The sequence below is a fragment of the Scardovia wiggsiae F0424 genome (assembly GCF_000269605.1).
Lineage (GTDB): Bacteria > Actinomycetota > Actinomycetes > Actinomycetales > Bifidobacteriaceae > Scardovia > Scardovia wiggsiae.
Genome location: NZ_AKCI01000001.1, coordinates 230,685 through 692,057 on the forward strand (window position 1 = coordinate 230,685; position 461,373 = coordinate 692,057).

At 53.1% G+C, this 461,373-nt stretch carries 375 protein-coding genes, 12 tRNA genes, 3 rRNA genes, 2 other RNA genes, 4 pseudogenes and 1 riboswitch (2 of these 397 running past the window's edge); of the genes and pseudogenes, 215 read left to right on the plus strand and 181 right to left on the minus strand.

Annotated elements, in window-relative coordinates; genetic code table 11:
* Positions 1-825: the 3' portion of a galactokinase gene (galK, locus tag HMPREF9156_RS0101100; protein WP_007148092.1), read on the plus strand. It extends 450 nt beyond the left edge of the window; only the last 825 of its 1,275 coding nucleotides appear in the window; its start codon lies off the left edge, out of view; the stop codon is at positions 823-825.
* On the opposite strand, the gene HMPREF9156_RS0101105 is transcribed toward galK, so the two are convergent.
* Together HMPREF9156_RS0101105 and HMPREF9156_RS0101110 are read right to left on the minus strand one after the other, a co-directional pair.
* Positions 822-2,312 carry a metal-dependent hydrolase family protein gene (locus HMPREF9156_RS0101105; protein WP_007148093.1) on the minus strand — a complete coding sequence of 497 codons (1,491 nt, stop codon included), beginning with the start codon at positions 2,310-2,312 and terminating at the stop codon, positions 822-824. The genes galK and HMPREF9156_RS0101105 overlap by 4 nt on opposite strands.
* A gap of 142 nt (positions 2,313-2,454) precedes the next feature.
* Positions 2,455-3,060, minus strand: coding sequence for a tRNA (cytidine(34)-2'-O)-methyltransferase (locus HMPREF9156_RS0101110; protein ID WP_100214491.1), 606 nt, complete (start codon positions 3,058-3,060; stop codon positions 2,455-2,457).
* Between the two features lie 118 nt (positions 3,061-3,178).
* Here HMPREF9156_RS0101110 and HMPREF9156_RS0101115 point away from each other — a divergent pair, with 118 nt between their 5' ends.
* Entirely contained in the window at positions 3,179-4,171 is a 993-nt protein-coding gene (locus HMPREF9156_RS0101115; RefSeq protein ID WP_007148095.1) for an HhH-GPD family protein, read from the plus strand.
* Positions 4,172-4,328: 157 nt separating this feature from the next.
* A complete protein-coding gene (locus HMPREF9156_RS0101120; protein ID WP_007148096.1) occupies positions 4,329-5,150 on the plus strand; it encodes a hypothetical protein in 822 nt (273 codons plus the stop codon).
* Positions 5,151-5,180: 30 nt separating this feature from the next.
* Here HMPREF9156_RS0101120 and radA read toward each other — a convergent pair whose 3' ends face one another.
* A complete protein-coding gene (gene radA / locus HMPREF9156_RS0101125) occupies positions 5,181-6,584 on the minus strand; it encodes a DNA repair protein RadA (protein ID WP_007148097.1) in 1,404 nt (467 codons plus the stop codon).
* Positions 6,585-6,686: 102 nt separating this feature from the next.
* Here radA and HMPREF9156_RS0101130 point away from each other — a divergent pair, with 102 nt between their 5' ends.
* Complete coding sequence (locus HMPREF9156_RS0101130; protein ID WP_231198104.1) at positions 6,687-7,514, plus strand: hypothetical protein; 828 nt, start codon at positions 6,687-6,689, stop codon at positions 7,512-7,514.
* A 148-nt stretch (positions 7,515-7,662) separates the two neighbouring features.
* Positions 7,663-7,752, plus strand: a complete 90-nt coding sequence (locus HMPREF9156_RS07030; RefSeq protein ID WP_003817716.1) for a 30S ribosomal protein bS22 — start codon at positions 7,663-7,665, stop codon at positions 7,750-7,752.
* A 125-nt stretch (positions 7,753-7,877) separates the two neighbouring features.
* Here HMPREF9156_RS07030 and rpiA read toward each other — a convergent pair whose 3' ends face one another.
* Complete coding sequence (gene rpiA / locus HMPREF9156_RS0101140) at positions 7,878-8,579, minus strand: ribose-5-phosphate isomerase RpiA (protein WP_007148099.1); 702 nt, start codon at positions 8,577-8,579, stop codon at positions 7,878-7,880.
* Positions 8,580-8,718: 139 nt separating this feature from the next.
* Positions 8,719-9,597 (minus strand): ribonuclease H family protein, encoded by an 879-nt coding sequence (locus HMPREF9156_RS0101145; RefSeq protein ID WP_007148100.1) that lies wholly within the window; start codon positions 9,595-9,597, stop codon positions 8,719-8,721.
* 346 nt (positions 9,598-9,943) lie between these two features.
* On the opposite strand from HMPREF9156_RS0101145, the gene HMPREF9156_RS0101150 reads away from it, so the two are divergent.
* The 3 genes from HMPREF9156_RS0101150 to HMPREF9156_RS0101160 are packed head-to-tail and all read left to right on the plus strand — an operon-like array spanning position 9,944 to position 12,562.
* Complete coding sequence (locus tag HMPREF9156_RS0101150) at positions 9,944-11,029, plus strand: ABC transporter ATP-binding protein (RefSeq protein WP_007148101.1); 1,086 nt, start codon at positions 9,944-9,946, stop codon at positions 11,027-11,029.
* A gap of 4 nt (positions 11,030-11,033) precedes the next feature.
* The gene (locus tag HMPREF9156_RS0101155) at positions 11,034-11,807 is read left to right on the plus strand and encodes a hypothetical protein (protein WP_007148102.1); all 774 of its coding nucleotides are present in this window, start codon (positions 11,034-11,036) and stop codon (positions 11,805-11,807) included.
* Complete coding sequence (locus HMPREF9156_RS0101160) at positions 11,807-12,562, plus strand: hypothetical protein (RefSeq protein ID WP_007148103.1); 756 nt, start codon at positions 11,807-11,809, stop codon at positions 12,560-12,562. Before HMPREF9156_RS0101155 ends, HMPREF9156_RS0101160 begins: the two co-directional genes overlap by 1 nt.
* An 88-nt stretch (positions 12,563-12,650) precedes the next feature.
* Here HMPREF9156_RS0101160 and msrB read toward each other — a convergent pair whose 3' ends face one another.
* On the minus strand, positions 12,651-13,718 hold the full coding sequence (msrB, locus tag HMPREF9156_RS0101165) for a peptide-methionine (R)-S-oxide reductase MsrB (protein ID WP_007148104.1): 1,068 nt from the start codon (positions 13,716-13,718) through the stop codon (positions 12,651-12,653).
* 242 nt (positions 13,719-13,960) lie between these two features.
* Between msrB and HMPREF9156_RS0101175 the strand changes: the two genes are divergently transcribed.
* Positions 13,961-14,809, plus strand: a complete 849-nt coding sequence (locus HMPREF9156_RS0101175; RefSeq protein WP_007148105.1) for an inositol monophosphatase family protein — start codon at positions 13,961-13,963, stop codon at positions 14,807-14,809.
* Between the two features lie 2 nt (positions 14,810-14,811).
* Positions 14,812-15,471: a GNAT family N-acetyltransferase gene (locus HMPREF9156_RS0101180; protein WP_007148106.1), complete on the plus strand. Its 660-nt coding sequence runs from the start codon at positions 14,812-14,814 to the stop codon at positions 15,469-15,471.
* A gap of 84 nt (positions 15,472-15,555) precedes the next feature.
* On the opposite strand, the gene HMPREF9156_RS0101185 is transcribed toward HMPREF9156_RS0101180, so the two are convergent.
* The 12 genes from HMPREF9156_RS0101185 to HMPREF9156_RS0101240 form a co-directional block, all read right to left on the minus strand.
* Complete coding sequence (locus HMPREF9156_RS0101185; RefSeq protein WP_007148107.1) at positions 15,556-15,834, minus strand: HU family DNA-binding protein; 279 nt, start codon at positions 15,832-15,834, stop codon at positions 15,556-15,558.
* A gap of 172 nt (positions 15,835-16,006) precedes the next feature.
* The gene (locus HMPREF9156_RS0101190) at positions 16,007-18,556 is read right to left on the minus strand and encodes a lysylphosphatidylglycerol synthase transmembrane domain-containing protein (protein ID WP_007148108.1); all 2,550 of its coding nucleotides are present in this window, start codon (positions 18,554-18,556) and stop codon (positions 16,007-16,009) included.
* Between the two features lie 66 nt (positions 18,557-18,622).
* On the minus strand, positions 18,623-20,101 hold the full coding sequence (gene purB, locus HMPREF9156_RS0101195; protein WP_007148109.1) for an adenylosuccinate lyase: 1,479 nt from the start codon (positions 20,099-20,101) through the stop codon (positions 18,623-18,625).
* A 47-nt stretch (positions 20,102-20,148) separates the two neighbouring features.
* Positions 20,149-21,672, minus strand: a complete 1,524-nt coding sequence (locus HMPREF9156_RS0101200; protein ID WP_007148110.1) for an esterase/lipase family protein — start codon at positions 21,670-21,672, stop codon at positions 20,149-20,151.
* A 9-nt stretch (positions 21,673-21,681) separates the two neighbouring features.
* Positions 21,682-22,008, minus strand: coding sequence for a hypothetical protein (locus HMPREF9156_RS06810; RefSeq protein ID WP_017147373.1), 327 nt, complete (start codon positions 22,006-22,008; stop codon positions 21,682-21,684).
* A gap of 104 nt (positions 22,009-22,112) precedes the next feature.
* Positions 22,113-22,694 (minus strand): DUF6466 family protein, encoded by a 582-nt coding sequence (locus HMPREF9156_RS0101210; RefSeq protein WP_007148112.1) that lies wholly within the window; start codon positions 22,692-22,694, stop codon positions 22,113-22,115.
* On the minus strand, positions 22,691-23,734 hold the full coding sequence (locus tag HMPREF9156_RS0101215; RefSeq protein WP_007148113.1) for a vWA domain-containing protein: 1,044 nt from the start codon (positions 23,732-23,734) through the stop codon (positions 22,691-22,693). Before HMPREF9156_RS0101215 ends, HMPREF9156_RS0101210 begins: the two co-directional genes overlap by 4 nt.
* Positions 23,731-24,978, minus strand: coding sequence for a vWA domain-containing protein (locus HMPREF9156_RS0101220; RefSeq protein ID WP_007148114.1), 1,248 nt, complete (start codon positions 24,976-24,978; stop codon positions 23,731-23,733). The genes HMPREF9156_RS0101215 and HMPREF9156_RS0101220 overlap by 4 nt, the downstream gene beginning before the upstream one ends.
* Positions 24,975-25,478 carry a hypothetical protein gene (locus tag HMPREF9156_RS0101225; RefSeq protein ID WP_007148115.1) on the minus strand — a complete coding sequence of 168 codons (504 nt, stop codon included), beginning with the start codon at positions 25,476-25,478 and terminating at the stop codon, positions 24,975-24,977. The genes HMPREF9156_RS0101220 and HMPREF9156_RS0101225 overlap by 4 nt, the downstream gene beginning before the upstream one ends.
* Positions 25,475-26,467 (minus strand): DUF58 domain-containing protein, encoded by a 993-nt coding sequence (locus HMPREF9156_RS0101230; protein WP_007148116.1) that lies wholly within the window; start codon positions 26,465-26,467, stop codon positions 25,475-25,477. The genes HMPREF9156_RS0101225 and HMPREF9156_RS0101230 overlap by 4 nt, the downstream gene beginning before the upstream one ends.
* Positions 26,468-26,521: 54 nt before the next feature.
* Entirely contained in the window at positions 26,522-27,586 is a 1,065-nt protein-coding gene (locus tag HMPREF9156_RS0101235) for an AAA family ATPase (RefSeq protein WP_007148117.1), read from the minus strand.
* A 128-nt stretch (positions 27,587-27,714) separates the two neighbouring features.
* Positions 27,715-28,443, minus strand: a complete 729-nt coding sequence (locus HMPREF9156_RS0101240; RefSeq protein WP_029246303.1) for a uracil-DNA glycosylase — start codon at positions 28,441-28,443, stop codon at positions 27,715-27,717.
* Between the two features lie 185 nt (positions 28,444-28,628).
* Between HMPREF9156_RS0101240 and HMPREF9156_RS0101245 the strand changes: the two genes are divergently transcribed.
* Both HMPREF9156_RS0101245 and groL read left to right on the plus strand, forming a co-directional pair.
* Positions 28,629-29,249, plus strand: a complete 621-nt coding sequence (locus HMPREF9156_RS0101245) for a LytR C-terminal domain-containing protein (RefSeq protein ID WP_007148119.1) — start codon at positions 28,629-28,631, stop codon at positions 29,247-29,249.
* A 227-nt stretch (positions 29,250-29,476) separates the two neighbouring features.
* Positions 29,477-31,090, plus strand: a complete 1,614-nt coding sequence (gene groL / locus HMPREF9156_RS0101250) for a chaperonin GroEL (RefSeq protein ID WP_007148120.1) — start codon at positions 29,477-29,479, stop codon at positions 31,088-31,090.
* A 120-nt stretch (positions 31,091-31,210) separates the two neighbouring features.
* Here the strand turns inward: groL and HMPREF9156_RS0101255 are convergent, their stop codons facing one another.
* Positions 31,211-31,501, minus strand: coding sequence for a WXG100 family type VII secretion target (locus HMPREF9156_RS0101255; protein ID WP_007148121.1), 291 nt, complete (start codon positions 31,499-31,501; stop codon positions 31,211-31,213).
* 359 nt (positions 31,502-31,860) lie between these two features.
* Between HMPREF9156_RS0101255 and HMPREF9156_RS0101265 the strand changes: the two genes are divergently transcribed.
* The 4 genes from HMPREF9156_RS0101265 to HMPREF9156_RS0101280 all read left to right on the plus strand — a co-directional run bounded on the left by HMPREF9156_RS0101265 (position 31,861) and on the right by HMPREF9156_RS0101280 (position 36,428).
* The gene (locus tag HMPREF9156_RS0101265) at positions 31,861-32,610 is read left to right on the plus strand and encodes a response regulator transcription factor (protein ID WP_007148122.1); all 750 of its coding nucleotides are present in this window, start codon (positions 31,861-31,863) and stop codon (positions 32,608-32,610) included.
* 103 nt (positions 32,611-32,713) lie between these two features.
* Complete coding sequence (locus HMPREF9156_RS0101270; RefSeq protein WP_007148123.1) at positions 32,714-34,969, plus strand: HAMP domain-containing sensor histidine kinase; 2,256 nt, start codon at positions 32,714-32,716, stop codon at positions 34,967-34,969.
* Positions 34,970-35,084: 115 nt separating this feature from the next.
* Entirely contained in the window at positions 35,085-35,474 is a 390-nt protein-coding gene (locus HMPREF9156_RS0101275) for a cold-shock protein (protein ID WP_007148124.1), read from the plus strand.
* A gap of 63 nt (positions 35,475-35,537) precedes the next feature.
* Entirely contained in the window at positions 35,538-36,428 is an 891-nt protein-coding gene (locus tag HMPREF9156_RS0101280) for a DUF3027 domain-containing protein (RefSeq protein WP_007148125.1), read from the plus strand.
* A 66-nt stretch (positions 36,429-36,494) separates the two neighbouring features.
* Here the strand turns inward: HMPREF9156_RS0101280 and HMPREF9156_RS0101285 are convergent, their stop codons facing one another.
* Complete coding sequence (locus tag HMPREF9156_RS0101285) at positions 36,495-37,496, minus strand: universal stress protein (RefSeq protein ID WP_007148126.1); 1,002 nt, start codon at positions 37,494-37,496, stop codon at positions 36,495-36,497.
* A gap of 272 nt (positions 37,497-37,768) precedes the next feature.
* Between HMPREF9156_RS0101285 and HMPREF9156_RS0101290 the strand changes: the two genes are divergently transcribed.
* Positions 37,769-40,453, plus strand: coding sequence for an ATP-dependent Clp protease ATP-binding subunit (locus tag HMPREF9156_RS0101290; RefSeq protein ID WP_007148127.1), 2,685 nt, complete (start codon positions 37,769-37,771; stop codon positions 40,451-40,453).
* Between the two features lie 179 nt (positions 40,454-40,632).
* A complete protein-coding gene (locus tag HMPREF9156_RS0101295) occupies positions 40,633-42,519 on the plus strand; it encodes an ATP-binding cassette domain-containing protein (RefSeq protein WP_007148128.1) in 1,887 nt (628 codons plus the stop codon).
* Here the strand turns inward: HMPREF9156_RS0101295 and HMPREF9156_RS0101300 are convergent.
* Positions 42,498-43,724: a sensor histidine kinase gene (locus HMPREF9156_RS0101300; protein WP_155998888.1), complete on the minus strand. Its 1,227-nt coding sequence runs from the start codon at positions 43,722-43,724 to the stop codon at positions 42,498-42,500. The two genes, HMPREF9156_RS0101295 and HMPREF9156_RS0101300, sit on opposite strands and share 22 nt — an antisense overlap.
* Before the next feature lie 9 nt (positions 43,725-43,733).
* Entirely contained in the window at positions 43,734-44,345 is a 612-nt protein-coding gene (locus tag HMPREF9156_RS0101305; RefSeq protein ID WP_007148130.1) for a response regulator transcription factor, read from the minus strand.
* 192 nt (positions 44,346-44,537) lie between these two features.
* On the opposite strand from HMPREF9156_RS0101305, the gene HMPREF9156_RS0101310 reads away from it, so the two are divergent.
* The 3 genes from HMPREF9156_RS0101310 to HMPREF9156_RS0101320 all read left to right on the plus strand — a co-directional run bounded on the left by HMPREF9156_RS0101310 (position 44,538) and on the right by HMPREF9156_RS0101320 (position 47,514).
* Complete coding sequence (locus tag HMPREF9156_RS0101310; protein ID WP_007148131.1) at positions 44,538-45,458, plus strand: ABC transporter ATP-binding protein; 921 nt, start codon at positions 44,538-44,540, stop codon at positions 45,456-45,458.
* Positions 45,455-46,192, plus strand: a complete 738-nt coding sequence (locus HMPREF9156_RS0101315) for an ABC transporter permease (RefSeq protein WP_007148132.1) — start codon at positions 45,455-45,457, stop codon at positions 46,190-46,192. The genes HMPREF9156_RS0101310 and HMPREF9156_RS0101315 overlap by 4 nt, the downstream gene beginning before the upstream one ends.
* 131 nt (positions 46,193-46,323) lie before the next feature.
* On the plus strand, positions 46,324-47,514 hold the full coding sequence (locus tag HMPREF9156_RS0101320; protein WP_007148133.1) for a hypothetical protein: 1,191 nt from the start codon (positions 46,324-46,326) through the stop codon (positions 47,512-47,514).
* Between the two features lie 267 nt (positions 47,515-47,781).
* Here the strand turns inward: HMPREF9156_RS0101320 and HMPREF9156_RS0101325 are convergent, their stop codons facing one another.
* Both HMPREF9156_RS0101325 and HMPREF9156_RS0101330 read right to left on the minus strand, forming a co-directional pair.
* Positions 47,782-49,146 carry an FtsX-like permease family protein gene (locus HMPREF9156_RS0101325; RefSeq protein WP_007148134.1) on the minus strand — a complete coding sequence of 455 codons (1,365 nt, stop codon included), beginning with the start codon at positions 49,144-49,146 and terminating at the stop codon, positions 47,782-47,784.
* Positions 49,143-49,853 (minus strand): ABC transporter ATP-binding protein, encoded by a 711-nt coding sequence (locus HMPREF9156_RS0101330; RefSeq protein ID WP_007148135.1) that lies wholly within the window; start codon positions 49,851-49,853, stop codon positions 49,143-49,145. The genes HMPREF9156_RS0101325 and HMPREF9156_RS0101330 overlap by 4 nt, the downstream gene beginning before the upstream one ends.
* A gap of 211 nt (positions 49,854-50,064) precedes the next feature.
* On the opposite strand from HMPREF9156_RS0101330, the gene HMPREF9156_RS0101335 reads away from it, so the two are divergent.
* The 4 genes from HMPREF9156_RS0101335 (at position 50,065) to HMPREF9156_RS0101350 (ending at position 54,772) form a co-directional block, all read left to right on the plus strand.
* Complete coding sequence (locus HMPREF9156_RS0101335) at positions 50,065-50,979, plus strand: TraX family protein (protein WP_007148136.1); 915 nt, start codon at positions 50,065-50,067, stop codon at positions 50,977-50,979.
* Between the two features lie 393 nt (positions 50,980-51,372).
* Positions 51,373-52,086: a deoxynucleoside kinase gene (locus tag HMPREF9156_RS0101340; protein ID WP_017147378.1), complete on the plus strand. Its 714-nt coding sequence runs from the start codon at positions 51,373-51,375 to the stop codon at positions 52,084-52,086.
* Positions 52,087-52,469: 383 nt separating this feature from the next.
* Positions 52,470-53,417: a zinc ribbon domain-containing protein gene (locus HMPREF9156_RS0101345; RefSeq protein WP_007148138.1), complete on the plus strand. Its 948-nt coding sequence runs from the start codon at positions 52,470-52,472 to the stop codon at positions 53,415-53,417.
* Positions 53,418-53,458: 41 nt separating this feature from the next.
* A complete protein-coding gene (locus tag HMPREF9156_RS0101350) occupies positions 53,459-54,772 on the plus strand; it encodes a zinc-ribbon domain-containing protein (protein WP_007148139.1) in 1,314 nt (437 codons plus the stop codon).
* A 14-nt stretch (positions 54,773-54,786) separates the two neighbouring features.
* On the opposite strand, the gene HMPREF9156_RS0101355 is transcribed toward HMPREF9156_RS0101350, so the two are convergent.
* From HMPREF9156_RS0101355 to xseA, 4 genes are all read right to left on the minus strand, one after another.
* Entirely contained in the window at positions 54,787-55,275 is a 489-nt protein-coding gene (locus tag HMPREF9156_RS0101355) for a hypothetical protein (protein WP_007148140.1), read from the minus strand.
* Positions 55,276-55,321: 46 nt separating this feature from the next.
* Positions 55,322-55,394 (minus strand) — tRNA-Arg (locus HMPREF9156_RS0101360).
* Positions 55,395-55,596: 202 nt separating this feature from the next.
* Positions 55,597-55,905: an exodeoxyribonuclease VII small subunit gene (locus HMPREF9156_RS0101365; RefSeq protein WP_007148141.1), complete on the minus strand. Its 309-nt coding sequence runs from the start codon at positions 55,903-55,905 to the stop codon at positions 55,597-55,599.
* A gap of 61 nt (positions 55,906-55,966) precedes the next feature.
* Positions 55,967-57,253 (minus strand): exodeoxyribonuclease VII large subunit, encoded by a 1,287-nt coding sequence (xseA, locus tag HMPREF9156_RS0101370; protein ID WP_007148142.1) that lies wholly within the window; start codon positions 57,251-57,253, stop codon positions 55,967-55,969.
* Between the two features lie 156 nt (positions 57,254-57,409).
* On the opposite strand from xseA, the gene HMPREF9156_RS0101375 reads away from it, so the two are divergent.
* From HMPREF9156_RS0101375 to glnA, 3 genes are read left to right on the plus strand one after another with little or no spacing between them, the layout of a single operon-like run.
* Positions 57,410-58,129, plus strand: a complete 720-nt coding sequence (locus tag HMPREF9156_RS0101375) for a hypothetical protein (protein WP_007148143.1) — start codon at positions 57,410-57,412, stop codon at positions 58,127-58,129.
* Positions 58,130-58,171: 42 nt separating this feature from the next.
* Positions 58,172-58,681 carry a hypothetical protein gene (locus HMPREF9156_RS0101380; RefSeq protein WP_007148144.1) on the plus strand — a complete coding sequence of 170 codons (510 nt, stop codon included), beginning with the start codon at positions 58,172-58,174 and terminating at the stop codon, positions 58,679-58,681.
* Positions 58,682-58,739: 58 nt separating this feature from the next.
* Positions 58,740-60,077 carry a type I glutamate--ammonia ligase gene (glnA, locus tag HMPREF9156_RS0101385; RefSeq protein ID WP_007148145.1) on the plus strand — a complete coding sequence of 446 codons (1,338 nt, stop codon included), beginning with the start codon at positions 58,740-58,742 and terminating at the stop codon, positions 60,075-60,077.
* A gap of 24 nt (positions 60,078-60,101) precedes the next feature.
* On the opposite strand, the gene hrpA is transcribed toward glnA, so the two are convergent.
* Together hrpA and HMPREF9156_RS0101395 are read right to left on the minus strand one after the other, a co-directional pair.
* Entirely contained in the window at positions 60,102-64,169 is a 4,068-nt protein-coding gene (hrpA, locus tag HMPREF9156_RS0101390) for an ATP-dependent RNA helicase HrpA (protein ID WP_029246306.1), read from the minus strand.
* Between the two features lie 2 nt (positions 64,170-64,171).
* Positions 64,172-64,879: a class I SAM-dependent methyltransferase gene (locus HMPREF9156_RS0101395; protein WP_007148147.1), complete on the minus strand. Its 708-nt coding sequence runs from the start codon at positions 64,877-64,879 to the stop codon at positions 64,172-64,174.
* Between the two features lie 204 nt (positions 64,880-65,083).
* On the opposite strand from HMPREF9156_RS0101395, the gene HMPREF9156_RS0101400 reads away from it, so the two are divergent.
* The 19 genes from HMPREF9156_RS0101400 to recN all read left to right on the plus strand — a co-directional run bounded on the left by HMPREF9156_RS0101400 (position 65,084) and on the right by recN (position 86,580).
* Positions 65,084-67,228: a hypothetical protein gene (locus tag HMPREF9156_RS0101400; protein ID WP_007148148.1), complete on the plus strand. Its 2,145-nt coding sequence runs from the start codon at positions 65,084-65,086 to the stop codon at positions 67,226-67,228.
* A 110-nt stretch (positions 67,229-67,338) separates the two neighbouring features.
* A complete protein-coding gene (locus HMPREF9156_RS0101405) occupies positions 67,339-67,878 on the plus strand; it encodes a hypothetical protein (RefSeq protein ID WP_231198106.1) in 540 nt (179 codons plus the stop codon).
* 2 nt (positions 67,879-67,880) lie between these two features.
* On the plus strand, positions 67,881-68,549 hold the full coding sequence (locus HMPREF9156_RS0101410; RefSeq protein ID WP_007148150.1) for a hypothetical protein: 669 nt from the start codon (positions 67,881-67,883) through the stop codon (positions 68,547-68,549).
* 2 nt (positions 68,550-68,551) lie between these two features.
* Positions 68,552-68,986, plus strand: coding sequence for a hypothetical protein (locus tag HMPREF9156_RS0101415; protein WP_007148151.1), 435 nt, complete (start codon positions 68,552-68,554; stop codon positions 68,984-68,986).
* 65 nt (positions 68,987-69,051) lie between these two features.
* Positions 69,052-69,378, plus strand: a complete 327-nt coding sequence (locus HMPREF9156_RS0101420) for a hypothetical protein (protein ID WP_007148152.1) — start codon at positions 69,052-69,054, stop codon at positions 69,376-69,378.
* Positions 69,379-69,490: 112 nt separating this feature from the next.
* Positions 69,491-71,119, plus strand: coding sequence for a GTPase HflX (gene hflX / locus HMPREF9156_RS0101425; RefSeq protein ID WP_007148153.1), 1,629 nt, complete (start codon positions 69,491-69,493; stop codon positions 71,117-71,119).
* Between the two features lie 181 nt (positions 71,120-71,300).
* Positions 71,301-72,263 carry an L-lactate dehydrogenase gene (locus tag HMPREF9156_RS0101430; RefSeq protein WP_007148154.1) on the plus strand — a complete coding sequence of 321 codons (963 nt, stop codon included), beginning with the start codon at positions 71,301-71,303 and terminating at the stop codon, positions 72,261-72,263.
* A 128-nt stretch (positions 72,264-72,391) separates the two neighbouring features.
* Entirely contained in the window at positions 72,392-73,309 is a 918-nt protein-coding gene (locus HMPREF9156_RS06815) for a TrmH family RNA methyltransferase (RefSeq protein WP_017147382.1), read from the plus strand.
* A gap of 90 nt (positions 73,310-73,399) precedes the next feature.
* Positions 73,400-74,482, plus strand: a complete 1,083-nt coding sequence (pheS, locus tag HMPREF9156_RS0101445; RefSeq protein WP_390157034.1) for a phenylalanine--tRNA ligase subunit alpha — start codon at positions 73,400-73,402, stop codon at positions 74,480-74,482.
* 55 nt (positions 74,483-74,537) lie between these two features.
* Positions 74,538-77,144: a phenylalanine--tRNA ligase subunit beta gene (gene pheT, locus HMPREF9156_RS0101450; protein WP_007148157.1), complete on the plus strand. Its 2,607-nt coding sequence runs from the start codon at positions 74,538-74,540 to the stop codon at positions 77,142-77,144.
* Between the two features lie 114 nt (positions 77,145-77,258).
* Complete coding sequence (locus tag HMPREF9156_RS0101455; protein ID WP_007148158.1) at positions 77,259-77,939, plus strand: hypothetical protein; 681 nt, start codon at positions 77,259-77,261, stop codon at positions 77,937-77,939.
* Between the two features lie 194 nt (positions 77,940-78,133).
* Positions 78,134-78,730, plus strand: a complete 597-nt coding sequence (locus HMPREF9156_RS0101460) for an arginine repressor (protein ID WP_007148159.1) — start codon at positions 78,134-78,136, stop codon at positions 78,728-78,730.
* Positions 78,731-78,862: 132 nt separating this feature from the next.
* The gene (gene tyrS / locus HMPREF9156_RS0101465) at positions 78,863-80,188 is read left to right on the plus strand and encodes a tyrosine--tRNA ligase (RefSeq protein ID WP_007148160.1); all 1,326 of its coding nucleotides are present in this window, start codon (positions 78,863-78,865) and stop codon (positions 80,186-80,188) included.
* Positions 80,188-81,492: a tetratricopeptide repeat protein gene (locus tag HMPREF9156_RS0101470; RefSeq protein ID WP_007148161.1), complete on the plus strand. Its 1,305-nt coding sequence runs from the start codon at positions 80,188-80,190 to the stop codon at positions 81,490-81,492. The genes tyrS and HMPREF9156_RS0101470 overlap by 1 nt, the downstream gene beginning before the upstream one ends.
* A gap of 2 nt (positions 81,493-81,494) precedes the next feature.
* Positions 81,495-82,592: an HAD-IIA family hydrolase gene (locus tag HMPREF9156_RS0101475; protein WP_007148162.1), complete on the plus strand. Its 1,098-nt coding sequence runs from the start codon at positions 81,495-81,497 to the stop codon at positions 82,590-82,592.
* Between the two features lie 43 nt (positions 82,593-82,635).
* Positions 82,636-82,836, plus strand: a complete 201-nt coding sequence (locus tag HMPREF9156_RS0101480) for a hypothetical protein (protein ID WP_007148163.1) — start codon at positions 82,636-82,638, stop codon at positions 82,834-82,836.
* 25 nt (positions 82,837-82,861) lie between these two features.
* Positions 82,862-83,686, plus strand: coding sequence for a TlyA family RNA methyltransferase (locus tag HMPREF9156_RS0101485; protein ID WP_007148164.1), 825 nt, complete (start codon positions 82,862-82,864; stop codon positions 83,684-83,686).
* A 72-nt stretch (positions 83,687-83,758) separates the two neighbouring features.
* On the plus strand, positions 83,759-84,826 hold the full coding sequence (locus HMPREF9156_RS0101490; RefSeq protein WP_007148165.1) for an NAD kinase: 1,068 nt from the start codon (positions 83,759-83,761) through the stop codon (positions 84,824-84,826).
* An 8-nt stretch (positions 84,827-84,834) separates the two neighbouring features.
* Positions 84,835-86,580: a DNA repair protein RecN gene (gene recN / locus HMPREF9156_RS0101495; RefSeq protein WP_007148166.1), complete on the plus strand. Its 1,746-nt coding sequence runs from the start codon at positions 84,835-84,837 to the stop codon at positions 86,578-86,580.
* Between the two features lie 33 nt (positions 86,581-86,613).
* Here the strand turns inward: recN and thrC are convergent, their stop codons facing one another.
* Complete coding sequence (gene thrC / locus HMPREF9156_RS0101500) at positions 86,614-88,182, minus strand: threonine synthase (RefSeq protein ID WP_007148167.1); 1,569 nt, start codon at positions 88,180-88,182, stop codon at positions 86,614-86,616.
* A 76-nt stretch (positions 88,183-88,258) separates the two neighbouring features.
* On the opposite strand from thrC, the gene HMPREF9156_RS0101505 reads away from it, so the two are divergent.
* From HMPREF9156_RS0101505 to HMPREF9156_RS0101535, 7 genes are all read left to right on the plus strand, one after another.
* A complete protein-coding gene (locus tag HMPREF9156_RS0101505; RefSeq protein ID WP_007148168.1) occupies positions 88,259-88,930 on the plus strand; it encodes a hypothetical protein in 672 nt (223 codons plus the stop codon).
* Positions 88,930-89,670: a nicotinate-nucleotide adenylyltransferase gene (gene nadD / locus HMPREF9156_RS0101510; protein WP_007148169.1), complete on the plus strand. Its 741-nt coding sequence runs from the start codon at positions 88,930-88,932 to the stop codon at positions 89,668-89,670. Before HMPREF9156_RS0101505 ends, nadD begins: the two co-directional genes overlap by 1 nt.
* A gap of 78 nt (positions 89,671-89,748) precedes the next feature.
* Positions 89,749-90,780 (plus strand): ribose-phosphate diphosphokinase, encoded by a 1,032-nt coding sequence (locus HMPREF9156_RS0101515; RefSeq protein ID WP_017147385.1) that lies wholly within the window; start codon positions 89,749-89,751, stop codon positions 90,778-90,780.
* A 73-nt stretch (positions 90,781-90,853) separates the two neighbouring features.
* A tRNA-Gln gene (locus HMPREF9156_RS0101520) sits at positions 90,854-90,924 on the plus strand.
* Positions 90,925-91,025: 101 nt separating this feature from the next.
* Positions 91,026-92,417 (plus strand): bifunctional UDP-N-acetylglucosamine diphosphorylase/glucosamine-1-phosphate N-acetyltransferase GlmU, encoded by a 1,392-nt coding sequence (gene glmU / locus HMPREF9156_RS0101525; RefSeq protein WP_007148171.1) that lies wholly within the window; start codon positions 91,026-91,028, stop codon positions 92,415-92,417.
* A gap of 55 nt (positions 92,418-92,472) precedes the next feature.
* The gene (rsfS, locus tag HMPREF9156_RS0101530) at positions 92,473-92,946 is read left to right on the plus strand and encodes a ribosome silencing factor (RefSeq protein ID WP_007148172.1); all 474 of its coding nucleotides are present in this window, start codon (positions 92,473-92,475) and stop codon (positions 92,944-92,946) included.
* Entirely contained in the window at positions 92,947-93,810 is an 864-nt protein-coding gene (locus HMPREF9156_RS0101535; RefSeq protein WP_007148173.1) for a histidine phosphatase family protein, read from the plus strand.
* Here the strand turns inward: HMPREF9156_RS0101535 and HMPREF9156_RS0101540 are convergent.
* Positions 93,807-95,444 carry an amino acid permease gene (locus tag HMPREF9156_RS0101540; RefSeq protein WP_007148174.1) on the minus strand — a complete coding sequence of 546 codons (1,638 nt, stop codon included), beginning with the start codon at positions 95,442-95,444 and terminating at the stop codon, positions 93,807-93,809. The genes HMPREF9156_RS0101535 and HMPREF9156_RS0101540 overlap by 4 nt on opposite strands.
* 60 nt (positions 95,445-95,504) lie before the next feature.
* Positions 95,505-95,711, minus strand: a riboswitch (Lysine riboswitch).
* A 214-nt stretch (positions 95,712-95,925) separates the two neighbouring features.
* On the opposite strand from HMPREF9156_RS0101540, the gene HMPREF9156_RS0101550 reads away from it, so the two are divergent.
* The 15 genes from HMPREF9156_RS0101550 to HMPREF9156_RS0101620 all read left to right on the plus strand — a co-directional run bounded on the left by HMPREF9156_RS0101550 (position 95,926) and on the right by HMPREF9156_RS0101620 (position 114,984).
* Positions 95,926-95,998, plus strand: a tRNA-Ala gene (locus tag HMPREF9156_RS0101550).
* Between the two features lie 800 nt (positions 95,999-96,798).
* Positions 96,799-97,749: a magnesium transporter CorA family protein gene (locus HMPREF9156_RS0101555; RefSeq protein WP_029246307.1), complete on the plus strand. Its 951-nt coding sequence runs from the start codon at positions 96,799-96,801 to the stop codon at positions 97,747-97,749.
* Between the two features lie 132 nt (positions 97,750-97,881).
* Complete coding sequence (leuS, locus tag HMPREF9156_RS0101560; RefSeq protein WP_007148176.1) at positions 97,882-100,836, plus strand: leucine--tRNA ligase; 2,955 nt, start codon at positions 97,882-97,884, stop codon at positions 100,834-100,836.
* Between the two features lie 266 nt (positions 100,837-101,102).
* Positions 101,103-101,678, plus strand: coding sequence for a ComEA family DNA-binding protein (locus HMPREF9156_RS0101565; protein ID WP_007148177.1), 576 nt, complete (start codon positions 101,103-101,105; stop codon positions 101,676-101,678).
* 16 nt (positions 101,679-101,694) lie between these two features.
* The gene (locus HMPREF9156_RS0101570; RefSeq protein WP_007148178.1) at positions 101,695-103,659 is read left to right on the plus strand and encodes a ComEC/Rec2 family competence protein; all 1,965 of its coding nucleotides are present in this window, start codon (positions 101,695-101,697) and stop codon (positions 103,657-103,659) included.
* Positions 103,622-104,608, plus strand: coding sequence for a DNA polymerase III subunit delta (gene holA / locus HMPREF9156_RS0101575; RefSeq protein ID WP_007148179.1), 987 nt, complete (start codon positions 103,622-103,624; stop codon positions 104,606-104,608). The genes HMPREF9156_RS0101570 and holA overlap by 38 nt, the downstream gene beginning before the upstream one ends.
* Before the next feature lie 12 nt (positions 104,609-104,620).
* Complete coding sequence (tsaE, locus tag HMPREF9156_RS0101580; RefSeq protein WP_007148180.1) at positions 104,621-105,217, plus strand: tRNA (adenosine(37)-N6)-threonylcarbamoyltransferase complex ATPase subunit type 1 TsaE; 597 nt, start codon at positions 104,621-104,623, stop codon at positions 105,215-105,217.
* Between the two features lie 48 nt (positions 105,218-105,265).
* Positions 105,266-106,201, plus strand: coding sequence for a tRNA (adenosine(37)-N6)-threonylcarbamoyltransferase complex dimerization subunit type 1 TsaB (gene tsaB / locus HMPREF9156_RS06820; RefSeq protein ID WP_017147388.1), 936 nt, complete (start codon positions 105,266-105,268; stop codon positions 106,199-106,201).
* Positions 106,202-106,209: 8 nt separating this feature from the next.
* Positions 106,210-106,680: a ribosomal protein S18-alanine N-acetyltransferase gene (gene rimI / locus HMPREF9156_RS0101590; RefSeq protein ID WP_231198107.1), complete on the plus strand. Its 471-nt coding sequence runs from the start codon at positions 106,210-106,212 to the stop codon at positions 106,678-106,680.
* A complete protein-coding gene (tsaD, locus tag HMPREF9156_RS0101595) occupies positions 106,673-107,719 on the plus strand; it encodes a tRNA (adenosine(37)-N6)-threonylcarbamoyltransferase complex transferase subunit TsaD (protein ID WP_007148183.1) in 1,047 nt (348 codons plus the stop codon). Before rimI ends, tsaD begins: the two co-directional genes overlap by 8 nt.
* Positions 107,720-107,848: 129 nt before the next feature.
* Entirely contained in the window at positions 107,849-109,366 is a 1,518-nt protein-coding gene (locus tag HMPREF9156_RS0101600; RefSeq protein ID WP_007148184.1) for an alpha/beta hydrolase, read from the plus strand.
* Between the two features lie 65 nt (positions 109,367-109,431).
* A complete protein-coding gene (locus HMPREF9156_RS0101605) occupies positions 109,432-112,341 on the plus strand; it encodes a bifunctional lysylphosphatidylglycerol flippase/synthetase MprF (protein WP_007148185.1) in 2,910 nt (969 codons plus the stop codon).
* A 55-nt stretch (positions 112,342-112,396) separates the two neighbouring features.
* Positions 112,397-112,470: transfer RNA gene (locus tag HMPREF9156_RS0101610), tRNA-Arg, on the plus strand.
* Positions 112,471-112,831: 361 nt separating this feature from the next.
* Positions 112,832-114,130, plus strand: coding sequence for a Na+/H+ antiporter NhaA (locus HMPREF9156_RS0101615; protein WP_390157036.1), 1,299 nt, complete (start codon positions 112,832-112,834; stop codon positions 114,128-114,130).
* 203 nt (positions 114,131-114,333) lie between these two features.
* Complete coding sequence (locus tag HMPREF9156_RS0101620; RefSeq protein WP_007148187.1) at positions 114,334-114,984, plus strand: LOG family protein; 651 nt, start codon at positions 114,334-114,336, stop codon at positions 114,982-114,984.
* 131 nt (positions 114,985-115,115) lie between these two features.
* On the opposite strand, the gene HMPREF9156_RS0101625 is transcribed toward HMPREF9156_RS0101620, so the two are convergent.
* The 5 genes from HMPREF9156_RS0101625 to HMPREF9156_RS0101645 form a co-directional block, all read right to left on the minus strand.
* Positions 115,116-115,799, minus strand: coding sequence for an O-methyltransferase (locus HMPREF9156_RS0101625; protein WP_007148188.1), 684 nt, complete (start codon positions 115,797-115,799; stop codon positions 115,116-115,118).
* Between the two features lie 83 nt (positions 115,800-115,882).
* Positions 115,883-116,992 (minus strand): DNA-processing protein DprA, encoded by a 1,110-nt coding sequence (locus HMPREF9156_RS0101630; RefSeq protein WP_231198108.1) that lies wholly within the window; start codon positions 116,990-116,992, stop codon positions 115,883-115,885.
* A 62-nt stretch (positions 116,993-117,054) separates the two neighbouring features.
* Positions 117,055-118,722 carry a YifB family Mg chelatase-like AAA ATPase gene (locus tag HMPREF9156_RS0101635; RefSeq protein WP_007148190.1) on the minus strand — a complete coding sequence of 556 codons (1,668 nt, stop codon included), beginning with the start codon at positions 118,720-118,722 and terminating at the stop codon, positions 117,055-117,057.
* Positions 118,722-119,183: a YraN family protein gene (locus tag HMPREF9156_RS0101640; RefSeq protein WP_100214476.1), complete on the minus strand. Its 462-nt coding sequence runs from the start codon at positions 119,181-119,183 to the stop codon at positions 118,722-118,724. The genes HMPREF9156_RS0101635 and HMPREF9156_RS0101640 overlap by 1 nt, the downstream gene beginning before the upstream one ends.
* A gap of 198 nt (positions 119,184-119,381) precedes the next feature.
* Positions 119,382-120,272, minus strand: coding sequence for a pyridoxamine kinase (locus HMPREF9156_RS0101645; protein ID WP_007148192.1), 891 nt, complete (start codon positions 120,270-120,272; stop codon positions 119,382-119,384).
* Positions 120,273-120,892: 620 nt separating this feature from the next.
* Here HMPREF9156_RS0101645 and HMPREF9156_RS0101650 point away from each other — a divergent pair.
* The 4 genes from HMPREF9156_RS0101650 (at position 120,893) to HMPREF9156_RS0101665 (ending at position 127,229) form a co-directional block, all read left to right on the plus strand.
* Positions 120,893-122,432: ribosomal RNA gene (locus HMPREF9156_RS0101650) — 16S ribosomal RNA — on the plus strand.
* A 449-nt stretch (positions 122,433-122,881) separates the two neighbouring features.
* A 23S ribosomal RNA gene (locus HMPREF9156_RS0101655) occupies positions 122,882-125,953 on the plus strand.
* A 116-nt stretch (positions 125,954-126,069) separates the two neighbouring features.
* A 5S ribosomal RNA gene (gene rrf, locus HMPREF9156_RS0101660) occupies positions 126,070-126,186 on the plus strand.
* The 16S, 23S and 5S rRNA genes sit together here, the layout of an rRNA operon.
* Before the next feature lie 167 nt (positions 126,187-126,353).
* Positions 126,354-127,229, plus strand: coding sequence for an N-acyl homoserine lactonase family protein (locus HMPREF9156_RS0101665; protein WP_007147069.1), 876 nt, complete (start codon positions 126,354-126,356; stop codon positions 127,227-127,229).
* Between the two features lie 123 nt (positions 127,230-127,352).
* Here the strand turns inward: HMPREF9156_RS0101665 and HMPREF9156_RS0101670 are convergent, their stop codons facing one another.
* From HMPREF9156_RS0101670 to HMPREF9156_RS0101680, 3 genes are all read right to left on the minus strand, one after another.
* A complete protein-coding gene (locus tag HMPREF9156_RS0101670) occupies positions 127,353-127,721 on the minus strand; it encodes a YccF domain-containing protein (RefSeq protein ID WP_007147070.1) in 369 nt (122 codons plus the stop codon).
* Positions 127,722-127,940: 219 nt separating this feature from the next.
* On the minus strand, positions 127,941-130,244 hold the full coding sequence (locus HMPREF9156_RS0101675; RefSeq protein WP_007147071.1) for an ArnT family glycosyltransferase: 2,304 nt from the start codon (positions 130,242-130,244) through the stop codon (positions 127,941-127,943).
* Between the two features lie 86 nt (positions 130,245-130,330).
* Positions 130,331-131,344, minus strand: coding sequence for a dolichyl-phosphate beta-glucosyltransferase (locus HMPREF9156_RS0101680; protein WP_007147072.1), 1,014 nt, complete (start codon positions 131,342-131,344; stop codon positions 130,331-130,333).
* 323 nt (positions 131,345-131,667) lie between these two features.
* Between HMPREF9156_RS0101680 and purE the strand changes: the two genes are divergently transcribed.
* The 4 genes from purE (at position 131,668) to HMPREF9156_RS0101700 (ending at position 134,124) form a co-directional block, all read left to right on the plus strand.
* Entirely contained in the window at positions 131,668-132,165 is a 498-nt protein-coding gene (gene purE, locus HMPREF9156_RS0101685) for a 5-(carboxyamino)imidazole ribonucleotide mutase (protein WP_029246310.1), read from the plus strand.
* A complete protein-coding gene (purK, locus tag HMPREF9156_RS0101690) occupies positions 132,149-133,309 on the plus strand; it encodes a 5-(carboxyamino)imidazole ribonucleotide synthase (RefSeq protein ID WP_007147074.1) in 1,161 nt (386 codons plus the stop codon). Before purE ends, purK begins: the two co-directional genes overlap by 17 nt.
* A gap of 10 nt (positions 133,310-133,319) precedes the next feature.
* A complete protein-coding gene (locus tag HMPREF9156_RS0101695) occupies positions 133,320-133,784 on the plus strand; it encodes a Fur family transcriptional regulator (RefSeq protein ID WP_007147075.1) in 465 nt (154 codons plus the stop codon).
* Positions 133,785-133,902: 118 nt separating this feature from the next.
* Entirely contained in the window at positions 133,903-134,124 is a 222-nt protein-coding gene (locus HMPREF9156_RS0101700; protein WP_007147076.1) for a hypothetical protein, read from the plus strand.
* An 82-nt stretch (positions 134,125-134,206) separates the two neighbouring features.
* Here the strand turns inward: HMPREF9156_RS0101700 and purD are convergent, their stop codons facing one another.
* From purD to HMPREF9156_RS0101740, 8 genes are all read right to left on the minus strand, one after another.
* Positions 134,207-135,568: a phosphoribosylamine--glycine ligase gene (gene purD / locus HMPREF9156_RS0101705; RefSeq protein WP_007147077.1), complete on the minus strand. Its 1,362-nt coding sequence runs from the start codon at positions 135,566-135,568 to the stop codon at positions 134,207-134,209.
* Positions 135,569-135,596: 28 nt separating this feature from the next.
* Positions 135,597-136,640 (minus strand): phosphoribosylformylglycinamidine cyclo-ligase, encoded by a 1,044-nt coding sequence (purM, locus tag HMPREF9156_RS0101710; protein WP_007147078.1) that lies wholly within the window; start codon positions 136,638-136,640, stop codon positions 135,597-135,599.
* On the minus strand, positions 136,633-138,150 hold the full coding sequence (purF, locus tag HMPREF9156_RS0101715) for an amidophosphoribosyltransferase (protein WP_007147079.1): 1,518 nt from the start codon (positions 138,148-138,150) through the stop codon (positions 136,633-136,635). Before purF ends, purM begins: the two co-directional genes overlap by 8 nt.
* 100 nt (positions 138,151-138,250) lie before the next feature.
* The gene (locus HMPREF9156_RS0101720; protein ID WP_007147080.1) at positions 138,251-142,168 is read right to left on the minus strand and encodes a phosphoribosylformylglycinamidine synthase; all 3,918 of its coding nucleotides are present in this window, start codon (positions 142,166-142,168) and stop codon (positions 138,251-138,253) included.
* Between the two features lie 115 nt (positions 142,169-142,283).
* Positions 142,284-143,039 carry a phosphoribosylaminoimidazolesuccinocarboxamide synthase gene (purC, locus tag HMPREF9156_RS0101725; protein WP_007147081.1) on the minus strand — a complete coding sequence of 252 codons (756 nt, stop codon included), beginning with the start codon at positions 143,037-143,039 and terminating at the stop codon, positions 142,284-142,286.
* Between the two features lie 113 nt (positions 143,040-143,152).
* Positions 143,153-144,493, minus strand: coding sequence for a formate-dependent phosphoribosylglycinamide formyltransferase (gene purT / locus HMPREF9156_RS0101730; protein ID WP_007147082.1), 1,341 nt, complete (start codon positions 144,491-144,493; stop codon positions 143,153-143,155).
* 24 nt (positions 144,494-144,517) lie between these two features.
* Positions 144,518-144,593 (minus strand) — tRNA-His (locus tag HMPREF9156_RS0101735).
* Positions 144,594-144,696: 103 nt separating this feature from the next.
* Positions 144,697-145,923: a glycosyltransferase gene (locus HMPREF9156_RS0101740; protein WP_007147083.1), complete on the minus strand. Its 1,227-nt coding sequence runs from the start codon at positions 145,921-145,923 to the stop codon at positions 144,697-144,699.
* A 401-nt stretch (positions 145,924-146,324) separates the two neighbouring features.
* Between HMPREF9156_RS0101740 and HMPREF9156_RS0101750 the strand changes: the two genes are divergently transcribed.
* From HMPREF9156_RS0101750 to dnaG, 9 genes are all read left to right on the plus strand, one after another.
* The gene (locus tag HMPREF9156_RS0101750) at positions 146,325-146,780 is read left to right on the plus strand and encodes a DUF4854 domain-containing protein (protein WP_007147084.1); all 456 of its coding nucleotides are present in this window, start codon (positions 146,325-146,327) and stop codon (positions 146,778-146,780) included.
* Between the two features lie 280 nt (positions 146,781-147,060).
* On the plus strand, positions 147,061-148,704 hold the full coding sequence (locus HMPREF9156_RS0101760) for an ABC transporter substrate-binding protein (RefSeq protein ID WP_007147085.1): 1,644 nt from the start codon (positions 147,061-147,063) through the stop codon (positions 148,702-148,704).
* Positions 148,705-148,733: 29 nt separating this feature from the next.
* Positions 148,734-149,714: an ABC transporter permease gene (locus tag HMPREF9156_RS0101765; RefSeq protein ID WP_007147086.1), complete on the plus strand. Its 981-nt coding sequence runs from the start codon at positions 148,734-148,736 to the stop codon at positions 149,712-149,714.
* Positions 149,715-149,721: 7 nt separating this feature from the next.
* Positions 149,722-150,678 carry an ABC transporter permease gene (locus HMPREF9156_RS0101770; protein ID WP_007147087.1) on the plus strand — a complete coding sequence of 319 codons (957 nt, stop codon included), beginning with the start codon at positions 149,722-149,724 and terminating at the stop codon, positions 150,676-150,678.
* Positions 150,675-151,565 carry an ATP-binding cassette domain-containing protein gene (locus HMPREF9156_RS0101775; RefSeq protein ID WP_007147088.1) on the plus strand — a complete coding sequence of 297 codons (891 nt, stop codon included), beginning with the start codon at positions 150,675-150,677 and terminating at the stop codon, positions 151,563-151,565. Before HMPREF9156_RS0101770 ends, HMPREF9156_RS0101775 begins: the two co-directional genes overlap by 4 nt.
* Positions 151,565-152,377, plus strand: a complete 813-nt coding sequence (locus tag HMPREF9156_RS0101780; RefSeq protein ID WP_007147089.1) for an ABC transporter ATP-binding protein — start codon at positions 151,565-151,567, stop codon at positions 152,375-152,377. The genes HMPREF9156_RS0101775 and HMPREF9156_RS0101780 overlap by 1 nt, the downstream gene beginning before the upstream one ends.
* A 99-nt stretch (positions 152,378-152,476) precedes the next feature.
* On the plus strand, positions 152,477-153,844 hold the full coding sequence (alr, locus tag HMPREF9156_RS0101785; protein ID WP_007147090.1) for an alanine racemase: 1,368 nt from the start codon (positions 152,477-152,479) through the stop codon (positions 153,842-153,844).
* A 161-nt stretch (positions 153,845-154,005) separates the two neighbouring features.
* On the plus strand, positions 154,006-155,337 hold the full coding sequence (locus HMPREF9156_RS0101790) for a deoxyguanosinetriphosphate triphosphohydrolase (RefSeq protein ID WP_017147395.1): 1,332 nt from the start codon (positions 154,006-154,008) through the stop codon (positions 155,335-155,337).
* Positions 155,338-155,437: 100 nt separating this feature from the next.
* Entirely contained in the window at positions 155,438-157,528 is a 2,091-nt protein-coding gene (gene dnaG / locus HMPREF9156_RS0101795) for a DNA primase (protein ID WP_007147092.1), read from the plus strand.
* A gap of 38 nt (positions 157,529-157,566) precedes the next feature.
* Here dnaG and lexA read toward each other — a convergent pair whose 3' ends face one another.
* Complete coding sequence (lexA, locus tag HMPREF9156_RS0101800; protein WP_007147093.1) at positions 157,567-158,376, minus strand: transcriptional repressor LexA; 810 nt, start codon at positions 158,374-158,376, stop codon at positions 157,567-157,569.
* Positions 158,377-158,552: 176 nt separating this feature from the next.
* Here lexA and HMPREF9156_RS0101805 point away from each other — a divergent pair, with 176 nt between their 5' ends.
* Both HMPREF9156_RS0101805 and nrdR read left to right on the plus strand, forming a co-directional pair.
* Positions 158,553-158,951: a LysM peptidoglycan-binding domain-containing protein gene (locus HMPREF9156_RS0101805; protein ID WP_007147094.1), complete on the plus strand. Its 399-nt coding sequence runs from the start codon at positions 158,553-158,555 to the stop codon at positions 158,949-158,951.
* 89 nt (positions 158,952-159,040) lie between these two features.
* Complete coding sequence (gene nrdR / locus HMPREF9156_RS0101810; protein WP_007147095.1) at positions 159,041-159,514, plus strand: transcriptional regulator NrdR; 474 nt, start codon at positions 159,041-159,043, stop codon at positions 159,512-159,514.
* Here the strand turns inward: nrdR and HMPREF9156_RS0101815 are convergent.
* Positions 159,501-161,807, minus strand: a complete 2,307-nt coding sequence (locus tag HMPREF9156_RS0101815; protein WP_007147096.1) for a HelD family protein — start codon at positions 161,805-161,807, stop codon at positions 159,501-159,503. The two genes, nrdR and HMPREF9156_RS0101815, sit on opposite strands and share 14 nt — an antisense overlap.
* A 439-nt stretch (positions 161,808-162,246) precedes the next feature.
* Between HMPREF9156_RS0101815 and mraZ the strand changes: the two genes are divergently transcribed.
* The 13 genes from mraZ (at position 162,247) to ssrA (ending at position 177,745) form a co-directional block, all read left to right on the plus strand.
* The gene (gene mraZ / locus HMPREF9156_RS0101825; protein ID WP_007147097.1) at positions 162,247-162,819 is read left to right on the plus strand and encodes a division/cell wall cluster transcriptional repressor MraZ; all 573 of its coding nucleotides are present in this window, start codon (positions 162,247-162,249) and stop codon (positions 162,817-162,819) included.
* On the plus strand, positions 162,816-163,832 hold the full coding sequence (rsmH, locus tag HMPREF9156_RS0101830) for a 16S rRNA (cytosine(1402)-N(4))-methyltransferase RsmH (protein ID WP_007147098.1): 1,017 nt from the start codon (positions 162,816-162,818) through the stop codon (positions 163,830-163,832). The genes mraZ and rsmH overlap by 4 nt, the downstream gene beginning before the upstream one ends.
* A gap of 64 nt (positions 163,833-163,896) precedes the next feature.
* Entirely contained in the window at positions 163,897-164,319 is a 423-nt protein-coding gene (locus tag HMPREF9156_RS0101835; RefSeq protein WP_007147099.1) for a hypothetical protein, read from the plus strand.
* Between the two features lie 192 nt (positions 164,320-164,511).
* A complete protein-coding gene (locus HMPREF9156_RS0101840; RefSeq protein WP_390156887.1) occupies positions 164,512-166,308 on the plus strand; it encodes a peptidoglycan D,D-transpeptidase FtsI family protein in 1,797 nt (598 codons plus the stop codon).
* Positions 166,309-166,401: 93 nt separating this feature from the next.
* Entirely contained in the window at positions 166,402-167,571 is a 1,170-nt protein-coding gene (locus HMPREF9156_RS0101845) for a hypothetical protein (RefSeq protein WP_007147101.1), read from the plus strand.
* Entirely contained in the window at positions 167,568-169,154 is a 1,587-nt protein-coding gene (locus HMPREF9156_RS0101850; RefSeq protein ID WP_007147102.1) for a UDP-N-acetylmuramoyl-tripeptide--D-alanyl-D-alanine ligase, read from the plus strand. The genes HMPREF9156_RS0101845 and HMPREF9156_RS0101850 overlap by 4 nt, the downstream gene beginning before the upstream one ends.
* Complete coding sequence (gene mraY / locus HMPREF9156_RS0101855) at positions 169,154-170,284, plus strand: phospho-N-acetylmuramoyl-pentapeptide-transferase (protein ID WP_007147103.1); 1,131 nt, start codon at positions 169,154-169,156, stop codon at positions 170,282-170,284. Before HMPREF9156_RS0101850 ends, mraY begins: the two co-directional genes overlap by 1 nt.
* A 42-nt stretch (positions 170,285-170,326) precedes the next feature.
* The gene (gene murD, locus HMPREF9156_RS0101860; protein ID WP_007147104.1) at positions 170,327-171,808 is read left to right on the plus strand and encodes a UDP-N-acetylmuramoyl-L-alanine--D-glutamate ligase; all 1,482 of its coding nucleotides are present in this window, start codon (positions 170,327-170,329) and stop codon (positions 171,806-171,808) included.
* A complete protein-coding gene (locus HMPREF9156_RS0101865) occupies positions 171,808-173,154 on the plus strand; it encodes an FtsW/RodA/SpoVE family cell cycle protein (RefSeq protein WP_231198051.1) in 1,347 nt (448 codons plus the stop codon). The genes murD and HMPREF9156_RS0101865 overlap by 1 nt, the downstream gene beginning before the upstream one ends.
* A 70-nt stretch (positions 173,155-173,224) precedes the next feature.
* A complete protein-coding gene (locus tag HMPREF9156_RS0101870; RefSeq protein ID WP_007147106.1) occupies positions 173,225-174,427 on the plus strand; it encodes a UDP-N-acetylglucosamine--N-acetylmuramyl-(pentapeptide) pyrophosphoryl-undecaprenol N-acetylglucosamine transferase in 1,203 nt (400 codons plus the stop codon).
* 96 nt (positions 174,428-174,523) lie between these two features.
* Positions 174,524-176,152: a UDP-N-acetylmuramate--L-alanine ligase gene (locus tag HMPREF9156_RS0101875; protein ID WP_017147397.1), complete on the plus strand. Its 1,629-nt coding sequence runs from the start codon at positions 174,524-174,526 to the stop codon at positions 176,150-176,152.
* Positions 176,145-177,248, plus strand: a complete 1,104-nt coding sequence (locus HMPREF9156_RS0101880) for a cell division protein FtsQ/DivIB (RefSeq protein WP_007147108.1) — start codon at positions 176,145-176,147, stop codon at positions 177,246-177,248. The genes HMPREF9156_RS0101875 and HMPREF9156_RS0101880 overlap by 8 nt, the downstream gene beginning before the upstream one ends.
* A gap of 98 nt (positions 177,249-177,346) precedes the next feature.
* Positions 177,347-177,745: a transfer-messenger RNA gene (ssrA, locus tag HMPREF9156_RS07035) on the plus strand.
* A 161-nt stretch (positions 177,746-177,906) separates the two neighbouring features.
* Here ssrA and HMPREF9156_RS0101890 read toward each other — a convergent pair.
* Positions 177,907-178,839 carry a PfkB family carbohydrate kinase gene (locus HMPREF9156_RS0101890; RefSeq protein WP_007147110.1) on the minus strand — a complete coding sequence of 311 codons (933 nt, stop codon included), beginning with the start codon at positions 178,837-178,839 and terminating at the stop codon, positions 177,907-177,909.
* Positions 178,840-178,899: 60 nt separating this feature from the next.
* Positions 178,900-180,504: an aminopeptidase P family protein gene (locus HMPREF9156_RS0101895; protein ID WP_007147111.1), complete on the minus strand. Its 1,605-nt coding sequence runs from the start codon at positions 180,502-180,504 to the stop codon at positions 178,900-178,902.
* A 94-nt stretch (positions 180,505-180,598) separates the two neighbouring features.
* Between HMPREF9156_RS0101895 and HMPREF9156_RS0101900 the strand changes: the two genes are divergently transcribed.
* Together HMPREF9156_RS0101900 and HMPREF9156_RS0101905 are read left to right on the plus strand one after the other, a co-directional pair.
* On the plus strand, positions 180,599-182,200 hold the full coding sequence (locus tag HMPREF9156_RS0101900) for a bifunctional folylpolyglutamate synthase/dihydrofolate synthase (RefSeq protein ID WP_007147112.1): 1,602 nt from the start codon (positions 180,599-180,601) through the stop codon (positions 182,198-182,200).
* A 33-nt stretch (positions 182,201-182,233) separates the two neighbouring features.
* A complete protein-coding gene (locus tag HMPREF9156_RS0101905) occupies positions 182,234-186,013 on the plus strand; it encodes an AAA family ATPase (RefSeq protein ID WP_007147113.1) in 3,780 nt (1,259 codons plus the stop codon).
* A gap of 75 nt (positions 186,014-186,088) precedes the next feature.
* Here the strand turns inward: HMPREF9156_RS0101905 and HMPREF9156_RS0101910 are convergent, their stop codons facing one another.
* The 4 genes from HMPREF9156_RS0101910 to HMPREF9156_RS0101925 all read right to left on the minus strand — a co-directional run bounded on the left by HMPREF9156_RS0101910 (position 186,089) and on the right by HMPREF9156_RS0101925 (position 191,282).
* Positions 186,089-187,180, minus strand: a complete 1,092-nt coding sequence (locus tag HMPREF9156_RS0101910; protein ID WP_007147114.1) for a lipid II:glycine glycyltransferase FemX — start codon at positions 187,178-187,180, stop codon at positions 186,089-186,091.
* Between the two features lie 76 nt (positions 187,181-187,256).
* Positions 187,257-188,258, minus strand: coding sequence for a lipid II:glycine glycyltransferase FemX (locus HMPREF9156_RS0101915; RefSeq protein ID WP_007147115.1), 1,002 nt, complete (start codon positions 188,256-188,258; stop codon positions 187,257-187,259).
* Positions 188,259-188,332: 74 nt separating this feature from the next.
* Complete coding sequence (locus HMPREF9156_RS0101920; protein WP_007147116.1) at positions 188,333-189,673, minus strand: carboxylate--amine ligase; 1,341 nt, start codon at positions 189,671-189,673, stop codon at positions 188,333-188,335.
* Complete coding sequence (locus tag HMPREF9156_RS0101925; RefSeq protein ID WP_007147117.1) at positions 189,666-191,282, minus strand: Mur ligase family protein; 1,617 nt, start codon at positions 191,280-191,282, stop codon at positions 189,666-189,668. Before HMPREF9156_RS0101925 ends, HMPREF9156_RS0101920 begins: the two co-directional genes overlap by 8 nt.
* 153 nt (positions 191,283-191,435) lie before the next feature.
* Between HMPREF9156_RS0101925 and HMPREF9156_RS0101930 the strand changes: the two genes are divergently transcribed.
* Positions 191,436-192,707, plus strand: coding sequence for a DegT/DnrJ/EryC1/StrS family aminotransferase (locus HMPREF9156_RS0101930; protein ID WP_017147399.1), 1,272 nt, complete (start codon positions 191,436-191,438; stop codon positions 192,705-192,707).
* On the opposite strand, the gene HMPREF9156_RS0101935 is transcribed toward HMPREF9156_RS0101930, so the two are convergent.
* Positions 192,640-193,434 (minus strand): exonuclease domain-containing protein, encoded by a 795-nt coding sequence (locus HMPREF9156_RS0101935; protein ID WP_007147119.1) that lies wholly within the window; start codon positions 193,432-193,434, stop codon positions 192,640-192,642. The two genes, HMPREF9156_RS0101930 and HMPREF9156_RS0101935, sit on opposite strands and share 68 nt — an antisense overlap.
* A gap of 6 nt (positions 193,435-193,440) precedes the next feature.
* On the opposite strand from HMPREF9156_RS0101935, the gene HMPREF9156_RS0101940 reads away from it, so the two are divergent.
* Both HMPREF9156_RS0101940 and HMPREF9156_RS0101945 read left to right on the plus strand, forming a co-directional pair.
* Positions 193,441-194,184 (plus strand): sigma-70 family RNA polymerase sigma factor, encoded by a 744-nt coding sequence (locus tag HMPREF9156_RS0101940; RefSeq protein WP_007147120.1) that lies wholly within the window; start codon positions 193,441-193,443, stop codon positions 194,182-194,184.
* A gap of 117 nt (positions 194,185-194,301) precedes the next feature.
* Entirely contained in the window at positions 194,302-194,679 is a 378-nt protein-coding gene (locus HMPREF9156_RS0101945) for a hypothetical protein (protein WP_007147121.1), read from the plus strand.
* A gap of 27 nt (positions 194,680-194,706) precedes the next feature.
* On the opposite strand, the gene HMPREF9156_RS0101950 is transcribed toward HMPREF9156_RS0101945, so the two are convergent.
* The 9 genes from HMPREF9156_RS0101950 to HMPREF9156_RS0101985 all read right to left on the minus strand — a co-directional run bounded on the left by HMPREF9156_RS0101950 (position 194,707) and on the right by HMPREF9156_RS0101985 (position 203,918).
* The gene (locus HMPREF9156_RS0101950; RefSeq protein ID WP_007147122.1) at positions 194,707-195,138 is read right to left on the minus strand and encodes a nuclear transport factor 2 family protein; all 432 of its coding nucleotides are present in this window, start codon (positions 195,136-195,138) and stop codon (positions 194,707-194,709) included.
* A gap of 390 nt (positions 195,139-195,528) precedes the next feature.
* A complete protein-coding gene (locus HMPREF9156_RS0101955; RefSeq protein ID WP_007147123.1) occupies positions 195,529-196,014 on the minus strand; it encodes an NUDIX hydrolase in 486 nt (161 codons plus the stop codon).
* 99 nt (positions 196,015-196,113) lie between these two features.
* Positions 196,114-196,188, minus strand: coding sequence for a 50S ribosomal protein bL37 (locus tag HMPREF9156_RS07360; protein ID WP_372656330.1), 75 nt, complete (start codon positions 196,186-196,188; stop codon positions 196,114-196,116).
* Positions 196,189-196,277: 89 nt separating this feature from the next.
* Positions 196,278-197,240: an aldose 1-epimerase family protein gene (locus HMPREF9156_RS0101960; RefSeq protein ID WP_007147124.1), complete on the minus strand. Its 963-nt coding sequence runs from the start codon at positions 197,238-197,240 to the stop codon at positions 196,278-196,280.
* 151 nt (positions 197,241-197,391) lie between these two features.
* Positions 197,392-198,447, minus strand: coding sequence for a type I glyceraldehyde-3-phosphate dehydrogenase (gene gap, locus HMPREF9156_RS0101965; RefSeq protein WP_007147125.1), 1,056 nt, complete (start codon positions 198,445-198,447; stop codon positions 197,392-197,394).
* Between the two features lie 201 nt (positions 198,448-198,648).
* Entirely contained in the window at positions 198,649-200,340 is a 1,692-nt protein-coding gene (gene ptsP, locus HMPREF9156_RS0101970; RefSeq protein ID WP_007147126.1) for a phosphoenolpyruvate--protein phosphotransferase, read from the minus strand.
* Positions 200,341-200,424: 84 nt separating this feature from the next.
* Complete coding sequence (locus tag HMPREF9156_RS07210) at positions 200,425-200,691, minus strand: HPr family phosphocarrier protein (protein ID WP_007147127.1); 267 nt, start codon at positions 200,689-200,691, stop codon at positions 200,425-200,427.
* Between the two features lie 156 nt (positions 200,692-200,847).
* The gene (locus HMPREF9156_RS0101980) at positions 200,848-201,750 is read right to left on the minus strand and encodes a PRD domain-containing protein (protein WP_007147128.1); all 903 of its coding nucleotides are present in this window, start codon (positions 201,748-201,750) and stop codon (positions 200,848-200,850) included.
* A gap of 11 nt (positions 201,751-201,761) precedes the next feature.
* A complete protein-coding gene (locus HMPREF9156_RS0101985; protein ID WP_007147129.1) occupies positions 201,762-203,918 on the minus strand; it encodes a glucose PTS transporter subunit IIA in 2,157 nt (718 codons plus the stop codon).
* Positions 203,919-204,215: 297 nt separating this feature from the next.
* Here HMPREF9156_RS0101985 and HMPREF9156_RS0101990 point away from each other — a divergent pair, with 297 nt between their 5' ends.
* The 3 genes from HMPREF9156_RS0101990 (at position 204,216) to HMPREF9156_RS0102000 (ending at position 206,798) form a co-directional block, all read left to right on the plus strand.
* Positions 204,216-205,010: a LytR/AlgR family response regulator transcription factor gene (locus tag HMPREF9156_RS0101990; RefSeq protein WP_017147401.1), complete on the plus strand. Its 795-nt coding sequence runs from the start codon at positions 204,216-204,218 to the stop codon at positions 205,008-205,010.
* A complete protein-coding gene (locus tag HMPREF9156_RS0101995; RefSeq protein WP_007147131.1) occupies positions 205,000-206,373 on the plus strand; it encodes an ATP-binding protein in 1,374 nt (457 codons plus the stop codon). Before HMPREF9156_RS0101990 ends, HMPREF9156_RS0101995 begins: the two co-directional genes overlap by 11 nt.
* 77 nt (positions 206,374-206,450) lie before the next feature.
* Positions 206,451-206,798 (plus strand): hypothetical protein, encoded by a 348-nt coding sequence (locus tag HMPREF9156_RS0102000; RefSeq protein WP_017147402.1) that lies wholly within the window; start codon positions 206,451-206,453, stop codon positions 206,796-206,798.
* An 87-nt stretch (positions 206,799-206,885) separates the two neighbouring features.
* Here HMPREF9156_RS0102000 and HMPREF9156_RS0102005 read toward each other — a convergent pair whose 3' ends face one another.
* The 3 genes from HMPREF9156_RS0102005 to HMPREF9156_RS0102015 form a co-directional block, all read right to left on the minus strand.
* On the minus strand, positions 206,886-207,218 hold the full coding sequence (locus tag HMPREF9156_RS0102005) for a hypothetical protein (RefSeq protein ID WP_007147133.1): 333 nt from the start codon (positions 207,216-207,218) through the stop codon (positions 206,886-206,888).
* A 93-nt stretch (positions 207,219-207,311) separates the two neighbouring features.
* On the minus strand, positions 207,312-208,148 hold the full coding sequence (locus HMPREF9156_RS0102010; protein WP_007147134.1) for an ATP-binding cassette domain-containing protein: 837 nt from the start codon (positions 208,146-208,148) through the stop codon (positions 207,312-207,314).
* Positions 208,138-209,379, minus strand: a complete 1,242-nt coding sequence (locus tag HMPREF9156_RS0102015) for an ROK family transcriptional regulator (RefSeq protein WP_007147135.1) — start codon at positions 209,377-209,379, stop codon at positions 208,138-208,140. Before HMPREF9156_RS0102015 ends, HMPREF9156_RS0102010 begins: the two co-directional genes overlap by 11 nt.
* 303 nt (positions 209,380-209,682) lie before the next feature.
* On the opposite strand from HMPREF9156_RS0102015, the gene HMPREF9156_RS0102020 reads away from it, so the two are divergent.
* The 3 genes from HMPREF9156_RS0102020 to mmsB all read left to right on the plus strand — a co-directional run bounded on the left by HMPREF9156_RS0102020 (position 209,683) and on the right by mmsB (position 213,852).
* On the plus strand, positions 209,683-210,840 hold the full coding sequence (locus HMPREF9156_RS0102020) for a substrate-binding domain-containing protein (protein ID WP_007147136.1): 1,158 nt from the start codon (positions 209,683-209,685) through the stop codon (positions 210,838-210,840).
* Positions 210,841-211,033: 193 nt separating this feature from the next.
* Positions 211,034-212,593, plus strand: coding sequence for a sugar ABC transporter ATP-binding protein (locus HMPREF9156_RS0102025; RefSeq protein WP_007147137.1), 1,560 nt, complete (start codon positions 211,034-211,036; stop codon positions 212,591-212,593).
* Positions 212,590-213,852, plus strand: a complete 1,263-nt coding sequence (gene mmsB / locus HMPREF9156_RS0102030; protein WP_007147138.1) for a multiple monosaccharide ABC transporter permease — start codon at positions 212,590-212,592, stop codon at positions 213,850-213,852. The genes HMPREF9156_RS0102025 and mmsB overlap by 4 nt, the downstream gene beginning before the upstream one ends.
* Positions 213,853-214,193: 341 nt before the next feature.
* On the opposite strand, the gene HMPREF9156_RS0102035 is transcribed toward mmsB, so the two are convergent.
* On the minus strand, positions 214,194-215,030 hold the full coding sequence (locus tag HMPREF9156_RS0102035) for a thiamine diphosphokinase (RefSeq protein WP_007147139.1): 837 nt from the start codon (positions 215,028-215,030) through the stop codon (positions 214,194-214,196).
* Positions 215,031-215,068: 38 nt separating this feature from the next.
* Between HMPREF9156_RS0102035 and HMPREF9156_RS0102040 the strand changes: the two genes are divergently transcribed.
* The 11 genes and pseudogenes from HMPREF9156_RS0102040 to xerD all read left to right on the plus strand — a co-directional run bounded on the left by HMPREF9156_RS0102040 (position 215,069) and on the right by xerD (position 225,519).
* Positions 215,069-215,863: a Cof-type HAD-IIB family hydrolase gene (locus HMPREF9156_RS0102040; RefSeq protein ID WP_231198052.1), complete on the plus strand. Its 795-nt coding sequence runs from the start codon at positions 215,069-215,071 to the stop codon at positions 215,861-215,863.
* Between the two features lie 300 nt (positions 215,864-216,163).
* Entirely contained in the window at positions 216,164-216,937 is a 774-nt protein-coding gene (locus HMPREF9156_RS0102045) for an amino acid ABC transporter ATP-binding protein (protein ID WP_029246318.1), read from the plus strand.
* 160 nt (positions 216,938-217,097) lie between these two features.
* Positions 217,098-217,883: a glutamate ABC transporter substrate-binding protein gene (locus HMPREF9156_RS0102050; protein ID WP_231198087.1), complete on the plus strand. Its 786-nt coding sequence runs from the start codon at positions 217,098-217,100 to the stop codon at positions 217,881-217,883.
* Positions 217,884-217,886: 3 nt separating this feature from the next.
* A complete protein-coding gene (locus tag HMPREF9156_RS0102055) occupies positions 217,887-218,576 on the plus strand; it encodes an amino acid ABC transporter permease (protein WP_007147143.1) in 690 nt (229 codons plus the stop codon).
* Positions 218,573-219,940: an amino acid ABC transporter permease gene (locus tag HMPREF9156_RS0102060; RefSeq protein ID WP_007147144.1), complete on the plus strand. Its 1,368-nt coding sequence runs from the start codon at positions 218,573-218,575 to the stop codon at positions 219,938-219,940. Before HMPREF9156_RS0102055 ends, HMPREF9156_RS0102060 begins: the two co-directional genes overlap by 4 nt.
* 211 nt (positions 219,941-220,151) lie before the next feature.
* A pseudogene (infC, locus tag HMPREF9156_RS0102065) lies at positions 220,152-220,802 on the plus strand (translation initiation factor IF-3); the annotation flags it as partial.
* A 259-nt stretch (positions 220,803-221,061) separates the two neighbouring features.
* Positions 221,062-221,256, plus strand: a complete 195-nt coding sequence (locus HMPREF9156_RS0102070) for a large ribosomal subunit protein bL35 (RefSeq protein ID WP_007147146.1) — start codon at positions 221,062-221,064, stop codon at positions 221,254-221,256.
* A gap of 77 nt (positions 221,257-221,333) precedes the next feature.
* On the plus strand, positions 221,334-221,714 hold the full coding sequence (gene rplT, locus HMPREF9156_RS0102075; RefSeq protein WP_007147147.1) for a 50S ribosomal protein L20: 381 nt from the start codon (positions 221,334-221,336) through the stop codon (positions 221,712-221,714).
* A gap of 438 nt (positions 221,715-222,152) precedes the next feature.
* Positions 222,153-223,070 carry a carbohydrate kinase family protein gene (locus HMPREF9156_RS0102080; RefSeq protein WP_007147148.1) on the plus strand — a complete coding sequence of 306 codons (918 nt, stop codon included), beginning with the start codon at positions 222,153-222,155 and terminating at the stop codon, positions 223,068-223,070.
* A gap of 60 nt (positions 223,071-223,130) precedes the next feature.
* Positions 223,131-224,360 (plus strand): MFS transporter, encoded by a 1,230-nt coding sequence (locus tag HMPREF9156_RS0102085; RefSeq protein ID WP_007147149.1) that lies wholly within the window; start codon positions 223,131-223,133, stop codon positions 224,358-224,360.
* Between the two features lie 205 nt (positions 224,361-224,565).
* Positions 224,566-225,519 carry a site-specific tyrosine recombinase XerD gene (gene xerD, locus HMPREF9156_RS0102090; protein ID WP_007147150.1) on the plus strand — a complete coding sequence of 318 codons (954 nt, stop codon included), beginning with the start codon at positions 224,566-224,568 and terminating at the stop codon, positions 225,517-225,519.
* 151 nt (positions 225,520-225,670) lie between these two features.
* Here xerD and HMPREF9156_RS0102095 read toward each other — a convergent pair whose 3' ends face one another.
* The 5 genes from HMPREF9156_RS0102095 to HMPREF9156_RS0102115 all read right to left on the minus strand — a co-directional run bounded on the left by HMPREF9156_RS0102095 (position 225,671) and on the right by HMPREF9156_RS0102115 (position 234,272).
* A complete protein-coding gene (locus tag HMPREF9156_RS0102095) occupies positions 225,671-227,401 on the minus strand; it encodes an ABC transporter family substrate-binding protein (RefSeq protein ID WP_007147151.1) in 1,731 nt (576 codons plus the stop codon).
* A gap of 596 nt (positions 227,402-227,997) precedes the next feature.
* Positions 227,998-229,716: an ABC transporter family substrate-binding protein gene (locus HMPREF9156_RS0102100; RefSeq protein WP_007147152.1), complete on the minus strand. Its 1,719-nt coding sequence runs from the start codon at positions 229,714-229,716 to the stop codon at positions 227,998-228,000.
* Between the two features lie 362 nt (positions 229,717-230,078).
* On the minus strand, positions 230,079-232,190 hold the full coding sequence (locus HMPREF9156_RS0102105) for a dipeptide ABC transporter ATP-binding protein (RefSeq protein ID WP_007147153.1): 2,112 nt from the start codon (positions 232,188-232,190) through the stop codon (positions 230,079-230,081).
* Positions 232,191-232,229: 39 nt separating this feature from the next.
* Positions 232,230-233,273: an ABC transporter permease gene (locus tag HMPREF9156_RS0102110; RefSeq protein ID WP_007147154.1), complete on the minus strand. Its 1,044-nt coding sequence runs from the start codon at positions 233,271-233,273 to the stop codon at positions 232,230-232,232.
* Between the two features lie 15 nt (positions 233,274-233,288).
* Complete coding sequence (locus tag HMPREF9156_RS0102115; protein ID WP_007147155.1) at positions 233,289-234,272, minus strand: ABC transporter permease; 984 nt, start codon at positions 234,270-234,272, stop codon at positions 233,289-233,291.
* A gap of 382 nt (positions 234,273-234,654) precedes the next feature.
* Between HMPREF9156_RS0102115 and HMPREF9156_RS0102120 the strand changes: the two genes are divergently transcribed.
* The 5 genes from HMPREF9156_RS0102120 to HMPREF9156_RS0102140 all read left to right on the plus strand — a co-directional run bounded on the left by HMPREF9156_RS0102120 (position 234,655) and on the right by HMPREF9156_RS0102140 (position 239,742).
* Complete coding sequence (locus HMPREF9156_RS0102120; protein WP_007147156.1) at positions 234,655-235,494, plus strand: ParA family protein; 840 nt, start codon at positions 234,655-234,657, stop codon at positions 235,492-235,494.
* 131 nt (positions 235,495-235,625) lie between these two features.
* Positions 235,626-236,453: a segregation and condensation protein A gene (locus HMPREF9156_RS0102125; RefSeq protein ID WP_007147157.1), complete on the plus strand. Its 828-nt coding sequence runs from the start codon at positions 235,626-235,628 to the stop codon at positions 236,451-236,453.
* Positions 236,450-237,049 carry an SMC-Scp complex subunit ScpB gene (gene scpB / locus HMPREF9156_RS0102130; RefSeq protein ID WP_007147158.1) on the plus strand — a complete coding sequence of 200 codons (600 nt, stop codon included), beginning with the start codon at positions 236,450-236,452 and terminating at the stop codon, positions 237,047-237,049. The genes HMPREF9156_RS0102125 and scpB overlap by 4 nt, the downstream gene beginning before the upstream one ends.
* A gap of 136 nt (positions 237,050-237,185) precedes the next feature.
* Positions 237,186-239,114 (plus strand): translational GTPase TypA, encoded by a 1,929-nt coding sequence (gene typA / locus HMPREF9156_RS0102135; protein WP_007147159.1) that lies wholly within the window; start codon positions 237,186-237,188, stop codon positions 239,112-239,114.
* An 88-nt stretch (positions 239,115-239,202) separates the two neighbouring features.
* A complete protein-coding gene (locus HMPREF9156_RS0102140) occupies positions 239,203-239,742 on the plus strand; it encodes a hypothetical protein (RefSeq protein ID WP_007147160.1) in 540 nt (179 codons plus the stop codon).
* Here HMPREF9156_RS0102140 and HMPREF9156_RS0102145 read toward each other — a convergent pair.
* Positions 239,716-240,006, minus strand: a complete 291-nt coding sequence (locus HMPREF9156_RS0102145) for a DUF6725 family protein (protein ID WP_007147161.1) — start codon at positions 240,004-240,006, stop codon at positions 239,716-239,718. The genes HMPREF9156_RS0102140 and HMPREF9156_RS0102145 overlap by 27 nt on opposite strands.
* 253 nt (positions 240,007-240,259) lie before the next feature.
* Here HMPREF9156_RS0102145 and HMPREF9156_RS0102150 point away from each other — a divergent pair, with 253 nt between their 5' ends.
* The 8 genes from HMPREF9156_RS0102150 (at position 240,260) to HMPREF9156_RS0102190 (ending at position 250,166) form a co-directional block, all read left to right on the plus strand.
* The gene (locus HMPREF9156_RS0102150) at positions 240,260-241,318 is read left to right on the plus strand and encodes a tyrosine recombinase XerC (protein ID WP_007147162.1); all 1,059 of its coding nucleotides are present in this window, start codon (positions 240,260-240,262) and stop codon (positions 241,316-241,318) included.
* Between the two features lie 77 nt (positions 241,319-241,395).
* A complete protein-coding gene (locus tag HMPREF9156_RS0102155) occupies positions 241,396-243,147 on the plus strand; it encodes a peptide ABC transporter substrate-binding protein (protein WP_017147406.1) in 1,752 nt (583 codons plus the stop codon).
* 54 nt (positions 243,148-243,201) lie between these two features.
* A complete protein-coding gene (locus tag HMPREF9156_RS0102160; RefSeq protein ID WP_007147164.1) occupies positions 243,202-244,059 on the plus strand; it encodes an exodeoxyribonuclease III in 858 nt (285 codons plus the stop codon).
* A gap of 85 nt (positions 244,060-244,144) precedes the next feature.
* The gene (locus HMPREF9156_RS0102165; protein WP_007147165.1) at positions 244,145-244,909 is read left to right on the plus strand and encodes a DUF3710 domain-containing protein; all 765 of its coding nucleotides are present in this window, start codon (positions 244,145-244,147) and stop codon (positions 244,907-244,909) included.
* A 19-nt stretch (positions 244,910-244,928) separates the two neighbouring features.
* Positions 244,929-245,684, plus strand: a complete 756-nt coding sequence (locus HMPREF9156_RS0102170; RefSeq protein WP_007147166.1) for a DUF3159 domain-containing protein — start codon at positions 244,929-244,931, stop codon at positions 245,682-245,684.
* 102 nt (positions 245,685-245,786) lie between these two features.
* Complete coding sequence (locus tag HMPREF9156_RS0102175) at positions 245,787-247,070, plus strand: class I SAM-dependent RNA methyltransferase (RefSeq protein ID WP_029246324.1); 1,284 nt, start codon at positions 245,787-245,789, stop codon at positions 247,068-247,070.
* Between the two features lie 407 nt (positions 247,071-247,477).
* The gene (locus tag HMPREF9156_RS0102185) at positions 247,478-249,547 is read left to right on the plus strand and encodes a DUF262 and DUF1524 domain-containing protein (RefSeq protein WP_007147169.1); all 2,070 of its coding nucleotides are present in this window, start codon (positions 247,478-247,480) and stop codon (positions 249,545-249,547) included.
* A 136-nt stretch (positions 249,548-249,683) separates the two neighbouring features.
* Complete coding sequence (locus HMPREF9156_RS0102190; RefSeq protein WP_007147170.1) at positions 249,684-250,166, plus strand: GNAT family N-acetyltransferase; 483 nt, start codon at positions 249,684-249,686, stop codon at positions 250,164-250,166.
* A 73-nt stretch (positions 250,167-250,239) separates the two neighbouring features.
* On the opposite strand, the gene HMPREF9156_RS0102195 is transcribed toward HMPREF9156_RS0102190, so the two are convergent.
* Positions 250,240-251,070 carry an amidohydrolase family protein gene (locus HMPREF9156_RS0102195; RefSeq protein WP_100214477.1) on the minus strand — a complete coding sequence of 277 codons (831 nt, stop codon included), beginning with the start codon at positions 251,068-251,070 and terminating at the stop codon, positions 250,240-250,242.
* Positions 251,071-251,176: 106 nt separating this feature from the next.
* On the opposite strand from HMPREF9156_RS0102195, the gene HMPREF9156_RS0102200 reads away from it, so the two are divergent.
* The 3 genes from HMPREF9156_RS0102200 to HMPREF9156_RS0102210 all read left to right on the plus strand — a co-directional run bounded on the left by HMPREF9156_RS0102200 (position 251,177) and on the right by HMPREF9156_RS0102210 (position 254,943).
* Positions 251,177-251,527, plus strand: coding sequence for a DUF1304 domain-containing protein (locus HMPREF9156_RS0102200; protein ID WP_231198053.1), 351 nt, complete (start codon positions 251,177-251,179; stop codon positions 251,525-251,527).
* A 77-nt stretch (positions 251,528-251,604) separates the two neighbouring features.
* Positions 251,605-252,348 (plus strand): hypothetical protein, encoded by a 744-nt coding sequence (locus HMPREF9156_RS0102205; RefSeq protein WP_007147173.1) that lies wholly within the window; start codon positions 251,605-251,607, stop codon positions 252,346-252,348.
* A gap of 12 nt (positions 252,349-252,360) precedes the next feature.
* Positions 252,361-254,943 carry an HAD-IC family P-type ATPase gene (locus HMPREF9156_RS0102210; protein WP_007147174.1) on the plus strand — a complete coding sequence of 861 codons (2,583 nt, stop codon included), beginning with the start codon at positions 252,361-252,363 and terminating at the stop codon, positions 254,941-254,943.
* Here HMPREF9156_RS0102210 and HMPREF9156_RS0102215 read toward each other — a convergent pair.
* The 3 genes from HMPREF9156_RS0102215 to HMPREF9156_RS0102225 all read right to left on the minus strand — a co-directional run bounded on the left by HMPREF9156_RS0102215 (position 254,891) and on the right by HMPREF9156_RS0102225 (position 258,176).
* On the minus strand, positions 254,891-256,108 hold the full coding sequence (locus HMPREF9156_RS0102215; protein WP_007147175.1) for a DMT family transporter: 1,218 nt from the start codon (positions 256,106-256,108) through the stop codon (positions 254,891-254,893). The genes HMPREF9156_RS0102210 and HMPREF9156_RS0102215 overlap by 53 nt on opposite strands.
* Before the next feature lie 240 nt (positions 256,109-256,348).
* Positions 256,349-257,191, minus strand: a complete 843-nt coding sequence (locus HMPREF9156_RS0102220) for a Bax inhibitor-1/YccA family protein (RefSeq protein WP_007147176.1) — start codon at positions 257,189-257,191, stop codon at positions 256,349-256,351.
* A gap of 187 nt (positions 257,192-257,378) precedes the next feature.
* The gene (locus HMPREF9156_RS0102225; protein WP_007147177.1) at positions 257,379-258,176 is read right to left on the minus strand and encodes a GTP pyrophosphokinase; all 798 of its coding nucleotides are present in this window, start codon (positions 258,174-258,176) and stop codon (positions 257,379-257,381) included.
* A gap of 92 nt (positions 258,177-258,268) precedes the next feature.
* Between HMPREF9156_RS0102225 and miaB the strand changes: the two genes are divergently transcribed.
* The 9 genes from miaB to HMPREF9156_RS0102270 all read left to right on the plus strand — a co-directional run bounded on the left by miaB (position 258,269) and on the right by HMPREF9156_RS0102270 (position 268,105).
* Positions 258,269-259,738, plus strand: a complete 1,470-nt coding sequence (gene miaB / locus HMPREF9156_RS0102230; protein WP_007147178.1) for a tRNA (N6-isopentenyl adenosine(37)-C2)-methylthiotransferase MiaB — start codon at positions 258,269-258,271, stop codon at positions 259,736-259,738.
* A gap of 24 nt (positions 259,739-259,762) precedes the next feature.
* Positions 259,763-260,812, plus strand: coding sequence for a tRNA (adenosine(37)-N6)-dimethylallyltransferase MiaA (gene miaA / locus HMPREF9156_RS0102235; RefSeq protein WP_007147179.1), 1,050 nt, complete (start codon positions 259,763-259,765; stop codon positions 260,810-260,812).
* Between the two features lie 73 nt (positions 260,813-260,885).
* Entirely contained in the window at positions 260,886-263,888 is a 3,003-nt protein-coding gene (locus HMPREF9156_RS0102240; protein WP_007147180.1) for an FtsK/SpoIIIE family DNA translocase, read from the plus strand.
* Between the two features lie 165 nt (positions 263,889-264,053).
* On the plus strand, positions 264,054-264,683 hold the full coding sequence (pgsA, locus tag HMPREF9156_RS0102245; protein WP_007147181.1) for a CDP-diacylglycerol--glycerol-3-phosphate 3-phosphatidyltransferase: 630 nt from the start codon (positions 264,054-264,056) through the stop codon (positions 264,681-264,683).
* Positions 264,684-264,737: 54 nt separating this feature from the next.
* Positions 264,738-265,316, plus strand: a complete 579-nt coding sequence (locus HMPREF9156_RS0102250; RefSeq protein ID WP_007147182.1) for a CinA family protein — start codon at positions 264,738-264,740, stop codon at positions 265,314-265,316.
* Positions 265,317-265,450: 134 nt separating this feature from the next.
* Positions 265,451-266,014, plus strand: coding sequence for a helix-turn-helix domain-containing protein (locus tag HMPREF9156_RS0102255; RefSeq protein ID WP_007147183.1), 564 nt, complete (start codon positions 265,451-265,453; stop codon positions 266,012-266,014).
* 17 nt (positions 266,015-266,031) lie between these two features.
* Positions 266,032-266,265 (plus strand): DUF3046 domain-containing protein, encoded by a 234-nt coding sequence (locus HMPREF9156_RS0102260; RefSeq protein ID WP_007147184.1) that lies wholly within the window; start codon positions 266,032-266,034, stop codon positions 266,263-266,265.
* Between the two features lie 173 nt (positions 266,266-266,438).
* Positions 266,439-267,548, plus strand: a complete 1,110-nt coding sequence (gene recA / locus HMPREF9156_RS0102265) for a recombinase RecA (protein ID WP_007147185.1) — start codon at positions 266,439-266,441, stop codon at positions 267,546-267,548.
* A complete protein-coding gene (locus tag HMPREF9156_RS0102270; RefSeq protein ID WP_007147186.1) occupies positions 267,545-268,105 on the plus strand; it encodes a regulatory protein RecX in 561 nt (186 codons plus the stop codon). The genes recA and HMPREF9156_RS0102270 overlap by 4 nt, the downstream gene beginning before the upstream one ends.
* Positions 268,106-268,158: 53 nt before the next feature.
* On the opposite strand, the gene rnpB is transcribed toward HMPREF9156_RS0102270, so the two are convergent.
* An RNA gene (gene rnpB, locus HMPREF9156_RS06995) (RNase P RNA component class A) lies at positions 268,159-268,523 on the minus strand.
* Positions 268,524-268,699: 176 nt separating this feature from the next.
* Here rnpB and hpf point away from each other — a divergent pair.
* The 4 genes and pseudogenes from hpf (at position 268,700) to HMPREF9156_RS0102285 (ending at position 273,556) form a co-directional block, all read left to right on the plus strand.
* Positions 268,700-269,371, plus strand: coding sequence for a ribosome hibernation-promoting factor, HPF/YfiA family (gene hpf, locus HMPREF9156_RS0102275; protein WP_007147187.1), 672 nt, complete (start codon positions 268,700-268,702; stop codon positions 269,369-269,371).
* Positions 269,372-269,531: 160 nt separating this feature from the next.
* A pseudogene (secA, locus tag HMPREF9156_RS0102280) lies at positions 269,532-272,081 on the plus strand (preprotein translocase subunit SecA); the annotation flags it as partial.
* 210 nt (positions 272,082-272,291) lie between these two features.
* A pseudogene (locus HMPREF9156_RS07380) lies at positions 272,292-272,486 on the plus strand (SEC-C metal-binding domain-containing protein); the annotation flags it as partial.
* 122 nt (positions 272,487-272,608) lie between these two features.
* Positions 272,609-273,556 (plus strand): ROK family glucokinase, encoded by a 948-nt coding sequence (locus HMPREF9156_RS0102285; protein WP_007147189.1) that lies wholly within the window; start codon positions 272,609-272,611, stop codon positions 273,554-273,556.
* A gap of 67 nt (positions 273,557-273,623) precedes the next feature.
* Here the strand turns inward: HMPREF9156_RS0102285 and HMPREF9156_RS0102290 are convergent, their stop codons facing one another.
* Positions 273,624-274,175, minus strand: a complete 552-nt coding sequence (locus HMPREF9156_RS0102290; RefSeq protein ID WP_007147190.1) for a 6TM ABC transporter family protein — start codon at positions 274,173-274,175, stop codon at positions 273,624-273,626.
* Positions 274,176-274,237: 62 nt separating this feature from the next.
* Here HMPREF9156_RS0102290 and HMPREF9156_RS0102295 point away from each other — a divergent pair, with 62 nt between their 5' ends.
* The gene (locus HMPREF9156_RS0102295; protein ID WP_007147191.1) at positions 274,238-274,999 is read left to right on the plus strand and encodes a lysophospholipid acyltransferase family protein; all 762 of its coding nucleotides are present in this window, start codon (positions 274,238-274,240) and stop codon (positions 274,997-274,999) included.
* 58 nt (positions 275,000-275,057) lie between these two features.
* Here HMPREF9156_RS0102295 and HMPREF9156_RS0102300 read toward each other — a convergent pair whose 3' ends face one another.
* Together HMPREF9156_RS0102300 and HMPREF9156_RS0102305 are read right to left on the minus strand one after the other, a co-directional pair.
* On the minus strand, positions 275,058-277,274 hold the full coding sequence (locus HMPREF9156_RS0102300) for a protein kinase domain-containing protein (protein WP_007147192.1): 2,217 nt from the start codon (positions 277,272-277,274) through the stop codon (positions 275,058-275,060).
* A 56-nt stretch (positions 277,275-277,330) separates the two neighbouring features.
* Positions 277,331-278,485, minus strand: a complete 1,155-nt coding sequence (locus HMPREF9156_RS0102305; RefSeq protein ID WP_007147193.1) for a polyprenyl synthetase family protein — start codon at positions 278,483-278,485, stop codon at positions 277,331-277,333.
* Between the two features lie 167 nt (positions 278,486-278,652).
* Here HMPREF9156_RS0102305 and HMPREF9156_RS0102310 point away from each other — a divergent pair, with 167 nt between their 5' ends.
* From HMPREF9156_RS0102310 to HMPREF9156_RS0102320, 3 genes are all read left to right on the plus strand, one after another.
* Positions 278,653-279,354, plus strand: a complete 702-nt coding sequence (locus HMPREF9156_RS0102310) for a DUF4192 family protein (protein ID WP_017147412.1) — start codon at positions 278,653-278,655, stop codon at positions 279,352-279,354.
* Between the two features lie 99 nt (positions 279,355-279,453).
* A complete protein-coding gene (locus HMPREF9156_RS0102315; RefSeq protein ID WP_007147195.1) occupies positions 279,454-281,235 on the plus strand; it encodes an RNA polymerase sigma factor in 1,782 nt (593 codons plus the stop codon).
* A 68-nt stretch (positions 281,236-281,303) separates the two neighbouring features.
* On the plus strand, positions 281,304-283,508 hold the full coding sequence (locus tag HMPREF9156_RS0102320) for a DNA gyrase/topoisomerase IV subunit B (RefSeq protein WP_007147196.1): 2,205 nt from the start codon (positions 281,304-281,306) through the stop codon (positions 283,506-283,508).
* Positions 283,509-283,581: 73 nt separating this feature from the next.
* Here the strand turns inward: HMPREF9156_RS0102320 and HMPREF9156_RS0102325 are convergent, their stop codons facing one another.
* Positions 283,582-286,245, minus strand: a complete 2,664-nt coding sequence (locus HMPREF9156_RS0102325) for a DNA gyrase/topoisomerase IV subunit A (protein WP_007147197.1) — start codon at positions 286,243-286,245, stop codon at positions 283,582-283,584.
* Positions 286,246-286,322: 77 nt separating this feature from the next.
* On the opposite strand from HMPREF9156_RS0102325, the gene HMPREF9156_RS0102330 reads away from it, so the two are divergent.
* Positions 286,323-287,537, plus strand: coding sequence for an alkaline phosphatase family protein (locus HMPREF9156_RS0102330; protein ID WP_007147198.1), 1,215 nt, complete (start codon positions 286,323-286,325; stop codon positions 287,535-287,537).
* Positions 287,538-287,597: 60 nt separating this feature from the next.
* On the opposite strand, the gene sepH is transcribed toward HMPREF9156_RS0102330, so the two are convergent.
* Positions 287,598-288,806, minus strand: coding sequence for a septation protein SepH (sepH, locus tag HMPREF9156_RS0102335; RefSeq protein WP_007147199.1), 1,209 nt, complete (start codon positions 288,804-288,806; stop codon positions 287,598-287,600).
* Positions 288,807-288,951: 145 nt separating this feature from the next.
* Here sepH and HMPREF9156_RS0102340 point away from each other — a divergent pair, with 145 nt between their 5' ends.
* The 3 genes from HMPREF9156_RS0102340 to HMPREF9156_RS0102350 are packed head-to-tail and all read left to right on the plus strand — an operon-like array spanning position 288,952 to position 292,130.
* Complete coding sequence (locus HMPREF9156_RS0102340; RefSeq protein ID WP_007147200.1) at positions 288,952-289,245, plus strand: DUF4193 domain-containing protein; 294 nt, start codon at positions 288,952-288,954, stop codon at positions 289,243-289,245.
* Positions 289,245-289,724: a dUTP diphosphatase gene (dut, locus tag HMPREF9156_RS0102345; protein WP_007147201.1), complete on the plus strand. Its 480-nt coding sequence runs from the start codon at positions 289,245-289,247 to the stop codon at positions 289,722-289,724. Before HMPREF9156_RS0102340 ends, dut begins: the two co-directional genes overlap by 1 nt.
* A gap of 48 nt (positions 289,725-289,772) precedes the next feature.
* Positions 289,773-292,130: a RelA/SpoT family protein gene (locus HMPREF9156_RS0102350; protein ID WP_007147202.1), complete on the plus strand. Its 2,358-nt coding sequence runs from the start codon at positions 289,773-289,775 to the stop codon at positions 292,128-292,130.
* Here HMPREF9156_RS0102350 and HMPREF9156_RS0102355 read toward each other — a convergent pair whose 3' ends face one another.
* Positions 292,131-293,519, minus strand: coding sequence for a DUF349 domain-containing protein (locus HMPREF9156_RS0102355; protein WP_007147203.1), 1,389 nt, complete (start codon positions 293,517-293,519; stop codon positions 292,131-292,133).
* A gap of 79 nt (positions 293,520-293,598) precedes the next feature.
* On the opposite strand from HMPREF9156_RS0102355, the gene hisS reads away from it, so the two are divergent.
* Together hisS and aspS are read left to right on the plus strand one after the other, a co-directional pair.
* Entirely contained in the window at positions 293,599-294,999 is a 1,401-nt protein-coding gene (gene hisS, locus HMPREF9156_RS0102360) for a histidine--tRNA ligase (protein ID WP_007147204.1), read from the plus strand.
* A gap of 207 nt (positions 295,000-295,206) precedes the next feature.
* On the plus strand, positions 295,207-297,003 hold the full coding sequence (gene aspS / locus HMPREF9156_RS0102365) for an aspartate--tRNA ligase (protein WP_007147205.1): 1,797 nt from the start codon (positions 295,207-295,209) through the stop codon (positions 297,001-297,003).
* Positions 297,004-297,103: 100 nt separating this feature from the next.
* Here the strand turns inward: aspS and HMPREF9156_RS0102370 are convergent, their stop codons facing one another.
* A complete protein-coding gene (locus tag HMPREF9156_RS0102370; RefSeq protein WP_007147206.1) occupies positions 297,104-297,658 on the minus strand; it encodes a DUF3021 domain-containing protein in 555 nt (184 codons plus the stop codon).
* Positions 297,659-297,691: 33 nt separating this feature from the next.
* Complete coding sequence (locus HMPREF9156_RS0102375) at positions 297,692-298,183, minus strand: LytTR family DNA-binding domain-containing protein (protein WP_007147207.1); 492 nt, start codon at positions 298,181-298,183, stop codon at positions 297,692-297,694.
* Between HMPREF9156_RS0102375 and HMPREF9156_RS07315 the strand changes: the two genes are divergently transcribed.
* The 5 genes from HMPREF9156_RS07315 (at position 298,166) to HMPREF9156_RS0102395 (ending at position 306,931) form a co-directional block, all read left to right on the plus strand.
* Positions 298,166-298,297: a hypothetical protein gene (locus HMPREF9156_RS07315; RefSeq protein WP_267878469.1), complete on the plus strand. Its 132-nt coding sequence runs from the start codon at positions 298,166-298,168 to the stop codon at positions 298,295-298,297. The genes HMPREF9156_RS0102375 and HMPREF9156_RS07315 overlap by 18 nt on opposite strands.
* Positions 298,298-298,421: 124 nt before the next feature.
* The gene (locus HMPREF9156_RS0102380) at positions 298,422-301,055 is read left to right on the plus strand and encodes a DEAD/DEAH box helicase (RefSeq protein ID WP_029246328.1); all 2,634 of its coding nucleotides are present in this window, start codon (positions 298,422-298,424) and stop codon (positions 301,053-301,055) included.
* A gap of 86 nt (positions 301,056-301,141) precedes the next feature.
* A complete protein-coding gene (carA, locus tag HMPREF9156_RS0102385) occupies positions 301,142-302,272 on the plus strand; it encodes a glutamine-hydrolyzing carbamoyl-phosphate synthase small subunit (RefSeq protein ID WP_007147209.1) in 1,131 nt (376 codons plus the stop codon).
* Positions 302,265-305,504: a carbamoyl-phosphate synthase large subunit gene (gene carB, locus HMPREF9156_RS0102390; protein WP_007147210.1), complete on the plus strand. Its 3,240-nt coding sequence runs from the start codon at positions 302,265-302,267 to the stop codon at positions 305,502-305,504. Before carA ends, carB begins: the two co-directional genes overlap by 8 nt.
* Before the next feature lie 2 nt (positions 305,505-305,506).
* Positions 305,507-306,931, plus strand: a complete 1,425-nt coding sequence (locus tag HMPREF9156_RS0102395; RefSeq protein WP_007147211.1) for a replication-associated recombination protein A — start codon at positions 305,507-305,509, stop codon at positions 306,929-306,931.
* Positions 306,932-307,047: 116 nt separating this feature from the next.
* Here the strand turns inward: HMPREF9156_RS0102395 and HMPREF9156_RS0102400 are convergent, their stop codons facing one another.
* On the minus strand, positions 307,048-307,692 hold the full coding sequence (locus HMPREF9156_RS0102400) for a hypothetical protein (protein WP_007147212.1): 645 nt from the start codon (positions 307,690-307,692) through the stop codon (positions 307,048-307,050).
* Positions 307,693-307,927: 235 nt separating this feature from the next.
* Here HMPREF9156_RS0102400 and HMPREF9156_RS0102405 point away from each other — a divergent pair, with 235 nt between their 5' ends.
* Positions 307,928-309,607, plus strand: a complete 1,680-nt coding sequence (locus HMPREF9156_RS0102405; protein WP_007147213.1) for an NAD+ synthase — start codon at positions 307,928-307,930, stop codon at positions 309,605-309,607.
* 36 nt (positions 309,608-309,643) lie between these two features.
* Here the strand turns inward: HMPREF9156_RS0102405 and HMPREF9156_RS0102410 are convergent, their stop codons facing one another.
* Positions 309,644-310,252 (minus strand): DUF998 domain-containing protein, encoded by a 609-nt coding sequence (locus tag HMPREF9156_RS0102410; RefSeq protein ID WP_081482456.1) that lies wholly within the window; start codon positions 310,250-310,252, stop codon positions 309,644-309,646.
* A 109-nt stretch (positions 310,253-310,361) separates the two neighbouring features.
* On the opposite strand from HMPREF9156_RS0102410, the gene HMPREF9156_RS06980 reads away from it, so the two are divergent.
* Entirely contained in the window at positions 310,362-310,781 is a 420-nt protein-coding gene (locus HMPREF9156_RS06980) for a hypothetical protein (protein ID WP_155998853.1), read from the plus strand.
* A 29-nt stretch (positions 310,782-310,810) separates the two neighbouring features.
* Here HMPREF9156_RS06980 and HMPREF9156_RS0102425 read toward each other — a convergent pair whose 3' ends face one another.
* Complete coding sequence (locus HMPREF9156_RS0102425) at positions 310,811-312,061, minus strand: glycosyltransferase (RefSeq protein WP_007147216.1); 1,251 nt, start codon at positions 312,059-312,061, stop codon at positions 310,811-310,813.
* A gap of 217 nt (positions 312,062-312,278) precedes the next feature.
* Here HMPREF9156_RS0102425 and pflB point away from each other — a divergent pair, with 217 nt between their 5' ends.
* The 8 genes from pflB to clpX all read left to right on the plus strand — a co-directional run bounded on the left by pflB (position 312,279) and on the right by clpX (position 322,845).
* Positions 312,279-314,636, plus strand: a complete 2,358-nt coding sequence (gene pflB, locus HMPREF9156_RS0102430; protein WP_007147217.1) for a formate C-acetyltransferase — start codon at positions 312,279-312,281, stop codon at positions 314,634-314,636.
* A gap of 128 nt (positions 314,637-314,764) precedes the next feature.
* On the plus strand, positions 314,765-315,637 hold the full coding sequence (pflA, locus tag HMPREF9156_RS0102435; protein WP_029246330.1) for a pyruvate formate-lyase-activating protein: 873 nt from the start codon (positions 314,765-314,767) through the stop codon (positions 315,635-315,637).
* Positions 315,638-315,677: 40 nt separating this feature from the next.
* Positions 315,678-316,976 carry an HRDC domain-containing protein gene (locus HMPREF9156_RS0102440; protein ID WP_007147219.1) on the plus strand — a complete coding sequence of 433 codons (1,299 nt, stop codon included), beginning with the start codon at positions 315,678-315,680 and terminating at the stop codon, positions 316,974-316,976.
* 83 nt (positions 316,977-317,059) lie between these two features.
* The gene (gene tig / locus HMPREF9156_RS0102445; RefSeq protein WP_007147220.1) at positions 317,060-318,427 is read left to right on the plus strand and encodes a trigger factor; all 1,368 of its coding nucleotides are present in this window, start codon (positions 317,060-317,062) and stop codon (positions 318,425-318,427) included.
* Positions 318,428-318,567: 140 nt separating this feature from the next.
* A complete protein-coding gene (locus HMPREF9156_RS0102450) occupies positions 318,568-319,944 on the plus strand; it encodes a chloride channel protein (RefSeq protein ID WP_007147221.1) in 1,377 nt (458 codons plus the stop codon).
* 181 nt (positions 319,945-320,125) lie between these two features.
* Positions 320,126-320,716, plus strand: a complete 591-nt coding sequence (locus HMPREF9156_RS0102455) for an ATP-dependent Clp protease proteolytic subunit (RefSeq protein ID WP_100214497.1) — start codon at positions 320,126-320,128, stop codon at positions 320,714-320,716.
* Positions 320,717-320,718: 2 nt separating this feature from the next.
* Positions 320,719-321,390, plus strand: a complete 672-nt coding sequence (locus HMPREF9156_RS0102460) for an ATP-dependent Clp protease proteolytic subunit (RefSeq protein ID WP_007147223.1) — start codon at positions 320,719-320,721, stop codon at positions 321,388-321,390.
* 174 nt (positions 321,391-321,564) lie between these two features.
* Complete coding sequence (gene clpX, locus HMPREF9156_RS0102470; protein WP_007147224.1) at positions 321,565-322,845, plus strand: ATP-dependent Clp protease ATP-binding subunit ClpX; 1,281 nt, start codon at positions 321,565-321,567, stop codon at positions 322,843-322,845.
* A gap of 67 nt (positions 322,846-322,912) precedes the next feature.
* Here clpX and HMPREF9156_RS0102475 read toward each other — a convergent pair whose 3' ends face one another.
* Complete coding sequence (locus HMPREF9156_RS0102475; RefSeq protein ID WP_017147417.1) at positions 322,913-323,467, minus strand: M23 family metallopeptidase; 555 nt, start codon at positions 323,465-323,467, stop codon at positions 322,913-322,915.
* A gap of 147 nt (positions 323,468-323,614) precedes the next feature.
* Between HMPREF9156_RS0102475 and HMPREF9156_RS0102480 the strand changes: the two genes are divergently transcribed.
* Positions 323,615-323,687 (plus strand) — tRNA-Asn (locus tag HMPREF9156_RS0102480).
* Between the two features lie 75 nt (positions 323,688-323,762).
* Here the strand turns inward: HMPREF9156_RS0102480 and HMPREF9156_RS06830 are convergent.
* Positions 323,763-324,958 (minus strand): annotated as a pseudogene (locus tag HMPREF9156_RS06830) (IS1249 family transposase).
* A gap of 244 nt (positions 324,959-325,202) precedes the next feature.
* On the opposite strand from HMPREF9156_RS06830, the gene HMPREF9156_RS0102490 reads away from it, so the two are divergent.
* Positions 325,203-327,050 (plus strand): AMP-dependent synthetase/ligase, encoded by a 1,848-nt coding sequence (locus HMPREF9156_RS0102490; RefSeq protein WP_007147227.1) that lies wholly within the window; start codon positions 325,203-325,205, stop codon positions 327,048-327,050.
* 67 nt (positions 327,051-327,117) lie between these two features.
* Here HMPREF9156_RS0102490 and HMPREF9156_RS0102495 read toward each other — a convergent pair whose 3' ends face one another.
* Positions 327,118-328,551, minus strand: a complete 1,434-nt coding sequence (locus HMPREF9156_RS0102495) for a substrate-binding domain-containing protein (RefSeq protein ID WP_007147228.1) — start codon at positions 328,549-328,551, stop codon at positions 327,118-327,120.
* A 142-nt stretch (positions 328,552-328,693) separates the two neighbouring features.
* Here HMPREF9156_RS0102495 and HMPREF9156_RS0102500 point away from each other — a divergent pair, with 142 nt between their 5' ends.
* The 18 genes from HMPREF9156_RS0102500 (at position 328,694) to HMPREF9156_RS0102585 (ending at position 345,010) form a co-directional block, all read left to right on the plus strand.
* On the plus strand, positions 328,694-329,818 hold the full coding sequence (locus HMPREF9156_RS0102500; protein ID WP_007147229.1) for a GuaB3 family IMP dehydrogenase-related protein: 1,125 nt from the start codon (positions 328,694-328,696) through the stop codon (positions 329,816-329,818).
* Positions 329,819-330,033: 215 nt separating this feature from the next.
* On the plus strand, positions 330,034-330,579 hold the full coding sequence (locus HMPREF9156_RS0102505; protein WP_007147230.1) for an Rv3235 family protein: 546 nt from the start codon (positions 330,034-330,036) through the stop codon (positions 330,577-330,579).
* A 36-nt stretch (positions 330,580-330,615) separates the two neighbouring features.
* Positions 330,616-332,718, plus strand: coding sequence for an AMP-dependent synthetase/ligase (locus HMPREF9156_RS0102510; protein ID WP_007147231.1), 2,103 nt, complete (start codon positions 330,616-330,618; stop codon positions 332,716-332,718).
* A gap of 6 nt (positions 332,719-332,724) precedes the next feature.
* Positions 332,725-333,213, plus strand: coding sequence for a peptide deformylase (locus HMPREF9156_RS0102515; protein WP_007147232.1), 489 nt, complete (start codon positions 332,725-332,727; stop codon positions 333,211-333,213).
* A gap of 206 nt (positions 333,214-333,419) precedes the next feature.
* The gene (gene rpsB, locus HMPREF9156_RS06835; RefSeq protein WP_037328661.1) at positions 333,420-334,292 is read left to right on the plus strand and encodes a 30S ribosomal protein S2; all 873 of its coding nucleotides are present in this window, start codon (positions 333,420-333,422) and stop codon (positions 334,290-334,292) included.
* A gap of 33 nt (positions 334,293-334,325) precedes the next feature.
* The gene (gene tsf / locus HMPREF9156_RS0102525; RefSeq protein ID WP_007147234.1) at positions 334,326-335,192 is read left to right on the plus strand and encodes a translation elongation factor Ts; all 867 of its coding nucleotides are present in this window, start codon (positions 334,326-334,328) and stop codon (positions 335,190-335,192) included.
* Between the two features lie 128 nt (positions 335,193-335,320).
* Positions 335,321-336,061 (plus strand): UMP kinase, encoded by a 741-nt coding sequence (gene pyrH, locus HMPREF9156_RS0102530; RefSeq protein WP_007147235.1) that lies wholly within the window; start codon positions 335,321-335,323, stop codon positions 336,059-336,061.
* Between the two features lie 69 nt (positions 336,062-336,130).
* On the plus strand, positions 336,131-336,685 hold the full coding sequence (gene frr, locus HMPREF9156_RS0102535) for a ribosome recycling factor (protein WP_007147236.1): 555 nt from the start codon (positions 336,131-336,133) through the stop codon (positions 336,683-336,685).
* Between the two features lie 58 nt (positions 336,686-336,743).
* Positions 336,744-337,724 carry a phosphatidate cytidylyltransferase gene (locus HMPREF9156_RS0102540; RefSeq protein ID WP_007147237.1) on the plus strand — a complete coding sequence of 327 codons (981 nt, stop codon included), beginning with the start codon at positions 336,744-336,746 and terminating at the stop codon, positions 337,722-337,724.
* 12 nt (positions 337,725-337,736) lie between these two features.
* Positions 337,737-338,933 (plus strand): dual-specificity RNA methyltransferase RlmN, encoded by a 1,197-nt coding sequence (gene rlmN, locus HMPREF9156_RS0102545; protein ID WP_007147238.1) that lies wholly within the window; start codon positions 337,737-337,739, stop codon positions 338,931-338,933.
* A 33-nt stretch (positions 338,934-338,966) separates the two neighbouring features.
* The gene (gene lgt, locus HMPREF9156_RS0102550; protein WP_007147239.1) at positions 338,967-340,076 is read left to right on the plus strand and encodes a prolipoprotein diacylglyceryl transferase; all 1,110 of its coding nucleotides are present in this window, start codon (positions 338,967-338,969) and stop codon (positions 340,074-340,076) included.
* 39 nt (positions 340,077-340,115) lie between these two features.
* Positions 340,116-340,781, plus strand: a complete 666-nt coding sequence (gene rpe, locus HMPREF9156_RS0102555) for a ribulose-phosphate 3-epimerase (RefSeq protein WP_007147240.1) — start codon at positions 340,116-340,118, stop codon at positions 340,779-340,781.
* A 55-nt stretch (positions 340,782-340,836) separates the two neighbouring features.
* The gene (locus HMPREF9156_RS0102560; protein WP_007147241.1) at positions 340,837-341,475 is read left to right on the plus strand and encodes a CDP-alcohol phosphatidyltransferase family protein; all 639 of its coding nucleotides are present in this window, start codon (positions 340,837-340,839) and stop codon (positions 341,473-341,475) included.
* Between the two features lie 2 nt (positions 341,476-341,477).
* Positions 341,478-342,599 (plus strand): DUF881 domain-containing protein, encoded by a 1,122-nt coding sequence (locus HMPREF9156_RS0102565; RefSeq protein WP_007147242.1) that lies wholly within the window; start codon positions 341,478-341,480, stop codon positions 342,597-342,599.
* A 1-nt stretch (position 342,600) separates the two neighbouring features.
* Positions 342,601-342,933 (plus strand): small basic family protein, encoded by a 333-nt coding sequence (locus tag HMPREF9156_RS0102570; RefSeq protein WP_007147243.1) that lies wholly within the window; start codon positions 342,601-342,603, stop codon positions 342,931-342,933.
* A 14-nt stretch (positions 342,934-342,947) separates the two neighbouring features.
* Positions 342,948-343,814 carry a DUF881 domain-containing protein gene (locus tag HMPREF9156_RS0102575; protein WP_007147244.1) on the plus strand — a complete coding sequence of 289 codons (867 nt, stop codon included), beginning with the start codon at positions 342,948-342,950 and terminating at the stop codon, positions 343,812-343,814.
* 4 nt (positions 343,815-343,818) lie between these two features.
* Complete coding sequence (locus tag HMPREF9156_RS0102580) at positions 343,819-344,262, plus strand: FHA domain-containing protein (protein WP_007147245.1); 444 nt, start codon at positions 343,819-343,821, stop codon at positions 344,260-344,262.
* 88 nt (positions 344,263-344,350) lie between these two features.
* Positions 344,351-345,010 carry a MerR family transcriptional regulator gene (locus tag HMPREF9156_RS0102585; RefSeq protein WP_007147246.1) on the plus strand — a complete coding sequence of 220 codons (660 nt, stop codon included), beginning with the start codon at positions 344,351-344,353 and terminating at the stop codon, positions 345,008-345,010.
* 247 nt (positions 345,011-345,257) lie between these two features.
* Here HMPREF9156_RS0102585 and HMPREF9156_RS0102590 read toward each other — a convergent pair whose 3' ends face one another.
* The 15 genes from HMPREF9156_RS0102590 to HMPREF9156_RS0102665 all read right to left on the minus strand — a co-directional run bounded on the left by HMPREF9156_RS0102590 (position 345,258) and on the right by HMPREF9156_RS0102665 (position 361,327).
* A complete protein-coding gene (locus tag HMPREF9156_RS0102590; RefSeq protein WP_007147247.1) occupies positions 345,258-345,605 on the minus strand; it encodes an RNA polymerase-binding protein RbpA in 348 nt (115 codons plus the stop codon).
* Between the two features lie 62 nt (positions 345,606-345,667).
* The gene (locus HMPREF9156_RS0102595) at positions 345,668-348,280 is read right to left on the minus strand and encodes a DEAD/DEAH box helicase (protein WP_017147424.1); all 2,613 of its coding nucleotides are present in this window, start codon (positions 348,278-348,280) and stop codon (positions 345,668-345,670) included.
* A gap of 2 nt (positions 348,281-348,282) precedes the next feature.
* The gene (locus tag HMPREF9156_RS0102600) at positions 348,283-349,323 is read right to left on the minus strand and encodes a diacylglycerol/lipid kinase family protein (RefSeq protein ID WP_007147249.1); all 1,041 of its coding nucleotides are present in this window, start codon (positions 349,321-349,323) and stop codon (positions 348,283-348,285) included.
* A gap of 43 nt (positions 349,324-349,366) precedes the next feature.
* Positions 349,367-349,732 carry a hypothetical protein gene (locus HMPREF9156_RS0102605; RefSeq protein ID WP_007147250.1) on the minus strand — a complete coding sequence of 122 codons (366 nt, stop codon included), beginning with the start codon at positions 349,730-349,732 and terminating at the stop codon, positions 349,367-349,369.
* On the minus strand, positions 349,732-351,699 hold the full coding sequence (locus HMPREF9156_RS0102610) for a helix-turn-helix transcriptional regulator (protein ID WP_007147251.1): 1,968 nt from the start codon (positions 351,697-351,699) through the stop codon (positions 349,732-349,734). The genes HMPREF9156_RS0102605 and HMPREF9156_RS0102610 overlap by 1 nt, the downstream gene beginning before the upstream one ends.
* A 169-nt stretch (positions 351,700-351,868) precedes the next feature.
* A complete protein-coding gene (locus tag HMPREF9156_RS0102615) occupies positions 351,869-353,296 on the minus strand; it encodes a UTP--glucose-1-phosphate uridylyltransferase (protein WP_007147252.1) in 1,428 nt (475 codons plus the stop codon).
* Positions 353,297-353,403: 107 nt separating this feature from the next.
* Entirely contained in the window at positions 353,404-353,688 is a 285-nt protein-coding gene (locus HMPREF9156_RS0102620) for a hypothetical protein (protein WP_007147253.1), read from the minus strand.
* On the minus strand, positions 353,678-354,013 hold the full coding sequence (locus HMPREF9156_RS0102625; RefSeq protein WP_007147254.1) for a hypothetical protein: 336 nt from the start codon (positions 354,011-354,013) through the stop codon (positions 353,678-353,680). Before HMPREF9156_RS0102625 ends, HMPREF9156_RS0102620 begins: the two co-directional genes overlap by 11 nt.
* A complete protein-coding gene (locus HMPREF9156_RS0102630; RefSeq protein ID WP_233417607.1) occupies positions 354,010-354,501 on the minus strand; it encodes a hypothetical protein in 492 nt (163 codons plus the stop codon). Before HMPREF9156_RS0102630 ends, HMPREF9156_RS0102625 begins: the two co-directional genes overlap by 4 nt.
* 158 nt (positions 354,502-354,659) lie before the next feature.
* On the minus strand, positions 354,660-355,064 hold the full coding sequence (locus tag HMPREF9156_RS0102635) for a hypothetical protein (protein ID WP_007147256.1): 405 nt from the start codon (positions 355,062-355,064) through the stop codon (positions 354,660-354,662).
* Positions 355,065-355,314: 250 nt separating this feature from the next.
* Positions 355,315-355,809 (minus strand): hypothetical protein, encoded by a 495-nt coding sequence (locus tag HMPREF9156_RS0102645; protein ID WP_233417608.1) that lies wholly within the window; start codon positions 355,807-355,809, stop codon positions 355,315-355,317.
* 158 nt (positions 355,810-355,967) lie between these two features.
* Entirely contained in the window at positions 355,968-358,148 is a 2,181-nt protein-coding gene (locus HMPREF9156_RS0102650; protein WP_007147259.1) for a hypothetical protein, read from the minus strand.
* A gap of 45 nt (positions 358,149-358,193) precedes the next feature.
* Positions 358,194-358,267: transfer RNA gene (locus tag HMPREF9156_RS0102655), tRNA-Pro, on the minus strand.
* 106 nt (positions 358,268-358,373) lie between these two features.
* Positions 358,374-360,557 carry a bifunctional cytidylate kinase/GTPase Der gene (der, locus tag HMPREF9156_RS0102660; RefSeq protein WP_007147260.1) on the minus strand — a complete coding sequence of 728 codons (2,184 nt, stop codon included), beginning with the start codon at positions 360,555-360,557 and terminating at the stop codon, positions 358,374-358,376.
* The gene (locus HMPREF9156_RS0102665; RefSeq protein ID WP_007147261.1) at positions 360,554-361,327 is read right to left on the minus strand and encodes a pseudouridine synthase; all 774 of its coding nucleotides are present in this window, start codon (positions 361,325-361,327) and stop codon (positions 360,554-360,556) included. Before HMPREF9156_RS0102665 ends, der begins: the two co-directional genes overlap by 4 nt.
* 200 nt (positions 361,328-361,527) lie before the next feature.
* Here HMPREF9156_RS0102665 and HMPREF9156_RS0102675 point away from each other — a divergent pair, with 200 nt between their 5' ends.
* On the plus strand, positions 361,528-362,583 hold the full coding sequence (locus tag HMPREF9156_RS0102675; protein WP_007147262.1) for an MIP/aquaporin family protein: 1,056 nt from the start codon (positions 361,528-361,530) through the stop codon (positions 362,581-362,583).
* Between the two features lie 67 nt (positions 362,584-362,650).
* Here HMPREF9156_RS0102675 and HMPREF9156_RS0102680 read toward each other — a convergent pair whose 3' ends face one another.
* The 17 genes from HMPREF9156_RS0102680 to HMPREF9156_RS0102760 all read right to left on the minus strand — a co-directional run bounded on the left by HMPREF9156_RS0102680 (position 362,651) and on the right by HMPREF9156_RS0102760 (position 376,152).
* Positions 362,651-362,944, minus strand: a complete 294-nt coding sequence (locus HMPREF9156_RS0102680; RefSeq protein WP_007147263.1) for a DUF3017 domain-containing protein — start codon at positions 362,942-362,944, stop codon at positions 362,651-362,653.
* Positions 362,945-362,996: 52 nt separating this feature from the next.
* Positions 362,997-364,610: a bifunctional phosphoribosylaminoimidazolecarboxamide formyltransferase/IMP cyclohydrolase gene (purH, locus tag HMPREF9156_RS0102685; RefSeq protein ID WP_007147264.1), complete on the minus strand. Its 1,614-nt coding sequence runs from the start codon at positions 364,608-364,610 to the stop codon at positions 362,997-362,999.
* The gene (locus HMPREF9156_RS0102690; RefSeq protein ID WP_007147265.1) at positions 364,603-366,174 is read right to left on the minus strand and encodes a cell division protein PerM; all 1,572 of its coding nucleotides are present in this window, start codon (positions 366,172-366,174) and stop codon (positions 364,603-364,605) included. The genes purH and HMPREF9156_RS0102690 overlap by 8 nt, the downstream gene beginning before the upstream one ends.
* A gap of 11 nt (positions 366,175-366,185) precedes the next feature.
* Entirely contained in the window at positions 366,186-366,767 is a 582-nt protein-coding gene (locus tag HMPREF9156_RS0102695) for an adenine phosphoribosyltransferase (RefSeq protein ID WP_007147266.1), read from the minus strand.
* A 24-nt stretch (positions 366,768-366,791) separates the two neighbouring features.
* Positions 366,792-367,232, minus strand: coding sequence for a preprotein translocase subunit YajC (gene yajC / locus HMPREF9156_RS0102700; protein ID WP_007147267.1), 441 nt, complete (start codon positions 367,230-367,232; stop codon positions 366,792-366,794).
* 93 nt (positions 367,233-367,325) lie between these two features.
* Positions 367,326-368,438, minus strand: coding sequence for a Holliday junction branch migration DNA helicase RuvB (ruvB, locus tag HMPREF9156_RS0102705; protein WP_007147268.1), 1,113 nt, complete (start codon positions 368,436-368,438; stop codon positions 367,326-367,328).
* Complete coding sequence (gene ruvA / locus HMPREF9156_RS0102710; RefSeq protein ID WP_007147269.1) at positions 368,438-369,067, minus strand: Holliday junction branch migration protein RuvA; 630 nt, start codon at positions 369,065-369,067, stop codon at positions 368,438-368,440. The genes ruvB and ruvA overlap by 1 nt, the downstream gene beginning before the upstream one ends.
* Before the next feature lie 38 nt (positions 369,068-369,105).
* Positions 369,106-369,684: a crossover junction endodeoxyribonuclease RuvC gene (gene ruvC, locus HMPREF9156_RS0102715; protein WP_007147270.1), complete on the minus strand. Its 579-nt coding sequence runs from the start codon at positions 369,682-369,684 to the stop codon at positions 369,106-369,108.
* Positions 369,685-369,687: 3 nt separating this feature from the next.
* Positions 369,688-370,446 carry a YebC/PmpR family DNA-binding transcriptional regulator gene (locus HMPREF9156_RS0102720; protein WP_007147271.1) on the minus strand — a complete coding sequence of 253 codons (759 nt, stop codon included), beginning with the start codon at positions 370,444-370,446 and terminating at the stop codon, positions 369,688-369,690.
* A 67-nt stretch (positions 370,447-370,513) separates the two neighbouring features.
* Positions 370,514-371,749, minus strand: coding sequence for a glycosyltransferase family 4 protein (locus HMPREF9156_RS0102725; RefSeq protein ID WP_007147272.1), 1,236 nt, complete (start codon positions 371,747-371,749; stop codon positions 370,514-370,516).
* A 68-nt stretch (positions 371,750-371,817) separates the two neighbouring features.
* Positions 371,818-372,759, minus strand: coding sequence for a phosphatidylinositol mannoside acyltransferase (locus HMPREF9156_RS0102730; protein ID WP_007147273.1), 942 nt, complete (start codon positions 372,757-372,759; stop codon positions 371,818-371,820).
* Between the two features lie 38 nt (positions 372,760-372,797).
* Complete coding sequence (gene pgsA, locus HMPREF9156_RS0102735) at positions 372,798-373,436, minus strand: phosphatidylinositol phosphate synthase (RefSeq protein ID WP_007147274.1); 639 nt, start codon at positions 373,434-373,436, stop codon at positions 372,798-372,800.
* 35 nt (positions 373,437-373,471) lie between these two features.
* Positions 373,472-375,547, minus strand: a complete 2,076-nt coding sequence (thrS, locus tag HMPREF9156_RS0102740) for a threonine--tRNA ligase (RefSeq protein WP_007147275.1) — start codon at positions 375,545-375,547, stop codon at positions 373,472-373,474.
* 249 nt (positions 375,548-375,796) lie between these two features.
* A tRNA-Val gene (locus tag HMPREF9156_RS0102745) sits at positions 375,797-375,869 on the minus strand.
* Between the two features lie 23 nt (positions 375,870-375,892).
* Positions 375,893-375,965: transfer RNA gene (locus tag HMPREF9156_RS0102750), tRNA-Val, on the minus strand.
* Between the two features lie 14 nt (positions 375,966-375,979).
* Positions 375,980-376,050, minus strand: a tRNA-Cys gene (locus tag HMPREF9156_RS0102755).
* 29 nt (positions 376,051-376,079) lie between these two features.
* Positions 376,080-376,152: transfer RNA gene (locus HMPREF9156_RS0102760), tRNA-Gly, on the minus strand.
* A gap of 181 nt (positions 376,153-376,333) precedes the next feature.
* Here HMPREF9156_RS0102760 and HMPREF9156_RS0102765 point away from each other — a divergent pair.
* Complete coding sequence (locus HMPREF9156_RS0102765; protein WP_007147276.1) at positions 376,334-377,263, plus strand: PAC2 family protein; 930 nt, start codon at positions 376,334-376,336, stop codon at positions 377,261-377,263.
* Between the two features lie 135 nt (positions 377,264-377,398).
* Entirely contained in the window at positions 377,399-378,217 is an 819-nt protein-coding gene (locus tag HMPREF9156_RS0102770; protein WP_007147277.1) for a fructosamine kinase family protein, read from the plus strand.
* Positions 378,218-378,245: 28 nt separating this feature from the next.
* On the opposite strand, the gene dnaJ is transcribed toward HMPREF9156_RS0102770, so the two are convergent.
* Both dnaJ and hrcA read right to left on the minus strand, forming a co-directional pair.
* Entirely contained in the window at positions 378,246-379,391 is a 1,146-nt protein-coding gene (gene dnaJ / locus HMPREF9156_RS0102775) for a molecular chaperone DnaJ (protein ID WP_007147278.1), read from the minus strand.
* A gap of 46 nt (positions 379,392-379,437) precedes the next feature.
* Positions 379,438-380,553 carry a heat-inducible transcriptional repressor HrcA gene (gene hrcA, locus HMPREF9156_RS0102780; RefSeq protein ID WP_007147279.1) on the minus strand — a complete coding sequence of 372 codons (1,116 nt, stop codon included), beginning with the start codon at positions 380,551-380,553 and terminating at the stop codon, positions 379,438-379,440.
* A gap of 289 nt (positions 380,554-380,842) precedes the next feature.
* Between hrcA and tkt the strand changes: the two genes are divergently transcribed.
* Both tkt and tal read left to right on the plus strand, forming a co-directional pair.
* A complete protein-coding gene (gene tkt, locus HMPREF9156_RS0102785; protein ID WP_007147280.1) occupies positions 380,843-382,939 on the plus strand; it encodes a transketolase in 2,097 nt (698 codons plus the stop codon).
* A 149-nt stretch (positions 382,940-383,088) separates the two neighbouring features.
* Positions 383,089-384,198: a transaldolase gene (tal, locus tag HMPREF9156_RS0102790; RefSeq protein ID WP_007147281.1), complete on the plus strand. Its 1,110-nt coding sequence runs from the start codon at positions 383,089-383,091 to the stop codon at positions 384,196-384,198.
* 148 nt (positions 384,199-384,346) lie between these two features.
* On the opposite strand, the gene secG is transcribed toward tal, so the two are convergent.
* The 7 genes from secG to uvrA form a co-directional block, all read right to left on the minus strand.
* Positions 384,347-384,595, minus strand: coding sequence for a preprotein translocase subunit SecG (gene secG, locus HMPREF9156_RS0102795; protein WP_007147282.1), 249 nt, complete (start codon positions 384,593-384,595; stop codon positions 384,347-384,349).
* Between the two features lie 110 nt (positions 384,596-384,705).
* Positions 384,706-385,506 (minus strand): triose-phosphate isomerase, encoded by an 801-nt coding sequence (gene tpiA / locus HMPREF9156_RS0102800; RefSeq protein WP_017147429.1) that lies wholly within the window; start codon positions 385,504-385,506, stop codon positions 384,706-384,708.
* A 132-nt stretch (positions 385,507-385,638) separates the two neighbouring features.
* Positions 385,639-386,835: a phosphoglycerate kinase gene (locus tag HMPREF9156_RS0102805; protein WP_007147284.1), complete on the minus strand. Its 1,197-nt coding sequence runs from the start codon at positions 386,833-386,835 to the stop codon at positions 385,639-385,641.
* Between the two features lie 108 nt (positions 386,836-386,943).
* Positions 386,944-387,897, minus strand: coding sequence for a DNA-binding protein WhiA (whiA, locus tag HMPREF9156_RS0102810; RefSeq protein ID WP_007147285.1), 954 nt, complete (start codon positions 387,895-387,897; stop codon positions 386,944-386,946).
* 130 nt (positions 387,898-388,027) lie between these two features.
* Complete coding sequence (gene rapZ, locus HMPREF9156_RS0102815) at positions 388,028-388,972, minus strand: RNase adapter RapZ (RefSeq protein WP_017147430.1); 945 nt, start codon at positions 388,970-388,972, stop codon at positions 388,028-388,030.
* A 64-nt stretch (positions 388,973-389,036) separates the two neighbouring features.
* Positions 389,037-391,364 (minus strand): excinuclease ABC subunit UvrC, encoded by a 2,328-nt coding sequence (uvrC, locus tag HMPREF9156_RS0102820; RefSeq protein ID WP_007147287.1) that lies wholly within the window; start codon positions 391,362-391,364, stop codon positions 389,037-389,039.
* Between the two features lie 18 nt (positions 391,365-391,382).
* Entirely contained in the window at positions 391,383-394,313 is a 2,931-nt protein-coding gene (uvrA, locus tag HMPREF9156_RS0102825) for an excinuclease ABC subunit UvrA (protein WP_007147288.1), read from the minus strand.
* Between the two features lie 248 nt (positions 394,314-394,561).
* Here uvrA and HMPREF9156_RS0102835 point away from each other — a divergent pair, with 248 nt between their 5' ends.
* Both HMPREF9156_RS0102835 and HMPREF9156_RS0102840 read left to right on the plus strand, forming a co-directional pair.
* On the plus strand, positions 394,562-396,157 hold the full coding sequence (locus tag HMPREF9156_RS0102835; RefSeq protein ID WP_007147290.1) for an ABC-F family ATP-binding cassette domain-containing protein: 1,596 nt from the start codon (positions 394,562-394,564) through the stop codon (positions 396,155-396,157).
* 103 nt (positions 396,158-396,260) lie between these two features.
* Positions 396,261-397,181 (plus strand): LysR family transcriptional regulator, encoded by a 921-nt coding sequence (locus HMPREF9156_RS0102840; RefSeq protein ID WP_007147291.1) that lies wholly within the window; start codon positions 396,261-396,263, stop codon positions 397,179-397,181.
* 45 nt (positions 397,182-397,226) lie between these two features.
* Here HMPREF9156_RS0102840 and pyrE read toward each other — a convergent pair whose 3' ends face one another.
* From pyrE to pyrB, 7 genes are read right to left on the minus strand one after another with little or no spacing between them, the layout of a single operon-like run.
* Positions 397,227-397,991 carry an orotate phosphoribosyltransferase gene (gene pyrE / locus HMPREF9156_RS0102845; RefSeq protein WP_007147292.1) on the minus strand — a complete coding sequence of 255 codons (765 nt, stop codon included), beginning with the start codon at positions 397,989-397,991 and terminating at the stop codon, positions 397,227-397,229.
* Positions 397,979-398,992 (minus strand): dihydroorotate dehydrogenase, encoded by a 1,014-nt coding sequence (locus tag HMPREF9156_RS0102850; protein ID WP_007147293.1) that lies wholly within the window; start codon positions 398,990-398,992, stop codon positions 397,979-397,981. The genes pyrE and HMPREF9156_RS0102850 overlap by 13 nt, the downstream gene beginning before the upstream one ends.
* Positions 398,992-399,870, minus strand: coding sequence for a dihydroorotate dehydrogenase electron transfer subunit (locus HMPREF9156_RS0102855; RefSeq protein WP_007147294.1), 879 nt, complete (start codon positions 399,868-399,870; stop codon positions 398,992-398,994). Before HMPREF9156_RS0102855 ends, HMPREF9156_RS0102850 begins: the two co-directional genes overlap by 1 nt.
* Positions 399,870-400,898, minus strand: coding sequence for an orotidine-5'-phosphate decarboxylase (gene pyrF / locus HMPREF9156_RS0102860; RefSeq protein ID WP_007147295.1), 1,029 nt, complete (start codon positions 400,896-400,898; stop codon positions 399,870-399,872). The genes HMPREF9156_RS0102855 and pyrF overlap by 1 nt, the downstream gene beginning before the upstream one ends.
* Before the next feature lie 9 nt (positions 400,899-400,907).
* A complete protein-coding gene (locus tag HMPREF9156_RS0102865) occupies positions 400,908-402,476 on the minus strand; it encodes a dihydroorotase (RefSeq protein WP_007147296.1) in 1,569 nt (522 codons plus the stop codon).
* Positions 402,473-402,901: an aspartate carbamoyltransferase regulatory subunit gene (locus HMPREF9156_RS0102870; RefSeq protein WP_007147297.1), complete on the minus strand. Its 429-nt coding sequence runs from the start codon at positions 402,899-402,901 to the stop codon at positions 402,473-402,475. Before HMPREF9156_RS0102870 ends, HMPREF9156_RS0102865 begins: the two co-directional genes overlap by 4 nt.
* Positions 402,901-403,929 carry an aspartate carbamoyltransferase gene (gene pyrB, locus HMPREF9156_RS0102875; RefSeq protein ID WP_007147298.1) on the minus strand — a complete coding sequence of 343 codons (1,029 nt, stop codon included), beginning with the start codon at positions 403,927-403,929 and terminating at the stop codon, positions 402,901-402,903. Before pyrB ends, HMPREF9156_RS0102870 begins: the two co-directional genes overlap by 1 nt.
* A gap of 258 nt (positions 403,930-404,187) precedes the next feature.
* Here pyrB and HMPREF9156_RS0102880 point away from each other — a divergent pair, with 258 nt between their 5' ends.
* A complete protein-coding gene (locus HMPREF9156_RS0102880; RefSeq protein WP_007147299.1) occupies positions 404,188-406,260 on the plus strand; it encodes a cation:proton antiporter in 2,073 nt (690 codons plus the stop codon).
* An 80-nt stretch (positions 406,261-406,340) separates the two neighbouring features.
* Here the strand turns inward: HMPREF9156_RS0102880 and HMPREF9156_RS0102885 are convergent, their stop codons facing one another.
* From HMPREF9156_RS0102885 to HMPREF9156_RS0102900, 4 genes are all read right to left on the minus strand, one after another.
* Complete coding sequence (locus tag HMPREF9156_RS0102885; protein ID WP_007147300.1) at positions 406,341-409,559, minus strand: bifunctional [glutamine synthetase] adenylyltransferase/[glutamine synthetase]-adenylyl-L-tyrosine phosphorylase; 3,219 nt, start codon at positions 409,557-409,559, stop codon at positions 406,341-406,343.
* Positions 409,560-409,678: 119 nt separating this feature from the next.
* Positions 409,679-410,635 carry a uridine-preferring nucleoside hydrolase UriH gene (gene uriH, locus HMPREF9156_RS0102890; protein WP_007147301.1) on the minus strand — a complete coding sequence of 319 codons (957 nt, stop codon included), beginning with the start codon at positions 410,633-410,635 and terminating at the stop codon, positions 409,679-409,681.
* A gap of 12 nt (positions 410,636-410,647) precedes the next feature.
* On the minus strand, positions 410,648-411,610 hold the full coding sequence (locus HMPREF9156_RS0102895; protein ID WP_007147302.1) for a nucleoside hydrolase: 963 nt from the start codon (positions 411,608-411,610) through the stop codon (positions 410,648-410,650).
* A 138-nt stretch (positions 411,611-411,748) separates the two neighbouring features.
* Complete coding sequence (locus HMPREF9156_RS0102900) at positions 411,749-413,149, minus strand: nucleoside transporter C-terminal domain-containing protein (RefSeq protein WP_007147303.1); 1,401 nt, start codon at positions 413,147-413,149, stop codon at positions 411,749-411,751.
* A gap of 395 nt (positions 413,150-413,544) precedes the next feature.
* Between HMPREF9156_RS0102900 and HMPREF9156_RS0102905 the strand changes: the two genes are divergently transcribed.
* On the plus strand, positions 413,545-414,114 hold the full coding sequence (locus tag HMPREF9156_RS0102905; RefSeq protein WP_007147304.1) for a thymidine kinase: 570 nt from the start codon (positions 413,545-413,547) through the stop codon (positions 414,112-414,114).
* A gap of 28 nt (positions 414,115-414,142) precedes the next feature.
* On the opposite strand, the gene HMPREF9156_RS0102910 is transcribed toward HMPREF9156_RS0102905, so the two are convergent.
* The 6 genes from HMPREF9156_RS0102910 to lepA all read right to left on the minus strand — a co-directional run bounded on the left by HMPREF9156_RS0102910 (position 414,143) and on the right by lepA (position 422,010).
* Entirely contained in the window at positions 414,143-415,588 is a 1,446-nt protein-coding gene (locus HMPREF9156_RS0102910) for an MFS transporter (RefSeq protein WP_231198057.1), read from the minus strand.
* A 102-nt stretch (positions 415,589-415,690) separates the two neighbouring features.
* Complete coding sequence (locus HMPREF9156_RS0102915; protein WP_007147306.1) at positions 415,691-416,809, minus strand: tRNA (adenine-N1)-methyltransferase; 1,119 nt, start codon at positions 416,807-416,809, stop codon at positions 415,691-415,693.
* A gap of 44 nt (positions 416,810-416,853) precedes the next feature.
* Positions 416,854-418,089 carry a glycogen synthase gene (gene glgA, locus HMPREF9156_RS0102920; protein WP_007147307.1) on the minus strand — a complete coding sequence of 412 codons (1,236 nt, stop codon included), beginning with the start codon at positions 418,087-418,089 and terminating at the stop codon, positions 416,854-416,856.
* Between the two features lie 189 nt (positions 418,090-418,278).
* Positions 418,279-418,845, minus strand: a complete 567-nt coding sequence (locus HMPREF9156_RS0102925) for a hypothetical protein (protein WP_007147308.1) — start codon at positions 418,843-418,845, stop codon at positions 418,279-418,281.
* Positions 418,846-418,950: 105 nt separating this feature from the next.
* Positions 418,951-420,120 carry a radical SAM family heme chaperone HemW gene (gene hemW, locus HMPREF9156_RS0102930; RefSeq protein ID WP_007147309.1) on the minus strand — a complete coding sequence of 390 codons (1,170 nt, stop codon included), beginning with the start codon at positions 420,118-420,120 and terminating at the stop codon, positions 418,951-418,953.
* Between the two features lie 18 nt (positions 420,121-420,138).
* Positions 420,139-422,010, minus strand: a complete 1,872-nt coding sequence (gene lepA, locus HMPREF9156_RS0102935) for a translation elongation factor 4 (RefSeq protein ID WP_007147310.1) — start codon at positions 422,008-422,010, stop codon at positions 420,139-420,141.
* Between the two features lie 192 nt (positions 422,011-422,202).
* Between lepA and rpsT the strand changes: the two genes are divergently transcribed.
* Both rpsT and HMPREF9156_RS0102945 read left to right on the plus strand, forming a co-directional pair.
* A complete protein-coding gene (rpsT, locus tag HMPREF9156_RS0102940; protein ID WP_007147311.1) occupies positions 422,203-422,463 on the plus strand; it encodes a 30S ribosomal protein S20 in 261 nt (86 codons plus the stop codon).
* A gap of 196 nt (positions 422,464-422,659) precedes the next feature.
* On the plus strand, positions 422,660-423,463 hold the full coding sequence (locus HMPREF9156_RS0102945; protein ID WP_007147312.1) for a trimeric intracellular cation channel family protein: 804 nt from the start codon (positions 422,660-422,662) through the stop codon (positions 423,461-423,463).
* Positions 423,464-423,607: 144 nt separating this feature from the next.
* Here HMPREF9156_RS0102945 and HMPREF9156_RS0102950 read toward each other — a convergent pair whose 3' ends face one another.
* Complete coding sequence (locus HMPREF9156_RS0102950) at positions 423,608-424,231, minus strand: 50S ribosomal protein L25/general stress protein Ctc (RefSeq protein WP_007147313.1); 624 nt, start codon at positions 424,229-424,231, stop codon at positions 423,608-423,610.
* A 174-nt stretch (positions 424,232-424,405) separates the two neighbouring features.
* The gene (locus HMPREF9156_RS0102955; protein ID WP_007147314.1) at positions 424,406-425,065 is read right to left on the minus strand and encodes a DNA alkylation repair protein; all 660 of its coding nucleotides are present in this window, start codon (positions 425,063-425,065) and stop codon (positions 424,406-424,408) included.
* Positions 425,066-425,166: 101 nt separating this feature from the next.
* Between HMPREF9156_RS0102955 and HMPREF9156_RS0102960 the strand changes: the two genes are divergently transcribed.
* Positions 425,167-427,188, plus strand: coding sequence for an AMP-dependent synthetase/ligase (locus HMPREF9156_RS0102960; RefSeq protein ID WP_007147315.1), 2,022 nt, complete (start codon positions 425,167-425,169; stop codon positions 427,186-427,188).
* A 3-nt stretch (positions 427,189-427,191) separates the two neighbouring features.
* Here HMPREF9156_RS0102960 and HMPREF9156_RS0102965 read toward each other — a convergent pair whose 3' ends face one another.
* From HMPREF9156_RS0102965 to HMPREF9156_RS0103005, 9 genes are all read right to left on the minus strand, one after another.
* The gene (locus HMPREF9156_RS0102965) at positions 427,192-428,253 is read right to left on the minus strand and encodes a Gfo/Idh/MocA family protein (RefSeq protein ID WP_007147316.1); all 1,062 of its coding nucleotides are present in this window, start codon (positions 428,251-428,253) and stop codon (positions 427,192-427,194) included.
* A 38-nt stretch (positions 428,254-428,291) separates the two neighbouring features.
* Complete coding sequence (gene era / locus HMPREF9156_RS0102970; protein WP_017147435.1) at positions 428,292-429,275, minus strand: GTPase Era; 984 nt, start codon at positions 429,273-429,275, stop codon at positions 428,292-428,294.
* A gap of 13 nt (positions 429,276-429,288) precedes the next feature.
* The gene (locus HMPREF9156_RS0102975) at positions 429,289-430,653 is read right to left on the minus strand and encodes a hemolysin family protein (protein WP_007147318.1); all 1,365 of its coding nucleotides are present in this window, start codon (positions 430,651-430,653) and stop codon (positions 429,289-429,291) included.
* Positions 430,653-431,231 (minus strand): rRNA maturation RNase YbeY, encoded by a 579-nt coding sequence (gene ybeY / locus HMPREF9156_RS06840; RefSeq protein ID WP_007147319.1) that lies wholly within the window; start codon positions 431,229-431,231, stop codon positions 430,653-430,655. Before ybeY ends, HMPREF9156_RS0102975 begins: the two co-directional genes overlap by 1 nt.
* Positions 431,221-432,351, minus strand: coding sequence for a PhoH family protein (locus tag HMPREF9156_RS0102985; RefSeq protein WP_007147320.1), 1,131 nt, complete (start codon positions 432,349-432,351; stop codon positions 431,221-431,223). Before HMPREF9156_RS0102985 ends, ybeY begins: the two co-directional genes overlap by 11 nt.
* A 12-nt stretch (positions 432,352-432,363) precedes the next feature.
* The gene (locus tag HMPREF9156_RS0102990) at positions 432,364-432,702 is read right to left on the minus strand and encodes a histidine triad nucleotide-binding protein (RefSeq protein ID WP_007147321.1); all 339 of its coding nucleotides are present in this window, start codon (positions 432,700-432,702) and stop codon (positions 432,364-432,366) included.
* A 39-nt stretch (positions 432,703-432,741) separates the two neighbouring features.
* A complete protein-coding gene (locus tag HMPREF9156_RS0102995) occupies positions 432,742-433,623 on the minus strand; it encodes a 16S rRNA (uracil(1498)-N(3))-methyltransferase (RefSeq protein WP_007147322.1) in 882 nt (293 codons plus the stop codon).
* 106 nt (positions 433,624-433,729) lie between these two features.
* Positions 433,730-433,817 (minus strand) — tRNA-Leu (locus HMPREF9156_RS0103000).
* A gap of 123 nt (positions 433,818-433,940) precedes the next feature.
* Complete coding sequence (locus HMPREF9156_RS0103005) at positions 433,941-435,305, minus strand: uracil-xanthine permease family protein (RefSeq protein ID WP_007147323.1); 1,365 nt, start codon at positions 435,303-435,305, stop codon at positions 433,941-433,943.
* A gap of 224 nt (positions 435,306-435,529) precedes the next feature.
* Between HMPREF9156_RS0103005 and glgC the strand changes: the two genes are divergently transcribed.
* Positions 435,530-436,777 (plus strand): glucose-1-phosphate adenylyltransferase, encoded by a 1,248-nt coding sequence (glgC, locus tag HMPREF9156_RS0103010; RefSeq protein WP_007147324.1) that lies wholly within the window; start codon positions 435,530-435,532, stop codon positions 436,775-436,777.
* 33 nt (positions 436,778-436,810) lie between these two features.
* Here the strand turns inward: glgC and HMPREF9156_RS0103015 are convergent, their stop codons facing one another.
* The 7 genes from HMPREF9156_RS0103015 to HMPREF9156_RS0103045 form a co-directional block, all read right to left on the minus strand.
* Complete coding sequence (locus tag HMPREF9156_RS0103015) at positions 436,811-437,260, minus strand: metal-sulfur cluster assembly factor (protein ID WP_007147325.1); 450 nt, start codon at positions 437,258-437,260, stop codon at positions 436,811-436,813.
* A 26-nt stretch (positions 437,261-437,286) separates the two neighbouring features.
* Complete coding sequence (gene sufU, locus HMPREF9156_RS06845; protein ID WP_231198089.1) at positions 437,287-437,961, minus strand: Fe-S cluster assembly sulfur transfer protein SufU; 675 nt, start codon at positions 437,959-437,961, stop codon at positions 437,287-437,289.
* A gap of 92 nt (positions 437,962-438,053) precedes the next feature.
* Positions 438,054-439,331 (minus strand): SufS family cysteine desulfurase, encoded by a 1,278-nt coding sequence (locus HMPREF9156_RS0103025; protein WP_007147327.1) that lies wholly within the window; start codon positions 439,329-439,331, stop codon positions 438,054-438,056.
* A 6-nt stretch (positions 439,332-439,337) separates the two neighbouring features.
* Complete coding sequence (gene sufC / locus HMPREF9156_RS0103030; RefSeq protein WP_007147328.1) at positions 439,338-440,117, minus strand: Fe-S cluster assembly ATPase SufC; 780 nt, start codon at positions 440,115-440,117, stop codon at positions 439,338-439,340.
* Positions 440,118-440,120: 3 nt separating this feature from the next.
* Entirely contained in the window at positions 440,121-441,374 is a 1,254-nt protein-coding gene (sufD, locus tag HMPREF9156_RS0103035; protein WP_007147329.1) for a Fe-S cluster assembly protein SufD, read from the minus strand.
* 1 nt (position 441,375) lies between these two features.
* The gene (gene sufB / locus HMPREF9156_RS0103040; protein WP_100214498.1) at positions 441,376-442,830 is read right to left on the minus strand and encodes a Fe-S cluster assembly protein SufB; all 1,455 of its coding nucleotides are present in this window, start codon (positions 442,828-442,830) and stop codon (positions 441,376-441,378) included.
* A 228-nt stretch (positions 442,831-443,058) separates the two neighbouring features.
* Positions 443,059-444,744 (minus strand): CTP synthase, encoded by a 1,686-nt coding sequence (locus tag HMPREF9156_RS0103045; protein WP_007147331.1) that lies wholly within the window; start codon positions 444,742-444,744, stop codon positions 443,059-443,061.
* Positions 444,745-444,919: 175 nt separating this feature from the next.
* Here HMPREF9156_RS0103045 and HMPREF9156_RS0103050 point away from each other — a divergent pair, with 175 nt between their 5' ends.
* Positions 444,920-445,474, plus strand: a complete 555-nt coding sequence (locus HMPREF9156_RS0103050) for an A24 family peptidase (RefSeq protein WP_007147333.1) — start codon at positions 444,920-444,922, stop codon at positions 445,472-445,474.
* A gap of 40 nt (positions 445,475-445,514) precedes the next feature.
* Here HMPREF9156_RS0103050 and mltG read toward each other — a convergent pair whose 3' ends face one another.
* From mltG to HMPREF9156_RS0103085, 7 genes are all read right to left on the minus strand, one after another.
* A complete protein-coding gene (gene mltG / locus HMPREF9156_RS0103055; protein WP_007147334.1) occupies positions 445,515-446,759 on the minus strand; it encodes an endolytic transglycosylase MltG in 1,245 nt (414 codons plus the stop codon).
* 97 nt (positions 446,760-446,856) lie between these two features.
* The gene (gene ruvX, locus HMPREF9156_RS0103060) at positions 446,857-447,300 is read right to left on the minus strand and encodes a Holliday junction resolvase RuvX (RefSeq protein WP_017147440.1); all 444 of its coding nucleotides are present in this window, start codon (positions 447,298-447,300) and stop codon (positions 446,857-446,859) included.
* Between the two features lie 24 nt (positions 447,301-447,324).
* The gene (gene alaS, locus HMPREF9156_RS0103065) at positions 447,325-450,039 is read right to left on the minus strand and encodes an alanine--tRNA ligase (RefSeq protein ID WP_017147441.1); all 2,715 of its coding nucleotides are present in this window, start codon (positions 450,037-450,039) and stop codon (positions 447,325-447,327) included.
* Positions 450,040-450,300: 261 nt separating this feature from the next.
* Entirely contained in the window at positions 450,301-450,564 is a 264-nt protein-coding gene (locus tag HMPREF9156_RS0103070; RefSeq protein ID WP_029246336.1) for a hypothetical protein, read from the minus strand.
* A gap of 18 nt (positions 450,565-450,582) precedes the next feature.
* A complete protein-coding gene (locus HMPREF9156_RS0103075) occupies positions 450,583-451,038 on the minus strand; it encodes a DUF948 domain-containing protein (RefSeq protein WP_007147338.1) in 456 nt (151 codons plus the stop codon).
* 148 nt (positions 451,039-451,186) lie between these two features.
* Positions 451,187-451,876: a histidine phosphatase family protein gene (locus HMPREF9156_RS0103080; protein WP_017147443.1), complete on the minus strand. Its 690-nt coding sequence runs from the start codon at positions 451,874-451,876 to the stop codon at positions 451,187-451,189.
* Between the two features lie 74 nt (positions 451,877-451,950).
* On the minus strand, positions 451,951-452,562 hold the full coding sequence (locus HMPREF9156_RS0103085; protein WP_007147340.1) for a hypothetical protein: 612 nt from the start codon (positions 452,560-452,562) through the stop codon (positions 451,951-451,953).
* Between the two features lie 411 nt (positions 452,563-452,973).
* Between HMPREF9156_RS0103085 and HMPREF9156_RS07335 the strand changes: the two genes are divergently transcribed.
* Positions 452,974-453,717, plus strand: coding sequence for a MalY/PatB family protein (locus HMPREF9156_RS07335; protein ID WP_007147341.1), 744 nt, complete (start codon positions 452,974-452,976; stop codon positions 453,715-453,717).
* Positions 453,718-453,729: 12 nt separating this feature from the next.
* The gene (locus HMPREF9156_RS07340; RefSeq protein WP_007147342.1) at positions 453,730-454,134 is read left to right on the plus strand and encodes a beta C-S lyase family protein; all 405 of its coding nucleotides are present in this window, start codon (positions 453,730-453,732) and stop codon (positions 454,132-454,134) included.
* A gap of 164 nt (positions 454,135-454,298) precedes the next feature.
* On the opposite strand, the gene rpsD is transcribed toward HMPREF9156_RS07340, so the two are convergent.
* The 3 genes from rpsD to HMPREF9156_RS0103110 form a co-directional block, all read right to left on the minus strand.
* Entirely contained in the window at positions 454,299-454,925 is a 627-nt protein-coding gene (rpsD, locus tag HMPREF9156_RS0103100; protein ID WP_007147343.1) for a 30S ribosomal protein S4, read from the minus strand.
* 316 nt (positions 454,926-455,241) lie between these two features.
* Entirely contained in the window at positions 455,242-456,714 is a 1,473-nt protein-coding gene (locus tag HMPREF9156_RS0103105; protein WP_007147344.1) for a serine hydrolase, read from the minus strand.
* Positions 456,715-456,733: 19 nt separating this feature from the next.
* Positions 456,734-459,460, minus strand: a complete 2,727-nt coding sequence (locus tag HMPREF9156_RS0103110; protein ID WP_007147345.1) for a UvrD-helicase domain-containing protein — start codon at positions 459,458-459,460, stop codon at positions 456,734-456,736.
* A gap of 262 nt (positions 459,461-459,722) precedes the next feature.
* Between HMPREF9156_RS0103110 and HMPREF9156_RS0103115 the strand changes: the two genes are divergently transcribed.
* Positions 459,723-460,358 carry a xanthine phosphoribosyltransferase gene (locus HMPREF9156_RS0103115; protein WP_007147346.1) on the plus strand — a complete coding sequence of 212 codons (636 nt, stop codon included), beginning with the start codon at positions 459,723-459,725 and terminating at the stop codon, positions 460,356-460,358.
* A gap of 135 nt (positions 460,359-460,493) precedes the next feature.
* A protein-coding gene (locus HMPREF9156_RS0103120; RefSeq protein WP_007147347.1) for a uracil-xanthine permease family protein crosses the window boundary here: on the plus strand, positions 460,494-461,373 show its 5' portion. The gene runs 572 nt beyond the window's last position; only the first 880 of its 1,452 coding nucleotides appear in the window; it begins with the start codon at positions 460,494-460,496; its stop codon lies off the right edge, out of view.

Sequence of the window (461,373 nt, forward strand, 5' to 3'; positions counted from 1 at the left end):
TCCACAGCCCTGGCGCTTGACGATGTTTATGGTCTCGGTTTTGGAAGTACGGATGAAGGCAGGGTCACTCTGATCTCTATGGCGGTCGCTTCAGAAAACGACATGGCCGGTGCCAGTACCGGAGGGCTCGATCAGAACGCCTCAATGCGCTGCCGGGCGGGCAAGGCGCTGCTCCTTGACTGCCGGCCCGGGCTGTCTGCATTGGAAAACGTGTCCCAGCAGGATTTTGACCTGGCCGCATATGGGCTTGAACTCCTTGTAGTCGATACCTGCGCCCCGCATCAGCTTAATGACGGGCAGTATGCTGCGCGCCGTAAAACATGTGAGGAAGCCGCCGCGGAACTTGGGGTGCGGAATCTCCGCCAGGCTGCTGACCAGATCGCGGATGCTTCCCGGGGTGATGCAGACAGGAAACGGGAGGGCCTGGACCGTGTGCTTGCCGCGCTTTCCGACCCTACGGAAATAAAACGTGTGCGCCACGTGATAACTGAGATATGGCGTGTGGAGGATTTCGCCGAGGCATTCGGCTCCGGAGATATCCGCACTGCCGGCAGCCTTTTCAATGCTTCACATGATTCTCTGCGCTACGACTACGAAGTGACTGCGCCGGAACTGGATACTGCAGTGGAAGTAGCCCGCAGCAATGGAGCATATGGCGCACGCATGACCGGCGGCGGTTTCGGCGGCTCCATTATCGCGCTTGTTGATAAAGGCCAGTCCAGGCAGCTAGCGGAAAAAATAGCAGAAGCATTCTCTGCCAAAGGGTTCCGGCAGCCGCAGGCACTTACCTCAGTAGCATCTCGTGCAGCTGAACGTGTAGCTTAAAGGGTATCAAGCTCCTCGTCGATTTCGGCAATATGCCTGGCGTGGGGGCGCCATACTGGGATCCCGTGTGTTACGACGAGTGAAGGGTTATTGAGCGTACGGAGGTTTTCGAGCGGATTCCCTTCAGTAACAAGGAGGTCTGCGGACAGCCCCTCATCCAGTGACCCCGTAACATCGCTGATATTAAGGATTTCTGCGTTTCCTGCCGTTGCGGCGTAAATTGCCTGGGCTGCGGTCATGCCCGTATAGCGCACGAGGAAATCCAGTTCACGCCAGGTATTGTACTGCGTCACATAAGGCATTGCAGCGTCAGTCCCCACGCCTATATGAAGGTTTTTTGCCACAGCTTCGCGGTATCCGGCAAGCATATGCTCTGCGATGCGTTCCGCATTAGCGCGCGCAGTATCATTTATGCCGATTTTATCCTGGTCAAGGGAAACCATTGCCAGAATAGTGGAAAGGGTTGGTATCAGGGCGCTGTACCCCTTCAGTGAACCCGGATTGTGCCGGAACAGGGCAACGGCTTCCTTATCGAGGTCAGAGCCGTGCTCAATAGTATCGACACCTGCCCGCAAAGCAGTTTTGACCCCCTCAAGGCTCTGGGCGTGTGCCGCAACGATGATCCCTGCTTTATGGGCTTCTGTACAGATGATCCTCATAAGGCTTTCGCTCATCTGAGGGCGCCCGGCTTCATCAGCCTCCTGCGAATCAATTACACCGCCAGTCGCAGCGATCTTAACAGCATTGGCCCCGTTGTCAAGCAATATATGCACATTGGCGAGGGCGCTCTCCTCATCGGGGCATTCCAATGCGATCAGCGGTGCGCCATGTCCGCCGGGCGCAGACAGGAGGGGCCCTGAAGCCAGGATCCTGGGGCCCATAACTGTGCCATCCTGGATATCATCCCTCAGATCCGCTAAATCGTAAGCTATATCACCTAAAGTCCGCACTGTAGTAACGCCGGAAAGGAGCTGCTGCCGGATATTGTACCGTGTCAGCCTGCGTATCATCGCCCGCCCTAAAACCGTAGTAGTAAAATGCTTAAGGGTTTTTTGCGGGCCTTTATCCCCCATATTCGATGAGAGACGCCTGCCGCTGCCAAACACATGGACGTGCGCATTGATAAGCCCGGGCATAATGTAGCGGCCCTGTGCATCAATGGACCTGTAGCCTGCCGGGATCTTCTTCATCCTGGCAGTATCTGAGCTGGGGAAAACAGCCTTGATAGTACCGTCTTCCGATATGACGACACTCATATCATTATCAACAGACCCTTCTTTCATCCCCAGCCCGTCAATACCCTTGCGGGTGCGGATAATATTGGCATGGTGGATAGCAAAAGGGACATGTTCCGCGGAGGCCCTGCATGCGGGCTTGCACTCAGGGAACCTGGCGCGCAGGGAACCAATGATCCCTGAAGCTGTAGAGCCCAGGCCGCTGAGCATATGGGATGCAGACCGCCTGCCGGAGGTACCATTCTCTGTCATAATAATCCTGTGCCTTTCTGCGGCAGCTCTTTCTGCCGCGTACAAAAGATGGGATGGCTGCACCCTATTGTACAGGATCGCCTTATAGTTTGCTAACCCTTGTCCGGCTTTTATCCGGGATCCCGCCGGCTGCCGGGGCGCCTCATGCTTTGCTGCTTCCTTTGAACCCCAATTGCCGCCATGCTTCATACAAAGCGATAGAAGCGCAGTTGGCAAGATTGAGGCTGCGCAGGCTTGGACGCATAGGGAGCCTGACCTGCCTGTAGATGTGTTCCCCGGCCATAATATCCATAGGGTCGGGGATATTCCCCGGCTCAGGGCCAAAAAGCAGGATATCCGTCGGCCTGTACTCAACCTCTGTATACAGTCCATCCGCCTGTGCGGTAAACGATATAATGCGTGATCCCGGCATAGAGCTGACAAGATTTTCAAAATCGGGATGAATAACAACGTGCGCCATATCGTGGTAGTCAAGGCCGGCCCGCCGCAGCTTCGTATCCCTGAGATTGAAACCGAGCGGTTCCACCAGATGGAGTACAGAACCGGTCACCGCACATAAACGGATCGCGGAACCGGTATTGCCCGGGATGCGGGGGGAGTAGAAACATAAATGGGGTACAGCGGTTTCCTTAAGGCCCGCCTCATGCGGCTGCAGCATGGCATCTGTGACATTTACAGGGTTCCCGTGTGCGTCGGTAATAAGCTCATCCGGCCCGTAGGAAGGTTTACGGTACCCGTATTCAAACATTGCTGTCACACCCTGGGGGACCGGCGGCACAACTGTACCATTACCCGGTCCAGGCCCCTGTCCCGGTTCTGTGCGCTGGCGTTTCGTATTATCGCTCATATTTGCAACAATAAAGATGATGACCGACAGCGTGCATTTATCCAGTCAGCAGGGCCCCGGTACGGCAGATAGAGGGACCGCATCAGACGAAGCAGCCATCAGTGCATACCGTGCACTGGCACGGTGGTGGGGCAGCAATGCGCGAGATTTCCCCTGGCGTTTTGGGAAAACTACCCCGTGGGGGATACTTGTTTCCGAAGTCATGAGCCAGCAGACCCCTATGTCCCGTGTCCTGCCTTACTGGGAAAAGTGGATGGGGATGTGGCCGGACCCTCAGGCAGTGTCCGAAGCTTCCACTGCAGAGATCATTTCTGCCTGGGGCCATTTAGGGTATCCACGGCGTGCGCTGCGGCTGCAGGAATGTGCACGTACACTTGTCAGGGACTGCGGCGGCAGGCTCCCGGCATCATATGATGGGCTGAGGGCGCTCCCCGGGATCGGGGATTACACGGCAAGCGCAGTCCTGTCATTTGCCTTCGGGATCCGTATACCTGTTATTGATACCAATATCCGGCGTGTCCTGGTCCGCGTATTTGACGGTGCTGAATCTACGGGAGGTGCTGCGGGTGCGCATGACAGGGAGCTCGCCGCCAAGGTACTGCCGGCCGGGAGCCGTCAGTCAGTTGTGTGGAACCAGTCGGTGATGGAGCTTGGCGCTGTCGTATGTACAGCGAAAAAACCGCGCTGTGCAGTATGCCCGTTGAACAGCCTGTGCAGATTCTATGCATCCGGGCTTCCGGGGCTCGGGCAGAAGCCTACCCGCCCGCGGCAGAAGTTCAGGGGGACGAACCGGTATGTGCGGGGGCTGGTCCTTAAAGCCCTGCGCCAGGCAGAAGCAGAAACAGGGCCCGGTACAGCCGCCGGCACACAGCGCCGGAGCCGCTCTGTCCCTTATTCTGAGCTTAATTCCTTATGGAACGATACAGTGCAGCTGGATGGATGCATCGCTTCATTGGATGAAGATGGGCTGATAGTTATCAATAAGGACCATTCGGTGTCTCTGCCCCGGTAGCCTGACTGTCTGCCGGTGCGCACAGGAACCCGTACTGCAATCCCTCCAATTCCGGAAGCAGGGGATATGCGGCATGCCTTTGTGCCTCCATGTGGAATGGCTGTAAGTATTCCCGCAGGATACGGTTTTCTCTGTATTTTCGCATAAACTGGTATATATGGCGACGTGGAAAGATTCAACACATTCAGCATGGCAGAGCAGCTCGGGTCCGGGACGCACTTCAGGGGGACGTTCACGAGGCTCCGGGCGCAGGCTGTCTAAAGCTGAGATGCGCAGGGTCTATCTGCGGCGCCGGATCATAGCTGTTATTGTCCTGGCAGCGGTTATTGCCGCAGCAGTATGGGGCGGGGTGGCAATAGCACGGATACTGTCGAGGCGGCACAGTGCGGCATCAACGGTACAGGCAGCAAAACCGCGGGCTTCTTCGTCTGCTGCATCTGACGGGCAGACAGTACACCGTACAGAGAAAAGCAAGCTTTCCGGTATCCCCGACTGCACGGCATCTGATCTGGAATTAAGCCTCAGCGTGCAGCAGAGCACGGTGGAATCCGGCGGAACGGCAGTTTTCAACGTGAGTGTAGCCCACAAAGGGCAGAGGGACTGCCTTATTGATGCAGCGAACGGTTCAAGGGTCCTCGCTGTTGCATCGGGCAATACGGTCGTGTGGCGCTCTGATATATGCGAGAGCAGCGCCAGGATGCTGCTGATGACAGATAAAGATGTGGATACCCAAAAAATAAGCTGGGGTACAAAAGCTGCCCAGTCGTCCTGCAAGCCCGACAGCGCACTGGAAAATGTGCAGCCGGGGACATATACCGCATACACATATATCAAAGATGACCCGTCAATACGGTCAGCAAAAGTCCCTGTGATTGTTACGCAGCCTGCGGCACCGGCACCTTCCTCTGAACCCGGTACGCAGGACAGCCCTGCACAGGATAATGGTACCGGCCAGGGGAATTCAGATAACCGGCAGTAATGGCAGTAATGGATAATACTGGGCAGGCAGTCAGATACCCAGCTGTGCGAGTGCCTCAGCAGCTGACGATACTTCGATAAAGTCCATGCCGTCTACCTGTTTCCATGGCGATCCTTTCCGATGGCGCGGGATGACGGCTGTTGTGAACCCCATGCGTGCAGCTTCGCGCAGACGGTTTGCCATACGGGTAACGGGGCGTATCTGCCCGGTCAGCGATATTTCGCCTATACATACGGTAGTACGGGGAACGGGGACCCCCTTTGCCGCGCTTGCAAGGGCAGCGGCAATAGCCAGATCGCAGGCCGGTTCCCGCGCAGATCCGCCTGCAATAGTCGATACATAGATGTCATTATTCAGCAGGGATATTTTTGCATGCCTGTGCAACACCGCTATGATCATTGCCAGGCGGTTGTAGTCGATCCCGTTCGTTGCCCTGCGCGGGGAGGGGAGGACAGAAGATGTGGCCAGTGCCTGTATCTCAATGGGAAGGCTCCTGTGTCCGTCAACAATGAATGTTACGCATGTGCCTGCCGGGGTTTCTTCCGAATCGCTCACAAACAGGCCGCTCGGGTCGGAAACTTCTTCTATCCCTTCGCCGCTCATATCGAAACAGCCTACTTCATCTGTCGGGCCGAAACGGTTTTTCAGGCTGCGCAGGAGACGCAGTGCTGTCTGGCTGTCGCCTTCAAACTGGCATACCACGTCTACAAGATGCTCAAGGGTGCGCGGGCCCGCGATAGAGCCGTCTTTGGTCACATGCCCGACCAGGAGTATGGGGATATCCAGCGTTTTTGCACATTCGATAACTGAAGCTGCCACTTCACGCACCTGGGTATTCCCTCCAAGGATGCCGTCAGTATCCGCGCTTGATATAGTCTGGACCGAATCAACGATAGCCAGTGCAGGTTTTTCCTGTTCGATGAGGGCGATAACAGTCCCCAGGTCAGTGGTAGAGGCCAGGAGGAGGTTGCTGACAACAGTCCCGATGCGCCGTGCCCGCATGCGTATCTGCCCCAGGGATTCCTCCCCGGAAATATAAAGGACCTTTTTGCCGGTACTGTACAGCGACTGTGCAATATTCCCTGCTGTTTCCAGCAGGAGCGTCGATTTGCCGATCCCTGGTTCCCCGGCCAGCAGGATCACAGCGCCGGGCACGATGCCGCCTCCAAGGACGCGGTCAAATTCGGTGAAGCCGGTGGGTATGCGGATAACATCCTCCAGGCCTGTATCCGTAACGGGGCGCAGTATGCTGCCTTTTTCGGTGTCGGTAAGCATAGGCCGTGTGCCGCTGCCTGAGCGGGGAGAGGCCTTGATTTTGGGTTCATGGAACTCTTCTATAGTGCCCCATTCGCCGCAGCTGGGGCATCTCCCATACCATTTTGAGCCGTTCCATCCGCATTCCGAGCAGACATACTGTGGTGCAGTTTTCGCCATAGTCTGCACGCTACTGATGTATAAAGACATTCCGGCGGCAATAAGGGCGGGCTGTGCAGGAACCCCGTTGCAGAGTCCCGAATGCGTGCGAAAATAAAAGGTATGAGTAACGAGCAGCAAGACAGCAGCCCTTTTGAAGGCATGGCTATGCGCGGGCAGACGGCGCAGGAAGGCCATAGCCGGAATGAAGCTGCCCGGCAGGACAGCTATGATAGCCAGACAGGCTCGGGGAAGGGCTTTTCAGGGGATTCTTTAGGAAATAAGTCACAGGAAGGTTCCAGCCGCAGCACTGATGGCGACGGCGTTTCCGGCAATGATGCAGATGCCCAGTCCCGCCATGTATCCCACCGGAACAGGGTTATTGTCCTTGTTGCCGCTATAGTGATCGTTGTCCTTGCTGTACTGAGCGCATTCGTATGGCCGGGCTGGGCGCTGAAAAAAAGCGGTGTGATTGGCGGCGGCTCCAGGCCTGCTTCTTCCGCTGCTGTAACCCCTACTGTTCCGGCTAAAGCATTGCCTGACGGTTCTTCCGTGCTGGTAAAGACTGTGCTTCCCGATACTGCCGGGGCGTATGCCCGCCAGAGTGTTGAAAAAACAACGGATTGGGAGTCTTCCCAGCCGATCGAAGAATATAAGGCAGTCTATTCGAATGGGCAGGCAGGCCAGGATATAACTGTCACAGTTGCCCAGTGGTCTACGTCCGATTATGCCCTCAAACAGTATCAGAGCCTGACGGGCCAGCTCAAAGGCAAGCAGATTGCCCAGGGGAATGTGTCTGTCAATGGTGCCCAGACCGGCTCTTATATTGCCCGTGAGGATCAGAAAAATGCCCGGAATGCGATTGTTATTGAGCAGAACTCTTCTGTGCTGTTCCAGCTGTCGGGTCCGAAAGCCCAGATGACTGATTTCTTCGATAAGTTTGGGTACTGACGGAAAACAGTATGCAGGCAGCCCTGCCCCCATGTGGACTGCTGGAGTAGTGCGGATGGGCTCAGGCTGTGTGTTCTGCTGCAGTGCGCGTGTCCGCCAACAGGAGTAGGATACTGAAAGTTGTGTCAAATAGGAAACGGAGGCTCTGATGGGTTCTGTCATCAAGAAGCGTCGCAAGCGGATGAGCAAAAAGAAGCACCGCAAAATGCTGCGTAAGACTCGTCACCAGCGTAAGTAGTGTGGGCGCCTGAAGGCGCTTTTGCCTTCTTTCAACAGACGGTTTTATATGGATGATGCCCCTCCGCAGAGGGGCATCATCCATTATTTATATAACCGCTGTGCGCGCGGTACCAAGATGCGGTATCAGGCTTTATCCGGATTCTGCATGACCCGCGGGCCTGCAGGATCGCCTACGATAACAGTATCCACCATATTGAGGAAAAGCCCGTGCTCTACGACGCCGACTGTAGTGATAAGGTCCCCGGCAAGCTCCTTCGGGTTCTCAATACGTCCAAGATGAAGGTCAACAATATAGTTTTTTTCATCGGTACGGACCGGCTCCCCCTGGGCATCGAGCCGGAGTACGGGCTTATATCCGCGCTTTTTGAACTGTGCAATCACGTGGCCTGCCCCGAAGGGGATAACTTCTACAGGCAGGGGGAACGCGCCTATCGTGTCAACAACTTTGGACCGGTCAACGATCCATACGATTTTATTGGAATTGACGGCAACGATCTTTTCCCACAGGAGTGCTGCGCCGCCGCCTTTGATGCCGTTGAAATCCTTATCCACTTCATCGGCACCGTCAATAGTGATATCGATATGGTCTGCATCATCAATATCGATGATTTTTATCCCATAGCCTTCAGCCTGCTCCTGTGTGCGGCGCGATGTCGTCACACCGGTGAATTTAAGGCCTTCCTCCCGTGTCCGGCGGCCCAGTTCATCCACGAGGAATTTTACAGTGGAACCGGTGCCGAGGCCGGCAACCATACCGTCCCGGATCAGTTGTGCCGCCTCTATACCGGCTGCTTTCTTCAGTTTGTCCTGTGTTTCTTTATCCATAGTGCTCCTTTGGAATCGTATTATGGTCAGTATGCGGTTACCGTCCTTATGCGGGGCTGAGTCTCGGCGAAGCCTGCTTCATATCCTGCAGCAGGCCCTGTGTTTCCCGGGGTCTCTGCGCTGTCGCGTCCTGCAGCCGCTAGAACAAGGTATTCTGCCTGCCATTATCCCAAGTACCGTCGTCAATGCGGCGGATAGTTTCGTCTAGTTTCGCTGCAGCGCTGTCCATACGCTCATATGAATCTTTGAGGCGCTCGGCAGCAGCGTTGAACTGCTGTGTTGCAGCGGCAAATGAGTCAATGATCTCTCTGACCAGTGACTCACTGTCCTCTGTACTTATAGGGGAGGCTCCTTTTATAGAAGTGCTTTCTGCAGAAGAGGTGCCGGCATTGTCAGCAGGAAAGCGGGTATCGGGTGCAGCAGATCCCGTATCTGATACCTGTGCAGCGTCTTCAGGCATATGTATCCCGCTGCCGTACTCAGAGCTGATCAGGGACTGCCAGCCTTCGTAGGGGAGATATCCGTCGGCGTTTCCTGTACGGCATTTTTCAGCGTAGCCGCGTGCGAGCCCGTCAACCTTCTCATTGTACGGGTTCCCTGCATGGCCTTTTACCCACTTGAATTTTACCGGCCCTCTGCGGTTTGTTATTTCGGCATCAATAGCTCTGATAAGTTCAGAATTTTTTACAGGCTCATGCCTGGAATTTTTCCAGCCGTTCTTTTTCCAGCCGGCGACCCACGTTGTTGAACAGTTGATGGCATACTGTGAATCTGTTTCGATAAGGAGGGGATACTCTCCCTGGTGTGTACGCAGGGCCTGCAGAACAGCACACAGTTCGCCTATCTGGTTTGTCCCGTTGGAAGCCCCTCCGCAGTCGCTGCTGCTGCCTGTTGAAGATGCGGGGGATGCGGAGCCGCTGCTATGCTCTGCCCATGCCCATCCCATAGGGCCGTTAGGGTTGGCCAGGGCGCTCCCATCAGTTGAAACGGTTACGGCTGCCTGTGTATCGGTTTCCATATGCTGCTTCCAGTCCACGATGCCTGCCGGCACCTGTCTATTTTCTGTTATGTGCTATTCTACCCGGCTCAGGCAACTGCGGATCAGGGGGATACCGCTGCATCAGCCTGGTGAAGGGATAACACGCATGACAGCCTGTTCTGGATATATATGTGTTATCATCAGTTGTGATGGTCTTGTTGTGCGGAGGTGCAGCAGTGCGAAGCATACCTGTTTTCTTATATTTCATTATATGAAGATATCAGATAGCCCTTCAGGCTGATTGCCGGGTTTCAATTCATTCTTTATCAGCAGTTTAGTTGCGGTGGCCGGAAGCATAGGATAATAGCCATCGGGAGTTAGTAATATGCCAGAAGAGCAATATATGCATAAAGATATACAAGATATACATAGCAAAGACGGCAGGGCCCCTGTCCGGGATTTCGGGCAGTTTCCCGGACAGGCTGTCCTGGAGCTGGATAATGTATCCCGCAGTTTTAATAAAGGCGCAGTGCAGGCTGTCCGGGATGTTTCGTTCAAGCTTCATCCCGGCGAAGTACTGGGCCTTATCGGCGTTAACGGTGCAGGAAAAACGACCACAGTTAAAATGTGTTCCACCCTGCTTGACCCCACATCAGGGCAGATACATGTTGCCGGGATAGATACCCGCACATCGCCGCGGGAAGCCCGTTCCCATATAGGCCTTATGCTTGGCGGCAGCGGCGGTTTTTACCCGCGCTCAACGCTGAAGGATAACCTGCTGTTTTTCGCGGACCTGGCCGGCGTCAGTTCACGTGAACGGCAGGCTGAAGTCCGCCGGACCCTTGAGCTTGTTTCACTCGGCGATATGGAAAACAGGAAAGCGTATGAGCTGTCCCGGGGGCAGCGCCAGCGCCTGCATATCGCGAGGGCGCTTTTAGGCAGCCCGGAGCTGCTCATGCTGGATGAGCCCACGACCGGCCTCGACCCCGATATTGCCCTGAAGATCCGCGGGCTCATACGGTCTGTAGCGGACAGCGGAGTGGGTATCCTGCTGACATCGCATTCTATGGAGGAAGCTGAGGAGCTCGCGGACCGCTTTGTGGTGATCGACCGCGGGGCTGTCCGCGTATCCGGCTCCCTTGATGACGTGGCGCGGTATGCGGATATATCCCGAACCACTACTTTTACCTTTACCCCGTCCGGCAGTTTCGGGCTGGATGATATCTCGCGGTTAGTGGATAACGACGGCTTTATTATGCACAGGGCAGTAGGAAGCCAGTGGCGTGTAACAGTCATGTGGCATTCTGCAGCGGCGGGAAGGGTTGCGCAGCGGTGTGGTGCAATTGCCAGCTGTACATCTGCTGACGACCTTCTGACCCGTCCGGCGAATCTTGAGGACGCCTTTCTTGCTATCGCCGAGATGGGGCAGAGCCCGGCGGTATCGGCAGCATCTTCCGGAGAAAGGGGATAGAAGCATGAGGCTCCGCCGTTTTTTGCGCATTGCCGGGTTTGAACTCAGACAGTTCGCCGGCACAGGATATTTTGTGCAGACTGTAGTCGTTGCAACACTCAGTGCTTCAGTAGTCCAGCGTCTGGGTGTCATGGCATGGCACAGCAGCGCATACGAATGCTTCCTCCGTTCAGGGATGATCGGTATGTGGACTTCTTCCATATCGGCCGCGGGGATCATCGGTTTTGAACGGATGAAAGGCACCCTTGTGTACCTGGTCTCCAGTCGCCAGAATGCAGCTGTGACCCTGCTGGCGCTTGTGTCCAGTGTATCAACGTTCAGCCTGCTCGCTTTCCCAATATCATGCATAGTATGGCTTATCCCCGGGAATTCAGGGATTGCACCCATGTTCCTTCTGCAGCATCTGCCGCAGCTCGCAGCAGGTGTTATCCTGCTATGGGCGGCTACATTGTCCATCACGCTTTTCATGGCCCTGATATCGGTGATAACACCGCAGGCTCTGATATTTGAAGGGCTTATCCTTGTCCCGGCACTGTTCTTTTCCGGTGTATTTGCTGTAAGTTCGCCGGTATACCGGGTGCTGGGATCCGGGGCAATTTTTATCCTGCCGACCGCATCTGCCGCAAGGTTCCTGTATTCGTACGGGGCGCCGCGTGCGATGTTTTCCGGAGGCATAACGTGTGCAGCTGTCACCGCAGTGTGGATCGCTGCAGCAGCATTCACTGCACGGTATGCGTTCAGAGCTATGCGCCGTACTGGAACAATAGAGGTGATCTGATGGACAGGCTGCGTACCGTGATCCGGATAAGCCGCAGTGCTTCGGCAATATTGGCTACCAGGGCTTCTGCGGTAGTGGGCATCATTATTATCCCGCTTTTTGATATCCTCTTTTCCCTCCTGTTAGGGTCAAGCCTTAATGCCGACAACCTTGTGCGTATAGGTTATGCGAGCGCCCTGCTGGGGATAGCTATCACAACGATGTCATTTATGGACCAGAGCATCGTTTATGCACGGGCAGCCGGCGTGCTCCAGGAAGTCATACAGCGCAGGAGGTTCGATACGGCCTACTGGGCGGGTATCTCGGCGACAGCCTGTGCAGCGGGGCTTGCGATGGGTATTATACCTTTTATTGGGGTGTTTGCTTTTGATACGCATCATAATACGGCTGCCCTGATGCTGTCCCTCGCCGCTGTTCCGGCAGCACTGGCCGTTGGGGCAGCATTAGGCCTGTTTACGTCAGGTATTGGCCTGCTGCTTCCTGACCCGTATGCTGTATCGAATGCGGTCAGCATGCTCCTGCCTGTAACAGCGGGTACTGTAGTGCCGCTGCACTATTATCCGTGGGGAATCGGCACAGTGCTCAGATTCTTCCCGGTATCTTCCATCATCCAGGCCGTTGCCGGCTCCGGTGCTTTTGGCCGGGCAGTGCTTATTGAGCTTATTCACACAGCGGTATGGGCTATACTGGGCGCAGCGTGTATGGGTATAGCCCGGCGCCGGCTGCGCAGCGGGAAGATCCCGGAGATACTGTAGTGCAATCAGGACAGGCTGGCGGGATTCTATTCCCTGCTGTCAGCCCATGTCCGTCTGTATCCCGTCGGATACCTCTGTTTTGCTGTCTTTATACCTGCCCGTCCTGCCCGCTTTCCCTGTTTTCAACGGCCTCTTCCTTTTCGACTGGCCCATTGTTTCCCTGCCTGCTTCCCTCCTGTCCGCTGACAAGTGCACTGTACTCTCCATACCCTTCTTCTTCCATATGGGAGAGGGGGATGAAACGCAGCGAAGCGGAATTGATGCAATACCGCACTCCGGAGAATTCCTGGGGTCCGTCATTGAATACATGCCCGAGGTGGATACCGCTGCTGACAGCAAGCACTTCGGTCCGTTCCCGCCCCGGGATCGTATAGTCAGCGCGCTCGGCAAGGGATCCCGGGCTGATCGGCCGTCCGAAAGCGGGCCATCCGCAGCCGGAATCATATTTCGCATCCGAAGTAAAAAGCGGTTCGCCGCTGACAATATCCACATAAATGCCCGGTTCAAAGGTTTCGTCGTAGGCGTTGGCAAAAGGCTGCTCAGTAGCCGCTTCCTGGGTAACGGCATACTGGAGGTCATCAAGCTCATAGATGCGGTCAATGTATTTCTGACGTTTCGATACCTGGGCGATTTTCATCGGATCAATATGGCAGTAGCCTCCGGGGTTCTTTTCAAGATAACCCTGATAATACGCTTCAGCAGGATAGAAGTTCTTCAGAGGGCTGATCTCTACCGCTGTTTTGTGCCCATGGCGTGCTCCCACCTGTGCATCCACTGCATGGAACACTGCCATATCGCTGGCGTATGAAGGGTTTACAGGGTTGGAGTACAGCCCGGTACGGTATTGCCTGCCATGGTCATTGCCCTGCCGGTCCACGGAAAACGGATCGATAATATCATAAAAAAGCCGTGTCAGCGTTGTCAGGCTTACTATTGAGGGATCGTAAGACACTTCCACGGTTTCAACGGCATCAGGCCTGCCGGAGCATACTTCTTCATAAGAAGGGCTGTCCGTTTTCGACTGGGCGTATCCTGCCCGTACAGCTGTTACACCGCTGATGCGGCGGAAATATTCTTCAAGCCCCCAGAAGCAGCCGCCTGCAAAGTAGGCGACGGCTTCAGCGCTGTCCTGTGTGGTATCGGCAGTCTCCGTCATACTGTCCCTCCTGCAGAATAAGATCTGTAAACTGTTATATTTGTGAAAAGATTACCCCGCAGAAGCGCCGGGCGCAATATGGACACGCGGGTTTTCACCCGCTGCGGTATAAGGGATATTTGGGACAGGCTGCAATCCGGCGGGCTGCAACATGCGGCTGAAACTGGTAGCACGAAGGTTGTACTATACACCATATAAATATATAGACAAAAGTAAATCATAAAACAACAGGAACAGAGATTATGGAGCTGCGCATTATTGCGCAACGGTTGCATGAAGCAATTGTTGAAGCAGGAGAACATGCTTTGCAGGTACAGATATCGCCGCGTACCTTCAGCACAAAGGAAAGTTTGCAGTCAGGCGCCGATCAGGGCAGCCAGCTTATAACGGCGTCAGTTGATGAGGATATCCTGACTTTTATGAGGCATAAGGTCGATTCTATCGGGCCGTTTGACGGTTACTGGGAGGAGGCCGGCAATGACCGGCATCCGGGAGGGCACTACTGGTCTATCGGAAAAGTTGATGGGGCCATTAATTTTGCCAGGGATATGGCTGAGTGGACTTTAACGCTGTCGCTTTTTGAGATCAATGATCAGGGCGTCGCCTACCCAATCCTGGGGATAGTCCATGCCCCGGCGCTGAATATCACATATCTTGCTGCGCGGGGCGAAGGCGCTATCCGTATCCGGCGCACGCCGTCCGGCATCAAACGTGAACGTATTGTGCCAACAACGACAGCAGGTCTTAAAGGGTCTGTTGTAAGTTTCGGCATGTCATATTTTGCCCATGAATCCCGCAGGGCAATAGAAACAGTGGCCGCTATTGCCGGCATGCCTGCAGATATCAAGCGTATAGGGCCTACTTCGCTGGATCTGTGCAAAGTGGCCGACGGCACATATGATGCTTATTTTGAGCCTTCCCTCCATCATTGGGATATCCCTGCAGTGTCGGCCGGGAGCGTCGTAGTGTGGGAGTCCGGCGCCCGCCTGCGCCAGTGGGATGATACTGAGATAAACTGGTACGCCAATAACAATATTGTTGCATCCAATGGGCTTCTTACCGCTGAGCTGCAGCCGTATCTGGAGGTGTAATCATGGGGATGCGGACCGGCATCCATGGGTTTGAGACCTCGCGCCTGACTCTGCGGCCCTGGAAAACCGATGATGAGGCGGAGGCATCTGAACTTTTCAGGTATGCCTCAAACCCTGCTGTCGGGGAGATGTGCGGTTGGGCACCGCATAAGAGTGCGGAGGAAAGTGCGCGGATAATCCGTGATATCCTGGATAATCCGCATACTTTTGCGATTGTCCTTAAGGAAACGGGCAAGCCAATCGGGAGTATCGACTTCCACCCTGTATCGTCCGATACCCGCAGTTTCCTTGCGGAGGGTTTACGCAGCGGTGCCTCGGCAGGCGGGGAATTTGTGGAGGATATCCCTCGGGAAGGCGTATCGGCCCTGGGGGAGGTTGCAGCGCATCCGGACTGTGCGCGCGAACTCGGCTATTGGATCGGTGAGCCGTATTGGGGGAACGGCTTTGCTGCTGAAGCAGGTGAGGCTGTCAAAAGCCATTGCTTCGGCGGCTTGGGGCTGCAGGCTGTCCTGGCGCGGCATTTCGTGGGGAACCCTGCATCCGGCAGGGTTATGCAGAAGCTTGGCATGCGCAGGATCGGACGGATAAATGATGTCCTGATGCCTCTTTTGCCTGGGAATGTCCGCCGTGATGAATTTGTATATGCGGTTGTGGAAGCATAGGCGGCTGCATAGCAACAGAAAATGCAGAAAGCCCCGGGCGCATGTCCGGGGCTGTATTATAAAGATCGCAAAAGATCCGATTACTTAGGCAACTGCCTTCTTGAGAAGGGAGCCGGCCTGGAGCTTTACACCATATCCTGCAGGGATCTTGATGGTCTCGCCAGTACGAGGATTGCGGCCGGTGCGGGCTGCACGCTTTACACGGGAAGCGGAAAGGACACCGGTAAGGCGAAGGCCTTCGCCGGACTCGAGAGATTCTACGAGGACTTCCTGGAAAGCATTGATAGCAGCCTCGGACTGTGCCTTGGTGAGGCTCGTCTTCTGGGCAATCTTTGCTACGAGATCAGACTTGTTGTATGCCATAATGGTTATACATCCTTTTTTATCAGGGAGTCAGGCAGGATGCCCGACTCAGCGGACACTTTAGATACTACCGTATTAAGTGGAAAAAAGCGACTTGAAAAGCCGAAAAACGCCTATTTTTCTTAAAATTAATGTGAAAATTACACATTTGTAACTTAATATCATCTGATAATTAAATCAAATCATGCTTATTGAGCCACTGCATGGCGAGCGCACCCAGCGGTATCCGCAGCCAGTATGTCATGACCCTGAACAGCAGGGTAGCGGATAATGCGATGCTGGAGGGTACCCCGATGCCGGAAAATGCGAGGCTCAGCGCCGCCTCAATGGCTCCCAGCCCGCCGGGGGTAGGGACAGCGGAGCCGAGTGTGTTCGCGATGAGGAAAACGAATGTTGTTTCTATAGGATTGGCGGTGTATCCGAATGCGTTCAGGGCGCACCAGAATGCCAGCCCTAAGCCAATATTCTGCAGGACTGACCCTGAGGCACAAACCAGGAGCTTTTTAGGCTGCGTAATAAGCGCCGCCAGTTCATGGCCGTACGATTTGATCGTCGGGATGAATTTTGACAGGATCAGTTTCCTTAAAGGCTTGATTGCCATGACCAGGGCGATGCAAAACCCTGCGATACCCAGGATTATGGCGATCGTCCCTGTGGGGATGACCCCTGACAGAGTAGTACGTCCGGTGAAAATGCCGATAATGATGAGCAGGAGGGTCGTCGTTGTTACCTGTATTGCTACGACTGCGCTCATTATTGCGGTTGCAGGGGTATTCTTGTATCCGGCTTTACGCAGATACTGCAGGTTGACAAAGGCCGGCCCTACCCCTGCCGGCATGGTGACCGCCGTGAACCCCTGCATGACCTGGGAAAGGAATAAAGGAGCCAGGTGCCGCTTGCCCTTATCGACAAAAACCCCCAATGACAGGGAAGTGGCTGCCCATGGGAGGACAGCGCCGAGCGCGAAGCACAGCAGTGCCATCCATGGGTTGGCGCTGGAAACAGCCTTAGCCATTTCAGTCGGATTCAGCTGGCTGAATACCACTACAGCTGCAATAACAAGCAGGACGACGCCTACGAAATTACGTACATTGAAACGGGCGAGCGTAATAGTCTCTGTGTTTTCTGCCTCTTCTTCAGGGATCAGGGCGTTGATCCGGGTACGCAGGTCTTTGAGGGCGGAACGGCTCCATGAGGGGTCCTGCCGTGTTTCCAGGGGGATGGCCGCCCTCTGGATGAAGGGGACGAGAGTATATACATAGTCCCTGCCCCAGGCGGCGGCGGCGCAGGAAACAGTCCGCTGTACGCCGATCTTTACGGCAAAGGCTGCTAGGAGCTGGGCCCTGTCAAGGCTCACATTCGTAGAAGCGCTTGCGAAATCCCCGTTATCCCAGCCGGCGAGGATGAGATTGCCTCCATCGTCGCGCACCAGGTTGGCAGGGGTGATCCTGCGGTGCGTATATCCGCGTGAATTGGCCTTTTCCAGATATTCCATAGAGTTGATAACATCGCTGTCGGTGACGGAGCCCCAGTCGCATTCGTGGAGCTGGGAATCTTTATAGTATACGAAGATCCCGGATTCCTGGGCATCCGTTACACCGTAGGGGAGGATAGTTGACAGCCCCGTATTGCGCAGCCCGAGGAGCATATCAAGATGATGGTGGCATGTTACCCTTACAGTGCGGTCATGCCGTGTGGCAAGATTCGACATCTGGAACCATTGGAAAAGCTGGCGCAGGTATCCGGCGGAATGGCGGCGTTCATCAAGGACTGATACGGTGTAGTGGATGCCCTGTGCATCTACAGCGTCGTATAAGCGCGAATTGAGCGTGAGATCGTCGTCCAGGCTTGCCGTCTGGCGGGATACGCGCAGCGATGTATCAGGCCGCTCCAGCGTGTATGTGCGGCTTCGCAGGGTGCGTATCTTCAGGCCGACATTTTTGAGGGCCTCAATAACGCCTTTGCCCCATACTCCAACGTTGAGGGTCCCTGCTGCAAAACGTACGAGGAGGCCGGCAGCGCGCCCTATGAGGACGGCGAAAAGCACTCCTATAAGGGAATCAGCGGAAAGCATGATAAGGATGAGCCCGAGTGTGATAGTGAGGTTCCAGCCCCATTTGACACTCTGATGCATTTTGCGCGGGCCTGAAGCGGTAAGGAATGCAGCGAGTGCCGAGAAGACGACGGGGATGACACCGTCAAGGGAACTGAGCTGATAAAGGAGCAGCGGGTCATGGACCAGCGTGATAATCCTGGCTGCCCCGTAAGCTGCTGCGAAGCCGAGTATCAGGGAGAAAGTGCTTACTGCGAGCTGCTGCCATTCATTTTTGAATGCCAGCTGGATAAGGACAGCGATTATTATCCCGACTGTCACCAGCTGCTGGAGAAGGGACAGGGGGACTGCATACAGCCAGTTATCTATCAGATTGCCGAAATTCCGTACATCATTTTCGACTCCACGGGCCAGCCCCTGCAGCCGCATGGAAGCAAGGAGGACAAGCAGTGAAGCTATGATGCAGAGGATACAGTTCAGAAGGTCGTTCAGATCGTGCACCCTTTTAGGAGGGGTATCAATAATGCGGGTCTGCGGCAGGGAAACAGTATCCATGATCTCCAGGCCGCTGTTATCTGGGATGTCGCTGATGGAATCCTCAGATACACTGTCAGAGGCGTGAAACCCTGGGGACCCCGCCTTAGCGGTTTTATCTTCGCGTGATACCATCGGAATCCTTAATATAAAAAATTGGCAATAATAACTGGTATATCCGTAATGCAGCTGTGCCGGGGATCAGTCACCCGAAGGCCTGTCTGAAGGCCTGAGAGACTGCTGCTTCAGGGGGACGAGCTGCTCTGCTGCACCGAGATAAGCCGAAGGGCTGAGCCGGGAAAGCCTGCGTGCTGTTTCTTTATCGAAACCAAGCGCTGAGATGAAGCTTTCAACATCATGTTTATCTATCTTTTTCCCGCGCATAAGCTCTTTGACGCGTTCATAAGGGTTATCCATGCCTTCAGCCCCGGTAAGCGCGCATGCGCGCATCGCAGTCTGCACAGGCTCGCCAAGGACTTCCCAGTTGCTGTTGAGCTCCTGTTCCATAGCTTCATTGTGCGGGTGGATGGAATCCAGGCCGCCGGCAAGGTTTTCCAAAGCCAGGAGGCTGTATCCAAAAGCCGAACCTATGTTGCGCTGGGTCGTGGAATCGGTCAGGTCGCGCTGCCAGCGGGTCTCAACGAGGGTAGCGCTCAGGGAGTCGAACAGGGCGCATGAGAGTTCAAAATTAGCTTCAGCGTTTTCAAAACGTATAGGGTTCACTTTATGCGGCATAGTGCTGGAGCCGGTAGCCCCCTGAACGGGGATCTGCACGAAAGTCCCGCGTGAGATATACATCCATATATCAACTGCAAGGTTGTGAAGGATATGGTTTATATGGCTGACTGTAGAGTACAGTTCGGCCTGCCAGTCGTGGGGCTCTATCTGCGTAGTGAGGGGGTTCCATGTAAGTCCTAAGCGGATGGCGACGAATTCCCTGCTGATGCGGATCCAGTCAGTCTGGGGGACAGCTGCGTAGTGCGCCCCGAATGTCCCGGTGGCGCCGTTGATCTTTCCCATGTATTCCTGGTTTTCCAGAGCGGTACGCTGGCGGTTTAGCCTGTATACATATACTGCCAGCTCTTTCCCAAGGGTCGTGGGCGTTGCAGGCTGGCCGTGGGTCAGGCTCAGAAGCGGCATGCCGGCATACTGTTCTGCTGCGGCGTCAAGCTTAGCAATAATACGTTCAAAGGCCGGGGACCATACGCAGGTTACAGCCTGCTTGATACAGAGGGCATAGGACAGGTTATTGATATCCTCGCTGGTGCATGCAAAATGTACCAGGGGTTTAAGGCGAGTCAATGAGGTCTTGTGCCCGAGCCTTTTTTCTGCAGAATCAAGGCGGCGGCCTATATAGTATTCGACTGCTTTTACATCGTGGCGTGTAACGGCTTCAATTTCAGCCAGTTCCCTGATACTGTCCGGTCCGAACTCCTTGGGGATGCTCCTGAGATAGCTTATTTCCTCTGCGGTGAGGGGATCAACTCCGGGGACAGCAGGGGTGCTGTCATTGTCGTGCGTACCATTAGCCAGCTGGATCATCCACTCGATCTCTACAGCTATCCTCTGACGGTTGAGTGCGGCCTCGCTCAAATACTCAAGCAATGGTTCTGTCTGCTTATGATAGCGTCCATCCAGGGGGCTTAAAGCCAGTGAAGGTTTGATATCAGTTAGCTTCATAGTTCAAGATTACGCTAAGGCATAAACGCGCAGATCTCCTGTTTACCCTATTTATGCAGGCGTCCCCGGAAGTAGTACTGCTTATCCATGGTGCCCCGGATAGTTTCTGCAAAATGCCTGTTGTGGCGTTCCACGTCATTGCTGTGGAGTTCCTGCGCATTCTGCCAGGCGGCACGCTGATAGTTCATCCCGTGTGTCAGCTCTTTGGCGGATGGCGCGCCTTTTACCCGTGTTGCAGTCCCTGCTGCGGTATCGGCGTCCGAACTGATGCCGCGGACAGTAAGGTGTTCAGCATCATGCCTGTTAGGCGCGCCGTCAAGGCTTGATATCAGTTCATCGTTCACTTCGGTGCTGGTGACCCATGTGCCTTTGCGGATGGGGTGGTTCGCAATAGGCGAGCCTGCTGTAACAACATGCTTTACATTGAAAGCGTGCTGCGGGTCACTTGCTATGGAGGCGGCCACAATACCTCCCTGAGAATGTCCGACGAGCGCTACAGGGTCAGAAGGCTGTATACCGGCCCGTTTCATGGCTGCCATAACGTATCTGGCGCTGTCGGCCTTGGCGCGCTGGCCCGCATCGGAGCTCATAAGGTCTACATTCTGTGCCCATCCGAAAGGGGAATCCATATGCCCGTCTGTTCCGGGGATGGTGACAAGCCAGCTGTGCTTCCCGTCTTTCGTGGTAAAACGCTGGATAGCAATAGTCCCATAATCCGTCCCCAGTCCTCCCGTGCCAAGCCGTTCCTGATTGGCCAGGCAGCTGCCGATATCGTTTGGTTTGGATAGCCGGCTTTCAGGGTTTACCGCAGTAATCGACAGTTTGTTGCCCTGTATGGCATTCATCACAGGTTCGCTTATGGAAGAGACTTTTGAGGCAGCATCGCTCACTGTCCCTCCTCCGGTAAGGCGGCTGGCCAGCCCTGACATAAAGCCTTCATGGGAGGCGTTGCTGTCTGTAAGGATCCGGATGGGATTGAACCCCTCTTTGCCGGTCATCCCATGGACCCCTGCCGATGCAGCACCCAATGCCAGTATCCCCAGAGCACTGTTCGTAGGCGACAGCGCGGTAAAAAGCCCTGTCAGCTTTGAGATGATGGAGCTGCTTGTTTCTTCAGCATGTGAGTAAGTGCTGTAGGCCCGGGTTACGCGGTCTGCCATACTGCTCAGTTTTTGGCCAAAACCGGCAAGCAGCGCAGAATTATTTTCGCAGGCTGCAATGATCCTGCCAAGCGGCAGAGAAGTATGAAGCCGCGTATTGTCTCCCGGGATCCCGGATGCTGCACCGCCAGTTCCGATGGGCGACGGCTGCATTGCTGGGACAGTTAGAAACGTATCCGAGAATGGCCCGCGGACCAGGCTGGGGTATTTCGGGCATGATGTAAACGGGCTCAGGGAAAGCAGAGGCTGGCATGCAATCACAGACTGTGCCGATGCCCATATCCGCGAATGTGCAGCCAGCTGCGCGCTATGCCGGTTGAAAGCATCGGCAAAGCGTACGAGGGAAGGCATATCTATGCTTGTAGAGGCGGCGCTTCCATACAGATATGAAGTTATATGCGGCTGTGCCATGATCTCCTCCTACGGCCGTATGCAGAGATGCTGTGCAGCAGGGATCGCGGAGCCTACTGCCGATACTTCTGTCAGAAGGGCTGCCAGGGATTTACGGTAATATTCTCCTGCTTTTCCCGACCATTCCATAGCGTATGCGCCGGATATGTCTGCCCGGACCCTTTCCATAAGTGTTTGTGTTTTTTGCGTTGTGTCAGTGACGAACTGCGACAGTTCCATCCCTGCGCGTATACAGATGCAGGGCATCTGCTGTCCCGCAGCGCCTGGTATCAGCGGCGGGTAAGAAGGCCTCGGGATTATGCAGGGGGTATCCTGGGGAAAAGTGTTATTTGCCATACGGAAATTGTGGCATACAGCGCCCGTCTGCCTTAACTTCTACGGCCACTGTGGCCGGATGTGGATAACACTCTGCAAAAACTGTTTGACAAAACAGCAGAAGGCTACCACGGTTTCACAGTTGGCTGTGGGGACTTGTCGGGTGAGGGGGCCGCCTGCTGGTCGGTAGAGTTCTGCCGCAGGAGTTTTTGTGTTTTTTTCTCATCCTCTTTATCTTCAGTACTGTCAGAATCCTGACGGCCGGAAGGCTCCTGTGAAGATGCCGTGCCCTGCTGGTCCGCTGCTGTGCCCTCTTTCCGGGCATCTGCTATTTTACGGGTCAGTGCGCGTGAGACGTCGGCATTATGCCTGATAGAATTTTTTAAGCCCGGTGCCGCGAGCAGCGAATTATTCTGCAAGTCTTTGAATGATTCATCCACATTTTTCTGGCTGGCTGCCAGATCATCTAGCTGTTTCTTTGAAAGAGAAGGTTTTTTATTGAAAGAGGCGATATTGGACTGCAAGGAACCGGTAGCAGAATTGAACGACGATACTGTGTAAATATTGACGCCGGCTATAACGGCTGCAGCCAGGGCCACTGCTCCGATAATGCCCAGGGCTATCCGGGTTGCAAGCGGCATCCGTGCATGTGTCCGCAGGTGCCGCCGGGACTTTGGCTTTGACTGGAGATTGGGTACGCCGGTCATAGCATCCTCCTTGAAGTAATGGTCCACGCTGCCAGTTCCCATGCGAAGATGAGGGCGAAAAGGGTAGTGAAAGGCCAGATTATAGGGACTGTATAATCTGCCCGCCGGGTTACTGTGCGGAGGCGGTAATCGCGGGAAGCTCCTGCAGAATCCTGGAGGGTGACCCCCCGCTCCTGCGTTATATGGATATATGTGCCGGAAAGTTCATCGGCAATGCTTTTCAGGCTTGCCTCGTCCAGTTTTGAAATGCCGTCTTCGCCGGTAGCCGGATCTTTGACCCATTGGCTGGCATTATCCTGTGTATCCATAGCCTTGACACCAACCTGGGTTAGCGGCACCTTGCCGCCCTCAGCAGAACCTACCCCAACAACGACAGCATTATCCACATATTTGCGCAGTGCGGAAAAAGTCCTGCGGGCCTGGCTCCCTGTAGATTCCCCGTCGGATATATAGTACAGCACGACGGTATCACCGGGATGGGCCTTTTTTGTATTAGCCATGGATGCAATAAGGCTGTCCAGCGGCGCATCCAGGTTCGATCCGCGGGAAGTTGCTGTAGCCTCGGTCGCCAATGTATCGGCCCATTGCGTGACTGCGTTGGAATCAGGTGTCAGCGGAAGGTCTGTACTGGTTGAGGCACCGAAACGGATAACGCTGAAACTGGCATCAGGGTACATCCGCGCAATATCTTTCACTGCGCGGCTTGCTGCATTCAACCGGGTGACCGACTGCCCGCCTTTATAATGGGCATCGTTTACTGCCATAGATCCTGTTGTATCCACTGCGATGTAGACATCTGTAGCATTCACCGCCTGCGTAGTATTGCGGACGTACCGTGCCGGGGTGAGGATGATTATTGCCAGCAGAAGGCACATCAGGACCCTTCGCACAACAGCCCAGACAGTAGTGTCAGTCATCTCGCTGTGCGGCGCTGCAGTACTGCGGTACCGGGCAACTGTGAAAACTGCGAGGCATACAAGGATAAGGGCGAGGATCGGGGAAACTATCCACCCGAACATAGGGGCAAGGGTCGCTGTCATCGGCGTAACCTCCAGGTGAGGGCAAGATATCCGCCGAATGCCAGGACAAGGATGATGATAAGCGCCTGCGGGGCATCGGCGACTATAGACTGGCGGCTGTCCCGGCGGGTCCCGGAGCTTGTCCTTTCTATTGCCTGTACAAGCGAACCGATATCCGGAGTAGTGTTCATATTGGTAAAGGAACCGCCGTAGCGTTCGATAAGGGTACGCATCTGTGATTCATTCGGCGAATGGGTATTTGATGCGGAACCGACGTACAGGCCGTCAACGGTAATATGCGATTTATTGACAAGCCCGGCCGCCTGCTCAAGGCTGTATGTCCCCGACTTGCCTTCTATATTGTCAGTCGCCAGGATGATAGAAGCGCTCCTGGTCGACCGGGCACGCTGGGAAGATCCTTTTTTATCAGCCGAACCGTTTGCATTCACGGAGAACTGCGGAAGCTGGAGGGCGCAGCTGACAAGGCCGTCGCCAATAAGTGAAGAAGAGTTGGTAATATTCCGCGTGCCCTCAAGCCAGTCCTGGATCTGCGCATATTCTTTTTGGGAAATATTATTGAAATCGCTGGAGGATACTTTTTTCAATATTCCGAAAGCGTGTTTGAGCTGGCTTTCTATAACGTCGGAATCATCAGTAAGCGGGAATACCGTACGTGTGGTGGAGTCAAAAATACTCAGGCCTATGCGGTCGCCCTGCAGACGGTCAATCAGGGTCAGATAGGCTGCAATGATCTGGCGGTCATAAGCAAGTGCTGATCCTGATACGTCGAGGCACAGGACAATATCCCGCGACCCGTAGGTACTGTTCCTGCGGTCCACAGTCGAAGGGCGTCCCATCAGCAGGGCTGTTATAAGGCTTATGGCTGCAAGGGCTATTGCCGCCGCGAAACTGAGGCGCCTGTATAGTTTGTACCGTTGGGACGGTATATCAGACTGGAGGTCATCACTTACTGTCCATGAGTATGCCGAAGGCTTTTTCTGCCGTTTCCCTGTCCTGGCGCCGGCCGGCCGGGCATTGGGGGTATCAGTATCCCCGTCAGCCTTATCGTCAGCATCATCAGGGGCAGTTCCGCCTGCATCCCCTTCGCCTGCGGCATCCCCCTCAGCTGTGCCGGGCCCGGTAACAGGCCTGCGGGGGTATCTGCTCCGCGCCCACAGGCCCGCGGCAATAACAGCGGCGGTAAAAACCAGGATGGTGAGGATAATGACTGCAGGCCATTGCCATGATATGACCGGTGTGTTCATTCGCCCCACCTTTCTATAAGCCCGGATACCCATTGGGCAGCTTCTTCAACAGATGCGTTCTGTGCTGCAGGGTTCCATTCAGCTTTTGCAAATTCAGGCGGGTAGAGGGCTTCAACAGTCTGTCTGAGCACCAGATACCCGTCCCTCGAGTTTCTGTCCGGCGTTTCACGTTTCAGCTCTGCCAGAGTATGTTTAGTAACATCCTTACCCAGCTTTTCTGATGCAAACTGGCGTGACAGGACAGAAAGTCGATGGTAGGCCTGTTTATCGTCAAGAAGCCCTCTGGCATGGTCTTTCTGTACTGCAATGATGCGCGTCTGCCACTCCGACCTGGTATGCGTGCGCCCAGCTGTTTTTGTCCGGGGCGAAACGGCTTTGCGCTTCATACTCCCGATAACAGCCAGCGTACCGGCAGCAGCAGCAACGATGATGCAAATGCACAGCACAATAATGGCCGGTGCCGCAGAATGCAGCGGATCAGGGGTCTGTGTGAATCTCATAGCGTGGGTATCTCCTCCTGCCGGATCTGTGTATGCGTGTTTTTCAGGAGGTTGACATTCCCCGCCCGGGTAAGTGCTGACGAGATACGGCGGATGAAAGCGGTGAACATCGCCTCGCTTGAGCCGGCATTCAGCACTGCTGCGCCTGCGCGGCTCAGCCGCTCTTCAAGGAGTTTGGAAATGAATTCCCTGCGTACCCGCACATCGTCATCCAGTTCTTTAACGCGCATAAAAGCAGGAATAGCACGGTTAGAGGCAGCGTCAATGACTGAACCGAAATCCGGCGCGGCGGAGAACGGGCTGATCGCCTCAATATCCACTACGATCAGGGGATGGGTCTGTGCGAGCACTCCTGCTGCCTCTATAGCCTCTTCACTCCATGCGGTATGTGCCGTTGCAATAACGATCAGCGCGTGGCGGTCGCGGATACGTTTGGCATAATCAAGAAGGGAAAACAGGTCCCCTGGCCTGGTCAGGCGGATATGGGCAATACGCTCAGCCAGATCGTCAAACGCCATATATCCGCCTGTCAGCGGGATTCGGGTGATGCGTGCCGAATCCCCAAGGATGACCGACAGCTCATCTGAACGGCGCAGCGACAGCACTGCGAACATGCGCAGCGCGTTCAGCGCCACCTCCATCTGGCTTTCTCCGCTTGTGCAGGTCCCGGTCATCTGCGCGCCGGAATCAAGCAGCATCCATACCCGGCTGGTAGCATTCTGTTCCTTGTCTGCTATCATGGGGCGTCCTGCGCGCGCACTTGCCTTCCAGTCGATCAGGCGGGCCTCATCGCCTGCCGTGTAGGGGCGGATATCCAGGAATTCATACCCGTTCCCCCTGCGGACAGACTGATGTTCACCCTCAAGCACCCCCAGCGCGCGTTTGACGGCAGGCAGCGATAAACGTGCACCAAGCGCCTCGATCCTGCGCCGTATGGTCTCCTGGGAAGCCTGGGGGTTCGTTGTATGTGGATGGTCAGGCATAGTCATTTCGCTGATTATAGATACTCCTTGTAGCAGGGGCTGCGGGGATTGCAGGGCAGGCTAGGGGACAGGGACAGTTTCAATGATGGAATCAATGACCTGGTCGCTGGCGACCCCGTCTGCCAATGCTTCAAAAGTCATGAGGATACGGTGTCTCAGTACATCATGGGCATAAGCCTTTATGTCCTCCGGGATCACGTAATCGCGGCCGCTGAGCAGCGCCTGTGCCTGTGCTACCCGCATCAGGGCAATAGATGCACGCGGGCTCGCCCCGAGCCGGACAAGTGTTGAAAGGCCGTTAATAGGATGTTGCCCTGCGCCGCGGCTTGTGGCAACAAGGTCAACGATATACTCTTTGACTGCCTGGGAGATATGGACTTTACGGGCATTCTGGCGCAGATAGGCCACATCCTGCAGGGAGATGCTGGTCTCAGGATCGCTGCCCGTACTGGGGACATCGCTGTTCTGTCCTGAAAGCATGGTCAGCATGCTGACTTCATCCGTATCGCTTGGATACGTCATGACTGCCTTCATCGTGAAACGGTCCATCTGGGCTTCCGGAAGGGTGTAAGTCCCTTCTTCCTCAATCGGGTTTTCAGTGGCAATGACCATGAACGGGTCAGGAAGGGATATCCGTTCCCCGCCTATCGTTGCTGCACCTTCTGCCATAGCTTCAAGCATAGCCGACTGGGTTTTTGCGCTTGAGCGGTTGATCTCATCAAGCAGGACGATGTTGGCATTGATAGGGCCAATCTGTGTGACCATCTTCTGCGAGGCGAAATCAAATATTTGTGTGCCTACGATATCGGAAGGCATAAGGTCCGGGGTGCATTGGATGCGCTTAAAGGACCCGGAAACGCATGATGCGAGGATCCGTGCAGCTGTAGTCTTAGCAAGGCCGGGGACAGACTCGATAAGGATATGCCCTCCGGCAACAAGTGTAATGATCAGAGATTCCCTGAGATCGTCCTGCCCTACGAGGCCTTGTGAAAAACGTCTGCGTATGCGCTCGGCGAGCTCCTTGTTGTGATCAGTGACATCAGATCCCAGCGGTGAACTTTCGCGCGGGCCTGAGGTATCGGCACTGTGGTCCTGGCCGTCGTTGTGCGAAGAAAATAATTCCATACTTAAACTCTATCTGTGATTGTTGACGTGATCTATATATTGGCTGGGGATTTTATATATTCGGGCAGTGTGCGGCAGCATGTGTACAGGCAGCGGCGCGGGTATACAGATCCCTGTTGCGGGAAGCCTCAGCCCTGGTGTCCCTGGGAGAGGTCCCAGTTTACAGGTGCAGCCCCCTGCTGCTCCAGATACGCATTCGCGCGTGAGAAAGGCCTGGACCCGAAAAATCCTCTGCTGGCGGAAAGCGGGCTTGGATGCGCCGATTTGATTATTTCAGCGTGGGGCAGCAGCGGTTCCAGGGATTGCGCATTACGCCCCCAGAGTATTGCAACGAGCGGAAGTGGCTGCCCCTGCCTGTCGGTGCGGCTGTCCAGCGTACGGATAGCCTGCTCGGTGACCTGTTCCCAGCCTTTGCTCTGGTGGCTGTTCGGAGCTCCTGCGCGGACGGTCAGGGACCTGTTGAGCAGCATGACCCCCTGTTCCACCCAGGGGGTGAGGTCGCCGTTCGGCGGCGCAGGCACATGGACGTCATCCATAAGCTCTTTATAAATGTTGCGCAGGCTGCCCGGTATAGGGTCAACATCAGGGGCGACGCAGAAGCTCAGGCCGACAGGATGTCCTGGGGTGGGGTAGGGGTCCTGTCCCACGATAAGGATTTTGACATTACTGACAGGCAGCTGGAATGCGCGGAATATATTGCCGCTTGAGGGGAGGGTAGCATGGCCCTGCGCGTGTTCCTGCCGCAGAAAATCGCCCATGCGGCGGATAACGGGCTCGACCGGTTCCAGCGCGCGGGCCCAGCTGGGATCCATGATATCGCTTAATGCTTTTCGGGGAGGGGCGGGAGATTGCGTCATAGGACTTATAGTAGTACGCACTGTAGCCCTTTCCCAGGCTTTAGGCTTTGGATGCAGGGGCATTCCGAATCCCGGTGCGTATAAGCCTCAGGATTTTGCAAACATATTGTAGCGATTTATAAAGGGATATAAATTGTATATGGCGATCCAGTATAAACTCACTGTAGATATCATTAGGAGGACTTATGGCATCCGGCAGCAATCGTGATAATACATTGGTCGATGATGAGTTTAGCCAGGCAGCAGGTACGCCAGGCGGTGCGCATCGCGGCAGGAAAGGCCTTGCTGTAAGGCTGCGCCCCTATATTATCGTAGTCGCTGTAGCGGCATGCCTCGGCATCCTGCTGTGGATGTGGGTCTCGGGTACTTTCAGCGGCCATCCTACAACGTCGTATACCAAGGCGGCTGCTTCCGTGTCTTCTTCCCCCTCGGCATCCTCCAAGGAAAGCACTTCCGGCAATTCTGCTGGTTCGGGATCATCGTCGCCTTCGGCTTCCAGCTCTTCCGGGCCGTCTTCTTCCTCGGGGAGCCAGGAAGCAGATAAGGGGACCCAGATCATTATCTATAACGGTGGGCATACGAAGGGGCTTGCAGCTTCAAAACAAGCCCAGCTCACTCAGGCAGGCTACACCCATGTTTCTGCCATGAACCCCGCAAACCGGTCAGTGCTTCCATCGCAGCAGACAGTATGGTATAAGGCAGAATCAGATAAGGCTGCCGCCCAGGCCGTTGCACAGCAGCTCGGCATATCTTCCGTGTCCCAGAGGGCGAATATAGCTGCGCCTGTAGTGGTGATCGTCCGCTAGCCCGGGGCCTCCCTGCCTTCCCTGTTTATTCCGGATTGGCGGCGGGTCACGCTTGAAGCATATTTTTTAGGGTGTTTCGCAAAAAAGTTGGCACTCGACGAGGCAGAGTGCTAATCTCATTTTTAGCACTCGAAGCATGGGAGTGATAATCGATAGCTGACGGTTGAGCGTCACGAACATGTGCGAGTGATGACGTAAGCCATTGTTCATTACAAAAAGAGGATAGTATGGCAAAGATTATTAAGTATGATGAAGAGGCGCGCCAGGGCATGCTTGAAGGCCTTGATGAGCTCGCAGACACCGTTAAGGTAACCCTTGGGCCCAAAGGCCGCAATGTTGTCCTTGACAAAACCTATGGTGCTCCGACGATCACCAATGATGGCGTTTCCATTGCAAAGGAAATTGACCTTGAGGACCCTTATGCACGTATTGGTGCTGAGCTGGTCAAGGAAGTTGCCAAGAAAACAGATGATGTAGCCGGTGACGGTACTACGACAGCAACTGTACTTGCCCAGGCGCTGGTGCACGAAGGGCTTAAGAATGTGACAGCAGGGTCGAACCCTATCGCATTGCGCCGCGGTATTGAAAAAGCATCTGATGCGATTGTCCGCCAGCTGCTTGCTACTGCAAAGCCGGTTGAGACAAAAGACCAGATAGCAGCTACTGCAACGATTTCTGCAGGCGACCCTGAAGTCGGCGAGAAGATCGCTGAGGCACTGGATAAAGTTGGGCAGGACGGTGTTGTTACTGTAGAAGATAATAACAAGTTCGGCCTTGACCTCGAATTCACTGAGGGTATGCGCTTCGATAAAGGTTATATTTCCCCCTATTTCGTCACCAATCCGGATGACCAGACTGCAGTTCTTGAGGATCCGTACATTTTGCTGACTTCAGGAAAGGTCTCAAGCCAGCAGGATATTGTGCACATTGCCGAGCTGGTTATGAAATCAGGCAAGCCGCTCCTCATCGTTGCTGAAGATGTTGACGGTGAAGCACTGCCGACCCTCGTCCTTAACAAGATCCGCGGTACTTTCAACACGGTAGCTGTAAAGGCTCCGGGCTTCGGCGACCGCCGCAAGGCAATGCTGCAGGATATGGCTATTCTTACCGGTGCCCAGGTAGTATCTGATGAGCTTGGCCTTAAGCTTGACTCTATTGATGATACAGTCCTCGGCCATGCTGCCAAGGTTATTGTTTCCAAGGATGAAACAACTATCGTTTCCGGCGCCGGCACTAAGGAAGACGTAGATGCCCGCGTTGCTCAGATCCGTTCGGAGATCGAGGACTCCGATTCTGATTATGACCGCGAAAAGCTCCAGGAACGTCTTGCCAAGCTTGCAGGCGGCGTCGCTGTGATCAAGGTTGGTGCCGCTACTGAGGTTGAGGCCAAAGAGCGCAAGCACCGTATTGAAGATGCGGTGCGCAATGCCAAGGCTGCTATCGAGGAAGGCCTGCTTCCCGGCGGAGGCGTTGCCCTGGTGCAGGCTGCTGCTGATGTCCGCAAAGATGTCAATCTTGACGGCGATGAAGGTACCGGTGCAGACATCGTATTCCGTGCCATTGAAGCGCCGCTGAAGCAGATTGCCCAGAATGCGGGTCTGTCCGGCGAAGTCGTTATTGATAAGGTGCGCACGCTTTCCGCGGGACATGGCCTGAATGCCGCGACCGGCGAATACGGCGACCTCATGGCTGCAGGCGTTACGGACCCTGTTAAGGTGACCCGTTCTGCCCTGCAGAATGCGGCTTCCATTGCCGGGCTTTTCCTGACAACTGAGGCAGTTGTTGCCAATAAGCCGGAACCTCCGGCGCCGGCAGCCCCTCAGCAGGATATGGGCTACTAAAAAAGCGCAGGCCTGAGCTTGTTTCGGCGCAGGCTGCAGAAGATCAAGCTTTAAGGGCTGGCTGGTTTTCAGCCGGCCCTTAAACTTTTTTGTGGTATGGGCGATCTCCATTGCCTGCGGTCAGTTGGCAAAAAGGTGCTGGGCATCAGCCTCAGCCTGTGCATATGCAGCTGAGGCGCGGCTCATGGACTGCTGGATATTCTGCAGCGACTGTTCCATCTGCTGCTGGGCCGCACGCCACTGCTCCATAACCCCTTTGAACCTTGCTGCAGCTGCCCCCTGCCATGCGCTCTGGAGATCCTGCAGGTTTGCATACATTGTTCCTACAGACTCCCGGATCCTTGTTACTGATGTATTGACTGCAGCGCTTGCGGACTGTAACCTGTCCGAGTCAACACGGTATGTTGCCATAGTACTCCTTTAGTTTTTGAGGATATCTGCAGCAGATACCCTGCCGGTATCCTTCCTGTTCCGATTTTGCAGTGCGCCTTTCCCCGTATTCCTCCGTCAGGCAATAAAGGTTCCAGCCGCAGGATCAAGCCTATAGCAGCCATGCATGGCAGCGAAGTATTCTATGGGATGTGGCTGGATGTGGACAACACGCAAGTTACGCAGCTTGACAGCCATATAATATGTATAGTAATTATAGCTTATCTACAGGCAGCTTAATACTAAGGATTGAGCCAATCTTCACCTGGACGCATAGAATTTGCTACTAATTCGCGGGAAATTTTCAGGTAATCATCAGGAGCATATTTAGAATAAGAGGTATGGCAAATAATCCAGAAGCAACTATTGTAGTAGTTGATGATGAACCTTCGATTCGCGAACTGGTATCCGCGAGTCTGCACTTTTCCGGGTTTGACGTAAAAACGGCATCAAACGGTACAGAAGCCATTGATGTCATTACTCAGACCAATCCCGACCTTGTAGTACTGGACGTTATGCTCCCGGATATTGACGGTTTTACAGTAACACGCCGTATCCGCCAGCAGGGCGTGGAAGCGCCGGTGCTGTTCCTCACCGCCCGTGATGATACGCAGGACAAGGTCATGGGCCTTACAGTCGGCGGCGATGACTATGTGACCAAGCCGTTCAGCCTGGAAGAGGTCGTAGCGCGCATCCGTGCAATCCTCAGGCGCACCAAGGAGCAGGTTGAGGATGACCCCGTGATCCGCGTGGCTGACCTTGAGATAAACGAGGATTCCCATGATGTGACCCGCCATGGCGTACTTGTTGATCTCAGCCCTACGGAATACAAGCTCCTCAGGTACCTCATGGATAATGAGGGCCGTGTGCTCAGCAAAGCACAGATCCTTGACCATGTGTGGCAGTACGACTGGGGCGGGGACGCGGCAATCGTTGAGTCCTATATTTCCTATCTGCGTAAAAAGATTGACGGTGTAACGTATACTGACGATAAAGGAAATGAGCAGAAAGTAGTGCCTGTTATCCAGACAAAACGCGGTATCGGGTATATGATCCGCGAACCGCGCGATATGAATGGGGTGCATGCATAGCATACAGGTGTGAATACTTTTATCAGGTATCAGCGGAAAGCAGAGGCGTTTGAGTTCGTGAGGGGTCAGACGCCTCTGTCTTACGCACCGTAAGGATAGGATGATGAGCAAAGATTCGCAGAGCAGGGCACCGCAGCCGCAGGCGGATACATCCGGAATACCCGGTACTGCGGCGCATAATGCTGCCGCTGCTGGAAGCCGCGGGCACAGCGGCAGTGCCAGGCCGGGTGCGCATCGGAGCCCCAGGGAGGGTTTTTTCAGGCGGAACAGCCGGAACAATAAACTGAATACTGGACGCATCCCTCTGACCGTGAGCCTTACAGTTATAGTTTTTGTCATCATCCTTGTTGCAGGGATCATCATGACCTTTGCAGCATACGAACTGGTACAGTCGGCACTTAATGATCAGACGAATACCCAGCTGAAGCAGCAGGCTGATTCGATCAGGAATAATGTGACTCTGATCCAGCGCCAGGCTGCCAGGAAAAACAATATCCCCGATATCCCGGCCCCTGGTTCCAACGGCCAGATGGATTCGGCGAGTTCCAAGGATACTGCACAGGCACTTGATGATTTCCTTGAAGCGCAGGGTGCGAACGGCCCCACGGATTATTTCCTCCAGATCAGGGATACGAATAACACCATCCTTGCCACGCCGTTTACGCCTTTTGCCAGCAACAATATGATCTCCGTCCCCCGCCTGAGCGAAACAGATTCCATAAAAAAGCAGGTGCCGACGGACGGGGAACCGGTAACGGTGCCTGCCAACGTCCATATATACAGCAATAACTATGATCAGAAAATCTATGAAAGGGCGGCCACGGACTGGCGTGTAATGGCTGTCAGCATCATTAATTCTGAGACCGGGAAAACTGAGTATGTCGTTTATGTTGCGCGGTCGCTGTTCTGGCAGCGTGATGCAGCCCGCAGGGTCGTGCAGTATTTCATCATTGTTGATATTGCGGTCATCGTATGCGGTGCAGTGCTGTCCCTTATACTGATCCTCAGGGCTTTAAGGCCTTTGAAGCGTATTGAGAAAACCGCCGCCGAGATCGCAGGGGGCAACCTTTCCGAACGTATCCCCGAGGGGTCTGCCAATACCGAAGTAGGCTCCCTTTCTTCTTCGCTCAATGCCATGCTGTCCCGCATTGAGTACAGTTTCAAGAAACAGGAAGATACGACTAACCAGATGAAGCGCTTTGTTTCTGATGCCAGCCATGAGCTCCGTACCCCGCTGGCCGCTATCCACGGGTATGCCGAGCTGTACAGGATGCAGCGCAGAACCCCCGGTGCACAGGAACGTGCCGATGCAACGATCGATCATATTGAAATATCCTCTACCCGCATGTCGTCGCTGGTCGAAGCCCTGCTTTCCCTTGCCAGGCTGGACGAAGGCCGCGGTATCGATCTCGGCCAGAAGATCGGGGTGGACCAGATAGTAAAAGAATCTGCCGAAGATCTGCATGCACTTGACCCTAACAGGCATATAACGCTTGGGCGGCTGGTCATTGACGGGGATGATATGCTCAATAAGATCGCTTCGGTTGCCTCCGGTACTGTGCAGCCGGTATCCCAGCTGAACCGTTTTAACGGCAGGCGGCATACGGATACTGGCAGAACACACGGATATAACGGCAGGGATGCCGGCGGCAATGCTGCACAGGCACCTGCCCCTGTGCCTTCCCCCGCAGGCAGCAGGATATCTGTAGTCGAATCCAGCCTGCCGCCGGTTACGATAGGAGGGGATCCGACACGGCTTCGCCAGGTACTGACTAACATTATCGGCAATATCCACAGGTATACTCCTGCAGATTCGCCTGTAGAAATTGGCGTAAGCATGGTGAAAGCTGTCACATCGACAGCAGACCTGAGCAAATATGACCCGAATGAAGAGACGCTCGGCACTTTCCTCGAAGATGTGGCGAGGGCGAACAGGACGAATTCAGGGAGGGAATTTGTTGTGATCCGTGTGAGTGACCACGGTTCGGGTATTGATCCTGCGAAGATGGAAAAGATATTCGAGCGTTTTTATACTACTGACCCCTCGCGCGCCCGGCAAAGGGGAGGAAGCGGCCTGGGAATGTCTATTGCGCTTGCTGTGGTCAAGGCCCACCATGGGTTTATCTGTGCTTCAACAACTCCCGGCGGCGGGCTCAGCTTTACTATCGTCCTTCCTGCATCGCAGACGAGGATGTTCCTTGACCGTAATGACTATGCCGAACTGTCAGGGATCTCCGTGGCTGATGCACGCAGGAACAGGGAGGCACAGAAGCGCCGGAGGAAACGCGGGAAAGAAGGGGAAAGCCAGCCTGCAGAGGCAGTGCAGCCCGGCCGGGATATGCCAAACTCTAAATCGTAGGGTAGAATCGTATATAGTCGTATACGTAACGGAAAAATCGGGAATATTTTAGCTTGTGTGCTGTTCAGGACTGAGTAACAGCATCCGGGTGGAATCAGGCAGACAGAGGTGTGATATGCCAACAGGAAAAATTCGCTGGTTCGAAGCAAAAAAAGGTTATGGCTTTATTACAGGCGATGATGGGGAAGATATCTTCCTTCCCAAAACCGCTTTGCCGGCAGGCGTAACAACGCTGCGCAAGGGGGCAAAAGTCGAGTTTTCCCGTGTTGACGGGCGTAAGGGCCCCCAGGCGATGGATGTTGTTGTGCTCGGTCCTGCGCCGTCAGTGATCAAGGCGACCCGCCCTAAGGCCGATGATATGGCAGCGATCGTGGAAGACCTGATCAAGCTGCTTGACGCTGCGGGCAACAGCCTGAGGCGCCACAGGTACCCTTCCGCGCAGGAGTCCCATAAGCTGGCAACTATGCTTCGTGCAGTTGCTGACGATTTCGATGTCCAGGATTAAACGCGCATGGCATAGAGAGCCGCGGAATAGGGAATTTTTCCAGGAAACAGTTCTAGGAGCATAATGGCTGAGACTAATGACCAGGAGCAGGATCCGAAGGCGCTTGCATACAGGGCGGCTGTTGAAGCTGCTGAGGACCCTCAGGATGTTGGCGGGTATGTGGATGCCCGTGTATCCGATGAAGACGCGAATATCCATGATTACCGTTTTGAGTCAGGCATCGCGGGGTATGAAGGGTGGCAGTGGTCCATTACGATGTACCACGACCCTGACACTGGCAGATGGACAGTAGATGAGTCATCACTGGTCCCCTCTGGCAAGGCGCTTCTCGCGCCGCGGTGGATCCCGTGGAAAGAACGCATCACTCCTGACGACCTTTCGCCTACTGATGTTCTGGGCACTGATGAGGATGATCCCCGGATGGAGCCTGGGGCAGGGGACCCTTCTGATAGTAATGAGGGAACTGGTGATGAGAGGGAGTCCGGCCCAGATACGTCGCAGGAGGATGTTTTTTCTGCGGTCAGTGAGTTTATGCTCGGACGCCGGCATGTTATGACTGCTGCTGCGCGTGAGGAAACAGCGAAACGGTGGTACAACGGGCCGCACGGGCCGAAGTCCATGTCTACCCAGGCGGCAGACGGCAACACCTGCGGATCCTGCGCTTTCTTCATCCCTCTCCAGGGCGAACTGGGGACCATGTTTGGTGTGTGCGCCAATAAGTGGAGCCAGGATGACGGAAAAGTGGTCTCCCTGGATCATGGCTGCGGCGGACATTCTGAGATTGAGCCTCCTGAACCGACCGAGCTGTGGGTGCAGTCTGACCTGCGTGTAGATGATGACCTTGATATAGAGATCGTCCCTCAGGCTCCGCGTGAGGAAAATCCTGAGGTTGAGCTTATTGAAGAGTCTGAGTCTGCAGCTGCAGACGGGCCGGCTGGCGAAGGCAGGGATTAGGCTGCGTCCGGCAGTTCCGGACCCATACCGGCGCTACAGCCGTACTGTGCATATATTTACGTATATTTAGTGGACAATCGTTACTGTACACCGCGCGCTGTCGAGGAGCTGGCGGCTGACTGAACCGAGCATCACAGCATCAAGGCCGGTCAGGCCGCGGGACCCTACGATCAGCCGGTTCGCATACCGCGAGGCGCTTTGCAGACCTTTTACGGCACTGATATGGAATGCATGCTGGTTCACCCGTACTGATTGGGGGATATGGGCATCGGAGACGATATCGGCAACGATTTTATCCGCATACTCCTGGGCCTCATCATGCGACGGCACGGCATGCGTCCTGTCGGCGATCTCAGAGAGGTTCTTTATCCTCCAGCAGTATATGACCTGGAGCGGCCGTCCGGTAGCCTGCGCTTCTTCTGCAGCGAAAGCAAGTGCGCGTTTGGATACGGCCGACCCGTCTACTCCTGCCACGATCGGCATAAGCGCAGAACCGAGCATTTCAGATTCGGTTACCGAAATCTCGCCTCCCTCATCACTGTCTTCCTGGCCTGTGGAGCGCCCGGCACCCTCGGGTTTGAGTGCTTTGGCGATTGATCCTTCGGCAGCTGTTTCTTCGGCTGTATCTGCATGGACTATTGTTACAGGGACCTGGGCGCGGTCAAGGAGGGAATCCGACATGGAACCGAGGAACCATCTGGCCAGCCTGCTTAGTGACCTTCTCCCTACGATTATCTGGTGTGAATTTTTGCCTATGTTCAGGAGCGCTGTGGATCCTGCAGCATGGACTGAAGTCAGGGTGAGCCTGTCCCGGTCGAAATCAATGCCGCGGCTTGCCCTTTCAGCCCATTCGTTGAGCTCCATGGTGATAAACTTGTGGATCTTTTCCCATTCAGCTTCATTCTCGGGACGTTCCCCCATATCCCAGGAATGAGTCCATCCATATACAGCGTTGACATTCTGCCCGGTTGCAGCGGATTCACGCAGCGCCCAGTTCAGCGCGGCGAAAGACTCGTCTGACCCGTCAACTCCAACAACGATGTCGGCCAGCTTCTGTGTGTCTGACATGCGGACTCCCTTCTGTATAGCCTCGAGCCACTATGCCTGCCATTCCCAGTGTAGCCCCTTACAGAGCCGGTACGCAACGCGCGGGGATATTTTTACGAAATTCAGGGATATATAAGGCTGTTGATTATGCATGTATTTATAGTTGAGCCAGAGCAACGCAACTTTTGCGTTAACGGCGTAATTCATCAAAAACGGGAACAGGAGTCACAACAAATCTGTATAGTTTAGTGTAGTTATTCCTTTATGAGATACACGATACAAGAGGAAAGTTTATGTTTGAACGTTTTACAGACAGGGCACGGCGTGTGATCGTCCTGGCCCAGGAAGAAGCCCGTGCGCTGAAGCATAACTATATTGGTACGGAGCATCTTCTCCTTGGCCTTATCCGTGAAGGTGAAGGCGTAGCGGCGAAAGCCCTTGCAGCTAAAGGTGTTGAGCTTGATGCAGCCCGCAGCCAGATCGAAGAGATGATCGGCAAGGGGTCTGCGTCTCCAGCAGGGCATATCCCGTTCACGCCCCATGCGCGGCAGGTTGTTGAACTTTCTTTGCGTGAAGCCCTCCAGCTGGGCCACAGCTATATTGGTACGGAGCATCTTCTCCTTGGCCTTATCCGTGAAGGCGAAGGCGTGGGGACCCAGGTCCTTATAAAAATGGGTGTTGATGTCTCAGACCTGCGCTCCAGTGTGATCAATGCGATCCGTGATACCGGCACCAGCAGCTCAAATGACGATATGGTCAACGCCGGAGGGATGGGGGATCAGTCGGGGAAAAACGGTTCATCCCTGCTTGACCAGTTTGGGCGCAACCTTACCGCTGAAGCCGGGGATGGGAAACTTGACCCTGTTATTGGGCGCAGCAACGAGATCGAACGTGTGATGGTCGTCCTGTCGCGGCGCACCAAGAATAATCCTGTGCTTATAGGCGAACCGGGCGTTGGCAAGACTGCCGTAGTAGAGGGGCTTGCGCAGAAGATCGTTGCAGGCGATGTCCCCGAGACCCTTAAGGGCAAGCAGGTATACGCACTCGACCTTGGTTCAATGATTGCCGGCTCCCGGTACCGCGGCGATTTTGAGGAACGCCTGAAAAAAGTCCTTAAAGAGATCAGGACCCGCGGCGATATCGTGCTCTTTATTGATGAGATCCATACTATCGTCGGTGCAGGGTCGGCAGACGGTGCAATGGGTGCTTCCGATATGCTCAAGCCGATGCTGGCGCGCGGCGAACTCCAGACTATCGGTGCTACTACAACAGATGAGTACCGTAAGTATATTGAAAAGGACGCAGCCCTGGAACGCCGCTTCCAGCCTATCCAGGTAGCTGAGCCTACTATCGCTGAAACTATTGAGATACTCAAAGGCCTTCGCAAGAAGTATGAGGACCATCATCATGTGACTATTACTGATGAGGCAATCCAGAGCGCGGCCGAGCTTTCCGCGCGCTATATCCAGGACCGTAACCTGCCGGACAAGGCTATCGACCTGATCGATGAGGCGGGCGCGCGCCTGCGCATCAAGAGGCTCACGGCCCCCAGCGCCCTTAAGGAGCTCGATATCAAGGTCGAGAAAGTCAAATCCGATAAGGACAAGGCTATTGCAGACCAGGATTTCGAAAAGGCTGCCTCCCTGCGGGATGCCCAGGAAAAGCTGGAACAGGAACGTAAAGACAAGGAAAAATCCTGGCGTGAAGGCGAATCTGATGTTTCCATGGTCGTGGATGAGGACACTATTGCCAATGTGATCTCTTCTTCCACAGGCATCCCTGTTTTCAAGCTGACGGAAACTGAATCCAAAAAGCTGCTTAACATGGAAAGCGAGCTCCATAAGCGTGTTATCGGGCAGGACGAGGCTGTTGAAGCCCTGTCTCGCTCTATCCGCCGTACCCGCGTGGGGCTGAAAGACCCTAAAAGGCCTTCCGGATCGTTTATTTTTGCAGGGCCGACGGGTGTGGGCAAAACAGAGCTTGCCAAAACGCTTGCAGAGTATCTGTTTGACGATGAGGATGCCCTTATCCGCGTAGATATGTCCGAGTTCGGCGAGAAGTATTCTACTTCACGCCTTTTTGGCGCGCCTCCGGGATATGTAGGCTATGAGGAAGGCGGTGAGCTGACTGAAAAGGTCCGCCGCAAGCCGTTCTCAGTGATCCTGTTTGATGAGATCGAAAAGGCGCATCCGGATATTTTCAATACGCTGCTCCAGGTGCTGGATGACGGCCACCTGACTGACGGACAGGGGCGCAAGGTCGATTTCAAGAATACGATCATCATTATGACTACGAACCTCGGCACAAGCAAGATATCGCAGGCGCAGAGCACAGGCTTCAATATCGGCGGGAATACTGATACCAGCTATCAGCGTATGAAAGACCAGGTGCAGAGCGAGCTTAAAGGGCAGTTCCGTCCTGAGTTCCTTAACCGCCTTGACGATATTATCGTCTTCAGGCAGCTGACTGAGCCTGAAGTACGCCAGATCGTGGAACTTGATGTCAGGACTCTGAACGACCGCCTGTTCGAGCGCCATATGTCCGTAGAGCTTACCGGCGCGGCTAAGGACCTGCTCGCCCAGAAGGGTTTTGATCCGCTGCTGGGGGCCCGCCCGCTGCAGCGTGTGATCCAGCGCGATGTTGAAGATGCCATATCCGAGAAGATACTCCTTGGAGATCTGAAGGAAAATGAGCAGATTGTTGTTGATGCTGAAGGCGAAGGTATCCTTGGTGAATTCACTTTTACCAGCCGGCCTTTTGATTTCAGCGTTGGGAACGGGGGCGGCATCCCTGCTGCGGATTCCGGTGATACTGAGGCCGGCAGCCCTGAAGGTCCTTCTGCTGAACCGGTGCCTGTTGGTGCTGATATTGCGCCTGAAGGTGCTGGCAATGCCGGGCTGCAGGGGCATCCTGACGATACCGGCGGTACAGGCAGTTCTGCAGCGGAACCGCTGCCTCAGGATAATCCGACAGAATAAATAACGGCAGGCTTAGGTTCCTGGGTCCAAACTGAGCCGGGTGAGCGTAAGAAAGTGCGGTGCTTTATCGGTACCGCACTTTTGCTGTTTAGGCCTGTGTCCCCAGGTATTCAGCTTTTGTTATAATGATTACGGCTTGCGGGCAAAATAGGCAGACCATACGTGACAAGGGGAATACGATGAATACGGATCAGAAGCCTAAGCAGTCGCTGGGCAAGCGTATGAAAGCAGTGGTCCATTCATGCGGATGGAGCCTGCGGACAGCGCTGAAGACCGCACCTGCAGCATTTATCTCTTTACTGGTTATGAGCGCTTTAAGCGGTGTGACACCAGGACTGCAGACGTATGTTGTAGGGTCACTGACACAGTCAGTAGCGTCAGGTTCCCGTCCAGCGGCCCTGTGGTGGGCTGCCGCAACAGGTGTCCTTGTTGCCTTTACTATGGCAACGTCGATACTGACGGAATCAGTTAACCTGTTTGTCAGCGACCGGATACTGAATGCCTGCTTCAAAATGGTCAACAGTACTATCGCACGTATCAGCCCTGCCCGCCTGACCCGTGAGCGCAAAGCGGAAGAGGCCCGCCAGGCAAGGGAAGCTGTGAATAATATGGCAGTGTCTTCCCAGTCAAGCGGTATAGCTTCCATACTTTCCATGATCGTTGTCTGTGTGTCGCTGCTCCTGTCGATCTGGTATCTCAGTCCTCTTGCGGCCATCCTGGTGATACTGTGCTTATTCCCCATAACTGTAGCTGCCGCTATCCTGGCAAATGTGGAGGCTGTGGTCTGGCCAAAGATCGTTAAAATGAACAGGCGGTCGGAATATTTTGAGAACCAGATCACATATGAGCAGCAGGCGCACGAGCTTGCGCAGCTCCAGGGGCGCAAATATGTGGCGAAGCTCGCCAATGATAAACGTGATGAAGCGCTGAAAGGCAACCTTTACCTTGACCGTATCTACTTATCAGGTATGCTGGTTGCCGGCTTTCTGATCCTCGTTTTCGTTGTAGGGGCACTTATCGCGCTTATCAACAATAATGTCAGCGCCCCTGTCCTTTCAGGCGTCCTTGTAGGTATCCTGTCCGGGATAGTCAGCATGGCCAGCCTGGGATACAGGCTGGGAGGCATGGCGAAAAATTCTGTGTCAATAGAGGCGTTTATCTCATTCATCCACAGCAACGATAATGAGGATAAAGCTGAAGCCGCTGGACAGCCCGCCGGCAGCCCGGCGCAGCAGCATGGCAGTACCCGTGATGCGCAGAAAGGAAGTGCTTATGCCCATATCCCTGCCGCTGCCCGCAGCAGCACATTAGCTGGTTCGCCGCTGCTTAAGCTGGATGGCCTTACGGTAGTATATCCCGGGAAAACTGAGCCGTCCGTTGCTGACATCTCGTTTGAAGCCCGTATGGGTGAAACGATTGCCCTTGTGGGGCGCAACGGTGCAGGCAAAACAACGACGCTGCAGGCTATGCTCGGTGTGGTGCCTGCGCAGGGCGGGACCCTGATACTTAACGGCGAGGATATAACCGCTGAAGGATTTAATGAACGTATCAGCCATTTTGCTGTTATGCCTCAGGAATATAACCGTTTTGAATTTACTGTCCGCGATAACCTCCTCCTTGGGCTTCCCGAGGGTACGGTAGATGATGCTCAGATATGGGATGCCCTGCGTGCTGTGGAAGAGGAATCTGTGATACGCAGGCTGCCGCAGGGGCTGGATACCCAGCTTGGCGCAGAATGGGGAGGCGTAGGCCTGTCCGGCGGCGAATGGCAGCGGCTTGCACTTGCGCGTATGCTGCTGCGCCCTGCACCTGTCCGTGTGCTTGATGAGCCGACGAGCAATGTCGATTCGCAGTCGGAAGAGGTCATCTATTCCACGCTGTCGCAGGATTCGCATGAACATGCTACAGTGCTTGTATCCCACCGTGCGTGGACTTTGCAGAAGGTTGACCGGATATATGTATTCCGTGGCGGCAGGATAATTGAAACCGGCACATACAGGGACCTTATCAAGCCAGGGACTTATTTTGCTGAGTTGTTCGACTATCAGCTCAATGCCGGCGAATAGCTGCCAGGCACATACACGTAAATCATCCACTGGTTATCTTCCGTCCGCATCCTCAGCGTGCCGCCTAAGGCTTCAATAGCTTCTTTATGCATGCGGAGCCCGCGGCCGGAGGCCTCTGCACCCGGCAGCGGATCGGTATCCTTTATATCATTGGTTTCACGTATCGTGATCCCATCAGCATCGCCGACAATAGCCAGGGCATATGAATCCCTGCCTTGCGGTGCATGGCGCTGTATGTTCGCAAATATCTCAGTTATGACGGACAATATCTCAGCACGCGCAGCATCTGAAAAATGGGTATCAGCCCCATTTATTTTTACAGTGCCCGTAAATTTGAGGTTTTCCAGCCGTGACCGCTCCCTGCTGACAAAACTGTGCAGTTCCGGCAGGAGGCCTGCTGCCGCCGGCTGCCTGTTTCCGGGCTTAGCCGACAGCACTGTATCCCGGGCATATGTATCGTCATCCAGAAGATCCAGTATCTCATGTATCTGGGCGAAGGCCTGCGAAGAATGGTCGGCAACCAGTTTCCAGTCCTGTGCATCGGCTTCACTGATGCTATCCGTGGCGCCTGCCCCGCTATGGCTGTGCGCAATAAGCGAAATACCGGACAGGTTATTCGTCACGGAATCATGTATCCGTATAGCGAGGGCCTTCCTGTCCTGCATATTCTTCAGCCGTTCTTCCGTTATTTTCTGCTCCATACTGATACGCTGGGCATCAAGCTTTCTCCTGTGCTGGGAAAAAACTATGCCGGATAATAATCCTGCAGCGTAGAGCGCAGCCACCGCTACCCATGGTACCGGTTCCCACTGGTGGCTTACAGCCTCAGCAACGGTATGGATGGCAATACACACAGCAAGGGCGGCAAGGGATGCCCGAAGGGAGGAATAATATGCAAGGACACCAATAGCAATAATCTCTCCTGAAAGTACCAGAGGATGATTGGGCCCCTCGACCAATGGGGCGAGCAGGGCGAAGAAAAGGATGGCCCAGCAGCCATACTGCGTGAGCACCGGGAGCAGGAAAATCATTGTTAAATAGGGGACGAATATAAGCCAGAAAATACCGCTTCCGGGTGATATCATAAGGATTTCAAGGACGGAAAGGATCAGCCCGAAAACTGAAAGTACAATAAGCCAGGTATGGCTGGAATATTGCGACAGATAGTGTCGGAGTGTTTTTATCCTATGGGCATCCATCATCATAATCCTCAGTCAGTGGTTCAAATCCGACCAGGCCAGTATAAGTGCCCGGTTATTAGGCACGCCAAGTTTTTTAGCCGCATTCTGCAGGTGGGTACGGACTGTTGTCTGGCTTATACCCAGTTTTTCAGAGATCTGCTGCATTGATTCACCAGTGCACCATAAGTCCACAATCTCAGCTTCACGCGGCGACAGCTCTGTGTTTTTAGAGTTTCTGATCCTGTAAAAAGCATCCTGGGAAGAATCAAAATTGATGTTTTTATAGGGGAAGGAGGATCCGGAGCTTATCCGGATGATAGCTTCGGCAATCAGCGCCGGATCATCTTTATGGATGATCCCCTGTGCTCCGGCTGCCGCAGCCTTGCGCGCGAAACGGTCTACATTGAATGATGACATCATAAGTATCGCTGTAGAAAAATTTTCGCGTCTGATAGCTGTACATGCCAGCAGCCCGTTCATATCGGACATTGATATATCTGCAAGCAGCACTGTTGGAGGATGATGTGAAAGGCAAACGGAAACAGCCAGGGAAGATTTATCAACCGGGTCAGGGAGATGCCATCCGGGAAGATGCTTTTTCAAGGTTGCAGCAAGCACGGCAAGTGTAAACCTGTCGTTGTCCATGATAAGCAGTGATTTGCCCGTAGCCGCTCCTTCAGTGTGCCGGTACCTTGCTTATTTCAGTTTATACTTCAGCCGTTACGTATTGGCTATCCTCAGAAAAGAGGATGCCTGTTTGGGATCTGATTAATAGCTTTATAGTATCTGTTGCAGGGCAATAACAGTTTATCTGCTTTGAAGTGAAGGTTAAACGATATGAGTACGCTTACTGTTGATTCGCTGAGCAAACGGTATGGACGCAGTGCGGATCTGGCACTCGACAATATCAGTTTTCAGCTGGGCAGCGGCATGATTGCAGGGATCCTTGGCCATAATGGGGCGGGGAAATCGACATTGCTTGGTTCAATTATCGGGGAAGTGAAGGCGACGGCAGGGAAGATCGCATATGATACTTATGATCTGACTGCTTCTCCCAGGACCGCGCGTAGGATATGCTCCTTTATGCCGCAGACTTACGCGCCATTGACCGGAGTAAACCCTCAGGAAGCTTTGACCAGTGTCACAGGGATGAGAGGGCTCCCCGGCAATACTGGGGAGAGGCTTGTCCATGAATTTATGGAAGAACTGGATATCGTAGAATATGCCCGCACGCCTGAGAACAAGCTTTCAGGAGGGTACCACAGGCTGGTTTCCCTGGGAATGGCTGTAGTGCAGCAGGCTCAGGTACTTTTGCTTGATGAGCCTACTAATGATGTCGATCCGATACGCCGCAGGCTGTTGTGGAACCTGCTTCGGCGGATTGCTGATAACGGTGCTTTGGTGCTTGTTGTGACCCATAACCTCGAAGAAATACAGTCTGTAGCAGACAGGCTGCTGGTTTTTGACAGGGGTCATCTGCTTGCTGATTCGGCTCCGCCGGATTTTGCCGCGCTGTCCAATACGATCCGTTTTGAGATAAACGGGGAGTATCCTGCGCAGCTGCTGTCCGGTTTGCCGGTGGCCAACATTACGCATACTGATTCTGTGACAGCATTTGAGTGTGACCCTAATAATAAAGGGCAGATACTTAGCCGGCTGAACCAGGCTTTTATTGATGATGATACTTTTGCATTCTCAGTTTCACATGGGACTATCCAGCAGGCATATGAAAAGCTTGTGGGAAGCGAGGCATTATGAAAACTTCTCTCCGCTCGCATAAAGCACTGTTGAAATGGAGCTTTCTAAGGCATCGGTATCTGTTCGTCTCTTTTACAGTCCTTCAGATTATGTTTGCCCTTGCTATAGTTTATGGATTGACGCTGATGCTTGATATGTCCGGCGGACAGTCTGCACAGAATGTCAATACTGGTGTCTGGCAGCTATGCCTGATAACGATTGGATGCAATCTTGCCCCGCAGATGATGGCCGGGTCGATCAGCGAAGGGTTTATGGAGTATCAGAGCAATTTACCGGTCTCAAGGGTTGGTATACTCCTGTCTGACTGGCTGATCTGGGCCCTTGTCTCAGCGCCTGGAGTTGCGGCGGCAATCCTGGCCGGATGGGCACGGTTCGGATTGGTTCCCCAGAATCCAGGGCTGCTGATACTCCTTCTGCTGCTGTGTATGCTGGTCAACCTTTCTTTTGGCTATACAATGGCTTTATGGTTCCCTCCGGATACTGTGACAATAGTCGGCCAGGCCGTTATGTTTGTTGCTATGCTGTTCTCCCCGATACTGTATTCGTCGGATAAGCTCCCGCATTTTATTGTTGCTTTTCATAATTGCCTTCCGTTTGTCCCTATGCATCGGCTGATACTCGCAGCTGCTTCCCCGGGAAGCTCACAGATGAATTGGCCGGATCTTGCTGTTGTCCTGGTGTGGCTGTTTGCCTGCTCCGGCATCTGCATGGCTGGGCTTTACAAAAGGAAATGAGAGGCTGGAGGGCAAACCTGTAGCGTTACAGTTTTCCTGTTTTTGAGTATGGAATTGTTGCGACACGTTACTTTTTGCGAATCATAAGGCCGAGGTAATATATAAGAACAGAAAGGAAAGGGTTATCAAAGGTGAGTAACGAACTTTTACCAGAAAATGCTGGCAGCACAAACAGTAATGCCGTAGTTGATATTGCGTATTATCCACCGATGGTAGGGAAAGATATCAGTCTTTCCGAGACCGGAGGAAAATTCGGTAAGAAGATATCCATGAGTGAGGTTGGCTCTTTCGGCGCCTTCTTTACAGAGGCGATTAAGGCAATCCCACTTGAACATTCTGCGGGGCAGGGGCTTTATAGAGTCACTTTTAAACAGGGGGTCCATGGTTCTCTCGCCAGGTTTCACGATGGGAGTGGCTATCTGGGGGCTATTTTTGATAAACCTGGACATATCGCTGGACAGGCTCGGCTCAATAAAGTAAATTTTAATCCTGCTGCCGTTAATCCTACTGTAATGCTAGTAACGGTAACAATGGCCTCAATGTCAAAACAGCTAGACGAAATTGAAGAAAAACAGCAGGAAATACTTGATTTTCTTATACAAGACAAAGAAGCGAAATTACGGGGTGACTTGGACACCCTTAATGATGTTATGAACAATCTTAAGTTCAATTCAGAAAATGAGAACTGGATCCGTCTCAAGCTTAACCTGATACAGGAGATTAAGCGTGATTCTAAGAATAATATAGGTTTTTATGAAGAGAGGGTCAAGGCGATAGTGGACAAGAATGATTTGATCCATCTGGATACACGAAATAAAGAAAGACTTACCACTTTGCTTAAAGAGTTCAAAAACTATCAGACTGCACAGTATTTATATGCTTTTTCGGCTTTTCTTGAAGTAATGCTGCTGGGCAACTTTGATACGGATTATTTAAGTAATTGCTCTAATAAAATCAGAAAGTATGAGCAGAGCTACCACGAATTATATCTACAAAGTCAGGAAAAGTTTACAGAATATGTAAAAGGGTCTGTCAAACATAGAATTATGGGAGGTGTCGCACGGGTCAGTAAATTTGCCGGTGGTACCATTGCGAAGATACCTCGCATCAGTAATGGCCAGGTTGATGAGAACCTTATTGCAGCAGGGGAACATATTGATGATCTTGGTGAGGGGTCAGTGAAAAAGATGACTGAGAAGCTTTCAGCCGCGGAAGATGGAGGGACCGGTGTATTTGCGGACAATATTATGATGCTTGACCGGATTGGTAATAAGCCTGTAGCATTCCTTACTGATGGGAAAGACCTGTTTATTGAAGGATAATTTATTTCTGCTGGTTACTCTGCTGGAACTGGCAGACCTCTCATCCTGCCCGAAGAGGTACCTGAATGGCAGGCAGGAAGGAATGCGCACTTAGTAAAGAATACGGTCAGGTAAAGAGTACTGTCAGGAATACAGGTTTCCTTTATTTTGCCCATTGATACCGTCCTGCCTGTATATCCTTGCCGATATCCGCCAATAGTACTGTTTGCATGGGATAGTAGGAGACAGCAGGGAATAATAGCTAGGGGGAGGCTGTCTGTATGCCGGTCAGTCATCCTGTCTTACCATCTGCCTGGCTACCTGTCGGGAAGCTATGTGCGAAGCCGTCCCTCCCAGTATGATCAGCAGGACGCATGCTGTGACCATACCCAGATAGGTAGGGAGGAACGAGGCCACTTCCATGCCGGCTGCTGCAGGGCTTAGGAGCAGCAGCCCCATCAGCGCAGAGATCACTGTGATGACCAGCAGCGGGGTGGCTGTTTCAATGCGCCGGGCTTTATCAAGGATCTTACGGTCAGCCCCCTCCAGCGCAAGGCTGATGTACTGGTCGGACTGGTCATAGACCATTGCGCTTTGCGTGACCATAGCTGATACTGCAGCCAGAAGGGCGACGAACCCCAGCGTGAGCATCCCTCCCAGGCCGACGTCGTGGCTGGCGATCACCTGGCTTGGCCTTTGCTGGCTGCTTGTCCCTGCTGCCGATGCTGCAGCTGCGGTTATTGAGCATACAAAAATGGCCAGGCCCACTCCTGCTGTTGATCTCCATGCACGCTTGGGGTCGTCCAGCAGCCTGCGAAGCCCTATAAGGCTGGCAGCACTTCGCGGATGCCTCACGCATATCTTTGCCCAGACTTTGATGACCCATGGCCCCACAAGGTTCAGCACGCCAACTGAGATCCCCAGGCCGGCAGCTCCGACTAGCCCCATAACAAGGATGCCGGCGTCTTTCCCCAGGCGTATGGAGAATGCGATCAGGACTATCAGGAAGAAGGCTGCTCCTATAATGGCACGGCGTTTAGTCACTTTTACTCCGGATGCCCTCATGCTCACGCCCAGCGGGGTCACGTTCACCCTGTGCAGTGAAAACAGCGCGGACAGCACGCAGATAAGGGTAATAACAGCAACTGCAGCCAGCATAAGAGGTATCCCTACCCACAGCTGGCTGAAGGTGAAGGGCACTCCCTGGAAAACGAGGAGCCGTACCAGAGGGATCGCTGCCATATAAAGGAGGCATCCGACCAGGGAGCCGGCAAGGGCCTGGCTGGCGCTTTCTGCAACAGTCAGCAGGGTAGTCTGGCTTTGAGTAGCTCCGATAAGCCGCAATATAGAAAGCCTGCGGTCCCGCCGCCTTAGCGTCAGCCGTGTGGCGTGCGCGGACAGGGTGATAAGCGGTGCCACTATCAGTGCGGAAGCAATACTTGCCAGGAATATGTATCCGTCTGCCTCTGACCGTATCTCACGGTCAGAAAAGATCTGTGCGGCATCCTGGCTTCGTACGAGGAACGCATGGAAGCCTCCCATGACAGTGAGGAACACTCCCATAGATACCGCGAATGCAATAACGGCAAGGATATTGATGCGCCGGTCTTCGCGGGAAGAACGCATCAGGCTTGTAAGGGTGCGGAAGTTCATGCGAGTATCCTCCCATCCTGCATGTGGATAGTCATCTGGCAGGATCTTGCTACATTAGGGTCATGGGTCACCATGATCAGGCTTGCCCCTGTACGTGCACACCAGCCTGTCAGCAGCTCAATGATCTGCTCCCCCGTAGCCTGGTCCAGCGCGCCTGTAGGCTCATCTGCAAAAATGACGGAAGGGCTGATAGCCAAAGCACGTGCTATTGCAATACGCTGGCGCTGCCCTCCGCTCATCTCGCCCGGCCTGTGGGACGCCAGCTGCTGCAGGCCCAGCCTTTCGAGCCAGTCTGATGCAGCGGCAACGGCTTTTTTATAGTCTGTCCCGGAGAGCATAAGGGGGAGCGCAACATTTTCCTCAGCGCTGAGTTCTTCGATTAGCTGCCCCGACTGGAAAACGAAGCCGAAATCGGACCGCCGCAGGCGTGTGCGGTATGCATCAGGCAGTGTTGCCATATCGCGGTTTTTATATACCACGGTCCCCTGGGTCGGCCTGAGGATTCCTGCGAGTACATGGAGGAGGGTTGTTTTGCCCGACCCTGAGGGGCCCATGATAGATAAGCTTGATCCGGCTGTGATGTCCAGATTCACATTATCCAGGGCGCGTACTGCATTTGCCTGCGGATTGTCTGATCCGCCGGTCCGATAGTCCATCGTTACGTTTCTTGCCATAAGCACAGGCACTGTGCGTTCATCTCCCGGCATTTCTCCCGCCTTTCATAAATAGATAGCTGGTGCTTTCACATTTAGTATAAGCTTGAGAAGTTTCCGGTTTTATCAGGAAGCACCCTGAAATCACCCTGAAATAGGTGCGGCGGGATATCAGGGGCTTGCTCAGGGGACAGCCTTGCGCTGTAGTAAGTATATAGTTGATACAGGCATCAGATAAGGTAAATGTAGAGTATAGGATGCAAAGTTGAGTTGGAAAATAGGTACTGCACGGTTCGGCTACAGCGCGACAGTGCTTAAATGGATCGCGCTTATCACCATGACGGCCGACCATATCGGGTTTATCCTGTTCCCACAGGCCACTGCGCTGCGTGTTATAGGGCGTATCGCTATGCCGGTCTTTGCTTACCTGATTGCTGAGGGATGCCGGTATTCCCGGCATAAGCTCCGTTATTTCCTGACAGTCCTGGGGACAGGGGCTGTGTGCTCGGTGGCGGCTTACTATGCAGCAGGGGGTACCCTGTATCAGAATATCCTTATCACTTTTGCCCTTTCCATCGCAACTATCTGCAGCCTGCAGCACCTTATTGATTCGGTGGGAGGCGGTACGCTGGGCAGTATCCGCAGAGGCACAACCTACAGGAGTACAAAAGGTTCGAGAGGGCATAGGCAGGATTCTGGCAGCAGCACTGTAGAAGACAGTGAAGCCAGTATAGGATTAAGCACAGAAAACATACAGAGAGGGTTTGAGGGGAATACCGCTGAGGATGCGCCGGGATCCGCTATGCGGCTGCCCGTCCTGCTGAGCGCTGCGTGGTTCCTGGGCATGATTGCGGTTGATGGGGTACTCGGATTCCCCGCCCCATTCCTGAGCCGGATCGGGTTCAGCGTGGATTATGGTTTCATGGGCATCCTGCTGCCTGTTTTTGTTTATGCCGTCCCTAACAGGAGGCTGTGGAAGTGGCTTGCGCTTGCTGCGGGGATATGCCTTCTTACCGCCCAGATGCGGTGGCTGGAGGCGTATGCGTTCCTGGCCCTGCCTTTTGTCGCATTGTATAACGGCGAGCGCGGCAGATACCCTATGAAATATTTTTTCTACCTTTACTATCCTGCGCATATTGCATGCATCACAGGAATATCAATGCTTATATCGCAGTATTGACCCGGCGGCCTTTACAGGGCCCGTACTGCGGGAATAGCTCAATGCATCCCCATATGGCATCCCTGGTCCCCTTTCCCTATATTTATATATGTCATTTATCGTATATGCGCAAGAGAGGGGTTGTACTGCAGGCATCTCTTCTGCTTGGAGTTCGTAGAACAGCATATTCGCGGTTCCTTAATGATGTACATCACATTTCCGGCGTTTTTCAGAATCTACTACTTGTAGTACAGAAAATATTGATTTACCCGATATCTAGGGGTTCGCACCGTAAAATTTTTAGCCTGAAAACCCTTGATGAGGTTTCACTGTACTGGTAATGTTGTCATCGAGTAAGGAAAGGCCATACAGTGGCCTTCACAGGTTTTTGATTATTAAGGGGTGGGCAGAATTTTGCTGACATGCGCAGGAGTTATCTCCGCAGGAAAAAGTACTATGACAAAGATCCTCTCGGAAGAGCTGGGGACTAAGGCTTTCTTTGAACCGGTAGAGGACAACCCTGTCCTCCCTCTTTTCTACAGGGGGAACAAGATGGTCGAAGCCGGGGAGGCGGACAGTAATCCGTATACTTTCCTTCTCCAGGTGTTCTTCCTGAACCGCCGTTTTGCAATGATCAAGCAGGCTATGCAGGAAGACAATAACGTCCTCGACCGTTCAATCTATGAAGATTCTATCTTTATGAAAATGAATACGGACCAGGGGCATGCAACCGAGGAGGAGTGGAATATTTATAAGTCCCTTCTTAATAACATGCTTGAAGAATTGCCGTATGCGGCAAAGAAAAAATCCCCCGACCTGATGATCATGATTGACGTAAACCTTGAGACCATGCTCCATCGCATCAAGAAGCGCGGGCGTGACTATGAACAGATCGATACAGACCCGTCGCTGGTGAAATACTATGGTTCCCTGATCAAGTACTATGATGAGTGGAAGGCTACTTACGACAAATCCCCGCTGCTTATTATCGACGGCAATAAGCTGGATTTTGTAGAGGATCCTGGTGACCGCAATACTGTACTCAACATGATCGAAGAGAAGATGGTCGATGTTGGCACGCTTGAACAGGCTCGGTACGATGACCTGCGTGCCAGGCGCGAAGACTGATTTTTAATATAATCCGTTTAAGGCTCCGGCGTGCGCGCCAGGGCTTTTTGTTTACCGTATATAAATTGGCAGGATTAAGGCCGTGAGTTGGGGGAGTGCGGTTTAGAACCGGCGAGTCCAGCTAATTTGAGTGTAGATGTGTATCCGCGCTCTTAAGGCGTTTAGGTCCCTGGTGGTAAAACACGCAGATATACGAATGAAAAATGTGGAAAACCGCCACAATGGATTTTGTATCTGCGTGTTTTACCACCAGCGGTTGTGGATCGGAGGGGGAGTGGGACTCTTACCGGGTAATGAGGCTCGGCGGTGACGTGTACTAGTATGGGGCAAGGGTGCATAATCACATCAGGTAAAATTTGTAAAATATGCGAAAGGACAGATAAATGAAAATTTGCAGCCAATGTTCTGCGCAAAATCCCGATAATGCCCGGTTCTGCCGTAATTGCGGCACGCAGCTCAATGCAGGCGCAGGCCCGATAGGAGGAGGCCAGGCTCCAGGCCAGCCTGCTTCCGCACCGGCGTTTGTACAGGATCCGGCACCTGCGCCGGATCCTGCACCAGTACCTGCTTCTACGCCATCCCCGGTGTCCGCTCCTGCTCCGGTTTCTGCCCCGGGATCTGAGCAGGTTCCCGGAATAGCCCATGGAGTGCCGTATAGCCCTGCAAACCCTCAGACTGGCGGAGTTAAACCTGATAAGACAAATGAGGCCAAAGCTTTCTCTGCATGGCTGGTTTCTGCCCTGAAAAGGCCAAGCGGTTCGTATGCGACCCATTCCTGGTGGGCGTTCGTTGTTATGGCTGTTATGTCGCTTCTTCCAGCGCTGCAGATAATTATTATTGCGAATAAAGCAGTAGGCACCTCCCTCTCAGTTTTTGGCAGGCATATATCCATCCCCTCAGGGGCAGGTGCAGGCATTTTAGTATCTGTTTTCTTCAGGCTGTGGCTGATCTTTGCCCTGATATTCTATACCGCGGTACTGCTCGCGTTCGTTGGCCGGAAGCTGTTCGGGGAACCAACTACATTCCTGCAGATGCATGACGCAATGGTGCAGCGCTTCCTCCCTGCAGCTATTGCCGTAACGGTTTCTTTCCTGCTGTCCTTATTCGGCGTTGGTGCCCTTTCGCTGATTATCATTCTGATAACCCTTTCGTTCATCATGGCTGTCCCTTCTGTTGTTGTCAGCCAGTCGGAGAACAGGCGTGCTGCCGATGGGTTCCTGCTGTGGTGTGCCTTTTTCGTGATCACACTTATCGCTTTGGCCGTTCTTGGCACTGTTATCAGTTCTATAGTCCTTGGCGGGGCACAGGATATTATTAATTGGGGTTTTTAACGGGCAACTTAAGGTTGGCGCAAGAAGTAAGGATTTAGAGTATGTTTTGTACGAATTGCGGTGCCAGCAACAGTGCAGATAACAAATTCTGTATTGCATGCGGTGCATCATTGCGTAACACGGCTGTCAATATCGGCAGAGCTGGCGGAGCCCGTATAGCCCATACAGCCGGTACCGCCCAGCAGGAAACTGCAGTTATGCAGCCGATAGATACTGCATATAGCACCGGCACACCTCCGGCTTTTGCCCCTCGGACGGCAGAGGATACAGGTGTACTGCCCGCAGCTGGGACCGCGGATATGGCTGCCGCGCCGAAACGGCGTATAAAGAGAAGCACTGTCATAGTGCTTACCGTTTTCGGGGTGCTGGCTGCCGGGCTGGTCATAGCGTATTTCATACTGCTCAATACTGTTTTTTCTGAGCGGAATGTGGTCAATGATTATGTTAATGCCATTGCCAACGGGCAGTACGCAAAAGCAACGAAACTTGTTGACCCCGGTGTCAGCAATGAGGCCCGTGCTTTATTTACCGATGTTATTGCCAGGGATCCGAAGGACCGTATCCAACAGGTGTCTGTAGGGGATATAACTAAAGACACTGCGCAGAACGGCAGGAAGCATAAAGTTACTGTTACCTATACGGTGAACGGGGTAAAGCAGTCTTCGACCTTAACACTGGAACCCAGCGGAAAGCGCTTCCTTATTTTTGATTCGTGGAAGATAACTACCCCCATGATCGAGAAAAGGGATCTGGCTATCCCTTCACTCCTCGACAGTATTGTGGTGAATGGAGTAACAGTAAAACTGGCAGGATACGAGGCCGGCGGAAGTTCCGGGACATCATATTCCCTGCCGAGCTATCCGGGTATGCTCAGGATTTCAGCCCCGAAGTCCCCTTATTGGGAATCGGAAACCGTATCGTCAGGGGAAACTGCTGGAGCTACCGCAATTTTAGAATTGACTGCTACGCAGAAGCTTAAGCAGGCTGTCCTGGATCTTGTCAGGCAGAAGGTAAAAGCGTGTGTCGCATCCTCTGCACTGTCCAAAGAGGGATGTGATTTCTCAAATGGATCCTTTGAATCATACAGCACCAGTTCAACAGCCTATACTGATATCACACGTACCGTAACGCAGGAACCTGCATTTGATTCCTCTGATTCCCTTGACATATCTGCCGGGACATTCAGGACATCGCGTATTGATGTTTCGATCCATTATAAATACCGGTATAGTGAAGATGAATCATGGCAGGATGGCGATACTTCGGATTCAGGACGGCTGGAAGGGACTTTCTCAGTGAAAAATGGGAAATTATCTGTCAGCTACACCTATGATTCAGGCGCATCCTGGCAGTAAACTGTCCTGGCTGGTCAGCCTTTACGGCCTGACCTTTTCCGGATGAGGCGGATCAGCCTTCCAAGCCCATAAGGGACAAATATGACAGGGATATACGCGACGGTATATTTGAGCAAGTCTATAAGCGGATAATATGAAAAATCAAGCACAAAACTGCCGGCAAGACGGAAGCATGTAGTACTGCTCCCGGGAAGCACACCATTGGTGCAGCTATCCATAAAAATAAGCGCCGCAGGGACCAGCGCAATAAATGTCATGATGAAACACACGATAGGGTAGAGCCACGTAGTTTTATACATAATGCCGAGTACCAGGCCGGTAATTATAAGTGCTGCCGGCCAGAAAATAATGATTCCGAAAGCTATAGATTTGCTGATAGTGTTATGTGTGTCATTGTAATACTGGTCGGCCAGCGTAAAAGCATACAGTGCAAAAATAAGTATCCAGCAGATGACCATGCTGCGGCTGGCTATATGGTGCTTAGCGGTATTACGTTTTTCCATAATGAGCCCCTTTGCCTATGCGGATTTCCAATACATGCGGAACATGTGCCCTGGATGCGATTCGAACGCACGACACCCACTTTAGGAGAGTGGTGCTCTATCCCCTGAGCTACCAGGGCAGTTTTCAATTAAGCAGGCCGGCGTATGCACTGGAGCCTGCACGTATCTATCATACAGGAGTCTTAAACTTTTTGGCGCGGAGTTTCTCCTGTCAGGGTTTGAAGGTACCTAAGGCTGGTACTGATAGTGGTAGTGATAGGGATGGAATAGGAGGGGTCGGGAGAGCAAAAGGCAGGCAAAGGAAGGCACCTGTCCGGCCTTTTACTCCATATTCCCCTGAGTGCCGGCATTTTCCCCTGCGCTTGCCTGATCAGCCTGCGCGGCATCAAGTTTGGCACGGACATCATCCAGTACTTCCTGGGCGCGCCTGGCCAGGGCTTCGCCCAGCTCCCACTGGCGTACCGAATTTTCCAGATCAAGCCCGCCTGCTTCGAGGGCCTGGACTGCCTCTGTAAGTTGATCGCGTGCCTGTTCATAGCTTAAAGCGCTGATCTGTGCGCGCTCCTCATCGGTAAGGGAGGAAGCTTTTCCAGTGCTTTCTGCCGGTTTTGCACCCGCTGCCTTTGCCATATTCATATCCTTAATATATCTTATATTTCTTACTGTTTATTACTTTACTGCAGTTATGCTACTACATTTTATTCTCTGCATTTTCCGGGTCCGGATCAGTGGAATCAACGGAAACGCCGGCTTTTCCGCGCCGCAGTGTTATAGTCAGCTTATCGCCGGCGGAGAGGGAAGCCGGATCATCGATTATATGCCCATCAGCATTCTGGACTACCGCGTAGCCGCGGTCAAGTGTTGACTGCGGGCTTAGGGCAGTCAGGCTTGCATGCAGCTTTTCAATGCCAAAGCCGGCTTCGTCAGCCAGACGCCGCATGCTTACATCAAGCCTGCGCGCGGAATCGTTGATCAGCAGCTGGGGCCTTTCCAGGATGGTCTGGGGATGCGTCAGGCTGGGGCGGTTCCTGTAAGCGTCAATACGCTGCTGTTCGGTATCGGCGGCTGTGCGTATGCGCTGCCTGATGCGGCGGCGCGCCTCATCAACAAGTGCCAGCTGCTCCATAACATCCGGGACAATGCGCTTTGCAGCGTCTGTAGGGGTGGATGCGCGCATATCTGCCGCCAGGTCGATCAGTGTCCAGTCATCCTCATGCCCAATAGCAGATACGATTGGGGTAACGCATGCAGCGGCGGCGCGCACTACGCCTTCATCGGAAAAACCGATCAAGTCTTCAAAAGAGCCGCCGCCCCGCGCAACGATGATCACATCAATGTCCGGGTCGGCATCAAGCTTGCGGATAGCCTCTATGACTTCAGGCGGGCATTGTGCCCCCTGCACATGCACATGTTCAATAGTGAAGTTGATAGTCGGCCAGCGGAGCCTCGCATTAGTCACGATATCGCCCTCAGCGCGCGCCTGGGGGGCGCATATTACGCCTATCCGATGGGGGAATTCCGGGATCGGCACTTTATGCGACTCGTCAAACAGCCCTTCCCCCTTGAGCTTCTTGCGCAGCTCTTCTATCTGCTGGCGGAGGTCGCCTTTACCAACCCTGCGGATATCATCGCCTATGAAACTCAGACTTGTGCGTTTCATCCATACATCAGGGTGCCCATGCACAACGACCTGGTCCCCCTGGATGAACTGCGAAGCCTGCGCTGCAAACATCCTCCACCCTGATACCTGGACGGTGACGTCTTCTGTGTTATCGCGCAATGTTATATAGGCGGAGCCCGCCCTGCGGGTATTGATCTCCTGGATCTGGCCTTCTATCCATGTTGCGGGCCAGCGTTCAACGGCATTATGGTATGCCAGGCTCAGCCTGCTTACCGGCCAGGGATTGTCAGGCGTAGTATCGGCCGCTTTTTCCGGCGGCTGTTTTGCAGTCTGCACTCCGATCTCAAAATTGGACATAATTATACTGTAATAGGCGAGTGGTACTGCTGGAGGAAGGGGGGAAAAAAAGAGGTGCCGGCCTGTATTTTTAGCGGGGAGGGAGAGAGGGAAAAGGCGCTGGCCTGATCCATGACAGCCTGCGGTGTTGGCTGCTGAGTTTGTTAAGGTAGCAGTATGAGCAATACAGATTCAGAAGATCCGCGTAAAGGTTTTGACGGCTCTGAGGACCCTGAGAACCCTGATAGCTCCGGCGGACAGGATAACCCTGACGCAATGTCTGACGAGGAAGTCAGGGATATCCTTAAAGGGTTTGAGGGGGAGTTCAGCGATTCCGATATGTCTGCTGCGGTCCCGGCTGCGCAGGATACGGGTCCGGGACCTGGATCTGCCGGATCGGATACTCCCGGCCTCAGTGACGATGAGCTTAGCGAATTCAGCGACCAGCTTGAGGGGGTACTGGGGAATAAAGCGAAATGTGCAATAATCATCACCCAGCTGCGCTCTGCGCGTTTTCTTGCTGCCCTGTGTTCCCTCACAGATATTTCAGCGCAGTGCATTGATTCGCAGAACGGGGCATGCGCTGTTCTGCGCGAGCTTGACGGCAGCGGCCCTGAAGATGCTGCACGGGGGCTGACAGAGGCTGTTAACGGTTTAGCGGCAGTCCTTGCCGTCAACCGTGCCGATAAAGTCGATATGCATCTGTGGGTCGGAGGGAAGGAGGGGACATCATATGCGCCTCCTATAATACTGTCATCGGCGCCGTTATTCGTTGAAGATATGCTCACAGGGTCTTTGACTGTGCAGGAGGTCATCAGTGAAGGCACCCATGTTGAAGATAGCGGTTCCATAAGTAAAGTTGAGGCTTACGGGATAATCGGCGAGAACCTGAAATAAACAGCAGGGGACATATAGTAGCAGGAACAGGAGGGCAGTTATATGCCGGATATATCTGATGGGATTGGGCAGCCGTCGGGCGGGGAGCCTGATTCTCCGCATAAGAAGCCGCATAAGAAGCCAAAATACAAGATCGTGAGCAACAAAGTCCTTTCTTCATGCAGCGTGATTATTGATGTAACAGCATTCCTTATATGGTTCACACGGTGTTTTACCGACGCGCTTGGTTACCGTGTATATAATAATCCCGGGCTGTGGGGATTGGAGCCGTGGGAGGATGTCAGCAATATAGTTATTTTTTTTGAGGTACTCGCGGTAATAATTTTTATCGGGTTCAGGCTGTTTGGAGCTGTCCTGCTGAGCGCGGCTGCAACTGCAGGTATCCTCTTCTGGGGGGCATCGCATTCAGATAATGGCTTATTTTTTGGACTGGGCGGGATCATCCTTTTATCCCTCCAGTTCTGTATAGCTGTGGCCGCCGCTGTTGCATTTATGGATGTGCAGTATCAGAAAGACAGGCAGTTCCAGGAGAGGCAGGTAAAGGCTGACTGACTGTACTTCACTTTGCCGGGTACTTTGTTTTGACGTGAACATGTGGCAAACTTGAAGTATGAATGCACAGCAGGAGTTTGCGCTTCGCGCGGTTGAAGAGAATGACATACGGTTCATCCGTCTGTGGTTCACAGACGTCCTTGGGCAGCTGAAATCTGTTGCTATTGCCCCGGCTGAGCTCGAAGCTGCTTTTGAAGAGGGGATAGGCTTTGATGGCTCAGCAATCGAAGGCCTTACGCGCGTATCTGAGGATGATATGCTGGTGCGGCCGGATGCTTCGACTTTCCAGATACTTCCTCTGTCCAGCGGCGAAAATTCTACAGCCCGCATGTTCTGTGATGTCCTCACCCCTGAGGGGGAGCCAAGCCTCGGGGATTCCCGGAATGTCCTGAAGAATGCGTTGGATAATGCTAAGGGGAAAGGTTTCAGCTTCTATTGCCATCCTGAAATTGAATTCTATCTGTTCAGGCATCAGGATGACTGGACCCGTCCTCCTGTCCCCATTGATGAGGGCGGCTATTTTGACCAGGTCCCGCGCAGCTCGAGTATGGATTTCCGCCGTGCTGCTGTCAGCCAGCTTGAAGATCTTGGCATACCGGTCGAGTTCTCCCATCATGAAACAGGGCCGGGGCAGAATGAGATCGACCTGCGCCATGCGGGTGCTTTGAATGCTGCGGACAGCATCATGACTTTCAGGACTATTGTTAAGGAGATCTCACTTGACCGCGGGATATATGCAAGTTTCATGCCTAAACCGCTGGTAGACCAGCCGGGATCAGGCATGCATACGCATCTGTCGCTTTTTGAGGGGGATTCGAATTCATTTTATGAGGCGGGGCAGGAATTCAGTATGTCGCTTACTGCACGGCAGTTCGCCGCCGGGATCCTTTACCATGCGCAGGAGATCACAGCAGTTATGAACCAGTACGTGAATTCGTATAAACGCCTGTGGGGCGGGGCAGAGGCACCGAGCTATGTATGCTGGGGACATAATAACCGCTCGGCGCTGCTGCGCATTCCCCAGTATAAGCCCGGGAAGATCAATTCTGCGCGCATTGAGTTCCGTGCGCTTGACCCAACGTGCAATCCGTATCTTGCTTTTGCACTGCTCCTGGCTGCCGGTATTGATGGAATCGATCAGCAGATGGATCTTGAAGAGCCGACGAATGATGATGTGTGGGAACTTACGGATGCTGAACGCCAGGCAATGGGTATCAGGCCTTTGCCGGGGTCACTTGATGCTGCGCTGCGCCAGATGGAAAAGTCGGAATTTGTTGCCGGTGTCCTTGGTGAGCATGTTTTTGAATATTTCCTGCGCAATAAGCATGCGGAATGGCGTGAATACCGCCAGCAGATCACCCAGTATGAGCTTTCCAAATATCTGCCCAGGCTGTGAGTGTGCAGGCCGCTGCAGCTTCTGCTACTGAAGGGTATCCAGCAGCTTCTGCATGCGCTGGATGCTGACAGGCTGCAAAGTGCCGAGTTCCTGTGCCCACAGGGAAATAAGGAATTCCTCATACATCCATCGTATCCACTCGGCGGTTTTCAGGGCTTTATCATGCCCGGGACCGGAGGGTGTGCTGGAAGCGGCTTCACGGGCCCTGTCAACGAGGCTGCGGGCTTCGTCAGCCTGCCATGCCCACTGAACATCGCGGGATTTGTTGTCTTTTGCCTTTCTGATCCGCAGCAGGTCGGCCTGGCAGTATACAGATATGCGTGCGAGACTTTCCGGCGGGGTTTGGGCTATAAAACCGGGGAAGACCAGGGAAGCTATATGCTCGCGCACAGACTGCAGCACGGATAACAGCGGCAGATCGGCAGTTCCGGAAACCGCATGGCTGGTATCGCCGTAAGACTGAAGATCCCTGACAACATCCTTTGCCACCGCATATACGGTATCTTCGTAAATATCTTCCACTCCTGATACTGCCTGCGCAAGCTGTGTATCATCAGTTACCTTTCCAATATCCGGCAGAAGGCGTTTCACAGCAGCCAGCTGCAGGTCGGAAACCAGCTTTCGGGTCGAATCATAAGGGGCAGCCGCCAGCATAAGCGCTTCATCCCCCAGCCACCGTGATGAAATACGTTCTGCAGGAAGCGCAAGGTGCTTCACGGCCTCATCCCATAACATCTGCGAGCGGGGGACTGCTGAGGCGCCCGCCTGGCTGAGGAGGTTTGCCTTGGCAACATTCTTCCCCTGGGCCTGTGCTTTGCGCGCTTTCTTTTCCACATGTTTACGGGCACTGTGCCGGGCCGCTTCATCAAACCTGTTCTGGAGTTCTGCCAAGTCTTTTGATACCCCCAGGGTCTCTGCCTGTGATGCGGAAGCTGAAGAGTAGAGCACGGATCCAGGTGCCGCTGCCGGGGAAGGCTTCTGCTTGGTATCCCGTTCTACGCTGAAGGTCATGCGCACATAGCCGGGAAGGCGCGCAATCTGTTGTGCATTGAAAACTTCAGGATGTATCTGTGCACCGGCAACGGCTATCGCGGCCTGGGTGAAGACATGGGAGAATTCGGGGACCTCTTCCGACCATTCAGCTGTCCCGGGAAGGTTGGGATACCGGGTACTGATCCATTCGCGGATCTTCCGCGCAGTATCCGGCGCGGGTATAAGCTGTACGCGCAGTGTTTTAGGAAGGGATTTGATAGTCGCCGTGATCAGGTCATCAAGGAGCCCCGGGACATTCCAGGTGAATTCCTGCGGTCGTATGCGCGAGAGTGCTGACAGAGGTATGTGGACGGTCACGCCGTCGCGTTCAGACCGCGTGTCGTATATGTAACTGAGCCTGAGAGGGATCGTGGAGCCGTCTGTGCCGGCAGCATGCCAGTAATCCGGGTATGCATCAATGCTGAAGCCGGTATCTGCGCCGGAAAGCCTCTCTACGCTGTCTGCAGTGAAATCAAGAAGGTCGGGCTGCTTGGCATGTTCTTTCTTCCACCATGAACCGAGTGCTGCAACAGATGTTATACCCTGCGGAAGTTTTGAATCATAAAAAAGGAAAAGGTCATCATCATTCACGCTGTCTGCGATGCGGCGCGTGCGGTGTGTTTCCTCACCGGCCTGGTCAATAGCCTGGCGGTTGCGTTCCACAAAAGAATCATAGGGGAAACGCTGGCGGATATCACCGTCAACAAGCCCTTGCCTGATAAGGAATTCCCGCGCCTGCTGAGGGTTTATCCGCGCCCATTGGACAGGACGGTCCTGCACGATGGGCAGCCCATACAGGAGTACGGTGGACTTGGCAATTGCTGCGCCCTGGGCGCCTGACCAGTGCGGCTCAGCGTAAGCCGTACGTGTGAGGTGCTTTCCCAGGGATTCCGCCCACTCCGGTTTTATGGCTGCTGCGCTGCGCGCCCACAGGCGGGAAGTCTCAACAAGTTCTCCGGCCATGACCCACTCCGGCGTAGCTTTGAAAACTGCTGATGCAGGGAAAAGCGAAAAATGTATCCCGCGCGATCCCCGGTAATTGTTTTTTAATGTTTTTTGCGCCCGTTTCAAAGCGCGAGCCTTCTGTGCCTTGTTTAAGCCGGCGAAGTCTGATGCCTTGGGTTCGCGGATAGTCTGCATCCCCATGGAACTGAGCAGCCCGCTGAGCATTGCAGTATGGATGCTGTCGCTGTCCCATGAACAGCACAGGCTATGTGCGGACTGCTGGGCCTGGGGGAGCTGCCGGATAGCGATATCAGGGCGGGAAATGGGGAAAGGCCCTCCCACTTTCCATCTCATCTCTGCGCACACTGAGCACAGCTGCCCGTAGAGGTCAGCCCACTGCCGCATGCGAAGGTAATTCATGAATTCAGCTTTGCAGGCCTTTCTCAGGGCGGAATTACTCAGCTTCCCATCCGCCTGGAAAAAGCGGTCCCATATGTTCAGGGCGGTTATAAAATCGCTGGAGCTGTCCGCATAACGGTTATGGATCCGATCTGCTTCTTCAGCTTTATCATCCGGGCGCTCGCGCGGGTCCTGAAGGCTGAGGAAGGCTGTAATAACCAGCACTGCAGCAAGGGTATCTGCAGACATTCGGGATGCCTGGACCATCATGCGGCCAAGCCGTACATCGATGGGTATGCGCGCCAGGCGCCGGCCGATCCCCGTAAGCACAATATCACCGTGCTTACGCTTGACGGCACCCAGTTCGGTAAGTTCATTGAACCCGTCTGTTACCGAGCGCATGTCCGGCGGATCTATAAAGCCAAAACCGGTGATATCATCAGCCGTCCGGGCAACACCCGCGGAAAGCATCTGAAGGATGACTGCCCCCAGGGAGGTGCGCTGGATCTCGGGGTCTGTGAACCGCGGACGTGACCCATAATCTTCCTGGGAATATAAACGGACAGCGATCCCGTCGGCAATACGTCCGCACCGTCCGGCGCGCTGGTCTGCGCTGGCCTGCGAAATGGCTTCAACAGGGAGCCGCTGTACTTTCGCAGTTTTAGAATACCGTGAAATGCGGGCAAAACCGGGATCCACCACAAAACGGATCCCCGGGACAGTAAGCGATGTTTCAGCAACATTCGTTGCAATAATGATCCTCTGATGTTCGTGCGGTTCAAAAACCCTATGCTGCTCTTTCGCGCTGAGACGGGCGTATAACGGTATTATTTCTATGGCATCTGCATTGCGCAGGTCAGTCTTCCGCTGGCCGAATGCACGCGATACCGCGTCTTCGTAGTCATGGATATCGCGCTCCCCAGAGGCAAAAACAAGGATATCCCGTGCGCCCCTTTCCCGCGAGGATAAAGCCGCAAGTTCCAGGCATGCCCTTGCTACAGCGTGTGCAGTGTCTGCAGAATCATCATGGGTTTTGCCTGAATTGCCGCTGCCGGTGCTGCTGTCCATATTTCCGGCCCCGGGCACTGTATCCATCAGCGCAGGTGCTCCGCCTAAAGGCTCATACACTATGCGGACAGGATATGTGCGTCCGCTCACCTCAATAACGGGTACGCCGTGCCCTGTCACATCGCTGAAATGCTTTTGGAATTTCTGGGAATCGATAGTTGCTGAAGTAATGATCAGTTTAAGGTCTTTGCGTTTATGGAGGAGCTGGCTGAGGTACCCGAGAAGGAAGTCAATATTCAGGCTGCGTTCGTGGGCCTCATCGATCATTATGGTATCGTATGCGCTGAGCAGGGGGTCGCGCTGGATGTGGGCGAGTAGTATCCCGTCAGTTGCTACGCATAAACGGGTAGAAGGGGAGCTGCGGTCTGTGAAGCGTACCCGATAGCCTATCTCATGGCCCAGGGCAGTATGCATTTCGTCTGCGATGCGTTCTGCGACTGTCCGTGCTGCAAGGCGCCGGGGCTGCGTGAGCATGATCTGCCTGCCGTGTGTACCGCGCCCAAGCTCCAGAAGCATTTTAGGTATCTGAGTCGTTTTCCCGGAGCCTGTCTGCCCGCTGACTATCACTACCTGGGATGAACGGACAGCCTGCATAATGCGTTCGCGAGCTTCGCTTACCGGGAGCTCAGCCGGATAAATGAATTCCATGCTCATGCAGATTCTCCGGAAGCGGGGAGACGGTGGACTTCAATTACCCGGTAGCCTTTGGATGACGAGTATTTGCGGACCGTATATCCCACCCTGCCTGATGAAAGTGCGGTTTTATCCCCGGGGCCGACATTCAATGATATATCTAGCCATGGGATAAGCGAGTCGGCACCGAGATTCTTCTGGACAACGAGATATGCGTATCCGTTGGTATTCAGACGGGGCAGATACATCATCAGCAGTTCGTGGAGGGCCTCTTTCCCGATGCGGATAGGGGGGTTTGACCAGATCATGTCAAAACCGGTGCGGACCCATTCATCGCCATACTCTGTTACAAGGCTTTCCGGGGTACCGGTTTTTATGTTTGCCAGCCTGTTCTGCTGTGCATTATAGCGGGTAAGGCTAACGGCACGTTCATTGATATCAGTGGCCCATACAGAAGCTTCGGGGTATTCGCGGGCCAGCGCAACGGCTATAGGGCCCCATCCGCAGCCGAGATCCAGGCAGTTCAAGACTTTCCTGCCTTCATTGATGTCAGCGGCTGCCCCCGGCGCATCTTTGAGAAGGACTGCGGTACCCGGATCAAGGCGGTGTGCGGAGAAGACGCCGTTGGATACCGCCATATCAGTAGGGATCCCGCGGATAACAGTATGGATAGTGCTTCGGGTGTCGGCAGAGGACGGGTCTGCCGAGAAATACTGTTCAGCCATGCTGCCTCCACTGTGGTCCCTGTTTGCGGACTGGTGATATCCCCTGACCCGTGCCATTATACCTGGGGACACCCGAAATGGCGCGCATCTCCCTTTCAGCAGAACAGCCGGATAAAAAACGCCTGAAGTGCCTGACTTGCAAAAATACGTGATCTTATTAAGATAAAAGTAAAAGCAGCAGAGAAACAATTAAAGAGGATTACGGTGAGGGTCAATTTTACAAAAGTACTCAGCGCTCTTAATGCAGAGAACACAGTGATCGAAAAAAAGCTTGAAGATTGCCAGGACAGGATCAGCAGGCTTTCCAAACTTGCTTTGTCTGAGTACGGGCTGCAGGGCAAGGCATATACGGCTGTGGAGGATACCATACATTCGCGTGCGCCGTTTCTCCGTGCGCAGTGGAATGCCTGGGAGGCATTGAGAAACGGCAATTCATCCCATCTTGCAGCGATCAACAGGCTTCGGGGCCAGGGTATGCATGATGAAATCGATACCGACAAATTACTTGCACGGCTGTGGGAGTGTTACAGGCAGATAGCAAAATGCAGGGACTCGCAGAATGCTTTACTGGCACCAAAACCTGAGGTTAAGGCCGACTCTTCTATACGTCTGTCCCAGCTGACAGGGGGTTCGCTGACGCTTTTGGAGCCGCTTAAAACCGGACTGCAGAAGCAGCTTGACCTTTTTTATCAGTATCAGCAGGCAGCAGCGTCATTTTATGCGGAAGCAGAGGCAAAAGTATCACTGCTGAAAGCTGCTAATGCTGATGCTGCGCTGCTTCTTTCCGGCGGGACTCCGCAGATGGAGTGGGTAGATGGTGTAGAGAGGGATTACGCCATGCATCATACGGAAGATATCAAAAAATTTATGACTCCTGCACAATATAAAGCTCTTATGGCTGCGCTCGGCAGAAAAAAGGATGGAAGCATTGATCTGGAATCTTTAGATCCAAAGAAACTGTACAGTAATGGAAAGCTTAATGAAGATTTGTGGAAAGCCCTGTATGCGCTTCCCAAAGCATACATAACCGATGGGATGGCTGCTGCGGGCGTCAGGGCGATAGAAGAAATGGCCCTCGGCACATACAACAACGATAATCCGGACTATAAAAGCATCCAGACAGTTTTGAAATGGGCATTCCCCAGTGACGGAAAGACAACAAGCCATACCCCAGGTGTGCAGCCTGTTACTCATACAGGATTTTACGTACCGGGTTATGGGCATAAGAAAGGCCCATTCTTATCTTGTATGGTTAAGGTTGCGGATGATTTAGTGCGGAGTGGGGATACCTCGAATTTGGATCTTGCCCCTCTACATTACAAAGGCAAAACTATATGTAAGGGAACATGGATGGATCTTGCTATGGTAGGCCAGATGTTGCGCATGGTTGATAGTATTAAACCTACCACTGACGGTGCTGGTGACATGAGTATTTGGACAGTTAGTAATGTGGGGGATGAGGGGCTGCTTTTTAATATCAACTTTATTGGCCCCAAGTTTACTCGAACAAATAAACTTGCGGATCTCCAAAGGGTTCCTGTACGTATGGTTATTATGAAAAGCCAATCGTATATTTACTCTTATAACAAGCGTACTGACACTGTGAAATCAATGTGGCAGGATGCAAGTATAGTGGGGTCTTCTACTGCAGTGTCAAAGTTACTGCAGGATATGCAGAAAAATAATACTCTTGAAGATTACAGTTTTTGGTCTGGCGTAGGACAATGTGCTATGGAAGAAGTTGCTAAGAAAACTATCGGCTTTCTTATTGACAGGTTTCCTGGGATGTCGCTTGCGAGAAGCATCGCTATGGCAATTGATGAGAATGAAGACAAAAAAAAGTTAAATAAACTAAGGACAACAATTGACACGTACAGGGATATAGCCAATAGCAATCCTGCACTTATTCAAGAAGGTGTTTTTGCCTTTACGTTCAGCAATCTTTCCCTATCCCAGAATGATGCGGAAATCACAATTCCAAGCCACAGCATGTTCATTCCTAGCCAACAGCAGGAGATTAATTTACGTAGTGCTATCGCATGTTTCAATGCTATTCCTCGAGATTATTGCGTACCCAGTAGTAAGCCTCTTGATTATGATGATTTTATAAAAGGTATGGCTAAACCTCTGGCACTAGATGGGTATGTGCCAGCTTTCCTTGATTGGTGTAAGCGTAATGCGGTTTTAGTGTATAAATATGATGTAGTGGATATTCATGGTGTGATGCATCATAGGGGCGATGAGGTTAAGGATATTCAGCATACTTCTAATTATAAATTTATTACTTGTAAGGATTCACGGTCTTTTTGTGATTATGAACTAAAATCTGATTTTGAGGCGGGGAGATAGTTATGGTAAGTCGGGGTGGTGGATCTTCTTTTTTGGATGACCGTGTGACCCGGTTGTGGTATGTTCGCAGGACTGTTGCCTTGATGGTGCTTTTTGCTATTATCCTTGGTATGGCTGGATATGCTGTGTATGGGTATTGTCAACGGCGTGAGCAGGAATATGTGTATTTTATTCGTAGTATGTCCAGTTATTATAGGGAGGGTATGGGTGAGGGGCGAGGCGGTATGTATGGTGAAGTGGTTAAGCCTGTCTCTGATGATTTTGTGAAGAACAGAGATGCTGGGGCGTGGTTTGGGGATCCGGTTAAGCCGGGTAAAGAGGGTGAGTTGAGGCATGTGATGGATATTTATAACGGTTTATATCCTGAAAAGAAGACTAATGTGGGGGAGTTCCGCAGGTATTATGGCAGTGACTGGCAGAAACATGTCAAAGAAAGCTTTGCTGGACAGTCAAACGTTCCACAGTTCGCCCACTGGTGTTACCAAAAAGCAGACCTGGTATACAAAAAAGATTATGGCAGTATAGAGCGTAGTTTCCATAAGGCAGGTTCAGCAGTTAAGGATCCTCCTTCTAACTATAGTTACTATACAGGTGCTGACGGTAGATATGATTATTTTGAACTGAGATCTATGTTTGAAGCGGGGAGATAGGTATGGGTGACAGGGATATCAAGGCCGTATCTGTAAAAGAGCCTTTGCCTCACAGTTGGTATGTTCGCAGGGCTATTGCTTTGATGGCGCTTTTTGCCATAATCCTTGGTATAGCTGGATACGCTGTGCACAGGTATTATCAGCGGCGCGAGGAGGAACGTGAGTGGGAGCAGTTAAGGCTGGTTTATAATATGTCCAGTTATTATAGGGAGGATATGGGTGAGGGGCGAGGCGGTATGTATGATAATGCAGCTAAGCCTGTATCTGAAAAGTTTAAAGAGCGTAAAGACCCTGATATGTGGTTTGAGGATCCGGTTAAGCCGGGTAAAGAGAGTGAGTTGAGGCATGTTATAAGTATTTACAACAGGCTGCATCCTAGGGAAATAACCAGTGTGGAAGAGTTCCGCAGGTATTATGGCCGTGACTGGCAGAAGCATGTCAAAGAAAGCTTTGCTGGGCAGTCAAACGTTCCACAGTTCGCCCACTGGTGTTACCAAGAAGCAGACCTAGTATACAAGTATGATATGCCAGATATTCACGGAATAGTGCATCACAAGGGTGATAGGGTTGCTGATCTTCGAGGAATTTCTAATTATTATTTTATCCTTAACAAGGATTCGCAATCTTTTTATTATCTTGAGCTGAGATCTGACTTCGAGGCAGGGAAATAATCATGGACAGCAGTGATTACGCCAATATCCGCAGCCAGAGCCAGTTTGACAGCGCATATGCAGATATCAGCAGGGAATTGCGTGCCCGGCGGGATGCGTTGGAGGAGCAGCGTTCCGCAGTAATCTCCGAATACAGCCGTATGGAGGAAAAGTGGCTGGAGGCCAATAGCTGTGTAGCTGATACTGTGCGTTTCGTTAATGAGCTTGCCGCAGAGGGGCTGATAGATGAATATTTCAGCGGTGAAGCTGGCCTTTTGGAGTCACAGCGCTGTGCAGCATTCAGCGAGCTTGATGACATGGCGTATGCCCGTGACTGTGCCTTAAGGGAGATCGATGAAACATATGAAGCTTTTGAACGAGAATCCATACATAGGATCCATGAACTTGATGAGGCATATGGACGGTTCCGCAAGGAACGGTATAAAGGCCGAAGATAGTACGGCTTTCAGCAAAACCGGTAAATTATCCAATAGCGGCCAAAAACAGTAACGGAGGAGCCATTATGACAGACGGGACGATCCAAACATCAGGGGAGGCCGCAGCAGTGACTGCAGAAATGAAAAAGGGGCTTGACGGCTATACGGATTTCTCCCCGGAAAAACTCAGAGAGGCGGATACCGTCAGCGGAGTAGAAAAGCATGATGACCCTGTATGCTCCGCTATAGTCGAAGGGCTGAAAGCGTTCAGGAATTTGGTTGAAAAGGATTCAGCCGCTGTTATCGAGACGGATAACAGGCTGCGTGAGGCAGACGCCGCAGCTGCCCGTGACTTGAATAATAAGATCGGCGCTATTATGGGCAGTAAAGCGTCCAGCGCAGACCAGCAGTAAAAACAGAGGGAGAGTGCTGTGCCTTAAGGGAAATGCGGAAGCGGGATAAGTAGCAGGCGCAGGTAAACTTGTAGCCATAAGATACATATAGTGCGTAAAACTGAAAGGCGCAATGACAGAAAACAGGAACAGGCAGCTTAATAAGTCAAAAGCGAGCTATAAGAGCACCAGGAAGGCGGGACGCCGTAATACTGATCTGGGCTCCGTGCTGGATAGCCAGTCGGAGATACTCCTTAACAGTGCCCATGCGGGCAGCCGTTCCAACGGTGCTATTGCGCGCCAGCAGGATGATGAAGGCTGGAAAGAACGTGAAGGCCGCAACGAGCTGAAGCGCGTTACAGGCCTTGGCGAATTGGAAGATGTCACGGAAGTCGAGTACAGGCGCATCAGGCTGGAGCGTGTTGTTCTGGTGGGGGTGTGGTCCAGCAGGGAAACAACGCAGGCGCAGGCTGAAGAATCGCTCCGTGAGCTGGCGGCGCTTGCCAGGACAGCAGGAGCGCAGGTGATGGAAGGCGTGCTCCAGCACCGGTTCAAGCCTGACCCTGCTACTTATGTAGGCAAGGGCAAGGCGAATGAGATCGCTGCAATAGTGGCAGCAACAGATTCCGATACGATCATAGTTGATGCGGATCTGCCGCCCTCACAGAGGCGTGCTTTGGAAGATGTGGCCAAAGTCAAGGTAGTAGACAGGACAGCAGTTATCCTTGATATTTTTGCCCAGCACGCAACAAGCCGCGAAGGCAAGGCGCAGGTGGAGCTGGCCCAGCTGGAGTATATGCTCCCGCGGCTGCGCGGCTGGGGTGCAGCCCTGTCCCGGCAGGCCGGTGGGCAGTCTGCCGGAGCTAATGGCGGTATTGGCTCGCGCGGCCCGGGCGAAACGCAGATCGAACTTGACAGGCGTGTGATCCGCACACGTATGGCGCGCCTGCGCAGGCAGATAGCCCGAATGGCCCCTGCACGCGATATCAAACGCGGGTCACGCCGCCGCAATTCATTGCCTACGGTAGCTGTGGTCGGCTATACCAATGCCGGCAAATCGTCGCTGATCAACCGCCTGACCCGTTCGCATGAACTGGTGGAGAACGCGCTGTTCGCAACGCTTGATACTGCTGTCCGTCATAGCGAAGCGGCAAACGGCAGGCGTTTTATGTATGTGGATACTGTAGGGTTTGTCCGCCAGCTGCCCACGCAGCTGATCGAAGCATTCAAATCTACGTTGGAGGAGGCTGCCGGGGCCAGTGTGATCATCCATGTTGTTGATGCTTCGCATCCCAACCCTTTCTCCCAGATTGACGCTGTTAATGATGTCCTGCAGGATATCCCGGGGATAGAGGGTACCCCGGCGCTCATTGTGTTCAATAAAATAGACTGTATTGATGAGGCTGCCCTTCAGCGGCTGAAAAACCTGGTTCCTGATGCGTTCTTCATATCTGCACTGACCGAGGAAGGCATAGACGCGCTGCGCAAAGCTGTAGAATCCAGACTTCCGCAGCCGGGTGTACATGTAGATGCCGTGATCCCCTATACCAGAGGGGATCTGGTTTCGCGGGCCAGGCAGTTCGGCAGTGTTGGACAGGTCGAATACGGTGATACAGGTATACATCTGACAGCAGATGTTGACAGCCGGCTTGCAGCCCACATTGTTGCCAGCGCGGAAGTTGCAGCATCTGCCAACGGGGCATCCCATGATACAGCGGGAATATCTTCTGCAGATCATAGTGTTTCCGGCTTCGCAGGATAAGGCAGGGCGGGAGCCTTTGTGCTCCATCCTGCGCGCCGGCTTACGCATTGCTGTCGTCATACTGAAGCGCTATAATTAGCACTGGTTCCGGTGTTGTGCCCAATGCAGTCCGTGTGTCACAAACCGCGGATTTTAAGGGTTCATACGGAAAAGTAACAATTCTGATCCTAAAGAGGTTATTGTGGAAAAAAGTTATCGCCGTCCTACGAAACTGGCTATCATCGGCGCAGGTGCTGTTGGTTCGACCACTGCTTTTGCAGCTGCCCAGCACGGTGTTGCGCGTGAAATCGTCCTTGAAGATATAGATAAAAAACACGTTGAGGCTGAAGTGCTTGATATGCAGCATGGATCAAGCTTCTATCCGACAGTGACTTTTGACGGTTCGGATGATATCGAAATATGCCGCGATGCCGACATCGTTGTTATCACTGCCGGTGCCCGCCAGAAGCCCGGCCAGTCACGGCTTGACCTTGCCGGCGCAACAATCAACATTATGAAGTCGATTATCCCCGGTGCAGTGGAAGTGGCCCCTAATGCTATTTTCATGCTGATCACCAACCCTGTGGATATCGTGACATATGTAGCGCTGAAGCTTTCTGGCCTTCCGCAGAACCAGATGTTCGGTTCGGGGACCAACCTGGATTCTGCTCGCCTGCGTTTCCTCCTTGGCCAGCAGACCGGTGTCAATGTCAAGAATGTCCACGCATATATCGCCGGTGAACATGGCGATTCCGAGGTCCCGCTGTGGTCATCCGCGACTATCGGCGGCGTCCCCATGCTCGACTGGAAAGAGATCGAAGGGCATGAGCCGCTTACCGCTGAAGTGCGCGAAAAGATCCATCAGGATGTGAAGAACGCTGCTTATAAAATCATTGAAGGCAAGGGCAGCACCAACTATGCTATTGCCATGTCTGCTGTTGACATCATCCAGGCAATCATGCAGGATTCCGACCGCATCCTTCCGGTGAGCTCGCTTCTTGACGATTTCCATGGTATTTCCGATGTGTGCATGTCAGTACCGACCCTGCTGAACCGTAACGGCGTCAACTCCCATCTGAACACGCCGTTAAGCGATGAGGAGCTTGCAGCATTGAAGCGTTCGGCTGAAACTTTGCGTTCTACTGCCCATGAGTTTGGGTTCTAGGCCTTCCTTCGGCCGGTAAAGACAGCCGGCCTGCTGCTGAAACGGATAACGGCCCGCTGCACGGTATGCAGCGGGCTGTTCTGTATGCATTGGATATTTGTATGCAAGATAGGCATAAGATAGGCAGTATGCCTGTGTATACAGAAGTACTTGATAACCCTCATGCCGGGCGGATACATAAAGCAGCATCCCTGCTCCGGCAGAAAAACCGCAGGGAAACGCAGCGTTTCCTTGTTGAAGGCCCCCAGGGCGTGCGTGAGGCTGTACGGTATGCGCCTGATGGTGTGCTTGATGTGTATGCTGATGTATCTCTAAGCAGTGTGAATGGCGGCACGGTCCGGCAGATCATTGAAGATGCTGATGCTGCGGGTATTTATGTACACCTGTGCACCGGGAAAACCATATCTTTCATAAGCCCTGACAGCCAAGGGATACTTGCTGTTGTCGGCAGCTCTTCCGTCCTTACGGGGGCGGATCATTTCCTGCAGCCCGATCCGCAGCATGTCCATGCACACGGAGGCGGGTTCTATATTGCCTGCTGGGAGCTGCGCGACCCCGGCAATGCCGGTACGATCATCCGTACTGCTGATGCGGCGGGCTGCGACGGTGTCATACTTATTGGCGACTGCGTAGATATCACTAACCCTAAAGTTGTGCGGTCAGCAGCGGGGTCGCTGTTCCATCTTCCAGTTGCCAGTATGGGCGAAAATGAGTTTTTCGATTTTGCCCGCAGCAATAGGATCACCGTTATTGCTGCAGATGCCTACGGTACGCCGGATAACCCTGTTGCGGAGCTGTCTGAAGCTGTCCATGCCGCTGATAGCAAGGGGTTCCCGTCTTCTGCCATCCTTTTCGGTAACGAGGCTCGGGGGCTGGAGGATACTATGATCAGCCGCTGTGATGCAGCGGTACGCATCCCCCTGTACGGCAAAGCCGAATCCCTGAATGTGGCGATGAGCGTTTCTGTGATCGCGTATACGTATGCTATGGCGCGTCATGTCGCACTAGACGGGGATAATTATACTTCAGAATCCATTGAACAATGACGTCAGCGAACTTCCGTAGCTGCGCAGGCTGCTGCAGCAATTATGGCAGGGCTGGCGTTTTGTGTTTATGGACATGATGTAGAGTATGCAATGGAAAGGCGAGTCGTGTCAGAGGCTCTTGAATTTAATGCCGACAGAGTAACAGCTGCTGTGGATGAGGGTATCGGGAAAGTTACTAATGCTTCGGATCTGGATGAACTGTATGCTTTCCGTGCCCAGTATACCGGCGGTGCCTCTGAACTTGCACGCGCGAGCAGGGCGATAGGCGGGCTCAGCCCGGATCAGAAAAAAGATGCAGGCAAACTTATCGGCAGACTCCGTGCTGATTTTGGCCGTGCTTATGGTGCGCGTGAAAATCAGCTTAAACAGGAGGAAGAGGAGAAAAAACTGGCCGCTGAAACAGTGGACATGACACAGCCTGTACGCCGCCATCCCATAGGGGCCAGGCATCCGCTTCCTAAACTGCTTGAAGATGTTGAAGATTTCTTTGTTTCTATGGGGTGGCAGATAGCAGAAGGGCCTGAGGTGGAAACGGAGTGGCATGATTTTGATGCGCTCAATTTTGGCCCTGACCATCCTGCGCGTCAGATGCAGGATACTTTCTATATCAAGGGGAACCAGGCAAAAGATTCTGCCGGGTTTACCGGATCGAATATGGTCATGCGGACCCATACGTCCCCTGTGCAGGCGCGTTCCCTTCTCGAACGCGGCGTGCCTCTGTACATCGCATGCCCCGGCCGTGTATACAGGACGGATGAGCTTGACGCTACGCATACGCCGGTATTCCACCAGTGCGAGGCACTCGCGGTAGATAAGGGCCTCACCATGGCAGACCTGAAGGGGGTGCTTGACAAACTGGCTGTTGCGATGTTCGGCCCTGAGGCACGGACACGCCTGCGCCCGTCATACTTCCCCTTTACCGAGCCCAGCGCGGAGATGGATCTGTGGTTCCCCGACAAAAAAGGCGGGGCCGGCTGGATCGAATGGGGAGGCTGCGGTATGGTCAATCCCAGGGTCCTGATGTCCGCCGGGATAGACCCTTCAGCCTATTCAGGTTTCGCATTCGGTGTCGGGATGGAGCGTACCCTGCTCCTGCGCCATGATATTGATGATATGCATGACCTGGTTGAGGGCGACCAGCGTTTCAGCCAGCAGTTCGTCATGGGCGAGTAGGCGTTTTGCACAGGTAAACATAAAGTAAGCAGTATGATCGTTAGGGAGTAGTCAAATGCCGCTGATCGATATGGGATGGCTGCGTGAGCACGTCAGTATCCCCGAAAATGAGACTTATGCACAGCTTGCTGCTGACTTGGTGAAAGTCGGGCTTGAAGAAGAAGCTGTACATGAAGGCGATGTTACCGGCCCCATCGTGGTCGGATATGTCGAAGACCTTGTCAAAGAGCCGCAGAAGAACGGCAAAACTATCAGCTGGTGCCATATTGATGTGGGGCCTTACAATGTCCAGGACAGCGAAGGGAATACGGTACCGCGTTCCATTGTTTGCGGTGCGCCCAATATTGCACAGGGGGAAAAGGTTGCTGTAGCCCTCCCCGGTGCTGTGCTTCCCGGCGGCTTCAGGATCGAACCGCGCAAAACATATGGCCATATGTCGGAAGGTATGTGCGCATCTGCCCGGGAGCTGGGGATAAGCGATGACCATGAGGGGATCATCCTGCTCCACAGCTGTGGATTAAGCGACAGCCAGTATAAAGCCCTCAAACCGGGTGATGACCTTATGGGGCTTCTCGGGCTCGGAGAGCCTGTCCTGGAGATCAATATCACCCCTGACCGGGGGTATGCCTTCTCCTATCGCGGTGTTGCCCGGGAATTCCATCACTCGACTGGCGCAGAGTTTACAGACCCCGTGGAGACGCTTGGCGAGGCGGCACCGGCTGTATCGCATGATCCGGGCAGTGCCCGTGATATTGAAGTAATTATCAGCGACAGCCAGCCCATCCATGGTGTCCAGGGCTGTGACCGCTATTATGCACGTGCAGTCCGCGGGATAGATAATACTGTGAAGACTCCCCGCTGGCTGGCACACCGCCTGCAGCGGAGCGGGATGCGTTCCCTGTCCCCGGTAGTTGATGTGACGAATTATGCGATGCTTGACCTGGGGCAGCCGCTTCACGCATATGATCTTGATAAGATCGCCCCTCCGATAGTTGTGCGCCGCGCCCGGGAAGGGGAGCAGCTGACGACCCTGGATGGCAAAGGCCATAATCTGTCCCCTGAGGATCTGCTCATCACTGATTCCCCTGACGACGCTCAGGGTTCCCGGATACTCGGCATTGCAGGCGTTATGGGCGGTATGTACGGTGAGGTGACGGAGGAGACCACAAATATCCTTATTGAATCTGCCCATTTTGATCCCGTATCAATTGCGCGGTCTGCGCGGCGCCATAAGATCCCATCTGAGGCTTCACGCCGTTTTGAACGCGGTGTTGATACAAAACTCCAGCCGGCTGCCGCTGAAGAGGCGGCCCAGCTTATTGTAAAAATCTGCGGAGGGCAGGCATCTGATACTCCCGCAGACTACGATCAGACCGTGGAGATGCCTTCCATCCGTTTCAAGACAAGCGAAGTGAAACGCCTGACAGCTTTGGATATTTCAGTATCCAAGATTTCCGAGATCCTTACAGATATCGGCTGCAGTCTGGGCGGCGGCGGTAACGGCGAGCTTCTTGTGGAACCCTCTGCATGGCGCCCCGACCTGCAGTTCCCCTGTGACCTGGTGGAAGAGATAGCCCGGCTGGTAGGGTACGATAACATCCCTGTCCGCATACCCGCAGTTGCTGTAGAGGGGGAAACAGGCCTGACGCCTGACCAGATCCGCCGCCGCTGGAGTGCGGATACAGCAGCCGAATACGGCCTGACTGAGGTGTGGAGCTATCCGTTTGTCGGCCCTTCAGATTTCAAAGGTTTCAACCTTGATGAGGCCCAAGAGGCGGCGGTCAGCGTTGAGATCGAAAACCCGCTAGCTGCGGACCGCCCTTACCTGAGGCGCGCCGTACTTGAAACTCTGGCGCGCACAGTCCAGCGCAATATAGGCAGAGGAAACAGGAGTGTACGTTTATTCGAGCTGGGGCACGTATTTGAGCGTGACCCGCAGGCGCCGGCTATACCTGCCCTTCCCGGCGGCCGGAAACCGTCACCTGAACAGCTGGAGGCCCTTGATGCGGGGCTGCCGCATCAGCCTGAGCATATTGCAGGGATACTTACAGGGCATGCTGAGGAACCCGGCTGGCTGGGACAGCCCCGCCCGGTAGACTGGACGGATGCAGCTGAAGTGGTCCGCCGCCTGGCTGACAGGCTTGGGGCGGATATCCGGTTCATCCAGCCTGCCCCTGAAGACGTGCCGGCACAATGGCATCCGGGAAGGTTCGCCTACGCTGAACTCCCTGACGGGACGCGTGTAGGGGTACTCGGGGAGCTGCATCCGCAGGTCAACAGCCACATGGATTTCCCGGAACATTCTGCAGCATTCGAGGTTGATCTCACAGTACTGTTCAGCAAGATCACGTACAGGCCGCTGCAGGCACAGCATATTTCCGTATATCCGCCGGTCCACCAGGATTTTGCTTTCACAGTCCATAAGGGCATAACTTCTCAGCAGCTGGAAACCGCGATCCGCGATGCTTCAGGTGAATATTGCGAATCAGTCGAGCTTTTCGACGTGTATAGCGGCGGCCAGGTAGGGGCTGATGAGAAATCGCTTGCCTACTCGGTTACTTTCCGCGCTTCTGACAGGACTCTGACGCCTGAGGACGCTGACGGGATCCGTGCTGCTATCGTTGAAGCAGCTTCCGCTTTAGGCGCCAGATTGCGCGCCTAGCCGAGTATAGGGCCGGATAAGGGGCAATCGTGTATACTATACGGGGTACAGGCGTATAGTACGCGTATGGTATATATACATAACAGCAGATAATGCGAAGAGGTGCAGGTACATATGAGCGACAGCAGCAACACTAACGGGGATCCCAACGGGATCCCGCCGCAGCCGGGCAGCAGTGCACCTTCAGCTTCCAGCGCTCCTGCCGGCGGCTCTGTGCAGCAGGATCCGCCTGAATACGGACAGATGTCCAATAAATATCCCGGCTGGGACCCATATGTGTACGGGAAACCCGAAACAGAAAAATCCGGAGCCGAGCAGGGCCGCCAGGGCGGCACCGGCGCGCAGCCTGGTACACAGCAGCAGGACACGCGGCGCGCGGTGAATACATCCGGCAACGGCGGCGGCCCTGCCGGCAGCAGTAACCAGCCTTCCGGCAATTTTGGCTTCCAGCAGCCATTTTTCTATAACCGGCAGGGGCAGCAGATCCCGCTTTCCGAGTTTAAGCCTGATGACCCGGATAAGAACCCTTTGTACGGGCGGTGGTCAGCGATGGCAATATGGTCGCTTGTCCTCTCTATTTTTATGCTGCAGCCCTTTGCACTGTTCCTGGCCGGCCTTGCTATACCGCGGGCCAGAATGTTCCATATGCGCGGAAGGGTGCTTGCGGTTATCGCGCTCATCCTTTCTGCTGCAGAGATTGCTTTTATCGTATGGTGGATCATGACAGGGCATACTGTTGAAGAGCTTAGCGCGATACTCAACAATTTTATAGATTATTTGCAAAGCCGCGGATAATCGGCTGCATAGGGTGGTACAGCTGTATCTGAGGCAGCTGTCGGCCGTTTCAGGGCTGCTGAAAAATAGCTGCTGAATGAGGCAGCAGCATAAATAATTAAGCCGATGAAAGAAACTATAAAATCGAAGTTTTTTTGCTTAATAGCGCCAAAAACATATATAATAGAAAGAAAAAATATTAAGTAAGGAATCTTATGTTACAAGGTGACACCCGACCTTCAACAAGAGTAGCTCGCAGAGATGCCATAGAGCGAATTCTTAATTCACAGGACGTCAATTCTCAGCAGCAGCTGCAGGTTTTACTGTCGCAGCAGGGGATTACCGTCACCCAGGCTACATTGAGCCGTGATCTGGATGAGATGAAAGCCATCAAGGTCCATCATGACGACGGTTCTGTTGCTTACGCCCTCCCTACCAGGGATGAGATCCAGAGATTCACCCGCAAAATGGAGACACAGTCGGCCTACACCCTGATCGCTGAAGGTAAAAGGGCTCTGGCTGCTGAAGATTTCAACCGCAGCGAACAGCGCCTTGCCAGAGTTATCAACGGCCTGGTAACTTCTGTGGACTATGCTCAGAACACCATAGTCATCAAGACCTCGGAGGGTGCTGCCGAATATGTGGGAAGCGCTATTGACCGCCAGATACTTTCGGATATCCTGGGGACCATAGCCGGGGATGACACCATTATCATGGTCGCACGCAGCGAAGAGGCGGCGCGCAACCGCAGTATCTGGGTACTGGCCCTTGCATCCGGCGACAATACTAAAGACGAAGAATCAATAAAATAAAAGGCAGGGCGCACCTTCTCGAGGCGCTTTCCTGAAACTGCCTGTGAGGCTGTCCTCAGACGCACGCCTGCGGCCTTTCCTGTCTCGGATATTTGACAGAATTGGTACGTAATTCAGCAGCGAGGAGTTTTCATGGCACAGGTATGCAGCTATAAGGAAGCCGGCTTTAATACGCTTTGTGATGAGCTGGAATGGCGCGGTCTGATCAACCAGTCTACGGACCGTCAGCAGCTTGCCCAGGCGCTTAACGGGGAGCCGATCTCTTTCTATACGGGTTTTGATCCCAGTGCTGCCTCGCTGCATATCGGCAATCTTGTACAAGTCCTCCTTATGAGGCACCTCCAGGAGGCGGGGCATCATGCATATGCCGTTGTCGGCGGTGCGACGGGCCTTATAGGCGATCCCCGCCAGTCCGGCGAACGTACTTTGAACCCTAAAGATGTTGTTGGCGCCTGGGTGGAGAGCTTACGTGCGCAGATAGGCCCCCTCCTTATCAACAGCGGCGACAATGCAGTTACTTTCCTTAATAATTACGACTGGACCGGGAATATATCGGCTATTGATTTCCTCAGGGATGTCGGTAAAAATTTCCGTCTGGGGACAATGCTTGCCAAGGATACTGTTGCCCGGCGGCTGAATTCCCAGGAAGGCATATCTTTTACTGAATTCAGCTACCAGGTCCTCCAGGGCAATGATTTCCTCTATCTGTATGACACATATGGCATCACCCTGCAGACGGGCGGTGCTGACCAGTGGGGGAACCTGGTCTCGGGACTGGACCTGATCCGTAAAGTACGCGGAGCCAATGTCCATGTTATGACATCGCCGCTTATCACAGATTCGCAGGGGAAGAAATTCGGCAAATCCGAAGGCGGGGCGATCTGGCTTGACCCGGCAATGCTCAGTTCATACCGTTTCTATCAGTTCTGGTATAACCAGCCTGACAGTGAAGTTATTAAACTCCTTAAATTCTTTACTTTCCTGCCTAAGCCAGAAATTGAGCGGCTGGAACGTGAAGTTGATACGAATCCGGGGGCGCGCGAGGCGCAGCGTACCTTAGCATGGGAAGTTACAAGCTTTGTCCGCGGGGATAAAGCAGCCCGGGGTGCGATCGATGCTGCTGAGGCCCTGTTTGGACGGGGTGAGGTTGCCCTTGATGCTGTTGATACTGATACTTTTGAGGCATCAGTAGACGGATTGAAGGTCGCGGATGGGCAGGGCGGCAAAGTATTTGCCCAGGTGGCATCCGGAAGCCGTGTGACCGAGGCAGCTGTGGCTGCGGGACTGTTCAGGTCGGTTTCTGAAGCCAGGAAAACTGTCGCTTCAGGCGGCGTATACATTAATAACCGGCGCGTTGAAGATGCCGAACAGGCTGTCGGGGGGTCTGACCTCCTGCACGGCCGTTTTGTGCTCCTGCGCCGCGGGAAGAAAGCCCTTGGGGTTGTGGAGGTACACTAATGGCAGAAAATAGCAGGCATTCGCGTAATTCCCAGGGATCGTCATCCTCTTCACGCGGAGGGACCCGCGGCGGCAGCCATGCCGGCGGCCATCGCGGCAGCAGCAATGGGCACGGCGGTGCCAGGCATTTTAACCGCGGGGCTGGCAGTGAGAAGGGTTATCACAGCGGAGACAGGGACCGTACGGGGAAGAAGCCTTCCCGTTCCTCTTATGGCAGCCATTCTCAAGGGCATGGCAATTCCGGGCATTCCGGCAGATCGCATGACAGGGGTAATCAGGAACGCAATGAGGGCAGGAGGGGATTCACCGGCCGTTTTGACAGGTCCGGCGGGCGCATTGACAAGCGTGAGCGCGGGAACCATCAGGGCAGGCAGTCATCCGCAAATTACGATTCAGGGCGCAGGAATTCTGACGGTACGGTGTCTTACCCATCGCAGAATCCGTATACTGACAGGCGCCCCGGCGAACCTAAAATGCCTAAAGGCATGGAGTGGTCGATGCTGTCGAGGGATGAAAAAGAGCGTTTAAGGGGGCTGAGCAAAGAGCACGCAGAGAATATCGGGCTCCACATGCTTGCCGCTTATTCTTTGGAGGAGACCGATCCGGAAGCGGCGCTTGAGCACGCGCAATGGATAGTACGCCAGGCTTCCCGGATTGACCTGACACGGGAGACCCTGGCGCTGATAGCGTACCGCACGGGGGACTATAAGCTTGCGCTCCGCGAATTCAGGACAGCATACCGTATGAACGGTTTCAATGATTATCTGCCGTTTATGGCCGACTGTGAGCGGGGGCTCGGCGAGCCTGAAAAGGCTATAGAAATGGCTACTTCCGATGACGCGCGGTATCTGCGCGGAGAATCCAAAGCTGAAATGTTCCTGGTATATGCAGGTGCTCTGGCAGACCTGGGTAAATATGATAAGGCGGTTGAGGTAGCCCACGCGCTTGCACATGCCCAGGGGGTGGGAGGCGCCTACAGGATGCGTGCCGTGCAGGCCGAGCAGTATTTTAATGAAGAATCGGGCAATGAAGATGCTGCCCGTGCTCTGGATCCGCTGCTGGACAGGCTGGAATCCGAATTTGCTGAAGATGATAATGCGCTCAGCGATGATGTGATCGATAACGATATGGAGAATATTGACGATGACATGCTTCGCGGGCTTGGGATCGATCCTGCGGAATTTTACAGGCATGAGGATGCAGGCCAGGAGGGCAGCAGCCAGGCTGAGGAGGCCGGAGAAATCAAAGAAGCTGAAGAAACTGAAGAGACCAGGGAGACCGAGGAAACCGGGGAAGCACTCTAGAGATGGATTATCCGACGATTATCAAAGGGACTCAGGAGCCGCTCAGCTCCCGGTATTCCCTTGCCCTTTTAGATCTGGACGGAGTGGTTTACCGCGGGGCGCATCCTGTTGAAAATGCTGCCGAAGGCATCCGGAAGGCGGAAAACGCCGGTATGCATATCGCCTATACGACGAACAACCCTTCACGGTATCCGGCACAGGTTGCCGGACAGATACGCAGTTTTGGTATTGGGCTGGAAGACAGCGATATTATTACATCGGCAATGGTCAGTGCCCATATGCTCAAAGAAGCCCTTGGACAGGGCGGTACAGTGCTTGTTGTTGGGAAGGGCCATCTGAAAGATGAGCTCAGGAAGGCCGGCCTTGAGGTGTGCAGCCGGGCTGCGGACCGCCCCCAGGCAGTCATCCAGTCGTGGTACCCCGATATCTCATGGAAGGAGCTTGCGCAGGCTTCGTATGCCGTCAACGCCGGAGCTCGGTATTTTGCTACGAACCGCGATCTGACGATCCCTCGTGAAGAGGGGATCGCGCCCGGTAACGGCGCGCTGATCAAGGCTGTATCCATTGCTACCGGGAAGGAGCCGGAGGCCTCAGCCGGGAAACCCGAAGCCCATATGTACCATATTGCACGGGATATGTTCAGCCCGTCCGGCAGCCGCGTACCTGTTGAAGAATGCCTTCCGGTCGGGGACAGGCTTGATACGGATATTGAGGCTGCAAACCGCGGCGGCTATGACAGCGCGGTCGTGCTTACCGGGGTTGCAGATGCCCGGCAGATAATACAGGCACAGCCGCTGCTGCGACCATCTTATATATGTGCCGATCTTGAGGGGCTGAATAGCAGGCAGCCGCAGGTCGTCCGTACGGATATCCCTCAGCATGGGGACGTCAGCGGTGTTTCATTCATATGCGGGGATGCCCTTGCGTATGTCCGAGGTGAAGCTCTGATGGTTGAAATATCAGGGCAGCATGTTGCCGGGCCCATTAATTCGCTGGATGCTTTAAGGGCCGCAGCTTCGGCTGCGTGGGATGCTGCAGATAATCATGATGCTGACCTTCACAGTCTGCAGATACCGCAGTTTTCAGACAGGCTGCAGTAACCCTGATGCGGCTGCAGCAAAGATGGATCATAAGGAAATAAGCATGGATACTGATAACAGGAGCCCCCAGGATAGTACTGCAGGCAGTGCTGCCGATGCTGTACAGGACGGGGAGGAAAGCATAACTTTATCCGATAGATTCCCTCAGCTGGAGAAGCTCGGCGATGCCGATTTCAGCGAAGTAATCAGCGGCTACCGCGCAGTCCTTGGGTCCCTGCAGAAAGAGCTGGATGAGCAGTCATAGCATATCCGCACAGGGGCACAGTGATATGAGGTGCGATAAAGCGCTTGCGGAAAGGGGATTATGCCGGTCGCGGACCCGCGCACAGGCGCTTATTGAAGAAGGCCGTGTGCGTGTTAATTCGGAACTCTGCATGAAGCCGTCTTTCATAGTAAGCAGCACAGATACTATTGAGATATCCCCCTTGCCTAGTGCACGGCAGCAGCCCGCTTTTATGGGCGGTTTTGATTATTCCCACTATGTTTCGCGGGGTGCAGCCAAACTCTTAAGCGCCTATAACGCTTTTGGCCCCGAAGGGCTTGAAAGGCCGGCGGGCAGGAAATGCCTTGATATCGGTGCTTCTACCGGCGGCTTCACACAGGTACTTTTAGACAAGGGGGCGCAGAGAGTCATTGCCCTGGATGTTGGGCACGGGCAGCTTGACCCCAAGATAGCGGAAGATCCGCGGGTCTTTGAGATGAGCGGGGTAAATTTCCGTGATACTGTGCCGCAGGATCTGCCGTATCTGCCTGATTACGCTGTTTCCGATGTGTCTTTCATCTCCCTTGCCTTTATTATCCCGCCTTTGCAGCGCATAGCGCTTGCAGCCCTCAAAGAGGGTGCGCGTGCGTTTACTGCCATACTGCTTATCAAGCCTCAGTTTGAAGTCGGCAGGGGGAACCTGGGGAAAGGCGGGATCGTTACCGGCAGCAGCCTCAGCCGCAGTGCTGTGGACAAAGTCCTCGGGTATGCGCGCCGCAGCGGTTTCACTGTGCGTGGCTGTGTTCCGTCCGATATTACAGGGTTGCATGGGAACCGGGAATACCTGCTGTGGATTACGGTGGATAACATGCGTGATATTACCGAAAGCTGATAAATACAGTAAATCATTTAAACTATAAACAGCTGTATATAATAACTGGATAACATACTGCCAGGGAGGGCCATGGCCGAGCGGATAGCATATATTGTAACGCACAAACGGTTTGCCGTTTCTTCGCCGATAGTCAGCCAGGTTGCCCGGCTTCTGGGGGCATATGGCTTTTCCGTTACGGTACTTGACAGTGATAGCGATGGCACACAGCCTGCCGGCAGAAAAGGCTTTTCTGTTGACCCTTCCGCTGAAATCGTCGTTGTCCTGGGCGGAGATGGCACTATTTTGCGTGCAGTCGAGATAGTCAAGGGGACGCAGGTCCCTGTGATCGGCATAAACCTTGGGCATATAGGTTTTCTCGCTGAGTTTGAAAGTTTTGAGATCAGCAAGGCGATAAAACGGATCGCTGAAAAAGATTATACGATCGAAAAACGCATGATCGCGGATGTTGAACTGTGGCTTCCCCACAGGCCCGAACCTGTACATGACTGGGCCCTGAACGATACCGTCGTTTACCATGGCGCAAACAGCCCGATGATCCAGGTGGGGATCACAGTTGATGATGTTGCAGTCAGTTCTTTCGGATGCGACGGGGTCATCGCCTCTACGCCTACAGGTTCTACAGCATACGCGTTTTCTGCCGGCGGCCCGATAATCTGGCCAGGGGTGAAAGCCTTGGAACTGCTGCCTATCGCAGCACATGCACTCTTTACACGCCCTCTTATCGCGGGTTCCGAGTCCAGCTTTGGGATACATGTGCTTGAGGTGCAGGGTGATGATGCAGTCATGACCTGTGACGGGCGGCGGGTGCATACTGTACCTGCCGATTCGCGCATTACAGTCAGGGAATCAGCTGATACGCTCCGGCTGGCACGGCTGTCTGGCGCCCTGTTCGCTGACCGTCTGGTAACCAAGTTTAATTTGCCTGTTGTCGGCTGGAGGGAGCAGGCTGAACGCCGTATTGAAAACGGCGGGCCTTTGCAGAATACTGTCGGGGGCAGCCGTGCATCCGGAACAGAAAAATTCATCCATTTCCCCCATTACCTAGGCACGGGTGGTTTTAACCAGGCTATCAATGACGGGCTCAGCGAGATGGACCAATACCGCATGTTCAATGATTTCAGAGCTGATGAGGATTAGGAGGTCATATGCTGGAAGAGCTTGAGATACGCTCTCTTGGGCCGATTGACCATGCCGTCCTGCATCCTCATGCCGGTATGACGGCAATAACCGGTGAAACCGGTGCGGGCAAATCCATGCTGTTGAGCGCGGTACAGCTTTTGTCGGGGGCAGGTACCCAGTCGGAACGGGTCTCTCCCGGTGCTGAACAGGCGTGGGTACAGGGGATTTTTGATGTTTCTGAAAACGGCCCGGTGCAGGACTTCGCCCGTCAGGCAGGTGCCGGCTGCGAGGACAGCGAGCTTTTCATTTCACGGAGTGTCCCTTCAGCCGGGCGTTCCCGGTCAGTGGTCAATGGGAAAAGCGTGCCGCGCTCGGTTCTGCAGGGGCTGGGCACATATACGGTTACTGTCCATGGGCAGGCTGAACAGCTGAAGCTTGCCTCTGCTTCCCGGCAGCGTGAATTCCTTGACAGATGTGCCCGGGACGGCAGTGAGCTTGACCAGTATCAGCAGGCTTATGCAGCGGTGAAAGAGGCGGATGGGCAGCTGGAACGGATAATACAGCAGCAGTCACAGGCGCAGGCCCAGGCTGATTATCTGCGTGAATCTATTGGGCGTATTGATTCTGTTGACCCTCAAAAAGGCGAAGATGAAGAGCTTAAGGCCCGGCGTACACGGATCGAAAATGCAGCCGATATCGCAACAGCCGTCAGCAGCGCGCTGGAGGCGCTGGATGCGTCTGAGGCGGATTCAGGTATGGATGGCGCTGGAGCGGCGGACCGCATAGACCGTGCAGTCCGCACCCTCGAATCATCGTCTGCCAGGGAAGTTTTTAAGGATGAAGCACAGAGGCTGACATCCCTTCATGAAGACCTCCAGGATATTATATTTTCGCTGGCGCACCAGATACCTGACGATGTAAGTCCGCAGGAACTGGATGATATCAATGGGCGCATCCATGATCTGGATGAGCTTACAAAACGGTGGGGGCCAACGCTTGATGATGTCCTGGCGTGGCGGGAGAAAGCCGGTTATGACCTTGAAGACCTTGATGCATCACCCGAGCGTATCGAGGAGCTGCGGGCCAGACGTGAAGCGCTCAGGGCTGAGGCGCATAAAAAAGCGGAGGCGCTTTCCCGGAAACGTTCTGAGTGCGCGCAGGAACTCTCTTCCCGGGTCAATGAAGAACTGGGATCCCTTGCAATGGAAGGTTCCAGGCTTGATATTACGGTAGAGCGCAAAGCACAGCCGGATGGATGGGGGGAAGATACAATTTCTTTCTTTTTCACCCCTTTCCCCGGATCCCCTCAGCTCCCTATGGGGAAAAGCGCTTCCGGCGGCGAGCTGAGCCGCCTTATGCTTGCGCTTGAACTCGTTGCTTTTGATATGCAGCGCGGAGGGCATAAGCAGGGGGACGGGGTGCCCGCCGTCACAGCGGGCGGCACAGCACCAACATTGATTTTTGATGAGATCGATGCGGGTGTCGGCGGCAAAAGCGCTGTCGAGCTGGGGAAGAGGCTTGCACAGCTTGCTGAGGGCTCACAGGTAATAGTGGTGACCCATCTGGCACAGGTCGCTTCATGGGCAGATACACAGTATGTAGTGCGTAGGGGGGGCCAGCAGGACGGGACGGATACGGCAGTGCATACGGATGTAACCGAAGCATCGGGTCACGCCCGTGTTGAAGAAATAGCCCGGATGCTTTCCGGGACGGATACGCAGGCATCGCTTGACCATGCGCGCGAATTGCTTGAAACCAGCGTCCTGGAATAAAAATCTGCGATATACAGGATCCAACGTGACACTTCAGCCCGCTGCCTGTTCTACATAGCCGGCCATATCGGCAATATCTACTGTGTCATTGAACCGGACCGGGGCGCTGTCTAAACTGCGCAGTTGCGCCGGAGGCACAGTGCCGCTTACAGAACTTAAAATATCCATATACTGAAAGTCCGACAGCCCGTTTTTGCCTGGGGCCGCGAGCGCGCCGGCTTCGCCGGGAACGCTGCCGCGAATACTGTCCAGGGCGTTAAGGACAGTCCGAGGGAACTTGTAGGGGCTCGCAGTAGACAGCAGTATCTGCGGCCTTTCAGGGCTGTTCCCCTGCGACTGCATCATAACATGATAGCCGCATGCTGTATGGGGGTCGATTACATAACGGTAGGATTCCCAGCAGCTGGCAATAGCGGACGTAACGTCATTTTCATCTGCCCACCCGCAGCTGAATATTTCCCGGATTTCTGCCAGAAGGCTTGGAGATATGCTGAAACTGCCGGTCCTGTCGAGATCATCCATAAGGCGGCAGATCAGCGCCGTATCGCCGCCGGACACGTAGTACAGCATGCGCTCGAGGTTGGAAGAGACTAAAATATCCATACTCGGGGAGGATGTTGCATAAAACGCGCGGTTACGGTTGTATATGCCTGTTGTCAGGAAATCATAAAGGACATTATTCCTGTCGCTGGCTACAACGAGCTTCCCCACAGGGAGGCCCATGAGCCTGGCGTAATATCCGGCAAGGACGTTGCCGAAATTGCCGGTTGGGACGATAAAATCAACCGGGATGCCGGCAGCAACTGCGTTGGTTTCAAGCAGCTGTGCGTATGCAGAAAAGTAGTAAGCTACCTGGGGGACGAGCCTGCCTATATTGATTGAATTTGCGCTGGACAGCAGCGTATGGGCCTCTGTGCCAAGCCTGTCTGCCAGGGGCTGATCTGTAAAAATATGCTTGACAGCAGTCTGGACGTCGTCGAAATTCCCTCTGACAGCGCAGACCCGGACGTTGCCGCCGGGCTGCGTGGCCATTTGCAGGCGCTGGATATCGCTGACTTTCCCTTCCGGGTAGAAAACCGTGATCGCCGTTCCCGGGCAGTCGGCAAATCCTGCCAGGGCTGCCTTTCCGGTGTCGCCGCTGGTAGCTGTGAGGATCATGATGCGTTTACCGGCACTGGGGTCTGCGGGCTCAGCTGCGGCCGCAGCCTGTGCCATGAACCGGGGGAGTATCTGCAGGGCGATATCTTTGAAGGCGCATGTAGGGCCATGGAAGAGTTCAAGGATGTAATGGTGTGCTCTATGCGTACCGTCTGCGGCTGCAACCCTGTGCACTGGGGCGATGCGCGGATCGTCAAAGGCATCCCCGTATGCGCCGGCAATGCATCCGTCCAGTTCCTGCCCGGTAAAATCGGGCAGGAGCGCATGCAGCACTGTCCGCGCAATATCAGCATAGCTTTTTCCGGCTAATGCAGACGCATCAATATAATGTCCAGCTAACGAATCATTGACGAACAGCCCGCCATCATCCGCGATGCCTTTCAGTATCGCCTGTTTGGACGTCAAATGACTTTCTGTGCTGCGTGTGCTGTGAAAGGATTCCATAACCACAGTCTATTAAGCTGTTAAGACCTGTGCGTAATACATTTTCGTCCTCAGTGATTGGAACAATGGGATTATTATGAGCTATCCCAAAGAGGACATCAAGCGTTTGGAACGTGAACAGCCGCAGCTGTGGCTGCGTATCGTTTCTGAAAGGCTGAGTACTGTACGTTACGTTTTCGTAGTGACTATAGAAGACGGGCTTCCTACTGTAGCCCAGCGGGCTGCGCTTGAATATGCCGATGCTATGCTGATCGGATGGCCTCAGCCGGGTTCGCGGGATGTCCAGGATATACCTGACGAAAGCCTTGATTCGGTTGCAGCTGATATTGAAACAATTGAGAAATATATTGATGAATTCCGGCAGGGGGAGAAGAACGGCGATGCCGATACGATGGCGGAGGACCTCAACCGGATAAGCGAGTGTGTAGGCAATGTGCGCAAAGTCTACCAGCCGGATTTCCCTCTGCCGACGTATGCGGAAGTCCGCCGATACGTAGAAAAAGAGTGGAATAACGATATGGACCAGATAGAATCTGGTGCCCGGGAGTACCTAGATATGCAGGACCAGGGGATCGCTTCCGAACAGATCGTGCAGAACCTGGAGGCTGACAGCGGTACGGCAGGATCGGCAGTGTCGGTAACATCAACAAATATAACGCAGGCTCCGACGGGTGCAGCAGATACCGGTACATCAGGCGATAGGGCAGAAGGAGCATCCGGTATGGTAGGAAAGGGCAAAAACGCATAATGGATGATGCAGGATCAGGAAGGGCAGGGCGGGGTCCCGGCAATACCCCTCCTGTAGGTGCTTCTGAACGCAGTATGTCTGACCTCAGCAGTGAAACAGGCGTCAGGCATCGTAAAAGGCTTTCTGCACGGGGGAATAGGCACGATATCCCCAGAGTCGGCATCATGGGCGGCACTTTTGACCCGATCCATAACGGGCATCTTGTTGCAGCATCTGAAGTTGCCTGGGTATATGATCTGGATGAAGTGATTTTTGTCCCCACAGGAAGGCCTGTATTCAAGCTTGATGCGGATGTAACGAATGCAGAAGACCGTTATCTCATGACCGTTATCGCAACAGCATCGAATCCGCAGTTCATTGTGTCGCGCGTAGATATCGACCGTCCGGGGGTCACCTATACTATCGATACGCTGCGCGATATCAGGCAGCTGCGCCCAGATGCCGAACTTTTCTTTATAACCGGTGCAGATGCCCTTACGGAGATCATGAAGTGGAAAGATGCCGGTGAGATGTGGGACCTCGCGCATTTTGTGGGGGTGTCCCGCCCCGGGTACTCCCTTGACCTGAAAAAAGCCGGTGCCCCCGGGCATGCTGTGGACCTTATGGAGATCCCTGCCCTGTCGATTTCTTCTACGGATATACGCCGCCGGGCACGCGACGGGGAACCGGTATGGTACCTGGTCCCTGATGGCGTGGTGCAATATATTGATAAACATGGCCTTTACCGTAGCGCGCATTGATGCCGACGCACAGAGCCCCTTCTTGGGTTATCTGCCTGTTAGTATGGAGTTGTTCCAAACACTGCGAATAATGGAGACATGGTGAGCGTAGTTCTTGAAGGCCAGCCGGACAAAAACCTCATTTTGGTCACTGGCAGGGCAGACCCCAAACTTGCGCAGGATGTTGCAAAATATCTTGGAATCGATGTTTTGGAAACGACTGCTTATGACTTTGCTAATGGTGAGATGTACGTCCGTTACACGGAATCTGTTCGTGGTGCGGACGTTTTTGTTATGCAGAGCCATACAGATCCTATCAATAAATGGATCATGGAACAGCTGATCATGATCGATGCGCTCAAGCGTGCATCGGCCCGGTCCATCACAGCGGTGTGCCCTATGCTCGGGTATGCCCGCCAGGATAAGAAACATCGCGGCCGGGAGCCTATTACCTGCCGGCTGGTTTTCGACCTGTTCAAAACCGCCGGTGCAGACCGTGTTATGTCTGTTGACCTGCATGCTGCGCAGTCCCAGGGGTTCTTTGACGGTCCCGTAGACCATCTGCAGGCTATGCCCGTACTTGTTGAATATGTGCGTACACGTGTACCGCTTGATAATGTGGCCCTGGTGTCGCCTGATGCGGGACGTATCCGTGTTGCAGAACAGTGGGCGCTGCGTCTGGGGGGCTGCCCGCTGGCATTTATCCATAAGACCCGCGATATTACCCGTCCCAACCATACCGTGGCCAACCGCGTTGTGGGCGATGTTTCCGGCAAAGACTGCGTCCTCGTTGATGACCTCATTGATACGGGCGGTACGATTGCTGAAGCGACAAAAATCGTCCTTGAGGCTGGGGCAAAATCTGTTATCGTTGTGGCGACCCACGGTGTCCTTTCGGATCCTGCTGTGGAGCGCCTGAAGAATTGCGGTGCCTGCGAAGTGGTTTTGACTGATACAGTTCCGATCTCTCCTGAGAAAAGATGGAAGGGCCTGACGGTCCTGTCTATCGCCCCGCTTCTTGCCGGAGCCATGAAAGCTGTTTTCAGCGATGGTTCTGTGGCCAGGCTTTTTGAAAACTATCCCCGGTATCATGGGGCTGATATACCTTTGGCCTATCCGCGTTCGGAATAAGATGGTTGCAGCTGTGTGCCGGTGACCAGCGGGTATGCCATAATAGTGCTTTGTGGGCGCTGCGGCGCCCAATTCCCCCATGGTGTAATGGCAGCACACGGGTCTTTGGAACCCTTAGTCTTGGTTCGAGTCCAGGTGGGGGAACCTGTGGTTGCGTAGCCGTTGCGGCTGCGCAATTTGCGTATAACAGGCAACACACGACAGGCGGGGCGGGATGCCCTGCAGATAGGAATCCAGGAAGAGATATGGCAAAATTGGATTGCGCGATTATCCTTGCAGCGGGGGAAGGGACCCGCATGAAATCGGATACCCCTAAAGTACTTCATGATTTTGCTGGAAAGACTTTTCTCCGGCGCGTTATGGACAGCGTCAGCGCGCTTCATCCGCGCAATGAGGCTGTGGTCGTCAAATACCAGGCAGAGCGCGTCGCCCAGGCGGCACGGTCGTATAACAGTGATGCGGCTATTGTTGAGCAGGATGAGATCGCCGGGACCGGAAGGGCCGTGCAGTGTGCTGTTTTTGAACTGGAAAAACTTAATGAATTCCATGGGACTGTGCTTATTGTTGCTTCTGACATGCCCCTTCTGGATACTGCAACCCTGCATCAGCTCCTGGAAACCCATGAGGCCCATAACAATGCAGCGACTGTCCTGACAGCAACCCTGCAGGATCCCTTCGGATACGGCCGTATTATCCGCGATCCGCAGGGGAACCTTCTGCGCATAGTGGAGCAGAAAGATGCCAATGCGAGTGAGCTGCTGGTCACAGAAGTGAATACGTCAGTATACGCGTTTGATGCTGAAGTGTTGTCCCAGGCTGTCTCAGGGCTGTCTGCCGATAATGCGCAGGGGGAATTCTATCTTACTGATGCGCTGGAAACAGCACGGGAGATCGGGCATGTCGGTATCTTCCAAGCCCCCGATAACCTGAGCGTTGAAGGCGTCAATGACAGAGTGCAGCTTGCCGCATTGCTCAAGGCGCATAATATCCGTGTGTGCGAAGGCTGGATGCGTGAAGGTGTCACAGTTATTGATCCTCAGACAACGTGGATAGAAGATGACGTTAAGATCAGCCCTGATGCGGTTATCCTTCCGGGGACATATCTTAAAGGCTCAACTGCCGTATCGTCGCATGCCGTGATCGGTCCGGATACTACCCTTATCAATACCCAGGTTGATGAGGGCGCTGTAGTTGAGCGTTCCCGTGCAGAGGATTCCCGTATAGGGGAGGGGGCTGTGATCGGCCCATGGACGTACCTGCGCCCCGGCAATACGCTTGGCCCGCATACAAAAGCGGGGGCATATGTGGAAATGAAAAAGGCGGTTATAGATGAGGGGACGAAAGTGCCGCATCTCAGCTATGTGGGAGATGCGCATATCCACGAAAATACCAACGTCGGCGGAGGCACGATCACCGCAAATTATGACGGGGTTCATAAGAACCATACGGAGATCGGCTCCCATGTCCATATAGGTGCGGGCAATATGCTTGTAGCCCCGGTAACAGTAGGAGATAATGTTACTTCCGGGGCCGGCAGCGTTATCCGCCATGATGTCCCTGATGATGCTATGGTCTATTCCGAAAATTCACAGCATACAGTTGAGCAGTGGAAACCGGCTTGGGAACGTGAAAAATAGGCAGCGTACAATAAAAACAGGAAATAATAAAATAAAATAACGAAAGCGAGAATTTATGCCAGCAGTGCAGGATTCCATTGACTCAGTACGTATTGCCGCTGCGGCTGCAGACAGGATGAAAGGTGAAGATATTATTGCCTTTGATGTCACTGAGCCGCTTGCAATCACCGATATCTTCCTCATTATTACGGGGGATAACCCGCGTCAGGTACTGTCTATTGCTGAAGAGGTCGAAAAGCAGATGCATCTGCAGAAGGGGATAAGCCCCCGCGAACGTGAGGGTGTCAGCGAGGGGCAGTGGATACTGCAGGATTACGGCGACTTTGTGGTGCATATTATGGACCGGGAATCACGCGAGTTTTATGACCTTGACCGGCTGTGGAAAGAGTGCCCGCGTATCGGCCTCGGGCTTCCTGAGCATGCCGGCGATGGGCAGAAGGGCGCCGTTGGGGCTGCTGCTGATGATACCACTCATGATGAGGCAGCCTCGGCAGATAACGGCCGGCCGGCTGAAGGGGCACTGGGTTAAATGGGGCAGCATGTACATTCAATATTCCTGATCCGGCATGGGCAGACTTCATACAATGCCCAGCACCGTTTTCAGGGGCAGATAGATATCCCGCTTAACGATATCGGGCGCTGGCAGGTCCGCCAGACCGCTGCTGAACTCACGCGCCTGTATGTGCAGTCTGATGGTGATAACACATTTGATGTGCAGTCGGGTGTGAATGGCGCGATCAATGGTGACGGGGAGCGTGTTGAGGTATTTTCGCGCAGTGCTTCCGCATATTCTGACGGGCAGCCGGCCTCTCAGGGCGGGAGTGTGCCCTCTGCCAGGCATCAGATCGTGGTGAGCTCGAATCTCGGAAGGGCCCAGGAAACTGCACATACATTTGCTGATCCGCTGGGGCTTCCGGTTCATGTAGACGAGCGCGTAGCTGAACGCAATTTCGGTGACTGGGAAGGCATGTCGATGAATGAGGTCCGGGAACAGTTCCCTGAGGATTACGTCGCATGGGAGCGGTTTGAAGGCGGGGAGCTCAGGCATGGGGCAGAGCTTAAGGAGCAGGTCGGTACGCGCGGAGTCGCAGCTGTCACAGACTGGGCAGCCAGGGCAGGCAGTGATACTGACCTTTTTGTTTTCTCGCATGGAGCGTGGATCAATCAGACCGTGCAGACCCTTTTGCGGCTGACTGATACATATCCGGATTTTGCCAGCCTGGTATCTATGCGCAACGCTTTCTGGGTAAAGCTGTCCGGGCTGGATATGCCTGACGGTTCGGTACGCTGGCGTCTGGAAGAATACGAACACGGGCCAGTCGCTGCTTACATTACCGACTGGAATAATCCCGACCTTTCCGGGCAATCCAGCCTTTCTAGCCTCCAGGCCTAACTCATCCCAGTCTTCTGTACTTTGTGCGCGGCTGCTGTATGGGCAGTCCCCCCGATATCAGCCGTTTTATCGTGCTGTATACTGAGGCTGTCAAGATCTATATCTTTAAGAGGGATGACTTTAGTGCGGTTCCTGATCTTGTATCCTAAATACAGGATCAGGAACAGCGGCACGGACATGTAGATGACGCAAATCGCCTGCCAGTTGAGCGTCCTGAAAGAATTCAGATCCTGCCCGACTATGACCAGGATACACAGGATAAAAGCAAGGACAGGACCGAAGGGGAACCATTTCGCATGGTATTTCATTTCATCAAGCGAATGCCCTTGTGCTATGAACGCCCTGCGGAAGCGGAAATGCGATATGGCGATCCCCGCCCATGCTATAAAACCGGTGAGCCCGCTTGCCGCTACAAGGAATATGTAGATATTGTTCCCGAAGATGCTTGTCAGGAAAGTCAGAAATGCAACAAATGTTGTCCCTAACAGTGCAGGTATGGGTATGCCATGGAAATTGACCATACCGAAAATGCCAGGCGCATGTTTTTCTTTGGCAAGGGCATAGAGCATGCGTGTGGAAGCGTACATACCCGAGTTTGCAGCAGAGATAACAGATGTGAGGACTACTGCATTCATGACGGCGGCGGCTGCGGCGAGCCCTGCGCGTTGGAAAACCAGGGTGAATGGGCTCATTGCGATATCTGTTGCTTCTGATCCCAGCAGGCTGGGGCTGGTGTAGGGGATGATGCAGGCGATAACAAATATTGAGAGGATATAGAACAGGAGTATCCTCCAGAATACCTGTTTGATGGCTTTGGGGATGCTTTTCTCCGGTGTGGCGGATTCGCCCGCAGTTATACCTATAAGCTCAGTCCCCTGGAAGGAAAACCCGGCGACGGTAAATGCCCCAAGCACTGCGGGGAAACCTCCGACGAAGGGAGCCTCTTTATATGTGAAATTAGACAGGAAAGTAGCTTTTCCGCCAATGATCCCAGCTATGGTAAGGGTCCCTACGATAAGGAAGATGATAACGGTTATAACTTTTATGAGTGCCATCCAGTATTCAGTTTCGCCGAAGGACTGCACGGCAAGTACATTGATGAGGAAGATCACGGCAAGGACAGCCAGGGAGAATACCCAGACAGGCACTGACGGGAACCAGTACCGCAGGACTATGGCACTGGTCGTGGTATCTACGGCAACAGTGATAGCCCAGTTGAACCAGTAGTTCCATCCCATCGCGAATCCGAGTGCAGGGTCGACGAAGCGTCCCGCGTACGTGGCAAATGACCCTGTTACGGGCATATATGTAGCCATTTCGCCGAGTGATGTCATCAGGAAATATACCATGATCCCGATTGCAGCGTATGCAGCAAGGGCGCCGCCGGGACCGGCTGAATGGATACTTGCCCCGCTGGCAACGAAGAGCCCTGTGCCGATGCTCCCGCCAAGGGCGATCATGGATACGTGCCGGGTTTTCAGGGCGCGTTTGACTGTGTTGCCGGAACGTGGCTGCTCAGGCTCTGAACTTTGCGCTGCTTCCGCCTGTATGCCTGGCTGCTTTACTGCAGCGTGCCCGGTATGTGATGGTGAACCGTTCTGCTTGCCCTGGTATTGGTTGCCTGAATTGCTCATTTTCCTCCGTACGTCTGTGGTACAACGTGTTCCAGAGGCTGTGCGGCTTAAGCAGAACCGGATCTCGATAGCGCTCCGTAGCTGTCCGGGCCTCTGCAGTGCAGAAACCGTATAAACTACGACAGTCTTTGACCTTTTGGATCAAAGCCCAGCGTACGGCTGAAAAAGCGGCCGTACGCTTCGGCGTTTTCCCCTTTCGCTGTTTATCGTTGCTGCTTTTCAGCTCCAAACAGGTACTGATGTCAAACGCGACCTCTGGTCGATGGGAACAATTATGGGTTCCCATGCGGACAAAGGCTGCCTGTGCAGCCAGAAGATGGTTTTGCTGCTGTTATGCCTGCTGATAGCCTGCAAGATCTGCAGCCGTGTAAACGGGGAAAATCAAGGCGTTCCATGGATCCTGGGAGGTATCCGACACGCTGATAATTCAATCAGGGATAGCTAAAATACTCCCTATTCGCTAAAATGATTCACGTACTTCGGGGCTATGGCGCAGTTGGTAGCGCGTCTCAATGGCATTGAGAAGGTCAGGGGTTCGAATCCCCTTAGCTCCACTTCTGTAAAGTATTTAGAAGCCTTGGAAACATTAGTGTTCCAGGGCTTTTTCTTTTCCCGTTCCTGTGATGTGCCCACGTTTACCTATCTGTCATTATCCTCATTTACCGTTTTTAGATAATTGGGGATACTTGGCTGCGGATAGCTTTGCTTAGAGAAGTGTCGAAGAGGAATGCCTGATTGTAAAGATGCTATAATAAAGACTAAACTCGTATGAGTTTTTCATTTTATATCCTTTACTCCTGCCCATTGAGGGCAGGAGGTTATGTTTTTTACTACTGGGTATAGTGCGCTAAGAGTGTTTATATACCTGTTTACTCTCCTCTAAACAATTGGCAATTTCCGGCTCCAGAGGGCTGGTGTGGCTGTGGAGCCTTTCCTGGAGCGGAATTAGCTTTCACAGATGCAGGAGGCTGGAACTGGCTTAGAACGTCAAGAGGGGAGTTAAAATCGCTTGGTAAAGTAAAACCAACCATATGCTACGAAATTTGGTATCCATATGGATCATCACAACTGAAGCCTGTTAGTTTGCCTGAATAGCTGCCGGATTCCAGAGGATCGCTCGTATCCATGCGCTAAGGCTCCTCGGCTTTATATTGAAATTGATCTTATTCATTTAAAATTGTAAAGATCGATAATGACAGATTCCGGGTGCATATAAAGTAAGCTATATCTTACACGGTGTTTAATCTATTTATAGTAAAGGTGCAGCGTTCAATTTTTACTACGTATTTACTTCAGTATAAAATATAAGGTTGTGATGTAAAGCTTACTCGGTGTATTGAGGGTGGTGATGGCTATGATGCGTATATTTAATACGATTGACGGGCAGACAGAGCAGGTCTCGAAGCCTGAACGCGGCGCATGGATATCACTTGTTGACCCTACGGATATAGAGCTTTCCACGGTTTCGCAGAAGCATAAGATCGACCTTGCAGACCTGCGTGCCCCTCTGGATGATGAAGAGCGCTCGCGTATTGATGTTGAAGATGACTATACTATGATCATCGTTGATATACCTACTGTCGAGGAACGTGCCGAGCGGAACTGGTACAACACTATCCCTCTGTCTATTATTGTGACTGACGGCGTGATCATTACTGTATGCTCGCAGGATACCCCGCTTCTGCACCCGTTTATGGACGGGACTATCCGCGGGTTCAATACTTTCATGCATACACGGTTCATTTTGCAGATACTTTACCGGAATGCGGCAATGTATTTGCGGTATCTGCGTATCATTGACCGGGAATCCGACAAACTGGAGATCAGGATGCAGGACTCCACGCGGAACCGTGAGATACTCATCCTTATGGAGCTGTCGAAATCTTTGCTGTATTTCACCACAAGCCTTAAGTCGAATGAGATAGTGCTTGAGAAGCTGACCACCCTGAACCGTATCAGGCCGTACGAGGATGATAACGATCTGCTTGAGGATGTGATCACAGAGAATAAGCAGGCTATTGAAATGGCGACTATTTACCAGGGAGTCCTTCAGGGGATGACGGATGCGTTCAGCTCTATTGTGTCGAATAATGTGAATAATGTTATGCGTGTATTTACTATTATTTCCATCGTCCTGACCATCCCAACCCTTGTATTTTCGCTGTACGGCATGAATTTCCCGTGGATGCCCTTCCTTGACAAACCGTGGGGTTTTGCGATAGTTATGCTTTCCACCCTGGCCATTACCGTGGGCGCTACATGGTGGCTTATGCACAGCCGTTTCTTCAAAGTGGGCAAAGGCTGAACTGCCCTCAGCCTGTCTTCAGCCGCTGTCCCATTCCTGCTGCGCGTTATAAAGCCTGTACTATAAAATCTGTAAAGTCGTAAACAGCGGGGATAATTTCATACAGGAGTTTGCAACAGATACAGGAGAATTATGAGCACCGATTCCGAACCTAGGTACAGGTATACTGCGCAGGCTGCGCAGGCCATAGAGAAACACTGGCAGGATGTATGGGACAAGGAAGGCACATTCTGGGCCGGGAATGTGAAAGGCCATCTTAAAGATTACCGTGGGGACCACGCGGACGGGCGTACGCCGTATTTCGTCATATCCATGTTCCCCTACCCGTCAGGTAAAGGCCTGCATGTAGGCCATCCGCTCGGATATATTGCAACAGACGTTATGGCACGGTACCATCGCATGAAAGGTGAAAATGTGCTGCATACTATGGGATACGACGCTTTCGGCCTTCCGGCGGAGCAGTATGCGGTGCAGACCGGGCAGCATCCGCGCATCACTACTGAACAGAATATTGCCAATATGCAGCGCCAGCTTCGCCGTATGGGACTCAGCTTTGATTACCGGCGTTCCCTGAAAACTATAGACCCTGAATATATCCGATGGACACAATGGATCTTTTCACGGATATATGATTCATGGTATGACGAAGATTTTGTCCGTGCAGATGGGACGAAAGGGAGCGCGCGGCCAATCAGCGAGCTTGAAGCCCAGTTTGAATCAGGGGCCCGTGAAATCCCGGGATTCGAGGGTACGGGGAAGCAGTGGAAGGACCTTACCCGTGCCCAGCGGGCCGATATCCTTAATGGTTTCCGGCTTGCGTATATTTCCAAATCCCCTGTCAACTGGTGCCCGGGGCTCGGGACCGTGCTGGCCAATGAGGAAGTGACAGCGGACGGGCGCTCAGAACGGGGCAATTTCCCTGTATTTCAGCGCGAGCTGAGCCAGTGGTCCATGCGGATCACCGCGTACGGGCATCGGCTTATAGAAGATCTGGATACTATCGACTGGCCTGAAAAAGTCAAGCTGATGCAGCGTAACTGGATAGGCGAGTCGCATGGGGCTTCTGTGCGTTTCGGTGTATACAGCGTTGACGGCACCAAGCTTGGACAGGATCTGGAAGTTTATACAACACGGCCCGATACCCTTTACGGCTCAACTTTTGCCGTTGTTTCCCCCGAGCATCCGCTCCTTGAAGAAGTCCCTGAGCAGTGGGAAGCTGATATCCCTGCCCGGTGGACGTCCGGATACAGCGACCCGAAATCTGCCGTCCGCGAATACAGGAAGGCTGCTGAGGCGAAAACAGCCCGCGACCGGATAGAAGATAACGGGGCTAAAACCGGCTTCTTTACAGGGTTGTATGCCAAGAACCCTGTAACCGGGACGCTTTTGCCTGTTTTTTCTGCTGATTATGTGCTTATGGATTATGGGACTGGTGCCATAATGGCAGTCCCGGGCGGCGACCAGCGGGACTATGAATTTGCTGATGCTTTCGGCCTCCCCGTCATCTACACAGTAAAGCCTTCCGATGGTTCGCAGGACAGCCTCGGCAATTATGAAGGGAAATCTGCTTATATTCTCCATGACGGCATAGTTATCAATTCTCCCAGGGATGCTGATGAGTATACGGGCACTGCGCCTTCACTGAACGGCATGTCAGTTGACAAGGCTGCTGAGGCGATGATTACGTGGCTTGAACGTGAAGGGGCAGGCCAAGGCAGGGTCTCTTACAGGCTGAGAGACTGGCTTTTCTCCCGCCAGCGCTACTGGGGGGAGCCGTTCCCCGTCGTTTATGATGATGAGGGGGTAGCCCATCTGGTGCCTGACAGCCAGCTTCCTATAGGCCTGCCTGACGTCCCGGATTATGCGCCGCGCACGTTCGATCCTGAAGACAGCGAGTCAGACCCTGAAGCGCCGCTGTCACGCAACCCGGACTGGGTAAATGTCACCCTTGACCTGGGGGACGGGCCTCAAACCTACCACCGTGATACCAATACCATGCCTAACTGGGCCGGATCATGCTGGTACTATATGCGTTATATTGATCCGCATGACAGTGCGCATATGGTTGATAAAGATGAATTCGCATACTGGCTTGGCCCCCAGCATAACGCTACGGCAGGGGCTGCCGGCGGGGTAGATCTGTATGTCGGAGGTGTGGAGCATTCTGTGCTTCACCTGCTGTATACACGGTTCTGGCATAAGATCCTTTTTGACCTGGGGTATGTGAATTCACCTGAGCCTTTCCACAAACTTTTTAATAACGGGTACATCCAGGCATATGCATATACGGATTCCCGGGGGCAGTATGTTCCGGCTGCAGAAGTCGAAGAAAAGGATGTGGACGGTGTATCTGAATATTCCTGGAAGGGGCAGAAAGTCAGCCGTGAGTTTGGCAAAATGGGCAAAAGCCTTAAAAATATCATCACGCCTGACGAAATGAGCAGACAGTATGGTGCTGACACTTTCCGGCTGTATGAGATGAGCATGGGGCCCATTGATGAATCCCGCCCCTGGGATACCAAGAATGTCATCGGCGGGATGCGGTTCCTGCAGAGGCTGTGGCGCAATGTAATTGATGAGAATACAGGGGAGGTTGCTGTTACAGACGATGCCCCTGACAGCAAGACCCTTAAGCTGCTTAACAATACGATCGCCGAAGTTACCGAAGAGATTGAGGGGATGCGGCCGAATACCGCTATTTCCAAACTGATCGTGCTGAATAACCATCTGACTACGGTGAAGGCGGTACCCCGGTCAGCGGTAGAGCCGCTGATCCTCATGCTTTCCCCGATAGCTCCGCATATATGCGAAGAACTGTGGAACAGGCTGGGGCATGCGGAATCGATAGCCCATGCGCAGTGGCCTGAAGCAGACAGCCGATATGTGGGCCAGGATACTGTTACTGCCGTGATCCAGATAAAGGGCAAGATCCGCGGCAAGCTTGAAGTCCCCGTCGATATCAGTGCTGAGGAGCTGGAAAAGCGCGCATTGGAAAGCGAAGCAGTAACCAGCAGGCTTGAAGGGAAAGCCCCAAGGAAGGTGATTGTAAAACCGCCAAAAATCGTGTCGATTGTTCCGGCAGAATAGCATTCCGGGGTTACTGTTACTGGCAGGTCTCCGGTTCCGGCCTGAGAGGTTTCGGCTGAGAGGTTCCGGCCGGGACGCTGCAGCTGCCGGATACGCAGCTGAGGCCTGTTGTCAAGCGTAAGGCAAGGTGTGTTATCCACATTCGGCCACAGCTTATGAAAATGGTGCCATAAATGATAGTTATGTGGCACCATTTCTGTATGCGGCACGGTAAGATTCCAGGACGGCACCGGGATATTTATGCACACCCATCCCACCGGTTTTTTATGACGCCCGCGCAGGCGGTATGTATCATCCTTATCCTCGTCACAGGGCTGTGTGCAAGCCTGACCCTGCTTATCATACAGTCTTCAAGCATACGGTCGCTTCAGCAGGCGGTGGGTATTGCTGCGTCCGACCGCAGCAGAGGCACCGGCCGGCATCAGGATCACCAGGAGAAGGATGGGGACGTCGCGCAGCACGGTACCGGGGATTCTGGCAATACAGGCAGTGCAGCCGGGCAGGCAGAGGAAAGTGAGCAGAGCCGTACGCTTCAGCAGGAAGCAGAGCGGAAGGGAGGGGCTGCCGGGATGTCCGGACAGCCCTCACAGGGTGCCGGGCTTTCGGGCAACGGAGGAAATCCCGGAAGTTCGGGGAAGCAGGATATGCGTATCAATATCAATTCTGCTTCTGAAGAGCAGCTTGAAACAGTAAAAGGTATAGGGCCATCTACCGCAAAGAAAATTATCGCTTACCGCACATCCCACGGCCGTTTCACATCTGTTGATGAGCTTCTCAACGTTGCAGGTATAGGGGCAAAAACACTGGCAAAAATCCGCGGCAGCATCAGTGTATCCGGGTAGCGGAGGCGGCGGAACGATGAAAAACAGTATCTATAAGGATTTCAGATTATGCATTGTTGCCGTGGCTTTATGGGCAGCTGCACTGATATGCCATATGAGGCCCGGGCTGATCCCCGGTTTTGCCATTTCCTGCGGTGCGGGTATCGTGGCAGGCTCTGTAATAGTGTTGCTGTGCGCCGGCAAGGTACCTCGCCTGCGGCCCGGTATCCTTGTGAGTGCAGGGCTTTATTGTATTGTGTGCTCGGTCGCCGGCCTGTGTATGGCTGTCAGCGTATGCGTATATGAAAATACGGAACAGTCAGATATCTCTGCGTTTGGTATATCTGGCATGCATGGCAGGCATGGCACTTTTAATGCTCCTGGCGCATCCGGCATACTTGGCACCCTTAGCGCACCCGGCAGAACTCAGCTGTCTGGTTCCAAAGATACTTCTTCTGCACCTGTATCAGTGTTCGTGCGGGCAGAATCGCCGATGACGGCTTCCGACAGGAGAAGCTTTGACTGCAAGATCGATGCGCATATTACGCATGTAGCCGATGCCGGCGGCGTCCTGTCAGCTGTTTCGCTGCCTGTACGTTTATATGCGAAAGGCGGGTCATGCATATTTGAAAATCATGGATACTTTGCTGTTACAGGCGCAATATCCCGGGCCCAGTATGGGAAAGTCCCATACTGGATATCTGCCGGCAGCAGGGCAGGGGGACCGGGTGCTGCTTCTGCAGAGATATCCGTAAAACTTGTGGAGAAGCCAAAACCATGGTTCAGATATATAAACAGGATGCAAAATGCATTTATCGCACAGACACAGCGCCTTTCACCGCAGGGAAGGATACTTGTTCCGGGCCTGACCTTAGGTGTTATGGGCAATGAGTCCTTCCTCGCGGATAATACTTCGGCATCAGGCAAAGTATCCGGGAACGGGGTACGGGGAAGTGGTGCTGTTCCGGAAAGGCAGGCAGGGATAGGCAATGCGAGCCCGCCATCCATTCCAAGCGCATATATTTCCCGTATTAAAAATTCTTTCCTCAATCTGGGGATCATGCATCTCATGGCTGTTTCAGGGAGCCATTTTGCCCTTATCGCAGTATTCCTCAGATGGATACTTGTCCGGCTGCATGCGCACCGGAAGACAGTAGCCGGCGTGACAGCATGCGGATACTGTGCGCTTTATATGTTTATGTACCCTTCAGACTCCATAGTAAGGGCTCTGGTTATGGGGATGCTGGGGATACTTGCATTATTCGCAGGCATCCTGAAAAATGCATTTTCACTGTTAAACCTTATGGTCATAATGGTCCTGCTTATCTGCCCATCCTATGCATGGAGCTTCGGATTCGCCCTGTCCTGTTCTGCTGTCTACGGGATATTCCTTTTCCATCCCGCCATGTGCGGGATACTGTCACGGTATATCCCCAGGGCTGGCGCACAGGCCATATCCCTTACTATCTGTGCCCAGCTGCTGAGTCTTCCGGTAAGCATCCTCATAACGCCATCGATACCTGTACTGTCTGTGGCTGCGAATCTTGCCGTTGCGCCGTTCGTATCATGCGCAACAGTATTTGGCATAATAGGGTTCATAACGTGTACTGTATGGCCTTCCTTATCTTTCGGCTGTGTGTGGCTCGCTTCGGGGTTTACCCAGGTAATGAATGTCGTATCCCTGTGGCTGTCAGACAATCCGTGGTGTGCGGTGCCGTGGCCTTCGGGGATAAAAGGTGTGCTGGTTTTAGCTGCGGTATATAGCGCATTCAGCATGGTAGCCATTGCTGTGCGGATTGCACGTGCCGTGAAGGCTGCAGGAATAAGTAATGATGCTGAACTGCATATAGGACCGCGTGAACGGATGCAGAGGTACTGGGATGATATACGCCGAAGCATTTTTGTTTCCCGCTGGCAGCAGGGCGCTGAAGCGGTTTGTCCACCGATAAAGGAACAGTGGAAGCATGCCGCAAGGAAGGATACATATCGTCTCAGGTGCTGATGATTTTCTGTCAGACCAGCGTGTACGCGAGCTTAAGGATAAAGCGCATGCAGCACTGCCTGATGCTGAGGTTATAGAGCTTGACGCGGCATCCTGCACATCCTTTGATTTCGATGAGGCGGTCAGCCCCTCCCTTTTGTCGGATGCATCAGTTGTTGTCATCTCCCATGGGGAGGACATGGCTGAAGATGTTGGAAGGGCGCTGGTCAGCTACTGTTCAGATGCCCGGGCATCAGCCAGCCCCGCAGCAAGTATCGTTATCGTACAGCATAACGGTTCTGCAAAGGGGAGTGGCATTATCAGAAGGGCTCAGGCTGCGGGTGCTGCAGTCGATAAAGTTGCGGACCTCAAGAATGCAAATTCGCGGACGAACTTCGTCAGACAGCGTTTTGAAATGTATGGCCGGCGTATCAATAATGATGCTGCACAGTTCATAGCGGATACTCTAGGGGCCCGTACCGGTGAGATCGCTGCATTATGCCGCCAGCTGTGTGATGATTTCCCCGATAACCCTATGACGCTTGCTATTGCCCGTACCTATCTGTCTGCGGACCCTCAGGTCACAGGTTTTACTGTTGCCGACTTGGCTATTGGAGGGGATCTTGCGCAGGCTATTATTGGTATGCGGAATGCCGTGATACAGGGGATAGATCCTCTGGCGATCCTTGGGGCGATTGCTGTAAAGATCCGGTCAATGGCAAAGGCTTCAGCTGTTGACCAGGGCAAAATCACCCCTGCTGAGGCAAAAATGTCGCCCTGGCAGCTGCGAAATGCACGCCATGATGTGCGCGGGTGGACTTCTGAAGGCCTGGGTAATTGTATCCAGATTGCAGCATGGGTCGATGAACAGTGCAAAAGCAATGGGGCGGACCCACTCTATGCAATGGAATATCTTCTGAAAGCTATCGCATCCAAGGGGAATATCCGGATGGATGGGATAAACAGATAAAGGCCGGTAAATATGGTTTATACAGAAAGCAGTCCGGATATTATGCTGCGTGCTGCTACTGCCGACGATATGCGCGCCTGCGGCAGCAGTATTGCGAAAATTATGCATTCTGGCGACGTTATTGTCCTTTCAGGACCTTTGGGTGCGGGGAAAACAACCTTCAGCCAGGGGATAGGTATGGGGCTTGATGTGGAGGGGGCAGTTGTATCCCCAACTTTCACTATTGCCCGGGAGCTTGACGGTCATTACAGCGATGGGTCGCCGGCCCATCTTATCCATGTTGATGCATACCGGCTCCCCGGATCTGATAATGACAGGAGCCTTCAATCACAGGACCCGTACAATGCAAAAAACCGGCTTCTTGATGAGCTTGAGTCGCTCGGCCTTGATGAGGAGCTTGAAGATCCCCGCCCGAGTACCTGCATACTTATAGAATGGGGGTCTGCGATGGCGTCCGTCCTGTCGGACAGCCGGCTGGAGATCAGTATTACACGTCCTGTAACTTCAGCCCGTACATCAGACGGGTTTTTATCAGATGGCGGGGAACGGGCTGTCACTCTCCATCCTGTAGGCGCGGCATGGGATAATCGTCTGGGCTCTTTACAGTAGAGCTTGGGTACCGGCAGCGATAAGCGGTAATTATGATAGACAAAGATAATGATGATAGGTAAAACTGATAAAGGTGCATACGAAGATATGTCCTCAGCTCTTTTGGGACACTGTTTAGTCATTGATACGTCTTACGGGTCCTGTGTTGGTATCGTTGGCTGCAGCCCGATCGTTGAGGCTGATTCCCGATGCCATGTTGAAAAGCTGCAGGTGAATATTGACCGGGCCATTTCTGATGCCGGGCTGGGCTACGGCGATCTTGATACCGTTATTGTGGGGACTGGGCCAGCCCCGTTTACAGGGCTCCGTGCCGGGATAGTTGCTGCCCGCTCCCTTGCTTTTGCAGAGGATATCCGGATCATAGGGCAGGATATCCTGGAACCGCAGGCTTTATGGCGGTCATGGGCCAGGCAGGGGGAGCCCGGCAACCATGATAACGGCGATAGCGGTACGTACCATCTGACGCTGGCTGTTAATGACGCCCGGCGTAAGCAGCTGTATTATGCGCTGTATGGTGAGGCCCGTCCCGGATCCGGATATGCCCGGCCGGCGGATAGCCGCGATACGCTCTCTGACATTTTTATCCCTATGGATATCGCTTCAGCAGAAGATATAGCAGATTCAGTTTTGTCATATCTCAGCAGCCATTCTGCTGAGATATGCGCGCAGGCCGGCCGCTCCCGAATTGCTGTTGATGTTGTGGGGAACGGCAGTAAAAAATACAGGTTCGCATGGGATATTTTCGGGGATTCCCTGGGGCAGGTCGTTGAGGGAACCTGCCTGTCCGACAGGTCACCTGAAGGGCTCGGCATATTTGCTCGAACCGCTTGGGCTCACTGCAGGGCAGGGGATGCATGCGGAACAGAGCCTTTATATTTGCGGCGGCCTGATATTACTATTCCATCAGCTGGGAAACACAGGCTGGGACAGACGTCCATATCGCTTTCACTGGGTTCCGGAACAGAAGAGCCTGCCCTCTCATGATCAGGAAAATGGCTGAACGCGATATTGCCCGTATCGCAGAACTTGAGACAGAACTTTTTGGTAAAGAGGCGTGGAACGAAGATATTATCAGACAGGAACTGGCGGCTCCGTCACGCATGTATATTGTGGACGAAGATAGGGAGTCAGGCGATATCTGCGGATATGCAGGCCTCTGGTTTGATTCGGATGACGCCCAGATCATGACTCTTGGCGTCAGTAAGAAATATCAGCGCCAGCACAGAGGGCAGAGGCTGTTAGATGAGCTGTACCGGGCTGCGGCCGGTTTTGGAGCCGGACGTATGCTCCTTGAAGTCCGTGTCGATAACGGTCCCGCTGTCAGCCTGTATAAGAAAAACGGGTTTGAGCTTATGGGTATCCGCAGGCGGTATTATCAGCCTGAAGATATTGATGCATATACTATGGCCCGTACTGTTGCCGAAGGCCGTAAGGGGGATTTTCAGGAGGACCATCATGAGTGAGCCGGTAGTTTTAGGGATTGAATCGACATGCGATGAAACGGCGGCCGCTGTTATCCGCGGACGTACGGCGCTGTCCAATGTAGTGGCGTCTTCTATGGATGAGCATGCCAGGTACGGGGGCGTCATACCTGAACTTGCTTCCCGGGCGCATGCCGAATCCTTTGTCCCCGTTGTTTCGAAGGCGCTGTCGGATGCCAACATGGATCTTTCCGATCTGGATGCTGTTGCAGTCTCGGCGGGCCCGGGCCTCGCCGGATGCCTGGCCGTTGGGGTCTCAGGGGCGAAAGCACTCGCTACAGCAGTGCATAAACCGCTGTATGGCGTTAACCATGTTATTGGGCATATCGCGGTTACACAGCTGCAGTTCGGCGTATTCCCGCAGGACGTCCTGGCCCTTATCGTTTCAGGCGGCCATACTTCACTGCTGTATGTACGTGATGTAGCGCGTTCCGTTTCTGTTGTCGGCACTACCCTTGATGATGCTGCCGGCGAGTGTTTTGACAAGATCGCCCGGCTTCTGGGATTCCCGTATCCGGGCGGCCCCTATATCGACAGGCATGCGCGTATCGGGGATCCGCACGCAGTTAAGGTGCCGCGGGGGCTGACACAGGGCAGGTCTGCTGCCCGGCATCCGTATGACTTCAGCTTTTCGGGCGTGAAAACGGCAGTGGCACGGTGGCTGGAGGAGCAGGGTGCTCTGGGTAACAGAATCCCTGTTGACGATGTCTGCGCTTCACTGGCTGATTCAGTGGCAGCAGTACTTGCCGACAAATCCGTACAGGCATGCAAAGCCTTTTCCTCGGATACGCTGATCGTCGGAGGCGGATTCAGCGCCAATTCGCAGCTGAGGGCTAAGCTGGCTGAAACCGGGGCACGCAATGGGGTCAGTATCCGTATCCCCGAGCTTAAGCTGTGCACAGATAATGGTGCGATGATCGGCATGCTGGGCGTGAACCTTATAGAAGCGGGTATCAGGCCTTCTCCCCCCGGATTTTCTATTGACTCCTCCATGCCGATGGACCGTATCTGCATGGAATAGGTGAAAAGGGCAGAAAGCCCATGCTGAAGGATATGCCATTGGTATAATCTGCTGTAAGACGGGTAAGCACATGCAGCGCATGGAACCGGCAGTGCGATGTCCGGCAGCATGGCATAAACAGGATATAAAATGGGGAACTGGTTTATTGATATTGATCTTGACAAAGGATGGTTTCCTGCATCGATAACTGTAGTCGTTGCAGTACTTGCGGCAAGCCTCCTCCCTCTTTTTGTACGGCAGCGTACTCAGGGGGAGCCGCGCGTTTCCCATGCCGGGGATACCGGAGGGGGCCAGAGCATTGGGGATACTCAGAAGCCTCCGGCCTCTGCCGTATTCAGAAGCTTCATATCCCGCTGCCGTCATCCGAGGATCGCGGCATTTGTATGGCAGGCCCTGTTCGCAGCCGTATTCTTCGGTTTCGGGTGGGCTCTCACATATCTTATGTCGCATGTGTGGGTCGTATTCGGGGTGGAGCTGGGGCTTCTTGTGATTGTTAAAGTTGCAGCCGCAATGGGGATTTTCGGGTTTGCTGCTGCATCTCTGCTGGCGTATCGGGGGAAAAGGAAGGTGCTTTCTGTTATCCTCATGATATTTTCGCTTATTTATGGGGTCGTAGGTGTGAATGCTGTTTATGGGCAGTATCCGACCATCAGGTCAGTTTTGGGTGCTGAAGCTTTCCCTGAAATGCCGGGATACCAGCCTCATGGCACAACACGGACGGTGAAAGAATGGGAAGCAGCAGCGAAGGCGGGAAAATTGCCGAAGCTGCGCAGGGAAGGGATCGTCCGTACTGTCGATATCCCCGCCCGCATCGCACATTTTAAGCCGCGTAAAGCCAATGTTTATCTTCCTCCCGCGGCTCTCGCCGATAACCCTCCCAGGCTCCCTGTCCTTATCGCCCTTTCTGGCCAGCCGGGCAGCCCTGACAGGTTTTTCCTTTCGGGGAGGTTCCAGGATTCCCTCAACGAATTTGCAAAAAAGCACCATGGCATAGCGCCAATAGTGGTTTCACCTGACCATCTGGGGGATGCTTCGCATAATACATTATGTTCTGATACCCCTGTATATGGGGATGCGCAGACATATATTACCAGAGATGTAACAGGCTGGATCACATCCCGCCTTCCTGTGCAGCTTCCCGGCAGGGCCTGGGGTATCGCGGGCTTTTCAATGGGCGGCACATGCGCAACGCATCTCGGGCCTAAGTATCATAATCTGTACGGGCATATCATTTCCATTGGGGGCGAGGTGCATCATTCCAACGGTCCTGTCCCTGAAATGGTCAGCAGGTTTTATGGCGGTTCACGTGCAGCGTACGAGGACCATGTACCGGCGGTGGCAATACGGAAATATGGCCTGCCCAGCCAGACCATCCTTTTCGGTGCCGGCCAGTATGACCAGATAGGGCAGGATAACGCGCGGTCTGTTGCGCGAGCGGCCAGCGCCAGGGGGATGAAAGTCGATGCGGTTGTTGTTGCGGGCAAAGGCCATGACTGGAACAGCGTAAGGGCTGTCATGAACTATGGGTTAGCACAGTTTTGCATGGAGACTGGATTGTCACAGGGCACTGTGCATATCAGCAGTTTCCCTTCGCTGACCCATATGGATGGGGTGAAGATCTCGTACGGACAGGAAGGCCACGGCTGATCCGCGGTACAATAACAATGGTTGGAGTCCGGCAGGGGGACTGGACCCGCCGAGAGGCTGGAAATATGGAGAATTCAGATATGTCAGATAACACGGGGCAGTATGCTGGTGATAAACAGCTACCGCCATCAGGCGCTGTCCCGGCAGCAGAGCCGGAGTATGAAGCACCCCAGGATCACAGATTGAGGGAAAGGGGAGGCCGCAAAAGTTCCGAGGACCACGGGAACTATAGGGGACTGAAGGTTTTGAAGGCTATGGATCCTTCACGGCATCCTGCCTGTGCTCTGCTCCTTGACGGCTTCCAATGGGTAGGCAAGCACCCCCTTGCCGTATCGCTTGCAGTGTCCTTCCTCCTGTACAACATTGTTATACGTGCTGCTATTTCTCGGCATATTAATTTTCGGCCTCTTCTGCAGTATGTCGGGCATGAATATTTCCGCACCAGCTACAGGCAGCTGATCGCAGGCAGATGGTATACAGCTGTTGCTTCTATTTTCTTCGTTGATGATATCCCTCAGATAATTATTGGGGTCATAACGATCTTATTTGCGGTCAGCATTGCTGAGTCCCATCTTGGCCTTCTGCGGGCTGCAGCGACCGGCATAGTATGCTGCATCATCGGTTTAAGCTCAGGCCTTGCTTTGTGCTACCTGATCCAGGGGCATGGCAGGCAATGGCATATATTGCTTGACCTTTCGCTGTCCTATGGGCCAGGTGTCCTTGTTATCGGCCCGCTTATGGCTGCCGGTGCTGCTATCACCCCATTATGGCGCCGAAGACTGTATATTTTTACGTATGCTGTTATACTTGCCGGGCTTTTATACAGGGGCGAACCTATCGATTATGCTCTGCTGATAGGGGCTTTTATCGGACAAGCCTGCGGCTTCATGTTTGTCCGTAAAGCTGTCCAGGATTTTGTTATTGAGCCTGTCCAGGCAATAGAAGTATGGCGGATACTGAGCATTATTACGGTTATAGCTGCGGTAGGGCCCCTTATTGCTGTAACATCGCCGATCCACGCGGGGCCTCTGTCGGATATCGGCCTTCTTCTCGGGCCTTCCCAGGCTGATTTTGCGAAAATAACCGAATGCATGCAGCAGGTGCACAGTACAGGGTGCTATATGCGGTACGGTTTTATGCGTGTCCATCTTTCCGGGGCATTGCTTGTCTCGCTTTTGCCGGTAGCCATTTCCCTCATCATCGCATGGGGCATTTACCGTGGGCGCAGGACTGCTGTCCATATGGCCATTGTATGGAATCTGGGGATCATTATCCTTTCCGAAGTCCATTACTTCGTGCTTCCTGTGCTCCTGGAAAGCCTGGCATATGGGGAACAGGCGCAGGCCCAGCTGGGCAGGGCCCTGTCACACGGGACACTGAAAAACTTTGCAGCTACATGCCTTCTGCCCTTTATCCTCATTATCGTGTATATAACGCAGATACGCAGGTTCCATATCCGTACCCGGCCTGCACTCCTCTATAGCGGAGCTGCTGTTATCGGTGTAACGTTTATTGCACTGAGCCTTATTTATTTCCTTGTGGTCAAATATACCCCCAATCCGCTGCCGGATGATGGTACGGATTATCCTGAGGGGCAGGCCAGCGGCGTAAACATCCTTATTTCGCTGATAGTCCGGTACCTGCCTATCGGCTTTTTGGGGCTGGCACGGTTAGCCTCAATCCCGCTTGGCCCAGTTGCGGGCATTGTTGCAGGGATTATTGGGCCCATATTCTGGACTGTTACGGGGGTTATTTTCGTCCTGTGGTTTTCCGGTCACGGCAGCATAGGCATGAAAGAGCACCAGAAAGCAAGCGGCCTTATTGAGGCCGGTGGTGAATCCATGTCATTCATGGCTACATGGGAAGGTAATGATTACTGGTTTTCGGCATCGGGGAGGTCTGCCATCGCTTACCGGGTAAATTTCGGGATTGCCCTGACCGTTACCGGTCCCTTCGGGGAACCTGCTGAATACAAACAGGATATCATTGATTTCACTAAATTCTGTGACAGCAATTCATGGATGCCAGTTTTCTATGCTGTCCATGAAGAGCAGCGGAAGTGGCTGGAAGAGCTGAAATGGAACAGCCTTGATGTAGGCACTGAAATGGTCGTTGACCCGCGCCAGTGGAAAACAACCGGGAAAAAGTGGCAGGATGTGCGTACCGCTATCAATAAAGCCAAACGTGAGGGTATCACTGATGTTTTGTCTACTTATCAGGATACCACATTCGATATCCGTTCCCAGATTATGACGATCTCTGAAGAGTGGGCAGAAGATAAATCCCTCCCCGAAATGAAGTTCACACTTGGCGGCGTTGAGGAACTTATGGATCCCCGCGTAAAACTGCTGTATGCGATAGATGGGGAAGGTACAGTACAGGCTGTTACAAGCTGGCTTCCTGTTTACCGCGAAGGCAGGGTGATAGGATGGACCCTTGATTTTATGCGCCATCGCCAGGATGCCATCAATGGGATCATGGAATTCCTTATTGCACGTATGGCTGAGCGCCTGAGGGATGGGCAAAGTAATAATCCCAACGGTCCGGCTGCTGACCCCGGAATGCGTGATATCGAATTCCTCAGCCTTTCAGCTGCCCCTCTTTCCGGTATCCGGCCTATTGAAGGGAAATCTGCAAGCTTGACACATATATTGCAGATGACAGCGAATATGCTTGAACCTGCATATGGTTTCCGATCACTCCTTTTCTTCAAGAAAAAGTTCCAGCCTGTAGAAAACCATGTGTATATCGCTTATCCCGATTCTTCAAGGCTCCCTCAGCTGGCGCTCGCTGTTACACATGCGTATCTGCCGGATATGAAGATACGCGATGTTATGTCGCTTGTAGGCACTTTTACGAGGAACCAGAAACGGCCAGACGGGGCGGACAGGCTAAGAAAGGAAACCCACGGCACCAGACGGCCGTCCGAATTCCATAAAAGCCGTAGTCCGGCTGATACAAAACACGCCGTATAGGTTTTCTCCTGCTATCGTGCTTAAATATTACTTGTTGTCTGAAGGATAACAGCATGCGCCAGTAGCCCAACGGATTAGAGCATCTGACTACGGATCAGAAGGTTGCAGGTTCGAATCCTGTCTGGCGCACATGCAGTCCCTGCCCGGAATGGGCGGGGATTTTTGTTATTTCCCTGCCTGTACTGTCCCGTATCAGTGAAGTATATTATGATTTATGATTAAAGGGGACCTCCGGGCAGGATGGAAAATAGCAGACGGCGGGTAACAGGAAGGAGCGCACATGGGCCGGATACCGAAACGGTATAAACCGCACGGGCGGCAGAGCGGGAAATCCGACAAACGGAATACCCGTAATCAGCATAAAAGCGCTTCGAGGCAGTCGCTATCCAAAACAGGGCGCCGTCGCAGCAGAAGGAAGGCACTCAGCAGTCTTGCACAGAAAGTGATCCGCCCTTTCCGCTCTGTGACACTCCCCGGCTTTTCTGAGGATATGCTCGCCGATAGTAAGGATTCCTGCTGGCGCCGCTCAGGGAGGATGCTCCTTAAACTTGCGCATTCTGACCGCGCGTCGGGGATTATCATGCTGTGCTTCGCCCTGGCAGGCCTGCTTATGGCGAATCTGCCTGTTACGAAAGGGGCCTACGAAGCCTTATCAGGCTATACCATCGGGGTACCGCACACAAACCTTGTCCTGGAGATTGGGCATTGGGCGCAGGACGGCCTTCTTACGATATTCTTTCTTGTCGTGGGCCTGGAGCTTAAACAGGAGCTGTCAACCGGTTCCCTGTCAAATCCCAAAGCGGCCGCTGTGCCCATGCTTGCCGCGGTAGGAGGCATGCTTCTTCCCCCTGTGATTTTCATTGGCGCTGCCTGTGCAGGCACGCATCTGGACCTGGTGCACGGTGTGGGTTTTGCTGTTGCCGCGCAGGGATGGGCTGTCCCCACTGCTACAGATATAGCGTTTTCACTGGCGATCCTGGCGATTTTTGCCAAGGCGCTGCCGGGGTCAATCCGTGCTTTCCTTATGACACTGGCTACAGTTGATGACCTTCTGGGTATCATCATTATTGCCATTTTCTATTCTTCCCTCCATGCGTGGTACTGGTTTGCCGGAGTTGCTGCCTGTGCAGTGATATGGTCATTCCTTGTGCGTATGAAGCGTGTCCCCTGGATTATCGTTGCCGGTGTCGGCCTTCTTGCGTGGGTCATGATGTTTGAAGCGGGGATCCATCCCACGCTGGCCGGGGTGCTTGTCGGGCTTCTGACGCCTGCGCAGCCCGTGTTCGACGAGGAGACCCCGCGTGCTGAGCGGTATCATGACAAGCTTCAGCCATTTTCCGCACTCCTGGCTTTGCCGGTATTCGCTTTTTTTGCAACAGGCATTTCATTTACCGGCGCATCAGGAACGTCATTTCTCCTTTCCCCGATCGTGCACGGGGTCATTCTTGCCCTTGTACTCGGCAAACCTCTCGGAGTGCTTGCAGCTACATGGCTATCTACCCATGTGTTCAGGCTTAAACTTGCGCCCGGGCTGAAAGTAAGGGACCTTATCCCTATGGCGACTGCCTGCGGAGTAGGGTTTACCGTGGCTTTCCTTATGGCATCGCTTGCCTATAAACATGTACTGCTTCAAAATGAGGCGCGCTTCGGCGTCCTCGTAGGGTCGCTGCTCTCCGCCGGTATCGCTGCTGCCCTTTTGCATAACCAGTCTTTGCGCTACAGCAGGGATCCTGAACAGGAAAAAGAAGAGCTGGTGCTCAAAGACATGGAATTCAGCAGGGAAGGGTAGCGTCTGGACCACAGACCGCAGGGTTACCTGAGGCAAAGCAGGGAGGCAAAGCATGTTGGGTTGATGCCGGAAGCTTTGACAGGTATCCGAATCAGAGTACAATATACAGGTCGAATGGTATTAATACAGAATTAAAAATATGGTAAGAGCCTGTGTGGCTCAGGGGATAATAATTGCAGAAGTGCAGAAAGGCTTGGTGCACGATGACAGAGGCAGACTATTCGGGGGTAAAATTGGAAAACGCCCAGGCCTGGATCGACGGGATTGCCGATGAGTTCAGGGAAGGGTTCGAAACCCTTGCGGATATTGGTCCGGCAATATCTATTTTCGGGTCAGCCCGTTTAGGCGCGGAAAGTCCATATTATCAGGCGGCCGAAAAGATGGCCGGACTTGCAGCCGGGAAAGGCAAGGCAGTGATCACAGGAGGGGGGCCTGGGATCATGGAAGCGGCTAACCGTGGTGCAAAACTTGCAGGCGGCCGTTCCGTAGGCCTTGGCATCGAACTGCCCCATGAGCAGGGCGTCAATGAATACGTAGATACTTCTATTACATTCAAACACTTCTTTGTCAGGAAAACCATGTTTCTCCAGCATTCCCAGGGGATCATCATCTGCCCCGGCGGTTTCGGCACTTTTGATGAGATGTTCGAGACCCTTACGATGATCCAGACACGCAAAGCCCCCCGTATCCCGATCGCATTATACGAGGGGAATTACTGGCGTGACCTGTTTGACTGGCTTGATACAACAGTAATGAATAACGGTATGATCTCTCCGCTTGATCCTCAGGTTGTCAGGTTTACTGATGATGTTGCTGAGGCGGTCGATATCGTGACAACTCCGCTGGCCGGATAACAGCAGCCAGCAGTACTTCTTTTGACAAAGGGTACTTCAGAAGGCCGTATATGCCGGTGTCCTGCGGCCGGGGCCGCCGGACAGGTCCGGCCTGCTGTGTGACTGTTTTATGCCTGAGTACCCTGCATCTTTTATTGCCTTGTGCAGAAGAGTATCCCGGAGCCGACAGGCAGCAGGACTGAAGCATAATCTTCCGCTTCGGAGAACTGGGCAATAAGATCCCGCATACTGACTGTGTGGTCGCTGCGGTCTGCAGGATTGATAACGCCGCCGTTTGAAGTACGGCTGCGCAGCGCCAGGACGTCAGTGATAAGCAGGACACCTTGCGGGCGCAGGAGCCGTGATGATGCAGCAGCGATCTGCTGCGGATCGCCGTCTCCATTGCCGAGGATGACCATATCATAGTCATTCTCATTGAGACGCGGAAGGTATTCATTGATATCTGCGGTTACTGTACGGAGTTTAACATTATTAGTGTTGCTGCGGGCAGGGCTGTAGCTGTTCCGCATGCCTGGACCTGTTTTTGAATGTGCATTGACGACTGTGATAAGGCTTCCGGACGGAAGGGTTTCTGTAAGATACTGCACTTCCATCTCATTATCCGAGCCGAAAGCAATAACCGTCCGGGCATCTACAGTCTGTGCCAGCTGGGCGATGAAACTGCATTCGGCCGCGCTGGCATGCAGGTCATGAGGGTCAGCAGAGGCATAGTGTGATCTCATATCATGGGTATTTTCGGATTCACGGTCCAGCGCATATTGTTCTGCGTATTCACAAATTTTAGAAAATGAAGTATGAAGGCGTTGTTGTTCCATACTTCGATTCTATGGATATCGCAGGAAAAAAGGTTTGCCAAAACGGACCGGAGGAGGCTGCATACATTTTCCCTTTTCGCCTGCTATCGTGCGCATGGCGGGTGAGCGCTGTGGCAGATACCGGATATATCCGTGGAGGAGAGCAGCAAAGTTGCTTTCCCCTCTGCTATGAGGGCGTTGCATCCGGTGTTGTACGGCTTATTATTGTCGCCGGGCGCAGCATATACATCGCGGTTCATATCGGCCGCCCATGTTGCGCTGTTCAGCGCACCCGACCGATGCCGTGCCTGAGCGACAATAAGCGTCCGTGATAATGAAGCGATAAGCCTGTTCCTCATAAGGAAACGGAAGCTTTCCGGCAGCGTGTCCGGAGGAAGCTCACTGATAAGCGCCCCATGATGGCTGCATATAGTATCGAAAAGGTTTGAATTGCACTTCGGGCCACAGGTATTGAGGCCTCCGGCAAATATCGCAACGGTTTTCCCGCACTGGTCGCCGATATCCTGGTATGCGCTTAATGCACCCCAATGTGCGCAGGCATCTATCCCCATTGCCCCTCCTGACACTATACAATGCCCATGGAGCGCTGCCTGCCGTGCTGCGTTGAAAGCTGTAGACCTGCCATATTCGGTGCAATCCCTTGAACCTACTATGCCAACAGGCGAATCGCAGGATATAAGGGCATTGGGGTCGCCCTTCCCCCATAAACATAGTGGAGGCGTGCTGTCCGTTATCCGGCAGAGGTCACTGAGCTGGCCAGGCCAGCAGGAACTTCCCGGGGTAATTATCCAATATTCGTTATTCTGCGTAAAATATGTCCATAATTCCTTCGCCGACAGCCCATTGATCAGGCGCAGCCGTCCGGCCCATCTGCTGAGGGATTCCTTGAATGAAGCTATGGCGCGGTCATGGTTTTTATACCGGTGCGTGCAGATGATCTCTTCTATATGCCTGTTCAGGACCGGTGTTAGCCTGGCCGGGTCATCAGCCAGCTGTTTAAGCTGTACAACCATTTCCTGCGGGCTGATCCTGGGGTCCTTCTGTGCAGCGCATCTTCCTGCGGTCGGCAGCGCGGCAGATACAGCGGGATACTCTGCAGCCAGGGCAGACGATGTGCCGCTGTATGGTTGGGCCAGTTCATCTGACCGCACTTCAACGGCTGATGATGGGGATATGCCAGTTAGCGCGTACATGATTGCATTTGCAGTGTTGCAGCAATAAGCAAGGGTGGCTAAGGCAAGGGCTTCGGGCTGGTTCATGGTGTTTCTCCGGTCCTCAACCCAATGGCTTCAAGGATATGGCCTTCATCCGGTTGTGAAGCACCTGCGAGATCGCATAAAGTCCATGCGATCCTCAGTACTCTGTCTGTTCCCCGCATACTCAGTTCCTGCTTTTCTGCGGCTTTCTGCAGATATGCCATAGCCGTACGCGGGGTGTTCTCGCGCAGCCATCCGCCTGGTGCTGCTGCATTGGTTTTCCATGGGAAACACTCAAATCGCCGGAATGCCCGCTGCCGTGCTGCTGAAACGCGCTCCCTCATATGCTCTGAAGAGTAATAAAGCCCGTTGAGGGGTTCCGGTCCAGCCTCCTTTTCCTCCCGGGCAAACATGAGCTGTGTTGTTTCCATATCGGACAGTGTTGGCGCATCAACTTTGATATGTATATCAATGCGGTCCATGATCGGTCCGGAAAGCCTGCCCCAGTATTTATTCCTCTGGCGCGGAGTGCATGTGCATCGCTGCCCGTTGCCCCAGTTAAAACCACATGGGCACGGGTTGGCAGCCATAATGAGCTGGAACCGGGCCGGGTAAAAAGTGGTCCCCTTAGATCGTGCGAGGCTGATGACCCCTTCCTCAAGAGGCTCCCGCAGGGACTGCAGGCATTGGGTAGAAAATTCAGGTGCCTCATCCATAAAAAGGACTCCGTTATGGGCCCGGGTTATTGATCCGGGGCTGGCAAAACCGCTGCCGCCCCCAATAAGGGAAGCAGTGCTTGCGGTGTGATGGGGAGCCTCAAACGGCGGGAAAAGGTCATGGATATCTTTATGGAGCGTACCGCACAAAGATTTTATTGAAGCGACTTCCAGTTTCTGTTCTTCAGTAAGCGGAGGCAGTATTGTAGGAAGCCTTTTAGCAAGCATGGTTTTCCCTGCTCCCGGCGGGCCGGTCATAATCATGTGGTGCCCGCCCGCTGCAGCAGCTTCCAGGGCGCGTTTTGCCTGGGACTGTCCAATTACCTGGGAGAAGTCAAGCTGTTCTTCCTCTTCGGCGTACCTGTCATCAATAAGCGCGGACAGTGCTTTCCGGCTGCCTGTCTGTGGAAGGACGCCGGCCCACCGTCTATCCTGTGCGGGATCGGTACAGTCACATAGAGGGCCGTACCTTTTGCGCATCGTTTTCCTTAATGTGCCTGTCGGATTGCAGCAGAGGATAAACTGCGCAATATGGCAGATACCGATAATATCCAGGCCCTGCACCAGCTTCGCTTCTTCAATATTATCCTGCGGTACAAAAACTGTACTAATTCCGCTGTGCTTCGCATACAGAAGCATAGGCAGGATACCGCGCACCGGCATAACGCTGCCGTCAAGGTTCAATTCGCCGACGACCAGGGAATTGCCGAGGATCTGTGTTTCGATCATTTGGGAGGACGCCAGTATGCTCGCAGCGATAGCAAGATCGAAAGAAGATCCGCTTTTCGGGACTGATGCAGGGGAAAGATTAACAGTTACACGTGTCTGCGGCCATGTGAACCCGGCGATCATGCATGCTGACTTGACCCTTTCCCTTGCTTCTGCAAGCGATGTGTCGGGCAGCCCGATGATGGAAAAAGCAGGGAGCCCCGGACTTGTGAATGCTTGGATCTGGATTGTGTACGCTTTGAGCCCCCACAGGCCAATGGAGAAAGATGTTCCTATCGGCATCATATCTCCCTGAGGTGTGTTATAGACGGGACGAGCGAATCTTCGAAGGAGATGGCTATGACATCTATGCTTACAGGACGGCGGATCCTTTGCGGATGCGCTTCGAGCCAGAGTGATGCCGCCCTTTTCAGCCGCATGAGTTTCTGTGGTGTTACTGCTTCAACAGGAGTGCCGAACAGCATGCATCTGCGTGTTTTTACTTCGATAATAGTTGTATGCGTTTTCCTGCCGTTTTCGTATGGCGAGACCGCTACTATGTCGAGTTCCCCGTATCTGCAGGACCAGTTACGGTCAAGGATCACGTAACCATGTTCCCTCAGATAGGTACAGGCGATATTTTCTCCATAACGTCCGAGCTCATGAGGCGTCATAGAAGCTATTGGGCTGTGCGTGGGCCCTTCGCGGTACTTTGCCGGATATACCGCCTTATTGTGCGGCTTTTGCAATACTGGTTGAGTCATACATCTACTTCACCACAATGCCGGCAGCCAAGGCGAATTAAAACGGCAATGTGGTCGAATAGGGAACACGCCTCAAAAACCGTTAATCTTGTATGTATATCAATCAGTGGAAAAGTATGATAGCTGTGGAAAGCTGCGGATACGCGCGTAAGGATGATAATACAGGCCTTAGCTTTTGCGTATCCGCCTGTGCATCATTTACAGATCTGTTAATTCTTTGAGGTTGAGCTCAAAACTGACACCGCGCTCCTCAAAGTGGGGCTGGTTCCTGGTGGAGACCATAGAATTACGCACGAATTCACCAGCAATATAAGCTGCCTGGGGAAGGGAACGCCCTGCCATAACTGCCCCGCATAATGCCGAAGCAAAAGCATCGCCGGTCCCGTGGATCATGAATGGAAGCTTTTCATGTGCCAGCTCCTTTTTCTGATCCACTCCATCCTGCGCGTTGACGACATAGTTACGAAGTTTGCCGTCACTCCTGTCTATCCCTTTAAGAACAACGTTCTTCGCCCCAAGTTCCAGAAGGTTCCGGAGGATTTCGTTTACCTGGGGATCGGTAAGATTCTGCCCGGGATACTCTGTCCCGATAAGGATAGAAGCCTCAGTCAGGTTAGGCATGAGGATATCTGCGCCATCTGCCAGACGGCCCATCGCATCGCATAACTCCTGTGTATATGTCGGGTACCGCTGCCCGCCGTCGCCCATTACCGGATCGACGAGGCGCAATGCCTGGGGATACTCGCTGTATAAGCGTTTAATGAGATCGACCTGCTCAGCATTGCCAAGGAAACCTGAATAGACCGCATCAAGGCTGACATCCTCTTTCTGCCACGCATCAATATAATCAGAAAGGATATCGGTCGTATCATGGAAAGTATAAGTCTTATACCGTGTGTGGGCGGAAAGCAGAGCCGTGGGTACAGGGCAGACATCGCAGCCGGCTGCCGACAGGATAGGGATCGCGGCAGTGAGTGAGCATTTGCCGTAGCCGCACATATCGTGGACTGCAGCAACGCGAGGGATATACAGGGGATCCCTTGTATACAGGACGGTACCTGGAATATCGGTAATCTGGGATGCAGGCATGTAGCCTCCTCAATATTCTGATAGTTAAGTTTTAAAATTTCATTTCATACATTAGCAAGATGGCTCGCTATTCTCTTTATAAGATATTTTCCGACTGCGGATTTGAATCTGGTTTTATAGGGCTTTTATAGGGTATCGGTACTATTGATTTCCTCGGCTGGTTTTCCCTATTGCAGGTTTTCCCGGGGTAGCGATAGGCAGATGTATATCTGAGACGTGTGTTGTGTGGTGTGTGGTGTGCGACACGCCGGGGTTGTGTGGGGTGGGGTGGGGGGTGTATTGTTTTTTGTTGCTGCCTGTTGGGGTGTGCTTCCTGTGTGGGGGTGTGTTCTGGTGTGTGTGGTGGTGGTTTGAGAACTCAAGAGCGTGTTTTGTACTACTTTTATGCTTATATGTTTTGTAAGTTGTGGTCTGATTGAAGGCTGCGCTCTGCTTGTGTGGTGGGGTGTGGTTTTTGGTTGGGTTTTTGATTGCCAGTAGAATGCCTGTGCTCTTTTCGTTGGTGGAGGGGGTGTGGGTGTTTGTTTGTGTGAGGCTGCGCTCTGCTTTGTGGTGGGGTGTGGTTTTGCTCGTTGTTTTTTTATTTTTTTGTGGGCCTGTGTTGGGCTTTCTACGGTTTTTGTGTGGAGGGTTTGATTCTGGCTCAGGACGAACGCTGGCGGCGTGCTTAACACATGCAAGTCGAACGGGATCCACTGGGCTTTTGTTTGGTGGTGAGAGTGGCGAACGGGTGAGTAATGCGTGACTAACCTGCCGTATGGTTGGGGATAGCTCCTGGAAACGGGTGGTAATACCCAATGCTCCAGCTGGATGCATGTCTGGTTGGGAAAGCTTTTTGTGCCATATGATGGGGTCGCGTCCTATCAGCTTGTTGGTGGGGTGATGGCCTACCAAGGCGTCGACGGGTAGCCGGCCTAAGAGGGCGACCGGCCACATTGGGACTGAGATACGGCCCAGACTCCTACGGGAGGCAGCAGTGGGGAATATTGCACAATGGGCGCAAGCCTGATGCAGCGACGCCGCGTGCGGGATGGAGGCCTTCGGGTTGTAAACCGCTTTTATAGGGGGGCAAGCTATGCCTGTGTGGTGTGGTGAGTGGACTTTATGAATAAGCACCGGCTAACTACGTGCCAGCAGCCGCGGTAATACGTAGGGTGCAAGCGTTGTCCGGATTTATTGGGCGTAAAGGGCTCGTAGGCGGTTTGTTGCGTCTGGTGTGAAAGCTTACTGCTTAACGGTAGGTTGCGCTGGATACGGGCAGGCTTGAGTGCAGTAGGGGAGACTGGAATTCTCGGTGTAACGGTGGAATGTGTAGATATCGGGAAGAACACCTATGGCGAAGGCAGGTCTCTGGGCTGTTACTGACGCTGAGGAGCGAAAGCGTGGGGAGCGAACAGGATTAGATACCCTGGTAGTCCATGCTGTAAACGGTGGACGCTGGATGTGGGGCCCATTTCCACGGGTTCTGTGTCGGAGCTAACGCGTTAAGCGTCCCGCCTGGGGAGTACGGCCGCAAGGTTAAAACTCAAAGAAATTGACGGGGGCCCGCACAAGCGGCGGAGCATGCGGATTAATTCGATGCAACGCGAAGAACCTTACCAGGGCTTGACATAACCTGGATGATGCCAGAGATGGTGTGTCCCTTCGGGGCTGGGTTACAGGTGGTGCATGGTCGTCGTCAGCTCGTGTCGTGAGATGTTGGGTTAAGTCCCGCAACGAGCGCAACCCTTGCCTTGTGTTACCAGCGGGTCGTGCCGGGGACTCACAAGGGACCGCCGGGGTTAACTCGGAGGAAGGTGGGGATGACGTCAGATCATCATGCCCCTTACGTCCTGGGCTTCACGCATGCTACAATGGCTGGTACAGCGGGATGCGATACTGTAAGGTGGAGCGGATCCTGTAAAACCGGTCTCAGTTCGGATCGGGGCCTGCAACTCGGCCTCGTGAAGGTGGAGTCGCTAGTAATCGCGGATCAGCAGTGCCGCGGTGAATGCGTTCCCGGGCCTTGTACACACCGCCCGTCAAGTCATGAAAGTGGGCAGCACCCGAAGCCGGTGGCCTAACCTGTTGTGGGGGGAGCCGTCTAAGGTGAGGTTCGCGATTGGGACTAAGTCGTAACAAGGTAGCCGTACCGGAAGGTGCGGCTGGATCACCTCCTTTCTAAGGAGAATATGTGCCCTGCACGGTGGTGTGGGGGAAGATTGGCACCCTGATTAGTTTCCCTTCTTGTGTGGGAGGGGTGGGGTGTGTGGTGTGGAAACAGTCAAAAACTCTTTTACCGGGATTTATGTGATGTGTAAGTAGTGGTGGTGCTGAGCGCGCTGTTGGGTTCCCTGGCCATGACTATGGTTTAGGGTAGTAACCCGCCTCATAGTTCCCTTTCCTCTGGTGGGAGGGGGGGGGGTTGTGGGGTGTGGGGTGGTGGTTTGACAACTGGATAGTGGACGCGAGCATACACCTGCCAGTGTGGTGGGTGTGTGTCTGTAGCCATACCCTTATCGCTCTTTTTTGTGGGGGTGGTGGGGTGTGGCGTGTTTTAGTGTGATCATTTGTGATAATACTTGTAGTGTTGTCTGGGGTTGATAGGCGTGTGTTGTGCTAGGCTGGGTGCTTGGTGTGGCATATGGTGGATGCCTGGGCACGTATGACCGATGAAAGACGTGTGGGGCCGCGATAGGCCTCGGGGAGCTGCCGACAGGGCGTTGATCCGAGGGTGTCTGAATGGGGTAACCTGCCACCTGTTATGGGGTGGTACCGCGTGTAGCGGGGGGTACGCAGGGAAGTGAAACATCTTAGTACCTGCAGGAAAAGATATTCCGTTAGTAGTGGCGAGCGAAAGCGGAGGAGACTAAACCATGCGCGTGGTATAAGCGCCTGCTGGTGCGTGTGTGGTGTTGTGGGGTTTCTTGAGGAGGTCAGGCGGCTTCCTGCCTAGTGATAAAGTCTGGTGTGAGGTGAACATGGTTGAAGACATGACCGTAGAGGGTGATGGTCCCGTAGCTGAAGATGCCAGGCCTGGGAAGAATGTCCCCGAGTAGCACGAGCCTCGTGGAATCTCGTGTGAATCTGCCCTGACCGTGGGGTAAGTCTAAATATATGTACGTGACCGATAGTGGACGAGTACCGTGAGGGAAAGGTGAAAAGTAGCCCGGGAGGGTAGTGAAATAGTTCCTGAAACCATGTGCTTTCAATCCGTCAGAGCCTCTTGTTGGGGGTGATGGCGTGCCTATCGAAAAATGAGTCTGCGAGTCAGTGGCATGTAGCGAGGTTAACCCGTGTGGGGGATCCGTAGCGAAAGCGAGTGTCAATAGCGCGTTTTAGTTGCATGTTCTGGACCCGAAGCGGGATGATCTAGCCGTGAGCAGGTTGAAGCGTGGGTGAGACCGCGTGGAGGACCGAACCCACCTAGGTTGAAAACTGGGGGGATGACTTGTGGTTAGGGGTGAAAGGCCAATCAAATTCCGTGATAGCTGGTTCTCTCCGAAATGCATTTAGGTGCAGCGTTCGTGGTCGCCTTCCGGGGGTAGAGCTACTGGATGCCAAAGGGCCCGTATGGGGTACTGATGGCAACCAAACTCCGAATACCGGTATGGTTGTGCACGGGCAGTGAGTCAGCGGGGGATAAGCTCCGTTGTCGAAAGGGAAACAGCCCAGATCGTCGTTTAAGGTCCCTAAGCGTGTGCTAAGTGGGAAAGGATGTGGAGTCGCATGGACAGCCAGGAGGTTGGCTTAGAAGCAGCTATCCTTGAAAGAGTGCGTAACAGCTCACTGGTCTAGTGTCTCCGCGCCGACAATGTAGCGGGGCTCAAGCACACCACCGAAAACGCGGCAGCCGCCTCTTAGGGGTGGTTGGGTAGGAGAGCGTTCCCTACGGGGTGAAGCCACGGGGTAACCGTGTGGTGGACTGTAGGGAAGTGAGAATGCAGACATGAGTAACGAAACGCGGGTGACAATCCCGCGCGCTGGATGACTAAGGGTTCCGGGGCCACGGTTAACGTCCCCGGGTGAGTCGGGTCCTAAGGCGAGGCCGACAGGCGTAGTCGAATGGATGAACGGGTTGATATTCCCGTACCGGTATCACACCGCCCATACTCGAGGCATTACACGCTAGGCACTGTTTCCTTCCTGTAGGCCCTTTCGGGGGTGTACAGGGGGTGGTGGTGTGTGGTGGTGGGTGTAGTAGGGGAGCAGGGGAGTGACGCATGGGGTAAGCTGGCCTGGCCTGGTGGTTATGGCTGGTTAAGCGTGTAGCAGGTGTCAGAGGCTAATCCCTGACAGGAGACTGTGAGACGTGATGAGCATCACCTGTAAGGGTGGTGTGCTGGTGGTGCCTTGTGCCGAGAAAAGCTTCACTGTTAGGTGTGGTTCCGCTCGTACCCTAAACCGACACAGGTGGTCAGGTAGAGAATACTAAAGCGTTCGAGTGAATCCTGGTCAAGGAACTCGGCAAATTGCTCCCGTGCCTTCGGCATAAGGGAGGCCCTGTGAGATGATCCCGCCTAGCGTGGGTGAGTGTTGTGGGGCGGCACAAAACAGGGGGTAGCGACTGTTTACCAAAAACACAGGTGCATGCCAAGACGTAAGTCGCTGTATATGCACTGACGCCTGCCCGGTGCTGGAAGGTTAAGAGGATCCGTTAACCCGTCTGGGTGACGCGGTGAATTTAAGCCCCAGTAAACGGCGGTGGTAACTATAACCATCCTAAGGTAGCGAAATTCCTTGTCGGGTAAGTTCCGACCTGCACGAATGGCGTAACGACTTCCCCACTGTCTCGACCAGGACCTCGGTGAAATTGCAGTACGAGTAAAGATGCTCGTTAAGCGCAGAAGGACGAAAAGACCCCGGGACCTTTACTATACCTTGGTATTGTCGTTCGCTGCTGGTTGTGTAGAATAGGCGGGAGACTATGAAACCTGGCCGCTAGGCTGGGTGGAGTCATCAAGTGAAATACCGTTCTGCTGGCAGTGGGCGTCTAACCTGAGCATGTTATCCATGCTAGGGACAGTGCCTGGCGGGTAGTTTAACTGGGGCGGTTGCCTCCTAAAGAGTAACGGAGGCGCTCAAAGGTCCGCTCAACCCGGTTGGCAATCGGGTGTTGAGTGTAATCACACAAGCGGGCTTGACTGTGAGACTGACAGGTCGAGCAGGGACGAAAGTCGGAGATAATGATCCGGTGCCGGTGTACGGACGCGGCATCGCTCAACGGATAAAAGGTACCCCGGGGATAACAGGCTGATCATTCCCAAGAGTCCATATCGACGGGATGGTTTGGCACCTCGATGTCGGCTCGTCGCATCCTGGGGCTGGAGCAGGTCCCAAGGGTTTGGCTGTTCGCCAATTAAAGCGGCACGCGAGCTGGGTTCAGAACGTCGTGAGACAGTTTGGTCTCTATCCTCTGCGCTCGTTGGAATCTTGAGGAGCCCTGCCCATAGTACGAGAGGACCTGGGTGGACGAACCTCTGGTATGCCAGTTGTCACGCCCGTGGCACTGCTGGTTAGCTACGTTCGGATAGGATAACCGCTGAAAGCATCTAAGCGGGAAGCCTTCTCCAAGATAAGGATTCCCCCACACCCTAGAGTGTGAAGAGTCCCCCCACCAGACCATGGGGTTAATAGGCCAGACGTGGACACATGGCAACATGCGCAGCTGACTGGTACTAACGGACAACAGCACCAACCCGTACACACACACGCAAACCAACCCTACCAATAGCAACACACAAGACCAACACACTAATCACCCGCGTCTACTATCCGGTCGCCAACCCACCACCAACAACACAACAGAATATAGTTTTGTGGCGGTCACAGCCCAGGAGAAACGCCCGGCACCATCCCGAACCCGGAAGCTAAGCCCTGGCACGGCAATGATACTCCACCCGACAGGGTGCGGGAAAGTAGCACACCGCCACCACAACACATTACAATATAAGATATAAAATGATCCTGGCAGGGAATACAACCTTACCAGGATCATTTTTTATTTCTGCAGTGGTTTAATAAACATGCCGCATATATCTCTGAGCTGGTTATGCGGAGCAGACCCATGCAGAAGCGGATACCGGAAAGCGAGTAATCAGAATGGATAATATTGGCACGGATAATGCCAAAGGTTTCAGTGTGCAGGTTATGCAGGCAGGAAAGGTGTGTGTTTCGCCTTCACTGCCATTCGGCGGTGATGATGCGAGCCTTCTTAGAGGATCGGGGATATTCACCCCAAAAGCAAAACGGCTCTGGCTCCCTGTCTGTTCTTTTCTCGTGACAACGCCTAAAGGGCGAATTATCGTCGATACGGGCTGGGATAGAAGCATGAGCCCACACGGTGTTATTGATCGTAAAGCACAGATACGGTCTTTGGATTCATGGCTGCTGTACAAAGTGAATCAGGGGGTAGTTGCCGCAGGAATGACCGTTCCGGAACAGCTTGGGCGGCAGGGGCTCTCGCCGGAAGATATTGATTATGTAGTCGTGACCCATTTGGATTGTGACCATACTAATGGACTGAGGGGGCTGGCTGCAGCGAAGCATATTATGGTAGCCGCCCAGGAAATGCAGTATGCGACGGCATTCCCCAATAATCTGGTTCGGTTCCGTAAGAAATGGTGGGAAGGGCTGGATATTGACCTGTATACGTGGAATGATACCAACGGTCCGGCGCATCACTCATATGATCTGTTCGGTGACGGCAGTGTCCAGTTCATCAATATCCCAGGCCATACAGACGGTCAGATAGCAGTAAAAGTCACTAATAGTGACGGCAAATTTGTACTTCTTTTTGGTGATGGGGGATATTCGTCCAAGTCGTGGGAAGAGATGATAACATCCGGGATATCAACCGATAAATCTGCGCAGAAGCATTCTCTTCAGTGGATACGTGATCAGAGCCTGAACCCTGACTGTATAAAATCAATGGCTTGTCACGATCCTGATAATAAGCCGCAGGTCATTGCATTCTGATTCTTAGGCAGGCAGTGTATCTGATGGGATAAGTTTTCAGGAAAGTACGCAGGGTAAAGCCGGACTGCTGCATGTGCGCCGTGCAGATATGTATGTGCAGCCGCAGTCTTTGGATAGGTATCCCTAATCAATATTGACGATTTCGGAGCCGAATGGCCAGAAAGCCAAAGCTGCCATCTTAAAGGACTGTATGCCGAATGGTATGCCGATAATAGTACAAAAATTGACCAGTCCTGCAAAAACATATATCGCTCCGAGCATCCATCCGAAAGTGAGCGCCCAGATAATGTTAAAGATACCCGTGGCCAGGCCGCCGTTATTGATAACGGTTTTCCCGAATGGGGCGAGGGTCAGACCCGCCATCTTGAAACATTGGGTGCCAAAAGGTATCCCAATGATAGTAATGCACAGGATGCAACCGATAAGGAACCAGAGGATGGCGGTCTCCAGACCTCCGAGGAGGATCCAGAGTATATTGCCCAGTAAACGCATAACTATTCCTTTCGCCTGTCTGTTTGTAATTTTACTTTAGCAGAATCCTTGTCGCAATGTGGAGGCTAACGTCATTATCGAGTATGGATGTGGTTAAGATTTTGGGCGGAAGGCCGGTAATATGGCCTTCCGCCCAAAATCTGCAGTTATGCTGGCACTTCATGCATGGAGCAGGGAAAGCGGGCTCGTCTGAGTCACGGCGCATCAGACAGGGGAGGGCTACTTGCTGGCTGTCAGATCGTAGATCGTTGTGCCATTCACAGTTTTTGCTGTAAAGTTTTTTGCAACCCACTGAGCTATTTGTGAAGCGTTTGATGAGCCGCCGTACTGCTGCCCGCCTCCCATTTCACCGCCGGATATGTAGTAGTGGATAAGGCCCTGTTTCACATATTCCTTGAACTGGGCAAGGGTAGGATAAGCATCCGTACCATTGAATCCGCCGATCGCCATAACAGGTTCTTCGCTGGCCAGCTGGTAGGAGGCGGCACTCTGTGATGCAGTAGTTGCTGCGGCCCACCGGTATTTATCTGCGTCCTTTTTAAGAAGGGAGACAACAGCAGAGTTGTTTGAAGCACCGCTGCCGCCGAGGAAACCGCCTCCTCCGCCGCCGGGACCGCCAGCGGTATTGCTGTTACTTGTGTTGCTGCCGGAATTATTGTTGTTCTGGGGATTTCCGCCCTGAGTACGTGTATTGTTCTGCCCGTCGGTGCCATTATTCCGGCTCGTCCCAGGGCCATTGCCTGCACCGTCCTGTGCTGGATTCTGTGAACTGTTGCCTATGCTTCCATTCGGGACTCCGCCAGGCATACCTCCAGGGGCTCCGCCGCCGGGACCGCCGGCTCCTCCCGGGCCGCCTGAATTCGGACCGGCTGTCACGATAGAACCATGATGCCCGGAAAGGACAGTTGCGGATGTCCATGCAACGGGACCAGCAAATACGGCAGCAGCGCTCAGCGCAACAGCAGCTATGCGCACAATGGTGAGGCTCTGCGAAGGCCGGGTTGCAGCTGCAGAACCATCTTTGGCAATAGGCTGTGCAGATGCAGTGTGAACGGCGCGCGGGTACATCACACCTGCAACGGCAAGTGCCAGCCCGCCGACGATACCGCTTATAAGGACGGTCCGTGAGAGCCACGCATATGAAGCTACCGTATTGATAAGATTGCTTGACCATATTGCTGTAATGATCACAAGGGCAGCTGCTGTGAGCGGCGCCCAGGTCCTGTCCCGCTGCGACCACAGGCAGGCGACCGCTATAGCCGCGAGTATGGCGACTGCGGGCGCAAGCGCTACGGTATAGTATGCGTGGAAAATGCCGGACATGAAACTGAAAACCAGCCATGTTACAGCGAGCCATCCGCCGAATACGATAATACTGGCACGCCGGGGATCTGTGCGCCGGGAAGTACGTGTGGCTATCAGCCCGATAACTATTCCCGCGAATGCGAACAGGACCAGCCATGTGATCTGGGTTGAGAATTCGCTGGTGAACAGGCGGCTCCATCCGGTCTGGCCCCACATCCCGCCCTGTGGTTTTCCGCCTCCCGGCACAACAGACCCTGTTTCATTGCCTGTAATACGGCCCAGGCCGTTATACCCGAAAGTCAGCTCAATAAAAGAGTTGTTCTGAGACCCTCCGATATACGGCCGCTTTGAAGCCGGGACAAGCACTGTCAGTAGCACCCACCAGCCGGCAGCGATCACCATGGAAAGGATGGCAGCCAGCCCATCCACGATCCTGCGGATGATCCCAGTAGGCGAAGCGATCAGGAACGCTGCGGCAATCCCCGGAAGAATAAGGAGCACCTGGAATTGCTTTGTCAGGAAGCCGAATCCAACAAGAACCCCTGCGAGGATCATCCAGCCGGTACGCACCATATTCCCACGCCGTGATGTGTCGTATTCCACTGCGCGCAGAGACGCATAGCAGGCTCCGACCATCAGCAGCACCAGCAGGGCGTCAGGATTGTTGAAACGGAACATAAGCGCCGCCACGGGGGTAGTGATGAATGCAGCGCCTGCAATAATCCCGGCCCAGTTCCCCCAGTACCGGCGGACAAGGGAATAAATGAGGAAGGTGGTAAGGACGCCCATTACAGCCTGCGGGAGGAGGATAGCAAAAGAATTCAGCCCGAATATCCGTACGGACAGGGCCATAAGCCATATCGACGCCGGCGGCTTGTCGACTGTAATAGCATTGCCGGAGTCGGAAGATCCCCACAGGAATGCCCACCAGTTTTTTGAACCGGCCTGTGCTGCGGCTGAATAAAATTCATTGGCGTATCCTGATGCAGTGAGATTGATAAAGAATACCGCAACAGACAGCACCATCAGCGTCCCGAATGCTATCCAGTCTATTGCGGCCCTTCTCGGCAGGGCATAAAGGTTTGCATACATTTTCCTGTTTTTACCGGCTCTGCGGTATGCTGCACCGCCTGATGCGCTATCTGCAGCAGCAGATGCGGGGAAGTTCCGCCCTCTATTTTTCGCGTTATGTGCAAGGGATGAGGATGCTGTTGTCATGAGCAGCCCTTTCTTGATATGTTTCAGTATAGTGTTCAGTTATTGGCAATTTTAAGTTTTCAGATTGCAGGCATCTTTGTGCGGCCTCAGGCAGCCTGTATTGCTGCAAGCGGCACAAGGCTGCCGCGGAATGCCCGCTGTGCCCGGGCCTGGTAATATGTTGCCCTGTCCCGGAGCATGTCAGCATACGATGCGTGGAGTGTGCGCTTCATCCGCCGCATGCCCTTAAGGTCTTTAAGGGCAGTGTCTACAATGCGGACCGTAGTGCCGCTGTCTTCGATCCAGCGGACAGGGACCTCTTCCAGACGCTTGCCTTCACTCTGGGCAAGGAGAAGCAGTTCGGTGTCAAAGAACCACTCATCATCAGCGATCCGGGGAAGCAGCTCTTCCGCTGATGCGGCACTCATCGCTTTGAATCCGCACTGGGCATCGTGGAACCGCGCCCCGGAATATGTGTGGAGAAGGAAATTGTACGAGCGCGAAATAGCTTCGCGTTTGAACGAACGCCGGATATCTGACTGGCCCATCAGCCTGGACCCTATTGCTATATCGGCTGTACCGGCAAGGATAGGAAGGATCAGCGAATCAATATGTTCCAGGCCTGTAGAAAGGTCAACGTCCATATATGCAACAGCGCGTGCTTTTGACTCGCCCCAGGCGGTTTTAAGTGCAAACCCGCGCCCTTTGCGGTTGATGCGTATGGAGCGTACATGGTCCGGATAGCGTTCGCTCAGTTCGGATGCTATGACCCACGTGCCGTCTGTGCTCGCATTATCGGCAATAACTATCCTCCAGCTGAAATTCGACGGGACGCCGTCAGCAATGATTGCACCATGCTCATCAGCAGTGCCGGAGAGGTACGCCCCTAATTTTTTGACCGAGCTTTCGAGCTGATCCTGTTCATTGTAGACCGGGATAACAAAATCAACATCTACCGGTTCGGGGAAGCCATAGCGTTCCACTATCGCTGACGTGCGGCATCCTTCCTGATAACGCGGCCTGTATACTTTCATCTGATGCACCACTGAAGCGTCCCTGACAGGGAGCGTCGGTTCGCCGGATATGCGGTCCCTGCGGACCTGTGCTGTTATAGCAGCCATATGATCACCTCTTTAATCTGTGTACAGCTCTATTAGAAATCCTTATACTGGATAATTTTTCCTATTCTTATGGAAAGTTACCTGAATGTTCCGTGGATAAATCTGTATAGTTCCTGAAAATCGCCCGGAAGCAGAAGCGGCACCTCCGTAGTTATACATCAAGTAACATGCCCGGATCTGGCTTGTAGGCGGGCTGGCTGCCATATATCCATCATGTGGAACCCTGCCGCAGCTGCGGCCGCAAGTTATATATGGGCAAGTATGATGAGTAGCAGAAAGAAAAACAGTATAAAGGAGGCAGCATGGCTGATCCGGAAACAAGTATGCAGTCAGGAAAACCGGTTGTTGCGGTAATTATGGGGTCTGCCAGCGACTGGGGGACTATGAAAAAGGCATGCGATGTTTTAGACAGGTTCCACGTCCCGTATATGAAAAAAGTAGTTTCTGCACATCGCACTCCTGAACTGATGGCAGAATTTGCTTCTTCTGCACGGGAACAGGGGCTGCACATAATAATTGCCGGTGCAGGGGGCGCAGCACACCTTCCCGGTATGATTGCAGCACAGACGACGCTACCTGTTATCGGTGTGCCTGTACGCTCGCATGCATTGAGCGGATGGGATTCGCTGCTGTCAATCGTCCAGATGCCGGGCGGTATCCCCGTAGCAACAACTGCTGTCGGGGATTCGGGTGCGGTGAATGCCGGACTGCTTGCCGTAAGCATCCTGTCGGTATCAGACAGCAGGCTGGCCGATGCGCTGGCGGATTATCGCGATAGCCTTAAGGAAAAAGTGGAGAAGTCAAATGCCGAGCTTGTCTGAGATCACAAACGGCCGTATGGAGAGCCTCAGGCGAGGTGATACCGTCGGTATCGTAGGAGGCGGGCAGCTTGGGCGCATGATGGCAATAGCTGCGCGCTATATGGGATTCCGTACAGGAGTACTCGACCCTGTCCCCGGCTGCCCCGCTGCACAGGCAGCAGATTTCCAGGTTGTTGCCGGGTATGATGACCGGTCTGCTATCCGTAAACTTGCCGAACGCAGTGATGTGCTGACATATGAGTTTGAGAATGTGGATGCGGATGCCCTTGATGAAGTCGCGGATATAACGGCGATCCCGCAGGGGACGGATCTGCTCAGAGTAACACAGAACCGTATTGCCGAAAAATCTTTTATCAACAGCCACGGGATCCGGACAGCCCCATGGAAAGCAGTGGGATCCCGCCAGGACCTTGCCGGTGCCCTTGAACAGATTGGGTACCCGGCGATCCTGAAAACAGCCGCCGGCGGGTATGACGGCCATGGGCAGACAGTCCTCAGAGGCGCGCAGGACCTTGGCAGGGTCCCGGATGCGGAAGGGTTCCCGGAATCTGTCCTCGAGGGTTTTGTTGATTTTGAGTATGAAGCGTCTATCCTCGTATCCGGCAATGGCCGGGACTATGTTACTTTCCCGGTAGTACGCAACGAGCACAGGAATAATATACTCCATATGACGTTTGCCCCCGCCCAGGCGGAGGAGGGGGTCTGCCGGCGCGCAAAGGAACTGGCCCTAAACCTGGCACGCGGGTTCAACCTCAGCGGGACGCTGGCAATAGAGCTTTTTATCACCCATGACGGGAATGTGCTGGTCAATGAGCTTGCCCCGCGTCCGCATAATTCGGGCCATTACACTATAGAGGCATGCTCATTCAGCCAGTATGATGCGCATATCCGCGGGATAGCAGGCTGGTCACTGGAGCAGCCGAAACTCCTCAGCCCCGCAGTTATGGTAAACGTGCTTGGGCAGCATGTAGGGCCTGTCCAAAAAATCGCTCCCAGCTATCCTCAGTGGCATGTCCATGACTATGGCAAGGCTGAGGCAAAGCATAACCGCAAGATGGGCCATATCACCGTCCTGACAGATGATACACGGCAGGCAGCGCAGGAATTGGCAGGCACCCATTGCTGGGATGATATCCTGGGATAAGGAGGATATAATGGCTGAGGACGATCATAGCAGCGGCAGCAGTACATGGTTTCGGAAGAAGCACCGGAACACTGTCCAGAAAGATGCAATACTTAATATTTTGCGGTCTGAACCTGTTTTCATGTCATCTCCCACCCTTCACAGCAAGCTGCAGTCTGCCGGGCTGAAAGTCGGCATGGCGACAGTGTATCGCCAGCTCGGCGTTCTGGCCTCAGAAGGCAAGGTGGATACTATCCATCTCAACGGGGAGCAGCTGTACAGGCTCTGCGATGAAGGGCATGGGGGACAGAACCATCGGCATCGCCATCATCATCACATGGTCTGCGAAAACTGCGGAAAAACCGTTGAGATCGAGCCGCCGAACGAACAGTGGATCAATAAGGCTGCTGCAGAGCACGGGTTCAGCGTCACATACCATATGTTTGAAATAATAGGGCTGTGTCCTGAATGCAGGCGCAAGTTGGGTGCTGAATAATAGGGAATAAAAACAAAGGACAGAAACTGGTAAAAGCAAGGGATCCGTGGGGTACGGATCCCGGTCAGGCGGCAATTGTGGAAGATCTCGGTGCAGTCTTTAGGCAGCTGCATTGCTTGTGAGCAATCTGCCGTCTGATGTATTGGCCCAGACAAGTAATTTCCTGTCACTGCTGTTTATGCTTGCGATCCCCGTAGGGACTGTTGTTTTCAGTTCGCTGAGCGTATGGAACACAACGGTGACATGGGCGGTATTTCTTGCTGCAGCAATTGTTATACTGGCCCTTTCGATTGCTGGCGCGAGGAAAAGGATACAGGCTTCAGGCGAAACAGATAAGTAAATAAGCCGAAGGAGGATCTGCTGCGTGAAAATGGTAATTTGCTGTCTTTCCCCAAAACTGAAGGATACCAGACTGTCCAGCTTTACTGCTGCCTGAGTGCCCTGGCCCCAATATCATGGCGGTAGAACAGGCCGTTAGTGTGTACGCTGTCAAGGAGCGAATAAATACGGTCCCGGGCTTCGGCAACAGTATTGGCAGTCGTCTCAAGGAGCAGTACCCGCCCTGAAGATGATACCAGTCCGTGTCCGGCATCATCGGCATGTGTTTCTGTATCGGTGCCTGCGTCTGTGCCTCTATAAGAACCGCCGGTACTGCCGGCAGCTACCCCGGCGAAGAAAATATGGGAAGAATCCTTAAGGCCTGCCTCGGCTATAGCGCTGTTGAGGTCAGGGATCACCGCACCTGTACGGGTATTGCCGGGATACCCTTCTGACGCAAGGATAACGCCTAAAGTTTCTGTACCATCATTCCGCCAGGTAAAACCGGGATCTTTCCCGTTAAGGACAGCCTCAATCCCAGCTCCCAGATCGCTGGTGAGCCGGGGAAGGATGACTTCCGTCTCCGGGTCGCCGAAACGCGCATTGAACTCAATGACCTTAGGGCCTTCGTCAGTTGCAATCAGGCCGGCATAGAGCACGCCTGTGAAAGGTATGCCTTCAGAAGCCATACCTTCAACAGCAGGACGGATGATCCTGTCAACTGCTGTATCAACAATATCACCGGATATCTGGGGGACCGGACAGTAAGCACCCATACCGCCGGTATTAGGCCCTTCGTCGCCGTCATAAGCCCGTTTATGGTCCTGCGATACCGGCATGGTCCAGAACATGTTTCCGCTGACAAAACTCATCAGCGAGAATTCTTCGCCTTCAAGGAAGTCTTCAATAACAACGCTGGAACCTGAGGAGCCGAACTTATTGCCAACGAAAATATCGTGCAGGGCCTGCAGGGCGGTATCTGTATCCATCGCAACAGTGACACCTTTGCCGGCCGCCAGCCCGTCCGCTTTTATCACCACCGGCGCCCCATGCTTTTCAATATAGGCTGATGCCTTTTCAAAGCTGGCGAATGCAGCATAGGCGGCAGTAGGGATATTATGCCGGTGCATAAGCTGTTTTGCGAAAGTTTTTGACCCTTCTATCTGGGCTGCCGCGCGGGAAGGGCCGAATACCGCGATCCCCGCTTCCTGCAGGTCGTCAGTTATGCCTTCCATAAGCGGGTCCTCAGGGCCGACGAATACCCAGTCTATACTGTTAGCCCTGATAAAATCGATAATCGCAGCATGGTCAGATTCATCAAGCAGGACAGTGCGTATCCCGTCAGAAGCCATGCCCGGGTTCCCCGGAGCACAGTAAACAGTACCTACTGCAGTGCCTTTCAGCAGGGTATAGGCAACGGCATGCTCGCGTGCCCCCGACCCGATCACTAGGACTGTGCTTGCCATATAGACTCCTTATCTTATTGGCCAGTTATCAAAAGAGCTTTGAATGGAGTTCTGCCTGGCCGCCCGCCTGTTCTGTTATGCTGCCGATAATGTAGCAGGGCTCATCGTGTGAATCAAGGATAGATACCGTCCTACGGACATCATCCGGACGCACCATAAGAACTATGCCTATCCCCATATTGAAGATGTTGTACATCTCCAGATGCCCGACATGTCCATACCGTTCAATAACAGTGAAAACAGGGGGTACCGGCCATGAATCGATATCAAAGGAAGCGGCAAGGCCGTCAGGTATGATCCTCGGTACCTTTTCCAGGAATGCCCCGCCCGTGATGTGTGCAATACCCCTGATAAGGCCGGTGCCAAGCAAAGGCTTCAATGCCTGTGCATAAATGCGTGTAGGTGTCAGAAGGATATCGCCGAGCTTCCTGCCCCCAAGCTCGGGGAGTACGGAATCGCAGGACAGTCCGCCGTCTTTGAAGAGCGCCTTGCGGACCAGTGAGAAACCGTTGGAATGCAGACCTGAGGAGGGAAGCCCAATAAGGACATCGTTTTTACGGATATCCGATCCGTCAATAATGCAGCTTTTTTCAACGACCCCTGTGGTAAAACCGGCAAGGTCATATTCGTCTGCATCATACATATCCGGCATTTCAGCTGTTTCGCCGCCGACAAGGGCAGCGCCTGCCTGCACACATCCTTCGCAGACCCCTTTGACGACCTGCTCAAGCAGCTCAGGATCATTCTTTCCGCAGGCGATATAGTCAAGGAAATATAGCGGTTCTGCACCCTGTGCAAGTATATCATTAACACACATTGCCACGCAGTCAATGCCGATAGTATCATGTTTGCCCATCATCTGTGCGATAAGCAGTTTTGTGCCGACACCGTCGGTCCCTGAAACGAGTACGGGTTCCCTGACATCAAGCGAGGAAAGGTCGAAAAGCCCGCCGAAGCCTCCTATCCCGCCGGCCCCTTTACGTGCTGTGCGGGCCACATGCTGCCGGATCCGCCGGACTACTTCGTATCCGGCTTCAACACTGACTCCGGCTTCTTTATATGCTTCAGGCATAGGTATCCTCCTGGCTGTCTGTTACAAACTCATTCCCATCATATCGTGAATGCCTCATGGCGTATGTGGTGATGCGTTTACGGTCTTCGTCGGAAAGCGATGCAAGGAATTCCTGCTCGTAATCCCCGAGGCTTGTAGGGTAATCGCCATTGAAATATGCTACACACAGCCCTCCGTAAGGGGCATCGGAATGCAGCCCGATAGTTTCCACCAGACCGTCCAGGCTCAGGTAGGCGAGGGAATCCGCTTCAATATATGTGCAGATCTCATTGACTGATTTCGTCGCAGCGATAAGCTCTGAAGTCCGGGAAATATCAATACCGTAGTAACACGGATATTTAAGCGGGGGAGAAGCAATGCGCATATGTACCTCGCGCGCGCCTGCTTCCCGCAGGAGGCGGACTATGCGCTTCGATGTAGTCCCCCTGACTATGGAATCATCAACCACAATAACGCTCCGCCCTTCCACCACACCGCGCACAGCGGAAAGCTTCATACGCACCCCCTGCTCGCGCAGTTCCTGGGTTGGCTGGATAAAGGTGCGTGCAACATACTGGTTTTTGACCAGCCCAATTTCTTCCGGTATCCCGCTTGCTTCGGCGTACCCTGCTGCAGCGGACAGGGAGGAATTCGGCACGGCAATAACCATATCAGCATCTGCAGGTGCCTCCTGCGCCAGCCTGGCCCCGGCGCGCTTCCGCGCAGAATGGACATTGACGCCGTAAATATTGGAATCAGGGCGGGCAAAATATACGAATTCCATAGAACAGATAGCTTTTTGGGTATGACTGGTATATTGTGTGATGGTATACCCTTCATCAGTTATAGCGCAGATCTCACCAGGCTCAATATCGCGGATCAGGGTGGCTCCGACCACATCCAGGGCGCATGTTTCTGATGCCAGCACATAGGCGCCGTTTTTCATCCGGCCGAGGCTCAGAGGGCGGAAACCGTTGGGATCCAAAGCTCCGTACAGGGCCGTATTGGTCATCAGCAGATAGGCGAAACCGCCGTGTACCGTGTTCAGGGCATCTTTGAGCTTATCCAGAAAAGTGTTTTCAGCAGACCGGCGGATAAGATGGATAAGCACCTCAGTATCAGAATTGGAATGGAAAATTGCCCCTGAATCTTCCATCTCGGTGCGCAGGGTTTCGCAATTCGTAAGATTGCCATTGTGGCATAAGGCTACAGGCCCGTCATGAAACCGGAAAAGGAAAGGCTGGACATTATTCAGGGATCCTGTGCCGGATGTAGCGTACCGTACATGTCCGACTGCCCTGGTGCCGTGGAGGGAGGCAATATCAGCATCATTCCTGAAAACTTCGCTGAGCAGCCCAAGCCCGCGATGGCTGGTAAGCTCGCCATTGTTATTGACCACAATGCCTGCGCCTTCCTGCCCCCGATGCTGCAGCGCATGGAGTCCGAAATACGTCAGCCGTGCTGCGTCGTCGTGCCCCCACACGCCGAAAAGCCCGCACTCCTCGTGGAGGCCTTCAAGTTCTGCAGACATATGTCCTGCCTTTCATTTTTCTGCCTATACTGTGCATGTATAAGCTGGTATCCTCCCCGGCTGTCTGGCGGAAGCAGTGTGGTACATGCAGCGTAAGCAGTCAGCCAAGGAAGTACCTGACTCCGCCCTCAAAGATAGGCTGGTACGCGGTTCCCGGGATATTTCTGTACAGCCCGTTCCCGCTGCGCTCGCTATGCCCCATTTTACCAAAGATCCGGCCATCAGGGCTTGTGATGCCTTCAGCGGCAAGGACAGAACCGTTCGGATTGACATCAAGGGACATAGATGGTGTGCCGGCCTCATCAGTATACTGGGTGGCTATCTGCCCGTTTCTGACAAGCGTATCAAGTGCTGGCCGGTCGGCAACGAAACGGCCTTCCCCGTGGCTTACAGCAACAGTGTGGATATCGCCCTGGCGGGTCTGAGACAGCCACGGGCTGAGCGTTGATGCTATACGTGTGTGTACAAGGCGGCTTTGATGGCGTCCGATAGTGTTGAAGGTCAGGGTCGGGCTTTTATCTGTTGCCGGTACGAAATCGCCGTATGGGACGAGGCCGAGCTTGATCAGTGCCTGGAAACCGTTGCAGATACCGAGGATAAGCCCGTCGCGGTTATCGAGCAGATCCCGTACGGCATCTGTTATCTCAGGTGAGCGGAAGAATGCTGTTATAAATTTTGCGGATCCGTCAGGCTCATCACCTCCTGAAAAGCCTCCGGGGATCATGATGATCTGCGAATGCCGGATCTTATCGGCGAGGGTTTTGACGCTTTTGGTCACATCCTGCGGGGAGCGGTTATTGACAATAAAAGTTTCAGTATCAGCCCCTGCCCGGCGGAAAGCCTTTGCACTGTCATACTCACAATTATTACCGGGGAAAACAGGGATAATAACTTTGGGCGCTGGCCGTGATGCCGTAAAACGGGACAGCCGGCGTTGTCTTTTATCCGTGCCGGGTTGCGGAGCTGACTGGCTGCTGTCATAGTTCAGCGGTTCAACCCCCTTATCTGCCGGGTATACAGTTTGCGGCATCCCCGTCCCGGCAGTTTTCAATGATTTGTCCCTGTACGGGAATACAGGTTCCAAAGCGTTTTCCCATATCTCCTGGATATCAGCGAGTCCTGTTTCTTCTCCGCCGATGCTGAAAGTATAAGTATCAGTTGTTTCCCCAATAATATCAGCAGAGAAACCGGCAGAGCCAAGGATGTCCCTGACAGCTTCATGGTTGTGTGAAGCTGCAGGGGAAAGCTCAATGATAAAGCTTCCATAACGGGGTATGAAAAGCTCATCAGGATGGATGCTGCTGTTGAGCTTTACACCGATCTGGTTTCCTGCACACTGCAGGAACAGCGCCTGCGCCGTGCAGCCATATCCGGGTGTCGCAGCGGCGAGGACAGCGCCGCGGGCAGTACAGCCGGAGGCCTTATCAGGCGTGATACCGGTATCCATAAGCTTCTGAACGGCATCCATCACTTCTACCATGCTGTGAGGATCAGGCGTGATACCGTCTTTTTTATAGCGGGGGGATATCCGGAGTATCTGATGCCCGGCCTCCTTGAATTCAGGCGAAACCGCATCGTCGGCCTCTCCTGTTGCAACAGCGAAACTGACCAGGGTAGGAGGGACATCAAGATTTTCAAAACTCCCGCTCATCGAATCCTTGCCGCCAATAGCGCCAACACCAAGGTCAATCTGAGCCATAAGGGCGCCAAGCATAGCCGCCGCGGGCTTGCCCCAGCGGCTGGGATCGTTCCCGAGCTTCTCAAAATACTCCTGGAAAGACAGATAGGATTTTTCCCGGGAGAAGCCTGAGGCGATAAGCTTGCTTACGGATTCCACGACAGACAGGTAGGCTCCTGCAAACTGGTCTGCTTCCATAATATAAGGGTTGAAACCCCATGCCATAGCGCTTGCTGTTGTTGTTTCACCGTCAACCGGGAATTTGGCGACCATGGCCATTGGAGGTGTCAGCTGCCTTCTGCCGCCGAACGGCATCAGGACAGTAGCTGCCCCAATAGTGGAATCAAAGCGTTCGGAAAGCCCCTTCTGTGAAGCGGCATTGATATCGTCAGCCAGCGCAGCCATACGCTGGCTGAGGCTGCCCGTATGCCATGCGTCAGGGGTCTTGTATGTCCCCTGCCGGGCAATATGGACATGCTGGCTGCGCCCTGCGCCATTTGAAGCAAGGAATTTACGGCCCAGGTCAACGATCGTCCTGCCTTTCCACTGCATACGCATGCGCCCGGAACCTGTGACTTCTGCTATAACAGTGGCGTCAAGATTTTCCTCATGCGCAGCAGCGAGGAAAGCATCAACATCTTCAGGCGCAAGCACGATTGCCATGCGTTCCTGGCTTTCAGATATCGCCAGTTCGGTACCGTCCAGGCCATCGTATTTTTTAGGGACTGTATCTAGATATATCTCAAGGCTGTCGGCCAGCTCACCCACGGCTACTGCCACGCCGCCTGCCCCAAAATCGTTGCAGCGTTTGATAAGGGATGCCGCATCATGGCGCCGGAAAAGCCTTTGAAGTTTGCGTTCTACAGGGGCGTTGCCTTTCTGTACTTCAGCACCGTCCTTTTCAATAGACCTGACGTTATGGGATTTGGACGCTCCTGTTGCCCCGCCTATACCATCCCTGCCGGTACGCCCGCCGAGGAGGAGTACCTTATCGCCGGGCTTCGGAGCCTCGCGGCGCACATTTGCCTGCGGCGCAGCACCCACCACGGCGCCGATCTCCATACGTTTAGCTATGTATCCGGGATGATAGAGTTCGTGGATTTCTCCGGCAGCCAGGCCGATCTGATTCCCATAAGAAGAGAAACCTGCTGCCGCAGTAGTTACGAGTTTCCGCTGGGGGAGTTTGCCTTCCAGCGTTTCAGATACCGGTACCCGCGGATCCGATGCCCCTGTGATGCGCATTGCCTGATATACATAGCTGCGCCCTGACAGGGGATCGCGTATCGCGCCGCCCACACATGTAGCTGCCCCGCCGAAGGGTTCTATCTCAGTGGGATGGTTATGCGTTTCATTCTTGAAAAGGAGGAGCCAGTCCTGGTCTTTCCCGTCAACATCTACTGTAACTTTAACAGTGCAGGCATTGATCTCTTCAGATTCATCAAGCCCTTTCAGGGTACCGGTGTTTTTAAGGTAACGTGCGCCTATAGTACCCATATCCATCAGGCTGACAGGCTTATTATCACGCTGCAGCGTATGGCGGATACGGAGATATTCATTAAAAGCTTTTTTTACCGCAGTGTCATCAATAGTTATATCATCCAGCTGTGTATTAAAAGTAGTATGCCGGCAGTGGTCTGACCAGTATGTGTCGATAACCCGGATCTCTGTGACGGTAGGGTCCCGTTCCTCTTCCCGGAAATAGCTCTGGCAGAAAGCAATATCTGCCAGATCCATGGCAAGGCCATAGCCTTCGATGAATTGCTTCAGTTCAGTCTGTGACAGTTTTCGGAACCCATCCAGGGTTTCGACAGGACCGGGCTCGGGTGGAGCAGCCTTGAGCGTCCGCGGCCTGGCAAGGTCCGCAATACGCGAATCTACAGGGTTGACTACATACGCGCGGATAGTACTGATATCAGTATCGGTAAGCCTGCTGCCCACAAGCACATAGACTTGCGCTGTACGGACCGCAGGCCGCTCCGTCTGGCTGATAAGCTGGATACATTCGCTTGCGGAGTCCGCCCGCTGGTCAAACTGTCCGGGCAGGTATTCAACGGCAAAAATAAGGGGAGGGGCCTGGGCTGTGCCGTCATCGACAGCTGCTGACACTCCGATGCCTGCCTTGCCGAGGTCTGTATAGGTAACATCGGTCTGAGGCTCGCTGAAAACCGTGTCGATACATTGATGGAAAAGTTCCGGTGTGATCCCTTCAACATCGTAGCGTTTAAGTATACGCAGGTTTTCGAGGGCCGTGACCCCCGCAATAGTGCGAAGTTCGCACAGGAGCTGGCGGGTCTGGGTGTCAAACTGCGTCTTCTTCTCAACGTAAATGCGTTCTGCCACGTAGTTCCTTTCGCCGGAATTCGACTCTGAAAATCCTATTGCTGTCCTTCCTGCCTCTCAGGATCCCTGTGCAGGGTTTCCAGGGATGCCGTTTGGGAAGCGGAAACTGAATAGTTTATTTTATGGAATTAAGGGGATGTGAAGCATGGAGTTTTTCCAGCCGGCCCAGTATTTCTTCATAAGCCGGGATGATATTCCCCATGTCACGCCTGAACAGATCTTTATCGAGGTGTTCCACATGCCCCTCAGCAGTTTTTGCTGTATCCCATAAACGGCAGGTATCCGGGGTTATCTCATCGGCAAGGAGGATAGTGCCGTCAGATGTGCGCCCCATCTCTACTTTAAAATCAACAAGGGTAACATTGATATCATTGAAAATAGCTGTCAGTGCATGGTTGATTTCCCGGGCTTTTGCCGAAATGATATCAAGCTGGTCGCGTGTTGCGAGATCCAGTGCGATGGCATCGTCAGTATTAATGAATGGGTCTCCCAGAGTATCATCTTTCAGGCACAGTTCAAGGACCGGGCGGCTCAGCAGGGTACCTTCCTCCCTGCCATACCGCCTGGCGAAACTCCCCGCAGCGATATTGCGCATGATGATCTCCAGCGGGAACATTTCCATTCTCCGTACAAGCTGTTCAGTATCGCTGATCTGAGAAATAAAATGGCTTGCGATACCGCGGTATGCAAGCTCATTGAAGATAACAGCTGTAATACGGTTATTAAGGCGCCCCTTGCCTTTGATCTGTTCTTTCCTGGCGCCATTCCCGGCTGTTGCCTGATCAAGGTATTCGACCCACAGAACTTCAGTGTTTTCAGTAGCGAACAGTTTTTTAGCTTTACCTTCATAGAGCTGCGATAGCTTCTGCATAACTTCTTAGGTGCCTTTCAGTGTAGTGGCATAGGGACGGGTATTCCATCCTTCTATCCAACAATCTACCCGTTATGTATTACAGGAAAAGCAGATCCCGGAGGGAAATCTCATTATGCGGACTTGATGGGGCTCACTGTTACAGTCAGCCCTTGTGCGGTTTGTGCTGCTGCTTCCCTTGCTTTAGTTTCATCAGATGCGTAAGCCAGGGCAACTCCCATACGCCGCCTGCCATGGATCCCGGGTTTGCCGAAAATACGCAGGTCACTGTGCGGTATGCGGAGGGCGCGGGCAAGATTGCTGAAACTGGCCTGCCCTTCACCCTGTATGACGATTGCCCTGCTTGCGCTGACATAACCAGGATGGGCAAGCCCGACAGAGTTTTGCGGTACAGGGATACCCAGTATTGCCCTGGCGTGGAGTGCAAATTCGCTCAGATCCTGGGAAATGAGAGTCACCATACCTGTATCGTGGGGGCGGGGAGAGACCTCATTGAACAATACGTGGCCATCGGAAAGGACAAATATTTCAACGCCGTAAACGCCCCATCCCAGCTCGCCATTCTCCTGTGCGGCGTCAACAAGGCCTTCAGTAATACGATGCGCAATAGAAGATGCTTCAGCCATAACAGCTTCAGGGGTATGGGCAGGCTGCCAGGATTCCCTGTAATCCCCGTTTTCCTGGATATGCCGGATAGGGCTGCATGCTGCCACTCCGGAGCTTGATGCCACAGTAAGGATAGTCAGTTCGTAATCAAGCGGTGCGAGAGCTTCTATGATCACGCGGGATACCTCGCCCTCATGTGCTGCGCGCCGTCCGGACTGTGCCTCTGACCATGCTTCCTCCAGCTGCCCCTGGCCGTACACAATTGACTGCCCGTGGCCGGAAGAGCTCATAACCGGTTTGACAACACAGGGAAACCCAATGATGGCTGCCTTGCTCCGGAGCTCACTGAGGCTTCCCGCAAACAGGTATGGCACAGTCGGCAGGCCCAGCCCGTCATGAGCAAGCGTCCGCAAAGCTTCGCGGTCCATGCATACCTGTGCGGCGGCAGCACTCGGGGTAACTTGGATCCCCAGTCCGGCAGCCCTTGTAAGCACCTGTGTGGCGATAGCTTCTACTTCCGGGACAATAATATCGGGATGGATCTCGGTGACAGCATTCTGCAGCGCATCAGAATCGGACATATCCAGTACACGGCTTTCGTGTGCGATATGCATGGCAGGGGCATGGGCATAAGAATCTGCAGCACACACCCATGCCCCTAAGCGCATCAGTTCAATAGCTATCTCTTTGCCGAGCTCGCCGGATCCGAGCAGCATAACGCGTACGGTATGGTGCCTGTCCGGCAGCGCGTCCTGTGCTGTATCTGCACTGTTCCTGCTGGAGCTGCCGTCTGCTGCCGTATTTTCCGTATATGGGACTCCAACGTGCCAGTCGCTGATGGTGCTCATATCCTTATTGCATCTATCGATCAGTGGGGTGGCTAACGCGGCTCGAACGCGCGACCTCCTGAACCACAATCAGGTGCTCTGCCAACTGAGCTATAGCCACCATGTGCACACATTCTGTGCAACAGATGAAAACTATACACGGATTAGTGGACGCAGTATATAAGCATGTCGTACACGGGGCTTTCTGCTTTTTGCGGTACTTTTCAGGCGTGCTGCTGCGGGCCGTTTTCCCGGGCATCTCTGATCGCTGCGCGTTCCATAAGCTCAAAATCGCGGGCACAGCGCGCTATATTGTAGTGCCGGCAGGCATATTCGGCATATTTCCTGCCCCATATGCGCCGGTCTTTGGGATGTTCGATCCACCAGTCGATGCGCTGCGCGAGTGTTTCTGAGTCGCCGGCAGGGAAAAGGGAGTTGCCTGTAAGGGCGAAATTCCCTGCTGCGCTTAACCGTGAGCCGGCAATAACGGGGACCAGGCCGCACGCCATGCCTTCAAGGACGCTTACACCTTCAATATCAGCTATGGAAGGGTGCACCATAAGGTCGGCCTCCCTGAAGAACCGGGGCATTTCAGAGTGTTTGCGGAACCCGACAGATGCGGTATTAGCAAGCTGTTTTCTGCATTCGGATATGAGACGTTTATACAGCGGCCCGGTCCCCGCAATGCGCAGTTCGATATCCTTATTATGCCGGCACTTGCCAATAGCGCGGATCAATGTTATATGGTCCTTTTCGCGGTTCAGCCTTCCTGCAGCAGCAATAACGAATTTCTTTCCTGAGGGGGATTGGGCAAATCCGGGACTGTATGCCATATCTGTATCTGTACCCTCTTCTGCCCCGATACTGTCCCCAGCATCACATCCAGGGCTGAAATCCGGCTGGTAGCCGTTGGAGATGACGTGCAGGGCATTCCTGTAACGGCGGCGCTGCAGGAAATCCGCTTCCATCTGTGTAGGTACATGTATGTGCCGTATCTTTTTGTAAAAGTAATGGTTCAGGCCTGTATATATGGCTGAGGAAAGCCCCGGGATAAAACGGCATGCCCCCAGTGAATACATGATATTCTCAGGCTGTATATGGAACCCCGCAGTTACGGGGATACTGTGGGATAGGGCGTAATCCCGTGCATGCCTGCCGAAACTGAAAGGCTCGTAAATATGGATTATGTCAGCATCTTTGAATGCGCGCCTGAACAGCACGGCGGAGGGCCTGGCAAAACATGTCTGCTGCCTGTGCGCGAACCATGTAGCAACGGGAATATGCTGTTCCCGGGCACGGTACTGCGCATCGGGCGCTCCCACCCCTATAAGCCTGACGGTATTCCCGCGGCCTGTAAGTTCACGGGCAAGCTGGTATGCGGAATTTGCCGTGCCATTGCTGAAATTGCTCAGTGAATCTACCACAAGGGCGATCGTCAGAGGCCGCTGCATCCCTGTACCGTATCCAGTATTTCCGGATCCATCCCGCCGCCCGGATGCTTCAGGGCTTCTGCAGGGCTTTCCATCATCCGCAGTTTTCATAGATCAATTATGGCATGCCTTCCTGAGAGCGGCAATTATTGGATGATTATTACAGGCAGCAGGCAGCATCAGTTTTTAGGGTAAGGTTTCCTGAGGTCCTGATTTTTATGTGCATATTTAAGATTATGCTTTATTCAGTTTATGACAGGCGTATAGCCGATCTTCACTGGGTAGGAGTAAAATAAGGGCTGCTGGAGTTGTGTGGTTCAGAAACTGGTATAAGCAGCAGACTGGCGGCAATGAAAAGCATGATTATAAGTGAGATAAATTTTTCATTTCAGTGAAAAATAATCGAAAGGATTCACAATATTATGGGTACAACTAAAGTAAGGGCTGCATTGCCTAAGGCCGTTATCGCCCTGGTAATGGCATTCGCTTCCGTGGCCGGTCTTTCAGCATGTACAAGCCCGAGCCTGTGGTTCAAGTCAGACGATCAGAAGATCGAAACTATCCTGAACAGTAAATCGTTTAAAGACAAACTGGCGTCTGCTAATAAGCGTTATCAAAACCGTATCACCATGAGCCTGTCCCACGAAGGGAAGACCATCATCTATACACTTAAGCTTAAGAACCAGGGTGCAACAGATGAACAGATCAAAGAGGCCCTTGAGCCCCAGCTGAGCACTTTGTGGGATTCAATGCAAAGTTCCGCAACAGAGGTCATTGACGAGTGCCGCAAAACAGCTGGCGTCAATGGCGTTAAGTTCCGTGTCGACCTTTTCGCTGAGCATGGGCTCAAGATAGGCAGCAAAACATACGACAGGTAAGTTCTATGCTTTGCTGCGGCGTCCCCACACGGCGGATATGCAGGCAAAACTGCGGATAGTGCCGGTTGAGGTGCACAGAATATAAAGAACAGCGCAGGCTGTGAGCCTGATAGCCCGTCCCCATCCGGTCCATACCGGGCGGGGGCGGGTTTCCTTTCTGGCAGCTGCTTCAGCCTGCGTCATGGTGTGCGGTTAGAATGCTGTCTGTTAAAACTGCAGGCGACGACTTGGGAACCCATGCGGAGACCTGTCCAGTTACACACACATATGGAGGCACTGTATGCTCCAGGATATACAGGATGACAGCGGCGAAAATATATCCGGCATAAAGGGACGGAAAAAGCCTGACGCAGCTGAATTGCTTAGCAGCAGGACCCGGTCGCAGAATATCGCAGGCCGTTTCACAAGATGGGCTGCTGCTGTTGCAGGCGTTGTCCTAGTTGTGGCAGCAGGGTATGCGGTTATTACTGGCGGCAAGGCCCGTAATCCGCAGCAGGCATCACGGGTCTCAATCGGCCTTCAGCTGGCACCGGCGAATCTTGATATCCGCACCCAGTCGGGGTCTGCGCTTGACCAGCTGCTTATCGGCAACGTTTATGAGGGCCTTGTTGCACGTACTTCAGCGAATACAGTAGTACCGTCGCTGGCAAAATCGTGGGAGATCTCCGGCGATGGGATGACATACGTTTTCCATTTGAATACTGATATGCATTTTTCCAACGGGCATAGGCTGGATGCAGATGATGTAGTGTGGTCCGTCAGGCAGATGATGGATAAAAAATACCAGGGCTATTCACTGGTCCAGAATTACAGATCTGTGGAAGCAGTAAACCCGAATACCGTTGTCCTGAGGCTGACCGCACCATATACAGAACTGCTGTGGCAGCTTACCGGGCGTGCCGGCCTCGTTTTTGATAAAGACGCGCATTACGATATGAAGGTCCGGGCAGTCGGCTCAGGGCCCTATACCATAGCCGATTATAAACCGGGAGTTTCAGTCAGCTTCCATGCAGATACGCGCTATTGGGGTTCGCATAAGCCTAAAACGGGCACTGTAGATATCCGGTACTATGCGGATACAAACGCTGGCCTGAACGCTTTGAAAAGCGGGGAGGTCCAGGTCCTGGCACCCTTATCGGACCGGCTTGCTGGATCAGTGGGGAAGGATCCCGCATTCACTGTGAAGGCAGGTAACGGTACCGATAAGTATGTCCTTGCGTTTAATAATAAGAGAGACCCTTTTACTGACAAGCGTGTGCGTCAGGCGATACGGTTCGGCATAGACCACCAGGCAATAATCCGTTCACGCGGGAACTATGATCTGCCGCTTGGCGGGCCTGTCCCGCGCCTTGACCCGGGGTACCAGGATCTTACGGATATATATCCGCATAATAGTGCCAAAGCGCGGAAGCTTATGGAGGAGGCTGGATATGATGCATCCCATCCTCTTGATATTTCCCTGGAATATGCAAATATCTATCCGGCTGAAATCGGCGATCAGCTCAAGTCGCAGCTGGCGCAGATCAATATAAAGCTGTCTGTAGAGCGTGTCGATTTCAATACATGGCTTAACCATGTCTATAAGAACAGGGATTATGACCTGTCGCTTGTTGACCATAATGAAAGCCATGATTTCCATCAATGGGCCGATCCCGATTATTACTACGGCTACAATAATCCGCGGGTGATCAGCCTGTATTCGCAGGCGCTTGCAGCTTCCGATAATGCAGCCCATGATGCCTTGATCGCACAGGCGGCCCGGATCGTCAGCGAAGATGCAGCTGCAGACTGGCTGCTTAATTACCGTGTTATCACTGCATCCAGGAAAGGGGTCAGCGGTTTCCCCACGGATTTGAACCAGGTATACCTGCCTCTATGGGATGTTTCGTACAGTTCAGGACTGAAGGCAGCGGAAGGCAGATAAATATGAGGACTGCACAACGGATAGCAAGAATGGCCGTGAGGCGGCTGCTGTTTTTTGCAGCTGCCATGGTTATACTGTCGATACTGGTTTTCCTTGTCCTGCGCGTCCTTCCCGGAGACCAGGCTTCCCTCATCGCCGGGCTCAACTCTACGCCTGAACAGGTGGCACAGCTGCGCAGGCAGCTGGGGCTTGACCGCAGCTATGCCAGCCAGTACTTCAGCTGGCTTCAGGCTGTATTCCGCGGGGATCTGGGTACTTCGCTGCTTACCGGGCAATCTGTTGCCGGGCAGGCAGCGCAGCGCTCACAGGTGACGTTTCCCCTGATATGCATAAGCCTTGTCCTGTCAGCCCTTATCGGGATCCCGCTTGGGGTGAGCAGTGTAGCGGCCAGGCGTCCTGCTGTGCAGAATATATACAGGATCGCAGCTATTGGTGCTGCTGCTATACCTGCATTGTGGCTCGGGCTTCTCCTCATTATGCTTTTTGGCAGGGGTACCGGCATCATCGGCGTCCTTCCTGTATCCGGTTTCCCCGATGACGGCTGGGCTTCCCCCCTGGAGGCAGTCAGGAGCCTGATACTGCCTGCTGCAAGCGTATCGGTTATTACCGGTGCATCAGTTATGCGGTATACACGTTCAGGGCTGCTTGATGTCGCCCGGACGGATTATATCTCCATGAGTATGGCAGCCGGCATGACGCGGAGGGAGGCACTGTGGAAGACCGGCCTCCGCCTGGTGGTACCGCAGCTGGCCAGCGTTTTCGGGATAACTTTTGCCGGTATGGTCACGGGTGTCCTCGTTGTGGAACAGCTGTTCGCATTGCCGGGGCTGTCGGGCATGCTGATGCGTGATATCCAGAACAGGGACCTTCTGGCAGCGCAGAGCGAGATCCTGCTCCTTTCGGCCCTGTTTTTTGCTGCAGGGCTTGTTGTTGACATTATGTGCATAATCACAGACCCGCGGCTGGATAGTGCCGGTCCCGATGCTGGCACAGACGGAGCAGGGAGGTAGGTAGGCGATGGCTAAGAAAACTGGTGCTGTGGTTTCCTCAGTATGGGGTGTATTGCGGGGATCGCTCAGCGGGCGGTTCTCTCTAGCAGTTTTAGCTGTCTGGGTGCTGCTTGCCCTGGTATCGCTGATATGGACCCCATATCCTCTGCTGGATCAGGAAAAAGGCAGTATCCTTGCCGCGCCCTCATGGCGCCATCCTTTAGGGACAGATGCTGCGGGTGCGGATGTTGCCAGCTGGCTTCTGAAAGGCAGCAGTGTTGAGCTGGCTGTTGCTGCCCTTGTAGTTTTTATTACTTTTCTTATCGGGTCCGCAGGCATTGCTCTTACAGTCAGCTCCCATCGCATCGTATCGCGGCTCAGCACAGTGGCTATCGATACCCTTATCGCTGTCCCGACAATAGTTATTGCTATGGTCATTGCAGTACCGTTCGGGGCGTCTATTGCTGTTGTAGTTATTGCCTGTTCCTGTGCGTATAGTTTTACGCTTATGCGGATCGTACGCCCGCAGGCCCTGCTGGCCGTGTCATCTGATTATGTGGAAGCTGCACGCTGGGCAGGCGCCGGGGACTGGACGGTCTTCCGCAGGCATGTGCTTCCGTCTGTCGCACCAATGATGATTATTGAACTGTCGCATTGCGCCGGCACAGCAGTACTGGCAGAAGTCGGGCTGACTTATCTGGGGGTAGGGATGCCGTCTGATATCCCTTCATGGGGGCATACCCTCGCCACATCGTCGCAGCTTATCAGCGTATATCCGCTTACTGTAGTGTGGTCAGGCCTGTGTGTTGCTGCCGGCGTGTCTGCCCTGAATATTATGGGCGACAGCATACGTGAGGCAGCTGATCCCGTAACGAACCCATACCTACGCTCGGCGGTCGGGGGCTACGGACCCGTCTTACAGGGGAAAAAAGGATGGCATGGGCCTGGGTACAGGGATGATAAGGGCAGAGGAGGACAGGCATGAGTATATCAGTATCAGGGCTGAGTGTTGATATAGCAGGGAAAGCTATAGTCCGCGATGTGTCCTTCTTTATTGATGACGGACAGAGGGTGGGGATCATAGGGTCTTCAGGTTCAGGAAAATCTATGATTCTGAAAGCGATACTGGGGATACTTCCTGAAGAGGCGCATGCCCGAGGATCTGTGAAGCTTGATGGCATAGAGATCTTGAATTTACCGGATAAAAAGCTTTCAAGGCTGCGCGGGACCTATATAGGGTCAGTCTTTCAGAACCCATCTCTGGCGCTGAACCCGGTGGAGACGGTAAAAAAGAATCTCCTTCTGCCGCTGACGCTGAGAAAACGGCTAACAGGAAAAGAAAGCGATAAGGCAGCTGCTGCAGCGCTGCAGTCTGTCGGGCTTGGCAGCAACATGCTTGGAAGGTATCCGCGCGAGCTTTCCGGCGGGCAGCAGCAGCGTGTGGCTATCGCCGAGGCTATGATCAATGATCCTCAGCTTATTATTGCCGATGAACCGACTACTGCGCTCGATACCATTGTCCAGAAGCGTATCCTTAGCCTCCTTCTCGGCAAAGTCCGGGAGTCAGGTGCTTCGCTCCTTTTTGTGACGCACGATTTTTCTGTGCTGTCGGCGGTTGCCCAGGAATGTTACGTTATTGACAAAGGCAGGATAGTCGATTCAGGTAAAGTCGGAAGTTTCCTCAACGATCCGGGCACGGCACGCAGTGATGTGGCCCGCAGGCTTGTTGCAGCTGCCCGCGAGCTTGCCCTGCATACCGATAATATGGGCATCGCAGGAATCAGCAGCAATGGCGGTACTGGTATTGGTACTGATGCCGATACAGCTTCGGGCAAGCCTGCAGCGGATATTTCAGGGCAGGGGAATGAGTAATGGCAGTATATGAAAGCAGCAGGAATGCGGATACCCCTCTTATTGAGGCAATTGGGCTGAATAAGGTATTCATACGCAGCGGGAAGCAGATCACAGCTGCCCGGGATGTTTCCCTGAGCGTCCGATACGGTGAGTCTGTAGCTATAGTGGGCGAATCAGGATCGGGAAAGACCACTGCTGTACGGATGGCTCTTGGCCTGGAACAGCCGGATTCGGGGCAGGTTTTCTATAATGGCGGCAATATCCGCAAAAAAAAGTGCCGGGATGGCCTGCGCAGCGTTACAGGGCTTATTTTCCAGAACCCCTACTCGTCTATGGACCCGCGGTGGACTGCCGGGCAGATAGTTGAGGAACCGCTGGTACTGCGCGGTGGCCTCTCGCGCAAAGAAATGGATGATAAAGCCTGTGATTCCCTGGCTGCTGTAGGGCTCGACCCTTCTGATTTCATGGGACGTTTTCCTCAGGATATGTCCGGCGGCCAGGCGCAGCGCGTAGCCATAGCAAGGGCACTGGTCTCAGGGCCAAAACTGCTTGTGGCTGACGAACCTATGAGTGCTGTCGATGTCAGCGGACGCCTGAAGATAGTGAAGGTGTTTAATAAGCTCCGCGCCCAGGGAATATCCATGCTCATGGTGCTCCATGACCTGGGGCTGGCGCAGCAGCTTGCTGATACTGTAGTTGTTATGCATAACGGTAAAGTTATTGAAACAGGCCCTTCCAGCCAGGTGCTGGGACATCCTTTGCAGCCGTATACACGGGAGCTTATTGCTGCGGCACAGTGGGATGTACGGCAGCCTGAGGCCCGGGTGTAGCAAGCGTGTAGAAGTGCAGGGGTATCCGGTTGTGGCGAGGTGCAGGTCTGGGATAATAGTACTAGGCATGGTACGCGGCACGTGAGCAAAGGACAGCATATGAGTTTATCAGCAACAGGGCAGTGGGATTTTGAGACATCGGCAGCCAGAGAGAATTATGATGCCGCTTTGCGCGAATATCCTGCCCAGGCGATTATTGATTTTGCTGCTTTGCGGGATAATATGCGGCATATAGTTGGGATGGTGAAAAAACCGGGATCCGGTGCCGGAGGGACTGAAGCCATGGGGGTCGTGAAAGCTGACGCATATGGGCATGGGCTTGTCCCAACTGCGCTGGCTGCACTTGCCGGGGGTGCTTCATGGCTGGGGACTGCACAGTCGCGTGAGGCCCTGAAGCTGCGTGAGATCGGTATCGGGCCGGGCAGGGCGCATATCTTAACGTGGCTTTATAACGGCGCACGCGATCCGTTCGATAAGCTCATCGGCAACGATATTGATATAGCTGTCGGCTCCCTGTCAGGGATCGCAGCGGTGGCGCATGCTGCACGTATGGCAGGGAAACCGGCGCGGGTCCACGTGAAAGTAGATACAGGTTTTGGCCGCAATGGTTTTACTCCTGAGGAATTTGATGCAGCCCTGCGGTCCCTGCGCACAGAAACCGATGAAGGCCTTCTTGATGTTGTAGGTGTCTGGAGCCATCTGGCTGTTGCGGATGCGCCTGACGATAAGGAAAGCGTCAGCGCAACAGATGCACAGATAACCAGTTTCAATGAGTTTGTACGGCGTATGGAATCGGCAGGCCTGCCGCCAAAAATCCGGCATCTGGCAAACACGGCCGCAACTTTTACCCGGCCGGATATCCATTTTGAACTTGTTCGTCCAGGCATCGGGCTGTATGGGTACGAGCCGGATCCTGCTATGGGGCGGCCCCAGGACTGGCATCTTACACCGGCAATGGTGCTCCAGGCCCAGCTGGGGACAGTAAAAGACCTTCCGGCAGGGCATTCAATTTCTTACGGGCGGACATATATTACCCCGTCGGCCACGAGTACCGCTGACCTGCCTGTAGGCTATGCGGACGGCATACACCGTTCGGCATCCGGTTTCAATGAAGCCGGGGCGTTAGGCGTGGAACATACTGGAGGGCCTGTACGCATTATGACCAGCGAGGGCCCCAGGATCGTCCATGTCAGCGGCAGGGTCTGCATGGACCAGTGCATCCTCGATTTGCGCGGCAGCGCCGCACAGCTGGGTGTTGCTGAAGGCGATACGGTGGAACTTTTCGGCCCTGGGCGGGGCGAACAGTATGGGGAGCCTACAGCGGATGACTGGGCACGCACAGCCGGCACTATCAGCTATGAAATATTCACCTGCCTGCGCAACCGCATTCCGCGCCTTTACCGTCACGCTTATGATGTCCTGGGAGCAGACGATATCAGGCTCCTTGACAGTTCCCGGCTGATTTAGGATATTCAGACTTATACCGCAGCCATAAAACTGGATACCTGCAGCAGGTACATCCGGCGGGGCGATACGGAGTCTTACCCTTACCGATTATAAAGCAGGGTCGCTGAGGACGATATATAAGCCGTAAAGGCCGATAGGGAGATGATGCTAAAGTGCGGAGTATGGCAGCGTATGGAAAACAGAGGCGGATTCACAACCGTGGGGCTGACAGCGTCTTTTTTGATGCCGAAAAATCTGTGCGCAGCGAAGGGTATTCCCAGTTTGATGAGGAACGGTGGGCTCCGGAACCGGCGAAATCCCGGAACCGTACAGAATTCGAGCGTGACAGGGCGCGTATCGTCCATTCTTCCGCCCTTCGCCGCCTTGGTGCAAAAACCCAGGTGCTCGTTGCCGGTACCGATGATTTTGCGCGTACACGCCTGACCCATACTCTGGAAGTTGCTCAGATAGGCCGCCAGATTGCTATGATGTTCGGGTGCGATCCTGATGTTGTGGACTGCGCCTGCCTGTGCCACGACCTGGGGCATCCTCCTTTCGGGCACAATGGCGAGGCAGCGCTGGCGCGAATATCGGAAGGCATTGGGGGTTTTGAAGGCAATGCACAGACTTTCCGGCTTTTAACACGCCTTGAGCCCAAGATCTTCCATCCTGACGGACGCAGTGCCGGCGTAAACCTGACCCGTGCTGCCCTCGATGCTGCCACGAAATATCCGTGGACGAAAGAGGAAGGCGCGCATCATCCCGATGGCCCGAGAGGGAACAAATTCTGCGTTTATCCTGATGATGCCGGCGCTTTTGCGTGGCTGAAGCAGGGTGTCCGGCAGTGGGCGAAACCCATGGAATGCCAGATCATGGACCTGTCAGACGATATTGCCTACAGTGTGCATGACATGGAGGATGCCATAGTTGCACGGTCCTTTGACCCCATTGCTATGAGGGATCCCCATATCGTTGACGGGATAATCGCTGTAACCCGGAAGTGGTATGGGGACGGGTGGGATGCCGACAAACTCTCTGCCGCGCTTTGCCGCCTTAAGGATATCAAGGTTTTCCCGGATCACTTCGACGGGTCCCGGCAGTCCCTGGCTGCTTTGAAAAATATTACCAGCAGGCTGATCGGACGTTTTACAAGCTCGGCTGAGATTGCTACCCGCCAGCTGTACGGCGCGGGGAATCTGACCCGGTATAATGCCAGTGTTGTTGTGCCCGAAGAGACGCAGTATGAGATCACAGCCCTTAAAGGTGTAGACGTATATTTTGCTATGGAACCGCGCGAGCATGAAGCGTTCCATCAGGAACAGCAGAAGATTATTGAAGACCTGGTTGATGTTTTTATGGCGGATACCCCGTACAGCAATGACGCGCTTGAGCCTGTATTCCTTCAGGACTGGCGTGAAGCGGCGAATGACGGTGAACGCCTGCGTGTCGCAGTAGACCAGGTAGCAAGCCTTACCGACGGTTCGGCGATTGCCCTCCATTCCATTTTGTGCTGACAGCAGCATAGAATATAAGAACCGTAGCAGGAAGCTGCCGTGTATATGGTGTATGGAATGCAGCAGACGACATGCGGAATATGTGTAAGGAAGGAGCGGCATGCCTGGTTATATTACCAAAGAAAGCGTTGAAAAAGTACGCGCGGCAGCAGATCTGTATGACATTGTCAGCGCCGATGTGACGCTTAAGGCCAGTGGTGTCGGCTCTTTTGTCGGGCTGTGCCCTTTCCACGAGGAGAAGACCGGGAGCTTTAATATACGTCCGTCCCTGGGGACGTGGCATTGCTTTGGCTGCGGCCTGGGCGGCGATGTTTTTGGCTATGTGGAGCAGAAGGAAAGCGTCGATTTCGCCCAGGCGGTCGAGCTTCTCGCGGATAAATACCATATTGAACTGGCATACGAGGATACCGGCCACAGTACCCGCCAGAGGCAGGGGTCTACCAGGGCCAGGCTTCTTGAGGTCTGCGAACAGACGCAGAAGTTCTTTGTAACCCAGCTTAATACTGATGAAGCGCTGGCGGCGCGAAAACTGCTTGCAGGACGCAATTTTACGCAGAGCGACTGCGAGAGGTTTGGCTGCGGATATGCTCCGCAGGCGTGGGATACTTTAGTCCGTTATCTCGCTGATCGCGGCTATACCCAGCAGGAGATGGTGGATGCCGGTGTTGCCCGGCGCGGGCAGAATAACAGTGTTTACGATTACTTCCGGGGACGGGCTACCTGGCCTATCCGCGATTCTACCGGGCGCACCCTGGGTTTTGGGGCCAGGAAGCTTTATGATGACGATAAGGTTGCGGCAAAATATATCAATACCCCCGATACAGCCCTTTACCATAAAAACCAGGTGCTGTACGGCATTGATATCGCGAAGCCGAATATAGTAAAACAGCGTAAAGTCGTTATTGTTGAGGGGTACACTGATGTGATGGCGTGCCATCTTGCCGGGGTGGATACTGCTGTGGCAACATGCGGAACGGCTTTCGGCGAGGAGCATGCGAAGATCGTGCGGCGGTTTATCTCAGATAATAAGCTTGGAGGCCTTCAGATACGCGGCGGTTCAAAAGTTATTTTTACTTTCGATGGTGATGCCGCAGGGCAGAAGGCGGCTATGCATGCTTTCGGACTTGACGGCGCATTCCTGACCCAGACTTTTGTTGCAGTTGCAAGGGAGAACATGGATCCCTGCGATCTGAGGATCAAATATGGCGACGATGATGTGCGGAGCCTAATTGAGCAGTGCACTCCGCTTTATGATTTCGTTATTGATACGGCTGTCAGGACTTTTGATACCCGTTATACCACTGAGCAGATCGGCGCTATGAAGGCTGCGGCGCCTGTGATTGCAAGGATCCGCGATTACGCGCTTGTTGACGGGTATACACGTAAGTACGCCGGGCAGATAGGCATTGATATCCAGAGGATGCGGAGCGAGGTAAACATGCAGCGCAGGCGGCTCGGTATCCGTTCCGCTGATGCGTTTCTTTCTTCTGAACACAGGGATCACAGCTCCGGGCCGGTCCGGGAGCCTGATTACGCCCAGCCTTTCCAGCGCCGGCAGCTTGAACATCAGAATATTGTGAATCAGTCGTATTACCGTGTGGATGATGTTGTCTTCAGCACTGAGCAGCAGTTTTTTGCCATCCTTATCCAGTCTCCGCTGTCGATGCTGGCTGCGCCAAATAAGGACCTGTATGGGCGGCTGAGCGAAAGGTGTTTCCTGACACCGGTTTTCCGTACTCTGTATAACGGCCTGCAGGTTGCCGGGGGGCTGCCTGGGCGTGATATGCCTCAGGGGCTATGGATACATAATCTTACCAAGGCCTGCGGCCCCATGATGGAACAGGTGATCAACGAGCTGGCTGTACAGCCTTTGCCTTTATCGGCAAAAGGGCGATCGCTATCTGCGGATGAAAACAGCCCCGCTGTTCTCAACAATGCCGGCGATACCGTCCATCCTGACGGCGAATCAGTGCAGCTCCGGGATGCTGCTGAAATTGAAATCAAATTTGCCGGGCAGCTCCTTACGAGGCTGCTGGACGCTGATGCTTTAAGGGCGATCGCCAGGATGAAACGGAAAATGGCTAAACTGCCTGAAGGTGAAGAAAAGATCTCCCTTCTTAACAAAGTCGTAGCTATTGAGGCATGGCGCAAAGAGCTTACTGCCCAGGCCTACGGCAATATGGACTACTAGGGCGCGCATGTCTCTGTGCGTTGCTTTGTTTTGCCCTGTCAGATTTTCCGCAGGACTGTAACGACCTTCCCCATTATTGTGGCGTACGTACCGTCAATGGGTGAGTAACTCGGGTTGTGGGGCATCAGCCAGACATGCCCTGTTCTGTCTTTCCTGAAGGTTTTGACAGTAGCTTCGTCATCAAGGAGAGCGGCAACGATATCACCGTTCTCTGCAGTATGCTGTTCGCGGATAACAACAAAATCTCCGTCGCAGATGGCTGCGTCCACCATGGAATCGCCATGGACTTCAAGCATAAACAGGGTACCGTCACCGGTAAGCCGTTCGGGCAGCCGCATAACGTCATCAATATGCTGCTCAGCTGTGATGGGTGTGCCGGCCGCGATGCGTCCGACTAGCGGGACATCGTGCGATTGGGCAATAGACTCGCTTGCATGCTGAGACGGGAAGGGATATATCTCAGCGCGGCCATAGGAAGATGTACCATTTTCGGTTTTATGCTGATTTATATCGGGGTTGGGGCTCTCCGTACCGGGGATTTCCGCTTCCGGGACTGAATCCGGTTCATTGCGGGCAATGAGCTCGATAGCGCGCCCCTTATTTGCGCCCATACGGATGAACCCCTTTTTCTCCAGCGTATCCAGCTGGTGTTTTACAGAAGAAGTGCTTTTAAGCCCTACAAGTCCTGCGATCTCACGGAATGATGGGATGTAGCCTTCGGCATTGCTGTAATGTTCTATTGCGCGGAGTATCTGCAGCTGGCGTACAGTGATACCAAGCCTGTCGGCTTCATCGGCTCCGGCATTCGCTGCTATTGCGTTATCTGCTGAGAAGGGCACGGTACTCATTCATTATCCTTAAATCAAACATACAGATCGGTCATTACACACGAGTATAGCGTGAAATCTTTGTAAAAGCAAACAGATGTTCGAAAAGGGTGTTGACATAGTCGAACATATGTGCGATACTTAGAACAGATGTTCGAAAAATTGCCGAATTGATTATGATCACAAAAGGAGTTCTGATGGCTGGAGTTATGTCAAAGCAGGCAATATCCCCTGTATCTGTAACGGCGGAAATCCCCGCAGCTGTGCGTATGGTACATCCTTCCGCGGCCCGGAGGGCAGTATCCAGGCTGACAGTATTCTCAGCATCAGTTGCCGGTATGATTGTCGCTGCTGCTGCAGCTGCGGGCTTTATGTTTATGAGGCCGGTACAGGCGCAGGCGCAGATCGAATCGACTGCCCCAATGGAAGTCCAGAGTTATGTTGTCGGTTCCGGTGATACCCTGTGGAAATATGCACAGATAGGTATGAAGCCTGGTGATATTGTAAACGATTATGTTACGTATCTGATGAAGCTTAATCATCTGGACTCTGCAGACCTCACACCGGGGCAGCGTATTATCGTCCCTAAGCATTAACAGATATCCGATATTAATAAGATATACGAAATGGCGGTGTTTGCCTGTATACAATAGTAAATAGGTATGCCTGGCGTTAGGGTGAAAGTATGCATTGTCCTTTTTGCCAGAGTGAGAATACTAAAGTCCTGGATACCCGTGTCAGTGAAGACGGCTATGCAATCAGGCGCCGCAGGGAGTGTCTTGCCTGCCATAAACGTTTTACGACCCAGGAATCAATAGTGCTGTCTGTTGTCAAACGTTCAGGGGTCACGGAACCTTTTGACCGTAAGAAGGTGATCTCAGGCGTAAGCCGTGCCTGCCGCGGACGTGCAATCAGCGAGGAAGACCTCAACCGGCTGGGACAAAAAGTCGAAGAAGACCTCCGCGCAAAGGGGCAGGCTGAAATACGGTCGGAGGAGGTAGGGAAAGCTATCCTCCAGCCTTTAAGGGATCTCGATGACGTTGCATACCTGCGGTTTGCAAGCGTTTACAAGCATTTTGACTCCATGGCTGATTATGAGGCGGAGATAGATGATATACGCCTGCATAAACCCGGTGAAGGCAGCGTTAAAGGTCAATAACCTCCTTGTCATCTTCAGATTCAATAATAATCAGCTTCTGAGTCGGACGCGTCATCGCAACATACAGGTCTGACGCTGCAACAGCGCGTGAAGCAGCATTCTCCATAATGAGCCCGGGCCTGGCCAGGATAACTGTGTCGTATTCCAGGCCTTTGACTTCGGCAGGGGTGCAGACGTTTACCTGGGCATCCCATAACGGCTGGGATGTAAGGCGTGTGAATTCTGCATCGCTGATCCGGCTGTCCATGCGCATAGCGATACGCAATGATTTATTCACGGCGTCCTTTATTTCGGCATCACAGATAACTGCTATCCTGCCGCTGCCGTCACGGGAAACATACCGGCATATCATATCAACTGCATTCCGGCTGACTGCATCGAAAAACCCTGCCTGTGCCGTACTGTTACGGGAGCCGGATGGCAGAGGTACACGCACTACTGAATCCGGTACAGTACGCGCAGCGCTGACCGTTGAAACGTGGAGCCCTTCGCTGCGCGCGAATCCTGATGACAGGTCGCATACTTCTTTCGGATTGCGGTAATCGACTGTCAGCTCATCAAGCTCCCAGCCGTCCGGGCCGAAAAGGGGGTCAAGGGTACGGGACCACGAACGGGTCCCCGCGATTGCAGATGTCTGTGCTACGTCGCCAACAATGGTAAATGACCTTGATGGGCAGCGGCGTATAAGCATACGCCAGTCCATGGGGGTCAGCTCCTGCGCCTCATCTATAACAATATGGCCGTATGCCCACTCCCTGTCATTGCCTGCCCGGGAAGCAAGCGTTGCATCATCCCCGCCTGTCATCGCAGTGATGAGATTTTTAGCATCGACCAGAGAAGGGTCAACACCGGCGAGCTGCATGGATTGGCGGGCGTATTCTTCTTCGCGCCTGCGGTCAGCATCCTGTACTGCGCGGCGTGCAGCCTCATGCGGATCCGGTCCAAGCATATCCATCGCTTCGTCAAGTATGGGCACATCGGACCGTGTAAAAGGGGAACCTTTGGGACGGAGAAGGAGCTGGATATCCTCCTCTTTCAGCCATGGTGCAAACTGCCTCATCCTGTGCGGTTTTGAGAAAATATCGCTGACCAGCCACTGTGCTGACATGGGGAGCCATGCCGTATTCAGGGTTTTCCGTACGCTGCTGCTCATCCTCAGGGTAATGCGTGCGTTATCCAGTTCGTCCTGATCGGGGGTGTAATCAAGCTGGTCAGCATAGCGGCGAACCATAAGGCCAAGCATGGAATTGACGAATACGTCGCGTGCCTGGTTATGCGGTTTCCTGCTGCTGCGGGCGTTGCGCTGCGACTGTTCAATATCTGTAGCGAGCAGGGGGACTTTTATACCATTGACAGGGATAACCGGCAGATCCCGCGGTATGCGGATACGTGCCGCAATCGCATTCCTGAGCATATCTGCCATGCGGCGGCTGCCTTTGAGGGCTGCGGCATAAGGGGTATCTTCAGTTTCGGCGCTAATCCCGGGGATGAGGGTCCCTATGGTCCGGCTTATGACACCTGTCTCGCCCAATGAAGGCAGCACCTGGTCGATATAGTGCAGGAATGCCTGCCCCGGGCCTATAATAAGTACTCCGGAATTGCGGAGCGCCCTTCTGTGCGTATAGAGGAGATAAGCAGCACGGTGCAGGGCAACCGCAGTTTTCCCGGTCCCCGGTCCGCCCTGGACAACAACAGCCTGATCTATCCGTGAACGGATAATACGGTCCTGTTCTGCCTGGATCGTCGCTACGATGTCTGTCATTTTCCCTGTGCGGCGTGAACTGAGTGAAGCCAGCAGAGCCCCTTCACCGGTGAGCGTGCCATGCTCGCGGGCCTGTGCCACCTGGTCGGAATGTGCGTCAAGTATCTCATCTTCGAGTGCCGTAACGGTGCGCATGCTGAGCGTGATATGGCGGCGCAGTGCCGTATCCCCATGGTGCTCCGGCGTTGCTTCGTAGAAAGGCCGCGCGGCCTCTGCCCTCCAGTCAGTGAGGATGGGATCATGGTTTTCATCAGAAAGCCCGATACGCCCAATATGGTGCCTGTTGCCGGCATTGTCGTCTATCCGCCCGAATACAAGGCGGTCTTCTACGGAGCGCAGCTGCATAAGCCTGTCTTCATACATGACTGCAAACGAATCGCGTTCAGATCGCTGTGTAGGGGAGCCATGCCCCCCTCGGGCGCGTACGGAATCTAACCGCTCCCGTATCTGTGCACGCAGATCATCCAGCCTTTTATAAGCATGGTCAACAACTTTTTGCTCTTCCTGAATCTGTCGAGAATACCCGGTCACAGTCGATTTCCCTTGTGTAAAAGCCGTAAAAAATCATAAAATAGTTTACTCTTACACTGCTACAAACAGTATGCGGAGTAATGCTGCTGCCAGTCGGGTGCAGGTACAGAAAAGGCGCAGATGCAGGGCTCCCGGATTTGCATAACGCACTGCCCGGCAGGTTCCATATTCTGCGTTGCGGGTATAAAAGCAGAAAAATACGGAGCCGTAAGCTCAGTAAATTTCCAATAGCACCTACGGGAACTGATATACATTCCTGTGCAGCTGTTTATGGTATTCAGCATATTTAATCTGATTATCCTGAAATGCTCCTGTGCGTAATTTATGTGATTGAAGCGTGAAGGTTTGTGCTGGAAACCCAAAAAATACGATAAATTTCTAAAATGTGGGGGAAAGTGGAGAAAAATGGGGTAAAGTGGGGAGTGATTGGAGGTCAGATATGCGTGGAACGCACGGTACAAGTCGCGGATCAGGCGGCAGCAGTGCGGGTTTCAGCGATGAAGTGGCCTCAAATAATGCGCAGGGGACTGCCGGCAAGGATCAGCCGGAGCAGCAGGGATCAGATTTCCCGGCACTCCTTCTTGGGACATATAATCCGAAAATTGATGTAAAAGGCCGTGTTGCGCTTCCTGCAAAGTTCCGCAGCCAGCTGGGCAGCGGCTGCGTCCTGGCCCGCGGGCAGGAACGGTGTATCTATCTTCTTCCATTTGCAGAGTTCCGGCGCATTGCGGCACAGATACAGCACACTTCACTGAGCAATAAAGCCGCCCGGAACTATTTGCGGGTATTCCTCTCAGGCGCAGTTGACCAGGAACCGGATAAGCAGGGGCGTGTGACCTTGCCGCCAATGCTCCGGGAATATGCGCATATCGAGAAAGATATTGTTGTCATTGGCGTAGGCACCCGTGCGGAAATCTGGAACCGTGAGGATTGGGATGAATATCTCAAGGGGCAGGAAGACGGATACAGCGATATAACCGATGATGTCCTTCCGGAGGTAGATTTCTCATGAAGGATATAGCTTCGATCCACACCCCTGTGCTGCTTGATAAATGCGTCGGCCTTGTATGCGGCGGGCTGCCCGGTACAGGGTCACCGGTGATCGTTGACTGCACGCTCGGCCTCGCAGGACACGCATCAGCCTTCCTTCAGGCGAACACTGGCGCGCAGCTTATCGGCATAGACCGCGACAGGCAGGCGCTTGACCTTGCGTCCCGGCGGATGGAAAGCCTCGGCCTTGCCAGCCGCTTCACTCCTGTGCATGCGGCTTTTGATGAAGTCTCCGATGTCTTGGGGCAGCTGGGGGTCAGCCATATTGATGCAGCATTCTTGGATCTTGGGCTGTCGAGCCTGCAGATTGACGAGGATACACGCGGATTCTCCTATTCCCATGATGCTCCTCTGGATATGCGTATGGATATTTCGCAGACGCTTACTGCAAAAGATATTCTGGCACGGTATCCGCAGGATGCGCTCGCCCGGATATTCAGGGATTATGGGCAGGAGCGCTACAGTTCTCTGATTGCAGCGAGAATTGTGCAGTATCGCGGGAAAAACGGCGATATCATAACGACCGGCCAGCTCAGCAGGCTTATAGACGATTCTATCCCGCGCGCCCACCGTGCTGCCGGGAACCCTGCTAAGAGGGTTTTCCAGGCCCTGCGTATTGAAGTAAACGGCGAACTGGACAAGCTTGCACGGACACTCCCGCAGCTTGCCATGCATCTGAACAGAGGCGGAAGGATCGTCGTGGAGTCCTACCACTCGCTTGAGGATAAAGCTGTTAAAAGTTTTATGGCACAGGGGCTCCATGCTGATGTTCCGGACAGGCTTCCCGTTGTCCCGGATAGCGCGCAGCCGTTTTTTAAGGACCTTACACATGGAGCAGCCAAGGCTGATGCAGATGAAATACAGCGCAATCCCCGCTCTTCTTCTGTGAGATTAAGGGCGGTGGAACTTATCAGGGAACTCCCCGGCCGATGGAAAAAGCGATGGGGCAAAGGTTCCCTCAGCAATCAGACATAACGGCGTATAACAGCACAGAGTACAAGGCACAAGAAGAAAATCAAGGAAAATTAAGGAGAATATCATGGCAGCACAAGCGCGCAGGGTACGTATGGAAGCACGTACAGCACGTTCTGAGGCTTCCCGTCCCCAACTGCGGGTGATCTCGCACAGCAGCACGGAGCATGCACGCATCCGTGCGGCACAGCCGGCAGCAGCATCATGGCTGCAGCGGCATATCACTGCGCGCATGGCGCAGTGGATCGCCGTGGCAACGGTTGCCGCAATAAGCTTTCTGGGCGTGCTGGGCATGCGCGTAATGCTTGTTGAGAACTCTTTTGAAGTGGCACAGACCCAGCAGAAAGTAACACTCCTCAGCCAGGATGTGGAACAGGAGCAGGCCCAGCTGGACAAGCTGCAGTCAAGCCTTCCGGACCGTGCCCAGAAACTGGGCATGACTACTTCCAATAACTCCGTAACTGTTGATATGAGCGGTACCGGCCAGTAAAAATACAATATAGCCGATGGCCGGCAGACGCCTGTCTGCCTGTATCCTGCGCATGCGTACAATAGTAGGGTGGTAAATAAGGTGCCTGCAGCAAGAAGCAATCCGTCATGGAAAGGGGATCCGTCCGGCAGCAGCCATTCACGGAACCATGACGGTCCGGCATCCGGAAATGCCGGACGATGGCTTTCCCATCTGTTCCCTGACACCCATGACCCTTCATACAGCAGGGTATTCCGCCGGCGCACCCTCGGGCTGTTCATCCTTATTATACTTCTTATTACTGGCCTGATCGTACAGCTGACAGTTGTCCAGCTGGCACAGGGGGCGTCGATTGCACGTGAGGCAGCGGCAGCCCGCAGGGTCGAGAATATCGTCCCGGCAATGCGCGGCACCATCACTGATGCTAATGGGGCCGTCCTGGCCCAAAGCGAGCAGCGGTATACGATCTATGCGGATCAGAAAGGCGCCCGCAATTTCCAGCCAATAAAATGCACCGGAAATAATAAAAGCGTCTGCCATTCGGTCAATGGCAGAGATGTCCCGGGGTCGGGCCCCTCCGCTGCCGCCAGGATACTTGCCCCCGTGATCGGTATGAATACCATGGAGCTTGGTGCAAAGCTTGCAGGCGGCAACTCATATATAGTCCTGAAACGTGATGTAGCGCCTGCTACGAAAAGGGCGATCGACAAACTCCATCTGTCCGGTGTTATCGGTTCCACCCTTACAGTGAAACGTACATATTCCGGCGACACCGTAGCAGGAGGCCTTCTTGGCGGAGTCAACTCGGAGAATAACGGTGTTGCGGGGATCGAGAGCATGGAGCAGGGCTCCCTTGCCGGCCAGGATGGGCAGCAGGTCTATGAGCACGGCGGGAACGGGCAGCGGATACCCGGTACGGAAACAGTGATCGTACCCGCCAAAAATGGCGGTACGGTAAGGCTTACCATTGACAGGGATGTCCAGTGGCTTGTCGAGAAGGCGCTTAATGAACGTATCGGCGAAGTTGGCGCAGAATGGGGCGTTGCTGTTGTCCAGGACGTGAAAACCGGGAAAATACTTGCTGTCGCAGATACAGGGAATTATAAAGCCGGCAGCCCGCAGGCAATACTCCATGGTTCAAGGGCGATGACCGCAACATTTGAACCGGGGTCTGTAGGGAAACTTATTTCTGCATCCGGGCTCCTTCAGCTTGGGCTGCATAAAGGGTCTGACCGGTTCAGCGTTCCCGGCGTGATCACAGTTGACGGTCAGCAGTATAAGGATGTGGAGAGCCATGGGGTCGAACAGCTTACGCTGGCAGGCATCCTTAATGAATCTTCCAACGTTGGTATGATCATGGCCTCAGATAAGCTTTCTACTGCTAACCGTTATGATTACCTGAAGAAATTCGGCATTGGGCAGAGTACAGGCATCAATTATCCCGGTATTTCAAGCGGAAGCCTGCCGACACCTGATAAGTGGGGGACCCGCACGAACCAGACCGTCCTGTTTGGGCAGGGCTATACTGTGAATGCCCTCCAGCTGTCAAATATTGTAGCAACGCTTGCCAACGGCGGGGTCAGGGTCGGGCAGTCCATTATTGACAAATCAACAGACAAGGATGGGAAGGATACTACCCCCAGGCCTGTGGACAGCACCCGTGTAGTAAGCCCTTCAGTCGCTTCCGACATGATGGATATGATGGAATCCGTAATGACTGAAGAATACGGCAGGGTCATTAAAGTTGACGGATACCGGCTTGCCGGCAAAACAGGTACTGCCGAAGTTTCCGGCGGCGGCCGTGCGCTGACAAAAACAGTTGGCGATACTTCCGTCGTGATCCCCGCTGACAGCCCGCGCTTTGTTATAACAGTCATGTATATGAACCCGTCCTCACACGGCGGCATTGCTACCGGTCCCGTCATCAACAAGATTGGTGAATTCCTTATGCAGAAGTATAAAGTCCCGCAGTCCAGGCCGCGCGAAAATGCTATAAGTACTACATGGTAGGGATTGGCTGTTGTACATAATGGGTACTGGCAGCAAACCATATATCAGCCCTGTCGCTGTGACTGCAGGCAGCCTGAAAATAAGGAGATTGGCATGAGCTTCCTGACCGGTAATATATCCGGGCATTATACGCTTGAAGACCTGATGCACCAGTTCAAGGTGACCAGCACTTTCCCTTACGGGCGCGATATAACTATTACTTCCCTGACGGACGATACCGCAGCTGCCAGCCCAGGATGCCTCTACCTTGGCCACGGGGATGGCGATATACCGGCTGAGATCCGTAACGCGCAGGCACAGGGCGCATACTGCATACTGTTCCCCAGCAGCGTATCAAAGGTTATTTCTCAGAAGGAGCTGCAGTCTGCTGCAACGGTACCGGTACTGTTCGGCGACCTTAACCAGTTCGATTCAGGGAGGCTCGCCTATATGCTTGCCGGCAGGCCTACAGATACGCTGGCTACTTTTGGTGTTGTCGGGTCCCAGGCAACATATGCATCGGACAGCCTTGCGCAGCTTCTGCATCTGCTTGGCAACCCTATAGGGGTTATTGATTCGAGAAGGTCGTTCTCACTGGAACGCGAGCTTACATGCACATATCCGCTGAACCCCATAGATACTGAGATGATCCTGTCCCAGATGCTGGAGGATGGGGTCAATACGGTTGTCCTTACGATCAATGACAGAACATTTAAGCGGGGTGCCTTAAGCCAGGTAGGGCTTGATGTATGCGGGCGCACACAGTCACGTACGATGGCGGATCCTTTGCCGGACACGGACCGGGTAGGGGAATCAGGCGAAGCTGTGCAGGATGACGGGACGGCTGAGCAGGAGACAGCGGGCATCCAGGACGGTAATACTGATACAGGTACTGCCGCCGGACCGTCTTCTGATACCGGAGCAGCTGCTGTGCAGGGGGCCGGTCCCAACAGCCCGCAGGCTTCAAAGCGGACATGGTCGCGGTGGATACCCAGTTACCGCAGGAGCGGGGACAATCCTGAGATTGGGGCATTGAAACCCCAGCTCAGGCGTTCCGTTAAAGATTTCGGAGCGATCATCAATGATGATACGCATTGTGTAGCGCCTACCGATGCTGCGCGCCAGGTTGTGCAGAGCATTGTGGAAACTGCTGATATCCGGCATGAGTATGAACTGTATCTGGCTGCAGCTATGGCGATGAGCGCAGGGGTCAGGAAAAATAATGTACGCAGTGCTTTGCTGCTGGCTCAGGAGATCAACAGGCGGCAGGAGGGCAACTCATGATCGTAACTTCAATTGAGCGGTGTGCCCGGGAAGTCTGCGGGCGGATCATCTACCCGGATACAGCAGGGCATAATGGCCATGCGCATAATGTTTCCAAAGTCGTTATGGATTCAAGGAAGGTCCGGCCCGGTTCGCTTTTTATCGCAATCAGGGGGGAGCGCAGTGACGGCCATGATTTTGTCCGTCAGATCGGTGCGGACGGGGCAGTGGCTGCCGTAGTCGAGCATGCAGTAGAAAATGCAGATATCCCGCAGATCGTTGTCAGCAATACTGTCAAAGCATTGGGAAGCCTTGCCAGGTACAATATTGCCAGGCGCAGGGAACTGGCCGTACAGGGCGGTACCCCTTTTACTGTTATAGGCATTACAGGTTCGGTAGGGAAAACGACGACAAAGGATATTGCATACTCTCTGCTTTCCTCAGCCGGGCCGACGGTAGCTCCCCAAGGGTCATTCAATAATGAGATCGGGTTGCCGTACACAGCTCTTGAAGTTGATAGGGATACACGGTTCCTTATAGCTGAGATGGGGGCTTCAGCGTTGGGGGAGATAGCCTATCTGACGCATATAGTTCCTCCCGATATTGCGGTTGAGCTTAAAGTCGGGGTGGCCCATCTTGGCGGGTTTGGTTCTGTAGACAATATACGGAAAGCTAAAAGCGAACTTGTCCAGGCGCTTTCAGCAGACGGGACTGCCATCCTCAATGCAGACGATGATAATATCCGGCTGATGGCCGGCTCCGCCGCATCCGGCACTATCATCTGGTTCGGTATCAAAGACAGGGATCACAATTTCCCAGATGCCGTCAGCAGCGGATCCGGCAGTAAAAAAGCTGTTGCTGTTTATGCCGACAATATTTCTGTAAACCATTATGGCCATCCTGTTTTTGATCTCCACCTGCCCGGCAGCAGGCCTTATACCGTCCGGCTTGGGATACCCGGGGAACATAATATTTATAATGCTTTAGCAGCTTCCTGCGCCGCATACCGTGTCGGTATCCCGGTGCAGGAGATTGCCCGGATACTTGGGGGGCAGGTCCTGAGAAGCCCGCACCGCATGAGCATCAGCGAGATAAATGCCGGCAGCCCGGATATTTCCGGCGGTCGGAATATGCAGTTTACCCTGATCGATGATTCGTTCAATGCCAACCCTGATTCTATGGAAGCGGGGCTTAACGGCCTTGCGCAATGGAACAGGGATGCGGATGCTGCTGCCCAGCCTTACCGCGTGGCAGTTTTAGGGCCGATGCTCGAACTCGGTCCAGGTGAAGAAGGGCTGCATAAGGATATTGGCCAGTACGCGGCAGAACACGCTGATGCTGTTGTTGCTGTGGGGAATGAGGGGAATCCGGCTCTTGACGCTTTAGCCCATTATCTAGCTGACGGTGCGGTACAGGGATACCATGGAAAGGAAGGCCAGGTTTCCGCACCGGTCTACTGGGCCGAGTCTGCGGCTGATGCTGCGCAGCTGGTCTCATCGTTTGCTGCCAGCCATCCGCACACCGTTGTCCTGCTCAAGGGATCCCACGCATCAGGCCTGCAGGGGCTTGCAGATATGTGGACTGCACAGGGGAGGAATAAATAATGATCGCCCTTATAATAGGCCTGGTCGTCTCTCTTATTGTTATTTTCGCCGGTACCCCGATCCTTATCCGGGTCGTTGAAAAGATGCATTACGGGCAGTATATACGGCAGGACGGCCCTAAAAGCCATCAGGTCAAGCGCGGTACACCCACAATGGGCGGCGTTGTGATCATCCTGTCTGTAGTCCTGGGCTGGCTGGCATCGGCATTATACAGGTTCGCAGCTTTCGGGACCAGGTTCTCTGTGCCTGCCCTGCTTGTGCTGTTCGCAATGCTGTCTATGGGGTTCCTCGGGTTTATTGATGACTTTGCCAAAGTGTCAAAAAAGCAGAATGAAGGGCTGAGCGTCCATGCGAAGTTTATAGGCCAATCCATTTTTGCCACGTTATATGCAGTCCTTTCCCTTGTTGCAACATCGCCTGAGACCGGCCCTGCCGCACATCCGGGGATCACATTCAATGAGAATGTGATCATTGACTTTAATAAGCTGGGTACTGTTGCCGCCATAGTACTTTTTGTGATCTGGGTAAATTTCCTGATGACTGCGTGGACCAACGCCTTTAATCTGACGGACGGTTTGGATGGCCTGTGTGCGGGAAGTTCAATGATCGCATTCCTCGGGTATGCCATGGTTGCATTCTGGCAGAGCTACCACCACAGCGGGATGCATCTTAATGGTTTCGGACGCCTTGCTTTCCACCCGGGCGGCATGGCGTATACAGTTGCCGACCCCCAGGACCTCGCCATTATTGCGATATGCGCCATTGCCGCATGTTTCGGCTTTCTATGGTATAACACGAACCCCGCAGAAATATTTATGGGCGATACCGGGTCCCTTGCGCTCGGCGGGCTTTTCGCGGCTTTATCCGTTGCTACCCATACAGAGGTCCTGGCGGTTATTATTGGCGGGCTTTTCGTTGTGGAGACCCTGTCAGACATTATACAGGTCAGTTTCTTTAAAGCGACGCATAAGCGGGTATTCAAAATGGCGCCGATACATCATCATTTTGAGCTGGAAGGCTGGACAGAAACTAAAGTAGTCGTAAGGTTCTGGATGGCTGAAATGATATTTGTATTGATAGGGGTCATCCTCTTCTACGGCGACTGGGTTTTGAAATCGGGCCTTCTATAGGCCGCAGCGGGACAGATAATATACGGAAACTAAGAAGGAATGATGACTGAGGAACTGCATACTGTTGCTGAATGCATAAACAAAGGCCTTGCTATAATGGTTGCCGGCCTTGGTGTAGGCGGTTCCAGCGTTGATTCCATCCTTACCGGCCGCAGGATCCCCCACATAACTGTAGACGACAGGAAGCCGGCGGCATATACATTCGCAGATGTCCTCAGCAGCAGCTTCAAGTGGGATACTGTAGGCTGCATAGTGACATCGCCCGGGTTCTCGCCGTACAGCGATTTTCTGATGTGCGCTGCCCGGAATAATATCCCTGTTATTTCTGAAGTCGAGTTTGCATGGCAGATCAGTTCAGATAGCAGCGGGACAGGTTCCCGGGCGCAGTGGATAGGGATTACCGGGACAAACGGGAAAACATCAACTACGGAGATGACATCCGAAATCATGCGTGCCAATGGTTTTTCGGCCCCTGCTGTCGGCAATATCGGTACGCCGGTATCGCAGGCTGCTGCTGATAAAGATAACCGTATGCTCGTTGTAGAGCTGAGTTCATTCCAGCTCCATTATACGTACAGTATCCGGCTGGCGGCGGCTGCGATAACGAATCTCGCGCAGGACCATCTTGACTGGCACGGCGGTTTTGACAGGTATGTTGCGGATAAGGCCAGGATATACAGTAATGTCACAGATGCGCTTGTCTATAACGCGGATGATGCGCGTGTCACCCATATAGCGCACAGTACGGTCCTGCGCGAAGGCTGCGAACGTATCGGTTTTACGCTCAAGCCCCCTGCTGAAGGACAGATCGGTGTTGAAGAAGGATGGATAACGGATCGCCGCCATCCGTCAGAGCCGGCGCCTGCAAGGATAGCGCCGCTCACTGATTTCCCGCATCTGTGTGAACCCGATGGCACAGTCTATCCCCATCTTCTTGCTGATGCACTATGTGCTTTCTGCCTGGCAGCAGGCATGGGGGCTGATCTGCAGGACGCCGCCCATGCGCTTGCCGGTTTTGCTCCCGGAGGGCATCGCATTGTCAAAGTTGCTTCGTATATACCTGGACCGGGGCAGCCCGCGATCCGCTTTATTGATGATTCCAAGGCGACTAATGCCCATGCTGCGGCAGCATCGCTAAGCAGCTTCCCGGACAGGTCTGTGGTCTGGATCGCAGGGGGCCTTACAAAGGGCGCCCATTTTGATGATCTGGTCCGCAGCCAGAGCCATGTTATGACATCGGTTGTCGTTATCGGCAAAGACCAGGCATATATCCTTGAAGCCCTGAAGAAATACGCCCCCGATATCCCGTATACGCTTATTGACCCGTCCGACAATACAACGGTCATGAAAAGGGCTGTTGATGCTGCCGGACGGTATGCACAGCCGGGGGATGCCGTGCTGCTTGCGCCGGCCTGTGCGTCAATGGACCAGTTCGCGTCGTATGCTGACCGCGGGGACAAGTTTGCTGTGTGTGCGAAAGAATGGGTAAAGGCAAAACAGGATACGGGACAGGAGGCGGAATGATGGCACGGTACAGTAAAAAACTCAAGTCTGACCCTCAGCTCAGAGGGCTTGATAAAGCAGTCGAACTGGTAACACAGGGCTCATATATCGAAGGCGGTCCCGCTGAGGGGCGTGCGGGCAGGCCTGGCAGGAAAAATGCGGATTACAGCGGATGGCGCAGTATTTTTAACCCGGTATTCTGCTACAACGGCATGATCTTAGTTGCCGGCGCGCTGACAGTACTGGGCATTATCATGGTGTTCTCAAGCTCAAGCGTCAACCTGGTATCAGCCGGATTCAGTTCATGGCGCGATGCTTCGCGCCAGCTGCTGTTCGCTGTGATAGGCCTTCTGGCAGGGGTCGGTCTTGTCCATTTCTCTGATGCGGTATCTAACCTTATCCGGTATACCAGCCTGTTCATACTCCTGGGATCGTGGGTACTGCAGGCCCTCACCCTTACCTCTCTGGGAAAAACAGTTAACGGCAATACCGGATGGCTTGTTATCGCAGGCACACAGTTCCAGCCGGCAGAAATCATGAAGCTGGCATTATGCCTGTGGATGCCTTTGACTGTCGCCTCAGCTTCCAGGCGTGCTGAAGGTAAGACTACTCTGGTGCAGAGGGCTTTGGCATACTGGCCTGCACTGGTGACATTCCTTATTTCCTTCATCCTTGTTTTCGCCGGGAAAGACCTGGGGACAGGGCTTATTATTGCCGTCATAGCATTGGTAGCCCTGTACGTTGGCGGTTTCCCCCTCGGGCTGTTCTTTGGAGGGCTCATTATTGCCGGAGGGGCTGTTTCCTATTTCTTTGTGCTGGGCAATGAAAACAGGCGCAAACGGCTTCTGGCCGTTTACAGCGGATGTCCGGGCGGCCCCTCGCAGGATGGCTGCTATCAGATCGTCCACGGAAAGTATGCGCTGTCCTCAGGAGGGCTGACCGGCCTGGGGCTCGGGGCTTCACGCGAAAAATGGAATTACCTTCCGGAAGCGAAGAATGATTTTATTTTTGCCATCATTGGGGAAGAACTGGGCTACATCGGTGCAGTATTCGTGATACTCCTGTTCCTCATACTTGCATGGTGCATGGTCAATATTGCACTCCGGAGCAATGATACGTATTCCCAGACTGTGATCCTGTGCGTCACCGGATGGATCATTTTTCAGGAATTTGTTAATATCGGGGTCGTTACTTCGGTACTTCCGGTTATAGGCCTTCCGCTGCCGTTTATTTCTGCCGGGGGAAGCGCCCTGATCATTACCCTGATGGCAATGGGTATTGTTATAGGCCTGTCGCGCAGGCAGGAAGAAATAAGGGCATCGCTTGGCCGTGATAAAAAACGCAGGAAGAAAACAAAGCGGGTATAAAACAGGTTAGAGCCCGTTTGGGTGGAGCGTCAGGGAATAAGGTTTACAGGGCGCGCGGTATGCTCGGAATATGACAAAACCTTTAAGCGTAGTTTTCGCCGGCGGCGGTACCGCAGGGCACGTAAACCCTCTTCTGAGCATGGCTTCAGAACTGAAAAAGCTTGATCCGTCTGTGAAGGTGTGCGTTATAGGAACATCTGCAGGTTTGGAATCCATGCTAGTGCCCGAGGCCGGTTTTGAGCTGGAAACTATACAGAAGGTCCCGTTCCCTCGCAGGCCGGATAGCGCAGCTTTGAAATTTCCCGTGCGATGGCTGTCGGAGAAACGCAGGGTCCGGGAAATACTTACCCGGCATGGTGCGGATATCGTTGTTGGAGTTGGCGGGTACGCTGCCGCCCCGGCATATTCAGCTGCCCATTACCTGAAGCTCCCGCTTATTATCCATGAACAGAATGCCCGCGCCGGCATGGCGAATAAGCTGGGTTCACGGTGGGCTGATTTCGTTGGGACCGTATATGACAATACAGGCCTTAGAGGCGGCAGGGGCACGATAATCCAGCGTGTAGGGCTTCCTCTGCGCGAATCTGTTTCCCGTGCTGCCGGACGCCTTGAGAGGGACCGGGTGGGGACGAGGCTGGAAGCAAAACAGCAGCTTGGGCTGGATGTGCATAAGCCGGTTATCCTTATTACCGGAGGGTCCCTTGGCGCTGTGAGCCTGAATACTGCCGTTTCGGACAGTGCCGAAAGCCTTCTGGCCTGTGCCCAGGTGATCCATCTTACCGGGAAAGGAAAGCTTGCTGCGGTTGCGCACAATGTAAGCATCCATGCCGGCAGACAGCATCTGGCAGGGCTTAGTTTCAGCAGTACCGGGCCAGGCAGTGACGGCGGCGGTACCGCATCTTCGGGCGATTACCACGCCGCTGAATACTGGGAGAGGATGGATATTGCATTCTGCGCGGCAGACCTGGTGATCTGCCGCTCCGGGGCAGGAACTGTAGCCGAGCTGTCCGCATTGGGCGTCCCTGCTGTATATGTCCCCCTTCCTGTCGGTAACGGCGAGCAGAGGCTTAATGCCCAGCCGGTGGCTGATGTCGGCGGCGGATATATCGTCAACGATGCAGACCTTGATCCTGAATGGATAAAGTCCCATATACCTGGGCTTATCACTGACCGGGACCGTCTTGCCGGCATGTCGCGTGCATCATGGGGCTACGGCGTCCGCAATGCTGCAACTGTGATGGCGCAGCACATATTGGAAGTATCCCGGTGCTGATTTCCATGTTGCAGGTACACTGGTAAAAGGCATCAGCCGTGTGGGCGGTGACAGCAGGGAATAGACAGATCAGGCACATCCAGGATGTGAGGAGCTATGGCATATATGATTTTAGATCCGGCAAGCCAGCCTGTGGATTACACAGCGTTTACGTTGGAAGACCTCGGCAGAACCCATTTTGTTGGTATCGGCGGCGCAGGCATGAGCGTCCTTGCTGAGATGCTTCTGGAAAACGGTGTGGATGTGTCCGGATCCGACAGGGAGGCTAATACTAAAACAGAGCGCCTGAAAACCCTCGGGGCCCGTATTTATATCGGACAGTCAGCCGGGAATGTACATGATGCCGATACAGTAGTCTGGTCAAGCGCAATAAAGCCTGATAACCCTGAAATCATTGCTGCCCGGGAATGCGGGGCGCTGCTTCTGCATCGGAGCGATATCCTTGCTCTCCTTATGCAGAAACACCAGTATGCCGTTACTGTTGCGGGCGCGCATGGGAAAACAACAACCAGCGCAATGCTTGCGCAGATACTGGCGGCGCAGGGCGAGGGGAATCTGAAAGACCCCAGTTTTGCTGTGGGAGGTTCGATCCGCACACCCCGGGGAAGCATTGACGGCGGGCATGCCGGTACGGGCGAGGCGTTTGTAGCTGAGGCTGATGAGTCGGACGGAAGCTTTGAAAAATATCATCCCTATATTGCAGTGATTACGAATGTCGAACCTGACCATCTTGACCATTATGGGTCAGCAGATGCTTTTATGGCCGCATTCGCCGAGCACGCGCACCATGCGCAGAAATACGTTGTCCTGTGCGGTGATGATGAAGGTGCTTTATCGGTCCTGGCGTCAATGGGTGAAGAGGCATCCCGGCACTGTGTTGTGTATACGGCACGGCAGAGTATTGACCTCAAAGGGTCCCATGCCCTGCGCGTCCTCATCACCAACGAAAATGAAACTGCTGAAAAGGGAGGTACCGGGAATGACCGTACCGGCAGCAAAGCCCTCTCTGTTGCGGCAGAACGGTTTTCCCTGATGTTCCCTTCCAGCCTGATCCCTGAGATGTACAGGAATAAAGATGGGGGAGGGGATACACGGACGTTTGATGTTAAGCTGCGCGTGCCGGGTATCCATAATGCGCGCAATGCTGCTGCTGCTATTATCAGCGCCGTACTTATGGGCATGGATCCGCAGAAGGCATGCAGTGCCGCATTTGAGTTTTACGGCGCGAAACGCCGGTTTGAGATCCGCGGTACTGAAGATGGCGTAACGGTTATTGATGATTATGCCCATCATCCGACGGAAATAGAAGCTCTGCTCCATGCCGCGAAGCGCAGGTTCCCGCAGTCAGCGATCCATGTGATATTCCAGCCCCATCTGTTTTCCCGTACCCATTTTTTTGCGCAGCAGTTTGCAGATGCCCTGAGCATTGCCGATGATGTTGTGGTTACGGATATTTTCCCGGCACGTGAGAAACAGGAGGACTGGCCGGGGATTTCCCCCGACACTGTTGTTTCACGTATCGGCCGGCCGGGGCCGCATACTGATGCATACAGTATCCCGAATATGGATACTGCAGCCCGCTTTGCCGCGGACAGGGCAAAGCCAGGCGATATCATCATCACTGTCGGGGCAGGTTCCATTACTGATGCTGCCAATACCGTACTCGAGCAGCTGCGCCATAACGTGCGCCGTGCCCAGAACAGAAAGCAGGGCAGCCATGTTTGAATCCTTTAAAAAAGATAAGCCCGAGACAGAGGGAAGGCCATCTGCCGGCAGAAAGGGCAGCGGACGTACTGCACAAAGCAATATAAGCCGATCCTCACAGCAGCGCATGCCCCGCAATATCACGGGCCGGCGGAGGGATGGGAAATTCCCGGTACACAGGGGTGAAGGTAAAAATACTGCTGACGATACCGTTAAAAGCGGGCAGGGGCAGTTCATAGACCCTCGCCAGATGCGTACCCGCAATACAGTTGAAGAGCTCGCTGCTACTGCCGGCAGAGGCCGTCAGAAAGCATCTGTACGCCCCAAACTTATCGATTTTACGAGAAAGCATAAGGAAAAGGAGAAAAACAGCAGGAAAAAAGCCATCAGGAATATTGCCATTGTTATTGCTGTCGTAGCTGCAGTTTCCGGGATTATTGCTGCGCTCCTGTTTTCCCCGGTACTGGCGTTGCAGCCTGGTTCCGTTACGGTCACAGGCACAAATGAATGGGTGCAGCCTCAGGAGATCAGGAAGATCGCCCAAAAGCAGTCAGGAAGATCGCTCTTTCTGCTGGATACAAAGGCTATCAATGATCAGGCGGCAAAAATACCGGGCGTTTCCGGGGCAAAAGTCAGCCGTCGTTTTCCCCATGGCATAGAGGTCAGAGTATTGGCATCCAAACCCGCCGCAGTCCTGAAAACGGATTCAGGGCAGACGCAGGCGGTTGATTCGCGTGGGCGGACTATGTCCGCAGAGAAAGCCTCAGTTGACGGCATACCGGTTATCACAGTCGCAGACTTTACTGCAGCGCTGAAACAGAACGCCGTTAAACAGGCACTCAAAGTCCTGTCTGCTTTGCCTGAAGACCTGCGGTCGCAAATTACCTCTGTAGCAGCAGAGACGCAGGATTCGGTAACAACTGTACTGAAAAGCGGGTATACCATTATTTGGGGCAACTCGTCACAGATGGATTTCAAAAAAGCGATTGTCCGAAAAACCCTTGAAAAGCTTGCTGAAGATAAAAGCCCCAACCGTGTTATTGATGTTTCTGCCCCTGACCATGCAGTAATTAAACCGGATAACTCAGGATCCGCCGGCTCGCCGTCTGCGCAGTGATTCGACAAAGCCGGGAATATCACATAAACTGTTCTGGTTGCTCTTAATACAGTAACAACGTATTATGTTGATACGCATGCAGCTGGAAAAGTTAATATGGGGTCGATCGGTTTCGACGGTGACCTGTTCGTTGCAGGGAAGCGTGCCGAGAATGCAGGGGTCCGCTCGTTAACGTCCTCCTGCAGGAATTAAGTGCTAAATCTAATCGCACTGAGTTTGCACTTGCTGCCTAAGCTTCGCGCTAGGAATTAAACAGCGAGTTCCAGCTCCGTCCTCTCCTTTTCGCCTTCGGGAGGAAGCAGGGCGTCATAAGAAGGCTTACCTGGGATACTGAGGCTCAAGGTATTTCAGGGAAATCTGATTGAGCCTATGCCTGTTGTGCGTTGTCTGCGTCAGCGCAAGGGCAGATAAATAGCCATAACGGCCAGCAGACTACGCACGTAGAAGACTGCAGGTACGGTTACCGGACCGGGGTTCAATTCCCCGCGGCTCCACTTTGATAAGCTATGTGAAAGCCTTGGAAATACTAACGTTCCGGGGCTTTTTCTTTTTCCCTGTTCCTGTGGCGTGGCCACGCTTTGCCCTTATCTTTCTGATATTATCGCATCCGGGCATGGGGTAACCCCAAACATTTCCGGTTATTGCAATGTGCTGCCAGTCAGGTGTCCTGGCGCAGATGTTGCCACGATACGTAGTCGGGTATCTCATCGGGATATGCCGGCCATGCTTCGCGCTGGGTACACACATAGGCGGCGGTATTGACTGCTTTCTGATGTGCTTCAGGCATGGATGCCCCTTTAAGCAGTTCAGTCGCCATGACCCCGTCGAATACATCGCCGGAGCCTATGGCATTGAGCATTTTTATGTGAGGGGTCTTGATATATGACCTTTCACCGGTGCGTGCAGTAATGCAGGAGAACCTGCGCCCGGCTGTAAGCGCCACATATTCCAGTCCGGGATAACGGCTGAAGAACCATTGGCAGGCGTCATCGTCATTTCCTCCGATACCGAACAGGGAACGGAGAAAAGCGCATTCACTGTCGTTCATTTTGAAATATGTAGCAGTGCCAAGCAGCTGATCAATGAGGTCACGGGAAAAATAATCCCCTCTCAGGTTGATGTCAAAAAACCTGAAAGCATCGTGAGGAGCGCTTTCGAGGAGTTCCATTATCGCTGAACGTGATTCCTCGTTCCGTGATGCCAGTGTCCCGTATGCGATCCCGTCAGCCATGTCCACAGCTTTCCGGATATCATCGGTAATTTTCAGATGGTCCCACGCAGCGTTTTCGGTTATAGTATAGGAATTTTCATTGTCTTCAACAGCTACTCCGGCTGTACCGGTAGGGTAGCTGTTTCTTTCAAAAAGGCAGTGGATACCGGCATTACGGACGGTGGCCTCAAGCTCATCACCAAGCTTATCGTTGCCCAGGGCACTTACGGAGTATCCGTCTGCGCCGTTCTGGATGGCATGGTATGTAAAATTCACGGGGGCACCGCCGGCTGTTTTGCCCTCCGGGAGGATATCCCACAGTACTTCGCCTAAACTGATAATAACTGGTTTCTTTGCATGGCCTTCCGGATCATTGGTCATATATCCTCTTTCTGCCGGATTCCGATGCCGTACGGAACAAACTATATTATTCTTCGGCGGTTACCTGTTATTGGCGGAAAGGAGGCCTGAGCAGTCAGACATCCACTGTTCTACATCATCTGCCTGCTTAGGGATATCGATACTCAGCCATTCCGGGCCGCTTTCAGTCATAAGGACATCATCCTCGATACGGATGCCAACACCGCGGAATTCAGGGGGCACAAGCATATCGTTCTCTTTGAAATATAATCCCGGCTCAATAGTAAAAATCATTCCAGGGGTCAGCGGGGCACCCTGATACTCTTCATACCGCGCCTGGGAGCAGTCATGTACGTCCAGCCCGAGATGATGGGCGACCCCGCATGCATGCCATCTGCGATGCTGCTGGCCTTCAGGGCTCAGAGATTCTTCCACGCTCACCGGCAGGATACCCCATGAATGAAGGGCTTCGGCCAGGACACGCATGCATGCTTTATGGATATCGGAATAAGTAGCACCGGGTTTCGCTGCCTCAAAACCTGCCTGCTGCGCATCAAGCACCACCTGATACAGGCTGCGCTGGAAATCGGTAAAATGGCCGTTAGTAGGGAAAGTCCGCGTAATATCTGCGGTGTACAGGCTGTCAACTTCAACGCCGGCATCAATGAGCAGAAGATCGCCCGATTCTATGCTTCCCGTATTGCGCATCCAATGAAGGGTAGGGGCGTGTGCTCCGGAAGCAACGATAGTACTGTACCCTTCGGTATTGCCCTGTTCACGTGCGTTCGCATTGAACTGGCCTTCAAGTATCCGTTCGCCGCGGCTGCTGCCAAGCGCCTGCGGCAGTGCGGAAAGCATACGGCTGAAACCGTCTTTGGTGGCTGCGATCGCCTTGCGCATTTCGCTGATCTCATACGGATCCTTGAGCATGCGCTGGACCGATGCTGCCTGGTAAAGCGCATCATCATCGCTGAGTACTGCTGAGATATCAGCATATCCGTTTTTTTTGCGCATGGCATCGATCTGACCGGTCAGGGCAGGGTCTGCGTTACGGATAATACGTACATGGATACCCCCGTCGCTGGCAGAAACATTGCGGCCTACAGCATCATCAAAATCAGCTATATCCGCGGTATGTATCCCCGTCATGGTTTCCAGGCCTTTAAGCCCCGGACGGGCGCCTACCCAATATTCGCCGTATGCAGCTGAACGGTAGTAGTCGGAAGTCGTCTGATCACTCCGGGGATGGGCATACAGCGTTGCGCTATGGGTCTCTTCTGTACCTGCATCCTTCCCGCTTTGGCCTGAAAGCACAGGCTCAAGCACAAGTATGGCACCAGCCTCATAATCCTGGCCAAGGCCTGTATAATAGGCGAACGCCGAATCCGGACGGAAAGCGTAATCGCAGTCGTCATTGCGGACTTTCGGCTGCCCCGCGGGGATGATAAGGCGCTCGCCAGCGAACTTCCTGCCGAGGGCCCTGAGACGTGCAGGGGTATACCGGGAGGAGTCCAGAGGCTTTATATCACTGCTTTCTTCACCCCACCCGGTAAGCATGAACTTTTCAAAATCTGTGGACTCAGGGCGCAATGTGCGGTTATGGCTGCGCCCAGTCTGTGCGGATTCTCCTGCAAGCGTTGTTTCATCAGGATGCTGCTGGCCTTCTGTTTTCTGGCTGTTTGTCATGGTTCCCCCAGCTGTTGCGTGTATAAGGTTATATCCCAACTATAGGGACAGAGGGCGATAATCTAGTCCGCTTATTGGCTTAAAATCGGGGATTATGTCGCAGGAGTTTCCGCAGGAGTTTCCGCAGGGCGGCCGCATGGCTTTGCATGAAGTATATCAGGAGATTATGTCTCGCGCCCCAGAGCATGATTTTGACCCGTCACTTGACCGTATGGCAATGGTCCTGGATTTTCTTGGGCATCCTGAAAAATCTTTCAGGGTCATCCATGTTACCGGGACGAACGGCAAAGGGTCAACCTCCTATATGGCGGAGTCGCTGTGCCGCGCATATGGCCTGCGGACAGGGCTGTATACATCGCCGCATATCCAGAGCGTAACAGAGCGTATCTCTATTGATGGCCAGCATGTCAGCGATGAACAGTTCGTTGACCTTTATTGCCAGGTCAAAGATTTTATTGATATGGCAGACCGGCGCAGCATTGAATCAGGCGGCCCCAGGATGAGTTTTTTTGAGGTCCTCACTGCTATGGCTGTGTGGGCTTTTGCGGATGCGCCGGTCGATGTGGCAATCGTTGAAGTTGGTATGGGCGGGACCTGGGATGCAACTAATGTCCTGGATGCTGATGCTGCAGTTATCGGGCCTGTTGATATGGACCATATGCAGTGGCTTGGGGATTCTGTTGAACAGATAGCTGCTGAAAAAGCAGGGATAATCAAGCAGGGGTCAGCTGTGATCGTAGGGCCCCAGGAGCATGCGTCTGTTATGCCGGTTATTGAGGAAGCTGCCGCACGGGCAGGGGCGGTTTCAGTCCAGCGGGACGGCCAGGAGATTAATGTTGTGGAACGCATGCCTGCCGTCGGCGGGCAGCTTGCCACCCTCCAGACCGGTAACGGGATATATCGCGATATCCCAATATCGGCATTTGGCCGGTACCAGGCCCATAATGCTGTGGCAGCGCTTGCCGCCGCCGAAACAGTTATCCCGGTCTCCGGACAGCTGGATACTGGTGTTGTTTCCCAGGCGCTGCAGACAGTGAGGATCCCCGGGAGAGTAGAGATCATCCGCTCATCGCCAACAATCATCCTTGATGGCGGGCATAATATCCAGGCAGTGGGCGCTGTCCGTGATGCTATAGAGGAGAACTTTGATTTCAGGCAGCTGATAGGCGTCGTTTCCATGATGAAGGATAAAGACGTGGAATCGGTGCTGGGGATCATGGAGCCGATATTGGAAAAGCTTATAGTCACGCAGAACTCGTGGGGTTCCCGTGTCATGCCGGCTGATGAGTTGGAATCAATCGCTATCGGTGTTTTCGGCCCTGACCGCGTTATCCGTCAGGACAGCCTGCCTGATGCTATCCAGCAGGCTGTTGACCTGGTAGACAGCGATGATGACCTGGGTGTGGGGTATGGCCATGGAATACTTGTGTTTGGCAGTTTCGTAACTGTAGGCGATGCCCGTACCCTGCTGGAAGAAAGGCCCGGAGAGCAGCTGGAACATGCTATGTCCCTGCACGATACCCATAACGCTTCATCTGCTTCGCGGGCAGGCGATGAAGATCCCCTTGCAGGCTATCTGCAGGAAGTCATGCATGACGGTCTTACGGACATTGATTATTATGAACCGGATTTTGACGGCCCTGTTCCCGGACATGGGAATGGTCAGGCTGACGCCGGTAAAGAGGATAATGGATAATTAAACAGGAATGTTTAAGGATAATTAAAGTTTATGTACGTTAAAGAGCTGACTATAAGAGGATTCAAGTCATTCGCCAATATGACTACCCTCCGGTTCGAACCCGGCATTACTGCAGTTGTCGGGCCTAATGGCTCCGGGAAATCGAATATAGTTGATGCGCTTGCCTGGGTAATGGGCGAGCAGGGTGTTAAAACCCTTCGCGGTACATCAATGGAAGATGTGATTTTTGCGGGGACTTCGTCACGCCCGCCTCTTGGGCGTGCGCAGGTATCGCTGACGATCGATAATTCTGACGGTACACTGGATATTGAATATTCTGAAGTCACTATAAGCCGCACGATCTTCCGCAACGGCGGCTCGGAGTATGCGATCAACGGTTCACCCGTGCGGCTCCTTGATATCCAGGAGCTTCTGAGCGATACGGGGCTGGGCTCACATATGCATGTTGTTGTAGGACAGGGCAGGCTTGATTCCATTCTGCGTGCAACCCCTGCTGACAACAGGGCATTCATCGAAGAAGCGGCGGGCATCCTCAAACACCGCAGGCGCAAGGAACGGGCTCTGCGCAAACTCCAGACGACCCAGGAAAACCTTGACCGTCTTGATGACCTGCTCCAGGAGATCCAGCGCCAGCTGGGACCGTTACGCAGGCAGGCCAGGGTGTCGCGGAGGGCTGACAGCATACAGGTAATACTGCGGGATGCAAAAAGCAGGCTGTACGCTGATGATGCAGTGAAAATAATACAGATGAGGGACAGCATACGCCGTGATCTTGCGCAGATCCGTTCACAGCTGTCTGCCCGGCAGCAGGAACTTACTGAAACTAAAGTCGAAATAGAGCGTTTAGAGGAGCTGACGAGCAAGTCCAGCCCTGCGATAGATGCCGTTAACCAGACATGGCATGATATGTCGCAGATAGAGGAGAGGCTTGCTTCGCTCAGCGCCCTTGCCCAGGAGAGGGAACGTTCGTGGCAGTCCCGTATCGCCCCCGTATCGGGGGACGATCCCGACATCCTCCGTAAGCGTGCTGATGAGCTTGAGTTTCAGGCGGAGGAAGAGGAAACCCGCGTGCAGGATGTGCGCCTGCAGCTGGACAAGGAAACCGAGAAACGGGCTGCTGCGGAAAAGCAGCTTGCTTCCCTCAGACAGATGATCGCCCAGCTTCGTAAAAGTGCGCAGGAGCGTGATGCCAGAGTATCCCGGATCCGTGAAATGCTGGCCCGCCAGGAGGCGCAGAAACAGGCATCTGCTGACCGCAGGGCTGACCTTATTTCTCAGAAAGACTCTCTGGAAAAGCAGCTGGCACAGGAACAGGAGCATGCACAGGAACTGCAGCTGAAACATGATGGCCTGGAGGAACTGGCCGGTGACGAGCTGGATAAGGTCCGGCAAAAGGCTGAGGAGGCCCGTAATGAGCTGGATCAGGCGCGGAGCATCCATCGCGATATCGAGTCAAAAATCATTTCGCTGCAGGCTAAGGCAGATGCGCTTGATGATACTTTGCAGGCCCGCAATACGTCAGGCGGCCTGGAACGGCATAAAGATATTGAAACGCTGGGACGCCTGTCGGCATATATACGTATTGATGAAGGCTGGGAAGAAGCCATTTCAAAAGCTTTGGGCCCTTTTGCCAGTGCCGTCGTCATCCCGCAGCATGATGGTATTGCGCCGGCAATGCGGATAGCACACGATGAAAAGATCGGCAGGGCAGTTGTTGTTGCTCCGTCAGACGGAGGATCGCGGCAGGCCCGCCGCAGCAGTCCCCATAAAGGCGGTCCCCATAAAAAGGGCATAAGGCCTGCGTGCTCAGTGATCAGCATCAATCCTCATACACCGGATCCGGCGGTAGCAGCACATATCGTGGAATCGCTCTCGGTCCTTCTTGATGATGTGGCACTTGCTGATTCCCTGGACGACGCTGTATCTGTGTTCGACAGTGCGCTTGGCGGCGGTGATGGCGTTTCTTCCCTGTATTCCCAGATAGTGGCTGCTTCCGGGGAACTGATGACACCGGTTGGTGCGGTTGGGGGCTCATCGAGATCCCCAAGCGACCTCAGCCTTGCAGCGCGCCGGGATAAAGCCCTTTCGCAGTGCGAAGAGCTGAAGCGGCAGGCAGAAGGGTATGAGGCTGCTATCGGCACGGCTCAGCAGAAATATGATGTTCTCCGGGTGCAGGTTGAAGAGGCCAGGACTAAGCTCACTGAGGACCGTATACATCGCGAACAGCTTGGCAGGGATATTGATGCGGCTGCACAGTCGATGGAAAGCATCCGCCACCGGATACTCCAGATTGAAGAAAAGATATCATCGGTTGCAGATGCGCAGGAAGCGTGCGCCCGTACTATCGGTAATCTTGCTTCTGAGCTCGAAGCTGCGGCGCACGCAGATGAAACGGATATGAGTGCCGATGATATGGGGAAGCAGGAAACCGAACTGGAATCGCAGCTCAGCGATGCCCGTGAACGTGAAGTAGCTGCACAGATAGCATGGAATGAGTCAGACCGGAAGTACCAGTCATTGCAGCGTCAGGCGGCACTCCTCAGGGATAATGCTGAACAGGCCGCTGCCCGTCGTAAACATATTACTGAACAGAACAGCCGGTATTCCCAGAAAGCGCATAAGGCTGCGCAGATATCACACCTTGCAGCAGAAGCGGCCCGGATGCTCCATACACAGCTGGAGCGTGTGGCCCGCAGGCGTGAAGAACTCCAGTCGCAGGTATCTTCACATGACGAGGCCCTTACCCGGCTGCGCACTATCCGCAACAGCCTTGAACCCCAGGTTGATGCGCTGTCCAGGAAAGAGCGTGACAGCGATGTCCAGCGTGAGCGCATTGCTGCCCAGCTGGGGCAGATAACGCAGAAAGTTCTTGATGATCTCGGTCTGACTGTTGATGGGCTGCTCAGGTCTTATGGTCCGGCGCTTCCCGTCCCGGTGCTTGATGACGCAGGCATTCCTGTCCCGCTGGCGCCGGACAGCAGTGATATTCCTGGCAGCAGCGCTGCCCGCAGCGATCCGGCTGACGACGATCCGGATGGCAGAGATACCGCTGAAGTTCCGTCAGGGACTGCTTTTGACCCTTCTGATGCTGATTACATACGCTCACATTTCAAAACTGTGGAGTATAACCGTTCCGAACAGGAGAAACGCCTTGCCAAAGCCCAGCGTGACCTCGCAGCCCTGGGCAAGGTAAACCCGCTGGCTACCGAAGAATACGATGCCCTGCAGACGCGGCACCAGTACCTGAGCCAGCAGCGCAACGATGTTGTTTCCTCCCGTAATGACGTGATGAAACTCATCAAGAGCCTCGATGCAACAATGATCGAAGTTTTCAAGGAGGCGTTTGAAGATACGGCCCGAGCATTTGAAAAAGTATTTGCCACACTTTTCCCGGGAGGTACAGGGCGTTTAAGGCTTGATGATCCGGAAGACCTCCTGGCTACCGGGGTAATAGTTGAGGCAAGTCCTGCAGGCAAACGGGTCAAACAGCTGACGCTGCTGTCCGGAGGGGAACGTTCCCTGACCGCCCTGGCGCTCCTGTTTGCCATCTTTACTGCACGCCCGAGCCCGTTTTACATACTGGATGAAGTCGAGGCCGCCCTTGATGACATCAATCTGACACGGCTGCTCAATGCGCTTAACGATCTGCGTATGCGTTCGCAGCTGATCATCATTACCCATCAGCAGAGGACGATGAGCATTGCGGATGTCCTGTACGGTGTGACTATGCGTTCGGACGGTGTTACTGCGGTAGTTTCACAGAAACTGAAACAGGGCAGTATGCAGCTTGACGGTCCTGCGGACAGCTGATATCCGTTCTTATCTGTCTCTGGATCTCCGTCCTGCTACACGAGTATCAGCGGATACGGATACACGGGAACGCAGTTACCCCTTTTTAGTATTTTTACTGTTTTTGTTTTTATTATTTGCAAAAATAGAACGGATATCGAAATGCCGGATTTTCTGCATCATAGTAAGCAGGGAATATGTCACTTTCCGGATCGGGAAATCGCGTTCAGGTGAAACAGGGGTGATATTTTCGGTGAATTTCGTTTTGAATTCATTCAATCCCATCAGGCTCGGCGCAAAGCCGCTGCCAATACCCATAAGGTCGTATTCGGTGATACCCTGTTTGCCCAGCTCGCAGCATTCGGCAAAAAGGAGCCTGTCAGTCACATGCATTTTCCGCGCATCTGAACGCATTGCAGCATAGTATCTTACGGCATGCGTACCGCTGACGGTGATGATGGACCATGCTACCACGGCACCGTCAGCACGCGCTGCAAAGACCCGGCAATGCGCGGGACCCAGGCTTGTTATCATATCAGCATAGTTCTTCATAGGTGCGGGGGCAAAACCATCCCGTGAACCCGTATCTTTCATAACTTCGTAGTAAGGTGTGAAATCTGCAATTGCCAAATCTGTCTCATCTGTGCATACCGCTTCACATTCGCGCAGCGATTTCCTCACGTCACGGCGTCCGCGCCGTTTCATACGTGAAAGGATCTCGTCTTCGCCTCCCGTAACATCAATAATAACAGTCTGATCATAGGGGACGGTCGAAAGGACAGCATGGCTTTCGGGCAGCTGCCTGCTGGATGCCATGCGCACAAAAACGATATCCGGTGCATGACGGCGTACAAACTGTGTTACAGCATGGAGGACAGCAGATTCGCGCGCAGCAGCGTCAGTGCTGTCCCTGTTCGCTTCTGCTGCATCCTGTGCAGCCGCGACAAGGAGGACCGGTCCGTGCGCTGCCCTCAGGAAATGGTATCCGTGGGTAGAATACCTGATAAGGCTTATAAGGGCTACAACAGCATGCCCGTCATTGACAGTAAGGAAATGCCATGGTGATCGCCCCTCGACCATATCCTGATATCGTGCCCACTCTTCAGTCTGTTCAATAGGCAGGGTGGCCCCATTATCTGATGCGGTTTTCTGGAATTGCGCACCTGTGACGGGCGATACTGTAAACATAAGCCTCCTCTGTGTTCGTCAGGACAACTGGTCAATTATACTGCCAGGGCATTATTACAGGCTGTATCTGTACAGTTCACTGTCCGCCGGCAGTATTCTTCTGCGTGTCATTCCGCTGGTTCCAGCGTGAATGGAGGCGCATGGCCGTGTTCCATATCCCGGCGAGCGGGTTGAGTGCGCAGTCGAAGGTCCCGATCCAATATGTAGGCTCATTGACCCACAGAAGCTTAAAGTCGCTTATCCCGTCATTAAGCAGGCCGTTGAGGTCGTATAACCTGCTTCCGCGCTGCTGCGCATCTGTTATAGCCGCCCATTTAAGGGCATAGTTGGCACGCAGTTTTTTGCCTTTATCGCTTACGGCTCCCCATAGCTCAAAAGCGGTACCGGCACTGGCAGCATTCCACAGGAACGCCTCAGTTTTCCCTTCTGCCTGCGCCACAAAAATACTGTTGATGCCGTCAAGGCACTCGAAGGCATGGTAATAGAATTCGTCTGAGTGCAGGGCAAAACCGTCGTGGCGCGCGGTATCGTGGTACAGTTTCATAATATCGGGCAGGTCGCTGCGCGTAGCCAGCCTGCAGGATACGCCTTCACGCCCGGCTTTGCGTATGTACTGCCGTGCTTTTTTAGAATGGATGCTGCGCAGGATATCGTCCTGTGTGCCCGTAAGCGGTATCACGGCGGTTTTGGAGATTAGGACGGTAGGGGAAGGGGACCAGCGGTGCGAAAGGGAAGCTTCTGTTACAGCAGGATCGATTTTTACGCTGACTGCACGGGTGTTTTCCGCGCACCATGAGGCGCAGGCGTCTGCAACAGTGCTGAGCGGTACTGATGGGGCGGTTACAGGCCCGCGGGGGATATAGCACATACTGCGGAATGGCCATGGAAGTTTCCGGATAAGTATTTGTGCGGCACCGATCGCGGATCCGCCCTCGGATACAGATATCCTGCGGACAGCCCAGGGTCCTGTCTCTGATTTAAGCTCTCCCCACTGCCATGACTGCAGGGGATGCCCTTCAAGGCTTCCCCATAAGCTGTCCCACGTATGGCGGTCCGTTATTTCAGTTATCTCTGTCATTTCTCACCTGGCTGTGCTGTGCTGTACTGTATCTGTCAGGATACTGAGGGTAGCTGGGAGTTACCCGGCAGCCCTTAAAATCCTGTAGAAGTAGGTTTGGGGTAATACCGGCGGAACTTGCGCCACTGGCTTATAGAAGATTCGCAATGGTAAATGCGGCGCCTGATTGAGTTATCGTTTGGATTGACAACAGGGTCTATACGCCTGCGGTTCCTGATGAGGCCGGCGACTTCATCGGCAGTTTGCGCATCAGTAATATACCGTTTCAGAAGGCAGTCAGGGATCACAGTATACAGGACCTTGCCTTGCGCAATACGGGGGGCACTGCCAGCCCCGGCAGCGCCCTCAGCTTCTCCGGGGGCAGGCTTTTTCTGCTGCAGTGCGCCAAACGGCTGGACCGTATGGGATGGATCCGCAGAAGTGGGGATAAGGTCACGGATAAGCTCTTCCATAGGGTTTATTCCTGCCCCCACACAGTAGAAGCTGTTGCGTCCGATGCGGGGGTTGACTTCAAGGAAATAGAAGGTCCCAGTATGCGGGTCCCGCTTTACATCAAAATTGGCAAAACCTGTGTAACCTGTTGACTCCAAGAACTTCCGGGCGGGACCCAATATTTCTGCGACAGGCTGTGTGACCATAGCGCAGGGGTTGCCCAGGGTCGCCGGGTGGTGCTCTTCGAGGAGGACCCGGGCGGAAGCCATAAATGTTACCTGTCCCTCAGTATTGGAATATGCGGTGATTGAGTACATGTAGGTGTCATCGCCTTCAATAAGCTGCTGGACAGTAAATTTGCCGCGGTAGCCTGTCGTACGCAGGGTATTCCACAGGCTGTCCAGTTCATCCCGGGTGTCGATGCGGTACACTTTCTGGCGGCCTTCAAACTGGATCTGCTCATACTGTGCGCTTTGCGCAGGTTTGGCAATAAGGGGGAAATGCAGGGTATCGGGCACAGGCTGGGGTTTCCAGCTGCTGCTGCCGGCTTCAGAAAAATCTTCATAGAATGATTCAGGGACAGGCATGCCGTTGCTGCGCGCAAGCTGTTCAAAAGATTCCTTATCATTGAGTTTCTCAATAAGATCAAGCTGCGGTACGGGCAGTGTATAGAACTGCTCAAGGCGGCTGCGGTTTTCGGCAATTGTCTGGATACGCCACTCAGTATTGGCCAGAAGGATAAGGGTGCGTCCGGCATCCTCTCTTTTCAGTTTTTCCCCAAGGGAACACAGCTCCTCTATAAGCGGCTGCGCTTCCGAGGCATTTGCGCAATAGTGGCGGGTCAGGATCGCTGAATCGCGGATCGGCAGGGGGTCGTATTGGGTAACAAGGACAGGTTTAACGCCGTAAGCATCATTGAATTCCCTTGCTATCGCATATGCGCCAATATCGCCGCCAAGGATTACCGGGAGGAAATCAGCCATGGAGGAGCCCTTTCATTACGGCATCGTCGCCTTCATAAGGGACGTGCTTATTAAACTGTTTGATCCATCGTTCGTTACCCTTGCCTATAGCGAGGATGACCGTAGTCTGGCCAGAGGCCTTATGTGCATCGCTGACCGCCGCCCGCAGGGCTTCCTCGCGGTCAATAATAATGCTGTGCTCTACATCTGTATTGGTGATATAGCGCTCCATTTCCTCACAGATATCCTGCACTTTTTCGGTATCTGTATCCTCTGTGGTAAAGATGAAACGGAATATCCTGTCCTGGGCAGCTTCAACAATCTCTCTGCGGCGGTCATAGGCTTTGTTTCCCGCCGAACCGGTAATGAGGATGATCCGGGGGCTGAGAGATCCGTACGTTTTATCAACGTAATCCAGAAGCGCTGCGGTGCTGACGCCGTTATGCGCATAATCAACTATCCCTACTGTACCGTCAGGGGACGTAAAGGTTTCCATACGTCCGGCAATAGTAACCTTTTCCATTGCATGCAGCGCATTTTGCACAGGAGGGGAGCTGAGGTCCATGCCTGATGCCTGGACGATGGCTACTGCAGCTGCGGCATTGGCATAGTTGAAATCCCCTGCAATGCTGAGAATAAAAGACCCTAAAGGCGTGGTACCGGCATTGATCAGGAATGACTGGCCGTCGGATGAAGGATAAGCATATACATCCTTGCTGTTTGCAGAAACAGGCGGCCGGCAAAGCCTGAAACGGGAAAGCTGTGTGCTGCAGCGCAGGGCATCCTCTTCCACCAGCCCGGCATGGTCCAGATCCGCATTGATCACGATATGCGAGCTGTTTGCGGTAATTTGCCTTTTACAATAGAAATAGTCTTCAAAAGTCGGATGCTCAATAGGGCTTATGTGGTCCGGGGAAATATTGAGGAAAGCGCCTGCATCGAAGTGGAGGCCATAGACCCGGTCTACTTTATAGGCCTGGGAGGAAACCTCCATAACAAGGTATTCCATGCCGTTATCGGCTGCTTCACACATAAGGCGGAAAAGGTCAAGCGACTCAGGCGTTGTCAGATCAGATTCCGCAAAAGTATGCCCGTCGGTACAGTTGTCCACCGACGACAGGAGCGCAGCCTTACCTTGGGAATAAGCGTTAAGTATGGAATGGGTGAAATATGCGGTAGTTGTTTTGCCTTTAGTACCCGTGATCCCAATAACCGTGAGCCTGCGGGAAGGATATCCGAAAAAAGCGGCTGACAGCAGGGCCATCGATTTTTTTACATCGTTGACAATGATCCCCGCAGCCCCGGTCGATCCGCTGAAATCTTCCTGGGCAACATAGCAGGGAAGCCCTGAGCTGTTTGCATCCGTGAGGTAGGAGGCTTCAAACCGGCCCTTGCAGAAGAGCAGGGTCTGGCTGCCGACATCCCGTGAATCATAGGAGATATCGGTAAATACCATATCCCGATACTTCGTGCCCAGGGCATCAGCTGAGCGGGCCCATTGCCCATCTGCAATAATCTCTCTGAGCTGACCGTGGGAATCAAGTATGCCGATCGCCTGGGCAAGGCTCAGCGTATGGGAAGACGGGGTAGGGGAAAAGGTATCGGGCGAGGATCCTGCAGCCGTTGTCATAGTAGCCTCAAATTATAGTAAACAGTTATTCTCAACACCATCTACTCTATTTTATTACTGAGACGAGTGGCGGGTCTGCCGGTACATCAGCGGGCGGGATGGTTAAGGCGTGCTATAAAATTATCCATAGACGGTATAGCGAACGGTGAGCATATGAAACAGAAGATGACCCTCCAGGAAACATTAGCCCGGCACACGCATACGCATGAAGAAGACTGGTACCCTGTGTTTAAGGCGCGGTATGGGATGGAAGTAGTGTTCCGTGCGCTGCATGATGTTGTCGGCAGCGGGGATGTCCTCACACAGCTCTATACCTGCATAACAGCTGTTGATCCTATCATTGCCGCGGGCCTGGAACCCAAATACGGGGATATCGATTTCGACAGCCTCTCCCTGGCGGCCCCGCTTCCCATCGGCAATAATACACGGGCTGTAGTTTTTCAGCATACTTTCGGTATTATCGCCCAGGATTCCATGGAGAGGGCTGTAAAAGGCCTTCGCGGGAAAGGGGAAGAAGGTAGTGGAGAAGACAGCGGCAGCAGTTTTACCCTTGTTATAGAGGACTGCGCGCACTGCGCAGGCAGGATGGCGCGGAGCGAAGATGGCGTGCCTCTGGCAGACGTCACCATATTTTCTTTTGGCGTTGAAAAGATGCTTGATACCCGTTTCGGAGGTGCTGTCTGGGTAAACCCCCGGCTTGGCAGGATGCGCAGCGATGTAGACAGGGAAATCCGATTGCGGCTGGGAAGCCTTGGGAAAATAGGCATGCGCCTTAACTGTGTTGCCAGGGCATATGTTAATCAGAACCGCATCCTGGGCCGTCTTGGTGCTGCGGGAACCTCCCTGCGTACATGGATGGCTGCTGCAGGGCTGTATGAACCCCCTATAAGCGGTGAGGAAATGCGCGGCAGGCTGCCATATAAGCCGATGCGCCCATCTGAGTGGATGAACAGCAAGGCTGCCGCCCAGATCAGCATGCTGCCGTCAAATGAAAGTGCGCGCAGCGCAATCGTAGATATTTACAGGGATATGCTGGGCAACAGGGATGGTATCAGGATCCCCGGCCGTATCCTTGCGGCTGGAAAAGCCTTGCCGTTGCTGCGTTTCCCAATTTTTCTGGACAGTACCCGAAAGGCTGAGGCTGCGCTTCAGGCGGTGAGGGGGACAGGTGCCCTCGCGGAGAGGTGGTACAGGCCTGAGCTTTTCCCCGGTGCTGAAAACAGGTCTGTTTACCGCATCCCTGAAAACAGGTCTGGTGTGAAGACCAGTACAGAATGCAGCGCACAGGTTGTATGCCTGCCTACCCAGCTTAGTGCCGGGCGTGCCCGGAATGCCTGCCGGGCCGTGCTTTCCGTACTCAGCGCTGTACAGGGAACCACGAATCCCGCACAGGTGGACGTCCCTGGGATTCCAGATAGGCGTTGAACTGTTCTTTCCAGGTTTCATGGGCGTTGCGCTGCCAATCCATAAGCCCTGCAACAGTAATAACCCCGGCCTGCGGGTATGCTGCGCATATAGGCTCTATAAGGTCTACTGCTGCAACCGTGTCGGCAGTGGCATCGTGGAAAGACCCGTGAGGCTGCACGCCGTAATAATATGTAGTGTCGGTGAGGGTCCGCCTGCCGCTGCGTTTGGAAACCGCCCGGTCAATAACCAGAGGGTCTGCAACGATCAGCTCCCGCTGTGTCCCTGTTAAGAAGTTATCGGTATCAGCGTCATTGATCTCAGTAACAATAGGCGCCCGACCGATGCGCCTGAGGTCGCCGTTGAGCATATCGACATCAAAAGGGGCGTTATAGGCGAGAAGGGGGATATTCTTCAGCTGGGCCTGGACGATAGTGCCTGCAATTTCAAGGATAGCTGTTTTCTGTTCAGCCCCATGCGCCTCAAGGAAATCGTCGGTGAATCCGTTAACTTTGGAGGCCAGCGGGTTCATCGGTATCCCCGGCGCTATGATCCATTCTGCCACAGTGTCGCCGGCATAGCTCGTCTGCGGGTCGCGCAGAACCAGGCTTGCAGAAACTATAGCATCTTTTCCGGCATAAGTCCCCGTAGTCTCTGTATCGAAACCCAGAAGCAGGGAGTCTTTCAGCGGAGTATCCGGGCTCTGGATTTCCAGTGTTTTCAGGCGTTCCAAAATTGCTGTAGACATATTTGTATGGTACCTGAGGCAGACGAAAACATCTCTGCAGAAACCAGACATGCGGAGGATGTGGGAAACCCAAAAGTGTGGAAGAATAAAGGGGTGGCACATACTTCAGAAACGATATCAGACAGCGGCCAGGACGGTACAGCTGGCAGCAGGCAGTCTTTTCAGGAGCTGGCAGCCCCGCTTATCGACGGGCTGTACCGGTATGCTATGAAATTGACGAACAGCCCTGAAGATGCCCAGGACCTTGTACAGGATACTTTTGAACGCGGTTTCAAGCATTTTGATTCTTTCAGGCAGGGGACGAATTTTGCTGCATGGATGACAACTATTGAGCGCAACCTTTTTTTCAACCAGTATCAGAAGGCAAAGCGCAGTCCCAAGCGTGCCAATGATGAAACAGGCGAATATAATGACTGGGACATATATTCTGCCTCTGAGCATACGGGGGAAGGTCTGAAATCCGCCGAACAGACGTATATTGACGCCTACGCCCCCCAGGAGATAATGGAGGCTCTGAATAAATTATCCCCCGAACGCAGGGATGTGTTCATTGCAGCTGCTATTGACGGGAAAAGCTACCAGGAAGTGGCAGACGAATTTGGTATTAAAATAGGTACTGTGATGAGCCGGCTGAACCGCGCGCGTACACAGCTGAAAAAGGAACTGGAATCGTATGCTATGGAAAGAGGATATTCCAAAGTGCATCTCGCCAGAGCGAAGCAGAAGGGGGAGGGGAACAGCAACGGATAGTTTTCACTGACTGAGAAGTATCGGAGAGCGTGGGAAGAATAGCGGGCAGCAAAGGTTGACCGTGTAGTAATAAGATTTGGATATATCAGACCGGCAGCGGGATAAGGAACGGTTACGATGACAGTTTATGTACGCAACAGGCGCAAGGTGAAAGTAAAGCAGGGATTCCAGTCCCGCGTAGGATGCGTGCAGCGTGTGCGCGCCCATATTGACAGCTCCCAGTTTTCTTACGAACAGGGTGCTGTTGTACGCCATGCGGTACGCAGTACCACCATCCGCAGCACGGCTGATGTTGCATACATACCTGTGGTATCGGTGATAGAGGAAGTTACATGCGGCTGTTCAGACTGTTTCGGCCCGGAAGACCTGTCAGACATGGCTGAAGCTGCGATGCTCGACTGTATAAAACGGGTGCTTCGCCCGCATGCCGTTCCGGAAAGTGTCCATGACTGTTTGTCCCGATGCCTTGAGGAATTATGCTCGGGCAATTGCTGACAGCCTGATAGTGTGTAAATAACTGTTTTAGATCCAGGGGGATTCCCCCTCTTTGAAGACTGGTTTATCTCCTGCTGCATAGGGATCGTACCGTTCTGTGCTGCAGCCGTATTCCTGAAGGTACGAAATTTTCAGGTCTTTATCCCATACAACGAGCGATACACCGTCAAACCCCTGTTTGGGTCCGCCATGCATTGCGCACTCGAAAGTCCAGAGCACAATGCTTTTGTCGGAATCATGGAAGAACCTCTGGATATCCCATGCCAGGACCGTGCCGCGGCTGTTCCATTCAGAAAACCAGTGCCTGATCTTTTCCAGCCCGTGGTATTCGGGGCCCCAGCTTTCTATATACGTTGCATTATGCGTAAACAGGCTGCCGATTCCCGCATCATTTTTCTGAAGCCACATATCGAACCAGCTTCGGATTATTCCTTCTTTGTATTGTGGTTCATTGCCCATTGCGCTGCCTCCCAGGACTATACCTGCTATAAGTGTATCCCTGTACAGGGGCATGTTCTTGCTGTATGTATCAAGGATTGTTATGGTCTTATCCTTTTTGTTTTATGATGCTAAAGTTTTCCTGCTATCTGAGTACGGAAGTTCATATTCGTTGTATCACGGGGTTTTATTCGGACAAAAATATTAGTATTCTCATCATACCCTTTTTGTTGTACAGTAATTTTGTACATTCGAATTTGTCAAAAGTTATATTAGCTCCGTCAGACATGTTATGAGTGCGGTGATCGTAAGCTTTTATTCTGTCAATAAGTGTTGAACCGATATCACAGGATATCTAATCGACGCTAAGCATAATATTCTTTTCTTATTAAAAGGTATAGGTATTGAAGTTTACCAGTTATTTGTTACCATGTGCCTGACTTGATAAGAAGGATTTTTGAGCTCTGAAGCGAAGAACTCAGGATAGTACTTTACAGTGTCACCCGGGCTGACCCAGCGGAGGAATTCCTGATGCCCGTTATCAGCTGAGCTTGTGCAGACAGGATTGAAACTGTCCGGTACTGCCATATAGAAAAAGAAACCGATCTCGTAGTATTTTTTGCCGCTGTTTGATCCCCAGTCACAGACAAAACGGTTCTCATAGATAAACCCTAATCTGTCTACCTTCAGTTTGTATCCTGTTTCCTCATACACTTCGCGGAGCACAGCTTCCTCAGCAGTCTCACCGAACTTAATCCTGCCGCCTACAGAGTACAGATAATCTGAGCCGGTATTACCAGCCATAAGGAATTGAGGACCTTTCATAAGTATTGCACCGACGCGGATATTGACCATCCCGCTGCCTGCGGGAAGGGTAAGGTCTAGTGCGGAAACCATAATGATGCTCCTTTGTGTTATCAGGGGGGAGAAAAAAGAAAGGTATTAGATAAAAAATGCCCTGTATATCACGTACAGGGCATTAAACATTATTGATTTTTAAGCATTTGGCCTTTTGCCGTGGTTCGCTGCCTTTTTACGGCGCTCACGACGCATACGTCCGCGCTTGCCCATAATAACTCCTTTATACGTTTCAATACCTAGGGTATTATTCCACACTCATACGACTTCAGTGCATATGCCGGCTGCCTGTGCAGCATATTTTACTCAGCTCTGTGAGCACTGTAGTGGATCGTGGTGCTTACCTCTTCCCCGGGAGCAATGGATATAAGGCCGATACCGCTGCGGAACGCATTAGCATATGCAGTCTGCGGTTCTACGGCTACCCCCTGAGGGCGTGTGCCTTCGGGGAAGCCTGTACCGGTGCATACCTGGAAGGAGGTTACAGTTCTATCCCCGCTCAGCTCAACTGTAATGCCATCCGGACGGGTGAATACTGCAGTGGCCAGCCCATCCGTATTATGCCTGACATCCGTCCACGCATCATCAAAAGGCCGCCCTTCAAGGGTCGGGCCGTTCCTCAGATCGTATTGTGTGCCGTCAACATTTTCGGTCCCGGTAGGAAGGAGCCTGCCGTCAGCAGTGACATGCGTATCGGCAGGGATAGCCAGACGGCACTGTGCATTGGCTGCATCAATGGCATCGCCATGGGCGCCCGACCCATTAGCCAGCCACGGATGCATGGCGCATGCCCACGGGGCGTTTTTAGTGTCGGCATTATGGGCAGTGACAGTAACATGTAGCCCTTCAGCGTCTACGGTATAAGTGGCGCGGACTCTCAGGTCGAAAGGGTAGCCGCTGAGATAGGGCGTCCGCCAGCTTTGTGTGATGCTGGTTTCTGTAACGCTGTCGAGATCCCACATAGCACGGTATCCATAGCCATGTATAGCGTTGTTCCGCTCATGCTCATCAATGGGAAGCTCATACCGGATCCCCTCAAAAGTATACTGGCCGTCTTCGATACGGTTGGGGTAGGGGATAAGCAGCTGCCCTGCGCAGCTGTGCGGGATATCATCAGCCGGCGAGGGGGTTACGATATCTATCCCTTCCCATGTCAGAGATTTCAGCGCCGAACCCTGCTGAAAGACAACGGCCCGGTAATTGCCTGATTCAATGATATACTCGTTCCCGCGATGGCGCTGGTGCCGCGGACGGTTAATATCCATAGTTATACTCCGTTGTGATCCTGATAAGTGATGATGGTCCTGCTAGTATTCCTGGGTATCAGCCCCTGTAAAAAATCCCCGGCCTGTTTCCGTAAGCCGGGGATATTCACTTTTTCCTGCAGCAGCCGGTAAAAGCTGCCGGGTAGTCCTGCTACTGTGCCAGTTCTGCGAAGTAGAGGAGGGTACGGATCATATTGCAGGTGAAACCGTACTCATTATCGTAGAAAGCTACTGTCTGTACCAGCTGATGGTCCTCAGTAGTGTTGACAACAGTCTGGGTCGGATCAAACACGCCGCCGTGGGTATCGCCGATGATATCGGAGGATACGATCCCGTCAGCATTATAGCCGTAATACTCGCAGTTTTCGTATGCTTCCTTGAACTTTGCGTTGATCTCGTCTGCGGTAGTGCGCTTTTCAAGTTCAACAGTCAGCTCTGTGATAGAGCCGTCCGGGACCTGTACGCGCTGTGCATGCCCCTGGAGCTTGCCGTCAACAGAAGGTACTACCTTGCCGATAGCCTTTGCAGCACCGGTGCTGTGCGGGATGGTATTCACAGCGGCAGCACGGTTGTTGCGCTCCTTGGAATAGCGCGGGCCGTCAAGGATCATCTGTGTGCCGGTATAGGCGTGGATAGTGGTCATGAAACCGATCTTCACGCCCCAGTTGTCGTCAAGGGTCTTGACCATGGCTGCCAGGGAGTTCGTGGTGCAGGAGCCTGCAGACACGATGCTATCTGATGCCTTGAGGATATCATGGTTGACGCCATATACGACTGTCGGTGTGGTGTCATCTTTAGCAGGGGCAGAAATAAGGACTTTCTTTGCTCCGGCATTCAGATGCGCCTGGCTCTTCTCGGCAGAGGTATAGAAGCCGGTGCATTCAAGGACATACTCGACACCGTTATTGGCGACCCATGGGATATTAGATGCATCTTTCTCGGCATAAACAGGGTATTCTTTCCCTTCAACTACGAGGGCGGTATCGGTTGAAGAAACCTTGACCGGAGTACCGTCAGCGTGGCGGAATGGGCCCTGGCTGCTGTCATATTTCAGAAGGTAAGCAAGCATGGAAGGCGTAGTCAGATCGTTGATTGCTGCGACTTCAATGTCATTAGCTTCACCGCCTTTTTCCTGAAGCTCAAAAATGCGGCGGAATGCAAGGCGTCCGATACGGCCGAAACCGTTAATACCAATTTTTACTGTCATATATTTACTTCCTTAGGAAAATACCTCACTGGGCCTGCCAGCGGGATAGGCTTTATTGCCAACGGCTCTATTGTATCTGCGAGACTGTACTGAATCAAGGTGTGCAGGTGCGGGTGTGCCGTGAGAAAAAGCCCTGTACGGGCATTCGCGTACAGGGCTTTGTGTTGTGAATTCCGAGATACGTGTATTTGGCAGCGGAGCCTACAGGAGGTCAAGGAGCTGGGGATCCGCCAATGCGATAACAGCGGCCCGCGCATCCTTAGCTGTACGCGCATCGAGTGCATAGGCAGCCATCTGCTGGCAGGTAGACAGATCATGCATATGCAGGGCAGCACGTACGGCATTCACTTTGGTCGCAGCCATGGAAAGCGAGTTGACGCCAAGCCCGGTAAGTACCAGGGCCATAAGCGGATCACCTCCTGCCTCGCCGCAGACGCCTACGGGCTTTCCTGTAGCTGCCCCGCCTTCGCAGGCAAATTTGATCATGCGCAGGACTGCGGGCTGCCATGGTGACAGAAGGCCTGCAAGCTCCCCGTTGAGGCGGTCTGAAGCCATAGTATACTGCGCAAGGTCATTAGTGCCTATGGAGCAAAAATCGACTTCAGACAGGATCTGCGGGGAGCGGATTGCAGCTGCAGGGACTTCGACCATAACGCCTACTTTCGGCAGGCCGAAACCGCGGGCTTTCTCTGCGAACCATTCTGCTTCGTCAACAGTTGACACCATAGGCGCCATGACCCAGAGGTCACCGTGCGTTTTCTGATAAGCGTTCGCCAGCGCCTGCAGCTGGGTATCAAGCAGATCAGTCCGGCGCATCCCCAGGCGCAGGCCGCGTATCCCCAATGCAGGGTTCTCTTCCTTATCCTGGTTCGCGAAGGCCAGAGGCTTGTCGGCACCGGCATCAAGCGTGCGCACAACAACATGCCGCCCTCCAAAAGCTTCAAGTACCGCGGTATAAATATCTGTCTGCTCTTCAAGGGCAGGGGCCTCTTCGCGCCCGAGGAAAAGAAATTCTGTGCGGAACAGGCCGGAACCTTCAAGGTCGAATGCGGCTGCGCGTTCTGCATCCCCCTCCTTCCCGATATTGGCGTAAAGCGCCACATGGTGACCGTCGCGGGTTGCACCTTCCCCTGATGACCCTGCCAGTGCTGCAGCCCGGCGGCGGGAACGTTCCTCAAGCTCTGCAATTTCAGTTTCTGTAGGGGAGACGACCACTTCACCGACACCGCCGTCGAGCGCAACGGTGCCGCCGTCATGGACATGCTCTGTAAGCCCACTTATCTTGACGACGCATGGGATGCCAAGCTGTGCTGCGAGTATGGCTGTATGGCTGGTAGGCCCGCCTTCCTCGGTCAGTATGCCCATGACGAGTTTCGGGTCAAGGGTGGCGGCTTCAGCTGGCGCAAGGTCATATGCTGCAATTATTACTGGTTCGGTAATATCAGGCACCCCCGGTGCCGGCAGGCCGCGCAGCCGTGCAATAGTACGGTCCCTGACATCGTGCAGGTCAGTGACCCGCTCTGCCATGTATCCTCCGAGTTTTTTCAGCAGTACCGCATAATCTTCGACAGCACTGCAAACTGCGTGGGTAGGCCCTTCCCCCTTTTTGAGTTTTTTATCGACCGATTTGATTAGCCCCTTGTCGGCGGCCAGCTGGGCGGTTGCTGCAAGGACGGCTTTGGATTTTTCATCGGTTGCCAGGTCACGGCGGTTTCTCAGGTCCTCTGCTACAGCCTGCATAGCTTCGCGTATCTTGGCACTGCCTGCTTCCCAGTCAGTGCATGGGCCCTCGTCCGGATCTGCCTCCGGCGCCGGCATAACGAATGCCACGCGGCCGTGGGATGTCCCTGCATATACGCCGATGCCGTTCAATATCTGGTGTCCGTCAGACATACAAATCGCTTATCCTTTCTGTATTTATTCCTGAATTCCTGACAGTACTTATATTGCTTTCCATTGCCTGCCCGTACCCAGGCCCTATTCTGCATCCAGGTCACGGGCGAGCAGCTGCGCCAGTTCATCCATTTCAGCGCCTTTGGAATCGTCATCGCAGGTGATGGTTACTTCATCACCGCCTTTGACCCCTAAAGTCATTATTTCAAGCGCTGATGCGGCATCTGCCTCTTCACCGTTGAAATGCATTGTAACGTCAATGCCCTTGTCGTCAACCGCTTCTGCGACTAAAGCTGCCGGACGGGCGTGAAGGCCTACGGATGCACCTATTGTTGCTGTACGTGAAATCATGGTATTGTCCTTTCTGTATGATTTTCTGACCACTGCAGGGGCCTTTCAGACTCTCTGCAGAATTTTATAATTTAGTTTTATGACTCATGGCTGTACTGTTCTGGCAGTACCGGCCCTGACAGTGTTTTCCGATGGTAGCGTCTGTCTGGTCTGCGGTCAGGTACCGTCCGGCTTTTCTGCTGATCCTTTCCCTTCGGCTTCCTGGGCTGCCTGCTTGCGGACCCTGGCAATATGCAGGGTCAGGTATGCAATTTCATCATCCGTTATCGGCCCGTTGAGCCGCAGCTCAAGAAGGGATGCAGTAGTCCTTGCACATTTATATTCATCAGGGTAAGAATCCTGTATTGCTTTCGAGATGGCAAGGGGCTCATTGGTCAGCTGTTTGTTCTGATAGCTGCGGACAAACAGGTACCTTAAATGTGTGATGAAACGCCCTATGCTTACCGTGCTCTGGTCAACACTGATAGCGAATTCATTCTCGATTATTTTCACTATCTGCTGGATAACGCCTGTCATCTGGTAGGTATATGACAGGTCCCCTGTAGAGAACCCCGCATTCACCAGATGCAGTGCAAATGCTACGGCTTCAGCCCCGGGGAGGGCATTATCCAGATGGGCATTAAGATAGCTGAGCAGTGCAGTTGCCTGTGAATATTCGTCAGGGTAGAGGGTTTTGACTTCTGCAATGAGGGGATATTCAACAGGCGTACCGGATTTCAGACGGTTCAGCGCCCCCACAACATGGTCGGCCAATGCCACCGTAAGTATGGGGTTAAGGGCACTCCCTTTCACGGAACTGCCGTTACTTTTAGCGATCCCGCACTCCACCAGCGCGTCGGCAACAAGGATAACGATTTCAGGGGGTATCCCTGCGAGCATCGTGGCAACATGGTCGGGGTCCCTTCCATCCGCAGGGATGAATTTTCTGCCTACCCTGGACTCATCTACATGCTGCCCGGGCTTAGCTTGGAAGCCAATACCGCGTCCGGTAATAATGACTTCCTCACTGCCGTCCCGGACGAGGACCACGTTGTTATTGAAAACCCGCAGGATATCCATGTAACCCTTCCTTAATGGGCAACGTCGATAACGTCGGTACCGGGTTCAGCATCAATATCGGTATGGGGAGTAACTGATGCCATTTTCCTGGTATTCGTTACCGTCATAATCGTTGTGGTACTGTATCCGGCTGATTTTACCGTACTGTAATCCACGTCGGCGAGCTTGTCACCTGCATTGACGCGGTTGCCTTTGGACACAGCCACTGTAAAGCCCCGTCCGTCAAGTTTGACGGTATCAATGCCGATATGGACAAGGATTTCAGTGCCGCCGTCGGTTTTGATGCCGTAAGCGTGGCCGGTTTTTGCGACAGTTTTCAGGATGCCGCCGGCAGGTGCGTAGACTGCACCGTCTGCCTCATCCGGGACGATCCCCACACCGTCCCCGAGCGCATGGGAGGCAAATACCTTATCGCCGGTATCTTCCAGCGGTATTGTATGCCCGCGCAGTGGGGATACAATGTGTTCAGCGGATCCGGAGGCAGCGGTACCAGAACCGCTGGCTTCCTGCGGCACGGACACCGGTGCTGCGGAACCGTGTGCAGGAGCAGATGCCTTGCTTTGCAGCGTTATCGGGCTGCCGGATGTTTGTGCTTTTACTGCGGCTTTCTGCTCAGCGGTACGGTAATCGAAGATGAGGATCATGGCCATGGCGGTGAAGAATGCCACGGCAACGGAGATCGCGTAGACCCACATCTGGCTGAATACCGGGATGGTAAGGAGCGAGGTGAAAGCGAAAACATTCGTTGTGACACCGTGTACGGCCTGCCCTTTGACTATTGAAGGGAAAAGCCAGCCAAGCACTGCTATGGTGACGCCGCCGGCTCCGCACCCAATAAGCATGCGTGAATATATCTTCTTGAAACGCAGATGGATGCCGTACAGCGAAGGTTCGGAAACACCGCCGAGCAGGCCTGCCGCCAGCGCGCCGGCAGCAGTCTCCCGCATGCGTGTATCCTTGTCGCGTATAGACAGGATAAGAACACCGCATGTAGCCCCGAAGCAGGCGAAGTTCCATGTGCCCATAGGCCCCTGGATAAAATCGTAATTCAGTGTATTAATGTTGGCGAGCATAAGCGCGTTAAGAGGCCAGTGGAGCCCAAGCGGCACAAGGAACGGATAAATAAGCGGTATGGCTATGGCGAATACGAATGGTGCATGCAGGTTGAGCCATCCGAGGACAACGCCCAGACCGTTGCCGACCCAGATACCCAGCGGGCCGAGCAGGAATGCTGTTACGGGGATCATGATCAGCATCGACAGGAAGGGGACGAAGACGAGCTGCACACTGCTGGGGATGATCTTCTGCAGGCCTTTATAGACAAGCGCAAGTACTGCTACCATGAACAGCGGCACGAAGACATTGGAAGAATAGTCATTGAGCTGCAGGGGTATACCGAATACCATGGTAGAACATGTTTGTGTCCCCACGGAATTCGCAGTGCAGTGCAGTGCCGCTTTTGCAGCATTCAGTCCGTCGGAATTGCCGAATATTCCGGCATACCCGTCAGGATTTGACAGTGCCAGGTATTGCGGTGTCATTACCGCAGCCATGATTGCAGTTCCGACCCAGGGATCGACTTTCAGCTTTTTTGCGCCGTTGTAAGCGATCATAAGGGGAAGGAAGTAGAAGACGCCTTTCCACATGGCCTGGATGAAAACGAGTGTCGGGTTGGCGGTGTCATTGGGGATGACTTTGCATGCTATCAGTACATTGACTATTGCAATGATGAGTGAAGCGCCGAGCAGTACTCCGATGATGGGGCGGAAGGAATCTGAGAGGAAATCGAAAAAGGCGTCCACATAACGGTTCTTCCCCTTCACCTTTGCGCGTTCCTGTGCTTTAACGTCCGCATTGGACAGCCCGGCATCACTGTCTGTGCCGACGGCATCATCATCTTCCCCCATCTTGACGGAAGCCATGGAAGGCAGGGATTCGATATCGTTGTAAACAGACTCGACGCCCCCTCCTATAACGACCTGGTAATTATGCGCACCCTGGGATACTCCGGCGAGCACGCCGTCAATAGCTTCAATCTTATCTGTGTCAACGCGGGAAGCATCTTTCAGAGTGAACCTCAGCCTTGTTGCACAGTGGGTCAGGGATGTGATATTGCCTGGGCCGCCTATCTCATCGATTATAGCCTGGGCGGTTTCTTTGTTACCCATATGGTACCTTTCTCGTCAACGAGTGGTCATTGGTATAGATGCCGGGATGCCGCCCTGCGGTGCCTGCCACTGCAGTGTGCAATAAAAAAGACCTGGGAACGCATGTTAAACAGCATGCGTTCCCAGGTCTTGCCTCGTCAGAGTAACAACCCTGTCATCAATGCTTTCATACTATTGGGTTTTTATGAAAATGGCAAATTACCCGTATATTTACGGCGATTCTTTCTTATGTCTGCAGCGTAGATAACTTCCTTCCCTTTCCGTGATTGCCGCCCACAGGCGTAAGCTCGTAAGCTTATGGGCGGCAACCGCATGCAGGCCAGCGGTATAATTGTAGAAAAGGGCCGTATTGGACCGAGCAGGATCAAGGAGGTGCTGATGCTGACTGTTGCTGTCGTTGAAGATGACACTGCTGCTGCTGAGCGGCTTGAAGCGTGCCTGGATGAATACAGCCAGTCCCGTGGTATCCAGTTCAATACTGTCCTGTTCCAGGATCCGGTCCGCTTCCTTAACCCATACTCGGCACAGTATGACATCGTATTCATGGATATTGAGATGCCGTCCATGGACGGGCTGGAGGCAGCAAAACAGCTGCGCCGGCTGGACCAGGGCGTGGTGCTGGTTTTTGTAACCAACCTTGCACAGTACGCTTCCCGTGGTTACGAAGTAAATGCATTGGATTATATTATCAAGCCGTTTACGTATTCGGATTTTGCGCGCAAGATAAGCCGTGCGGTCAAAGTATGTGAGCAGGATTCGCGCAGCGTGGTCATTTCCCAGCGCGGACGGGCGCAGCGGGTACTTCTGCGCAATATCATGTATGTTGAAGTCCGTGGGCATGATCTCCAGTATCATCTGGAAAACCGTACAGTAAATTCTGTGGGCACTATGCAGGAAGCGGAGGAGAGGCTTACCGGATCAGGTTTTATCCGCTCCGGAAGGAAATTCCTGGTCAATTCACGGCATATCAGTGCTGTTGAAAATAATACGGTTGTTTTGTCTGACGGGCACAGGCTTCCTGTGGGCAGGGCTTACAGAAAGAGTTTTGTTGCCCAGCTCGCAAAAATTTTAGGTACCGGCTATGGCTCCTGATCTGCTCCTGGCATTTTTCAACTCTTCAGGGTTTGTTTTTGAGCTCCTGTTTTCCATAGCGCTGTTCACATCGCAGGTAAGGCGCAGGCGGTATTTTGCTGTAAAAGCCCTGCTTTGTGTAATTGTTATGGTGGCTGTCGCCATAATGTGGGATATTGCAGTCCCCGATGCTTCATGGGCAGCAGTGGCCAGGTGCCTTGTTTTCTATCTCTGCTTCTATGCAGGTATCCGGATATGCCTGTATTCGGATCTCAGGAAAACCTTGCTTTATCTGGTCGCCGGTGTCACCGCCCAGCATCTGGTTTACTGCGGAGCCCAGCTGCTGGCTTTCTGTATCGTGCACGGTGCAGGGGGCAGACCGTCACTGGCCCGATATTCCAGTGTTATCTATGCAGCAGCATTGATTCCGTTTTTTATCTGTGTATATTTTCTGTTTGCGCGCAGGATACGGAGGATGCCTTTTGATGATATTGAAGTGAGCGCCCGCATCCTGCTCCTTGTAATCGGCGTTTTTCTCAGTGTTACTGTATTCGCGAGCATTTATAACGGGTATACATCCGGTGAGGGCATACCGGGGCCGGTTTTCGTTACTTTTATTATGACCCGCATGATTACCTGTATTTTCCTTCTTGAGCTTTTGGCTCAAATGGTGGACCGTTTTGCTGCCGTACGGCAGAGTGCTGTTCTCCAGCAGCTGCTCAGCCAGCAGAAAAAACGGCTTGCTGCTGACAGGGAGACAATCGATCTTATCAATATCAAGACCCATGATCTGAAAAAGCAGCTGAGCATGCTCAACGGCAGGATTCCCGGTGATGAGATCAATGGGCTCAGGGATCTTGTAACGATTTACGATTCAACTATCCGTACGGGCAATGATGCGCTGGATGTGCTGCTGACGAACAAGTCCCTGATATGCAGGGAACGTTCCATCCAGCTGGAGCGTATGATCGACGGGTCCCAGCTATCTTTTATGAAACCGCAGGACATATACTCGCTGTTTGGGAATGCTGTGGATAATGCGATCGAAGCGGTGACGCAGATCAGGGATGTATCCCTGCGATATATCCGCATGACTGTCCGGGAGAGTAAAGGCATGGTTATTTTCCATATTGAGAATCCCTATACGCAGGAACTGGAGTATGAGGATAGCGGCGGGCATGCTTCGCAGCTGACGGGCGGCAATCCTGAGAAAAGCCGGGGGCTTTGTGCCGGCAGCCTTGTGACGAGCAAGGCGGATAAGCAGTATCATGGGTTTGGTGTCAAATCTATTGGCCTTGTTGCCCAGCAGTATGGAGGTACAGTTTCCATTGATGCTGACGGAGGGATTTTTTCTCTGGATGTTATGATCCCCTCCCGCCATTAGCCGGTACTGAAGCTCACGGATCAGGGATGCAGTGAACAGGCATGGCAAAGGGTACGTATGCTGTATGCTTGCGTAGTATGAGCGATACAGCAAAAAACCGGTTATATGCATTGACCTGTATAGCCTGCATAGCATGGCTGGTGCAAAGCATCCATGAGTATGTGAAGCATGGGACTCTCATCAGCTATGGAAGCATTATCTTTATCGTCTGTCTTCTTACCGTTATCATATATACGGGCATCAATGCCCTGCGTGGCTTTGTAAGGGGTACTGCCCGGACGGGAAGCGGTACTGATGCTGAAGAAAGGCCTGTGGAAGACAGCGCCGGCAAGGCTGATGAGAGCTTTGCGGATTCTTCTTCGGATACTGGTGATACCTTTGCAGAAGGTGCCTCTTCCGCTGCTGATGCATCAGCAGCCGGATAATAACAGACCTCCCTATGGGCCCGTACAGCAGAAGGGTATCATCAGTCTCTGCTGCTGTCTGCGGTTCCTGCAGGCCGGTACCCCTGTTTATTTGTTTTTTCGCGGCCTGCGCACAGGCTGATGTTCTTCCTGAGGCTGGAAGTAGGGGAACCGCTTGACAGCCCGGGAATGGATTGCAGGGATAGCGCCTATGATGAACCCTGCAAGGAGCGCCCCAATCAGTACCCATGAAGCGATATTCTGATTGGTGAAAATAAGGATGATCACGCCGCCCATTGACACAGTCCCCAGGATAGTGGACAGACGCTGATGGCTTTGTGTCATCTTCCTGGTATCCATCGGCAGGAAACCGAAGACAAGGCCGGCAGACAGGCCGACAACCCCCAGGATAACGCTGATGATAATAGTTGTGGTACTCATAATGTGTCACACTTTCTGTTTCTATATTATATGCTGCAGTATCTTTCCGGGCTCGGGTGCCTGCCCTTGCGCGATAAAAGATATGCCGGGCATCTAACCCTGTACTGAGGCTTCGGCATATCTGTCTATCAGTTTCCGGCTAACAGGTGCCTGCCCTTTAAGCCCGTCTTTCTGCTCTGCAGTAAGGCCATTGAAGTCGCTGACGCCGGCTATTCTGGCAATCACTTCCTGATAGGTGGTTTCTGAAGTTTTATAAACACCTGTTATGCGTCCGTGCCTCATAATTGCTATACGGTCGGAAACCGCAAAGACATCCGGAAGCGTATGGCATATAAAAACGACTGATTTCCCTCCGGCCCTCAGGCTCCTGATGTGATTGAGAGTTTCGGCCGTTTGTATAACACTCAGGGATGCGGTAGGTTCATCCAGGAGGACGAGCGACGGGTCATTCAGCAGCATCCTCGCCAGTGCCACAGTCTGCCGCTGTCCGGCGGACAGGGCGGAAATAGGGGAGTAGACAGATATTGAGGAGTTCATGGCATTGAGTACCTTCCTTGCTTCCAGGTGCATCCGCTCATCCTGGCGGATGTTCATCTGTGCTGATATTTCAGTGCCAAGGAATATATTTGCAGCCACATCAAGGTTATCGCAGAATTCTACGTCCTGGAACATGGAAGCTATACCCATGTCTATGGCATCGTGGATGGAGGGTATACGCGCTGCTTCGCCTTTCCATATAATAGTCCCGCTGTCCGGCTGAACCAGCCCGGACAGCACTTTGATCAGCGTTGATTTGCCCGCGCCATTGTCTCCGACGATGGCAAGCACTTCATGTTTTTCAATGGTAAATGAAACATCTTTCAGCGCCTGCGAAAACCCCAGGGTAACATTCAGATGCCGGACATCTGCCAACGGTGTCTTATCTATCATGCGGGCCTTCTTTCCTAGCTGTGCCGGTATCGACGTCCTGGGCGGCGATCGAATCAAGTTTTATCCGGGAAATGCTGCTGGCAGATTCCAGCCCTAAAAGTGCTGCACCGCGCTCAGGCCGGGTAAGTGAAGGGTCTGCCAGGATGATTTTTATGGGCGTCAATACTTCAGGGAAAAGCAGCCGCTGGACAGACTCCTGGAATGAATCAAAAAATGAATCGCGTGCTGCGGCGAGCTTCCCTCCAAGTATGATAACTTCCGGATCTACGCTTATGCACAGATCGGCTACTGCAGTACCGATGCGTAACGCAGCATCCGATATGACCCTCCTGCATCCGGCATCCCCGCTGTTTGCCTGCTCTATGAGATCGTCAAGTGTTGTGATATTCCCATGTGTGACAGCCAGCAGTGATACGAGCCGCTGTTCATTGACGACAGTGTTCAGGCATCCCCGGTTGCCGCAGCTGCATACACCCCCAAGGGGATCAACCTGTATATGCCCGATCTCGCCGGCCATACCTGTTGCCCCGCGCATGATCTGGCCGTTCACAACTATTCCCGAACCGATGCCGTCGCCTGCATTGATAAAGACAAAATCTGCTTCCCTTTCTTCAGGGCTGCTCAGCCGCAGCTGCGCCAGGGCTGCAAGGTTAGCGTCATTGTCGATTGTTGTTTTTACATGGAATATTGAGGAGTAATATCCATGGATATCTACATCTTCCCAGCCGGGGAGGATCCCTGAAACGCTTATTCTCTGGAGTTTATAATCAACCGGGGCTGATAAGCCTACACCGATGCCTATGAGTTCATCTGCTGAAGCATCAATTGATGTCAGGGTTTCTTTAAGCAGGACAGCGGAACGCTCAAGGGTAGAATCAGCCTGATGGCGGGCGCCAAGGGGCAGGGAATGCTGGGCCAGAAGGGTATTGGCAGAATCGGTTATACACAGGTCCAGTGAGCGTACGCCTATGCAGAACCCGGCTGTTATGCCTTCGCGCCGGCTGATGCTTACTAAAGATGCCCTCCGGCCTGACCTTATTGATGATGAGGTTTCAAAAACACCGTCATCAACAAGCTGGCGGACGAGGTTTGATACTGTTGCTGTTGACAGCCCTGTATTTTCAGCCAGTTCAACTTGCGTAAGGGATCCGAACTTCTGGATGGTATCGAAAAGCAGCGCCTTATTGGCTTCACGAAGTGAAGACTGCGAGCCGGTAAACGGATTCCTCATAACACCAGTATAATGCAGATTGCAGAAGTATGCACCGTGTCCATATAGAAAGCAGCATGATCGGTTAAGAATATAAATAGTGCAGGGATGCGCTGCTGAGCTGTCATTATTTCCTAAAACTGCGGTTTCAGAAAGACTTCAGTAAACGTTAAGAATTTATGATAAAAAGAAAAACGACACGAAACTTGATTATTGAATTGACTTCTTAAACTCAATAAATTAGGATAGTGGCAGCAGAAAATTTCTGCATCTATGGATCGTATCCATAGATAACCTGGTATTCCTCAAAGGAGAAGGATAACCATGAAAATTACAAAGAAGCTGGTTGCGCTTATTGCAGGTGTAGCAATGCTTGGGGCTATGGGGGCCTGCGGAGGTTCCCGCAGCGGCGCCGGCGCCGGCAGCACAACGAAACTCGAAAAAGGCGCTACTATCGGTATCTCAATGCCGACTAAAAGCGAGGAAAGATGGAATAAGGACGGTAACGGGCTTAAAGCAAAGCTTGAAAAAGCAGGTTACAAAGTCATCCTTTCTTTTGCAGATGATAAGCCTGCCCAGCAGAATGCCGATATTGAGAATATGGTCAACAACAATGCCAAGATTGTTGTTGTTGCGTCGAAAGACGGCACTGCAGTCGGCCCGGCCGTCGAAAAGGCCAAGGATGCAGGTGCTACAGTTATTGCTTATGACCGCCTGATCATGAATACCAACGCTGTCGATTACTATGCAACTTTCCAGCTCGAACAGGTAGGCGTCCTGGAAGCCAGATATATCATCGATAAGCTCGGGCTTGAAAAGGGAGCTACAGGTCCTTTTAATGTGGAGCTTTTCACGGGTTCTCCCGATGACAATAATGCCAAGTATTTCTTCAAAGGTGCGTGGGATCTGCTGAAACCGTATTTTGAAAAGGGGATACTTGTTTCCCCGTCAAAGCACGGAGGCGGCGTGACCAGCAAATTCACGGTCGGTGACTGGCAGAAGATCTCCGTACAGAGCTGGAAAGCGGAACAGGCGCAGAAAGATATGGAATCGATCCTTGACTCAACGTATTCCCATGGGGAGAAGCTTTCCGCAGTTCTTTCCCCCTATGACGGGATCAGCCAGGGCATTATCAATGCAATAGAATCGAAGCGGCCGGATATGGTGCCGGGCACTGATACTTGGCCGGTTATTACAGGCCAGGATGCTATGGAGCTGGCAATTTCGAATATCGCAAAACAGAAGCAGGCCGAAACGGTGTTCAAGAATGTCAATAAGCTTTCTGATGCCGTATATGACATGATCCTGCAGATCGCAGACGGCAAGGAAGTTACCGGGCTGAACGGCAAGTTCAATAACGGCAAGAAAGATGTACAGTCCAAGCTCCTTGACCCGCAGAATATCACTAAGGATAATCTCAGTGATCTTGTCAAGGCAGGATATGTTACCCAGTCGAAGTTTGACCAGCTGACAGGCAAATGACCTTACCGGTGCAGGGGCAGGGGCTGCGGAGTCTTCTGCAGCCCGGGCTTCTGCCCGGGTCATCTAAACCGTATAAATAGAAAAAATACGACTATATAAGAAGCCAGGCAGCATGGCATATGCCGCGATGCGCATGTACCGCTGCACTTCAGATAATGGGGGATTATTATGGCTAATTGTGGGGAAGTGTGATATGTCTGGAACAGATACCCTCCTTCAGATGAAAAATATCACCAAAACATTCGGTCCGGTGAAGGCGCTGACTGATGTCAATCTTGATGTCAAACGCGGCGAGATACATGCTGTCTGCGGAGAAAACGGTGCCGGGAAATCGACCCTTATGAATGTGCTGTCAGGCGTATATCCTCACGGTACTTATTCAGGCGACATCATTTTTGACGGACAGGCCTGCGAGTTCAGGAATATCAAGGCATCTGAAGAGCTTGGGATAGTAATAATACATCAGGAGCTTGCATTAAGCCCGTTCCTGTCGATTGCAGAAAATATCTTTATGGGCAATGAACAGGGTTCTCGCGGTGTGGTCGACTGGAATGCGACACGTTCGCGTGCGCAGGCCCTGCTTAGCCGCGTTGGGCTTGATGAAGACCCTTCACGGCTGATAATGGATATCGGCGTTGGCAAGCAGCAGCTGGTAGAGATCGCTAAAGCACTGTCCAAAGATGTCAAGCTCCTGATCCTTGACGAACCGACTGCGGCGCTTAATGATGAGGACTCGGCGCACCTTCTTCAGCTTATGCGGGAACTGCGCGATGACCATGGCGTAACGAGCATCATTATTACACATAAGCTTAATGAGATCGCTGCGATTGCCGATAATGTCACCGTTATCCGTGATGGGTCCACGGTGGGCAGCATGCATGTAACCGCTGATAATCCTCTCGACCAGGATGAGCTGATCAGGCTTATGGTGGGCCGTCCGCTGCACAACCTGTATCCCAGGCATGAACCGCATATCGGACAGGAAGTGCTGGCTGTAAAAGACTGGACAGTCCATCATGCGCTTGATACCGGCCGCATTGTTGTAGACCATGCCAATATCAGCGTCCGTAAAGGTGAGATTGTTGGGCTTGCAGGGCTTATGGGTGCGGGGAGGACTGAGTTTGCCATGAGCGTATTCGGCCATTCCTATGGCTCGGGGATATCCGGGGAAGTGTTTATCCACGGCAGGCCGGTAACGATGAAAACTCCGGAAAGCGCTATCAGTGCGGGGCTGGCATATGCTACGGAAGACAGGAAAGCCTATGGGCTTAACCTTCTTCAGAACATACGCGAGAATGCATCGCTGGCGTCCCTGCGCGAACTGTCAAAATTCGGTGTGATCGACTCCAATGTGGAACGCAAGGAAGTAGAACATTACAGAGGTGCTTTCAATATCAAATCAACAAGTATTGAAGTCCCTGTATCAACGCTTTCCGGCGGGAACCAGCAGAAAGTCGTTCTGTCGAAATGGGTCCTTTCAGACCCGGATATCCTTATCCTGGATGAACCGACACGCGGCATAGATGTTGGCGCTAAGTTTGAAATATATGAGATCATTGAAGGCCTTGCTGATTCAGGGAAGGCGATCATATTCATTTCTTCAGAGCTTCCTGAGCTTATTGGCGTGTGCGACAGGATATACACAGTAAGCCAGGGGGTAGTCACTGCAAATATTGAGAGGAAAGATTTCTCTCAGGAATACCTTATGAAATTTATGACAAAAGAAAAGGAAAGGAAAGGGGTTTCCCAATGAGCTCCGCAAATGTCAGTGTGGAAAAGAAGGGCAATGCATCGCAGCCCGATAGGGGAGGCCGGAAGCATCCGCAGAGAAGGCAGGAGTCGCTTGTAGCATCGATTACAGGCAATCTGCGCCAGTACGGTATTGTCGGCGCCCTTGTTGTTATTGTCATTGCCTTCCAGATCCTTACGGGAGGCGTACTCCTCAAGCCTAACTCGTTCGTATCCCTTATCCAGCAGAATGCTTATGTGATCATACTTGCTATCGGCATGGTGATGGTTATTATTGCCACGCAGATCGATCTGAGCGTGGGGTCGCTTGTTGCCTTTATCGGCGGGGTGTGTGCCATCCTGATGCAGCATATGGGTATGAACTGGATCCTCGCGATTATCATAAGCCTTCTCGTGGGACTGGTAATCGGTGTCTGGCAGGGGTTCTGGGTAGCCTTCGTGGGGATCCCGGGATTCATCACGACGCTGGCCGGCATGCTCATGTTCCGCGGCCTGGCAACGGTGATCGTTGGCGAGTCTGTGCCTATTACATCAGACTCTTTCCGTGGGATCGCACGGAACTATCTGCCGAATATCCTCGGGTTCTGGGGCGGGTTCGATGGGCTTACTATCGTCCTGGGGATCCTGTGCTTCGCCCTGTTCGTGTGGAGCCAGCTGCGCAACCGTAAGAAAGTTATCAAAGTGGGGCTTATCCCTGAAGCGATGAGCCTGACGGTCATCAAAATCGTCGTCGCTGCCCTGGTGATAGGGTTCGTAACATATCTGCTGGCATCCTCGGGCAACAGCACTGAAGGCGGGACGCCGATCATGCTTGTTATCGTTGCTGTCCTTGTAGTGGTATACCAGTTCATCCTGAGCAGGACGGTTTTCGGCCGGCATGTCTATGCCCGGGGCGGGAACCGCAGGGCTGCGGAACTGTCCGGTGTTAACACCAAGATGGTTGATTTTATCCTGTATATCCATATGGGCTTCCTTTCTGCCGTAGCCGCTATTGCGATGCTGTCCCGCCTGGCGTCTGCTACTGCGCAGGCAGGTATGGAGTTTGAGATGGATGCTATTGCGGCATGCTTCATCGGCGGTACGGCTGTTACCGGCGGTATCGGCACTATACCCGGTGCCGTGATTGGTGCGCTGGTTATGGGTGTTATCAACCAGGGCCTGTCGATCATGGGTGTTGATACGGCTATTGTAAAAACGATCAAAGGCCTTGTCCTGCTCCTCGCAGTTGCCTTCGATCTGCTGAGCAAGAGGAAGAAGGCATAAACAGATAACAGATAAAATTAAAGACTCTCCTTGAATAAGATTCCGCAATAGGCACAGGTGCGCTTCCTTCTGCAGGATGTGCTTGTGCAGGGGCTGCTGTCGGCTGACAGCAGCCCTTTTTTTGATGAGAGGAAGCGGCGGAAAAGGGTATTGTGCGTACGTGAGGGTCGGGCCATCGATCGCTGGTGGTAAAACACGCAGATACAAAAAATAAAATGTGGAAAACCGCCGAAAATAATTTTGTATCTGCGTGTTTTACCACCAGACTGGGAAATGCAGCAAAATATAGCTGCGAAAATTGCCGGCACTGGGCGAGGTATGGATGTGATTCTCGAAAAATGCTAATGAGCCAGATGGCTGGAAACAGCTGTACTCATGGCGCCCAGCGATTTTGCAGGGTCACGCTGTGTAACAACAGTCGGATAGGGGGCTTCGCTGGGATATGTAATAAGCAGCGTCCCGGAAGAAACCTCTATAGAAGACTTAGTATCGCCGACAAATTCGTTACGGGATCCGAAATCGTTGATGCTCTTCACAGTTGCATGGTCCAGCCCGTATTTCAGGCCGGTTACAGATACGTCTGTGCATACATCGCTGTATGCGAAAATAGAAACCATCCTGCGGGGGGCCACATAGCCGTGAGGGAATTCCATCCTGGCATCGCATATTGCTGTTACTATCGTATGGTCGCCATGGAGGAAAGCGATACCGCCGGACTGTGCAATCAGCGCAAGTATAGTCATGCTGGATATTGTATGGTCGATCTGCCTGCCGAGTGCCCCATAAATATCAAACTGGTGCAGGCCTTTATCCCATGCATATTTTACTGCTGCTGAGAGGTCTGTATCATCTTTCTGCGACGGCAGGGTAATAATATCTGTATCCTCTGCCAGTGACCCCGCTGCCGCCGGATCTGCCAGGGAATCATTATCGCCGATAAGGGCATGGGGGGTGGCTCCTGCCGCCAGCGCATAATCAAGCCCTCCGTCTGCAGCTATAACATACGAAGTTTTGTCGAGATAAGGTATTTCCTCGTAGTATTCGCCTGCCGCGAAAATCGCACAGCGCGTGAACACCGGGGAAGATATCCCGCGATATCCGTGCGGACCACCTGCAGTGGACGGAGAACCGGTCAGTTGTGCCATATGTTCAGTATAAAAGGCTTTCAGTATATTCATATAATTATGATCTGCCGCCGATGCTGTACAGTTATACCATGCGCACAATTACTTCAGTATTCTTTGATATTGACGGGACCCTGACAAGCTTTGCAACGAATGATGTCCCGCGGTCTGCCCGTGATGCAGTTGAGATATGCAGGCAGAAGGGTATCAAAACAGCGCTTGCAACAGGGCGTTCGCCTCAGGAGCTCCAGGCAGTGCAGCGTACGCTTGATATGGATTTTGACGGCTGTGTCTGCATGACAGGCCAGATAGCATACGACGGGAAAGGCACTTACAGGGATGAATATCTGAAACACGAAGAAATAGAGCTGTTCATCAGCTATCTCCAGGACCATCCTGATATCAGCGTACATTTTTCTGAAAGGGATTACGGATATTTTAACCGTATCGGTGCCGAGGTTACGAAGCTGTACAAGGATCTTGGAGGAACTGTTGATAAGGCGGTAATTGATGATCCGATGCGTGCCCTGGATCACAATATATACCAGTTCAGCATGTTTGTCCCGCTTGATGTCGAAAGGGAGCTGGATACGATGTTTACCCATATCCGTCCTGTTCGGTGGCATCCTGATTTTGCTGATTTTATCCCTGCGGACGGCGGCAAAGATAAGGGGATACAGGCCATGCTTGATGCATGGGGCCTCAGCCGGGAAGGCTGCGTCGTATTTGGGGATGGCGGCAATGATATTGACATGCTTGATTACGCAGGTATCGGTGTAGCGATGGGGAATGCGCATCTGTCCGTTAAATCACATGCTGATTATGTCACCCAGAGTGTCGATGATGACGGGGTGTACAAGGCACTTGAACATTTCGGCATAGTGTAGGCTGTCTTTGCCCAGGTTGCGCGGGGTTTTGCCTGTGTGCTATACCTGTATGGTATTATTTTTGTGGTAAGTAGGATTCAGGTCCCATTGACGGTTATGCGGGCAGTTTCGCCCACCCGTCTGAGACGACGGGGATACGTAAAAACGGAAGTAAGCAATAACAGGGTGCCGGGATATGTTCCCGCACAGGATTTCAGGAGGTGTGTGATGGCCGAGGCACAGAGCACTCAGGATCGGGCAGGCAATGCAGGGTCAGGCAGCGGGGGCCAGACTGATGCGCTGCAGCCGGATACGCACAGTATGCGGGAGGTGTGGCGGAGCGATAAAAAGGACCCTTCCCGCACGCTTGTTGAACTGCAGCACGTGGAAAAACATTACGGTTCACTGCATGTCCTGAAAGATATCAATCTTAAAGTCACTAAAGGCGAGGTGCTTGTGGTCCTCGGCCCGTCAGGCTCCGGTAAATCTACTATGTGCCGTACCATTAACAGGCTTGAAACTGTTGATTCCGGTTCCATCCTTATTGACGGTGAGCCGCTTCCGCAGGAGGGCAAGGCCCTCGCTGACCTGCGTGCTGAAGTCGGTATGGTTTTCCAGCAGTTCAACCTGTTTGCGAATAAGACCATCCTTGATAATGTAACGCTCGCCCCTATCAAAGTGCGCCATATGAAGAAAGGCGAGGCGCAGGATGAGGCGATGGAGCTTCTGGCGCGTGTAGGTGTTGATTCGCAGGCCGCTAAAATGCCTTCTCAGCTGTCCGGTGGGCAGCAGCAGCGCGTGGCTATCGCCCGTGCCCTTGCCATGCATCCGAAAGTCATGCTGTTTGATGAACCGACTTCAGCGCTTGACCCTGAAATGGTCAATGAAGTCCTGGATGTTATGGTAAGCCTTGCTTCTGAAGGGATGACCATGATCTGCGTTACCCATGAGATGGGTTTTGCCCGTAAAGCTGCAGACCGTATTATTTTTATGGCTGATGGGAAGATCCTCGAATCCGGGACCCCCGACCAGTTCTTCGGCAATCCTCAGACAGCCCGTGCACAGGACTTTCTGTCTAAGATCCTTGAGCATTAAGCAGGAAGAAGGTAGTTTTATGATGTGTGGGAATACGGTTTTCCCTGGTACCGGTGCCGGGCACGGTATACGCCGCAGCCCGGGGCGCGGTAACGGGGCCGGCGGCGGCAGTACCCGCCGCAGGCGGATCGCAGCGCAGATTGCAGCACTGTTTATTGCCATGGCGAGCATAGTATCCTTGGCTGCGTGCGGCAGCACGTCCAGCAGCAGCCATGTGATAAAGATCGGTATCAAGTTCGACCAGCCCGGGGTCGGATACAAGAAAAGGGATTCATACTCCGGTTTTGATGTTGAGGTAGGCCGCTATATAGCGCACAAGCTCGGATATAAGGATTACGAGATTGTATGGGTTGAAGCGCCTTCAAAACAGCGCGAGACTATGCTCCAGAACGGTGATGTCGATATGATCATAGCGTCTTATTCCATTACCTCTGACCGTAAAAAGACTATTGATTTCGCCGGCCCGTATCTGGTTGCCGGGCAGGATCTCCTTGTCCGCAAGGACAATACATCTATCCATGGTCCTCAGGACCTTAACGGGAAGCGCCTGTGCTCTGTGACCGGTTCGACATCCGCAACTGTGATCAAGAAACGCTACGCGAGCAAAGTCCAGCTTATGGAGCAGCCAAGCTATGCCGAATGCGCTACAGCCCTGTTTTCAGGCATCGTGGATGCAGTCACAACAGATGACATTATCCTCGCCGGGCTGGCTTCCAATGCCCGGGGAAGGCTGAAACTGGTCGGGAAGCCATTTACCCAGGAATACTACGGCATCGGTATACAGAAGAATAAGAACTCCAAAGTTTTCGCGCAAAAGATAGATGCTGCGGTCAATGATATGGTCAAAACCGGTACATGGATGCGGGCAATCAAAAATTCCACTGCAGGTTCAGGATATTCGCCGGACCCTCAGTATAACCCGCCGGTCGCGAGGGAAGGGGAATAGCAGATGAGGGATTTTTTCACGGGATTTGTCCAGCTTTTCCAGGAATATAATATTCCCGCGGCGTTCTGGGTCAATATCCAGATCACGCTGTGGTCAGCGCTTTTCTCAATGGTTGTCGGAGTGATACTCGTTATGATGCGCATCAGCCCGATATCGTCGTTGAGAGGGCTGTCTGCGGCATACACTGAATTCTTCAAAAATATGCCGCTCACTATCATTATGGTGTTCATGGTCCTGGGTTTCTTCGGCCAGCTGAAGCTGAAGTTTTCTGATGACTTTACTGTCAATTTCTTCTGGCTTGCAGTCGTCGGGCTGAGTGCGTATACGGCTGCATTCGTTTCAGAGTCGTTAAGGAGCGGCATCAATACCGTCCCTCTGGGGCAGGCTGAAGCTTCCCGTGCTTTGGGGCTCACTTTTATGCAGTCTGCTTCCTCGGTCATCCTTCCGCAGGCCCTGCGCGGATCGGTAGCACCTCTGGGCAATACGCTTATTGCCCTTCTCAAGAATTCAACGGTTGCGGCGGCGGCATCAGTGACAACGGAAACATCATCGCTGATGAGTGAAATGCTTGAGTTCCATCCCAGCCGGATACTCCAGATATTCCTTGTTTTCGCTGTCGGATACCTTATCCTTATCATTCCGATAGGCCTGGTTACAACATACCTGTCCAACAGATTGGCGGTGCGCCGATGAACAATTCCCAGAATTCCCGCGATACATCATCGCAGCTCCTTTTTGATACCCCGGGGCCTAAGGGGCGCCGCAGGATCCGCATTATCAATGCTATCGGTGCGGTACTCATAGCAGCCCTTATTGTGTTTATCCTTATGAGGCTCCACAATCCTCCTGACGGGGAAAACCAGCTTAGCTGGGAGCTGTGGAAGCCTGCATTGGATGGAGAGGCATGGGCCGATTTCTATCTGCCCGGGCTTGTGCAGACGCTGAGCGCATCAGCGGTAGCAATTGTAGGGTCTGTGGTTTTCGGCCTTATTTTTGGGGTAGGCAGGCTTATCCCTAATATGCTTGTACGCGCAGTATCGGGGATCGTGGTGGAGTTCTGCCGGGCTGTGCCTGTCCTCCTGATGATGATTTTCATGTGGCGCTGGTTCGCAGCTGCTAATATCCCATCATCAAGCTACTGGGCTGTGACGCTTTCCCTGGTGCTGTATAACGGCTCCGTTGTTGCTGAGCTTGTACGTTCGGGCGTCGGCAGCCTTCCGGGAGGGCAGCGCGAAGCGGCTCTGGCGCTGGGGCTTACCAGGACGCGGTCCCTTATGACTATTGAAGTCCCGCAGGCGTTATATGCAATGCTCCCTGCGGCGATTACCCAGCTTGTTGTTGTCCTTAAGGATACGGCATTGGGTTCTATCATCCTGTATACGGACCTGCTTCAGCAGTCCAGGCGCCTGGGTTCTATGTATTTCAATATCCTCCAGGCATTGACTATTGCTGCGGTCCTGTATTTCATCATGTGCTTCATCGTTTCTAGGATCTCCGAATGGCTGCCCGCGCATATTGCAAGCCGTACATCGGGTTCAACGATCCCTGACCCTACAGCGCCTATTGCTATCAATGACCCTTCTAACGTTGTGCGCGTTAAAGTTGCGCGTACTCCTCGCCCGTTTGGCGGTGCGCAGCCGGAGCTTCCGGACAGCTACGGTGCTTCAGGTGTCACTCCACACGGTTGGCGGGGCGATTACCGCGGTTATCTCCATGATGATGAGGAACAGTACCTCCACGGGCGCGGGCGTTACGGCGACCCTTCGTCGGTGGAAAAGCTGGCTGATATGATCACACAGGAGATTCGCGTACATACTCCGAAGAAAAAGAGGCCGGTAAGCAAAAAGAGGCCGTCCCGGAAACATCGCTGGCTTCGCAGTTCCATGCGTCGGGTAGATGAATCCCGCTATATCGGGCCTCTTCCTGAGCAGGGTACCGCACCGAATGATATGCAAAGTACCAGAGATGCAGATGCCGGGGATGCCGGCGGTACTAAAGGCACCACAGGCACACATAGCCCGGACGGCACCAATACTCCAGGAACGGGCGGCGAGTAAAGCAAACAGTCTGTATATGCATATGTCAAGGGGCATGGTAATCTGTTTAAGGCTTGAGGAATCAAGAAAGTGGATCTCCCACCTGGAAGCTTTCCGCAGCTTCGGGTAAGGCTTATGCCTTATGGCAGTAATGTGCCATATATATGTTGCGTAGATCGCAGCAGTTTGCGTATGCTTGGGTGATTCATACGGAACAATATGAAATGGAGTCATCATCAGCGAACAGCGTATAAATGATGAGATTCGTGCTTCTGAAGTGCGTCTCATTGGACCGCAGGGTGAACAGGTCGGTATTGTTAAAACAACGATAGCGCTCAATCTTGCCCGCGAAGCAAACCTTGACCTTGTCGAGGTTTCTCCGCATGCCAAACCGCCGGTAGCAAAGCTTATTGATTACGGCAAATTCAAATATAACGAGAAGATCAAGGCTCGTGAGGCCCGCCGCAACCAGAGCACAGCTGAGGTAAAAGAAACACGTTTCCGTCTGAAAATTGATGATCATGATTTCGAAGTGAAAAAAAACCAGGTCGCCCGCTTCCTTGAGGGGGGCGATAAGGTCAAAGTCAGTATTATGCTGCGCGGACGCGAGCAGTCGCGCCCTGTTGGCGGTATTGAACTGATGCAGCGCCTTGCGGGCGAGGTAGAGGAAACAGGCACAGTTGAATCTGCTCCCCGCCGTGATGGACGGAATATCATTATGGTGCTTGCGCCTAAAGGTAAGAAAGTCCATAAGCAGTCTGAACAGCGCCGCCGCGGTGCCGGTTTGCGTGAAGAACGCCAGGCCCGCCAGCAGGCCCGTCTGACTGCTAAAAAGGAGGCCCAGAAGGCTGCGGCTGAAGAAGCCCATAAAACCCTTGAGTCTTTGGGCATTGAACCGGTACAGGTGCATACTTCCTCATCCGGCAGGGCAGCATCAGGCGGCAGCAAGCCGCGTGGGACTGGCAGGGCTAAGGCTTCCAGAGAGGGCAGGTCTACGGCAGGTTCTTCGAAAACTGCCGGGGAAAACGCTTCCAGGAAGACAGCTTCGAAATCATCTGCAACAGCAAAAGCTTCCGGGAAGAAGACCTCTTCCCGCACTGCAGTGAAGGCAGCGAAGAAGGCATCACCTAAGGAGGGCAATAATGCCAAAGATGAAAAGTAATTCCGCGCTTTCCAAACGTGTCCGCAGGACGCGCACAGGCAAGCTCGTGCATAATGGCAGTGCTATGCGCCATAATCTGGAAAACAAGTCTGCCCGCAGACGCCGCCGTATGTCTGATAATAAGGTACTTGCCAAGGCGCAGACCAAGAAGCTCAGTGCCATGCTCAACCGGTAGCGGGCAGCTGCAAGATTTAAACAGGCATAACAGGGAAAATATAATAATCTAGACGTCAGGAAAGACGAGGAAATAATATGGCACGTGTAAAACGCGCAGTGAATGCACATAAGAAGCGTCGTACAGTACTTGAACGCGCATCCGGCTATCGCGGCCAGCGCTCACGCCTTTACCGCAAGGCTAAGGAACAGCTCCTGCACTCCTTTAACTACAACTTCCGTGACCGCAAGGCGCGCAAAGGGGATTTCCGCAAACTGTGGATCACCCGTATCAATGTAGCTGTCCGTGCAGAAGGAATGACATATAACCGTTTTATCCAGGGGCTTCACCTGGCAGGTATTGAGCTTGACCGCCGAGCCCTGGCCGATATAGCTGTCAATGACCACGATACTTTTGTGGCCATTGTCAAAGAGGCCAAAAAAGCGCTTCCGAAAGATGTCAATGCTCCAGTAAAGTAGGGCGTCTCGGTAATTTTAGATGATCAATGGGGGAACAGCACTTATGCTGTTCCCCCATTTCATATGCGGCAGCATCCATTCCCCGTGAAATAGTTCCCTTTTATTTTTGTATTTGTTCCTGGTGGTAAAACACGCAGATACAAAAAATGTTTTGCCGGTTTCCTACAGTTTTCATTTTTGTATCTGCGTGTTTTACCACCGGAGGGTGTACACAGTACGGACATCATTGGTTAAAAATAGGGTGGGGGATGACCAGCCAGCTGTTCCTTTCATAAAAACCTACACAAATATTTGTGCAGATTTATCATAACCGAGCTGATTCAGGAGTACCATGGGAAGTACAGTATGCTAGAGCCGGCAGGCTTAGTGGCATGAAAGTCTCATTGAATGGCGGCATGCCTCAATGGCGGTTCGCCTTCAAAAATAGAAAGGAAACCGATGAGTGATCCGGTTCAGTCAGATAATAAACACGTTGTTGTAGCTTTGGGCGAGCTCTTGTGGGATATGCTTCCCAGCGGCAAGCGGGCAGGCGGCGCCCCTACTAATTTTTGTTACCATGCGATGAAAAACGGTGCTGATGGGTACGCTGTAAGTGCGCTTGGTGAGGATTCCCTTGGCGACGAGCTCGAAGGCGAGATCAAAAAGGCCGGGATCAAGCATGTTATCAAGCGTAACGCATACCCGACAGGTACTGTGGAAGTCCATCTCAACGAGGGGATCCCGACGTATGACATCGTTAAAGATGTTGCCTGGGACCATATCCCCTTCACTAAGGATATGGTCGATCTGATCAGGCAGGCTGATGCAGTGTGCTATGGCACGCTGGCATGCCGCGGGCAGGAGTCCCATGATACTATTATGCGCCTTCTTGACCGTGTGAGGCCAGGCACGATGAAGTATTTTGACATTAATCTCCGCGGGGATTTCTATTCAAAGATACTTATTGAAGAGCAGCTTGAATCTGCAACGGTTTTCAAGATCAACGACGAAGAGATATCACAGCTGCAGACGATGTTCAGCATCCCCGGGACGGTTGAGGAAGTTGCGAAATGGTTCCTCAAGGAATATGACCTGGATTACGTTATCCTCACTGCAGGAGGCGAATATTCCCAGGTATTTGCGGCTGACGGGAGGGAATCAAAAGTTGCGACCCCTCATGTGGAAGTCGCTGATACCGTTGGTGCAGGGGATTCTTTCTCCGGAGTGTTCTGTATTGAGATGCTCAAAGGTACCCCGCTTCATGAAGCGCATAAGCGTGCTGTTAATGTGGCTGCTTTTGTCTGCACTAAGGCCGGCGCATGGCCAGAATACCCGGAGGAGTTACCTGATTACGTCGTTGAGCAGGGGCTTGAGTAGCCATCGCGCCGAAGAGTTCCAGAAACAGTAATAATATACTTTTTTAGAGGAAGGTTTCTTATGACAGAAACGCAGAAAAGAACAACTGCAGCAGTAGTTATCCCTATTTTTATCACGTTCTTTACTATGGGGTTCGTGGATTTTGTGGGGACTGCCGCAAACCAGCTGAAAGATGACCTTGGGCTGTCAGCAGGCCAGGTGAGCCTGTTCACAACTATGGTGTTCTTCTGGTTCTTCATTTTTGCTATCCCCAGCAGCTATTGCATGAACCGTTATGGACGGCGCGCTACGGTACTTCTTTCCGTTGCAGTTACTATTGCTGCCTGTATTTTCCCCATTATCGCGTATGCTATCCCGGAGGTCTCTTCAGCGGTCAAGCTGATACTGATGGTTATTTCCTTTATCCTTCTGGGGATCGGGAACGCTATTATGCAGGTTTCCCTCAACCCGCTGATCGCAAACCTGGTTTCTCCAGACAGATATTCCAGCACGCTTACATCAGGCCAGTTCGTCAAGGCGATCGCATCCTTCTCAGCACCGCTGATTGCATCATGGCTCGGCAGTGCCCTCCATATGTGGTGGCTGACATATGTCCTGTTCCTGGTAATCTCCGTTATTGCTTATCTTTCATTGCTGGCGGATAAAGTTGAGGAGAAAAAAACTGATGCGCCGAATATGTCTTTCGGGAAAGTCCTGGGGCTTCTTAAAGACAAGATCATCCTCCTATGTTTCATTGGTATCATGTGCCATGGCGGTATGGATGCCGGCGTCAACACCTATGCCCCCCGGTTCCTGATCGGTGCGCATGCAGGTATGGGAGCAAACCAGGCAGCGTACACAACGAGCCTGTATTTTGTTTTCCGTACCATCGGCCTTGCCGCGGGGATGTATGCTCTGACAAAGCTGTCCAACAGGATCTCTATCATAATCTGCTCCAGTATTGTCGGGCTTTCTGTAGTGGCATTCATTGCATATACGGTTATCCCGGGTGCAGGCGACTGGATCCTCTGGGCAGCCCTTGCGCTGATCGGGTTTGGCAATTCCAATATGTTCGCGATAATGTATTCGATCGCAGGGCTCCATATGCCGGAACGCCAGAACGAGATATCGGGGCTTATGATCATGGGCCTGATTGGCGGCGCGATCCTTCCTCCGATTATGGGCGGCGTCTCTGACGCTATAGGAGGGCAGCTTGGTTCTGCGCTTGTCCTTATAGTCCCGGCATGCTACTTCATTTTCCTGGCGTGCAGGCCAAAGCTCCTGTCAGCACAGGGGAAGGCAGCTGCTTAACCACAGTGGGACAGCCAGGGCAGGCTTGTTGAGTGCTTATTGCAGAGTTTATAAGTTATAGGCTGCTGTTGGCAGTATAAGCTAAAAACCGCATTGCAGGACGGTTTCTGTCCCCGCAGGATTAGCTGCTGGGGGGGGGGTAGCCTGTCGCCTGCAGTGCGGTTTTTGCGTGTTTTGGCACAGTACAGCATACAATATAACTATTATGACTGCAGGCATCACTACAGACATGGATTTTCCGGAAGGTTTCGCGGATACAGTCGGACTGTTCCTTGGGTATATCTCTATTGAGCGTGGCCTTGCAGCGGCCACCGTCAAGGCTTATGAATCTGATCTCAGGCGTTACACGGTATGGCTGGGGGAGAAGGGGATACTGTCTCCGCAGAAAATATCGGAGAAGAATGTTGAACAGTTTGTCGCACAGCTTTCGCAGGAGGGGGAATCCCAGCGTTCAATAGCACGCCGGCTGGCTTCCATCCATGAATATCACCGGTACCTGGTATCCAGAGGTGAGGTGCCGGCCGATGTGTCTCAGGGGATCAGGCCTCCCAAGGCAGCATCATTGCTGCCGGACGTCCTCACTGTTGATGAAGTCGCACGTATGCTTGAGAAAACGGGAAATGACAGGGATACGGATCCTGTTGTCCTGCGTGACAGGGCCCTCCTGGAATTCCTCTATGCTACAGGTGCCCGTGTTTCTGAGGCCGTTGGTGCCGATATCACTGACCTCGACCTTGAATCACGGTATGCAAGGCTGACGGGAAAAGGCTCCAAGCAACGTATAGTCCCTGTGGGGTCATTTGCCTGCAGGGCTTTGCAGCGTTACCTTAACGGCCCGAGAGCCCAGCTGCAGGCGAAAGCGAAGAAAAAACAGGAGATGCGCGCACTATTCCTCAATAAACGGGGCGCACGCCTGTCACGCCAGTCTGTGTGGGAAATAGTCCAGTCTGCTGCACAGCGTGCCCATATTACTAAAGAAGTCCACCCGCATACGCTCAGGCATTCGTGTGCTACACATCTTATCCAGGGCGGGGCCGATGTCCGTACTGTGCAGGAGCTTCTGGGCCATGCTTCTGTCACGACGACCCAGCTGTATACGCATATTTCCCCCCAGGCCCTTATTGAAAGCTATATCAGCGCCCATCCCCGCGCACGGTAGTGTATGAATAATGGCCAATCCCCACAGCTGCATATAAGCCTGGATTCCGTTAACTGCAGCTGTATCCGCATAAAAAATGGGGTAATAAGCCATTAAGCTTATTACCCCTGTCCAGGCTATCTGTACCCTTCCTGAAGCTGTACTTCCTGTTTTACTTCTCCCAACCTATGTTCTCTACGAGGGTGGTCTGGTATCCGGCAGGGCCGTAATTAGCCAGGCCCTTGCTGTAGACACCCATAACAGGGCCATTAGCATACGGGAACTGCCCATAGAGCGCCAGCGCTTTCTTTTCGGCCTTGTTGGCCTGCTTGATCTGGTCGGAGACTTTATCAAGTGATGTAGTCTTCTTGAGTTCTTCATCGACTGACTTCTCGCCTACGAAGGAGTAATTGGACTCAGAATCAGACCCGAAAAGCTGGTATCCGCTGTTGAAGCCATCGGGGGTTGTGCTTGACCAGCCCATTCCCACGATATCCCAGCTTCCGCTGGTAATAGTCTTGGAGAAGTCGGAAGAAGGCTTGTTGTCAATGGACACTTTTAGCCCCGATGCCTTTGCCATTTTCTGGACAGCAAGGCCAAGGGCCTTTGTTTTAGGATCATCGCCAAAAGTAGTGTAGCTGAATGCAAGAGCCTTTCCATCCTTAGCATAATAGCCGTCGGATCCCAGCTTATAGCCGGCCTTTTCGAGTGTTGCCTTAGCGTTCTTCACATTGAATGCAGATTCCTTCGGCATATTGTCCTCGTAGCCCGCCTGGTTCTGATACACAAGCTCTGACCCGGGGACAGTCTCATCCCAGTCCACACCGGAGAATGCAATCTTCGCAAGCTCCTTGCGGTTGATGCTCTGGACGAATGCTTTGCGCACTGCTATATCCTTCAGGGTAGCGTTCTTCGTATTGATTTCAAAAACGCGCACCCGGGAAGCCCAGCCGCGGCGGATTGTCGCACCTGCAACACTTTTCACAGTACGGATATCATCTGCAGAACTCAGCCCTGCCGCGTTGATTTCCCCATTCTTGAAGGCATTGATCTCAGCCTGGTCGGAGAGCACTTTGTAGGTGACCGTCGTCATCTTCGGTTTGTCTCCCCACCACTTCGGGTTTGGAGTGAAAGTTATCTGCGAATCACTTCTGGATTTAATAATGTAGGGGCCGGCGCCGAAATCGGTGTCATGAGGGTTGTTTACCCAGCCGTTTGTATACGTAGCTACATTTGCAGCCTTCGGGTGGAGGATATCAATGAATGAATAGGCGGGATAGTAGGGGGTCTTCATGGTGATTACGACCTGCTTTGCCGAGGTGCCCTGTCTGACGCTTTCCACCTGTTCCCAGCCTGTTGTAGACGCGGGCGTATAATCCGAATTCTGCCCGCTCTGGACGGTGTAATATGCCTGGACGGCAGTCCAGTCGATATCAGTGCCGTCGTTCCACTTTGCCTTAGGGTTGAAGTTCAGCGTGATGGTCTGTTTTCCGTTGACTGTTGCCACGTTGTAATCGGTAAGGTAATTCTTGTTCGGGGTTACTTTTGAGCCATCCGCATTGTATATCCACAGCTTAGGCATGTAGTAGCTCCACATAGTCTGCATATATGAGGTATTCCCGTTAACGCTCAGATTGTTCCAGTCCGGACCAAGCTCAACAGTGGAGTAGGTGACTGTCCCATTATCTTTAAGCTGGTCGCGGGATTTGGGATTATTATAGATGCCTGTCTTATCCGGCATTGGGAGCTTACCGGAATAGGTGACCGGTATACCTGATGCAGGCTGGGTCTTGTATTGCCCGGAATTAGTGCCGCCTGAATTCCCGCACGCAGCCAGAGCAAGTATGGCTGCTGCTGATGCTGCGACAGCACCGCATTTGACGAGTACAGATGTTTTCCTCATTGCCCGTTCCTTCCATTTTGTATAACATTTATGCATACGTATTACTACGGATAAGCGTATCGTTATCCTTTAGTCAACGTCGCAGTAGTTGGTATTCTATATATAAGAACGAATTTGTAAATATCAAAATATAGATTTCGGTTATTTCCTTGTATAAAAATCAGATAAATATTAATCTATTTTGTATATAAATCGATATTATTTCTGAGACTTTCGCATATGATCTGTGTGACCTGGGCGGGACAGAGCAAACCGTACATTGCTTTAATAGATTGGAAAATAAGGGGAAAGCGGTTTCTGAAGAGATGATATGGATGACAATAGCTGATCAATGAATAATTTTAATGATGTTATAAATTGTACTTATAAAGAGTTATAGTATTTGCACGAAATATAATTCCATATTTTGAGACAATGTATAAAGCAGTATGCCGAAACGGGTTGAGATTGATACTCTGATCCCGTCAGCCAGTGGGAAATTCCCGGGACCGAAACTTGACAGAAGAAGAAATAAAAAGGCGGGCAGCATAGATTGCTGCCCACCTTAAAGCCGGAACAGTCTTATAGCAAAAAACTGTCCTTTAACTTATGGGAAATTACTTCATCCAGCCCACATCTTCACGGAGGACTGTCAGGTAACGTGCAGGGCCTACGTTAGCAAGCCCTTTCTTATACACACCCATGGTCGGGCCGCTCCATATGGGGAGCTGCCCGTACAGTGCAAGAGCCTTTTTCTCAGCTTTATTGAAAGCACTGAGCTGTTTGCTTGGATCGCTAATAGTAGGCACCTCTTCAAAAGCTGAGTCGATAGAAGCATTACCGGCATGGGAAACATTGCTTTCCGACTGGCTCCCGTAAATCTGCTTGCCTCCCACGTACCCGTAAGGGCTTTCCGACTGCCATCTCATGGCTATGATTTCCCAGTTGCCGCTGTTGAGGACAGTGGAAAACTCTGAAGAGCCTTTGATATCAATATTCAGCTTGATACCCGCGTTCTTCATCATCTTCTGAACAGCTAGGGCAACTGCTTTTGTTGTCGCAGAATCAGAGAAATCGGTATACGTAATGGACAGGTCTTTACCGTTCTTCTGATAATACCCGTTGGATCCCATTGTGTATCCGGCACCTTCAAGTGTTTTCTTAGCGTTTGCGGTGCTGAAACCGGAATCTTTAGGCATATTGTTTTCGTAGCCCTTTCGGTAGGGGGCTACAAGCAGGGACCCCGGAGTGTTTTCAGTCCAGTCAAGTCCTGCATAAACGATCTTCACAAGCTGGCTGCGGTCCAGTGCCTGGTTGAATGCCTTGCGTACAGCGATATCCTTAAGGCTGTCTTTTGTGGTATTCATCTGGTATGTAGCTGTAGAAGCTCCAAAACCTCTGCGGATCTGTGCATCTTTGATAGTGTGGACTGTAGCAAGCTTATCCTTAGACCCTACACTGGCGGCATCGATCTCGCCGTTTTTGAATGCATTGATTTCAGCCTGGTTTTCCAGTATCTTGTAAGTTACTGTTGTCAGTTTAGGTTTGTTGCCCCACCACTTTGGATTGGGCTTGAAAACTACCTGGGAATCAGAACGCGAATCGACAACATAAGGCCCTGCACCCCACTCGTTATGGGGGTTATCGATCCAGCCCTTGGTGAAAGTATCCACATTTGCAGCCTTCGGGTGGTAGATGTCAACAAAAGTATTAGCCGGATAATATGGCTTAGCCATCGTGATCACAGCCTGTTTTGCCGAGGTGCCCTGCTTGACGCTTTCGACCCGATCCCATCCCTCTGTGCTTGATGGAGTATAGCCGTTCTCAGTGCGTACTTTCCATGCAGCCTCTACTGCAGTCCAGTCGATATCTGTGCCATCATTCCATTTTGCTTTAGGGCTGAACGTTACGGTGATGGTCTGCTTGCCGTCTACGGTCTTTTCATCGTATGAAGTGATATAGTTCGGGTTTGGCGTCAGCTTTGAACCATCGGCATTCGATATCCACAGCTTAGGCATGTAGTAGCTCCACAGGGTATCTATATATGTCGTATTGCCGTTGACGCCGAAATAGTTCCAGTCCGGTCCCGCCGAGGAAAGGGAGAAAGTTGCTGAACCGCCGTCCTTCAGTTTTTCACGGGGCTGCGGGTTGTTGTAAATACCATTGGCATCAGGCATAGGGAGCTTGCCTGTGTAAGTGCTTGGAGTTCCGTCAGCAGGCTGAGTTGTATACGAACCGGTACCTGAATTGCTGTTCCCGCATGCAGCCAGAGCAGCAATCATAACTACAGAAGTAGCAACAGCACCTATCCGTGAGATTATTAAATTTTTCTTCATATAATTCATTCCTTCTAGAAAATGATATTACGTCTGAAACATGGTGCAAAAACAGATGGAACTGCAATTGCTGCATGAGACTTGACCTCTTAAGTATACATAAGCAATACAACAACATGGAATGCAGGATATATTAAAAAATATAATTATTCGGCATGAAAATTATAAGGATCGATTATAAGATCGTTGATATCCTTAGGTTCTCCGTTCCCCGCCCGCACGAGTCAATCAGTTAAATTTATAACGATATGACGGATAAATGTATAACAAGTATTTATAAGGCAGCGCTGGCGCATCCCCGGGCAGGGAATGCGCCAGCTTCTGCAGATATTTGATGAATCGAGCCTGCCCTGCTGTGGGGACTACGCCTCCGTATGCTTTTGTGCCAGCCCCAGAGTACTGCTGAAAGATTCAACTTTACGGAGGTTGCCGTCCTCGAAAACATACCGTTCGCGGCTGCGTTCAATAACAGGGTCCGGGATAGGGATGGCCGACAGGAGGGCTTTGGTATACGGATGCTGAGGGTTGCTGAATACATCCTCTGTTTCGCCCTGTTCAACGATCACACCATGGTACATAACAGCAACCCTGTCCGAGATGTGGCGGATGACTGCCAGGTCATGGGCAACGAAAAGGTAAGCGATCTTCAGCTGTGCCTGCAGATCCTCAAGAAGGTTGATAACACCTGCCTGGATGGATACATCAAGCGAGGCGATCGGTTCATCAAGCAGCAGCAGCTTTGGGTTTGTTGCCAGGGCACGGGCAATAGCGATGCGCTGGCGCTGCCCGCCAGAGAACTGGGTAGGGAACCGGTCCACATAGTCAGGGTTGATCCCTACCATAGTCATCAGCTCGCCGATACGGCTGTTAATATCCTTCTTATTCCAGTGCTGCGCGTTAAGCGGTTCTGCAAGGACATCGTATACAGTCATACGTGAGTCAAGCGAACTCAGCGGATCCTGGAAAATTACCTGCACCTCTTTACGAAGGTCTTTGCGTTCTTTGCGCTTAAGGGTAGAAATATCCTTGCCCATAATAGTTATAGAGCCCTCTTCAGGCTTCTTCAGCTCTACGATCTGGGTAAGTGTGGTAGATTTTCCCGATCCTGATTCGCCGACAAGCGCAAGGGTCTCACCCTCATGAATGTCAAAAGTGGAGTGGTCAACTGCGGCGAGTTTGCCGATGACCCGTCCGAAAGACCCTCCGCTGGTAATGGGGAACGTCTTGGTAAGGTCTTTGACAGACAGGACTACAGGGCGTTCGCTGCGCGGGACATCTGCCCATTTCGCCGGAAGGTCTTCGGGCGCGGGGAACACCTCTTTATATGTAAGATGCTCATTATGGATCTTTTCGATCTTGTGGCATGAAACGAGGTGTCCGGTACCCTCCTCGGCAAGCCTGAGTTCAGGCTCGGTCTGATGGCACTCTTCTGTTGCCAGCGGGCAGCGGGGGGAGAAGGGGCATCCCGCAGGTATGGCTACAAGTGAAGGAGGGTTCCCGTTAATAGGTACAAGACGCTGGCTGGCCGGCATATGCGGTTTGGGGACCGCGCCCAGAAGGCCCATGGTGTATGGCATCGTAGGGTTGGCGAAAATCTTGTCAACGCTTGCACGTTCAACAGCCTTGCCTGCATACATAACGAGGATATCATCTGCAGTGCCGGCAACAACACCAAGATCATGGGTTATAAGGACAACTGCTGCATTGGTTTCACGCTGCGCAACAGCAAGCAGGTCCAGCACCTGCGCCTGGATGGTCACATCAAGGGCTGTAGTAGGTTCATCGGCAATGATCACATCGGGGTTATTGGCAATAGCGATAGCAATCATAACGCGCTGGCGCATACCCCCTGAAAATTCATGCGGGAACGACAGCATGCGTTTCTCCTGGTCATCAATGCCGACAAGCCCGAGGAGTTCTATACAGCGGTCATGCACGGCTTCCTTCGGCATGTCAGGATGATGGATGAGCAAAGCTTCTGCAAGCTGGTCGCCAATAGAAAACATAGGGCTCAGTGCGCTCAGGGGATCCTGGAATATCATGGAAATACGTTCGCCGCGGATCTCCGACATCTCCTGGTCAGTCCTGCCGACCAGCTCTTCCCCGTCAAGCGTTATGGATCCGCTGATGCTGGCATTTTCATCCAGAAGGCCTATAAGGGAAAGGGCTGTGACAGACTTTCCTGAACCGGATTCACCTACGATGCCAAGCGTGCGTCCGCGCCATAAGTCAAAATTAAGTCCCCGTACGGCCCTTACAGCCCCAGCTTCGGAAGCAAAGGATACATTGAGATCGCGTATCTGCATAACAGGGTCACCCTGGGGCGCACCTTTAGGGCCTTCAGCCTCGCGGTACTCGTATTCGAGGGTATCATCGCGGACTATTTCGATCTCATCCGTTTTGCGGAACCCTTCATTGTCAGTCTCCGCATCGATTCCTGAGGGATCCGGATTTATCTCAGTTGCATGTGTCATTGGTATTCACTCCTAAGCCTTAATTACTTTATTTCAATTTCAGACCGATACCTGTCCGGAAGCACCAGAGCGGGGGTCTACCGCATCGCGCAGGGCATCCGAGATCATCATCAGGGTAACGCACAATACTATCAGTGTTAACGATGGGAAACCGACGATCCATGGGGATGTCTGGATAGTCGCCTGTCCGCCTGAAAGAAGGGTACCCAGCGACGTATCAGGCAGCTTGATACCCAGGCCAAGGAAGCTTAAGCCTGTTTCAGACCCGATGGAGCTGATGATCCCCAGGATAAAATTGAGGATAATGATAGAGGCAAGGTTAGGGATAAGATGCCGGATAATAACCGTGAAGGAATTGACCCCCATATACTTCGCCGCCTTGACGTAGTCGCGTTCGCGGAGGGACAGGGCAACGGTCCGTATAGTACGGGCGAGCCCGATCCAGCCAAAAGCCGACATGCCGACAACAAGCCACAGCCAGCCTGCAGACGCATTTGCAGCGCGGACGATAAGGGCGATCAGGAGGAAGCTTGGGATGACCATAAGCGTATCCAGTATCCACATGCCGATTTTTTCAAAGGCACCTTGGAAATATGCGATAGCACAGCCAAAAATAGCAGCAATAACAGTGGTGGCAAGGGCAGACAGCACACCGATAGTCAGTGACCGTCCCAGGCCATGGCACAGCGCAGCAAACATGTCGACACCCGTGGAATCGGTACCGAGCCAGTGGTCAGCGCTCGGAGGCGAAGCTAATGCTGCAAAGTCAGGATCATCATAGGCATATCTGGCGATTTTGTTTCCAAAAAGGGCGAGGAGGATAAGAAGCACGAAAACTGTAACACCAATAATAGCCCGGGGCTGCCGGAAGAACCGGCGGGCAATAAGTCGCCAGTATCCAATGTGTTTGACTGTACTGCCGCCGTTTTCTGCTTCAATGGCCTGCTCAGCCTTGATCTCTTCGAGGGCATTGACTACCTGCCGGTTGTCGGCTACTTCATCCAGAGAAGCCTGTGCTTCCTGGCCGGAAGGCTGGGTATTCTCAGCCATGGGTTCGTTCCCATCTTTTATAGTATCTGCCATAATTCCTCCTGTCGCCTAGCTCATCTGTATCCGGGGGTCGAGAAGCGCAGCCACGATATCCGCAAGGAGTGCCCCGGCCAGTGTGGTTACACCGGCAAAAGCCATATATGCTACCGAGCCGTAGATATCGTTGTTATTCAGCGCATTGATAAAATATTTGCCCATACCTTCTATGCCGAACATCGTTTCAGTAAGTGTAGCCCCTGTAAACACGCCTGCAATAGAGTATGCGATACCCATTGCCGTGGGGATGAATGAAGCCCTCAGTGCATGCTTGCGGATAGCCTGCTTGCGTGTTAGGCCCTTCATACGTGCAGTACGCACGTAATCGGCCCTGATCTCATCAAGGAGATAGGTACGTTGGGAGACGTGGTATCCCACAGAACCGACGATTGTGAGCACCAGCGTCGGGATAAAGATATGCTGGCAGAAGTCTATGAACCATTCGAACGGGTTGTTGCCTGTGTAGGAGGACAGCCCGGTCACGTAAAAAAGGGTATGGCCAGCCCACGTATTGATATTGATGAAGAAAAAGATAAGGAGCAGCGCAAGGACAGGGACGGGGATGCACATCAGCACAGATGCAAGGCCGGTAAATACTGTGTCCTGCCATTTATACTGCCGCATTGCAGTATAGACGCCTATTGCAATACCGATAATAATACTGAGCACTGTTGCGAGGGTGACCAGCTCGACGGAAGCAAGGATACGGGGGGCCATAATGCTGTTGATCCGCTGCCCGCTTGGGCTCTGCCCCCAGTCCCAGCGGGTAATGACACCTGTCAGCCAGCGCCAGTACCGTACAAAGATATTGGTCTTGTCGTTAAGGTTTGCATTGTTGAGGGAGGTTTCAATGGATTGCTGGGGAGGGCGCGGTGTACGGCTTTCATAATTGGACCGCGGGTGCATAAACCAGCTTGCAAGGAAAAAGGTCATGGATACAGCTACAAAAAGCATGACGATGTATCTGCCCAGCCTTTTCACAATAAACTTGAACATATTCCATTCCTCAATTTCAAAGACCCCGCAGTAGTGTTCCGCCGGCCGTCCGCCGGTCAGAATACCTGAAAAAAAGCGTCACAGGGCCTTTTAACCTATCTGAGTTTTTAAAGTATGTTCATAATACAATGACCGTGAGTCTTAAAACGGTGAAAATATACAATGATAATGAATATCTTATGCTATGATGATGTATAAACCGCTAAATATCAGTAATTCAATGTATAAAATTAATAAATAATTGATAGAATAAGGCAAGCGTGTCGGAAAACGGCAGCAGCCTTAGCCACTGCTGGACTGACAGTATCCATGTATACAGCTCAGAAAACTATGTGAACAGACAGTGAAAACAAAAGACAAGAGTTATTGGTACAGTTACAGTATGCCTATAGATATGCTTGGACGCGACTACAACACTTTTCCCGCGCCTGACAGCTTGAAACAGCACGGGCCTGCAAGGGTCGTGGCTATGTGCAATCAGAAAGGCGGAGTAGGCAAAACGACCAGCTCTGTTAATATTGCCGGCGCGCTTAGCCAGTATGGGCGCAAAGTCCTTATTGTAGATTTTGACCCTCAGGGGGCAGCAACGGTCGCGTTGGGGATCAACGCGAACCAGATTGAAAATACAATATATACGGCACTGTTTGATCCGGATATGGATGTCCATGACGTAGTAGTCAGTACCCGTTTCCCCAACCTCGATATTATCCCTGCCAATATTGACCTGTCTGCTGCCGAGGTGCAGCTGGTGACCGAAGTCGGACGCGAACAGGTGCTGGCGGGGACTTTGCGGAAACTGAAGAATGAATACGACGCGATCATCATTGACTGCCAGCCGTCGCTGGGGCTGCTTACAGTCAATGCCCTGACGGCAGCAGATGGTGTTATTATCCCCGTGGCTGCTGAGTTCTTTGCACTGCGCGGGGTAGCCCTGCTGATGCAGTCTATAGAGAAAGTACGCAGCAGGATCAATCCCGACCTGGAGATCTATGGTGTGCTCATAACGATGTATACCAATACTATCCATTCGCAGGAAGTCGTACAGCGTATCTATGAAGCATTCCAGGAAAAAGTTTTCCATTCCGTTGTGTCGCGGTCAATCAAACTGCCTGATGCGACTGTAGCTGCTGCACCTATTACCATATTCGCCCCTGAGCATCGGACAGCGAAAGAGTACCGTGAAGTTGCCCGTGAGATAATTGCTGAGGGGATCGTTGCATAACCTGCATTTGCATAACTGTTTGGAAATATACGTATCTTCCGGGATCCGTCTCATATTTTGAGATAACCTCTGGGCGGATATGAGCTGTTGAAACTGCCGGGCAGGCATGATTATTTTAGCGTTGGAGGACCGTGGCCTTAGAAGAAACTGGGATATCTTCCGGATTTACTGTAAGCCTTGATGCCTATCAGGGGCCGTTCGATGCGCTGCTGAGCCTGCTTGCACAGAAAAAGCTGGAGCTGTCAGAAATATCGCTTGCATTGATAACGGAGGATTTCCTTTCCTACGTTTCCAAACTTGATATGGCCTCAGATGCTGACCAGGTAAGCTCATTCATTGATATAGCTTCGATCCTTGTGGAGGCCAAAAGCGCAAGCCTTCTGCCGAGAAGCAGTGATAGCGGCCCGTTTGACCAGAGCATGGAAGCCCTGCGTGAAAGGGATCTGCTGTTTGCCAGGCTTCTCCAGTACAGGGCTTTTAAGCAGGCCGGTGAAGATTTCCGTGTCTCTATCGCAGCAAATTCAGGGCGTTTTATGCATCCTGGATATGTGGACAGTACGATCGCCGCAATGCTTCCGCAGCTTGCATGGTCTGTGACGCCCCAGGCGCTGGCGCAGATTGCTGCTGAGGCGATTGCCAATGCCCCGCTCAAAGAAGTGCGCGTTGACCAGCTGCATGTGCCGATGGTCTCCTTAAGGGCCCAGGCTGCCATAGTCCGCGACAGACTGCGTTCTGCAGGGGATAAAACAGATGTGACTTTTGATGAGCTTATCGCCGATGCACAGGAAACAATAGAAATAGTTGCGCGGTTCCTGGCCCTTCTCGCCTTCTTCAAGCAGGGGGTACTGCAGTTCAGGCAGTCAGGTCCATTTGAGAGCCTGCACGTGCGATGGATCGCCGATAACGATACGGAAACAAATGTGAATGCTGTTGCCATGAGCGAGGAGGACTTTGCATGAGCGATGCAGATATGCCTGCGGCAGGCGCTGCACCAGGTTCCCTTAGGCCCTGTATGGAGGCCATACTGATGGTTGCAGATAACCCGGTCAGTTCTGAGCAGATGGCGCGCGCCCTTGACATTTCTGAGGCGCGTGCTGACGAGATACTGCGCGGCCTCGCGCAGAGCTACGATGACGAAGGCAGGGGATTCGAGCTGCATATGACGTCCCGGGGATGGCAGCTGGCGAACCGACCGGAGTTTGAGAATGCAGTTTCAGCTTTCGTCACAGACGGGCAGACGGCACGGCTGTCGCAGGCTGCGCTGGAAACGCTTGCTATAGTTGCTTATAAACAGCCCATAACAAGGGCTCAGATAACAGCAATACGCGGGGTCAGCTCCGACGGGGTGATCCGTTCCCTTACCGTGCGCGGGCTTATCCGGGAACACGGGGAAGATGGGGAATCACATGCAGCCCTGCTCGTTACATCGGGGCTTTTCCTTGATAAAATGGGTATCCGGTCCCTTTCCGAACTGCCTTCACTGGCACCTTTCCTTCCGCAGACGGTCAGCGAATCAGTAAGTGCAGCCGAACAGGAGAGGGGCAGTTCAGTTTAGGAGGGAAGCCCCTGCCTGTCAGGTGCCGACTGTATCCTTTTCTTTGGTTTTGAGCTTGGCGCATGCCATACAGAATACACCAGATAACTGTAAGCACGATATAGGAATAAACAGGTAAGTAGCAGGTAAGGGAAATATGGTAACTCGTTCTGATATCCGTAATGTTGCAATCGTTGCCCACGTTGACCATGGCAAAACGACTCTCGTTAATGCCATGCTTCAGCAGGCGCACGTTTTTTCAGAACGGGAGGAAGTCCCCGACCGGGTTATGGATTCCGGTGATATTGAGCGTGAAAAGGGGATCACCATTTTGGCCAAGAACACGGCCATCAGATACACAGGGCCCCTGGCGGCAAAAGTGGGGCAGCCTGGCGGCATCACTATCAACGTTGTTGATACTCCAGGGCATGCGGATTTCGGCGGGGAAGTGGAACGCGGCATCTCCATGGTAGATGGCGTCCTCCTGCTTGTAGATGCTTCTGAAGGCCCCCTGCCCCAGACCCGCTTCGTCCTCCGCAAGGCGCTGGAAGCTAAGCTCCCCGTGATCCTGGTCATCAATAAGACCGACAGGCCCGACTCGAGGATATCCGAAGTTGTCAGCGAGACTACGGACCTCCTGCTTGGCCTCGCCCAGGACGTTGTAGAAGAAGGCGTAGACCTTGATATCGATTCCCTGCTTGATCTGCCTGTCCTGTACTGTGCGGCTAAGGCGGGCATTGCGTCCGGCGAACAGCCTGCAGACGGCAGCATCCCTGCCGGTGACAGCCTGGAACCGTTATTCGAGTCGGTTATTGAAAATATACCTGCGCCTGAATATACCGAAGGCGCGCCTTTACAGGCACATGTGACCAATATAGATTCATCAGATTACCTGGGACGCCTTGGGCTGGTACGCATATACAATGGGACTCTTGAAAAAGGCAGGAGCTATGGGCTTTCCCGTGTTGACGGTTCTGTAGAGAACTTCCGTTTAACCGAAATCCTGCGCACGAACGGGCTTGACCGCGAGCCTGCCGAAGAAGCAGGGCCGGGGGATATCGTTGCTGTCGCGGGCGTAACAGATATCATGATCGGCGAAACTATAGTCGATCCGGAAAACCCTCAGCCAATGCCCCTTATCCACGTAGATGAGCCTGCTATCTCCATGACATTTGGGACGAATAATTCGCCTCTTGCCGGGACTGAGGGCAAAGACCATAAACTGACAGCGCGTATGATCAAAGACCGGCTTGACCGCGAGCTTATCGGAAACGTATCCATCCAGGTATGCCCTACAGACCGCCCGGATGCGTGGGAAGTGCGCGGACGCGGTGAACTGGCGCTTGCAGTACTTGCTGAAGAGATGCGCCGTGAAGGGTATGAACTTACTGTCGGGCGTCCGCAGGTCGTCACGAAAACGGTTGACGGCAAAGTCAATGAGCCGTTCGAGAATACGACTATTGATGTGCCTGAAGAGTATATGGGGGCTGTAACGCAGCTTATGGCGTCACGCAAAGGGCGTATGGAAGCTATGTCGAACCATGGCTCCGGATGGGTGCGCATGCAGTTCACAGTCCCGTCACGCGGGCTTATCGGGTTCCGTACGCAGCTGCTGTCCAATACGCGCGGGACCGGTATCGCTTCTTCAATCTCAGCGGGATACCAGCCATGGGCAGGCGAGATCAGTATCCGCCAGAACGGCTCTATGGTCTCAGACAGGCAGGGCAAGGCAAGCCCTTATGCAATGCAGCGCCTGCAGGCACGCGGCAATTTCTTCGTTGAACCGCAGAGCCCCGTGTATGAGGGACAGGTAGTAGGAGTGTGCAGCAAGCCCGGTGATATGGATATCAATGTTACCCTGGAAAAGCACATGACGAATATGCGTTCTGCAACGGCAGATGTCCTGGAGACTTTGACCCCTCCGATCCAGATGAGCCTTGAAGAATCTCTGGATTTTGCGAATGAAGACGAATGCGTTGAAGTGACCCCTGAATCTGTCCGTGTGCGCAAAATTATCCTTGACCGCGAGCAGTGGTATAAGTGGAATGCGCAGAAGCGCCGCCAGTCTAAAAACAGCAGCAACTGATAAAATAGAATAACTGACAGGCCGGCAGTAAAAGAGCCGGCATCGGGAAGTATTGGAATACCAGATGGAACGTCTTACAGGACCTGTAATGCCAGAGCCTGAGGGCAAGCCCTCAGAGCAGGGACGGTATGCTGTTTTGCCGGATGGTACTGTTACTGCTGCCGGCCATGACCTTCCGATGACCTATCAGTGGCCGGCATGGCTGCGGCTTCTCGCAGCATGCGTTACCGGTGCTGCCGTTGCATGTATCGGCACGGTATCGCACCGCATGGGTGCCGCAAACAATATCCCTTATGGTGCTGTGCTGTCCCTTCTTATAGTTACAGCTTCGGCATGGTCAGCGCGTGCGCGCTCGGGGTATGCCGGGCTTATCCTCCATTTCATATTCGCCTGCGGTACAGCATGGGGGCTTGCGATCCTGGAGAAAACATCTTCTGCACTGGTTGCCGTAGCCAGCCCTGCGTTTGTTACATATGCGTCCCAGCACGTGTGGCAATGGTGGCTGTACGGGATCATTATTGTACAGGTTATCCTTGCGTTTTTCCCCGCACGCTGGTTTACTGTCGGGGTATCCCGGGCTGTTCGCCGGGGGATACAGGGATCAGGGCCTTCCCGGGGCAGCCGCTGACAGATGCTGCCTCTCAGGTACAGGCTTCATACGCACTATTATCCGCGCCGGTATAACGATATCTTCAGCAGGCCTGCTCCCATTCGCTGAAGCATCGCGATGCAGGTTCAGCTCAGTTCCGTCCCAGCTGACGGCATGCCCGATGAAATCCCTGTATTGCCGGCGGCCGCTGCGTTCATCGATACCGTCAGCAATGCGTACAACGATCCTGGAGCCGGAAGGTATATGGGAAGGAAGCATATCCTTATTGTATAGTGCCGCCATGCGGAATTCAATAATCGATAAGCTGGACTCGCTTATATCAGTTTAGAGCCGTACACGCTTCCGCCCGTTGATATCTGCACCGCACTGCCAGTTGTTTTATCCGAAGCGCTCAGCGTATCTGTCCGGGATCAACGCAGGTACCGCAATTGGGAGCATTTGCAAATTAATATGCTATGGGAGTCAGAGCATTTACAGGCCGCGGTAAAATCAGCACAAAGGATATGATGCGCGGACCGCAGGCAGGGGGACTGGTATGTGGTATGAGCCGATACTGGGCAAATATACAGACTATCTGGTCAGGAACAGGGGGCTGAGTGCTAATACTATCAAATCGTACCGCAAGGATACTGAACAGTGCCTCCATTTCCTTTTCCTCCATGGGATAACGGATATAAAGGCTGTCAGCAGCGATGGGCTGCGTATGTGGATGGCATATGAATCAAGGAATGTTGCCAGATCATCCCTGGCGCGCAAAATAGTTTCTGTACGCGGGTTTTTTGAGTACCTTTATACCCATGGGCTGCTGCAGTCAAACCCTGCACAGGACCTGGGGACTCCTAAACTTCCGAAAACGCTTCCCGCAGTATTGACGAAGAAACAGGCTGATGAGCTTATGAAAGTATCGGGGGAGGAACCGTCTGCAGGCCGCGCAGGGAACAGCCAGGCGCAGGCGGCCGGCAGCGGCCGCAGCAGGGAGGGGGAAAGTCCGAGCAGAGCTGATGATCCGAAAGCCGAGGCGCTTTTCCTTCGCAATGATGCCATTATCGAACTCCTGTATGCCACAGGGATCCGGGTCGCAGAACTTGCAGGCCTTGATCTGACTGATATTGATTTCTCTTCCCGTACCCTCCGCGTCACAGGCAAGGGGAACAAGCAGCGGGTGGTTCCTTTCGGAGTGCCTGCCTGCAGGGCCCTGGACAGATGGCTCGCTGAAGGGCGCAGGCTGCTTGCAGCACGCCGTCAGGCAGGGAACGCACGATCTGCCGGATCCGGGGACAGGCATAAAGCCGACGGCAAGAGTTCTGTCCAGGATGCCGGTGAAGCTGTATTCCTCGGCGAACGGGGCGGGAGGATCAATCAGCGTCAGGTAAGGGATATAGTCCATAAGCTTGCGCATCAGGCCGGTGTCCCTGATATCAGCCCGCATGCCCTGCGCCATTCAGCTGCAACACATCTTCTCGACGGCGGGGCTGACCTGCGTGAAGTCCAGGAAATGCTGGGCCATTCTTCTCTTGCGACTACACAGCGTTATACCCATGTTTCCATGGAACAGCTGACACGCAAATACGAACAGGCATTCCCGCGGGCATAATCATGATAAAAGGCCATTGGGCGGCACGGTGCAGCCCCCTTTGTTGGAGCAGGCCTATATCCTTGTAGGGTATAGGAATGGAGTCATTACAGGTACAGGCGAAACTGCAGGGGGCATATCAGATGGCTGTTCACGGGCGTATAAAACGTTGGCATGCGGGCATTGCATCCTTATGCGCAGCGGTTTTATGCATTGGCCTGGGCGGATGCGGGAACAGTACCGCTGCAGTGCCGTCATCGTCAGGAGGCTCCCGGAATACTGATCTTTCTAAAATTATCACTGCTTATAATACATGGCCTGTAGACGCCATAACTCCGGGCAAGGCGCAAGGCGGCTCAAGCACCCGGATAACAGATCTCCTGTTCGCCGGCCTTGTATCCAATGACAGCAGCGGGAAGTGGCATTATGATGCCGCAGTATCTATTGAGCCTAACGACGATTATACGCAGTTTACAGTCACCCTCCGTCCGGATATGGCTTTCAGCGACGGCACGAATGTGACCTCTGAATCTTTTACAAAAGCATGGAGCTACGAGGCGAATATCCGCCACCATCAGCCTAACGCAGGGTATCTGTCGCTGATCAGCGGGTATGATGATTTGAGGAGAAGCGATATTGCTGATGACGCGCAGCTTTCCGGCCTGAATATTATCGATGATACGACTTTTACTATTGAACTCAGCAAACCCTGCCTGACTTTTATCAGCATGCTTGCGAACAGGGCTTTCTATCCGCTTCCGCAGTCGTTCTATGCCGATCCGTCAGGCTTCGAAAAGGCCCCTGTCGGTAACGGCCCCTATCGGCTGTGGCATTGGGATCCGTTGGGGCACCCTCAGAGTATGACGCTTATCCCTCATCTGAACTATCATTCTGTAAATTCTGCGCGGAATGACGGCATCAGGTTCGTTTTCTATTCAGACAGCCGGAGGGCGTATAAGGATCTGCAGGACGGGAAGCTTGATGTCCTTGATACTGTCCCCGGAAACAAATACAAGACGTTTGCGTCTGATAAAAACGCCATCGCGGTTAACGGGTCAGGCTCACGTATCCAGATGCTTATGGTCTCGCAGGATTATCCCCATTTCGGATTCGATGATGAAGGGCTTATGCGCAGGCAGGCTATATCGCGCGCATTGAAGCGTACATCACTGATCTCCGACACTATGCCGAACCTGGCTTTGCCTGCAACAGACTTCCTGAGCCCGGGGATTGCAGCGTATACCGATAGCTTAAGCGGCGGCGAGGTTTTTACATACAGTAAGGCTCAGGCCAGGGCTTTATGGGCTAAGGCGGACAGCATCAGGCCGTGGGGCAGCGATGATGCTATACGCATCTCGTATGATGCGCAGGCAGATAATAAGGCTCTGTATGATTCCATCGCCCGGCAGCTTGAGGACGTGCTCGGCGTAAAAGTGGAGCTTGCCGCTGTCCCCTCAACAGGGGAGTTTTATGGGAAAATCAAGAGGAGGGAAATATCAGGGTTTGCAGGGATAACATGGAGCCCCAGCTTCCTTACCCCCTGGGAATATCTTAAACCGCTGTACTCAACGGACAGCGCCAATGCTGACGGCAGCTTCAATTTAAGCGGTTATGCTGATGACGATTTCACAGCGATGCTGTCGAAGGCACTTACTGCTGCCACGGCAAGCTCTTCTTCCGGCCTTTACCAGAGCGCGGAAGAAACCCTTCTCCAGCAGCTTCCGGGGATCCCCCTGGTGTATAAAAATTCTTTCGGTGTGAGTTCGGCCACAACCAGCGGTTTTTCCCTTAACTCAAACGGCGTGCCCAGGTATTATCAGATAAGAAGGGACAGCCGGTATCTGCTCTAGGCAAAAGTACCGGACGGCATACGGCAGGTATTGGAAAACAGGAAAGGACAGCATATGGCGATTACAGTTGCAACATCGAATGTTAACGGTATCCGCGCTGCGTATCGGAAAAATATGGAGGCGTGGGTAAGCGAGCATAAGCCTGATGTGCTGTGCATGCAGGAAGTCCGTGCCCCGCAGAAAGATACAGATGCGATCCTTGCGAGCTTCGCCCGGCACTATGCCGGTGACAAGCTGCGCGCCGCAGGCAGTGTCGGTTGCCTTAATGAGGTATGTAAGATCCCGGGGCGTGCCGGTGTAGCCCTTATCAGCGATCTTGCGATCACCGATAAACGGTATGGGCTTGCAGGGCTGAGCGAAGATGTTGATACAGGGCGATGGATAGAGGCTGATATCACAACACCTTCGGGGTATGGACTCACTGTTGTGGATGTCTATATGCACGCGGGCAACGTTGATGATCCCGCTAAAATGGAGCAGAAATTCCGGTTCCTGGACCATATGATGGAACGGGCGCAGGAGCTGGCAGAAACTGCTGAAAATGGCGGCAGGCAGGCGGTTATGTGCGGCGATTTCAATATTGCGCATACGCCTGCGGATATCAAGAATGCCAAGGCAAATGAAAAGAATTCGGGTTTCCTTCCTGAGGAACGTGCCTATCTGGACAGGCTCCTTGGGGATACAGGTTTTACTGATGTGATGCGGAGCCTTGCCGGGGATATCCAGGGGCCGTACACATGGTGGAGCCAGCGCGGACGGGCCTTCGACAACAATACCGGCTGGCGTCTTGATTACCAGTTCGCTACTCCGGGGCTTGCCAGGAGAGCCCTCAGTTTTACGATCGACCGGGCGGACAGCTATGACACGCGGTGGTCCGACCATGCGCCTCTGACAGTTGCTTATGATATATGATCATGCCTGTAGAGCTATAGGGGTGGAACTATAGTTATGGAGTGTATACGCAGCAGTAGCAGATACTTATAGTGATAGGAATATAATGTTTGGTTTTGGAAAAAAATCGAAAAAAGGGCATGCTTCGCAGCTTGAAACTGAGTCAGAAGAAAGCGCGAAAGATCCTGAAACAGCCCCTGTTCCTGAGGATAGTGGCGAAAAGACAGCCGGGCCATGGGACATTAACGATGAGGATGCGCCCGATTTCGATGCAATGATCAATATCGGCGCTATGTATCTGCCTGCGCTTGACGACGCCCAGTTACGGCTGAAAGCGCAGAATACAGGGGATACCCAGATCATTATCGGCGCGACCCTCACCGTTGGCGATTCGAGCCTTGAGCTTGAAGCTTTTGCTGCGCCTAAAACGATGGGCCTGTGGGATGATATCCGTTCTGAACTTATTGAATCGAATGCCAAGGCTGAGGAAGTTGACGGCACTTTCGGCGCTGAAGTACTCCTCCCGGTCAAAGTCAAAGATAAGGAATTTGTGTCCCGAATTGTAGGGATAGACGGGCCGCACTGGATGCTCAGGGGTATTTTTACAGGCCCTGCTGCCCGGGAAGGCAGTGACGAAAAAACTGTCTTCGATGACTTTTTCTCTGAGATAGTTGTTGACCGGGGCAGTGAGCCGCTGGCCCCGCGCGACCTCATCCCTATGACTGTGCCCCATGCGCCGCAGCAGGATGATGACAGCGACGGCCCTCTGGAGGATAAGGCTAAACGCCCTGCACAGCCTGACGGCTATGATGTTCAGACAACTGTACAGACCTCCCTGACACGCGGACCACTGTTCTCTGAACTGCGGTAATGGCCGGTATCGTATAAACATGGATAATGGTACGTCACGTCGGGGCCGGTATCCCCGAAAAGGCATAAGCTCGCTGGCATCAGATGATTTTTCTGTGATCGCTGCTATTGGGGGCATCCGTGGAATGGTCGAATCAGTCCTTCCCGGGCTTGTTTTTCTGGCCCTTTTTGTAACAACACACTCCTTGCTGTGGACTGTCCTGGTATCTGTTGCTATAGCGGTTGCGGAGCTCGCCGCACGCCTGCTGCAGCGGCAGCCCATAACAGGCGCTCTGTCAGGTATAGGTGCTGTTGCCATATGCCTTGTCTGGGCATGGCTGAGCAGGGATGCACGTAATTATTACCTTCCGGGTTTTATTATCAATGCAGTACTTGTTGTGATCCTCGGTGTATCCCTTGCAGCCCGCATACCGGGGATCGGCTGCGTAGTGGAGTTTGCGAGGGACGCATCCGTTGATAGGCCTTCGCAGTGGCTGCACAGATGGAATGATGACCCCGGCCTGCACCGTGCATACACCTATATCACGTGGATATGGGTCGCAGTGCTTATATCAAGGCTTGCCGTCCAGGTACCCCTGTATTACACGAACCAGATAGGCTTACTCGGCACAGCGCGCCTTCTTATGGGGCTGCCGCTGTATGCCCTTGTTATCTGGGTCTCGTGGCTTATTGCAGCTGACCATATACATCGCAATAAGCTTGCCAGGCAGCAGGAAGCTTCTGATAGGCAGGAGGATCCTTCTGATCTTTCTCCTGAAATGCCTGCCGAAAAGTAGCAGGCTTTTTCATCAGCATATGGAAACTTTATGGATAGTACTGTGACTGCATCAGATGCGGCAGGCGCCCCCGGCAACGGCGCGGAGGCGGCAGGCAGCCGTATTGAGGCTGAAGCTGAGATAGAGCGTTATGCAGATCAGGGCAGGTGTGTGGCCCATATAGACGGAAGGGTGGTATTTGTGCGTTTCGCCCTGCCGGGAGAGCGGGTGAGGATCCTTATTGATGAGCCACATAACCGGAAAGACCGGTTCTGGACAGGCGAAGTCATAGAAGTCATAACAGCCAGCCCCGACCGTGTGGAACCCGTATGGCCCTTAGCCGGGCCGCTTGCATGGGGCGGCGGTGTCGGCGGGGCCGACCTGGTCCATGTGTCCCGTCAGGGACAGCTTGCATGGAAACAGGCAGTTATCAGTGAGCAGATGAAACGTCTGGGGCATATCGATATCAGCGTTCCTGTGCATCCGACGCCTGGAGACGAGGAGGCGGGAGGGCTCCACTGGAGGACCCGTCTGGATCTCGTCGCAGATGGGAATGGGCGCCTTTCTATGCGCAGGCGCGAGTCGCATACGCGTGTTGCCTTAGACGGGATGCCCCTGGCGTCGCAGCAGTTGTGCAGTATCGCGGAGCATCACGGGTTATGGTCCCATCCGTTTGACCTTGATGACCATATCCGCATCAGCGCCCCCGAACCCCGGCCTGGCGATCCCGGCCTTATAGAAAGCGGCAATTATGCTGTCCTTGTTAACGGGGAAGTGCTGTATGGCAGACGTGAACTGACAGAGAGGGTTATCCTCAATAATAGGGCTGATTTTACTTATCATGTTGATGCAGGGGGCTTCTGGCAGATGCACCGCATGGCCCCTGCAGTGCTGGCCGGTACCGCCATGAAGGAAATGGCTGATACCGGTGCCGACAAAGCGCGCGTTATCTGGGACTTATATTCAGGCTCCGGCCTGTTCACCCTTCCGATAGCTGCCCTGTACCCTCATGCGGAAATACTCAGTGTTGAAGGCGCACCCGCCGCTGTCAGGAGTGCCCGGAGAAATCTGAAAGAGGCGGGGGCAGATAATGTGACAGTACTTGAGGGCGATGTGGTGAAGGTTCTCCGCTCACTGGGGAACACAGCTCGCTCCCGGCTTACCCATCCTGATATTATCCTCCTTGATCCTCCGCGGTCTGGTGCCGGCCGCAGGGCCTGCGAACAGATCAGCAAGACAGGGGCGCACAGCATTATTTATATTTCATGCAATCCTGCCAGCCTTGCCCGTGACACCGCGTATCTGCTGGACAGCGGGTACACCCTTGGCTCCATATATGCCCACGATATTTATCCAATGACGCATCACGTTGAGACGGTAGCAGTGTTGTCACGGCTAAGGGATTGACCGCCGGAGAAGTGATGCACTACTGGACTTTTCGGGTATTTTTCCGTCAGCAGCGGAACCCGGAACTGATTGCAAAAACAGCTCTGTTAACAATCAATCATATTGGTCGGAGGACTAAAGCTATAATTTAGAAGTCAAATCTGATTGGAGATTGAATGCGGGTAGAATTAAGAACACTCAGGAAATGGGGAGGGGATGAAGCCTTTAAAGAACTTTCCTAATGGAGATAACTGCCTTGTCGCTGTTGTCGATAAAGAACGTAGGTGTGAAGGTTTTCTGAAGGAACTCTTCGTTCCGTCAGGCGCTGTCGCTCTACTCGTCATTAGTAGAGGAAAATTTTCGAATTGAAACAGCCTTTTTCGAGTCAGTACAGGGTGGAGAGAAAGATTGATTCTTGGAGGTAGAATATGGACGCACGTAAAGGTAACATCTACGAGATATTGAACGGCAATAGGCAGTTTCTGACACCAGTTTATCAGCGGTATTACGGCTGGGATATCGAACAATGCACACGCCTTTGGAATGACATTGTCGAGATGCAGAAGAAAGGCAGAGCGGGTCACTTCGTTGGTTCCATAGTGAACATTGCGGAGCAGGTAATGCCGACTGGGATCCAGAAATATATGATTATAGACGGTCAGCAGCGGATGACTACGCTGTCATTGCTTCTGCTTGCCCTGCGTGATTACGCAATAAAAGATCCGGATGACGCCACCATCAATGCCCGCCGTATTGACAGCATGCTATTGAACAACGAGTATGAAAGCGGCAACGAGCGCTATAAGCTGCTTCTGACAGAGACTGATCGGGATATTCTGATACGGCTTGTGGAAAAAATGCCTATCCCTGTCGATACACGTTCAAAGTTGTTAGATAATTATAAATTCTTTGCCGGAAAGATTGCAGACAAAGAATTGCAGCCTGCCGAAGTATACGAGTCTATTGGTAAGCTGCAGATCGTCAATATAACACTGGACCGCTCAATTGATGATGCGCAGGCCATTTTCGAGAGCCTGAATTCCACAGGTAAAGAGCTGTCTGAATCTGACCTGATCAGGAATTATGTTCTTATGGGGTTGGAGCCTACTGAACAAACCTATGTTTATGAACACTTTTGGCGTCCTATGGAATTGCTGTTTGTCTATGGGGTGCAGGATTCCGTCATGGATAAATTCTTCAGAGACTACCTGACCATGAAGATAGCGCGCATTCCTAAGAAGGACCGCGTGTATGAGGAATTCAAACTCTACCATCTGAATTGCGAGTTCAGCACCATTCGGGAGCTGTGTCAGGACCTGCTTACCTACGCTAAGTATTATACCGACATGGTATTCAAAAGGAGCAGCAACCCCGCGTTCAAATCCTTATACGAAGACATCAATGACCTTCGTATGGCGGTATCCTATCCCTTCCTGCTTAAAGTGCATAATGATTATGCTGATGGCATCATTTCTGAAGATGATTTGAAGCTGATTATCAGGCTGTGCATCAGCTATGTTTTCCGGCGCAGCATCTGTGATATACCGACGAACTCTCTGGATAAGACATTCGCTATGCTGAGGAATGAAGTCAAGCCTGATGATTACGTCAATTCTATCAAGGCTTTCTTCGTTATGCGTGATGATTATAAAGAGTTCCCGAACGATGAAAAATTCGCGGCGGCTTTTGTCCAGAGAGATATTTACTCCATGCGTACCCGGAACTTTATCCTCAGTCAACTGGAGAACTATGGCAACAAGGCGCCAATCGTCATTGAGAATTATACAATTGAACATATTATGCCGCAGAACAGCAGTTTGAGCCCTGAATGGCAGCAGATGCTTGGAGCAAATTGGCGCGAGGTTCAGAAAACTTATTTACATACTATCGGCAATCTAACTCTCACGGCTTACAATTCGGAGATGAGCGATCATCCATTTAAGGTCAAGATGGATATGGAAGGCGGATTCAAGGGAAGCGCACTCCGCCTGAATGCTTATGTCGTTAAGCTCACGGAATGGAACGAACAAAGGATAAAAGAACGTGCTGCACTGCTGGCGGATAAGGCAAAGCAGATCTGGCCCTTCCCTGATATGACAGCAGCAGAGCTGGCTCCTTACCAGACAGTCGAGAAGTTGGCGGAGCGATACAGTATTGAGTCTTATGACACGAATGTTTTTACAAAGACACTGTTTGAAGCTCTGGACCGTAGAATCCAGAATCTATCTCCTGATGTGAAATGTGAATTCAAGAAGCTGTATGTCGCTTATAAGCTGGACACCAATTTTGTGGATATCGTATTCCAGAAACAGAGGCTCCGTATTTCTTTGAACATGAAGTTCTCGGAAGTAATTGACCCGAATGGTATCTGCCATGACATAACTGGTCTTGGCAGATGGGGCAATGGCGATGTAGAACTATACATGGAGCACGCATCGGACGTCGATCAAATCATGGAAGTAGTAGAACAGGCCTATCGTCTCAAGGCAGATGAATGACGGATTATAGGGTTAAAACGATGGGATCAACTCTATTTGAGGAAGTCCCATTTCGTACTGTAAAATGGATATGTTTCCAGAGGCATTGATTATTGGATTTTTAGGAAGATAAATTCAAATTTAGGAGGATAAAAGTATGCTTAGATTGGAAAAAGTCAATGGAAAAAATGTATGGGACATTGTGAAACTTGAAGTATCTAACGACCAGAAAAACTTCGTTGCAGCCAATGATATAAGTATCATTGAAGCTTACACGGCGATTACCGGAAATGGCTATGCTTTCCCTTTTGGCATATACGAAGATGATGTGCCCGTTGGATTTCTGATGATAGGATTTGATGCCGATAATTACTGGGAAAATGCACCTAAGATAGCCAAGGGGAATTATAACCTGTGGCGGCCTATGATAGATAGGAATTATCAGGGTAAAGGGCTTGGTAGGAAAGCAGTCAGGCTTGCCTTGGATTTTATAAATACTTTTCCTTGCGGAGCAGCAGAGTATTGTTGGCTATCGTATGAACCTGAAAATGATGTTGCCCGCCAGCTATACAGTTCGTTCGGCTTTGCTGAAACAGACGAAAAGGACGGGGAAGAACTCATTGCCGTTCTGAAGCTATAACGCAAATCCCAGTTTGTATAATTAATATACTCAATCCAGGCGATAGCAGCACCGTCTTTTTCTATACCCAAATTTAAGAGAGAGGAACAGCTGCCCCTATATCTGTAAGAAGCCTGGCACCGTTTTCTCCATATATTTTTGGCAGTATGCTTTCCCACTTTTTGCTGTGCTCAAGGTCCCGTTTTTTCATCTCAATAATTTTCGCCGGCGAGTGCGGGAAATCTGATCCGTATACAATATGATCATCGTTGGTTATTGAAAGGAGCATATCCAGCTGGTTGGGTTCAGGGTCCCCTGCAATATCGAAATAAAGGGAACGGATATTATCGTCGACATTGGTTTCGTCCATAAGCCCGTTCATGGCGAGAATTTTTGAGACGCCTTTCATACGCTGGTACATAAAGGGCAGGAACGATCCTGTGTGCGGGATAACAAAGCGGATATCGGGGAACCGTACCATAATATTGTGTGCGATCATATTAAGAAGGGCCCTGGTCGTATCCGCGGGATACTCGAAAAGCGCAGCAACCTTGCCTGTGATAACATCTTTCGGAGCCTGGTGCGCCCGGTTGGGGTGGATAATGACCAGCGCCTTGCGTCTGTTGAGCTCTTCCATAACAGGATCAAGCTTCGGATCCCCCGGGTATACACCATTGGCATTGGTGGGGAATTTGACACCTAATGCGCCCAGCGTATCCATGGAATACGTGATCTCATCCAAAGACCCCTCGGTATAGGGGAGCGGAAGGCAGGCTATAAAGCCGAAGTGTCTGGGATCATCACGGACTGCTGCTCCCAGCTCTTCGTTGATCTTCCGGGCAGCTGCCGCCGATTTGGCATCATTACCGTTATGGATATGCGGTGAGGGCAGGGAAAAAATAGAATAGTTGATTCCGGCCTCAATTTAAGCTGCCAGGCATACGCTTAGTTACACACGGCAGGATAGACTGTTGATATTGTAGTTAAAAAGCCGTGTAGGATACGGACCCTATGAAGGAGAAAAAATGAATATGGCGCTGCAGATTTTCTGCTGCCTGATAGCAGCCGAATTTGCGTATATTTTCTATCTGGAAACTGTGATCCCGGATTCGGGGACAACAGCAAAAGTTTTCGGGATGGACGTCAAGGACCTGAAAATGCCCGCCATGAGAACTGCGATGAAGAACCAGGGGGTCTATAACCTCGGTATTGCAGTCCTGCTTGTCCTCGCAGTATTTGTACTCCACAGCAGGGATGCGGTTATCGGGCTGCTCGCTTACATTATCTGTGTTGCCCTTTATGGAAGCTTTACTGTCAGCAAAACCATCATCCTCAAGCAGGGCGGGCTCGCTATTATTGCGCTTATCCTGTGCTTTTTTTAGGGCAGTATACTGCGGCTGGTGCGCAACAATTCGGATATATAGCAGGATATATAGAAGATAAAAGGTAGAATACCTGTATGACCGGAAAGCCCCTAGTATACAGGCAGCGCATCAGCAGCACGGTATTTTTGCGCGCGGCTGTTTTCTTCATGTGTATGTGCATTATGCTGTCTGCCTGTTCGAAGATTTCGGGAGGGCAGTCTTCACGTGCTATCGGGCATTCTTATTTTCCCGGTGATCCCGGCTATACACTGGCTGATGGCGTTGATGATACCGATATGCGTATTGGCCTTGTGGGGGCCTGCGGTGCCCATGGGGCCGGAGACAATATGATGCAGGCATTGAGCCGCGAGCTGTCCCAGACATATGCCGTTGCTTCGTACTCGCCTATTGCGTGCACTGAAAACACATCATCATCAGAAAGCGTCAGGGCGCAGGTGGCAGAGATCGATTCATATCTTGAGCGCCATGTCCATGTGATCGTTGTACATCCGCAGGCAGCCACAGATCCGCGGTGTTCCCGGGCCGATAAGGCTGCTTTTGCCCGGGCCCTCGAGAAGGTGCGCACACACAGGACTGCAGCCATACTGGTCAATACTTCTGAGCAGCAGGCAAAAAACATGGGTATAGGGTCTGAATATTATGCAGCATTATGGGATATCTCAGTTGAGCAGACGCCCCAGTCCGGCAGCTCTCAACCGGGCACAGAACAAAGGCCGGCGCCAGCAATGAGGCCATTGGATGTTATCAGGGCTGTTATTGATGATACCCCTCATGCTACCGTACTGAGAAGTGTGATCAATAAACATAAAACAGAGTAGGAACAGAAATATATGGCACAGGCTTCACAGGTAATCTCACAGGCAGATCAGCAGAAACCGGCTTCCGCCTTGCCTGAAGTGGCGATGCCTGGACTGGGCACTGCCGAAGTGCAGCAGAGGATAAGCTCCGGCCAGACTAACGCGCTTAAAGAAAAAACATCACGCTCAATATGGCAGATCATCCGCGCCAATGTTTTCACCCTTTTCAATGCGATAATCTTTACCGCTATGATACTGGTACTTATCACAGGCCGCTGGCGTGACGCCCTGTTCGGATTCGTGCTCATCATCAATACAGGGATTGGCATTTTCAGCGAAGTCAGGTCAAAACGTACCCTTGACCGGCTGTCCATACTGGTAGAGGCATCATATGCAGTCCGGCGGAATGGGACTAACACGGAGATCACCCGCGATAAGATCGTACTTGACGATCTTCTGTGGATACGCGCAGGTGAACAGGTCCCTGCAGACGGGCAGGTCCTGGCGAGCTATGGCCTGGAGCTTGATGAGTCGATGCTTACCGGGGAATCCCGAACCGTGAAAAAAAGCGAAGGGGATTCCGTGCAGTCGGGGAGTACAGCTACAGCAGGCATGGCGCTTGTAAAGGTGACTGCTGTGGGCGCCAACAGTTACGCGGCAAAGATTACCTCACAGGTCAAAAAATTTACAAAAACACATTCCGACTTAAATGATGGCATCAATAAGATACTTAAAGTCATGACGATTATCGGCATCCCTATGGTCGTCCTCCTTGCATGGAGCCAGATACGTGTAGTTGGAGGTTTTGAGGCCGCATTTACTTCTGACCTGTGGAAGGATGCCGATATATCTGCTGTTTCCGGAGTCGTAGGCATGATACCGGAAGGCCTGGTGCTGCTGACATCGCTCAATTTTGCCATAGCAGCCATGCGGCTTGCACGTCAGAATACCCTTGTCCAGGAGCTGGATGCTGTAGAGACCCTGGCACGTGTGGATGCCCTGAACCTTGATAAAACAGGGACTATCACTGATGGCGGGATAGTCTTTGACAGCATTGAAAACCTTGGGGATAGCAATGATGCTGATACCGGCAGCCCCAGATATCCTGATGAGAAAACGGTCAGGCGTGCACTCTCCGATATCTGCAATGAAGAATCCCCGAATGCAACAGCCCGCGCAGTCCTGGAAGGGCTGAAAAGCAAGACAGGTACGCCATCTGACAGCAAACCGGGAAGCATACAGTCGCGCACCCCCTTCTCATCTGCCCGGAAATGGAGCTCCATTACGTATGCAGACGGTTCCCAGTGGTTCTTTGGCGCTCCGGAAGTACTCCTTTCCGGTTCCCAGGCCGCGATTAATGCTGATACCAATGATCCCGGAAGCCTGTATCCTGATGTTTTTAAACGCATAGAAGCCTTTGCCGAGAAGGGGTCCCGCGTCCTTCTCCTGGCATATGCGCCGAAAACAAATGCGCAGGGGAGCGATCCTGCTGAAACGGTAAACCCCGGGATCGTACCGGTATCGCTTATTATCTGTTCTGAGTCTATCCGCGACGATGCCCGTGAAACTTTAGCATGGTTCCGTGAACAGGGCGTGAGGTGCCGCGTGATTTCCGGGGACAATCCGGGGACAGTGGCAGCGATAGCCGGGAAAGTCGGTCTGACAGGCGATAGCATGCCTCGGTATATGGATGCCCGCAATCTTCCCGATGACGTTGAAGAACTTGCAGAAGCCCTGGAGGATATAGATGTCCTCGGCCGCGTGCTCCCCGAGCAGAAAAAAGCAATAGTGCAGGCCCTGCACAGTAAAGGCCATACCGTAGCTATGACAGGTGATGGCGTTAATGATGCCCTGGCGCTCAAAGAGGCTGACCTTGGCATTGCGATGGGCAACGCGGCGCCTGCCACAAAAGCTGTTGCCCAGATAGTGCTTGTGGACTCGAAATTCTCCCATCTGCCCAGTGTGGTCGCACGCGGCCGGCAGGTGATGGCTAACATGGAACGTGTGGCAAGCCTGTTCCTGGTAAAAACCGTATATTCCGTGCTTATTTCGCTTGGCGTAGTGCTGAGCTTCATGCCTTTCCCATATTTGCCAAGACATATTACATATATCGGTTTCCTTACTATCGGTACCCCGGCGTTCATCCTGGCGCTTGCGCCTAATACACGCCGGTATATACCGGGTTTCCTGAAACGGGTAGTTGCTTTTGCTTTCCCCGGAGGCATGGCTGCAGGGCTGTCCGTCCTGCTGACAGCATGGATAGTGCCGCCGCTGATGCACTGGAGCTATAGCGGTTCGGATCTTGCACAGCTGCGGACCGTGTGCAGCATTGTGCTTTTTATAGTTGGCATTGCAGTCCTTGCAAGGGTTGCACGCCCTCTGAGATCGTGGCGCGGTATTTTAGTCCTGTTTTTCTTCGCAGCAGGGGTCATTGGCGCATTCATACCGTTTATCGCAAGGTTCTTTGAGATATATCTTCCTGCCGGGCGGAGCCTGGTTATCACGGCAGTAGCCGTGTGTGCCGCTGTGGTGCTTTTCTTCGCCTGCTACGGTGTACAGGGCATTATTTCGCGGTATACGGACCGTTCCGGACGTCGTCCGGTCCGGTCCCGGTAGCGGCCGACCCCTCCTGCCCCCGGGGCTCCTTAAACTCTTCTATTGCAGGGACGGTATCTCTGTTCCTGTGGAGGCGAATATTTTCAAAGGGTATCTGTGACAGGACCGTGCCGCAGAAAATCAGGATACTTCCGAAAATAGCAGGTCCCGTCATAGTCTCATGGAGGATGAAGACCCCGCCTACGGCTGAGAATAATGATTCAAGGGACATCAGGATAGAAGCCTGCGCGGGCTGTACGTACATCTGCCCAACTATCTGGAGCGTATAAGCAACACCAACGGCGACAATACCTGTATAGGCTATGGAGACCCATCCGTGTAAGGCCGCCTGCATATTGATGGACCCGTCCCATGCAGCAGCAATCCAGCTGAGGACAGCAACAATAAGGCTTTGGACGAAAGAAAGCATCATAGTGTCAACATGGCGTATGTTGGCATCGATAATAATGATATGCGCACCGAAAAGCGTGGCGGAGGCAAGAAAAATAAGGTCTGAAAAGTCTATTCCGGCCAGGCCGCTTTTACCGTAGATACTGAGGAAATAGAAGCCGATGATTGCAACAATGATCCCTGTTATAGCCGTCACTGAGGTTTTTTTCTTCAGGAAGATGCGGGCAAGTATAGGCACTGCAATAATATAAAGCGCTGCGATGAACCCCGCATGCGCAGCCTGCTTTGAGATTTCGACCCCAAGCTGCTGAACGGTGCTTGCGCTGAAGAGGAATACGCCGCAAATGCAGTAGATAAGTATCCGGTAGAGGAAGGAACCCGGTTTTTTGATATCCGACAGGGCAATGACCGGTATTCTCAGGGATGCAGTATGCCTGTGCGCCCTTCCTGTTTTGCTCAGCCCCCCGTTCCTCCGTACGCCTTTTCCTGATGGTTTTTCTTTTCCTGCGGTACCGGCAGCCTGGCCAAGGGACTGGAGGATCTTTTCTGCCCGCTCATGCCGCCTTGCTAGAAGATTATGGCGTCTGATAAAGCTCCATATCGCGAAAGGCAGAAGGCTCAGTGAAGCCAGCGTGAAGCGCGTTGCATTGAAGAACCAGAACGACATAGTGTCTGAGCCTTCAACGGAAAAGACGAATGCGAAACCCCAGCATGCTGCAGCCATAACTAATGCAAAGGAGCCTTCAATGGTATGGAGCTGCGAAATGTTGCGCATGGTATCCCTCCCTGGTGCTGGCCGTGCCGCTGCAGCGGGCTGATAATTATTACATCATATAATCCTAAGGGTATACCACGGTTATAACCATGACACTCTTATGCGCTATATACGTGCCGGGCATACAGAAAGGGGCCTGAAACCTGTTACGGTACCAGACCCCTGTTTGAATATGCTCTTAGGATTACCGGGATGGCCTGGCCATCTGCCGGGTATCTATTACCTATTTGCCTGTTATCATCAGTTCCGGCTGCCGCCTCCGAGGAGGGTCAGCAGGTTGACGAAGAAGTTGATAAAGTCGAGATAAAGGTTCAGGGCGCATACGATTGATACCCGCTTGATCATTTCCGGCTGTCCCTGGTAATGGTTCAGGATAGCCCGTGTAGCCTGGGCATCATACATGGTGAACCCGGCGAAAAGCAGCAGGCTGATGCCGCTGATAATCATAGTGCCGCTGGATACGCGGAAAATAAGCAGGAGGACTTCAACAACTATAAGGGTTATCAGAGCTGCAGTAAGGATGGTGCCGAACTTGAGGAGGTTCCGTTTAGTTGTCAGGCCGATCATGGAAAGGACAAAGAAGAAGAGGGATGACATCCCGAGGGCCAGGCCGATAGTCTCCAAGGTGTAGACATAAAAAACGGTAGACAGGGTAAATCCCATGGATGCAGCGTACAGATAAAATATGACACGTGCGACAGCAGGGGGCATTTTCATTACCTGGGAGCTGAGGACAACAACAATAATAAGCTGCGCTATAAGCAGGCCCCAGAAACCAAGCCGGCCTGTAGCAGCTGTGTATGCTTCAAGCCATCCCTGGCTCGCTGCAAGCCCTGCGACAGCTGCGGTAACAAGGATCCCCAGGAACATCTCGAAATAGACACGTGTTACCGATGTATGCTGCGCCTGCTCATCCTGCGCATAGGCAGCTGTAGCATCCATATATGGCTGCTGTGTGAAAGCCCTCTGGGCGCCGGCAGCATTCTGGGTGTACTGCGGGTATGGCTGCTGGCCGTAAGGCGCCTGGGCCTGGTCCTGCTGGTAGCCGTTGCCGGCTCCGTACTGTGGCTGATCGTTTGTCATAACCCCACTCCTTGATTGATATGATTAGCGCGGCAATCAGGCGGTATCCGGATTATCCGCATATGTGTCTTATTTCTATTCTACAGTATTATTCTAAAACACGTGATTGACCATATGGAGGCATCAGGCTATGCCTGCACGTTAACGCGGCAGCGAAGAAACGGATACATCAATTATTGATTTTCGGTTAATCTTCGTCACGGATCACAGTGTAGCTGCGCGGTGTCAGATCAATGTCGTCATCCTCAGAAACATGGGAATCAATAATGTCACGATGGATGAACTGCATGGTGCCCTCAACTTGGGCTAGGGTAGAAGCACACTCCTGGAGCGTCCCTGAGTGGCGCGCGATCTGGTCGTCACTGAGATTACCCTTGTAGCGCAGCTTATGTTCAAGGCTTGCCCAGTAATCCATAGCGATAGTGCGGAACTGCACTTCAACAGGGGTGATGCGCGGGCCGGTAGTGAGGAAAACAGGGACCTGGTAGATCATATGGAGGCTCCGGTAGCCGCTTTCCTTGGGGTGGGATATATAATCCTTGACTTCCATGATTTCAATGTCTGACTGTCCGGAAAGCATATTCGCCACGGCATAGACATCATCGATATAGTTGCATATCACACGGATACCCGCAATATCGTATATGTTATTCTGCATCGCTTCAATGGTCTGCGGGAGATGGCGCTTCTTAAGTTTGCCGAAAATAGACTTCGCGCTTTTGATGCGGCGCTCCATATGGTGGATAGGGTTGTGCTCGTAGCGTACGTGGTATTCATCATCAAGGATTTCAAGCTTCGTGCTGACCTCGTGCATAGCGCCGCGGTAGACCTGCATGGAATCAACGAACTGAGAAACGTAATCACTGAAATCGTCAATGTCAAGGTCCGACAGGTCGATCGGGATATCCTGCTGTCCAAGCGCAAGGTTCTGGAGTTCATTGCGCAGCTCCGCAGTGTTCAGTGTCGGCTGTTCATCTAAAATCATGGTTCCCCCGCATAAAGAAGTCAGCATATATAATACAGGGAACACGCCACCAAGTAAAGGAGTAGTTGGAGTCATTGGGTAATATCACTTATATGAATGAAGATATGATGACGGCTGAAGAACGTTCTGGGGCAGTCAGTACTGCGGTAGACGGGGCAGCTGCGCAGACAGCCCTCCGGCACGGCAGGGGGAAAGGCATCTACTATGTCCATACGCTGGGGTGCCAGATGAATGTGCATGATTCTGAACGTATCGCAGGTGTCCTGGAAGCTGACGGGTATGTTAAGGCAGACCAGGAACAGATCGATAATAACGATGTCGACCTGATTGTTATGAATACCTGCGCGGTCAGGGAGAACGCTTCGAACCGCATGTACGGTACGCTGGGGCAATGGGCGGAGTTGAAACGCGAGCATCCGCAGCTTCAGATAGCTGTAGGCGGGTGCATGGCCCAGAAAGACAGGCAGCGCATCACGCAAAGGGCGCCATGGGTCGATGCCGTATTCGGGACGAAAAATATAGGTTCGCTTACCGGGCTTCTGGATAAAGCCCGTATGTACAATACGTCCCAGGTAGAAGTAGCAGCGGACCTGGAATACTTCCCCAGCCAGCTTCCGGCAGCCCGGGTATCGCGGATATCGTCATGGGTCGCGATTTCCGTAGGCTGCAACAATACGTGCACCTTCTGTATAGTCCCGTCGGTACGTGGGCGTGAGCGTGACCGCAGGCCGGGGGATATCCTTGACGAGATACAGCGCTGTGTAGATTCAGGTGCTAAAGAGGTGACCCTGCTCGGGCAGAATGTCAATTCGTACGGATACTCCATGGGGGACCGTTATGCGTTTTCCAGGCTCCTGAGAGCCTGCGGCGATATCAAAGGGCTGGAAAGGGTCCGTTTCACTTCGCCCCATCCCGCAGCCTTCACAGATGATGTTATTGCTGCCATGGCAGAAACGCCTAATGTTATGCATCAGCTCCATATGCCCCTGCAGTCCGGTTCGGACAGGATATTGCGCGCGATGCGAAGGTCGTACCGGACATCAAAATTTATGGGGATAGTGGACCGCGTCCGCGAAGCGATGCCTGATGCCCAGATCACAACGGATATTATTGTAGGTTTCCCCGGCGAGACAGAGGAGGATTTCCAGCAGACACTGGATATCCTTGGGCGTGCACGGTTTGCGGGCGCTTATACTTTTGAATATTCCCCCCGCCCGGGGACCCCTGCCGCGCTTATGGAGCAGATCCCCGCGGATGTTATGCGCGAAAGGTATACGCGGCTTCATGATATGCAGGAATCAATAACCCTTGAAGAAATGGGAAAGTTTGTAGGACGCGATGTTGAAGTGCTCATTTCCGGGACTGGGCGGAAAGATTCCAGTACGCACCGTGTTACAGGCCGCGAACGCACCGGGACACTGGTGCACATTGGCGTCCCAGAGGGGGAGCAGATGCCGCAGGTAGGAGACTTTGTCACCTGTACGGTAACAGGGTCTGCCAGGCATTATATTATTTCTGATCCTGATGTCCGTTCCGGGCACACGTACAGTGTCCGCAGATAAGGCCTTGCAAGGTTTGCTTCAGGAATGCAGAAAAATAACGGCAGCGCAGCAGATATGCCATATAAAGTGATTTCGGTCATAGGACCTACAGCTTCGGGGAAAACTGCTCTGGCAATTTCGCTGGTGCATGCCCTGGAAGAAGAAGGGCGTGCTGCCGAGATCATCAACGCTGATGCTTATCAGATGTACCGCGGCATGGATATTGGTACTGCAAAAGCTTCGGTGCAGGAACGGGCAGAAGTAAAACATCATCTTATTGATATCATCAGCCCGCAGGAAACGATGACTGCTGCACGGTTCCAGAAGCTTGCAAGATGCTGTATCGCTGATATCCAGGCCCGGGGGGCAACGCCTGTGCTGGTCGGCGGCTCGGGGCTGTATGCAAGGGCAGCGATCGATGATATCTCTTTCCCCGGAACTGACCCTCAGATACGGTCCGATATTGAACAGCGTGGCAGGGATATCGGTGCAGAGGCGCTTTTTGCTGAGCTTGAGCAGAAAGACCCCGTCGCTGCTTCCCGTATGGACTGGCACAATATCCGCAGGACCGTCCGTGCGCTGGAAGTCATCGCCCTTACGGGGAAACCGTATTCGGCTGCGCTGCCCCATTACAGGTATATTATCCCGGCTGTCCAGATAGGCCTTGACCTTACCAGGGAAAACCTTGATGAGCGTATAAACCTGCGGACCCGCAGGATGAGGGAAGCCGGTTTCACCAATGAAGTGCGTCAGTTACGGGACCGTCTCGGCGCTACCGCCATAAAAGCCTTGGGATATCGGCAGATCATAGATTACTGCGACGGGCTGATAGATGAGGATGAAGCCTATGAGCGTATTGCACACGATACCAGGCGCCTGGCCCGTAAACAGATGGGATGGTTTGGCAGGGATCCGCGTATCCACTGGTTGGATGCGACGGCACCTGACCTGCCTGGACTGGCGATGGATATCGTGCACCATGCCGATTCCGGCGATTATGACCGTGATGACAGGGTTGCTGATACTTATGCTCAGCATCATTTAGGCGGGCTTGGACAGCAGGCATCTGTGGGCAAAGTGATATCAGGGATTTAAGACTTGATATTTTTGTGGATTTTATGCGCTTGCCTCTCTCTGAACTGAGTTTTACGTTATCCTTAAAACCGTTATGGTACGAGGAAATTCATCATCACGCAGGCCCGGCGATTTACAGAATAACGGAAGCGGCAGGGCTTCGCCACGTTCACAGCAGGAACAGCATGGGCAGCGGGCGGCAGCAGGTGCAGATGCGGCCCAGCGGCAGGAGCCATGGTGGAAAAAGGCCCTGCTTTTCTTCCCGCGCGCCCTGGGGAAACTGATACGTTCCGTCACGGGGGCTGGGGTTGATGATAATGAGGCTACGCGCGATGGCCTGTGTTTTGTACTGATTATTTTTGCCATCCTTTTTGTTGCGAGCGAATGGTTCCGTGTACACGGCTTTTTTGCCCAGGGGCTGCATATCCTGGCATCCAGCCTTTTTGGTGTTATGAGTGTGGCACTGCCGGTATTGCTGATAGTTATCGCTTTCAGGCTGCTGCGCAATGTAGGGGAGCGGTCGGATTACGATAATTCGCGCGTAGTGTCAGGATGGTTCCTGCTGATGTGGTCCGTCTGCTCCATTATTGATGCTGTGAGATCCGCTCCGCTGCATAAATTCATGTGGGATTCTGTACAGTCCGCCGGTGGCCTTTTCGGCTTTGTCCTGGGATCCCCCTTGTCCTGGGGCTTATCGATCCCCTTTGCCATAGCGGTTTTTGTTGTTATAGCCCTTTTCTCGCTTCTGCTGATCACACGCACACATCTGACTGATATACCGAAAATTTTTGCAGGGCTGGGGCGCAGAGGAAGCGGCGACACCGGCTCGGAAGAGTTCCCTAATGAAGTCCGCATAGGTGACGGGACCATGCAGTTCGCTGATGGTGTATCGGCCCATGACGGCAGTGACGAGGGCTCCGGCAAGCCTTCGTTCCTGAACAGGTTTATGGGCATGTTCCGACGCAGGAAGGCCGATACCCCGCTGGATGAGTATGAGGGGGACACGGCATTCGACAAAGCCCATAACCGTGAAGAATTTGGGTCTGACAACCCCACCCGGGCGCTGTCAGTCGATCCGGGCAGCCCCGGTGCAACTGTAAACATACCGACTGGTATATCTGATGTCCCCCAGCCTCCTGCCCCTTCTGCGCATCAGGCTGCGCAGGGCGACAGTGCCACTGTGGCAGTCCCGCAGGGCCGTCCGGCCCAGGATGCTGTAGCTGCTGCAGATCCATCCGGTGACGCTGATGAATTCACGGTTGCCGATGACGGACGTACTGCGCCTGGTGATGAGATGCCGTACCAGCTTCCTGTATTGGATATGCTTGTCCGCGGCAAGCCCCACGCAACTAAAACACCGGAAAATGAACGTGTGATGATGTCGCTTCAGGCAACTTTCAAACAGTTCGGTGTTGATGCGCGGGTGATCGGTTTCCTTCGGGGGCCTTCAGTGACACAGTATGAGGTGGAGCTTGGCCCGGGGGTAAAAGTTGAGAAGGTTACCAATCTCCAGAAAAATATTGCTTATGCAGTGGCTAGTTCTGATGTCCGCATCCTTTCGCCTATCCCGGGAAAATCTGCCATAGGTATCGAGATACCGAATGTTGACCGTGAGATCGTGCATCTGGGGGATGTCCTGCGTTCAGAAGTGGCGCTTAAGGATGTTAACCCGATGGTTGCCGGCCTCGGCAAGGATGTAGAAGGGCATGTTATCACTGCAGACCTTACTAAAATGCCGCATCTGCTGGTTGCCGGCGCTACAGGTTCCGGTAAATCGAGTTTTATCAACTCAATGCTTATGTCAATAGTGATGCGTGCGACCCCTGAACAGGTGCGCCTGATCATGGTCGATCCCAAACGTGTAGAGCTTACTGCTTATGCAGGGATACCTCACCTCCTTACCCCTATTATTACTGATCCCAAACGTGCTGCCCAGGCATTGGAGTGGGTCGTCAAGGAAATGGACTCCCGGTATGATGACCTGCAATATTTCGGGTTCAAGCATGTCAAAGATTTCAATAAGGCTGTGCGTGAAGGCAAGGTGCATGCCCCCCAGGGGTCTGGCCGTAAAGTTGCGCCGTATCCCTATCTGCTTGTAGTCGTTGATGAGATGGCTGATATGATGATGGTCGCCAAGAATGATGTGGAAAGCTCTATCCAGCGTATTACGCAGCTGGCCCGGGCAGCAGGGATCCACCTTATCCTCGCCACGCAGCGCCCGTCTGTTGATGTTGTCACAGGCCTTATTAAGGCGAATATCCCTTCACGCCTGGCGTTTGCGACGTCCTCGGCTACGGATTCGCGGGTGATCCTTGATTCGACGGGTGCAGAGACCCTTATCGGACAGGGCGACGCACTGTTCCTGCCGATGGGTCAGGCAAAGCCGATCCGTGTGCAGGGCGCGTGGGTCGGCGAGTCGGAGATACATCAGGCTGTCGAATATGTGAAGACACAGCGTAAGCCCAAATACCGCCAGGATATCGAACAGATGGCACAGCAGCAGGATGCCAGGAAAGCTGTGGATGAAGAGATCGGCGATGATATGGATGAGCTGCTTCAGGCCGCTGAGCTGGTGGTTACCGCACAGTTTGGTTCCACATCCATGCTCCAGCGCAAGCTCCGTATCGGTTTCGCCAAGGCAGGGCGCCTTATGGACCTGCTTGAATCCCGGGGGGTGGTCGGGCCTTCTGAAGGTTCCAAGGCAAGGGAAGTGCTTGTGCAGCCTGAACAGCTCCCTGAAGTCCTCGCCTTCATCAGAGGGGATGCGCCTGAGATCAGCCAGGAACCTCCTGATACTGCGCGGCAGCAGCCCCCTTTGCCGGCAGATATTCCGTTGGCGGATGATGGCGCGCAGCCTTCTCAAACGCCTTCCTTTGCTTCTCCAGAGGCGCAGGAAGATGCGGGGAACGGTCCGCATCGGCAGCAGCCGCAATCCTCTGAAGGATATCCGGGATATACCCCTTCCGAAGATTCCGAGGCATACTATCCTTCAGCGGGGGCTATCGCGCATATGGAGCTTAATGATTTCAACACCCCGCCGCATGTGGATAATAATACGGTCCAGTCGGATAATGACTACGGCAGATATTATTCATAAACCTGCACAGGCGGCAGTATAACAGCATATGCCTCTGGCACCTGTCCCCGTTTGACCCGCTGCCTGTACTGCGGGAATTGCCTTTGTGCGGTATAGGGGATACTCTTGTATGTAAAGAATACGGCTGACTGCACAGGCCGGCGGTATTACAACGGGTGGTAAATTATGGAAGACAGCAGCTCAACACGGAAAATGCCATTGCTCAAAGGCTGGAATGCTGTGCCGAACCTTATAACATATGTGCGCATTGTTATGGTCATAGTATTCATCACCCTTGCTGCCCAGGCAGGATCGCTCGGTGTGTCTGATTATGCCAAACGGTGGACGGCTGCTGTGCTGTTTATTGTTGCTGCCAGTACAGATAAGCTGGATGGCTATTTTGCCCGCAAGTATCATCAGGTCACTGAGCTTGGGAAGCTTATGGACCCGATTGCTGATAAGCTGCTTATCTGTTCTGCCCTCATTACCCTGTCTGCTTTCGGTGAACTGTGGTGGTGGGTAACGGCCCTTTTCCTAATCCGGGAGATCGGTATTACGGTAATGAGGTTTTTTATTATTGACAATGGTGGGAAAGTCATTGCCGCAAACAGGGCAGGCAAGTATAAGACTGTCGCTGAGTGCATTGGCATAGGGATGCTCCTTCTACCGGTATGGCTTGTGCCGGGCATTCCGTCTGCGGCCGCGAAAGCATACCGCATTACTGGCCTTGTGATTACGCTTATTGCCCTCGCCCTGTGCCTGTACTCAGGCGTTATGTATGTTATCGGTGTCTTCCGTCCGCGCAGCCGGCAATAGTATGTTTATGGCTGCCCGCGCATACAGGCAGATAGGAGCATAGGCTTTATAATTATGGACAGCGTCGCTCCAGACAGTATTCTCCCTGTTTTAAGTACTGCACAGGTTACCCGGGATGATAAAGCAGCCCGGGCTCTGGAAATATGCCGCGGCAGAGGCTTTTTTATTGCCTGCGCGGAATCATTGACTGCCGGGCTGCTCGCAGATTCTTTTGTGCGTATCCCCGGTGCATCAGATGTATTCCTGGGGTCAGCCGTCACGTATACGAATGAGGAAAAGCATCATATCCTGGGCGTCAGCAGCACGCTTCTGAGGGCACAGGGGGCTGTTGCTTCCGAAACGGCATGCCAGATGGCTTCCGGTGTAAGGGATCTGTATGCTTCAGCGGACAAAAACTATTTGCATAACGTTATCGGCCTTTCTACTACAGGGGTCGCCGGTCCCGGGCCGAGTGAGGGGAAGCCGGAGGGGCTGGTATATGTTGCCTGCACTGTGCCGGCAAAACCAGTTTTCCCGGGGGTCCCTGTACGCGTGCGGCAGCTGCAGTGCAGCGGCGGCAGGGAAACTGTCAGACGGGAAAGTGTTGAAGGGGCGCTGGACCTGCTGCTTGCGGTATTGGGGGAAAAGCCCTGACATACAGTACCTGGGCGGTGCGGACGTCAAGATGTGTATATGATGTGTGCTGTATGGCGCGCCGGGAATAAATCGTGTGCGGCGGTGTTGACACTTTCAATAGATCATAACTTGGACACGCGGAAGGATGTGCTATGGCAGAAACGGCTATGCAGCTTACATCAAATCTTGAGACCCGTCGGGCGAGGCCTGTGATAATGGAACATACTGAAGCCATGAATAAGAACCTTACTCCGGCACAGCGCAGGGCTGTTGAACTGGCGCGCCAGCAGATCATAAAGGCGAAGCAGGCCAGGGCTGCAATAGATGAAAAACAGAATTCCAGATACAGCCGCTGGGTACATTCTGAAAGCCGTGAGGATAGCGGTACGAAGCAGGGGAACATCCAGGACCCTGCTGCAGAAGGCGAGATATCCCTGCGCAAAGTGCAGGGAGGCATACTGAGGTCTTTGCGTACGCGCGACCATAAAACGCTTCGTGAGATCAGTGAAAAAGCGGGGGTATCTCTGGGCTATCTTTCAGAGGTCGAGCGTGGGCAGAAGGAAGCCAGCTCTGAATTGCTTATGTCTATCACTGAAGCACTCGGGGTACGGCTTTCAGATATGCTTGTTATGGTAGCTGACCAGATACGTGTTGCCGAAAATAAGGCAGCAGCCCCCGGTATCACAGATATCGCCGATGAGGCTGCAGCTGTTTAATAACAGTACATATGTCAATGCGTGAACGTGAGTTTTGGGAACTGCTTGAAGAAGTATTCGGAAGGGTCTACGGCCGCAGTATCGCCAGAGACCAGAGGCTGGCGCGGCTGCAGTCGATGACAGTATATGAAGCGCTTGATGCGGGGATTGAGCCGCGTGTCGTATGGAATGTGCTCTGCGACCAGATGGATGTGCCCGATTCCTCCCGATGGGGGAAGGATCATAACGCGCCTCCTATGCCGGCACCCTGATTCGCGGCAGTGCATTCGAACACATGTTCGACCATTATTGTAGAATGGGATAAGCAAAAGTAAAGATGGATATGGGGCGTGTTATCCACATCTGACCACATAAGAGTAAAGATATATACACTTGTGTCCGTACAGGTATAGTGGATAGCACGAACTCATGAACAGGAGAACAGATGCCACGTACAAAAGATACTGCGAACGCCCAGGATGCACGCCGCCAGGCTGCATTGGATACTGCTCTCGCACAAGTTGAGAAGGCCTTCGGCAAAGGTTCCGCAATGCGCCTGGGGGATAAGCCCGTCAACCAGGTAGAAGTTATCCCTACAGGATCCATTGCCCTTGATCTTGCCTTGGGAATAGGCGGTTTGCCGCGTGGCAGGATCATCGAGATATTCGGCCCCGAATCGTCAGGTAAAACGACTATTGCCCTGCATGCAGTCGCCAATGCCCAGAAGAATGGCGGTGTTGCAGCATTCATAGATGCTGAGCATGCGCTTGACCCTGATTATGCGCGCAAGCTGGGCGTTGATACCGATTCCCTGATCATCTCCCAGCCTGATAATGGCGAGCAGGCGCTGGAAATAGCCGATATGCTTATCCGCTCGGGCGCGCTTGACATTATCGTTGTTGATTCGGTAGCAGCCCTGGTGCCGAAAGCGGAAATTGACGGCGAAATGGGGGACAGCCATGTTGGTCTCCAGGCACGCCTGATGAGCCAGGCACTGCGCAAAATGACAGGTGCCCTGTCCCAGTCTAACACTACAGCTATTTTTATTAACCAGCTGCGCGAAAAGATTGGTGTTATGTTTGGCAACCCTGAAACGACAACAGGCGGCAAGGCCCTTAAATTCTATTCTTCAGTCCGTCTTGATATCCGCCGTATACAGACACTGAAGAATGGTGATGAAGCTGTAGGGAACCGGACACGTATAAAAGTCGTTAAAAATAAAATGGCACCCCCTTTCAAATCAGCAGAATTCGATATCCTTTACGGTGAAGGCGTATCAAGGGAAGGCTCGCTTATCGACATGGCGCTTAGCGCCGGGATCGTGAAGAAATCCGGTTCATGGTTTACATATGAAGGCGACCAGCTCGGACAGGGGCGCGAGAAAGTCCGCCAGTTCCTTAAAGATAATCCTGAACTTGCAGATGAGATTGAAGGCAAGGTAAAAGTTGCATATAATGTGATCCCTGGCCCTGCTGCCGATGACGGCGATCCCTCTGCATCTTCTGAGGTCAAAACAGCGGACGGTAATGGCAAGCAGCCTGAAGGCAGCAAGTGACCGGCAGCTTGCCCGGCGTCACTGCGGGGAATATGGATCTTAAGCCGGATAAGGATTCTGCATTATACAGATCAGATGAGGAAAATAAATGCCAGGAAGCGGCTCTGCGGCTGCTGGATGCTGCGCCAAGATCCTCCGGTTCCCTGCGGACACGTCTTATTGCAAAAGGCTATGAAGAGGAAACTGTCGGTAAAGTCGTAAGGCGGCTTGTATCTTCGCGCCTTATTGATGATGGGCAGTATGCCCGCAGCATGGTGCAGTATTGCCTGTCTCGGTTCCTTGGGGAGTACGGGACAAGGCAGGAGCTGCGTAAAAAAGAGGTTGAAGGGCCTCTTATCACTGCTGTTGTTGAGGAAGCGCGAGAGGCCGGCAAATTTGAAAATTCCGCATACGAGCTTGCCCTCAAAGTATCGAAAAAAACCAGCGGGCTGGATACCAGAACCAGGCTGCGGCGTTTTTGGTCGGCATGCGCGAGGAAAGGGCATGACCCGGATACTATACGCAGGTATACTGATATCCTTTGTGAAGATTCCGAAGGGTTGGAAAACGAAGAATAAAAATACAGATGTTTAAGGGCTGAGTCACTGGGGAACCGGGCACTGGAGTGCTGAAAGTGAGACCTCTTATACCCCGGGTTCTGTCGTTATGCAAAGCATACGTGTGGTTATCCATCTCGACTTAACGTTGCCGCTAAGCTCCAGCAGCCTACCCGAAGACGTGAGCGAGCAGCCCATATGCCTTCTGCTTGGCCTTGCTCCCAATGAGGCTTGCCGTGCGGTCTGCGTTACCGCAGATCCGGTGGTCTCTTACACCGCCGTTTCACCCTTACTCCCATACCGGGGTATGGGGGCGGTCTGCTTTCTGTTGCGCTATCTCTCAGGTCGCCCTGGGCGGACGTTATCCGCCATTGTGCTCTGTGGAGCCCGGAAGTTCCTCAGTACTGTAAAACAGTACCGCAACCACAAAGAGGTCTCAGTCCGTCCAGATTAGCAAAAGCTGTGAACACGTTACAGGGAGCACATATCTTTTGTGGCTGTGTTATGGTAATCACGACACGGTGCAGAAGATTTTAAGGAAATGCGATATTATAAAAATAACGACGAAGCCGTCGTTATGAACAGCGGTTCACCGCTCAAACCTAGGAGGTTCGCATGGAAATTGTAGTGACCGGACGTCGAATCCAGATAAAGCAGAGGTTCCGTGACGTTATAGACAGTAAAATGAATCGTGTAACTGCAATAGCCCCGGATGCGCAACGTGTGACGATCGTAGTTACGCATGAAGGCAATCCACGCCAGGCAGATACAGCAAAGCGTGTAGAAATAACCGTGTACGCCGGACGGACGGTTGTACGCGCAGAGGCATCCAGCAGCGATGAATACAGTGCGCTTGACCTGGCCCTTGATAAACTGACACTGCGGCTGCGCCGTTCCCGTGACCGGCGCAAGGACCATCGCCGCGGCTACAGCAGTGAAGTCCCTGTAGACCTTGGCATGGCTGAAGAACCGGCAGTTACCCCGCAGGAGCTGGAGGAGCCGGCATTGGAACCGACGAACAGCACTGATGAGGCAGTGGCGGGGGATCTGGGCCCCGGTGAATCTGTTGAAGTCCAGGTAGGGGATACACCTGTGACGATCCGCCGTAAGCTCCATATTGCCGAGCCAATGACGATCGATGAAGCAATAAACCAGATGGAGCTTATCGGGCATGATTTCTTCCTGTTTGTCAATATTGATACGAAGCGCCCATCTGTGGTATACCACCGCCACGGGTGGAGCTATGGGGTATTTGAAATAGATACTCCGGAAAATGCAGCACGGTAAGCGTGCGGCGCAATAATAAGCTCAAAAATAATATTTATACTGCAGCCACCGGGTACCGGTGGCTGCTTCGTACTGCTGCGTAAATATCAGCACGATTGGGTACTATAGTAAAAGTTTGTCTGAACAGGCCTGCTGGTCCATATGGCGGGCTTTGCTTACTATGCACAAGGAGTATGGAGTGTCATTACTTGATAGAGCACTGCGGATGGGCGAGGAGCAGCAGCGCCGTAAGCTAAAAGGCGTTGCTGAGGCTGCGAACGCACTGGAAGATGAGATTTCTGAGCTGACCGACGACGAACTTAAAAGCCAGACAGCGAAATTCAAGGAAAAGCTTGATAACGGTGCAAAACTTGATGATCTCATGCCTGAAGCATTTGCGACAGTACGCGAAGTATCCAAGCGTACCCTTGGGCAGCGCCACTTTGATGTGCAGCTTATGGGCGGTGCGGCACTCCATTGGGGGAATATTGCCGAAATGAAGACCGGTGAAGGGAAAACACTGGTCGCAACTCTCCCAGCATATCTCAACGCCCTGGAGGGTAAAGGCGTCCATGTTGTCACGGTGAATGATTACCTTGCGAGCTACCAGTCTGAGCTTATGGGGCGCATCTACCGTTTCCTGGGGATGGAAACCGGGTGCATCATTACAGACCAGCAGCCGGCAGAGCGCCGCAAGCAGTACAATGCAGACATCACCTACGGTACAAATAATGAGTTCGGTTTTGATTACCTGCGCGATAATATGGCGTGGGAAAAAAATGAACTCGTCCAGCGCGGGCACCATTATGCAATAGTTGATGAAGTCGATTCTATCCTTATCGATGAAGCCCGTACGCCGCTGATCATCTCAGGCCCGTCTGAGGGCGATGTTACTCGGTGGTACCGCCAGTTCGCGCGTCTTGCTCCGCGTCTGGAGCGCGAAACCGATTATGAGGTTGACGAAAAGAAAAAGACTGTAGGTATCCTCGACTCAGGGATCACTAAAGTTGAGGATTATCTGGGCATTGATAACCTTTATGAGCCGAGCAACACAGCCCTGATCGGCTATCTCAACAATGCCATCAAGGCTAAGGAACTTTTCCTGCGCGATAAGGATTATGTTGTGCAGGGTGGGGAAGTCCTCATCGTTGACGAGCATACCGGCCGTATGCTTCACGGGCGCCGTTACAACGAAGGCCTCCATCAGGCTATTGAAGCTAAAGAGGGTGTGGAGGTCCAGGCGGAAAACCAGACTTTTGCAACTATTACGCTTCAAAACTATTTCCGTATGTATGACAAGCTTTCGGGCATGACAGGTACTGCTGAGACTGAGGCAGCTGAATTCATGAACACATACAAGCTTGGCGTTATCCCCATCCCTACGAATAAGGACATGATCCGTAAAGATAAGGATGACCTTATTTTCCGTACCCGCAAGGAAAAGCTTGTGGCTATCGTCAAGGATGTGGCCGACAGGTATGCCAAAGGCCAGCCTGTACTGCTGGGAACGGCATCCGTTGAGGCATCTGAAGTAGTCTCCTCACTGCTTGATGTGGCAAAAATACCGCATAAAGTGCTCAATGCGAAGCATCACGAAGCGGAGGCTGCAGTAGTTGCTGTTGCAGGCCGTAAAGGTGCTGTGACTGTTGCCACGAACATGGCGGGCCGCGGTACTGATATCATGCTGGGCGGGAATGTTGAGTTCCTTGCTGACCAGAAACTGAAATCCCACGGCTATTCTGCCGAAGATACTCCGGAGGAATATGAACGCCTGTGGCCCTCTACACTTGAAGATATCAGGCAGCAGGTCAAGGATGAGCATGAAGAAGTAGTCGAACTCGGCGGATTGTATGTGCTCGGCACAGAACGCCACGAATCCCGGCGGATCGACAATCAGCTGCGGGGCCGTTCCGGGCGTCAGGGCGATCCCGGCGAATCGCGCTTCTATCTGTCCCTGGAAGACAATCTGATGCGCCTGTTCAATACCCAGCTTGTAGCTGCCGTTATGCGCAATAACATGCCGGAAGGCGAGCCGCTGGAGCAGAAAAGCATATCGCGTGGCGTCCGCAATGCCCAGAAATCGGTTGAAGCCCGGAACTACGAAATGCGTAAGAACGTGCTGAAATACGATGATGTTATGAACAAACAGCGTACTGTTGTTTATAAAGAACGTATGGAAGTGCTGAAGGGTGCTGATATTGCTGCAGATGTGCAGGAATTTATCAAGTCCGTCATCAATTCGTATATCCATGGCGCCACACGGGGTACCGACAGGGTGGACCGCTGGGATTACGAGGGTCTGTGGAAGGCTTTGAAGAGCATTATCCCGCTTGATTTCGATACTGATGAAATTGAATCCGAAGTTGCCCAGCTGAAAGGCGATAAGGCGCGCAGAAAACTTGCAGAGCTGATCTACGATAAAGTCCATAGTGAATATGAGGAGCGGGAAGCCCTTATTGGTGCTGACACTATGCGTGATATTGAACGCCGCGTCGTCCTGGCGACGATGGACCGCAAATGGCGTGAACATCTGTATGAGATGGACTACCTTAAAGATGGTATCGGCCTGCGCGGTATGGGGCAGAGGGACCCTCTGGTCGAGTATCAGCGTGAAGGCTATCAGATGTATAATTCTATGGTCGATTCGATCAAGGAAGAGGGGATCCAGCTGCTTTTCAACCTTGACCTTGAGGCTGTTGCCCACGCGGATGAAGAGGACAGCCAGCTGGACGGGCATGATGATGGGGAGCTTGAGTATTCATCCCCTGCAGACCCTGATTCGAATACTGATGACGGGCCTGAAGCTTCCGGAGATGAACCGGATGACGTTAATACGGATGATACGGATGGGAATGGCGCTGGTTCCGCCAAGACAGAATCCGGCCGGCCTTCTGACGGCGATGCGTCTTCCGATAAGGAAAGGCACAGCTATGAAGGGTCGGTGACAGGCATGGCGCCGATATCCCATGCTGAGCAGAAAGTCCCCCTGTCCCGGCGTCCCAAAAGCGAGGAGCTGAAAACCCCGTGGGCTGACGGCAGGACGTTCCCCGGCACGCCTAAGAATGCCCCCTGCCCATGCGGCTCAGGGCGCAAGTATAAAATGTGCCATGGGCAGAATGAGAAGGCGGATAAATAAAAGCTGGATCATAAACAGTACTATAATTAATCTGGTATAGTAAGGTACAGGATTAAGTACTGATATATGTTTGGTTACAGATAACGGGATCTGTAACCAGACGTTGTGCAAGGAAGACTGATATGCATACAATGGCTGTTGATATTGGCGGTACCAAGATCGCTGTAGGGATATGTGACGAAGATGATGCAATCATCCGTTCATGGACAGTCCCGACGCCGAAAGAGGCTGATGCTATAGATAAGCATATTGCCGAGATGTATCGTGAGACGAAAAAACTGTATGACGATATTGCGGCAATAGGGATATCGGCAGCAGGGAATGTTAAGGAAGACAGGCATACTATAGCGTTTTCGGCGAATATCCCGGTGTGGATCAATTATGACCTGTCTTCGCATATCGGGGACCTTATTGGCCATGAGGTGCCCGTAATCGTAGAGAATGATGCCAATTGTGCCGGATGGGGCGAATATGTCCATGGGGCTGGCCAGGGGCATACGAATATGGTTGCGCTGACTGTGGGTACCGGCCTTGGAGGTGCTGTCGTGCTCAACGGGCAGCTGTACCGCGGGTCATTCGGGATGGGGTCTGAATTAGGCCATATACCTATGGTCCCGGACGGTGATTTCTGCGGATGCGGTTTGCGCGGCTGCGCGGAACGCTATACTTCCGGCAATGCACTCGAGCACTTTGCCCGTTCTGCTGTGCGGCGACGGCCCCAGGAGGCTTCCCGCCTGCTTGAACTGTGCAATGGGGATATTGATGAGCTTGAGGGGAAAATGGTTTCCCAGGCTGCTGTCGAAGGCGATGCAATAGGCATGTACGCCTTCAATAAGATTGGGGAGTGGCTTGGCCGCACAATGGCTTCTATTTCAGCTGTCCTTGATCCGGATATTTATGTGATTGGTGGAGGGGTTGTCGCTGTCGGTGATATCCTCCTGGAACCGGCCCGGAATGCGTATGTCCGTTTCCTCCAGGCGAGTGCGTACCGGCCCCATGCAGAGATAGCCCCAGCTACATCCGGCCAGGATGCAGGGCTTATTGGTGCGGCTAATCTGGCGCTGCACTGACCTTCCAACGCCTGTATCCGTCCGGATGTAGGATACGCTTACGCCCGGCCGGGGGCAAAGGGCATAATCAGATCTGTGCTCCATCGGCAAAAGGCGGGTTGCCGCTGCCGGGGCTGTCAGTATGGCGGGTTTTCCGTGACGATCGTATAATACCGGCAAAAATACCCAAGGCAATAAGGAAAAGCACTGCAGCACAGATCGCCAGCAGCTGGGACAGCTGAGGGAAACATACTGCGCATAATACGGCAATAATACCGAGAAGGATGCAGGCTACACCTGTAAAAATACCCCCTGCAGCCTGTACCGAGAAACTGTCCACTGTTTCCGGCGCTGTAAAACGGTTATCCAGGGAATCGGCATCCAGCCAGGACGTCCTGAAACTGCGCGGTCCTGGCTGCCCGCCTGATACGAAAGCTGAATTTTTGAAATCCGTGTACGAGAACTTCCCCTTCTCATTGTGCTTTTCCTTTGCCCTTCTGGCATGCCGTTCAAATCGCCTGGCATCTTTTGAGCCTGCGATGTCGGACAGCTCCTCTTTATGTTCCCGGGCAAAGGCTTCCCAGGATGCGTCAGACGGATCGGGATCCTGCAGACTGCCATCGTGTTTGTTTCTGGTCATACTTATACTGTAATAGGTGATAACGATAGTACGAGACGGGCAAGCGATACAGAGGTCCTATGATGTTATACTGGTTTTTTGTTAAGGTTTTAGGGCCATTGGCCCGTCATCGTTTTTCCCCGAAGGCGTTCGGTGTAGATAACATCCCCCGCCAGGGCGGAGGGATCATTGCTGCGAACCACCTGTCTGTTATAGATGACGGCGTTATCCCGCTGACATCACCGCGAATGGTCCATTATATGGGGAAAAGCGATTATTTCACCGGTAAGGGGATCAAAGGGGCGTTCAAGAAATGGTGGTTTACCTCTGTCGGTGTTTTCCCTGTTGACAGGGCAGGAGGAGCTGCTGCTGAAGGTGCTATGAATACGGCTCGGGACATTATCGAACAGGGGCATTTGTTCGGTATCCATCCCGAGGGCACCCGAAGCCCGGACGGGAGATTATATAAGGCGCATACAGGTGCTGCTCGCCTGGCGCTGGAAACCGGATGCCCTGTCATACCTACAGGTCTTTTCGGCACAGATAAAATTATGAAAATCGGACAGACTATCCCTTCTAAAGGCACGTGCACAGTTATCTACGGCGAACCTGTATATCCTTCGAAGCATCAGGAAGGTACAGGGCTTACCCGTCAGGAAGTGCGCGATTTCGCTGATAAGATCTCGCGTGCAATACAGCAGATCACCGGCCAGGAATATGTCGATGAATATGCGCAGGTGGTGAAGAAGCAGATGGCTGCTGAAGCCGCCCAGAAGGCTGCAGACCAGGCAAAGAAGGATGCCAGTGCTGCTAAGGCTGAAGCATCAGCCGAACCGGAACTGTAGGATACGTGCAGAACTGATTGCGGGCCCGGCTGTCCCATAAGGATATTTCATAAGCCTGTTACCACGAGAAAAGTGATACTGTCAGCACTATTTCCCGGGGTTTCCCGCTGCCGTCCATTATTGTGACTTTGCTGCCGGCTTCTATCGACTGGCTGCTTACTGTTTTCCCAATCCCAAGGGTATTTTTCTGGACAACTGTAAACCCCATATCTTCCAGGACAGACCGGGCGCGGGTGAAATCCATCCCGGTAACATCAGGGACAGTTACTGTTTCGGGACCTTTGGAAACTACAACGGTAACAGTGTCGTTCCAGTGGATCTGGGCGCCTGCCTTCAGCGAGGCTGAGATAACATGGCCTTTGCCAACAGTAGAAGAATATTCCTCTTTCATCGTTACTTTCAGTTTCGCTTCATCAAGCATTGCTTTGGCTTTATTCCATTTCAGGCCTTCTATATCCGGCATGGCCACCGCTTTTTTGCCCAGGGAAAGGGCTATCTCTATCCTGGCATTATGCCTGAGGGTTTTACCAGGAGAAGGAGAGATACTGATGACAGCCCCCTTGGGGATTGTGAGCGAGTAGCTGTCTTTTGAACTGTCATGGCTGATATTGGTGAATCCCAGCTTCTTTAAGGCTGCGAGAGGGTTTTTCCCGTTTGAAGTCTTTGGGTCAGTGATATCTGAAGGGATTGTGATCATTTTGATGCCGCGGGATACAACTATGGTGAGATGCCCGCCCCTTTTGCTGATATGCGTCCCCGCGGTATCAGGGGAGCTGGAGATGATTTTCCCCTTGGGGACTGTATCGCTGTATGCATAGCTTGCTGTATAGGGGATCCCGGAAGACTCAAGGGCTGATCTGTAAGCAGCGAAATCGCTGTTTCTGATAGTGCAGGACTGGGTTGATGTGGTGGCGTTCGATGTGCATTGCCCGTCAGCAGCAACAGGGAGTACGTAATAACTGCCGGGGCCCGCAAAAATCCACCACAAAACTGCAGCAATGGCCGCAGCTGCGAGAAGCCCTGCTCCGATAAGTATCCGGCGGAGGCGGGAAGGTATTTTCCTGGACCTGGACAGTACGGTTTCCTGTGCTGCCGAAGTACCGGAGGGTCCGGACGATGGGCCTGCCCCGTCTGCTGCGGGCAGGCGTCCAGTCGTGCTGCTGCGTCTGTCATGCGCTGTGTATGGAGATACGGGCGCCGGCCAGGTCGTTTCTTTCCGTGTATCCGCTGCATAGTGCGGATCCCCCGAATTACGGGATCCCCGGACTGTACGGGCTGTACTGCTGGATGCTGCTGAAGGGGTATCCGTATGCGAAGGAAGGGCAGCTTGCCTGATCTGGTGTCCAAGCTTGCCGGTCCTGGAGGGGACGTCCTTGTTCCCTGGTCCCGCTGAATACGGGATTTTAACTGCCAGCTGTGCGGGGGACAGGGAACGGGAGAGTATCCGTATCTGGCGCAGTGCTTCAGCAGCATCTTCGGGCCTGTCCTCCGGCTTCCTCGCTGCAAGGGAAGCTATAAATCCACTGAAAGTATGGGGGACGGACGGATCAATACTCTCAAGGGCCGGGACATCATCATGGACATGCCTGAATACTACAGTTACAGGGTTGCCCGATATGAAAGGGACGTGGCCGGTGACCATTTCCCATCCCATGATCCCTACGGAGTACAGGTCAGTCTGTGTGCTGGAATAATTACTTTCAATAGTCTCCGGTGCGAGATATGACGCTGTCCCCAGAAGCATGCCTGTACTGGAAAGGGTCGCCTGGGAAGTGGCTTTTGCCAGGCCGAAATCTGTAATCTTAATAACACCCTGGGTCGCGATCATAATATTCTCAGGTTTGATATCGCGGTGGATCACATGGGACTGGTGAGCTGCCGCAAGGCCGTCCAGTACCTGCGTAAGGATGCGGATAGTATCATGGATGCTGAAATTTTTGCGGACATTCATTTCCTGGCGCAGGGTTACCCCATGGATAAGTTCCATGACCAGAAAGCTTCTGCCTTCATACATCCCTGTGTCATATACGGGGACAATATGCGGATTCGAGATAGATGCGGCTGACCGTGCCTCCCGGTGGAACCGTTCTGTATATTCTTCCGAGTGCTCTGACTGCGCCAGCCCTGCATGCATGATCTTAAGGGCGACTGTCCGCCCTAAACGGTTATCTTCAGCCTCATATACCGAAGCCATGCCGCCATCGGCGATTTTACGGACAACAGTATAGCGGCCGGCGACTGTCCGCCCTGAAGCGCTATCTGTAGTTCCTGTCATATGTGCAATATTACGGTAATGTCGTGAGAATCATCGGGGCAGCAGTTATGCAGGGGCTATACGAACAGCCCCATAACATGTACTACTGCGCTGATGCGGCTGTCCGGGATATACAGCGCTGAAAGCCCGTCTTCCAAGGCTGAGGAAGCTTCTGTAAAGAGCCGGGATATCCTTTCCCTGGACCGTTCAATAGCCCCGCTTGATTCGAATATCCGACATACCGCAGGTATATCGTCCCGGCTGCGCCGGTTTTGTGAATAGATATTGATCAGCGTGCGGCGGTCAGATGTATCTGAAAGGCGTAAAGCATCCGACAGGAGAACAGTCCTTTTGCCTTCAAGGATATCCCCGCCGAGGGGCTTGCCCGAGGTGCGGGACGTAACATCAATAAGGTCATCGTTGAGCTGGAAGGCAAGCCCGAGAGGCTTCCCCACAGTATGCGCCATACGGGCTGAAATTTCAGCATCAAACGCGCAGGCCAGGAATGCCAGCTGGATTGGGGCGTAAGCCGTATAGCTTGCTGTTTTCCACAGGTATGTTTCTAATGCTCCAGTTTCAATACTGTCCGGATCCGTAAGATCCAGCGATCCCATTGACAGGTCCATGATCTGCCCTGTTTCCACGCGGTGGTGCATATCAAGGAACGCAGCAGTTATTTCCTGACTGTTACTGAAAGCAAGGCCTGACCGGTGTGCTATGGCAACGCTGTCTGTAGCCAGGATGTCCCCCAGCATGATCGCCATGCCTGTCCCGGCTGATGCGCTGTTAATGCCCGGACGGCGGGATTCCAGGGCATAGCTCAGGGCCTTATGTGCTGAAGGGGATCCTCGCCTTGTATCCGAATCATCAATAATATCATCATGGATGAGTGCTGCAGTCTGGAAAACCTCAATTGCACAGGCAAGATCTAATGCCTGCTGCCTGCGGGTATCCGGCAGCCCCAGGCATCCGCACAGGGACAGCATCAGCAGGGCCCGCAGACGTTTTCCGCCATGTGAAGATGCTGCCGCCTGGCTCCCGGCAGCACTGAGGAAGATATCGTGGGCAGCAACGGGCGCAGACGAAGGGGGGGAGCTGTAAGGGCCGTATTTGTGCTGCTGTGATGAGACTAAATCTGTAAGCCTGGTATCTATGGATTTTTTCAGTATATCAATAGCGCCATCACTGGATGTATCGAACAGGACGGCAGTATCAGGTGCAGCAGGATTCACTCTGCCAGTGTACGCGATGCATGACACAAATACATAACACAAAGCCTTTCAGCGGGAAAGGGAAAACTGGTGTGAGTTCTCCACATCCGACCACATGCTTGGAATCCCTTTGCAGGTAATGCAGCATACCGCCACACTGGATCATACGGATCCATACATATATGCCAATGGAGGTAACAGTGGCCATAACAATATCAGAGACGGTGCTGAACAGCTTTACGGATATGCTGCATACGGAATGCTCCCATGAGGTGCTTGACAGGTTGCGGACAGGATTGATAAGCGACCGTAAAATGGGCGGGCTTGTATGGGCTGATAAGAAATGGTTTGCCGGTCCCATCAGAAGGATGTCGCAGTTCATGGAAAGCAGCCGTGATGCCGTAGATCCCCTGACCGCTGAAGATTGCGCGCATTTTATTGTTGGCATAGCTGAAACAGCAGCTTTGCGCGATGCTGTGATCTGTTCGGCAGTCATGTGTATGGAACCGGATAAGTATGTGATGATAGCCTGCGAGCCGTATAAGGCTGCCAGTGCCCAGTTCGTCTGCGATGCCCTTGACCCGGCATTCAATGACGCCGAGATACCGCGCAGGACTCGGCAGGGCATGAGGCTTATACAGCTGATGGGGCAGTGGCCCGCCCTGCTGCCTGAAAAATACAGGACAGGGGTTCTGGCCGTTCTCGCATATGTTTCATGGTGGCTGGGAGAACCCGAGATGTCATTGGGATATTCGCAGGAATGCCTGGGTTATGACAGTTCCTATAACCTTGCAGTTATTATGGACCAGGCTGTCAGGTGGGGAGCAATGCCGGCATGGTACAGGGAAAGCAGGAATAACAAGCCTTCAGGAAAAACACAAAGGCAGTGAAACGGGAATAATTGTCCGAATGGTATGGTTCATTACTAAGTAGTAGTTGCACTTGCCCGAACTATGCCTATTTTACGATGGGCCTATCCAGGAGGAAACGTGGTCACCAGAAAAACAGCCGGCACAACAGTTACCCGAAAGACTGCTTCTCCAACTAAAACTGTATCCGAAAACAAACCGAAAGTAAAGGGTACAGCCAAAGAAAATGCAAAAACTAAAGGGAATGCAGCAACAGGAAAAACAGCAAAGAAAACTGCTGCAAAAGAGGTATCTGCTGCTAAAACAGCAGGTACGGCAAAAGCAAAGCCTTCTGCAAAGCCAGCTAAAGCTAAAGCTAAAAATACTGAAGCTGCTGCTAAAAAAGCCAAGGCATCCCAGCATGGTACAGCAGCGCCTTCGAAAGCTCCATCTGCGGAATCCCGGGAAACCCGGAAAACAGGAAAAAAGCAGCAGGCATCTGCGCGGAAGGCGAAAACATCAGCAAAACAGCCAGAAGCGAAGGCACGGACAGAAAAATCAGAAAAAGAGCATGCCGCAAAACCCGTCAGCAGGAAGAAGGCTGCCGAAAGCACCGCCCATGAGCCTGAACAGCATCCTGATGATACGCAGCATGAGGATATCACTGACATTGATCATGAAGATGCCGGTCTTCCCGGTTCGCTGGACGAAGATGACCTTAACGAGGGTATAGGCCCGGGGGCAGATAATTCGAATGCCCTGGACCATATTGATGACGCAGTTGAGCTGGATGAGAACGGCGATCCCATCAGTATGGATGATGACAGCATGGAAGAGGGCCTGGAAGACAAAGAGCTTGAAGATGATGATGAAGATGCCGAACCGCAGGAGGAAAAACAGCCTACGGAAGAAGGCGCCTTTGTTGTCAGCGAAAAAGACGATGACGAGGATGACAGTCTTACTCCAGCAGGCAACCCCAAACGGCGTGTGCTCACTACAGGTGCAACATCGGATCCTGTCAAGGACTATCTTAAACAGATAGGGCGCGTCAACCTTTTGAACGCTGAGCAGGAAGTTGACCTTTCCGAGAGGATAGAGGCCGGCCTGTATGCCCAGCACCTCCTCGATACGTCTCCTGCTGAAGACCTGACTTTCCAACGCAGGCGCGAGCTCAGATGGGCTGCTAACGACGGGAAGAAAGCCAAGGACCATCTGCTTGAAGCTAACCTGCGCCTTGTGGTATCCCTTGCTAAAAGGTACACAGGGCGGGGGATGCTTTTCCTTGACCTGATCCAGGAAGGCAATCTCGGCCTTATTCGCGCAGTTGAAAAATTCGACTGGAAGAAAGGCTTCAAGTTCTCGACTTATGCAACATGGTGGATACGCCAGGCAATCACACGCGCAATGGCTGACCAGGCGCGTACCATCCGTGTGCCGGTCCATATGGTGGAAGTGATCAATAAACTTTCCCGTGTACAGCGCCAGATGCTTCAGGATCTCGGGCGCGAGCCCACACCGGATGAGCTGGCCCGTGAACTTGACATGCCTGTTGAAAAGGTGCAGGAGGTTCAGAAGTACGGGCGTGAACCGATCTCACTGCATACGCCGCTGGGTGAAGACGGCGATTCCGAATTCGGCGACCTTATCGAAGATACAGATGCCATAGCCCCCTCCGAGGCCGTCGCCTTCTCGCTGCTTCAGGAGCAGTTCAAGCAGGTACTGGAGACTTTGAGCCCGCGTGAAGCAGGTGTTATCAGGATGCGTTACGGATTGGAAGACGGGCAGCCTAAAACCCTGGACGATATCGGGCACGTTTATGGCGTTACCCGTGAAAGGATACGGCAGATAGAATCCAAAACTATGGCAAAACTGCGCCATCCGGCACGGTCCCAGACGCTGCGCGATTTCCTCGATCAGGAGTAGGCACAGCCTGCCCCGGCCAAGGATATCTGTGCGATTCAGAATAGGCGGAGATTAACGGTATTTGACTTATGGCTCAGAAGACAACGGAAAAATATAATGCTGACAGCCTCTCAGTCCTGGAGGGACTTGATGCCGTACGCAAGCGTCCCGGCATGTATATCGGCACCACCGACAGCCAAGGGCTTATGCACTGCCTCTGGGAAATAATTGATAATTCGGTAGATGAAGCCCTTGCCGGAGCTTGCAGCCATATCGCAGTCACTCTGCATACAGACGGCTCCATCACAGTTGCCGATAACGGCCGCGGCATCCCGGTAGATATTGAAAAAAAGACCGGGCTGTCCGGTGTGGAAGTAGTGCTGACGAAACTCCATGCAGGCGGCAAATTTGGGAATGCAGCCTATAACGCAGTCGGCGGCCTGCATGGCGTAGGATCGTCTGTTGTCAATGCGCTCAGTTCCAGGCTTGATGTAGAAGTTGACCGCGGCGGCAAAACGTATCGTATGGAATTCCACCAGGGACATCCCGGCGTGTATGCGGATGAAGATCCCGCGAACCCTTCCCCTGATTCCGCATTCAGCCGTACCCGGAAGAACCGGCCCACTGAGCTCCGCGTCATCGGCAAATACTCAGGTAAGCATACGGGTACACGAATCAGGTACTGGGCTGATCCTGAGATATTTAATGATACTGCGCGGTTCAATTATGACCAGCTTATCGACCGTGTGAGGCAGACCTCATTCCTTGTGCCGGGGCTGCGGATCGAAGTGGTCGATGAAAACATTGAGGATAGTGCAGAAGGTGATAACAGGTATCCCGGCTCAGACAGTTCCCCTTCAGCTGTAATAGAAGGCATGGATATAGCTGAGGCTTCTGTCCCCGGCCATCCCAGGGTCCAGGAATTCCTCCATGAAGGCGGGGTTGCCGATTTCGTGGATTACCTGTCGCATGGCGAACCGGTAAGCGACATCTGGCATATTGAGGGTGACAGCACATATGAGGAGGAAACCCAGCGGGTAGATGCTGAGGGTGATCTCCATGCTGAAATGATCAGGCGTACCTGCCATGTTGATATCGCCTTGAGATGGGTCAATGATTATGAGACCGTGATGCGCAGTTTTGTCAATGTTGTTGAAACACCGGGCGGCGGCATGCATGCTGACGGTTTCCTGAATTCAGTGACCCGAAATATCCGTAAAACCGTCGAGGCCAATGCCCGTAAACTTAAGGTAAACCTTAAAGACCCGTCAATGAAAGTCGAGCGTGACGATGTCCTGGCAGGGATGGTTGCGGTTGTCACTGTACGCATCGCTGAGCCTCAGTTCCAGGGGCAGACCAAGGATGTCCTCGGGACAGCCCAGGTCAAACCTATTGTTACCAGGATGTGCGATAAGCAGTTCGGCGATATGATAACCGGATCAAAGCCGGGCTTCAAGGACCAGTCCAGCCGTGTACTTGAGAAGATCGTTGGCGAAATGCATGCCCGGGTGCAGGCCCGGAAAACTAAAGAAGTGACACGGCGGAAAAATGCCCTTGAATCGGCATCCATGCCGGCAAAGCTCTCTGACTGCCAGCCCGGCAATGATGATATTGCAGAACTGTTTATAGTTGAAGGGGACTCTGCACTGGGGACTGCCAAAGCTGCCCGTAATTCAATGTTCCAGGCGCTGCTTCCTATCCGGGGAAAGATACTTAATGTCCAGAAGGCTTCTGTTTCGCAGATACTCGCTAATAAGGAATGCTCTGCCATCATCCAGGTCGTGGGGGCAGGGTCGGGCGCTACTTTTGATATTTCGCAGGCCCGGTATGACAAAGTTATTATGATGACTGATGCGGATGTTGACGGAGCCCATATCCGCACACTTCTGCTTACGCTGTTCTACCGGTATATGAGGCCGCTTGTTGAGTCAGGCCACGTTTATGCAGCTGTCCCCCCTCTGCACCGCATTGCTTTGGCCGGTAAGCGTAAAGGGGAGTACTTGTACACGTATTCCGAGGATGAGCTGAGCAGGGTACTGGGCCGGCTTGATTCTGAAGGTACGGCTTATAACGAGGATATACAGCGTTATAAGGGCCTGGGGGAAATGGATGCCGACCAGCTGGCTGATACTACGATGGATCCCAGATCCCGTCTTCTGCGCCGCATACGGCTTGAGGATGCGCGTGAAGCTTCTGAAATATTCGATCTGCTTATGGGTGATGAAGTACCTCCGCGCCGCCAGTTCATCATTGACAACGCCGATGATTTTGACCGCGCGTCAATAGATGCCTGAAGCGCTGAGGCCGGCCGGTATCCTGTGCACGGGTGCTGCGGATTTTTGTGTATATCCAGTGTCTGAATGTATATTATGACAGATAAGCCACAGGGGCCGGAAGGCCCTGGCCGGATGCATCCCGCCTGTCTGTAGGCTCGGGAAGCGGTATCGGGCTGCCGTTCTGTGCAGAAGCCAGTACGGGGTATAGCCCGGCCCATGATGCAATAAGGGCATTTTCGCCTTTCAGGAAGCGGTGCGAACGTACGCCTCCTGTGTTCCTTCCCTTAGTAGGGTATTTTTCGAGGGGAGTTATCTTTGCGCTCCCGTTATCCGTTCCCGGCAAAGCGTCAGCATCACCGGCTACGGTAACTACAACTGCCCCTGAGGGAGCGGTGTAGGGGTCTTCGCTGCCCGGTACCCATGCGACCTTTCCCGCCGGTATGACATTGAAGGATGTGACGGTGCATCCGGGGGAGAGGCGGATACCTCCCATCCCTGCAGCATTACGCCCCTGAGGCCGCACATTCCCCGCCGTATACGTCAGGAGGCTTGAATCACTTGAGATGAAGACCAGGCGGTCAGCGTCTTCAGCTTTTGCTGCGAATACTACTTCGTCGCCTTCTTTAAGGTCAATTACGGACCATGAATCCATAGTTGAAGGCGCGTCGCCATTCCAGCGCTTTACTGTCCCATTCCGGGTACCTATGGCAAGCGGTGCCGGGGCAGACGCGCCCATATTATCCGGATCGCTGGTGCTGCCGGTACCGAGCGGGATAACAGTAACAGCTTTTTCCCCTGCAACAGGGTCGGTGCTGTCCGTCATCCCCAGCAGCTCATCAGCCCGTACCCCGCCCCGGGTGCTGAGGGGGACAGCTGCAGGAAGGTTGGGAAGGTCTGCGCTGTGGGCAGTGACCAGACGGCCTTGTGAGGTAATGATGCCGTATATTGAACGGGTAGTTGAAGGTATAGCCGCAAGGATGGTATCGCTGGCTGCCCGAGGAGGTTGGACAGTCCGGGACCCCCATATGTCCAGCGCACTTGGCGATGTACGGGCTATAAGGCCGTCAGCACTGAATATAATAGCGCAGGGTTTGTCTTCCAGTTCAAGCGTCCCTGCAGAGCGTACTGAGGCAGGAGCAGCGGAAAGCGCAGATGAAGCTGAAACAGCAGCAGTGATGCTGTCCGTTCCGACAGGGCTGAGTTCCATACGTGAGGCTGCTTCAGGGACCCCAACAAAATCGCCGGATCCATCCATATCAAGCAGGACGGTCCGTCTGGGTGTATCCCACTGGGCAGCAGCATCATCCATTGACCGGATGACAACCATATCGCGGGCTTCGCCTGATGACAGGATCTCTTTCAGGCGTGCTATTTCGCGCTGGAGGTCGTCACGCTCAGCCTCAAGCTCGATCCGGCTCATTTTTGTCAGCCTGCGCAGCCGCAGGTCGAGGATATACTGTGCCTGGATGCCGTCAAGGTCGAAAACTGCCATAAGCCGGGTTTTTGCAGCGTCGGCATTATCGGAGGTCCGGATCACTTCGATTACTTCATCAATATCGATCAGCGCAAGGAGCAGCCCGTCAACAAGATGCAGGCGTTCCTCTGCTTTCCTTTTTCGGTATTCGCTCCTGCGGGTTATAACGCTGCGCCGATGCCCGATCCACACTGACAGCATTTCTTTAAGCCCCATAGTGTGCGGACGGCCGTCCACCAGGGCAACATTATTGATAGTGAATGAATCTTCCAGAGGGGTGTATTTGAACAGCTGGCCCAGGACGGCATGTGGGTCAAAACCTGTTTTGATCTCGATAACGAGCCGTGTACCATTATGCCTGTCTGTCAGATCGATAGCGCCGCTGATACCGTCAAGCTTCTTATTTTTAACACCTTCAGAGATACGTTCAAGGACCTTCTCCGGACCTACCATAAACGGCAGTTCTGTTACTACAATAGCTTTTTTCCGGGCTGTGACATTTTCAATATGGGTCGCCGCACGTGTGCTGAAAGACCCGCGGCCTGTATGGTATGCTTCGCGGATGCCGTCACGCCCCATGATGATGCCGCCACTCGGCAGATCCGGCCCGGGGATGTAATGCATAAGGTCTTCGGTGGTTGCATCCGGATGCTGCATCAGGTATTTTGCCCCGGCAACGACTTCACCGAGATTGTGTGTCGCCATATTTGTCGCCATACCGACGGCAATGCCGGATGCGCCGTTAACAAGCAGATTGGGGATTGCGGAAGGGAGTACTGCAGGCTCTTCAAGCTTGTTGTCATAGTTCGGGGTGAAATCGACTGTATCTTCGCTGATAGATTCATTCATCCCCGATGCCGAAGGGGCCAGCCTCGCCTCAGTATACCGTGATGCAGCGGGGCCGTCATCCAGGGAGCCAAAATTGCCATGCCCGTCAACGAGGGGGAGCCGCATGGCAAATGGCTGTGCAAGGCGCACCATAGCTTCGTAGATCGCCGAATCGCCGTGAGGGTGCAGCTTGCCCATGACTTCACCAACGACCCTTGCGGATTTCATATAAGGCCTGTCGGGGGTCAGATTCATCTGCCCCATCTGATAGATGATACGGCGCTGCACAGGTTTCAGTCCGTCGCGGGCATCGGGGAGTGCGCGGGCATAGATCACAGAGTATGCGTAGGCAAGGAACGAGGTGCTCATTTCCTCATTCAGCGGGGTATCTATAATATTCTGCTTGACAGTCCGAGGGTCATAACTCGCAGCATGCGTCCGGTGCTTCGGCATATATCTCCTTTGCGCTCATTTAGTATTATCCACAACAGCCTCGAAAATATATATCGTGCAGGCGTTACAATAAAGCCGTGGACAGGCAGGGTTTTTCACGGATACCATCCGGGATATCAGACCGCGGAGGCAGGTACGTCCAGCCGCGGCATTTAAGCGCTGTCCTTCCCGCTGTGAGCGCAGCCATTGGGATGCCGGTATCTTCTGCGGTACATACCGACCCTGAACAGGACAGGGAAATACTCGGCATACCGCATGCAGCATCGGTTGTTGTTGTGCTTATTGACGGTCTCGGGTTCCATAATCTGTATGACAGGCGGGGGCACGCCCCTTACCTGCGGTCGCTTATACTGTCGGAAGGCAATGGCCGGCCTGTCTCCACGTGTTTCCCCAGTACTACTGCAGTAGCGATGGGGACTTTCGGTACAGGGACGTGTCCCGGTCTTACAGGTATTACCGGATATACACAGCTTAATCCGTCAACCGGCAGGATTGCACAGATGCTGTCATTCCTCAACGCACCGGATCCCAGGGAGCTCCAGGTCCAGCCCACGGTTTTTGAGCAGCTGTCCCGCCAATCTGTACGGGTGACGGCAGTAGGGCTGCCGAAGTTCATAAAGTCGTCCCTTACAGCAGCGGCCCTGAGAGGCAGCGATTACCGTGCGGGCCGCACACCCGGCGAACGTATCCGGGAAGCAGCCTTTGCCGGGCGTACACCCGGCGTTACGTATATATATATCCCCGATGTGGATGCAGCCGGGCATCGCTATGGCCTCGACAGCAGCCGGTGGACAGAGGCGCTTGAAAAGGCTGACCGGCAGCTTGCCGTACTGCGGCAGAATCTCCCCGCGGGCACATGTATTATTATTACAGCCGACCACGGGATGATCAATGCTGATCCCGGGAGCCGCACAGATATTGCAGAGAATCCAGCGCTGTGGCCGCATGTAAGCCATATCGGGGGAGAGCCGCGCAATGTCATGCTGTATGCTGAAGGGCGTAATGATCAGGAACGCCTGGACAATGCCCGTAAAATATACCATGCGTATTCCGGGTTCATGGAAGGCCGCGCAGACGTCTATCTTAAAGAAGAAGCCATTTCACAGGGATTCTACGGTTATGTGAGTACCGAAGCATATGCTGTGATTGGTGATGTTATTGTTGTGCCCCGGGGCAATGCAACCCTGGTTGATTCCCGGTTCCAGGAGGACAGCGCTACGCGCCTGCCGTCAGTGCACGGAGGTGCGACAGGCTTGGAAACTGACATACCTCTGCTGATTGACGTTATCTGAGACAGCATATGATGCTGATATCCCGCATTCCGGAACACCTGCAGCCTGTCCTCCGATAAATTATTCTCCAAAAAGTATTTCATCCCATTGAGGGACAGATGAGCGGCGCCGTGCTTTTTTCTTTGTTTTCTGTCCCTGGCTGCTGTCAGCCGGATCCTGCGGGCTGCCGGAGGATCCGGCCTCAGGCCCGGAGTGTTTCCCCGTATGCTTCTTCTGCAGTCCGGGCATATCCCTATCAGCATTATCGGCAGTGTCTGCGTTGTCTGCAGTGCTGCCGGTGTTTTTCCTGTCCTTTTCTGCAGCCCGGGATGTGCGCCCGAATGAGAACAGGGTACCCATACGGTGCTGCCTCTGTGCCTCAGCTTTCGTGCCGCTGCCGGTATTGTTATCTGTGCTGTCCGGAATCTGTCCGCCCGTATTGGAGGAGGAAGGGACGGCGTCCGTCCGGGAAACTGCGGACCGGCTCTCCTCTGGACGGGGGCTGGCAGTACCGGTATCCGCGTCGGATGGGGTTGCTGCAGACCCCTGGCCGGCATCTGCCCGGGGTTTTTCCCCATCGCCGCTCATCCATTGCGGGGCGAGCGGGCCCCGCGTATTGATATCAGGGCTGCCGAGCCCGTCGTCGCCGGTGTTGCCGAACAGCTCATGATCCACAGGGCTTGTATTGGCTCCAAACACCCCAAAAAGCTTCTGCGCAGTTTTGTTCAGGCATACAATAGTGCTTGTGCGGGTATTATACGACCACTCAGCTGTTGCTGTGCGCCCTGCGGCAGCGAACTGTGCCCTGATGCGCCACGGATCGCGGCCAACCCTGGTGGCCCGCCAGGAGATAGTGTTGTAATCTGCACCGTAATTATGCATGGATTGCATAAGCAGCTGCTCAACAGTAGTATGGGGGGCAAGCTTATCGTCATTCTTGACTGCAGAGTTAAGGAACTGCGCTATGGTGAAGCTTTTCTCCTGCTCGACCTGCTGTGCAAAACGCCGTATCAGGGCGATCTCAACATCATATTCCTGATGTATCTCTTCCGGGGACTTGCCTTCCCGCGTAAGGACCTGTATCTGCCGGATAGGGAGCGTCTTGAGCTGGTGCGGCTGCGCTGGCCCTGAATTGTCTGATACTATTTGCCGCGCCGCCAAAATACCTTTCTCAAGATCATCGCTTATGCTTACAGTGAACCTGTTATGTGTGCGGGTCTCCTCAAAGATCAAGGCGCCGTTATCGTCAACGGCAATAAAAACCGCCTGGTTTACCTGCGGGTCAGCCATAAAAGTACCTCACTTATTAGGTGTTGTATCCCATCTTATCGGAAGATTTTTACATTTTGTACAGAAACACGTCGTGTCGGTGTTGCCAAATCCAGAATTTCGTGTATTCTATGGCGCGTATCCATTTTTTGACGAAAGGCTATGTATGGCACAAGACTACGATACACCTCGGTCCAAAGACGAGGATGAAGAATCGCTGGAAGCGCTGTCCAACAGTACCCGTCAGGATCAGGCCTCTGATTTGGATGACGACGAGAATGCCATTGCGGAAGATTATGAGCTTCCAGGTGCGGATCTCAGCAATGAGGACTCTTCTGTTACCGTTATCCCTCAGCAGGGCGATGAATTTGTGTGCTCTGAGTGTTTCCTTGTATATAACCGCCGGCTCCTTGACCATTATGAAAACGGCAAACCCGTATGCAAGGACTGTGCTGCATAATGGCAGATGACAGAACGTATAACGGGCCTGAAAACGTTGAAGTGCTGATCACGTACAGTGACCCGGATATTGAAGCGGCAGGCCTGGGGTATGCGCATCAAGGTGATGCAGGATGTGACCTGCGCTGTGTGCAGGGGTTCGAACTGAAACCGTTTGAACGCGCCCTGGTGCCTACAGGGATATCTGTTGCGCTGCCTGAAGGCTATGTCGGGCTGGTCCATCCCCGTTCAGGCCTGGCCGTAAAACGCGGAATAACTGTCCTTAATGCGCCGGGGACTATTGACGCAGGATACCGCGGTGAAATCAAAGTCCCGCTTATCAATCTTGATCCGGATGAGACTGTGCATTTTGATGCCGGTGACAGGATCGCCCAGCTCGTTATCCAGAGATATGCAGAAGCGCGTTTCATAAAAGCAGAGGTACTGCCCGGGTCTGACCGTGCTCAGAATGGGTTCGGCTCTACGGGTGTCTCAGATTAGGAATTTCGGGGCTGTTGTATAGGATAGCTGTATATCCGAGGAGGCGCTATGAGTGATCCGCATCAGCAGCTGAGCGATGAAGATGCGCTTGCGCGCCAGCTTGGTACCGAGATCAGCACAGATCCCGCCAACCCTCTTCTGCCGATCTGGCAGTCAGTCCGTTACCATTATCCTGACAGTGACCTGTCTATACTCCGGAAAGCATATAAGCGCGCTGTTATCCAGCATTCGCATCAGCAGAGGCGCTCCGGCGAACCCTATATCATCCATCCCATAGCAGTTGCGCAGATACTTGCAGACTTGGGCATGAGCCCTAAAGTCGTAGCAGCGGGGCTTCTCCATGACACTGTTGAAGATACCGAGTACACCCTCGATGAATGCCGTGCTGAATTTGGCGATACTGTTGCGGGCCTTGTTGATGGGGTAACGAAACTGACGAAAATGGATGTCGGTGACAGTGCGCAGGCTGAGACTATCCGTAAAATGGTCGTGGCTATGAGCCGGGATGTCCGTGTACTGGTCGTCAAACTTGCAGACAGGGTGCATAATGCCCGTACCTGGCGCTATGTCAAAGAATCCAGTGCGCAGAAAAAGGCGCAGGAGACGCTTGACGTGTATGCGCCTCTGGCAAACCGGCTGGGGATGAATGCCATCAAAACTGAGCTCGAAGAGCTGTCATTCAAATCGCTCCATCCAAAGATATATCACGAGATCGTCCTGCTGGTCCAGAAGCGTGCCGGGCACAGGGACGAGTTCCTGGCCCGGATCCTTGACGACATCAACCATGACCTTGATGCGCAGAATATTAAAGCCTATGTAACGGGCAGGCCAAAAGACTATTTCAGCATTTATCAGAAGATGATCGTCAGAGGCCATGATTTTGAGAATATTTATGATCTTGTAGGCGTCAGGGTCATTGTTGATTCCATACGGGACTGCTACGCTGCGCTCGGGGCTGTGCACGCACGGTGGAAACCCCTTCCGGGCAGGTTCAAAGATTATGTTGCCATGCCTAAACTGAATATGTACCAGTCTTTGCATACAACAGTTGTCGGGCCGGGTGGAAAACCTGTAGAAATACAGATCCGTACGTGGGATATGCATCGCAGGGCAGAATTCGGGATCGCAGCACATTGGAAGTATAAGGCTAACGGGCAGTCCGGGCGGGCATTGTCCAAGCCTGACCAGTCAGATAAGGAACGTGAAAAGGATATCGGCCTTCGGCCGCAGGCCGAAGAGCCTCAGGAGCTTACGGAGGCTGATAACCTCAGGTGGATCCAGCAGCTGGCTGACTGGACAAGTGAGACCCCGGATTCAGATGAGTTCCTCGGATCGCTTAAAAAGGATCTGGGAGCTTCCGAAGTTTATGTGTTTACCCCTAAAGGGAGGATAGTTTCAGTCCCTCAGGGAGGCACACCGGTCGATTTTGCGTATTCAGTCCATACCGAAGTCGGGCATCGGACGATGGGCGCGCGCGTCAATGGGCGGCTTGTCCCGCTGGATACCCTTCTGGAAACTGGGGACACTGTAGAGATCCTTACCTCCAAATCTGATACACAGGGGCCTTCCCGCGACTGGCTGAATTTTGTTAAAAGCCCGCGTGCGCGCAATAAGATCCGCCAGTGGTTCTCGAAAGAACGCCGTTCTGAGATGATCGACGAAGGGCGCAATGAACTTATGCGTTATATGCGTAAGAGGAACCTTCCTACACAAACCCTTATGGGCATGGAAGCATTGCTTGGCGTGGCGCAGGACCTGAATCTGTCCAATGTCGATACGCTTTTTGCTGCGCTCGGCGACGGGCAGGTTTCAGCCCAGAATGTCGTATCCCATCTTGTTAAAGATGCTGGGGAAGGTGAAGTCGAAGAGGATATCGGGCAGTCCCTCCTGCCGTCCAGGCAGACGAGGTCAAAACACAGCAGCACTGCGGATATCGCTGTTAAAGGGGTAAGCGATGTATGGGTCAAGCTTGCCAAATGCTGCACCCCTGTGCCGGGTGATGCCATAACCGGCTTTATTACGCGCGGATCAGGTGTTTCGGTGCATCGGGAGGATTGCGTCAACGCCCAGCATCTCAGGAAGACCCATCCCGAACGTATGGTGGCTGTGTCGTGGACAGGGAATTCAGGGACGTTCCTCGTCAAGATCCAGGTGGAGGCCCTTGACCGCGGGCATCTGCTTACTGATGTTACAAAGGTGCTGGCAGATATGGGGGCTAATATCATTTCCGGAAAAGTTTCCGCCGGTGATGACCGTGTTGCCCTGTGCCAGTTCACTTTTGAAATTGCGGCACCAAGCTACCTGTCAAGGATACTGTCTGAGCTCCGCAAAGTTGACGGGGTCTTTGACGTATACCGTATAACAGATAACAAGCTTTCCGCGAACCCGCGGTTCCGCCAGCTTTAGCTAGCTGATAGCCTTGAGCCATGCCTCCTTGGCTGCCTTCTCCGACTCAAGGTCTTTTTTCTTAGCCGGATCAGCCTCAGCAGCTATCTTCCTGTCAAGTTCTGCCAGCTGGGCGTTCAGCTGCACTTCAAAATCGGATTTTCGTGCATCGGTTTCAGGATCTGACTGGGCCCACTGGGCATCTTCAGCTGCTTTGATCTGTTTTTCAACATCATCAAGGGCACTTTCGATGCGGTGGACATCTGTACGCGGCACATGCCCAATACTGTCCCAGTCATCCTGGATGCGGGCAAGCGCCTGACGTGCCTGCTTTGCCTGTTCTGCCGTGTTCACCGGTACAAGTGCCTGGGCTTTGACGAGCAGTTCTTCCTTTTTCTTAAGGTTTTCCGCTTCGTCTTCATTCGTCTTATTGCGGTCAGCCTGGCGTGCGTCGAAGAAGGTATCGGCGGCTTCGCGGAAACGCTTCCATAAAGCATCATCTTCAGACCTGCGGCCAACCCTGCCGGCAGCTTTCCACTGGTCCATAAGGTTATTGAACTGGCGTGAAGTGCCTGCCCAGTCAGTAGAATTTTTCAGCTCTTCGGCCCTGGCAATGATCTTTTCCTTCTGTTCTTTTGCAGCAGCCCTTACAGTATCTCGCTGCTGCATCCATGACCTCCGTGCAGAGTTGAACGAACTGCGGGCTGCCGAAAAACGCTTCCATAGCGCATCCGCCTGCGAGCGCTCAATATGGATCGAATTCTTCTGATGCTCCTGCCACCGGCTGAACAGCTCCTGGAGCTTGTCGCCCGTCTGTTTCCAGTTGACTGAATCATTCAGGCCTTTAACGAGCTCTTCGGCTTCAGCCACGATGTGTTCGCGTTCTTCAGCAGCTTGTGCCACTGCTGCCTTACGCTCCTGGGCAAGTTTTTCCTTGATTGCGGCTGATCTGGCCTTCAGCGACTCGAGCTGGTCCCTCAGTGCCGGGATATCCCCCACAACGTCAGGGGATTCAGTATCTTTCTCCAGCTGGGACAGGGTATTATCGATCTCGCAGGAACGGATGCTGCCGGCATCAAGGCGCTGGCCGAAACGGTCGATTTTGGCCTTGAGGTCAAGATATCTCCGGGCGAAAAAATGCAGTGCACCCTGAGCTGATTCTTTTGGCAGCTGGCCGACTTCACGCTCGTCATCGCCGTCTTTGACATACACAGTCCCGTCTTCTGCAACACGGCCGAAAGAAGACGCTTTTTCCAGATCCGCAGCATTGTATGTATTGACAGTACTTGATTTCTGCGTCCTGCCGGCGAAAGCTTTCGGGGAAGGGATAAGCGGTTTGGGTGCCTGCGAAGCTTCAGCTTTTTCAGACGCAACATCGGATGAGGTAGTAGTAACAGACTCATCAGTCATGGCCAACTCCTTGGTGGTAATAGGAAAGTGGAAACCGTGTGCACAGCGATTTCCTCAACATCACCTATTATAAAGGGTTATGGCTAAAAAAGGCGCATCAATTTCGGGATTCCCTGAGTGGCTCCCGCAGGAACGTGTTGTAGAACAGCGTGTTATCGATACTCTTCGCAGGGTTTTCGAGCTTCATGGATTTCTGGGGATCGAAACACGCGCAGTGGAGACGGGCGCCAGCCTGCTGAAAAAGGGGGAGACGAGCAAGGAGATATATCTGCTGTCCCGCCTCCAGGAATTTGGGCAGGATGATGCCCCGGTAGAAAGCCATCTTGGCCTCCATTTTGACCTTACTGTGCCGCTGTCCAGATATGTGGTTGAAAATTCGGGCGGCCTTGTTTTCCCCTTCAAGCGCTGGCAGATACAGAAAGTATGGCGGGGGGAGCGTCCGCAGGAGGGCAGGTACAGGGAATTTACCCAGGCAGATATTGATATAGTGGGTGACGGCACGCTGCCTGAGCATTATGAAGTCGATGCACCGCTGGTCATGGTTGAGGCGCTTGAGGAACTCCGCACTCTAGGTCTGCCTGCTGCAGTCATCCATGCAAACAGTCGCAAGCTTTCTGAGGGTTTTTACCGGGGTATTGGCATAACAGATGTTGACCCTGTGCTCCGTGAGATCGATAAACTGGATAAAATAACAGCTGATCAGGTCTCACGCCTTCTTCAGCAGGATGCAGGGTGTACTGCCGGCCAGGCTGAAGCATGCCTTCGTCTGGCACAGGTGACTGCTTCAACTGCTGACGGGCTGCGCGGATCGTGTGCGTCGTTATGTGAGGAATATGGGATCGAGCACGGATCAGATCCCTATGCCCTGATGCAGCAGGGTGTTGATACGCTCGCAATGATTATTGACAGGGCGTCAAAGATCCGTCCCGGCGCCGTGGTCGCTGACCTGCGGATTGCACGCGGGCTTGATTACTACACTGGTTCCGTGTATGAAACATTCCTTGACGGTGCTGAGCACCTTGGATCAATATGCTCCGGCGGACGCTATGATAACCTGGCCAGCCAGGGGAACCGCACATATCCGGGAGTCGGCCTGTCTATCGGAGTGTCACGGCTTGTTTCCTATCTTCTCCATACAGTCAGCGCATCGCCGTCACGGATTTCCCCGGCCTGTGTCCTGGTGGCCGTATGGGATGAGGACAGCCGTATGGTATCTGACAGGATCGCCGCAGCGCTCCGCAGCCGGGGTATCTCCTGCGATGTGTCGCCGAACTCTGCAAAAATCGGCAAGCAGATCAAATACGCCGACCGCCTGGGGATACCTTACGTGTGGTTCCCTGCTGAGCCTGGGGACGCAGATCCCGTACCCGGCCATGACCAGATAAAGAACATCATTACAGGGGAGCAGGAAGATGCCGATGTCTCTTCATGGGCCCCTGCACCGGATTATGCCCGTCAGGATATAACCGCCGGAAACTAGCAGGGCCTGGCAGGGCAGGATAGCGGAGCAGCGTCCCCTGTGCCTGTACTCAGGATGGGTATCTGTTATTCCTTCTATGCTCTCCCGTCCCGGCAGCTTCTTAAAGGAAAGCGGGAAGGCTTCTGCGGGGGATCCCTATAGAGGGTATGATGTACTCTTAGTGTGTTGAAAACTGAAGTTTGCTGTGAAAATTTGAGGTAAAAGGAAATGAGCCAGACAGCTTATCGTACACATCATTGTGCCGACATCACGGAATCGCTTATCGGACAGACAGTTATTGTCAGCGGCTGGGTAGACCGCCGCCGTGATCACGGCGGAGTGGCGTTCCTTGATGTGCGTGATGCGTCCGGGCTGGTGCAGGCAGTCATCTATGATGAAGAGGTTGCACGCCCACTGCGGTCGGAATTCGTTGTAAAGGTAACCGGGGATGTGCGCGAACGCCCTGAGGGCAATGAGAATGACCATATAGCTACAGGAAAGGTCGAAATTGTAGCCCGGGAAGTCATTATACTCTCGAAATCCGCAGCCCTGCCGTTCCAGGTATCAACAGCGCTGGCAAATGAAGCTGAAGAACAGCTTCCCGGAGATGATACCCGCCTGCGGTACAGGTATCTTGATCTGCGCCGCCCCCAGATGCAGCGCAATATCAGGCTCCGGTCTAATATGGCAAAAGCTGCCAGAAATGAGCTTGACAAACTCGGATTCACTGAGATTGAAACCCCTACACTTATTAAATCAACCCCTGAAGGGGCGCGTGACTTTGTCGTCCCGGCACGCCTTTCACCCGGTTCGTGGTATGCGCTGCCGCAGTCGCCGCAGCTGCTGAAACAGCTTCTGATGGTTTCCGGTGTGGAACGGTATTATCAGCTGGCACGGTGCTACCGTGATGAGGATTTCCGTGCCGACCGCCAGCCCGAGTTCACCCAGCTTGATATGGAGATGAGTTTTGTCAGCCAGGAAGACGTTATCGCGCTGGCAGAGCAGGTGATCGCAGCTGTATGGAGAAGCGCAGGATATGAGGTTACTCTGCCTTTCCGGCGTATCTCATGGGCAGATGCCATGGATAAATACGGTTCCGACAAGCCCGACCTGCGTTTCGGCAATCAGATCACAGACCTCACACGCTATTTTGAGAATACGCCGTTCCGCGTGTTCCAGGCTGACTATGTGGGTGCTGTAGTCTATAAAGGTGCGGCGGACCTGCCGCGCAGGCAGTTTGATGCATGGCAGGAATGGGCGCGCCAGCGCGGTGCCAAGGGCCTTGCATACGTGCAGTTCTCTGAAGATGGGGAACTCAAGGGGCCTGTTGCCAAGAACCTTTCCGATGAAGAGCGCAGCGGCCTTATGGAAGCTGTCCATGCGGAAGCCGGGGATGCTGTCTTTTTTGCTGCGGGGGCCAGAGAGCCTTCCCAGCTGCTGCTCGGCGCAGCCCGCGTTGAGATCGCAAAACGCCAGGGCCTGCTTAAAAAAGATGAATTTGCCTTCGCATGGGTTGTTGATTTCCCGCTGTTCAAGCGTACAGATGACCCTGATGACGATGATGTGGCTGTAGGCCATTCTGTATGGACCTCTATGCACCATCCTTTCACTATGCCAAGTGCAGACTGGATCGATACATTCGATAAGGATCCCGGGCATGCTATGAGCGATTCCTATGATATCGTGTGCAACGGCAATGAGATCGGCGGCGGATCGGTACGAATCCACCGGGATGATATCCAGGACCGTGTACTTGAAGTCCTGGGAATCGGTGAGGAAGAGGCGCAGGACAAGTTCGGTTTCCTGCTTGAAGCGTTCAAATTCGGTGCACCTCCGCATGCCGGCATTGCTTTTGGATGGGACCGCTGCGCTGCAATACTTGCCGGCGAGGATTCTATCCGCGATGTGATCGCATTCCCCAAATCCGGAGGCGGTACAGACCCTCTTACAGGTGCCCCTGCTCCAATTTCAGACGAGCAGCGCGCTGAAACCGGCGTGGACTATGATCCTGAAGAAGATGAATAGGCCGGCTGTTACACAGATAAATCGGATCTAATATGCGGGGGCGGCATTTCCAGCCGTCCCTGCATATTATTAGGCTTATCTCAGGATCCAGGATAACCGGTTATTCCCCCGTGTTGGGACTGTATGAATTGAGCCTGCTATTCAATGCCAGGATTTCCTTTTTTCCGATAAGATATGCAATGCCCCACAGAACTATATAGACTGCAAACCATATTGCTGTATATATAGCCAGCCATGCAGCGTTGAGCGGGAACCAGCCCGCTGCGATGGCAAGCGGTGTGAACAGGGCATAGCACATAAGGCAATGTATAGCAGTTCTCTTGAGTACTGACCAGTCACTCTTGAATCGGATATAAGTTACCCATGTGAACATTATGCCCATAAGTACCCATAACAGGAAGCTCACTGCGACTGCTGAAAGCTGGTTAGGGAACCGCCGCATGAATTGGGGGGAAGACGGGTAGTAGGCTGAGGTTCCGAATCCCATGCTGAAGGCGAGTGAAAACACGCCTCCTATAAGCATGCCCATTCCGGCGCCCATGACGGTATCGCGCAGGAAAGCCCCGATAGTCAGAGGACGATCTGTTTCGCCGATTTTCTTAATAGGCTTTTGCGGACTTTCGGATACAGGTGCAGATGCCAGTTTATGTGCCATAATAATATTCTCCTTAATATGTGATATCAGCAGTTATAACCCAAGCCTTCGCTTGAATTCGCTTATGAAGCGGCGTGATACCTGGATTTTCTGTTTGTTTTTCATAAAAACGGTGATCGTCCCGCTGAAACTCAGGTCCAGGAACTGGATATAGTCCATGTTCAGTGAGGCATTCCGCGATGTTTCAATAAACTTTCCGGGAAGCAGCTCCCGTATCTGGTAAAGCCTGCCTTTGTACTCATACTGCGCATCTTTTGTTGCCACACAGGTGCGGTCATGGAAAGTATACACAGCATAAATATCATCAGTATTTACCGGTACGAGGGAAGGCCCCATAGTGCACCACACTATGTCAGGACTGCCGGTATCCCCGGTAGGAATCTCCGGATGGCGGTGGTCATGTAATGGCCTTTCGGCAGTGAGCAGGTCAGCGGCAGCCTGTATGCTGTCAGTGATTTCAGTGATATAGAAATCTGTGTGCTGTTCATCCGCCATCTGTGGGTCAATATGGAAATTGACTTTCATAAGGCCGGCCTCCTTTCCAATGATGTTGGCCTCCCGCTGAATATCCCCGGCGGTAATACCACTATAAAGCACCAGTCCGGCCTGTGGTACGTGATTTGGGTGAACGGCAGGTAAAGCACGGTGAGCGGTTTGTTATGCCGCACTATATGATGGAATAGCCCGTTACAGACTGTTTACGAAACTGATCCCTGACTTATAGGAGCGGATGGTAATGGCACATACTGATATCTCGGGACGTATGGCTGCCCCGGCCGGCCCATCCGGACCGGAGCATGCGCCTGCTGTACAGGGGTCTTTGATCCCGGAAGGCTCCTTCAGTCCGGGTGCTGCAGAACTGGATGATGATGAGATCCTTGCCCGCTTCGAAAGATGGGTCAGCTCAGTCAGGCATCTCACGCTGTGGCCTCATCAGGAGGAAGCGGTGCTTTCGCTGTTATCCGGCAATCATGCCATTGTCAGCACGCCCACGGGATCAGGGAAATCCCTGATAGCTGTAGCAATGCACTTTATGGCGCTGTGCCGCGGCAGGCGGTCATACTATACAGCTCCCATTAAGGCGCTTGTTAGCGAAAAATTTTTTGAATTAGTTTCTATTTTCGGCGCCGGATATGTCGGTATGATCACAGGCGATACACGTATCAACCCGCAGGCGCCCGTGATCTGCTGCACTGCTGAGATACTTGCAAACCAGGCACTCAGGGAAGGCGAAAAAGCTGATATCAGTTATGTTGCCATGGACGAATTCCATTTCTACGGTGACCCTGACCGCGGCTGGGCCTGGCAGATACCGCTGCTTGTGCTGCATAATGCCCAGTTCCTGCTCATGAGTGCAACATTGGGGGATACCAGTGATATCGCTGCGCTGGTAGAAGGCCATACAGGCCGGGCAGTAGATACTGTCGCTGATGCGCCGCGCCCCGTGCCTCTGGAATATACGTATGCTGCCGAGCCTCTGCAGTCTGTAGTGAACAGGCTTATCAGCAGGGGGCAGGTCCCAGTTTATATAGTTCATTTTTCACAGGATGCCGCTGTCAATACCGCTGAAGACCTGTCAGGCCTGGGGGTCTCGAGCAAAGAGCAGCGGGATCAGATCCGTAAGGCATTAGCACATACAAAATTTACCACGGCTTTTGGGAAGACCTTAAAACGCCTGCTGCTTAATGGCGTCGGTGTCCATCATGCAGGCATGCTTCCGCGGTACAGGAGGATGGTGGAACAGCTCGCTCAGGACGGGCTTCTGCCCGTGATCTGCGGGACGGATACATTGGGAGTGGGAATCAATGTCCCGATACATACGGTTGTGCTGACAGCATTGGCTAAATTCGACGGGAGGCGGCAGCGGCGGCTTAAGGCGCGCGAGTTCCATCAGATAGCAGGCCGGGCAGGACGTTCAGGGTTTGATACGGAAGGGCTGGTGATAGCCCTTGCGCCTGAATATGAGATAGAAAATGCGAAAGCTCTGGCCAAAGCAGGGGATGATCCCAAAAAGCTTAAAAAAATCAAACGTAAAAAAGCCCCTGAAGGTTTTGTGAACTGGAGCGAGGCAACATTAACGAAACTTATTGGTATGCAGCCGGAAACGCTTGTGCCGCATATGAAAGTTTCCCATTCACTTGTCCTTGATGAGATCGCCCAGGGAGGCAATGCATGGAAGCGTATCAGAGAGCTTATCAGCAGCAGTGCCCAGCCTGAGGGGAATAAAAAGGAACTCCTGGAAACTGCAGCATCTGTTATGCAGACACTTATCAGTTCCGGGATCGCTGAGAAATGGGAACTGGAAGACGGCACCACAGACTATATGCTTGCAGTGGATATGCCTGATGACCTTGCGATGGACCAGCCGTTAGCGCCATTCTTTATAGCTGCACTTGAGCTTCTTGACCCTGATGACCCTGCATATGCGCTGAACATCATTTCTGCTGCTGAAGCTACACTGGAGGATCCCCGTCCAATACTGCGTGTGCAGGAGCGGCGGGAACGCGATGAAGCCATGGTCCGTATGAAGGATGAAGGGATAGATTATGATGAGCGTATGGACAGGCTGCAGGAGGTTACGTATCCGCAGCCGCTCAAGGATCTGCTTATACCCGCTTTTAACCAGTATCTCCGCGATATGCCGTGGGCGGCGGATTATGATGTAAAACCAAAATCAGTCCTGCGCGACATGATTGAACAGTCAGCTGATTTCTCCCAGTATATTTCAAGTTATAGGGTGTCCCGCAGCGAAGGCACGCTTCTGCGATATCTCAGCGATGCATACCGCGTACTTTCGCGTACTGTTCCTCCGGATAAGGCGGATGAGCGCCTGCGTGATATCATCCAGTGGCTGGGGTACGTTGTGCGGACTGTGGATTCCTCGCTTGTTGACGAATGGGAAAATTCTTACGGCGAAGCATCCAGGGAGCATAGCGGCGGTACTGGGTCCCAGGAAGCTTTTTCCGCGCCGCCCCCTTCAGGTATGGAAGCGGTAGCTGCCGACCGCCGCGCGCTCCGCGTCCTTGTCCGTAATGCGATGTTCCGCCGGGTGCAGCTTATGGCGCTTGAGGACAGCCAGGCCTTGGGGGAAATGGATGGCAGCTACGGATATGGGGTCCATGAATGGGATGCTGTCCTCGACGGTTTCTTTGATGCCCATGATGATATCCTTACAGATACCGATGCCCGTTCTGCAGAGTTCTTCATCCTTGACGATTCACAGGAAGCGGCAAGCCATACATGGCATGTCCGCCAGGTGGTATGCGACAGCGACGGCGACAATGACTGGGCCATTGACGGTATTGTCGATATAGTAAAGACACAGGACGAGGGCGATGCGGTATTCAGGCAGTACAGGGTGGGCTCTGCTGAGCAGCTGCGCGATGTCGAACCGTAACGCTTAAATAATAGGGATATCCACAAGCTCAACGCATAAGATCTTGCATGCTGTGGCCTTGCTCCGCAGTATGCGGGGAGGCTGTTATGGAACGGTTGCTGGTCCTCGAAGACGGGACGATATACAGGGGCTTCGCCTTCGGATCCGATATTTTCCGTATTGGTGAACTGGTTTTTAATACATCAATGACAGGGTACCAGGAAATCATCACAGATAATTCCTATTGCGGGCAGATCATTACAATGACCTACCCGCTTATTGGTAATTACGGTATAAACGGGGACGATAACGAAAGCCTGGAACCTGCCCTGTTCGGCCTGGCTGTACGCGATTACTGCCCTGAGCCGAATAACTGGCGGAGCCGGGAGACGCTGGACCAGTATCTGAAGCAGAAGGGCATACCGGGGATATATGGCATTGATACTCGTGCCCTGACCTTGAAGATACGTGAGGCCGGGACGATGAAGGCAGCAATGGCTGCTGCCGATGCTGATACTGATACGCTTGTTTCACAGCTGAGGTCGGCAGATTATCTGCATGACCAGGTGAAGCGTGTATCAACAGCCCGCCCGTTCCCTGTCCCTAACCGCGGGCATAAAGTTGTGCTGATGGATTTCGGCGAGAAACTCGGTATAATCCGCGAACTGTCAAAACGGAACTGCGATCTGATCGTTGTACCGTGGAATACGGATGCGGAACAGATCATGGAGTACCGCCCTGATGGCGTAATGCTGTCCAACGGCCCGGGGGATCCTGCTGATATCCCCGAAGCAATCGACACAGTACGCCGTCTTTTAGGGCAGGTAAGCATATTTGGCATATGCCTGGGGCATCAGCTTATTTCCCTGGCATGCGGGGCACGGACTTTCAAACTGAAGTTCGGCCATCGCGGATCCAACCATCCTGTGAAGAACCTGTCTACAGGGCGTGTAGAAATAACAGCGCAGAACCACGGATATTCTGTAGACATCGGAAGCCTTGCCGGAACGGGGCTTGAGGTCACTCATGAGTCGCTTAATGATAAAACGTGTGAAGGGGTACGGCATCAGGAATTCCCTGTATTCTCAGTGCAGTACCATCCTGAGGCAAGCAGCGGACCGCATGACAGCAATTACTTATTCGATGAGTTTATTGCCCTGATGGACAGGGAATATGCCGGCAATGCGGGATCTGTCCGTCCCGGCCGGCGTGACAACATGGAGGTTCGGAATGCCTAAACGTACAGATATCCATAAAATACTTGTTGTCGGTTCCGGACCTATAGTTATCGGGCAGGCAGCTGAATTTGACTATTCAGGGTCCCAGGCATGCCAGTCACTGCGGGAAGAGGGGTATGAGGTAGTCCTTGTCAATTCAAACCCCGCAACGATTATGACAGATACATCTATCGCAGACAGGGTATATATTGAACCGCTGACTACGGAATTCCTCAAGCGCGTAATATATAAGGAGAGGCCTGATGCCATCCTGGGAACGCTGGGCGGGCAGACCGGCCTGAACCTGGTCGTTGCCCTCCATAATGACGGGGTGCTCGATGAATTTGGCGTAGAAATACTGGGAACAGACCTTGAGGCTATCAATAAGGCTGAAGACCGGGAGCTCTTCCGCTCACTGATGAACGAACTGGGGGAGCCTGTCCCGGAAAGCGATATAGTCCATACTGTAGAAGATGCAGAGAAATATGCCAGTGAACTCGGGTATCCCGTGGTTGTGCGGCCGGCATATACGCTGGGCGGCACTGGCGGCGGTTTTGCGCATAACAGGCAGGAGCTTCGCCGTATAGCTGATGCCGGGCTGAAAATGAGCCCGGTGCACCAGTGCCTCATTGAGCGCAGTATCGCGGGTTTCAAAGAGATCGAATATGAAGTTATGCGTGATGCCCATGATAATGCCATCGTGGTATGCACCATGGAAAACATTGATCCGGTCGGGATCCATACAGGCGACAGTATTGTAACGGCACCTGTGCAGACGCTTACCGACCGGGAGAACCAGATGCTGCGTGATGCTTCATTAAGGATCATCAGGGTTTTGAAGATATGTGGCGGGTGCAATGTCCAGCTGGCGCTGGATCCGGACAGCTTCTCATATTATGTGATCGAAGTCAATCCGCGTGTATCGCGGTCGTCGGCGCTGGCAAGCAAGGCAACAGGGTACCCGATTGCCAAGGTCAGTGCGAAGCTTGCTGTAGGGCTGCATCTGGATGAGATCATCAACCCTGTGACAGGGACATCGTACGCCTGTTTCGAACCGGCTCTGGACTATATCGTGACGAAATTCCCGCGTTTCCCCTTTGACAAGTTCCCCGATGCGGACCGCCAGCTTGGCACGCAGATGAAAGCTACGGGCGAAGTCATGGCTATCGGCCGTACCTTTGAAGAGAGCTTCCTCAAGGCAGTGCGCTCGCTTGAAACGAAGCTTGACCATGCGCAATGGCCCGATTATTCGGAGCTTGACAGGCAGGAGCTGATGGAACGTATCCGCCGCCGCGATGACAGCCGTATTTTTGCCGTAATGCAGTGGCTTCGCAACGGATACAGCGCGCAGGAGGTCCATGATATTACGAAAATAGATGCTTTCTTCCTGTCCCACCTGCAGAAAATCATACGCTTGGAAAATATGCTTCGCGAAAACAAAGGCGACAGGGATGTTTTGCGGGATGCAAAGCGGAGCGGTTTTTCCGATCCGTATATCGCACGTGTGTGGGGTATGGATGAGGCCAGCATTCACAGTATGCGCCGGAAGTATGGGATTATCCCTGTCTATAAGATGGTGGATACCTGCGCCGGTGAATTTGCCAGCACAACGCCGTATTTTTATTCCACGTACGAAAACGGTTCGCAGAACGAATCCCTGCGCTCGGACCGCAAAAAAGTGGTAGTTCTGGGTTCGGGGCCTATCCGTATCGGGCAGGGTGTGGAATTCGACTATGCAACGGTGCATTGTGTGGAAACATTGCGCGATGAGGGCTATGAAGCTATCGTTATCAACAATAACCCGGAAACCGTATCAACAGACTTTTCCATCAGCGACAAACTGTATTTTGATCCCCTTACCGTTGAAGATGTCATGCATGTCATTGACCTTGAGCAGCCGCTTGGCGTCGTTGTCCAGTTTGGCGGGCAGACAGCCATCAATATTGCGGCATCCCTTGAAGAGCGGGGAGCGCGCATTCTGGGGACATCACTGGAGGATATTGACAGGGCTGAAGACCGCCATAAATTTGAGGCTGCTTTGAAGGGGCTGGGGATACCTCAGCCCGAAGGCGACACTGCAGTAACTGTTGATGAAGCACTTGTCATTGCAAACCGTATCGGTTATCCCGTGCTTGTACGGCCCAGCTATGTCCTGGGCGGGCGTGCCATGGAGATCGTCCATAATGATGGTGAGCTCAGGGTCTATATGGCTACTGCGGTGAAGGAGATCAGCCACGATGCGCCGATCCTTGTAGACCGCTACATCATGGGCAGGGAGCTGGAAACGGATGCTGTTGCTGACGGCGAAAATGTTTATATCCCGGGTGTTATGGAGCATATTGAACGTGCAGGCATCCATTCCGGGGATTCGATCTCCGTGTATCCTGCGCAGATGGTCCCGCAGGATGTTAAGGATACTATCATTGATTATACTGCACGTATCGGCAGAGGCTTCCATTTTATAGGGCTGTATAATATCCAGTTTATCGTTGATAAGGAGAACCGGGTGTACGTCCTTGAGGTCAATCCCCGCAGCTCGCGGACTGTACCCTTCCTGAGCAAGATCACTGGCGTTGCTATGGGCAATATAGCTGCACGGGCGATCCTCGGGCAGTCTGTCAGGGACCAGGGCCTTACCCCCGGGTACAGGCAGGAGCCCCAAAATGCTGTATTCGTGAAGGCCCCTGTGTTCTCTTTTGCCAAACTGCGCAGTGTGGATACGGTGCTTGGCCCTGAGATGAAATCAACAGGCGAGGCACTGGGAGGCGACAGCACCCTTGACAAGGCGCTGTATAAGGCCCTGGTCGCAAGCGGAGTGCAGATACCGGAGCATGGGAATGTACTGATCACCGTTGCAGATAATGACAAGGCAGAGGCTTTGGACCTGGCCAGGCGTTTTTCAGCGATCGGATATGGCATTTATGCAACGGGCGGTACAGCCGCATATCTGAAAAGGCATGACAGCTCACTGTTTGTCCGTAATGCTGCAAAAGTAAGCGAGGCCGCTGAGGGGCATGATTCAGTAACGGACCTGATCCAGAAAGGCCATGTGAATTTTGTGATCAATACTATCTCCAGTTCAAACAGGGATCTGCAGAACGACGGGTTCCTGATCCGCCGTGTGAGCGCCGAGAATGCCATCCCGTGCATGACGAGCTTTGATACAGCACGGGCGCTGCTGAGCGTTATGGAATCGCGTACATTCAGGCTGGAAAGCATGGGCGGGCAATGCAGCAGATCGGCGGCTGAGTAAAAATGGCTGGAGATAACCTTTTTGATGCTGCTGAAGTACCGGATGGTGTGGCAACACGGCCGCTTGCTGTACGGATGCGCCCTGCATCGCTAGATGAAGTCATAGGGCAGGAGCATGCGCTCACACAGGGGTCGCCGCTGCGCCGTGTTGCGGCTGAGCCTTCGCATTCGCGGACAGCGCCTACGTCGATTATCCTTTTCGGCCCTCCGGGAGTAGGGAAGACTACTCTGGCATATATCACAGCGCAGCAGTCGGGGCGTGCTTTTGAAGAGCTTTCAGCAGTTACTTCCGGTGTTAAAGATGTGCGCGAGGTACTTGCCCGTGCCCATGAACGTCTGGTATCGCAGGGACGGGAAACTGTCCTGTTCATTGATGAAGTCCACCGCTTCTCCAAATCCCAGCAGGATGCCCTGCTCCCAAGCGTAGAGAACAGGGATGTGACCTTTATAGGCGCTACTACGGAGAACCCGAGTTTTTCCGTTATCCCGCCTCTCCTTTCACGATCAGTAGTGGTGAAGCTTGAGGGGCTGTCCAACGACAATATACGCGAAATCGTTGAGCGTGCTGTCCGCAGCAGGAAAGGGCTCCACAATGAGGTCCGCATCAGCGATACTGCCGTTGATGATATAGTGCGCATGGCCGGAGGGGACGCTCGCAAGTCCCTGACTATCCTTGAGGCTGCTGCCGGTGCTGTTACCGGCGATAGGGAGAGGGCTAAAGGCAAACGCCGTGCCGTTATCACTTCTGATACTATTTCCCGCGTTATGGATACCGCACAGGTCCGGTACGACCGTGATGGTGACGGCCATTACGATGTTGCCAGTGCATTTATCAAATCCATGCGGGGATCCGATGTGGATGCCTCCCTGCATTATCTGGCCCGTATGATCCGTGCGGGGGAGGATCCCCGGTTCATAGCACGCCGCATTATGATAGCTGCGTCAGAAGAGGTAGGGATGGCAGCCCCGCAGGTACTGGGTATTACGGTTGCCGCTGCACAGGCTGTATCGATGATAGGTATGCCGGAAGCGCGGATCATACTCTCGCAGGCTGTAATCGCAGTAGCAACTGCACCTAAGTCAAACGCAAGCTATATGGCGATCGATGCAGCGCTGGCTGATGTGGATGCGGGGGATATAGGGCAGGTCCCGCTGCATCTGCGCAATGCCCCCACTGCTTTGATGAAGGAGTGGGGGAACCATGACGGCTACATTTATGCCCATGATGCACCGCATGATATTGCCCGGCAGGAATATATGCCGGAGGAACTGCGCGGACGTGAATACTACCACCCGAAGCCTAACGGTTATGAGCGTGAATTGAAGCCGCGGCTTGATACTATCCGTGAGATACTTCATGGCGGCGGCCGGCCGCAGGATCCCGGCCATGCTGGTGAGCAGGATAACAGCAGCAACAGCAATAAGTGATGCTGTAACCACAGCCGGATCCCTGACGGCAGTAAAAATAATAAAATGGGCTTGGAGCTGTGGCCCCAAGCCCGCTATCATAATCCAGATGGCAATAAATAGTATTTATCTGCTAATCAATGAGAATCGCCGGACGATCCTGAATCAGCTCCATTAGTCCCTGAGGGCATCCCCGGTGCCGTATTCTGATTCGCCGACGAATTACCACCTCCATTGCTGCCGGGGCCAGCCGGGGCTGACCCGCTTTGACTGTTTCCTGAGTTCAAACCCGGTGCCCCATTGGGAGCTGAATTCCCCTGTGAGCCTGAGTTTGAACTGCCCGGTGTACCTGTGCCGTTCTGGGTATTCCCCTGTGAACCGTTGCTACCCGGGCCGCTGTTAGATCCTGTGCTTCCCGGCCCCTGCCCCATGCCGCCCCGGGAACCTCCCGACCCGCCGCCCGGTATCCCATTGCTTGAAGCTGAAGCTGCCCCCGCAGCTGCTGTATAGATCGCCCCTCCGGCTGCGCCTCCTGCGAGGCCGCATGCCAGGGCCACTCCTGCTGCCAGAAGCACTACCTTATTGCTTCGCTTTTGTGTGCCCTGCACTGCAGCTGCTGCCGGTGCTGCACCCGATGCGAAGCTTTCCGGTTGGGCAGCGTACTGCATATTGGTGGGGTTATCAGCATAATCAGTCTTAGGAAGGGCGGCAGTTCCTGCTGCATACGTATCTGCAGAAGCCTTCTTAGCAGAAGCTTCATCATTATAGTCTGGTGTACTCATTGTTTTCCTTTCAGCATGAGCGCCGTATTTTTAATTATGGGTACCAGATGTCCTGGCAATACCTATTACAATGCTTCTTCCTCAAAGCAATCTCCATCAAAACTGATATAGATTTAATAATTAACTTCTAAAATTCGGGATTAAAACTGAATGTAAGCTGATAAGGATAATACTGTTCGGAGAACTCAGCTGCATAACGGATAGAAGAATCTTGTACGGGTATTAGTATAACGGTATGGAAACAAGTGGAGAGCTTACTTTTGCTTTGGCTCAGATCAATACGTGTGTTGGCGACCTCGACGGGAATGCCGCTAAGATCCTGGGCTACTCGCGTACCGCTGCGGAGAAAAACGCGGATATCGTCCTTTTCCCGGAGATGGCCGTAACGGGGTATCCTATTGAGGACCTTGCCTTTCGCAATACCTTCCGCAAAGCGGCAGATACAGCGGTCGGGAATATAGCCCGGTCCCTTAAAGAAGAAGGATTGGGGCAGCTATACGTCGTCCTGGGCACAGTAGGTACAGACAGCAGCGGGAAGCCGCGCAACAGGCTGCTGGTTATCCATAACGGTACAGTCGAAGCCCAGTATGATAAGCATTTTTTGCCTAATTACGGCGTATTCGATGAATTCAGGATTTTTGCACCTGGGCAGGACGACCTTATCCTCACAGTAAAAGGCAGGCGGATAGGTTTCGCTATCTGCGAGGATATATGGCAGGATGGGGGGACTGTTGAAAAACTGGCGCATAAAGGTATTGATATCCTGGCAACTATCAACGGTTCGCCATATGAGGAAGGCAAGTCCCATACCCGTGTTGACCTGTGCAGGCGGCGTGCCCGGCAGGTCAATGCCCCCGTTATCTACCTTAATCAGGTAGGGGGGCAGGACGACCTTGTCTTTGACGGGGCCAGCTTTATTGTCAGCAGGGACGGATCAGTCATTGGACGGTCCAGACAGTTTGCCGAAGATCTGGGTCTCTGGACGTATACTGCGCCTGAAAGCGTCTCCGGCCCCGGATCCGGTGCTGATACCGGAATGCAGACAGCACCCGTGATGGATCCTGATGAAGAAGTTTATACGGCATGCGTTACCGGCTTGCACGATTATATGGAAAAGAACCGCTTCACCGGTGTGGTCCTGGGGCTGTCCGGCGGTATAGATTCAGCTCTTGTTGCGGCCATGGCAGCTGATGCCTGCGGCGGGGAAAATGTATGGGGGCTCTCCATGCCCAGCATGTATTCATCTGACGGGTCTAAAGATGACGCCGCTGATCTGGCCTCACGCATCCATGCACATTATGAGATACAGCCTATTGAGCCTTTATTCAAAGTTTTTGAGAGACAGACAGGTGTTGACGGCGTAGCTGCCGAAAACCTTCAGGCGCGTATACGCGGTGTACTGGTGATGGCCTATTCTAATTCAAAAGGCCTTCTGGCCCTTGCTACAGGGAATAAATCCGAGCTTGCCTGCGGATATTCTACGATCTATGGTGATGCTGTCGGCGGTTATGCGCCTATCAAAGATATATTGAAAACCAAAGTATGGCAGCTTGCACGGTGGCGTAATAATGCGGCACGCTGCAGGGGAGAGGTGCCTCCCATCCCGGAGAATTCCATCACGAAGGCCCCGAGTGCTGAATTGAGGCCGGGGCAGAAGGATTCTGATTCGCTGCCGGAATATGCATTGCTTGATAAAGTCTTAGAGGCATACATTGAAAAAGTCCATGGGCGTGCAGACCTCCTTGATGACGGTTTTGATGCGCAAACAGTCAATACCGTCATGCGCCTTGTGGACCAGGCAGAGTGGAAGCGGCGCCAGTATCCGCTGGGTCCCAAAGTCACAGCCCTGGCTTTTGGCCGCGACCGCCGCCTTCCTGTGACCAGCGCATTCCGGGAGGACCGGCCGCGGGGGTGATGCCGGGCTGCGGCAGGCCAGAAGACGTAAAAGCACCTATCTCAGCTGTGTTGAGATGATCAGAATGCAGAAAACCAGGAAATATATGTTCCCGGAGTATAGGAAAATGCGTTCAAAAAGGCCGAAATATTTTTTCATAACCGGCAGGACCATTCCCAAAATAAGGGTACTCAGCCCTATCCTGACGATATATTCGATCGCCTTAAGGACAACAAAAAATCCCATACTTACCGGCTTAAGATAATCCGTCATATTGAGTATGAGGATAGCTAATGCAGTGAACTGGAGTACTGCAAACAGAAGATGCAGCCTCCCTTGTGCAGTTTTTGGCGCCCCTTCAATATCAGTAGGGAACACAGCTACCCCTATGAAACCGACCAGCGTAAAAATGAGCATAATAATTGCGATACTTTTGAAAGTAAATACATACTTCCATGCGACGAGGGCGATCGCTATAAAGATATTCCGTATAATGCCCGAATATCCGGCAAGAAGGAAATATTTCCTGCCCTGCCCTACGCCGTAATCACTGACCGCATGATGTATCGGACTGTAAATGTGCTTATTGGCTATGTGAAGATAGGCCATTATCCCCAGGTAGAAAATTATGCAGAGAATGGAAATGGAAGCGCTGAAAATTGCCATAAGCATCCCTTTTGATATAAGCTATACACATATTTATATTAATATACCTGAAAACCTCTGTAAACCTGTTATGGCCAATATACAGCCTTGTCGGAAAGGAACCATGGTTGTGGACAAAGATACAGCTGGCACTGTGAAAGGTAGCAGCAACAGCGAAAATCCCGGGGAAAAGGGCCGCATTGATATTGAGGCGCTGAGGAAAGAGCTGCCGCCGGTCAGCAATGATGAATTGCCTGATCTGTCCGACGGGAAGAAGTGGTATTACAATACTCGTACCGGTGACATAGAACACGGCAAACTGTCCTCATTTACCCATCGCATGGGTCCGTATGATACGCGCGAGGATGCAGAACGTGCTTTGAAGATAGCCCGTGCGCGCAACGATATATGGGAAGCTGAAGATAAGGAATGGGCAGGGGATGACTCCCAGGATACTGACAGCCCTAAAGAGGCCTCACGAACTGGAGGTAGCAGCACAGACCATGACCCTGCCCGGAACTCAGACAGCGATAATCCTTCATGGATCTGACCGTACGGACAGTTCCACGCAGCACAGCATCAGCCGTAATTGGTAATGATCCAGTCTGCAGCGTTTTCCGTTCCATGTTCCTGTTTGAGTACAGCCCCTATCTTTTCCGATTGCCCGCGGATACCAGCTTCTTTAAGCATATGAAAGTGCTGTTTTAATTTCTCCGCTGTAAGCGCCTGCTCGGAGATCGGTTTTAATGCATACCCTTTACGGTACAGGTACTGTGCCCAGAAAGGCTGATCGCCTGAACACGGCATTATCAGCTGCGGTATACCTGCCCTTAATGCCGCTGCTGATGTCCCTGCCCCGCCATGGTGGAAAACTGCACAGCATCTGTTGAACAGAAGGTCATGCGGCGCCTGCTCTGCCGCAAAAATCAGGTCATTGCCGCTGAAGTCAATAGAGCTGTTGCCTGTCAGGAGGACGATACGCTGCCCTGTTGCCTGCGCAGCGCTTTCCAGCATATCCATGAAACGGTGCGGATTTTTTAATACGATACTGCTGAAAGTAACGGCTACAGGTTCGGGCCCGGAGTATATGAACTGTTCAAGTTTTTTGTCCAGTGCATCCTGTGTGTTGAGGAAGAAGAACCCCGGCAGCCGGACATGGCCTTCCCAATCGGTAACATCTGAGAAGAGGCTTGGGCTTATCGGGTAGATAATCGGTATTTCCTGGCCTTCCCGATAATATGTATACGCTCCGGTTTTACGCGCAGGAAGGCCCAGGGTATCATGCCGGAACTGGTTGATCAGGGATATCTGCGCTGATTCGCTTCTGCGGTTCACCAAATAGGTTTTGCGGTTAAGGAACGGTCCAAAATTATGATAAGACGAGACCGCAGGGCAGGGGAAGCTGCTTATCGGGTAAAGAACCGGGGCAGGAGGCATGCTGACACAGGGTATGCCGAGTTTAACAGCCACATCAACAGCACCCAGGGCTTTAGGGTGGTAGACAATGAGATCGGCTCCCTGGGCAGCAGTATAGTAATCGTCCATCGTTGCACGGTAACCGGGGTTGATAACTTCCCTGACAAGTTTCAGTGTAGTCTTCATATGGCGGATGGGTTCCTGCGAAACCGCCTTTCCTTCAGGGGTCCGGATAATTTGCATCAGATCGAGGGAAGCCGGATAAAAGCTGACGCCTTCTTTTTCGATGGCTTCCCTGAAGCTGCTGCCGGCGGCAATAACGCTATGGTGCCCGCGGCGGTCCAATTCTTTTGCCAGTGCCAGGAATGGCTGGACATCACCTCTGGTGCCAGCTGTCAGGAAACATATCTTCATAAGGACCTATCCAGGATAGTTTTACAGTATATACAATAATCTTACTGTACTGTATGTGACGCTATACCGCGGACAGCAGCCAGGCTGATGTGAGCAACGTCACGCATTCTTTCATTTCTGGGCTTAATACTGGCGGTTTTTGGAACTGCCTACCGGATAAAATAAAAGTATCCGGTGCATAGCTGCATCGTAAAACGACACACATTAAGGAGTGCGTATGACAGCAACAGAAAAAGCAGTTGCTTCTGAAGAGGATCTCCGCGCTGAAGCGTGGGACGGCTTCGTTGGAGGAAACTGGCAGAATGATATTGATGTGCGTGATTTTATTCAGAAGAATTACACGCCATATGAGGGTGATGAGTCATTCCTGGAACCTGCCACGGAAAAGACCCGCCATCTGTGGAAGAAGCTTGATGACGAATATCTGGCAGTAGAGCGCAGGCAGCGTGTGTATGATGTAGATACGCATACGCCGGCGGATATTGATGCTTTCCCTGCCGGATACATTGATGACCAGGATGACGTTATTGTCGGACTTCAGACAGATGTCCCGTGCAAACGCGCTATGATGCCTAACGGCGGCTGGCGTATGGTAGAGCAGGCTATTATTGAGGCAGGCAAGGAGCCTGATCCTGAGATCAAGAAGATTTTCACGCGGTACCGCAAAACCCACAATGACGGTGTTTTCGGCGTATATACTGCACGTATCAAGCGTGCACGCCACAACAAGATCCTTACCGGCCTTCCGGATGCTTATGGGCGTGGCCGCATTATTGGTGATTACCGCCGTGTGGCGCTGTACGGTGTCAATACCCTGATCGCTTTCAAAAAGCGCGACAAGGATTCCATACCGTACCGCAATGATTTCACAGAACCGGAGATCGAACACTGGATCCGTTTCCGCGAAGAGCATGACGAGCAGATCAAAGCCCTGAAAAAGCTTGTCGTCCTGGGAAATGAGTACGGGCTTGACCTGAGCCGCCCTGCACGCACGGCCAGGGAAGCTGTGCAATGGACATATATGGGTTATCTGGCCTCTGTAAAGAGCCAGGACGGTGCGGCAATGTCTATTGGCCGCCTGAGCGCTTTCTTCGACTGCTATTTCGAGCGCGACCTGAAGAATGGCATCATCAATGAGCAGGATGCACAGGAGATCATCGACAATATCGTTATGAAGCTCCGTATCGTCCGCTTCCTTCGCACCAAGGATTACGACAACATCTTCTCCGGGGATCCGTACTGGGCAACATGGTCAGATGCGGGCTTCGCCGATGACGGGCGTACCCTGGTTACCAAGACTTCTTTCCGCCTGCTCAATACCCTGACACTTGACCATCTTGGGCCCGGGCCTGAGCCGAATATCACCATTTTCTGGGATCCTAAGCTTCCCGAAGGGTATAAGCGGTTCTGCGCCAAGATCTCTATTGATACTTCTGCTATCCAGTATGAGTCCGATAAGGATATCCGCAGCCACTGGGGCGATGACGCAGCTATTGCCTGCTGTGTTTCCCCGATGCGCGTGGGTAAGCAGATGCAGTTCTTTGCTGCGCGTGTGAACACGGCTAAAGCATTCCTTTATGCCCTTAATGACGGGCGTGATGAGATGACAGGCCTGCGTGTTATTGATGAAGGCGTCCTGTCCCCGCTGCAGTTCAATGAAGACGGATCCCTCAGCTTCGAGTCTGTTGTAGCCAACTATGAGAAGGCTCTTGAATGGCTGTCGGAGACTTATGTTGAGGCTCTGAACATCATCCATTACATGCATGATAAGTATGCTTACGAGGCTATTGAAATGGCGCTCCACGACAAAGAGGTATACCGTACCCTTGGCTGCGGTATGTCTGGCCTGTCGATCGCTGCCGACTCCCTGTCCGCTGTCAAGTACGCCAAGGTCTATCCCATCTACAACAAAGATGCGGAGGGTACCCCTGAGTATGTTGAGGGTGCGGACGACGACCTGATCGTCAACTTCAGGACTGACGGCGAATTCCCGGTCTACGGCAATGACGATGACCGCGCCGACGACCTTGCCAAGTGGGTAGTATCCACTGTTATGGGCCAGGTCCGCCGCCTTCCTGTATACCGTGACGCAGTGCCGACCCAGTCTATCCTTACTATCACTTCCAATGTTGAGTATGGCAAGAATACGGGATCCTTCCCGTCAGGGCATAAGAAGGGCACTCCGTTTGCCCCGGGCGCAAACCCGGAGAACGGCATGGATTCGCACGGCATGCTTCCTTCCATGTACTCAGTCGGCAAGCTTGATTATGATGATGCCCTTGACGGCATTTCGCTGACGAATACGATCACCCCTGACGGCCTTGGCCGCGATGAGGATGACCGCATCACCAACCTTGTAGGTATCCTGGATTCCGGCAACGGGCATGGGCTGTACCATGCAAATATCAACGTCCTGCGCAAGGAACAGCTTGAGGATGCTGTCGAGAACCCCGAGAAGTATCCGCACCTGACAGTGCGTGTATCCGGATATGCCGTGAACTTTGTCAAGCTGACGAAGGAACAGCAGCTGGATGTTATCTCACGTACATTCCATCAGGGAGCTGTAACTGATTAATCTCAGCTGCCGCAGGTACTGCGATGCTGCGGCCATTTAGGCCGTACACAAGACAGGCAAGCAGGATGCGGCTTTTACGGGGAGGAGGCCGTTCCGGCCTCCTCCCCTCTATCGCTAGGGGAACAAGGATGTCGGAATTTCGTGTGACCAAGCCTCATATGCTCAGGGAGTCGAAGGCTTATGCAAGCCAGACCCTTATGGGCGGCCTCTCCGGGTTTGAATCCCCGATAGGGCTGGACAGGAAGGACAGGCTTGACGCTTTGAAAACCGGTGATATCGGTTTCGTGCATTCATGGGATATCAATACTTCCGTGGACGGCCCGGGAACCCGTATGACTGTTTTTATGAGCGGATGTCCGCTGCGCTGCCAGTACTGCCAGAATCCTGATACCTGGAAGATGAGGGACGGGCAGCCTGTCTACCTGGATGCGATGATAAAAAAGGTCGAACGGTATAAAGACCTTTTCCAGCTTACAGGCGGCGGGATCACATTCTCCGGCGGAGAATCCATGCAGCAGCCCAGATTTGTGACCCGGGTTTTCCGCGCCGCAAAGGAGATGGGTGTCCATACCTGCCTTGACACATCAGGCTTCCTTGGCAAGAACTATACGGATGAAGATATCAGGGATATTGACCTTTGCCTTCTTGATGTTAAATCCGGCGATGAGGAAACGTATCGCCGTGTTACAGGCGGGACCCTTCAGCCAACAATAGATTTTGGGAAACGCCTTTCTGCGCAGGGTGTAAAGATCTGGATCCGTTTCGTGCTCGTCCCCGGGCTCACTGATTCTGAAGAAAATGTTGAAAATGTTGCTCGGATATGCGAGCAGTTCGGTGATTCTGTCGAACATATAGATGTCCTCGGTTTCCATCAGCTGGGGCGCCCCAAGTGGCATGAGCTGCGCATCCCGTATCCTCTTGAAGATGCGAAAGGCCCGTCAGCAGGCCTTAAAGGGCGTGTAGCGGGGCAGTTCAAGGCACATGGCTTTGTAGTGTACTAGAATGCTGAAAAGTATATTAAAACCGGCACGATAAAAACCTATGGTCAAAGAACAGCGTGATATACATCTGCTCGCCCAGCCTTCAGGGGGCGTACCTGATGTTATTGATACCAGGGAAGGCTTCGATGATTTCGTAGACGCTTTTGCGAATGCGTCAGGTGCTGTTGCGGCAGATGCTGAAAGGGCTTCAGGGTACCGGTATTCGCAGCGGGACTGGCTGATCCAGCTCAAAAGGGAAGGGGCTGGGATAGCGTTAGTCGACCCTGTCGCATTAAGCGGGCAGGGTGTTTCCTGGTCGGCTTTCAATGAAGCTGTCGGCGAAGCAGAATGGATCATCCATGACAGCCTTCAGGATCTGCCGGGATTCAATGAATTGGGGATAAAACCCTATCGGCTGTTCGATACCGAAAGGGCTGCACGTCTGCTCGGACAGGCACATTTCGGGCTTGCAGCGGTGACTGAACGGTATCTTGGAGTCACCCTTGCCAAAGAACATTCTGCAGCCGACTGGTCCTACCGTCCTCTGGGCAGGGATATGAGGAACTATGCTGCTTTAGACGTTGAAGTCCTTATTGAGCTTAAAAAGCTGATGGCCGCTGACCTTAGAAAGGCCGGGAAATCTGAATGGGCCAGGGAGGAATTCGGCTACCTGCTGGACAAAGGGATGCAGCCGAGGGAACCACACCCTGAACCATGGAGGAGGATATCGCGGATCACTGCTATTGACCACGACCTTCGCGGCCTGGCGGTTGCACGTGAGCTGTGGACTGTACGCGACCGGTACGCGCGCGAATTCGATATAGCTCCGAACCTGCTCCTGTCTGATGCTGCAATCATTGATGCTGCCCAGCGCAAACCCCATAATTCAAAGGAATTTATGCGGATACGGTCCCTTAACGAACGGGTACGCATGGTTAAAGGGGATGAGCGGGACAAAATGTTTGAACGGTATGCGCCGATCCAGAGGAAAGTGCGGTCGGCAATATGGAAGCAGGCAATAGCCAGGGCGCTGGACCTTCCTGAAGACCAGCTTCCCCAGCGTAAAAAAGGCAATCCTGACAACACATCGAATGCCCCGAAATCCATGAAGTTCTGGAAGGTGCATCATCCTGAACGGTTTGCGAGGCTGCAGAATGCTAAGAAGCTTATAACACAGGTCAGCGAAGATACGCATACCCCATCAGATATACTGCTGAAGCCTAAAATCCTGAGGAACCTGTGCTGGCAGGAGAATGTCAGGCTTTCAGCACAGGAAGTCTATGATTTCCTTATAAGCCAGTCCGCGCGGAGATGGCAGGCTGAGCTGCTTTCTGAGTCGTTAAGTAGCGTTATTATATAAAGGTTGTCTTCACGCAGACAGCTGAAGGATGCTGCTGTACAGCGTGGAGCGAAATACGAATAGACGACGAATTGGAGCCCAGCGTGAAAATCAGCGTTAGGAATGTAGAACCTACTAAGAAGGTCCTTACAGTAACTATTGATCCTGAGGAACTTGAACCGCATATGGATAAAGCCAGGAAGGATATTGCCGGCCAGGTCAATATCCCGGGATTCAGGAAGGGGCATATCCCGGGGAAACTTATTGAGCAGCGTTTCGGATACAGTGCAGTCGTAGGGGAGGCCGTCAATAATGGTGTCCCTGAGTTTTACAACACAGCTATTGAGCAGAAAAAGCTCCGCCCTATGGACCAGCCCAAGATCGATGTCAAAGATGTTCCGGAATCCAGGGAGGACAGCAAAAAACTAAAGTTCACTGCTGAAGTGGAAGTACGGCCTGAAATTGAGCTTCCCAAGCTTGAAGGCATGGAAATTGAGGTCCCTGCCCCTGCTGTGACCGATGAGGATGTGGACAGGCGCCTTGATTCCCTGCGTCAGCGTTTCAGCACACTGATTTCTGCTGACCGGCCGGCGAAAAAAGGCGATTTCGCTAATATTGACCTGAACGCCGAGATTGACGGCGACACTGTGGATTCGCAGGAAGGCATCAGCTATGAGATCGGTTCGGAGACTATGCTCAACGGGCTTGATGAGGCTTTAGACGGCTTGTCTGCCGGCGAGCAGACGACGTTTGAAAGCACGCTTGAGGGCGGTGACCATGAAGGCGAAAAAGCCCAGATCCACCTGACCCTGAATTCTGTTAAGGAAGAGCAGCTTCCGGATCTGGATGATGAGTTTGCTAAAGATGCTTCCGAATTCGATACCCTTGATGAGCTGAAGGCAGATATCCGCAAACAGTGCGAAACTGATGCCCAGGCACGCCAGGCAACTGAAGCGCGCGATGCTTTCATGGCTAAGCTCAAAGAAGGCGAAGATATCCCGGTGCCTAAAGGTGTCCTTGAGAATACGGTGAATGAACATCTGCGTTCAATGGGCGTGCAGGATGCTTCCAAGGCAACAAAAGAGCAGAAAAAAGAAGCCGAGGAATCTGCTGAGAAAGAACTGCGCGACCAGATAGTGCTGGATACGCTTGCTGAGGCACAGAATGTGCAGGTAACACAGGCTGATGTTACTAATTTCCTCGCCTCGATTGCCCAGCAGTACGGAATGGACCCGTCTAACTTCATTACGTCTATTGTCCAGAACGGGCAGCTGAATTCTGCTGTCCAGGAAGTTGCGCGGTCCAAAGGCATGGTTGAAGCAATGCGTCAGGTCATGTTTAAGGATACTGACGGCAATGCAGTAGATCTTGGCCGTTTCCTCGGCTCGGATGATGCTGAAGAAGAGGAAAGCGTCGCAGCAGCATCTGAGGCTGCAGCCGTAGCAGATGAGATCGCCAACTCAGATAAATAATTTTCTCCTGAGCCACAGGCAGCGGTGCCCGCGTCCTGCATGCCGGAACAGCAGCACAGGATATTTTCGTTGCCGGCTCAGGAAGTATAAATGAAAAGCCCGATCCGCCGGGCTTTTCATTTAATATGGATGCCTTTATTATGAGCAACTCTGATACTTCGGATCCCGCTGGGGACTCTGTCCCTGTATCTGTTTTTGCGCCGAAAAAGTGGTGGTTCCTGGTTTTTGTCATTTTCGGCTTGGGAAGTATTATCGGCCTGTGCTCTGCGGGCCTGTCCTTCCTTCTGGAATTTGTCCAGCAATATATCCTTGGGGCTGCTGAAAGCCTTCATGATCCGACGCCTTTTGGCTCCCCCTGGTGGAGGCGCCTTGCCAGCGCAGCATGTATATCTGTCTTTGCCGCGGTGATTTGGTGGCTTATCCGCCGGCGTTCACGCATACCTTCAGTTTCAGGCGCTGTCCATGGAGCTCCCATGCCGGCGGGCCGGACCCTTATCCATGTTCTTACACAGATCATCATCGTAGGGGCGGGAATGTCTGTGGGGCGGGAAACTGCACCGCGGGAGCTTGGTGCCATGCTCGGGCAGAAACTATCGCAAAGGTTCCGCCTCAGCAGGAATGACATGGCTGTTATTATTGCGGTAGGCGCTGGAGCCGGTTTTGCCGGCGTTTATAATGCCCCTTTGACCGGAATGTTCTTTGCAGTTGAAGTGCTTCTGGCAGGTACGGATATTATAGTTGCTGCGACCGCACTCGGGACAAGTGCCGTCGCGGCATTCATCGGAGGGCTTCTTAAAGGAACTTCAGTATTCTACAGCGTAACTGGGCTTACTGTATCATGGCAGATCATTCTGTTCGCCGTTGTGATGGGCCCTGTGGCAGGTATATGCGGATATATTTTCCGGCTTCTGACGCAATGGGCAAATACCAACAGTGAACGTACCTCACGGGTATTATGGATGCTCCCGCTCGCAGGCCTGCTGACAGGGGTTGCCGCTGTCTGGCTCCCTCAGGTCATGGGGAACGGGCGGGCTATGGCGCAGACGGCATATAATTCAGTTTCCGTTGCTGCCATACCTCTGCTCCTGATCCTTATAGCTGTGAAGGCAGCCCTCACTGTACTTACGATACGGTCAGGCGCATCCGGCGGCGTGCTCACCCCTGCGATTGCCGTTGGTGGTGCTATCGGCGCTATCGCCGGCATGGGATGGGCTTATCTGTTCCCTAATGTAACAGCAGGAGCGTGTGCATTTATTGTGAGTGCAGCATTCCTTGCAGCTTCGCAGAAGGCCCCTCTGATGGCATCTGTTTTCATGCTTGAAATAACGCATGCCAGCATATCCTTTATTATTCCGGTAGGTATTGCTGTGTCCCTGTCCATGCTGGTGTCATCATGGCTGCCATCGTTCCGCTTACTTAGGTTGCGCAGATCAGAAGCAGCAGGAAAAGAAGGCCTCTTATCCGGCTCCGGCTCAACAGCAAAGGCGCATGCTGCGATACGGGATCAGCAGGCCTGAACAGGCAAGGTTTCCCGTGCCATATCCCACATGATGTCTCAAAGTTGATATGGACAGGCTCAATTTTATGCTTATTGCACAAAACGGTTATACAGTCTGTCAGCAAAGGTATTCTTAAAACTGCAGAATTTATTGGTATAAAGGAGATCAAGTGACGACTAATCTGCCGGTTTCCCCCCGTATGGAAGAGGGGGATATCCCTGTTGCGGGGGATCCCATTTTTAACAGGCTTCTTAAAGACCGTATCATCTGGCTTGGGTCTGAAGTCAAAGATGAGAATGCGAATGTGATCTGCGCGCAGATGCTTATGCTTGCCGCCGAAGACCCTAAAAAAGATATCTGGCTGTATATCAATTCGCCGGGCGGCTCCATCACTGCCGGGATGGCGATCTATGATACGATGCAGCTGATCGAACCTGACGTAGCAACTATAGCTGTCGGTATGGCCGCATCTATGGGGCAGTTCCTGCTTTCCAGCGGGACAAAGGGGAAGCGTTTCATCACTTCCCATGCACGTGTGCTTATGCATCAGCCGTCGGGCGGCGTTGGCGGCACCGCAACAGATGTACGCATCAATGCGGAACTGATCATGGATATGAAAAAAACAATGTCTGAGCTTACTGCAGAGCAGACCGGCCATACTGTGGAAGAGATCTACCGCGACAACGAGTATGACCACTGGTTCACAGCCCAGCAGGCTCTGGAGTATGGATTCGTAGACAAGATCGTTACGACTCCTGGATCCATCACTGCAGAAAGGCAGGGTGAGTAGATATGGCATCTGAAGAAGCACAGTTTATTGCACGCGCGCAGCGGCTTGCGGGACCATCCGGCACAGCAGCAGGCATGCCTCAGGCGCGGTACGTGATGCCGCAGTTTGAGGAGAAAACATCGTTCGGATACAAACGTTCCGACCCCTATACGAAGCTGTTTGAGGACCGGATCATTTTTATGGGGGTGCAGGTCGATGACACATCGGCAGATGATATTATGGCCCAGCTCCTCGTGCTTGAAAGCCAGGACCCTGACCGCGATGTTATCCTGTACATCAATTCGCCGGGCGGTTCCATGACTGCCATGACTGCCATTTACGACACCATGCAGTATATTAAGCCGGATGTGCAGACCGTATGCCTCGGGCAGGCGGCCTCTGCTGCGGCTATACTCCTTGCTGCAGGCACTAAGGGAAAGCGCCTGATGCTCCCCAATGCGCGCGTGCTTATCCACCAGCCGGCGATGGGCCAGGATTACGGCAAGGCGACTGAGATTGAGATACAGGCGAAGGAACTTCTGCGGATGCGTGAATGGCTTGAGGAGACCCTCGCCAGGCACACCGGGCAGGATGTCGAGCGTATCCGTCGGGATATTGAAACGGATACGATCCTGACTGCTGAGCAGGCTAAGGAATACGGCATGGTTGATGCTGTCCTTGAACACCGCAAATAAGCTGACTCGGCCTGGCTGGCCTTAAAGCCCCTCCCTTTATGGAAAGGGGCTTTTTATTGCCTTACTGATGCACCATATCACTGCAGCAGGCGCGGAAGGGGCTTACGGTGTTAAGGGGTACGGTAAAATCGGGAGAATGGATAATGCTTCCGCAGAAGAAAGACCCGGTGCTGTATGGGGCAGGTAATTGATTACAACGACGATATGCCCCGCTGCAGTTTTTGCGGGAAAACTGAGCTCCAGGTCAACAAGCTGGTCACAGGGGACGGCGTAGCCATCTGTGATGAATGCATTGAGCTTTGTGTCGAGATAGTTTCCGATGAGCGCCATGCCGATGCGCAGCAGCACGCCTTGAACCTTATCTCCCCAGGCAGGATAGCCGGGCATCTTGATAAATATGTGATCGGACAGAAGGATGCGAAACATGCCCTGTCTGTTGCTGTTTATAACCATTATAAACGGATCAATATGGAGCTGGAAGATTCGGCGGAAAAACTGCAGCGGACATTGTCCAAAAAGCATTCTGACCTGGAAAATGTTGAAGTTTCTAAATCTAACGTCCTCCTCCTCGGGCCTACGGGGACTGGAAAAACGTATCTGGCGCAGACTTTGGCCCGTATTATGGATGTTCCTTTCTCCATTGCTGATGCAACGACCCTCACAGAGGCCGGCTATGTCGGCGATGATGTGGAGACTGTGCTCCAGCGTCTGATCCAGGCTGCAGATGGCGATATACAGCGTGCCCAGCGGGGGATCATCTATATTGATGAGATCGACAAGATCGCCCGCAAATCGGGGGAGAATACATCAATTACACGTGATGTGTCCGGTGAAGGCGTGCAGCAGGCTTTGCTGAAGATCATTGAGGGGACTGTTTCTGCGGTCCCTGTTAAAGGCACGCGTAAGCATGAAGACCAGGAGATGGTCCACATCGATACGCGCGATATCCTGTTTATCTGCGGCGGCGCTTTCGTCGGATTGGAAGATATCATCCGGCAGCGGCTCGGGAAACGTGAAACCGGTTTTGGCACTGACTGGAGCATGCAGGATAAAAGCGATGATGAAATATTTACTTTCGTTACGCCGGATGACCTTGCTGAATATGGGCTTTTACCTGAATTCATTGGCCGCATGCCGGTGGTGAGCACGCTGGACCCCTTGAGTGTAGATGATCTGGTCGCTATCCTGACAGAACCGGCCAACGCGCTGACTAAACAGTTCCGGAAAATGTTTGCTGTTGAGGGTGTTGAGCTGACATTTACTGACGACGGGCTGCGGGCCATAGCACAGGAATCCCTTGAGCGGGGCACGGGAGCGAGGGGGCTGCGCTCCATTATGGAAAAGACACTTCAGGAAACTATGTTCCTTCTGCCTGACCGTGACGATGTTTCACGGGTCATCGTGGATAAAGATTCCGTATCAGGCGATTCCCAGCCGCAGCTGGTACTCAGATAGGGGATACGCCATTCCGGTGGGGCTCCGGCACAGGTGCTGTCCCCACCAGGTTCGTCCATAACAGCGGTCATCCTCCATCCACAGGTTTCAGGACGACTGTTTTCCTGCTTACCAGGATTTCAGGGTCAAGATAGGACTTTTCCCCTGTTTTGATGCCCCACTGTACGCATATATCCCGGCAGTGGTCGCTTCCGCCTTCGACCCAGCCTATTTCCTGCCCTTTTTTAACATGCGTCTTAACTGCAAGGCCGGTCTGTGCAGGTTCAAAAGTACTGATACGGCCTTTGCTGTGGGTGATGCTTACCACATTTTTCCCGGCTACGACCCCCGCAAAGGAAATAATCCCATCCGAGGGCGCATATAGCAGTGTCCCCGGTTCAGCCCGGATATCAACTCCGCGATGCCCGCTGAGCCACGGCTTCGTCGGCGCCTTGAATCTCTGGATGATCTCTGGGCTGGATCCGCTGTACCCCTTTACAGGCCATCCGTACTCTGCAGTGCAGGACGGCGCAGCACACGCAGCGGAGGGAACCATACAGCCTGGCAGGCCAATAATGCTGATAAATGCAGCCAGTACAGGTACAGCAGCAGCGGCAAGCTTCGATCTTTTTATATACGTCATGATCCTATTGTGTAAAGTACACAGATAGATACGCAAGATAGGTTGGGGATGTGCACAAATGAATGACACGCCAAAAGTTATCCACGCGCTTTTTCTCCATACCCGCTCATATAATTAATATCTCGTGCGGTGCAATACGTACGATATTCCCGCATAGCTCAGTTGGCAGAGCGTCTGACTGTTAATCAGAATGTCGCTGGTTCAAGCCCAGCTGCGGGAGCGCTTAAAGCCGGGATATCATCCCGGCTTTTTCTAGGGTATCCGGAGGAAAGGTGTGTTTTTATTTTGGGTGTGTTTAGCCTATGTGTCTTTTTCTGGTAGAGATTCCGGGTAGGTAGTCCGTGTGGGTGAGGTTTATTCCGGTGTTAATATGTGCTGGTCCGGTTTCTGGTTCTATGGTTTCTTGTTTCTTGTGTAGTTTTAGATCTGTTTGGCAGAGGAGGCTGATTGGGTCTTGGGGATTTGGTGAGTGCAGATAGCACCACCATTCCACCGCTCGTTTCATATGATCTTCAGACAGCCCACGGTGGTATCGTACGAGATTCTTGATTTGCGCGTTGATTCCACCCTTAAGAGCATTTGTTGGTGAAGTGAGATTCTCGTGAGTTTGTGCGATGAGTTCAGGATCGAGAAAGGTAAAGAGGGTTCCTTCCTGCGCCATGTTTTTCCAGGGTTTTATACGCTCGTCGAGTGTTGTAGTGAGTCCACCACCATTCTTGGGTGGATTTCACCCAGTGAGGAATATCACCGGGAAGAGTATTCCTGTGCCATGTTTTCTCGTTCACCCATGGAGCAAACTGTTCATAAAACTTGTGCAGAAGAGTTAACCAGTAGGTCGATTCTTCAATCGTACGAACAGTAACAAGCTGTTTAGCTAAACCCCACAAGGCTTGTGGTGCAGGCAGTTTTGGGTGCATGCTAGCGCAGGTTCGAATGTTACGTTTGATGTGCACCAGACAGCGTTGAACACGAGTATCCGGCCAACAGTTACTGATTTCTGTTAGTGCTGCGGCATGCCCATCCGTAACCACCATAAGAGGGTCAGCAAGCCTGGAAAAAAGAGCGTGGTACGCGTTCTTGTTTTCTTTATCACACCACTGCCACGCGATACCCTTGCCCTGGGCTAGAGCAACCAGAAGACACCAGCCATACGGTAAATAGATTCCATCAATCTGGACTTGATTATAAATTTCCCCGGTCATAGGAATACGAGGCTTCACCTGCCAGCACCAGCTTATTCGTGTTCTCAACGTCCGTTCTGTAAAAGAAGAACTACCCTGAGGTTGAAAGTTTTTTTCCCCCCCCCCCATGAGCCAGTCAAGAAAACTTGTGAACACGGCTTCCTGACTGATATCTGGCCTGTGACGACTACTCGATGCTGCGCACTGCGTGCACCGCCACCGGATCTTTCCCGAGGATATTACCCCCGTTCCTTTTCATCCCAGTTTGCTGACAGATAGGACACTTGCGTGTGCTTTTCTTACGACCCATACACTAAACAAACCGCAACTAACACAGTCTACCAAGAAAGCCAAGCACACCCAAGAACAAGCCTCAAAAACTTAACTACACCCAATTTCGCCCGTCATCCCAACCCAAACCCCGAAATAAAGACACACTTTCCTTCCAGATACCCTTTTTCTATGTGCTCGCTGCATTTGTTGCGTACCAGCGTGTAGAATAAAGGGGTACTTGCACAGTTGCCTGGTGCAATAACTCAAATCGGGAGAAATATATGCTTAAGGAATATACACGTCCATTGACTGCTGCTGTTGACGACAATAAAAATATCTTTTCGCTGCTTGACAGCAGGGCGTCCAGCCATCCTGAAGATGACCTTATAGGATATAAGGGCGATAACGGTGAATGGCAGTATTTCACAGCAGAGGAATTCCGGACAAAAGTGATTTCGGTCGCCAAAGGGCTGCTGGCCAGGGGGTTCAGGAAGGGGGAGGCTATAGCCATACTTGCCCGCACCCGGTGGGAATGGACCTGCCTTGATACGGCGATCACCAGTATTGGCGGTGTAGTCGTCCCCATCTACGAGACGGATTCGCCGGCCCAGATCAAATATATCGTGAATGATTCGCATGTCAGGTATGTTATAGCCGAGAATGACGAGCAGCTTCATAAAGCCAGTACTGTAGCCGATGAATGCCCGTCCCTGGAGGCGATATTCGTTATAGATACCGATGGAGATTCGATCATCGATATCCTTGAAGAGTTTGGGAAAGGCAAAACTGATGAGGATTTCTGGGCTGCTGAAAATAATGTGTCCGGATCCGATCTTGCAACGATCGTATATACGTCAGGGTCTACGGGGACGCCTAAAGGTATTGAGCTGACCCATTCCAATTTCGTTTTTGTCGCACGGTCAGGCGACCAGTCGGTCAAGGAGATCGGCCATGCGGAGGGAGGGTCACGCCTGCTGCTGTTCCTGCCGCTTGCGCATGTATTTGCACGGTTTATGCAGTATTTCAGCTTCTGCAACACTATTACGCTGGGCCTTTCCAATGATTTCAAAACGGTTATCACAGATTTCCGGGATTTTAAGCCTACGTTTATCCTTTCCGTGCCCCGTATTTTTGAAAAAGTGTATAACGCAGCATCGCAGAAAGCAGGGACCGGGTTCAGGGGCAAACTGTTCAGCAACTCTGCAAAGCTCGCCCGGGAATGGTCCCGTGCACAGCAGCAGGGGGAGCATCTCCCTCTGCCTAAACGGCTGATGCATGCATTTTACAATAAAGCCGTATACTCCCAGATCATGGATGTATTCGGCGGGCGTGTCCGGTATGCTATATCGGGCGGGGCCCCTCTGGATACTGATATAACGCATTTCTTCAACGGCATAGGCCTGCCCATCCTTGAGGGTTACGGTATGACCGAAACCTGTGCGCCGGCCACTGTAAACCCGGCGGAAGGCTATAAGATAGGCACAGTCGGGCTTCCTCTGGAGGATATTTCCATAGGCATCACTGATGATGGTGAAATATGCATAAAGGGCCGTGATATCTGCAGGGGCTACCATAATAACCCTGAGCTTACGAAGTGGCAGATATCAGACGGCTGGCTCCACACCGGTGACCTCGGCACTATTGACGATGCCGGGTTCCTTACGATTACCGGCCGCAAGAAAGATATGATCATCACTGCAGGCGGTAAGAATGTTTCCCCCGAAATGCTTGAAGCTTCTGTCATGTCTTCACCAGTTGTCGCCCAATGCGTTGCGGTAGGGGACAGAAAGCCTTTCATCGCTGCGATTATTACGCTTGATCTGTCTGATGCCAATGACTGGCTCAGGGGTCAGGGCGCGGCAGAAGTACCTGATCTCGACGAAGCCGTAAAGAACCCTATTATCCGCGCTGAAGTCAAACGCGCAGTTGATAAAGCTAATACGCAGGTATCGCGTGCAGAGTCCATCCGCAAATTTGAGATTATACCGGATACGATCTCACAGGATAACGGGATGCTTACCGCGAGCCTGAAAATAAAGCGGGCTGTTATAACAGACCATTACCGCAAGCTTATTGACACGGTGATCTATGCGCCGCGCCCTCTGCGGAAAGACAGGCGCAGGCCATAAGGCCACCCTGGCAGGGGAGGGCTAGACCGCAGGCGTGCCAAGTCCCCGTAAGCAGCGCAGCAAACGGTTACAGATCGGCATCCGTAGCTTTTATATACCCTTTATCGATAAGTATTGTTTTCATATTTGAAGCGCTTATGGTAAGAAGCGGTTCATCTAGGGTAGCAGATTTCGTGGTGCCGGATGACTCTGCACTGTCTTCAGACACATTTTTCATTGCTGAAGCAATGTACCCTATGGATTTATCCTGCGCAATGAATGCGCATATCTGGGCGAGATCACGCGCGTAAGCCTTGCGGTCAATAAAAGTTGTTGACCACTGTTTTCCGTTGACGATATCCGGAAGGCTGGAAAGATACGCCCCAAATCCTGTGACAATAGGCCACTGGGGATAATCTGCTGTCTCCTGTGCATTGCGGCTGCCGTCTGCCGGGCTGTCAGCTCTATCATCCCTGACAAGCGGTTCAGGGACGGGCCGGCGTTTTACCGTTGTGCCGCCTGTAAGGTTCCTGACAACGCCTCCCACTGATATCTGAGGGTTGATATCAGCGCTTGAACCTGTGTATCCCATGCGGCCGAGGGCTTTTATGACGCCTGCTGCAGTATTGTCATTGACGGCAAGTATCCCGTTTATCCTTCTGTGGCGGTGCCCATTATGCGTTGCCAGCCGTGCCGTAACTGCATCCGCTATGGAGCTTTGGTCTGAACTATCAGCAGTTACATTCTTCCAGTCTTTCGCAGAACTGTTTTTAGTAAGCAGGCCTGAAGGGCTGTAAACACTTCCGGATGCATAATAGGGGCCGAGGATATCCCATATCCCCCGGAAGGTTTCTTTAGTGAAGTCATTATCTTTCACTGGAGGCAGCAGTATTTCTATACTGGCGGGATGCTTCGCAGAGGCCTCAGAAAGCTTAAGTTTGCTGACAAGCTGCTTTGCCTGGACCCTGCCTACGTCGTGTCCTGTAAGCATGGGGACCCGTATATCTGCGGTGAAGCCCTTGACCGTATTCCCGAACAGGATAGTCCTGATGCCTGCTGACCTCGCTTTATCAAGCGCGCGGCGCAAAACGGCCGTACCTGTAGTGCCGTCCTGCTGCGCAGCATATGGCGAATAATCTTTCGTCAGGGGGCTTTCTGCCTGCGCAGGTGCTATAAATATGATCTTTTTCTTATGCGAACCGTTCTGTGCTTTCACATATGAGGACAGTTCACGGGACTGATCTTCTATACCGGAAGAAGAGGTATGGCTGATTGCCGATTCGCTGAACCCCTGCTGCATGAGCTCCTGCCGGATATCGCTGTACAGCGCATCCCATGAATTCGGTGAGTGCCTGTTCCCAATATTTATAGGGTCACGGGGCGTAAAAATACCAACAGCTGTATCGCCGAAAGCCTGGCGTGCAGGCTCCGTCCCATGAGAGCATGAGGCACACCATATGCCAAGTATGGTGACGATAAGAACAGCGCATAGCTGTCGAGCCTTTTTGCCCAGCATGGCCATATAACAAACCTCCGCATAGACCCTTTAGTCCTAGGATATACGGGGTCATGCCTAAACTGCCCGAAAGAACAGGCCATGCTCCGCTTCCCCTGCCATATCGAATCCGGATAAATCGTCTTAAGGAATCCTTAATCTTAGAAGTATGACGCAGGAAATTGAGGTAGGCATAGGCAAAACTGCGCGTCTGTGCTATTCACTGGATGATATATCAGTAGTCCCCTCCAGGAGGACCCGCGACCCCGAAGATGTGGATACATCATGGCAGATAGACGCTTATAGTTTTGACATACCGGTTATCGGAGCTCCAATGGACTCTATAATGAGCCCCGGCACCGTTATCGAGATAGGGAAGCTGGGCGGCCTGGGAGTCCTTGACCTGGAGGGGCTCTGGACACGGTATGATGACCCGGCCCCGCTGCTGGACAGGATCCCTGACATCCCTCAGGATGAGATAACACCGTATCTGCAGAAAATATATTCAGAACCGGTCAAAGCTGAACTGATAACCCGGCGGCTGCATGATATCCGCGATGCAGGCGTTACCGTTGCAGGTTCCCTCACCCCCCAGCGGATACTGGAATTTTACTCAACTGTCCTTGATGCCGGTGTTGACCTGTTTGTTATACGCGGTTCTGCGGTTTCTGCCGAGCATGTGTCGGCAAGCCATAAGCCCCTGAATCTGAAACAGTTCATTTACGAACTTGATGTCCCCGTCATCGTGGGCGGCGCCGGTTCCTACCATGCGGCTATCCATCTTATGCGGACTGGTGCTGCAGGCGTGCTTGTCGGGCTCGGCGGGACGGCCGTGTCGTCATCACGCTCTGTGACAGGCATGCATGTGCCAATGGCAACAGTTATTGCTGATGCTGCCGCCGCACGGAAGGATTATATGGAGGAATCTGACGGCAGGTATGTCCATGTTATAGCTGATGGGGGGCTCGGCAACTCAGGGAATTTCGTCAAAACGTTTGCCCTTGGTGCGGATGCCGTCATGATGGGGGACCCCCTGGCCAGGGCTGCTGCTGCGCCTGCGCATGGGTCGCACTGGGGGCATGAAGCCACCCATTCCCAGCTGCCTCGCGGGCGCCGCACGCAGTTCCGGCCATCCTGCACGCTGGAGGAGATATTGTACGGCCCAAGCAGTACTGCTGACGGGACTATGAATTATATCGGCGCGCTGAAACGTGCTATGGCATCGTCAGGGTATGTTGGCCTCCGTGACTTCCAGAAGTGTTCGATTATTGCTGCACCGTATGAGACGAACTGAGAAGTCCTGAAATGCTGTAAATGCAACGCATATATGCCGTTTATTGTGGATAAGTGTGGATAGCTCCGGGAGTTATTCACACTTTTCTTTTATTAATTTGACTTTACAGGGCGAATCTGAAAGAGTACGAATATAAAGCTGGATATTGGCATACAGGGGATAGGGAGGAGTCCGGTAAACCACTGTGCTTGTTTGGGATAAAGAAAGGTAAGGTAATGGCTGACAGTAGTGGTGATGCACATGGTTTAAAGCGGCAGCCTGGGAGCATTACAGCATATGGGGCTGCGGAAAACGTCGAAAAGGAGCCCCGTTCATTCGAGTTCATAAAAACAGCGGGTGCTACGAAGACGAATATAAAATTCCACATTGCACGATGCGTCCCGGAAGATATATCACGGGCCGAATGCGGGAAAATTGCGATAAATGCCTGTAATATCGCATGCCTGAGCATTGATGTCCTGCGCGGGCGGCTCAGCCCGAAACTGCTGACCCGGCTGATGTCCCCTGAAATTATAGAGAAAATGCTTATCACCGAAGCCTTTGCGCAAAAATATTCCGATCCCGGGCATTTTGATGCCATTGATTCCGCTGAAACCAGGCATATGCCTGTTATCGCACGTTTCGTATACGTTATGGCAACCAGCCCCGTAACATGTGAGGCAACCATCCTGCTTGGGATAGGGCCTAACCTGTGCTGGTGCAACCTGGTAATTTCCAAACAGCGCGGGAAATGGATATGCACTATGTGTGACGTAGGCTGACCATAATTCATACCCTCCATAGCGTAAACTGAAAATATGCTACGAGAGTTTACGTATCCCGATATCACGGTCGTTACTGACAGAGATACCATTTATTCTTTCCTCTCTGCCCGCGCGCAGAAAAATCCGGATGAGCCCCTGGCTGCATACCTGAAGGGGAAAAACAGGGACTGGGAGTATGTCACTGCAGCACAGATGCTTGACGCAGTGCAGAAAACGGCCAGAGGCCTTATTGCTTTGGGCGTTAAGAAGGCGGATACTGTCCTCATATATGCGCCGACATCATACCAGTGGGGCGTTGTTGATTTCGCCTGCGCTGCCGTGGGCGCTGTTTCTGTACCGGTCTATGATACAGATTCTTCCGGGCAGGTAGAGAATATTGTTTCTGAAACACATCCGGCCATAGCTTTTACCGCAGGTGAAGAACGCGCCCAGATACTTGAGCGTCTTCGCGCGAACTCCGCCAATTCGGTCCAGTACGTATTCAACCTGGAAACAGATGGCCTGGATGCGATTGAAGACTGGGGGACAGGCGTATCGCAGGATAGGCTTGATGAAGCGGTCAATGCAGTCACCGGATCAGATATAGCTACCATTGTGTACACTTCAGGATCTACCGGGAAGCCTAAAGGTGCGATGCTGAGCAATACGAACTTTGCCCATATCGTTGTTAACGGGCCGAATATCCTGCCGCATATGCTTAATGGTGATCCGACACGCCTTCTGCTTTTCCTGCCCCTGGCCCACTGTTTCGCACGATACATACAGTATTCAACTATTTTCAGTGACAGGGGCGTTGTCGCGTATCTGTCTGATGTCAAGCACCTGCTGAGCGATATGCGTACATTCAAACCGTCCTATCTGCTTGGCGTCCCCCGGGTGTTTGAAAAAGTATATAATGCCGCATCCCAGAAAGCGGGTGCCGGGGTAAAGGGAAGGATATTCGCCAACGCGGTCAAACATTTCACCCAGTGGTCCAGGGACGAGGAAGCCGGGAAGAAGCACACCCTGCACGAGCGGAGCAGGCATGTTTTCTATGAACGTGCAGTAGGGGATTCCGTCCGTTCCGCTATGGGCGGCAAACTGCATTTCCTCGCCTGCGGGGGAGCGCCCGTCAATATTGACCTCGCGCATTTCTTCCATGGGATAGACGGTATCACATTTATCCAGGGCTACGGCATGACAGAGACTGCAGCCCCGTGCGTTATCAACTCAGAGATACATAACCGTGTCGGCTCTGCGGGTATGGTAGCCCCCGGGTTCTCCTGCAGGCTTGCCGATGATGACGAGCTTGAGATCAAAGGCCCCAGTGTTTTTGTCGGTTATCTCAATGACCCTGAACGTACTGATGAGGTTTTCGACGGTGCCGGCCACGAGTGGCTGAGGACAGGAGATCTTGCTGAGATCGATGATGACGGGTTTATTTATATAGTTGGCCGCAAGAAAGATGTTATTATCACTGCAGGCGGCAAGAACGTTTCCCCTGCGCCTATGGAAGATATCATCAAAACATGCCCGATAGTTTCCCAGGCTGTGGTCATTGGAGACGGCCGCCCATTCATATCGGCCCTAGTCACGCTTGACCCGGACATGCTGGAGACATGGCTTACCGGTCAGGGGCGCAACGGCCAGGTGACTGTGGAAACTGCAGGCTCAGATGATGCTGTCCGGTCATATATCCAGGAGTATATCGACCGGGCCAACTCTACTGTTTCCCGTGCCGAATCGGTACGCAAGTTCATCGTCATTCCTAATGATTTCTCTCAGGATGATAAGACGCTGACACCAAGCATGAAGGTGGTCCGCGGCGAAGTTATGAAAAAATACCAGGACATTATAGATAACGATATTTATGCGCCAAAACCGAGCTCTATGCCCAAGGCTCCGACGGCCAAGATCATGGAAGCTGCAGATACCGTTTCCGAGTCTACCCAGCGCTCCTTCAAGCAGGTCCAGGAAAAAATAGACCCGATCTGGAATAAGGCAAGGGATACTTTGACGGAAACTGTGCCGAAGTATGTGAAGCTTACCAGAGATAGTGCAAAAGATGCTTCTGCCAGTGGCACATCCGCTGCTGATGGAGATTCGGCAGAGGCTTCCGGCAGCGCTCCGCAGGACATATCGAAAACAGGCAAATGAGGTACCGTGGCTATCAGAGAAATCAGAGTCGTCCCTGATCCTGTCCTGCGCACAGCATGTGATCCGATCACACAGATAACCCCCTCAGTGGAACGCCTGATCCAGGATCTCCTTGATACTGTTGACGACCCGGGCCGCGCGGGGCTGTCGGCAAACCAGATAGGGGTAAGCCTTCGCGCCTTCTCTTATAATATCGATGGGAAAATCGGCTATATCCTTAACCCCGTGATCAAGGAAACATCAGGCGAGCAGTACGGTGATGAAGGGTGCCTGTCGGTTCCGGGGCTCTGGTATAAAACGCGCAGGGCTGAGTATGCAAAAGCCGAGGGCACCGACCTTAAGGGCAATAAAGTAGTGCTTGAGGGGCACGGTATCATGGCACGGATGATCCAGCATGAATGCGACCATCTCGATGGGCATGTTTATCTGGACAGGCTCGAGAGCGATGAGCGCAGGCAGGCCCTCCGCTATATGCGCAACCACCGCGGCTCATAGTTTTGCCCTTATACCTATATGCCTGTATACTGTTTTGTGGCGTGCCACCACTTCCGGCTGAAGCATAGTCGCACATGCAAAGGCCATCTGTATTGTCTACGGCACGCAAATTCGCGCTATGCAGGCGACGGTCTGTGTCGGTCGATTCGCAGGAATTGCACTCAGATACGCATAGCCAGGCAATAACCGACAATGAAAGGTATATCATGGCACAAATTACCATGAGCCAGATGCTTGATGCTGGCGTTCACTTTGGTCATCAGACCCGCCGTTGGAACCCTAAGATGAAACAATACATCCTTATGGAACGCAACGGTATCCATATTATTGATCTGTTCAAATCACTGGGCATGATTGATGCTGCATATTCCTTTATCAAGGAAACTGTTGCCCATAACGGTACAGTACTTTTTGTAGGCACCAAGAAGCAGGCGTCCGAGGCGATTGCTGCGCAGGCTGCCCGCGTAGGGATGCCTTATGTCTCTGAACGTTGGCTGGGCGGCATGCTTACTAATTTCCAGACAGTCTCCAAGCGCGTAAGCCGCATGAAAGAGCTCGAGGAAATGGATTTCTCCGATGTCCATGCCAGCGGGCTGACAAAGAAGGAACTCCTTCTCCTTGAACGCGAAAAAGATAAACTTGTCCGCCAGCTTGGCGGTATCCGCAATATGAACCGTACACCTTCAGCAATGTTCGTTGTTGATATCAATAAAGAAGCCCTTGCCGTGGAAGAAGCCCATAAGCTGGGCATCCCGGTAGTTGCGCTTGTTGATACGAACTGTGATCCGGATGCTGTAGAGTATGTTATCCCTGCCAATGATGACGCCATCCGCGGCGTGGAACTGCTGACTTCCCTTATGGCCGATGCTGTTGCAGAAGGTCTGCTGGCCCGCTCCGGTAAAGGCGGCAAGGGCGGTTCTGCCGCTGGGGAGGCGTCATCTTCACAGCCAATGGCTGAGTGGGAGACAGAACTCCTTACCCAGGAGACCGCAGCACAGGAAGCTCCCGAGGCTGAAGCCAAGGCCGAGGAAGACAGCCCGGACAGCGGATCTGAGGATACAGCTGAAGAAGCTGAATAAAACCATTGTTGTAAGTGAACGCAAGGAGTAAAAATGGCACAGATTACTGCCGCTCTTATTAAGGAACTGCGCGACGCTACAGGCGCCGGCATGATGGATGTCAAGAAAGCGCTTACTGAAGCCGAAGGCGATATTGAGCGTGCGAAGGAGATCATCCGCGCTCGCGGCATCAAAGCTGCCGGCGCCCGTGAAGGCCGCAAAGCCCAGGAAGGGCTTGTAGCTTCCCGCATAGTTGACACCGCTTCCGGCCAGGCCGGCTACGCAGCTGAGCTTAATTCTGAAACCGATTTCGTTGCTAAAACACCTCAATTTGTTGAGTTTGGCGATGAGGTCATTGAAGATGTCGTCAAAGCTGGTGCTTCCAATGAAGCTGAAGCCCTTGCAGCACCTTCGCAGTCCGGTACGATCAAGGATACTGTTGAAGAAGCAGGCGCACTGTTCCATGAGCACGTAAAACTGGGGCAGGTAGCCAAAGTTGAGGGGCCGCATGTAGAGATTTATGCACATCGCAAATCCGCCGAGCTGCCTCCATCAATCGTAGCGATGATCGCAACTGACGAGGCCGGGGCAGAGGTAGCGCATGAAGCTGCTCTGCAGATCTCTGCCATGGCTCCCCAGTGGCTGTCGCGCGAGGATGTCCCTGCCGATGTCGTAGAGTCGGAGCGCCGTGTTGCTACGGAGAAATCGCTGGCAGAGGGCAAGCCTGAAAAGATCGTCCCCAAGATCGTTGAAGGGCGTCTGCAGGCGTTCTATAAAGAAGTCTGCCTCCTTGACCAGGCTTACGTCAAGGACCCTTCCAGGACGATTGCGGACCTGTTCAGGAGCGTAAACGGGACTGCGCTCGCTTTCGCCCGCGTAGAAGTGGGCAAAGGCTCACAGGCTGAAGAGGCTGCTGAGTGATCCCTGTCAGTTTATGATCGGATGGGGCTGGGGCTGGAAGGCTTCAGCCCCATTTTTTATATATACCAGGCATGTGCTGCTGTCGCGAATTTCAGGTAGCATGGTAGGGAAATATTTTGGAGGTACGCATGGCACAAGGCAAGGATGCTCACCCTGCACGACGGGTCCTTCTCAAGCTCTCAGGAGAAGCTTTTGGCGGGGGATCTGTGGGCATAGATACCGCTGTTATCCGTCGTATAGCAGGAGAGATCAGGCAGGCATGCGCAGACGGCAATCAGGTAGCAGTTGTTGTTGGGGGAGGCAATTTCTTCCGTGGGGCAGAGCTCAGCCAGGCAGGGCTTGAGCGCGCCCGGGCCGATTACATGGGGATGCTCGGCACAGTCATGAACTGCCTTGCATTGCAGGATTTCCTTGAGCAGGAAGGCCAGGCAACGCGCGTCCAGACTGCAATAACAATGGGACAGGTCGCTGAAGCCTATATACCGCTGCGTGCTATACGCCACCTTGAAAAGGGGAGGGTCGTTATTTTTGGTGCCGGTGCAGGGTTACCATATTTTTCAACAGATACGGTATCGATCCAGCGTGCCCTGGAGATTGGATGCAATGAAGTCCTTATGGGCAAAAACGGTGTGGATGGTGTATATTCGGCAGACCCCAAAAAAGATCCGTCAGCTACATTATTCCACACGCTAAGCTACAAAAAGGCCCTTGTAGATAACCTTGCTGTTATGGATGCTGCTGCACTGTCCATGGCGAGGGACAACAATATGCCTATACGTGTGTTTGGACTGGAAACTGCGGGCAATATTACCCGCGTCATCAATGGGGAGGCATTAGGCACCCTGGTTACGCACGACAGCCAGCCGTAGCCTGCTGACAGCCCGCACAGGACATATAACAGAAGTTTTATAAACTATAACCTATTTTAAGGAGATACTATGGCAACAGTTGTTGAAGATGCACAGTCGCAAATGGAAAAAACTATCGAATCTACAAAAGAGAATTTCGTCGGGATCCGTACCGGGCGTGCAAACCCGGCTCTGTTCAACGGCCTGACAGTCGATTATTACGGTGCGCCGACCCCGCTGAAAGCCCTGGCCTCTGTCGGCGTATCAGATAACCGTACCCTGGCAGTCACACCATTCGATGTATCGCAGTGCGCGGCTATTGAAAAAGCTATCCGCGACTCTGACCTCGGAGTGAACCCCCGCCGTGACGGCAACGTTATACATGTCACACTTCCTGAGCTTACTGAAGAACGCCGCAGGGACTATGTCAAACTCGCCAGGGAATTTGCAGAAAAAGGCAAGATCGCTATCCGCAACATCCGCCGCAGGACCAAGGAAGGTATCGATACTTCCACCAAAAGCGGCGAATACGGCGAGGATGAAGGCAAGCGCCTGCAGAATGAGCTTGAGAAAGTAACAAAGAAAGCTTCCGATGAGATCGACAGCCTCCTCGAAACAAAGGAAAAAGAGATCCTGTCCGTATGACCCCCGCAGCATGCGCGCTGCAGCCCTGTAAAACGAACCTGAATGAGTACTGATAATCATGACAAAGGATGACCACTCTGCCGTTACGGACCTGGATGAGGCCGTAAACGCAATAAACAGGAAGACAGGCAGGAATATGCCTCAGGCGATAGCTACGGGGGCTATTCTTATTACGGTCATAACACTCAGTTTCCTTTTCAACCCTCAGCCGTTCATATGGCTGATCGTTATATTCATGGTGATCGGGCTGTGGGAGCTGCGGATCGATTTCGCTGTGGCAGGTCTGCGGATACCGGTAGCCGCTTTATGGGTATGTTCTGCGGCGGTACTTTTAGGGTGCTATTATGCGCCGGCGGGGTACCATTTCGCCGCGGCTGTGACCGGCATCATCATCACGCTTTTTATTGTCCTGCTATTTGCAAGTTTCAACCGGCAGCATTCAGAGCGGGCGGCGCGCGCAATACTTGCCAAAATCAATACAGGGATGGCGAACGATGCTACTGTTGACGACCTGCACGCTGCCAGGCCTCAGCGGTACCTCCACATTGCCGCTTCAATACTCACTGTATTCTATATACCTTTCCTTGCAAGTTTCATAGTGCTTCCCATAACAATGAAACACTATGTTGCGCATGCTGTCCTGCTTATTTTTATCCCGGCGCTGGGGGATACCGGGGGGCTCCTTTTTGGTGCTGTGCTGGGCAGGCATAAATTGTCTGAACGCATCTCTCCCAATAAAACAGTCGAAGGGATGATCGGGTCTGTCCTGTTTACTGTTGTGGGGACATTGGCTGTAGGGCTGTGCACATATACTATCGATGAGCTGAGATCCAAATGGTGGATCCTTCTTATCCTGGGGATACTGCTTGGCATAGCAGGGATGTTCGGCGACCTATGCGCATCCATGCTTAAACGTGACCTGGGGATCAAAGATATGGGACATCTTCTTAAAGGGCACGGGGGAGTGCTTGACAGGGTCGATTCCATCCTTATGTGTGCACCCGTGACCTTCTTCACTGTATTCTTCTTCGGGTTATAGGGAGAAATGCATATGCCTTCTTTACTATCCAGTGAGGCTGTCGAAACAGGTATAACGCCCGGCGGCACCACAGGTGCTTTCAGGGATGTCCTGTCTAAACATCATGCGCACAGGCGGAAACCGCCGGTACATTTCACAGATATGTCTGATGGCGAACGTGAAGAAGCGCTCAAAGAGCTGGGGTATCCGAAATTCAGGGCAAGCCAGCTGGCGAGACATTATTTTTCCCATTGCACTACTGATGTTGCAGGCTACAGTGATTTCCCTCAGGACCAGGCCGGCACCGTGAAGCAGCGCTTCTTTCCCGATCTCATAACCCCTTTGCTTGAGCAGACTGCAGATAACGGGGCCACTATCAAAACTCTATGGCAGCTTTTCGACGGTTCCCGTATTGAATCAGTCCTGATGAAATACCCGACGCGGACAACATTATGCATCTCCAGCCAGGTCGGCTGCGGTATGGGCTGTCCATTCTGCGCTACAGGACAGCTTGGGCTGACACGCAATATGTCTGCCGGAGAGATACTTGAGCAGGTACGGTATGCAGCGGCACAGGCAAGGGATGGGGCGCTTGGGGAACCCGCACGCCTGAGCAATATCGTTTTTATGGGCATGGGTGAGGCCCTGGGGAATTATAATGCCATGCTGAAAACTATCAGGCAGATAAGTGCCCTGCCTCCGCATGGTTTCGGGATATCAGCACGCAATATCACGGTATCGACAGTGGGGATCGTCCCCGGCATTAAAAAGCTTATGAATGAGCATATACCCGTACGTCTGGCTGTTTCCCTCCATGCGCCGAGTGATAAGCTCCGTGACGAACTTGTGCCCATGAATAAACGTTTCAATACGACGCAGGTCCTTGATGCTGCCCACGATTATTATATGGCTACGAAACGCCGCGTAAGCATTGAATATGCCCTCATGAAGGGCATCAATGACCAGGCCGGGCATGCGCGGCTCCTTGCCAAACGGCTCAACCATTATGGGGATGACTGGGTGCATGTTAACCCTATCCCGCTCAACCCTATTGAAGGATCCAGATGGACTGCTTCAAAGCCTGAAGATGAAGCCCGCTTTCTGGATATCCTGCATAATGCCGGTATTGCCGCTACACTGCGTGATACACGCGGGTCAGATATTGACGGCGCGTGCGGGCAGCTGGCGGCCAGGGTAAAAGATTCTGGTGTACTCTGTACGGTACAGTAGTGACAAAAGAGTATTTGATTAAAGAGGAAACCTATGACGTTATCGACGATCCCATCACCACCCATTTCCAGCTTTTCTCTAGGCCCCCTGACTATACGGTTCTATGCCATTTTTATGCTTATCGCTATTGTGGCAGCAGTATGGGTCACGACTGTCAGATGGAAAAAGCTGGGCGGCACCTTTGACCAGATCTTTGATACCGCTATCGTAGCGGTGCCGTGCGGCATCATTGGGGCGCGCCTCTATCATGTGATAACAACTCCGCAGCTGTATTTTGGTTCTGAGGGGCATTTCGCAGATATCTTCAAAATATGGAACGGCGGACTTGGCATATGGGGGGCCGTGGTATTGGGAGGTCTTGGGGCCTGGGCGTGGTGCAGGCACAGGCATTATCCCATGGCTATCCTTGCAGACTCTATCGCCCCGGCGCTGCTCATTGCCCAGGCGATCGGACGTTTAGGGAATTACTTCAACCAGGAACTTTACGGATCATGCACGGACCTTCCATGGGGCCTGACTGTTACCAGTTCATCCTATGATAATCCCGGTTCCTGCGGCATCCACGGCCCGTTCCATCCGACTTTCCTTTATGAAATGATCTGGAACCTGATTGGGGCAGCGATCCTCATCGGTATGACCCGGCACATACAGAAACGCTTCAGGGCAGGGAGCACTTTCGCCCTCTATGTTATGTGGTATACGCTCGGGCGCACATGGATCGAGGCCCTGCGCATCGATTATGCAGTAAAGGTGCTTGGCCTGCGGGTCAATATCTGGGTATCCATCTGCGTTTTCGTCGCTGCGGCAGTAGCATTCGTCCTTATCCAGCGGTACTCAGCGACAACTTCCGTCCTTGCCGAAAAACTCAAAAGTGTTACAGAGCTTGAAGGGGAAGTGCAGAGCGGCTCTATGACACCTTCAGACCTCAGGGACCGGTACAAAGAGGAAAATGCAGCTGCCCACAGCGAGAACAGGGCTAAACGGGAGCAGAAACGCAAAGAGTACGCTGCCAGGAGAGCTGAATACGAGCATGCCAAAGAGCGGGTACTGGCACGTAAAAAAGCTGAAAAAGAGGCTGGGGATAAAGATGCTGCCAGGGATACAGAAACAGCTGACCATGAAGATGCGGAAACCGAAAAATAACATATAGCCGTGTCGGTCATAGTAATTAGAATTAGCTGTATGACTATTCAAATTGCGCCGAGTATACTTTCAGCAGATTTTGTGAACCTGGAAAACGAACTGAACGCCATCAGGAGCGCAGACCTGGTCCATGTTGATGTGATGGATCACCATTTCGTCCCCAACCTTACCCTGGGCGAACCGATAGTCAAAAGGATCTGCGAAGTATCACCCATACCGGTTGACGTCCATCTTATGATAGAGGATCCTGACCGCTGGGCACCCGAGTTTGCCCGGTGCGGTGCGAAGTCAGTAACGTTCCATATGGGGGCAACCCATGCGCCGGTCCGGCTGGCCCGGCAGCTTCACGATATGGGAGTAAAAGCATGTTTTGCCGCCCGTCCTGCGGAACCGGTGGAACCTATTTTTGACATACTTGAAGAATTCGATATGGTCCTTATTATGACTGTGGAGCCGGGGTTCGGCGGCCAGAAATTCCTTGTTAACCAGATGGGCAAAGTACGCCGTCTGCGCGATGAGATATCATCACGCCATCTTGACACCGATATCCAGGTAGACGGGGGAGTGAGCCCTTCAACAGCCCATATAGTTGCAGAAGCAGGCGCAAATGTGCTTGTTGCAGGGTCAGCGGTGTATGGCGCTGACAGCCCTGCAGATGCTATCGCCTCCATCCGGCGCAAAGCACAGGAAGCATTCCGAGGTTAGGACAGAAAGAAAGATCTGAAATCAGTTGAGAATTACCGGGGAGCAGCGACTGCAGATGAAATGGCCACATAATACGGATAAGAGCGGGCTCAATGCTGCCGATGAACAGCAGCTCAGGCCGCGGGACATTATTTTCACTATACCAAATTTCATCAGCCTGCTGCGCCTTATATCGATACCTCTGATTGCTTATATGATCTATACTGACCGTAAGTGGGCAGCCCTTATCATCCTTGCATTATCGGCGTTATCTGACTGGCTCGACGGTTTCCTCGCACGCAGGATGCATCAGATCAGCAAAATAGGGCAGCTGCTTGACCCTCTGGCTGACCGGCTCCTTATATTCTGCTCAGTGCTCGTTTTCGGCATGGCCGGGCTTTTGCCGTGGTGGCTGCTTATTGCGATAGGGCTCAGGGATCTGGTCATGCTTATTGAGGTACTCGTTATCGCACAGTTTGGATACGGCCCGCTGCCGGTGCATTTTGCGGGAAAGACCGGTACGGCGCTGCTGATGATTGCCATCCCCGCACTGATAGTAGCGGATCTGGGGCAGGGCTACATTTTCGCGTCCCTCCATCTCGCAGCGGTAGCCTGCAGTATCTGGGGCGTCGTACTCTACTGGGTCGCCGGGCTTATCTATTTAAAGCAGGGGTATGACATCCTTCATATTCAGCGCGTCCGGGAGCAGTCCTGACTATGGCTGCGCAGAAACCGCAAAAGCCCCTGCATCCTGACAGGTTTCCGGCTAACAGGCTTAAAAGGAGGAAAACCAGCGAAGGGCTTTTTGACGATCCCTGGGAGCCCGATACTGCGTTATTCATACAGCCGGCCGAGCCACGGGACGATTCAATATACCTTGATACTGCTGCGGAGGACGTAGACAGTCTCCAAACATTCCTTCCTGTTTCACAGGCAGTCCGGAGAAGGTCAGCCTTTTCTGCATCAGCCGCAGGCCTTCTCCGTTACGAAATCACCGAGAATACGATGGGAGCAGGGCATACGGGCGGATGCCATTCATCTTCGCAGCTTCTTGATGACCTCATCAACCACCCCATGGACCAGATGTATGATGATTCGATGCTTACCGCAAAACGTACGGGGAAAGCCGGGACATGGGTGATGCGGGCACTCAGCTTTATTTTATGTGTTGTTATTGGCGTTGTCGGCACGCAGGCAGTAAAACTGCTGCAGAGGAACACCCGCGCGAAAGTCCGGGGTGCCCTCAGCGCGCAGGTCAGCAATGCGAACGAACACCAGAAAAAACTTTTAGCTGAGGTGACTTCTGCGCAGCAGCGGTTAAACAAGCTTACCGAATCTGTAGATAATTTTGAGCTGTCACAGAGGCAGAAAGAAGATAACTTCTCAGCCGCACTGACCAAGATTGAGGGGCCGGGATTACGGATAGTTATCACCAACCCTTCCTCTGATACTTCAGCGGATGACCAGGGCGGCAACCGCACTTCAGCAGGGCAGGCCAAACAGTCCCTCAGCGATGAGCAGATGCAGATCATCATCTCCAGGCTGTGGGCATATAAGGCTGATGGTATTGCGATCAACGGTATCAGGCTTGGGCTGCAGAGCTCCATACGGCTGGCGGGCAACAATATCCTCATCGGGACAACACCCATTACAAGCCCCTATACTATTGAGGCAATAGGGAACGCGCGCGAACTGTCTGCGGCTATTGACGCTGAGCATAATCCGAGGTTCAATGAAATGCTGAGAAAGTATGGCATATCGGTTACTATTTCCAATCAGCGGAGTTTAACGCTGCCGGCTGCAGGAATGGTCAAAATCAATTACGCAAAGGAGAAATGATATGGCAGCAATTCTGGGTCTTATAGCTGGCGTTGTGGCCGGGATTTTCTTCCAGCCCAATATCCCTATCTGGCTGCAGCCATACCTGCCAATAATGGTCGTTGCAGCACTTGATGCCCTCCTGGGGGCGGCCCGGTCATATTTTGAGCGCAATTTCAGCGATCGGGTTTTTATCATTTCTTTTATTGCTAATGTCATAACCGCAGTGCTTCTGGTATTTTTAGGTTCCCAGCTTGGTGTCGGTTCCCAGCTCACTACAGCAGTAATCGTCGTACTCGGTATCCGTATATTCTCCAATGTATCTGCTATCCGCCGGTACATTTTCAGGGCATAGGGGAGAGAGGCTTTATGGCATCACAGGGTACAGGGCGGCAGGGCGCTCCGGAAGAAGACCCCAAAGGTATCAAGGGGATAACGGGCAGCAGCAAAGCAACGAATAGCCCGGAAGGCAGCACTGACGAAGCGGAAGCAACCACAGGCGCTTTTTCAGTGGTACCCAGAAGGCGCCTTATCCGGATCCCCAGGATATCAAAAACAACCCGGAATAAGGTTGTGGCATCATTCATAATCTTTGCCCTTGGGGCTGCCCTTGGCTTCGGCTACATGTGGCAGAGGCGCAATACGGATACTACATATACCAATTTGAGTGAAGACGAACTGGTCAGGCTGCTTGATGAAACGAATACCCAGATCAGCAGGCTGGAAGCACAGAAATCCGCCCTCGCAGCACAGCTGGCTGCTATTCAGAAGGCTGCCAACAAACAGGAAGAGATCAACCGTATTGCCAAGGAAAATGAGCAGACTAACGGGATACTCTCGGGCAGGCTTCCCGCCCAGGGGCAGGGGATAACCATCACGATCACGCAGGGGCAGACGAAACTTTCTTCCGCTATCCTGTTCAGCGTTATTGAAGAGCTCCGCAATGCAGGGGCCGAGGTGATCGAATTCGACGGTGTGCGGATAGTCACGTCATCTTACGTGGTAGATACCGAGAACGGGCTTGAATGCGACGGCGTTATTATTGGCAGCCCATTTGTCATCAAAGCTATCGGGAGTTCCACGACACTTCAGAATGCGATCGATATTGCGGGCGGGGTTGGCTCCAGGCTCAAGATCCAGTACGGTGCAACAGTTAAAGTAGAACAGTCGGATCAGGTCGTGATCAATGCAACAGCACGGCCGCAACAGAATAAGTACGCGAAAACGGTAGAATAGAAGTATGACTGATCCAATACCATCTGCAGGCGAAACAACAAGCATAGGGATGCCGGCAATCAACATGTCGCCGGTTACAACTGCCGGACAGCGCCCCCTTACGAAAGAAGATATTGAAACCATTGCAAAACTTGATGCGGCTTCCGCGCTTCTTATCTCTACACGGGGACCGCTCGCCGGATCCCGGTACCTGCTGGATGAGGAGACAGTGCGTGTGGGGCGTGATCCGCATGAGGATATTATGCTTGATGACGGTACAGTTTCCCGCTCGCATGCTGTATTTACCCGCGTTGATGGGCGATACCACATCACTGACAGCGGAAGTCTGAACGGTACATACGTGAACCGGGAACGTGTTGACGATACCGTATTACGCAATGGCGATGAAATTATGATAGGGAAGTACCGTTTCGTATTCTTCACAAAGTCTGCTGTTATTGCCCAATAGTCCTTCACAATTAAGAGGATAAACTACAAGTAGGTAATTTAGTTACGTATACAGGATGCCTGCATAAGGCGTCAGAATAGAGGTTTGTATGGCTGAGCATAATAAGCCGCAGCTGTCCCTGCACATCAGGCTTGAGGACCGCAAAGACCTTTCAGGGAAAGATGCTGTCCAGGGGGAACTGTTTGAATCAGCTGACCGGCAGGAAGACCTTAAAGGGTATAAAGGGCCTGTAGCTGCAGAAGTTGCGGGCATCACATACAGGCAGCTGGATTACTGGGCCCGCAAGAAAATAGTAGAACCGTCCATCACGCCGTCGCACGGTTCAGGGTCACGGCGCCTGTATTCGTTCCGCGATGTTGTGATCCTTTCGGTTTCAAAACGTCTCCTTGACGCAGGAGTCAACCTGCAGAATGTTAATAAGGCTATTACCTTTTTGATGACGTACAGCCTTACGGATCTGGAGCATATGATGATAGTATGCGATGGTGAGAGTGTTATGCAGTGCACGGATAACCACCAGATGCTGGATGTGATGAGCTCAGGACAGGCAGTTTTTGGCGTATCTGTTGCGGCAATCTGGCATAAGGTAGAAAATGACCTTAGCGCGCAGGATTATGTGGATATGAGGAACACCGGTGTCCGGGTACATTCCCAAAGCGTTATTGATGAGCTTGCGGAGCTCAGGCAGCGCAAACGTATTGAAGCACAGCGCGCACAGCGTGAATATCAGCATGCACAGGGTTTATAACTGTAAAATTTTAAAGTACTAAAAATGGGCTGGCTGCCAAAGGCAAGCCCATTTTTTGTGTTCTATGTGCTGGTCTGCTTAGAGCACTGTGCGTTAAACGTTGCAGGAAATCAGGGAAGTACAGGAGACTTTTACGTGTCGATCTATTTTCCAGGGAGCCATGCGAACTTATCTAATCTGACATAACATACATTATCGGCTTACTCGTCGAAAATTACTAAATATATAAATTATGGCCTTTATCTGTTTACTCGTAATCCGGTATCCAGCCTTCATTATGCATGGCAAGACGCTTATCCAGCAGATCTGAAAGCTCTTCAATACTGCGGCGCTCCAGAAGCATATCCCAGTGGGTACGCTGAGGTTTCGCAGATTCATCAGATTCAGTTTCTTCAGTATTCTCACGATGCGCGATCTGGCCGCAGCGGCATTCCCATGTTTCCGGCTCTTCAACGCCAACAGCTAAAGGAAGGATCGTACGATGTCCCTGAGGGCATACATAAACGACTTCATGGCGTGCAGCGAAATCCACGTTATCGTCCGACTCCAGTGATTTTGCACCTATACTCATACCTCGTAATGAACGCTCTGCCATAAGGCCTCCTTGTTACGTAACACAACAACTTTACTAAAACAGCGCGACTCACACAATATTCCCTAATCTCCGTCAACTCCGCTGTAAGCAACGATCCCTTTATTGACGAGGTCAGCAGCCTTCTGCGCAACCGTTGCGGTATAAGGGTTATCCAAATATTCTCCGACTTTGGACAGCTGGATAAGGATATCTACCGTACGTTTGCAGCTGCGGACAAAATCGCCTCCGGTAAGTTCTGTGCCTGCCAGTATCTCAGCAAGTGATTTACCGGATGTCCAGTCAAATATCGCTTCGCAGAGGCCAAAATCAAGCTCTCCGGCATCGTCAAGGCCGGCATCTTCACATTGCCACCGTATCTCTTCATCAATCTCAGCGATACCGGCAGCTGCCTTCGCAATACGGCCGCCAGAGCCCCCGGGGAAATGCCGCGGAAAACCTGATCCTCCCCGTGTGCGCGATTCATATACGAATCCGGATGCAACAGCAGCCATTTCTTCCGGTGAAAGCCCGTCGAAAACTCCTGAAATCAGGACCTGCGCAATAGTGATGTCATTCTCACTGTAGATCCGCCGCAGGAGCTGGCCCCGGGAGCATACCGCATACTCCCCTCCATGCGATTTTTCAATATATCCCAGGCCGGCAAGGACGGAACATATCCTGTCGAACTGCCTGGACACAGTACCTGTCCGCGAATTATAGCGGTCTTCAAGCCTGTCCAGCTCCTGGGAAAGCTTGGCCCACTTATATCCTATGCGAAGATGGTTTTTGATATCAGGGCATTGCCGGCACGGATGCGAATGCTCCTCTTCCCGGAGCCTGATGATTTTCGAATCCAGGTCGCGCCATGCGCGGTCCTTTGCTTTTTTGTTCTTAAAAGATGTGTGCTTAAGCCTGCGCCGTTCAGAACGTTCCGCATTAGTGAGCTCCATACGCAAACGCATAAAGGAAGCAAAATCGCCGTATTCACAGGCGAAAGCCTTTTCATACCCCTGTATGGACTCACGGCCGGCCCGGATCTGGGAAATGAGCTTTTCAGCTGCCTTTGCTGCTTCCCATTGTGCAAAAGAATGATCCAATGTTGAACGCACTGTATCAGCATCATATAAGTTAAGAAGGTTTACGGCCATGTTGAACGTCGGCCGGAAGCTCGAATGCAGCGGGTACACCCGTTTTGACGACAGCGCCGCTGCTGTTGACGGTTCAAAATCGCGATGGTCAACAACTATGGCATAACCGACAGAATCAATCCCTCGCCTCCCCGCACGCCCGGTAAGCTGCGTGAATTCGCCGGGCGACAGCGTTTCATGCGATACGCCATTGAATTTCTCGAGCTTTTCAACGACTACACAGCGGGCCGGCATATTGATCCCCAGGGCAAGTGTTTCCGTTGCGAAAACGATTTTTAGCAGCCCCTGCTCAAACAGTTTCTCGACTATTTCCCTGTATAAAGCTACCATCCCTGCATGGTGCGGGGCTATCCCCTGTTCAAGCGCATTCCTGAAATTTGCAAAGCCTAAAGCCCTGGCATCATCCCTGCTGATACGCCCCTCTGCCATGGAATCGACGATACGCCGGATCCTGCGGGCCTCGGAATCGCCTGTCAGCTGCAGCCCTGCACGCATACACTGTTCAACAGCCTTATCGCAGCCGTTGCGTGAAAATATAAAATAGATGCCGGGCAGCATATCCAGAAAATCAAGCTCATCAACGACTGCCCACCGTTTGGGTGCGTATCGGGCTGCAGGCCTGTTACGGCTATCTTTCAGGCTGCCCTGCCGAGATGATGTGCCGGCCCCGCCTCCCCTGCCACGGCGATAGGGCTTCCCGCCTGCGCCGGCACTGCTGCGTACCGCTTCATGGTCCCATTGCTTTATAAGGGCTGTCAGCTCGGGATTGACTGCGGACGTATCACCGTTGAGATAAAGGCTGACAAGCCTGGGCTCTTTTTTCTGATCGTGCTGAAGCAGGACTTCCTGGATAAGGGGTACCGGACGTTTTTCCGAAACGACCAGGGAGGTCTCTCCCCTGACAGATTCTATCCATCTGGCAAAATCCTCAACATTGGACACCGTAGCCGATAATCCTACTATTTTCACCGTTCTGGGAAGATGGATAATGACTTCTTCCCAGACCTGCCCTCTCATCCGGTCTGCCAGATAGTGTATCTCGTCAAGGATAACGTAACGCAGCGCTGTTAATGTGGCTGAATCTTCATACAGCATATTGCGCAGGACTTCCGTTGTCATCACGATGATATCAGCCTGGGAATTTATTGATATATCGCCTGTAAGGAGGCCGACTTTGTCAGGACCGTACCTGTTTGCCAGCTCATGGTATTTCTGGTTGCTGAGCGCCTTTATAGGGGTCGTATAGAAAGCTTTTACATTATCCTGCTGGGCCAGATGGATAGCAAAATCAGCAATAACAGTTTTCCCCGCACCCGTCGGCGCTGCAACAAGAAGGTTATTCCCGGATTCAAGATCATCCAGGGCGCGCCGCTGGAATTTATCAAGCCCGAACGGAAGCGACTGTGCAAATTGTGCCGCGCTTGTGCCTTCCTGTCTGCGGCGCTCCCGGAAAGCCTGGTATTTTTGCGCGGGACTGGGCCCGGCATTGCAGGAAAATGTATCCGTTGCTGTATGGCGTGCGTTTTTATAGTGTTTATGATGCGTCACTGCTAGAACGACCTCGCAATCCTTGGCGGAAGAAGCATCCTGGCAGCGCTGGGAGCACATTCGGCCTTTACAGGGAGTTCGCCGACAACTTCCCCATCACCCATAAGTACAGGCGGGTACGCAGAACTGCCTGAATACCGCAGCTTAGCACTTCTGATCTGCTGCCATCCAATGATCCGCTCGCTCAGATGTGCGCCGCTGTATGCCCGGAACAGAACGTGCATCCCCTCAGCGGGTGTGGGCATCCATTTTGCCCAGACCATATCAAGTGTGCTGTCCGTCACTGACGAATACGGGGATATCCTGATGCCGCTGCCCATGTATGGTGCATTAGAGATAACGAAGAGAGGGGTTTCCAGGTCCAGGTGCTGGCGGTTTTCGGACAGGTCGGTGAAACTGACAGAAAAGCCGTATGCCTGCGGATGGCTTATCGCAGCGATCCCGGCATATCCATACCGCAATTTACCGACAGGGATGCCTGATGCATTGGCCCGCAGGTTGATTGCAGCATCAATAGAACAGTTAAGAGAACCGGCAATGTATGTGTTGACCCTTTTGCGTATATCACCCTTATAGCCATCGGAAATATCATCATCTGCAGAAGTAACATGGATGAGGTCCACGCGGGCGAACGAGTACATCATGATACTTGCAAACACAGCTTCAATACTGGTATCTATACGGTGGACAGGAAGCCCCGTACTCCGTGCAAAATCATTTCCGGAACCGCAGGCGATAATACCCAGGGCAACACGTGTATGGGCAACAGCGTTCATCCCGAGATTGACCATCCCGTCTCCCCCTGCAACAATGAGGATATCCAGATCCTGCAGGGAATCGCTGATTTTGAGAGCGGACTCCTCCCGGGAATGGCCTGTCAGGTCAATAACTGTGCATCCCAGCTCGTAAGCCCTGTGTGAGACTTTTCTGATGATAGCGGGGCCAATTTTCTTCCCTCTGCCATTATCAGCTGCAGGATTCGTAACTATGCCTATCCGGGGAGAATGGTTCCATTTGCATGCAGCAGCCCTCGTATCCGGCATATACGTCCTCCCCTTGCAGGCTTTCTGGTGCCCCTTTATTTTTTTAGTCGTTTTCAGATATATTGAGCTGCTGTGCCAGCCTGTCAGTATCTTCACGGGTAGAATCCGCCCAGGCTGTCCACTGGTCCTGGTGGCGCCGGGAACGCTTCCGCCTGCGCTCAATAATACCTGCATATGCCTGAGAGTAGGCATCAGCGTTCTCACGGATGGTCTTTGTGAATGACGGGACCATATCCCGCTGTTCCAGTCCTTTATTCTCCGTCATCCTGGAAATCCGCGACTGCACCTGCCCGGCAGTCCCGGAAACTTTGCCCAGCGCATCCCTCAGGTGCAGCAGGGCGTATACAACGCCAAGTATGAAAACTGTCAGCGCTGCAATAACAAGTATTGCCCATCCCCAGCCTGGCATCAGTTTCTCCTTCTGTGATGTTCATGCCGTTTAGCATCAGCTTCTTCCTGCTGCTCAATATGGGTCAACTCCCTGTCAGCGCGCGCAGTGATCATAGAACGGAGGGTCTTCGGCCCAACTGCCTTGATATGGCGTGCATGCGCGATACAGAATGCGACGAACCACGAGTCGGAAGAAATGATAAGATGGATCTTCTGCCCGTCTTCAGTATCTTCAACCGTTGCGCCCGGCAAGTTCTTGATAAACGGCATCCCTTTCTGATTGGTAATGAATACCGCCTGGGTACCGTTCTCAAAATTCCATTCCCGCAGCTCCGACAGCGGGACTTCGGGGATCTCAACATGATGTCTTGGCTCTACCGCCTCAACAGTACCTATGCGCGAAAGGCGCAGGGTCTGCCAGTTCTGGGACTGCGAATTACGGCGCTTGCGGGCGGAAACCTGGGTCTCCTTCGTAGGCGGGTTCTGAGGGGGGTCCTTACGGTCTTTATCTGTAACACCGGTCCACGCCGCCAGATAATACACGCCCTCGTCCACGAATACTTTGGCAGGGGCCACGAGACGTCTGCGGGTACGCCCTGAACCGTCAGTGTACTCCATATCAAGCAGCTGGTCATGTTCTATAGCGTGCTTGATAACGGGGAAACTCGCCGGAGCAAGCTCAAAACCCGTCAGGCTGAGCCATGGTGTCTGTCCGGGCCGTGAATATTCATGCAGCCGGTTGTACAGATCCATTGCCTGCCTGCGGTCGATATCAGGCATAAGAGGCGAATGTGCCAGATAGCTTACCGATGCGGTCAGCATACTCATATACTGCGGCGAGACCCCTGCAAGGCGTTCGAGCCCAAGGGAATTAGTAGCACTGACAATGCCTTCCTCCTCAAGGAGGGGCCAGTCGATCTCAAAGAACTGGCTGCCGGCCACTTCCCCGTCATCCGAAACCGTTGTCAGAGTACCGATATCCTTACGTATCGTATTGACAAAACGCCTCTGCTCTTCAGGGGTCCGCGGTGCGCCAATGAAACGCTCAGCAAGTTCAGAAACGGAATATTCCTCCCCCAGATGCGCAGACAGGAAAAGCATAAGATGCAGACGCCGGTCAACTTCTGTGCCTGTCTGTACAGTCGGCTGCTTCTTGGGAAGCTCATCATCGTCTATCTGCAGTTCATCAACAGGCATGACTTCAATCTGCGACGCAGGTACCGCATCTTTGGATTCCGACAAGCCTGCCAGCTCAAATTCCTTCGCTGCCGACAGGCGGCGCTTATAAGCTTCACGAGCCTCTATAGGTTCAATGATAAGGGATCCGGGGTGGTCGAGCATATACGAAGCGAGATCATCGGAATCAGTATATGCCACATTGATATTTTCACCCTCAAATTCAACTGTTGCAGCGAACCGGCGTGAATCAACTATATTAGTGAGGACTTCCGGTATTTTCTGAGTCCCCAGGCCGGGTGCGATTGAATCAAGGCCCAGCCCGGGCGTAGGGGTCTGTGCCAGGCGCGGTGTACTGCGGCTCTTGTGCTGGCTTTCCTTTGCCCTTTGGGCATTCTCCTGTTCATTCGCAGAGACCGACCTTGCCAGATAATTTGCAGCAGCCAGAAGAGGCAGGTCTTCAGGCTTGAACTGGGTCATGATGCGCGGCTCATCACCCAGCTGGAGCCGGTAAGAAGCAAAATCCTGCCCTTCAGATTTTGACGAATATTCGGGCTGGCGCGATTCAATAGCTATACCCATCGCTGTCAGCTTGGCACGGTCACGCTGGAACTGCTTTGCAAATGCCGCTTTCGCAGCCTGGTCTGCCAGCTCCCCATAAGAATCAGCATAAGCTTTAACGCGCTGCGCGATCTGACGCGATGTCAGCCACTGGGGAAAAGCCGATGATAGCACGGCGAGTACATCAAGCTCATGTTTCCCCCATTTATCGGAAAACCGGCGCCTGCCGTTCGTTGGTCCTTCAGCCATATGTCCTCGAGTTGTACTTTCTTTCACTGTCAATTTATAATTCTCCGGCCAGAGTATACGCATACATATTTTTCCATTGCATGATGCACACTCCTACTCTATTTTAGTATGTTTTTTCACAAAACACACATTGGATTTTAAATTCTTTTATGCCTATAGCATCCCTGCCCTACTGCCATGAATCCGATTCGATCCCCTGGGGCCCTACGAAGCTCCCATTGGGTACATACGACGGCCGACCCAGATCGGACAGATGCGCGTCTGCGAAGCAGTGGACATCTTTGCCGAAAGTCCAGTCACCTTCAACGGTGAAAGAATTTGCTGCAGCAAGGGACGGCACAGAATAGGGGAAACGCTCATCGAAGTCTTCGATATTCTTATAGTACCGTGTATCTAAATTAATATCAGGGAAGATATAGTTCCCGTCTTCCATTTCAAAAGCATCAGTCAGATGGAAACGGTCAGACCGCAGGATAACAAGGTCATTTGTCGTTTTGACGGGAAGGAAACGGGAACGGCTCACCTCTACGCATACTGCATCCTCGAAAAGCGATACTGCCGCCCCCATAGCTGTTTCCAGCTGGATCACATTTTGAGTGGAGGGATCAGTAGGGTCAACAGTTTTGAGGTTGCGGATCACGGGCAGCGGCAGTATGCCTTTATGCTCTTTCAGCAGCCTCTTCAGCGCGCTGATGCGAACCCAGATATTGTTGGTATTAAAGAATGGATGGATATTAACATCCGTTGCAGCTTCCTTATCATCCGGATGCACCTGCGTCATTTCACGCAGCATAAGGCATCCGGTCTGCCTGCTGCGGACGATCTGGCCGCCTTTCCGGTCGGCATCAGTTTTCCGCGCGACCTCGACCATAAACGATGCGCCTGACTGGGCAAACGCCCCTGAAACTGTGCTTGAAGGACGGGCGCCAAGGTTATCGGAATTGGAAATGAACAGATATTCCATCCCTTCGTTCTGCAGGACATCCAGCAGCCCTGATTCCCACAGCGACGTAAAAACATCCCCATGCCCGGGAGGGCACCATTCAAGGTCAGGGTCGCTGGGGAACGATACGGGTGCGCCCGTTGCACCTACGATCTTGGGCTCACGGTTCTGAAGGAATTCAATAGGGATCTCGTCCTGATGGAAATTACGGTTACGGCGTATCCGCGCAATAGATTCCTTCGACGTATGGTACGAATTCATAAATGTAAGCGGCAGCTTGACCCCCTGCTGCTGGCGCACAGTAGTCACCTGCCCCAGGATGATATCCAGGAAATTCATCTGGCGTGCTTTATGGCGCCGCACAGGGAGAAGGGATTTCGGCCCCTGGAGCCCCATTGATGTGCCAAGCCCCCCGTTGAGCTTGAGCATAGCCGTCTTCGCGAGGGCTTTGCCTGTTACCTTGTGGCTTATAGTATCGTGGATATCCCCAATATGGCGGATGTTATCCATCGGTTCTATCTCCGACTCACGGATCCATTCCTGTTCGTCGTTTTGCCACACATCATACAGCCTTTTGAACTGTTCAACGGCAACTTCGCTCATTTCACTGTCGCGCATCTTCTGCGCACATGCTTCAAAGGACTTACCAGTCATAGATACCTCTCATCAGGATTAACCTCACCAATTTTAACGGATAATCCTCAGATAAGCAAAAAAGCAGCCAGAATTGTCGCGGCGCAGCTGTTTTACCAGTTTTCCTGTTACTCCCCGCTTAATATATGGTATGCAGCCACCCTGTCTGCGTAGCCAAGGGCCGTGACCGCACTGGAGATAGCTTTCCTGTCCTGCATCCGGGCGTCAGCGAACGAAGACATGGCGTGTGAAACCGTATCTGCCATATTATCGTGGTCTGACGCTGCCTTAACAGAGACGGAGGCCTCCGTCAGTCCTTTCAGGCGGAATGAGCCATACTCTTCAGCATCGCCAAGGGCCTGGAGTGCGCCTGCGCCGTTATCAGCCGATACTGTTATTGTTTCACTCGGCATGGTATGAATCCCTCTTTCTTATATAATCATCGTAAATATCACTACGAAGTTTTTTCAGATACTGGAGACTGCTGTCAAACTGTGTTTCGGTCTCACGCACCTCTGCTTCAAAACTGTCAATACAGGATTGGATCTGAGAGGAAAACCGGCGAGGCAGTTTATCCAGTTCCTCGTTCAGAGCAATACGGACTTCATGGAAGTAGTCTTCAGCCTCCTGCTGTTCGCGGATAAGGCGTTTGCGCTCCTGATCGATCTCGTCCTGCTGCATGTCAAGTTCATGGGACAGTTTTTGCATATATTCGTAACGCCTGTCTTCGCTGCTCATTTCGCGAACCTCGTTCCAGGCGAAGGATAATTAATATACTGCCAATTGTTCTTGCTATAAGATTCCGGGACCTCATCCCCTGCTTTATAAAAATCCCCTATGTCCACAGTGTATATGAGTTTAGCAGGTTGGGCCAGCCATGACAGGAAGCTTTTTACACTGGCCGGAGGTCTGGTTTTAGGGGTTCCCGAAGAATAATCATAAGGGGCAAAAACATAAGCAGGATGGCCCACACTATCCTCAATCTTCCTGATAGTAGGTATATCTTTACCCTGAACCTCTTTAGCATACTGCTCTAATGCCGCCTTGAGGAAAGGCCTAACCTTCGCAGTAAATGAGAAACCTGTACACGTATAAGAACCTCCGCACTTGTACACAAATTCCTTAAACTCAGCATCAGGATTACTCCCCGGCGGGTCATCCGGTTCAAAAGCCCCACCTTTATATTTATTAAGATAAATCCAGGTACTACCCGACTGGACCTCCAAAGACCTCTGCACCCGCTGATGGTATTCCTGAGCCTCATGCCGCCTATACTGTAAAACAGCAGCAAAACCAACAGTACCTATACCAAAAACAAACAGCACAACAACCAGAAGGCCCGTCAAAACAGTCCTCCTACGCCTCACAACCCACAATACCCCACTCACTTCACAAACCTCGTGTTATCGTATGGCGCTCTAAGATAATCCCAATTGCAGCCAAATCTGCCTTCCGGGACCTCATCCCCTGCTTTGTGCTTGCCGCTGGCGCTAGCAGTAGTGTATATGAGTTTAGCAGGTTGGGCCAGCCATGACAGAAAACGTCTGATAATAAGAGGCGGTTCAATATCTGACACCTCAATTTCAGTAAAACGTTTATAAATATATGAAGGGGTTTTTAAACTTTCTTCTATTTGCCTTACTGTAAGAGTATGTTTTATACCTGTTTCATTATAATACTGTCCTAATGCACTATTCAAAACAGTTTTTGCGCGATCAGTAAAAATAAAACCTGTACATGTATAGTACTTCCCGCATTTATACGTATATCTCTTATATTCAGTGCCCACACCCTCCCCATACCTATATCTAGTTACGAAAGCCCTTCCCCCCCCTGCCCTAAAAGAACATTGTCCTCCATAAATAAAGCTTGGCTTTGCAACGAAGACTGTATTTGTCTACGGTATTCCTGCTCCTGCTTCTGCTTATCTTGCAAAACAGTAGCTATTACAATACTAATTACGCCGACTGTAACTATAAAAATTAACAATCCCAATAAGATTGCATGCTTATACCGCATATTTCTTAGTAAACCACTATTCATTTTGCAAACCTCGTACCGGGGAAAAGATTCTTAATACAGCTCCAATTATTTTTAAACTGTCCTTCGGGGACTTCATCTCCTTTCTTATGGCTTCCATTCGGACTGTCATACGTGTATATGAGTTTGGGAGGTTGGGCCAGCCATGACAGGAAGCTTTTTACACTGGCCGGAGGTCTGGTTTTAGGGGTTCCCGAAGAATAATCATAAGGGGCAAAAACATAAGCAGGATGGCCCACACTATCCTCAATCTTCCTGATAGTAGGTATATCTTTACCCTGAACCTCTTTAGCATACTGCTCTAATGCCGCCTTGAGGAAAGGCCTAACCTTCGCAGTAAATGAGAAACCTGTACACGTATAAGAACCTCCGCACTTGTACACAAATTCCTTAAACTCAGCATCAGGATTACTCCCCGGCGGGTCATCCGGTTCAAAAGCCCCACCTTTATATTTATTAAGATAAATCCAGGTACTACCCGACTGGACCTCCAAAGACCTCTGCACCCGCTGATGGTATTCCTGAGCCTCATGCCGCCTATACTGTAAAACAGCAGCAAAACCAACAGTACCTATACCAAAAACAAACAGCACAACAACCAGAAGGCCCGTCAAAACAGTCCTCCTACGCCTCACAACCCACAATACCCCACTCACTTCACAAACCTCGTGTTATCTAGAGGGTTCTTAATGTATTCCCAATTACTTTTACTATTCTTTTCTAAAACATTCTCCCCGGCAGCATGCTCATTAATATTTACTGCATACTTGAGCTTAGCAGGCTGCTTCAGCCATTGAAGAAAACGTCCTAGGGAAGTTTGAGGGTGTTTGGGCTTTGTAGTCTCAGCAAAATTCATATCTCCCTGTGCGCTGTCTTTAACAACAGCCGTGAAGTTATCCCTTAGTCCTTTTGAAACTTCCTGTTCCGATACTTTATTATCTGGATTCTCAATATTATATTGGCGGATAGCCTCATCCAGCCATAGCCTGTCAACCTTCAATACAGGTCTTTCATGGCTGAGAGCATCTTTGCCATCGCTGCTGTAGCTCAAGTCGCTGCCTATGCTCATGGAACAGTCCTCAAAGAAGGGGTTTTTACTTAGAGCATTAGATATAGATATATTTTTAACAAGTTTATCCCATTGAGCCTGCCGGTAAGATTCATCATTCTTCTCCTCAACATAATCAGTAGCAATGTCCAACAAACTAAGCACTGCCCCGATATACGGAGTGATGTCCTTGCCGTGAACGAAGGCTTTTTCAATAAACTTGTTCATACCTTCTTCAACTAACCATTTTTGAGTACTCCCTAAAGCATCCAATTCTGCAGTACTTTTTTTATTATAATTCCCGACTAAGAAACCCAATAACTGGTAAACTCCGGAAGGACGTCCGACAATAGACATGGAAACATTCTCCCAAACACTGTCGGTATTGCCCCCGCTTATACGTGGATAGGAGTCATCTCCAACAAGGCCATTAACACTGACAGTGACATAATCTGCATCAATATTTTCGATACCCCCGCTTTGCACGGTAAAATCAAAAGTTAAGGGGTCCCCCCGACGTGTCCAGACCCCTCTGGATGCCATCGCATTGATTTGAGTCACAATGGATGCCACACGTTCCTGGATGCGACGGTATATGGACCACAGGCCGGAATCTGGCTTATAGACATTATCCTGCTGCCCGCTGCGCGACAGATACGCAGCAAAATCACCAAGAAAAGCAGAACTTTTCCATCTGCTTCCAGCTGCTGGCGTAGCCACTGTATTCCTCTGCCCATTTACTGTGGATGTTGAGATATCGAATGCCCGGGCAAACTTATCATAATCATGATGCATCTGGATATCAAGGAAATACTGAAGATCTTTTATCCCCTGAGGCACGTACTTCTTGTCTGCCTCCTTATGCTTCGCATAATCGGCAGCGGCATCATCATACATCGCATAAAGTGCATGGCTTATATGCCCCATATCTTCATCATTGAAGAAGCCTTTCGGCATATAGGAAAACCATAGTGCGGCATCCCTGTCAAGTTTACCGTTACGATAGATCTCTTCAGCAGCGATGTTGCCATCCGCTAATACACGATGTGCCGTATATTTAAGGCGCTGCCGCTCGCCCGGATCTTTCACGTTGTTATCAATAGCTTCATCAGACTGCTTTATACGGGTATCATTATATGCTTTGCTGACTTCGTACCGTAAAGCTGAAAGGCCGGGACTATTCCAGCTGCCTGTCCTGGCTGCAGCATCTGCAACTTTCGTAATGCGTGAAATCAGCCCACTATCAGCACACATACTGACGACAGGACCATAGATATTATTTGTCGAATACAGGTATTCTTCCAAGATAGCTTTTACCTCTGCTGCTGACATGAGAACAGCACGCAGCATTTTGCCTATTGATAGAGCAGCAAATGGATTTGGCGGATTGATTACACGTCCTCCGAAGGTAGGGTTTGCTCCGTTCCTATTAGATCGCAACGAATCGGATTGCAGGGAATTCAGGTTCTGTATCCTTCTGTCAAGGTCTTCCCTGTCTACGACATTCAGCTGTATATCTGACGGAATAAGCTTATCAGCGGCCTGCAGGTTCTTCCTGTCTGCTGAGAGCAGTTCTATGAAAAAAACATAGTGGGCTTTCGCTACGAGACATTCACTGTCCAAACGCTCCTGGATAGCCGTAAAAGCTTTTCCTTTCAGGCCATGCTGGGACAAAGACATAGAAAGGCTGTTGATCTGCTGCTGGGCAAGCGTTATCTCCTTTTCAACAGCAGATATTTCACTGTTCAGACTGTCTGTAAGCTTTCCTATCGCAATTCGAACCATACTGTCCCCTTTGGTTTCCCGCTTATCTTCACTTCACTATACCAGTCGGGCCAGCGGGATTTGAACCCGCGACCCCTTGACCCCCAGTCAAGTGCGCTACCAAGCTGCGCTATGGCCCGAACTAAGTACTTTCAATCATCCCGCAGAATAAACGGAATACTTGCAAGCACGGTTAACAGACTATCACAACCGTTAACTTTCGTGTCGCATGAATGCCATATGTCATTATGAGCGCCGTTTCTTTTCTTTGATCCTGACAGATATCTGTATAGGGCTTCCCTCAAAACCGAATTCTTCCCGCAAAGACCGCTCAATATAGCGGCGGTACCCATGCTCAAGGAAGCCTGTAGCAAAAATAACGAAACGGGGCGGTCGCGTAGCCGCCTGTGTAGCAAAAAGGATCCGGGGCTGCTTCCCTCCCCGCAGCGGGTGAGGATGCGCCGACTGCAGCTGTCCCAGGAAAGAGTTGAGCTTGCCTGTAGGGATACGCTGGTCCCAGGAGGCCAGTGCTGTATTCATCGCATTAAGGAGGCGGTTGGTATGCCATCCGGTCTTTGCCGATAAATTCACGCGCTGAGCCCATAAAACCCTCGTGAATTCGGTTTTCCACAAACGCTCAAGACGCTGGCGGCCAAAATCATCAAGCTTATCCCACTTATTGAATACGAGGACGATGGCCCGCCCGGCATCCACAGCCTGGCTCATGATCTTCAGGTCCTGGTCCGATATGGGCTCGGATGCATCAAACAGCACCAGGGCCAGCTCAGAACGTTCTATAGCCGCCTGCGTCCTCAGGCTTGAATAATAATCAGCGCCCGTCTGTTTGTGCAGGCGCCTTTTGATACCTGCAGTATCAATGAAAAGCCAGTCATCATTGCCGATAGTGACGATCTCATCAACAGGGTCGCGTGTAGTCCCCGCCTCATCATGGACTACAGACCGTGCCTCGTGGGCCAGCTCATTAAGCAGTGAAGATTTACCGACGTTAGGCTTACCGATAAGGGCGACCCTCCGCAAAGTTTCCGGGACCAGATACCCAGACCTGTTTTCAGTCCTTTCCAGCATAGCTAAAGCAGTGTCAAGCAGATCCCCTACTGCCCTCCCATGCATGGCGGAAATCGGCTGGGGTTCCCCTAAACCAAGCTTCCAGAACTCCGCAGCCTCATATTCAGCCTCAAGGGTATCAACCTTATTCACAGCAACTGTGACAGGCTTGCCTGAAGCCCTGAGCATGGCGGCTATCCTGGAATCAGTATTTGTAAGCCCCACAGTGCCATCAACAACAAGGATCACTGCATCAGCCAGGCCGATAGCGACCTGTGCCTGGGAAGCAATAGCCGACTCTATGCCCTCAACATCGCTTTCCCAGCCCCCCGTATCAACGACCTTAAAGTCAGTGCCGGCCCATTCAGCATCATAAGAGACCCTGTCGCGGGTAACACCCGGGGTATCTTCAACAATTGCTGCACGGTGCCCAAGTATCCTGTTGACAAGCGTAGATTTCCCCACGTTCGGGCGTCCCACAACCGCGATCACACCGACCGCGGCATCATCCTGCCCGGAAGCTTCCCCATCGTTGGACAGCCCATCAGTAATAAGGGCCTTATCATCTTCTTCGAGTTCGTACCCGTCAAGCTGGGAGATATAATCTGCGTACAGTTTGCTGTCTATTGCCTCATTAACCAGCCCTATAAGCTTTTCAAGGGTCTGCTCGAAAGTCAGATCGGAATTATCAACAGTAGTGACCCCCTCAGCGGCATGCATAAACGCTGTGACTTTTGAGTCTTTAGCATCCCGCGCAGCAATATCATCTTTGCCGGCGCTACTGGCAGAAGTATCGAAATCGCTGCCCGTGCCGGGGCCGGCGGTGCCGGCGCTGCGCTGAAGGTCACGCCGTGCCTGGCGCACCTCTTCACGTGCAGTCAGAAGAATACGCACATCAGCATCAGGGGCAACAACAGTGGTAATATCGCGCCCTTCAGCAACGATCCCGGCACCGTGGGAAAAAGACCCCTCCGCTTTTTCCGCATCAATATAAGCACGCTGCGCTGCAATCAGAAGATGCCGCACCGGGATTATAGAGGAGACTGCCGAGACCTGCGAAGATACCCTGGCAGAACGGATATCAGTATCTATACTTTTACCGTCGCTGAAAATATCGCAATGCGAAGGGTCAAGCGAGATTGAAAAATGGCCTTCGGTAAAGAACTGTGAAACCAGTTCAGTGATATGCTGCTCATCACGCTCAGTAAGGTTATTCAGGTCAGCACCCTGCTCAAGGCACCACCATGCCGCTGCACGGTACATCGCCCCCGTATCCAAATATGCGTACCCGAAATGCCGGGCAAGTGCCTGGGAAGTACTGGACTTCCCGACCCCGGAAGGCCCATCGATCGCAACCGTTATCATAACCCTACCGCCTTATGCAATGCGTTGACTTCTGCAGCGGAAAGCACCCTGTAGGACCCTGATTTCAGGTCGCCAAGCCGGATTGGGCCGATCTGTGTACGGAGCAGCTGTATAACCGGGAATCCGGCAGCCCCAAAAATACGCCTGACAATACGGTTCTTCCCTGAATGAATAACTGCCTTGACGACTGAGCGCTCCCTGTTCTGGGTGACAATCGAACAATGGTCAAGTTTTATCCATCCGTCATCAAGCTGTATGCCTGTACGCACCAGGCGGCGGCACACATTCCCCCCAATATGCCCTTCAAGGGTAGCAATATATGTTTTTTCAACTTCATACCTGGGATGCATGGTATGCTGGGCCAGCTCACCGTCATCCGTCATAAGGATAAGGCCTTCGGAATCATAATCCAGCCTTCCCATATGGAAAATCCGTTCATATTTATCGCCGACGATATCGCGCAGAGTCCACCGCCCTTTAGGGTCATCCATCGTTGACAGCACCTTACGCGGCTTATTCAGCGCCAGCGTTATATGCTTATCGGAAATATGTATACGCGACCCGTCGACCCTGATCTCCTGATGCTGCGGATCAACACGCACCCCGAGCTCAGTAACAAGATCGCCGTCAACCTCAACACGGCCGTCAGTTATCATTACCTCACATTTCCTGCGTGAGCCGAAACCGGCCTGGGCTAATACTTTCTGAAGGCGGATACCTTCCTGAGATTCCTGATGCGCCTTTTGTGCGCGGCTATAGTGATGTGGCATCGTTCTCCCAACGTGACCGTTACCTTGATTTATCAAACACTATAATTCTACACGGGATACCGTCATTCCGCATTTCAGTTTTTTGGGCTGCTCAGCTGCTATGATGTTGCCAGTCATAACGGCTTGTAATTTCCGGCCTGCCCCGTGCTGAATATCAGCAGAGGCTGCCGGATCGCTTTTCGAGAAAACTGAGGAAATATATGACTGATACAACTGAAACCCTGGTATATTCTTCTGACAGACCCAAGCATGCCCCGGCATCGCTGCCTGTGAGGGTTGGCGCAGAATTCGCAGGATCTTTCTTCGTTATATTCATAACGCTTATTGTCACCGGGCTGTTAGGCCCTGCAAACAATCAGATCCCTGGACTCATGGCTATAGTAGCAGCCCTCACCCTCGCTGCAGCATACGGCATAGCCGCTATTGTTTTCGGGAAAGTTTCAGGCGGACAGATAAACCCTGCAGTCACTTTTGCTGCTGCTCTGACAGCACGTATCAGCTGGCTTGATGCCTTGCTGTATATCATCGCCCAGCTGCTTGGAGGGGCTGCAGCTGCAGCTATAGCAGTATTCATGGCTCCTACACCGATAACAAACACCGGCTTCCCAAGTGTAGGATTCATTGCGCATATGGCTAACCTGTATGACCAGGGGACGCAGCAGTTCCTTTCTTTGCCTACCGTTTACTCGAATCTGACAACTTTCGATATGCGCTGGACTATCGTGCTTGAAGTCATCGCTGTCCTTGCGATCGTGGCAACTTATCTGGCAACATCAAACCATAATGGCCTTGCTACACGTAAATACGGTATGGCTATGGCAATGGCTTATGGCCTTGGGGCCCTGGTTACATACCCGTTCGACCATGCTGGCCTTAACCCTGCCCGTTCTACAGGCATCGCTATTTTTGCCCAGATAAAGGGGCTTACTGATCCATCCCCGCTTAAACAGTTATGGGTGTTCTGGGTTACTGCCCTTCTGGCTTCAGCGGTAGCGGCCCTTGTTGTAATCATTCACGATTCCGTCCACGCCAATGACGACGCAATCTACCGGGAGATCCAGTTCGAAGAGCAGAATGCCCCGGCTTCTGAGACTGATAAAAGCTCTGATAACACTGCGGAGCAGGATAGCTCAGACAGTACCGGCGGGACAACGATCATCGTAGAACAGGCCGATACCGGGGACAGCTCCGAAAACGGCAATACGGATGATGCCGCTGACGGGGATGCTGAGGGAAAACCTGATTCCGAGAGCTGATCTTCGCAGCAATATTCCATAACTCTTTATGTGGGGAGCCTATAACAGGCTCCCCACAGCTATAAAACTATGAAATCATCATAATGCTGATATACGTAATGATCAGCCCGACCCCTAAAGACAGGCTGATAAAGCTGTCAAACCCTGCTGAACGCACTTTCCACGGGCTTTTATCGCGCATAACAAGCCGTATTATCGCCGAGACAATAGACGTCCCCGCAATAATAAAAGTCCCTGCTGCGGTATACCGGAAAAATACGGCTGCACATGCCAGAAGCACCATAGCAGCAAGAAGCCATTCAAACCACGGCTTGCCTTCCTGCGATTCAGAAACAAAAGGATGCTGTTTTCTGCGGCCCATATAACCTCTTAAACTGTTATAATCTATACGGATACTTAGGCAGGAACCCGGCTCAGTGGAAGAAATGGCGCGTCCCTGTCACGTACATCGTAACACCGGCTTCCTGAGCTGCCTGGAATACTTCTTCATCCCGGATCGAACCGCCCGGCTGCACGATAGCTTTTACCCCAGCCTCCGCAAGGATCTGCATCCCGTCAGGGAAGGGGAAGAATGCATCGGAAGCCGCAACTGCGCCGTTGGTGCGGTTTGCCCCGTCAGCAAGCGTATTTGCCCGTGTAACAGCAAGCTGGCTGGAATCTACCCTGTTAACCTGCCCCATGCCGATGCCGACTGTCGCACCATCATGGGCAATAAGGACAGCATTGGATTTTACACTGCGTACAGCCCTCCATGCAAATTCCAGGTCTTCAAGCGTCTGGCCGTCAGCGGCCTGCCCTGCGGCAAGTATCCAGTTGCTGGGGTCATCCCCGTATGCATCAATATGGTCTTCCGACTGGATAAGGAGCCCCCCGTCTATCACCCGCAGCTGCTGTGTATTTTCCGGCGGTGCGGACACTTCAAGTATTCTCAGGTTCTTCTTTGTTTTAAGAAGTTCAAGTGCCTCCGGATCATATCCGGGTGCCGCTATTACCTCAGTAAATACCGGTTTGACCTGCCGGGCCATTGCCAGCGTCACTGTACTGTTAGCTGCAATAACACCCCCGTAGGCGCTCATAGGATCGCAGGCGTGGGCCTTGCGATGTGCCTCAGCCACGTCCGCACCAATCGCCAGGCCGCAGGGGTTCGAATGCTTGACAACGGCAACGGCTATGCGGTGCGGAAAGTCCCACACACTGCGCCACGCTGAATCAGCATCAACATAATTGTTATAGCTCATAGGTTTGCCGTTAAGCTGCCGGGCATGGGCAAAATTATTGAGTGCCAGAGGATCGCAATACAGTGCCGCACTCTGATGCGGATTCTCGCCATATCGCAGAGTATGCGCCAGATCCCATGTACGGGTGTAGGCAGCTGGATAAACTGCGGGCACCTCAGCTCCTCTGCCTTCACCTTTTTCAGGCCGGCCGCCCCACTGTCCGCGTGACCACTGCGCAATAGCAGCATCATACTGTGCAGTGCAGGCAAATGCTTTCGCAGCCAGAGCACGCCGTTCCTGCAGGGTAAACCCGCGCCCGTCCGATATACGTTCAGCAGCGAGGGAGTAATCCTGAGGATCAGTGATAACTGCAACACTGGAACTGTTTTTTGCGGCACCGCGGATCATGGACGGGCCGCCTATATCGATCTTTTCAATAACAGCTGCCTCGCCGGCCCCGGACCGTACTGTCTGGGCAAAAGGGTACAAATTGACTATCACCGCATCAAAAGCTTTTATGCCTAGGGCTTCCAGCTGTCCGGTATGGCCAGGGTTCTCCATATCGGCAAGTATCCCGGCGTGGATATGCGGATCCAGTGTTTTTACGCGGCCGTCAAGGCTTTCAGGGAACCCCGTCACTTTTTCTACGGGAGTTACTTCTACCCCAAGTTCCTCAAGCCGCAGCGCAGTCGAACCGGTAGAAACAACTTCTGTGCCGGCAGCTATGAATGCTTCTGCAAGCGTCTCAAGGCCTTTTTTATCGAAAACAGAGACGATAACCCTGTGTATGGGACGGTGCGGATCAGCCATTATGCCCTCCTTGAGCGGTTTCTCCGGTACTGTGAGGTTTCTGGGGATCTGCTGAGTTTGCAGTATCCTTATCCTTATTACCCCTATTCTTCATCCCCAGAAAGTCAAACAGATATTGCCCGCATACAATGCCAAGGGACAGCAGCCATGACGCCAGAAGCCCCCACACCAGCGGCCTTCCTGTAACGCTGAGGGAATCAGACAGGTTGACTCCAACATATGCCAGGTTTTTTACACCCAGTGAACCCGATGACAGCATATAGAACAGGGTACTTACACAGATAACTGTGATAATAGCAACAACAAAAGCACCTGCAGCATAGGCGAAATCAACAAGCTTCGCTATGACAGCAGTCCCGACAGCCGCGGAACGGGGATAGTCCTGTCTGGCGGTGCCATGATCCTCCTGGTCCGCACCCGGATCCGGATCTGCAGCTGTCTCCAAACCTGCCTCTTCCCCATCATTATGGCCGTCGTGGGATGCCTGTCCTATGATACCCGGCAGCTTAAGCTCCGTATCCTCCTGCCTGATATCCCTCCCGGAAAAAAGGTTGAATCCTCTGCGCGACGATATGGTCTGAAGCCCCAGGAGAAAAGCAATGATGATTGGGATAATAAGAATGGCTATAATGACGTTCTGGGATGACAGCGATTTCGGCAGTATTCCGAAAACGGGGATGACCGGCAGAGCCGTTGATCCGCTTTCCCACAAAGTAAATACCCCTACATTACCGATAACAATACCTGAGCCTAGCAGCCATGATAATGCCCAGACCATAAGGTTAGGAAGCCAGCCAAGGCTCACTACGGTCGTGATAACTGCTGACGCCGGCCCCATGGAAACATAGGACATGACTTTGCCCATTGAGCGGAAATTCAGTATTATCCATATCAGTACGGTAACAAATGAAAGCACAGAAAGGGCAATAAGAAAACGCACTGCAAGTCTTATACCGAGCAGGACCGTCCTGCGCAAAGTCGCAGAAGTCTTCTGCATAAGGCTTTTTCTCGCCCGCCGGAAAAGGGGAGATTTCCTGTCAATAGTGAGAAGGCAGCCGCAGGCAAAAACCAGCCAGCTGTACAGTACAGCGCGCCAGATGCTTATTGCGACGAAATCCTGCGCCCTCCAGAGCAGGACAGCGGTAAAAATGATCCATACGCAGCTTCCCGCCAGGAATCCTCTTGGGTCTATATGGAAACGCCGTCCGCATGCCCTGATGAGGATGATCCAGATAAAAATGAACCCTAATGGCACAAAAGTTACAGGAAGCCCTGCATAGGTGATCCCGATCCCCTGGGACAGCAAAAGGAATGCTGCACTCACCTGCATTGCATAATTAGCCGGCTGTGTGTGCGTTTCCATACCTATAATGAGGAGGAACAGCGAGGTGAGGAGAACAACGGAAACCGCAAACAAACCATAAGATACAGCTGCAGCCAGTATACCTCTCAGAACGGAACGGAAAGGGCTGTCGGCTGTCCCATTTTCCACAGCAGGGCTGCCTGAAACACCTGCTGAAGACTTTGCTGTCCTAGGACGTGGCTGTTTCCGTTCACTCATCATAGGTATCCGGCTTAAGCAGGCATAGAGAATAACGCCGATACAGGATACCCTGCAATGCGGTCATAACCGTCAAGGCCGTCAAGCTTCATAACAAAACTGAAACCGGCAACAGTGCATTTGCTCGACTCAAACAGCTTCATTGCAGCCCATGCCGTACCTCCTGTTGCAACAAGGTCATCCGTAATAAGCACCTTTGAGCCCGGCCTGACGAGCCCTTTCTCGACTTCCATAGTTGCCTTGCCGTATTCAAGCGTATAGGACTGGCTGATTACAGGAGGAGGCAGTTTCCCTGCCTTCCGAACTGCTATGAATCCTTTGCCCAGGCGCTGGGCGAGTACCGTGCCCAGCAGGAACCCCCTTGCCTCAAGGCCCGCGATATAATCGAAATCATCCGCAGGCACAGGAAGCGAGCTGACTAATGCATCAACAAGGATGCGCATACCCCGCGGGTCAGCAAAAACAGGCATGAAATCCCTGAACAGTATACCTTCAGAGGGGAATCCCGGGACAGTCCTGATCAGAGACCCAAGATACTGAGCATCTTCACCGGATACTCCTGCAACCGGCGAAAAGCTAATATCGTTTGCTGGCATGTGCTATCCTCCGCGAAGGTTTATTTAGTTATTGCCATCCGTCTGGGAAGGCTGGCTTTCAAAGCTTTTCTGATCCGCGTCCTCTGAAGGCGTGGTATCAGTGCTGTCCGCCTTATCCTGGCCGGTCCCGTCTTCCTCTTTGGGAAGCGGATTGCCCTCTTCATCGACTTCATCATCAGAAATATATGCAGGACGTACCGGAGGCTCGGTGATCGCCTGTATCCTCCACTTGGACAGTGATCCCTCGGAATCAATAACTATTTCATCATGGTCAAGGTCAACGGAATGCACAGTACCCAGAAGCCCGCTTACGGTAGCAACTTCATCACCCGGTTTCAGCGCCTTTCGGAAATCCTGTATCTTATTCTGCTGAGACCTCTGTTTGCGTGACGTCCACCACATAAGGGCGATCATAAGGATGATCAGCACAAGAAGGATCAATGTTGAAGGCTGGAAGCTATTCATGAAAACTCCTATTTCGATCTGCCAGCGCCCTGGCTGGAAACCCATTCAGGGAATTCGCAGTAACTGCGAACGGCTAATTTACCTCAGTAAATTCTAAAACAAAATTGAGACATCATCATCAGGGGGCGTAAGCCCGAGATGCTGCCATGCCCTCTTAGTTGCGGCACGCCCGCGTGGCGTCCGGATGAGGAACCCCTCGCGGACCAGGTACGGCTCGCACACGGTTTCCACGGTTTCCGCTTCCTCACCTACCATAGCAGCCAGGTTATTCAGGCCCACAGGCCCGCCGCCGAACTGCCTGCATAACGCATTCAGGACTGCAATATCAAGGCGGTCAAGCCCCTCTTTGTCGATCTGGTACAGCTCCAGGGCGGAGATCACAGACTGGGCATCGATCATGCCCAGATCGTGGACTATCCCCCAGTCACGCACTCTGCGCAGAAGGCGGTTGGCGACACGAGGCGTCCCCCTTGACCGTACCGCGAGCTCTCTGGCAGCTTCATCGTCAATGGACAGGTCGAGTACTGCTGAAGAATGCTTCACCAGAAGCTCCAGCTCGGATTTGGGATAATAGTCAAGATGGGCAGTGAACCCAAAACGCGCGCGCAGCGGCGAGGGGAGCATGCCTTCGCGGGTCGTAGCGCCAATAACCGTAAAACGCGGAAGCGTCAGAGGTATGGATGAAGCGCCGGGCCCCTTCCCTACCATAACATCTACGCGGAAATCCTCCATGGCAATGTACAGGAGTTCCTCTGCTGCCCTGGGGAGGCGATGGATCTCATCAATAAATAAAACCTCGCCTTCATCAAGGGAACTGAGGATAGAGGCGAGATCGCCCGCATGCTGTATAGCAGGCCCTGACGTTACACGGATCGGTACCCCCAGTTCCCTTGCAACGATCATAGAAAGCGTCGTCTTGCCCAGCCCCGGGGGGCCTGCAAGCAGTATATGGTCAGGAGGGACGCCGCGTTTCTGTGCGGCATTGAGGAACAGCGCCAGCTGGGCCTTCAGCCGGGGCTGGCCGATAAAGTTATCCAGCGACAGCGGGCGGAGCTCTTCATCGCTGATCCCCTCATTATCCTGCGGAACGGCAGAAATAACACGCAGCGATTCTTCGGCAGCATCAGGGTTCTGCCAGCCCTCCTCAGGTGCAGCCCAGCTGTCAGAAGAAGGCCCTCTGTTTTGGTTATTATTGTAGGATGCCATTAACGCCCCCTGTCCAGATCGCTCAGGGCTGCCCTCAGAACGCGGGGGACATCGTCATCGCCCAGAGGCTCTTCAAGGCCCAGCTGCCCGACAGCTGTTTTAGCTGCTGAATAAGCATCTTTCTGCTGCCACCCCAGGGAGACAAGGCCAAGCACCACCTGCTGGATATTATGGTCTGTCGCATCGGACTGCGGCGAGGAACCTTCCTGCGCAGACCCGTCTGAAAGCTCCAGGTCAACCGAACCGCGCAGCTCAAGGATTATTTTCTGCGCGCCTTTTTTCCCCAGCCCGGGCGCCCTGGTAAGGGCAGTGACATCATTATCACGTATTGCTGTCGACAGGTCCTGCACAGATAACGTTGACAGTATAGCCATAGCGACTTTAGGCCCTATGCCGCTGACTTTCTGAAGCTGCATGAACAGTTTTTTTGAAGGGGCATCCGTGAATCCATAAAGCCCTATAGCATCCTGCGATACTGTCATCTGCGTGATGATGCGCTCATGCTGGCCGGCATGGAGGCGTGCAGTATCGCGCGATGACATCCGGACACTGAAACCGAGCCCATTCACATCAATAACAATGCTGTCGGCATCAACAGCAAGGATGTCTCCTTCAAGGCTAGCTATCATTCTGCACTCCACCTGTTTTCGAACGTATGTTCGATAGTCTACATGTCGCGGCGGACACCTTTGCTTTTCAGGCTGCGCACCGCATCTGTCCACTGTTTCTGTGCAGCAGTAAGATGCTGTTCCCTCTCACCGCCCTGGATAGCGCCTGACGGCCGCAGGGCGTGGCATATTGCCAAGGCCAGCGAATCTGCGGCATCAGGGGGCGAAGGCGGCTCATTCAGGGACAGTATTTTGGCGACCATAGCCTGCACCTGGTCTTTATTGGCCTGCCCGTTGCCTGTAACAGCCATTTTTGCTTCAGTCGGGGTATGCAGCGCTACGGGTATGCCGCGCTGCGCAGCAGCGACCATCGCAAGCCCCGCAGCCTGTGCAGTGCCAAGCACGGTATTGCGGTTCTCCTGAGCAAAAACACGCTCAATCGACACGACATCCGGAACAAACGTGCCGAATTTCTGCGACAGGCCGTTGAATACCGCCAGCAGTCTGATATCCTGGGGATCCTGCGGGGAGCTGCGTATCACGTCCACATGGATAAAAGAAAGCCGGCGCGCACTGCCGGCTTCTATTATGCCGACTCCGCATCGCGTAAGACCGGGATCGACTCCGCAGATGATCATTGCCTATTCTGCATCCTCAAGCTGCTGCAGCACCTCGTCTGAAGCACTCCAGTTGGCATAAATATTCTGGACATCATCCAGGTCATCCAAAGCATCGATAAGCCTGTTCACTTTAACAGCAGCATCAAGATCCAGATCAACTTCGTTCAACGGCACAAGTGTTGTTTCAGCAGAATCATAATCAATACCTGACTCCTGCAGCACCTTGCGGACTGTTACCACATCCGACGGCGCGGTTGTGACGATATAGGTGTCGCCGTTATTCTCAACATCTTCAGCACCCGCTTCGGCTGCCATATCAAACAGTGAATCGAAATCAACACCTTCAGAAGGGACGACGATCTGCCCCTTACGCTCAAAATTAAAACTGACAGAACCGTTCTCGGCCAGCGATCCGCCATTCTTTGAAAGTGTTGAGCGCACATCTGCCGCAGCACGGTTACGGTTATCAGTCAGGCACTGCACTATCAGGCCTATCCCGCCGGGGGCATAGCCTTCGTAGACGATCTCTTCATAATTGGCGCCGCCGGCTTCCTCACCAGAACCGCGCTTTACTGCACGGGTAATGTTGTCAGCTGGTACAGAGCTTTTCTTCGCCTTAACGATCGCATCATACAGTGTGGGATTTCCGTTAGGGTCCCCGCCGCCAGTCCTGGCAGCGATCTCAATATTCTTGATCAGCTTGGCAAAAAGCTTCCCGCGCTTGGCGTCGATAGCGGCTTTCTTATTCTTGGTAGTGGCCCACTTGGAATGTCCTGACATATTCCTCCTGACGGTAATATGCTGCGTCTTTAAACGTAACGATTCTATGCTTTCGCACCGACATACGCTAGCGCAGTACGGATGTGCCGGCCGCCTGCCCGGTACCGGCAAGGCCATAATAAAGGCTGAGTATATCATCGGTTACAGTTGCCCAGTCAAAATCATCAGACCGCGCCATGCCCGCCCTGACCATAGAGCTGCGGCGTGCATCATCTTTAAGCACCGTACACACAGCTTCTGCAAGTTTTCCGGGATCGCTGCTGGGGAAAAGCTCGGCACAGGCACCGTTGCATGAAACGTCTTTGAAAGCCTGCAGATCCGACGCCACAAGGGGGCATCCGGCAGCCATGGCTTCGGCGAGGACTATGCCGAAGCTCTCCCCTCCGGTCTGAGGCGCCACATAGACAGAAAGGCTTTTGTAGAAACCGGCTTTATCAGAGTCGCTGATCCTCCCCAGGAATTCAACATGTTCCCGGAGGCCATCTCCCCCGCTGCCCAAAGCGGATAAGACCTGCCCGGCTTCATCCTTCCCATCGCCGGCGCATAAAAACCGCGCATGGGGGAATTCCTCAAGTATGGCAGGCATAGCCTGTGCAAAAACCGGGAACCCCTTGCGCCCCTCTTTCATCCTCCCCAGGAACCCTATCGTCGGGGCATCCCGCGATCCCTGCCATACTGCATGCGGCTGCGCAGAAACAAATACGTTCTTATGGATACCGTTAGGGATGACATGCACAGGTATCTTCCGGTCCAGATAGTGCACAGCGATCTTCTGGGCCGACGGGGAAACAAAAACTGCTTCATCGATATCTTTCAGATAGTCATGCAGATATTTTTCAAAGAGTTTAAGGGCAAGGGGGTATTCTTGGAATGACGTGTGGAACGTTGCAACAATGGGTGGATGGGAGAAGCCCCTGAAGAATACCTTATGCGAGATGCTCGGGATCTCGGGTTCATGCACATGGATGATGTCAAAATGGCCTTGCCGCACCCAGTTGCGGACAGTATTCCCTACAAAGCCGAAATATGAGATATGGGCCACAGACCCGTTGTACGGGAAGGCAAATGACGTATTAGTAGTCTGTACCCATAATGGCATATCTTTAGTGCGGCGGCCGGGGGCAAGGACTGATACGGAATGCCCGCGCGATATCATCTCCTCGGCGAAATCTTTCACATGCGCCTGCACCCCGCCCGGAGCCTCAAAAGAATACGGGCAGATAATACCTATGCGCAGGGGCTGCGCCGTGGGAAGCTCTTCCCTCAGGGAATGCTCCTCGCGCAAAAGGCTGCCGTCAACCATCTCAGTACCACCTTCGTTCAGTGACATATCCGGCGCAGTTATACTGCATAACCGTACCGGTATTAAGTTTACCTCAGCCGGCCCTTATCAAGGTCCTCAAGGAAAATAGGCTGCATCATATGCCAGTCCTGCGGATGCTTCTCAAGGCCCTGCGAATATATCGCGGCCCACTCCTGGGTGATCTGCTGCAAGGCTTCAGCCCTGCCCATGCCTTTCCACGAATCAGGCTGTATAACACCTGAAATATATAAAACATATCCGAAACGGCATCGCGCTGCATGACGCCGTACTGCATCAAGCTGTTCCCTGTAGATATTGACGACGTACAGCGGCACATCCATATCAAAAGCAAGGGCTGCCGGCCCCGCCGACGCACGGATACAGGAGTCGAAAAACCTGACAAAAATACCATGCCGCCCCAGATCCCTGTCAGCAAGAAGCGGGACGATAACACGCCTGCTGCCCATAATCTTCTTGAGCCGTTCTGTAATATCCCTGTCACCTGTGGTAAAAAGGGTTATCCCCAGGCTCTCCCTTATTGAGATGAATATATCAAGCAGCTCTTTATTTTTCAGGTTCTCTGTAACGGTTGCAACAGGGGCGATATGGCCGTACGCCCATAACGCTGCATAATCCCAGTTGCCCTGGTGCCCAAGTGCGGTAGGGAATGCCGAAACAGCGGGCTGCCGGGCGATAGCTTCAGCATAGGGGCCGTCAATGCGGACCCGGGCGTTGATCTGTTCAGCACTGCGTGCTTTTATTGTCATCGCCTCAGCAAAATAAGCAAAATACGACTGGACGCCCAGGCGCGAAAGGTGCCTCAGACGGCGGTATGAGATCCGGGGATCCCTCAATGCCTGCGTATGCCTGATATTCTTTTCAAGCTGCCGCACCGGAGGAAGCCTCAGGGCCCATACTATCCATGCCAAAACAGCAAAAACTGCCCTTACAGCACTTTCAGGCATCTTATGGGCATGCCTGGCAATAAAAATAAGAAACCTGTCCTGCATACAGACACCCCTGTTCCTTAGCCGGCATGCAGCCGGGCTTACATATGTTCAGTCAGCCCTTTTTCTTTGGCTGAAGAATAAACGGTATAAAGGCGCTGCCCCACCGTGACAGCACCAAGCACTGCCAGCAGCACCATAAAGCAGGAAAGGACAGCTACGGGAAGCCCCATACCTGTAAGCCCCATGCCGACAAGGATAATGACGAGCCTGTCAGACCGCGTGGCGATGCCGTTTTTGGCATCCAACCCTATAGACTGCGCCCGGGCACGGATATACGAAGTGACAAATGCCGTCATCATGGAGACGAGTGCCGCCCAGAAACCGATCTGCGGCCACAGCGTCCAGAAATCCTTTAGCCGGATAAGGTAAATGGCAACGCCAAGGAGGACAGCCCAGTCGGCGATACGGTCCACGGTCGAGTCAAGGAAAGCGCCGAAGGCAGTACCTCCGCCGCTCTGGGCAGCGACAGTGCCATCCAGTGAGTCGAAGATCACCATGACAGTGATCATGGCAGCCCCCGGCAGCAGCCATCCGGTGAACCCTGTCAGTACTGCGAAGAAAGCGGTGCCGACAGCACCGGCAATAGTCACCATATTTGCCGTAACGCCGAGCTTTACCAGAGTGCGGGCTATAGGGCTGATGATTTTCCTCCACGGTCCACGAAGTTTCTCAAACATAATCTGCCGCCTGCTGTCCTGATTGCTTCCAAGCCTTACTGCGCACTACCGGCTGGAATTCCTGCGGGCTGCACGGCCGGTGTTACGGCGCAGAAATCAGCAGCGGAACTGATCTGGGCATGGGACTCAATAGCTGTGTTGATCCACGCAACAGCATCGTCAGCCGGGACTCCGTTGAGCTGGCTCCCATCCCGGAAACGGAAGCTGACAGCGTTATTGTCGCGGTCTTCATCACCGACGATCAGGATGAACGGGACCTTCGATTTCGACGCATTGCGGATTTTCTTGCCAAAACGGTCATCGGAAGCATCAAGCTCGCAACGCACAAGGCTTTCATCAAGACGGTCCAGGATGCCGCGCAGATATTCCGTACTGGTATCTGCCACGGGGACGCCCAGCACCTGCACCGGGGCAATCCATGCAGGCAAAGCGCCGGCGTAATGCTCGAGCAGGATAGCAAAGAAGCGTTCTATTGCACCGAAAAGCGCGCGGTGGATCATCACAGGGCGCTGGCGTGTCCCGTCAGCCGCGATATATTCCAGCCCGAACCGCTCAGGAAGGTTGAAATCAAGCTGGATTGTAGACATCTGCCATGTGCGCCCGAGTGCGTCACGCGCCTGTACCGATATCTTGGGCCCATAGAATGCAGCGCCGCCGGGATCACTGACAAGCTCAAGCCCGGATTCTTCAGCGACCTGGGCAAGCGTATCTGTTGCTTCCTCCCATATCTCATCCGATCCGACGAATTTATGTTCATCTTTGGTAGACAGCTCCAGGTAGAAATCATTCAGCCCGAAATCCTTAAGGAGGTCCAGGACGAAAGAGAGCAGGCTTTTCAGCTCATCACGCATCTGCTCGCGGGTGCAGTAGATGTGCGAATCATCCTGGGTCAGGCCGCGCACGCGGGTAAGCCCATGTACAACGCCGGATTTTTCATAACGGTAAACTGTGCCGAACTCAAACAGCCGCAGCGGGAGTTCACGGTATGAACGCTGGCGTGATTTGAAGATAAGGTTATGCATCGGGCAGTTCATAGGTTTGAGATAATAATCAAACCCTTCGCGCACAATATTGCCCTCAGTATCGCGTTCCTCATCCAGATGCATGGGAGGGTACATCCCGTCCCTGTACCACTGCAGATGCCCGGAAGTCTCATACAGCCCGCCTTTGGTGATATGCGGGGTCTGTACGAAAGAGTAATGGTTCTTCCTGTGCTGGATACGGGAATATTCCTTCATCGCATTGATGATCGCCGCACCCTTGGGATGGAATACTGCCAGCCCCGGGCCGATCTCATCGGGGAAGGAGAACAGGTCCATTTCGGCCCCCAGCTTGCGGTGGTCACGTTTTGCAGCTTCTTCAAGCCGCTGCAGATATGCTTTCATATCTTCTTTTGAAGCCCATGCTGTGCCGTAAATACGCTGGAGCATGGGGTTCTTCTCATCCCCGCGCCAGTATGCGGCAGCAGCACGCTGAAGTTTAAAAGCCTTAATATACCGCGTATTAGGCAAATGCGGGCCATGGCACAGGTCTGTCCATACAACGGTACCGTCGCGGTCAACATTGTCATACATGCTCAGTTCGCCCTGGGATACCGCCGTATCTTCACCGGCATTGATTGCATCTTCAGCAGTCTCAATAAGCTCAAGTTTATAAGGCTGCCCTGCCTCCTCCTCACGGGCCTGCGCTTCCGTCACCGTACGGCGCCTGAAGCTCTGGCTGGATTTGATGATGCGCTGCATATGCTTTTCGATCTCTTTGATATCATCCGGTGTGAAAGGGTGCTCCACGCCAAAATCGTAATAGAAACCATCCTCTATAACAGGGCCGATACCGAGCTTCGCATCAGGGTATATCTCCTGTACAGCCTGGGCCATGACATGCGTAGCCGAATGGCGCATGATCGCAAGGCCGTCTTCGCTGTCAAGCGCAATGGATTCAACAGTATCGCCTGCATGGAGAGGGGTGTAAAGGTCACGGGGCTGCCCGTTGATGCGCACTGCAATAATATTTTTATCTGATTCAAACAGCTGGACACCCGTTACCTCGGGTTCCACTTCCCTGTGCTCTCCGTCTACAACCACAGGGATAAGTGAGGATGCTTCCGACATCGCCTGTCCTTTTCTTTCTGGGTACCGCGTTACTGGTGCGGACCGTGGACTTATATGTGTAACTTAACAGATTATGGTGCTTTATACGGACAACCGGCATATACACTGTACGAACAGCACGGTTCCCGGCCGTTCTGGTTCTGGGAAAGATACATGGCCCGCTTCTGCTGAAGATAGAGATATAGGACAGATAACAGATATAGGTATGTATCTGATTTTAAAGGGAATGCAGACGAGTATCCACGACTGTGGGCGATATAGGAATCGAACCTATGACCCCTTCCGTGTGAAGGAAGTGCGCTAGCCGCTGCGCCAATCGCCCAAATTGCTGTCGCCTGTCGCGCGTGGGCGATACAGGAATTGAACCTGTGACCCCTTCCGTGTCAGGGAAGTGCGCTAGCCGCTGCGCCAATCGCCCAAAGATTCTTTGCGAGGTGGGCACGAGAGTCGAACTCGCCTAAACGGCTTTGCAGGCCGCTGCCTAACCGCTTGGCTAACCCACCGCATCGGTCATACGAATCACTAAGACCGGAGCGGGCAACGGGACTCGGACCCGCGGTCTCGACCTTGGCAAGGTCGCGCTTTACCAACTAAGCTATGCCCGCAATACGTGTGTTCTGACGAACACAAAAGATAAATATATCGGTTAGTATCTACAATGCGCGCATCACGGCGTGTTTCTTTCACGCTATAGGCTAAGTCATATCTGCTCCCCTCTGTCATGCGCTATCCTGTAAACAGCAACAGCGATTTACAGCGGCAATTTATGAGTCAAGGAAGGTCTATATGCCGGATCAGGTACAGCCTCGCGGCTACGCAGCGGAAGGCCCTGCGGATACTCACCATCGTACAGTCCTGGTCTCTGCTTTTGAAGGATGGAATGATGCTGCCCAGGCCGCTACAGGGGCTCTCCGGCATCTTCTCAAGGCTCTGGAAATCGCGTCATACGAAGTGGGCCGCATCCGTTCCTCGTCTTTTTTTGATTACCGTTCGACACGTCCGGTCATCTGCTGTGTTGAGGGGAGGCGGCAGATACTCTGGCCTGAAGTTACTTTTTATACTGTTGACGTCAGCCCTTCCCTCACCCTGCTTATTGAGATCGGCCCGGAGCCCAGTTTCAGCTGGATAGAATTTTCCCAGCAGACCCTGCGCATCGCCGATGAGTACGATATCAATGAAGTCATCACCCTGGGGTCCATGTTCAACGATGTCCCCCATACCCGCCAGCTGCCTCTGTTCGAGGCGGATTCCGACGATGCAGCCTACGCAGAAGACTCATACAGCGGCCCGATAGGCATACCGTCAGTCCTTAATATTACTGCTGCTGAGCAGGGGTATAAAACCCTGAGCCTCTGGGTCAGCATCCCCCAGTATACGGGTACCGACAACTGTCCTGCGGGGATCCTTGCGCTTATCAGCAGGCTGGGCTCATATCTTAATGTTGAACTTCCCAAAGGGGACCTGCTGCACCGCACTCACGAATGGGCCCTGTCAGCAGATGCACTTCTGGCATATAATGATGACCTTAAAGAATATGTCCGCAGCCTGGAAAAAATCTCTGACAGGGAAGCTGCCGAGAACTCCATGGGCATACATGGGGATGATATCCCCCAGGGTCTTAAAGAACAGCTTGTCAACGAAGCGGAAGAATTCCTCAATTCCATCGATACAGATAACCGCGGGACTTCAGGCGTTCCGGGAAAACCCGAAAACTGAGATAAGGAGCATGGTCTGCATTACACTTGCAGATAGAAGGATACTTTATACTTCAGGAGCGGTTTGTCCGCCCTGCTGCCTGAAGGTCCATGATAATATCCATTTATAAGCACCGAGCTGCTGCAGGAGGATACAATGGCATCAATGATGATACACCGTAAGTCGCGGGGATTCGCGCCTGACGGATTTTTTGAATGTGAAGCAAAAGGCCTCCAATGGCTGGCAGAGGCGTCGGGCAAAGGCGGCCCACGGGTGGTCGCAGTGGATTCATGGGGGCGCGATTACCTTGATATTGAGCGCATACTGGCTTCTGCCCCTTCCAGCCAGGCTGCATTCAGTTTCGGGAAAGCCCTGGCGCATATGCACGACTGCGGTGCTGCAGCATGGGGGGCACCTCCTGCAGGGTATTCCGGGATATCGTATTTCGGGCCTCTCCAGGATCCTGTCCCTATGGATACCGGCAGCTGGAACACAGTTGCTGAATATCTTGCAGAGGGAAGGCTCCGGCCTATGGTCAGGATAGGCATGGAGCGCGGAGCCCTGGATTCCGGCGATATGGCCCTTACCGAACGCGTTATTGATGCCCTTCCGGATATCCTTGGTGCCGCTGCGGATGACAGTCCGGCCCGTGTACATGGCGACCTGTGGAGCGGGAATGTTATGTGGACATCAACAGCGGCCGACGGTTCAGCACTCCGGCAGGCGGAAGCAGTCCTTATTGATCCCGCTGCCCATGGAGGGCACCGTGAAGAGGATCTGTCCATGCTCCAGCTTTTCGGCATGAGCTACATGCAGGAGATCCTCGACGGATACCGCAGCGCCCATCCGCTGAAAGCAGGGTATGCAGGCAGGGTCACCCTGTGGCAGCTCTACCCTATTGCCGGGCATTGCGCCTTTTTTGGCGGCGGATACGTCAGCCAGTACCGGTCAATGTGCCGGAGCCTGCTTTCCTAGGAAACACCAGGCGCCGGGTTCGCGGGGTTTACGAGAACGCATGCTTCAGACGGTCAAAAAAGCCGCTCTGGTTCTGTTCAAGAGGGCGTGAACTCTGTTCAGGCACAAAATCATCATCCTTACGCTTCTGCGCGAACTCCTCAATAAGGCCTCGCTCCTGGTCATTCACCTTTTCAGGGATAGAGATGAGGATATGGACAACCACTTTCCCGCGCCTGGAATTATCCCGGATATCCATTACACCGAGGCCGTCAAGGGAAACAGAAGACCCTGGCTGCGACCCGGCGGGTATCTCCACTTCCTGGTCACCGTCAAAGGTCGATACCACCGCAGTATGGCCGAGCAGCGCCCACGTCATAGGGACTGTGATCCAGCAGTGCAGATCATTGCCCTGGCGTGTAAACTGCTTATCCTTTGCGATCGATACGTCAACATAAAGGCTTCCCGCCGGGCCTCCGCCCTCGCCGACTTCGCCCTGGCCGTTGAGCCGCAGGCGGGTATCATTTTCAATACCAGCAGGGATATTGACACCGACCGTACGGTTTGTACGGACACGCCCATGACCATGGCAGCGCCCGCAGGGATCCTCGATAACAGTACCATGCCCTTCACAGCGGGCACAGGGCTGGGAAGTTACCATCTGTCCGAGAAGGGTATGCCTGACGGACTGGACAGTACCGCTTCCGTGGCATTCGGGGCAGGTCACCGGTTCTGAGCCGCCGGCTGAGCCGGATCCTGAACAGTCAGGGCATACAGCATATGTCGGAACAGTGATATTCTGTACACCGCCGAACACCGCTGTCTTCAGATCAATTGATACGCTCGCAAGGGAATCCCGCCCCGGCTGGCTCCTTGGCACGGGCCCCCGGGAACGCGCACCTCCAAAAGCCCCTCCGAAAACCGTATTAAGGATATCGGAAACATCATCAAAACCCGCAGAGGATGCGCCATATGCGGAATCAGGGTTGAGCGGGTCAACGCCCTGGTCATACATGCGTCTTTTATCGTCGTCAGACAGTACCTCGTACGCCGTATTGACCTCTTTGAATTTCTCTTCAAATTCTGCACCTGCAATATCAGGATGGTACTTACGACTCAGTTTCCGGTAAGCTTTTTTGATCTCATCCTGTGATGCCGTGCGGTCAATGCCTAAGACCTCATAATAATCAGCCACAATTTACTCCTGAAAAATATAACTGCTACATTGTGCCACAACGCCTCTATTTTTGATCGTTCCCCATGAACCGGGTAAGATACTGCGCCACAGCCCTGACAGCAGATATCGTTATACGGTAATCCATATGGGTAGGGCCGATAGACCCGACAAACGCAATAGAATCGTTGTCAGACGGGCCTGCACTGTCAGTATCATGCCGTACCCCATAGCCTGATGTGACGACTGCCGTATGGAGGAGCCCCGGCATATGGGTCTCGGAACCGATAGCTATGCCGACCCCATCCATCCTGTTTGCCCGTGCCGCGGATGCAAGGTTATCCATAAGATGCATAACAACGATCTGTTCTTCAAGCGCATCAAGGAGGGCAGCAATATTCTCGACCTGTGAATTCCTCTCATGCGCAAGTTTTGAAGCCCCCGTAGTGTACAGGGAATGTGCCGCATCTGATGATGACACATCATCGAAAATATCTGCAATGCCTTCTATGCATCCTCTAGCAGCGTGCTGTGAAGCATCCGGGCTTTCTGCAGGGAACAGGCTTCCCATAAAAAGTTCCATATCCATAGACCGGATCCTGCGGCCTGCTTTCTGTATAGAACTGTTCCCGCATACATCATTGATCTGTGCCATAAGCCTTCTAAGGAAGTCCGGCTTATCTGCAAGAGGGCTGGAAAGGGTACGCTGCTCAATCCTTCCTGTATCGGTGATAATAACGACCAGGACTGCATTATGACTGACAGGAAGGAGCTCACAGTGCCTCAGGGCCGACCTGGTGATGGCAGGGGCTGCGACTACAGCAACCTGGCCGGTTATCCTGGCTAAAAGCTGTGCAGAGCGGTGCAGCACATCATCAACATTCACGGACCCTTTCAGGAATTCTTCGATAGCCCTGCGCTGCGGCTGCGACAGAGGGACGACAGACGACAGCTGGTCTACAAAATAACGGTACCCCTTTTCTGAGGGGATGCGGCCTGCAGAAGTATGCGGCTGGGTAAGGTACCCTTCCTCTTCAAGTACAGCCATATCGTTGCGGACTGTTGCCGGGCTTACATCAATACGGTGCCGTGATGCCACGCCCGACGAGCTCACAGGTTCCTGGGTGCGGATATAATCCTCCACCACTGCCTGCAATATTTTCATACGTCTGGTCTGTGTCATTGGGGCTCCTTATTTGTTACCATCATTTTTAGCACTCTTTGCACAGGAGTGCTAATCAGCAGCATGCGTTCAAGCTCTTAACGAAATATCGGCCGCGTAGAGGGAGGAAACCCCCGGGATCTGCCTGCAGACGGTTATTGCGCCCATAAAACCCATCTTGCAGTACCGATATGCCGCGCACAACACAGAGGGCTTAAACGTCTGTCATTATTTATAGTATGGAAGTGTCACAGGCGTGCAATCATATATGGGGCATGCCACCGCTAATTGGAAGGAAAGTTGATCAGCTATGGTCGATTTTGAATGGACTGAATTGGACGAACGGGCAGTAAAGCTTGCTAAAGTCCTTTCTGCAGATGCAGTTGAGAATGCCGGGCATGGCCACCCAGGGTCCCCTATTTCCCTTGCACCTATAGCCTATACGTTATATCAGAAGTTTATTAAGCATGATCCGAATGATCCACAGTGGGAAGGCCGCGACCGTTTCATCCTCTCCGGCGGGCATGCATCATTGACGCAGTATGTCCAGCTGTATTTCTCCGGATATGGCCTGACGCTTGATGACCTTAAGCATTTCCGCACAATGGACAGCATTACCCCAGGCCATCCCGAATACGGCCTGACACCAGGGATCGAAGTAACGACAGGCCCGCTCGGGCAGGGTGTTGCGACTGCTGTCGGTTTTGCATACGGGCAGCGTTTCCAGCGCAGCCTTCTTGACCCTGAGGCACCTGAAGGCACTTCCCCGTTCGACCATAAAGTATGGGTCATCTGCGGCGAAGGCGATGTTGAAGAGGGCGTTTCTTCAGAAGCCAGCTCCCTGGCAGGGAACCAGAAGCTGGGCAACCTGACAGTTATCTTTGATGCCAACCACATCCAGATCGAGGGCGACAGCAAGATCTCCTTCGCTGAAGATATCCTTGAACGCTACAGGGCTTACGGCTGGTACACCGACGAGTTCAGCTTCGTCCAGCCTGACGGTTCCTATAAGGAAGATACGGCAGGATTCGCAGAGGTCCTTGAAAGGGCTGAGAAAGTCACTGACCGTCCTAAGTTCATCAAAGTTGACACCCTGATGGCATGGCCAACCCCGGGCAAGACTAATAACGAGTCTGCCCACGGTTCCAAGCTGGGTCCTGAAGCCGTTGCCGGCCTGAAAGAGGTGCTTGGTTTCGATCCCGGGAAATCCTTCGAAGTCGATGAAGAAGCCCTTGCGCATGCGCGCAAAGTTGCTGACCGCGGGCTTGAGGCACATAAGGAATGGGATGAAAAGTTTGAAGAGTGGGCCAAGGCTAACCCCGATAAAGCTGCTCTCCATGACCGTATCCATGCAGGCAGGCTCCCCGAGGAATTCAACAGGGTTATCGATGACCTTGAGGCCACTTTTGAAGCGGGTTCTTCCGTGGCGACCCGCAAGGCATCCGGCGCAGTGATCAATGCCCTTGCATCTGTTATGCCTGAACTGTGGGGCGGTTCTGCTGACCTTGGCGGATCCAACAATACAGTTATCAAAGGCGCAGATTCCTTCGCCCCATCGGAGTTCGCTACTGCGACCTGGCCTAACGTGTCAGAAGGCGGCAGGATCCTCCACTTCGGCGTGCGCGAATTCGCCATGGGCGCAATCACCAACGGTATCCTCCTGGATTCCGATACCCGCCCATTCAACGGGACTTTCTTCCAGTTCGCAGATTATGAGCGTCCGGCCGTCCGTCTGGCTGCGCTTATGGATGTCCCTAATATTTATATCTGGACACATGATTCCGTTGCACTGGGCGAGGACGGGCCGACCCATCAGCCTATCGAGCATCTTACCGCCATGCGGGCCATCCCGCAGCTGGAAGTCGTCCGGCCTGCAGACCAGTACGAGACCGCTGAGGCCTACCGTTACACCTTTGAAAAGGGCAACACCCATCCAACTGCCCTGGTCCTCACACGCCAGGGTGTGCCTACCCTGACGCAGACCAGGGATAAGGCTAAGGAAGGTGTGCGTCACGGTGCTTATGCGCTGGTGGATACTGAAGGTACCCCTGATGTCATTATCATGGCCACAGGCTCTGAAGTACAGCATGCAGTTGCAGCAGCTGACACCCTGAAAGGCGAAGGGATCAATGCCCGTGTCGTATCCTTCCCGTCAATGGAGTGGTTCGAGCAGCAGGACGAGGATTATAAGGAGTCCGTCCTCCCATCCGATGTTGCTGCCCGCGTATCAGTCGAAGCAGGGCTCGCGATGCCGTGGTACAGGTATCTTGGTTCCTGCGGCAAAGCCGTCTCCATCGAACAGTTCGGCCTGCAGGGCGACGGACAGGAGAATATGAAGGCTCTGGGGATCACACCTGAGCACGTCGTTGATGCGGCAAAAGCTTCTATCGACGAAGCACGCCGGTAACTTCTAAAAAACTCTTCTCCTGCTACTAAAATTTAATATAACAGCAAACGGCAAGGCGGCTGTACAGTGTATACTGCCTTGCACAATTGCGGGGCGGTTTCCCTCTGGGGAAGCCGCCCAACTGCCCAATCACCATAAAGGAGTTATTAATGGCAGAAAATGCACATACCCAGAAGACCAGCGATTCCGGGGTCTCAATCTGGCTCGACGATTTGAGCCGTTCACGTATTGAATCCGGAAGCCTCCAGGATCTTATTGCTACCAAGAATGTAGTCGGCGTAACAACGAACCCCTCTATTTTTGCTAAAGCGCTTCATGAAGTGGGCCCTTATGACGGGCAGCTTAAGGAGCTTGGCAAGGTGGATGTAGAAGATGCGGTACGTGAACTTACTACAACTGATGTACGCAATGCTACAGATATTTTCCGCGAGATCGCCGAATCCACAGATTATGTGGATGGTCGTGTTTCTATTGAAGTTGACCCGCGTCTCGCCCATGAAACCCGGAAGACTGAGGAACAGGCTGAGCAGCTGTGGAAAAAGGTTGACCGCCCCAATGCCATGATCAAGATCCCTGCTACCCTTGAAGGCCTGCCTGCGATTACCGCTACGCTTGCAAAAGGCATCTCAGTGAACGTGACCCTGATCTTTTCTCTGGAACGTTACGAACAGGTCATTGACGCATTCATTGATGGTATTTCCCAGGCAGATGCCAATGGGCATGATCTCAGGCACATAGGCTCTGTTGCTTCCTTCTTTGTTTCCCGCGTTGATACGGCAGTAGACAAGCTCCTTGAGGAGAACGGCTCTGCTGAGGCTAAAGCCCTTGAAGGTAAGGCTGCTGTTGCTAATGCACGCCTCGCTTATGAACTCTTCGAAAAGAAGTTCTCTGAAGACCCGCGCTGGGCAGCGCTTGAGGCCAAGGGCGCAAGGCGCCAGCGTCCGCTGTGGGCATCAACGGGGACAAAGAACCCTGCATATTCACCATGCAAGTATGTGGATGAGCTCGTTGCTCCGGATGTAGTAAACACTATGCCTGAGAAAACCCTTAATGCCCTTGCTGAGCAGGGAGACGGGGCACCGACTATCGCAGGCACTTATGAAGAAAGCCACAGCATTATGGACCGGCTTGCAGCTCTCGGCATCAATATCAAGGATGTTACCGATAAGCTTGAGGCTGATGGTGTTGCGCAGTTTATCAATTCATGGGATTCTGTACTCGCTGATGTCCAGGCAGGGATCGACCGCGTCAACGGTTAGCCTTGTACCGGGTTGTTACCAAATAACCATGCAGTAATCACTGTATAGTAAATTCCCCCGCCCCTCCCAGGGCGGGGGAATTTTGTTTTACTGCATATAAAAACAGCCGGACTGCTCCGGCTGCAGAAATCAAAATTTTACGGCTAAATCAGCCGACATGGTATTTGGCCATAAAATCGAGGGCAATGATTAAAGCTACCCAAACAAGTGCAACAGTTACCGTAATACGGTTCAGGTTTTTCTCGGCGACACCTGAAGTACCGGCATTCTGAGTGATACCGCCGCCAAACATATCAGACAGGCCGCCGCCCTTGCCCTTATGCATAAGGATAAGCATAGTGAGCAGCAGGCTAAGAAGTACGACAATGACTTCAAGAGCGATTTTAAGAGTATGCATTCATAATCCTTTCGATATGTTCCTTAAGTAATATACACCACACACAGGAATACATACAGTGCCTTATAGCGCCTGTGATGCGCCCTCCACAGCAGCCGCGGGTATTGCCGTCAGCGCTTATGCACAGCCTTCTGGGTCAGACGTACAATCATAGAAAATTCTTCGGGATCCAGGGAGGCGCCGCCAACAAGGAACCCGTCAACATCATGCGCCTGGTCCATAAGGTCCATCGCATTCTGGGATGTTACCGACCCTCCATACAGGATTGGGATAGTATCAGCGGTTGCTTTACCATACACATGCCCGAAATGGTCCCTGATAGCATGAGCAGCATCCTGAGCGGTCTGCGGAGTAGCTACCAGGCCAGTCCCTATCGCCCATACAGGCTCATATGCAATAAGCATCTGTTCAGCTTCTTCCTTGCCCAGGTCACGGGTGACATCATCGACCTGTCCGACGGCATAATTCAGCTCAATGCCCCGCCGGCGCTCAGTAAGCCCCTCCCCGACGCACAGGATAGGCTGCATCCCTGCCGCCAGCACGGCACGTATCTGGTCAACAAGGTTGGCATCATCATCGGGATGGTATTTGCGCCGTTCAGAATGCCCTACAATAACATATTTGCAGCCGAGCTGCGCGAGCATATCTGCTGACACGTCACCTGTAAAAGCCCCCTGGGATGTTACAGAGACAGTCTGCGCGCCGTACCGGATCTTCAGATGGTCTGCTTCAACAAGTACCTGGACACTGCGTATGGAAGTAAAAGGGGGCGTGATGACAACTGTGCAGGAGGAATAATCGAAATGCGCATCCCGCAGAAGCCACGCCAACTTCTGAACGAAGTATGTTGCCTCTATATGGTCAAAATTCATCTTCCAGTTGCCTGCGACTACTGGTGTACGCATATACATCCCATCTACAAATCAAAACTGCAACAGCTGCTGTCCCGGTACAGGCCTGTCTGCCGTCTGTACTATCAGTGCCCGGCAGACAGGCCTTTCTTTTCATCCGGGCAGGACGGATCCGTCCTGCCCGGTACCGTATTAATCCAGGACGCTTAAACCAGGGAGCGTTTTCCCTTCAAGGAACTCCAGGGAGGCGCCGCCGCCTGTCGAGATATGGGAGAAACCATTTTCATCAAATCCCAGTCGGCGTACTGCAGCAGCTGAATCACCGCCGCCAACAATGGTGAAAGCCCCGTTGCGCGTAGCATCTATAAGGCCCTGGGCAACAGCTGCTGTCCCTTTGGCGAATTCGGGGAATTCAAACACGCCCATAGGCCCGTTCCAGACTACCGTCTTAGAGTCCACGATCTTATCATGGAAAAGCTTCTGCGACTGCGGGCCGATATCCAGCCCCATCTTATCGGCAGGGATGGCATCAGCGCTGACAGCCTCATACGGTGAGTCCGCTGCGAAGGTATCTGCAGCAAGGATATCCACAGGAAGCACGATCTCGACACCGTTCTTCTGTGCTGTATCAAGATATTCTTTTGCCTGGGGGACCATATCTTCCTCAAGCAAAGATGTACCTGTCTCATAGCCAAGGGCCTTGAGGAAGGTGAAAACCATTCCTCCGCCGATGATAAGACGGTCAGCCTTATCGAGGAGATTGGAGATGACACCGAGCTTGTCGGAGACTTTAGAACCGCCAAGGACTACAGTAAACGGCCTTTCAGGATTATCTGTAGCTTTGGACAGGGCAGCTACTTCCTTTTCTACAAGAAGGCCCGCTGCTGATGGAAGATCGGCTGCTACGTCATAATCAGAGCCCTGTGCCCTGTGGACGACACCAAAACCATCGGAAACAAAAACATCCCCAAGCTGCGCGATCTTCCGTGCATAAGCTGCGCGCTCATCTGCATCTTTGCTTGTTTCTTCAGGGTTGAAACGCACGTTTTCAAGGAGGACTACATCACCGTCTTCCATGGAATCAACTTTTGCGCGGGCATCCTCGCCATATGTATCATGGGCGAGTGTTACCGGTACGCCAAGAAGCTCGCTGAGCCGTGCAGCCACAGGCGCCAGAGAGAGCCCGGGGACTGCCTGCCCCTTGGGACGCCCAAGATGCGCCATAATAATGACCTTTGCGCCATCGCTGCGCAGTTCATTGATAGTCGGGAGCGCTGCACGGATACGGCCATCATCAGTGATCGTAGTACCGTCAAGCGGAACGTTGAAATCAGCGCGGACAAGGACCCGCTTGCCTTTAAGATCTCCAAGATCCTTAAGTGTCTTCATAATATCCTTTCTTATGATGACATATGAAAAAAGAGATACGCTTTACTGATACCTCTTTTCGCTTTAGTGACCTACTTATTCTAACTCAGGGAGTGCCTATTCACAGCATCAGTCCTGATCAGCTGATGCCCGCTGTTTCTCGACTTTCGCCGACAGCTGCAGCAGTCTGCGGATACGCCCGGCAATAGCATCTTTGGTGATAGGCGGGTCAGCGAGGCGTCCCAGCTCTTCAAGGCTTGCTTCACGGTGGTCAAGGCGGAGCTGCCCCGCAGCACGCAGGTTTTCAGGGATATCATTGCCGAGTACTTCAAAAGCGTGGATAACCTTTTCGCTTGCTTCGACAGCCGCTTTAGCACTGCGGCGCATATTGGCATCATCAAAATTGGCAAGCCTGTTGGCCTTGCCGCGTATCTCGCTTTCGCTGCGCTTGCCGCTCCATTCGCGGGCAGTGCCTGCTGCTCCCATAAGGATAAGCATGCGTTCAATAACATCGGAATCACGCAGGGTAACGCGCAAAGAACTCATAACTTTGCGTTTTGAAACAGAAATACCCAGTCGGCGTGCCATATATATGAGCGCCTCCGCAGCTTCAATGCCCGGGCAGACTATTTCAAGGTACGGCGGCCTGCCCGGCTCGGAAAGTACGCCCCGGGAAAGGAAAGCGCCCCTCCACGCAGCTTTGACCTGTGCTATGTTGCCCTGGACGACCTCTTCAGGAAGCCCTCTTACAGGGCGCCGGCGGCGGTCAAGCATACCTGACTGGAGGGCCAGAGCCCCTCCATCGTGGAAGACCCGTACTGAATACCAGTTCACCGTTCCGCGGGGAAGGTCACGGGTCGTCTGGACGAGCTCTGTTTCATGCCCATAAACAGTCTTAACCGTATTCTGCAGCCAGCGAGCGGCCTGAAGATTCGAGAACTGGGTAATAACGACTATATGCTTCTGAAAGGTACGAAGCCCTCCCCCAAAACGGATCATGGCGGAAGCCTGAGCCTTTTTAATGCTTGCTGCCCCATCAGTAATGGCAGCTAACTCATCTTTGACCTCGTCGACTAATGCCACGAGCCCTCCTTGGTCATTTCCTGTTTCCCTGTGCAGCGCGACACGCTCAACACGCCCTAGGACACGCCATCTTCACGGTACTATCGGTTAAAACAAACTCTGCTATTGTAGCGTTACCACCTGAACAAATTTATGAGGACCTTTTCTGGCCGCCTGCAGTGGTCCCTGCGTCCTGATCCTTCCGGTCAAGTTCACGGGCTGATACTGTTACATTCAGGCTGTGTTTCCTCAAACGCCGTGCTATTTCTTCACTCATGGCTACAGACCTGTGCTGCCCTCCGGTGCAGCCCACCCCAATAGTTACAAAGTGCTTATCCTCACGGGAGTACCCTTCAATGGCAATAAGCAGGGCAGAAACATAATTATCCAGGAATTCCTGCGCGCCTTCACTGTGCAGGACGTATTCGCTTACCGGGGTATCATTGCCGTTGAGGTTCCGCAGTTCCGGAACCCAGAAAGGATTGGGGAGGAACCGCACGTCAGCAATAAAATCGGCATCAGTAGGGACCCCGTGCTTAAACCCGAAACTGAAAATGTGGACATTGACAGTAGACGCACCTTTGCCTACAAGATTCTCATAAATATGCGTAGACAGCTGGTGGATGCTCAGCCCTGTAGTATCTATAACGATATCAGAACGTTCTTTAAGCGCTGAGAGAAGGTCGCGTTCCTCCCGGATGCCGTCTATGAGCCGTCCGCCGTTCTGCAGCGGGTGGGGCCTGCGCACGCTTTCATACCGTTTGATAAGCTCATCATCAGAAGCATCCAGGAACAGTATCCGCGTTTTAACGCCCAAATCATCCAAATGGCTGATGACTTCAGCCAGGTCATCAAAATAATCACGCGACCGCACATCAATAACAGCAGCAAGCTTATGGAAACCCGACTCTGAGCTCGTCATCATATCAACCATCGGTATGAGGAATTTTGGCGGCATATTATCTACTACATACCAGCCAATATCTTCAACGCTGTCAGCAGCGTGAGTACGCCCGGCACCGGACATCCCTGTAATAAGGAGGACCTCAAAAATATCTTTCGGGCCAGGCCTCTGTTTTTCTGTCATATCATCCATCTCCCGCGTGAAAACCGGTAGTACTCAGCATAACGTCTCCCCCTCTACAAACCCCTTTCCTCACCTATGCCTTTTCCTGCGAAGCATGCACAGCAGAATAGACCGCCTCGGCCTTCTTTGCGCCGAGCCCCCTGACTTCCCGGATCTGTTCAATACTTGCAGCGCGTATCGCCTTAACGGAGCCGAAATGCGCCAGCAGCTTCTTCTGGAAAGTTTCCCCAATACCATCCGCATTGTCAAGGATCGAAGTGAGCAGGCCCTTGCTGCGCTTTTTGCGATGGTATGCGATAGCAAAGCGGTGGGATTCATCCCTCACCCTCTGCATAAGGTACATCCCTTCACTCTGACGTTTCATAATGACCGGATACCTGTCATCGGGAAGCCATATCTCTTCAAGCTTTTTAGCGAGGCCGCAGACAGCAACATCAGAAACATTAAGATCTTCCAGGGCGCGGGCCGCCGCATTGGCCTGCGGCTTTCCCCCATCAACGACAATAAGGTTGGGTGTATACGCGAAATGGCGCCTGTCAGTATCCTGCTGGACTGCATCAGCCGGATCCTGGATATCCCCTGCAGCCTGAGCCTCAGTACCCTTTGCAGGAAGGCTCTTCTGCCCGGCGTCCGCGCGCCCGGCCTGCTGACCGGTATCGGCAGGGATATCGGGAATATTCCCATTCCCCTGCGGCTCCTGCGTTCTGCGGGCACTTTCGATGCGCTTCATCTCTTCTATGCTCTGCCCGCTGTCACCTGCAATATTGCCGTGTCTGAAACGGCGGGTAAGGGTCTCATAAATCGCACTGGTATCATCAGCGGCGCCCTGCCCGTCCTTGCCGCGGATAGCGAAATGCCTGTATTCTTTCTTGCGGGCGATCCCGTCTTCAAAAACGACCATGGAAGCGACCTGGCACCCCCCTCCGGAAGCATTGGATATATCGTAGCATTCGATCCGCAGGGGCGCCTCTTTAAGCCCAAGTGCTTCAGCAATCTCATTAAGGGCCTGGGTCCGCATCCCCATATCAGTCATACGGCTTGATTTGACCCTCATAAGGGTCTGCTGCGCGTTCGTATTCGCGCGTTCCATAAGGGCGCGTTTCTCACCCCGCGATGCAACACGTACGCTTACCGCTGATCCCCGTATACCCGACAGCCATGCTTCAAGCTCGTCTTTGCGTGAGGGGAGCACGGGGACGACCACTTCACGCGGTACCGGCGATATCGGGGAAAGGAGGTCATCACGCCCAGTCTCTTCCTGCCTGCTGCGCCTCTTCCTGGTCACCTGTGCACGGGAAACAGCATCCTTCGCTGTAACCTGCTGGCTTGGGGCGAGGGCATCCCTGCTGCGGGAAACCGCAATAGAAACGCCTTCCTGCCTGCGGCTCTCCTCTGCCAGATCAGAATATACCTGCGGTATAAGGTCAGAGACTAACTGGCTGTCGTCAACATCTTCGACCCGTTCAACGCTCCAGCTCCGCTCGCCCCGTATCGTCCCCGCCCTGACGAAAAAGCAGTGGACGCTGGCTTCCAGCTCATCAGAAGCCAGCCCGAAAATATCTGCGTCCACACTGTCGTCCAGGACTACTGAATTCTGCTCCAGTACGGAAGACAGAGCGGTGATCTGGTCCCTCAGCTTGGCAGCAGCTTCAAAATCAAGTTCAGCGCTCGCTGACTGCATTTTCCCGGTAAGCTGCCTGGCATAAGCTTTGCCCAATTTCCCGGTAAGTATCCCTATCACCTGTTCACACAGCTGCCTGTGGTCCTGCGGCGATATCCACCCTACGCACGGCGCGGAGCATTTGCCTATATAGGCCAGCAGACACGGCCTGCCTGTTACCTGGGCTTTATGGAACACGGACGGCGTGCAGGTACGGACAGGGTAAGCATGCAGCAGGGAATCCAGGGTCTTCCTCATATTCCATACTTTTGCGTAAGGGCCGAAATACCTGGTGCCCCTGCGGTTCCTGTTACGGGTTACCCAGATGCGCGGTATCTCTTCGTTAACAGAGATAGCCAGATACGGATACGTTTTATCATCTCTGAAAACAACATTGAACCGCGGGTCGAACTCCTTGATCCACGTATATTCGAGTGTCAGGGATTCCAGTTCAGTCCCTACAACCGTCCATTCAAGGCTCCGCGCTGTGAGGACCATTGACTGCGTCCGCGGATGGAGGTTCTCCAGAGGCTGGAAATAATTGCTCAGCCGGCTGCGCAGGTTTTTTGCTTTCCCCACATAGATGACCCTGCCATCAGCATCCCTCCACTTGTAAACTCCCGGCTGCGCAGGGATATCAGAAGCCTTGGGGCGGAAAAGGTCACGGCTGTCCCCCAGGAGAGGGGCGCCGTTGGAGTTAGTCCCCGGGGAAGTACCGCCAGTCTTTCTAAAGTCGCTCATGTGCCCTGGTGCCTGTCCTTAATGCTTTGTACTCAGCATATCTTTAAGGTACTTCCCTGTCCAGCTGTTTTCATCCTCAGCAACGTGCTCGGGGGTACCCTGCGCAACAACAGTACCGCCGCCGTCCCCTCCTTCCGGTCCCAGATCAATGATCCAGTCTGCGCTTTTGATGACATCCAGGTTATGCTCAATAACGATAACGGTATTGCCTTTATCGACAAGCCCCTGCAGAACAGACAGCAGCTTATTGACATCATCGAAATGGAGTCCTGTAGTCGGCTCATCCAGGATATATACAGTACGTCCGTCAGACCGCTTCTGCAGTTCTGTAGCAAGCTTCACACGCTGGCTTTCCCCTCCGGACAGTGTCGGGGCAGGCTGTCCGAGACGGATATAGCCAAGTCCTACATCGACCAGGGTATCAAGATACCTTGCGATCCCCGGATACGCTTTGAAGAAATCAGCGGCCTGTTCAATGGGCATATCAAGGATATCCGCCACAGTCTTCCCGTTATAGGTGACTTCCAGCGTTTCCCTGTTGTACCGTTTGCCATGGCATACTTCACAATCCACATAGACATCGGGAAGGAAATTCATTTCGATTTTCAGGGTGCCGTCGCCATGGCATGCTTCGCATCGCCCGCCTTTGACATTGAAAGAGAATCTGCCGGGGCCATATCCGCGCACCTGGGCCTCAGGTGTCTTGGCAAAAAGCTGGCGTATCTTATCCCATACACCGGTATATGTGGCCGGATTCGAACGCGGTGTGCGGCCAATAGGGTTCTGGTCCACGTGGATGACTTTCCTCACCTGTTCAAGCCCTTCCACTCTGGTATGCCTGCCGGGGACGATGCGCGCACCGTTAAGCTTATCAGCCAGCACCGGGTACAGTATCTGATTGACCAGTGTGGATTTCCCGGATCCTGATACGCCTGTGACTGCTGTCATAACGCCAAGGGGGAAGTCTACGGTGATATCCTGCAGGTTATTCTGGCGCGCCCCTACTACCCGCAGCTTTTTTGTTTTGTATGTATGGCGCCGTTTCCCCGGAACCGCAATAGACCTCCGTCCGCTGATGTAGTCGCCGGTAATGGAGCGCTCGGCCCTGTGCAGCCCTGCAGCTTCGCCTGAATATACTACTTCCCCGCCGTGTTCGCCGGCTCCGGGGCCAATATCGACAAGCCAGTCAGCTGTTTCTATGGTTTCCTGGTCATGCTCGACGACTATCAGGGTATTGCCCAGATCACGCAGATTATGCAAGGTATGGATCAGCCGCTCATTATCGCGCTGATGGAGCCCGATAGACGGCTCATCCAGGACATACATGACCCCCACCAGGCCTGAGCCTATCTGCGTAGCCAGGCGTATGCGCTGGGCTTCGCCCCCTGAGAGGGTGGCGGCCGCACGCGACATAGTCAGGTAATTAAGCCCCACATCATTGAGAAAAGCAAGCCGTGCACGGATCTCTTTCAATACTTCTGCAGCAATACGCGCGGCAGCACCTTCAAGGCGGAGGTGCTCCATCCACATGGCGCACTGCGATACAGGCATGTCGCACAGGTCAATGATCGACTGCCCCCTGACAGTCACAGCCAGCACTTCGGGTTTGAGCCTCCTGCCATGGCATACTGCACAGGGGACTTCACGCATATACGATTCATAATACTGCTTCATCATTGCGGAGTCAGTCTCATCATGCCGGCGCATCAGCGCCCGGACTACGCCTTCAAAGCCAGTCGAGTATTCGCGGGTGCGGCCCCATCTGTTGCGGTAGGAGACTTTTACCTTGAAATTATGCCCGTAAAGCACAGCTTCACGCACCGTATCAGGAAGGTCCTTCCACGGTGTATCCATAGAAAAACCAAGCTCATCAGCCAGGCCGTCCAGCAGATGCCCGTAATACTGCGACTGCGTCTTTGACATGCTCCATGGCTCAACAGCACCCTCCCCTAGCGATTTCTCCGTATCAGGGATAACAAGTTCAGGGTCTATTTCAAGCTTGTAGCCGATGCCTGTACACTCAGGGCACGCGCCGTATGGCGCATTGAAGGAAAAAGTCCTGGGCTCGATCTCGTCAAGCTCAAGTTCATGGCCGTTAGGGCAGCTGCGCTTTTCAGAAAAAGGCTGCCTGCGGGAAGGGTCCTTTTCATCTTTATCGACATAATCAATAACAATGATCCCGCTGCCCAGGCGCAGGGCGGTCTCCACGGAGTCGGTCAGCCGCTGGCGTATCCCCTCTTTGACCACCAGACGGTCCACTACGACTTCAATAGTATGCTTTTTCTGCCGTGCAAGGCTGATATCCTCAGACAGCTCATGGAGCTGCCCGTCGATGATCGCACGGGCATAGCCGTCTGAACGCAGGGTCTCCATGACTTCAACGAATTCGCCTTTCCTTCCGCGTGCCACTGGGGAAAGTATCTGGAAACGGGTCCGTTCAGGAAGCTTCATCAGCGTATCGACGATCTGCTGGGGGGTCTGGGCTGTCACTTCCTCCCCGCATACAGGGCAGTGGGGTATGCCCACACGCGCGTACAGGAGCCTCAGGTAATCATATATTTCCGTGATCGTCCCGACGGTTGAACGCGGATTCCTGTTGGTCGTCTTCTGGTCGATCGATACTGCCGGGCTCAGGCCTTCAATAAAATCGACATCAGGCTTGTCCATCTGCCCCAGGAACTGGCGCGCATAGGCGGACAGCGATTCTACATAACGCCGCTGCCCTTCAGCGAAAAGGGTATCGAAAGCGAGGGAAGACTTGCCGGAGCCTGACAGCCCTGTAAATACGACCATGCGGTTGCGCGGTATTGCCAGGTCAACATTCTTCAGGTTATGCTCGCGGGCACCCTGGATCACGATTTTCTGATCACTGGGAAGATCATCAAGAGTCTGGACGATTGCATTGTCCGCAACCCGCAGGCTACGGGAAGTATGCTCAGCAGCAGCCATAAAACCTCGCGTCTATATCAGCTTTACACATATACAACAAGAAGATGATAGCACGGTAATCGAACATCCGTTCGATATCCGACAACCCGGAAACCGCGTCCCCCGTCAGATAATTCAGATAATACTGCCTGTTCTTGGACATGCATCCTCCCCTTAAGCATTTTTATGCTGCAGGCGTCCCTGTATGTTTGACCGGACATTTACAATGAAAAGCTGTACGGTCACACAAGTTACGGGATAGGACTGTTATGACGATTGAGGCGCATGGCCTGGAGATCCGCATAGGCGCAAGGCTTTTGCTGGCCCCTACAGATTTTACCGTATCCAAAGGTGACCGTATCGGCCTTGTGGGACGTAACGGCGCCGGCAAAACCACCCTGACGCGTGTTATCACGGGGGAAGCCCTGCCGTCATCCGGGACGGTCCGCACCACGGGGAAACTGGGCTACCTCCCCCAGGACACCCACGCGGCAGACCAGGGACAGTCAGCACTGGACCGCATAATGAGCGCGCGTAATATCTCTTCTATCATTTCACGGCTGCGCAAAGCAGAAAACGATATGACCGATCCTGCGCTGATGGAAAAGGCTATGCGCAGATATGACACAGCAATGCAGGATTTTGAGAATGCAGGCGGATACGCGGCACAGTCCGATGCAATAGTTATGGCAGAAAGCCTGGGCATACCGCAGGATATCCTCAAGAATCCGCTCGGCAACCTGTCCGGCGGGCAGCGCAGGCGTATCGAACTGGCCCGCATCCTTTTCTCCGATGCGGATACGCTTATCCTGGACGAACCGACGAACCATCTTGATGCCGATTCCATTGAATGGCTTCAGAAGTACCTGGCTTCATACGATAAGGGACTTCTGGTGATTTCCCATTCGACCGAGCTTTTAGGCGAGACCGTCAATAAAATATGGCATCTTGATGCTTTAACAGCACATATCGATATGTATTCGATGGGATGGCAGGCATACCTCCACCAGCGGGCTGTTGACGAGGAAAGGCGGAGACGCGAACGCGAGGTCGCTCAGAAGAAAGCCGACCGGCTGATGAAGCAGGGGATCCGCCTCCACGCGAAAGCCACAAAAGCCGTTGCCGCACAGAATATGATGCGCAGGGCGGAAAAGCTGCTGGAGGGAACACAGGGAGAATCACAGCGGGAAAAAGTTGCCGATATCCGCTTCCCTACCCCTCAGCCCTGCGGGAGGACGCCTATCATGGCTAAAGATATCTCCAAGGCGTACGGATCGAATATCGTATTCGCAGGAATCAGCCTTGCTATCGACAAAGGCTCCCGCGTCGTGATCCTTGGATATAACGGTGCAGGAAAAACTACGACACTGCGTATACTCGCCTCTGAGGATACCCCCGATACAGGTGAAGTCGAATACGGGCATGGCGCAAAGATAGGCTATTTTGCGCAGGAACACGATACCCTGGATACAGGCGCCACAGTACTGGAAAATCTCCAGCATGTCGCTCCGGACCTTGATGACACGCATGTCCGGTCTATCCTGGGCAGTTTCCTCTTTTCTGGCGATGACGTCTTCAAACCGGCCGCCGTGCTGTCGGGCGGGGAAAAGACCCGTCTGGCGCTCGCAACGCTGGTAACGAGCGGAGCCAATGTGCTGCTCCTGGATGAGCCGACGAATAACCTTGACCCGGCAAGCCGTGATGAGATACTTAAAGCTATTGCCAAATATGAGGGTGCTATCGTCCTTGTGACCCATGACGAGGGGGCGGTCAAAGCCCTGGACCCCGAACGGGTGCTCCTCCTGCCCGATGGCGATGAGGATTTATGGGATGACGGGTATCTTGACCTTGTAGCTGAGGAGTAACAGCATTCTGCAAGTGCTGCCGTCCCCCTGCCGTCCCATATGGCGAGACGGCATGCGATATAAATCGATCTTCTGTATTCGGATATTGGTATAAATATTTGTTATGACATTACTGCAGTTAAAATATGTTGTCAAAATCGTCGAATGCGGGTCAATGAATGAGGCTTCAAAAGAGCTCTATATCTCCCAGCCCGCATTGAGTTCGGCAATAAAAGAGCTCGAGAAAGAGATGAATATCGAGATTTTTACCCGTTCGCCCCAGGGGATATCTCTGACGGTTGACGGGCAGGAATTCATCAGGTACGCGCATCAGGTCCTTGACCAGACAGCGCTCCTCGAAAGCCGGTACAAGCATACGATACCCCGCAGGCAGCTGTGCCATGTGGCAACCCAGCATTATATGTTTGCTATTGAAGCATTTGTGGAAATGATCCGCGAAACACAGGCCGATGAATACGAATTTGCCATCCGTGAGATGCGCACTCGGGATATCATCAATTCCGTAGCCAATATGCAGTCAGAGATCGGCATTCTGTATACGTCAGATTTCAACCGTGATGTCATCAGCAAGCTCTTAAGGGAAAAGCACCTGGAATTCCACCCCCTGTTCACCGCCTCCCTCCATGTATACCTTTCACGGAAGAACCCCCTGGCTTCAAAGGAGGTGGTAACTTTGCAGGACCTCGAACCGTACCCCTTCCTCCAGTACGACCAGGGCGAAGAGGGGAGCTTCTACTTTTACGAAGAGGCTATATGGCCCAAATATTCGCGTAAAAAGATCAATGTCAGCGACCGGGCCACGATTTTCAATTTTATCGTCGGCCTGAACGGATATACCATCTGCACCGGTATTAATAATGAGGACCTCGACAGCGAAAAGATCATAGCTGTACCGCTGGATTCGCCTGAAACCATGCTTTTGGGATGGATCGGGAATGAAAGGGCGAACCTGTCCCGGGCAGCCGAATACTATCTGTCCAAGCTGAAAGATGTTGTATCCTCCCACGGGCATACGCTTATCTAGTATCTAGCTTTGAGCTGCAGGCACCGCCGGCTGCCTGCCTATACGTCAGGCACCGTATTTATCCAGATACTGCAGGGCCTGCCCATAAAGGTTGCTGTCCAGTACAGGTGTGCCATCCGGACCGGTAAGGGATCTGGCAGAATCAAGTATCTGCCGTATCGTTGCGATTGCAATAACCGGGAAACCGAACTCCCTGCTGACTGACTGCACGGCAGACATGTCCGAGCCGCTTGTCTTTTCCATGCGGTCAACGCTGAGGACAAGGCCGGCTATCTGTACATCCGCAGTACCTTTAAGTTTGGGGATAACTTCCCGGATCGCCGTCCCTGCGGTCATCACATCATCAACCAGCAGGACCTTCATGCCGTCTTTGAGCTGCGTGCCGACAAACAGGCCGCCGTCACCATGGTCTTTAGCCTCTTTCCTGTCAAAGGTATACCCAACAGCATTACCGTCGCCCGATAATGCCATTGCCGTAGATACGGCCAGCGGTATGCCTTTATACGCAGGGCCAAAAACAGTATCAAAGCTGCAGCTGATGGTGCCGCTGCTTACAGCATTCCTGACTGCGGCAGCATAAAAACCTCCCAGTTCTGCTATTTTCCCGCCATCGTTGAACGATCCTGCATTGATGAAATACGGGGAGACACGGCCGGATTTCAAGGTAAATTCGCCAAAACTGAGGGCACGGCAATCCAAAAGGAAGCGCGTGAATTCCCTGCCCAGGCTGCCGCTGTCGGGTCTGCTCTGCCCGCCGCAGGCATAGGATGCTGTACTGCCGGAATTATGTGAGTGACTTATACTGTCCATGTTTCCCCTTTCGCCAGAGCGTCTGAAAGCCCATGGCGCTCATCCAGTTTTTTATCAAGGTCAGCTGCTATACGCAGAGGAGCTACAGGGTCAAGGAGCGCGGCTGAACCGACCTCAACGGCATTCGCACCTGCATACAGGAATTCCAGGGCGTCATCAGCATTCGAGATGCCGCCGATCCCTATGATCGGCATCGTAGGGAGCGCCTGCCTGACTTTATATACAAATGCCAGGGCCATGGGATGGATAGCAGGTCCGGACACGCCTCCTGTGATATTGGCGATTATCGGTTTCCCTGTGTCCACGTTGATCCTCATGCCTACGAATGTATTGATCATGCTCAGGGCATCAGCGCCGTTATCGGCAGCTGCCCTGGCCACAACAGTGATATCCGTAATATTGGGGGTGAGCTTGATGATCATCGGTTTGCCTGTCAAGGGACGGAGCTTTTTCATCAGCCGTTCAAGTGCCGCAGGATCGCTCCCTACAGCCATTCCCCCGGCAGATACATTAGGGCAGCTGACATTAATCTCAAGCATATCAGCCTGGCTGTCAGCAAGCTTTTCAACGACCCGGCAGTAGTCATCGTCACTATGGCCGGCAACATTAGTGATAACAGTTGCTCCCAGGTGCTTGAGTCGAGGCAGCTCATCCCTGAGGTATACATCTACTCCGGGGTTCTGCAGACCGACAGCATTAACGCTGCCTGCAGCAGCCTCCGCTGTCCTGGGGACCGGATTGCCCTGCCACGGTACGGGCGAAACACCTTTAGTCGTTACTGAGCCAAGCTGCGAAACATCATAGAACCGTCCGCATGCATCAAGGTTGAATGTGCCGGAGGCTGTACCTACCGGGTTTTTCCATGGGACCCCCGCAACGACCGTGCCATGTTTCCACTGATGGATACAGGACTGTGCCGTTGAATACGCATCGCTGCTCCCCTGGATGCCGCTGCAGGCACTTTTACGGATGCCGCGCCCGGTTATATCCGCCATTACCATTATCTGTCCCCTTCCTTTCCCCGGCCCCATACCAGCTCTTCTGCGGAGAAAACCGGGCCGTCAAGGCATACTTTCCTGTATCCTGTAACGGTCGGGGCAACGCACGCAAAGCATGCGCCGTACCCGCATCCCATACGTTCTTCCAGGCTGAACTGCGCCGGCATGCCATGTGCAGCTGCCCAGCGGTGCACAGCCCGCATCATGGCTTCGGGCCCGCAGCATAAGATTTCAGCTGAACCACCTTCACTGCTGCCGGTAAAGTGCCTTTTCCCCTGGTCCCATCGGTCAAGCAGCGTTATGACGTTGCCTTCAGCATTGGTGATGGAATATGCAGTATCAGCGTATATGCCGATAATGCTGTCAGCAAAGCGGGTATCCCTATACCCGAAAAGGGCTGTAGTCCGGACCCCCTGCATATCAGCGATTTTCTGCGCCGCATAGATAAGCGGCGGTATGCCGAGCCCTCCCCCGACAAGGAGATATTCCCTGTTATCTTCAATGGAATAGGGCTTGCCGAGGGGGCCGAGGATATCAACATAATCCCCCGCCTCAAGGCTGCTGATCTCCGCTGTACCGCCCCCAACAACAGCAAATATGAAACTCACCGTATCGCCATCGGTCCCGCACACCCCGAGCGGGCGGGGGAACAGTTTCTGCCCGTCATGCGTATATACATTGACAAACTGCCCGGCAGCACTGTTGCGGGCGGCGTATCCGTCCCTGATACTGAGGCTGAAAACCCCCTCAGCCAGCTCCTCTTTACGCACTACCGGCACACTTCTGCGCGACGGGAGGAACCCATGCATATGCTCAAGCCAGGCGCTGGCCTCAGGCTCAGCAGCAGCCGTCCTGGTACTGGTAAAACCTGTTGCCGCCATTATGACCCTTTCTTCTGATGGTTATGGGATACCGCGGTATGCGCCTCCATGCTGCCGGGCTTCAGCGATCCGATGATATCAGCCCGCATTGCTGCTGCGGCACGGTGCGCACTGGCTGCGGCACAGTCCAGCGCCTGGCCCCTGGTAAGGGACGGCGAATACTGCGGATCTTTTTTCCATGCGGCAATAATACCTCGGGATGAGTTGATAACGGCACCAGTCCCGTCAGCATTGAACAGGGCCGCCGCGTCAGCTGCAGTACCGCCCTGCACACCGTATCCGGGGACGAGGAACATCGTATGCGGCATCCGGCTGCGGAATCCGGCGGCATCCTGTATATGTGTCGCCCCCACTACCGCCCCGACGCGGGAATATCCGGAAGCCCCGCAGTGCTCTTCACCCCACTGTGCTATCAGCCCTGCTACATACATGCCGACTGTAGCCGGCCCCTGCACGATGCGGGCATCCGCAGTGCCGGCAGCCTCCTTTGCATCCTTTATATCCAAATCCTGCAGCTGGGCGCTGGAAGGGTTGGATGTTCTGCACAGGACGAATATATCTTTATCATTCCTTTCGGCTGCCTCAATAAACGGCCTGATACCGTCAATGCCAAGGTACGGGTTAACGGTTACAGCATCTTCGTGCCATACGTCAGCCCCCTGGCCTGATATTCCCGGGATACCTGACAGGTGCGCCGCATAAGCCTGGGCGGTGCTCCCAATATCCCCCCGCTTGATGTCACCTATCACATAAAGGCCCCGCTCCTGCGCATACCGTGTTGTGCGGCAGTACGCACTGATTCCCGCCGGCCCGAGGGCTTCGTACATGGCTATCTGGGGTTTGACCGCAGGAACGATATCGCTGACGGCATCAATAATAACCCTGCTGAAATCCGCATATGCCTCTGCAAGGCTTTCTGCAGAAGATACATCTTCAAGCACCTGCCGCGGGATAACTTCAGGCCGCGGATCCAGCCCTACAACGCAGGGGCTGTGCATCTTTTCTATAGCTGTAGCCAGTCTGTCCATAATACCCTTTCAGAGTCTTTCAGAATCCTGCCCTATATCACCTATCAGTCCTGCCAACGACAGCTGCCCGTCCAAGACTGTCGCTGCCGGCCTGCCGGTCACATTCCATCCGTTGAACGGCGTATTCCTCGCCCGGGACAGGAAAGCCGAGGAATCTATAGTCCAGGGACGCTTAGTGTCAAGGATCACCAGATCGGCTGCTGCGGCATCCGGGGTTCCGTCCGAAGTGCTGCCTCCTCTTCCCCACACATAATCCCTGTGATGCCTCATCCCCCGCAGGTCCACAACAGGGTTCCCGTTCCCCGGGCAGGATGGGTTGCCTGCGTCAGATTCCCTCTCTGATTCAAGGCTTCGTACACTGCAGCCGGCAGCAGCATGTGCAGAAATATCAAAAACTGCATCGCCCATCAGATGTGCGGGGTTCACAGCCATCAGCTCTATCAGCCTGGCTTCGGAAATGATATCCCCATCAACAAGGACCGTATGGGCAACTGCATAAGCAGTTTCCAGCCCAATAATGCCGTTCGGCGCTTCCATCAGGCCGCGGCCTTTTTCCGCTTCCGTATGAGGGGCATGGTCTGTAGCAAGCATATCCACAGTGCCGTCTGCAATGGCAGCCAGTACAGCCTGCCTGTCTGCTTCGGAGCGCAGCGGCGGGTTCATCTTGGCATAGGTGCCGTACAGTTCCACTGCGGTATCATTCAGGGCACAATAATGCGGAGCTGTTTCACAGGTGATGCGTATCCCCTCAGCCTTGGCCCGGCGGATAATATCGAATGAAGCAGCAGTGCTGACATGCTGAAGATGGACATGCACGCCTGTCCTGCGGGCAAAAGCGACATCCCTTGCCACAATATCTGATTCTGTTGAAGCGGGTACTCCCGGAAGGCCCAGCCGGGCAGATACGCTACCGTCGTTGATGACCCCGCTGTCATGATGCTCGCAATGGTCAATAAAAATAATATTGCTGCGGGCTGCAGCAGCAAGGACCTGCGGAAGGATACGCTCCGGCACCGACGCGCCGTCATCGCTGACTGCAATAACGGGATGGGCCGGAAAACGAAGGCCGTGCTGCCAGTCCTCAGGATCCGATGCCTCTGTACCTTCACGTCCGCGGGAAGCCGCGGCACATAACGCATATTTAACAGGAAGGATGCATGAATTGGCTATTTCATAATCATTGAGGTAATCAAGAACGGAACTGTATCCGCGGAACCCTCCATCAATATGTGCTCCGTCAAGGGCGGGCACAGTGTTAGGCATAATAAGCACGCCCGTGTATCCGCCATGTGCAGCTGCAGCGCTTCCGCTGGACATCGTCTCTTTATCAGTCTGCCCGGGATCGCGGAAATGGACATGGGGGTCGCGGAAGCCGGGAGCAACCGTCAGACCTGTGCAGTCAATGGCCACAGGACCGTTCTGTTCCCCGGCAGGCACACGGTCCCCGCCCGCACCTTTGCTGCCGCTGAGGAGCATATCTACAGTTTTACCGGTATCCCATACCGTAAGGTTGGCGAGGCGCAGGTCAGGGTAGGAAGGGAATATACGGCCCTGCGCCGCCCGTCCGCCCGCACTCATAATTCAGCCTTCTCATCACAGTAATCGCAGCGGTATTCTGTTACCAACGGATCAGAAGTATGGCATCGGTGGAACATCTGGTCCAAGCCCCGCTCATCTGTAGTGATACACCGCGGATTCCGGCACACGATCACATTGCGCACACGGTCAGGCAGGGAAGGCTGGAGCTTTTCAGCGATCGCCCCGTTATGGACTATGTTCACTGTAGCATCCTTCGCCACAAGCGCCAGCACATTAAGGTCGATCTCGCTGCGGCCTTCGATTTTGATAATATCTTTTGTGCCGTAACGTACACTGCTGGCATTCATAATAAGCGCCAGCCGGGCAGTCTTTTCATCAATATGCAGATACCGCAGGACTTTAAAAGCAGTACCCGCAGGGATATGGTCCAGGATAAGGCCTTCACTGATACTCGTTACTTCCATTATGCCTGCACCTCCTGTTCCCCGGATACTTCATCATCAATGAACCCCGGGATCGCATCGCCTAAAACAGAACTTTCCAGAGCCATCCTCATGCGCATACCAAGTTTGACCTGCTGGAAATATGCAGCACGCGGATCATCATCAATATCCACAGATATTTCATTGACCCTGGGGAGAGGGTGGAGTACGGCCATAGTACTTTTCGCATGCCGCATTTTTTCCTCGTCAAGGATATACGTATCCCTTAAACGCATGTAATCATCCTCGTTGAAGAAACGCTCTTTCTGTACACGGGTCATGTACAGCACATCAAGGTCTCCTATAGCTTTCTGGAGGTCTGTGACTTCCGTATACGAACAGCTGGACGTCCTGTCGATACGGTCCAGGACATATCTGGGGGTCTTCAGCTCCGAAGGGCTTATAAGGATAAAATCAATATTGCCGAAACGGCACAGGGTCTCAATAAGGGAGTGGACAGTGCGCCCAAATGTCAGGTCTCCGCACAGCCCTACGGCCAGATGATCCAGCCGGCCGAAGCGGGCATGGATAGTGGCCAGGTCGGCAAGGGTCTGTGTAGGGTGCATATGCCCGCCATCCCCTCCGTTGATCACAGGGACTGAAGCGGCTTCCGCAGCGACCAGGGCCGCTCCTTCTTTCGGATGCCGCATAGCAATAACATCAGCATACTGCGACACCGTTTTCACCGTGTCTGCCAGCGATTCCCCTTTAGTAGCAGATGACAGCTGCGCGCCCGCGAAACCTATAGTTTTGCCTCCAAGCCGCAGCATAGCGGTTTCAAAGCTTAACCGTGTACGGGTACTTGGTTCAAAAAACAGTGTTGCCAGTATGCGGCCGGCACACGCCTGGGCTGCCTCGCGCGGATGGGACAGGCAGTAATCGGCTTTCCTCAGAAGGTAGCCCAGCTCACCCATACTAATATCGTCAAGCGTAACAACGCTTCTGCCCTGAAGGCTTTTATATGGGGATACTGAGGCTGGCTTACCGGACTGTACTGAAATATCAGACATAAGCTCGCCTTTCACACAATTTAAGGCGGACACGATTTGCCGTGACCTAATCAAGGTTAATCCATAAAAGCGACACAGACACCCCGCATGTATACAGTCTGCGGATTTCTGTCCGTATAATGAGACCTGTCCGGCAGTGGTATGCTTCCGGCATATTTCATACTCATTTTGATACAATAAAACACACTCGCCACATGCAGTGCCATCCCCTGTTCCGGGTCAGGGCATACGGCTGGCCTCTGAAGGAAGGATACAGATATGCAGCTGCTCGCGCTTATTGTCCTTATTATGTCCGCGGTCCTCCTTTCAGCCCTTATCAGCCCTTATATCCCGAAAGTATCTCTCCCGCTGGTTCAGATCGCCCTGGGGGTCATCTGGTACTTCCTCCCCTTTACACCAAACCTGAATCTTGACGATGAACTGTATATGATCCTTTTTATCGCCCCTCTCCTCTTTTTTGAGGCGAAAGGGTTCTCCCTCAGTTCCCTGCGCAGGACTATATCAACATCCCTGTCATTAGCGATAGGCCTGGTACTTTTTTCTGTTGTTGCGACCGGTTTTTCGCTTCACGCATTATGGGGTGCCATTTCACTTCCGGCAGCTATGGCCCTTGGCGCCGCCCTCGGCCCTACAGATGCTGTAGCAGTATCTGAGCTGCGCAAAGAAGCGAACCTGTCCGACAGCCAGGTCTCTGTGCTCCGCAGCGAAAGCCTGTTCAATGACGCCGCCAGCATCGTCAGCTTCCAGTTCGCCATCGCCGCTGCGACAACAGGCCAGTTCTCAGCTCTGCAGTTCACCTGGAATATCGCATACAGTTTCCTCGGAGGGGCCGCGCTCGGTGCTGTCCTCGGCTTCCTTATGAATTCGCTGATGCTCACCCTCCGCAGGCTCAGCCTTGAAACAACAACAACACGTATTACCATTGAACTCCTCTTCCCCCTTTTCGCGTATGTCCTTGCGGAAAATATACACGTTTCCGGCGTGATAACCGTTGTTGCCGCAGGGCTTCTGCTCCGCTACAACAGGATAGGGGTAGGCAGCGATATCGCCCGGACGAACCTTGTATCGGATTCCGTATGGAAGTTCGTTACTTTCGCATTGAACGGAAGCGTGTTCGTCCTCCTTGGTATTGAACTTCCCCTTGCAATGAGGACCAGTCTGAGCAGCCCTCTGGTCAGCACACCTATGCTGCTGCTCGCTATCGTGGCGATCACCGTTATACTGCTCCTCGCCCGTTTCCTGTGGTTTATCGGGCTGCAGATGTTAAGCCGCAATACACAGACTGGTACACGGATGGGGATATCAGCCCTTACGCCAAAATCTGCCAGATCAGCCCTTATCATGACTTTTGGAGGCGCAAAAGGAACCATCTCCCTGATCCTGGCATTTTCGCTGCCGGTGACCCTGGGGACTGTAAATACGTTCCATGTCCGCGATATCCTGCTTTTCATTGCGGGCGGATATATAATCCTTTCACTCATCCTGGTGAATATCATCCTTCCCATCCTCGCACCGAAAGACACGATGGAAGAGGAAAAAGGCATGGCGCAGGCAAATGCTGCCATGCTTGACCGCACTATAACGAAAATATCGGAACTGGAAACCCCTGAGAACCATTCAGCGCTGGCAGCGGTACTCCAGTCATATTCCATGCGTGCTGCACGGCTGAAAGACCCGCAGTCTTCGGAACAGCAGCGCTATAAGATCTTTGAGCTTAATCTCGCAATACTTGAATGGCGGCAGCAGTGGCTCGAAAAATATCTTATCCTGCACCCGGACTGCGAAACATCTGTAAACCATCTTCTTGCACCTATTGAATCCGGGCTGGCATTGAGCGATGGTACTGTCCTCAAACGCCTTCGGATGAGGGCTGAACTGACAAAGCTCAGGATCCGCCTGTCCGTGAAAAAGGCATACCTGCTGATCCGGGACAGGCTCGGTATGCCGCATACTCCACCTGCAGGACGGAGTGTTTCAGAAATACAGTCAGACCTTACTAATGCGACCATTGAATATCTGTCAACGCTTATGAACGGCACCGATACCGCAGGCAGCGGCAGTTCCGGAACAACCAGCTATCCGCCATCAGTGGTTGCGGTCATCCTCAGCAGATACCAGCTTCTCAAGGCCAATTCTGAGGGAAGGCAGTACACTGCGGATAAGCGTGAACAGTGGAGGCGCGATATATCGCACCTGAGGATGCAGGCCTACCAGATAGAACTTGACACTATCCATGAGATGCAGGAAAACGATGAGATCACACTGGGCCAGGCCCGGCGGATGAGATCCAACGTATACGTCATGCAATCTGATGATGCATTCGAAGATTGAACAGAGCCGCACAGCCTGCCGTAGCTATCCGTAGTTATAAGCGGGCTGTGTCCCTGTCCCTGTAACCTTTTTGCCGGCAGTTACCGGGTATCATGAGCATCCGCATAAAACAGCCGTTCTGCAACTTCCCGGCACCTGCGCATTTTCTGCAGGAGCTCGTTAGCGAATTCCTGCCCCTGGTGTGCCGAACGTCCCATACAGGCCGCTACCCCTCCGAGCGAGAAAGAATCATCCGGTATGATATCCGCCTGGTTTGCCCGGCCGCTCCACAGATAATGGGCATTCCTCGCATCGGTACAGACCTGCCATGTACTGCGCAGGACAGCAGCGTCTTCATGCGACAGCACACCACTATTTTCAAGGGTGCTGAGTGCCTGAAGGGTTGATGTGGTGCGCAGCGAAGCTGTGCTGCTGTCCTCGTGATGCTTCAGGCCTGCTGAAGTGTCGGTACCGCCCGGCTGAGGTTCCTGATCCGGCAGAGCCTGGGTATCCTCGCACTGATGCGCATGCTGTAGCTGAAGGAGCTGGACAGTCCATTCCACATCGGAAAGCCCGCCCTTACCGAGTTTAAGATGCCTGTCACGGCGTATACCGCGAGGCAGCCTTTCCGATTCCATACGCGCTTTAAGGGTGCGGATTTGCGCAAGGTCATCCTCACCCGGAGCCTGCGCCGGATACCGCAGAGGGTCAGCAACCCTTTCAAGGAAACGCTCTGCCAGCTCCCTGTCTCCGGCAGCGTACCTGGCCCGAAGCAGCGCCTGATGCTCCCACATCTGTGCCCAATGCGCATAATAATCTTCGTATGATTTATATGATCTGATAAGCGGCCCGTTTTTCCCCTCAGGCCGCAGGTCAAGGTCCAGGTCTATTTTTGCTTCAGATGTAAGAGGCCCTGACAGGATGGAACGGAGATCATTGACGACTGCCAGCGAAAAATCCCTCGGATCTGCTGCCTCATCAGCTTCTCTGCCGGCATCCTGTACCGGCTCGTAGATCATCATGATATCTGCATCAGAGCAGAAATTGACTTCCCGCCCTCCGTAACGCCCCATGGCGATAACGGAGATTTGTGCAGGAGGGCGGTTTTCCCCTATCCCCCGTTTGCGGCACTGATGGCGTACCGCCCATCTGAGGCTTATATCTATAGCTGCATCATACACATCCGTCATCGCCTGGAGGCTGCTGCTGCTCAGCGTGATACCGCTCATCCATCCTAAACCGATACGTTCTATTTCCCTGCGCCGCATAGACCGTATAAGTGCTGCAAAGCTCCTCATATTCTCAGGAAAACGCTTATACGCGCCCTCGCACAGCGTATCGAGCTGCCCTCGGGTATGCGGCTGGAGTTCGGCATCATCCCCAAGCCATGTCAGTGACTCTGCTGAACGGTTCAGGGCATCGCCCAGAAAACGCGAATTGGCAAGTATGGTACACAGCCGCTTAGCGGCCAGGGGCGAATCGCGCAGAAAACCGAGATAAGGCCCTCCGCCTCCATAGTTTTCCGCCAGCCTGCGCCACTGGAGAAGCCCCATATCAGGGTTCTGCCCATCGCCAAGCCACAGCAGTACGGCAGGAAGGAGTATCCTGTTGATCTTTGCAGCACGGCTTATCCCCCGGGTCAGATAGCGGACATGCTCAGCGGCAGCCTGCGGGTCGGCGAAGCCTATTGATTCGTACCTTTCAGCCATGGCTGCCGGCGACAGCCTGATCTCTTCATCTGCCATATGGGATATATCGCCAAGCATCGGCCGGTAATAAATATCCATATGGAGACGGCGTATCTCACGCCGTGCCGCATCGAAGCTGTCAAGGAGCTTTTCGGGTGATAAGGAACATGTACGGGCAAGCCTGACGAGTGCCTTGTTATCATGAAGCTGCATCCGGTCAATATTCCTGGGTTTTTCTATGCCGCCACGGTTAGCCTGCCCAAGGTCAGGGAACAAATGTGTCCTGTGCATATTCCACAGCTGCTGGCGGTGTTCAAGGACCCTCTCGAAACGGTAGTCAGCTGATAATGCTTCAGACTGTTTCCGCGACATGTATCCTCCGGCAGAAAGCCGCTGCAAGGCGTCAAGGGTTGAACTCACGCGCAGGGACCTGTCAGTGCGCCCGTGGACAAGCTGAAGCATCTGAACTGTGAATTCCACATCCCTGAGCCCGCCGCGCCCCAGTTTGATTTCCAGGTCTTTCTGCTGCTCAGGGATAAGGCTTTCAACACGTTCACGCATTTTTCTGCAGTCAAAAACAAAATTTTTCCGGGCAGATGCATTCCACACCAGCTGCCGCGTACTGTCTACATATTTCATCCCCAGCTCCGGGTCCCCGGCAACGTGGCGCGCTTTCAGCAAAGCCTGGAACTCCCAGTTCTCAGCCCATTTCTGATAATACTCATAGTGCGATTCGAGCGTCCTTACCAGAGGGCCCGCTTTGCCTTCCGGGCGAAGGGCACAATCTACCTTCCAGAGCGGAGGCTCATTGACACCGGGGATAACTGACTGGCATATTTTCTGAAGCTTTATGCCCGCTGCAGTCCCTTTTTTAACCAGCTCAGCATGTGTAACACCCTCATGCCGGGGCTCTGCAACGTAGATCAGGTCAACATCAGATACATAATTGATTTCCCTGGCTCCGAGCTTGCCCATCCCAATCACGGAAAACAGTATATCCTCCGAAGCGCCTACGCTGCGAAGGGCGATCTGGACGGCAGCATCAAGTGCACAGTCAACAAGGTCACTGATGTATGATGATACTTCAGGCTGTATGCCTGCCGGATCATTATGGGCCATATCGAAAGCTGCTACAGCGATTATCTGCTTCCAGTATTCATGCCTGAGCGCATTTACTGCCGCAGTTTCATTGCCGCCGCAGGAGGCAGCAGCACTGAAAGCATCCGCACGCATCCCCTTATCCCATGTGCTGCTGGAAAAATATTCGCCGGTAACAGAACTAAGGAGGTCTGCATCCTGCTCAACCATGCTGCCGATACGTTTTGATGCCCCAAGGGTTTTTACCAGCCTGCCCCATACGTCATCTGAATTTGGCTGTACAGTACTGGGAAGAGCTTCCCTCGTTTCATCGCGGGCATACAGCTGCCCGACTGCATACAGTGCTGCATCAGGATCGCATGCATGCACAAGTGCCCCTGTTACAGCCTCTGCAATTCCCCGGGACATCCCCCGGCTGGAGCACTGGCGGAATGTATCAAGTGCAGCCTGCGTATCTGCTATTCCGGCACGGATAAGCAGCCTGCGTCCGGGGAACCCCGGCCCTTCCTGATCACTGGGTACTGTATGCGGCATGACCTTATTTTACATGCGATAACGGATCGCCGCCATACGGCCCGGGCTTGCAGGCACTTCCCTGCAAGCCCCGAACAGTATTATTGGCAGTGTGATCGGCCGTATCCGTCCTGTGCAGCTTAAGCAGCGGTACCGGCTGCGCTGTCCACCCTCAGGATCGCGTCTTCAACGATCTGCCAGAACCTGCCTGTATCGAGCCTGAGGGCGACTTTTGTATTGGCCTCCGGGTCTTCCGGTCCCTGCATATTGACAACAGTCATCCCTGTGGTCAGCTTGCCGTCCAGCTCTACGCTGATCTTCCTGCGCTCCGTGTACAGCACCTCCGGGTCAATAAGGTAAGCGACTGTACATGGATCGTGTACAGGAGGGTCGTCAAAATCCTGGTTCTCCTGATATGCCTTACGGAAGAAGTCCATGAGCCGTCCCATGAAATAGCCGGTCTGCCCGCCTTCGGCCTCAATTTTACGCTGTATATCCCGTGTGCACAATGCATGATGGGTAACGTCCAGACCGACCATAGTCACTTCCCACGGAGCGCTGAACACTATCTGTGCTGCCTCCGGATCCGTATAGATGTTGAATTCCGAGCATGCGCTGGAATTGGCCTCATATACGCCGCCGCCCATCAGGACCACCTGTTTGACCCTCTCAGCGATTTTGGGCTCCATGCGCAGAGCCATGGCAATATTGGTGAGCGGCCCAGTCGGTACCAATGTTACAGTCCCGGGCTCGCTGTCCATAACCGTCCTGACCAGGTAATTGACAGCATGCTCATTTTCAAGCGGTCTCACAGGTTCGGGGAGTTCGACACCGTCAAGTCCTGTTTCGCCATGCACATATGCGGCTGTTTTAAGGGGCCTGACAAGGGGGCGGTCGCATCCGGAATATACAGGGATATCATCCGCGCCTGCTTTATGGAGTACACTCCGGGCATTGTACGTGACTTTGTCGAGGCTCTGGTTGCCGCCAACGGTGGTTACCCCGATAAGGTCAATATCAGGGTTCCCTACAGCCAGCAGGATAGCAACAGCATCATCGTGCCCAGGGTCGCAGTCAAGTATGATCCGTTCTGTCATCTTTGCCTCCCCCTACGCTGCCAGTCCCGAGATCCGTGACATGAACTCATCAAGGAACCTCTGCACATCAACCGTGACTGCCGCCTGGGCAGTCTTGTCAGGGTCATTGAGACGGTTGACGTCCCCAATAGTGCGCCCTCGGGTCGGGTCTTCGGTATCGACTTTCAGGTTGACGGGCAATGTCCCTACCAGGCTGGGATCAACTGCGACCCCGACGGCGAGCGGGTCATGCAGTCCGCAGCCGCCAAGGTTAGGCGCTGTGGTCTCATACGCTTTGATATAGTAATCCGTCATCTCAGCAAGGAAATCACCCCTGTCAGTATGCAGATCGCGCCACTGCTGTGTATGTTTGCGGGTCAGCAATGTCTGAAGTGTTACATCAAGCCCTACCATAGTGATCCGCTGTGCCTGGCGGAACACATAGTCAGCTGCCTCCGGGTCCTGGGAAATATTAGCTTCAGCACAGGGGCTCACGTTCCCGCTTACGGTCAGCGCCCCTCCCATCAGCACAATTTTGCCGATCTCCCCGGCGATACCGGGATCGCGCTGCAGCGCTGCCGCAAGGTTAGTCAGGGGCCCTGTAGGGACATAAATAAGGTTTTCACCATAGCGGTGGGCGGATTCAATGATGAAATCAACTGCATCTGTGGGCTCGGCATGCCGCGGGGACTGAGGTATCTGCGCCTCGCCAATTCCATTTTTCCCATGGATAAAAGCTGAAATAGGCAGCACTGAGAATGACTCTGCAGTACTTGAATGCGGGAGGCCTGAATACACGGGGATATCAGGGCGCCCGAACAGGTCGAGGATCGCCAGTGCATTGGAAACGCCCTGTTCAACAAGTACATTCCCGTAAGTACCAGTTATGCCGATCAGGTCGGCTTCCGGGCTTCCCAGTGCATAGGCAATGGCAAGCGCATCATCAATACCTGTATCCAGGTCAAGGATCAATTTTTTACCGGTTGGTTGAACCATCGTATACCTCTTTGTTATAGTGGGTCCTTAATTGTGAGGCAGCAGGCACGGCCTGCGGGATATCCCTCAAAGCTGTGCCTGCTGCTGCGTCATCTATCTAATTATTATATCCATCTATATATAAGCATGGATTGCCGGTTACCAGACGAAAAGCCCGGCCATTCCGGCAGACAGGAGGGATACAAGGATACCTGCCAGGAGCATGCGGCCTACATTCTTGGATATCAGGTCGTTTGTTTCCTTCCCGGCAAGCCCCTTGAAGCAGCCGATGATCATGCCGACCGTGCTGAAGTTGGCGAATGATGTAATGAATACAGTCAGTACAGCCTTATAATGCGGGGCGAAAGCCCAGATAGTCTTTGTAACCTCATGCATGACTACAAATTCATTAGTCACCAGCTTCTTGCCCATATATCCGGCCATCTGCCATGCAGTACCCGGGTCCAGGCCGAGAAGGAGCGAAGGGATATAGAGGATCACGCCGAATATATGTTCCAGAGTGAGCTGAGGGTTGATAAGCCCGAGAAGCTTATTGATCAGCGCTGCAAGGGCAACGAATGCAATAACATTAGCAGCAATGATAAGGACCAGCCTGCCGGCCCCGAGGATAGAATCGCCGAGGAAGGAGAAGAACGGCTCTTTTTTAGGTTTATTCGGATCACGCTTGAACGTTTTCTTCACCCACGCAGCAAAACGGTTGCCTGCCGGGGCAGGGGCAGCGCCGGCTGGCTGTGCCGCCAAGCCATCAGTGGCTGTGTCCAGCGTGCTGACCGTATTATCTGCTGCAGCTGCAGGAGCAGAGGATGCCCCATCAGCCGGAGCCTCGATTGTCTCGCTGCTGTCTGCAATAGTAGCGATAACATCTTCCTCTTTATCAACTTTGACCGGGTACAGGAGGTTGGCAACGATCAAAGCATTGATGCAGTTCAGCGGTACTGCTGTCAGTACATAGTCGCCGGGGACCATTGTGGTATATGCTGCAAGGATAGAAGCCGTTACGCAGCTCATCGACATCATGGCCAGCATAAGGTTCCTGGCGGGCTTCATCTTCTGGACCTGGAGTTTCGATACGGCAAGGGCTTCAGTACTGCCCAGGAGCATCATTTCAATAGAGAAGAAAGTTTCAAATTTAGGCTGGCGTGTGATGAAGCTCAGCCCTCGCCCGATCCATTTGATGAGCCACGGGAGGAAGCCGATGTAAGTGAGGATATCAAACAGCGGGACAACGAGCAGGATCGGAAGCAGCGCTGAGGTAACAAAATTCACCGCATCGGGATGGGTGCCATCAGCACCGACCCAGTTGGCAAGGGCAAAATTGATGCCTTTGAAAGCAACTTTGACAAGCTCGCTGAACGCACTGGCTGCAGCATGGACAGCGGCACGGCCCCACGGCAGAACGGTCAGCAGACCGGCGATCCCTATGTTCAGAGCCGTCATTATCCCGACTGATACCCACTGGATATGTTTGCGGTCGTGCGAGAAGATCCATCCAATCAGCAGGAATATGAGGATACCCACGATATTTATGGCAAGGTACATTATCTAATTCTCCTTTATTCCCCTTTCCCGGCAACCCGGAAAAGAAATTTGCTCCATTACGGATGCGACGGCACCGATGGGCATCCTTGCTTCCTAGCAAGCACAAGACTGGCAATAGCGCTACGCAATATCACCGGCGTCACCACAGCTATCCCCCAGTTGAGAAGATACCTTTTTTACAATACCATCACTTTGTCACATTTCAAGTGGTGTCCGCCACACTCCGCCCGGACATCAGCCTGTATACTCAGACTATGCTTGATATCTGCTGCAATACGCCTGATATACTGCGAATGGCAGAGGCCGGGCACCGCCGGCGATAATATCTGCTTCCTGTACGGTACAATGATCCCGCATATATAACATACCTGCAACCTATACAGAAAAGGACAGCCATGGCTCAGCTTTACTACAAATACGGGACGATGAATTCCGGCAAAAGCATTGAGATCCTTAAAGTAGCGCATAATTACGAAGAACAGGGCAAATCCGTTGCCCTTATGACCAGCTCTCTTGACACACGCGATGCGTATGGGGTGGTTTCCAGCAGGATCGGCCTCAGGCGTGAAGCAATCCCTATAAGCAGCGATATGGATCTTTTCGCTTATGTAGAAAACCTGGCAGACAGGCCCTCATGCATCCTCGTTGATGAATGCCAGTTCCTCAGCAAAAAGAACGTCTGCGCATTAGCCAGGGTCGTTGACGACCTCAATATCCCGGTCATGTGCTTCGGGCTTAAAAATGACTTCCAGAACGAACTTTTTGAAGGGTCGCATTACCTGCTCCTTATGGCAGATAAAATTGAGGAAATCAAAACGATCTGCCAGTACTGCGCCAAAAAAGCAATCATGGTTTTACGGATGAAAGACGGAAAACCTACATATGAAGGCGAACAGATCCAGATCGGCGGAAATGAGACTTATATACCCGTATGCAGGCACCATTATTTCCATCCCAAAATCTGACTGCGGCCTGACGGCAATAGAAACCCCGTCAGTCCCTACTTCCAGATGCCCTGCTGAAAACCAGCACCAGGACCAGCCCTAAAGCCTCGATCCCGGTAATGATCCACAGGATCTGCGAATATCCTGAAGCTAACAGTGCGGCCTGGGCCGGCGCCAGGGCTTTACCATAGCTGATGCCTGCGCCTGCACCAACCGAGCTTATCAGGCCTCCAAGGATAGTGACCCCCACAGCAGCGCTGCCCTGCATAGCAAGGTCATTCATCCCTACTCCCCTTCCGGTTTCGCTGCCCGGCAGCGTACTCAGCGAATTATTATATATCGGTGAAAAAATAAGGCCCATTCCTGTATAAAACAGTACGGCAGTTACAGAGAGCGCGGCCGCACCATACCTCAGGGTAAGCGCATAGCCCCCAGTCCCCAGGATCATCAGTACTGCCGCAGCGATAAGGCACGCCCGGCTGCCCCATCTGTTTATGAGGCTGCCTGAAAACGTTGCAATAACAGCTGCGCAGATGAAAGCGGGAAGGATAAGGAGGGATACCGCTGCTGAAGTTATCCCGTACAGCTTCTCCCCAACAGCATTGTATAAAGGTGCTGCAGCAAAATTGACACTGTAGAATACAACGATGAGGCTGATAGCTTTCAGCCAGCGGGCATTATGGAAAAAACCGGGAGTAATGAACGGGGCGCTGGCATAGTGGATATAAACGGCAAATACGGCAAAGAATACGGCAGAGGCGCCGAGCATCCACCAGGCAAGCTGGGAGAAAAACAGGATAAGGAGAGTCAGGGCGGCGCCGATGATGCCGAAGCCTGCAACATCAACCGACGTATGCCCGGCATCCCCTTTCGGGATATTCCTGGCAAGGACCGGAATAAATGCCGCGCTGGCCAGCGGTATAAGGAAAAGGTATGACCACTGGACCTCGCTCAGGAAACCGGCGCTGAGGATCCCCAAAGCAGCAGCGACCTGATAGCCCGCAGTATACAGCCCCAGATAGAACACTTTCTTTTTAGGTGCGAGGAACCGCGATGCCAGGACCATGTAGACTGATCCTGCTGCCTGATACCCGACGGTCTGCAGTATCCTGAATACGATGACAAGGGCAAGGCTGCCATGGAAAAGGAAACCTCCAGCCGAACCCACCAGCAGGATCCCGATGCCCCACCACATAAGCTTCCGAAGGGAAACGAAATCGCTGAGCGACCCGTAAATAAAGCAGACGATCCCCAGAGCCGCAGCAGGAAGCGCCGTGATAAGCGTAGCCTGGGAACCGCTGGCCTGCACATCGGCCCCTACCCGCACGGCAACCAGGTTGAAACCCTGCAGGCACAGTGTGCCCAGCATAAAGATAATAAGGAGCGGCACCAGGGAGGCAGCAACAGCCTTCTCGGAAACTGACCCCTGTGATCCTTTATCCCCACCCTCAGGGGCGACTGTGCCTGCGGCCATAGTGCTGTCGATTTGAGTCATATGCATACGATAATACAAACTGCAGTCTAACCGGACAGGGACATGTCGCCGCCCCGCGAAACCTGCCGCGCCCTCAGGGTCACAGGATTACGTCATATTTTGTCATGCAGCATGCAGCCGGGGGTTATGCAGCTGCGAAACCTGACCGTCAAGGTCACGGAGGACCTTGCGCACCTTGCGGTCAGACATATCGCGCAGTTCAAGGCTGTCGAGCCCGTCTGCACTGGCGGCGCTATCAATATCTGTATGGGTATCCTTAAAAGCCCTGCCCTTCTTGCGGAGAGCGGCATGGCCGCATGCCATCGCCCGGGAAACAACAATGAAGCCGGTATGCCCTATCATCTGATGGTTCGGCCGTACTGCCAGCCCGTCTGCTTTCCATGTTCGCTCAATCGTCTCTGTGATCTCAGGTTCAGTCCACGTACCGGAACTGCGGAGCCTTTCCGCCAGCCGGCTGACCTGTGTAACAGTTGTCACATAGCAGGCCAGCACACCGCCCGGAGAGATGACACGGTATGCCTGTTCCAGGCGGTTCCACGGATCCAGCATATCAAGGACGATACGGTCGTAATAATTTTCAGGAAGGCCGGCACAGCATATATCAAAACTGCCTACAGCCACCTTCCACCATGAAGGCTCATACCCATAGAAAACAGTAGCGTTAGCCTTGCATATCCTCGCGAATTCCTCACGGATCTCGATAGTTGCCACTTCCCCGCCGGAGCCAACAGCCTCAAGGAGGCTGATGCTCATTGCCCCGCTGCCGCCGCCGGATTCCAGCACACGCATGCCGCCGCGGATATCCCCAAGCTGAAGGACCTGGGCAATATCTTTGGGATACATGATCTGCGCGCCGCGGGGCATGGAAAGCACATAATCAGCAGTACGGGGACGCATAGCGCAGTATTTCCAGCCGCCGAGCTTTTTTCCCGGACGCCACGGTTTTATGGAATCCTGGAATTCATCAGTACGGACATAAGGGGTACCTGCAGCTCCGGAAGTATCCTGACGGCTATCGGGGTTTTCTGCAAAAGTGCGCTGCGCATCTGCAGTAGTGATCACCGTGCCTTCTGAAACCCCGATAATGTCATCATGCATAATAAAGCCATGGCCAGTCTGTGTATATCCGCCGGGGACAAGCTGTATTGTTATTTTATCCATTTTACGGTCAGTCAGCTGGGCTTTCTCGCCCGCACAGAATGCGCCCCGTCGTATTGCCATTACCTGTATCCCTGCAGTTTAACTGTTATGCCGATAAGACAGTCCTATCCATGAAGGACTTTCTCATATACATCGATAGTATTATCTGCGATAGTCTCCCATGAGAATACTTCCCGCGCACGCCTGTATCCTGCCCTGCCCATTTCCCGGGCACGGTCCATATCGCTGAACATATCATCAATAGCAGCAGCCATGTCGTGGACAAATTTATCCGGGTCGGTAGGCGTCCCTGTCCCGTCGCGCAGCTGGTCGAAATGGATAAGGAGCCCTGTTTCGCCGTCAGCAACGACTTCAGGGATACCGCCGGTAGCACTGCCCACTACAGGAAGGGAGCATGCCATTGCCTCAAGGTTCACGATGCCCAGCGGCTCATAAATGCTCGGGCAGATAAAAGCATCGCAGCCGTGTTCCAGAGCATTGAGTTCCGGCCTGGGAAGCATCTCTTCTATCCAGACGATATTCCCGCGTTCACGGTCGAGGTCTGCAAATGCTTCGCGGACTTCCGCCATGATCTCAGGGGTATCCGGCGCACCTGCACACAGGACGACCTGGATGTCCTTGCTGATCAGCGGCAGGGCTTTGAGCAGGTACGGAAGGCCTTTCTGGCTGGTTATCCGCCCGACGAAAAGCAGTGTAGGCTTTGAACGGTCAATATGGTAGCGGTCGAATACCTGCCACGCGGGATCATCGTCTGCAGGGGTGACGAACTCATCCATAGTGATCCCGTTGTAGACGACGTGGACCTTTTCGGGGTCTATCTGCGGATAGGCCTGAAGGATATCTTCTTTCATGCCGTTTGATACGGCAATGACTGCGTCTGCATTAAGATAGGCATCCTTTTCAGCCCATGAACTCAGATTATATCCGCCGCCCAGCTGGTCAGCCTTCCACGGGCGGAAAGGTTCAAGGCTATGGGCAGTAACAACGAGCGGGATACTGTTCAGCTGCGATGCCAGCCTGCCCGCAAGGCAGGAATACCAGGTATGGGCGTGGACAAGGTCGGAATGGACATCTTTTGCCATCTGGAGGTCAATATCGAAGGTTTTCAGTGCAGCATTGGCGCCTTCCATGGAACTGTCAACATCATACCCTGCAACTTCCAGCGACCCCTGCGACCCCGGTGCAAGGGCAGGGATATCACCCGGTGTCCGGACCCCGTCAAAAGCCCGCACAGTCACATCTATCTTACGCGCCAGTGCGTGGGACAGTTCTTCAACATGGACCCCGGCCCCGCCGTAAACATGTGGAGGAAATTCGCGGGTCAACAAATCAATATGCATAATAAAACTCCTTTGCCGGTCCCGATCCGTGGCTCAAGATCCACTGCCCATAAGTGCATGCATCCGAACCCGTCCCTTCTATTCTACGCCAAATCCGCAGAGAAAACACAGGTATATAAAAAATACAGAACTGCCGGCTTTCCATCTGGGGAAGCCGGCAGTTACATGGGGAAACAGGAATATGGCCAGTTAGATGGCTGTCCCGTTCTCATCAAGGTTAGGATTGTCCCTCATCGGGCGGGCCAGGAAAAAGATATTAAGGACGCCCAGGCAGAACAGCACCGTAACAACGATAATCACCGGCAGCTTTGGCGGTACCCAGATCATCACGATAAAAGCAATGGCTGTGCAGATAAGCAGTGCCCAGTTCAGTACTGTAAACCACCAGTGGATGGGGTGCGCGTGACGGCTAGCCGCACGGCGGCGGCGCAGCTCCTGTGCCCTAGCAGCCTGCAGCCTTTCCTGCCGGCGTGCCGAACGCTCCCTGCTTTTCTGCTGGTGTTTTTTATTCCGCGCTGACTTGTCAGGGGCTACACCTGGATCTGCTGAGGGGACAGCCTCCGCTTCAGCCTGCTGGGTACTGCTGGATGGCTTCCATTCGCCGCCTTTGCGGTCCTGCAGATGGACAGACCGCGTATTGAGGCTCTGCGCATCAAGCGCGCCTGAAACTGAGCGATCCTGTTCTTTATACTGAGGCTCTTCCTGCCCCCGGCGCCTGCGCCTTTCAGCAGCGCGGCGCTCCCTGCGGTTTGCCATATGCATCCTCCTGGTTGGACTATCAAACACACTGCTTGCAAGTATAACCAATACAGGGAACTTAGGCCCCGGATGGCTGATGCCATGGCCTGATGCACTATGCTGTTACAATCCGTATGCCTCGAACAGTTTCCCAATAACCAGGTCGTTGAGGAGCCTGCCGCGCACTGTAGGGACCACAGCCGACCGGGAAGGATCATAAGTAATAAGGCCATCCCCAATAAGGCTGTCAATACAGCCTTCCACAGGCTGCCGGCCTGCCAGCCGGCTGATCTCACTGATCTTCAGCCCATCCCGTATACGCAGGCCGAGCATTATACGTTCCTCAAGGTCTTCAGAATCGCTGGCCTTCTCACTGCCCTGCCACGGTACAGCCTCCGCATCCATTGCCTCTGCCCAGCGTTTCGGATGAGCTATATCCCAGGCTCTTAAACGGGCTGCGTTGTAATGCGAATGCGCCCCCGGGCCTATCCCGGCCCAGTCGGCATTATGCCAGTACCCCAGATTATGCCGTGATTCATCACCGGCAGCCGCCCAGTTGGAAATCTCATACCACCGGAGCCCCGCCCTGGAAAACATGTCATCTGCAATGCGGTACTTCGCAGCCTGGTCATCATCGCTGGGCCCTGCAAGCTTTCCGCCTGCAATCCTGCGCCCCATCCATGTATGCGGCTCAACAGTCAGCGCATACGCTGATACATGCGTGACCCCAAGGCTGAGCGCCGTCCGGATGCTCATGCGCCAGTCATCCTCGCTTTCATGCGGCGTCCCATATATCAGGTCTACACTGGACCTCAGGCCATAATGCCGGGCTGCTGCAACACCGGCTTCCACATTGGCCGGAGTATGGGTGCGGTCCAGCGTGGCCAGCACTGAAGGCACAGCAGACTGCATACCGAACGATATCCGGGTAAACCCGCCATCTTTAAGCTCAGCTATATATCTGTCATCAACGGTATCAGGGTTGGCTTCGGCAGTGACCTCTGCATCCGGTTCAAGGCCCCAGATATCGCGGACAGCATGGAGCATGCGCACCAGGTCATGCGCAGGAAGGATGGTGGGTGTCCCTCCCCCGAAGAATACCGTTGCTGCCGGCGGCTCGCATATCCCTTGGGATTCCTGCCACTGCCTGACCAGGGCCATTTCCCTGACAGCAAGGTTTGCATAATTTTCACGGCTTGCCCCGCCGCCCAGGTCGTGCGCGGTATACGTGTTGAAATCGCAATATCCGCAGCGCTTCATGCAGAATGGGACATGTATATAGACACTGTACATAACACGCTCTGCCGCCGCTTACTTCGCCTTTTCGGCGGCACGGATCTTATCCCTGGTATCCCTGTCGTTCGTATTGCCCGTAGCCAGTGCTGCAACGAATGCTTCCTGGGGGACTTCCACATGCCCGAGCATTTTCATCCGTTTTTTGCCGGCTTTCTGCTTTTCCAGAAGCTTGCGCTTACGGGTGATGTCGCCTCCATAGCATTTGGCGAGCACATCTTTGCGCAGCGCACGGATATTCTCCCGGGCAATGATCCTTGCACCGATTGCAGCCTGGACCGGTATTTCAAACTGCTGCCGCGGGATAAGCTCACGGAGCTTTTTCGTCATCATAACGCCATACGCATAAGCCTTATCACGATGGACTATGGCGCTGAAAGCATCGACCGGTTCCCCCTGGATGAGGATATCCACCTTCACAAGATCAGCATCCTGCTCGCCGTCTTCATGGTAGTCAAGGCTGGCGTACCCCTTCGTCCTGCTTTTCAGCTGGTCGAAAAAGTCGAAAACGATCTCCGCCAGAGGCAGCCGGTAGTGCATTTCCACCCGTTCAGGGCTCAGATATTCCATCGTCCCCATCTGCCCGCGCCGTTCCTGGCACAGCTCCATGACCGGCCCTATGAACTCTTTCGGAAGGATGATATCAGCAGCTACCATCGGTTCGGTTACCCGCCTCACCTTACCCTCGGGGAATTCACTCGGGTTCGTAACATGATGGTCGGAACGGTCCTCCATCTCTACATCGTAGGTAACGCTGGGAGCCGTAGAAATAAGGTCAAGCCCGAATTCGCGGCTCAGCCGTTCCGATACGATCTCCATATGGAGCAGGCCGAGGAACCCGCACCGGAATCCGAAGCCTAAAGCAACAGAGGTCTCCGGTTCGTATACCAGTGCTGCATCATTAAGCTTCAATTTGTCAAGCGCATCACGAAGGTCAGGGAACTGCGCATTATCGATAGGGAAAAGCCCGGCGTACACCATAGGCCGGGGATCATGGTATCCCGGAAGCGGTTCTGAGGCCGGGGAGGATTCCTCGGTGATCGTATCCCCCACTTTTGACTGGCTCACATCTTTTACACCAGTGATGATATAGCCGACCTCGCCTGCGCACAGCTGCCCGGCCGGCTCCATATCAGGGCTGATAACGCCAAGTTCAATAGGGTCGTGCACAGTCCCCAGGCCCATCATGCGTATTTTCCGGCGGCTGCGGAGCGTGCCGTCTATCATACGGATATAGGTAACGATCCCCCGGTACGAATCGTACACAGAGTCAAAAATCAGTGCGCGCGCGGGGCCTTCAGGATCCCCCTCAGGGGCAGGGATATCTGTAACGATACGGTCGAGGAGTTCAGAGACCCCTTCGCCGGTTTTCCCTGAGACCCTCAGTATTTCCGATTCATCTACACCCAGGAGGCCTGCTATCTCAGCAGCATGCTTGTCGGGCTCCGCGCTGGGGAGGTCTATCTTATTCAGCACAGGGATAATGGCGAGGTCATGGTCTATTGCCATATAAAGGTTAGACAGCGTCTGCGCTTCAATACCCTGTGTAGCATCAACAAGAAGCACGGCACCTTCACAGGCCGCGAGGGACCGTGAAACTTCGTAGGAAAAATCCACATGCCCGGGGGTGTCGATCATCCCCAGCGTGTATTCCTGCCCGTCGAAAACCCATGGTACGCGGACAGCCTGGGATTTGATAGTGATGCCCCTCTCCTGTTCGATATCCATACGGTCGAGGAACCGGTCATGCATCTCACGCTGCCCAACGATACCGGACAGCTGGAGTATCCGGTCAGCTACGGTAGACTTCCCGTGATCGATATGCGCAATAATGCAGAAATTCCGAATAAACGGCTGCCGGGTAAAACCGGGCTGGTTTTTTTCTGCCATTGCTGCTCCTCATAAACATACCGGCGTGCTTCTGCACACTTACAGTTGCCTATTGTACCAAGTACCAATCTACGATACGCGGATATGCAGGCGTGTTCTGCACCGGACAGCAGCCGGAGTGTCCGTTTTACATAACCCGTGATATTATATGTCTCTGTATGCCGTACGGAAAATTATCGTTTGGAGATTACATTGGCAAATATTAAGTCGCAGAAGAAGCGCATTCTCACTAATGAGAAGGCCCATCAGCGTAACGTGGCTTTCAAGAGCCAGCTGAAGCATGCTATCCGCAAAACTCGCGAAGCTATTGCAGCTGGGGATAAAGATGAGGCTCAGAAGGCCTATGCACTCGCTTCCCAGAAGCTTGACAAGGCAGCAGGGCGCAGCGTGATCCACAGGAACAATGCCGCAAACCATAAGTCAGCCCTTGCCCTTGCAATCAACGCAATGTAAAACTGTGCGCGTATGCATGTGATATGCATATAACCGCTTGCTATCCGGGACCTTCGGGTCCCTTTTTTATATCCATATTTTATCCCTAGACGGGGCACAGCTCCGCCCTTTATAACAACCTTCAGGCCCGGGTTTCCATACTTCCTCTTATGAGGACTGTTTCCTGTACGCTGGGAACGTGAATCACACTATAGCCATGGAGAGCAATACGGCACTCGTAGTTATCGAGTACCTCGGCGTCCTTTTTGCAGGGATCAACGGCGGGCTCGTTGCCGTCCATAAAAAGCTCGACGTGTTTTCCATTATGGTCTGCGCATGGATTACCGCGCTTGGCGGAGGTTTTATCCGCGATATCGCCATGGGCGACATACCGCCGGTAGGCATCTCCAATTACAGTTTTATCCTTATCACTTGTGCTGCAGGCGTTATTGTTGTTTTTGCCCATCTTGAGCTGGACAGCATGTACTGGCCGCTCATAGTGACCGATGCCCTGGCAACTGCCCTTTTCGCTGTTGATGGCACAGCAAAAGGCCTGATCTTCGGTTTCAACGGGGGGACAGCAATATTCCTGGGGATGTTTACTGCATTCGGCGGAGGTACTTTACGGGATATCCTGCTGAAAGATATCCCCCTTGTCATCAGGGACAAGCATTTTTATGCCGTGCCCACTGTAGTGGGATGCATCCTTACCGTATTCGCCATGCGGTCTGCCATGCAGAACCATATCACGGTAGGCGTGGAAGCCGCCCTTGACATAATTATCGTTGCGGCTGTAATCGCAATACGCCTGCTGTCTGTCCACTTCAACCTTCTGGTCCCCGGGGCGATGCCGCGCAAAACTAACCAGTTCCAGGCAACAAAAACTTTCATGACCAATGCTACCCATCATATGAAAGACCGCACCAAAGCATGGAAAAGGAAACCTGGAAACGGGCGTTCTGCAAAAAATCGCCGCAGCAGACTGCCCCATAATGACAGCGCCATATCGGATCAGGGGTGATAAAGCAGGACTCGTGCGCTTTTTAGCCTAGCCGGATGGCGAAATCCATACACTATGCAAAGGTAACAATATAAATTAAGGCACCCGTATAAATAAAGCTCCCGGCGCCTGCGCACTCCGGGAGCCTGCCTTGCTATGCAGCTTTTATTCTGCACTCTCGCTGCTGTCGGACTCTGCAGCAGGGGTTTCCCCGGCAGTTTCCGCATCCCCGGCAGGAGCCGCGGCTTCCTCAGCAGGTACCGTGACGGATACAACGGATTCCTCAAGGTTGTCGAGCACCAGTTCGGCGCCCTTGGGAAGCTTGATATCCTTGGCAAAGATGTGATCGCCTTCAACCATGCCTTCTACAGACAAGGTGATATTTTCAGGAAGGTTGCTGACATCAGCACGCATAGTGAGGTTCTGGATATCAACAAAGGCTACCGCTGCGCCCTTTGGAGTCCCCTCAACGAATACGGGCACTTCGACCTCAACCTTTTCGCCCGCATGGACTTCATAAAAATCAATATGCTCGATATTGCGGCTTACAGGGTTCCGCTGGATCTCGCGGGCTACTGCAAGCCTGGTTTCTTTACCGAATTTGATTTCAATCAGGGCATTTGCACGGCGCATTGCCAATGTTGCTTCCTTCTGAGGAAGCTTAACAAACACAGGCTGCCGGCCGCCTTCATAAATTGAAGCCGGGATAAGGCCTGCCACACGCATGCGGCGCGCGGCACCTTTCCCGAATTCATCACGGACTTCGCCGTTAAGTGTTATATCTGCCATAATGTACTCCTTTCATTGGCCTTGGACCTATCGCACGCCAACAGAGCACACGGCTTAACGTTATGCATCAGAAGCTGAGTCGATCACGGGTATTATCCCCTCGCCAAAGCACAGTGAAACTATACCAGCCTGTGCGGATTTTGCATTGTATATACATATATACCGTATTATCGATCAGATATATTTACTTGCCTCGTTGACACTCAGCTTATCCATTTCTGCACCGTATTCAGCGATAAAATCCCTGACCCAGCCGGGATCTGTTTTTGAATAATCCCTCAGGGCCCATCCGATAGCCTTATTGATAAAGAACTCATCACTGCCGAAATTATTGACGAGTATTTTTTCCAGAAGCTGCGTATCGGTTTTCTCTTTTCTGCCCAGCTGATGGCCTATTGCGGCCCTCCTTACCCAGATATTACTGTCCTGGGACCATTCCAGCATAACGGTATTGGCCCTGCTATCCCTCAGGCCGATATTGCCTGCTGCCTTATCAAGGAAATCAATAGTATCCCACCACTGTTTCGATCTGATAAGTTCAAGTATTTTGAGAAGATCATCGTATGTAAGGCTGCTGTTGAGCGCAAGAAGGTAATCGTATGCACAGTACTGGAACTCCCTGTGGTCATCTTCATAGCATTTATCTATGAAATCCCAGTCAACAACCCCTTTCTTCCTTTCCTCTTTCAGGAAACTTTTATACAGTTTCCTCCTCAGGGGCGTTGGTATGCCGTAATACTTGAATTTTCCCCTCATATATTTCGACATCGCATCCGCCTGCACACTGTCTGAATTATCTTCAAAGATACCTCTGATCATCATGTATTTATCCATAAACCCCGCCTTTGAATACGTCTTTTCCAGATTACACATTAAACTGGAAATACATAAGTGAAGAATTACGACTACAAGTGCATATCATATAAGGAGCGGGTATGGGATTCCTCAACAGTGTTAAAAGCAGGATACAGAGCATCGTACCTTCGCACGGTGAAGAAGCATATCCTGATCAGGAAAACTCGTATTCCGAAGATACCGGAAGCCCCTTTACTGCGGCGGAGGGTATCCCCCTGCCGCACACAGACTATTGGTCCGAGAACTACCCGACCACCACATATATTGATGAAAAGACCCATCTTCTGACCAGCACCACAGAAGGCGTTACTGATATCCCTGACGATATGACGATCTATTCGCTGTATGCAGACCGCGCGCGCAGGACCGGCGACGGGCCGCTTTTCCACTTCAAAGATAACGGCCGGTGGGTCACCAAAAGCGCCAATGAAGCCCTGGAAGATATACGCGCTGCGGCAAAAGGCCTGATGCACCGGGGCCTGAAGATTGGCGACCGTGTCGCTTTCATGTGCCGTACAAGCTATGAATGGGATATCGTTGACGCAGCTGTACTGTCAATCGGCGGGGTGCTTTCTACGATCTACGACACAGACTCAGCAGCACAGATCCGGACTATCGTCAATAATTCCGATGCAAAAGTGCTTATAGTCCAGACACGCGATATGCTGGAGCGCGCTGACGGCGCTATTGAGGACTGCAGGTCGCTTAAGCATATTTCCTGCCTGGAGAATGGGGCGCTTCAGGAGCTCCAGGCATACGGGCGGTCTGTTTCCGATGAAGAGCTTGACAGGCGTATAGCTTCAATAAAGCTCGATGACCTGTGCACGATCGTTTACACCTCCGGTTCCACTTCAGCACCTAAAGGCGTTGAGCTCACCCAGCGGAATCTGGTCGCTTTTGCACTTAATATCAACGCATTCATCCCGGACCTGCTGAATACCGATGACGGCTCCATTCTTATGTTCCTGCCGCAGGCACATGTTTTCGCCCGCGCGATCAATTACGGCGTAGTCTACAGCTCTATCCAGGTATATATCGCTACGGGGATCAGCACGCTTATCTCCGATCTCCAGGCAGCAAAGCCTACTATTATGATCGGCGTGCCCCGCGTATTTGAAAAAGTCTATAACGCTGCTTCGCAGAAGGCAGGCCATGGTATCAAAGGGCGGATCTTTGCCTCTGCGACTAAGACTGCACGCAATTATATGACGAATGTGTCCGACAACGGGAAGGCAGGTTTCCCCCAGACCGTACTTCATGCGGCGTACGGCCCCCTGGTGTATTCATCCCTTAAGGAGGCACTTGGCGGACGCGCGAAATGGCTTGTCTGCGGCGGTGCGCCTATAGACCCGCAGCTGCTGAGCTTCTTCCGCGGTGCCGGCATACCGGTGTATGAGGGGTACGGCATGACTGAGACTTCCGCCCCGTGCACTTTCAACCCTCTGGGCACCCCGTTCCACGCCGGTTCTGTAGGTATAACGTTCCCGGGCTTCTCCATCCGGATCAGCGAGGAAGATGAGATCCAGATCAGGGGCGAAGGCGCATTCAGGCGTTACCATAAGAATGATGAGGCCACAAAACAGGCATTTACCGACGACGGATGGATCGCCTCAGGGGATCTCGGGGCTTTTACCCATGACGGTTTCCTCTATATCACAGGGCGTAAAAAGGACCTTATCATCACAGCAGGCGGAAAGAATGTTTCGCCTACGCCCATAGAGGAGGCTATCCGCAGATGCCCCCTCGTTTCCCAGGCAGTAGTCCTCGGCGATAAACGGCCGTTCATCAGCGCCCTTATCACCCTTGATGAAGAAAGCCTGAGGGACTGGCTTGGCGCGAATTCCCTTGACCGGGATATGAGCCTTGATGACGCTGCTGATAACGCCGCTGTCCGCGGTGAGATACAGAAATACGTGGATCTGGCGAATGAAGGCGTATCACGTGCTGAATCCGTAAGGAAATTCATTGTGCTGCCTGAGGACTTTTCACAGGATAACGGCATGCTCACCGCTTCCATGAAAGTGATCCGTCCGCATGTCATAAAGCGCTATCAGAAGCTGCTTGATACCCAGATGTACACGCCGCGGAAGAAAAGCGCTTAAAGGTTAAAGCTCCTTCTGCTGCTCCCGTTTTTCAAAGGGATACCATACACCCCAGTTGTGGCGCAGGGCATCCATCAGGCGCATGATGAACAGTGTCTCTTCATGGGGCATCTCCGGGCATTCCACAGCGTTGCGGCGTATAGCATCAATACTCGCCATTACTTCGTATTCAAACCCGGTGATCTGTTCAGGTGCCGAAAGGGTCCTGACAGCTTCGTCTGCCTTGTTGTATACAGTGATGGTTCCGGGGTTATTGATATTGTCAACAGTAATATGCCCGTTCTCCCCCTGGATAACGCCGTTGCGGTCAGAGGTGCAGTCTATTGCCGACGTAACTGTCGCCTTGACCCCGTTATCAAGCCAGATAGCTGACACGTTGGATCCATCGACTTTCTTATCAGTAAGCTTCGCAGCAGTCATGATATCATGCGGATCAGCGTCAGGGAAAAGCATGCGGACAAAATTAAGCGTATAAACGCCCACATCGAGCAGGGCCCCTCCGGCCAGTGCAGGCTCCACTATGCGCTCCTTGTATGTTATGGGGTATGACAGGTCTGCATGGACCGCATGCACCGGTCCGATCCCCTCTTCCCCTCTGCCGGCCATGGCGTCAAGGATCATCCGACGGCTTGGCATATACCGCGTCCATATCGCCTCGGCACACAGCAGCCCGGTCCTGTGTGATACTTCTATCACTTTCCTGGCCTGCTCTTCTGTTGCGGTAAATGATTTCTCAACAAGCACGTTCTTGCCGTGCTCCATACATGCAATGGCCTGTTCTGCATGGAATGCATGAGGTGTAGCAATATAGACGAGATCCACAGCCTCATCGTTGAGCAGCTCATCGTATGACCCGTACGCATGCGCGAATCCGTATTTTTCTGCAAACCTCTGCGCCCGCTGCCGGTCATCCCGTGTCGCCGCGGCATAAAGGCTTACAGCCTTGCTGTACCGGACATCGTTTCTCATTTCTGCCAGGGTTGCAGCCATCCGTTCAGCGATACGGCCAAGGCCGAGTATCGCCACATTAACAGTGGCATCTTCACTGCCGTTATGGATACTCATATGAACTCCTTATTCCTGTATATCCCTGTGATGCTGATTTATATAAACCCCAGCCGCTGGATCTTCTTAGGGTCGGACTGCCAGCTTTTGGCAACCTTAACATGCAGGTCCAGCGCCGCTTTCTGCCCTACCAGACGGTTGACCGGGGTCCTCAGCTTCTTTTTTACTTTTACCAGGTTCTGTGCCTTCCGCCCAATAATGATAGGCTTCTGGGAATCGCGTTCCACATAGATCGAAACATGGACTATGGCCTTGCCGTCTTCCTGCGCAGTATCCCCTTCAGCTTCCCCAGTTTCAGGATACTCCACCGAATCCACCACTACAGCCAGGGAATGGGGGAGCTCATCGTCAAGCTCTTCAAGGAAGGTCCCGCGGATAAGCTCTGCTATCGTTTCCTCAGGAGGCTCTTCAGATACCTGGCTTTCAGGATACATCTGGGGGCCCTCCGGCACAGCCTCACGGAAAACGCCAAGCACTTCATCAACATTATCTGACTGTAATGCGGATACGGGGACGATCTGCGAGAAATGCCCGAACTGGTCAATTTCCATGATCTTATCGATCAGGATATCCCTTGTGCAGCGATCGATTTTAGTGATCACCCCTAAAACAGGCTTGGACCATTGCCATTGCCCCTCACTGTCCTTATGGGAAAACTGCTGGCGCAGGCGGCTGAGGATCCTCCTGTCCCCGGGGCCGATCTCCTGGTCGGCAGGCAGAAGGAAAGCGACAGCATCGCTGTCCGCCAGGGATTCGTCAACGATATCATTAAGCCGCTGCCCCAGGACAGTCCTCGGCCTGTGTATACCGGGGGTATCGACCAGGACGAGCTGGCAGGATCCTGTGGTGACGATAGCACGGATAGCTTTACGTGTGGTTTCAGGCTTTGATGATGTGATAGCGATCTGCCTGCCTGCAAGGGCATTGATAAGGGTCGATTTGCCGACATTCGGGCGTCCGACAACAGCAATGAACCCTGACCGGAAACCTTCAGCGCCGTCGTTATCCTGATTTTCAGGCATGTTTTCCCTACCTTTACTCATTGCCGTCATCCTCGCTGCTGCCGCTGTGCTGACGGCCTATGCTTTCCCGTTCAACGACTATCGTGGAGACTTTCTTGCGGCGGCCAGCCTGATCCACAGCTGTCAGCTGCAGTCCGTGGATCGCGGCTGTTGAACCTACAATCGGCACACTCCCCAAGGCTTTGGTAAGCAGCCCGTATACCGTATCCACATCATCCTCATCTATATCCATTTCGAAAAGCTCTTCAATATCGGCAAGGGATGTGCGCGCAGGGACCTTCCAGCCGCCGTTTTCCAGCTGTTCGGGATCCTGGCGCTGTACACGGTCATGTTCATCTTCCATTTCGCCGACGATCTGTTCCAGTGCATCTTCAATAGTCACCATACCTGCGATGCCGCCGTATTCATCAACAACTACCGCTACATGCTGCCGTTCAGCCTGCATATCGTGGAACAGGTCGTCAACCGGCTTGGATTCCGGTACGAGCATTGGGCTGCGGGTTATAGTATCGACGGTACGGCTGCCGGCTGAGGGGTTGAAGGCAACCGCACGGACAGCATCTTTCAGGTATGCCATCCCGGCGAGGTCGTCAACAGACTCTCCGATAACGGGTACCCGGGAGAAGCCAGACCTCGAGCACATTTTCAGCAGGCTGCCCAGTGTTGTGTCCGTTCCGACACAGAACATATCGGTCCTGGGGACCATGATCTCACGTGTGAGGGTATCCGACAGCGTTAATACATTACGCAGCATCTCAGAAATCTCTTTGTCGAAAATATTATTTTCGACAAGCCGTTCGATTGCTGCACGCCCCTGCTCAAGATGGGCTTTTTCAACCTCTTCATCATCAGACAGGTTCTGCTCTTCGAGCCTGGAAGACCTGTTCTTCTCTGAGTGGAGGGTGAACGGCGTCAGAGCCAGGACAAACGCCACCAGACGGGAATATCGCATCATAACGTGGACAGAATCAATACTTGACGTCCGCGGACGGACAAAATTCGATATGACTGCCACGGCCAGCGCTGCGATGGCCCCTGAAAGCAGCTGGAGCCATACTGCAGCGCCGGCAAGCTGGGCAATAACCGCTATAAAAACGCCTTCGCATATATTGGCAACGATCCGCATAAAAGAGCATGATGCAGCTGTAGCATAACGATGCGTGACGAACTTCTGCACCGCATGGATACGCTTAAGCTTCCTCCTGCTGACAAAATCGGATTCATCATTCGTCTGTACCTCAACAACCATATTGTTGAGCGTTGACCGTGATACCCGGCCGATAGCGGTTTCACAGACCGCCATGATGATAGCAAACCACACAGTAAGGATTGCTGCAGCAGTAAGGGCTGCGATAGCAATCAGTGTTGGGATATCCATTATTCCGCTGCACTTTCCCCGGCAGCTGCATCTGCAGCCGTATCTGTATCGATATCGGTATATGTGATAAAGCCTTCGCTGTCCGTACCGCTGCCGTTACCGGGAGGGGCCACATCATTGAGTGTCCCTGAACGCACAGAAAGGAAAGTAAGCAGGAGCTGGCGCTGTATGCCGAACATGCGCTGTTCGTCTGCAGGGGTCGAATGGTCGTACCCCAGGAGATGGAGGATCCCGTGGACCGTCAGGAGCATCATTTCTTCGATCGTGGAATGCCCCGCAGCAGCAGCCTGATCCGCTGCCACCCGGGGGCAGAGGATGATATCGCCGAGCAGCCCTTCCGGATAATTTCGCCCGCTCCCCGGACGCAGCTCATCCATCGGGAAACTCATGACATCAGTAGGCCCTTCAAGGTTCATCCAGCGCATATGCAGCTGGGCCATAGGCTCAGGCTCAATAAAGGAGACCGACAGGTCACTGTGTGTGCTGACATGCATCTGGTCCATCGTCCATACTGCAAGATCGGAAAATACCATAGGATTGATATCCCATTGGGTCTCATTAGTAATATCAACGCTCACTGCCGTTCCTCCCCCTGTGCTCTGCTTCCTGCCTGCCGCCGTATTCCTGATAGGCATCTACTATCCTGGCGACCAGGCTGTGCCTGACCACATCACGGCTGTCAAGGTGTATGAAAGCAATATCATCAACACCTCCAAGGATATCCTCAATATCCTTGAGCCCTGAGTTGCGTACTGCGAAATCGACCTGCGTGGAATCCCCGGTAATAATCATACGGGTATTGAATCCTAAACGGGTCAGGAACATCTTCATCTGATGCTGGGTTGTATTCTGCGCCTCGTCAAGGATCACATAAGCATCATTCAAAGTCCGTCCGCGCATATATGCAAGCGGAGCCACTTCAATGGTGCCGTTGGACAGATAGCGCTGCAAGCGTTCATTGCCCAGCATGTCGGCAAGGGCATCATACAGAGGGCGCAGATAGGGATCCACTTTCTCATCAAGCGTCCCCGGAAGGAACCCCAGGGATTCCCCAGCCTCTACAGCGGGCCGGGTAAGGACGATCCGCCGCACTGTCCCATCATCAAAAGCCCGCACTGCCTTGGCCACAGCAAGATATGTTTTCCCCGTCCCCGCCGGGCCTATGGCAAATGTCACAGTATGCGTCCCTATCGCACTGACATATGCTGCCTGTCCCGGTGTTTTCGCACGTACAGGGGTACCGTGCGCCATAGTGATAACACTGGGTATTCGCCCGCCTAATGCAGGCACAGTGCCCAAAACACCGTTATCGCCGCTTCCTGTGCCGGCGGCACCTTTGCGGTGCAGATCCGGGCTGTCTGAGCTGGTGCCGCCCCGCGGATTACGCGAAATGATCTTCCTCTCTTTGCGGTCCGCTTTTCTGGATATCCTGTGATCCAGCAGCCTGCCCGCCTCATCCGCATCAATCGGCGCTGTATAGGCGGCATCAATAAGCCCATGGATAAAACTTTCCGCCTCCTCTGCCTGCGGTTCAGTCCGCGAATACTGGGACACGATCGCGACCCTGTTCCCGCGGACGGCTATAGACAGTTCGGGATATGCTTTTTCGACTGTACGGATAACACTGTCTTCCGGGCCGAATACTGACACCGGTTCAAGCTCATCCGGTATGATAACAGTTCTTGTTGTTGACGCCATATAGCTGCAGGACTACTCCTCTAATTTTTCCCCGGTAAGCACGTGTGCATGGACATGGAATACGCTTTGCCCTGCGTCTTCGCCGGTGTTGAACTCCAGACGGAAATGGCCATGGTATTCCTCATCCGCTATATGCTGGGCAACACTAATGATATCAGCCAGTTCTGCGGGGTCTGACTCAGCCAGCTCATGCACATCAGCGTAATGCTTTTTCGGTACTACGAGTACGTGGACTTTCGCCTGGGGATGGACATCTTTAAAAGCATACGTTGTACTGTTCTCAAACACTTTAGTGCTCGGCACTGTGCCGGCAACAATCCTGCAGAACAGGCAGTCTTCTTCAGTATGCATTTTAAGCTCCTTTTTGGCTTATATTTTACCGGATATCCTCTATATTGGCCCCTGCCGCCCTGCACTGAACCTCCCAAAAGCCTCGGAAAGCAGGGCCAGGGCAACAGGGCCGGCACTTGAAGCGCGCAGGATATTCCTGCCCAGCAGTGTTATATATGCCCCGGCAGATCTCAGCTGTTCAATCTCACTGCTGCTGATCCCGCCCTCAGGGCCTGCAGCAATATAAATATATCTGGGGGCTGATGCGCTGCCCCCTGCATCACGGGCAGCACCACCGTCCATGGGCTGGGCATACTGTCCTAAAAGCGTCCGCGATATATCCCCCCATGTATCAGCTGCATCCTGATGGAGCACGATAACCGCATTGCCGGACTGAACCTGCCCGGCAGCCCACGGGACCAGCTGTTTCGTAACCATAAGCTGCCCCAGCTCAGGCACCCGGGAGCGCCGTGACTGTTCCGCTGCCATAACAAGGCGGTCATGCCACTTCTCCCGCCCTTTAGCAGCCCTGGGGCCTTTCCACTGGACTATGCTGCGGTCAGCCTGCCACGGGATGACAGCATCCGCCCCAATCTCCACAGCCATTTCAACAGCCTGTTCATCCCGTCCGGATTTCGCCAGCGCCTGGACGAGGCCCAGCCTGATCTGGGGGGCAGATTCATATGACTGGCCCTCTATGCGGACCATCCCTTCCGAGCTGTCTGTGATAACTGCCCTGACCTTGAGCCCCATACCATCGCTGAGCCATAACGTATCATTATTGCCCAGCCTCATGGCCTTGACGGCGTGCTGGTATACACCGGCAGGCAGGACCGCTTCAGTGCCTGCAAGACTTGAGCTGCCATCGCCATCGGTGGACGGCGTTTCAGGCAGACTGATGCTTTCCCGCAGCTGAGGGACTATGAACAGGGGGAACGTCATACTGATACTTTAGCAAGGCTTGCGATCATTTATACAGCCGCGTCTGCTGCAATCAGGATTACAGATCTAGCAGATACAGAAAAGCCCCGCTCACGGGGCTTTATTGTGTCCGGAACGGGAGTTGAACCCGTACGCCCGTACAAGATGGGCACTAGCACCTCAAGCTAGCGCGTCTACCATTCCGCCACCCGGACAGATGCTTCACGCAACAGTAGAATAGCCTACCACGCCCACTGGCCGAAGTACAGCCTTACGTGTTGCGTGTGTCTAAGCACGCCGGCACTCAGCTTATGCGCCTTATGCGCCGCTGCCGGAAATCACCTTTCCCCGGGCGAAATATTCTCATCCCGCCCCGTCCCCGACAGAGGCGCCGTATCGGCCTTCTCCGTAATATAATCGGAGCTGTCCTTGATGACGCCGGTAGCTGTGCCCAGCAGCTTCAGAAGGTGGTAGACAGCGAGGGCAGCAACAGAACCGATCGCAATACCGTTGAAGCTGACGCCCTGGACGGCAAAAGTGAAATCTGCGATACCGATGATCATTGTTACGGCGCCTACTGTCATATTCACAGGCTTGGCAAAATCAACTTTATTCTCTACCCATATCCGCACGCCAAGCATGCCGATCATGCCGTACAGCAGCGTAGTCACCCCGCCCAGGACACCCTCGGGTATGGTGTTGATAACGGCGCCGAACTTGGGGCACAGGCTGAGGATAAGCGCAAACAGTGCTGCAAACCAGTAGGCGGCAGTCGAATAGACTTTCGTTGCAGCCATGACACCGATATTTTCAGCATACGTCGTGGTGCCTGACCCTCCGCCTATACCTGCAAACACTGTCCCCAGGCCGTCAGCAAAAAGCGAACGGCCGATACGTCCGTCATAATCCCGGCCGGTCATCAGCGAGACAGATTTGACATGGCCGATATTCTCGGCAATAAGGACGAACACCACAGGAAGGAACATCGCCAGTATGCTGAAATCAGCCTTCGGGGTATGGAAAGCAGGCAATCCGAACCACGCAGCCTTGCCGATAGGGGAAAAATTGACCTCGCCCCGGAAACAGGCAACGATATACCCGATCACCACACCGAGGAGGATGTTCAGACGCCCGATAAGCCCTTTGAAAAGGACAGATATAAGCATTACTGATACAAGGGTGACAATAGCTGTTACCGGCGCCTTTTTGAAATTATTCCATGCACTTGGGGCAAGGTTGAAGCCGATGATCGCCACTATCGCCCCGTTGACTACAGGAGGCATAACAGTATCGATCCACTTTGCGCCCGCAAAATGGACAATAATACCTACAGCCGCAAGCGTGGCACCCGTGCACAGGATACCGAAGCTCGCCAGCTGGAACCCTTCCATCCCCTGGTGCGCAGCGGTAACAGCACTGATTGGGGCTATAAAAGCAAAAGAGCTGCCCAGATAGCTGGGCAGCACATTATTATTGATCAGCAGGAACAGCGCTGTCGACAGGGCTGTGAAGAACAGCGTTGCCGACGGGTCGAATTTTGTCAGTATAGGGACCAGGAACGTCGCCCCAAACATTGCAATAACATGCTGGGCACCGATACCTGCGGTACGCCCCCATGTCAGCCGCTCATCCGGTTCAATCACTTCACCTGGGGCAATATGTTTGCCGTCGCCGTGAAGCTTCCATGTGAGATTCAAAGCCATACCTCTCCTTTTGCATGCCACACACGGCAGCATAGCCATGCTGGCCTGGTTATGGATACCTAATTTTTGCACTGGGCGAAAATCCCTTTAACTGTACAGGAACCCCTTCCCAAAATTCCATACCTGATATTTGCTGAATCCGACACGCCGAAACTATTTTTGTGCAACAATAGGAAGTACCACAATACCATTCCAGTTGCAAAGAAGCTAAGTCAGGAGGGATTATGTCAAAAAAGAATCCGAAAGTACTTTCGATCATTCTGGCAGGGGGAGAAGGCACGAGGCTGATGCCGCTGACGCGCGACCGTGCGAAACCGGCTGTGCCTTTTGGCGGGATGTACCGTCTGATCGATTTCCCGCTAAGCAACCTGGTCAACTCTGATTACCGTCAGATCATTGTGCTCACACAGTATAAATCCCATTCGCTGGACCGCCATATTTCGCGTGTATGGCATTTCTCTTCCCTGCTGGACAACTACGTGTCAACTGTCCCGGCACAGCAGCGCCTAGGCAAACGGTGGTACCTCGGAAGTGCCGACGCGATCGCCCAGACTATAAATATCATCGAAGATGTACGGCCTGATATCGTCCTTATCCTCGGGGCAGACCATGTATACCGTATGGATTACCGGCAGATGGTCCAGTCGCATATCGATACAGGCGCCGAGTTTACCGTGGCTGCGATCCGGCAGCCTGTTTCCCAGTCGGACCAGTTCGGAGTCATCAATACCGACTCGCAGAACCGCAAGCTTATTACCAATTTCGAGGAAAAGCCGGCAACAGCACAGGGGCTCCCCGATGCACCGGATCTGATGCTTGCTTCTATGGGGAATTATGTTGCCAACACCGATTCGCTTTTTGAAGCATTGCGTATCGATGCTGAAGACCCGGATTCCAAACACGATATGGGGACCAATATAGCCCCGTACTTTGCTGCCCGCAAGCAGGCCGGGGTCTATGATTTCCATGATAACGATGTCCCCGGCGCCAACGAGCAGGACAGAGACTACTGGCGTGACGTCGGCACCCTTAAACAGTTCTATGATGCCCATATGGACCTGATTGCCCATGTCCCTGAATTCGACCTGTACAATGCCGAATGGCCGATTTACAGCAATGTAGGTTCCCTCCCGCCCGCAAAGTTCGTCCACGCAGATTCCGACCGCCTGGGCCATGCCACCGAATCCATGGTATGCCCCGGGGCAATCATCTCGGGCGGCGAAGTGAACCATTCTGTTATTGCGACGAACGTCCGCGTCCATTCATGGTCCCAGGTCGTTGATTCAGTCATTATGGACAACTGCGCGATCCACCGGAATGCCCGCGTCTATAAGGCTATCCTCGATAAGGATGTTATCGTGGAGGAAAATGCTGCTGTCGGCCTCGAACATGACAGGGACAGCACACGGGGGCTGACCATTACTCCCGAAGGTATCACTGTTGTCCCGAAGGGCACTGTGATTGAAGCGTAACTATGCTGTCGGCCTATGGCTGGCCATCATAAGTCAGGCATAGGCCCGCGGCAGGCTGTTAAGGTTGAAGCCCAGTGCGGCGAGCTGTTCTGCACCCTCAGGCGTTATCATATCTATACTCCATGGCGGCGTCCATGTCCAGTCTACGCGGAATTCGTCAACGATCCCGGCCAGCGCACTGGCGCACTCATCTTCAATAAGGTCTGTCAGAGGGCAGGCAGGCGTTGTCAGCGTCATAGTAATAATGCACCGCCCAAGATGGTCTATCTCAATACCGTAAACCAGCCCCAGATCAATAACATCGATCCCCAGTTCAGGGTCCATGACCTGGTGGAGGGCTTCCCTGATATCTTCAGCAGTGGCACGGCCTATATCATCCAGCGAAGTGATGGTGATATCCCTCTGTCCGGCCTGCTCAGGCACATCCTGCACAGCCCCTTCCCCATCGGTTTTATGGGTATTATGCTCAGTTTCCCCTGCCATGTCCGGCTCCTTACCTTTATCCTTACCTATTCCTGTCCCATATCACCGGATTCCGACATGGACCGTGCAGCCTGCTTCGGGCTGACGGCAGACCCCTTTCCACCGGGTACTGTGCTGATCCGGGCCAGAGCGGAAGCAGCAGAATCCTTCAGGCCTTCCCATCCCAGGAGTGCGCATTTTATGCGCATCGGGTATTGGGAAGCGCCCTGGAATACCACGGCATCCTCGAGAAGGTCGTTTTTCCTTTCATCATCAAGGCCCTTGCCCCGTGAATCCATCAGCTCATGGAATACGGCATCCAGCTCCATAGCCTCTTCAAGTGTTTTGCCCTGGACCAGGTCATACATGATCGACAGGCTTGCCTGCGATATAGAGCATCCCTGTCCATCCCATGAAAGGCTTTCTATACGGACAGGCTTGCCGTCAGATCCGTCTGAAAGCTCAATACGCACAGTGACCTCATCGCCGCAGGTAGGGTTGAACTGATGGGATTGTGCAGGCACACAGTACTCATGGCTTGCCGTCAGCACAGCTGAAGCCGCTGCCCTCCCGGGAACGCCGCCGTCACCCTCATTTTCTGACTGTGCAGATGTAATATCCTGGGCAAAATGCGCCTTGCCGTGCGGATCCTTTGACGCCTCCAGAATGACTTCCTGATACATCTGCTCCAGATCGCTGCCGGATAATCCAAAATCGTCCACAGTAGACAGTTTACGCATACCGCTGCCGTACACAAGCGGAGCAGCGCATATTTCGCCACAGGATAGAAACAGCTGCAGCCCTATCCCTGATGCTATGCAGCGAAAAAGCGGCGGACCCGGCTGACGGCGCCGATAAGGGCGTCAATATCGTCATCGGTAGTATATATCCCCGCTGAAGCGCGGTTGGAAGCATATACCCCAAAATGGCGATGGACCGGCTGTGCGCAATGATGCCCGACCCTGATGGCTATGCCCTGCGCATCAAGGAACTGCCCGACGTCATGAGGGTGCACGCCCTCGACCTCAAAAGCAACAGTTGCAATACGGTCCCGATCCTCTGCCGGCCCGAGGATACGGACACCGGACACAGAGCCTAGTTCCAGCAGATGCCTGGTGAGTGCCGCCTCATGCTGCCTGACAGTATCCATACCGATATCCATCATCCATTGCGCAGCCTCCCCCGCGGCAACAGCCTGTGCGACCGGCTGGGTACCGGCTTCGAACCGTGCCGGAGGATCCATGTACTGCGCCGGCCTGTTCATCCACGCCAGCTCCACCATAGAACCGCCAAAACTTGCAGGCGGCAAAGCCTCCAGAAGCTTACGCCGTCCATACAGGAACCCCACCCCCGTAGGACCATACATCTTATGCGCACTGAATACTGCAAAATCGACATCCATGGCATGGAAATCGACACCGATATGCGGAACTGACTGGCATGCATCCAGCACAGTGACCGCCCCGGCTTCGTGCGCACGCCTCACAACAGGCGCAGCGTCGGTGATTGCGCCTGTTACGTTGGAAACATGAGTAAATACAACAGCTTTCGTGCGCTCTGTGATCGCCGAGCCAAGCATCTCGCTGTCTGTACGGATGCGCCCGTCTTCAGTAAGATCAAGCCATCTAAGTATTGCCCCTGTACGTTCTGCAAGCTCCTGGAAAGGCAGAAGGGCCGAATGGTGCTCAGCGCGCGTGACTGCTATTTCGTCGCCAGGCCTGAGGGCAAAACGCCGGGCGGGTTCCCCTCCCCGCCCGAGGCTTGCATTCCCGAATGCGGTAGCCAGCAGGTTCAGCCCCGCTGTTGCACCGGGTGTCACCACTATTTCTTCAGCCCCCGACTGAGACTGCGCCCCAACGAAATGCGCCACACGGGTCCGTGCATCCTCATAAGCCTGGGTGCTGCGTGCTGCAAGCTCATGCGCCCCTCGATGCACCCCCGCATTGACGGTCTCATAAAAATCCCGCTCAGCATCAATAACGCACTGAGGCTTCTGCGCCGTAGCAGCCGAATCCAGGTAAACCAGAGGATGCCCGTGCACCTTCTGTTTAAGTATAGGGAACTGCGAACGGATATATCCTGTATCTGCCATATCCGCCTACGCCAGTGCTGATTCAGAATCGGCGCCTTCAGGAAGGAACCTGTCGTAGCCTGATTCTTCAAGCTCATCAGCAAGCTCAGGCCCTGCTGTTTCCACTACCCTGCCCTGCGCAAATACATGCACGATATCAGGCTTAATATACTTGAGTATCCTTGTATAATGCGTAATAAGCATAATGCCGAGCCCTGTATTTTCCTTTGCCCGGTTCACACCTTCAGAAACGATACGGAGGGCATCAACATCAAGCCCCGAATCCGTTTCATCCATAATAGCAAATTTCGGCTTCAGGAGTTCAAGCTGGAGGACTTCTGCCCGCTTTTTTTCGCCGCCAGAAAAACCTTCATTGACAGAACGCTGGGCGAATTTAGGATCCATCCTCAGATTTTTCATGGAAGCAGCCAGATCCTTTGTCCACTGCCTGATAGCCGGTGCCTTGCCGTCAACAGCGGTTTTGGCAGTCCTCAGGAAATTGGTCATAGAGACCCCCGGTACCTCCACCGGATACTGCATGGCCAGGAACAGCCCGGCCACTGCCCGCTCATCCGGCGTCATTTTCAGCAGGTCCCTGCCGTCAAGCAACGCCTGCCCGCTGTCCACAATATATTTTGGATGCCCAGCGAGGGTATAGGCCAAAGTTGATTTCCCGGAACCGTTAGGCCCCATGATCGCATGCGTCTCATTAGAATTAAGGGTAAGGCTGACCCCTTTAAGGATTTGTTTGCGTCCTTCCTTTGTCTCTACCGAAGCATAAAGGTCTTTGATATCAAGTACCGGCATAATTTACTCCTTGTTGAGGTCTTGGCTGGTGTCCTGTGGATATGAATTATTTTCAGTGCTTTCCAGACGCCTGTTGACAGCGTCCATAAGATGGCTGGAAATAGCCGGAATACCGATCTCATCGATCAGCTCACCGAAAAAACCCCGTACCACAAGCTTACGGGCTTCGGTTTCAGGGACTCCCCGGGACTGCAGATAGAACAGCTCTTCATCATCGAACCGGCCGACAGAGCTGGCATGGCCTGCCCCTATGATATTGCCGTTCTCAATCTCCAGGTTTGGTTCGGAATCTGCAACAGCACCGGGGACAAGGACCAGATTGCGGTTCAGCTCATATGAGTCTGTACCCGGGGCAGACGGCTGTATCAGGGCATTGCCTACCCATGTGGAATGCGCATCTTTTCCTTCCAAGGCCCCTTTATAGATGACCCGTGATTTGCATTCCGGCTCATTATGCACCACCATAGTACGGTGTTCAATATGCTGACCCGGATCGACGAAATAGATCCCCAGCATATTGAGTTCACTGCCGGGCCCGGCAAAATCCTGATCCATGCGCAGCCGCACAACATCCCCGCCAAGGGTAACAACACAATGCCGCAGCACCGCGCCTTCGCCTACCCTGATGCGGTGGCTGCCAACGTGCTTGCTTGCGTCAGACCATTCCTGGACAGATACCACGCAGATATGGGACCCCTTCCCTGTTATAATCTCAAGCCCTTCAGCCAGTTTCGCATCCCCCTGATGCTCAATGATTATATCGCCGTGTGAATAGTCGGCGGTTTTGATAACAATATGAAGCGCGTCAGGAGCCAGGGATTTCCCTGTGATCCGCAGAACGGCCGGAATATCCCACTGACCTGAAAGCTCAAGCACATACGTATTATTATGCGCGCTCACCCACTGAACCGCAGAAGCCCTATCGCTCGGCTGTGAAACGATACCGGCGTCCTCATCCTCCGTGGTAGTTTTACGCAGTACGGCATTCTGCGCAGGGGCCGGGCCGCCGCCGGCAGCACCTAGGAAAACTTCCGTTGCACAGGACGGCTCAAAGGCTGTGAAAAACTCTTTTATCCGTTCCACAGGCGTGAAACGCCAGTCGTCCTGGCGGCGTGAAGGCATGGCAAAAGCATCCGGGTCAAACGACCGCACGGCCTTATCCGCGCTGGACGGCATAGCAGCCGGAACGGCATACGGATCATTGGGGTCTGCCACAGGGACCTTTATTTCATTATTATCATGCTCATGCGATGCCATATTAACCAACAGATCCTTCCATTTGCAGTTCGACCAGGCGGTTCAGTTCAAGGGCATACTCCATAGGCAGCTCGCGCGAGATCGGTTCCACAAAACCCCGCACGATCATCCCCATCGCTTCTTTCTCCTCAAGCCCCCGGCTCATCAGATAAAAGAGCTGGTCTTCGGAAACTTTGGAAACCGTAGCCTCATGTGCCATAGAAACATCATCTTCGCGCACATCCACATGCGGATATGTGTCAGAACGCGAGAAATCATCAACAAGCAGGGCGTCGCACACAACGTTGGAACTTGAGCCATATGCCCCGTCAGCGATTTTCACCAGCCCGCGGTATGCTGAACGCCCCCCTCCCCGGGAGATCGATTTCGCAACGATCGTTGAGCTTGTATGAGGGGCGCAATGGATCATTTTCGCCCCGGTATCCTGGTACTGGCCGCGCCCGGCAAAGCCGAGCGACAAGGTCTCAGCCTTGGCATACGGCTCTGCAAGGATGCATGCAGGGTATTTCATCGTTGCCTTGGAACCAATATTGCCATCGACCCATTCCATAGTGCCGCCTTCACGCACATATGCCCGCTGGGTCACCAGATTGTACACGTTATTGGACCAGTTCTGCACTGTCGTATACCGCACACGGGCGTTTTTCTCAACAATGATCTCCACATTGGCGGCATGCAGGGAATCCTGCGAGTAGATGGGGGCAGTGCACCCTTCAACGTAATGGACATAGGAGCCTTCGTCAGCGATGATCAGAGTACGTTCAAACTGCCCCATAGCCGGTGTATTGATACGGAAATATGCCTGCAGCGGGATATCGACGTGCACCCCTTTAGGGACGTAGACAAAAGAGCCGCCGGACCATGCGGCAGTATTCAACGCAGCAAATTTATTATCATCCGGAGGGATAACTGTGGCAAAATATTTTTTGACCAGCTGCGGATAATCCCTTACAGCAGCATCGGTATCAACAAAAATAACACCCTGCTTTTTAAGGTCTTCGCGGATAGAATTATAAATTACTTCCGATTCATACTGCGCTGCCACACCGGAGACCAGGCGCTTTTTCTCAGCCTCGGGTATGCCCAGGCGGTCATAAGTATTACGGATATCATCGGGCAGCTCATCCCACGAGTTCACGGGCTTGTCGATTGGCTTAACGTAATATTTGAAATCCTCCGCACGGAAACCGCTCAGGTCAATGCCCCATTCAGGCATAGGTTTATCGATGAAGGCCTGGTATCCCCGCAGGCGGTAGTCGAGCATCCACCCAGGTTCGCCTTTATCGGCAGAGATATCACGGACTACCTGCTCATCGATCCCTTTTTTAGCCGCTTCCCCCGCGGCATCAGAATCATGCCAGCCGTAATTATATTCACCGAACTGGGCGATGATCTCATCATCCTGCCTGAGCTTATCCTCATTAACATTTGCGCGGTCAGCAACATACTGGTTCATCTCCACATCCGATGAATCCTGCTGTACCTTATCTGCTGAAGCCACAGACACCTCCCGTAGCGCATAACTTTTTTTATTGTAGACCTTCAAAAGGCCAAAAGGAAGAGGGCGTATAGTTATCTCTGTTACATGCATGCAGTGCGCATACACATACGGTATGCAATGTGTCTGCCGTACACTGCATGCGCACAGCCCGGCTGGCCCGCATACGGGCAGGAATTTGCTCCCCTATAAGGAGCCCTGCCCCTGATGATGGGTCCGCTTAAATTCGATCGCCGCCCTGACAAGGCCGTTGAACAGGGGATGCGGTTTCGTCGGGCGCGACTTGAACTCCGGGTGGGCCTGCGTCCCGATATAGAACGGATGGATATCCTGAGGCAGCTCAACGAATTCGGTAAGCTCACCGTCAGGGCTTGTGCCGCTTATCCGCAGGCCCGCATCTTCAAGCTGCTGTTTATACGCTACATTGACCTCATAGCGATGGCGGTGGCGTTCCGACACGTTTTCGCTTCCATACAGCTGGGCAGCAAGGGAACCGGGCTTCAGCACTGCCGGATAAGCCCCCAGCCGCATAGTATGCCCCATATCCCCGAAGCCCTCAACGAATTTACGCTGCTCTTCCATCGTGGCAATAACAGGGTTTTCACACTGGGGATCAAACTCTGAAGAATTGGCATGCTCAATACCGGCAACATTGCGTGCATATTCAATAACAATGGACTGCAGGCCAAGGCACAGCCCGAGTACCGGCACTTTATTCTCACGCGCCCAGCGGAGGGCGCCGATCTTGCCTTCAATACCGCGTATGCCGAAGCCCCCGGGGATAACGATTCCGTCCACATCATTCAGGCTGCGCTGCGCGCCTTCCATCGTCTCGCATTCATCGGCAGCTATCCAGCGCACGTTCGCCTTTGCCCAGTTGCCGAAGCCGCCGGCTTTTATAGCTTCAGTGACTGACAGGTATGCATCAGGCAGGTCAATATATTTGCCGACGATAGCAATAGTCACTTCTTCACGCGGATTGCTGACACGCTCGACAAGGTCTGCCCAGTCGCCCCATTCCACATCATGCGCCTTGCTGAGCCTGAGGCAACGCACTACATAAGAGTCAAGCCCCTCTTTATACAGCATACGGGGGATATCATAAATGCTCGGCACATCTACGCAGTTGACCACAGCGTCGCTGTCCACATCGCACATCAGGGATATCTTGTCTTTGATGCCTTCCGACAGCGGACGGTCGGAACGCAGGACGAGTGCATCGGGACGGATGCCCACCTGGCGGAGCATCATCACAGAATGTTGTGTAGGTTTAGTCTTCAGCTCATGGGCGGACGCGATATACGGCACCAGCGATACATGCACGAACATGCAGTTGTCAGACCCGAGTTCACGGCGTACCTCGCGCGCTGCTTCAAGGAACGGCTGTGATTCGATATCGCCCACAGTACCGCCGATCTCAGTAATGATCACATCGACACCGTTATCAGCCTGGGCGCGCATACGGCTTTTTATTTCGTTGGTGATATGCGGGATCACCTGCACGCACTGTCCGAGGTATTCGCCTGCCCGCTCCTTACGCAGCACATTCTGGTATATCTGGCCCGTAGTGACATTAGCCCGCTGGCTGAGGAAAACGTCAAGGAACCGCTCATAGTGGCCAATATCCAGATCAGTTTCGGCCCCGTCCTCAGTTACATATACTTCACCATGCTGGAACGGGTTCATTGTGCCGGGGTCAACATTGATATAAGGGTCCAGCTTCTGCTGCAAAACATGCAGGCCGCGGCTGCGCAGAAGGCGTCCCAGAGAAGATGCCGTAAGGCCTTTGCCAAGGGAAGAAACAACACCGCCAGTAACGAAAATATGCTTTGTCACGTGTTGTGGATTATTATCACCATGTTCATCAACCATGGGATTTAATCATATCATTCACATGTGACGTGGAGCAGTTTTCCGCCACTCCGGCGGGCATCCCTTCTATCAGCACTGCTAAAGCTTCGCCATGGGATTCGCCGGCTGCCCGACATCGCAACATGCTCTTACCGCCGCCTTTATTTATTTTCGATTCTAAGGTATATATTACGTAGTGGCTTATCTATCTGCATGTCTGACTGTTCCCGGCATTATCGCCGGTATCTGCCTATCGGTATCCGATATCAGATCGCGTACCGTGCCGCGGGCTGCGGTCATCACAGGGTATATCATCCAGCTGTCGGTTTTTGCTGCTTATGCTGCGGCAATTACGGCACATCTTTGTGATGCCGCCTGTTTTCATGACGGGCATAACCCGTGGGAAAGGCTTGTTTCAGCAGTGATTTCCTCATTCATATGCGCAGGCATCCAGTTCGCACTGTCTATGGTACGGCCGGGGGCACTCGGGTTTGGGGATACTACAGCCACATGGCTTATCACGCTGGCTGTAGGGTGGCTGGGATGGACCGCAGCAGTATGGTGGTGGACAGTCCTTGGGATACTTGGCCTCGCAGGGTTAGGGGCAATGAAGCTTATCACACGGGCAAGGAAAGCACAGCCCCACAGCATAGATACAAAAGTAAAAACAGGCAGCCTCCCCTTTGTACCTTTTATAACCCTGTCTGCCATTATCGTTATAGCAGCATACGCGGCGGGGATCCCCCTTTAACTGCAGCCCCGGGCTGAGGGCAGGGCATAAAAGAAAGAAACTACTTGCTGCTGCCTTTATTTTTCAGCCACTCGTGGTATTCCCGCGAATACTGGTTGAACGTCTCACTGTTATCAGTGAATTTAGTTTCGCCTGTATCAGTATTGACAGTCACAAAATACAGCCAGTTTCCCTGGACCGGATTGATCGCTGCTGCAATGGAAGCATCGTTGGCACTGCCGATCGGCGTGGGGGGAAGCCCCTTCTGTATACGCGAATTATAAGGGTCATTGGGATCTGCCAGCTGGGCGCTTGTCAGCTGGCTGGCATCATCAAGCCCCAGCCCGTATACATTGATAGCATCCATGCCTAAAGGCATATCTTTGGCAAGCCTGTTTTCGATCACCCGGGCAACTTTGCCGTAATATTCTGACCTGTTGACCTCCGCACCAATGATCGACGCCTTGGTAAGTATCGTTTCCCGGTCTTTTCCGGAAGGGACTTTAAGATCATCAAGATGTCTGATACGCGCCTGCACTATCTGTTTCAGGACATCGCCGGCACTGGCCGCATCTTTGATATCATACGTCCCCGGCTGCAGCCAGCCTTCAAAACTGCCTTTCGCCTCTGCGGGAAGTATTCCCGCACCTTTATTATCAATAATTTTCCGGAAATCTGCCTCCGTGAGGTTATCTGCTGCTGCGGCAGCATTCCTGATTACTTTCTTTACCGTATCCCCTGCAACGATGTTAAGGATACTTTTTGCATTATTGGGATTGCTCAGGACAGTAACAACATCCGACGCCTTCATCCCTTTCTTAAGCTCAAAAGTCCCCGGCTGCAGGGACTGGGCCGCACCTGCTCCTGATGCGGCATTGCTGAAAGCGCAGGAGGTCCTGACTATCCCTGCCTGCTCCAGCCGCTGCGATATGGAGCTTGCACTTTCGCCCTTGGCGATGGTAAAGTTTACGCTTCCAGTGCCCGGCCCGGGATAATCTGAACAGTCTGCCATTTTTTGCGCTGATTCAGTGTTTCGCTTTGCTGCAGATATCCCTCTGACAGTATAAAAAACCGCCGCAAGAAGGACGGCCGCAAGCAGTACAGCCAGTATTGCATGGGAAGCCCTGCGCCTCCCCTTATTCCGTCTGTCCCGTTCCCGGGCATGCCTTAACGCTTTACGCCCGGCTGGAGGCGAAGATGGTGCAGAATGCCTGCCGCCGGTATGCGCGGCATGCGTATTGCCTTCATTCAGACGGTTCTCGAAGAAATCCATGAAATCGTCATGATCCCTTTCGTTATCTGACATGAAGCCTCCAATCATCACTGCACGTGTTTCTTTTAAAATATCCTGAGCACGACCTTTGCATAATACCATATCATATTAGGCATAAGCTTTCAGCCGCTCAGCTCCCCTGCGGCGATACTGAGGACCTGTATGAATCCAGCGCGCTCTGCAGGATAATAACGGCAGCCTGCTGGTCTACAGCCTGCCGATGGCGGCGCATGCCCATCCCTGCTTCGTGCAGCTGGGCATGGGCACTTACCGTAGTCATCCGTTCGTCTTTAAGCTCAACACTGGCATCGTACCCGTCCGCAGCCAGCCTTCTGGAGACCGCTTCGCTGAACCGGCGTGCTTTCTTTGCTGACCGGCCTTCATTGCCGTCAAGCTGCAAGGGGTACCCGACCACTACGTGCTGCACATTGTTATCTTCGATCAGCGCAATAACATCATCCAGAGCATAGAAGTAATCGCCAGAAACGGCTATATTCCTGTCAGGATGCGCAAAAGAAAGTTCAGGGTCGGACAGGGCAACGCCTATACGGGAATTGCCCGGATCCAGTCCCATCCATATTCCGCCGGCAGACAAACCCTAGGCCTCGCTGACCTGCTGGCTGCGGACCTGCTGCTCAACCGCCTGCAGTGCCTCGCCGATCTCCCGGGCGTCCTGCCCCCCGCCCTGGGCAAAATCAGGCTTCCCGCCGCCGCCGCCGCCAAGTATCACAGAAGCGCTGCGTACAAGGTCTCCGGCTTTTATACCGGAATCCTGGGCAGGCCCGTTGACAGCAACGAAAATGACCGGCTTGCCTGTATCACTGCTTATCCCGGCAAGCGCCACGGCTGCCGGCCTGCCGCTGCCCAGCTGCGCACGGATATCAGTTACAGCCTTGCGCAGGGCATCGGCGGAACCGAAAGTGCCCACATCCTGGGTCACAGCAACCACAGGGCCGTCATCCTGCGCACCCTTTTTAACAAGCTGCGGGACCATGCTTTCTATCTGCTGCTCATAGATCAGTGCAAGCTTGCTGTCCGATTCCCTGAGTTTCGCCTCAAGCTGGGAAACACGCCCTTCTATTTCATCCGGACGCGCATTGAGCCCATCTGCAAGGCGGCTGACCATCATATGCTGGCTGTGGGTGAACTCGTAAGATTTTTCCCCCACAAGTGCTTCTATCCTGCGCAGGCCTGTGCCTACCGAGGACTCGGACACCAGCGTGAACGACCCGATCGTCCCCGTACGCCGGGCATGGGTCCCGCCGCACAGTTCCCTGCTCCAGCCGTCTGAGCCAATAGTCACGACGCGCACGATGTCACCGTATTTATCGCCAAAAAGATGCATAGCCCCAAGCTCCATGGCGTCATTGATCGGCATGTTCTTCCATGTCACTTCAAGGTCATCACGGATGCGCGCATTAACACGGGCTTCGATCTCATCGAGCTGCGGGCGCGTCAGGGCCTTTGACCAATGGAAATCAAAACGCAGACGGTCGGGATCAACAACGGAACCGCTCTGGGTCGCTTTATCGCCAAGCACTTCACGCACCACTTTATGCAGTATATGCGTTGCAGTGTGCGAATGGGTCATGCCAATACGCCGCGGGATATCAACAGAAGATGATACTTCATCCCCAACATGCAGTGTCCCTTCAGCCAGCCGGCAATGGTGCACGTACAGATCCTTAACAGGCTTCTGGACATCATCGACTTCAGCCGTAGCGCCGTTATCGCTGGATATCTCACCATAATCAGCCATCTGTCCGCCCTGTTCGGCATAAAATGGAGTGCGGTCAAGGATGATCTCTACCGTTGCAGGGCCGGCTGCTTCCTGCACTGCCCCCCGCTCATCATCGATAATGGCAAGCACCCGCCCGCGGCTCGAATACTCTTTATATCCTGTAAATTCGATGGGGGCTTCAAGCGCCTTCTTTATATCGTCGTACACACTTAAATCAACGTTATGGCGTTTTTTCAGCGCATCGGCCCGTGCACGGGATTTCTGCTCCGCCATAAGCTCCCTGAACTTATGGGTATCCACAGCGATCCCCTGCTCTGCGGCGATCTCAGTTGTCAGCTCAATGGGGAAACCATACGTATCATGCAGGGCAAACGCATCGCTGCCGGAAACGACCGGCCTCCCATCGATTTCCTGCTGCGTATCCTGCTTCGCCTTGCGGATGGCGGTATCAAGGATAACCGACCCCTGGTCCAGGGTACGCCTGAAGGCAGCTTCCTCGCCGTACGCAGTTTCACAGACAGAATCGAAATTGGTATCCAGCTCGGGATAGCTCAGCCTCATCTGTTCCTGGGATACGGGAAGGAGATGCGGCAGGACTTCCTGCTCTACGCCGAGCATTTTCATTGCACGGATACTGCGCCTGAGAAGGCGCCGCAGGACATATCCGCGCCCTTCATTGCTTGGCCGCACACCGTCGCCCATAATCATCAGTGCTGACCGTATATGGTCTGCAACAACGCGGAAACGGATATCATGGCCGGCATCATCCCCGTAGGACAGGCCGGACAGGCGTTCTGCTTCAGCGATCACAGGGAATATCTCATCGGTCTCATAAATATTCTGCTTGCCCTGGAGAAGGTATGCCACACGTTCAAGGCCCATACCCGTATCAATGTTCTTGCTGTCAAGCTCGCCAACAATATGGAGGTCAGTTTTTGACTTCACATTATCGACTTCAAAATTCTCAAAGACAAGGTCCCATATCTCAATATAACGTGTTTCGGAAGCGATGGGGCCGCCGTCCGGACCATACTCCGGCCCTCTGTCCACATAGATCTCCGTGCACGGCCCGCCGGGCCCCGGACCTCCTGTAGTCCAGAAGTTATCTTCCATACCGAGCACCTGCATATGTTCGGGGTCCATTCCCTCGTTACGCCACAATGCACGCGCCTCATCATCATCGGTATAGGTGGTGACCCATAATGTATCTTTATCGAAACCGTACCCGCCCTGATCCTGCGGCGAGGTCAGCAGATCCCATGCATAGTGGATCGCCTCCTCTTTGAAATAGTCGCCGAAAGAGAAATTGCCCAGCATCTGGAAGAAGGTACCGTGCCGTGTAGTCTTCCCTACCTCATCAATATCAAGCGTACGCACACATTTCTGATTGCTTGCCATGCGGCGCGACGGAGGCGTCTGCTCCCCGAGAAGATAAGGGATAAAAGGGACCATGCCGGCGATCGTAAAAAGCGTAGTCGGATTAGGGGAGATCAGAGAAGCGGAAGGCGTCACCAGATGGCCGTGTTTCTCAAAATAAGCCAAAAACCGCTTCGCAATTTCTGATGTACGCATACGAATCTCCTTTAGTTTTCCTATACTCCGGTCCTGGTCGCACTTTTACAGATTCAAATTGTAACCCATGCCAATGATGAAATGCCGCAGGACGCTGTCAGCAGAAGCACAGCCAGCCGATTGGCTGCGTTACAAGGATTTCTGGCCCTCTAACGGGGTATGCGGCCCCATTTGCACGCATCAGCCGGACATATACAAAAGCGGGTGGCCTGCACCACCCGCCTGAACTGCCCGTCACTGTGTATCTGCAGTATTTTAATTTTACTGCTTCCTGTCAGATCCAGACCGGGACACATATTTTTCTACATAATCGGCATTCAGCTGGCTCTCGCGGTCTTTCCTGTAGCTGTTGAAATCTTCAAACAGGCCGCGCAGCGTCCGCATAGCAACGTTCTCCTGGTCAGGCCCCAGGACAAATTCACGGGCATGTTTGGGAGTATGGTCTTTTACATACGCATTAGCCTTAGCAACGGTCATAACACCGGCAACGAATCCCATGCTGAACCAAAAAATCCTTTTAAACACGATATACACCTTTTCTGCTTAATCGTTGGCAGACGACGGACCGGCGGCCGCATCATCCGATGCTACATGCGCACCTGTAACAGCTTGGTCCGATCCGGCATCGTCATCTTTTTTATGACGCCTGCTGCTGATAAAATCAAGCGCTGTCTGCTTAACAGCATAGAAAGCTGAAGCAATTTTGATGATCGGCTTGCCCAGTATCGAGCCATACAGATCAGTCAGGGCAGTAATATTATTGGTCGTTGTGCTCACAGCCCCGGTCATCTTATTGGCATCATCAAGGCTCTGGTTGACTTTCCTGACCGTATCAACGCTTTCATCGAGCGCCGGGATAGTATGGTCGCCGGCATCTTTGACCGTTGTTGCGATCTGATCAAAAAGCCTGCCCAGCCTGATAAGGGGATAAATCATGAATCCAGCGAGTATTGCGAATGCAATTGCTGCGATAAGACCAGCAATTTGTCCAGCATCCATCCTGACCTCTTTCCATAAGGAAGACCGGAACCTGCATCAGCTGCTGATGCGTTCCCAGTCTTCTAACAGATACTATTATGTATTCCTCTCTAGGGTACCATGATATACGGTCGTACTGTGATCTGCAGCCGGCAGCGGCGGCACCCGGCTACTCGTTATATCCCGCAACGGAGATTGCACTGTCCAGCGTTTTACCGGTGTCGAAATCAAAACGCGTGATGCTGCCGTTGGCGGGGCGCCGGGTAAGGTCGTACCCCTCCGGCGCAAAGCGCGACATCATGCTCAGCAAAGTGTTGCCATGCGATATCTGGAGGACAGGGCTGCCGTCCGGAAGCCCCCATTCCTCAGCCGTCCGGGCGATGAGTGCAAACCCGGAATCAATACGCGCCCAATATTCAGCATCAGATTCAGCATCGTGGAAAGGATCGGCCTCTTTAAGGAAATCCCGGGTAGCTGCAAGCCCGTATTTTTCAACGATCGATGCATAGCCCGGCGCGCCGTGCGGGGCACCTGCAGCCCACCATGCTTCACCCATATCGTGCCCTTCAAAATACCCGTAGAACTGCTCACGGAAAGCAGCATCAGAGATGAACGGACGCGGACCCGTACTGCTGGCCCAGCAGGTATTAGCATCCAATATGGCCTGCGCTGTCTGCTGCGCGCGCGTGGTATCCGAACAGAAAGCAGCACTGAAACCAATATTTTTGAGCCTGTCCCCCGCCTTCAGGGCATCCTCGACCCCTGCCTCAGTCAAAGGCGAATTGGACCATCCCTGAAGCCTGTTATACCTGTTGAAATAGGTCTGTCCATGGCGGACGATGTACATATGTAAAAGCATACTTCCATTATTTCACCGCACCGCAACTTTTCCGGAGCTGATCAAAAGGGATGTCTCAATAGGACGTTACTCACCTACTTCACCGCCGAAGCAAACACATAATCTTTATAAGCTTTATCCACATTCCTAATATAAGTATAATTACTAGGATTAGAACCAGCCCCCAAATCCACTTTTTCCCCTTTGTGATGGACAACCCCATCATCATCAGTAACATCCCGTTTATACACCAAATCAGCAGGCTTTCTGCACCATGTGATGAACTCATACTCCTTCACGTCATACACCCACATACCACGACGGCGGGTACGGATATTACGAGCAAAATCCCTACCATACGCCCTACGCAAACTATCCACCGTCACAGCCCTCTGCGGATACCGGGAATCATAATAAGACACAGCAGCCTCCACTTCCTCCACCTGATCAGCAGGAATAGGATCCCCAGGCCACCGGGAAGGATCCGACTCAAACGAAAACCCCTTCGGAGCATCACGAAACGGAACACCCCTACCCACAAACTCACGGATCATCTCCGACGCCACATACGCATTCTCCCTGGCAACACGACGCCTCTCAGCCGCACACCAGGACCACACACCACCAGCCACCACACCACCAACAACAAGCACACACACCAGCACACCAACAACACGATGCCCACACGCCCTCAACCACACTGTCACACCCCCACCTACCGAACATCCCAAGCAAACACACTCAAATCAAACGAACCCATCTTCTCCAACCACACCCGGCAATCAGAAGCCTTCACCTCCAAGGCACTGATCTCTTCAGACAACGAAGATTTCAACACCCCAACTCGAATCCTCACAATAACCACCCTTCATATTGTTGTTATTTATTGTATACAGTTTTGTATGTTCCCTAGTCATTTATACTAATAACCCCAAAAGACGTGAACATAAACATACATACCTGTCTTTTTTTATAGCCATAGTTATGGCTATAAAGACCGGCTTGATCAATATTACCTACAATGGCATAGCAGCTACTACACTATACAGTTGAACGTTTACGGGTATGAACTGTAAATAAAAGTAAATATCCATCACACACAGTGCAGGACGGAAAATATGCCTGATTTTGATTTTGACGCGGTGGACCGCACACATATCAATTCTGTGAAATGGGATGTCGCACCGGGGGAACTGCCTATGTGGGTCGCCGATATGGATTTTGCGACTGCCCCCACCGTTATTGACGCTGTTAAACAGCGTATGGCAAATCCCACGTACGGATACTCCTTTATCCCGGAAGAGTATAATCAGGCTGTTTCATCATGGTGGAAAAGGCGCCATGATCATGATATTGACCCTCACAATATTATTTTTGCTACAGGTGTTATTCCCGCCATTTCTTCGGCAGTGAGATACCTGACCAACCCTGCGGAAAAAATCGTGATCCAGTCGCCTGTATATAACATTTTTTATAATTCGATTATTAATAATGGACGGCGGGTCATAGATGCCCCGCTCGCATACACCAGTGGCGAGTATTCAATGGATTTTGAAGCACTTGAAAGAGCTTTCAGCGACCCCCTGGCTACTATGATGATCCTCTGCAACCCTCACAATCCGGTTGGGAAGGCATGGAGCAGGAATGACCTCGCCCGGGTTGGAGAACTTGCAGATAAGTATCACATCACAGTCGTTTCCGATGAGATCCATTGTGATATCATGGATCCGGCTGTGACCCATATCCCTTTTGCTTCAGCAGACCCTGCATGCCGCCGTGTAGCCGTGACCTGCTGTTCCCCTTCAAAAGCATTCAACCTCGCGGGGCTCCATAGTGCTTACGTTATGATTGATGAACCGTAGATACGGCATCGTGTGGAACGGGGGCTCAATACTGATGAGGTTGCCGAGCCTAACGCTGTAGCCTGCCAGTCAACGATTGCCGCATATTCGCAGGACGGTGCACAATGGCTGGATGCGCTCAACGGATATATACAGGGGAATAAAGATCATGCAGCTGCAGCGCTGTCCGATGCACTGCCGGGCCTGCACATCCCCCGATCCGAGGCCACATACCTTATGTGGATCGATTGCAGCGCCTATACCGACGATGCCGAAAAATTGCAGGGATACGTACGCCAGGAAACCGGCCTTTATGTATCTTCGGGGCATGTTTATGGTGAGGCAGGGCGCACTTTCCTGCGCATGAACCTGGGGACGTCACGCAGCCTGGTCGAAGACGGCGTACAGCGCCTAATTGCAGCCTTGCGGAGCCTCTGATAAAGCTGGGATCACAGAGTAGCCTGACAGTATGCTCTGGCCGGCGGTAGAATGCGCAGATATTAAAATACGAAATTAGTTTGTCTCCAATAAATCCTAACGGAGATACGCAAAAGGCCGGCAGCACCCTGCCGGCCAATTTTCAACGCTTACTGTTAAAAGGGTTAACGTGCGTAGTATTCAACCACGTACTGGATATTGATCTGGACCGGGATCTCCTCAACTTCAGGCATACGGGTAAGTGTTGCCTTCAAAGAAGCGAGATTCACATCCAGATACCCCGGTACTGCAGGAAGGACATCACGGTGGACGCCTTCGGCAGCAGCCTGGAACGGCTCCATCGTCTGGCTCTTTGGCTTGACCTGGATAGTCTGGCCCGGTTTTACGCGATAGCTTGGACGGTCCACAACATTCCCGTCAACAAGGATGTGGCGGTGGACTACGAACTGGCGCGCCTGGGCTGTAGTGCGGGCAAAACCTGCACGCAGGACAAGGGCGTCGAGGCGTGTTTCCAGCTGCAGCTGCATAGAGCTGCCGGTCTGGCCGGATGCACGTGTAGCACGCTCATAAACTGCACGGAGCTGCTTTTCTGATACACCATACTGTGCGCGCAAGCGCTGCTTTTCGCGCAGACGTACTGCATAATCAGATTCTGCACGGCGGCGGTCACGCCCGTGCTCGCCCGGGCCGTACGGGCGTTTTTCAAAAAGGCGCTGGGCTTTAGGGGTCAATGCAATGCCGAGGGCACGTGATAAACGTACCTGACGGCGCGCACGCTGAACTTTAGTCATTTCATTTCCTATCTGTCGTTGTCTGTACGCAGGCAAAGCACTGTGCCCTGCCTAAGCCGGGCCTCTCCAGCGCTTACGAACATTACACATGTGCAGTGCACGGGAAGTTTTCCCCAATGTACCGGTCCCGCTGACGGGCTATGGCTTCAGAACATGTACCGGCCTGCTGCCGGGACACCGGGAACTACTATACACTACACAGCAGAATAAGCAAAAATGCGAGAGAGTAGCAGAGATAAATAAACAGGGCTGGCGGGCGGCACAGTAATACTGCAATCCCGCCAAGCCCCCCACACCGCTCATTTACACCGAAAAACTACCGCCGCCAGACGGAAGACACCCATCGCGTAAAAGAATCCCACCAGCCGCTGACAGTCTGGACCACGCTGCCCCACCATCTGCTCACAGCCCGGGTCGCCGTGCCCCACCAGTCGTGCTGCTGCTGGGATATCCCCTTTTCAGCCACCATATCCACTGACGGGATACCGGCAGTGCCCAGATACCCCTGTGCGTTAGAAGCGCTTACTGTCCCCAGTTTCATACCTTTAGCGACAGGGGCAGCCACAGTACCCTTAAGAGGTTCAAACAGCAGGATCCCCGCTTTCTTCCCCGTCTGCTGCGCGGAAGAAGCCTTTCCCGCTGACGAAAGCAGCTTCCGTTCCTGTGCTGAAAGGCATACGGTAAAGTCACGCACAGCAACGGCCTTTGCCCGATGTTCCATGCCGCCATCTACCGCAACATAACTGCCGTTATAGGATTCGTCTTTTTTAACTGCCACAATCAGGGAAAAATCAGCAAAACAGTAATCAAGCAGGTCTTTCATAGCAGCAAAACGCCCTTCACTGGCTGTCTGCTGCGGCTGATCAGCATGCTGTACGACTGCTATGACACGCATCCCGTTGCGCACTGCAGTTGCCGTAAAGCACTCACCGGCTATCTGGGTGGTCCCCGTTTTGAATCCGTCTACGCCGCTGTATTCATCTTCCTGCCCGGGAAGCATGTGGTTGGTGGATTTCAAAGACATCCCGTCAAACTCTGCTGTCCCGTTTTTCGTCATTTCAAGTACATCAGGGTAATCATGCATAAAATGCCACGTAGCTATGGCGATGCTTCTGGCGCTCATCATATTTTCAGCATCATGTGACGACCCTGGATATATATTATCTCCCAGATAGCTGTTGTTCAGGCCGGAGGAGTTATACAGCCTGGCATCTGTGATACCCCACCCTTTCAGCAGGGTTTTCATCTGATCAACAAATTTGGGTTCGCTTCCCGCTATCTTTTCCGCCAGTGAGACCGCAGCACTGTTTGCAGACCTCGTGAATGCTGCCGTCACAAGCTGCTTTACAGTGTAATCCCTTTTATCCATAGGTACCGTAGTCGTTTCCCAGTTCCTGGAAAGCCGATAGGAATAGTCGGAGATATGGATCCGGGTATCCCACGTCAGGCCGCCCTGCGCAATAGCTTTGTATACCAGGTAAAGGGTGATGATTTTCGTCATGCTTGCAATGCCGGCCGGTTTCGTCCCATCCTGATCATACAGTATCCGGCCTGTGCTGTATTCGACCGCATATGCATGGCTGGCACCTATCCGTACAGGTTTCCGGACAGCCGTGCCCTGCACAGCCTCCTGCCCTGCCCCTGTATTATCAGCGTAAGCAGCCTGGGCATTATCCACAAAACAGACGGCAAAAAGGACAGCAGCCACGCTGAGTATGACCGCTGCAAACCTTTTCATGATGGTAGTGACGCCGATTATGGGAATGCCAGCCGGATTATTGTTAGCCATCGGGGATGATCCTGCCTTTTCAGAGCTTTTCCAGGGGAGCCAGGCGGAGAAGGAGCCTTTTTACGCCGTTAGATCCGAAATCAACTGTTGCTACAGAATTATTCCCCTTATCCTGGAGCTCTGTCACAGTGCCCATCCCATGCTGGTCATGGACTACCCTGTCGCCGATCTGCAGCTCTTCTATACTGAGGGTATGACCCTTGGGCGGATTCCCTGCATGCGCGCCGGATGCCGTGTTCCCGGACCGCGATGCAGAAACCCCTAACGGCCTGACAGAAGTATGCTTTACGGTAACTTTGCCGCCCAGGCCTTTCTTTTTTGTCCCGTAGCCCTGCGTCCCATAGCTTCTGCCCGATCCTGATGTGCTCCCGTATCCATAGGTTTTCTGCGATCCATAAGATTTATGGGATCTGTAAGGCTGAGAGCTGGAATGCCGCGCGCCGCCGCCGAAACTTGGGCCGCTGAAAAATTCGGGATCAGAGAAATCGCCGAAACCGTCATAATCCCCGTCATAAGCAGCATCCCGGCCGTCAGTATCCCAGCGGTTCCGTATCCGCTCGGATGTAGCCTCCTTGCGTTCCCATTCAATAAGCTGCGAAGGTATCTCGTCCAGGAACTGGCTTGGGAGCAGGTCCTGGGCTTCGCCCCACTGCGCGCGGACCGCTGCCCGCGTTACATAAAGCCTGCGGCGGGCACGGGTAATGCCCACATAGGCCAGGCGCCTTTCTTCGGACAGCTCAGAAACATCTTCAAGGCTGCGGGAATGGGGAAAAGTCCCCTCTTCCATCCCGGTCAGGAAGACAACAGGGTATTCAAGCCCTTTAGCTGTATGCAGCGTCATCAGTGTGACCGTACCGCGGTCTTCTCCTTCATCCGGCAGCTGGTCAGCGTCCGCTACCAGGGATGTCGTCTCAAGAAACCCTGCCAGCGTGGCATCGGCCGTAGTCTGCTCGTATTCTGCCGCAACAGACTGCAGCTGGGACAGGTTATCCACACGCGACATATCCTGCGGGTCAAGCGATGTACGCAGCTCATCCAGCATCCGGGACTGTTCCAGGACCTGTTCAATGATCATGGACGGGTGCCCGTCATTCTCCTGCGCGAAAGACCTCAGCCCCTCCATAAGGTCTCTGAACCCCTTGATTGGATTAAGGGTCCTCGGTGCCATGCCCGGTATCTTTTCCGCCTGTTCCACAGCCTGCCAGAATGTTTCCACCTTTTCATTCCTGGCAGCATACCCGCTGAGGAGCGATTGTGCCCGTTCACCTATCCCGCGCTTGGGCACATTTATGATCCGCCTGGTATTGACGTCGTCAGCAGGATTGGCGATACACTGCAGATACGCTATAGCATCTTTGATCTCTCGCCGTTCGTAGAATTTTGTACCGCCGACAAGCTGGTATGGTATGCCTGAATTGATAAAAGCCTCTTCAAGCGCACGTGACTGGGCATTCGCCCGGTACATCACAGCGATATCTGAATACCTGCAGCCTTCCTCACTGACAAGCCGCGCGATCTCCTGGGCTATCCACTGCCCTTCCTGCTGGGCATTATCAGCAGCAAAACCGACGATCGCAGCTCCCCGTCCCGATGCAGTCCACAGCTTTTTAGGTTTACGGCCTTCATTCTGTGAGATAACAGCATTGGCGGCGTCAAGGATATTCTGTGTTGACCGGTAGTTCTGCTCAAGGAGGATAGTTTTCGCCTGTGGGAAGTCTTTTTCGAAATCAAGGATATTAGAAATATCAGCACCGCGGAACGCATAGATCGACTGGTCCGAATCGCCCACAACGGTTACCCAGGCAAGCCTGCCGCCCTGCTGATGTTCCGCCTGCTGCCCCTGTACGGCAGCTGCCCCCATCCGGGATGCTGCCGGTTTACGGCCCGCCTCATCTATGCCTGATAATGCGCGGATGAACTGGTACTGCGCATGGTTAGTATCCTGGTATTCATCTACAAAGATATATGCGAACCGGCGCCTGTAAAAGGCCAGCGCTTCAGGGCTTGCGGCAAACAGCTCAACAGTACGCATAATAAGGTCATCGAAGTCAACGGCATTAGCAGCGGCCATCCGATACTGGTATTCCGCATATACGGCAGCAAAAACGCGGTCCGCATTGCCCAGGTCGCCTATGGAACGGACAGGCAGGCCGGGGTGGAAATCCGGTGCGTGTTCATCAAGCTTTTCCCGCCAGCCTGCCAGGGAATTTTTCCAATCGGAGATAGCGCTGAGAATCACCCTGGGCGTGTACCGTTTGGAATCGATATTGAAATCCTTACAGATGATCTTGATAAGCCGCTGGCTGTCAGCTGTATCGTAAATCGAAAACCCGCTTTTAAGGCCAATCTCGCTGCCATGCCGGCGCAGGATGCGGACGCACGCTGAATGGAATGTCAAGACCCACATGCGTTCAGCAGCCGGACCGATTAAGGCGGCAAGCCGCTCTTTCATCTCCCTGGCAGCCTTATTGGTGAACGTGATGGCCAGAATCTGGCTGGGATATGCCTCCCACTGGCTCAGAGCCCATGCAATACGCCTTGTAAGGACACGTGTTTTGCCGGATCCTGCACCCGCCGCAATGAGGAGCGCCGGCCCCTCATACTGCACCGCCTGCGACTGCTGCTCATTAAGCCCGTTAAGGAGATATGCCGCTTCGCGCCGGACCACCTCATAATCCGAAGTATCCGGCACAGCCGCCCCCGCTGTCTGCGCAGGGAAACCGTCAAAAGGTCCGTTTACAGGCATATTCCTCCATCCAACACATTATGTCAGTGCAGCAGTTCCGTTAAAACCGCATTACATTTATCACCCGGTTATATATCTAACTATTTATCATAACGCGACATACCTTTTTACCACATACACTGCATATGGCATTAAGCCCGCGAGCCGCCAGCTTCCCAGCGTTTGTCCAGAATGTGGGCGTTTTGCCGCATACCTCTGCCCCTGGTCATTTACCTCTTGTAGAATCAACATATTATTGTGATCTGACTATTACCGAGGCACTATGAAACTGTTAGAAGACCGCATCAGGGAGCAGGGCAATGTTAAGGAAGGCAATGTATTAAAAGTTGATTCTTTCCTCAACCATCAGTGTGATGTAGCCCTGTTCGATGCTATGGGCGAAGAATGGGCCCGAATTTTCCATGATATCAGGGTTGACAAGATCCTCACTATTGAAGCTTCCGGGATTGGCATTGCCTGCTGCGCTGCGCGGCATTTCAACAATGTCCCGGTTGTGTTCGCCAAGAAGGCCCAGTCTATCAACCTTGACGGCGACCAGTACTGCACTTCCATATACTCTTTTACTAAACAGAAGGAATTCCCCGTTATCGTCGCCAAAAAATTCCTCATCCCCGGGGAACATGTGCTCATTATTGATGATTTCCTTGCAAACGGCAACGCGCTCAACGGCCTGCTGTCCATCTGCGAAGAGGCGGGTGTAATCGTTGAAGGTTTCGGGATAGCCGTCGAAAAAGGGTTCCAGGGCGGAGGGGATGCCCTCCGGGAACGCGGATACCGGGTAGAATCCCTCGCCAATGTGCGTTCTATGGATCCGCAGACAGGCGATATAGAATTCGGTGCTCCTGCGCTGCCCCCTGCAGCGGACAGCCGCGAAGACCACACTGCAGCAGCACAGTAATATGTTCATCGGGATCTGATGCCAGGTCCCGTTTTCATATCTGCACTGCTTAAAACTGAATATCACTAAAACTGAATACACCAATCCGCGCCGGCTGCCCTGCTGCTCCCGGCTGCAATATCCGAGGCAAAGGCTATGAAAGATAAAGATACGCGCAGTACGCATTCTGCCGGTACGCATACCATATCTGATGATCTGAAAAGATTTGATGCGAAAATCCCGTTCTGGAAAGGGATACCTTTCGGGCTGCAGCATGTTATGGCCATGTTCGTGGCGAACCTGACCCCGCTGATCCTTATAGCCGGCGTGGCCAAAATGGACACTTCCCACAAGGAATGGCTCATCCAGGGCGGCCTTCTGGTTGCAGGCCTGGGCACGATCCTCCAGCTTTTCCCTCTGTGGCGCATCGGCAGCCGCCTGCCTATGGTCACCGGCATTTCCTTCACGTATTATGCAGCGGCAGCGGCGATAGTCGCTGACAAAGGCTACGGCGCAGTGATAGGCGCGATCATTATCGGCGGGCTGTTTGAAGTGGCCCTCGGCCTTACCGCTACATGGTGGCGGCGGATAATACCCCCTATAGTGTCTGCCGTTGTTGTGACTTCTATAGGTTTCTCGCTGCTCGCAGTGGGGGCAAAATCCTTCGGCGGCGGGGATGGGGCCGCGGATTTCGGGAGCTGGCAGAATATCACCATTGCAACGGTCACGCTCCTGTGCTGCCTCGCTTTCCAGTTCCTTGCCAAAGGTACAGCCAAACAGCTTTCAGTGCTTTTCGGGCTGGTTATTGGATACCTTCTTGCGCTGTGCATGGGCAAAGTCAGTGCTTCATCTTTCCAGGGCCTCTCCCCTGTTTCCGTACCCCATTTCCTGCCGTTCAGGCCTGAATTCAACTGGGGCGCGATCATTTCGTTCGGGCTGCTGTATCTGGTCTCCGCAGTAGAAGTGCTTGGAGACACGGCAGCCCTGACCGACGTGGGTTTTGACCGTGAACCGGCAGCAAGGGAAACAGCCGGCG

What these genes read in the sequence shown, in the direction of transcription:
- HMPREF9156_RS0102200 (WP_231198053.1), top strand. Translation starts at nt 251,177, where the DNA reads ATGGCGCTGCAGATTTTCTGCTGCCTGATAGCAGCCGAATTTGCGTAT.
- HMPREF9156_RS0102300 (WP_007147192.1), bottom strand. Translation starts at nt 277,274, where the DNA reads ATGACAGGAACTACAGATAGCGCTTCAGGGCGGACAGTCGCCGGCCGC.
- HMPREF9156_RS0102425 (WP_007147216.1), bottom strand. Translation starts at nt 312,061, where the DNA reads ATGAAGATATGTTTCCTGACAGCTGGCACCAGAGGTGATGTCCAGCCA.
- HMPREF9156_RS0102695 (WP_007147266.1), bottom strand. Translation starts at nt 366,767, where the DNA reads ATGCCAGCAAACGATATTAGCTTTTCGCCGGTTGCAGGAGTATCCGGT.
- HMPREF9156_RS0102680 (WP_007147263.1), bottom strand. Translation starts at nt 362,944, where the DNA reads ATGGGCCGCAGAAAACAGCATCCTTTTGTTTCTGAATCGCAGGAAGGC.
- HMPREF9156_RS0101405 (WP_231198106.1), top strand. Translation starts at nt 67,339, where the DNA reads ATGGCTGGATATGCTGTGTATGGGTATTGTCAACGGCGTGAGCAGGAA.
- HMPREF9156_RS0101625 (WP_007148188.1), bottom strand. Translation starts at nt 115,799, where the DNA reads ATGGAACAACAACGCCTTCATACTTCATTTTCTAAAATTTGTGAATAC.
- HMPREF9156_RS0101535 (WP_007148173.1), top strand. Translation starts at nt 92,947, where the DNA reads ATGGGGCAGCATGTACATTCAATATTCCTGATCCGGCATGGGCAGACT.
- carB (WP_007147210.1), top strand. Translation starts at nt 302,265, where the DNA reads ATGCCTAAACGTACAGATATCCATAAAATACTTGTTGTCGGTTCCGGA.
- HMPREF9156_RS0102340 (WP_007147200.1), top strand. Translation starts at nt 288,952, where the DNA reads ATGGCACAAGACTACGATACACCTCGGTCCAAAGACGAGGATGAAGAA.
- HMPREF9156_RS0102000 (WP_017147402.1), top strand. Translation starts at nt 206,451, where the DNA reads ATGAGCGATACAGCAAAAAACCGGTTATATGCATTGACCTGTATAGCC.
- HMPREF9156_RS0102510 (WP_007147231.1), top strand. Translation starts at nt 330,616, where the DNA reads ATGCTACGAGAGTTTACGTATCCCGATATCACGGTCGTTACTGACAGA.
- HMPREF9156_RS0101105 (WP_007148093.1), bottom strand. Translation starts at nt 2,312, where the DNA reads ATGACAGAGAATGGTACCTCCGGCAGGCGGTCTGCATCCCATATGCTC.
- lexA (WP_007147093.1), bottom strand. Translation starts at nt 158,376, where the DNA reads ATGAGTACCGTGCCCTTCTCAGCAGATAACGCAATAGCAGCGAATGCC.
- HMPREF9156_RS0102600 (WP_007147249.1), bottom strand. Translation starts at nt 349,323, where the DNA reads ATGCCGGATACGAGGGCTGCTGCATGCAAATGGAACCATTCTCCCCGG.
- HMPREF9156_RS0101275 (WP_007148124.1), top strand. Translation starts at nt 35,085, where the DNA reads ATGCCAACAGGAAAAATTCGCTGGTTCGAAGCAAAAAAAGGTTATGGC.
- HMPREF9156_RS0102975 (WP_007147318.1), bottom strand. Translation starts at nt 430,653, where the DNA reads ATGGATATCCCAACACTGATTGCTATCGCAGCCCTTACTGCTGCAGCA.
- HMPREF9156_RS0101620 (WP_007148187.1), top strand. Translation starts at nt 114,334, where the DNA reads ATGACAGAGGCAGACTATTCGGGGGTAAAATTGGAAAACGCCCAGGCC.
- HMPREF9156_RS0103005 (WP_007147323.1), bottom strand. Translation starts at nt 435,305, where the DNA reads ATGGCTTTGAATCTCACATGGAAGCTTCACGGCGACGGCAAACATATT.
- HMPREF9156_RS0102565 (WP_007147242.1), top strand. Translation starts at nt 341,478, where the DNA reads ATGGCTGCGCAGAAACCGCAAAAGCCCCTGCATCCTGACAGGTTTCCG.
- HMPREF9156_RS0102625 (WP_007147254.1), bottom strand. Translation starts at nt 354,013, where the DNA reads ATGAGCAGCGAAGACAGGCGTTACGAATATATGCAAAAACTGTCCCAT.
- HMPREF9156_RS0102960 (WP_007147315.1), top strand. Translation starts at nt 425,167, where the DNA reads ATGGGATTCCTCAACAGTGTTAAAAGCAGGATACAGAGCATCGTACCT.
- HMPREF9156_RS0102405 (WP_007147213.1), top strand. Translation starts at nt 307,928, where the DNA reads ATGGAAACAAGTGGAGAGCTTACTTTTGCTTTGGCTCAGATCAATACG.
- HMPREF9156_RS0103080 (WP_017147443.1), bottom strand. Translation starts at nt 451,876, where the DNA reads ATGCTTTTACATATGTACATCGTCCGCCATGGACAGACCTATTTCAAC.
- pyrB (WP_007147298.1), bottom strand. Translation starts at nt 403,929, where the DNA reads ATGTCTGATATTTCAGTACAGTCCGGTAAGCCAGCCTCAGTATCCCCA.
- HMPREF9156_RS0101215 (WP_007148113.1), bottom strand. Translation starts at nt 23,734, where the DNA reads ATGACAGCGACCCTTGCCCCTATGTTCGGGTGGATAGTTTCCCCGATC.
- HMPREF9156_RS0103045 (WP_007147331.1), bottom strand. Translation starts at nt 444,744, where the DNA reads ATGGTTGATGAACATGGTGATAATAATCCACAACACGTGACAAAGCAT.
- purF (WP_007147079.1), bottom strand. Translation starts at nt 138,150, where the DNA reads ATGTCTGCAGAACTTGAAGGCCTCCACGAGGAGTGCGGGCTTTTCGGC.
- HMPREF9156_RS0101980 (WP_007147128.1), bottom strand. Translation starts at nt 201,750, where the DNA reads ATGGATATCCTGCGGGTTTTCAATAACAACGTGGTCCTCGTCCGGGAC.
- aspS (WP_007147205.1), top strand. Translation starts at nt 295,207, where the DNA reads ATGAGCCAGACAGCTTATCGTACACATCATTGTGCCGACATCACGGAA.
- HMPREF9156_RS0102725 (WP_007147272.1), bottom strand. Translation starts at nt 371,749, where the DNA reads ATGGTTGACGGCAGCCTTTTGCGCGAGGAGCATTCCCTGAGGGAAGAG.
- HMPREF9156_RS0101760 (WP_007147085.1), top strand. Translation starts at nt 147,061, where the DNA reads ATGCTCCAGGATATACAGGATGACAGCGGCGAAAATATATCCGGCATA.
- sufB (WP_100214498.1), bottom strand. Translation starts at nt 442,830, where the DNA reads ATGAACCAGTATGTTGCTGACCGCGCAAATGTTAATGAGGATAAGCTC.
- HMPREF9156_RS0102475 (WP_017147417.1), bottom strand. Translation starts at nt 323,467, where the DNA reads ATGACGTATATAAAAAGATCGAAGCTTGCCGCTGCTGCTGTACCTGTA.
- HMPREF9156_RS0102100 (WP_007147152.1), bottom strand. Translation starts at nt 229,716, where the DNA reads ATGAAGAAAAATTTAATAATCTCACGGATAGGTGCTGTTGCTACTTCT.
- hrpA (WP_029246306.1), bottom strand. Translation starts at nt 64,169, where the DNA reads ATGGAATTCATTTATCCGGCTGAGCTCCCGGTAAGCGAAGCTCGCGAA.
- HMPREF9156_RS0101695 (WP_007147075.1), top strand. Translation starts at nt 133,320, where the DNA reads ATGGCTGAGGACGATCATAGCAGCGGCAGCAGTACATGGTTTCGGAAG.
- HMPREF9156_RS0102220 (WP_007147176.1), bottom strand. Translation starts at nt 257,191, where the DNA reads ATGACAAACGATCAGCCACAGTACGGAGCCGGCAACGGCTACCAGCAG.
- HMPREF9156_RS0101635 (WP_007148190.1), bottom strand. Translation starts at nt 118,722, where the DNA reads ATGCCGATAGGAACATCTTTCTCCATTGGCCTGTGGGGGCTCAAAGCG.
- HMPREF9156_RS0102450 (WP_007147221.1), top strand. Translation starts at nt 318,568, where the DNA reads ATGAGCAACTCTGATACTTCGGATCCCGCTGGGGACTCTGTCCCTGTA.
- tkt (WP_007147280.1), top strand. Translation starts at nt 380,843, where the DNA reads ATGGTCGATTTTGAATGGACTGAATTGGACGAACGGGCAGTAAAGCTT.
- HMPREF9156_RS0101175 (WP_007148105.1), top strand. Translation starts at nt 13,961, where the DNA reads ATGGAGCTGCGCATTATTGCGCAACGGTTGCATGAAGCAATTGTTGAA.
- purH (WP_007147264.1), bottom strand. Translation starts at nt 364,610, where the DNA reads ATGGCTGATCCGCACCGTCCCATACACAGGGTTATCGTCTCTGTTTTC.
- HMPREF9156_RS0102900 (WP_007147303.1), bottom strand. Translation starts at nt 413,149, where the DNA reads ATGTACCTTGCCATAAATATCGTGGGTATCCTCATATTCCTGCTGATT.
- HMPREF9156_RS0102540 (WP_007147237.1), top strand. Translation starts at nt 336,744, where the DNA reads ATGACAAAGGATGACCACTCTGCCGTTACGGACCTGGATGAGGCCGTA.
- HMPREF9156_RS0101270 (WP_007148123.1), top strand. Translation starts at nt 32,714, where the DNA reads ATGAGCAAAGATTCGCAGAGCAGGGCACCGCAGCCGCAGGCGGATACA.
- HMPREF9156_RS0102495 (WP_007147228.1), bottom strand. Translation starts at nt 328,551, where the DNA reads ATGGCCATGCTGGGCAAAAAGGCTCGACAGCTATGCGCTGTTCTTATC.
- HMPREF9156_RS0102885 (WP_007147300.1), bottom strand. Translation starts at nt 409,559, where the DNA reads ATGCCGCATACAGTACCCAGTGATCAGGAAGGGCCGGGGTTCCCCGGA.
- hemW (WP_007147309.1), bottom strand. Translation starts at nt 420,120, where the DNA reads ATGTACAGTGTCTATATACATGTCCCATTCTGCATGAAGCGCTGCGGA.
- HMPREF9156_RS0102155 (WP_017147406.1), top strand. Translation starts at nt 241,396, where the DNA reads ATGGAGTCATTACAGGTACAGGCGAAACTGCAGGGGGCATATCAGATG.
- HMPREF9156_RS0102575 (WP_007147244.1), top strand. Translation starts at nt 342,948, where the DNA reads ATGGCATCACAGGGTACAGGGCGGCAGGGCGCTCCGGAAGAAGACCCC.
- HMPREF9156_RS0101395 (WP_007148147.1), bottom strand. Translation starts at nt 64,879, where the DNA reads ATGGCTGAACAGTATTTCTCGGCAGACCCGTCCTCTGCCGACACCCGA.
- HMPREF9156_RS0101110 (WP_100214491.1), bottom strand. Translation starts at nt 3,060, where the DNA reads ATGTTTGAATACGGGTACCGTAAACCTTCCTACGGGCCGGATGAGCTT.
- HMPREF9156_RS0101600 (WP_007148184.1), top strand. Translation starts at nt 107,849, where the DNA reads ATGGGGAACTGGTTTATTGATATTGATCTTGACAAAGGATGGTTTCCT.
- HMPREF9156_RS0103110 (WP_007147345.1), bottom strand. Translation starts at nt 459,460, where the DNA reads ATGCCTGTAAACGGACCTTTTGACGGTTTCCCTGCGCAGACAGCGGGG.
- HMPREF9156_RS0101235 (WP_007148117.1), bottom strand. Translation starts at nt 27,586, where the DNA reads ATGGAATTATTTTCTTCGCACAACGACGGCCAGGACCACAGTGCCGAT.
- HMPREF9156_RS0103075 (WP_007147338.1), bottom strand. Translation starts at nt 451,038, where the DNA reads ATGGATGCTGGACAAATTGCTGGTCTTATCGCAGCAATTGCATTCGCA.
- pgsA (WP_007147181.1), top strand. Translation starts at nt 264,054, where the DNA reads ATGGAAGACAGCAGCTCAACACGGAAAATGCCATTGCTCAAAGGCTGG.
- HMPREF9156_RS0101200 (WP_007148110.1), bottom strand. Translation starts at nt 21,672, where the DNA reads ATGGCACAGCCGCATATAACTTCATATCTGTATGGAAGCGCCGCCTCT.
- HMPREF9156_RS0102295 (WP_007147191.1), top strand. Translation starts at nt 274,238, where the DNA reads ATGTTATACTGGTTTTTTGTTAAGGTTTTAGGGCCATTGGCCCGTCAT.
- HMPREF9156_RS0101910 (WP_007147114.1), bottom strand. Translation starts at nt 187,180, where the DNA reads ATGTTTACAGTATCGCCCGTCACAGGTGCGCAATTCCAGAAAACCGCA.
- sepH (WP_007147199.1), bottom strand. Translation starts at nt 288,806, where the DNA reads ATGGCTGACCCGCAGGTAAACCAGGCGGTTTTTATTGCCGTTGACGAT.
- HMPREF9156_RS0101750 (WP_007147084.1), top strand. Translation starts at nt 146,325, where the DNA reads ATGGGTACAACTAAAGTAAGGGCTGCATTGCCTAAGGCCGTTATCGCC.
- lgt (WP_007147239.1), top strand. Translation starts at nt 338,967, where the DNA reads ATGACGTTATCGACGATCCCATCACCACCCATTTCCAGCTTTTCTCTA.
- HMPREF9156_RS0101325 (WP_007148134.1), bottom strand. Translation starts at nt 49,146, where the DNA reads ATGAACTTCCGCACCCTTACAAGCCTGATGCGTTCTTCCCGCGAAGAC.
- HMPREF9156_RS0102145 (WP_007147161.1), bottom strand. Translation starts at nt 240,006, where the DNA reads ATGGCGGCACTATACAATAAGGATATGCTTCCTTCCCATATACCTTCC.
- rplT (WP_007147147.1), top strand. Translation starts at nt 221,334, where the DNA reads ATGGCACGTGTAAAACGCGCAGTGAATGCACATAAGAAGCGTCGTACA.
- HMPREF9156_RS0102165 (WP_007147165.1), top strand. Translation starts at nt 244,145, where the DNA reads ATGTTTGGTTTTGGAAAAAAATCGAAAAAAGGGCATGCTTCGCAGCTT.
- HMPREF9156_RS0102085 (WP_007147149.1), top strand. Translation starts at nt 223,131, where the DNA reads ATGACAGAAACGCAGAAAAGAACAACTGCAGCAGTAGTTATCCCTATT.
- purT (WP_007147082.1), bottom strand. Translation starts at nt 144,493, where the DNA reads ATGAGCACCATCAGCGACTGGCACGTTGGAGTCCCATATACGGAAAAT.
- pflA (WP_029246330.1), top strand. Translation starts at nt 314,765, where the DNA reads ATGTCGGAATTTCGTGTGACCAAGCCTCATATGCTCAGGGAGTCGAAG.
- HMPREF9156_RS0102150 (WP_007147162.1), top strand. Translation starts at nt 240,260, where the DNA reads ATGTGGTATGAGCCGATACTGGGCAAATATACAGACTATCTGGTCAGG.
- HMPREF9156_RS0101225 (WP_007148115.1), bottom strand. Translation starts at nt 25,478, where the DNA reads ATGAGATTCACACAGACCCCTGATCCGCTGCATTCTGCGGCACCGGCC.
- HMPREF9156_RS0102905 (WP_007147304.1), top strand. Translation starts at nt 413,545, where the DNA reads ATGGCTCAGCTTTACTACAAATACGGGACGATGAATTCCGGCAAAAGC.
- pgsA (WP_007147274.1), bottom strand. Translation starts at nt 373,436, where the DNA reads ATGTTTGAGAAACTTCGTGGACCGTGGAGGAAAATCATCAGCCCTATA.
- alr (WP_007147090.1), top strand. Translation starts at nt 152,477, where the DNA reads ATGAGTTTATCAGCAACAGGGCAGTGGGATTTTGAGACATCGGCAGCC.
- HMPREF9156_RS0102895 (WP_007147302.1), bottom strand. Translation starts at nt 411,610, where the DNA reads ATGGTTCAACCAACCGGTAAAAAATTGATCCTTGACCTGGATACAGGT.
- HMPREF9156_RS0102840 (WP_007147291.1), top strand. Translation starts at nt 396,261, where the DNA reads ATGACATTACTGCAGTTAAAATATGTTGTCAAAATCGTCGAATGCGGG.
- HMPREF9156_RS0102255 (WP_007147183.1), top strand. Translation starts at nt 265,451, where the DNA reads ATGGCAGAAACGGCTATGCAGCTTACATCAAATCTTGAGACCCGTCGG.
- purK (WP_007147074.1), top strand. Translation starts at nt 132,149, where the DNA reads ATGCCGAGCTTGTCTGAGATCACAAACGGCCGTATGGAGAGCCTCAGG.
- HMPREF9156_RS0102835 (WP_007147290.1), top strand. Translation starts at nt 394,562, where the DNA reads ATGACGATTGAGGCGCATGGCCTGGAGATCCGCATAGGCGCAAGGCTT.
- HMPREF9156_RS0101895 (WP_007147111.1), bottom strand. Translation starts at nt 180,504, where the DNA reads ATGACAAACAGCCAGAAAACAGAAGGCCAGCAGCATCCTGATGAAACA.
- nadD (WP_007148169.1), top strand. Translation starts at nt 88,930, where the DNA reads ATGGATGATGCAGGATCAGGAAGGGCAGGGCGGGGTCCCGGCAATACC.
- pyrF (WP_007147295.1), bottom strand. Translation starts at nt 400,898, where the DNA reads ATGGACAGACTGGCTACAGCTATAGAAAAGATGCACAGCCCCTGCGTT.
- HMPREF9156_RS0102035 (WP_007147139.1), bottom strand. Translation starts at nt 215,030, where the DNA reads ATGAATATACTGAAAGCCTTTTATACTGAACATATGGCACAACTGACC.
- HMPREF9156_RS0102965 (WP_007147316.1), bottom strand. Translation starts at nt 428,253, where the DNA reads ATGAGTATCCATAACGGCAGTGAAGATGCCACTGTTAATGTGGCGATA.
- HMPREF9156_RS0101680 (WP_007147072.1), bottom strand. Translation starts at nt 131,344, where the DNA reads ATGGCTGCTATAACAGCACAGGTCCGCAGGGACCGCATATCCGGCGAA.
- HMPREF9156_RS0102865 (WP_007147296.1), bottom strand. Translation starts at nt 402,476, where the DNA reads ATGAGTGCGGGCGGACGGGCGGCGCAGGGCCGTATATTCCCTTCCTAC.
- HMPREF9156_RS0102105 (WP_007147153.1), bottom strand. Translation starts at nt 232,190, where the DNA reads ATGACACATGCAACTGAGATAAATCCGGATCCCTCAGGAATCGATGCG.
- HMPREF9156_RS0101850 (WP_007147102.1), top strand. Translation starts at nt 167,568, where the DNA reads ATGATCGTAACTTCAATTGAGCGGTGTGCCCGGGAAGTCTGCGGGCGG.
- HMPREF9156_RS0102375 (WP_007147207.1), bottom strand. Translation starts at nt 298,183, where the DNA reads ATGAAAGTCAATTTCCATATTGACCCACAGATGGCGGATGAACAGCAC.
- pyrE (WP_007147292.1), bottom strand. Translation starts at nt 397,991, where the DNA reads ATGGACAGTATAAGTCACTCACATAATTCCGGCAGTACAGCATCCTAT.
- uvrC (WP_007147287.1), bottom strand. Translation starts at nt 391,364, where the DNA reads ATGAGCGACTTTAGAAAGACTGGCGGTACTTCCCCGGGGACTAACTCC.
- tyrS (WP_007148160.1), top strand. Translation starts at nt 78,863, where the DNA reads ATGGCACAGGTATGCAGCTATAAGGAAGCCGGCTTTAATACGCTTTGT.
- HMPREF9156_RS0101915 (WP_007147115.1), bottom strand. Translation starts at nt 188,258, where the DNA reads ATGACAGAGATAACTGAAATAACGGACCGCCATACGTGGGACAGCTTA.
- HMPREF9156_RS06810 (WP_017147373.1), bottom strand. Translation starts at nt 22,008, where the DNA reads ATGGCAAATAACACTTTTCCCCAGGATACCCCCTGCATAATCCCGAGG.
- pflB (WP_007147217.1), top strand. Translation starts at nt 312,279, where the DNA reads ATGACAGCAACAGAAAAAGCAGTTGCTTCTGAAGAGGATCTCCGCGCT.
- HMPREF9156_RS0102500 (WP_007147229.1), top strand. Translation starts at nt 328,694, where the DNA reads ATGACGCAGGAAATTGAGGTAGGCATAGGCAAAACTGCGCGTCTGTGC.
- HMPREF9156_RS0101675 (WP_007147071.1), bottom strand. Translation starts at nt 130,244, where the DNA reads ATGACAACAGCATCCTCATCCCTTGCACATAACGCGAAAAATAGAGGG.
- HMPREF9156_RS0102025 (WP_007147137.1), top strand. Translation starts at nt 211,034, where the DNA reads ATGTCTGGAACAGATACCCTCCTTCAGATGAAAAATATCACCAAAACA.
- HMPREF9156_RS0101155 (WP_007148102.1), top strand. Translation starts at nt 11,034, where the DNA reads ATGAGGCTCCGCCGTTTTTTGCGCATTGCCGGGTTTGAACTCAGACAG.
- HMPREF9156_RS0101285 (WP_007148126.1), bottom strand. Translation starts at nt 37,496, where the DNA reads ATGTCAGACACACAGAAGCTGGCCGACATCGTTGTTGGAGTTGACGGG.
- HMPREF9156_RS0101185 (WP_007148107.1), bottom strand. Translation starts at nt 15,834, where the DNA reads ATGGCATACAACAAGTCTGATCTCGTAGCAAAGATTGCCCAGAAGACG.
- HMPREF9156_RS0102620 (WP_007147253.1), bottom strand. Translation starts at nt 353,688, where the DNA reads ATGCCGAGTGAAACAATAACAGTATCGGCTGATAACGGCGCAGGCGCA.
- HMPREF9156_RS0101770 (WP_007147087.1), top strand. Translation starts at nt 149,722, where the DNA reads ATGGCTAAGAAAACTGGTGCTGTGGTTTCCTCAGTATGGGGTGTATTG.
- HMPREF9156_RS0101925 (WP_007147117.1), bottom strand. Translation starts at nt 191,282, where the DNA reads ATGACAACGGCTGCAGGATCCTCGCCCGATACCTTTTCCCCTACCCCG.
- HMPREF9156_RS0102380 (WP_029246328.1), top strand. Translation starts at nt 298,422, where the DNA reads ATGGCTGCCCCGGCCGGCCCATCCGGACCGGAGCATGCGCCTGCTGTA.
- HMPREF9156_RS0101995 (WP_007147131.1), top strand. Translation starts at nt 205,000, where the DNA reads ATGGCTCCTGATCTGCTCCTGGCATTTTTCAACTCTTCAGGGTTTGTT.
- HMPREF9156_RS07335 (WP_007147341.1), top strand. Translation starts at nt 452,974, where the DNA reads ATGCCTGATTTTGATTTTGACGCGGTGGACCGCACACATATCAATTCT.
- HMPREF9156_RS0102080 (WP_007147148.1), top strand. Translation starts at nt 222,153, where the DNA reads ATGAGTGATCCGGTTCAGTCAGATAATAAACACGTTGTTGTAGCTTTG.
- HMPREF9156_RS0102140 (WP_007147160.1), top strand. Translation starts at nt 239,203, where the DNA reads ATGCCAGAGCCTGAGGGCAAGCCCTCAGAGCAGGGACGGTATGCTGTT.
- HMPREF9156_RS0102990 (WP_007147321.1), bottom strand. Translation starts at nt 432,702, where the DNA reads ATGCATACTGAAGAAGACTGCCTGTTCTGCAGGATTGTTGCCGGCACA.
- HMPREF9156_RS0101305 (WP_007148130.1), bottom strand. Translation starts at nt 44,345, where the DNA reads ATGGACAACGACAGGTTTACACTTGCCGTGCTTGCTGCAACCTTGAAA.
- tsf (WP_007147234.1), top strand. Translation starts at nt 334,326, where the DNA reads ATGGCACAGATTACTGCCGCTCTTATTAAGGAACTGCGCGACGCTACA.
- rlmN (WP_007147238.1), top strand. Translation starts at nt 337,737, where the DNA reads ATGCCTTCTTTACTATCCAGTGAGGCTGTCGAAACAGGTATAACGCCC.
- HMPREF9156_RS0102615 (WP_007147252.1), bottom strand. Translation starts at nt 353,296, where the DNA reads ATGACTGGTAAGTCCTTTGAAGCATGTGCGCAGAAGATGCGCGACAGT.
- purD (WP_007147077.1), bottom strand. Translation starts at nt 135,568, where the DNA reads ATGGCAAGCACAGTCCTAGTGATCGGGTCGGGGGCACGCGAGCATGCC.
- dut (WP_007147201.1), top strand. Translation starts at nt 289,245, where the DNA reads ATGGCAGATGACAGAACGTATAACGGGCCTGAAAACGTTGAAGTGCTG.
- purC (WP_007147081.1), bottom strand. Translation starts at nt 143,039, where the DNA reads ATGCAGAAGCTATCGCAGCTCTATGAAGGTAAAGCTAAAAAACTGTTC.
- thrC (WP_007148167.1), bottom strand. Translation starts at nt 88,182, where the DNA reads ATGGAATCCTTTCACAGCACACGCAGCACAGAAAGTCATTTGACGTCC.
- HMPREF9156_RS0102285 (WP_007147189.1), top strand. Translation starts at nt 272,609, where the DNA reads ATGCATACAATGGCTGTTGATATTGGCGGTACCAAGATCGCTGTAGGG.
- HMPREF9156_RS0101415 (WP_007148151.1), top strand. Translation starts at nt 68,552, where the DNA reads ATGGACAGCAGTGATTACGCCAATATCCGCAGCCAGAGCCAGTTTGAC.
- tal (WP_007147281.1), top strand. Translation starts at nt 383,089, where the DNA reads ATGGCAGAAAATGCACATACCCAGAAGACCAGCGATTCCGGGGTCTCA.
- lepA (WP_007147310.1), bottom strand. Translation starts at nt 422,010, where the DNA reads ATGGCAGAAAAAAACCAGCCCGGTTTTACCCGGCAGCCGTTTATTCGG.
- HMPREF9156_RS0102590 (WP_007147247.1), bottom strand. Translation starts at nt 345,605, where the DNA reads ATGGCAGAGCGTTCATTACGAGGTATGAGTATAGGTGCAAAATCACTG.
- HMPREF9156_RS0101330 (WP_007148135.1), bottom strand. Translation starts at nt 49,853, where the DNA reads ATGCCGGGAGATGAACGCACAGTGCCTGTGCTTATGGCAAGAAACGTA.
- HMPREF9156_RS0102350 (WP_007147202.1), top strand. Translation starts at nt 289,773, where the DNA reads ATGAGTGATCCGCATCAGCAGCTGAGCGATGAAGATGCGCTTGCGCGC.
- glgA (WP_007147307.1), bottom strand. Translation starts at nt 418,089, where the DNA reads ATGCATATTGATTTGTTGACCCGCGAATTTCCTCCACATGTTTACGGC.
- HMPREF9156_RS0101470 (WP_007148161.1), top strand. Translation starts at nt 80,188, where the DNA reads ATGGCAGAAAATAGCAGGCATTCGCGTAATTCCCAGGGATCGTCATCC.
- HMPREF9156_RS0102870 (WP_007147297.1), bottom strand. Translation starts at nt 402,901, where the DNA reads ATGGAAGTAACGAGTATCAGTGAAGGCCTTATCCTGGACCATATCCCT.
- HMPREF9156_RS07210 (WP_007147127.1), bottom strand. Translation starts at nt 200,691, where the DNA reads ATGATTTCACGTACAGCAACAATAGGTGCATCCGTAGGCCTTCACGCC.
- HMPREF9156_RS0101460 (WP_007148159.1), top strand. Translation starts at nt 78,134, where the DNA reads ATGTTACAAGGTGACACCCGACCTTCAACAAGAGTAGCTCGCAGAGAT.
- HMPREF9156_RS0102040 (WP_231198052.1), top strand. Translation starts at nt 215,069, where the DNA reads ATGCGCACAATTACTTCAGTATTCTTTGATATTGACGGGACCCTGACA.
- HMPREF9156_RS0102580 (WP_007147245.1), top strand. Translation starts at nt 343,819, where the DNA reads ATGACTGATCCAATACCATCTGCAGGCGAAACAACAAGCATAGGGATG.
- rimI (WP_231198107.1), top strand. Translation starts at nt 106,210, where the DNA reads ATGGCTGAACGCGATATTGCCCGTATCGCAGAACTTGAGACAGAACTT.
- HMPREF9156_RS0102675 (WP_007147262.1), top strand. Translation starts at nt 361,528, where the DNA reads ATGACTGATACAACTGAAACCCTGGTATATTCTTCTGACAGACCCAAG.
- HMPREF9156_RS0102915 (WP_007147306.1), bottom strand. Translation starts at nt 416,809, where the DNA reads ATGGCAATACGACGGGGCGCATTCTGTGCGGGCGAGAAAGCCCAGCTG.
- sufD (WP_007147329.1), bottom strand. Translation starts at nt 441,374, where the DNA reads ATGGCATCGCATGAGCATGATAATAATGAAATAAAGGTCCCTGTGGCA.
- HMPREF9156_RS0101180 (WP_007148106.1), top strand. Translation starts at nt 14,812, where the DNA reads ATGGGGATGCGGACCGGCATCCATGGGTTTGAGACCTCGCGCCTGACT.
- HMPREF9156_RS07030 (WP_003817716.1), top strand. Translation starts at nt 7,663, where the DNA reads ATGGGTTCTGTCATCAAGAAGCGTCGCAAGCGGATGAGCAAAAAGAAG.
- HMPREF9156_RS0101805 (WP_007147094.1), top strand. Translation starts at nt 158,553, where the DNA reads ATGGCTGGAGTTATGTCAAAGCAGGCAATATCCCCTGTATCTGTAACG.
- HMPREF9156_RS0102440 (WP_007147219.1), top strand. Translation starts at nt 315,678, where the DNA reads ATGGTCAAAGAACAGCGTGATATACATCTGCTCGCCCAGCCTTCAGGG.
- HMPREF9156_RS0102045 (WP_029246318.1), top strand. Translation starts at nt 216,164, where the DNA reads ATGCGGGAGGTGTGGCGGAGCGATAAAAAGGACCCTTCCCGCACGCTT.
- HMPREF9156_RS0102765 (WP_007147276.1), top strand. Translation starts at nt 376,334, where the DNA reads ATGCCGGATCAGGTACAGCCTCGCGGCTACGCAGCGGAAGGCCCTGCG.
- xseA (WP_007148142.1), bottom strand. Translation starts at nt 57,253, where the DNA reads ATGTCCAATTTTGAGATCGGAGTGCAGACTGCAAAACAGCCGCCGGAA.
- HMPREF9156_RS0101375 (WP_007148143.1), top strand. Translation starts at nt 57,410, where the DNA reads ATGAGCAATACAGATTCAGAAGATCCGCGTAAAGGTTTTGACGGCTCT.
- mmsB (WP_007147138.1), top strand. Translation starts at nt 212,590, where the DNA reads ATGAGCTCCGCAAATGTCAGTGTGGAAAAGAAGGGCAATGCATCGCAG.
- era (WP_017147435.1), bottom strand. Translation starts at nt 429,275, where the DNA reads ATGCCTGAAAATCAGGATAACGACGGCGCTGAAGGTTTCCGGTCAGGG.
- HMPREF9156_RS0102505 (WP_007147230.1), top strand. Translation starts at nt 330,034, where the DNA reads ATGGCTGACAGTAGTGGTGATGCACATGGTTTAAAGCGGCAGCCTGGG.
- hrcA (WP_007147279.1), bottom strand. Translation starts at nt 380,553, where the DNA reads ATGACACAGACCAGACGTATGAAAATATTGCAGGCAGTGGTGGAGGAT.
- typA (WP_007147159.1), top strand. Translation starts at nt 237,186, where the DNA reads ATGGTAACTCGTTCTGATATCCGTAATGTTGCAATCGTTGCCCACGTT.
- groL (WP_007148120.1), top strand. Translation starts at nt 29,477, where the DNA reads ATGGCAAAGATTATTAAGTATGATGAAGAGGCGCGCCAGGGCATGCTT.
- HMPREF9156_RS0101950 (WP_007147122.1), bottom strand. Translation starts at nt 195,138, where the DNA reads ATGGGCAATGAACCACAATACAAAGAAGGAATAATCCGAAGCTGGTTC.
- HMPREF9156_RS0101935 (WP_007147119.1), bottom strand. Translation starts at nt 193,434, where the DNA reads ATGTCTACAGCAATTTTGGAACGCCTGAAAACACTGGAAATCCAGAGC.
- HMPREF9156_RS0101790 (WP_017147395.1), top strand. Translation starts at nt 154,006, where the DNA reads ATGGCAGCGTATGGAAAACAGAGGCGGATTCACAACCGTGGGGCTGAC.
- recN (WP_007148166.1), top strand. Translation starts at nt 84,835, where the DNA reads ATGCTGGAAGAGCTTGAGATACGCTCTCTTGGGCCGATTGACCATGCC.
- HMPREF9156_RS0101990 (WP_017147401.1), top strand. Translation starts at nt 204,216, where the DNA reads ATGGGCGGCAACCGCATGCAGGCCAGCGGTATAATTGTAGAAAAGGGC.
- HMPREF9156_RS0102240 (WP_007147180.1), top strand. Translation starts at nt 260,886, where the DNA reads ATGGTACGAGGAAATTCATCATCACGCAGGCCCGGCGATTTACAGAAT.
- HMPREF9156_RS0102120 (WP_007147156.1), top strand. Translation starts at nt 234,655, where the DNA reads ATGCCTATAGATATGCTTGGACGCGACTACAACACTTTTCCCGCGCCT.
- HMPREF9156_RS0102880 (WP_007147299.1), top strand. Translation starts at nt 404,188, where the DNA reads ATGCAGCTGCTCGCGCTTATTGTCCTTATTATGTCCGCGGTCCTCCTT.
- HMPREF9156_RS0102770 (WP_007147277.1), top strand. Translation starts at nt 377,399, where the DNA reads ATGGCATCAATGATGATACACCGTAAGTCGCGGGGATTCGCGCCTGAC.
- HMPREF9156_RS0101280 (WP_007148125.1), top strand. Translation starts at nt 35,538, where the DNA reads ATGGCTGAGACTAATGACCAGGAGCAGGATCCGAAGGCGCTTGCATAC.
- HMPREF9156_RS0102560 (WP_007147241.1), top strand. Translation starts at nt 340,837, where the DNA reads ATGAAATGGCCACATAATACGGATAAGAGCGGGCTCAATGCTGCCGAT.
- HMPREF9156_RS0101230 (WP_007148116.1), bottom strand. Translation starts at nt 26,467, where the DNA reads ATGACTATGCCTGACCATCCACATACAACGAACCCCCAGGCTTCCCAG.
- yajC (WP_007147267.1), bottom strand. Translation starts at nt 367,232, where the DNA reads ATGAATAGCTTCCAGCCTTCAACATTGATCCTTCTTGTGCTGATCATC.
- rpsD (WP_007147343.1), bottom strand. Translation starts at nt 454,925, where the DNA reads ATGACTAAAGTTCAGCGTGCGCGCCGTCAGGTACGTTTATCACGTGCC.
- alaS (WP_017147441.1), bottom strand. Translation starts at nt 450,039, where the DNA reads ATGCGTACATCAGAAATTGCGAAGCGGTTTTTGGCTTATTTTGAGAAA.
- dnaG (WP_007147092.1), top strand. Translation starts at nt 155,438, where the DNA reads ATGCCTGGTTATATTACCAAAGAAAGCGTTGAAAAAGTACGCGCGGCA.
- pheS (WP_390157034.1), top strand. Translation starts at nt 73,400, where the DNA reads ATGGAAAGGCGAGTCGTGTCAGAGGCTCTTGAATTTAATGCCGACAGA.
- HMPREF9156_RS0101265 (WP_007148122.1), top strand. Translation starts at nt 31,861, where the DNA reads ATGGCAAATAATCCAGAAGCAACTATTGTAGTAGTTGATGATGAACCT.
- HMPREF9156_RS0101865 (WP_231198051.1), top strand. Translation starts at nt 171,808, where the DNA reads ATGGCACGGTACAGTAAAAAACTCAAGTCTGACCCTCAGCTCAGAGGG.
- HMPREF9156_RS0102650 (WP_007147259.1), bottom strand. Translation starts at nt 358,148, where the DNA reads ATGGTTCGAATTGCGATAGGAAAGCTTACAGACAGTCTGAACAGTGAA.
- HMPREF9156_RS0102610 (WP_007147251.1), bottom strand. Translation starts at nt 351,699, where the DNA reads ATGGCTGAAGGACCAACGAACGGCAGGCGCCGGTTTTCCGATAAATGG.
- HMPREF9156_RS0101190 (WP_007148108.1), bottom strand. Translation starts at nt 18,556, where the DNA reads ATGGTATCACGCGAAGATAAAACCGCTAAGGCGGGGTCCCCAGGGTTT.
- hpf (WP_007147187.1), top strand. Translation starts at nt 268,700, where the DNA reads ATGGAAATTGTAGTGACCGGACGTCGAATCCAGATAAAGCAGAGGTTC.
- radA (WP_007148097.1), bottom strand. Translation starts at nt 6,584, where the DNA reads ATGGCGAAAACTGCACCACAGTATGTCTGCTCGGAATGCGGATGGAAC.
- HMPREF9156_RS0103015 (WP_007147325.1), bottom strand. Translation starts at nt 437,260, where the DNA reads ATGGCAGGGGAAACTGAGCATAATACCCATAAAACCGATGGGGAAGGG.
- ruvA (WP_007147269.1), bottom strand. Translation starts at nt 369,067, where the DNA reads ATGATAGCTAGCCTTGAAGGAGACATCCTTGCTGTTGATGCCGACAGC.
- HMPREF9156_RS0101900 (WP_007147112.1), top strand. Translation starts at nt 180,599, where the DNA reads ATGTCGCAGGAGTTTCCGCAGGAGTTTCCGCAGGGCGGCCGCATGGCT.
- der (WP_007147260.1), bottom strand. Translation starts at nt 360,557, where the DNA reads ATGATAACGGTTGCGATCGATGGGCCTTCCGGGGTCGGGAAGTCCAGT.
- HMPREF9156_RS0102925 (WP_007147308.1), bottom strand. Translation starts at nt 418,845, where the DNA reads ATGGCAAACCGCAGGGAGCGCCGCGCTGCTGAAAGGCGCAGGCGCCGG.
- HMPREF9156_RS0101775 (WP_007147088.1), top strand. Translation starts at nt 150,675, where the DNA reads ATGAGTATATCAGTATCAGGGCTGAGTGTTGATATAGCAGGGAAAGCT.
- HMPREF9156_RS0101875 (WP_017147397.1), top strand. Translation starts at nt 174,524, where the DNA reads ATGGCATATATGATTTTAGATCCGGCAAGCCAGCCTGTGGATTACACA.
- HMPREF9156_RS0101145 (WP_007148100.1), bottom strand. Translation starts at nt 9,597, where the DNA reads ATGGAAACCGATACACAGGCAGCCGTAACCGTTTCAACTGATGGGAGC.
- HMPREF9156_RS0101380 (WP_007148144.1), top strand. Translation starts at nt 58,172, where the DNA reads ATGCCGGATATATCTGATGGGATTGGGCAGCCGTCGGGCGGGGAGCCT.
- msrB (WP_007148104.1), bottom strand. Translation starts at nt 13,718, where the DNA reads ATGACGGAGACTGCCGATACCACACAGGACAGCGCTGAAGCCGTCGCC.
- thrS (WP_007147275.1), bottom strand. Translation starts at nt 375,547, where the DNA reads ATGTCGGAAGCATCCTCACTTATCCCTGTGGTTGTAGACGGAGAGCAC.
- HMPREF9156_RS0102070 (WP_007147146.1), top strand. Translation starts at nt 221,062, where the DNA reads ATGCCAAAGATGAAAAGTAATTCCGCGCTTTCCAAACGTGTCCGCAGG.
- leuS (WP_007148176.1), top strand. Translation starts at nt 97,882, where the DNA reads ATGAGCACCGATTCCGAACCTAGGTACAGGTATACTGCGCAGGCTGCG.
- rpiA (WP_007148099.1), bottom strand. Translation starts at nt 8,579, where the DNA reads ATGGATAAAGAAACACAGGACAAACTGAAGAAAGCAGCCGGTATAGAG.
- HMPREF9156_RS0101835 (WP_007147099.1), top strand. Translation starts at nt 163,897, where the DNA reads ATGGCAGCACAAGCGCGCAGGGTACGTATGGAAGCACGTACAGCACGT.
- HMPREF9156_RS0102455 (WP_100214497.1), top strand. Translation starts at nt 320,126, where the DNA reads ATGGAAGAGGGGGATATCCCTGTTGCGGGGGATCCCATTTTTAACAGG.
- HMPREF9156_RS0101315 (WP_007148132.1), top strand. Translation starts at nt 45,455, where the DNA reads ATGAAAACTTCTCTCCGCTCGCATAAAGCACTGTTGAAATGGAGCTTT.
- rsfS (WP_007148172.1), top strand. Translation starts at nt 92,473, where the DNA reads ATGCCAGCAGTGCAGGATTCCATTGACTCAGTACGTATTGCCGCTGCG.
- HMPREF9156_RS0102160 (WP_007147164.1), top strand. Translation starts at nt 243,202, where the DNA reads ATGGCGATTACAGTTGCAACATCGAATGTTAACGGTATCCGCGCTGCG.
- HMPREF9156_RS0101290 (WP_007148127.1), top strand. Translation starts at nt 37,769, where the DNA reads ATGTTTGAACGTTTTACAGACAGGGCACGGCGTGTGATCGTCCTGGCC.
- HMPREF9156_RS0101490 (WP_007148165.1), top strand. Translation starts at nt 83,759, where the DNA reads ATGGCCGAGCGGATAGCATATATTGTAACGCACAAACGGTTTGCCGTT.
- HMPREF9156_RS0102055 (WP_007147143.1), top strand. Translation starts at nt 217,887, where the DNA reads ATGAGGGATTTTTTCACGGGATTTGTCCAGCTTTTCCAGGAATATAAT.
- HMPREF9156_RS0101640 (WP_100214476.1), bottom strand. Translation starts at nt 119,183, where the DNA reads ATGACTCAACCAGTATTGCAAAAGCCGCACAATAAGGCGGTATATCCG.
- HMPREF9156_RS0102050 (WP_231198087.1), top strand. Translation starts at nt 217,098, where the DNA reads ATGGCGAGCATAGTATCCTTGGCTGCGTGCGGCAGCACGTCCAGCAGC.
- HMPREF9156_RS0101765 (WP_007147086.1), top strand. Translation starts at nt 148,734, where the DNA reads ATGGCCGTGAGGCGGCTGCTGTTTTTTGCAGCTGCCATGGTTATACTG.
- HMPREF9156_RS0102095 (WP_007147151.1), bottom strand. Translation starts at nt 227,401, where the DNA reads ATGAGGAAAACATCTGTACTCGTCAAATGCGGTGCTGTCGCAGCATCA.
- tpiA (WP_017147429.1), bottom strand. Translation starts at nt 385,506, where the DNA reads ATGTATATGCGTACACCAGTAGTCGCAGGCAACTGGAAGATGAATTTT.
- HMPREF9156_RS0102005 (WP_007147133.1), bottom strand. Translation starts at nt 207,218, where the DNA reads ATGAGTACCACAACTATTATCATCAGCGTTATCCTGGGGGTTGTCGGC.
- miaB (WP_007147178.1), top strand. Translation starts at nt 258,269, where the DNA reads ATGAATGAAGATATGATGACGGCTGAAGAACGTTCTGGGGCAGTCAGT.
- HMPREF9156_RS0102605 (WP_007147250.1), bottom strand. Translation starts at nt 349,732, where the DNA reads ATGCCAGGCTGGGGATGGGCAATACTTGTTATTGCAGCGCTGACAGTT.
- hflX (WP_007148153.1), top strand. Translation starts at nt 69,491, where the DNA reads ATGACAGAAAACAGGAACAGGCAGCTTAATAAGTCAAAAGCGAGCTAT.
- HMPREF9156_RS0102320 (WP_007147196.1), top strand. Translation starts at nt 281,304, where the DNA reads ATGGCTCAGAAGACAACGGAAAAATATAATGCTGACAGCCTCTCAGTC.
- HMPREF9156_RS0101870 (WP_007147106.1), top strand. Translation starts at nt 173,225, where the DNA reads ATGACAAAACCTTTAAGCGTAGTTTTCGCCGGCGGCGGTACCGCAGGG.
- frr (WP_007147236.1), top strand. Translation starts at nt 336,131, where the DNA reads ATGGCAACAGTTGTTGAAGATGCACAGTCGCAAATGGAAAAAACTATC.
- HMPREF9156_RS0102325 (WP_007147197.1), bottom strand. Translation starts at nt 286,245, where the DNA reads ATGCCGAAGCACCGGACGCATGCTGCGAGTTATGACCCTCGGACTGTC.
- rapZ (WP_017147430.1), bottom strand. Translation starts at nt 388,972, where the DNA reads ATGGATGATATGACAGAAAAACAGAGGCCTGGCCCGAAAGATATTTTT.
- rpe (WP_007147240.1), top strand. Translation starts at nt 340,116, where the DNA reads ATGACTATTCAAATTGCGCCGAGTATACTTTCAGCAGATTTTGTGAAC.
- HMPREF9156_RS0101355 (WP_007148140.1), bottom strand. Translation starts at nt 55,275, where the DNA reads ATGGAAAAACGTAATACCGCTAAGCACCATATAGCCAGCCGCAGCATG.
- HMPREF9156_RS0101630 (WP_231198108.1), bottom strand. Translation starts at nt 116,992, where the DNA reads ATGTACGCGCTAACTGGCATATCCCCATCATCAGCCGTTGAAGTGCGG.
- HMPREF9156_RS0101505 (WP_007148168.1), top strand. Translation starts at nt 88,259, where the DNA reads ATGAGCTATCCCAAAGAGGACATCAAGCGTTTGGAACGTGAACAGCCG.
- HMPREF9156_RS0101960 (WP_007147124.1), bottom strand. Translation starts at nt 197,240, where the DNA reads ATGGATATTAACCGTCCGCGGCACCAGCGCCATCGCGGGAACGAGTAT.
- HMPREF9156_RS0101955 (WP_007147123.1), bottom strand. Translation starts at nt 196,014, where the DNA reads ATGGTTTCCGCACTAGACCTTACCCTTCCCGCAGGCAGCGGGATGGTC.
- HMPREF9156_RS0101475 (WP_007148162.1), top strand. Translation starts at nt 81,495, where the DNA reads ATGGATTATCCGACGATTATCAAAGGGACTCAGGAGCCGCTCAGCTCC.
- HMPREF9156_RS0101905 (WP_007147113.1), top strand. Translation starts at nt 182,234, where the DNA reads ATGTACGTTAAAGAGCTGACTATAAGAGGATTCAAGTCATTCGCCAAT.
- HMPREF9156_RS0102730 (WP_007147273.1), bottom strand. Translation starts at nt 372,759, where the DNA reads ATGCAGGACAGGTTTCTTATTTTTATTGCCAGGCATGCCCATAAGATG.
- HMPREF9156_RS0102015 (WP_007147135.1), bottom strand. Translation starts at nt 209,379, where the DNA reads ATGAGGAATCCGTTTACCGGCTCGCAGTCTTCACTTCGTGAAGCCAAT.
- HMPREF9156_RS0102400 (WP_007147212.1), bottom strand. Translation starts at nt 307,692, where the DNA reads ATGAGTACACCAGACTATAATGATGAAGCTTCTGCTAAGAAGGCTTCT.
- murD (WP_007147104.1), top strand. Translation starts at nt 170,327, where the DNA reads ATGACTGAGGAACTGCATACTGTTGCTGAATGCATAAACAAAGGCCTT.
- HMPREF9156_RS0101920 (WP_007147116.1), bottom strand. Translation starts at nt 189,673, where the DNA reads ATGGCTGATTTCCTCCCGGTAATCCTTGGCGGCGATATTGGCGCATAT.
- HMPREF9156_RS0102115 (WP_007147155.1), bottom strand. Translation starts at nt 234,272, where the DNA reads ATGTTCAAGTTTATTGTGAAAAGGCTGGGCAGATACATCGTCATGCTT.
- HMPREF9156_RS0102720 (WP_007147271.1), bottom strand. Translation starts at nt 370,446, where the DNA reads ATGTCAGGACATTCCAAGTGGGCCACTACCAAGAATAAGAAAGCCGCT.
- HMPREF9156_RS0101565 (WP_007148177.1), top strand. Translation starts at nt 101,103, where the DNA reads ATGACGCCCGCGCAGGCGGTATGTATCATCCTTATCCTCGTCACAGGG.
- mraY (WP_007147103.1), top strand. Translation starts at nt 169,154, where the DNA reads ATGATCGCCCTTATAATAGGCCTGGTCGTCTCTCTTATTGTTATTTTC.
- HMPREF9156_RS07315 (WP_267878469.1), top strand. Translation starts at nt 298,166, where the DNA reads ATGGAAATTGACTTTCATAAGGCCGGCCTCCTTTCCAATGATGTTGGC.
- HMPREF9156_RS0101570 (WP_007148178.1), top strand. Translation starts at nt 101,695, where the DNA reads ATGAAAAACAGTATCTATAAGGATTTCAGATTATGCATTGTTGCCGTG.
- HMPREF9156_RS0102170 (WP_007147166.1), top strand. Translation starts at nt 244,929, where the DNA reads ATGGATAATGGTACGTCACGTCGGGGCCGGTATCCCCGAAAAGGCATA.
- HMPREF9156_RS0101645 (WP_007148192.1), bottom strand. Translation starts at nt 120,272, where the DNA reads ATGCCTGCATCCCAGATTACCGATATTCCAGGTACCGTCCTGTATACA.
- carA (WP_007147209.1), top strand. Translation starts at nt 301,142, where the DNA reads ATGGAACGGTTGCTGGTCCTCGAAGACGGGACGATATACAGGGGCTTC.
- mraZ (WP_007147097.1), top strand. Translation starts at nt 162,247, where the DNA reads ATGCGTGGAACGCACGGTACAAGTCGCGGATCAGGCGGCAGCAGTGCG.
- HMPREF9156_RS0103115 (WP_007147346.1), top strand. Translation starts at nt 459,723, where the DNA reads ATGAAACTGTTAGAAGACCGCATCAGGGAGCAGGGCAATGTTAAGGAA.
- HMPREF9156_RS0101615 (WP_390157036.1), top strand. Translation starts at nt 112,832, where the DNA reads ATGCTCGCCGATAGTAAGGATTCCTGCTGGCGCCGCTCAGGGAGGATG.
- HMPREF9156_RS0102805 (WP_007147284.1), bottom strand. Translation starts at nt 386,835, where the DNA reads ATGAAGACACTTAAGGATCTTGGAGATCTTAAAGGCAAGCGGGTCCTT.
- clpX (WP_007147224.1), top strand. Translation starts at nt 321,565, where the DNA reads ATGGGGCAGGTAATTGATTACAACGACGATATGCCCCGCTGCAGTTTT.
- tsaE (WP_007148180.1), top strand. Translation starts at nt 104,621, where the DNA reads ATGGTTTATACAGAAAGCAGTCCGGATATTATGCTGCGTGCTGCTACT.
- HMPREF9156_RS0101160 (WP_007148103.1), top strand. Translation starts at nt 11,807, where the DNA reads ATGGACAGGCTGCGTACCGTGATCCGGATAAGCCGCAGTGCTTCGGCA.
- HMPREF9156_RS0101940 (WP_007147120.1), top strand. Translation starts at nt 193,441, where the DNA reads ATGGTACCTGAGGCAGACGAAAACATCTCTGCAGAAACCAGACATGCG.
- HMPREF9156_RS0102690 (WP_007147265.1), bottom strand. Translation starts at nt 366,174, where the DNA reads ATGATGAGTGAACGGAAACAGCCACGTCCTAGGACAGCAAAGTCTTCA.
- HMPREF9156_RS0101845 (WP_007147101.1), top strand. Translation starts at nt 166,402, where the DNA reads ATGAGCTTCCTGACCGGTAATATATCCGGGCATTATACGCTTGAAGAC.
- HMPREF9156_RS0102185 (WP_007147169.1), top strand. Translation starts at nt 247,478, where the DNA reads ATGGACGCACGTAAAGGTAACATCTACGAGATATTGAACGGCAATAGG.
- HMPREF9156_RS0101220 (WP_007148114.1), bottom strand. Translation starts at nt 24,978, where the DNA reads ATGAACACACCGGTCATATCATGGCAATGGCCTGCAGTCATTATCCTC.
- HMPREF9156_RS0102310 (WP_017147412.1), top strand. Translation starts at nt 278,653, where the DNA reads ATGGAGGTAACAGTGGCCATAACAATATCAGAGACGGTGCTGAACAGC.
- purM (WP_007147078.1), bottom strand. Translation starts at nt 136,640, where the DNA reads ATGCCTGAAGCATATAAAGAAGCCGGAGTCAGTGTTGAAGCCGGATAC.
- HMPREF9156_RS0102010 (WP_007147134.1), bottom strand. Translation starts at nt 208,148, where the DNA reads ATGATAGATAAGACACCGTTGGCAGATGTCCGGCATCTGAATGTTACC.
- HMPREF9156_RS0102955 (WP_007147314.1), bottom strand. Translation starts at nt 425,065, where the DNA reads ATGGATAAATACATGATGATCAGAGGTATCTTTGAAGATAATTCAGAC.
- nrdR (WP_007147095.1), top strand. Translation starts at nt 159,041, where the DNA reads ATGCATTGTCCTTTTTGCCAGAGTGAGAATACTAAAGTCCTGGATACC.
- HMPREF9156_RS0101240 (WP_029246303.1), bottom strand. Translation starts at nt 28,443, where the DNA reads ATGACGCAATCTCCCGCCCCTCCCCGAAAAGCATTAAGCGATATCATG.
- pyrH (WP_007147235.1), top strand. Translation starts at nt 335,321, where the DNA reads ATGGCACAAGGCAAGGATGCTCACCCTGCACGACGGGTCCTTCTCAAG.
- HMPREF9156_RS0101485 (WP_007148164.1), top strand. Translation starts at nt 82,862, where the DNA reads ATGAGGTGCGATAAAGCGCTTGCGGAAAGGGGATTATGCCGGTCGCGG.
- HMPREF9156_RS0101945 (WP_007147121.1), top strand. Translation starts at nt 194,302, where the DNA reads ATGACAGTTTATGTACGCAACAGGCGCAAGGTGAAAGTAAAGCAGGGA.
- HMPREF9156_RS0102985 (WP_007147320.1), bottom strand. Translation starts at nt 432,351, where the DNA reads ATGGCGTCAACAACAAGAACTGTTATCATACCGGATGAGCTTGAACCG.
- ptsP (WP_007147126.1), bottom strand. Translation starts at nt 200,340, where the DNA reads ATGTCTGACGGACACCAGATATTGAACGGCATCGGCGTATATGCAGGG.
- HMPREF9156_RS0101455 (WP_007148158.1), top strand. Translation starts at nt 77,259, where the DNA reads ATGAGCGACAGCAGCAACACTAACGGGGATCCCAACGGGATCCCGCCG.
- HMPREF9156_RS0102410 (WP_081482456.1), bottom strand. Translation starts at nt 310,252, where the DNA reads ATGGCAATTTTCAGCGCTTCCATTTCCATTCTCTGCATAATTTTCTAC.
- HMPREF9156_RS0101350 (WP_007148139.1), top strand. Translation starts at nt 53,459, where the DNA reads ATGTTTTGTACGAATTGCGGTGCCAGCAACAGTGCAGATAACAAATTC.
- ruvX (WP_017147440.1), bottom strand. Translation starts at nt 447,300, where the DNA reads ATGGGACTGGATCCGGGCAATTCCCGTATAGGCGTTGCCCTGTCCGAC.
- xerD (WP_007147150.1), top strand. Translation starts at nt 224,566, where the DNA reads ATGACTGCAGGCATCACTACAGACATGGATTTTCCGGAAGGTTTCGCG.
- hisS (WP_007147204.1), top strand. Translation starts at nt 293,599, where the DNA reads ATGGCTAAAAAAGGCGCATCAATTTCGGGATTCCCTGAGTGGCTCCCG.
- HMPREF9156_RS0102950 (WP_007147313.1), bottom strand. Translation starts at nt 424,231, where the DNA reads ATGGCAGATATAACACTTAACGGCGAAGTCCGTGATGAATTCGGGAAA.
- HMPREF9156_RS0101880 (WP_007147108.1), top strand. Translation starts at nt 176,145, where the DNA reads ATGTTTGAATCCTTTAAAAAAGATAAGCCCGAGACAGAGGGAAGGCCA.
- ruvC (WP_007147270.1), bottom strand. Translation starts at nt 369,684, where the DNA reads ATGATCATCTGCGGAGTCGATCCCGGTCTTACGCGATGCGGAGTCGGC.
- HMPREF9156_RS0101150 (WP_007148101.1), top strand. Translation starts at nt 9,944, where the DNA reads ATGCCAGAAGAGCAATATATGCATAAAGATATACAAGATATACATAGC.
- HMPREF9156_RS0102585 (WP_007147246.1), top strand. Translation starts at nt 344,351, where the DNA reads ATGGCTGAGCATAATAAGCCGCAGCTGTCCCTGCACATCAGGCTTGAG.
- HMPREF9156_RS06815 (WP_017147382.1), top strand. Translation starts at nt 72,392, where the DNA reads ATGCCTGTGTATACAGAAGTACTTGATAACCCTCATGCCGGGCGGATA.
- HMPREF9156_RS0102665 (WP_007147261.1), bottom strand. Translation starts at nt 361,327, where the DNA reads ATGCCACATCACTATAGCCGCGCACAAAAGGCGCATCAGGAATCTCAG.
- rpsB (WP_037328661.1), top strand. Translation starts at nt 333,420, where the DNA reads ATGGCACAAATTACCATGAGCCAGATGCTTGATGCTGGCGTTCACTTT.
- HMPREF9156_RS0102210 (WP_007147174.1), top strand. Translation starts at nt 252,361, where the DNA reads ATGGCACAGGCTTCACAGGTAATCTCACAGGCAGATCAGCAGAAACCG.
- glgC (WP_007147324.1), top strand. Translation starts at nt 435,530, where the DNA reads ATGTCAAAAAAGAATCCGAAAGTACTTTCGATCATTCTGGCAGGGGGA.
- HMPREF9156_RS0101120 (WP_007148096.1), top strand. Translation starts at nt 4,329, where the DNA reads ATGGCGACGTGGAAAGATTCAACACATTCAGCATGGCAGAGCAGCTCG.
- HMPREF9156_RS0102370 (WP_007147206.1), bottom strand. Translation starts at nt 297,658, where the DNA reads ATGGCACATAAACTGGCATCTGCACCTGTATCCGAAAGTCCGCAAAAG.
- HMPREF9156_RS0102910 (WP_231198057.1), bottom strand. Translation starts at nt 415,588, where the DNA reads ATGACTCAAATCGACAGCACTATGGCCGCAGGCACAGTCGCCCCTGAG.
- HMPREF9156_RS0101540 (WP_007148174.1), bottom strand. Translation starts at nt 95,444, where the DNA reads ATGAGCAATTCAGGCAACCAATACCAGGGCAAGCAGAACGGTTCACCA.
- HMPREF9156_RS0102490 (WP_007147227.1), top strand. Translation starts at nt 325,203, where the DNA reads ATGCTTAAGGAATATACACGTCCATTGACTGCTGCTGTTGACGACAAT.
- HMPREF9156_RS0102995 (WP_007147322.1), bottom strand. Translation starts at nt 433,623, where the DNA reads ATGACGTTCCCCCTGTTCATAGTCCCTCAGCTGCGGGAAAGCATCAGT.
- HMPREF9156_RS0103025 (WP_007147327.1), bottom strand. Translation starts at nt 439,331, where the DNA reads ATGGCAGATACAGGATATATCCGTTCGCAGTTCCCTATACTTAAACAG.
- HMPREF9156_RS0101515 (WP_017147385.1), top strand. Translation starts at nt 89,749, where the DNA reads ATGGTGAGCGTAGTTCTTGAAGGCCAGCCGGACAAAAACCTCATTTTG.
- HMPREF9156_RS0101255 (WP_007148121.1), bottom strand. Translation starts at nt 31,501, where the DNA reads ATGGCAACATACCGTGTTGACTCGGACAGGTTACAGTCCGCAAGCGCT.
- HMPREF9156_RS0102190 (WP_007147170.1), top strand. Translation starts at nt 249,684, where the DNA reads ATGCTTAGATTGGAAAAAGTCAATGGAAAAAATGTATGGGACATTGTG.
- holA (WP_007148179.1), top strand. Translation starts at nt 103,622, where the DNA reads ATGCCGCAAGGAAGGATACATATCGTCTCAGGTGCTGATGATTTTCTG.
- tsaB (WP_017147388.1), top strand. Translation starts at nt 105,266, where the DNA reads ATGATGATAGGTAAAACTGATAAAGGTGCATACGAAGATATGTCCTCA.
- HMPREF9156_RS0101210 (WP_007148112.1), bottom strand. Translation starts at nt 22,694, where the DNA reads ATGACCGGCGTACCCAATCTCCAGTCAAAGCCAAAGTCCCGGCGGCAC.
- gap (WP_007147125.1), bottom strand. Translation starts at nt 198,447, where the DNA reads ATGACAGTAAAAATTGGTATTAACGGTTTCGGCCGTATCGGACGCCTT.
- HMPREF9156_RS0101345 (WP_007148138.1), top strand. Translation starts at nt 52,470, where the DNA reads ATGAAAATTTGCAGCCAATGTTCTGCGCAAAATCCCGATAATGCCCGG.
- HMPREF9156_RS0101420 (WP_007148152.1), top strand. Translation starts at nt 69,052, where the DNA reads ATGACAGACGGGACGATCCAAACATCAGGGGAGGCCGCAGCAGTGACT.
- HMPREF9156_RS0101300 (WP_155998888.1), bottom strand. Translation starts at nt 43,724, where the DNA reads ATGATGATGGATGCCCATAGGATAAAAACACTCCGACACTATCTGTCG.
- HMPREF9156_RS0102260 (WP_007147184.1), top strand. Translation starts at nt 266,032, where the DNA reads ATGCGTGAACGTGAGTTTTGGGAACTGCTTGAAGAAGTATTCGGAAGG.
- miaA (WP_007147179.1), top strand. Translation starts at nt 259,763, where the DNA reads ATGCAGAAAAATAACGGCAGCGCAGCAGATATGCCATATAAAGTGATT.
- HMPREF9156_RS0102855 (WP_007147294.1), bottom strand. Translation starts at nt 399,870, where the DNA reads ATGGCGGCAACAGGTTTTACCAGTACCAGGACGGCTGCTGCTGAGCCT.
- recA (WP_007147185.1), top strand. Translation starts at nt 266,439, where the DNA reads ATGCCACGTACAAAAGATACTGCGAACGCCCAGGATGCACGCCGCCAG.
- HMPREF9156_RS0102020 (WP_007147136.1), top strand. Translation starts at nt 209,683, where the DNA reads ATGAAAATTACAAAGAAGCTGGTTGCGCTTATTGCAGGTGTAGCAATG.
- HMPREF9156_RS0101245 (WP_007148119.1), top strand. Translation starts at nt 28,629, where the DNA reads ATGGCATCCGGCAGCAATCGTGATAATACATTGGTCGATGATGAGTTT.
- HMPREF9156_RS0102110 (WP_007147154.1), bottom strand. Translation starts at nt 233,273, where the DNA reads ATGGCAGATACTATAAAAGATGGGAACGAACCCATGGCTGAGAATACC.
- purE (WP_029246310.1), top strand. Translation starts at nt 131,668, where the DNA reads ATGCAGTCAGGAAAACCGGTTGTTGCGGTAATTATGGGGTCTGCCAGC.
- HMPREF9156_RS0101555 (WP_029246307.1), top strand. Translation starts at nt 96,799, where the DNA reads ATGATGCGTATATTTAATACGATTGACGGGCAGACAGAGCAGGTCTCG.
- HMPREF9156_RS0101605 (WP_007148185.1), top strand. Translation starts at nt 109,432, where the DNA reads ATGGAGAATTCAGATATGTCAGATAACACGGGGCAGTATGCTGGTGAT.
- uriH (WP_007147301.1), bottom strand. Translation starts at nt 410,635, where the DNA reads ATGACAGAACGGATCATACTTGACTGCGACCCTGGGCACGATGATGCT.
- HMPREF9156_RS0101985 (WP_007147129.1), bottom strand. Translation starts at nt 203,918, where the DNA reads ATGGGTAACAAAGAAACCGCCCAGGCTATAATCGATGAGATAGGCGGC.
- glmU (WP_007148171.1), top strand. Translation starts at nt 91,026, where the DNA reads ATGGCAAAATTGGATTGCGCGATTATCCTTGCAGCGGGGGAAGGGACC.
- HMPREF9156_RS0102850 (WP_007147293.1), bottom strand. Translation starts at nt 398,992, where the DNA reads ATGGTAATGGCGGATATAACCGGGCGCGGCATCCGTAAAAGTGCCTGC.
- HMPREF9156_RS0102355 (WP_007147203.1), bottom strand. Translation starts at nt 293,519, where the DNA reads ATGACTGATGAGTCTGTTACTACTACCTCATCCGATGTTGCGTCTGAA.
- HMPREF9156_RS0102215 (WP_007147175.1), bottom strand. Translation starts at nt 256,108, where the DNA reads ATGCGCAACATTTCGCAGCTCCATACCATTGAAGGCTCCTTTGCATTA.
- HMPREF9156_RS0101365 (WP_007148141.1), bottom strand. Translation starts at nt 55,905, where the DNA reads ATGGCAAAGGCAGCGGGTGCAAAACCGGCAGAAAGCACTGGAAAAGCT.
- HMPREF9156_RS0102225 (WP_007147177.1), bottom strand. Translation starts at nt 258,176, where the DNA reads ATGATTTTAGATGAACAGCCGACACTGAACACTGCGGAGCTGCGCAAT.
- HMPREF9156_RS0101295 (WP_007148128.1), top strand. Translation starts at nt 40,633, where the DNA reads ATGAATACGGATCAGAAGCCTAAGCAGTCGCTGGGCAAGCGTATGAAA.
- HMPREF9156_RS0101930 (WP_017147399.1), top strand. Translation starts at nt 191,436, where the DNA reads ATGAAACAGAAGATGACCCTCCAGGAAACATTAGCCCGGCACACGCAT.
- HMPREF9156_RS0101115 (WP_007148095.1), top strand. Translation starts at nt 3,179, where the DNA reads ATGACCGACAGCGTGCATTTATCCAGTCAGCAGGGCCCCGGTACGGCA.
- pheT (WP_007148157.1), top strand. Translation starts at nt 74,538, where the DNA reads ATGCCGCTGATCGATATGGGATGGCTGCGTGAGCACGTCAGTATCCCC.
- sufC (WP_007147328.1), bottom strand. Translation starts at nt 440,117, where the DNA reads ATGCCGGTACTTGATATCAAAGACCTTTATGCTTCGGTAGAGACAAAG.
- HMPREF9156_RS0102250 (WP_007147182.1), top strand. Translation starts at nt 264,738, where the DNA reads ATGGACAGCGTCGCTCCAGACAGTATTCTCCCTGTTTTAAGTACTGCA.
- HMPREF9156_RS0103105 (WP_007147344.1), bottom strand. Translation starts at nt 456,714, where the DNA reads ATGGCTAACAATAATCCGGCTGGCATTCCCATAATCGGCGTCACTACC.
- HMPREF9156_RS0102395 (WP_007147211.1), top strand. Translation starts at nt 305,507, where the DNA reads ATGGCTGGAGATAACCTTTTTGATGCTGCTGAAGTACCGGATGGTGTG.
- uvrA (WP_007147288.1), bottom strand. Translation starts at nt 394,313, where the DNA reads ATGGCTGCTGCTGAGCATACTTCCCGTAGCCTGCGGGTTGCGGACAAT.
- HMPREF9156_RS0101480 (WP_007148163.1), top strand. Translation starts at nt 82,636, where the DNA reads ATGGATACTGATAACAGGAGCCCCCAGGATAGTACTGCAGGCAGTGCT.
- glnA (WP_007148145.1), top strand. Translation starts at nt 58,740, where the DNA reads ATGAATGCACAGCAGGAGTTTGCGCTTCGCGCGGTTGAAGAGAATGAC.
- HMPREF9156_RS0101670 (WP_007147070.1), bottom strand. Translation starts at nt 127,721, where the DNA reads ATGCGTTTACTGGGCAATATACTCTGGATCCTCCTCGGAGGTCTGGAG.
- scpB (WP_007147158.1), top strand. Translation starts at nt 236,450, where the DNA reads ATGAGCGATGCAGATATGCCTGCGGCAGGCGCTGCACCAGGTTCCCTT.
- HMPREF9156_RS0101665 (WP_007147069.1), top strand. Translation starts at nt 126,354, where the DNA reads ATGGATAATATTGGCACGGATAATGCCAAAGGTTTCAGTGTGCAGGTT.
- purB (WP_007148109.1), bottom strand. Translation starts at nt 20,101, where the DNA reads ATGAAGCTAACTGATATCAAACCTTCACTGGCTTTAAGCCCCCTGGAT.
- HMPREF9156_RS0102205 (WP_007147173.1), top strand. Translation starts at nt 251,605, where the DNA reads ATGACCGGAAAGCCCCTAGTATACAGGCAGCGCATCAGCAGCACGGTA.
- HMPREF9156_RS0101780 (WP_007147089.1), top strand. Translation starts at nt 151,565, where the DNA reads ATGGCAGTATATGAAAGCAGCAGGAATGCGGATACCCCTCTTATTGAG.
- HMPREF9156_RS0102945 (WP_007147312.1), top strand. Translation starts at nt 422,660, where the DNA reads ATGGAGAGCAATACGGCACTCGTAGTTATCGAGTACCTCGGCGTCCTT.
- HMPREF9156_RS0101410 (WP_007148150.1), top strand. Translation starts at nt 67,881, where the DNA reads ATGGGTGACAGGGATATCAAGGCCGTATCTGTAAAAGAGCCTTTGCCT.
- HMPREF9156_RS0102570 (WP_007147243.1), top strand. Translation starts at nt 342,601, where the DNA reads ATGGCAGCAATTCTGGGTCTTATAGCTGGCGTTGTGGCCGGGATTTTC.
- HMPREF9156_RS0101890 (WP_007147110.1), bottom strand. Translation starts at nt 178,839, where the DNA reads ATGACCAATGATCCGGAAGGCCATGCAAAGAAACCAGTTATTATCAGT.
- secG (WP_007147282.1), bottom strand. Translation starts at nt 384,595, where the DNA reads ATGCATACTCTTAAAATCGCTCTTGAAGTCATTGTCGTACTTCTTAGC.
- mltG (WP_007147334.1), bottom strand. Translation starts at nt 446,759, where the DNA reads ATGTCAGATAACGAAAGGGATCATGACGATTTCATGGATTTCTTCGAG.
- ruvB (WP_007147268.1), bottom strand. Translation starts at nt 368,438, where the DNA reads ATGGCATCCTACAATAATAACCAAAACAGAGGGCCTTCTTCTGACAGC.
- rsmH (WP_007147098.1), top strand. Translation starts at nt 162,816, where the DNA reads ATGAAGGATATAGCTTCGATCCACACCCCTGTGCTGCTTGATAAATGC.
- HMPREF9156_RS0101310 (WP_007148131.1), top strand. Translation starts at nt 44,538, where the DNA reads ATGAGTACGCTTACTGTTGATTCGCTGAGCAAACGGTATGGACGCAGT.
- HMPREF9156_RS0101130 (WP_231198104.1), top strand. Translation starts at nt 6,687, where the DNA reads ATGAGTAACGAGCAGCAAGACAGCAGCCCTTTTGAAGGCATGGCTATG.
- HMPREF9156_RS0102290 (WP_007147190.1), bottom strand. Translation starts at nt 274,175, where the DNA reads ATGACCAGAAACAAACACGATGGCAGTCTGCAGGATCCCGATCCGTCT.
- HMPREF9156_RS0102460 (WP_007147223.1), top strand. Translation starts at nt 320,719, where the DNA reads ATGGCATCTGAAGAAGCACAGTTTATTGCACGCGCGCAGCGGCTTGCG.
- HMPREF9156_RS0101740 (WP_007147083.1), bottom strand. Translation starts at nt 145,923, where the DNA reads ATGCAGCGGCCTCTGACGATCGCCCTTGTGGTAGATTCACTGAGCAAT.
- HMPREF9156_RS0102060 (WP_007147144.1), top strand. Translation starts at nt 218,573, where the DNA reads ATGAACAATTCCCAGAATTCCCGCGATACATCATCGCAGCTCCTTTTT.
- tsaD (WP_007148183.1), top strand. Translation starts at nt 106,673, where the DNA reads ATGAGTGAGCCGGTAGTTTTAGGGATTGAATCGACATGCGATGAAACG.